Origin of the sequence: Amycolatopsis pretoriensis (genome assembly GCF_900107925.1) — a bacterium.
Taxonomy (GTDB): domain Bacteria; phylum Actinomycetota; class Actinomycetes; order Mycobacteriales; family Pseudonocardiaceae; genus Amycolatopsis; species Amycolatopsis pretoriensis.
Genome location: NZ_FNUJ01000001.1, coordinates 56325 through 502575, shown reverse-complemented (window position 1 = coordinate 502575; position 446251 = coordinate 56325). Strand labels below are relative to the sequence as shown.

Sequence of the window (446251 nt, the reverse complement as noted above, 5' to 3'; positions counted from 1 at the left end):
GGCCGTCCGAACTCCGCGGAACGACCGGCTCGGTAATGACGTTGCTGCGCCGTGTGGGTGACACCACTGTTGCGAATCCCGGCCCCGCAGCGATGTAACCGACATGGTCTGGCCCGAAGACGACGCCCGGCACCGCGAGGTGCTGGCGGCTCTCCGCGCCTGGGCCCGGGAGATCGACTCCGTCCCCTACTCGGCCGGCCTCGACATCGACGCCCTGATGGCCCGTCACTACGACAGCCTGCGCGGTGAGCCCACACCCGAACTGGCCCTCGTGGTGACCACTACCGCCGAGGCCACCGTGCTCGCCGCGCACGGGGATCTCGACCTGGCCGGGAGCCGCCGGCTGCGGGCGCGGCTCGACGACGAGCTCCGCCTGGCTCCGCCGGTCCTCGTCCTCGACCTGACCGGCGCCACCCACTGCTCCGCCCGGGGCGTCGCCGTGCTCGTCGAGGCGACTTCGGACGCCCACGAGGCCGGCATCCCGTTCGCCATCGCGGGCTGCGCCCCCGTGGTGCGGCGGGCGATCGACGCACTGGGCCTCGATGACGCGCTTCCGCTGCACTTCACGACGGCGGAGGCGATCGAGTGGCTCCGGCTCCTGGACCGGCTGAAGACCCTTCGGTGACCCAGGTCATCGTCCTCAACGGCGGCTCCAGCAAGACCTGCTCCCCGGCCCCTGGCTCACCTTCGGCGTCGACACCCTCCTCACCGGGCTGCCCGCGACCGGAGGCGGCATCACCATCTCCGACGACGGCGAAGTCACCTGGGCGGCGGGGCTCGCCGCCATGGTCCGCACCGGTGCGCGGATCGTCGTCGACGAGGTCTTCCTGAGCGGCGCCGAGTCTCAGCGCCGGTTTCTCGCCGCCCTCGACGGGCTCGACGTGCTCTGGGTCGGTGTGCGGTGCGACGCCGCCGAGGCCGTCCACCGCGGGGTCCGGTACGACGTCGAAGTCGACACGACGCACGCCGAGCCGGTGACCTGCGCGAAAACCGTCGCCGCCCGGGTCTACTGAGCTCCGGCCGGTGCCGTCGTCACCGCCGACTCGCCGAACCGGATTCCCTTGGCCTCCTTGCCGATCGCGGTCAGGACGGCGACCACCACCAGGCCCGGCACGACTGTCCACAAGAGAGCGGACGAATACCCGTGGGACTCCGCGATCGCCTGCTGGATCGGCAGGTTCAGCGCCGCCAGCAGGTTGCCCAGCTGGTAGGTGACCCCCGGGTAGAAGCCGCGGATCGCGTCCGGCGACATCTCCGTCAGGTGCGCCGGGATCACGCCCCACGCGCCCTGCACCATGATCTGCATCAGGAACGAGCCCAGCGCCAGCATCCCGGCGCCGTGGTCGAACGCGAAGATCGGGATCACCGGCAGGCCCAGCACCGCGGCCGTCACGATCGTCCGGCGCCGGCCGAGCCGCTCCGACAACGTGCCGAAAGTGAGGCCGCCGATGATCGCGCCGACGTTGTAGAGCACCGCGATCCACGTGCTCGTCGCCGCGCTCAGGCCGGCACCGCCGTTGTCGTGCGCCTTGAGGAAGCTCGGGTAGACGTCCTGGGTGCCGTGGCTCATCCAGTTGAACGCCGTCATCAGCAGGATCAGGTACCCGAAGCGGCGGATCACCTTCCCGTTCAGCAGGACGTCCTTGACCGACGTCCGCGTCACCTTCAGCTTCTCCCGGGTCGCCTCCCAGACCTCCGACTCGCGCACCCGCGCGCGGATCAGCAGCGTGATCAGCGCCGGGAAGATGCTCAGCACGAAGATCCAGCGCCACTCGAGGCCGAGCGCCGAGTGGAACAGCAGGTACGCGAGCGCGGCCAGCAGGTAGCCGATCGAATAGCCGACCTGCAGCAGGCCGGAGAAGAACCCGCGCCGCGCGACCGGGATCTTCTCCATCGCCAGCGCCGCGCCGAGGCCCCACTCGCCGCCCATGCCGACGCCGTAGACGAACCGCAGGACCAGCAGCACCGTGAAGTTCGGCGCGAACGCGCAGAGCAGACCGGCCACCGAGTACAGCAGGACGTCGGCGATCAGCGGGATCCGCCGGCCGACCCGGTCGGCCCACAGCCCGAAGAGGAGGGCGCCGACCGGCCGCATCACCAGCGTGGCCGTCGTGATGAACGCCAGCTGCGTCGCCGTCGCGCCGAACGACTTGTCCTTCGCGATGTCGGCGAGGACGAACACGACCAGGAAGTAGTCGAACGAGTCCATGCTCCAGCCGAGCAGCGCCGCGAGGAACGCGTTGCGCTGATCGGATGTAAGCGCTTTCTTGCCTTCAGCCGGTGCCGCTTGCCGTTCCGTCACGTTCGCCCCGTCCCGTCGGTTTCCCACCGGAAGACCTCAGGGCTGGTCTAGCACCCACCGGGCCGCGCGGGCAAGGGGCTACAGCGCCACGCGGGTCCGGACGCGGCGGCCGACGTCGCGGGCCCACGCCTTGATCCGGTCCCAGTCGCGGAAGTCGCCCGCGCGCTGCCCCGACGCCATCAGCCGCGGGATGAGCCCGCGCACGGTCGCCGGGTCCAGCCGGCCGCCGAAGGTCGCGGTGCGCTCCGCGTCGATCCGCGCGGCCAGCAGCGCCACGTTCGCCGGCAGGCTGACCTGGTGGGTGGCGGCGCCCGGGCCGCACGGTCCGCTGTGGAACAGCCACACCGGGCGCTCGGCCAGCGCCCGGGCGTTGCGCTCCAGCAGCCGGACGGCCTCGGGCCGCCAGCGGTGGTAGTACAGGGCGCTGCCGACGACGACCGCGCCGTAGTGGCCGACGGTGGCGACGTCGGCGGCGTCGCGCACGTCCACGCTCAGGCCGGCTTCGCCGAGCTCGGCGGCGATGACCTCGGCGATCTGCCGGGTTCCGCCGTGACGCCCGGCGTAGGCGACGAGGACTGCGGTCATGCGTCCCATTGTCGGCCCTGCCGCGCGGTCCTGCGCCTCGGGCCGCTCACGATCCGCCATACGGGCGCTCCGACGTTGCTCTCCGTGGCTCCCCGCGCACCACGGAAACTCAGTCCGGTGAAAGGAACGCGGGGCGCTCCTCGGGATCGGGCGGGTCGTAGTACCGGTGGAAGACCGGCGTCTGGCCGCCGGACAGGGGCGGGACGATCCAGCTCCAGTCGGCCGGGCACCGCCGGCCGGACCGCTCCTCGCGGTCGAGGTGGGACAGGAAGCGCCGCGATTCGGTGTGGTGGTCGGCCATCGTGACGCCGGCCGCGTCGAACGAGTGCTGCACGGCGAGCGTCAGCTCGACCAGCGCCCGGTCGCGCCACAGCGTCCGCTCCGACGCCGTGTCCAGGCCCATCAGCTCGGCGACGACCGGCAGCAGGTCGTAGCGCCGCTCGTCGGCGAGGTTGCGCGCGCCGATCTCGCTGCCGAGGTACCAGCCGTTGAACGGCGCGGCGGGGTAGGTGACGCCGCCGATCTCCAGGGGCATGTTGCTGATCGCCGGCACGGCGTGCCAGCGCAGGCCGAGCCCGGCGAACCAGCGGTGGTCGGGGTGGGTCAGCGGCACCTCCAGGACGGCGTCCGCGGGGAGGGTGAACAGCCGCTGCTCGCCCGGCTCGGCCTCGACCAGCAGTGGCAGCACGTCGAAGGACCCTCTGCGTTCCGGCGGCCGCCACCCGAGTCTTCGCACCTGCTCGGTGAACTCCGCGTAGCGCGGGTCGCCGAGGACCGAACCGTCGTCGAGGCGGTACCCGGCGTAGCGGATCAGCTGCTCGTTGTGGACGCGCGGTCCGGGCGCGGCGGGCGTGTCCGGGGCGAACACGGTGATCGTCGGCCGGATCCGGCCGCCGCGGGTGGCCTGGCGCAGGTGGCCGACGCACTCGGCGGCGATCCCGGCGGCGTCGGTGACCCGGCGCCGGTCGCGGATCCGCAGGCTGTTCCAGTACAGCCGGCCGATGCAGCGGGCGGAGTTGCGCCACGCGACGCGCGCGCCGTAGGCGAGTTCGGCCGCGGTGTGCCGGTAGGTTCCCGTTTCGGAGATTTCCGCGCGGACCTCGGCGAGCCGGGTCTCGAAGCGATCGCCGTCTTCGGCGGCGCCTTCAGCGAACATCCGGTCCAGGAATTCTTCGGCCTCCGCGGAATTGACGCTCTGCTCCCCGGAGACGCGCTGGTAGATCGGCAGCGAGGGCGTCACCCGCTCGGGGGTAACCGTCATCGCGCTTCCCCACTCTCCGGAATCGTGTTCTGCAGGCCGACGGAAAGGGTCACCGTTCCTCCGATGGTCGCCGTTGACGGGGCAGGCCGGAAGTCGCTGCCACCGCAGCGCCTCCGGCCAGGCCGGGGAGAGTACCCCACGTTCTCCCGACCGCAATCCACCGGACGTGAACGACACCCGGCAGCGTCCCGCAATTCCGCTCCGGCCAGCGAAAACGCCGGAAAAATAACTGTCACCAAGCGTTATCCGGACATGCCGCAGCGCGTTTTCCGTCAATCGATCACAGTGGACAGTCGAATCGGGGTGATCCTTTGTCTGAGAACCGGTTTCGGCTGTTCGAGGGTATTCGCCGAATGGACTTTCCCGGCGCCGGTCCCCCGTGTATCGACGCGCCCGCGCGCGACGCTAGAGTCGTTTTGTGCGCAAGATCCCCGTGGTCCTCGTCGCCGGGTTCCTCGGCGCGGGCAAGACGACGCTGCTCAACCACCTGCTCGCCAACCGCGAGGGCGCCCGGGTCGGCGTCGTGGTCAACGACTTCGGCAGCGTGAACGTCGACGCGCTCGCCGTGGCCGGCCAGGTCGACACGATGGTCTCGCTCGGCAACGGGTGTCTCTGCTGCGCGGTCGACGCGAGCGGGCTCGACGCCATGCTGGGCCGGCTCGCGGCGCCGGAGGCCGGGATCGACGTCATCGTCGTCGAGGCCAGCGGCATCGCCGAGCCGCGCGACCTGATCCGGCTGATGATCGCCAGCGAGAACCCGGACATCCGCTACGGCGGGCTGGCCGAGGTGGTGGACGCCGCCGAGTTCGAGTCCGCCCGCGAGCGCCACCCCGAACTGGCCGACCACGTGCGGCTGGCCGACCTGGTGGTGCTGAACAAGGCCGACCGGGTGCCGGCCGACGAGCTGGCGAAGGTCACCGCGACCGTCGAGGAGCTCGCCCCGGGCCGTCCGCTGCTGGTCACCTCGCACGGGCGCGTCGACCCGCGGCTGTTCTTCGACCCCGAGCCCCGCGGCGAGCGCGTCGGCCAGCTGTCGTTCGACGACCTGCGCGAGCACGACCACTCCGAGCACCTGCACGCCGCGTACGAGACGGTGACGTTCACCGCGGAGACACCGCTCGCGCCGAAGGCGTTCGTCGAGTGGCTCGAGCGGCGCCCGGCCGGGCTGTACCGGATGAAGGGCCAGGCGGACTTCGGCGCCGGCGCGCGCTTCCACCTGCACACCGTCGGCGGGTTCGTGCAGCTGGAGCGGTCGGCGTGGCCGGCGGGCGCACTGCGGCGCACGGAACTGGTGCTGATCGGCGCGGGCCTCGACTCCGGCGCGGTGCTCGCCGAGCTGGCCGCGTGCGTCGCGCCGGACCCGTCGGTCGTCGACGAGCGCGGGTTGCTGCACATCCTCCGCTACCTCCCCGACCAGGCCTGACGCACCCGCCACGCCGAAGATCGGCAAATGCGCCCGGGTCGCGGGAGCGGCGACGGAGACTGACGGCCATGACGACCACCGCGGTGAGCGCACCACGCTGGTACCTGGTCGGCGTGCTGCCCGAGGAAGTGCCGTTGGCGCACTTGATGACCCGCTCCGGCGACCTGCGCTACCGGCGTTCGGCGTGTGGGGAGCGCGAGTCCCGCAGCTGGAAGCCGGTGGACCTGACGACGTCGGAGGTGGCACCCTGCCCGGCGTGCGTGGCGACGCTGCCCGCGCCCCCGGCGGGCGTGCGTGTGGCCCCGGGCGGCGATGACCTCGGCCAGCTCTCGCTGGACCTGGAGATCTAGGCGGTCAGAGTCTCCGCGAGCCGCTTCGCCGTGCGAAACGGCTGTGCGGTCCGGGCGACCACCGCCGTGACCGCGGCGCCTTCGAGCAGCAGCATCAGCTCGTCGGCGAGCGTTTCGGCGTCGGCGCGTCCCCCGCGGTCGAGCTGGGCCCGCAGGAAGCCGCGCACCGCGGTCTTGTGGTGGCGGACGACTTCCCGGACCGGGTCGCCGGGGTCGGGGAACTCCGAAGTCGCGTTGAGGAAGGCGCAGCCGCGGTAGTCGTCGCGGGCCAGCCAGTCTTCGTAGGCGTCGAACACCGCCAGCACCCGGTCGCGCGGGCCGGCGTGCGCTTCGGTGATCCGGTCGATCTCCTCCTGCCAGCGTCGGTCGCGGTCCCGCAGGTAGGCGACGACGAGCCGGGTCTTGGAGCCGAAGTTGCCGTAGAGCGCCGCTTTCGTCACGCCCGCCTCGGCCGCCACCGTGTCGACGCCGACGGCGTGGATGCCGTCGCGGTAGAAGAGCGTCGACGCGGCTTTCAGGACCTTGGCTCGTGCTGCGCCGGGAGGGGTACGGCCCACAGCGTTCCTCCTGACCGAGCGGTATGGCTGCTGAACTGCACTGATCCTACCATCGATTGACAACAGACAGACCTGTCTGTTTGGTGGAGGGTATGGCTCTCGAAACGGAACGGAAGCCGGCGGCCGCGTGGTGGTCGACCGCCGCGGCCGGGGCGAGCGTGATCGCCCTCTGCTACGGCTTCGCGCGCTACGCGTACGGGCTGTTCGTGCCGCGGTTCAGCGAGACGTTCGGGCTCACGACGGTCGGCGCCGGCGTTCTCGGCGGCTTGTCGACCGCCGGGTACGGCCTCGGGCTGCTGGTGTCGCCGGTGACGTCCCGGCGGTCGGCGCGCGGCACGGTCGTCCTGGCCGGCGTGTCGGCGACGCTCGGCCTCGGCTTGATGGCGGCGGCCCCGGGGGTCGTCGTCTTCGGGGCGGGCATCCTGGTCGCGGGCGCCGGCGCGGGTCTCGTTTCGCCCGGCGTCGCCCAGCTGATCGGCCGGACGGTCGGCCCAGGCGTCCGGGACCGGGCGCAGACCTGGGCCAACACCGGGACCGGGCTGGGGCTGGCGGCGTCGGCGTTCACACCGCTGCTGGCGTTCGGCTGGCCCGCGATCTGGTCGGCGTTCGCCGCCGCCGGCGTGGCTGTGACGCTGATCGCGTGGCGGGTGCTGCCCCGGACACCGGCCGCCCCGGCGGATCCCGGCTCCACCCGCGGGATGGCACCGCTGGTGGTCAATTCGGTGCTGATCGGGGTGACGAGCGCGCCGTACTGGACGTTTTCGAGTTCACGGCTGGCCGAAGCGGGTCTGAGCCCGGTCGCGGTCACGTGCAGCTGGTGCGCGATCGGCGTGGCCGGGCTGTTCGGCGGTTGGGCGGGCCGGCTGGCCGAACGGGTGGGCTTGCGGATCGCGAACGTGGCGGCGTGGACACTCGCGGCGTGCGGAATCGGCCTGCTGGCCCTGCCGCGTCCGGGATTGCCCGGCGCGCTCGTGTCGAGCGCGCTGTTCGGCTTGACGTACATGGCGTTGACGGGGCTGTGCATCCTCTGGGCGGCACGGCTGTTCCCCGAGCGGCCGGCCCGCGGGGTCACGTGGTCGTTCGCGGGACTGGGCGCCGGTCAGACCGCGGCGGCACCGCTGGCCGGCGCGGCGGCGTCCGGGGTGGGTCAGGCCGCGGTGTTCGGTGTGACGGCGTTGGTGGCACTGGTCGCCTGGACCCAGCTCACGCCCCGGCTTGCCCCGCCGACCGGCTAAGCCAGCTCCTTCTCGTAGCAGACCGACTCCGGATCACCGTCGTGCGGCGGGAAGTTCGGCACCCGCCGGTACCCCGCCCGCTCGTACAACCGCATCGCCGCCGGCTGGCGGACGCCCGTCTCCAGGCGGATCAGCACTCCGCCGTCGCTGCGGGCCAGGCGCTCGGACTCCGCCACCAGCGCCGTCGAGACGCCCGTGCCGCGCACGTCCGGTGCCACGAACATCCGTTTCAGCTCGTACACGCCCGGCGAAACCGGCTCCACCGCGCAGCAGCCGATCGCGCGGGAACCGTCACGGGCCAACAGGAACCGGCTCGCCGGGGCCAGCGGCCGCGGGCGCGCGTCCGGCGGCAGGTCGTACACCACCACCAGCTCGGCCGTCATCGCCGTCAGCAGCGCCCGCAGGAACCCGTCGTCGGCCGGGCATTCCGCGACGGTGGCCACCTCACGCCTTCTTCGCCCGGCTCGGCGCCACCCGCGGCGGCTCGTTCGGCATCTTCGGGTACACCGGCGGCCACGGCGCGTCCATCATCCCGTTCGCCATGTCCGCTTCGGACATTTGAAGCAACGGCTCGATCGACTGCGGCCGCTCCCCCGCCCCGGCCCACGGGTCGCCGCGTTCGGCCACCCGCGCCGGCACCGTGCTCAGGGTGAACGCGTCCGGCTCGACGCCGTCCAGCTCGTCCCACGCGATCGGCGTCGACACCTGGCCGCCCACCCGCGGCCGCACGCACCAGGTGCCGAACACGGTCTTGTGCGGTGCGTTCTGGTTGAAGTCGACGAACACGCGCGAGCCGCGTTCCTCCTTCCACCACTGCGCGGTGATCTTCTCCGGGTGCCGCCGCTCCAGCGCCCGCGCGAGCGCGACGGCCGCGGCCCGCACCTGGAAGCTGTCCCACCGCGGTTCGAGCATCACGTACAGGTGCAACCCCCGGGACCCGGATGTCTTCAGATGTCCTTCGATGCCGTGCTCGGCCAGGAACTCCCGGGTCAGCAGCGCGGCCTCGCGCAGCTCGTCGAACCCGATCCCCGGCGACGGGTCGAGGTCGACACGCAGCTCGTCGGTCACCTCGGGGGTGTCGGCCAGGTACGGCCAGACGTGGAAGCCGAGGCACCCGAGGTTCACCGCCCACAGGATGTGGGCCAGGTCCTTGGCCACGAGCGCGTCGCTGGTCGTGCCGTTCGGCGTCGAAACGACGGTGGTGCTCAGCCACGGCGGCGCGCCCTTCGGGACGCGTTTCTGGAACCAGTTCTTGCCGCCCGCGCCGTCCGGGTAGCGCTCCAGCAGCAGCGGACGCCCGCCGAGCCGTGCCAGCAGCGGCCCGGAGATCGCCCGGTAGTACTCGACGAGGTCGAGCTTCGTCTGCCCCTGCTCCGGGAAGTAGACCTTGTCCGGGCTGCTGATCTTGACCTCGACGCCGTCGACGTCGAGCACGAGCGCCTCGCTCATCTCGCCTCCCCGAACAGCTTCGCGAGCTCGGCGGGCGGTGCCTCGTCGAGCTGGGCGTACGTGCACGACTCCGGGGTGCGGTCGGGCCGGAACCGGACCAGCCGGCCGCCGTGGCGGAACCGGCCGCCCTGCAGGTGTTCGTAGCGGACCTCGGCCACCCACTCGGGGCGCAGCGCCTCCCAGGACAGGTCCTTCTGCGGCGCCCACCGGCTGTTCGCGCCCGGCTGCCGGCCGGCCGGTGGCTCGTACTCGGCCCAGGACCGCCACGGGTGGCCTTCCAGGGCGTTCTCCCGCAGGGGCGCCAGCTCGTCGACCAGCTCCGCGCGCCGCGTCTTGGTGAAGCTGCTCGCCACGCCGACGTGGTGCAGCACGCCCTCGTCGTCGAACAGCCCGAGCAGCAGCGAGCCGACGCCGGCGCCGTCCTTGTGCCAGCGGAAGCCCGTCACGACGCAGTCGGCCGTGCGCTCGTGCTTGACCTTCAGCATGACGCGCTTGTCCTGCTCGTACGGCAAGTCGCCGGGCTTGGCCATGACGCCGTCGAAGCCCGCGCCCTCGAACCGGGTGAACCAGTCCTCGGCCTGGGCGGGGTCGTCGCTCAACGGGGTCAGGTGGACGCGCTGGAGGCCTTCGGCGTCGGTGCGGAGGATGCTTTCCAGCCGCTCGCGCCGCTCGCGGAAGGGCGCCTCCGTGAGGTCGGTGTCGCCGAGGGCGAGCAGGTCGAAGGCGATGAAGCTGGCCGGCGTCTCCTCCGCGAGCTTGCGCACGCGCGAGGCCGCCGGGTGCAGCCGCAGCTGCAGCGTCTCGAAGTCGAGCCCGGCCGGCGTGACCAGCACGATCTCGCCGTCCACGACGCAGCGTGGCGGCAGCGCGGCGGCCAGCAGTTCCACCAGCTCCGGGAAGTAGCGGGTCAGCGGCCGGTCGTTGCGGGAGCCGAGCTCGATCTCGTCGCCGTCGCGGAACACGACGCAGCGGAAGCCGTCCCACTTGGGCTCGTAGAGCAGCCCCGGGTCACGAGGCACCTCGTGCACGGCTTTCGCGAGCATCGGCCGCACGGGCGGCATCACGGGCAAGTCCACCGCGCGAGCTTAAAACACGAGTACGACATTTCCGGGCGTGATAGACACTGTCCGGTGACCACCGAACGACCCGAACCACCCCTGACCGGGGGCGAGCGCGAAATGCTGCGCACGTTCCTCGACTTCCACCGCGCCACCCTCGCCATGAAGTGCGACGGCCTGTCCGACGAGGACCTCCGCCGAGCCTCGAGCCCGCCGTCGACGTTGTCCCTGCTGGGCCTCGTCCGGCACATGGCCGAGGTCGAGCGCACCTGGTTCCGGCGGGTGATCAACGCCGAGGACATCCCGCTGCGGTGGTCACCCGAGGGGGACTTCCAGGCCGCCTACGACGCGAGCACCTCGACGCGCGCGGAAGCCTTCGAGGCGTGGCAGGCCGAAGTGGAGCAATCCCGCAAGATCGAAGAGGCGGCCGAGTCCCTGGACGTCACCGGGCACCAGGCGCGCTGGGGCGAGGACGTCTCGCTGCGGCTGGTCATGCTGCACATGATCCACGAGTACGCGCGGCACAACGGCCACGCCGACTTCCTGCGCGAAGCGATCGACGGGGTGACGGGGGCCTGATGGACGTGCTCGCCTGGTTGCGCGACTCCGACCCGGCCCTGCGCTGGCAGGTCGAGCGCGACCTGGCGGGCGAACCGCCGGAAGTCTGGGAAGCGACGCGCGCCCGGGTCGCCACCGAAGGGTTCGGCGCGCGGCTCCTCTCCCTGCAGGACGCGGACGGCCAGTGGGCGGGCGGCGCGTTCTTCCCGGCGGGCTTCCGCGGCGACGAGCCCCAGCCGTGGACGGCGACGACGTGGACGCTGAACTCCCTGCGCGAGTGGGGTCTGGACGCTGCAGCGTTGCGCGGAACCGCGGAGCTGCTCGCCGAGAACTCCCGGTGGGAGTACGAAAACCTGCCGTACTGGGACGGCGAGGTCGACTGCTGCATCAACGCCTGGACGCTGGCCAACGGCGGCTGGCTCGGCGCGGACGTCGCGGGGATCGCGGAGTGGTTCGTGACGCACCGGCTGCCGGACGGCGGCTGGAACTGCGAGTGGGTCGAGGGGTCGACGCGCTCGTCCGTCCACTCGACACTCAACTCGCTGAAAGGGCTCCTCGCCTGGGAAACGGCCACCGGCGGCACCGAGGCAGTGCGCGAAGCCCGCCTCGCCGGCGAGGAGTACCTGCTGGAGCGCCGGCTGACCCGGCGGTTGTCGACGGGCGAGCCGATCGCGCCGGGGCTCGGCGAATTCTCGTACCCGATCCGCTGGCACTACGACGTGCTGAACGCGGCTTCGTACTTCCGCGACGCGGACCGCCCTGACCCGCGCCTGGCGGAAGCGATCGAGCTGATCCGCGCGGCGCGGCAGCCGGACGGGACGTGGCTACAGACCGAGCGGCACCCCGGCCGGGTGTGGTTCGAGGTGGACGTCCCGCCGGGCGAGCCGTCGAAGTGGCTGACGCTGTTCGCGACCCGGGTCCTGAACTGGTGGGACGCCCGCTAGAGCTCCGCCAGCAGCAGCCCACTGCGCGGCTTCGGCGTGAAGTACGTGGCCTTGCGCGGCATCCGCCGCCCCGCCGCGTGCACGGCGAGGACGTCCGCGTACCGCACCGGCGCCAGCAGCACGACCGCGTCCGCGCCGGCCGGCACCGGGCGGCCCGCGGGCAGCGGCCGCACCCCCGGCCCGTCCGGGTCCACCCCCAGCGCGTCGGCGAACAGCACCCGCTCGACGACCTCGTGGTCGATCACCGGTGAGGGCCCCTCGACGACCGGGAGCGGGATCCGCAGCACCGCCGACCCCGCGCGGACCACCACTTCGCCCGGGACCGGCACCGCGTGCTCGTCGTACCGGACGTCGAGGCCGGCCGCGGACCAGCGCTTCACCAGGTCCTCCGGCCCGAGCCCGGTGCCCGTCAGCACCCGGTGGATCGCGCCGATCCGCAACTGTGGGCCCGCCGTGACCAGGGCCAGCAGGGCGCCGTGGCCGGCCGCCGCGGCCGCCGCGACCCGGTGGTTGCCGTCGGCCACCAGCAGGTCGGCGGCGGCGACCGCGGCCAGCAGCCGGTTCTGCAGCGGGCCCGGCGGCACCACCCACAGGTCGTGCCGCCGCCCGGCCGCGTCCGTGGTGGACAGATCGGGGAGGCCGAGCCCCGCGCAGGCGCGTTCGACCTGCTCGGTCAGTACGTCGCCGCCCGAGGCCGGGACGAGCATCGCCGCGCTCGTCGCGCAGCCGAGCCCGGCCAGCACCGCGGCGCGCTCGGCCACGACGTCGGCGTAGACGTCCTCGGTGTGCCGGACCCGGGCGGCGCCGTCGTCGGTCACGGCGGCGGCGTCGACCAGGCAGAGCAGGCCGAGCGCCACGCCGTCCGGCCCTTCGATCCGGTAGGGCGCGACGACCTCGCGCACCGGCCGGTAGAACCGCTTGCGGAGCCGGTCGAGCACGGCCCGCGCGATCGGGACGGCGTCGGTGAGGCCGAGCCCGCGCGCCAGCGCCGCCGGTGTCCGGGCGGGGTGCTGCACGGCCAGCAGGCTGTCCGCCGCACCGGGCGCGGCCAGCGCGGCGACCACGCGGTCGGGTTCGGCGAACTCGTCGACGTCGGGGCCGGGCACCACGTCGCGCACCACCCACCCCTGCCCGATCGGGCGGATCCAGTCGCTCATCCCACCCATCTTCCGCGATGCGCACTGTGGCGGAAATCCGCTGGGGTGCGGGGCCCCCGGATGGAATGCTTAGGGCAGCAAACCAGTTGACCCCGGTCATGACCCTCCCGAGGAGCAGCCCGCCGATGACGACCGACGCCGCCACCAGCGTGAAAGGGGTCGGTTTCCGGTCGGACCGCGGCCCGGTGCTGATCGCGGTCATGCTCAGCACGGCGCTCGTCGCGCTGGACAGCACGATCATCGCGACCGCCGTCCCCTCGGTGGTGCGCGACCTCGGCGGGTTCTCGCAGTTCCCGTGGCTGTTCTCGATCTACCTGCTCACCCAGGCGGTCACCGTCCCGCTCTACGGCAAGTTCGCCGACGTCCTCGGCCGCCGCCCGGTGATGTTCTTCGGCGTCGCGGCGTTCCTCGTCGGCTCGGTGCTGTGTGGCGCCGCGTGGAGCATGCCGGTGCTGATCGCGGCGCGCGCGGTGCAGGGCATCGGCGCCGGCGCGATCCAGCCGATGTCGATGACGATCATCGGCGACCTCTACACGGTGGAGGAACGCGCCCGGGTGCAGGGCTACGTCGCGAGCGTCTGGGGCATCGCGTCGGTGGTCGGCCCGACGCTGGGCGGCGTGTTCGCGGAGTACCTCGACTGGCGCTGGATCTTCTTCATCAACCTGCCGCTGGGCGCGATCGCCGCGGTGATGCTGCACCGCAACTTCGCCGAGAAGGTGGAGCGCAAGGCCCACAAGGTCGATTACACGGGTGCGGCGCTGCTGACGGTCGGCTGCTCGCTGGTGATCCTGGGCCTGCTCGAAGGCGGCGTCGCGTGGGCGTGGGGGTCGGTGCCGAGCGTGGCGATCTTCGCCGCGGGCGCGCTGCTGCTCGTGACGTTCGTGCTGGTGGAGAAGCGGGCCGTCGAGCCGGTGCTGCCGCTGTGGGTGTTCACCCGCCGGATCCTGGTGGGCGGCAACCTGCTGGCCGTGGTGGTCGGCGCGGTCCTGATGGGGCTGACGTCGTACCTGCCGACGTACGCCCAGGGTGTCCTCGGCGCGGGCGCGCTGGTCGCCGGGTTCGCGGTGGCCGCGCTGACGGTCGGCTGGCCGATCTCGGCGTCCCTGGCGGGCAAGATCTACCTGCGCATCGGCTTCCGCGACACGGCCCTGATCGGCACGGTGTTCGTCGTCGGCGGCGGTGTCCTGGTGGCGCTGCTGGACGCGTCGTCGTCGATCTGGTCGGCGGCGCTGGCGGCGTTCGTCCTGGGGCTGGGCCTGGGCTTGACGTCGAGCCCGACGCTGGTGGCGGTCCAGTCGGTGGTCGGCTGGGACCGCCGCGGAGTGGTGACGGCGACGAACCTGTTCAGCCGGTCCCTGGGCAGCGCGGTGGGCGCGGCGGTCTTCGGCGCGATCGCCAACGCGACGCTGGCCTCGCGGTTCGCTTCGCCGCCACCGGAGGTTGCGGGCAAGCTGCCGGCCTCGGTGGACGCGACGAGCACGGTGCTGAGCGGCCACCCGGACAACTCCCCGGTGGCGACGTTCGTCCGCGGCGCGCTCGCGGAGGCGACGCACTACGTCTTCGTCGGGCTGCTGGTGGTGGCGGTGGTTTCGGTGGTGGCGCTGCTGCTCATGCCGCGCAAGACCGAGCAGCTGGAGTTCTAGGCGCTCCGGACGGCCAGCGAACGCAGCTCCGGTGGCACCGGGCCCGGGTGCACGACACCCAGTCCCCGGGTCGCCCGCGTCATCGCGACGTAGAGGTCGGCCGGACCGGCCGCGAGGATGGCCGCCGGGTCCGCGATCACGACCTCGTCGAACTCCAGGCCCTTCGCTTCCGCCGGCGTCAGCAGCACGACGTCGTCGGTGAGGTCCGGCGGCACCGGCAACGCCAGCGCGGCCGCGAGTTCGCCGGTCCGCGGCGCGATGATCGCCAGCTTGCCGCCGGTGTGCGCGCCGGCCAGCGCGGCGAGCGTGCCGGGCACGTCCACGGCTCTGGTGCGCCACGGCGTTTCTCCGCTCTCGCGCACCGACCGGGGCGGCCGCACCGCCGGGTGGTGGGCGGCGAGCACCTCGGCCGCGACCGCCATGATCTCGGCCGGCGTGCGGTAGTTGACGGTCAGCTCGGCGAGCCGGTGCGGCCGCGGCACGCGGTCCCACGACGTCGCGCCCGCCGCGCTGCCGGTCTGCGCGAGGTCCCCGACGACGGTCATCGACCGCGACGGGCAGCGGCGCGCCAGCATCCGCCAGTCCATTTCGGACAGTTCCTGTGCCTCGTCGACCACCACGTGCCCGAACACCGGCACGCTCTCGCCGACCAGCGCGGCGACCTCGTCGAGCAACGGGACGTCCGCGGCGCTCCACGGCCCCGCGACGACGTCCGCCGGGGCCAGCGGCGGCCACAGCTCGTCGAGCGCGTCCCGGACGCTCGCGTCGGCGAGCAGTGCCGTCCGCACGGCTTCCCGATCCACGTCGTCCAGCAGGAGACGCGGGCCGTCGTCGTCCTCGGGGCCGAGCACCACGCCCGCGCCGGCCAGCGCCCGCAAGTCGGCTTCGCCGAGCCGGCCGTCGGCGCTGCCGCCGTCGAGCGCCTCGCCGGTCTCGCCGAACACGACCGCTTCCAGGCGGTCGGCCAGTTCCCCGGCGAGCGTGCCCACGACCTCCCGGTGGAACACCAGCCGCGCCGGGTTGTGCGGCAGCCCGGTCTCCCGCGCCTTCGCGACGGCCCGGCGGAGCACCGCCGGCTCCAGGCGCAGCACCTGCTGTTCGAACTCGACGTCGACCGGCTCGTCGGGAATCCGGACCGTCGCGCGCACCCGCTCGGCCAGCTCGGCCGCCATGTCGGCGCGGCCCTTGCGGACGGCGTCCCCGACCGGGTCGACCTCGCTCACGACGACACCGGGCACGAGGTCGGACACGGTCGCCGTCACGACCCGGTCCTCGCCGAGCCCGGGCAGCACCTGGCCGATGTAGTCGAGGAACACCCGGCTGGGGCCGAGGACGAGCACGCCGCGGGTCCGCAGGTGCTCGTGGGTGTAGAGCAGGTAGGCGACGCGGTGCAGGGCGACGGCCGTCTTGCCGGTGCCCGGACCGCCCTGCACGACGAGCACGCCGCGGGCGCCGTCGCGGACGATCCGGTCCTGCTCGGCACGCAGGGTCGTGACGACGTCCCGCATCCGCCCGGTGCGCTCGGCCGTCACCGCGGCGAGCAGCGCGGCCTCGCCGACGAGGTCGTCCCCGGGTGCGTCGAGGTCCAGGAGCTCGTCGTCCAGCGCGACGACGGTCCGTCCACGCGTGCTGATCCGCCGCCGGCGCACGACGTCGCCGGGTTCGGCGGCGGTGGCCGTGTAGAAGGGCCGGGCCGCGGGAGCGCGCCAGTCGACGAGCAGGGCTTCGTCGGCTTCGAACAGCCCGAGCCGTCCGATGTAGACCCGCCGGCCGCCGGTCAGGTCGAGGCGTCCGAAGCACAGCCCGTCCTCGACCGCCGCCAGCCGCGCCAGCTCCGCCCGCCACACGTCGGCCGCGTGCCCGCGGGCGAGAGCGTCGGCCGCTTCCACGCGCACCGCGTCGAGACGGGCGTAGAGGGTGTCCAGGTGGTTCTGCTCGGCGGCGAGTTCACGCATGCCGCCGAGGGTGCCCGCGAATCCGCGCGAAGTGCAGTCTTGTTCTTCTTGACAGCCTCAGCCGTCAGTTCTGGAGCGGCACCAGTTCCGCCTGGAACTTCTCCAGGAAGTCGTCGAAGTCCCCGGGTCCGGGCCGGATCACGAACTTCGACAGCCCGGCCTCGATGTGCTGCTCGACGAGCCTTCGCGCGTCGGCCCAGCTCGTCGCCACGAGGTCGGTCACCGGGGCGCCCGGATTGCGCCGGGCCGCCGCGGCCACCAGCTCGCCGGGCAGGCCGTGCTCGGCCACCGCCAAGCTCAGCCCGAAGTGGTCTTCTTCGATTTCGCGGCCCGCCTCGGCCGCGGCCTCTTGGATCGCCAGACGGGCGTCGCGCGCCTGCGCCGGGGTGAGGAAGCTGCCCAGCCAGCCGTCCGCCAAACGGCCCGTCCGCCGCAGAGCCGCCGGGGCCGAGCCGCCCAGCCAGACGTCCAGGCGCTTGGCCGGACGCGGGCCCAGTTTGACCTCGGACACCTGGAAGAACTCGCCGTCGAAGGACACTTCGTCCTCTTCGAGGAGCCGGCGCAGCAAAGTCAGTGACTCGTCGAACACCGCCGCGCGGCGGCCCGGCGGCACCGGGAACAGGTCGTGCTCGGCCGCGCGCGCCGGGCGCAACCCGAACACCGGCAGCACCCGCTTCGGCGCCAGGCCGGCCAGGGTCAGCAGCTGCTTGGCCACCAGCACCGGGTGCCGGCCGGGGAGGATCGCGACGCCGGTGCCGACCTTCAGCTTCGCCGTCCGCGCGAGCGCGTGCGCCATGCCGATCATCGGGTCGACCTCGGGCGAGTACACCAGCTCGGACAGCCACAGCGAATCGACGCCGGCCTCCTCCAGCCGCTGCGCCAGCCCGGCGAACTCCCCCGGCCCCGTCCCCGCCGCCGGTGCGACGCCCAGCCTGATCTTCAGCACACTGTGCTCAACCCCACGCGGTGCGGGGGCATTCCTCAGGCGGTGGCGTCGATGACGCGGGTCAGGACGCCGTGGAGCGCCTCCAGCTCGGCGACGTCCATCCCGAGCGTCTCGACGACCTTGTACGGGATCTTCTCTGCCTCGGCCCGCAGCGCGCGCCCCTTGGCGGTCAGCTCGACCGTCAGCTGCCGCTCGTCTTCGCGGCTGCGGCTGCGCGTGACGTAGCCGAGCGCCTCGACCCGCTTGAGCAGCGGGGACAGCGTCGCCGGCTCGTGGCGCAGCGTCGTGCCGAGGTCCTTGACCGACCGCGGCGAGCGCTCCCACAGCGCGAGCATCACCAGGTACTGCGGGTGCGTCAGGCCGTAGGGCTCCAGTAGCGGCCGGTAGATCGCGATCACGCTGCGCGAAGCCACCGACAGCGCGAAGCACACTTGCCGGTCCAGCTTCAGCGGGTCTTCACCCAGGTCGATCATGGCGCGATCCTAACGTGGTCCACGAGACACTTAGTGCACTAACTATTAGTGTACTGTAGTCCTCATGGAACGACCTGGTGTGCTCCGCCGGCTCGGCTACGCGGTCGGCGTCAAGCTGCCGGCCCGCTACAACGATTGGGTGCTGCACGACGCGACGTCGAAGTACTGGTGGGCCCGGTACGTGCTGCAGCGGTCGGTCGGCATCGTGCCGCTCTGCGCGGTGTGGCTGCTGCTGCCCGGGTCGATCTGGCTGCGGCTCTCGATCGTCCTCATGGCCGCGCTCGTGGCGTACTTCTACTCCTGCGCGTACATGGAGGAGAGCGTCGAGCACCGGCTGGGCCGGCAGGGCTTCCCGCACAACACGGGTCGCCGCATCCGCGCCGAGGCCGCCGAAGCGAAGAACGCCGAGGCGACCGCCCGCTACGTCGCGCGCTACCGGACGCCGTCGGAGGGTTAGCTACAGTCGGGGGACGATGAGACGCAAGCTCCGGCCCCCGATCCCGCCCCGCCACGGGCTCGAAGCCGCTCGGTTGAAACTGCCCGACGGCGAGTGGCCGACGCTGCTGGAGCATCTCGTCGACCGGCTGCCACGGGTGACACCGGACCGCATCGAGCAGATGCTGCGTGAAGAACGCATCCACGGCTCCGACGGCCCCCTCGGCGTCGACACGCCGTACGCCCCCGGCTCGTTCATCTGGTTCCACCGCGACCTGCCGGACGAGGTGCCGGTGCCGTTCGAGATCCGCGTGGTGCACCGCGACGAGCACCTGCTGGTCGTCGACAAGCCGCACTTCCTCGCGACCATCCCCCGCGGGCAGCACATCCTCGAGACGGCGCTCGTGCGCCTGCGCCGGGACCTCGACCTGCCGCAGCTGTCCCCCGCCCACCGCCTCGACCGCGTCACCGCCGGCCTGGTGATGTTCGTGATCACGCCGGAGCTGCGCGGGCGGTACCAGACGCTCTTCCGCGACCGGAAGGTCCACAAGGAGTACGAGGCGATCGCGCCTTTCGATCCGGCACTGGAGCTGCCGCGGACCGTGCGCAGCCGGATCGTCAAGGAACGCGGGGTGCTGGCCGCGCAGGAGGTGCCGGGCGAGCCGAACGCCGAGACGCACGTGGAGCTGGCCGAGCACCGCGACGGTTTGGGCCGCTACCGGCTGCGGCCGTCGACGGGCCGGACGCACCAGCTGCGGGTCCACCTGAGCGGCTTGGGCATCCCGATCCTCGGCGACGACTTCTACCCGGCGCTGCGCGAAAAACCCCTGGGGGACTTCACGAAACCGCTGCAGCTGCTGGCGCGGGTGGTCGCGTTCGACGACCCGGTGACCGGGATTCCCCGCCGGTTCACCAGCGGACTGCGGTTGACGGCCTGGGAAGACCTCGACGCGTGGGCGGCGCCGCCGGCGGGCTGACCATCGGCGCTAGAGCTGGGCGGCGCCGCCGTCGACGGGGATCTCGGCACCGGTGGTGAACGTCGCTTCGAACGCCAGGTAGGCCACCGCCGCCGCGACCTCGGCCGGCTCTCCGAAGCGCTGCATCGGGTTCTGCGCCTCCATCTCGGTCTTCATCCGGTCGGCGGCGTCGGGCGGCAGGGTCGCGCCGAGGATGCCGGTGTCGATCGGCCCCGGGCTGACGGCGTTGACGCGCACCCGGCGGGGCAGCAGTTCCCGCGCCAGGGACCGGGTCATCGACCGCAGGGCCGCCTTGGTCGCGGCGTAGACGCTGATCATGTCGAGGCCCTTCCGGTTGGCCACCGACGTCGTGAGCACGACACCCGCGCCCTCGCGCAACAGCGGTGCGAGCTTCTGCACGGTGAAGTACGGGCCCTTGGTGTTCACCGCGAACAGCTCGTCGTACTGCGCTTCCGGCGTCGACTCGAACGGCGCGAAGGCGGTCACACCGGCGTTGACGAACACCGCGTCCACCGCGTCGAACTCCGCGCGGACCAGCCGGGCCAGCTCCTCGATGTCGGCCATCGACGCGGAGTCGCTGCGCACGGCCGTCGCCCGCTCGCCCAGCCGCCGGCGCGCGGACTCGAGCTTTTCCTCGTCCCGCCCGGTGATCAGCACCCGGGCGCCGCGGTCGACCAGCAGTTCGGCGGCCGCGAGACCGAGGCCGCTGCTCCCGCCGGTGATCACGACGTTCTTTCCCTCGTAAGCGTTCATGACCCGAGTCAACTGCCGGGTGCGCCGCCACGTCCAAGTCCCGTTCCGCATGCCGCCATACCGTCGGCGCATGGCGGCGTACCCTCGACGGAGTGGATCTCGACCTGCGGCTGATCCGGTACTTCACGGTCGTGGCTCAGCACGGCAACTTCGGCCGCGCCGCGACGGCTCTGCACCTCGCCCAGCCGTCGCTGAGCCGCCAGATCCAGCGGCTGGAGCACCAGCTCGGCGTGCGGCTGCTCGCGCGCACACCGCGGGGAACCAGCCTCACGTCGGCCGGCGAAGCGTTCCTGCCGCGCGCCCACGCCGTCCTCGAAGCCGCCGACGACGCCGTGTCCGTCGCCCGTGCCGCCGACCCGCCCGGCGAGATCACCATCGGCTACGTCGAGGGCCTGATCGTCACCCCCGCGGTGCAGGCGCTGCGCCACCGCCACCCGGACGCGCGCGTCCGGACGCGGCTGCTGCGCTGGCACGACGTGCGCGCGCTGGCCGACGGCCGGGTCGACGCCCTGGTCACCCGCGAGCCGCTGTCGTTCTCCGCCACGGTGACGCCGTTGTACGAGGAGCCCCGTGTGCTGCTCGTCCCGGCCACGCACCGCTTGGCAGGTAAGGAAGCCGTCTCGGCGGACGACCTGGGTGACGAGGAATTGGTGCCGTGCGCGGTGACGCCGACGCTCTGGAGCACACCCAGGGACGGCGCACCACCGCCCGCGCCGGACGACAGCTTCGAGGACAAGCTGGAACTGGTCGCGTCGGGGAGCGCGGTGGCGGTCCTGCCCGCCGGCGATCACCGGCTTCGGCTGCGCGACGACGTGACGGCGATCCCGGTCGAAGGCTTCGAACCCTGCCGGGTCGTGGTGGCATCGCGGGCGTGGGACCCGAACCCGCTGGTGGCCCCCTTCCGCGAGGCCGCGCGGCTCCTGGTGCCGGCTGCTCTCGGGGAGCGAGGCACGACGTAGGGCCGGGTGGTCGTCCGGAAGATCCCGTCGTCGCGGCGGCAGGTGGCTTGACCATCCGTGGACATGTCCGGTTCCGGCCACTGACCGGGGAACCGAAAACGGCAGCCAGGCCTCCGATCTGCGGCAAACTGTTACATTGCCGCCGAGCCCTGTCACTCGGACGGCGGGGAGGGAGTTCCGGTGGGTTTCGAGGTCGACGTCGCGGACATCAACGCCGCGGCGGCCAAGCTCAGTGCGGGGACGTCGCCGACGTTGTCCATCGGCGGATCGCCGAACGTCGGGAGCACAGCGCGCGTCGGCGGCTTCGCCGGGGACTACGACGTCTGGCTGGCGACGCGCAAGGACGACCTGGACGCCGCCCAGCAGCAGGTCGACAACCTGGTCGAAAGCATCCAGACGGCCGCGAAGAGCTACCACCGCACCGATTCCGGGGCCCGCGACGCGTTCCTGAAGGCACTGGACAGCAGCCTCGGCAGGATCGACCGGTGACCGCGGTGTTCGACAAGATCTACGCGCTCGCCGACCAGGTGGAGAAGGGCAGCACCACCGAACTGGACGACCGCGCCCGGGCCTGCCGGGCCACCAAGGAAACCATCGCCGACACCAAGGCCCTGCTGGAGAGCGTGCGCGTTCAGCTGAGCGAGGCCTGGCACGGCGGGGCCGGCGAAGCGGCGCTCACCTCGCTGGAAGCGTTCAAGAAGAACCGCGACGACCAGGCCCAGGATCTCGAGGACTCGGCCAAGTCGTTCGAGACGATCCGTGACGCGCTGGCGAAGGCCCAGCAGGAAGCCCGGAACACGCGCGCGGACGCCGAGAGCCTCCAGAAGAAGCTCGACCACGGCTGGCACGGATTCGGGATCCGCCAGGTCGACCTCGCCGTCGCCTGGGCGCAGGACAAGGCCGTCAAGGCCCAGGCGCTCGTCCTGCTGGCCGACCTGGAACGGGTGACCACCACCTACGACGCGATCCTGCTCATCGAGGGCCAGAAGCTGCGGTTCAAGACCGGTCAGGTGTGGGAGCTCGCGGGCTCCGAGAAGCGGAACCTCGCCGAGATCGGCGCGATCATGCTCCGCGAGATTCCCGGGCTCCTCGCCCTGCTGAAGAAATATCCGGAACTGCGGGCGGCGCTGCTTCACCAGGACTGGAACAAGATCATGCAGAATCCCGAGGTCGCGCAGAAGATCTACGACTACCTCGGTTTCCGGTACAACGAGGAAGGCGGCTTCTTCACCACCGGCGAGCATTCGGTGCAGAGCTACCTGGGCTGGAAAGACCTCTACGACAAGTTCGGCGAGGCTTTCGGAATGGAGCTCGACGAAACCGGCGACGACGGCGACAACATGGAGTTCACCGACACCGAGACCGGGAAGACATACCGGCTGGAACTGTGGAAGGGCAAGTACGGGAACCACGCGTTCGGCGGGGAAGTCGGCTTCTACACCAGCGACTCGCCGAACAACAACGGGCACTTCAACGCCGCCCAGGGTGACGACCAGATCAAGGTGACCCAGACGATCTACAACAAGGACACCGGCCAGGTCTACTTCACCAACGACGGCCAGGGCGCCGACGGCACCGACAAGAAGCACTTCTGGAACCTGGCGATCCGCAACGACCCGGGCGTGCAGGCCGACCAGCTGCCGCTGGGCCAGCGCGCCACGATCGAGGTGCGCGACGTCGGGATGCGCGACCGGATGTACGACGAGATGGTCCGGTACGCCGCCGCGCACCCCGGCGACCACCTCACCGTCACGAAGGGTTCCGACCAGCCGCCCACGCTGAGCTACGACTGGCAGAAGTGACCCCTACAGCGAGCCCACCGGCTTGAACTCGTACGGCTCGTCGTCCTCCGGCTGCGGCCGCCCCCGGCGAGCGGTGACCGGATCGTCCAGGCCGGCGAACACGCCGTCCACGTCGACCAAGGTGACGACCCTGTCGGCGACGTGCTGGCCGTACCGGTCTTCGATGTCTTCCAGCCCCGCGCGCAGCGCCGAAGTGGCGGCGCTCCTGGCCTGGTCCCGCAACGCGTTCGCCAGCTCTTCCGGCGTTTCGCCGGAACCACGCCTCGAGTCGGTCATGCCCTCAGCCTAGCCGGACCGGGCCGGGTTCGAGTCCTTTTCGGGCATCCTGACGCACGCCTCCTGCCGGGTGCGGGCCCGATGGGCCGAAGCGCGGGTCGAATCGACGGGATCAGCAACGACGAAGGCCCTTCCCCGCTCGGCGGACGCCGCCCGGATCGGCTCCTCCCCTGCCGCTCGCAGCATTCAGGTGAATCGGGTGCCGGATCGTCAACCGTTCCACCCACTCGGGTGTGGGCCGAATGCACAGGCACGAACCTTTCCCGCTCGAAGTAACAGGGGAAGCCGAATCTTCGACGAGGAGTCGTTTTTGTACACGCGAAGAACGTCATGCCATCGTCCGGTCCTCGCGGTCGCGACCGCGTTGGTGCTGTTGTCCGGTGGTCTGCTCGCGGTGACAACGGCCGAGGCCGGTACCGCCGCGGTGCTGACCCCGACCTTGGGCGGGCCCCGCCCATCGGCGACCCGGATCCCGTTCCCGATCTCCGACACGGTTTCCGCGTCGGTCGACGTCGGCACCGGCAACCTGCTGGTCACCACCTCCGACCTGGCTCTGCCCGGCATCCAAGGTGACCTCCAGCTCGGTCTGACCTACAACAGCCTCCGCCTCGGCACCGGCACCGCGCTGCCGTCCGGCGCAGCCGGAGCCGGGTGGGCGATGCGAGTCGGTCAGGACACCAAGGTCATCCTGAACTCCGACAACTCGGTGCTCTACCTGGCCCCCGAAAGCCGCGAAGGCCTGTTCCAACCCACCGGCGGCACGGCCTACACCGCGCCGGCCGGATTCAAGGTCGCCATGGTGAAGACCACCTCGGGCTGGACGATCACCGACCACGACACCAACTCCGTGTCGGCGTTCGACTCGACCGGACAGCTGGTGTCGATCAAGGACCGCAACGCCCAGACCACCACCTTCGCCTACACCTCCGGCAAGCTGTCCCAGGTCACCTCGACCCGCGGCGGCGCCGGCGCCCGGACCGCGAACCTCTCCTGGTCGGGTTCCTTGGCCACGATCGGCCAGACCGGCGACGACGGCACCGCGCGCAGCGTCACCTACACCTACACCGCGGGCAAGCTGACCAAGATCACCGACCCCACAGCGAAGAGCACCCAGTTCGGCTACGACGCGAACACCGGTGACCTGACCACCATCACCAACGGAGCCGGCAAGCAGACCGCAATCCAGTACGACACCGCCCACCGCGTCAAAAAGGTCACCCAGGAGAACCCGGCCGGCGGCGCGACGACCCGGTTCACCTACTACTCGGCCGGGGAGACGCTGGTCGCGAGCCCGAACAACACCCAGGCCATCCCCGCCGACGGACCCCAGACCGACTACTTCCTCAACGCCCAGGAGCTGGTGACCTCCGTGGCTGATCCGCTCGGCCGGGGCCGCGCCAAGACCTACACCCCGTTCACCGACATCGCGACCTCGACCAGCGGCACCGGGGGTGTCACCATCTTCGGCCACGACCCGGCCGTGAACGCCGGCGAGTCGCTGACCAGCGTCACCGCGCCGACCGGAGCGAAGGCGACCGCGACCTACGCGAACACCGGCACCGCGAAGTACCTGCCTTCCGGCGGCACCGACTGGCAGGGCAACGCCAAGCTGTTCACCTACGACGGCGCCGGGAACCAACTCGCATCGGCCAACACCACCGCGACCGCGACCTCGAAGGTCGGCTACAACCCCGACGGCACCCTCGACACCGCCACCGACCCGCGCACCAACGTCACCGACTACAGCGCGAACACCGACCACCAGGTCACCGACGTCGCCCCTCCGGCCGGCTCGAGCCTGGCGGCGACCACGCTCTCCTACGACGGGTTCGGGCGCTTGCACGCCGTCCGCGACGGCCGCGGCCTGCGCACGATCTACGCTTACGACCGCGCCGACCGGATCAAGACCATCCAATACTCCGACGGCACCCCCGACGTGGCGTTCACCTACGACGGCGCCGGCAACGTCCTCACCCGCACCGACACCTCCGGCACGACCACTCTCGCCTACGACGCGCAGAACCGGATCACCTCACGCACCGCGACCTCCGGCGGCGGCACCCTGACCTACGGCTACGACAAAACCGGCAACCTGATCTCGAAGACCGATGCCCGCGGCGCCACCACCTACGGCTACGACGCGGCGAACGAGGTCACCGACATGACCACCCCGAACGGGCAGAAAACCGCCTTCGCCTACGACGACGACGGCAAGCGCACCGACACCTGGTTCACCACCAACCCCGCCCACACCACCTTCGCCGCGCACACGAAAACGACCTTCGACAAAGCCGGCCGGATTTCGCGGACCTGGACCTCACGCGCGTCCAACGACGCGACCAAGACGTTCGACACCGGGTTCTGCTACTCGCCCCGCGTCGCCGGTCAGGCATGCCCGTCGACGTCGGCCACCACCGACACCGACCTCATCAAGTGGTCGACCGACAACCTCACCGGCGCGGTGTCGCTCTACAGCTACGACACCTCCAACCGGCTCACCGCGATCTCGAACCACGGCGGTCACGACTACGCCTACACCTACGACAAGGCCGGCAACAGGCTCACCGCCAAGGTCGACGGCACCACCACGCAAACCCTGACCTACAACACGGGCAACCAGATCTCGAACACCGGCTACAGCCACGACGCCGCCGGCAACCGAACCGCCGACCCGGCTCAGGGCACCTTCACCTACAACGCCGCCGGGCAGACCACGACCCGCACCCAGGGCTCCTCCTCGAGCACCTACACCTGGGCGGGCGGCGACCAGAACGAACTCGTCTCCACCACTACCGGGGCAACCACGACCAGCTACGTCTACGGACTCGGCGACGCCAACGGTGTCCCGGTACTCCAGTCGTTCGCCAGAAACGGCCAAACCGCATACATCGACACCGACCCCACCGGCGTACCCCTCGTCTTCCAGCGGCCTGACGGCACCACTCACTACTACGCGCTGGACAATCAAAGCAGCCCCGTCAACCTGATCGACAGCACCGGCACGGTGACGGCTACTTACTCCTACGACCCCGCCGGGCGACAGCTCACCGCCGCCGGCGCAGCATCCGCTGCCAATCCCATCCGCTATACCCAGGGACTGCTGGACGAGACCACGGGCTGGCTCAGACACGGCGTCCGGTGGCACGACCCGGCCACCGGCAACTGGACCGCCCTCGACCCGATCAGCCTGGTCCTGGAGCCCGACATGGCCAGCCGGTACGCCTACGTGGGCGGTAACCCCGTCAACCGGATCGACCCCACCGGCCTGAAGGCCGACACCTCCAAGGCGTGCCTCGGAGGCGCCGCCGGCAGTGCCATTGCGGCTTTGGCCGGGGCGGCCAGTGCCCCCGCGATAATCCCCGCTGCCGCCCTCGGATGCATCGGCGGCGTCGTGACGAGTTGGATAGTCAACGGGCCCGGTGATTGATCACGCAGCGGCGACTCCTTGAGATGCCGCATCGGTGACGTGGGGAACTCATTCGAGCGGCCGCGCTCGTGGCCCAGCCAAGAGCGCGGCCGGCCGAACTGTCGCTGCCCCTTCGTTCAGCGCACGCAGTAAGGACCAAACAGTCCACTTTTTGCCGGGGCGGATGCACCCGGCCAGGGCGGGCACGACTACTGTGCACGCCATGACGGCCGACTGGTACGACGGACGCTGCCCCGATCTCGACATATCAGAGCCGGATTCTCGTGCACGCGTTGTGGCCTCGGCGACCGCGCTCCTGGCGCAGAACGGCGTCGGCTCGCTCACCCCCGCGCGCATCCAAGCTGCCGCCCGGGTGAGCCGAGCCGAATTCGAGCAGTTGTTCCCAGACCCCGACGTGATCGTGGAGGTGATCGTGTCAACCCAGCTCGACGCCGTCTTACGAGCTCAGCTTCCCCGCCTGGACGCCGTTCAGAACCTTGAAGACCTGCAACACTGGCTGTCGCGGCTCCTCGACCCACGCGCGCGGAAAAGCAGTAGTGCGCTCGGTTCGCTGATCCACCACCTCGCCGACCGGCACGACCGAGGCCAACGCGCGCTCGCAACGGCTTTTGCCCACTGGAGGACTTCGCTGGCCTCAGCCCTGTCCCGCCTCCAGACCGCCGGCGAGCTCGACCGCGGCGTACCTCCCGAGGAACTCGCCGTCGGCCTGATCGCCGCCCTGCAAGGAGGTCATCTGCTGGCGCACCTGACCCGAGACGCCGACCAACTGCGCGTAACGCTCGAGATGGCGTTCGATCAAGTTCGAGCCCACGCCACCTGACGAGTGCCGTGGGGCCGCCGGCAACAGCCGGCTCAGGCAGTCGGTCCGAACCGGCTCACCCGGATTCGCTTCGTCTCGACTCCGGCGCCGAGGAGAAGGCTGGTCGCCGTGTCGCAGAATCCCTGCGAACCGCAGACGTACACCTCGCGATCGCCTTCGACAAGAGGCGCGAGGTCCTCGACCGTGAGACGGCCCACCGGCCGGGAACTGCGCTCCAAGGCTCGGCGGGTGTAGACGACAGTGGTCTCCGGGCCGGCGATTTCGTCTGCGTAGTAAAGCTCTTCGGGCGATCGAACGGACACGATCAGCCGCATCAGATCGGCGCGGTCGGCACGTCGGGCCAGGCGCAGCATGGACATGAGCGGGACGACCCCGGAGCCCCCGGCGACGCCCACGATCGGTGTGGCACCGTCCCAGGAGAAGAACCTGCCGATCGGACCGCGGACCTGCAGGACGTCACCGACTTCGACGTCGTTGTGCAGAAACGCCGACACTTCGCCGTCCGGCAGCTTCTCGACCGTGAGCTCGATGTCGTCTCCGCCGGGGGCATTGGCCACCGAGTAGTCGCGCTGGGCGTGGTAGCCGTCCGGGGCGGTCAGCCGGACGACGTAGAACTGGCCGGCGCGGTGCGTCCGGGGTTCGGCGAGCCGCAACCGAAACGTCTTCGCGTGCGGTGTCTCCGCGCCGATCGCGGTCACGACACCGGTCTGCCAGGTCGAAGCGGTGGCCATCAGTCGCCCTGGTAACGCTGCTCGAGCCACGGGTCGCCGTGGTCGTGGTAGCCGTTCCGCTCCCAGAAACCCGGTTCGTCCTCGGCCATGAACGTCAGCCCCGACACCCATTTCGCGCTCTTCCAGAAGTACAGGTGCGGCACCAGCAGCCGGGCCGGGCCGCCGTGGATGTCGTCCAGCGGTGCGCCGTCGACGTCCCACACCACCCAGGCCCGGCCGTCGACCACGTCCTCGATCGGCAGGTTGGTCGTGTAGCCGGTGTGCGACCGCGCCAGGACGTAGGCCGCATCGTCCCGCAGACCGGTGATCTCGAGCAAGGTGTCGATCGAGACACCGTCGAACGTCATACCGAACTTGGACCACGTCGTCACACAGTGGATCGCGCCTTCGTACCGGTCGCCCGGAAGCGCGTGGATCTCGTCCCAGGTCCACTTGGCAGGTGTGTCGACGAGGCCGTCGATGGCGAAGGTCCAGTCCGCGGTGTCGATCGACGGCGTCGCTTCCGCGTGCAGTACCGGCCAATCGCCGCCCGCGTCGTGTTGCCCGGGTGGAAGCCGTGGATCTCGGCCGGCGCGCCCGCGCCCGACGAAGCCCCTGGTGATCACCATACGTGCCTGCCCTTCTGGATCGTGCGGGTCGCGTCGACGGTCATTCCGTCACGATGTGGATCGCTGCTTCTTCGGCTGACGCAGCGGCGCCGTCCACGCCCACATCGGAAGCGAAGAGGTAGGGATACACCTCGTCGGCGTCGGGGTCCTCGATCAGCCTTCCTGCCCGCACCACACCGACCTGGTCGTCGTACGGCTCGCCGTCCGTATCGGACGCGTCACCGAGCCCATCGCCCCGGTCCGCGACGGGGAAGACGTCCGGCAGCTCTCGAGCGAGGCGTTTGCCGAGCTCCTCGTGACCAGCGGCCTCCCGTGCCGTCGTACCCCAGTCGAAAACCGCGATGGGGTGGTCCGGCGGCGTGTAACCCTCGTCCAGCACATCCGGTACTCCGCGGTCCACGAGGCTGTCCTCGGGATCCAGCACACCGTTGTCCAGGTCGAAACCGCCGTCGAACTCGTCGGAGTCGTCACTCATGGGTTCCTGTCCGATCTGCCTCGTTGTTCCCGCGACCCTAGCCAGTCTGGACCATTTAGTCCACCTCGGAGGCGGTCAGAGAACGCGCCGCTGTTCTTACGAAAGAAGAACGTCCCCACCGGCCGGAGGAATAGAGCTGGTTCGCGGCTTGTCTCTACATCTGCACGTCCAGGTGCGTTTCACCTGGTCCCCCAGCTTCACGCCGCAAGGCGGGGAAGGGAGAGCTGTGCCTCAGCAGACCAACTACCACAAGAGCCCGGAAGCCGTGTCGCGACTGGATCCGGAGCAGTACCGCGTGACCCAGCAGGACGGCACAGAGCGTCCCTTCGCGAACGCGTACTGGGACAACCACGAGCCGGGCATCTACGTTGACGTCGTGTCCGGCGAGCCGCTGTTCGCTTCGGTCGACAAGTACGACAGCCGTTCCGGCTGGCCGAGCTTCACCAAGCCGATCGCCAAGGCGAACGTCGTCAAGCGCGAGGACTTCAGCCACGGGATGATCCGGGCGGAGGTCCGCTCGCCGCACGGGGACAGCCACCTCGGACACGTCTTCGACGACGGCCCGCTCGACAAGGGCGGTCAGCGCTACTGCATCAACTCCGCGTCGTTGCGGTTCATCCACCTCGACGACCTGGAGAACGCGGGCTACGGCGACTACCGCACCCTGTTCACGAGCGACACCGACGACCGGTAGGCCCGGTGTCGTGGCCGCGCACACTGGTCACCTGCCACGGCCCGGCTGGACGCTCCCCAGCCGGGCCGGGATGATCCCTCCGGCGTAAGCAGCGGGAGCGAGGAGAGCCCATGCCGGACCACCCCCGGGCGAACGATCGGCTCGTCACGACCACCGAGGTGGAGATCGTCGCGCTCCTGACCTCCCCTGTGCACGCCTTCGAAGGCCGGCCCGCGGACGGACCGCGGCCCGATCCGGAACCCGTCGAGCGCGAGGAAGTCGCCGTGCGCGCGAGCCTCGGGCTCGTCGGCGACCGGTACTTCAACCAGCCCGCCCACCGCCGGGCCGCCGTCACCGTCTTCGCCGCCGAGTCGCTCGACCTCCTCGCCGAGAACCTCGGTCTCGCCGCGGCGCCACGCCCCCACCTGCCACGACGCAACGTCGTCCTGCGGGGGTTTCCCGTCGACGAGCTGGCTGCGCCGCGGGGCGGGACGGGGGCCGTCTTCGGCCTCGACTCCGGGGCGGGCGAAGTCCGGTTCCAGGCCTATCGCCCCGCCCACCCGTGCGCGTGGATGGACGTGGTCCTGGCGCCCGGCGCGTTCCGCGGGTTGCGCGGACGCGGCGGCGTGCGGTGCGCCCCTCTCGACGACGGGCTGCTGCGCGTCGGACCCGCGACGCTCACCGTCGTGCGCTCCCCCGCTGCCCACGATCCGGCGTAGCCACCGCGGTCTGCCGGGTCGCCTCAGGGCTGGTAGCCGCGGATGTGGTCGATGGCCATGTCGAGCGCGATGCGCATCGGCGTGACGTCGTGCTCGGTCTGCGCCAGCAGGTACCCACCCTGGAGGGCACCCATCAGGCCGATGGCGAGCCGTTCGGGATCGGCGTCGGGCCGCAGCTTGCCCGAGTCACGCATCCGCCGCAGACCGTCGGCGATCAGGTCACGCCAGGTCTCGAAGTGACCCGCGAGAGCCGACCGCGCCCGCTCGTTCTGGTCGGCGAGCTCACTCGCCAGGGAGCCGAGCCGGCAACCGTGAGCACCGTTGCGCAGCGCGTTCCGCTGGATGATCGCGTCCCGCCAGCGCTCGAGTCCCCGGATCGAGTTGAGCCGGCGCAGCTGTTCCCCCTGACCGGACAGCACCTGCTCGGCCTGGTACTCGACCACGTCCTGGACCAGAGCGTCCTTGTCGGGGTAGTGGTGGTAGAGCTGCGACTTGCTGGTGCTGCTCGCCGCACGGACGTCGTCGAGCGTCGTGGCGGCGACGCCTTTCACCGTCATCAAGTCGACCGCGGCCAGCAGAATCCGCACCCGGGTCGCCTCACCACGCGCCGTGCGCCGGACAGGCTTCACAGTGCTTTCCGGTTCCACCACGGCACCAGGCTATCGCACCACGGCGGCCCGGCGATGCGCGTCCGGACCGGAGGTCGATTCGGTCGCCGCCGTAGACGGACCATGCAGACCACTTCCCGGTCGAGGAGAGCGCGTTCACCCACGTCCCAGGACGATCGACACCCGGCGCGCCAGTTCGGGAACGACCTCGGCCTCGAACCACGTGTTCCGGGCGTGCCAGCGGTAGTTCAGCGGCGACGGGTGCACCAGCGGGAACTCCCCGGGCAGGTACTCGCCGTAGGCTCGCACGGTCTCGGTGAGGTTCGCCTTGGCCCGGCCCGCGAGGTAGAACCGCTGGGCGTAGGCGCCGATGAGCACCCGGAGTTCCACGTCGGGCATCCCGGCCAAGATCCGCGGATGCCACCGCGGCGCGAAGTCCCGGCGCGGCGGCAGGTCGCCCGTCTTGCCCTTGCCCGGGAAGTAGAAGTCCATCGGTACGACGGCGACCAGTTCGGGATCGTAGAACTCGTCGTCGCGGACACCGAGCCACGAGCGCAACCGCACGCCGCTGGCGTCGTCCCACGGGATCCCGCTCTCCTGAGCGCGCCATCCCGGCGCCTGCCCGATGATCACGATGCGCGCCGAGGACGACCCGGCCCACACCGGACGGTAGCCGAGGTCACGTGCCCACGCGTTGGAGGGGTCCGCCGTCAGCTCGTCCACGACCGCGCGCAAAACGTCTGCCAACTGCACTCCGGGTTTCGTCGTCGGGATGTTCGGAACGATACTCTAGCTGGACCATCCAGTCCATCACTAGGTCAGCGCGAGGGCGATTCGCGTCTGCTGACGAAACGAGAACGATCGTGAACTCGTTCTCCACCAGGCACGAAGGCGCCGCCGGTCGCGGCCCGCCGAAGAGCTCCACCGCCTGGCGGGCGATCTGGTGTGGGTAAGAACCACCGAAGATCGGCTGCTAACGTCCAGGACCGCGGTCGAAACTCCCGAGGTAGGGCATGAGCGACTGGGACGCACTGAACGAGTTCCTCCGGACCGATCCGAGGGACATCGGTTGTGACCGCGCCCTCGACGCGCTCCACACCTACTCGGAGATGGCAGCCGCCGGTAAGAACCCAGCAGAGCTTTTCCCCGGGTTGGCTGCGCACCTCGAGTCGTGCAGTGCCTGTTCGGGTGATCACGAAGCCCTGGTCCGCGCGATCCGCGAATTCGGTGGCGGCGAACTCTGCTGACCACCCGGCGGTCAGCCAGACCGCCAGCACGTGGTGACCGCGGTGGAGCAGCCAGGCGAGCGGCCCTTCAGCACCAGCCGCCGGTACTGGACGATGCCGAGCGTCGCCACCGCGCCGAGGCTGCGGTGCCGGTAGTTCTTCGGCGTTCGGCCGCGCAGGCTCGCGGCGATGGTGCGGGCGAGCAGCTTGTCCTGGCGGACGGCGTGCTGGGCGTTGGGCACCGTGCGAGTGCCCGGGACCGGCGCGGTGAGGTCCTCGATCCCGGCGTCGTCCCCGGCGGCCCACGCGCCAGGGATCGGCTCGAGGTCGGTCCGGCCCGGAGATCGGGCCGGACGCGACCCTTCCGGCGAGCAGCCCCAGCAACAAGAAGTCGGCCGGCACGAGCACGGCTTGCCCCGTGACCACGGCCGCCAGGACTCGGTCCGCCTTCCCCGCCGACCGGGGCAGGCGGAGCACCGCTTTGCCGTTCACCGCGTTCGTCATGGTTGCCTGGTGCCGGCCGGACTTCTCACCGTCGGTTCCGTGTGGCCGCGCTCAGGCGTAGCGGCCGGAGAACTCCGAACCGTCTTCGGTGTGGGTGAAGCGCAGGCCGACGATCGAGCCGTCCTCGACCAGCCACCGCAAGTCGTACGAAGCGCGGTAGCTGGGTGGCCAGAACGACGCGAAGCGGCCGTGACTGTCGACGTACCACTCGCCACGCGTGGGGTGTCCGCGCTCGACGTAGGTGGTGACGCCTTCGGTGTCGAAGACTTGTTCGGCGCCGTCTTCGTAGACGATCCGCCCGGCCGTCAACGCGGCGACCAGATTCTTCGCGGCCACTTGCTCGCCATCGGCGGGGCTGAGTGACTCCAGTGAACGGGGCATGGGGCTCCTTTCCGGACCGGCTGCCGTTCGAGGCGTGCAGTGCGGTCCAGCCGATCGCAATGTCTGAAGGTCGTCGGTCACTTGGTCTGTTCCCGTTCCAGCGCCGCGGTCTCCTCCGGTGGGTCCGGTGTCCACAGTGAACCGGGCACGGCCCGGCCGGCGGATCCGAGCTTGTTCATCTTCTTCGGCACCGGTGCGCCTTGGTAGTCGAGCGGGGTGCCGGCCAGCGGCTGGTGGATCTCGGTGAACGCACCGTGCGGCAGGCGCCGGATGATGCCCGTCTCGACGCCGTGCTCCAGCACCTCGCGGTCGGCCCGCTGCAGACCCAGGCAGATCCGGTAGGTCAGGTGGTAAGCGATCGGCGGCACGAGGAGCACGCCGATGCGGCCGGCCCACGTGGTGGCGTTCAACGAGATGTGGAACTGGTCGGCGATGACGTCGTTGAAACCCGACAGCTCGATGACCAGGAGGAACCCGAGCGCCATCATGCCCAGCGCCGTGCGGACCGGAGCGTCCCGGGGCCGCTGGAGCAGATTGCGATGGCCGGTGTCCTTCGCGAGCTTCCGCTCGATCCACGGATAGAGGGTCAAGATGCCGAAGAGCAGCGGCATGCCGACCGCGCCGGGGAAGAACACCGCCGGGATCGTGTGGTTCCCCAGGTACACCTCCCAAGCGGGCCAGATCCGGAGCAGGCCGTCGGCCCAGGCCATGTACCAGTCCGGCTGCGAGCCCGCCGACACCTGCGCGGGGTTGTACGGACCGAAGTTCCACACCGGGTTGATCTGGAACAGACCCGCCATGAGCGCGATCACGCCCGTGACCATCACGGCGAGCGCGCCGCCGTGGAGGGCGAACTCGGGCACGATCCGGATGCCGACGACGTTGGTTTCCTTCGCCCGCACGCCCGGGAACTGCGTGTGCTTCTGGAACCACACCAGTGCCAGGTGCACGCCGGTCAGGGCGAGGAGGATGCCGGGCAGCACGAGGATGTGCAGCGTGTACAGCCGCGGGATGATCCGGTCGCCGGGGAACTCCCCACCGAAGAGCGCCCAGTGGATCCAGGTGCCGATGACGGGTACCGAAAGCACGATGCCCGAGAGGGTCGCGCGGATCCCGGTGCCGGACAGCAGGTCGTCCGGGAGCGAGTAGCCGAAGAAGCCCTCGAACATGCTGATCAGGAGCAGGAGGACCCCGACGACCCAGTTGGCCTCCCGCGGGCGCCGGAAGGCGCCGGTGAAGAAGATCCGGAAGGTGTGCAGAAGAGTGGCGGCGATGAAGATCAGCGCACCCCAGTGGTGCAGCTGGCGGACGAAGAGCCCACCGCGGACGTCGAAGGAGATGTCCAGCGTCGTGCGGAACGCCTGGGACATCTCGAGGCCCTGCAGGTTCGTGAAGCTGCCGTGGTAGGTGACCTCCTGCATCGACGGGTCGAAGAAGAGCGTCAGGTAGACGCCGGTCGCGATCACGAGGATGAAGCTGTACAGCGCCACCTCACCGATCAGGAAGGACCAGTGGGTCGGGAACACCTTGTTCAACTGGTGTCGCAGCCCCTTGGCGAGCTTGTACCACCGATCCGCGTTGTCCGCGGTCTCCCCGAGACGTCGTTCCAGCGCGCCGGTGCCCCTCGTCGGCGTGGTCAGTGAGCTCATGGTGCATTGGTGTCGGCGAGCGTGCCCGGTCTTACCGTTCTCGGCCGGCATCGAGGTCGAACTCGGCGTCCTCGCCGATCGATCCGCGATGAGCACGATGGGTCAGGTGTCTGGCCATTCCTTTGTGGATTCCGTTCGCAGGACGACCGGACCGCCGTTGCCGCCCCGGACCGCGCGATCGAGTGCGGCCGCCGCCTCGTCCAGCGGCATGGTTAAGCCCACCGAGAGGGACAGCCTTCCCTCTCCGAGCAGGGCGCTCAGCTTCGTGAGCTGCCCGGAGTCCGGGCGCACGTAGACGTCCGCGAAGCCGACGCCCCACCCGGCCGACCGCCGGTCGCCCGTGATCGTCGCCAGCCGGCCGCCTTCGCGCACGGCCCGGACGGCGTCGGCGCTGCCGCCGGGTACCGCGCTGAGGGCGGTGTCGACGCCGGCACCGCCGGCCCACTCGCGCACCCGGTCCGGCCAGCTCCGGTCGCGGTGGTCGACGACCTCGGCCGCGCCGGCCCGCACCACTCGATCGGCGCTCGCGGGTCCGGCGGTGGCGATCACCCGCGCGCCACGCAGGACCGCGAGCTGCACCGCCAACCCGCCGGTCGTGCCTCCCGCGCCGTGGACGAGCAGCGTCTCGTTCTCGGCGACCCGAAGCGCTTCGGAGAGCGCTTGCTCGGCGGTCAGAGCAGGCACGGGGAACGCCGCCGCCGTCTCCCACGACACGCCCGGGGGCTTCGCCACGACCAGTGCGGCGTCGACCACCACCCGCTGGGCCCAACAGCCCTGGTGACGCAGCGGAAGCGGATGACCGAGGACCTCATCCCCCGGCCGGAAGTCCCGCACGTTCGAGCCGACGGCCACAACCGTGCCGGCCAGCTCCACGCCGAGCGCCGTCGGCGGCGTCAGCCCGACGTCCCACGCCCCCGAGCGGACGATGTCGTCCCAGTTGCCGACGCCGGCCGCCTCGACGTCGACCACCACTTCGCCCGGACCGGGGCCGGCCGGCTCCGGCAGGTCGAACAGCTCGACCGGGCCACCGATTTCCCGTACACCAGCGGCAAGCACCACGATCCTCCGCTTCACGTCGAACACCAGCTGGTCACCGCGTCCGGCTCTACATGAAGGTGAACAGCCGGTCTGCTTCGAACCGCGAGATCGGTCCCTTGTAGGCCTTTTCCCGGTCGGGATAGCCCAGAGCCATCAGCACGGTCGTGGTGTGCCCGGTTTCCCGGATCTTGAACGCTTTGTCGACGCTGGTCGGGTCGAACCCCTCCAGCGGCGTCGCGTCGAAGCCGAGTTCGACCGCCGCCATCATGGTCATCCCCATCACCATGTACGTCTGCTTTTCCATCCAGTGGTTGAGATCCTTGTAAGCGTAATTGCGCAGGCTCAGGAAGTCCCGCGTCATGTACTGCCACATCGCGCGTTTCGCCGGGTCGGGGAAGCGGCCGTCGGCGTCTTCCTTGCCGAACACCTCGTCGAGGTGGCTGTCCGGCACGTCGGCCCGGGTGGTGAGGATGAGGGCGTGCGAGGCGTTCAGGATCTTCCCGCTGTTGTCCTGGAACCGCTCCCCCAGGTTGTCCGCGAGCTGCCTCTTGGCCTCGGCCGACGCGAGGACGTAGAAGTGGTTGGGCTGGATGTTCGTCGACGTCGGCGCGGACCGCAGGAACCGCAGCAGCTGCTGGAGTGATTCGTCCGGGATGGTTTTGCTGCCGTCGAACGCCCTGGTGAGGTGCTGGTTCATCAGCTTGTCGAGATCCATGTCGGTGTGCCTCTTCTTCCTGGTTGTCGGGGTACGTCAGTTCTTGGCACCGGCGATCAGTTCACCGATCCGGTCGAAGCCCATTCCCGCGGTGGCGGTCGCGAGGTCACCCGCGACCAGCGCCTTCGCAGCCTGTTCGAGTGCGGCCATCGCACCGGCGTAGAGGAACGGGCCCAAACTGATCCGCTTCACGCCTGCCTGCCGCAATTCCGCGACGCTGAGGACCTTGTCCGCGGGCGACACGAGAACGTTGACCGGCGTCGGCGCGACGGCTGCCACGATCGCGCGGAGTGCTTCGAGGTCGGGCGGGAACGGCGCGTACACCACATCCGCGCCGACCTCCGCGAAGGCCGTCAAGCGCCGGATGGTGTCGTCGAGATCCGGCCGGCCCTGGATGAAGTTGTCCGTGCGGCCGGTGACGACGATCCGCCGCTTCGCCGCGGCCACGGCGACGCGCACGCGGTCGACGGCTTCGTCGAAGTCGCGGATCGGCCGGTCGGGCCGTCCCGAGGTGTCTTCGATCCCGATGCCGGCCAAGCCGTGCTCGGCCGCGGCTTCGACGGTCGCCGCGACGGCTTCGCGCGTGTCGCCGTAACCGTCCTCGAAGTCCCCGTTCACCGGCAACCCGGTGAGCCGGCCGAGCAGCCGGGCGTGCTCGAGGTGCTCGCCTCGGGTGACTTCGTGCCTGCCGTCGGGCCGGCCGAGCGTGGCGGCCAGTGCCGCCGACGAGGTACCGATGGCCTCGAAACCGGCATCGGCCAGCACCAGAGCGGAGAGGCCGTCCCAGGCGTTCGGCATGACGAGGCCGCCTTCGCGGGTGTGCAGCGCCATGAATTCTTCGTACAGCTCAGAGCCCGGCATTTCGCACCTTCGCCGGTTCTGCCGCCTGGGCGGCGGGGATGTCGATGCCGGTCTGGTTGACGTTGTTGATGAAGTTGGTGAGCAACGCCTGCACCGCGACCGCGATGATCGCCAGGATCTGCGGGTCGGTGTACCCGGCCGCACGCACGCCGGCCAGGTCCTCGTCAGTGACCCGGCCACGGCTGTCCACCAGCCGGTGCGCGAAGCCGGCGGCCGCGGCGCGCTTGGGGTCGACCGAGCTGCCGGCGCGACCCAGGGCGATGTCCTCGTCCGACATGCCGCCGAACTCCGACGACACGTACGTGTGCATGGCCAGGCAGTAGTCGCAACCGTTCGCCTCCGACACCGACAGCGCGATGCTGTGGCGGGTCCGCGCGTCCAGCACCCGGCTCAGCGCGCCCGGCAAACTCGTGACGACCTCGAGCACGGCCGGGTTCGATGCGATGACCTTGAACATCTCCGGGACGAAGCCGAGCTGCGCGCCGACCCCTTCCAGGATCTGCCGCGAGCCGGCGGGGATGTCCTCGGCGGCGGGAACGTCCAAACGTGACACGGTGAATCAACCTCCGGTAGGCGTGTGATTCGTCAGCGTCGCCCCGGAGGCGGCTCTTACTTCCTTCGTTGGACTATATAGTCCATGGATGAGTTCCCGGCACTGGCAGCCACCCTTCCCCGTGAACGCGAAGCTGACACTCAGGAGCCTGCGGCGCGGACGCCACGATCCCACCCACCGCGAGGAAGCCGACGGCAGCTTGTGGCGGACGGCTCTGACCTCGTCGGGACCGGCCACCTACCGGATCCGGCAACAGCGCCTCGACGACCTGGACGTCGACGCGTGGGGCCCCGGGGCCGACGAGCTCCTCGAGAACATCCCCGCCGAGCTCGGTGTCCACGACCACCCCGAGGAGTTCCGGCCGGCCCACCCGGTTCTCGAACGAGCCTGGCACCGGCTGCCGGGCCTGCGGGTGCCGCGCACGGGACGGCTGTTCGAGGCTTTCGTTCCCGCGGTCCTCGAGCAGCGGGTCGTCGGCCTGGACGCCCAAGCCGCCTGGGCCCGGCTGCTCCGCGTACACGGCACCCCGGCGCCGGGACCGGCGCCCGAAACGATGCGGGTCATGCCCTCCCCCGGCGCGTGGGCGAACATCCCGATCTGGGACTGGCGGCAAGCCGGCGTCGACCTGCGGCGCTCGAAAACCGTCATGCTCGCCGCCGGGCACGCGGGCGAACTCGAACGGGCCGCCGCCGACCCGGCCCGCGCCTACCGGCTGATGTCGGCGATGCCGGGTGTCGGCGTGTGGACCGCGGCGCAGGTCGGGCACCGCGCGCTCGGCGACGCCGACGCGCTCCCGCTCGGCGACTTCGGCCTCGGCCGGATGACCGGCCTGGCGTTGGCGGGCCGGCCGCTGGCCGACGAGGAGGTCGAGGCGTTCTACCTGCCGTGGCGACCACACCGGTACCGGGTGGTCCGCGTTCTCGAGCTCACGCCGCGCGCGGCGCCGCGACGCAGCCACCGGGCACCGCGCGCACGGCAGTTCCGATGACGAAGCCGTCGCCGCGGCGGGTCAGGGATTTCGGGCGGCCACCACGGTGAACACCGTGGCGACGAGGGCGAGCCCGCCGTACCCGACGGCGATCTGCGGAAGCGAGAACGTCGTGGAAAGCCGGCCGGCGATGAGGGCGGGAATCGTCGCGCCGGAGTAGGAAAGGAGGTAGACGACCGTGAAGATCGATGCCCGGTCGTCCACTCCGCTGCCCGCCAGCAGGCCGCGGGTGACGGCGCTGATCGCGACGCCTTGACTCGCACCCGCGACGACGGTCGCCGCGAAGAACAGCACCAGTGCACCGGTGGCGATCGCCGCGATGATGCCGGTCATGCCGGACAGGAACCCGATCATGCCGGCCCGCTGCGCCACCGCGGGCGCGAACCGGCCGCTGATCGGCGCGCCGAGCACGCTCGGTCCCATGTAGGCGGCGAACACCAGCCCGAGGGCGAGCGGGCTGCGCGTGTGCAGCTGGTCTTCGACGAGCGCCGGCACGAAGGCCTGGTAGAAGGCTCCGGCCGCCCAGGTCGCCGGCAACACCGCCGCTGCGACGGGGAGCAGGTGCTTGACCGCGGCCGGAACGCGGACCCGGGGACGCAGCGATCGCCGGACGCCCGGGGTCGGGGTCACGGTTTCCGGGCTGACGACGATGAGCGCGGCGGAGAGCAGGAGCAGGCCGCTCACCACCAGGTAGATCAGCCGGCGCGGCCAAGGACCGAACTGCACCAGGGCGCCGGAACCGATGGCGCCGACGGCGAGGCCGAGCATGACCGTCTGGCTCGACGCGACCGAAGCCAGCCAGGCGGGCCTGGCCGGCGCGGCGTCGACGATGTAGGACGTGAGGCTGCTGCTGGCCAGGCCGGCGCCGAAACCCATCAGGAGCCGGCCCGCGATCAGGACTCCGATGTGGTGCACCTCCAGCAGGAGCAAGCAGCCCGCCAAGAGCAGACCGAGGCTCGCGATCGAGATGGGCCGCCGCCCCACGTGGCCGGAGACCCGGCCCAGCACCAGCAAAGTGCCGAGGGTGGCAACGGAGTACGCGACGACGGTGATCGAGATGTCGGCGTTGGTGAACCCCTCCTCGGCCCGGTAGATGTTGAACAGCGGGATCGTGGAGCCCACCGCGGCGAACGACGCCACCAGGGACACCATCCCGGCCGGGAAAGCCAGCGAACGCCGTCCACCGCGCCGGGCGATGTCGGGTCCGGGTGCGGCGCCTCGCATCAAATCACATCCCTCTCGATCGACAGTTGGACTATACAGTCCTCTTTGCGGCATGATGAGCCGCGACGCCTTGAACTTCCCCTCGAAACGACGAACCCAAGTGGAGTGATCACCATGTCGGCACGTACGGTCCTGATCACCGGCGGTACCAGCGGGATCGGGAAGGCGGCCGCCGAGGCCCTGCACAGCCGCGGATACGGCGTCGCGGTCACCGGACAACGCACGGAAAGCGTCACCCGGGCGAGAGAGGAACTGCCCGGGGACGTTCTGGTCCTGCAAGCGGACGCACGCTCACTCGCGGACACGGACAAAGTCGTCGCCGAAGTCGGAGCCCGGTTCGGAAGCTTGACGACGCTGTTCCTGAACGCCGGCGTCAGCCTTCCGATGACCCTGGAAAACTGCGATGAAGCCGCGTACGACGAGGTGTTCGCCGTCAACACCAAGGGCCAGTTCTTCACGCTGGCCAAGGCGTTGCCGCTGCTGTCCGACGGCGCTTCGGTCATCGTCACCGTCGGCATCGGAGCCACCCGCAGCCTCCCCGGCAACAGCGTCGCGGCCGGGTCGCACGGCGCGATGCTGGCCATGATCCCGACCCTGGCCCTGGAGCTCGCCCCGCGCCGCATCCGGATCAACGCGGTGAGCCCGGGATTCACCGACACCCCCATGACGCGTACCGCGCTCGGCACGGCATCCGACGACGTCGCGGCGACGATGGAGGCGATGGCGGAGCAGAACCCGTTCGGCCGCCTCGGCCGGCCCGAGGACATCGCCGGTACCGTCGCGTTCCTGGCTTCGGACGAGGCCGCGTACGTGACCGGGCAGGAGATCGTGGTGTCCGGCGGCGCCGGGCTGGCCATCTGACCATGGACGCACAGAAGCTGCAGCAGATCGCCGGTGACTGCGCCGCGGATCTCCCGGGCACCGACCTCGAACGTCGATCCGCGCCCGACTGGGACCTCTACAAGGTGCGCGGCAAGGTTTTCCTGCTCATGACCGACCTGCCGGGTCACCCGGTCGTGATCCTGAAGGCCGACCCGGACCACGCCGCCGCGTTGCGCGAGCAGCATTCGGACATCACCCCCGGCTATCACATGAACAAGACGCACTGGATCACGGTGGAGGGCGGCGGCACCGTCGACGAGGAGCTGGTGAAGGAGCTCGTGGTCGGCTCCTACCGGCTGGTGGTCGACGGGCTTCCCCGGTCGCTGCGGCCCACCGGGGTGTAAGACCAGGCCGCGGGCAGGTCGGGGATGAAACTGGCGGAGCGCTCCGATCCGGACGTGGCGAAGCTCGCCGACCTCTCGGCGCCGCCGGACTGTCGGTCGGCCGGCGCGTGTTCGGCCTGACCGACTGGACCCGCGACGGAACTCTCGCGGAGTACACAGTCGTCGAGGCGCGCAACTTGGCGTGGCGCGGATCCGGTCAGGACAGGAAGCCGTTCGCCACCAGGTGGGCGCGGATGTTGCGCCGGGCGTCGAACATCGCCTTGTAGATGGCGTTGCGGTTGGTGTCCAGTTTCGCCGCGAGGGCGTCCATCGGGATGTTGTCGACGGCCAGCGCGACGAAGACGGTCCGCTGGCGTTCGGTCAGCGCGTTCTCGACGGCGTGGCCGAGGGCAGCGCGCAGCTCGTTCGCCTCCACCTGGTGAAGCGGTTCGTCGCCGACGGCTGCCGGGGCGCGGTCGGTCTCGCCGTCGTCGAGGGACACCCGGTGGTCGCGCCAGAAGTGCCGGCCGACTTTGGTCGAAACCTCGAAGAGGACGAACTTGAAGGCCCAGGTCGTGAACTGCGCGTCACCGCGGAACTCGCCGATCTTCCCGGTGATCCGCATGAGCGCGTCGGCCGCGGCCTGATGAGCCAGGTCCTCGAGCTCCGGACCGGTCAGCCGCAGCAGCGGCGACCTGCGAACGGTCTCTCTCTTCGCGATCTTGCAGAGCATCGCGTACAGCCTGCGGCAAGCGGCTTCGAAGGCCGGGCTGCCCGGGCTGAGTTCCCGGACCCAGAGGGCGGACTCGGGGTCGAAGCTCCGTCCGTCGACCAGGACTCGCCCGCCGACCTCAGACGTTGTCATGCGAACCGCCCTCTCCACGATCGATCTTCGGCAACCCCACCGCCGCGGCGATAGCACCCGAGACGAACATCGCAACGGCGCAAATCACGCACGCCGGCCGGTAGCCGCGCAGAAAAGCCTCGGCCTGCGTGTACGAATCACCGGTGAGCCCGACCAGTGGCGGGAGGCCCGCGAGCCATACCAAGCCCGCCGCGCGCGCCACGGTGTTGTTGACCGCGGATGCGACGCCCACGTGACCGCCTGGCAGCGACGACAGGGCGACGGATGTCAACGGCGCCACCATCGTCGCGGTCCCGAGGCCGAACACGCACTCGAGCGGGACGGCGACGCTCCAGTAGCCGGTCTCCGGCCCGACCCGCAAGGTCAGCAGTGCCGCCGTGCCGCACAGCACGGGACCGATCGCCAGTTGCGGTCCGGGCCCGATCCGGGCCGCGAGCCGGCCGCTGAACCGCGACAGCGCGAGGCCGAGGACCGTGATCGGCAACAGGGTGCTGCCGGCCTCGGCGGGGCTGTACCCGGCGACCGTCTCGAGCGCGATCGTGAAGATCACGGAGAACACGCCGAACGCGCCGTAGATGACGAACGTGATCACGTTGATGGTGACGAACGGCCGGGACTTCGTCAACGTCGCGGGCAGCATCGGCGACGTCGTCCGCCTTTCGTACCAGGCGAACCCGCCTCCCGCTCCCACGGCCACGACCGCACTCACCAGGCCCCACGGCCGGCTCGGGTCGGCCGGCAGCACGGTCAACGCGTACGTCACCGCCGCGAGGGAAGCGAAAGCCAGTGCCGAACCACCCCAGTCCATTCCGGACGAGCCGTCGTCGCGCGTCTCCGGAAGGTGGCGCAGGCTGATCACCAGCACGACGATCGCGACGGGCACGTTGATCAGGAAGATCCAGCGCCACGACCCCAGCGACAGCAGCCACCCGCCGGCGAACGGCGCGAGAGCTCCCGCGATCCCGGCGAACCCGGACCAGGTTCCGATCGCCGCCGGGCGGTCGCCGGGCGCGATCGTCGCCTGCAGGATGGCCATGCTCGCGGGCGCCATGAGCGCACCGCCGACGCCTTGCAGGATCCGCGCGCCGACGAGCGATCCCACGTCGGGGACGGCCGCGCACAGCACCGAGGCGAAGGTGAAAACCGCTACCCCGGCGAGAAAGATCCTCCTGCGCCCGTACCGGTCCCCCAGCGCACCGGCGAGCAGGATGAGCGAGGCGAGGCTGAGGGTGTACCCGGTCACCGTCCACTGCAGCGACGCGAAGCTCGCGCCGAGGTCCCGGCCGATTTCGGGCAGAGCGACGTTCACGACGCTCGCGTCGATGCCCGCGATACCGGCGCCGAGGACCGTCGCGACCAGAATCCGCCGGCCTTGCCGAGACCGGACCGGAACGCTCACCGGTCGCGCCAGGACGATCTCCGAACCGGTCACGGTGAGCACCCTTCACGTGCTGGCTGTCCTCGCCGCGAATTACGGTCGAGGCACCAACCGATCGAGGTCGGTGACTTCGGCTGCCGTGAGCCGGATGTCGGCTGCGGCCACGTTCTCCCTCAGGTGCCGGACGCTCAGCGTGCCGGGGGTGGGGAGCAGCGCCGGCGAGCGGTTCAGGAGCCAGGCCAAGGCGATCTGTGCCGGCGAGACACCACGCCGCCGGGCCGTCTCCGCCAGCGGGCCGTCGTCGCCGGCCAGTGCACCCGTCGCCAGCGGGAGCCACGGGATGCACCCGATGTTCGCCGATTCCGCGTAGTCCACGAGCGGGTCGGCCGCGCGGTTGACGAGGTTGTACTCCACCTGGATCGTCGCGATGTCCGCGAACTCACGGGCTTCCCGCAGTTCGGCCAGGGTCACTTCCGCCAGCCCGATCTGCCCGATCTTCCCTTCCCGCCGCAGATCGGTGAGGAGCCCGAGCTGGTCGGCGATCGGCGCGTGCGGGCTGAACCCGTGCAGCTGGAACAGCGGGATGCGGTCGAGCTTCAGGTACCACAGCCGCGTCTCGATCTGCTTGCGGAGGAACGAAGGCCGCGGCAACGGCTCCCACTCCCCTTGGGGCGTCCGGATCAGCCCGCCCTTGATCATCAGCAGCAGATCGTCCGGAAACGGGCTCAGCGACTGGGCGATCAGTTCCTCGTAGTCGAAGGGCCCGGACGACTCGGCGACGTCGATGAGGTTCACCCCGAGATCGACTGCTTCCCGGAGAACTCGCTTCGCTTCGGCGGCGTCCTCGGGATGGCTCCAGACGCCGGACTCGCTCATCTGGGCGGTCCCGAGCCCGAGCCGGGTGATTTCGTGTCCGCCGATCGCGTAGGTACCGCATCGGTCGGGAAGGGTCCCAGGCATGGTCGTTTCTCTTTCGGCGTGCGTCGGTCAGGTTTCGGTGGGCTCTTCCGGCGGCGCCAGGCCGCCCGGGACGTCGAGGTCGTACCGGCGCAGGCGGAACACGTCGAGCCGCGTGCCGTAGTACTTGCCGGTCTGCCCGACCCAGTCCATTCCCATCCGGCGCGCGGCTGCCGCGGCGCGCCGGTTCGCCGGACGCGAGACGGCGAAGATCTCGTCCAAGCCGGCGTCGAACGCGTAGTGGGCGACCGCGTCGCCGGCTTCTCCGGCGTAACCGTTGCCCCACCGGTTCCGGGCGATCTGGATGCCGATCTCGAGGTCGATGTCGTCGGGCGGCAGCGGCAGCAGCGAGACCGCGCCCACCACGCGTCCACCGGCGCGTTCGGCGATCTTCCACCGGCCGGCCGGCGGCTCGGCGCCCGAAATCCAGCCGTCGAGAAGCTGCCGCATGGCGGCCAGGTCCGGAACCCGCGCGACGGCCGGTGCCAGCCACCGGGCCACTTCCCCGTCCCCGAAGATGCCCAGCGCCGCTTCGGCGTCGGAGGTGGTCCACGGGGTCAGGTGGAGGCGAGCGGTCCGGATCAGCGGTCCGTCGATTTCGACCGCATGCGACGCCCGGGTCACCTCCGCACTCCCACGTGATCGCGCGGCGCGCGCTCGGGCACCGTCGCCCGCCCGGGGAACCGGCCGTCGACCAGGTCCTTGTATTCGGGGTGATCGGCGATGTAGTCCGCGACGAAGGTGCAGTAGTTGGTGAGCTTCCGGTCTCGGGCGCGCAGATCGTCCAGTGCGTGCTTCACGAGCCGGGTGGCGATGCCTCGGCCCCGGTAACCCGGTTCGACGATCGTGTGGCTCAACGTCACCCGCTGCGCGCCGCGCGGGACGTGGTAGACGATCATGCCGACGACCTGTCCGTCGACCACGGCTTCGTACGATCCGGTGTCGCCGTTGCGTCGGACGTCCATCTCGGCGGTCATTTCACTTCTCCTGAGGTCTTCTTCCGGCGCTGGGGCCGAAGGGCACGGTGAGGTGCCAGGTCGAATCTCCGAGCGGCGAACCCGGTACCTCGAACGTCGTGGTCCATGCGCTCCTGGAGGCGTCCCCTTCGGAGAAGGTCAACGTCAGGGTGCAGGACCCGGTCCGGGGCGCGCCGCGGCCGGCGAGGTGGATCACGTCCGGGATCATGCTCAGCAGGATCGCGTTGACGTGGAGTTCGTGGTGGCCGTCGGCCGTGCTCCCGCCCGGCCGGTGGGTCGTGGCGAGCATGATCTCGGTCTCGCCCAACACCTGTGCGCTGACCGAGAGTTCCCACGGCACCAGGTGGTCACCGCCGTCGGTGGTCACGACGGCCGAGGACAGCTTCAGGGCCCTGTCGGCCGCCGGCCTCGTCGCGAAACCCAGCTGCTCAGTCACCGTGGTGGCCCTTTCCCGCGATCGCTCGGCTTCGTTCTCCGGGACTCATCATGCCGGAAAGAGGACCATTTAGTCCAGTGCTTGTATCGAAACCTGGCTCACAGTCGGGTGGAGGACCAGAAAGATCAGACTGAAAGGTCCATTACGGCCGGACGGGGAGCGCGGCCGCACCGCCGAGCGGAGGGCGGGAAAGCGGATCCGGCCCTGGTAGCCGCGACCGTCGATGAACAAGGGGTGCCCCGGACTCCCAGTTCGGCGCCGGAGGTGTAGTCGGCCACGACGGCGGGGCGGAATCGCTGCGCGGCGACGTCGGACGCGTCGACCGCCACCCACAGTCCGGCTGCGACGACGGGTCCGTGGCTCGATCCGAGGTTGGCCCAGCGGCATCGTGAGCAGCCATTATCGTTGACCCGTGAGCGATCGAGCGGCTGAGCGCCGCCCCCGGACGACGGGCCTCGACCTGCACCTGGGGCGGCTCGACGGGAACGTGCGGGCCAGCCTCACCGACGCGGTCCGCGACGCGATCCGTGCCGGCCGGCTCGCGCCCGGGACCCGGCTGCCGTCGAGCCGCGCCCTGGCCGCCGACCTGCAGGTGGCCCGCAACACCGTGGTCCGGGTCTACTCCGAGCTCATCAACGAGGGCTGGCTCACCGGGCTTCAGGGCTCCGGCACCAAGGTTTCGGAACAGGTGGCCGACTTCGTCGCCGAACGACCGCGGCCGGCCGTCACCCGCTCCCGGCCGGGCCACGATCTGCGGGCCGGGCATCCGGACTTGTCGTCGTTCCCCCGCGACGAGTGGATTCGCGCGGTGAAGAAGACGGTCAGCACGGCGCCGTTCGAAGCGTTCGGCTACACGGATCCCCACGGCCGGGGCGAACTCCGCGACACTCTCGCCCGGTACCTCACGCGGGCCCGCGGGCTGCGCGCGCACGCCGGCAACGTCGTAGTGTGCAGCGGCGCCGCGGAGGGCGTGCGGCTCGTCGCGGCCGCGCTCGCGGCGGCCGGGGTCACGCGGGTGGCGGTCGAGGAATTCGGCCTGCCGGCCCAGCGTCGTACGCTGGCCGACGCGGGGCTGGAAACCGTTCCCCTCGCCGTCGACGCCGACGGCGTCGACCCGTCCGCGCTGGACGGATCACCGGCGATCGGCGCCGTCCTCCTCACCCCGTCTCACCAGTTCCCGCTCGGTGTCGCGCTGCGCTACGACCGGCGCGCGGCGATCGTCGAGTGGGCCCGCCGGCGCGGCGCGCTGGTCATCGAAGACGACTACGACGGCGAGTTCCGCTACGACCGCTCCCCCGTCGGCGCACTGCAGGGCCTCGACCGCGAGCACGTGCTGTACCTGGGCACGGCGAGCAAATCGCTGGCGCCGGGCCTGCGCCTCGGCTGGCTCGTGGTGCCGGACCACCTCATCGAGTCGATCGTCGCCCAGAAGGGGGAGACGGAGGAAACCGCCGGGTTCGTGAACCAGCTGGCGATGACCGAGTTCGTCGAGTCGGGTGCCTACGACCGGCACATCCGGGCGATGCGCGCGCAGTACCGCCGCAGGCGCCGGCACCTGGCCGAGACGCTCGCCCGGCACGCACCGGACGTGCGCATGGCGGGGACGGCCGCGGGACTGCACGTCCTGCTCGAACAGGCCGGGCGCACGGGCCACGAACTCGTGCGGCGGATCGCCGCCGAGCAGCTGACCGTCGAGCCCCTGGAATTCTTCCGGCACCCCGGCGCGGCCTCGGACCGGGACGGCGTGGTCATCGGTTTCGCCGCACCCTCGCCGAGCGGGTGGTCGGGGGTTCTCGACGCGCTGGTCCGCGCGCTCAGGTGAGCCGAGTGGTCCCCGCTCGCGCGTCCCAAGTGGACCCAGGTGCCGGGCCGGACCGGAACTAGCCTCGCGGACAGGCCGGCGAACACCCGCGGCCACCAAGTTGCCCGCAAACCACGAGGACTCAGCATGAAAGCCATCATCGTCAAGGACCCCGCCGCCGGAGCCGAAGGGCTGACCCTGACCGACTGCCCGGCCCCGCGCGCCGCGACGAAGGACGTCATCGTGCGGGTGCACGCGGCCGGCTTCACCTCCGGTGAGCTGGAGTGGCCAGGCACCTGGACCGACCGGGCCGGCCGTGACCGGACGCCCAGCGTCCCCGGTCACGAGCTGTCGGGCGTCGTCACCGAGCTCGGCTACGGCACCACCGGCCTCACCGTCGGGCAGCGCGTGTTCGGCCTCGCCGACTGGACCCGCGACGGGTCGCTCGCCGAGTTCACCGCCGTCGAAGCCCGCAACCTCGCACCGCTGCCGTCCGGCGTCGAGCACGCCGTCGGCGCCGCGTTGCCGGTCTCCGGGCTGACCGCGTGGCAGGCCTTGTTCGACCACGGCCGGCTCCAGGCGGGGCAGACCGCGCTGATCCACGGCGCCGCCGGCGGAGTCGGCTCGATCGCGGTGCAGCTGGCGAAGCGGGCGGGCGCGACGGTGATCGGCACGGGCCGCACCCACAACCGCGAGGTCGCCCTCGACCTGGGTGCCGACGAGTTCGTCGACCTGGAGAACGACCGGCTGGAAGACGTCGGCGAAGTCGACGTGGTGCTCGACGTGTTCGGCGAGGAGATCGGCGTGAAGTCCGCCGGCCTGGTACGGGCGGGTGGCACGCTGGTCACCATCGCCGCCCCGCCGGAGTTCGAGCCGCGTTACGGGCGGTCGGTCTTCTTCGTCGTGGAACCGGACCGGGCCCAGCTGACCCAGCTCGCAGCGCTGGTGCGCGAAGGCAGCCTGCGTGTGCTGATCGGGTCACGCCATTCGCTGGCCGAGGCACCGAAGGCCTTCGCCGGCGGACGGCAAGGTGGCGGGAAACCGATCGTCATGGTCGACGAGTCTTGAGCGTCGCAGCCTTTGCCGCGGCAGGACGGCTTGGCCGTCGGACGGCGTCGTCACGCGATGCGTTCGAGGCGGTGGCCCATGCGGTGCCGTTTCGTGCTGAGGTATGACCGGTTGTGCTCGTTGGGCTCCGTTTCCAACGCCGTGCGGCCGGTGACGGTCACGCCACCCGCGGCGAGAGGCCGAGCGCGAGGTTGGCCTCCAGGGTGTCCAGCCCCTCGCGCTGCTGGAGCTCGTACGCCCGCAGCTTCTGCCCCAGCCCGATCCCGCGGCCTTCGTGACCGCGCATGTACACGACGACGCCGCGGCCTTCGGCGGCGATCGTCTCCATCGCCGTGCGCAGCTGGGCGCCGCAGTCGCAGCGCAATGAGCCGAGCAGGTCGCCGGTGAGGCACTCGCTGTGCAGGCGGACCAGGACGTCGGCGGCGCCGGAAACCGAGCCCATCGCCAGCACCACGTGCTCGACGTCGCCCTGCCGGTAGGTGAGCGTGCGGAACGTGCCGAGGTCGGTGGGGATCGAGGCCTCGCCGGTCTTCTCCACCCCGGCGTCCAGCCAGGCGACGAGCTCGGCGATGGAGATCATCGGGATGCCGTGGCACGCGGCGAACTGCCGCCGCGACGCTGTTCGGGTTCGCCGTGTCCTTCCTGGTCCGGCCGATCGGCGGGATGATCCTCGGCCCGCTGGGCGACAAGATCGGCCGGCGCAAGGTCATGCTCTTCACCATCGCGCTGATGGCGGTCGCGACCACGCTGATCGGCGCGCTGCCGAGCGCGGCGGCGATCGGCCCGTGGGCGCTGGTCCTGCTCTACCTGCTGCGCATGTGCCAGGGCTTCTCCACCGGTGGCGAGTACTCCGGCGCGCTGACCTACGTCGCCGAGTTCTCGCCGGACAAGAGCCGCGGGTTTCACACCTGGATCCTCAACAGCGGCTCGCAGCTCGGGTTCGCCGCGGGCGCCGGGGTCGTCGCGGGGACGACGGCCCTCGTCGGGGGTCAGTCCGCGATGGTCGCCGGCGGCTGGCGGATCGCGTTCCTGCTGGCGCTCGTCCTCGGCGCCGTCGCGCTGCTGCTGCGCAGCCGGATCGAAGAGTCCCCGAGTTTCGTGGCCAGCACGGGCTGATGGGCTACCACGGCATCCGCGACGGCCTCATGGCGATCGACGCGGGCGGCACCCTCGGCCCACGCCCCACGGTCGGGGTCGTGCGCGTCGCGGCGAACGACCCGCGGTGCCTCGCACTGGGTCCAGCCGCACGTCTGGTCCGAGGTGACCCGCTACGGCCTGCGCGTCGGCCGCGGTCCCAGGTCGGAGGAGACGTTCTGGATCGCCGACGGCGAGGTCGTCCACGGTGACCTGCCCGGCTTCATGGAGGTCATCGACCCCGGCATGCGCGCGCTGGTCGGGCAGGCCGGGAAGCTAATGCCCCGCCCGGACCGGATCGCCGACCAGGCCGCCTTCGCCGAAGCCGACCGGCTCACACTGCAGCAGGCGTTGGACGCCCTGGACCTGTCCCCCGCCGAGCGCAGCGCCAACGAAGCCGCGTGGGTGGGCCACTGCAACGGCCCGCTCGACCAGGTCGGCTACGCGGCCGCGATCCGCTGGACCGCCGCGACGTCCGCTTCCTGGGAGGTGATGCACGAAGCCAGTTCGATCTACCGCCTCGAAGACGGCAACGCCGGTCTGGCCCAGGCGATCGCCGCGGACCTGAAGGGCGACATCCGGCTGAACACGGTCGTGACGCGCGTCGAGCACGACGACACCGGCGTCACGGTCCACACCGCCGACGGCGACCGGGTGCGCGCCCGCCGCGCCGTCCTCACCCTGCCGCTGAACATCCTGCACGAGCTGGACGTCCAGCCGCCGCTTTCGGCGGGCAAGCTCGACGCGAGCCGCGCGGGCACGGCGTCGCAGGGGCTCAAGCTCTGGATCCGCGTGAAGGGCCCGATCAAGCCGTTCTTCGCCTACTCCACCAAGGACCACCCGCTTTCGGTGGTACGCACCGAGTTCGTCGGCGAGGAAGACGCGGTGCTCGTCTCGTTCGGCGCGGACGCGACCCGCCTCGACGCGACCAGCGTCGACGAGGTCCAGCGCGCGCTGAAGGTCTGGCGCGACGACCTGGAGGTCCTCGAGGTCGCCTCGCACGACTGGAACAACGACCCGTTCGCGAAGGAGACCTGGCTGATCCAGCGCCCGGGCGCCTACTCGGCGTCCCAGGCGGAGCTGCAGCGTCCGGAAGGGACAGTGCGCCTGGCGGGCAGCGACCTCGCCAACCTGTGGGCGGGCTTCTTCGACGGCGCGATCGAATCGGGCCTGCGCACGGCGAGGGAGGTCACGGCCGAGCTCCGGCCGGCAGGCTGAGCGGGGAGCTCGGCCGGCCAGGCCCGACGTCACGGGCGAGGTCTGCTGGTGAGGCCGAGCAGGGTGAGCCGCTCGGCGGTCGCGGTGCCGGCGACCGGGGAGAACAGCGCGAGAACCTGGGTGCGGTCCTCGTCGACCAGCGACTGGCAGTCCAGTTCGAGCAGGCCGGCCTCGGGGTGCAGGATCCGTTTGCGGCGGCGCCGCATCACGGCGACGTCGTGCAGCTCCCACAACCCGGCGAACTCGGCGCTGCTGTCGCGCAGCTGGTCGACCAGGGTGCGGGCGGGGTCGTCGTCACGGCGGGCGACGGCGGCCCGCAGGTCGGCGACCAGAGCCCGCGACTCGCCCGCGTGGTCCGAGACCGGGAACCCGCCGCGCGCGCCCGGGTCGGTGAACCAGCGGTAGATGACACTCGCTCCGGGGCCGCTGCGGCCGGTGAGGTCACCGAAAACGGCGCGGGCGAGGTGGTTCTGGGCCAGCGTGTCACCGAGGTCGGTCATCACCTGGGCGGGCACGTCGTGCAGCCGGTCGAGGACGGCCAGCAGGGCCGGGGCGACGTGCCGGTCACCTCGCCGGCGGTCCGGCACGTTCAGCCCGCACAGCCGGTAGAGGTGGTCGCGTTCGTCCAGGCTCAGCCGCAGCGCGCGGGTCACGGCGCGCAGCACCGACTCCGACGGCGTCGCCGTGGCCCGCTCCTGCTCGAGGCGGGTGTAGTAGTCGGTCGAGATCCCGGCGAGCCCGGCCACCTCCTCCCGGCGCAGCCCCGGGGTGCGCCGCCGCCCGGCCACGGTCAAGCCGACGTCGGCGGGGCTGAGCGCCGCACGCCGGACGCGGAGGAACCGAGCGAGCTGCCGAGTGTCCACAACGAACAGTCTGCGCCGGCGGCACGGTGTCAGCCAGGGAGAACCTCACTCTGCCTGACGCGACTCCGACCACCGAAGCTGGGTTTCACCGGCTCACGAACGGAGAAATCGCATGTCTTCCGCCCGCACGTGGTTCATCACCGGCGCCTCCCGAGGGCTCGGCGCGCTCTGGACCGAAGCGGTCCTCGAACGCGGCGACCAGGTCGTCGCCACCGCCCGCGACGTCGCGGTCCTCGAACCGCTCGCCGACCGTCACGGCGGCCGGCTGCTGCCGCTGGCACTCGACGTGACCGACCGGGCTGCCGTCGACGCCGCCGTGCACGCCGCCGAGCAGCGGTTCGGCGGCGTCGACGTCCTGGTCAACAACGCCGGGCACATGCTCGTCGGCGCGGTCGAGGAGGTCGGCGCCGAGCAGGCCAGGGCGCAGATGGACGTCAACTACTTCGGTGCGCTGTGGACCACCCGGGCCGTGCTGCCCGGGATGCGCGAGCGCCGCTCCGGCCGGATCCTGCAGGTTTCCTCGATCGGCGGGCTCGTCGCCTACCCGGCGCTGGGCAGCTACCAGGCCACCAAGTGGGCCCTGGAAGCGATGAGCCAGTCCCTGGCCGCCGAGGTCGAGGCGTACGGCATCCACGTCACGCTGATCGAGCCGATCATGTTCCCCACCGGCCTGGCCGAGGCCTCTCCGCAGTCGCGGCCGAACCCGGCGTACGCCCACGCCCGGGAGGCTCTGTTCGCCGGTTCGGGCCGTGGTTTCGTCCCGGGTGATCCGGCCGCGACGTCGGCGGCGCTGCTGGCGGTGGCCGACGCCCCGAACCCGCCGCTGCGGGTGCTGTTCGGCACCGGCGGTCTCGACGCGCTGCGCACGGAGTTCGCCGGCCGGCTCTCCGGACTGGCGGAGTGGGACCACCTCTCCCGCCTCGCCCAGGGCAACCCGGCCGGAAAGTGACCGCCATGACGCGCTATTTCAGCACGCTGACCGCGCGGGCGATGACCAGCAACGACGTCAGCAGCGCCGCGACGCTCTGCACCGCCATCAGCACCTTCGCCCGCGACGACAGCGGCATCGTGTCGGTCGGGCTGAACGCCGTCGAGTTGGTCACCGACACGTACAGGTAGTCCAGCAGGGTCGGCACCCAGTCGGACTTGACGCTGGAGCCCTCGGCGACCTCCTCGACGGTGTCGGCGTTCTCGTCCTGGGAGAACCGGAAGTCGGCCAGCGGGAGATCGGCGCGACCGGACTGGGTGCGCTTCACCGGACCGCCGCGGTCCAATTCCCAGTAGGCCAGGCCGAACGCGATCACGTTGGTCAGCCACACCTGCAGCGCGCCCAGCAGCAGAGCCTGCCCGTCACCGGCCGCGCCGGCGACCAGATCGTGGATCAGCAGCGCCAGCGCGCCCAGGTTGGTGACGCCGATGACCACGACCAGCGACAGCGACAGCACACGGGAGACCTTGGTCTGCCGGGTGACGCGCCGCGGGTTGATCGCGATCAGCGGCACCAGCAGCAGGATTTCCAGCGCGGGCACGACGAACCGGGGAGCCACCAGCAGCTGTTCGGGCAGCGCCAGGTAGAGGGCGATGGCCACGAGCGTCGCGACGGCGGCCGGCAAGCGTGCTTCACCACGGCGCTGGTGGCGTGGATGACGGGTACGGGCCTCGGCGCGATCGGCTGGCATGACGGCGACTCCTCGCGCACGGCCGCGGACCGGCCCCTGTTGATCAGGGCGTCAGCCTAGCCTCACGCACAGCAGCCGCCACCGCCACCGCGCACGCGACACGCAAGCCGCCTCTTCCGACGTCGCCGTCACGAGCGGAACACCTTCTTGGCCACGGCCATGGCCGCCATCGCCTGGGGCCAGCCGGCGTAGAAGGCCAGGTGGGTGAGCGCTTCGATCAGCTCGGCCTCGGTGTTGCCGTTCTCCTTGGCCAGGCCGAGGTGGAACACGAGCTGCTCGGTGTTGCCATTGGTCACCAGCGCGGCGACCGTGACGAGACTGCGTTCCTTCGGCGTCAGCTCGGCGCGCTTCCACACCTCGCCGAAAAGGACTTCGTCGGTGAAGTGCACCAGTGCGGGTGCGAAGTCACCGAACATCTTCTCCGCGCCGGAGGGCTCCTTGTCGGGCATGCCGGATTCCTTTCGTTGATCTTGGTTCAGTCGCGGAGACCCGCGACAGCTGCGAACGCCGCACCCGCGGCGACGGCGGCCGCGAGCAGCAGGCTGATCCGCATCCCTGCCGGGCCGGTCAGCAGCGCGCCGAAGACGGCGACCGCCAGCGCACCGCCGAGCTGGCGGCTGGTGTTCAGCACTCCGCCGGCGGTCCCGGCGCGCGCCGGGCCGACGCTGCCGAGCAGGACCGTGATCACCGGCGGGATCACCGTCGGCCCGCCCAGCCCGACGAAGACCATCACCACGGCGGTCACCCAGGTGGGGGCGCTCGCCGGTACGACGGCCAGCACGGCCAGCCCGGCGGTCATCAGGGCAAGCCCGGTCACGACCACGGGACGGGCGCCCGTGCGCTCGACGACCCGCGGCACGAGCGGGGTCAGCACGAGCCCGGCCAGCATCATCGGCAGGAACACCACGCCGGTGGCCGGCGCGCTCAGCCCGCGCTGCTGCAGCACCAGGCTCAGCACGAACGGCATCCCGTAGTAGCCGACCATGAACGCGAACCCGATCACCACCGACGCGACCACCGTCCTCGACCGGACCAGCTCCGGCGGCACCATCGGATGCCCGCCCCGCGCCTCGACCACAGCGAACGCCGCCGCCGCGAGCACGGCCAGCGTCAGGGCGGCCAGCACCGCCGGGTCGGTAAAGCCGCGGCGACCCGCCTCGATGGCCCCGTAGACGAGCGCGGCCATCGCGACGACGCCGGTGACCTGCCCGGCCCGGTCGAACGGGACCCGCTGCGTGCCCGACCGCGTCACCCGGGTCAGCAGGACCAGCGCCACTACACCCACCGGCACGTTGACCAGGAAGATCCACCGCCAGCTGACCGTCGTGAGCAGACCACCCAGGATCGGGCCCGCCGAGGAGGCGACGGCACCGCCCATCGCCCAGATCGCCACCGCCCGGGCGCGTTTCACCCGATCGGGGAACGCCTGACCGATCAAGGCCATCGACGAAGGCATCACCACCGCCGCCGCGGCGCCCTGCACGAACCGGAACACCACGAGGGCAGCCAGGCCGGGGGCGAGCCCGCAGGCCAGCGACGCGACCACGAAACCGGCCACACCGAGGCCGAACGCCCGTTTCGCGCCGATCCGGTCGCTCAGCGACCCGGCCGAGAGGAGGGACGCGGCAAAGGTCAGCGTGTAGCCGTCGACGACCCACTGCAGGCCCGTGATGCCGCCGCCGAGGTCGGCCCGCATCGCCGGGAGGGCGACGTTGACGATGACCGCGTCCAGCGTGACGACGAAGAACCCGAGCAGTGCCGCGGCCAGCGTCGCGAACGCCGAGGTAGCGACGGTCCGGGGTGCGGTGATGTCTGCGGAAGTGGTCACGCCTCGATGCAACGCCGGTCTTCGTGCGCGCGGCAGGTCGCGTCTTTCCGGGTCATGACAGAACCCCCCTCGCGCTCGGGGCGCGTCGTACCGTGGAGGACGTGAACGCCAAGAGCACCGAGGTCCGCGACTTCCTCCTCACCCGCCGGGCCAAGATCACGCCCGAGCAGGCGGGGCTCCAGCACTACGGCGGCAACCGCCGGGTGCCGGGCCTGCGCCGCGAAGAGGTCGCCATGCTCGCCGGTGTCTCCGCCGACTACTACACCCGCGTCGAAAAGGGCAACCTCGCCGGCGTCTCCGACAGCGTCCTGGACGCCATCGCCGGAGCGCTGCAGCTGGACGAAGCCGAGCGGGTCTACCTGTTCGACCTCGCCCGCGCCGCCAACGCCACCGGCCGGCCCCGCACCGCCGGGCAGCGCCGCCGATCGCCCTACCGGATCCGGCCGGTCGTGCAGCAGATCCTCGACAGCATGACCACCACGGCCGCGTTCGTCCGCAATGGACGGCTGGACATCCTGGCCACCAACCTGCTCGGGCGAGCGCTGTACTCCCCGGTGTTCGACAGCCCCACCCGCACCAGCGAGGCCGCTCCACCGAACCTCGCCCGGTTCCACTTCCTCGACCCGGCTGCGCGCGACTACTTCCCCAACTACGAGGTCTCCTCCGCGACGCCGGTGGCGATCCTGCGCACCGAGGCCGGCCGCGACCCGCACAACCGCGACCTGTCCGACCTCATCGGCGAGCTGTCCACCCGCAGCGAGGATTTCCGCACCCGCTGGGCCGCCCACGACGTCCGCCTGCACCGCACCGGTACCAAGAGCTTCCGCCACCCGGTCGTCGGCGAACTCACCCTCGACTTCGAGGCGATGGAGCTGTCCGCCGACACCGGACTGACGCTGACCGCCTACGCCGCCCGCCCCGACTCCGACTCGGCCGAGCGGCTCCAGCTGCTGGCCAGCTGGGCCGCGAGCGCGGTTCAGCCGGCCGGCCCGGCGCGGTAACCCGAGATCTTCGACGGATAACCGTGAAGGAATGTCGGCCCGTTCGGCGGGGTCGTTGTCCGCGGGACGGTGGCAAGGGCAGATCGGCCGGCCGTGCGGGTCGGAACCGCCGCATCCTGGTCAGGCGCTGCGCTTCGCCGGCGCCGAAGCACGCCGGTCCGCCTCCGCTGCGGCGGTCTCGCGCCTGCGGGCGGCGGCTTCGTCTCCGGCCGCCCTGGCTGACTGGGCGGCGGCTCGTTCGTGGTGGGCTTCCGCGCGGCGGATCGCCGCGAACGACTCCTCCACCAGTCGTGTCCATTGTGGAGTGTGACGCGGGTATCGCCGCGCTTCGCCACGAGCCTCGGCCGCGGCGGCCAGCTCCTGGTACGCCATCGCGTGGCAGTCGGCGACCTCCGCGAGCCAACGCTGGTGCCTGCCCCGGTGGAGACCATCGGGGTCGTTGCCGGTCTCCAGCTCGACCGCCAAGCCGCGGTGCGCTCCCGCGGCTTCCCCAACCCGTTCCGCGTCCAGGCGCAGCCGGCGGACCTCCGGGAGCACCCAGGTTCCGGAGGTCTCCTTCACCGCTACGTCGGTCGTCATGTCGTGGTCACCTTCCTTCCTCGCTCGGGTTCCACCCTGACACGGTAAGAAGGACTTTCAACTGACGACTGCCTTACGATCGCGGCCGCAGACCCACGAGAGGCAGCTGCCGCGCCATCCGCCGACGGGCGAAGTCGCTGCCGTCGTACCGCCACCCCAGCAGCTTCCCCAGCGCGAACCGCACCACCGGACCCACGAAGCGGTTGCGGTGCTCGTAGCCGGCGATGACCGCGACAGCCTCGTCTTCGCCGAGGACCCGGTGCTCGGCCGGGAAACGGCGCCTGCCGACGACCACCTCGACCGGCGGCCGGGCCTGGATGTTGCGGAACCAGTCCGCGCCCGCGCCGAGCCCGGCGACCACGACGTATTCATCGCCCTTGACGCCGACGACTTCCAGCACCGTGCGGTACATCCGCCCGGATTTCCGCCCGAGGTGGGTCAGGCACAGGAAGCGGTGGCCGAGCAGCCATCCGAATCCCTTGTCGTACAACCGGATCGGTGCGCGGAACACAACCCTGACGACCCCGTTCACCGCGCGGCCCCGGCGGCCCGGCGGAGGTTCGTGACCACCGCGGTGGACTTGCCCGCGAGCACCGCGGCGACATAGCGGTCGAGCACCGGCACCCTGGCCAGCCGCAGCGCCGCCCGCCGGATCCCGAGCTGGAGCGGGCTCTCCGGCAGGAACCACCGCGCACTGCGGCGGGCCACCTGCTGTTTCTCTTCGACCACCGGGCGCATCAGCCGTTCGTACTCGGCGAACGCGTCGGCGACCGGCCGGTTCCGCAGCTGTTCGCCGAGCACGAAGGCGCCGGCGACGCCGAGCGAGGCACCTTGCCCGGCGATCAACGAGACCGCGGAGCACGCGTCTCCGGCCAGCACGACCCGCCCACGGCTCCACCGCGGCATGACGATCTGGGCGACCTGGTCGTAGTACACCGCTCCACTGGGCGGGCACCGCCGCAGCGCGCGGGGAACGAGCCAGCCCAGCGATCCGTACTCCTGCCGGAGCGCCTCTCGAACGTCCTCGGGCAGCCGGGGGTCATCGGTGCGGTGGACGGCGAAGGCGGCGACCCGGCCGTCCCGCAGGCCGTAGAACCCCATCTGGCGGCCGATGGTGTCGGTGAGGCAGAAGCGGTCGCCGATCGCTTGGTGGATCTCGGGGTCGGTGAAGACGAACGCCGCGGTGTGAAACCCGAGATACCGGAGGAACCCGCCGTCCTCGCCGAACACCAGCCGGCGCACGGCCGAGTGGATCCCGTCGGCGCCCACGGCCACGTCCGCCTCGACCACCTGGTCCCCGGCCGTCACCCGCACCTGGTCGCCGAGGTCTTCGACCGCCGTCACGCCCGCGCCGAACCGCAGGTCCACTGTGGACGGAAGGTGCTCACGCAGCGCCCGCTCGAGGTCGGGGCGCATGATGCCGCACAGACGGTCCCGCATCGTCCGGGCGAAGGTCGTGTACCGCGCCCCCGCGCGACGGCGACCCTGTTCGTCGAGCAGGCTCGCCTCGTCCACCCGGTAGGCCAGCTCCCGGATCCGCGGCAGCACGCCCAGCTCCTCGGCCGCGTCGAAGCCCGCACCGAAGAAGTCGATCATGTAGCCCTGTTCACGCGGCGCCGGCGCCCGCTCCAGCACCACCACCTCGACGCCGTCTTGCGCGAGCTTGACCGCCGCCGACAGGCCGGTGATTCCAGCCCCGCACACCACAGCTTTCATCGTTCTTCCTCCAGCGGACGGCGACGGCATCAAAACTTGCATCAGGGCGATCGCCCTGAACATTCGTCCTACCTGTGTCGAATCAGGCTAGCACAACTGTTCGCCTATGCAACAATTTGACCGCTGCTAGGATCCGGCAGATGCCGACGCGGGTGCTGCTCGTCGAAGACGACGCAATGATCAGCGAGGCCCTCAGCCTCGCCTTGGAAGACGAAGACTTCGCGGTGACCACGGCGGCCACCGGCGAAGACGGCCTCGAACTGCTGGAGTCCACCACCGTCGAAGTCGTCCTGCTCGACCTCATGCTGCCGGGCATCGACGGGCTCACCGTCTGCCGCGCGGTGCGCGAGCGCGGCGACTTGCCGATCATCGTGATCACCGCCCGCACCGACACCCAGGACGTCATCGCCGGCCTCGAAGCGGGCGCCGACGACTACGTCACCAAACCGCTGGTCGCCGGCGAGCTCGCCGCCCGCATCCGCGCGCTGCTGCGCCGGGCGGCCCCGGACCGGCCGGCGCGGTTCGCCCTCGGCGGCCTCGAAATCCGGCCGGACGAGGAAGCCGTCCACCGCGACGGGGTCCCGGTGCACCTGACCCGCACGGAGTTCCGGCTGCTGGCCGAACTCGTCGCGGCCGAGGGCAAGGTCGTCACCCGCGAACAACTGCTGCAGCGCGTGTGGGGCCACGACTACTTCGGCGACACCCGCCTGCTCGACGTCCACATCAGGCGGCTGCGCCGCAAGGTCGAACCCGACCCCGACTCCCCCAGCCTGGTGCTGACCGTGCGCGGCAGCGGCTACCGCATCGCCCCCGAGCCGTGATCCGCCGCCTCTCGCTGCGGTGGCGGGTCGCCGCCGCGTTCGGCATCGGGCTGGCCCTGGTGATGACGATCCTCGCGGTCGCGACCTGGAACCTCACCACCGGCTACATGCTCGACCAGCGCGAGCAGAGCGTCACCCGCCAGTCCGAGGTCAACGTCCGCCTCGTCACCACCGCGCTGGCCGAACACGCCGACGATCTCGACGAACTGCTGACCGGCCTGGCCACCGGCCCCGACTCCTCCATCCTGTTGTCCCGCCCGGCCGGCTGGCTCACCAGCGGCCGGCAAGTCGACCCGGCCATCGTGCCCGGCGGCCTGCTGGACCAAGCCCGCCGTGGCGTGTCCGCCCGGCAGCGGTTCTCCGCCGACGGGATTCCCGTGCTGGGCGTGGCGACCCCGGTCGGCTCGGACGCCGTCTACGTCGAGCTGTACCCGCTGCTGGAGCTGGACCGCACCTTCCGCTACCTCAGCACCCTCCTCATCGCCGGAACCGTCGTGGCCGCGCTCTTCGGCGTCGGCCTCGGAGCCTGGTCGGCCCGCCGGGCCCTGCGGCCCCTGGCTTCGCTCACGGCGGCAGCCTCACGCGTCGCGCGCGGTGACCTGACGGTCCGGCTGCCCGACCAGTCCGATCCCGATCTCGCGCCCCTGGCTTCGAGCTTCAACACCACCGCCGCGCAGCTGGAACAACGCGTGCGCCGGGACGCCCGGTTCGCCTCCGACGTCAGCCACGAGCTGCGCTCACCCCTGACCACCATGGTGAACGTGAGCGAGGTGCTCGAACGGCGGCAGGACGCGATGCCGCCGACGGCACAGCGGGCACTGCGGCTGCTGCGCGCGGAACTGCGGCGGTTCCAGCGGATGGTCGTCGACCTGCTGGAGATCTCGCGAGCCGACCAGGACGAGGCCGACAGCACCGTCGAACTGGTCGACCTCGGTGAACTCGTCCGCAACGTCGTCGAGAGCCGCCCGGCGTGCGCGGTGCGCATCGAAACCGACCCCGGTACGCCGCTGGTGTCCGCGGATCGCCGGCGCATCGACCGCGTGGTCGCCAACCTGCTCGACAACGCGGACCGCTACGGCGGCGGCGCGGTCGCGGTGACCGTCCGCCCCGACGGCGACCGCGCCCGGATCGAGGTCGACGACGCGGGCGGCGGCGTCCCGCCGGCACTGCGTGAACGCATCTTCGAACGCTTCGCTCGCGGCCTGCACGCGGCGAGCCGGGACCAGGAGACCGGCAGCGGCCTCGGGCTGGCCATCGTCGCCGACCACGTGCAGCGGCACGGCGGCCGGGTCTGGGTCGAGGACCGCGCGGGGGGCGGCGCCCGCTTCGTCGTCGAACTCCCGGAGGCCACGACATGAAGATCGCGCTCGCGGTACTGACGCTGCTGTGCCTCGCCGGCTGCGGTGTGACCACCGAGGACGAGCCGGAACCGATCACCACGCCCGTGCCGACCGCGACCCCGACGGTCACCAGCAGGCCCGCCTCGCCGACGCTGTGCCCGCCCGAATCGTCAGCCAGTCGTCAGGTGCAGCCCGCGCCCACGCCCACACAATGAAGGCATGACCGTCGAAACCCACCAGGCCGACGACATCACCGACGAGGTCAGCACCTGGCTGGCCGGGGAGTTCGCCTCGCTGCTGCCCGCCGCCGACATCGCCGAGATCGTCCGGTCGGCGCGCACCGACCTCGAGGGGCAGATCGTGCCCGAGGCGATGGGCGAGATGCTGCACCGGCTGGCCCGGTTCCGCGTGCTGCGCGCGCTCGAGCGCTCGTGACGGCCTACCGCCAGCACTGCCCGGTCGCGAGCGCAACCGAGGTGCTCGGACACACGTGGAAGCTGCTGGTCGTCCGCGAACTGCTGCACGGCAACAGCCACGTCAGCGAAATCGCCCGTGGTGTGCCCGGAATGTCGTCCGCGCTGCTGGCCCGGCGGCTCAGGCAGCTCACCGAAGCCGGCGTCGTGACGCGGCTGGCGTCCACCGGCGAAGGACGTTTCGCGCTTACCCCCGCCGGCCGTGATCTCGCCCCGGTCGTCGAGCAGCTGGGACGCTGGGGCCGGCGCTGGCTGCCTCCGCCACGCAGTGGCGACCTGAAGCCGAACCTGTTGCTGCTCGACATCTGCCGGGGCATCGATCCGGCCACGCTGCCTCGGGAGAAAGTCTCGCTGCACGTGCGATTCGCCGAAACGCCGCCCCCGCGGTGGTGGTGGCTCGTCCTTTCCCCCGAAGGCGCCTCGCCAACCGACACCGATCCCCGGCTGCCCACGGCCGCCCGGATCGACTGCACCGTTTCCGCGCTGGCCGGCGTCTGGCTGGGCCACCGGACCTGGCGGGAGGCGCTGGCCGACCGGGCGATCCGGTTCGAGGGAACCCGCGAAGCGGTCCGGAACACGATCGGCTGGCTCGGCCGCAACCGGTTCACCTTGTCCGTTTCCTCATCGAACAAATCGGTGATGCCACAGTTCGACTGAAGCAACTGCTCCTGCCGGAGAAGACCAGCGACGTCGACTACGCGCACTTGCCGGGTGCCGGGCCGGTGAGGCAGTGGGGTCAGCGGCGGTAGGGCGCAGGTCGGCGCGGCTGATCGCCGCGTCCGAGTGTCCATCGGGCACACTGGTGGGTATGCCTCGCAGCTCCCCTGCCCTCGACGCGACGGACGTCGACGCTGTCACCGACGCCGTGCTGACCGCCTCCCGCCTGCTGGTCGCCGTGTCGGCGCGGTCCATCGCCGCCGCGGGCGACACGATCACGCTGCCGCAGTTCCGGCTCCTGGTGATCCTGCAGACCCGAGGACCGCTGAAGCACGCCGACCTTGCGGAGTACCTGCAGGTCACGCCGTCGACCGCGAGCCGGATGGTCGACCGGCTGGTCACGGTCGGCGTGGTCGACCGGCAGCACAGCACCGTCTCCCGGCGGGAGATCGTGCTGGCCCTGACCCGCGAAGGCACGAAGGTCGTCCGCCAGGTGACCGCGCGCCGGCGCAAGGAGATCGCGAAGATCGTCGCCCGGATGCCCGATGAGGCCCGCCACGGCCTGGTCGACAGCCTCACCGCCTTCGCCGAGGCCGGCGGCGAACCTCCCGCCTCGACCACCGCCCCCGAGGCCGTCTGGACCTGACCGCCTCCACAGCGCCCGGCGTAACAGCACGTGGGCGAATCGACCAGAGGTCACACCGGTCCGCGAGACCCGGCCGAAGCGAGCGCGGAGAGCACCGCCTGGTGCGTGAGCCACCCGGTCAGCTGGTGGTCGCCGTCCAGTACCGGCAAGCCGGTGCCCGGGGCGTTCGTCAACGCCGTCAGCGCATCGGCGAGCGAGGTCTCGCACGTGACCAGCGGCGGCAGCTCGGCCAGGTCCCCCACGGTGCCGTCGTGGTCGTCCCCCAGCGCCTCCGCCACCGCCTGCGCCGTGACACAGCCCTGGTAACGGCCTGCTTCGTCGGTCACGGGCAGGATGCCGTGCCCCGACACCGCGAGGGCGTGCGCGGCGCGCTCGAGCGGGGTGCCGGCCGGAAGCGGTTCGGGCAACGGCTCGGCGACGGCTTCGACCGCCGTAGCGGCCAGCCGGCGTTCCTGCGGGTGGCGGTCGAGGTCGACGCCACGGCGGCGCAGCTTCAGCGTGTAGATCGTGTCCCGCGACAGCGTCCTGCCGGTGGCCGTGGCGATCACGATCGCCGTCAGCATCGGCAGGATGATCGTGTACTGGCCGGTCAGCTCGAACAGCACGATCACCGCGGTGATCGGCGCCCGCGCCGCTCCCGCGAACGCCGCGCCCATCCCGATCAGCCCGTACACCCCGGGCGAGGCGGTCAGCGACGGCAGCCAGGCGTGGACCACGATCCCGAACGCCGTCCCGCCCATCGCGCCGATGAACAGTGACGGCGCGAAGACCCCACCGGAGCCGCCGATGCCGATCGTCAGGCTCGTCGCAACGATCTTGCCCACCAGCAGCAACAACAGGAACCCGAGGACGTACTTGCCCTCGACGGCGTTCTGCAGCACCGGGTAGCCCACGCCGTACATCTGCGGCAGCAGGAGCAGAAGCCCGCCGAGGAAGACTCCGCCGGCCGCCGGCCGCAGCCACTCCGGGCCGCGCCAGACCCAGTCGCAGAAGTCCTCGATCCAGTACAGGACCCGGGTGAACAGCACCCCGCACGCGCCCACGACGATCCCGAGCACCACGAAAAGAAGGTATTCCACCGGGTTGCGCAGGGTGAAGGGCGGCAGGTCGAGGAACGGCGTGTTCCCGAACGCCGCCCGCCCGACCACACTCGCGGTCACGCTGGCGAGCACGACCGCGCCGAACGATTCCGCGGCGAAGTCGCGCAGGATCAGCTCCATCGCGAAGAACGGTCCCGCGAGCGGCGCGTTGAACGTCGCCGCGATCCCGCCCGCCGCACCGCAGGCCACCAGCACCCGCAGGCGGGACTCCGGCAGCCGCGTCAGGCGGCCCAGCGTGGACCCCAAGGCCGAGCCGATCTGCACGATCGGCCCCTCACGCCCGACCGAACCGCCGGAACCGATGGTCAGCGCCGAGGCCAAGGCCTTGACCGCGCTCACCTGCGCCGGGATCCGGCCGCCGCGCTCGGCGACCGCGTACATGACTTCCGGAACGCCGTGCCCGCGGGCTTCCGGTGCGAACTTGTACACCAACGGCCCGTAGATCAGCCCGGCGACGACGGGTGCGAGCAGCAGGAACCACGGGCCGAGCTCCGGGAACCAGGGGTGCGCGACGCGGCCGGCACCGGCGTAGTCGGCCTGCCCGGAGAACAGGCGGGTGAAGGTCGTGATGAGCCAGCGGAACACGATCGCGCCGAGGCCGGCGCCCGCACCGATGAGCACGGCCAGCCCGACCAAGCCACTCCGGCTTTCCCGCAGCCACGTCCCGATCGGCTGCCGGACCGGGACGGGTACCCGCCTGCCCGCGATGCAATTTCCTGAAGACACTATTGCATTATGCAACACTTGGTTCGATCACGCGAAGGAGCACCCACGCCACTTGCGTACGACAACAGTTTGCCCTTCCGGCGAGGAACCGGCGCGGCGGCGGGGCACAACGCTGTACCCCGCCGCCGCGTCACGGCGCCGTTTCCGCCCGGGCCGGAGCTTTGCAGCACCCTCGGGCCCGCGCCCCCAAACCCATGACGCGTTCCTCGCTCACGACGGCCGCTCCGAGCCAGTCGGCGCCGGACTCCACTGTCGCGCGGAATCGTCCCGCCGAACCTGACGATTTCCTTGCGATCCTCAGCCGAGCACGCAGTAGCGCAACCGGCTCAGTCGGCGCGATCCGGGTCTGCCTGCTGGATGCCTCCCGGCGGCAAGACGAGAACGGCGAAGCCGCTCAGCAGCTCGTGCAGGTCGCAAGCGGAACCAGAGGCGGGCCGCCCGCCGCGGCGCCGGCCCGCCAGGACGTCGTCGACGAAGCCCGCCACGTCAGCGGGCTCCGGCACGAGCGGGTCTCCGAACCGGGCCAGTGTCTCCCCGGGCCCCAGCTCCGGATGCTCCAGAACCAGTTCCCAGCCGGCGTCGGCCGACCAGACGAGCAGGAGGTCCCGTTCGGGATCTCGGGGACTCCGCCGGCTCAACGCCAGGTAGGCGGCAGGCGGATCGAAGTCCCGGCCGAGCCCACCCGGGAGTACGCCGACGGCCTCCGAAACGACGCGGAGGTAGCCGGCCAGGCCGATCTCCCAGGACCGGAGTCCGCGCTGCAGCACCTGCTCCCTTTCCGCCAGGACCGGAACGAACGACCGCCGGCACGGGACTCGATGTGCTTCCCGCCTCGTCGCCGGCCGCCACCGACCAGGTCCGCGACCGGTTCGGGCCGCACCGCTCAAGCATGCCGAACCGTCGGCGAACTGAACCTGACGAATACCTTGCGATTCCGACCCGAGCCGGCGCCGGGAGGCCGGCTTCAGCGGTTCGAACCGGGCGCCGCGGGTTGGAGTCCGCGTAGCGCGAGCGCAGGTTCGCCACGGCGCGACGACCGATGTCGAACCACGAGTTCCGCACCACGTGCAACCAGGCCCGGTGGTGACCGGACGGACGTTGCAGCCATTCGCCGGCCGGCAGCGACGGTCCCGACGCCCACCGCCGCCAGATCCCGGCCGCCTCGGGGAACTCACACCGGTCACCGAAGAAACGAAACGAAACACGACGGACTTTTCCTGCGAACCACCGCCGACCTGCAGAACCGGGTCGCCGGCTGGCACCGCACAGCGAAACCACCCGGCCGTTGCAGCCCGCCCCGGGCCGCATGCCTCGCCAACTCGGTCTCCCTGCCGGTCGTGCCGGTGAAACCTCGACCACCTGACATCAAGATCGCGAGACGCGGCCGCGTCGCGGGATTGCACGGAGCGCCCCATGGTGCCAGTCTGGCCAGGGCACTCTAGGCATCGGACACGATATGGATCTGTTGACGCCCTGGGGCGGTTCGAGGATCGGATTGGACCAGGACGAGATGCGCCGGCACAATCGCGGCGCTTTCCTCCGCCTTGTGCACCTGAGTGGCGGGATTTCGCGAGCTGAACTCGCGAGACGGATGGACCTCAATCGCAGCACGATCAAGCAGTTGACGGCGGAACTGAGCGCGGCAGGCCTGGTCCGGGAGGTGTCGCAGACGGACAACCGGCACCAGGGTCGTCCGTCGCCCATCGTGCGGCCGGAGACTCAGCGGATCCACGTGTTGGCGTTCGACGTCGCGGTGGACCGGCTGGTCGCCGCCCGGATCGGCCTCGGCGGCGTCATCCTCGACCGCAAGGTCGCCGCCCGGCACCGGTCCGGCGTCGATCTCGACTACGTGGTCACGACGCTGGCAGAGCTCGGCCGCCAGCTGACCGAGGCGGCGCCGTCGACGTCGACGTGCGTAGGGCTCGGGGCCTCGTACTGCGGAATGATCCGTCCCGACGACGGGGTCGTCCGGTTCGGTCCCGACCTCGGCTGGGTCGACCAGGCCTTCGGCGCCGAACTGGCACGCCGGCTGGGTCTGGGGCAGCGCGTGCTGGTGGGAAACGAGGCGCATCTCGGAGCGCTCGCGGAGCACCTTCGTGGTGCCGGGATGGGGGTGCAGAACCTCGTTTACCTGCACGGCGACGTCGGCGTCGGTGGTGGGATCATCGTCGGCGGCACGGTGCTGGACGGCGACGCGGGGTACGGCTGCGAGCTGGGCCACATGGTCGTCAACCCGCACGGCGGACGACCTTGTGGCTGCGGCTCCAGCGGGTGCCTGGAGGCCGAAGCCGGTGAGCGGGCCTTGCTGGACGCCGCGGGCCGGCCGGCGGGCGTCTTCGGTCGTGACGCCGTGCGGGCGGTGGCCGACGACGCGGCCGCCGGCGATGCCGACGCTCGGGACGCGCTCGATTACGTCGGGGATTGGCTGGGCATCGGCGTGGCGAATCTCATCAATCTGTTCAATCCGGCTGTGGTCGTCTTCGGTGGGATGTTGCGGGATGTGTACGCCGGTGTGTTGCCGCGAGTACGTAGTCGCGTCGCACGCAATGTGCTCCCGGTGGCGAAGGAAAGAGTACGCCTGAGTGTGTCGGCTCTCGGTGACGACACCACCCTGCTCGGCGCGGGCGAGCTCGGATTCTCGCGGCTGCTGCGCGATCCATTCAGCGCAACGCCGCAGGTTTCGCAGACCGCTTGGTGATCCGGCTGCGGCGTGTCACCTGGGGTTGAGCCCCGAGCGGGGAGGCGATGCGGGCCGCCGGACCGATCGGTCACACCGGCTTCGCCGAGGGCGCGGTTGCGGCCGGCCCGGCGGCTGAGCATCCGATCTCCTTATATCCGGCAAGGGTTCCGCACACGGTGATCGTTTCACCGTCGGGTTCGAGCCGGCTGTCGGCGAGGAACCTCCGTGACCACTCCAGTACCACCTGGTTCTCTTGAAGCACGTCGCAGCGCACCCGGGTCGAACCGGACGCCGTCAGCACAGCCGACAACTCGTGCGCCAACCTTCTGCCGACGCCCCGGTACTGGTACGCGTCGGCGACGACGACGCCGATGTCCACCGCTTGCCCGTCGGCGCGGACGGCCATCGCGTGGCCGACCACGGTTTCTCCGTCGAGCGCGAGCAGCACCCATTGGGTGGAGGTGACCGTGAGCATCGCGTCGACCAGCTCGGCGGTGATGTTTCGGATACCGGAGAAGAACCGGTGGTACCGGCTGACCAACGACAGTCCGATGAGGAATCCCCCGACCGAGCCGTGATCCCCGGGGCGCGGCGGCCGGACGACGATCCGCTCTTCCACTGTGGACAGCACCCTACTTGAGTTCCGTCGAGGACTTCCCGAGCAGCCTTCGGGCCACGATGAGCTGCTGGACCTGTTGCGTGCCTTCGAAGATGTCCATGATCTTCGCGTCCCGGGCCCACTTCTCGAGCAGCGAATCCTCCGAGTACCCGAGGCTGCCGACGAGCTCGATGCAGCGCAGGGTGATGTCCGTGGCGCAGCGGCCGGCCTTGGCCTTGGCCATCGATGCCGGCAACGAGTTCGGCCGGGCGTTGTCGGCCATCCACGCGGCTTCCAGTGTCAGCAGGTAGGACGCCTCGTAGTCGGCTTCCAGTGCGATGAAAGCCGCGACGGCCGCGGGCTGACGCGGGCCCGCGCGGTCGTAGTCGATGGTCAGTCCCGCGTCCGTGAGCAGCCGGCGGGTCTCGTCCAACGCGGCTCTGGCCACGCCCACGGCCATCGCCGCGACCAGCGGGCGGGTGTTGTCGAAGGTCTGCATGACGCCGGCGAAACCGCGCCGGACGTCGATCTCCGGGTCGCCGAGCAGGTTCTCCCGGGGCACCCGGACGTTCTCGAGGCGGAAGTGCGCGGTGTCGGAAGCCCGGATGCCGAGCTTGTGCTCCAGGCGCACCAGCTCGAACCCCGGCGTGCCCTTCTCCACGACGAACGACTTGATCGCCGCCCGGCCCTTCGACTTGTCCAGCGTCGCCCACACCACGACGACGTCGGCGCGCTCGCCGGAGGTGACGAAGATCTTCTCGCCGTCGAGCACGTACTCGTCGCCGTCGAGGGCGGCCGTGGTGCGGATCGCGGCCGAGTCCGATCCGCAGTCCGGTTCGGTGATCGCCATCGCCGCCCACTTGCCGGCGAACCGCTTCGCCTGCTCCTCGTTCGCGACCGAGGCGATCGCGGCGTTGCCCAGGCCCAACCGGGGCAGCGACAGCAGCAGGCCCGCGTCGCCCCAGCACATCTCCATGATGCCGAGCACGCTGGTGAGGTTGCTGCCGTTGCGGTTTTCCGCCTTGTTCGCGGGTTTCGGGCCGCCGCCCGGGCCGAACGCGCTCAGGTGGTCGGCGAGGGGGCCGAGCACGTCGAGTTCGGGGGGCCGGGTGTGTTCGGCACGGTCGTTGCGGCGCGAGCCGGGCCGGAGGATCTCGGCCGCGGCGCGGTGGGCCTGGCTCACCACAGTGGCGAGCGTTTCCGGCACCTCGAGGTTGATCACGGGTTTCTCCTTGAGTACCGGGGTTCAGACGAGCACGCCGCCGGTGGCGACGCCGACCGCGCGCAAGTCGCGGTACCAGCGTTCGACCGGGTGCTCGCGGACGTAGCCGTGCCCGCCGAGCAGCTGCACGCCGTCGCTGCCGATGCGCATGCCCTTCTCCGCGCACAACCGGTGGGCCAGCGCGGCCTCCCGGGCGAACGGCAGCCCCGCGTCGGCACGGGCGGCCGCGCGGTAGGTGGCCAGCCGCATGGCCTCCAGCTCGATGGCGATGTCGGCGACGGTGAACGCGACGCCTTGGCGGTGGCTGACCGGTTCGCCGAACGCGACGCGGTCGTTGACGTACGGGATGACGTAGTCGAGCACGGCCTGGGCGGTACCGACGGCGAGCCCGCACCAGGCCAGCCGGGACAGGCGCACGCATTCTGCGTAGGCCTCACCGAGGAGGGCGGTCTCGGGCACGTGGACGTCGGTCAGGTCGACCCGGCCCAGGCCGGCGGCCCGGACCCCCATCGCGGGATCAGCCGTCACAGTCAGGCCGCTCGTGTCCGCCTCGACCATGAACAGGGCGGGGCCGCCGCCTTCCAGGTGCGCCGAGATGACGAACAGCTCGGCCTGCGCCGCCCGGACGACCATCGACTTGGCGCCGTCGAGGACGAACCCGCCCGGCGCTCGCCGCGCCACTGTGTGCGGCTCGAACGGGTCGGCCAGAGCGTGTGGCTCCGCGATCGCGAGGGCCGCGACCGGCACGTCGGCGCCGACGAACCGCGGGAGGTACGTGGCCTGGGCGTCACCACTTCCCCACCGCGCGAGCGCGGTGCTGACGGCGGCGGAGGCGAGGCACGCCACAGCGAGTCCCATGTCGCCGGTGGCGAGGGCTTCGGTGACCAGGATCGAGGTGACCGCCGCACGCGCGGTGGCCACGCCGCCGAGCTCCTCGGGCACGCCGAGCAGGGTCAGGCCGAGTTCGGCGGACTTGGCGACCAGGTCGTCGGGGGCGCCGTGGCGCGTGTCGGCCTCGGCCGCGCGGTCGCGGAGCTGCTCGGCGGCGAACTCGGCGGCGGTGTCCCGGATGAGCCGCTGGTCCTCGGTCGGGGTGAGGTCGAACAGGCCGGGCGTGGACGTGCCGACAGCCATGGGGTTCTCCTGAGCTGCGAGAGGCCTGCCCCCGGCAATCAGCCGGGCGGCGGCGAGAGGTGGTGAGTCCTATTTGGAGCGCGTGCGGCGCGCGGGAGCGAGACCGGTGACGAGCGCGGTGAGCCCGAGCCGCCAGCGACGGTCGACCGAGTGCTTCGACGAGCCGAGCCGGCGGGCGCTTTCGGCGGTGGCCATGCCTTCGACGTAGGCGAAGAACACGTGGGCGAGGTCGGTCGGGTCTCCGGCGAGCACGCCCGCGTCGACGGCGTCCCGGACCCGCCGGACGAAGATCCTGCGCACCTTGACGCCGGCCTTGTCCTCGTCCCCGGTGGGGTCGAAGTCGACGAACGGGCGGGAGAACATGATCTGGGCCAGCACCGGACGGGTGACGACGAAGCGGCGGAACGCCTCGGCGAGGGCGAGGAGGGCTTCGCGCGGCTCGGTGTCCGCAGGCAGCGCCGCCAGGTCGTCGCCCAGCATCCGGAAACCCTCGAAGAAGACCTCGCGGATGAGGCCGGCCTTGTCGCCGAAGACCTCGTAGATCGCCGGGACGGACGCGTCCGCGCGGCGGGCGACGGACCTCGTGGTCAGCCCGGCCACGCCCTCGTCGGCGAGCACCGCCAGCGCACTGGCCACACCGCGCTCGCGGAGGGCGTCGGTGCGTTGCTTCACCCGAGGCACAGCGTGATGTTAACACCCGGCTCCCGATCTGGACAGACGTTACGGAACATCGATACGGAACAGCGTTACAACTTCCGTCACTGTGCCTCGCCCGGTCGGCCGTCGCTACCCTTGAACGGGGGTAATCCTTGGCTGCCCGCGTTAACGGCCGCTAACGTGGGCCGTGTCGAGCGCACACCGGCAGCTGCCGGCATCGAAGGAGGAACCCGTGATCGACAACCGGCTCAGCGACGAGCATGAGGACTTGCGCAAGATCGTCGAAGCCTTCGCGCGCGACGAAGTCGCGCCGGTGATCGGCGACCTCTACGAACGAGCCGCGTTCCCCTACGACATCGTCGCGAAGATGGGTGACATGGGCCTGTTCGGCCTGCCCTTCGACGAGCGGTACGGCGGCATGGGCGGTGACTACTTCGCGGTGTGCGTCGCCGTGGAGGAACTGGCGCGGGTCGACTCGTCGGTGGCGGTCACCCTCGAAGCCGGGGTCTCCCTGGGCGCGATGCCCATCTACCGCTTCGGCACCGAAGAGCAGAAACAGGAGTGGCTCCCCCGGCTCTGCAGCGGCCGGGTGCTCGGTGCGTTCGGCCTCACCGAGCCCGGCGCGGGCTCCGATGCGGGCGCGGCACGCACGACCGCCGTCCGCGACGGGGACGACTGGGTCATCACCGGCTCCAAGGCCTACATCACCAACTCCGGCACGGACATCACCGGGCTGGTCACCGTGACCGCCGTGACCGGAACCGCCGACGACGGCGGCAAGGCGATCTCCACCATCATCGTGCCGGCGGGCTCCCCGGGCCTGCATGTGTCCAAGCCGTACTCGAAAGTCGGCTGGTGCGCCTCCGACACGCGGGAACTGGGTTTCGACGCGGTCCGCGTCCCGGCCGGGAACCTGCTCGGTGAGCTCGGCCGCGGCTACGCGCAGTTCCTCTCGATCCTCAACGAAGGCCGGGTGGCGATCTCGGCGCTGGCCACCGGTCTCGCGCAGGGCTGCGTCGACGGATCCCTGCGCTACGCGAAGGAACGCGAGACGTTCGGGCAGCCCATCGGCAAGCACCAGGCCATCGCGTTCAAGATCGCCGAGATGGAGGCCCGCGCCCGCACCGCCCGGTTCGCCTACTACGCCGCGGCGGCGAAGATGCTGCGCGGCGAGCCCTTCACGCGTGAGTCGGCGATCGCCAAGCTGGTCTCCTCCAACGCGGCCATGGACAACGCACGCGACGCCACGCAGATCTTCGGCGGCATGGGCTTCAGCAACGAAACACCGGTCGCCCGCTTCTACCGCGACGCCAAGATCCTCGAGGTCGGCGAAGGCACCAGCGAGGTGCAGAAGATGCTCATCGCCCGCGAGCTCGGGCTCTAGAACGGAGGATCATGGAAGGCACTCGGACCTACAGCTGGGTCGATCCGCGAGAGCTCGCCGAGCTCAGCCGCGAGATGGACGGACTCGCGTTCAGCCGGCACCTGCTCGACGCCGGCGACGCGGGAATCATGCCGATCGCCGCGACCCTCGGCTTCCGCCTCGCCGAGATCGACCGCGGGCACGCCGTGCTCACCGGTGAGCTCGGCGAGCACCTCTACAACCCCATCGGCATGGTGCACGGCGGAGTCGCCGCGACGCTGCTCGAAAGCGCCGCCGGGTACGCCGTCCAGACGACCGTGCCCGTCGGCAACGGCTACACCACACTGGACCTGTCCGTGCACTACCTGCGCCCGCTCACCGCCGACCTCGGCCGGATCCGCGCCATCGGCACGGTGCTCAACCGCGGCCGGCGCACCGCGCTCGCGCACGCCGAGATCCGCGACCCGGCGGACCGGCTCCTCGCGCACGCGACGAGCTCGTGCATGATCTTCGCCGCCGGAGAGTGAGCCCGGGATGAACCGGCCGGACGCCGACGGCCCCACACCCCGGCAGATCATCGACGAACTGCTGCCCGAGCGGCTCGAGCGGCTGCGGAAGGTGACCGGGCTGCCGATCGTGCTGGGCGGCGCGACCCGTCGGGACGCCACCGGCGTGCAGCTGGTCCTCGACCGGCTGGTGGGCAACTCCGGGGAGTCGTTGCGGGGGCTGGTCGTGCGTTCCGGCAAGGGACTCGGCGGCTGCGTGCTGCGCAGCCGCACGCCGTACCGGGTGAACGACTACGCGTCCACCATGGCGATCACCCACGACTACGACGACGCGGTCCGCCAGGAAGGGCTGACGTCCGTCTTCGCCGTGCCTGTCCTCGTTCGCGGCGAGGTCGGCGGTGTGCTCTACGGCGCGGTGCGGGAAGGCAGCCCGATCGGCGACCGGACGGTCCGCGGCGCGGTCGTGGTCGCCGGACAGCTCCAGTCCGATGTGGAGCGGCGGCTCGGACGCGCACCCGCCGACCGGTCGCGCGAGGCGCTCGCCGAGCTGACCGCGCTGATCCGGGACACCGACGATCCCGTGCTCCGCGCGCGGCTGGACCGGATCCGGGCGGACCTGGCCCCGGAGCCGGCGCGCTCGGAGGCGCACTTCTCCCTGTCGCCGCGGGAAATCGACGTGCTGCGGCTGGTCGAGGTCGGCGCCGCCAACCTCGAGATCGCCGCCCGGCTCGGACTCGGCTTGGAGACCGTGAAGGCGTACCTGCGCTCGGCCATGCGCAAGCTGGAGGTCCACAACCGCACGGCCGCGGCACACAATGCGCGGCTCGGTGGGTTGCTGTGACGATCCGCCCTTGGCCTTACCCAGCAGCCGGCGGACGCGGAACTTCGAGCCGGCGGTCAGTGCGGGCAGGTCGCCCGCGACGAGGGCGAGCGCGGCCGAGAGTCGGTCAGCCGGCTTCGGCGTACGCGGTGGCAAGCCGGTGAACGCCTTCGCCGATCTCCTCCGCGCCCGCCGTGTCGGCGAAGGCCAGGCGCAGGTACGGGGCCGGGGCTTCCGCGGCGAAGTACGCGCGTCCGGCCGACACGGCGACCCCTGCTCTCCAGGCAGCGGAGACGACCGTGGTCTCGTCGGTTCCCTCGGGCAACCGGAGCCAGAGGTAGTGCCCGCCCACCGGGAGCCGGGCCGGCGCCAGGTCGGGGATGTCCCGGTGCAGCGCGGCGGCCATGGCATCGCGACGTTCGCGCAGACCGGCGGCGAGCGCACGGAGGTGGCGAGGCCAGGCAGGCGCGCCCACGAGGTCGAGGGTGGCCTCCTGCAGTGGGCGCGGTACGAAGAAGCTGTCGACGACCTGGGTCGCCCGCAGCCGTTCACGCACCGGACCGCGGGCGACGAGCGCGGCGATCCGCAGGTTGGGCGAGGTCACCTTCGTCAGCGAACCGACGTGGACGACCGCGCCGTACGGGTCGTCGGCGACCAGCGGCGGCGGCACCGGTCCGCCGTGGCCGAGGTGGCGGGCCCAATCGTCTTCGAGCAGGAACGCGCCCGCGGCGTGCACGACCTCGATGATCTCGCGACGCCGGTCCGGGGCCAGGACGGCGCCGGTCGGGTTCTGGAACAGCGGTTGCGCGTAGAACACCTTCGCCCCGGTCGCGGCAAAGACGTCCCGCAGGAGGTCGAGCCGAACGCCGTCCTCGTCGACCGGCACCGGCACGGGACGCAGCCCCGCCGCGCGGGCGGCGGCCAGCGCGCCCGGGTAGGTCGGGGACTCGACCAGCACGGCGGATCCCGGCGGGGCGAGCGCGCGCAACGCCGTGGTCAGCGCGGCCTGTCCCCCGCCGCTGATCAGCACTTCGGCCGCGGTGAGACCACCGCCCAATTCCCGGGCGAACCACGTCCGCAGTGCGGTGAGCCCCTCCAGCGGTGGCCGCTCCCACGCCCCCGGCCGGCGAGCGGCTGCCGCCAAGGCGGTGGCCAGTGGCCGTTCCGGCTGCAGCGACCGGTGCACGAACCCGCCGTTGAAGGAGATGACACCCGGCGGCGGCACGGCGAGGTTCGTGCTCAGCCCCGAGGCGTCGACGACACCGCGTTGATCGTCAGCGGTGAGCGCGACCTGCTGCCACGACGTGTCGATGGTCCGCCGCTCGAGCGCGGTGGGCTCCGCGCGGTACGCCCCGGCGCCCGGCCGCGTCACCACGAGCCCTTCCGCCGTGAGGACCGCCAGTGCCCGCGACACGGTGACCGGACTGACCCCGAAGCGGTTGACCAGTGCCCGGTTCGACGGCAGCTTCTCGCCTCGCGAGTAGTGATTCAGCTCATCTCGCAGCACCTTGGCCAGATTTCGCGCACTGCTATCGTTGGACATGAGAATGGATGATAGCGCTACTGGTCATTCGAGAGTAACAGCCGGAGTGCTCCCGACGGTGCTGGACGCAGTCGGTGCCACCCCGGTGGTGCGCCTGGACCGGCTCTCGGCCGACGTCGACGGCGTTCTGCTGGCGAAGCTGGAGTACCTCAACCCCGGCGGCTCCAAGAAGGACCGGGTCGCGAAGCGGATCATCGAAGACGCCGAACGCGCCGGCGTGCTGCGGCCTGGCCAACCCGTGGTCGAACTGACCAGCGGCAACACCGGTGCCGGACTCGCCATCGCCTGTGCGGTGACCGGCCACCCGTTCGTGGCGGTGCTGTCGCGCGGCAGCTCGGCCGAACGCGCTCGGATGATCGCCGCGCTCGGCGGCGAGGTCGTGCTCGTCGACCAGGCACCCGGCTCGGTGCCCGGCCGCGTTTCGGGCGCCGACATGGACCTCGTCGAAGCCGAGGCGCAGCGGATCACCGAACGACGCGGCGCGTTCCGCTCGGACCAGTTCGAGAACCGCGGCAACGTCGACGCCCACCGAACCGGGACCGGGCCGGAGATCTGGGAACAGACCGGCGGTGAGCTGGACGCGTTCGCCGACTTCGTCGGCACCGGCGGCGGTCTGGCCGGCGTCACCCTCGCCCTGAAGGTACGCGACCCGTCCATCCGCTGCTACGCCGTCGAACCCGCGGGCGCCGCCGCGCTCGCGGGCGGGGACACCTCCCGGCCGAACCACCCCATCCAGGGTGGCGGCTTCGGCCGCGCCGACCTGACCCACCTGCGCGACGTCCCGCTCGACGGCCACCTCCAGGTCACCGGCGACGAGGCCCGGACCACGGCGCGGCTGCTGGCCACCCGCGAAGGCATCTTCGCCGGCTTTTCCGCCGGCGCCAACGTCGCCGCCGCGCTCCGGCTGCTGCGCGGCGACCTCGCGGGGGCCACGGTGGCCGTCGTCATCCCGGACTCCGGACTGAAGTACTTGTCCACCGACCTGTGGGAGCAGCCGTGACGGCCGTACGGGAGCGGACCGAGGTCACCCCCTACCTGTCCCTGCTCACCACGATGGCGTTGTTCGGCTCGGCCTTCACCAGCGCGAAGGTCGTCGTCGGCGAGCTGCCCCACGACGTCGCGGCGGCGCTGCGGTTCGGCGGCGGCGCGGTGATCCTCCTCGTGCTGCTGCGCCTCCGGCCCGGCTCGGAGCGCTTTTCGTGGCGCGACCTGACCCGCGCGGGCTCGGCCGGCCTGGTCGGCTTGTTCGCGTACAACTTCTTTTTCTTCTGGGGCCTTTCCCTCGCACCCTCCCTCGACGGTGTCATCATCGTGCCGGTGCTGAGCCCCGTGCTGACGACGCTCTTTTTCCTCGTCACCGGGCGAGAGCCTTCTTCGAGGACGCGCGTCGGCGGACTCGCGTTCGGGATCGGCGGCGCGGTCGTGTTCTTCGCCGGTATCAGCGGGACCGGCGGTGTGAGTGGCTCGCGCCTCGCGGGCGATTTCGCCTTTCTCGCCGCGGCCGCGTGCTGGGCCGCCTACAGCATCATGTCCAAGAAGGTGCTCCGTGGCATCGAGCCGTTGCGCGCCACGACCTACGCCACCGGAGTCGGCGCGGTGGCGCTCGCGCTGGTGGCGCTGCCGTCCCTTCGTGGTGTCGAGTGGTCAGCCGTCTCGGCCGGCACCTGGGCGAACGTCGCTTTCCTCGCGATCGGCCCGACCGCGATCGCGTACCTCTGCTACTACCACGGGCTGCGCTCGGTCAGCCCGGTCACCGCGACCACCACCATGTTCGCGGTGCCGGTGTTCGGGACCGTCACCTCGGTCCTGTTCCTCGGCGAGTCCTTCACCGCGATCCAGGTCCTCGGCGCTCTGACCACCGTCGCCGGTGCCCTGCTCGCAGTCACGAGTGAAAGAAGTGTCATGGCGAACAAGGAGAACCAGTGACCGACAGCGTCCTGCAGCTGCTGCGAGACCGCAAGCACCACGGCAGCACCCCGGGCCACCGCGACGACGACGCCCGGCTCGCGCTCGTGATCGAAGGGGGGAGCTCGCGAGGCGCGTACTCGAGCGGGATGACCGTCGCCATCGAACGACTCGGTCTGCTACCGGCGTTCGACGCCGTCTACGGAAGCTCCGCGGGTGCGCTCAACGGGGCTTGGCTGCTGTGTGGCCGGGCCGAAAGCACCATGCACGCGTGGTGGGACCGGGCCATCATGGGCGCGACGATCGCGCCGGTGCGCGCGCTGCGCGGCCGTCCGGTCGTGGACACCGGCTACCTGGTCCACACCATCTACACCGAGGTCATGCCGATGGGGTTCCGGGAAGTCCTCGGCAACGCCGTCGAGTTCCATCCGATCGCTACGGATGCCGTGACCGGCGAAGCCGTCGACCTGCACGACCACATCGTCGACCAGACGTCGCTGCAAGCCGCGCTGCGGGCATCGACGGCGATGCCACTGCTGGCGGGCAAGCCGGTCGAACTCGGCGGACGGACGTACGTCGACGCGGGCGTGAGCGAGGCAGTCCCCTTCCGGACCGCCGTGGCGCAGCAGGCCACCCACGTCGTGGCCCTGCGGACCAAACGTCTGGACGAGCCCGCCGCGACCCCTCCTTCGCGCGGCGAGCGGCTGGTCGCTTCGCGGTGGTTCGCCCGGCACGCGCGCGGCGCCCAGGCGACGTGGCTGCGCCGCGACGTCATCCGAGCCGAGGAAGAACGGCTCCTGGCAACGCATCCCGACACGCTGCAGATCCGTCCCCCGCAGGGCAGCGCCCGGATCGGCCGCACCGAACGGGGTCCGGACCTGCTGCGCGCGGCCGTGGACGCCGGCATCCAGGCGGCGACGAGCGCGCTCTCCGCCGCCGGCGCCACCCCCGACCTCGAGGAGACACCGTGGACCTGACCACCGACCGCGTGCGCACCGTCACGTGGGCCGACCAGCAGGCGTTCGCGGCGGCGGCCGAGCTGACCGGCCTGGAGTTCCTCAAGGCCATGGCTCGCGGCGACGTTCCGCCGGCACCGATGATGGACCTGATCGGCCTGCGCCTGGTCGCGGCGGCTGAAGGCGAAACCGTGTTCCGGCTGCTGCCGGGCGAGTTCCACTTCAATCCGATGTGGACGGTCCACGGCGGGGTGTACGCGACGATGCTGGACTCGGCGGCCGCCTGCGCGGTCCACACGACCCTGCCCGCCGGGGCGCGATTCAGCACCCTCGACCTGTCGATCCGGCTCCTCAAAGCCATTCGAGCCGACACAGGAGAGATCACGGTCACCGGCCGGGTGGTGCATCAGGGCCGGAACTTCGCGGTCGCCGAAGCACGTTTGGAGGACTCCGCGGGAAAGCTGCTGGCGACGGCCACGGCCGGCTGTTCCATCACCCGTCCGCGTTGACGCACCGCGCGATCCTCCGACCAGTCGAGCTGCTCCAGCTCGGCCGAATCCTCCCGATCCACCACGACCGCGCCGACCCGCGCGACGTTCCGCCGGGCCCCTTCAGGTTGGCATCCGGAGTGTCGGCCGAGTACCTCCCGTCAAGTCGTCGCCGGGCGCGTGAGGCAGCCGACGGGATCTTCAAACCGCGCCACACCGGGGCGGCACGGCTTGAAGATCCCGAGACGGCCTGAGCGGACCAGCAACGGCGAAGGTTCTATCTGCCCTACTTGTGCCAGAACTTGATGCCACTCCACTGCACCGTGATCGGCCCGGCGCCGCTGCCCGTGCGGTAGCTGCCGAACTTGTCGTAGTAGCTCCCGCCCGGGCTCGAGATCGTCTGCTTCAGCGAACCGTTGATGTACACCTTGTGCGAGCTGCCGACCTGGTTGATCGTGTTGACCCGGACCGACGTCCCGACGGTCGCGCCGCTGCCCAGGGTCGCTCCTCCCTCGACCGCGTACATGCGGCCGCCCTTCTCGACCGCCAGCAGGAAGTACGGGCCTGCACTCGAGCCGTCCCGGAACGTCTGCTTGAGGCTGATCCGGGTGCCGGACATGCTGGTGATCTTGAACGATCCCTCGAACTGGTGGGTGCCGCCGCTGTAGGTGGTGTAGCGGCGTTCCGCGCGCTGGTCGCCGCTGGCCGTCGAGCAGGTCAGCTTGAACGTGAGCCCGGAGACGTCGCCGCACCCCCGCTCCTGCTCCGAATAGCCCGGCGAGTCCGAGATCCACGGGCCGGTCCCGACCTGGGCGCCGGCGACCGGGGTGAGTACCGCGAGCCCCGTCGCCACCGCCGCGAGCACGCCCGCGCCGCGAAGTTTGCGCACCGTCCAACCTCCTGTAGCACTCGAGGCGGCGGTGCCCGGCCAAAGGTCAGACCTTTGTCCGGCTTGGGCTCGACTGTACGAGTCCGGGCCGCCGCGATCAAGGCCCGGAAAATTTTCCGCGGACCGGTGTCGAATCCGGCTCCCGCCGTTCGACGGACTCACAAGAGCACGGAACGACCACCGAGGAGCACCCATGCGCACCCTGATCGCCACCGCCTTCGTCTCCCTCGACGGCGTCGTCGAAGCCCCCGGCGGCGAGCCCGGCTACCGCAACGCCGGCTGGACCTTCAAGGACATCGAATCCGACCCGGCCGCCTTCGAGCTCAAGGGCCGTGAGCAGGGCGAATCCGCCGCGATGATGATGGGCCGGGTCAGCTACGAGACGTTCGCGCCGGTGTGGCCGGGCATGACCGAAGAGTTCCCGGACTACAACGCGATGCCCAAATACGTCGTCTCGACGACGCTGTCCGAGCAGGACCTGGTGACGAACTGGGGCGAGATCACCATCCTGCGTTCGCTCGACGACGTCGCCGCGCTCAAGGAGACCGACGGCGGGCCGATCACCATCCACGGCAGCGCCACGCTCAACCAGGCCCTGGCCGACGCCGGCCTGATCGACCGCTACCACCTGCTGGTGTTCCCGGTCCTGCTCGGCGCGGGCAAGCGGCTGTTCAGCGCGACGGACAAGGACAAGCAGAGCCTCAAGGTCGTCGAGAGCGAGACCTACGGCAACGGCATCCAGAAGCTCGTCTACGACGTGATTCACTAGAACAGGTGTTCGATCCTGGTGTAGGCTGGAGCCATGAACCCGGGTCTCCAGTCCTCACTCTTCGACACCCAGGGGTCGATCGCGCCGCGCCCCCTCGCGCCCGAGCGGACCGACCTCGGCTCGGGCGCGTGGGTCGACGTCCAGCCCGGCTGGCTCGAGGGCGCCGACGAGCTGTTCGCGGCACTGGTCGAGGGCGTGCCGTGGCAGGCCGAGAAGCGGAAGATGTACGACCGCGTCGTGGCGGTGCCGCGGCTGTTGAGCTACTACCGCGAGGACGTGCCGCTCCCCCACCCGGTGCTGGCCGCCGCGCGGGACGCGTTGAGCCGGCACTACCAGCGGGAACTGCGCGAGCCGTTCCGGACGGCGGGGTTGTGCTACTACCGCGACGGCCGCGACAGCGTGGCTTGGCACGGTGACCGGATCGGGCGCGGGGCCCGGGAGGACACCATGGTCGCGATCCTGTCCGTGGGGGCGGCGCGGAACTTGGCTCTGCGGCCTCGGGGTGGCGGGGGCAAGACCTTGGCTCGGCCGTTGGGGCACGGGGATTTGCTCGTCATGGGTGGGAGTTGCCAACGGACCTGGGAGCATGCGATTCCGAAGACCGCCAAGGCTGTCGGGCCTCGGATCTCGGTTCAGTTTCGGCCTCGGGGGGTCAATTGAGGGATTCTCCGGGGCCGGGGCCGGGGCCGGGGCCGGGGCCGGGGCCGGGGCCGGGGCCGGGGCGAAGTTAGTCCATAAAGGACTTCTCTGGCCCTGGACCATGGCCCTGTGCCCAGTCTTTCCGGGCCGCCCCTCTTCGGTCGGCTTCGCTCCGCTCAGCGCGTTCTCGTTGCCGGTGCCGGTGGCGGCTTCGATGTCTATGCCGGGCTTCCGCTTGCCCTCGCTCTTCGCTCGCAAGGCAGAGCCGGCCACCTCACCAACCTGCCTTCAGCGATCTGAACCGGCTCGACCTCGACGACTGGCTCTCCCCCGGAGTCGCCGACGTGCGGCCGCACAGCTCGGGCGACGATGCCTACTTCCCCGAACGGACCCTGGCCCGCTGGCTCGACTCCCGCGGCCGGCCGTCCGTCGTCCACGCCTTCCCCCGCACCGGGGTCCGGCCGCTGCGGGCCGCCTACCGGGACCTCGGCGCCCACCTCGGGGTCGATGCCGTCGTGCTCGTCGACGGGGGTACCGACATCCTGCGGCGCGGTGACGAAGCCGGGCTCGGCACCCCCGAAGAGGACATGACCAGCCTTGCCGCCGTCGCCGCCCTCGATCGGGGTGGCGGGTACCTCGGTGCCCTCTCCATCCCCTCGCGCTCCCCTGAAGCCGAGGCCTACCTCGACGCCGTCGCCGATGCCAGCGCGCCACCCCGGACCGGCCCAGCATCGTGCACGGGCAGATCGCCGCCGCGCTGCCGGGACAGTTCGGGGATGCCCAGTTCACCTCACCGCCGGCAGAGAGCTCTTCGTGAACCCGCTCACACCGAAACCGCCGAAGAGGTCGCCATGGTCATCGAAGCCCACCGGGACCGCGTCGGACGGCGGCCGCGGCGGGCCATTCCGCACTGACCGCTCAGTCGACCAGCACCGGGAGCTCGTCCAGGCCGTACACAATGGACACCTTGCGGAACGACAGCTCCTCCGCCGGCACCGCCAGGCGCAGGTTCGGGAACCGGCGGACCAGCGCCGGATACGCCGTGCGCAGCTCCATGCGGGCCAGCTCCGCGCCGATGCAGCGGTGGATCCCGTAGCTGAACGCCAAGTGCGACGTCGGCTCGCGGGCGGCGTCGAACTTCTCCATGTCCGGCCCCAGCTTCGGGTCGCGGTCGGCCGCCGACAGCGACACCAGCACGATGTCGCCCTCGCTGATGCGCGCGCCGGCGATCTCCATGTCCTCCTTGGCGAACCGCGGGAACGCCATCTGGACGACCGTCAGGTACCGCAGCAGCTCCTCGACGAACCGGTGCACCGACTGCTCGTCGCCGCGGACCGCCTCGAACGCCTTCTCGTCGCGCAGCAGCACCAGCGCGCCGAGCGCGAGCATGCTGGCCGTCGTCTCCAGGCCACCGGTGAGCACGCCATCGGCGAGCCCGGCCAGCTCGCGGTCGTCGATCTCGTCGCCGTGCTCCTTGATCAGCATGCCCAGGAGGCCGTCGCCGGGCTGCTCGCGCTGCTTCTTCACGATGTCGAGCAGGTAGGTCAGCGACTCCGACATCGCGCCGAGCGACGCGCCCGCGCCGCCGAACAGGTCGAACCGCGCCGTGCTCAGCCGCTGGAAGTCCTCGCGGTCCTCATACGACACGCCGAGCAGCTCGCAGATCGTCAGCGACGGGATCGGCAGCGCGAACGCCTGCCACAGGTCGACCGGGCCGTCCGTCTTGGCCATCGCGTCGAGCTGCTCCGCGACGATCTCGTCGATGCGCGGGGTCAGCCGGCTCAGCCGCCGCATCGTGAACTCCGGCGTGAGCAGCTTCCGCAGCCGCGTGTGCACCGGCGGGTCGGCGAAGCCGAGGCCGCCCGGGTTCTGGTCCGCGGTGACGCCGGCGTTGCCGACGAGGTTGCCGAAGTCGCTGGAGAACCCGGTCGCCTTGCCGAGCACCGCCTTCGCCTCGTCGTACCCCGTGACCAGCCACGCGTTCATCCCGAACGGCAGGTCGAGCTTGCTGATCGGGGCTTCGGCGCGGCGCTCGGCCATCGCGGGTACCGGGTCGAGACCCTCGCGCCGGAGCGGCTCGAGCGCCGAGTCCGGCAGCAGGGACGACATCTTTTCGAGGTCGAAGCCCTTTTTCGACTGGCGCGCGAGGTACCGGCGCCCGACCCAGCCCAGGACCCGTGAGCGGAGACTCCCCATGGATCCGACAGTACCGCACTAGCCCGATCGGGTGAGGCACCGCGAGACCGGACTCACCTCCGCGGCGGGACCTCCCGGTTCTCGGTGATCAGCCCGTGCTCGCTCGCGACGTAGTGGAAGTACGGCCGGCCGAGGTCGTCGGTGCCGGCGTACGACGTGCGCGAACGGCCGTCCGCCTCGGTGTTGACGCCGTTCGTGCGGGCCAGGACGCCGGACGAGCTCAGCCACTCCGTCGACGCGCGGACCGGGCGCCAGTGCCGGCCGTCGCCGGTGAGGTCGCCGAGCGTCTGCGTCATCCGCGCCGAGCCGGAGATCCGCAGGTTCTGGTCGTCGGTGATGTTCGCGGTGGCGTCGGTGGTCAGCGGGTAGGACCACGTGTGCCGGTCCGCCGAACTCACCCGGCCGTCCACAGTGGACGTCGAGGTCTGCTGCCCCGAGTCGCCCTGCACCACGTGCTGGGTGAAGCCGCCACCGGTGACGTCGTCGCTGTTGCGGTAGTCGCGGGTGCGCTCGACGCGGGTGTACACGCGGCCGGCGGAGGTGTCGACGTAGCCGGCGGTCACGTCGTGGCGCTTCGCCGTGACGGTCACGTTCACGCCGTCCTCGATGTCCTTCACCGTTTCCTGCCGCACCGGGGCAGCGGCGACGTCGTGCTGGACCAGGGCGCCGGAGGTCCGCGCGGCTTTTTTGTCGGTGTAGAGCAGTAGCGTCGGGACGACGGTGAACTCGCCGCCGATGTCCGGGAAGGAGAAGGAGAGGTCATGCGCCGCGCCGTCCACGAGCCGGCCCGCGAACGGCGTGATGTCGTAGGTTTCGGCGTGCAGGCTGAAGGTGTCGATCGCGACGATCGGCCGCCACAGCTGCGGCACGATCCCGCCGGAGTAGATGTGCGGGAAGGTGAACGCGCTGCCGGCGGGCGTCCCGTCGAGCGCGAAGTTCGCTTCGCGGTACGGGCCCTTGCCGCAGAGCCCGGCCGCCGGGTACTTCGCGCTCACGGCGTCCGGGACGTCGTCGAACCACTGCTCGTCGCAGGCGTGGCCTTCGAGGGTGACCTCGAGGTAGGCGCGGGTGATGTTGCGCGGCAGGTCCTTCGCGCTGAAGTGGACGGTCGGCGCCGCGGGGGTCGCGTCGGCGTGCCCGAAGCCGGCGACGTGGTCGGCCGTCTCGGGCGCGGGGTGCTTCCGGTCGGCCTGGTAGTAGGTGAGCGTCACGGTCTGGGCGTAGACGCCGGTGTAGACCGGCGAGTTGTAGTTCTCGATGCCGCCGTGGAAGGGCTGCGGGGTGCGCAGCAGGACGGCGTACGGCGTGAGGTCCTTGTCGAAGTGGTAGGTGATCGGCCGGGTGCCCTCGCCACTGGGCTCCTCGGTGGTCCCCCACCAGACTTCGGTGCCGCCGATCCGCAGGTCGCCGATCCGGTCGTACTGCCGGCCGCCGACGGTCACGGTCTGGTCCATGACGACCTTCGCCCACGGGCCCGGGCACGCCTTCGGCGGCGCGAGCGTGCCTTCGTAGTACTGGGGCGTGCCGTCGGCGGCGTTGGAGCGGAAGGCGTCGGCGAGGGTGACCGTGCAGTGCGCGGTGTCCGGCCGGGTCACCGCGGGCGCCGCCGTCACGGGGTCGTCGGTGTCGTGTTCGAGCACGGGATCCGCCGAGGCGACCGCCCCGGAGAGCACCCACGTCAGCACCAGTGACAGGACGATCGTGAAGATCCGCACCCGGACTCCTCCCAGCGGCAGGCACACCGCGGGGAAGCCTAGTACCGCGATCATGCGACTTACGGTGGGAAACCGACGTTCTGAAACGTTTCAGTACCGTGGTAGGCTCACGCCCTTCTCAGCGAGGGGATGCGGTGGTCGGCATCAAGGACGTCGCGAAGCGGGCCGGCGTCTCGATCGGCACGGTGTCCAATGTGGTCAACCGGCCGCACGTGGTCGCCGCGGCCACCCGGAACCGGGTGCTGTCGGTCATCGAAGAGCTCGGCTACGTCCGCGACGAGTCGGCCCGGCAGCTGCGCGCCGGCCGCAGCCGGATCATGGGGCTGCTGGTGCTCGACCTCGGCAACCCGTTCTTCGTCGACGTCGCGCGCGGTGCCGAGCAGGCCGCGCACGCCGAGGGCCTCAACATCATCACCTGCAACAGCGGCCAGCGGTCCGACCTCGAGGCGTCCTACCTCGCCATGTTCGCCGAACAACGGGTCCGCGGCGTGCTGCTGAGCCCGGTCGGCGCGTCCGGGGAAGCCCTGCGCGCGTTCCGCCGCAGCGGCACGCCGTACGTGTTCGTCGACCGCAAGGCGCCGACGTCGGAGGCGAGTTCGGTCGCGGTGGACGACATCGCGGGCGGCGCGCTCGCGGCGCGCCACCTCCTCGAGACCGGCCACCACCGCATCGCGTTCGTCAACGGGCCGGCGATCCTCGCCCAGTGCCGCGACCGCGAGCAGGGCCTGCGCACGGCGCTGGAAGGCGCGGCGGTGGAGCTGACGGTGCTGGAGGCGATCGGCCTCGACGTGGCCTCGGGCCGCGACGCCGGCGCCCGCCTGCTGGGCACGATCCCCCGCCCCACGGCGGTGTTCTGCGCGAACGACCTGCTGGCCCTGGGCGTGCTGCAGGCGATGGTCGGCGCGGGGGTGCGCGTCCCGGACGAGATGGCGATCGTCGGCTACGACGACATCGAGTTCGCGGGCGCGGCGGCGGTCCCGTTGACGTCGGTCCGCCAGCCGGCCCAGCGCCTCGGCCGCACGGCGGCGGAGCTGCTGCTGGCGGAAACCGCCGGCACGACGGTCGACCACCAGGCGGTCGTGTTCACCCCGGAGCTGGTCGTCCGCGAATCCACCCGCGTGCGCCGCTGACCGCTCACCCGGCGATGACGGCGACGATCGTCGTGCCCTCCGCGAACTCCCCGCGGCGGACGCGGTCCCGGAGGCCGAACATCATCTTGGCTTCGTAGACCCAGTCGAGCCGGACGCCGTGGCGCCGCTCGAACTCCTCGACGAACCCGTCGAGTTCGCGGGTCCGCCGGGCGAAACCCCCGAAGTGGTAACCGGTTTCGACCGACCACTCCCCCAGCTCGCGGCCGAACGTCTCGCGCTGGAACCGGGCCACGTCGGCGGGAAGGAACTCGCCTTTGAGCGCGGAGAACCCGATCGCGCGCTGCCCCGGCCCGAGCCCAGCGGCGATGCCGGCGAGGGTCGCGCCCGTGCCGACGGCGCAGGTGACGACGTCGAACGGCCGGTCGATCTCGGCCACGAGCTCGGTGCAGCCCCGGACGCCCGCCGCGTTCGCGCCGCCTTCCGGGATCAGGAAGAACTCGCCCCACTCGCGCCGCAGACCGGCGACGACGGCGGGATCGGTCTTCGCGCGGTAGGTCGCGCGGTCGAGGTAGGTCAGCCGCATGCCGTGGGCGGTCGCCGCCCGCAGCGTGTCGTTGAGCGGCCGGTGTTCCTCGCCCCGGACGACGCCGACCGTCTCGAAGCCGAAGTGGTGCCCGGCCGCGGCGGTGGCGAGCAGGTGGTTGGAGTAGGCCCCGCCGAAGGTCAGCAGGCGGGTGGCGCCGGCCGCGGCCGCGTCCCGGAGGTTGTGCTTGAGCTTGCGCCACTTGTTGCCGGGCAGCTCGGGGTGGATGAGGTCGTCGCGTTTGAGGAGCACGCGCACCCCGCGCTCGGCGTCCCCCAGCTCGACGAGCGGCGAAGGCACGGTGAGCTGCAGCTTCGTCACAGTGTGAGCTTAAATCGTTTGAACTGCGAACGACCCTTCGGCATGATGGGCGATCATGGGGCTTCGCGCGTGACGAACAGGTGGATGCGGCTGCAGGCGGTCGCGGTGTCCGGTTCCTCCGCCGAAGGGCTGATGCTCGCCGCGCTGCCGTTGCTCGCGGTCTCCGTCACCACCGATCCGCGCGAGGTGTCGCTGGTCAACGTCGCCGGGCAGGCGCCGTGGCTGCTGCTCTCGCTCTTCGCGGGCGTGCTCATCGACCGGGTGCGGCGGACCGCCGTGCTCGCCTGGGCGTACGCCGTGCAGGTCGTCGCCGCCGTCGTGCTCGCCGCCGTCGCCTCCGCCGGGCTGCTCAGCCTGCCGGTGCTGCTGGTGGTCGCCTTCATCGTCACGTCCGCGCAGGTGCTGGGCGACGGCGCGAGCGGCGCGCTGGTGCCTGAACTCGTCCCGCCGGACCGGCTGGCGCACGCGAACGCGCGGCTCACGGTGATCGACCGGGGTGTCGTGCAGTTCATCGTGCCGCCGCTGACGGGGTTCGTGATCGTCGCCAGCGCCGGAGCGCCCGCGTGGCTGGCCGCCGGTTGCGCGCTGGCCGCCCTGCTCATGGCGCGGCGCATCCCGTCCGAGTCCCGGACCATCGCGCGGACCCACCCGCTGCGGGACCTCTCGGCCGGCCTGCGGCACCTGGTCCGGACGCCGTTGCTGCGGTCGATCACGCTGAACGTCGCGCTGGGTTCGTTCGCCGCGAGCGCGGGCAACTCGATGTTCGTGCTGTACGCGACGCAGGTCCTGCACGTCGGCTCGGTCGGCTACGGCCTGCTGCTCGCGTGCCTCGCCTTCGGCTGGATCGCGTCGTCGTTCGTCGTGCAGAAGGTCGTCGACCGGATCGGCTACTCGTGGTCGATGCGGTTCGGGCAGAGCTTCGGGGTGGTGACGAACCTGCTGATCGCACTGGTCCCGCCGTGGCCACCGCTGGTCGGCGCGGTGCTGGTGCTGCTGACGGCGACGGTGCTGATCTGGAACGTCTGTTCGCAGTCGAGCCGCCAGCGCTTCACACCGGCGCCGCTGCTGGGCCGGGTGCTGACGAGCCACCGGGCGCTGGCCTGGGGGTTGACGCCGCTGGGCGCGTTGACCGGCGGTTTCGTGGCGGCGCACTGGGGACTCCGAGCGGTGTGGGTGATGGCGGCGGCGATCCAGGCGGTCAGCGCGGTCCTGGTGTGGTTCTCCCTGTCCCCGGCGGCGTTCGACCGCACCGAGCGCGAGATGGCCGAAGCCCGGGCTTGATACCGGGTGGTGCACCGGGTCGGGGCACCGGCACACCACCCGGACGCCTACCCGCCCAGCGCCAGCGCCACCGCGCCCAGCAGCGCCGCGTCCTGGTCGAAGCGTGCCGAAACCAGCTCCGGCGGGAACGGCACCGCGTGCGCCAGCCGGTCCGCCAACGCCGGCAGCAGCACGTCCGCCGAGCGCACCAGCCCCCCGCCGACCGCGATGCGCTGCGGGTCCAGGGCGATCGCCAAGTTGGCCACGTGCATCGACAGCTCGTCCAGCGCCGCCGTCACCAGTTCCTTGGCCTCGACGTTCTCCTTGGCCAGCGCGAACAGCTCGCCCGCGGTGACCGGGCGGCCGAGCAACTCGCTCGCCCGGCCGCCCAGCCCACGCCCACCGACGGCTTCCTCAAGCGGCGCCGCTCCGCTTGCGAAACCCTCGGTGTCCTGCGGCGAGAGCAGGTTGTACCCGATCTCGCCCGCAGCTCCGTTGGCGCCGGTCAGCAACCGCCCGCCGACCAGCACCGCCGCCGCGATGCCCGTGCCCAGCGACAGGAACACCGCCGGGTCCGCCCCCTCCAGCGCGCCCCAGCGCCACTCCGCCAGCGCTGCCGCCTTCGCGTCCGTGCCGACCGAAATCGGCACGTCCGGGAACTCGGCCGCCACCAGCTCGGCCAGGTGCAGCTGCTCCCAGCCCGGGACGTTCGGCGCGAGCAGGATCTCCTCCGGCAGCACGATCCCCGGGCTGACGACCCCGATGGCGGCGGGCGACGCGCCGGCCTCGGTCAGGAGCGACCGGGCCCCGGCCAGCGCCCGCACCACCACCTGCTCGGCCCCCGCCTGCGCGTCGGTGTCCAGCCGGCGCGTGGCCAGCAGGTTTCCGTCGTGGTCGGCGAGCCCCAGCGCCACTTTCGTGCCGCCGAAGTCGATCCCGAGAATTGGTTCGCTGCTCACTCCGCAGCCCCTCCTGTCCCCCGGACCACGATGCGGCCGGTGTTGAGCCCGTCGACGCTGATCACCGGCACCGCGCCGCGCAGGTCGGCCGCCTGGTAGGTGACGGTCAGCGTCTGCGACTGGCCCGGCCACAGCGTGATGTCGTTGTCGTCCCAGGTCGCGTTCGCGAGCTGGTTGTCCCCCGGCCCCTCGTGCCCGGCCGGCGTGCCGCGGCGGACGTCGGCCCGCAGGAAGAACGCCGCCCCCGGCGTCTTCGACGTGTTGGTCACGGTCACCGTGGAGACGAGGTCACCACCGCAGGAGCGCGTCGACGCGACCGCGCTGACCTGCGACTTCGGCAGGCTCTGCAGGGCCTGCAGGTTGCTGTACTGCGACAGCGTCGCCTGCGGGTTGCCGAGCGTCTTGCCCCAGTCGACGACGTCCTTCTGCGTCGAGAGCCAGTAGACGTTCCGGTCGACGACCTTCCCGCCCTGCTTCACCTGCAGCTCGACGAAGTAGACCTGCGCGGGCGCCGGCGCCTTCGTCTCGGCGGGCACCTTCGGCTTCAGGACACCGGTCTTCACGCCCTGCGAACCCAGCGAGACACCCGAAGCCGTCTGGTCGTCGAGGACCTTGCCCGCGGTGTCGATCACCCGCGCCTGCACCGAAAGCCCGGACTGGGTCGCCGCCCCGAGGTTGTCGAGGGTCACGGAACCGTTGTCGTAGCCGTAGATGGCGTGCAGCGGCTTGTTCGCCTTCTTGGCGCCGAAGAACGCGCCGGCCTGGTCACCGTCGTCGTTGTAGAGCGACCACAGCAACGTCGGCCAGCCCTTGTTCAGCTGCCAGTAGACGACGCCGGTCGACGGGTTGGCCTGGTCCGTCGAGTGGTGCAGGAACGCCTCGAACTGCGAGCGGGTGTTCTCGTAGTTCGCGATGTTCGCCAGGTCCACATAGGACTTCAGCGAGTTCCACTTTCCGTACCGCTGCTGGATCGACTGGTCCAAGGTGTACAGCGTGCCGAACGCGTAGCCGCCGTGGTCGGGCTCGAAGTTGGCGTGGTACTGGTTGTACGCCGGGTCCTGCCACAGCTTCGCCTGCTCGGTGGGCGAGAGGAACCGCTTGATCGAGTCCAGCGTCGGGACGGTGTGCCCGGCGCTCTGTTCGCTCGCGAAGCCCCACGACCCGCCCGCGTTGGTGCGGGAGGAGTCCTCGGCGTCGAAGTGCGAGGTGTCGTACCAGTACGACGGCGGAACCCAGTCGTACGGGCCTTCCTTCTCGCCCGACTGCCCGAGCGTCGGTGTGCTCTTGTACTCCGCCGACGCGATCACCGGAACCTGGAAATCGGCTTCCTCGAACGCTTTCAGCGTCTCGGGCTCCTGGCGCGGCACCGGCTCGTTGTCGCTCCAGCCGTAGTTGAAGACGCTCGGGTGGTTCCGCTCCATCTGCGCGATCGTGTAGGCCGAGTCGTGCATGATCCGGTAGTCGCGCTCGGTCAGCGTCGAGGCGTCCTCGGGCTGCCAGGCGTCGCAGCAGAGGAAGCCGCCGATGACCAGCAGGCCGGCCCGGTCGGCCTGGTCGTAGAAGTCCTGCGGCATGTCGTGGCCCTCGAGCCGGACGCCGGAGAGGCCCATGTTCTTGATCAGCGCGATCTGGTGCGCGGTGTCGGCCTTGTCGTAGCGCAGGAACAGGTCCGGCGCGAAGCCGCCACCGCGGAACACGAAGTCCTTGCCGTTGATCGTGAACTGCCGCGCGCCCTCGGGCAGCGGCGCGGACTTCCCGACCAGGCGCGAGGTGACCGTGCGGATGCCGAAGGTGCTCCTCGACGACGTCGACAGCACGCCGTCCTGCGAGACCGCGGTGCTCAGCGTGTACAGCGGCTGGTCACCCATCGAGTACGGCCACCAGACCCGCGGCTTGGCGATCTTCACCGGCGCGAACGCGACGGTCCGCTTGGTGTTCGCCGGGATCGTCACGCGCTGCTTGACCACGATCGCGGCACCCGAGGGCGGCGTGATCGTGGCGGCGACGTCGCCGGTCTGCGGGGTGGCGGCGTCGTTGGTGACGTCGACCTTCACCGTCAGCTTGGAGCTGGACAGGTCGGGCGCGTTGTCCTGCACGACGTGCGCGTTGTCGCCGGTGAGCGCGTCACCCACCTGCAGCGTCGGCGCGAACTGGATGCCGGTGTTGTTGTCCGGCGGGATCTGGCCCCAGTCGACCTGGTCGAGCGTGTACATCTTCAGTGGGTCGTTGGGGTAGACCTTGATCGCGAGGGTGTTCTTGCCCGGCTTGACCAGCTTCGAGACGTCGAAGGTGTGCCCGGCGAACGCGCCGCTCACGACGTCCTTCGTGGCGACCAGCTTGCCGTTCACCCAGACGTCGCCCTCCCCGACGATGCCCGGGATGGTCAGCTTCGCGTGCTGGCCGGCCTTGAAGTCCGGGGTGAAGTCGGTGCGGTACCACCAGGGGTCGGAGAACGGCTTCGTGACGACGGGGCCGAGCTTGTCGACGTACCCGAAGCACTTGCGCATGTTGTCGGAGTAGAAGACGTCGGGACACTTGCCGTTCTGCACCAACGCGTTGATCTCGGTGCCGGGCGCGCCCGCGTCGTCCGGCTTGACCGGCAGCCAGCCGCGGGTGGCGTACCCGGGCGTGGAGACCTTGTCGCCGCCGTCCTTGACGTTCGCGGTGGTGAGGACCTGCCAGCCCCGCGCGCCGATCGTGGTGAGGCCGTGCGGCTTCGCCACCTCGGCCTGGGCGTCCTGCGCCGCGGCCGGCCCGGCGACGCTGAGCACGCCGGGCACGAGCAGCAGCGCGGCGAGCGCCGCGAGCTTCTTCGTCATGCCTGAGCCCCTTCGGTCTCGGTGGAGGCGAAGGCCTCCTTGATCTCCTTGGGTCCGAACGGCCAGGTGTTCTCGGCCTTGGCGTAGACCAGGTACGCGATCGCGCCGAGGGCGATCCAGCCCAGCGACAGCCCGATCGAGAGCCAGGTCGCGGAGACGTAGATGTAGACCCAGCCGACCAGCGCGAGCAGCGTCGGCACCGGGTACAGCCACTGCTTGTAGGGCCGCTTGAGGTCCGGCTGACGGCGGCGCAGTGTCACGATCGCCGCGACCTGGGCCAGCGACTGGATGATGACCAGCGTCGCGACGGCCGCGTTGATGACGTCGGTCAGCGTGAACAGCGAGCCGATGATCGTGATGGCGCCCATCGTGAGCACGCCGGCGGTCGGCAGGTTCAGCTTCGGGTGCAGCTTGCCGAACATCGGCAGGAAGACCTTGTCCCGCGCGGCTTCGAAGGGGACGCGCGAGCCGCCGAGCAGGCCGGCGAACACCGAGCCGACGGCCGCGACGACGATGAAGACCGTGACGATCTTCGCCGTCACCGACCCCCACGCCTGTTCGAGCACGGTCGAGGCGACGGAGGTGGCGGTCTTCAGCTCTTCCAGGGGAACCGAGCCGAGCACGCCGACCTGGAGCAGGAAATAGAGGCTCATGATGCCGACGATCGAGAAGAGGATCGACCGCGGGAGCGTCCGGCCCGGGTTGCGCACCTCGCCGCCGAGGTAGGCCGTCGTGTTGTAGCCGAGGTAGTCGTAGATCGCGATGATCAGGCCGGCGCCGAGACCGCCCCAGAACGTGCCTTCGCCGGCCGAGCTGAAGGCGCCCGGGGTGAAGGCGAACGCCTGCGCGCCGCTGAAGTGCGTGAACGCGGCGACGACGGTGGTGAGCACCGCGATCAGCATGACCACGAACAGCACCGTCGTGAGCTTGCCGATCTGACCGATCTTGCGGAACAGCGCGGCGACGATGACGAGCGTGATGCCCACGCCGATGATCTTGCCCAGCGGGGTTGTGCCCGCGTCGTCGGTGACGCCGGGGATGAGGTAGCCGAGGTACTGGACGAGCCCGATGATGCCGGTGGACATGATCAGCGGGATGAACAGCACAGCGCTCCACACGAAGAGGAACGGCATCAGGCGGCCGGTGCGGTACTGGAACGCCTCGCGCAGGTAGAGGTAGGTGCCGCCGGCACCCGGCATCGCGGCGCCGAGCTCGGCCCAGATGAGGCCGTCGGCCAGCGCGACGATCGCGCCGATGATCCAGCCGAACATCGCCTGCGGGCCGCCCATCGTGGCGACCATGGCCGGGATCGTGACGAAGGGGCCGATACCGCACATTTGCGTCATGTTGATCGCGGTGGCCTGCAGGGGCCCGATCTTGCGTTCAAGGGCGGGCTGCGGCTCCCTCGAACGAGTGGGTGAACTCACGACGTGCCTCCGGCTAGTAGTTAGTAAAGTTTCTTAACATAGAACGGGCGGGGTCGAAAGAGTTCCGTCGATAAACTTGCGGCAACGCGGGAGGATCCAGTGGGGCAAAACGGGCCGCAGGTCGGAACTCCGGCGAGCATGCGGGCGCTGAACCAGCGGCTCGTGCTCGACCGGCTGCGCACCCGGGGCGAGGCGACGCGACCGCAGATCGCGGCCGGCACGGGGTTGTCGAAACCCACGGTGGGACAGGCACTCCTCGATCTGGAGCAGCACGGACTGGTCCGGACCACTGGCCGCAGCCTGGCGGGCCCGGGCCGCGCGGCGGTGGTGTACCGGGCGGCGCCGGACGCGGGGCACGTCGTCGGCGTCGACATCGGACGGCGCGCGATCCGGATCGCGGTGGCGGACCTGGAGGGCAGCATCGTCGCGCGGCTCGACGAGCCCAACCGGTGCCGGTCCGCGAGCACTTTGGTGCGCACGGTGAGCGAATCCGTCGAACGTGCGGTGGCTTCGGCGGGGCTTTCGCCGCACGACGTCGTCGCGACGGTGGTCGGCACGCCGGGCGTCCCCGACCCGGCCACCGGGACGGTCCACCGCGCGCCGAACCTCCCGGGCTGGGAGCGGCGCGGGGTGCTGCACGAGCTCGTGGCGGCGCTGGCCGGAGCGGGGTCCGACGTCGTGGTGGAGAACGACGCGAACCTGTGCGCGGTGGGCGAGCACGCGCTCGGGGCGGCGCTGGGCGTGGACGTGCTGGTGTGCTTGACGGTGGGGACGGGCATCGGGATGGGCCTGCTGGTGGAGGGCCGCCTGTTCCGCGGCGCCCACGGGGCGGCGGGCGAGATCGCGGACCTGCCGTTCGGCCCGTTGCCGTCATCGGCGGGAGCGGGGGCGCGCCGGCCGGGTCCGGTGGAGACCGCGGCCGCGGGGCAGGCCGTGGTGGACGCGGCGCGGGCCGCGGGGTTGACCGTGCGGTCGGCAAAGGACGTTTTCCGGCTGGCCCGGGGTGGGGACGCGCGGGCTTCGCGGGTGGTGGCGGAGGAAGCGGAGAAGCTGGCTTACGTGGTCGCGGCGGTGACCGCGGTGCTCGACCCGCGGCTGATCGTGCTGGGTGGTGGGATCGGCGGCAACGCGGACCTGCTGGCGGCCCCGATGCGGCGAGCCCTCGCGGCGACGGTGCCGGTGGTGCCGGAGATCGTGGCGGGCCAGCTGGGTGAAGACGCGGTGCTGGCGGGGGCGATCGCGACCGCGCTGGGGACGGCCCGGGAGCTGGTGTTCGACCGGCGCGGCCTGCGCCGGGCGGCCGGGGAGGGGTAGCGGGAGAACGACCGGTCACTCCGGTCGGAACGATCGGTCGTTCTCAAGGAGAAATGATCGGTGGTTCCCAGGGAGGAATGATCGGTCGTTCCCAGGGAGAACGATCGGTCGTTTCCAAAACGAACGACCGGTCACTCCGGAAGGAACGATCAGTCGTTCTCAAGAAAGAATGATCGGTCGTTCCCGAGGAAGAATGATCGGTCGCCCTGGAATGACCGCCCCCGACTGCTCCAAAATGGTCGGGGCGGCAGACCGACCTGCCCGCGCCGCCCAGTCGCAAGAAACCTCCCCGCGGGTTCGCGCGGCGCAGCAGCCGGCACACGGCCGCGCGGGAAAGAACGATCGGTCCCCTGAGCGCGCTGCGATGAACTCCCCGGCTAGTCCGAAGGCCCCCGCAGGGTGAGCACGACCCGCAGCACGTGCTCGACCGCCGTCGGAAACGGAGCCCCTCGCAGCTCTCCCCGTTCCGCCAAGTTCTCCGCCGCGAACTCAAGCACCCGCTCCGGCCCGCCCCGCCGCACGACGAGCGCCGCCAGGTCCTCGAGGTCCAGCTCCGGGTGGTCCAGGCGCGTCAAGGCGAACTCGACCATCAGCTCCTCCGCCGTCATGTCCACCTCCACCGTCCATCCTAGGCGCCGCCGGCTAACACTTGATCGAACAGACGGCGAGCCCCGATGTGGTGATCTCCGCCCCCGCGCCCACCACCCACAGCAGGCGAACAATGGGCCATTCGGCGGATATTCCGGGCGATCGTGTACGTACCGCGAATACCCGGTAACCCGGACGAGCCGGTCGGTCATGATGCATAACCCACCCGGCGACGGACGGAGGCGCCCCATGGCGATGCACCGGTACCGCACCCGGCCCGTCGTCCGGCGGCCGCGGCACGCTCTGCCCGCCCGCTGGTGGCCGCCCATGCTCCTCGCCGCCTCCGTCGCCGCAGTCATCCCCGGCGACACCGTCGGCGGCCTGCTCGTCGGCTCCAGCGTGCTCGTCGCGCTCACCGCGCTCGCCGCCGCGCGGCGGGTTCTGGGCCACGCCGCCGTGCACGTCAACCTCATCCTCGCCGAAGAACTCAGCGAAGACCCGCGGGGCGACTGACCCCGCCCGACCGGCGCGGTGACCGACTTCACCCGTGTTACTGTACCGTCCAGACGGTATAGTAACCGGCATGACCATCACCGCGCCCACCCCGGAACACCAGACCCTGAGCCCCCGCCGCCGCTGCGCGGCCCTCGGCGTGCTGGTCGGCGCGGTCCTCCTGCTCGCCGTGGACGGCACCGTCCTCTACCTCGCCGTCCCCTCACTCACCCGCGAACTCGCGCCGAGCGCCGTCGAGGTCCTCTGGATCGGCGACGTCTACTCGCTCGCGCTGGCCGGCCTGCTCGTCACCGCCGGCAACCTCGCCGACCGGTTCGGCCGCAAGAAGGTGCTGCTCCTCGGCACCGCGGCGTTCGGCCTCGCCTCCGCACTGGCGGCCTTCTCCCCCACCGCCGGCGTGCTCGTCGTCGCGCGGCTGCTGCTGGGCGTCGCGGGCGCGACGATCATGCCGTCGACGCTCTCGCTCATCCGCACCCTGTTCACCGACCCGCGCGAGCGCACCCGCGCCATCGCGATCTGGTCGGCCGGGTCCGGCGGCGGCATCGCGCTGGGCCCGCTCGTCGGCGGCGTGCTGCTCGAGCACTTCTGGTGGGGCTCGGTGTTCCTGATCAACGTGCCGATCGTCGTGCTGTTCCTGATCGCGGGCGCCTTCCTGCTGCCGGAGTCGCGCGACCCGAACCCGGGCCGTTTCGACGTGCTCTCGGCCGCGCTGTCGATGGCCGCGATCGTCCCGCTGGTCTACGCGGTCAAGCACGCCGTCAGCGCCGGCGTCGACGCGCAGGTCGCCGTGGCCGCCGCCGTCGGGATCGCCGCCGGCGTCCTGTTCGTGCGTCGGCAGAAGCGCGCGGCCGACCCGCTGATCGACGTCACCCTGTTCCGCAACGGGGCGTTCAGCGGCGCGGTCCTCGCCAGCTTCATCGCGGTCTTCGCGCTGATGGGCCTGCTGTTCTTCTTCTCCCAGTACCTGCAGCTCGTCCGCGGCTTCTCGCCCCTGCAAGCCGGCTTCGCGGAAATGCCGGCGACACTCGCGTCGATCGTCGTCGTGGCCGCGGTCGGTGTGGTCGTCGGCCGGCTCGGCCGCGGACGGGCCGTCGCCGCGGCGCTGGCCGTCGCGGCACTCGGCTTGGCACTGGTCGCCGTCGCCGAACGGATGCCGCAGTACTGGTGGCTCGGCCTGACGCTCGTCCCGGTCGGGCTCGGGGTCGGGCTCGCGCTTACGCTCACCGTCGACTCGGTGCTGTCGGCCGTGCCGCGCGACAAGGCCGGCTCGGCGTCCGCGATCTCCGAGACGGCGTACGAACTCGGTGCGGCACTGGGGATCGCGATCCTCGGGTCGCTGGTCACCGTGGTCTACCGCGGGTTCCTGCCCACCGGCCCGGTGCCGGCCGAGGTCCGCGATTCCCTCGCGGCCGCGGCGAACACGCTCGACCCGGCGTCCGACCTCGCGCACGCCGCACGCGAGGCGTTCACCGGCGCCATGCAGGTGACGTCGCTCGCGGCTGCCGCGGTCACGGCCGTCGCCGCGGTGATCGCCTGGCGTACGATTCCGTCCGGAAAGGACTGAGAATGCCTCGCAAAGCCGGTCGTAGCCCGGAGGAAACGCGCCGGGCGCTGCTGGACGCGGCCGGGACGGTCATCCGCACGCGGGGCATCGCCGCGTCGCTCGACGAGATCGCGAAGGCGGCCGGGGTGTCGAAAGGCGGGCTGCTGTACCACTTCCCCGCCAAGGACGCGCTGGTCCGCACCCTGGCACAGGACCTGCTGGACACGTTCCGCACCGAGGTCCACGCGGCCCTCGACCCGGCGGACACGGCACCGGGCCGGCTGACGCGCGCGTACGTCCGGGCGTCGCTGGACACGTCGTACGACGAGGTGGCGATCCGCCAGAACATCGCGCTGATCGCCCAGCTGATCTCGATCCCCGAGATCGCCGAGCTGGCCCGCGCGGACGCCGAGCGCTGGAACGCGGACTTGAGCGCCGACGGCCTCCCGGGCCCCTTGGTCACCCTGGTGATAGCGGCGGCGGACGGCGCGAGCACGGCCCCCCTGTGGGGCGCGGGCATCGACGTCACCGCCGCCCGGGAGCTCGAACAGCAGTTGCTGGACCTGACGACCGGGACTTTGTCAACCCGCGAATAGTGTTGGTAAATCACCACTTGCCAAGCCCTACGGAAGTCGGCTCCGGGACGGGCGAGCAGCCGGTAAATTTTCGACAGCGCGCGCAAATCCGGCAAATCCCCGTCCCCCACGAGGAGTCTTCCGATGTCGAGGAAGTTCGCCCTGGCCGGCGCCGTTGCGCTGGCCCTGGCCGTGACGCCGATCGCCGCGGGCACCGCGTCCGCCGCACCGGCCTCCACCCAGCAGGAAGCCGCCGTCACGACGGTGTACTACAGCACCGCCAGCGCGCCGTCGTTCCGGTCGGTCATCAACGCGGGTGCCGCCAACTGGAACAACAGCGTCACCAACGTCAGACTGGTCGAGCGCAACTCCGGCGCGAGCCTGCGCTACACCGAGGGCAACGACCCCCGCGGCTCCTACGCCTCGACCAACGGGCACGGCAGCGGCACCATCTTCATCGACTACACCCAGGCCCGCCAGTACAACCCGACCCGCATCGCGGCGCACGAGACCGGCCACGCCCTCGGGCTGCCGGACCACTACTCGGGCCCGTGCTCGGAACTGATGTCGGGCGGCGGCCCCGGCCCGTCGTGCACCAACGCGGTGCCGAACGCGGCCGAGCGTTCCCGGGTGAACTCGCTGTGGGCCAACGGCCTCGTGGCGACGAACCAGCAGCGCGCCGTCGAAACGATCTACGGCTTCTGATCGGTCCGCGCGCCGGTGGCCTTCGGGTCACCGGCGCGCTCCGACGGGTCTTCGGCCAGCTGCCAGCCCCCGCGGCGGCGCAGCACCACGCCGTAGTACACCGCCGCCAGCAGGACGATCCCCGCCGTGACGATCAAGCTCGGCCGGCCCACCTCCGGGTCCAGCAGGTTCTGGTACACCACGAACACCAGCACCGCCAACGCCAGCACCGGCGCGACCGGGAACCACGGCATCCGGTACCGCGCGTGCGCCGTCGCGCCCGTGCGGCGGCCGTTCAGCGCACCCAGGCACAGCGCCGCGTACACCACCACGATCGACGTGCTCGTCACCACCAGCAGCAGCTTCGGGTCGACGTAACACAACGCCGCCGCCACGATGCCGGTGCCGACCGTTGCCACCCACGGGGTTCCGAAGCGCGGGTGGACCGCCGCCAGCGCGCGGTTGACCGCGCCCGGCCAGGCGCGGTCTCGGCCGCTGCTGAACACCAGGCGGGAGCTGATCAGCACGATCGCCAGCACCGCGTTGACGATCGCCAGCGCCACCGCGAGGCTGATGATCGTGTCGAGCGTGCCACCGCCCCGGGCGGTGATGAACGCCGACAGCATGTTCTCCGCGCCGAACAGCTGCCCGAGGTCGGGGGCGCCCAGCAGGACCGCCGTCACCGGGACGAGCTCGGCGACGACCGTGATCGCCAGGGCCAGCAGGATCGCGCGGGCGATGCCGCGCGGCGCGTCCTGGGTTTCCTCGCCGAAGTAGACCGCCGAGCCGTAACCGTTGTAGGCGAACATCGCCACGGCCATCGCGATCGCGATGGCGCCGACGGTCGCCGGGCCGCCGTCCGCGGCCACCGGGTGCGCGAGCAGGTCGGTGAACGGCCGGGCCGGGTGCAGGAACCCGAGCGCGCTCACCACGACCAGCGCGAGGATCTCGATGGCCAGGAAGACACCGGTGACCCACGCGTTCAGCTTGATGTCGAACACGCCGACCACGGCGGCCAGCACGCACGTCACCGCCGCGACCGCCGGCCCGGGCAGGCCCGGCCAGAGCACGCTCAGGTAGGTGCCGACGCCGAGCGCGATCACCGCGACGATGAGCACCTGCGTGATGATCATCAGGCCCAGCACGGCGAACCCGGGCAACCGGCCCAGCGTGCGCGCGACGATCGCGTATTCGCCGCCGGCCACGGGGAACGCCGACGCGAGCTCCGCGTAGACGAACGCCATGAACACCCCGACGACCGCCGCGGCCGCGAAGCTGAGGAACGCGCCGGTGCCGGCGCCGGTGAGCACCCCCGGCGCGATGATGAACACCGACGACGCGGGGCTGATCGCCGAGAGCGTGATGAGCAGGGTGCCGAGCGTGCGCAGGCCGCGGCGGAGGGCGGGGGTGGTCACGAGCGGGCCTCCAGTTCTTTGAAGCTCCTTCGAACAACCAGGTGACCACGCATCAAAGGCGCTCAACGTGTTCTAGTCAAGAGCTTGCTTTTTTCGAAGATCCTTCGAAGAATGACCCGCATGGCACGACCGAGCAGGGCCCCCGAGCGGCGGGCCGAGCTGATCGCGGTGGCGCGCCGCGCCGTCGTCGAACGCGGGGTCCTCAACCTCCGGCTGCGCGACATCGCCGACGGCGCCGGCCTCTCGTCCGGCTCGGTGCTCTACTACTTCCCCACCCTCACCGACCTCCTGCAGGAGGTGCAGCACGAGGCCGTCGAACGCTTCTGCACGCAGCGCGAGGAAGCCGCCCGGCGCGGGACACCCCGGGACCGGCTCCTCGCCACGATCCGCGGCGGGCTGCCGAGCGGCTCGGACGACGAACTGTGCGTGCTGCTCTACGAACTCGGCACGATCGCCCGCCGCGACCCCGCCTACGCCGCCCGGCACATCGCGCTCTACGAGCGGCAGGTGCGGATCTACACCGGGATCCTCGAGGCCGGCGCCGCGACCGGCGAGTTCACCCTGACCGCCGACGCCGTCGCGATCGCGCGGAACCTCGTCGCCCTCGAAGACGGCTACGGCCTGCACCTCACCCAGGCCGTGCCGACGCTGGAGCGGGCGACCGCCGAAGCGATGCTGCTGTCCTACGCCCGCACCGCCTGCACCCTGGAGGACCTCCGATGACCCGTGCCCGCGACCTGGGCGTCCCGCTGCCCGGCCGGCCCGGCACGCACAACGCGCTCACCGACGTCCCCGGCGTCGAAGTCGGCTACACGACGCTGGTCGAGGGCGAGTCCGTGCGCACCGGCGTCACCGCGGTCCTCCCCCGCGGCCGCGCGGACTTCGCCGTCCCGTGCGCGGCCGGGACGTCCTCGCTCAACGGCAACGGCGAGATGACCGGCACCGCGTGGCTCGCCGAGACCGGGTCGCTGACGCTGCCGGTGCTGATCACCAACACCCACGCCGTCGGGCCGTGCCACCGCGGCGTCATCGACTGGGTGGTGCGCGAGCGGCCCGACGTCGCCGCGGAGTGGCTGCTCCCGGTGGTCGCCGAGACGTGGGACGGCTACCTCAACGACATCAACGCCCCGACCATCCACAGTGGACACGCGGTGGCGGCGATCGACGCGGCCCGCCCGGGCGCGCTCGCGGAGGGCTCGGTCGGCGGCGGCACCGGGATGACGTGCTACGGCTTCAAGGGCGGCACCGGCACGGCGTCGCGGGTCGTCGCCCACGGCGCGGACGAGTACACGGTGGGCGTGCTGGTGCAGGCCAACTTCGGCAGCCGGCGCGAACTCACCGTCGCGGGTTCGCCGGCCGGCCTCGCGCTGACGGCGGACAACCCGATGGAAGAGTGGGCGGCCGCGCCGGCCGGCGCGGGGTCGGTGATCGTGGTCGTCGGGACGGACGCGCCGCTGCTGCCGGGCCAGTGCACGGCGCTCGCCCGCCGCGTCCCGCTCGGCCTGGCCCGCACGGGCACAACGGGCTCCCACTTTTCGGGCGACCTCTTCCTCGCGTTCAGCACGGCGAACCCCGGCGCGTTGACCAGCACGTTCCCGCGGAGTTCGGACGCCGAGTACGAGACGTTGCGGTTCGTGCCGTGGGGCCGGATCGACCCGTTCTTCGAGGCGGTCGTGCAGGCTGTCGAGGAGGCGGTGCTCAACGCGCTGGTGGCCGGCCGCGAGACGACCGGCCACCGGGGACGGCGGGTGCCGGGGCTGCCGGTTTCGCACTGGCTCGGGTGACCCTGACCGGGACGAAATCGGTGATCATCCCGATGGCGCGCCAACGCCGCGACAATACGGTCGAACCATGCGAAAAACCCTCCTCGCCGGGCTCACCGGCGTTCTCCTGGCGACCACGGTTCCCGCGGCCACCGCCGCGCCGGAACAGCTCGGCCCGCCCGAGCCGCAGTGCCGGCACCACAACGGCTACCACTACTTCGCCACGACGACGTGGAACTCGACGATCACCATGCGCAAGTCACGCACCCCTCGGCGGGCTCGCTTCCGCGCGCGACACCGTCGTCTTCACCCCGAGCAGGCCGAACGGCGCCGGGACCATGTGGGCGCCGGAGTGCCCCCTGCTCACCGGGCCGAACGAGCCGCGCTGCTACCTGTACTACGTCGCCGGCCGGCCACTGTTCCACTCACGACGTCAGTTCAGTTGCAGGTAGTCGAGTTCGGCGTACCCGGTGCCGCCGGCGAAGAACGGCGCGCCCTTGGCCAGCCGGATCACGTTGTAGCCCGCATGCAGGCTCACCGACGTCGAAACCGTGCCGAAGCTGCCCCAGCCCGCCGTCGGTGGGTAGCTGACCGTCGACCAGGCACCGCCGTTGTAGGCCAGCCCCTGGGTCGACGTCGCTCCGGTGCCGTTCGCGTAGCCGATCGTCATGGTGTACGCACGCGCGCTCGGGACGTTCACCACGAAGTCGACGTAGCTGTCGCTGCGCGGATCACCGGAGTTGTCGATGCGCCCGACGTAACCGCCGTTGGACGCGCTGCCGCTCGACAGCCGCTGCGCGCGGAACACCGACGCGTTCTCGGCTTCGAAGCGCTGCTGATAAGTACCGCTGGTGGGTTCGACGACCAGGTGGTACGCGCTCGTCGCCGACATGTTGGCCACCGGCACGGTGATCTGTCCATTGGAGACGGTGTAGGTCGACGTCGAGATCGTGGTCGGCGCGGTCACCGCCGTGAACCGCCCCGACGACGGCGTCGACTCCAAGGTGACACGCACGGTGCCGCTGAGCCCGGTCACCCGCACCGAGTTGGTGCCGGACTCGTCGCCGAAGACGACGTCGACGCGCTTGCGGGTGGAGTCGTAGGACGCGAACCCGTCGAGCCCGGTCTGCGCCGGCGGCGTCGTGGTCACCATCGACCCGGCCATGTCGCCGTACCACTTGTACAGCCACCACGTCCCGGTCGGCTGGGTGTTGTTGACGACCAGGCCGTTGACGGTCCCGTACTCGTACCAGAACGCCCGGTCGGCGCCCGCCACCCCGGCGCGTTCCAGCTTCGAGACGTAGTTCGCGACGCGCCCGGGCACGTCGACCTCGTCGGTCCAGGCGTACTCGTTGATGAAGATCGGCCGCGCGCCGATCCCGAGCGAGGACTCCAGGGCGCGGTACGCCGAGACGTCGGCCGCGATCGACGCGCTGCTGTGGCCCAGCTCGTGCCAGACGACGACGTCCGGCACGGTGTTCGTGTTCCTGGCGTTGGTCAGGAACGTCCGCATCCGGTCGGTGTTCCAGCTCGAGTACCCGGGCCCGGCGACCGGCGTGACGGTGTCGCGGGTGCGGATCCGCTGGACCGTCCGCGTCCAGCCCGTGTTGAAGTCTCCGGCCGCCGCGGTGTTCCAGGTGCCGTCCGGCTCGTTCCAGATCTCCCACGCGGCGACGTTGCTCACCGACGTGGCCGCCAGTCGCCTCGACACCATCGTGTCCACCTTGGACAGCCAGTCGTCCCAGCTCACCCACTTGTAGGGGAAGTCCGGGTAGATGTCGGGCATGCGGATCACCTGAGCGGCGCCGACCCGGTCGGCCTGCGGCGCGACCAGCAGCGCGTCGCCACCGGGCGGCTGGCCGTTGGGCTTCTGCCCGACGCCCGGCGGAGGCTGGGTGAGGGTGTTCAGCTTGAGCGGCAGCAGGGTCGAGTCGGCCGGCCGGCTGTTTTCGGCCAGCGCGTACAGCCCGCCGGCGGCGGCGTGCGTCACCGGCCGGAACGCGGCCGCGGCGTTCACCACCAGCGTGTGCCCGGCGGCCTGGGCGGGGGCCACCGCGAGAGCGCCGAAGACGGCGATCGCGCTGACCAGTGCGAGGGTTCGGGACATCGGGGAACCTCGATCGTGTCGGGGACGGGGATCACCCGGCGGTCACCGGGAGCCAGACCCGCATCGGGCCGGGTTCCCGGTTGCCCCACCGGAAGTACGGAATGAGGTGCAGCTCGACCGGCTCCCCGGCCACGTCGGCGACCGCCGGGTACAGCTCGTCCGACGCGGGCGGCTCGACCCGGCCCCGCGCGGTGAGGGCCACCGGGTCGCCGGCATCAAGGGGGCCGGCGGGATCGATCCGCACGTCTTCGAGCGTGACGCCGGCCGGCAGGTCGGCCTGCTCCACGCAGTGGACGAGCGGCCCGCGCGCCACGGCGACGCAGCCGCGTACGGCGTCGATCCGCGGGTGCGGCCGGACGATCCGGGCGGGCATCGGCAGGTCGAGGGTCACGGTGGCGCCGGCGGACCAGTCCCGGCGCACTTCGGCATATCCGTCGCGGACTTCGGCGGGCGAGCCGTCGATCAGCGCTTCGGAAGCCCAGCCCGGGATGCGCAGGCTCAGGGCGAGCGCCGCGTCCGTCGTCACCGAGACTTCGACGCGGCCGTCCCACGGGTACCGCGTGCGCGTGACGACGTGGACGTCGAAACCGTCCACAGTGGTCTTGACGGCTCCGTCGGCGTACAGGTGCAGTTGGAGCCCGCCGTGGTCGGTGGTGGCGACGTAGCCGGACAGCGACGCGACCAGCCGGGCGAGGTTCGGCGGGCAGCACGCGCACGAGTACCACGCCAGGCGCTGCGAGGGCGCGTCCTCGTGGGAGCCGTCGTGGCCGGTCCGCAGGTGCAGCGGGTTGGAGTAGAAGAAGTGCGTGCCGTCCACCGCGGTCGAGCCGGCGATCGCGTTGTACAGCACGCGTTCCATCTCGTCGGCGTACTTGCCTTCGCCGGTGGCCAGCAGCATCCGCCAGTTCCACTGGAAGCTCGCGATCGCGGCGCAGGTTTCGCCGTACGCCCGGTCCGGCGGCAGCTCGTAGGGATCGCCGAAGGCCTCGTCCCGGTGGCGTGAGCCCTGGGCGCCGGTGAGGTAGGTCTTCGCGCCGAACGCGTCGGCCCAGAGCCGGCGGGCGGAGTCGAGCAGCGCGTCGTCGCGGGTCTCGACGGCGACGTCGACCACGCCGGCGAGCAGGTACAGCTGGCGCACGACGTGGCCGGCGACCTCGTCGGCCTCGCGCACCGGCACGTGGTCCTGCAGGTACCGGGGACCGAACCGCTCGCCGTTGAGGAGGCCGCGACCGCGCAGGTCGAGGAACCGCTTGGCGAGGTCGAGGTACGGCCGGTGCCCGGTCACCCGGTACAGCTCGACCAGCGCGGTCTCGATCTCCGGGTGCCCGTCGACGTCGTCGACGACCGAGAACCGTTCGACGATCAGGTCGGCGAACCGCCGGGCGACCGTGACGAGCTGGGCGCCCACCCCGGCCCGCGCGGCGGCGACGGCGGCCTGGATCAGGTGCCCCGCGCAGTACAGCTCGTGGCTCCAGTGCAGCTCTTTCCACCGCAGTTCGGGCTTGTCGACGGCGAAGTAGGAGTTGAGGTAGCCGTCGTCGGCCTGTGCCTTGGCCACCAGCGCGGCGGTGGTGTCGAGGAACGCCCGCAGCTCGGCGTCGTCCGGAGTCCGGCCGAGCTGCCAGGCGGCGGCCTCGAGGGTCTTGTAGACGTCGGAGTCGGCGAACCACATGTTGCGGCGGCCGGCTTCGACCTCGCCGGTGACGCGGCGGAGGTTGTCCAGCGCGCCCGCGACGTCAAGCTGCTCGACGCAGTGCGGCAGCGACCGCGTCGCGTTGCGCTCCTGCCAGTCGCCCAGGAAACTCCCGGCGGCGAAGGTGACGGCGCCGAGGAAGAGCGGGCGCAGCGCCGCCGTCGCGGCGGGCGTGGGGTGGACGGGGCCGAGGATGCGTTCGGTCATCGAGTGCTCCTGTCACGCCGTTGAGGTGGCTCAGCCCTTGAGGGCTCCCGAGGTGAAACCGCGGACGTAGTACCGCTGCAGGACGAGGAAGACCGCCACGCACGGCAGGGCGGACACGACCACGCCCGCTTGCAGGGCCCCGAAGTCGACCGAGCCGAGGCTGCCGGACTGGAGGTTGAACAACGCGACCGGCAGCGTGAACTTCTCGCCGTCGGTGAGGAAGATCAGCGGCGCGACGAACTCGTTCCACGCCGCCAGGAACGAGAACAGCGCGATGGTGACGACGCCGGGGAGCACCCCGCGCAGCAGCACCCGCCGCAGCGCGCCGCCGACCGAACACCCGTCGATCAGCGCCGCCTCTTCGAGTTCGACGGGCAGCGCTTCGAAGGAGTTGCGCATCATGAACAGCCCGAAGGGCAGCTGGAGCACGGCCAGCACGAGGCCGAGGCCGATCAGGGAGTTCTGCAGGCCGAGCCAGCCGAGCAGGATGTAGAGCGGCACCAGGATCGTCGTGTACGGCACCATCAGGATCGCCAGGGTGACCAGGAACAGCAGGTTGCGCCCGGGAAAGGCGAGCCGGGCCATCGCGTAGCCGCCGAGCGTGGTCGTCACGACCGTGACGACCACCGCGACGAGTGCGACCACGGTCGTGTTGAGCAGGTAGGTGCCGAGGCCGGTGCCGTAGCCGGCGAGCCGCCGGTAGTTGTCGATCCCGGAGTCCCCCGCCTCGCGGCCGGTGAGCGACGAGTACAGCGTCCACAGCAGCGGCAGCAGGAACAGCACGGCCAGCGCCGCGCTCGTGACGAGCCTGCCCGCGCCCCGGATCACCGGCCCTCCCGGCGGATCAGCCGCAGCTGGGCGACGTTGAGGACGACGAGCACGGCGAGCGTCGCCACCGACACCGCGGCGGCCCGGCCCAGGTCCTGCGACAGGAACGCTTCGCGGTAGATGTCGATGACGACCGTGGCGGTGTCGTGCCGGCCGCCGGTGAGGATGAAGAACTGGTCGAACGCGAGCAGGGAGCCGGTCAGCGACAGCACCGCCGCGAGCGCGAGCGTCGGGCGCAGCAGGGGAAGCGTGACGCGCCACAGGATCTGCCACCGGGTGGCGCCGTCGATCCGGGCGGCCTCGTACAGCGCGGGGTCGATGCTCTGCAGGCCGGTCATCAGGATGAGCATGTAGAACCCGGCGAAGCGCCAGGTGATCATCCCGACGGCGGAGCCGAGCGCGCTGCCGCCCGAGCCGAGCCAGTCGACTCGGCCGAGGCCGAGGAAGCCCACGAAGTTGTTGAGCGCGCTCGAATCCGTGTTGAACAGGCCGTAGAAGAGCAGGCTGGTCGACGCGAGCCCGACCGCGCTGGGCAGGAAGAACACCGTGCGGGCCACACCCGTGCCGGGCCGGTCGTGCTGGACCAGCAGCGCCAGCCCGAACGCGACGAGCCCGAGCACCACGGTCGTCACCAGCGTGTACTTCACCGTGAACCCGACCGCGCGCAGGAACAGCGGGTCGGTCAAGGCGTCGTAGTTCGCGACGCCGTTGGGCGCGGACGTGCCGACCAGCGGCCAGTGGTTGACCGACATCCACAGCATCAGCCCGAGCGGCACGACGAAGAAGACGGCGACCAGCACGGCCATCGGTGCGGCGTAGGCGATCCCGAGCCGACGCCGGCCGCGGGCGATCGAGCCGCGACGGCGGCGGCGGTGGGCCGGTGCCGGGGTTTCCGGCGCCGGGGCCCGCGAGGACAGCAGCGACACCATCGTCAGCTGCCGCTGGAGAGGGATTCGGTGACGGCCGCGTTGTGCTGCTTGAGGATCGAGCCGACGTCCCCGCCGCCGAACACCGCGTCGATCACCGTCGCGGTCCAGGGACCGTTGGTGTCGTTGAAGGTCTTGCCGAAGTTGACCGAGATCGGCGTCTGGCCCTGGCCGGCGAGCCGGTTGAACACGCCGAGCCGCGGGTCCTGCTCGGCGTAGGTGTTGTCGGCCAGGTCCGAGCGGACGGTGATGTTCTTGCTCTTCGCCACGACGTCGACCTGGGCCTGGTCGGACAGCGTCCAGGAGATGAAGTCCCACGCCGCCGCGGCGTGCGTGCTGTTGCTGCCGATCCCGACGACGTCCCCGCCGACGAACGAGGAGCTGCCGCCGGTCAGGCCGGGGATCGGGGCGACGCCGACCTGCAGGTCCGGTCCTTCCTTGATGCCCTGCAACGCGGTCGCGCCCATCGGCTGGATGCCGATCTTGCCGTCGGCGAACGGCTGCGTCCACGTCGGCCCGGACTCGTTCTTCGCCGAAGCCGGCACGACGCCGTCGGTGAAGAGCTGCCGCTGCCATGCGTAGACCTGAGCGGCCTGCGGGCTGTCGAGGGTGGCCGCGGTCCCCTGCTCGTCGAGCACGGTGCCGCCGGAGGCCCAGATCATCGGCCAGGTGGTGAACAGCTGGCAGCCCGGGCAGGCGCCGCCGAAGAAGTAGCCCTTGACGTCCCCGCCGAGCGCGGCGATCTTGCGGGCGGCCGCAGCGAGCTCGTCGAGGGTGGCCGGCGGTTTCGCGGGATCGAGGCCGGCGCGGGTGAAGAGGACCTTGTTGTAGAACACCGCGGAGAGGTCGATGTCGTGCGGCACCGCGAAGTGCTTGCCCTCGAAGGTGGCCGCCTTCATGTGCGCCGGGGCGAGGGATCCCTTGAACGCCAGCTGGTTCACGCGGGCGGAAAGGTCGAGGAAGAGGCCCTTGGCCGCGTAGTTCGGCGCGTAGACGACGTCGGCGGCGAGCAGGTCCGGCAGCTGCCGCGCGCCCGCGGCGGTGCCGACCTTCTGCTGGTAGGAGTCGGCCGGGAAGACCGTCAGCTTGACCTTGTTCCGGTGGCTCGCGTTGTAGGCGTCGATCAGCGTCTGGCTGAAGGTGGCCGTCGGCGACCGGGTCCACATGGTGATCGTGGTGCCGTCGTCCACGCCGGCCGGGTCGCCGGCCGCCGCCCCGGACGGACCGCTCTGGCACGCCGCGAGGACGAGCACGCCCGCGAGAGCGGCCGCGGCCCTGGTTCGGATGTGCGAAGTCATCGACTCTCCTAACGAGAGGCCGCCGCCTGGGAACGTCGAGGAGGAGGAAAATTCGGAAACCGGTTGCCGAATCAAGTTAGGCGCTTCGCCACGAGCTCGTCAAGCGCCTGAGGTACTGTCGCAGCATGCCCCCGCGGAAACTTTCGGAAACTCCCGGAAACGTCGCCAAGCCGGCCACGATCAGCGAGGTCGCCCTGCTGGCCGGCGTTTCGGTCGGCACCGCGTCCAAGGCGCTCAACGGCCGCGGGTCACTGCGCGCGGAGACCCGGCAGCGAGTGCTCTCGGCCGCCGAGCAGCTGGGCTTCCAGCCCAACCGCGCGGCCGTCACGCTCAACTCGGGCCGCACCTACACCGTCGGGATGATCACCACCGACACGATCGGCCGGTTCAGCATCCCGCTGCTGATGGGCGCGGAGGACGCGCTGGGCGCCGGCGAGATGTCGGTCTTCCTCTGCGACGCCCGCGACGACCCGATCCGGGAGCAGTACTACCTGCGCACGCTGCTGTCGCGCCGGGTCGACGGCATCATCGTCACCGGCCGCCGGACCCAGGCCCGCCCGCCGATCGGCGCCGCGCTGCCGATCCCCGTGGTGTACGCGTTCATCAGCTCGGCCGACCCGCACGACTGCTCTGTCGTGCCGGACGAGGCCGGCGGCGCACGCAAGGCCGTCGACCACCTCCTGGCCACCGGCCGCCGCCGCGTCGCGCACATCACCGGTCCCGAGCACCACCACTCGGCGACCGTGCGCGCGGCCGCGGCCGCCGGGCGGCTCGCCGAAGACGGGCTCGACCTGGTCGGCGCGCCGATGTTCGGCGAATGGAGCGAAGCGTGGGGACGCCAGGCCGCACGGATCCTGCTCGGCGCGGACACGGCGTTCGACGCGGTGTTCTGCGGCAGCGACCAGATCGCCCGCGGCGTGGCCGACGCCCTGCAGGCGGCCGGACGCCGGGTGCCCGGCGACGTCGCGCTCGTCGGCTTCGACAACTGGGACGTCATGGCGCTGGCCTGCCAGCCCCCGCTGACGAGCGTCGACATGGAACTGGAGACACTCGGCCGGACCGCCGCCGACCTGCTGCTGGCGGCGATCAACGGCGAGCCCTCCCCCGGCCGGCACACCAGCCCGGGCCGGCTGGTGATCCGGGACTCGACCGCGTAGGTCACCGCCGGGTCCACTGCTGGTTGGCCCCGCCGCCGCAGGCCCAGAGGATGATCTTCGTGCCGTTGGCGGTGGCGGCACCGCTCGCGTCGAGGCACAGCCCGGACAGCGCGTTCGTGATGGTTCCGTTCGTGTTCAGCGTCCATTGCTGGTTGCGCCGGCCGTTGCAGTCCCAGCTGACGACGGCGGTGCCGTTCGTGGTCCCGTTGTCGTAGGCGTCCAGGCACTTCGTGCCGTTGACGACGAGCTGGCCGCGTACCGGCACCCACGTCTGGTTGGGGCCCGCGGCGCAGTCCCACAGCTGGGTCCGGACGCCGTTGGCGATGCTGTTGTCGTTCACGTCGAGGCACCGGCCCGACTGCGTGCCGGCCACCTGGACGCCGGTGGTGCCCGGCAGGGGCAGCAGGGAAACCGCGGACGGCGGGGTGCCGCCGAACGTCAAGGTGTTCGCGCCTTTGCCCAGGGAGACGATGGCGGACACGGTCTTGGCCGCTCCCCCGGTCGCCGGGAAGGCGACGACGGTGGGCTGCTGGCCGTTGACCGTGAGGGTCTGCGTCCGCGTGGTGGTCGCGCTGTAGGTGAAGGTCGCGACGGCCAGACCCGTTGCGGCCGCGGTGGTTCCGCCGGACTGCGCGGCATCGGTGCCCTGGACGGTCAGCAGCACGGAATCGTCGGCCGGGACGCTCACGCTGTAACCAGTGGTGTAGCCGCCTTTGTCGGACCCGGCCCAGAGGTTCCGCACCTTCGCCGACGCCGTCGTCAGGCCGAGGTCGGCCCAGCGCACGGTCATCGTCGCCGCGGACGACGTCCGGTTGAGCAGCAGCACCGCGCGCTTTCCGCTGCCGCTCAGGACTTTGCCGTACACCTGGAGCCCGGCGGCGTCCTCGGCGACCTTCACCCCCTGCAGGCCGCGCGGGTCCTGGTCGACGGCGACGACTTCGCGGTTCTTCAGGATGTTCGCCGTTTCCGCGGTCATCGTCGCGAGGTTGTTGCCCGCCAGCAGCGGCGCGCCGGAGACGGCCCACATGCCCAGTTCGGTCCGGCCCTGCGCGGCCGTCAGCCCGGGCATGCCGACGGTGAGCATGTCGGGGTCGTTGACGTACCCGGTGTGCTGCGAGACGGGGTGCTGCGCCTGGTCGAAGTTCGTCAGCGCCTGCGGGAGGGTCGCGGTCTGGCCGTAGTAGATGATGTCGGTGCTGGTGCGCCACATCGGGGCCGTGCCGGCGCCCCAGTTCCAGGGGTTCTTCTTGCCCCAGTCGCAAATGGACAGGGTGAGCGTGCGCCCGGTCTGCGCGGTCGCGGCCTTGTTGGCGTCGCTGATCGCCTTGTACGTGCTGACCGGGTCGAGGCCCTCGGCGTCGCCGCCGCACCAGTCGACCTTGACGAAGTCGAAGCCCCAGCGCTGGAACTGCAGCATGTCCTGCAGGTAGTGGCCTTCGCTGCCGGAGCCGGGCGCGGCGGGGCGGCCGGTCGGGAAGTAGTAGCCGCAGCCGTCGCGCCCGGCGTCGGTGTAGATGCCGGCTTTCAACCCCTTGGCGTGCAGGTAGTCCGCGATGGCCGGCATGCCGCCGGGCCACTCGGCGGTGTCCACCGTGATGTTCCCGGCGCTGTCGCGGGTGCCCTGCCACCAGCCTTCGTCGATGTTGACGTAGGTGTACCCGGCGTCCTTCAGGCCGGCCGAAACGAGGGCGTCGGCCTGCGCCTTGATGACGGAGGCGTCGATCTTCGCGGCGAAGGTGTTCCAGGAGGCCCAGCCCATGACGGGTGGCGGCACCGGGGCCTCCGCGGCGCTCGCGGTGCCCGCACCCAGGAGCATTCCGGCGAGCAGCAGGAGCGCGGACAACGCGTGGCGCAGCTTCATGGCGGGGCTCCGACTTCGTCGTCGAATGTGTTAGCGTTAACATTCGGTGCTACGGGTGAATTGTTGACCTGCGATCATTCCCCCGTCAACCGGCGGATGGCGGAAAGTCGCTCAGTGGGCGGTCTTCAGGCCGATGACGACGAGCCCGAGCCCGACGAGCGCGGCCACGAGGAGCAGCTGCTTCCACCACGGCAGCCGCGTGCGGCGGACCGCGAGGAGGGCGAACAGGCCCATCTCCGCGACGAGCAGCCACACGCTCGCCCAGATGGCGACGGAGAACCGGACCACGTCGAGCGCGCCGGCGACCAGCAGGAGACCGGGCAGCACCGCGGCTTCGAGGATCTGGCCGCTGGCCCGCAGGAGCAGCCGGACGTCGGCGCGTTCGCCGTCGGCCTCGTGCAGGGCGAGGTGGGAGACGTACTCGGCGAACAGGCTCGCGGCCCAGATCCCGCCGGTGGCGATCACCAGGTCGAGGACGGCGGACCAGGGGTCGAGGGGGTCCCCGAGCCGGCCGGCGAGGACGAGCAGGGTGCTCAGGCAGGTGATGCCGCCGTAGACGCGTTCCCGCAGCACGGCCGCCAGGTGCGCAGGCCTGAGCCCGGTCCGGGTCACGCTAACCCCAGGTCAGGAAGCGGTAGTGCAGCCCGGTCGACGACTCCTGCCACTCCCCCGTGGCGTCCGGCGCCCGCCCCACGTCCGGCGCGAGCGTGTCACCCTCGAACGTCTCCCGGATCTCCGTCACGACGATCCGGTCCGCGAACGGCAGCGCCGCCCCGTACACGGCCGCGCCGCCGATCACCCAGCCGTCGCCGGACACCGAGTCCAGCGCCTTCGGCAGCTCCGGGAACGTCTCGACGCCTTCTTGCGGGGTCGACGACAGCACCACGTTGCGCCGGCCCGGCAGGGGCCGGAACCGCGGCGGCAGCGACTCCCACGTGCGGCGTCCCATGAGGACGGTCGCGCCCGACGTCAAGGTGCGGAAGTGCTTCAGGTCCTCCGGCAGGTGCCACGGCAGCGTGCCGTCGCGGCCGATGACGCCGTTCGCCGACTGCGCCCAGACCAGCCCGATCACACCGCCACCGGCGCCTTGATGCCCGGGTGGGGGTTGTAGCCGTCGAGCGCGATGTCGTCGTAGGTGTACTCGAAAAGGCTGTCGGCGTCCTTGAGGCTGAGCGTCGGGAACGGGCGCGCGTCGCGGGCGAGCTGCTTGCGCACCTGCTCTTCGTGGTTGTCGTAGATGTGACAGTCGCCGCCGGTCCAGATGAAGTCGCCGACCCGGAGCCCGACCTGCTCGGCGATCATGTGCGTCAGCAGCGCGTAGCTGGCGATGTTGAACGGCACGCCGAGGAACAGGTCGGCGCTGCGCTGGTACAGCTGGCACGAGAGCTCGCCGTCGGCGACGTAGAACTGGAAGAACGCGTGACACGGCGGCAGCGCCATCTGCGGGATCTCGCCGACGTTCCACGCCGACACGATCATCCGCCGCGAGTCCGGGTTCTCGCGCAGCGTGCGCAGCACCTCGGCGATCTGGTCGACGTGCCCGCCGTCCGGGGTCGGCCACGACCGCCACTGGACGCCGTAGACCGGCCCGAGATCGCCGTCCGGCGCGGCCCACTCGTCCCAGATCGTCACGCCGTTGTCCTGCAGCCAGCGGACGTTGCCCTCGCCGCGCAGGAACCACAGCAGCTCGTAGGCGACCGAACGGAAGTGGACCTTCTTCGTCGTGATCAGCGGGAAGCCGTCCGCGAGGCGGTAGCGCAGCTGGTGCCCGAAGATCGACCGCGTGCCGGTGCCGGTGCGGTCCGCCTTGCGGGCGCCGGTGTCGAGAACGTGGCGGAGCAGGTCTTCGTACTGCGTATCGGGCATGCCCGCGAGCCTAGACGAGCCGTTCCAGATAGGCCCGGAGCATCGCCTTCAGCTGGTCGAGCAGCGCGGCGGCGCCGTCGGGATCGGCGCGGAAGGCCTCCTGGATCACGGCGTCGGCGGCCAGGAACGCGGTCCGGCACGCCGTCGCGGCCGCCTCGTCGTCGCGCAGCAGGCCTTGGGCGACGAGCACGCGGTGCACGCCGGCGGCCATCACGCGCTTGTGGGCGACGTCGGCTTCGCGCGTCGCCGCGGTGAGGCCGCGGCCCAGCCAGAGCGCGCGGAACCCGGGTTCGGCGCGGTACAGCGCGGCGAAGGCGTCGACCAGCAGGCCGACGGGATCGTCCCAGTTCTCCCGCGCGGCCTGGTCGGTGAAGGCCGTCATGAGGTCTTCGAGGCGGGCGAGGTAGCCCTCGGCGAGGGCTTCGGTGATGGCGTCGCGATCGGGGAGGTACTGGTAGAGCGTCCCGACGGAGACGCCGGCCGCGGCGGCGACCCGGGTGGTCGTCAGCGCCTCGACGCCCTCTTCGGCGAGCAGCCGGTCGGCGGCCTCGAGCACCCGGGCCAGCTTTTCGCGGGCCCGGGCCTGGCGCGGCACTCGCGGTGGCATCCGGCTCCAAACCTGAACGTGACTTTGTTTCGGGTTTATTCTAGCCTCGGGCCATGACAGCGGGAAGTTCGGTGCTCGACGACGCCCGGCGGGCGGTGGCCCGGGCGAGCAACGGCCTCGCCGCGGAGGGCCTGCTGATCGGCACGGCGGGCAACGTGAGCGTCCGGGCCGGTGACCACGTGGCGGTGACCGCGACGGGGGTCGTGCTGGGCACGGCCGGGCCGGCGGACGTCACGGTCGTCGACCTCGACGGCGGAGTCGTCGACGGCGAGCTGGCGCCGACGTCGGAACTGGAGCTGCACCTGGGGATCTACCGGCGCTACGGCGCGGGCGCGGTGGTCCACACGCACTCCCCGCACGCGACAGCGGTGTCGGTGGTGCTCGACGAGCTGCCCTGCGTGCACTACCAGCAGCTCGCCCTGGGCGGCGCGGTCCGCGTCGCGCCGTTCGCCGTGTTCGGGTCGGCGGAGCTGGCCGAGGGCACTCTCGCGGCACTGGAAGGCAAGGCGGCGGCGCTGCTGGCCAACCACGGCGCGATCGTCCACGGCCCGACCCTGGAGGCGGCGATGGACCACGCGTTGCTGCTGGAGTGGGCGTGCGGCCTGTACGTCCGGGCGGCGACGCTCGGCGTCCCACGGGCATTGGACGACGTGCAGCAGGAAGCCGTCGTGACCGCGGCGGTCCAGCGCGGCTACGGCCGCCCGCGGCGGCTGGAGGACCGGTGACGCAGACCGTCGTGACGCTGGGGGCGCACGTGTTCGACGTGCAGGTCCGGCCGGTGACGGCGATCCCGGAGGGCCAGGGCGCGACACTGGTGGAGCAGATCCGCTTCGGCCCGGCGGGAACGGCGGCGGGCACGGCGGTGACGCTGGCGAAGCTCGGCGCGGACGTCCGGACGGCGGGCGCGGTGGGCGACGACCCGATCGGCGACCTGCTGCTGTCGATGCTCGCCCGGTACGGCATCGACACGTCGCTGGTGCTGCGGCGATCCGGGGTGCAGACGTCGGCGTCGGTGCTCCCGATCCGCCCGGACGGCAGCCGGCCGGCGTTCCACGTGCCGGGGGCGAACCTGGGGTTCGAGCCGGCGGAGTTCCCGGCCGCGTCGCTCACCGGCGCGACCCACCTGCACTTGGGCGGGCCGGAGCTGATGGGCGGCGTCGCGGCGGCGTCTCTGCTGGCGCCGGCGCAGGCCGCCGGGGTGGTGACGTCGGCCGACTTGCTGGCGCCCGGGGATCCGGGGGTGCTGGCGTGGATCGACCCGGCGTTGCCCTCGGTGGATTACCTGTTGCCGAACGAAGAGCAGGTCCTCGGCTTGACGAGCGCGGTGTCGCTGGAGGAGGGCGCGCACGCGTTGCTGGAACGCGGGGTCGGCTGCGTGGCGGTCACGCGGGGTGCGCGTGGGGCGCTGGTGGTGACACCGGAGGCGACGCTGGCGGTACCGGCGTTCGCGGTCCCGGTGGTGGACACGACGGGGTGCGGGGACGCGTTTTCGGCGGGCTTCCTGCGGGGCGTGGGCCTGGGGAGGTCGTTGCGCGAGGCGGCGGTACTGGGCTGCGCGGCGGCGGGGCTGGTGGCCCAGGGGCTGGGGACGGACCACGGCGAGTTCGACCTGGCGGCGGCGGACACCTTCGCGGCGGAGACGCCGGTGCTCCCGATCGACTGACGCCCGGGCCGGGCGAGCCCGGACTCCCTCCGCGGCCTCGGTGGCCCGGCCAGGACTTACCGCCCCGCCCTCAACCCACCGGCGGCCAGAACTTCCCCGACCGGCCTTCCGCCCACCGGCGGCCCGGCCAAAACTTCCCCCGACCCGTCTTCAGCCCACCGGCGGCCCGGCCAGAACTTCCCCGACCCGCCGTCAGCCCATCGGTGGCCCGGCCAGGACTTCCCCGACCGGCCTTCCGCCCACCCGCGACCCGGCCAAACTTTCCCGACCCGCCCTCAACCGACCGGCCGCCCGGCCAAAACTTCCCTCGACCCGCCTTCAGCCCACCGGCGGCCCGGCGCGGCGTCCGCTGCCCCAAGCGCCCCAATGTGGCCTTGGTTGCGTCTCACGCACCCAATGTGGCCTTCGGTGCGTCACACGCACCGAAGGCCACATTGGGGCGCTAGCCTCCAGTTTGCAGCTTTCTTGCACCGCAACCCCTTGACTTGACGTTTTCCTGCATTCAGGATGCGTCCCATGCCGAACGAAGGCAAGACCGCCGATCTCGACCGGCGTATCGTCGCGGCCCTGCAGCTCAACGGGCGGGCTTCCTGGGGTGCCATCGCCCGGCACGTCGGGGCCAGCGAGTCCACCGTGCTCCGGCGGGCCGAGAAACTCACCGAAAGCGGCCGGCTGCGGGTCATCGGGGTCGTCGATGTCCTGCGCTGCGGGCTCGGCGTTCCCGTCATCGCCCGGCTGAAGTGCCGGCCCGGGACCGCCGCCACCGTCGCCGAAGCCCTCGCCGCTCGGCCCGATGTGCGGTACGCCAGCGTGCTCGCCGGGAGCGCCGACTGCTCCGCCGAGTTCGTCCTCCCCTCCTACGCCGACATCGCCGGCCTGCAGGAAAACGGCTTCCCCGCCGCCGAAGCCATCCGGGACGCCGAGACCTTCGCCGTCATGCGGACCTTCACCTCCAACCACGACTGGGACTCCGGCGAGCTCAGCCCCGGCGCCGCCGAAGACCTGCGGGGCGGGGACGTCCGGCCGTTCGAAGAACAGCACTGGGAACGCCCGCCCGAACAGCTCGACGAACTCGACCTCGCCCTCTGCGCCGCCCTCGGCGAGGACGGCCGGCTGCCGTTCAAGGAAGTGTCCAAACTGGTCGGCACCAGCGAGTCCACAGTGGCCCGTCGCGTCGATTCGCTCGTGAAACGCGGGTGTCTGCGGTTCCGGACGCTCGCCGAGCCCGCCATGTTCGGCTACGCCCTCGAGTTCATGCTCTGGCTCTCCGTCGTCCCCGGCGAGCTCGACCGCGCCGGGCAGCAGCTCGCCGCCCACCCCGGCACCAAGTACCTCTCCGCCACCACCGGGCGGTTCAACCTCGTCGGCCAGATCGTGCTGCGCCACTACGCCGAGCTCTACCGCCACACCACCGACGTCGTCGGCGCGCTGCCCGGGCTCCGGGAGGCCGACGTGACCCTGCAGGTTTCGACGCTCAAGCGCGCGTGGGCCCCGACACGTGCCGCCAGCTTGGAGGACGCATGACCGACCAGCCCTGGCAGTGGGACGAAAAGACGTGGCGCGGACACGTCGAGCACGTCCGCGCCGGACGCCCGCTGCGCCCGGCCGCGTGGCCCGGCGGCGCGAAGGTCGCCGTCGCGCTGTCCTTCGACTCCGACCACGAGACGCCCGCCCTGCGCGACGGCGACGTCCTGCCCGGCAAGCTGGCGCAGGGCGAATACGGCGCCCGCGTCGGCGTGCCGCGCATCCTCAAGCTGCTGCGCAAGTACAACGCACCTGCGTCGTTCTTCGTGCCCGCCGTGTCGGCGCTGCTCCACGAGGGCGAAGTGAAGTCCTATGTGGACGCGGGACACGAAGTGGCGCTGCACGGCTGGATCCACGAGCGCAACACCGCGCTCACCGAGACCGAGGAACGCGACCTCGCCTTCCGCGCCGCCGACGTCCTGGAAGGACTCGCGGGCACCCGGCCGGTCGGGATCCGGACGCCGTCCTGGGACTTCTCCGCCCACACCCTCGCCATCACGCGGGAGCTGGGCCTGACGTACGACTCGTCGCTGATGGCCGACGACGACTGCTACGAACTCCTCGAAAACGGTGAGCCGACCGGGGTCGTCGAGCTGCCGGTGGAGTGGATCCGCGACGACGCGCCGTACTTCATGATGGACCGGTTCGCGTCGCTGCGGCCCTACACCCCGCCGCGCGGTGTGCTCTCCATCTGGCGCGACGAGTTCGACGCCGCCTACGCCGACGGCGGCATCTTCCAGCTCACCATGCACCCGCACATCATCGGTCACCGCTCGCGCCTGACCGTCCTCGACGAACTCCTCGACCACATCGCCGGCCACGACGGCGTCTGGTTCGCCACGCACGCGCAGATCGTCGACCACGTCCGCCAGGAGCTGAAATGACCACTGTGGACACCGTCGTCAGCCACCGCCTGACGGCCCACCAGCGCAAGGCGATCGTCGCCGGCGCCGTCGGCAACACCGTCGAATGGGTCGACTGGGCCGTCTACACCACCTTCGCCCCGGTCTTCGCCGGCCAGTTCTTCACGGGTGGCAGCGAAACCACCGCGCTACTGTCCACTTTGGCCGTGTTCGCCGTCGGGTTCGTCATGCGGCCCATCGGCGGCGCGGTGCTCGGCGCGTACGCCGATCGCCGGGGCCGCAAGAAGGGCCTGACGCTCACCATCTCGCTGATGGCCGGCGCGTCGATCGTCATCGCGCTGACCCCGACCTACGCCCACATCGGCGTCCTCGCCCCGATCGTGCTGCTGCTGGCCCGGCTCGTGCAGGGCTTCTCCGCGGGCGGCGAGTTCGGTTCGTCGTCGGCGTTCCTGATCGAGTCGGCCGCCCCCGGCCGCCGCGCGTTCGCCGGTTCGTGGCAGCAGGTGTCGGTCGGCCTCGGCTCGCTGCTGGCCGCGCTGATGGGCACGATCCTCAACTCGACGCTGTCGGACGCCGACCTGCGCGGCTGGGGCTGGCGGCTCGCGTTCGGCCTCGCCGGGCTGCTCGGCCTGGTCGGCCTGTGGCTGCGGGTGTCGGTGCACGAAACCGAGGCGTTCGCCAAGATCAGCGCCAAGCCGCGGCGCAACCCGCTGGTGGCGATGCTGCGCGACCACCCGAAGGCCGCGCTGCGCGTCGCCGGGGTGACGATCGCCGGGACGTTGATCTACTACGTGTGGGTGTCCTACATGCCGGCCTACGCGCACCTGGCCACCGGCATCCCGCTCAAGACCGCGCTGCTGGCCAACACCCTGGCGATGGTCGTGTTCATCGCGCTGCTGCCCTTCGGCGGCCTGCTGTCGGACCGGATCGGGCGCAAGGCGACGATGACGGCGTTCGCCGGCGGGTTCGTGGTGTTCGCCTGGCCCGCGTTCCACTTCCTGGGCAACAGCTTCTGGAGCGTCTTCGTCATCGAGCTGATCGGCCTGGTGCTCATCGTCGGGTACTCGGCGAACTGCGCGGTGATCATGGCCGAGCAGTTCCCGCCGGAGGTCCGCACCACCGGTATCGGCCTGCCGTACGCGCTCGCCGTGGCGATCTTCGGCGGCACGGCGCCGTACGTCACGACGTGGCTCACCACGAACCACCTCGGGAACCTGGTGTGGGTCTACGTCGCCGTCGCCGCGCTCATCGGCGTCGCGGTTTATCTCACCATGCCGGAGACCAAGGGGAAGGAGCTGTAGTGCGGACCGTGCTCGTCACCGGAGCCGGCGGCGGCATCGGCGCCGCCATCGCGCGGCGGTTCGCCGAAGCGGGCGACCGGCTCGTCCTGTCCGACCTGCGCGCGGCGGAACTGTCCACAGTGGCCGCTCGGCTGCCCGCCGACGTCGTCGAGCTGCCCGGCGATCTCGCGGACGCCGAGTACGCCGAGGGGCTCGTCGGACGGGCCGGCCCGGTCGACGTCCTCGTCAACGCCGCCGGGATCTACCCCGCCACTCCCCTGCTGGAGATGACCGCGGAAGTCTGGGACCGCGTGCAGGACGTCAACGTTCGCGCCGCACTGCTCACGACTGTCGCTTTCGGACGCGCGCACGTCGAAGCCGGAACCACCGGCGCCGTCGTCAACATCTCCTCCGGCGCCGCGACCCGGGCGCGTCCCGGCGCCGCGCACTACGCGACGTCGAAGGCCGCGCTGGAGATGGCCACCAAGGCCTGCGCGGTCGAACTGGGCCCGCACGGCATCCGCGTGAACGCGGTCAGCCCGGGTTTCGTCACCGTCGACAGCGACGCCAACCCGGTCACCGAGGCGTACGCGGCCGCGGTGTCGGTCAACCCGCTCGGGCGCCGCGGCGAGCCGCGTGAGATCGCCGATGCCGTCCACTGGCTCGCCGGGCCGGAATCCGCGTGGATCACCGGCGCGGTCCTGCGCGTCGACGGCGGCTCGACCGCGGGCGCGGTGGGTCTGCCACTGCACTGGGCCGGGGAAACCGCTGTCCAGCAAGGAAAGGAAGCGCATGTCTGATCGGCGCTCGTACACCGTGGTCGGCGGCGGCGCGATCGGCGGGACGCTCGCGTTCCACCTCGCCCGCGCGGGCCACCCGGTGTCCATCGTGGACGCCGACCCGGACCACGTCGCCACGATCACCGCTCGTGGCCTCACCCTGCGCCGCCCGAGCGGCGACGAAACCGTGGCACTACCGGCATTCCTGCCCGAGGACGCGCCGCCGACGCTCGGCCGGGTCCTGCTGGCCGTCAAGGCCCAGGCCACCGAGACCGTGCTGCCGTGGCTGACACCGCGGCTGGCCGACGACGGTTTCGTCGTGTCCCTGCAGAACGGGCTCAACGAAGGGCTGATCGCCTCGCACGTCGGTCCGGAAAGGACGGTCGGTGCGTTCGTGAACCTCTTCGCCGACGTCGTCGAGCCCGGCGTCGTGCGGGACGGCGGGCTCGGCGCACTGGTCGTCGGCGAGCCCGACGGCCGGATCAGCGACCGGGTCGAGGAAGTCGTCGCCGACCTGCAGGCCTGGGGTCCGGCGAAGGCGACCGCCAACGTCGAGGGCTACCTGTGGGCGAAGCTCGGTTTCGGCGCGATGCTCACCACGACGGCACTGGCCGACGCGCCGATGGCCGACCTCATCGACCGGCACCGCCCGCTGATGCACGCCCTCACAGCCGAGGTCCTCGCCGCGGCGGGCGACCGCGTCCTGGAGCCGTTCGACCAGTTCGACCCGGCCGCCTACCGGCCCGGCGCGACCGGCCGCGACGCGGCGACCGACCGCCTGGTCGCGTGGCTGCGGACCCAGCCGAAGGACCGCAGCGGCATCTGGCGCGACATCGCCGTGCGGCACCGCCCGATCGAAGTGCACCACCACTACGCGCCGGTGCTCGCCGCGGCGGAAGTCCCGCTGTTGCGGGCGATGCTGACGCGGCTGCGTGACGTCGAGACCGGCGCCGCACCGATGTCCGAAGACCACCTCGTCGAATTGGAGCGAACGCTGTGATCCGCGAACTGCACGAATGGGTGTGCGCGCACCGCGACGACCTCCTCGCCGACGTCGCCGCCTACGTCGGCATCGAAACCCCCAGCGACGACAAGGCCGCGCTGACCGCGGGACTGTCCTGGGTGGACGGCTGGCTGCGCGAACGCCTGGGCGCGCCCGGAACCGTCCGGGACGTCGACGGCGGGCGCCACGGCGACATCAAGGTCTACGACTTCCCCGGCACCGGCGAGCCGGTGCTCCTGCTCTGCCACTACGACACGGTCTGGCCGCTCGGGACCCTGGACGGCTGGCCGTTCGCAGTGGACGGTGACCGCGCGACCGGTCCCGGGATCTTCGACATGAAGTCCGGCCTGGTGCACGCGGTGTGGGCGCTGCGCGCACTCGACGCGGCGGGCCTGCCGCGCCCGGCCGTGCGGCTGGTCCTCAACGGCGACGAGGAGATCGGCAGCCCGGCGTCCCGCCCGGTGATCGAGGAGGCCGCCGCCGGCACCCGCGCGACGCTGGTGTTCGAGGCGAGCGCGGACGGTGCGGTGAAGACCGCGCGCAAGGGCGTCGGCCTGTTCCAGGTGCACACCAAGGGCGTCGAGGCGCACGCCGGGCTCGACCCGGCGAAGGGCGCGAGCGCGGTCGACGAGCTGGCCCGGGCGGTGCTCGCGCTGCACGGACTGTCCGATGTGGACGCCGGAACCACGGTGAACGTCGGCGTGATCACCGGCGGCACGCGGCAGAACGTGATCGCGGGCGCGGCTTCGGGCGAGATCGACGTCCGCGTGTCCAGCGCGGCCGAGGCGGCCCGCATCGACGCGGGTCTCGCGGCGCTGAAGGCGCACGACCCCCGCGCGGCGGTCGAGGTGACCGGCGGCTGGAACCGCCCGGTGATGGAACGTTCGGACGCCATCGCGCGGCTGTACGAGTTGGCCCGCGAAGAGGCCGCGGGCCTGGGCGTCACGCTGCGGGAGTGCTCGGTCGGCGGCGCGAGCGACGGCAACTTCGTGGCGGCGCTGGGCCACCCGGTCCTGGACGGCTTCGGCGCGGTCGGCGACGGCGCCCACGCCCGCCACGAGCACATCAGCGTCGAGGGGATGCTGGAACGGACCGCGCTGGCGGCCGCCGTCCTGCACCGGCTGGCCGGGTGACCGGTTTAACACCGGCCGCTGCGGGGTAATACTGCTCTCGTAATGCAACCAGTTGTGAGGTGGGAGCGGTGCGGGAAGCGCGGTCGGGGTGCCCGATCAACCTGTCGCTGGAGATCTTCGGCGACCGGTGGACGCTGCTCGTGCTGCGGGACGTCGTCTTCGGCGGGGCTCGGCACTTCCGCGAGCTGCTCGACGGCGAAGAGCGGATTTCGTCGAACGTGCTCGCCGACCGGTTGGCCGTGCTCGTCGAGCACGGCCTGCTGACCCGGGCCGGCGATCCGTCGCACAAGCAGAAGGTCACCTACAGCCTGACCGAGCGCGCGATCGACCTGGTCCCGGTGCTCGTCCAGCTCAGCGCGTGGGGCGTCCGGCACCTGCCCGTGACCGACGAGTACGCCGCGCGCGCCGAGGTGCTCACCGCGGGCGGTCCGCCGCTGTGGGAAGCCTTCATGGCCGAACTGCGCGAAACCCACCTCGGCACCGGCCGACGAACGGAGTGACCATGGAAACCCGGCTCGACGAACGGTTCAGCGACCCCGGCACCGAGCCCACCGGCTGGGCCGAAACCCAGCGGGCACTGGAAAACGCCCAGATCAGCTGGCTCACCACCGTGCGCGCCGACGGCCGGCCGCACGTGACCCCGCTGGTCGCGGTGTGGCTCGACGGCGTCCTGCACTTCTCGACCGGCGAGACCGAGCAGAAGTACCGCAACCTCGGCGCGAACCCGAACGTCGTGCTCACCACCGGCCGCGACTCCTGGGACGACGCCCTGGACGTGGTGGTCGAAGGCGTCGCCCGGCGCGTCACGGAGCGGACGAAGCTGGACCGGCTCGCCGAGGCGTGGCTGGCCAAGTGGGACGGCAGCTGGGTCTACGAGGCGACCGACACCGGGTTCCGGCAGGGCGGACACGACGACGTGGCGGTGTTCGCGGTCGAGCCGGCGAAGGTACTGGTGTTCGGCCGCCGCCGCTCGACGACGGACGCCTCGATGCTGTCCACAGTGGAGTTCACCCACACGAGCCATTCACCGTCGGGCGGCTGACCGGCGGCGCTGTCCGCGCGTCCGCAGCCGGCCGGCGACCGCGTCCTCCAGCAGGGCGCCGACCGTCTCGCGGGCGCACGCCTTGTTCGCGCCGATGCCCCCCGACGGGCCGCGCTTGATCCACCCGGCCACGTAAGTCCCGGGCAAGACCCGGCCGGCGGTGTTCGGGACCGTTCCGGTGACCTCGTCGAACGGCAGGCCCGGCACCGGGGCACCCCGGAACCCGGCCGCCCGCACGACCCGCCCGGCCGTGATCTCGACGTCGCCGGTCACGCGGACGCCGCGGACCTCCGTGTCGCCGGTGAACTCCAGCGGGGCCGAGTGGAAGCGCAGGACGACCCGGCGCGTGCCGTCCGAGGGCGGCGATGACCAGTCCACCGTCTCGCGCGGAACTCCTTGCAGCAGCGCGGCTTTGCCGTCCCCGGCGTCGATGGCCGCGGCGACGCGCGGGTCGTGCGCGTCCACGACGAGGTCGCCGCGGGCCGCCAGCGCGAGCAGTTCCGACCGCGTGTAGGCGGCGTCGGAAGGCCCGCGCCGGGCCAGGAGCACGACTTCGCGCACCTTGCTCGACCGCAGCCGGGCCAGCGTGGCCGGCGCGATCGACGTGTCGGCCAGGGACTCCGGGTCGGCCGTCAGGATCCGGGCGATGTCGAGGGCGACGTTGCCGGTGCCCACCACGACGACCCGCTCGGCCGAGAGGTCGACGGCGTCCGGCCGGACGCCGGGGTGGCCGTTGTACCAGTTCACGACCGTGGCCGCGGGCAGGCTGCCGGGCAGGTCCTCCCCCGGGACGTCGAGGCGGCGGGCTTCGGTGGCCCCGACCGCGTAGATCACCGCGTCGTACCGCTCGGCCAGCTCGGGACCGGCCTCGGTGCCCAGCCGCAACCGCAGCCGCGGGTGGTCGTGGAAGCGCGCGAACGTCTCGCCGATCTTCTTCGTCGACGGGTGGTCGGGCGCGACGCCGTAGCGGATCAGGCCGCCGGCCGTGTCGAGCCGGTCGATCAGCGTGACGCGGGAAGTGGTGTGCAGCAACAGGTCTTCGACGGCGTACATGCCCGCCGGGCCGGTGCCGACGACCGCGACGTCCAGGGGCGCAAAGTCGCTCGGCAGGATCCGCGCGAACGAAGGTGGGGACCAGCGGTGGAAGTTGGGCGCGACGGTGGCCTCGGCGAGCACGTCCCGGCCCGCGTAGAACTCCGCGTTGATCTCCTCGTAGACCTTCAGCGACCCGGTGAGGTCACCGGCCGGGAAGATCGCGTCGACCGGGCAGGCGTCGGCGCAGGCGCCGCAGTCGATGCAGGTCGCCGGGTTGACGTAGAGCATGTCGGTCGTCCCGAAGTCCGGCTCGTCCGGCGTCGGGTGGATGCAGTTGACCGGGCAGACCGACACGCAGGACGCGTCGGCGCAGCAGGTCTGGGTGATCGCGAACGCCATGTCAGATCAGGTTCGCCCGCTTGTAGAACCACAGCGACGGCTTGGTGAGCAGCCCGGCGGAGTGCAGGAACTCCATCAGCCCGGAGCAGCTCGAGCGCAGCATCGACTTGTGGTGCTCGTTGGCCTTGGCCTCGCGCCGCGCGCGCTTGCCGTCGAGCCCGGCGTTCTCGTACACCTTGGCGTTCCACATGCTGCCGACGATCACGTAGGACGCGATCGCGACGACCAGCGCGTTGACCTGCCGCCGCACCCAGCCGGCGCCCTCGAGCCGCTGGCGGGTCTCCTCGCGCGCGAACTTCATGTGCCGCGACTCTTCGACGACGTGGATGTTGTTGATGGTGCGCACGAACGGGACGACGCGCTCGTCGCGCATCCAGTCGCGCTGCATGACGTCGAGGACCTCTTCGGCCACGAGGATCGCCGCGTAGGCCGCCTCGCCGGTCGCGGTCGCCTTGAAGATCCGGCCGGCCTCGACGACGAACCGGCGCGGCCGGTAGGCCGGCGCACGCAGCTTGGCGGCGCCGCGGGCGAACATGATCGAGTGCCGGCACTCGTCGGCGATCTCGGTCAGCGCCCACTGGAAAGCCGGGTCGGTCGGGTCCTTCGCGTAGAAGTCCCGAAGGATCATCTGCTGCAGGATCATCTCGAACCAGATCCCGGTGCTCGCCACCGACGCCGCTTCCTGGCGGGTCAGCTCGCGCTGCTGTTCCGGGGTCATGTCGGCCCAGTAGGACGTGCCGTAGAGCGTGCTCCACTCGGGGCTCGCACCGTGGTAGTCCGTGTCCAGCGGCGTCTCCCAGTCGACCTCCTTGACGGGGTCGTAGGACAGCTGCTCCGACGAGTCCAGCAGCCGGCGCGCGGTCGTCTCGCGGTCCGTCCCCGCCTCGCGTTCGCTGATGCTGGTCATCGCCGACCTCCCTGTCAGGTGTTACCCGAGTTCACTGTTACCAACCGTAACACATATCCGCTCCGGTGCACATCCGTCGGCTCAACCAACGCGTGCAGCACGACCTTCATCGTTCTTTCGGACTCGAGCGGCGTGATGAGCCACTCGACGGCGTGAACCGGCTCGCGAGCCACCACTGCTTCGGTGTACATTCGTTCACTCAATCGCGCGAACGGCAGGGAATCGGTGCACCCACGAAGCGACACCCCCACCGGGCCGTTCGGCTCCGGCCTGCTCGGGCCCCTCGACCAGGACGTCACCGTATTGCGCCGGCGCGTCCAGCGCCTGCTGACCGCCACCTTGATCGCCACGAACGTCATCGGCGCGCTGGTCGTCGTCGGGCTCGCCGCGCTGCTCATCCCCGCGCCGGGCATGTCCGGCGACCTGGTGCGGACCACCGCGATCGCGGTGCCGGTCTACGTCGTGTCGGCGGTCGCCGTCGGTGCGCTCTGGGGCACCCGCGGGGCGCTGCGGACACTGCACTGGGCCGCCGAAGGACGCCGGCCGAGCGATGCCGAACGCGTCGCCAGCCTGCGCGTCCCCCTGCGGCTCACGCTGATGCAGGCCGTCCTGTGGGGCGTGGCGACCCTCGTGTTCGCCGCCCTGGCCGTGGCCGAGCAGCCCGCCGTCGCGCTGACCGTGTTCCTCGTCGTCGCGTTCGCGAGCGTCGTGGTGTGCGCGATCGCCTACCTCTTCGGCGAGTTCGCCCTGCGCCCGTACGCGGCGCGGGCCCTCGACGGGATCGCGCCGCCGCGGCCGCTCAGCGGCGGCGTCAACCTGCGGATGCTGCTGTTCTGGTGCCTCGGCACCGGGGTGCCGGTGGCCGGGCTCGTCGTCACTGCGGTGCTGGCCTGGGTGCGCGGCGACGTCTCGACGACGAAGCTCGCGGTGTCGGTGATCGCGCTCGGCCTGGTCGTGCTCTGCTTCGGCCTGCTCGTCACCGTGTTCACCGCCCGCGCGGTCGTCAACCCGATCACCTCGGTGCGCGACGCGCTGGGCCGCGTCCGCGCGGGCGAGTTCGACGTCGCCATCCCGGTCTACGACGGCACCGAACTGGGCCTGCTGCAGGCCGGGTTCAACGACATGGCGGCCGGGCTGGCCGAGCGGGAACGGATGCGCGACCTCTTCGGCCGGCACGTCGGTCACGAGGTCGCCGTCGAGGCCATGCGGTCGTCGGCCGAGCTGGGCGGCTCGGTGCGGACGGTGTCGGTGCTCTTCGTCGACCTGGTCGGGTCGACGGCGCTGGCCGCGAGCCGCCCGCCTGAGGAGGTCGTCGGCCTGCTCAACCGGTTCTTCGCGGTGGTGGTCGACGAGGTCGACCGCCACCACGGGCTGATCAACAAGTTCGTCGGCGACGCGGCGCTGGCCGTCTTCGGAGCGCCCGCGGCGCTCGAAGACCACGCGACGTGCGCGCTGGCCGCCGGCCGCGCGATCGCCCGCCGCCTCGCCCTGGAAGTGCCGGACGGCCCGGCCGGCATCGGCGTCGCGACGGGAGACGCGGTCGCGGGCAACGTCGGCGACCCGCGCCGGTTCGAGTACACGGTGATCGGCGACCCGGTCAACGAGGCCGCCCGGCTGACCGAGCTGGCGAAGAACGCGCCGGGCCGCCTCCTCGCGTCGTGGACGGCCGTCGAGTCGGCGGCCGTCGAGGAAGCCGAGCGGTGGGCGGCGACCGAGGACGTCACCCTGCGCGGGCGCAGCCGCCCGACGACGCTGGCCTCGCCGCGTTAGGCACGCGGATCGACGTGGACCTTCGGTGCGCCGAAGCGCTCGCCGGCGAGCACCGCGCCGACCCGGTCCAGCCCGACAGTCGCCCCGACGAGCGGGCGCGGGTCGACGGTCCCGGCGGCGTAGGCGGCGATCGTGTCGGCCAGTCCCGGTGACGCGGACAGGACCCCGACCGCCGTGACGTCCTTCAGCACCAGCGCGCGGCTGTCGAGCGTGCTGGGCCGCCCGGACAGTCCGATGTAGACGACCCGGCCGGCCGGTTCGACCAGCTCCAGGGCCAGTGCTGGTGAATCCGCCGCGTCGGTCGCGTCGACGACGGCGTCGAACGGCAGGTCCGGGAGCGTTTCGCGGGTCCGGACGTGCTCGCTTTCTTCCAGGCCCAGCAAGTGGACCTCGGCGCCGTCGGCCCGCAGGAACAGCGCGGTGAGCCGGCCGATCGTCCCGGGGCCCAGCACCAGCGCCCGGTCACCGGGCCCGACGCCGGCCGCCCGCGCCGCCCGCAAGGCGTTGCCGCCGGGTTCGACCAAGGCGCCGAGCACGGCGTCGACCTCGTCGGGCAGGACGTGCAGCGACCACGCCGGAACGGCGAGCTTCTCGGCCAGCGCCCCGGCCCGGCCGCCGCGGATGCCGACTTCCTGGCGGTGCTCGCACGTGTGCTGGTGGCCCTTGCGGCAGCGGCGGCACGTCCGGTCGCCGAGCATGGTGTCCCCCGTGACCCGCCGCCCGAGCCACGCGGGATCGACCCCCGCCCCGACCGCGGAGACGGTGCCGGACCACTCGTGCCCGAGCCGCATCGGGTAGGCGGCGTGGCCCTGGTGCAGGTAGGCCATCTCGCCGGTGAAGAACTCGACATCGGTGCCGCAGACCCCGGCCCGGTCGACGTCGACGACGACCTCACCGGGAACGGCTTCGGGGACGGGCACTTCCTGGACGGCACCCTCGCGCGGGCCGGTGAGCACGAAGGCCCGCATGGTCGAAGACATGGCTGCATGCTCGCACCCGCCGCGGCGGTGCATTCCGGGCGGCCTCGCTGTCCAAGTACGCGAGAGAGAGGAAAAGCCATGATCTTGCTGACAGGGGTGACCGGGCTGACCGGATCCGCGGTGCTCCAAGCATGCGTCGCCGAGGGGTTGCCGGTGCGCGCGCTGGTCCGGGATCCCGCGAAGGCCGCCGGTTTGCCCGGCGGCGTCGACGTCGTGCCCGGCGACCTGCTCGACCCGCCCACGAGCGCGTTCGACGGCGTCGACCGGGCCCTGCTGATCTCCTCCGCCGACAAACGGCTGGTCGAGACGCAGCGGGCGTTCATCGACGCCGCGAAACGCGCCGGCGTGGGGCACGTGGTGAAGATGTCCGGGCGCGGCTGCCGGGACGGCTCCGGGTTCCGGTTCGCCCGGATGCACGCCGGGATCGAGCGGTACCTGGCGGGCTCCGGGCTCGCCTGGTCGGTCCTGCGGCCGAGCCAGTTCATGCCGGTGTACTTCCGCGAGGTGCCGTCGATCCGGCGCGACGGCGTGCTGGCCCTGCCGATGGGGGACGCGAAGCTCGCGCCGGTCGACGTCGGGGACATCGCGCGCGTGGCCGTCGCCCTGCTGCGCGGCGAAGGCGAGGACGGCGGGCGGTACGAAATGACGGGACCCGAGGCACTGACGATGACCGAGGTCGCCGCGCGGATCGCCGCGGTCGCCGGGCGGCCGGTCCGCTACGTCGACGCGGACCCGGCCGGCAAGCGGGCGGCGCTGCTCGCCGCCGGGATCCCCGGCTTCTTCGCCGACGCGATGGACGAGCTCTTCGCCGAACGGCGGACCGGCGCCGAAGAGTCCCGGGTGGACCTGGGCACGCACGAACGGTTCGGGGTCCGGCCGACGACCTTCGCCGAGTTCGCCCGGCGGCACGCGGCGGTGTTCCGCGGGGATACGCCGCCGTCGCACCTGTGGGCGTCCGGCTGGGTCGACGCCCCAGTGGTTACCGAACACTTGCCATTTTCTTGACAACTGTCCATTATCAGTGAGTGCGAGCCGGCTGGACGACCGAAGCCCCCGCCAAGGACCGGCGGGTGCGCCGGTCGCGCGCCGCCCTGATGCGGGCCGCGGTCGAGCTCGTGTCCGAACGGGACTCGGCCGCGGTGTCCGTCTCAGAGCTCGCCGAGGCGGCCGACGTCAGCCGCCAGGTGCTCTACCAGCAGTTCGGCGACCGCGACTCGCTCCTGCTGGAGGCCGCGCTCGACCTCGTCCGCCGGGAACTGCTCGAAGACCCGCCCGGCGACGAACGCGCGTCGCTCCTGGCGCTGGCCCGGCACTTCGCCGCCCACCGGCGCTTCTACCGCGCGCTGCTGACCGGGACGCCCGCGTTCGCCTTCACCGAAGCGCTGACCGGGGTGTTCCTCCCGCTCAACCGCCGCCACCTCGGCCACGCGCTCGGCAACCGGCTCGGCGCGCGGGAGATCGAAGACCTGGCCACGTTCCTGACCGGCGGCGCGGGCGCGGTCGTCAACGCGTGGGTCGTCGACGGGCCGGACCCGCTCGACGCGGACGAGTTCACCGACCGGCTGCTGCGGATCCGGTCGGTCGTCACCGCGACCATCACGAAGGAGGCCGGCCGGTGATCAGCCGTGTCCTCGAACGCCTGCTGCGGCTGCCCGCCCCGGCGACCCGGCGCTTGACCGTCCGGCGCGACCTGCGTGTCCCGATGCCCGACGGCGCCGAGCTGCTCGCCGACCACTGGGCGCCCCGCACGGGCGGGGACGGCCTGCCGACCGCGCTCGTCCGGAGCCCCTACGGGCGCACCGGCGCGTTCGGCGCGTTGTTCGCCCGGCCGCTGGCCGAACGCGGCTTCCAGGTGCTGATCCAGAGCACCCGCGGCGGCTTCGGCTCCGGCGGGGTCTTCGACCCGCTGCGCCAAGAGCGTGCAGACGGCCTCGCGACGCTGGACTGGGTCGTGCGGCAGCCGTGGTTCGGCGACTCGATGGTGCTGCTCGGCGCGAGCTACCTCGGCTACGTCCAGTGGGCCGTCGCCGACCGCCTGCCGCCGCAGGTGAAGGCGATGGTCCCGCACGTCACCGAATCCGGGCTGACGCTGGAGTTCCTGCGGGAGGACGGCCTTTCGCTGGAGACGCCGTTCGGCTGGGGCGTCCAGGTAGCCGTCCAGGAGCGGCGGTTCGCGCTGCTGCGCCGGCGCGGTCAGGCGAAGAAGCTGGAGCGGGCGTTGAACACGCTGCCGCTCGCGCAGGCGGACGTCGTCGCCATCGGCCACCGCTCCGACTACATCCAGGACGTGTTGACCCACCCCGAAACCGACGCGCGGTGGGCGGCGGTCGACCACCGCGCCCGCGTCGCGGACGTCACCGTGCCGGTGAGCGCGATCGGCGGCTGGTACGACATCTTCCTGCCCGGCCAGCTGCGCGACTTTCGGACGCTGCAGGACGCGGGCCGGCGGCCCCGGTTGACGGTCGGGCCGTGGACCCACGCCGCCCGGCCCGACCTGCTCGCCGGCGCGGGCCTCACGCTCCGCGAGACGCTCGGCTTCGGGCTCGCGCACGCCCGTGGCGAGGAGCCGCCGGAGCGTGCACCGGTCCGGTTGTTCGTCATGGGCGAGGAAGCCTGGCGTGACTTCGCTTCCTGGCCACCGGAAGGCTATGCGCCGCAACGGTTCCACCTCCACGGCGGCGGTACGCTGTCGGTCGGTGAACCCGCGGAGTCCGAACCGGACCGCTACCGCTACGACCCGGCGGACCCGACCCCCGCGGCCGGCGGCGTGCGGATGGCCCCGGACGCCGGCCGCGTCGACAACACGGCCCTGGAAGCCCGCGCCGACGTCCTCACCTACACCACGGCCGTGCTCGACGAAGACGTCGAAGTCATCGGGGACGTGAGTGCGGAGATCTGGTTCCGCAGCAGCCTGCCGTTCGCCGACGTCTTCGTCCGGCTCTGCGACGTCGATCCCGGCGGCCGGTCGGTCAACGTCTGCGACGGCCTGACGAGCCTGTGGAACGCCGACGAGCTCGCGGCGGTCGGGGTCCGGATGTGGCCGACGGCGCACCGGTTCCGGCGCGGGCACCGCCTCCGGGTCCAGGTGTCCAGCGGCGCTTTCCCGCGCTACGCCCGCAATCCCGGCACCGGCGAGCCGCACGCCACCGCGACGACGTTGCGCGCCGCGGATCAGGAGGTCCGGCACGACCCGGCGCACCCGTCGGCGATCGTGCTGCCGGTGCGGACGGGCGGGGCTACGACCAGGGCGTGACCGGCCGCGGCAGCCGTTCGCCGTCGAGGACGACGTCGACGCGTTCGGTCAGGAAGGCGATGAGGCCGGCGACGTCCCGGGCGTCGGACAGCGGTTCGTCGTAGGTCCAGGCGAGATCGCGGTGGGCACCCACCGACCAGTAGGTCGCGTGTCCTTTGTAGGCGCAGGTGGTGCGCGTGTCCGACGGCGTGAGCAGGTCCATCCGGACGTCCGCGCGCGGCAGGTAGTAGCGGGTGGTGATGCCGGTTTCGAAGAGCATGCGGGGCGCGGCGGAGTCGGCCACGACGACACCGTCCACTTCGATCAGCACGCGGCTGTCGCCGCGCCGGATGTCGATGCGCGCGAAGGGGTCGCGCGGGTGCCCGACGATGGGTTCGGCTTCCTCGAGCCACTCGTCGAAGGCGGCGAAGTCGAGGACGACGTGGTCGGCCAGATCGGGATCGGCGGGCCGGAAACCGGCGCCCGGCAGTGTCACGTCGCCGGCGGCGAGGGTCAGCGGCTCGCCGGCGCAGGTGTGCACGGCGAAGGCGGTCCGCGGGTCGAGGACCGGCGGGCCGCCTTCGGCCAGCCGGACGGGGTGTTCCGGGGACGCCGCTTCGCCGGCCGGGGTCAGGGTCGCTCGGAGGTCGGCCAGCGGGAAGGCGTAGGAGGGCACGACCCGCTTCGGTTCCCAGACGAGCACGGCCCGCCGCGAGCCGGCGAGGGTCCGTCCACTCGCGACGGCGCGCACGCGCTTGGCCACCGGTTCGTACCGCAGCGCGGAAAGGTCCCCGGTGAACCGCGCGCCCATGCGTGTCGCCATGGGTCCACGATCCGCGCCGGACCGCGGTGCCGTCAACACCCGGCGGTGGGCCGGGTGTCGACGGCGCCGAGCGCGAACGCCGCGGCGTCAACTCCGGTCGGCGGGCCCGAGCCACCTCTCCAGCACCGACCGCAACTCCCCCTCGTCGAACTCACCGACCGAAGCCCACACCACATACCCGTCCGGGCGCACCAAAGCCGCCGGGCGCCGGTCCGGGAACGCCAGCGGCCGCGCCGTCACCACCTCGACCCTGCTCCCCCACTCCGCCGCCGCCGACGCCGTTCCCGGGTCCAAGACCACCGCGCGGCCGTCGCGGAAGCGGGTTGCCAACGGAAGGAGGTCCGCGGTGCCGGCGAACGACCAGCCGCCGCTCTGGCTGCGTCCCGAGCAGGGCACGCGCGGCCCGAAGCCCGCCCACAGCTGGCGCGACGTCGCCCTGGCCGCGATCCGGATCGCCGACGCCGAAGGCCTCGACGCCGTGTCCATGCGGCGGGTCGCGGCCGCGCTCGGCGCCGGGACGACCTCGCTCTACCGGTATGTGTCCAAAAAGGACGAAGTGCTCGAGCTGATGGGCGACGAGGTGCAGGGCGAACTGCGCAACACCGCGCTACCCGCGGGTTGGCGCGACGGACTTCGCACGATCGCCCGGTCGCTGCGGGAAGTCTGCCTGCGCCACCTCTGGTTCGCGAACGTCCTCGCCGGCCGGGCGATCCACGGCCCGCACAGCCTCCGCTGGCGCGAGCGCACGCTGTCCGCGTTCGACGGCATGGACCTCGGCACCGACGAGATGCTCGCCGCCCTCGGCACGCTGTCCGCGTTCGTCCTCGGCCACGTGCTGGGCGAACTGGCCGACGGGGAGGCCGCGCGGCGCTCGGGCCTCAGCCACGACCAGTGGATGGATCGGGAGGGCGAGTACGGCCCGATGATCATGGACAGCTGCGCGTACCCGCGGTTCACGCGGGTGATGATCGAGGCCGAGCTGCCGCACGCCGCCGACCGGCAGAACCGGGGTTTCGAGGCGGGACTCGACCGGGTGCCGGCCGGGATCGCGGCCCACCTGCCCGCGTGATCAGGACCGTCCCGTGAGGACGTCGAACGCGTGGCGGCGGTGGACGGCGAAGAGGTCGAGAGCCGCGTCGCGATCACCGGCCCGCAGCGCCTCGGCCAGCTGCCGGTGCTCGGCGGGGATGCCCGCGAGGTAGCCCTCGGACTCCACGCCGATCCGGGTCAGCAGGAACAGGTGGACCTGCGAGCGGATCGCTTCCCACGCTTCGCGCAGGCGGCGGTGGCCGGCGGCGGCGTAGACCGCGTCGTGGAAGTCGAGGTCGCAGCGGACCATCTCGTGCTCGTCGGCCGCCCGTTCCATGCGTGCGACCACGGCGTCGACCGCCGCCAGGTCGGGTCCGCGCTCGACCACGAGCGCGACGGCGAGCTGTTCCAGGGCCGCCCGCAGGCTGTCCAGCTCGGCGACGTCCACCTCGTCCAGGGCCGTCACCGTCGTCCCCCGGTGCCACTCGCCGCGCACCAGCCCCTCGCGTTCCAGCTTGAGCAGCGCCTCCCGCACCGGGCCGCGGCTGACGCCCAGCGCGTCCGCCAGCTCCACCTCGCGCAGCGCGCCCCCCGGCGGGTAGGTCCCGTCGAAGATCGCGTCGCGGACGCGGTCGGCGACCTCGTCGGCCAGCCCGCGCCGGCGCGCGGGAGCCACTTGAGCACTCATGTCGTAATGTTAACATTCAGACATGACGATCCCGCGCTTCCACCTCGCCATGCCCGTCGATGACCTGGCCGCCGCCCGCCGCTTCTACGGCGAAGTCCTCGGCCTTGCCCAGGGCCGCAGCGCCGACACGTGGGTCGACTGGAACCTGCACGGCCACCAGTTCGTCACGCACCTGGCGCCGAAGGGGCCGGAGCGGGTCCACAACCCCGTCGACGGCCACGACGTGCCGGTCCCCCACTTCGGGCTCATCCTCGCGGTCGCCGAGTTCCAGGCCCTGGCCGAGCGGCTGCGCGCCGCCGGCACGGAGTTCGTGATCGAGCCCTACGTCCGCTTCGAGGGACAGCCCGGCGAGCAGTGGACGATGTTCCTGCTCGACCCCGCCGGGAACGCCCTGGAGTTCAAGGCCTTCGCCGACGACTCACAGGTCTTCGCGGTCTGACGACCCCCGCAGGGATCCCGGGTGCGCCTTCGCCCCGGGATCGCGCCGGGTCTTGACCAGGCTGGCGACCGTCGCGACGGCCAGGACGCCGATGATCACCGCGAGGCTCACCGGCGTGGCGATCTCCGGGACGCGCTCGTCGAGGTCGACGTGCGCCCAGTGCAGGATCAGCTTGACGCCGATGAAGGCGAGGATCACCGCGAGGCCGGCCGAGAGGTACACGAGCCGGTCGAGCAGGCCCTTGACCAGGAAGTACAGGGCGCGCAGGCCGAGCAGGGCGAAGGCGTTCGCGGCGAAGACGACGTAGGGCTCGTCGGTGACGCCGAAGACCGCCGGGATCGAGTCGAGGGCGAACAGCAGGTCGACGCCACCGATGGCGACGAGCACGACGACCAGCGGCGTCACCACCCGGCGGCCGCCTTCGCGGGTGAACAACCGGCCGCCGTCGTAGGCGTCGGAGACCGGCAGGACGCGCCGCGCCGTCCGGACGATCACGTTGTGCTCGATGTCGGGGTCGGCGTCGCGGTGCCGGAACAGCTGGACACCGGTGTAGATCAGCAGCAGCCCGAAGAGCAGGAACATGACCGAGAACAGCGAGAGGAGCGTCGCGCCGAGCACGATGAAGATCGCCCGCATGACCAGCGCGAGCACGATCCCGAAGGTGAGCACCTTGTGCTGGTGCTCCTCCGGGACGGCGAACGTCGTCATGATGATCACGAAGACGAACAGGTTGTCGACCGACAGGCTCTTCTCGACGATGTAGCCGGCGAAGTACTCGGTGCCGAGCTCGCCGCCGTGGGCCAGCGTCAGCCAGACGCCGAACGCCACCGCGACGAGGATGTAGCCGACCGACCACGCGACCGCTTCGCCGAACCGGACCCGGTGCGGCCGGACCGCGGCGAGCACGAGGTCGATCGCGAGCAGCGCCACGACGACGCCGATGGTGACCAGCCAGGTGCCGACGCCCATCCGCTCCCCCGCTCCCGTGTGTGCCGCGATCGTAAGGGCGGGACGGCGGCCGCGCATCAGGAGTCCACTGTGGACGGACCCGGCGGTCCTGGACGCCCGCACCGGTCGCCTCCACGGCCGGCCGAAAGGTCATGAACGACCCTTTCATGGCGCCACCGCCGCCGGAAGCAAGACCCGGCCACCGACTTTGCCGGGGCGCTGACGTCGGATCGCAGGAACGAGTCGTTCATGACCTCCGGGCCGGGCAACCGTTGCGCGAAGGTTGCGTCGATCCCGCTCTCCCGGGTTACCGTGAAGGCCGGCCCAGGAGGTAGCGGTGGACGACGAAGTCTGCGCGGTCCGGCCCGGCACCGATGTCGCCGGGCACGCCCGGCTGCTCGCCGGCATCCACGACGCCGTCCTCGCCGGACGCGCGCCCGCGAAGGCGCCGCGCCGGCTCGTCGAACGGTCCTGGCGCCGCGTCGCCGCGCAGGGGGTCGATCCCGACCGGCCGCCCGCGCCCGACCCCGTCGGGGCCGCCGAGGTCGAACGGCGCCGGACGGTGTGCCGGCTGAACGAAGTCCTCCCCGAGCTGCGCGGCGCGCTGACATCGGTCGCCGAGGACGCCCACCACCTGATGGTCGTCACCGACGCCGACGGCGTCGTCCTCTGGCGCGAAGGCGCCCGGCGGGTGCGCCACCGCGCCGACTCGCTCGGCTTCACCGAGGGCGCCACCTGGTCGGAGCCCGCCATCGGCAGCAACGCGATCGGCACCGCGCTGGCCGAAGCCGCGCCGGTGCAGATGTTCGCCGCCGAGCACTTCGTCCGCTCGCACCACACCTGGGCCTGCACCGCCTACCCGGTGCACGACCCGCGGACCGGCGAGCTGCTCGGGATCGTCGACGTCAGCGGCCCGGCCGAGACCGTCCACCCGATGACCGTCGCGCTGGTCGGGACGTCGGTGCGGCTGGCCGAGGCGGTCCTGCACCAGCGGCACGAGGCCCGCCTGGAGGCTCTGCGCCGGCTGTCCGGGCACCTGCTGAGCACGACCGGACTCGTCGTCGACGACCACGGCTGGGTCGCGGCGCAGAGCGGCGTCCACGGCGTCGACCGCGTCGCCGCGCCCCGCCACGGCGTCCCGGTCGCGGTCCGCGGCCTCGGCGCGTGCGAGCCCGAACCGGTGCCCGGCGGCTGGCTCCTGCGGCCGAGCCGGCGCGAAACCCTGCGGCTGACCCTCGAACTCGACCCGCCGCGCGCGGTCGTCGAAGGCTCCGCACGCTGGACGCACCCGCTCGGCCGGCGCCAGGCGGAGCTGCTGCGGCTGATCGCGACCGCGGGCCCGGCCGGGGTGCCGGCCGCGCAGCTGTCGGAGACGCTCTACGGCGACCGCACGCACCTGGTGACCGTGCGCGCGGAGCTGTCGCGGCTGCGCAAGCTGATCGGCGGCCTGCTGCTCGCGCGCCCGTATCGGTTCGCCCCGGGCGTCGAAGTCGTGCTGATGCAACCTTGAAGCAACCCTTTCCCCGGCCGGGCCCGGCGGGGTTGGCTGCGCTGAACGCGCCGCCGACGACGACGGTGCCCCGAGACGGGGAGGTCCGCTCATGACCCAGACCCTCGAACCCGCCGCGGCCCTCGATGCCCGGCAGCGCGTCGACGGCTGGCTCGCCGCCTTCGAGGCCGCGCTCGCGGCCCGGGACGCCGACCGGGCGGCCGCCCTCTTCGCCACGACGTCGTTCTGGCGCGACCTGATCGCGTTCACCTGGAACCTCAAGACGGTGGAGAACCGCGACGGCGTCAAGGACCTGCTGCTGGCCACCATGGACAGCACCGGCGCGACCGGCTTCCACACGACCGAGGAGCCGACCGAGGCCGGCGGCGTCGTCGAGGCGTGGATCGGGTTCGAGACGGCCGCCGGCCGCGCCCGCGGGCACCTGCGGCTGAACGACGAAGGCGCGTTCACGTTCCTGACCACGCTGTACGAGCTGAAGGGCCACGAAGAGCCGCTCGGCACCGCCCGGCCGAAGGGCGCGGAGCACGGCATCAACCGCGAGCGCGTCACCTGGGCGGAGGCGCGGCAGGCGGAAGCGGACGAACTGGGCACGACGCGGCAGCCGTACGTCGTCGTCATCGGCGGCGGGCAGGGCGGGATCGCGCTGGGGGCGCGGCTGCGCCAGCTGGGCGTGCCGCACGTGGTCGTCGACCGGTACGCGCGCCCGGGCGACCAGTGGCGCGGCCGGTACAAGTCGCTGTGCCTGCACGACCCGGTCTGGTACGACCACCTGCCCTACCTGGACTTCCCGCGCACCTGGCCCGTGTTCGCGCCGAAGGACAAGATCGCTGACTGGCTCGAGATGTACACGAAGGTCATGGAGGTCAACTACTGGTCGTCGACGACCTGCAAAAGCGCCTCCTACGACGAAGAAACCCAGGAGTGGACCGTCGTCCTCGACCGCGACGGCGAAGAAGCCGTGCTGCGGCCGAAGCAACTGGTGTTGGCGACCGGCATGTCGGGCAAGCCGAACGTCCCGGTGCTGCCGGGCCAGGACCGCTTCCGCGGCGAACAGCACCACAGCTCGAAGCACCCCGGCCCGGACGCCTACCGCGGCAAGAAGGCCGTGATCATCGGGTCGAACAACTCCGCGTTCGACATCTGCGGCGCGCTGTGGGAAGCCGGCGCCGACGTCACGATGGTCCAGCGCAGCTCGACGCACATCGTGAAGTCGGACTCGCTGATGGACCTCGGGCTCGGCGACCTGTACTCGGAGCGCGCGCTGGCCGCGGGCATGACGACGCAGAAGGCGGACCTGACGTTCGCCTCGCTGCCGTACCGGATCATGCACACGTTCCAGCAGCCGGTGTACGCGGCGATCAAGGAGCGCGACCAGGAGTTCTACGACCGCCTGGAAGCCGCGGGCTTCCGCCACGACTGGGGCGACGACGACTCCGGCCTGTTCATGAAGTACCTGCGCCGCGGCTCCGGCTACTACATCGACGTGGGCGCGGCGGACCTGGTGGCCAACGGCGACGTCAAGCTCGCCCACGGCCAGGTCGCTTCCCTCACCGAGACGTCAGTGGTGCTCGAGGACGGCACCGAGCTGGAGGCCGACCTCGTCGTCTACGCGACGGGCTACGGCTCGATGAACGGCTGGGCGGCGGACCTGATCAGCCAGGAGGTGGCCGACAAGGTCGGCAAGGTGTGGGGCCTGGGGTCGGAGACGACCAAGGACCCGGGGCCGTGGGAAGGCGAGCAGCGGAACATGTGGAAGCCCACCCAGCAGGACGGGCTGTGGTTCCACGGCGGGAACCTGCACCAGTCACGGCACTACTCGCTTTACCTGGCCCTGCAGCTGAAGGCCCGCGCCGAGGGCATCCCGACGCCGGTCTACGGGCTGCAGGAGGTGCACCACCTCTCCTAGCCGGTCGAGAGCGCGCGCACGGGATCGCCGAACAGCAGGGCGGTTCCGTGCGCGCGCTTGAAGTACAGGTGGGCGTCGTGTTCCCAGGTGATCGCGATGCCGCCGTGGAGCTGGATCATCTCGGCCGCCGCGTGGGAAAACGCCTCGCCGCACACGACTTTCGCGGTCGTGACCGCTTCGGGGTCACCGTCCACAATGGCCGCGTACAGCGCCGACCGGGCGGCTTCGACGTGGACGTGCACGTCGGCCATCCGGTGCTTCAACGCCTGGAACGAGCCGATCGGACGGCCGAACTGGCGGCGTTGCTTCGTGTACTCCACCGTCAGTTCCAGGGCCCGGGCCGCCGCGCCGACCTGCTCGGCCGCCACCGCGACCACCGCCGTGTCGAGCAGCTTCCCCAGCTGCTGACCGAATCCGTCGGTGTCGAGACGCCGGGCCGGGGTCGACGCGAAGTCCACGACAGCCAGCCGCCGCGTCGGGTCGAGGGTCGTGACGCGCTCGCGGCGGACGCCGTCCAGGGGCACCTCGAACAGGCCGGCGCCGTCCGCGGTGCGGGCCACCGCCAGGAGGACGTCCGCGAGGTCGCCGTCGAGGACGTAGTGGGCGCGGCCGCCGAGTCCGCTGTCGGACGCGGTGAGCGCCGGTGACCAGTCCTCGTCGGACCAGGCCAGCGCGGCGAGGGTGGTGCCCGCGGCGATGCCCGGCAGCAGCCGTTCGCAGGCCTCGTCGTTTCCCGTGCGCAGCAACGCTTCCCCGCACAGCACCGCGGATCCGAGCAGCGGGGTGGGCGTCAGGGTCCGGCCGAGTTCCTGCTGGACCACGCAGATCTCGGCCAGGCCGGCGCCCGCGCCGCCGTAGTGCTCGGGGATCGCGAGGGCGGCGACGCCGATCTGCTCGCACAGCGTCGACCAGAGCTTGTCGTCGTGGCCGAGCGGGGACTCCAGCGCCGCTCGCACCGCCTCGGGACCCGACCGGCGGGTCAGCAGCGCCCGGACGGCGTCCCGCAGGGCCCGGGCTTCCTCGGTGTCCAGGGGATCGGTCATCGCAGCACCCGCGTCCGGTGGAACGACCCGGTCCCCCAGGCGCCGGCGAGGGCCCGCACCTTCGTCAGCCGCAGGCCGAGGTCGTGTTCGGCGGTGTAGCCGATGGCGCCGTGGACCTGCAGGGCGGTCCGTGCGGCGAGGTGCGCGGCGCCGCCCGCCATGACCTTCGCCGCCGAGACGTCCCGGGCGAACGTGTCGCCGGCGACGGCCGCGCCGTGGAGCAGCGGGCGGGCGAGTTCGAGGCGGGTCGCGACGTCGGCGAGGAGGTGCTTGATCGCCTGGTACTCGCCGATGGCGCGGCCGTACTGGCGGCGCTGCTTCGCGTATTCCACCGACGTGTCGAGGAGCCATTGGCCGGCGCCGAGCAGCTGCGCGGACACCGCCAGGACACCCAGGTCGAACGCGGCGGTCTCGCCCGCCGGAGTGGCGGAGACCGGGAACAGCCGCCGAGCCGGGTCGATCGAGCGGACGACGTCGGACTCCGGTTCCAGTTCGGCGCCGGTCAGGTCCAGCACGACTCCCGCGACGTCGGCGTCGAGTGCCAGGGGGACTTCCGGTGGGGCGGCGACGGTGGCCAGGAGATCACCTTCGGCGAGCGCGGTCAGCCGGTCGCCGGTCAGCAGCGCCGGCGTGACCGCCGCCGATTCGACGAGCGGGCCCGGGACGGCGTGGTAGCCGAGCGCTTCACACGCGACGACCAGGTCGACCGGGCCGGCACCGAGGCCCCCGTAGTCCTCGGGCACCAGCAAGCCGAAGACTCCGATGTCGGCGAGCGCGCGCCAGAGTTTGAGGCCGCGGTCGTGCTCCCCCGCCGCCCAGGCACGGGCGGTCGCCGCGGTGTCCGCCCCGCCCAGCAGGTCGTGCAGCGTCGCGGCGAACTGGCGGTGCTCCGGCGAGAGCTGAAACCTCATCGGCGGGCCTCCCTGGGCAGCTTCAGCAGCCGTTCGGCGATCGTGTTCCGCTGGATCTGGTCGGTACCGCCGTAGATCGGCCCGGCGAGGGAGAACAGGTACCCGTCGACCCAGGTCTCGTCGGTCTCCGCGGCCGGGCCGAGCACGTCCAGGGCCGTCTCGTGCAGTTCGACGTCCAAATGGGACCAAAAAAGCTTGTTGACGCTGGATTCCGGGCCCAGCTCGCCGCCCTCGGCCAGGCGGCTCACGGTGCCGAACGTGTAGAGCTGATAGGCACGAGCACCGATCCAGGCGTCCGCCACCCTGTCCTTTGTGGACTCGGGCGCGCCCTCCGTACGCCAGAGGTCGACGAGACGATCGGCTGCGGCGAGGAACCGGCCCGGGCTGCGCAGCGACAGGCCACGCTCGTTGTTCGCCGTCGTCATCGCCACCCGCCAGCCCTGCCCGACTTCGCCGATGACGTCCTCGTCCGGGACGAACACGTCGTCGAAGAAGATCTCCGCGAAACCGGGTTCGCCGTCCAGCTGCGGGATCGGCCGGACCGTGACACCCTCGGCGCGCAGGTCGACCATGAAGTACGTCAGGCCGTGGTGGCGCTGAGCGTCGGGATCGGTGCGCAACAACCCGAACGCACGATCGGCGAAGGAGGCCCGCGAACTCCACGTCTTCTGCCCCGACAGCAACCAGCCACCGTCGGTGCGCACCGCCGTGCTGCGCAACGCCGCGATGTCGCTGCCCGCCTCGGGCTCCGACCACGCCTGGGCCCACACCTGCTCACCGGTCGCCATCGCGGGTAGGATCCGGTCGCGCTGCTCTTGCGTGCCGTGCGCGAACAATGTCGGGCCGAGCATGAAGATGCCGTTCTGGCTGACCCGCCCCGGCGCCCCCGACGCGTAGTACTCCTCCTCGAACAGCAGCCACTGCAGCATCGACGCGTCTCGCCCGTGGTACTCCCGCGGCCACGACACGACCGACCACCGCGCCTCGGCCAGCTCGGCCTCCCACTCGCGGTGCGCCGCGAAGCCCTCGGCGGTGTCCATCGACGGCAGCGAACGAACATGCGAAGCCAGCCACTCACGGGCCTCGTCGCGGAAGGCCGCGGACGCCTCGTCGATGTCGAGGTCCATCACGCCCCCTTGTTCGCGTCACGCATCGACCGCGCCGACTGCCCACCGAGGGAGTCTTCCGACGTCTCCGCGTTGTGCGCGTGCGCCAGGTGGTGGAGCCCGAACACGGAGTCCATTCCGGACCGCAGGCCCATCAGGTCCTCGGCCTGGTTGACGGCTTTCTTCGCCAGTGCCAGTCCGAACTGCGGCATCCCGCTGATCTTCTCCGCGAGTTCGAGGGTGCGTTCTTCCAGTTCGGCGCGTGGCACGATCCGCGTGACCATGCCCCATTCCTTGGCCTGCTGGACGGTGAACCGCTCGCCGGTGAACAGCACTTCCTTGGCCGCGCGCGGGCCGAGCACCCACGGGTGCGCGAAGTACTCGACCCCCGGAATCCCCATCCGCACCACCGGATCGGCGAAGAACGCGTCATCGGCGGCGACGATCAGGTCGCACACCCACGCCAGCATCAGCCCGCCCGCGATGCACGCGCCCTGGACGCTCGCGATCATCGGCTTCGGGATCTCCCGCCAGCGGCGGCACATCCCGAGGTAGACCTCGGACTCGCGGGCGAACCGCTGGTCACCGCCGGCCCGGTCGGTGTGGTCCCACCACATCACCGCGCGCCGGTCGAACGGCTGGTCCGCGTCGCGGCCCGGGCTGCCGATGTCGTGCCCGGCGGAGAAGTGCTTCCCCTCCCCCGCCAGCACGATCACCTTCACCTCGGGGTCGTTGACGGCGTCGGTGAAAGCGTCGTCGAGCGCGTAGGTCATGGCCGAGTTCTGGGCGTTGCGGTAGTCCGGCCGGTTCATCGTGACCACCGCGACCGGCCCGCGCCGCTCGGAGCGGACCACCGGTTCAGTCATGCGTTCTCCTCGGTCAGCAGCCGCTTCAGCACCTTGCCGGAAGCGTTGCGGGGCAGTTCGTCCAGGAACGCGACGAACCGCGGGGTCTTGTAGTTGGCGAGCCGCTCGCGGCAGAACGCGAGGACGTCCCGCTCGGTCAGGCCGGTGCCGACGACGAAGGCCTTGCCGACCTCGCCGAGCCGCTCGTCCGGGACGCCGACGACGGCGACGTCGCGGACGCCCTCCAGCTCGGTCAGGGCGTGTTCGACCTCGGCGGGGTAGACGTTGAAGCCGCCGCAGATGTACATGTCCTTGAGCCGGCCGGTGAGCGTCAGGTTGCCGTCGGCGTCGAGTTCGCCGACGTCGCCGGTGTGCAGCCAGCCCTGCTCGTCGACGGCCTTCGCGGTGGCGTCCGGGTCGTCGAGGTAGCCGAGCATCACGTTCGGCCCCCGGACCACGACTTCGCCGGGCGAACCCTGGATGGCGACCTCGAAGTCCGCCGTCGCGCGGCCGGACGTGCGCGCGACCAGCTCGGCGTCGTCGCCCGGCCGGCACATGGTCACCACGACGGCTTCGGTGAGGCCGTACGCGGTCAGGACGATGTCGAAGCCCAGGTCGGCCCGCATGCGCCGGACGAGCGACGCCGGGACGTCGGCCGCGCCGGTCACCGCCAGCCGCAACGACGAGACGTCGCCGCGCTCGGGTTCGTTGAGCAGCGACTGGAAGATCGTCGGCGCGCCCGGGAGCACCGAGATGCGTTCGCGCTCGATCAGCTCCAGGGCGGCGCGCACGTCGAACACAGCCTGCGGGACGATCGTCGCGCCGGTCAGCAGCCCGACCACGATCCCGGCCTTGTAGCCGAAGCTGTGGAAGAACGGGTTGATCACCAGGTACCGGTCGTCGGCGGTGACCCGGCCGCACTCCGCCCAGGCCGCGGCGACGCCGACCACCTGGCGGTGCGCGGAGAGCACGCCTTTCGAGCGGCCGGTCGTGCCCGAGGTGAACAGGATGTCGCTGACGTCGTCCGGCCGGACGGCGTCCGCGCGTCGTTCGGCTTCGGCGAGCGGCACCTGCGGCGCGAGATCCAGGAATTCGTCCCAGCCGAGGGTGCCCGGCACCGGCCGGTGCGGCCGCTCCAGGGGTACCCGGACGACCGTGGCGAGGTCCGGCAGCTCGGCGCCGGTCGCCACGATCGCGGCGTGGCGGTCCGCGCCGAGAAAGTCCGCGGCCACGACCAGGGCTTTCGCCCGGCTGCGGACGAGCAGGTCGACGGTCTCGGCGGCGGTGAACCGCGTGTTGACCGGCACCAGGGACGCGCCCGCGTAGAGCGCGCCCAGCGCCGTGAGCACCCAGTGGCTGGTGTTGGGCAGGGTGACGGCGACCCGGTCGCCGGGCTGGACGCCGCGGGCGGCGAAGGCCCGCGCGACCGCTTGAACACGTTGCAGAAGCGCGTCGAAGCCGAGCCGGACGTCGCCGTCGACCAGTGCCTCCGCGGCGCCGAACTTCGCGGCGGCATCGCGGACGACGGCCGGGATCGTGGTCTGTCCCACCACACCCTCCTCTGGACCGACAAACTAGAACGTGTTCTCATTACCCTAGGTGCCGGACCGGCCCGGCAGCAAGGAGGCGTGCGTGGAACCGACGCGATTCCGCCGCGAGGTCGCGGGCTGGCTCGCGGACAACCTGACCGGCGAGTTCGCCCGGTTGCGCGGTCTCGGCGGGCCGGGACGCGAGCACGAGGCGTTCGACCTGCGCCTGGCCTGGGAACGCCACCTCGCCGCCGCGGGCTGGACGTGCGTCGGCTGGCCGGCGGAGTTCGGCGGCCGCGGCCTCTCCCTCGACGAGCAGGTCGCCTTCCACGAGGAGTACGCGGCCTCGGGTGCACCTGCCCGCGTCAACCACATCGGCGAGCAGCTGCTCGGCCCGACGCTGATCGCCTTCGGTACGCCCGAGCAGCGGAACCGGTTCCTGCCCAAGATCGTCGCCGTCGAAGAACTCTGGTGCCAGGGCTACTCCGAGCCCGGCGCCGGCTCCGACCTGGCCGCCGTCTCGACGTCGGCGGTTCTGCGCGACGGCGAATGGGTGGTCAACGGCCAGAAGATCTGGACGTCCCTGGCGCACGTGGCCGACTGGTGCTTCGTCGTCGCCCGCACCGAACCCGGCTCCCAGCGCCACCACGGCCTCTCCTACCTGCTGGTGCCGCTGCGCCAGGACGGCGTGACGGTCCGGCCGATCCAGCAGCTGACCGGCACCTCGGAGTTCAACGAAGTCTTCATCGACGACGCCCGCACACCCGCCGACCTGGTCGTCGGCGCCCCGGGCGACGGCTGGAAGATCGCCATGGCCACCCTCGGGTTCGAACGCGGGGTTTCGACGCTGGGCCAGCAGATCGGCTTCCGCCGCGAACTCGACGACATCACCGCCGATGCGAAACGGCTCGGCACCTACGACGACCCGCTGCTGCGCGCCGACCTCACCCGCGCCCGCCTCGGCCTGCGCGTCCTGCGCGCCCACGCCCTGCGGACGCTGGGCCGCCCGGCCGGGCCGGAGGTCGCCGTCGGCAAGCTCCTGTGGGCCCAGTGGCACCGCGGGCTCGGCGAACTCGCGATGCGGGCCCGGGGCGCGCGGTCCCTGGTCGCTTCCGGGGACGAACTGGACGACGCCCAGCGGCTGTACCTGTTCACCCGCGCCGACACCATCTACGGCGGGTCGGACGAAATCGAGCGGAACATCATCGCCGAGCGCGTGCTCGGCCTGCCGAGGGAGGCCCGCCCGTGATCCCCCAGTACCCGCCTGGCCACGAGCTGTTGTCCGGCAAGGTCGTCGTGGTCACCGCCGCGGCCGGCACCGGCATCGGCTCGGCCGTCGCGCGACGCTGCCTCGAGGAAGGCGCTCAGGTGGTGATCAGCGATTGGCACGAACGGCGCCTGGGTGAAAAGGCCGCCGAGCTGGCCGAACTCGGGAAGGTGCACGCGATCCCCTGCGACGTCACTGCCGAGGTCCAGGTCCAGGCGCTCATCGACGGCGCCGTCGACCACTTCGGCCGCCTCGACGTCATGGTCAACAACGCCGGGCTCGGCGGCACGAAGTCGGTGCTGGAGATGACCGACGACGAGTGGTCGCGCGTCCTCGACATCACCCTCACCGGCACGTTCCGCTGCACTCGCGCCGCGTTGAAGCAGTTCGTCGCGCAGGGCGGCGGGGGCGCGATCGTCAACAACGCGTCGGTGATCGGCTGGCGCGCCCAAGCCGGGCAGGCGCACTACGCCGCCGCGAAAGCCGGCGTCATGGCGCTGACCCGGTGTTCGGCCCTGGACGCGGCCGAGCACGGCGTCCGGATCAACGCCGTCGCGCCGAGCCTCGCCATGCATCCCTTCCTCGCCAAGGTGACCAGCGACGAACTCCTGGCCGACTTGACCAAGCAGGAGGCGTTCGGCCGCGCCGCCGAGCCGTGGGAGGTCGCGAACGTCATGGTCTTCCTCGCCAGCGACTACGCGAGCTACCTCACCGGCGAAGTCGTCTCCGTCTCCAGCCAGCACCCCTAGGAGTTGTCGTGCCCGAAGCTTTCCTGCTCGACGCGGTCCGCACGCCCGTGGGCCGGCGCGGCGGCGCGCTGTCCGGGTGGCACTCCGCCGACCTCGGCGCGCACGTCATCCGCGCGGTCGTCGAACGCGCCGGCGTCGACCCGGACCTCGTCGACGACGTCATCCTCGGCTGCACGGACACCCTGGGCCCGCAGTCGGGCAACATCGCGCGCACGGCGTGGCTCGCGGCGGGGTTCCCGGACCACGTGCCCGGCGTGACGATCGACCGGCAGTGCGGGTCGAGCCAGCAGGCCGTGCACTTCGCGGCCCAAGCCGTCATGTCGGGAACGCAGGACCTGGTGCTGGCCGGCGGCGTGCAGAACATGAGCCGCATCCCGATCAGCGCGGCGATGCTGGCCGGGCGCGAGTACGGCTTCGACGACCCGTTCTCCGGCTCGAAGGGCTGGCAGGAGCGCTACGGCAGCGTCGAGGTGTCGCAGTTCCGCAGCGCCGACATGATCGCTTCCCATTGGGACATCAGCCGGGAAGCCATGGAGGAGTACGCGTTCCGCAGCCACCAGCGGGCCCTGTCCGCCATCGACTCCGGGCGGTTCGACGCGGAGATCGCGCCGGTCGACGGCTTCCGCCACGACGAGGGCCCGCGCCGGGACACGTCACTGGAGCGGATGCGCGGGTTGAAGCCGCTTTCTCCGGAGTCACGCCTGACGGCCGCGGTGGCCAGCCAGATCTCCGACGGCGCGAGCGCGGCGCTGTTGGCGTCCGAGGCGTTCGTCAAGGAGCACGATCTGACGCCGCGGGCCCGCATCCACCACCTGTCCGTCCGCGCGGCCGACCCGGTGTGGATGCTGACCGGACCGATCCCGGCGACGTCCCACGCGCTGCGCCGCGCGGGGCTCGCGATCGAGGACATCGACCTGTTCGAGGTCAACGAGGCGTTCGCGAGCGTCGTGCTGGCGTGGCTGGACGAAACGGGCGCGGACCCGTCCCGCGTGAACGTCAACGGCGGTGGCATCGCCCTCGGCCACCCGATCGGGGCGACCGGGACGAAGCTCCTCGCGACGCTCCTGCACGAGCTGGAGCGCCGCGAGGGTCGTTACGGCCTGCAGACGATGTGCGAAGGCGGCGGCACCGCCAACGTGACCATCATCGAACGCCTGTAACTCAGCCCAGGGCGCGCAGCTTCGGCAGCACGTCCTCGGAGAACTGGCTCAGGAACCGCTCCTGGTCGTGGCCCGGACCGTGGAAGACCAGGTGGTTCAGCCCCGCGTCCAGGTACGGCTTGATCTGCGCGACGGCCTCGTCCGGGTCCGACGCCACGATCCACCGCTTGGCGACCTGCTCGATCGGCAGCTCGTCGGCCAGCCGCTCCATCTCCTCCGCCGAGGACACGCTGTGCTTCTGCTCCGCCGACAGCGACAGCGGCGCCCAGAACCGGGTGTTCTCCAGCGCCTTCTCGTGGTCGCGGTCATACGAAAGCTTGATCTCGATCGTCCGGTCGACGTCCTCGACGGTCCGCGAAGCCGCCTCCGCACCCTCCTTCACCGCGGGCATCAGCTTCTCGGTGTAGAGGTCCATGCCCTTGCCCGAGGTGCAGATGAAACCGTCACCCGCCCGGCCCGCGTACTTGGCCACCACCGGGCCACCCGCGGCGATGTACACCGGCACCGGCTGCTCCGGCCGGTCGTAGATCTTCGCGTCCACCAGCTCGTAGTAGTCGCCCTTGAAGTTCACGTTGTCGCTGGTCCACAGCTCGCGGATCAGCTTGATCGACTCCCGCAGCCGCGCGAACCGCTCCTTGAACTCCGGCCATTCGCGCCCGGAGACGGCGATCTCGTTCAGCGCCTCGCCGGACCCCACCCCCAGGATCACGCGGCCGTTCGACAGCAACGACATCGTCGCGAACGCCTGGGCGATCACCGCCGGGTTGTACCGGAACGTCGGGGTCAGCACGCTCGTGCCGATCTGCACCCGCTTCGTGCGCTCGGCCACCGCCGGCATCCACGCCAGCGCCCACGGCGCGTGGCCACCCTCGTGGCGCCACGGCAGGAAGTGGTCCGACACCCAGACCGAGTCGAGGCCGACCTCTTCGGCACGCACCGCGTACTCGACCAGGTCCCGCGGTCCGAACTGCTCCGCCGACGCCTTGTATCCGACCTTGAGCGTCACGCTCACCCTCCCGTTTCCCGGCCGAGCCGTCGCAGGATCTCACCTGCCTCGGCCACTGTGCCCTCGACGATCCCGGCCACCGTGGGCAGGTCGTGGATCATGCCCACCACCTGTCCCGACGCTAGCACTCCCGCGTCCGTCCGGCCGTCGACCAGCCCCGCCCGCAACAGCATCGGGGTGTTGGCCGCCATGACCAGCTGACTCCAGGTCAGATCGTTGCCGTGCTTCATCGCAAGGCCTTCTTTGACCATGGCAACCGGGGACAGTCCGGTGATATTCCGGAAGCGCAGCGCGTTGCGCGCGGCCTGCGCGAGCCCACGCAGGCGGCCGGTGCGTTCGAGCTTCTCGACGAGGTCGGTGCGCAGCACCCGGTGCGGCAGGCCGTCGACGCGCCGGGTGACGACCGTCCCGGTGAGCCCCTGCTCGAGGTAGACGCGCTTGACGTCGTCGGGGACCGTGCTCTCCTTGCTCAGCAGGAACCGGGTGCCCATCGCGACCCCCGCGGCGCCGTAGGCAAGGGCGGCGGCCAGGCCGCGGCCGTCGAAGAAGCCGCCGGCGGCGACCACCGGGATGTCGACGGCGTCCAGCACGCTCGGCAGGAGCAACGTCGTGGCCACGCCCCCGGTGTGCCCGCCGCCTTCGCCGCCCTGGACGATGACGGCGTCCGCGCCCCAGGCGGCGACCTTCTCGGCGTGCCGCGCGGCGCCGATCGACGGGATCACGACGATCCCGTGGTCCCGCAGCTTCGCGATCATCTCCTTGCGCGGCGCGAGCGCGAACGACGCCACCTTGACACGCTCGCGGATCAGCAGGTCGACGCGGTCACCGGCGTCGGCCGCGTCGGCCCGCAGGTTGACCCCGAACGGCTTTTCGGTGCGCTTCTTGACCTCGGTGATCGCGGCTTCCAGCTCGGCGAAGGTCATCGTGGCCGAGGCGAGGATGCCGAGGGCGCCCGCCTCGGCCGTCGCGGAGACGAGCCGCGGCCCCGCGACCCACCCCATCCCGGTCTGCACGACCGGGTGCTCGACCCCGACCAGCTCGGTCAGCGCGGTCTTCATGCCGGGACTTCCTTGTCGCGCAAGCTCTTCGGGTCCACGACATCGCGGATGAGCCGCAGCTCTTCGCCGGTCGGCTCGCGGCTGGTCTCGGCACCGGAGAAGTCGATCTCGAACGTCGTCGCCGCCACGACGTCGTCGCGGGTCACGCCGGGGTGCAGCGACACCGCCCGCATCGCGTGGTCGGGACCTCCGAAGTCGAACACGCCGAGGTTCGTGACGACCCGGTGGACGTCGTGGTACTTCTGCGCCGACGGGCCGGCTTTGGCCGCGCTGTCGTAGCCCACTCCCGACACGACGTCCACTGTGTCCACGAAGACCCGTGGGGAGTGCCGGGGAACCCAGTAGCTGGTGCGGTGGTTGACGGTGTTGCCCGGCGCGCCGCGCACGCCGAGCAGCTGCTTCTTCGGCCGGGCGTGGTCACCGATCGCGGAGATGTTCTGGTTGCCGTACCGGTCGATCTGGTTGGCGCCCATTACGACGTGCCGACGTCCGTGCGGGACGATCGTGTCGAGCATCTTGCGGAACGGCTGCCAGCCCTCGACCACGCCGTCGGTCGTGACCAGGAACGCCTCGCCGTCGGACATCAGCAGGTCCGGCTCGAACGTCAGCCGCGCGAGCTTCGCGCCGAGCTGCGGGACCAGGCCCATCGGGCTGACGACGATCTCGCCGTCGCCGCGGAACACCTCGGCCATCGCCACGACGACGATCTCGGCCCGGGTCGCGCTCATGCCGCCTCCGCCTCGAACTTGTCCACTTCGGACAGATAGCGCCGGTCGTCGCCGGAGAGGAACCGGTCCACGAACCCCGGCCACGCTTCCAGGTCCTTCGCACAGGATGCGTAGTGGCGCTGGAACCGTTCGTCGCGGCCGTAGTCCGGCACCGCGGTGGTGAAGTGCGCGCCGTGCGGGGACTCGACGACACCGTCGACCGCACTTCGATTGAGCAGCAGCGACTGCACCGGTCCGCCCGCCATCAGCTCAGGCGTGTCGACGACCTTTTCCACCGAGACGAACCGTTTGTCCGCCGCCAGGCAGAAGAGGTCGTCGAAGTAGGGGTCCGGGCCGAGGTACTGGGCGTTGCCGCGGGCGTCGGCGCGGTTGAGGTGCACGAGGGCGACGTCGAGGTGCTGCGCCGGGACCGCGACCAGTTCCTCGCCGTCGGCGTACGGCGAGCGCACGGTCCGCAGGTCCGGGTTGGCGCGCATCACCTCCGAGCCGAGGCCGGCGCGCATCGGCAGGAACGGAAGCCGTTGCGCTGCCGCGGAAAGCGCGGCGCCGAACATGCCTTCGTCGTATTCGGTGACCTCAATCGCGCCGGCCTCGCGGGCTCGGCCGAACCACGGGTCGAACGGGATCGAATCGAGCGTCACGAACCCGAAGACGACGCGCTTGACCTTGCCCGCCGCGCAGAGCAGGCCGACGTCGGGACCGCCGTAGGAGACGACGGTGAGGTCCTTGACGGACGTGCGGAGGATCGCGCGGACCAGCGCCATCGGCTTGCGCCGTGAACCCCAGCCGCCGATGCCGATGGTCATGCCATCGCGGAGTTCCGCCGCGACGTCGTCGGCGGTCGTGCGCTTATCGGCCATTCAAGAACTCCTCGCGGGCTTCGTCGGACGCGCCGAGCAGGTTGAGCTCGAAGGTGAAGCCCTGCTCGAACCGGTAGCTGCGGTGCACCTGCTGGGTGTCGATGCCGTTCAGGGCCTCCTTGGCGGCCCGGATGACCCGCGGGTCCTTCTTCGCGATGTCGCGGGCGACGGCCAGGGCGGCGTCGTCCAGCTCCGCGCGCGGGACGAGCTGGTAGACCGAGCCGTGCGCGTGCAGTTCGGCGGCGGTGATGGTGCGGGCGGTGAAGTAGAGGGTGCGCATGAGGTGCTGCGGGACGAGCCGGGCCAGGTGGGTGGCGGCGCCGAGCGCGCCGCGTTCGACCTCGGGGACGCCGAAGGTGGCGTCGTCGGAGGCGAGGATGACGTCGGCGTTGCCGACCAGCCCGATCCCGCCGCCGAGGCAGAAGCCGTGCACCGCGGCGATGACCGGCACCGCGCAGTCGTAGACCGCGCCGAAAGCCGCGTGACAGCCCCGGTTCGCGCCGACGAGCGCGTCATATCCTTCGCTGCGTTGGATCTCCTTGATGTCCACGCCCGCGTTGAACCCACGGCCTTCCGCTCGGAGCACGACGACGTGGACGTCGGGGTCCTTCCCGGCCTTCAGGATGGTCTCGGCCAGGTCGAACCAGCCCTGCACGGGCAGCGCGTTGACCGGCGGGAAGTCGACCGTGACGAGCTCGACGTGCGCGTCGCGTTTGGTCAGGATGCCCATCAGCTCACTCCGTAGACGGGTTCGGGCTCGGGCGCGCGCTCGAGCAGGTCCTTCACCACCGGGCCGAGCTCGGCGGGGTCCCACCGCGCGCCCTTGTCCACGACCGGGCCGTGCCGCCACGCCTGGGCGAGCGACACCTTGCCGCCCTCGACCTCGAAGACGCGTCCCGTCACCTGCGCGGACTCCTCGCTGCCCAGCCAGACGACCAGCGGCGAGACGTTTTCCGGGGCCATCGCGTCGAAACCGTCGTCCGGACGCGCCATCGACGCGAAGACCGCCTCGGTCATCCGGGTCCGCGCGGCCGGCGCGATCGCGTTCACGGTCACGCCGTAGCGCGCCAGCTCGGCCGCCGCGACGACGGTCAGCCCGGCGATCCCCGCCTTCGCCGCCGAATAGTTGCCCTGGCCGACGCTGCCGAGCAGGCCCGCGCCGGAGCTGGTGTTGATCACCCGGGCTCGCGGTGCCCGCCCGGCTTTGGCTTCGGCGCGCCAGTGCTCGGCGGCGTGCCTCAGGGGCGCGAAGTGTCCTTTGAGGTGCACGCGGACGACCGCGTCCCACTCGTCTTCGCCGAGGTTGACCAGCATCCGGTCGCGGACGAACCCGGCGTTGTTGACCAGCACGTCGAGACGGCCGAAGTGCGTCAGGGCGGTGTCGACGAGGGACTTCGCCCCGGCCCAGTCGGCGATGTCATCGGTGGTGGCGACGGCTTTTCCGCCCAGGGCCTCGATTTCCGCGACGACTTCCGCGGTCGCGTCCGCGTCGACGTCGTTCACCACCACCGGCGCGCCCTCGGCGGCGAAGGCGAGGGCGTGGGCCCGCCCGATGCCGCGGCCGGCGCCGGTCACCACGACCACCCGGTCCTGGCACAACCCGCTCACGAATCCTCCCGTTGGTTGACGTCGGCCGCGGCGAGGAACGCCGGGACCTCTCCGCCGCCGTGCACGAGCAGGGTCGCGCCGGAGACGTAGGAAGCCAGGCCGGAGGCGAGGAAGGCGGCGCAGGCGCCCACTTCCGCCGGCTCGGCCAGCCGCCCCAGCGGCACGGTCTTCCCGACCGCTTCGACGGCGGCCTCGCTGCCGTAGTGCAGGTGGGCCTGTTCGGTGCGCACCATGCCGACGTCGAGGGTGTTGACCCGCACTTTCGGAGCCCACTCGACGGCGAGGCTGGCGGCGAGGTTGTCGAGCCCGGCCTTGGCGGCCCCGTAGGCGGCGGTCCCGGGCGACGCGCGCGTGCCGCTGACGCTGGAGATCATCACGATGGAGCCGCCTCCGTCCTGGCGTTGCATGACGGCGTTGGCGTGCTGGGAGACCAGGAGCGGGGTGAGCAGGTTCAGCTGGACGATCTTGTCGTGCAACCGCGTAGACGCCTCCGCGGCGGGCGCGTACGGGGCACCACCGGCGTTGTTGACGACGACGTCGAGGCGGCCGTGGTTGTGGACGATCCCGTCGATGAGGGACTTGACCTGGGTTTCGTCCCGGACGTCGCACTGGACGAACTCGGCTGTGGTGGCGGTTTCGCGCCGGGCGCAGGTGACCACGTGGGCGCCGTGGGCGAGGAAGACGTCGGTGATGCCCCGGCCCACGCCGCGGACACCCCCGGTCACCAGGACTACGGCACCGGACAGGCCCAGATCGGTCTTCACTCCCCAAAACTAGAACACGTTCCAACTTTGGGCAAGGCTCCCGGGAGCCGACCCGGCGCGACTTGTCGAGTCGAACTAGAACGCGTTACGCCTCACGCTTCGCCGCGTCGTACTCCGCATTCGCCGCCATCACCTCGGGCATCTGACCCTCGACGTCCTCGATCAGCGCCAGCAGCAGCGCCGCCGTGCGGCGGCCGCGCGGGGTCAAGCTGTACTCGACCTTCGGTGGGATCGTCGGCTGGGCCTCGCGGTGGACGAACCCGTCGCGCTCCAGGGCCTGCAGCGTCTGGGCCAGCATCTTCTCGCTCACCCCGGACACCCGCCGGCGCAGGGCGTTGAACCGGAGCGTGCCGTCGTGGAGGGCGGCCATCGCCAGGATTCCCCAGCGGCCGGTGATGTGCTCGAGCGTCGTCCGGGACGTGCACGCCTGCGCGAACACGTCGTACAGCACCTGCCCGTGCTCGTCCAGCCACTCGCTCATGGGGTCAACGGTACCTCCCCCGCCGCACAAGCCCAGGTGAGGATGCTCACCAACAGTTTGCACTTTCGAAAAGTTAGTACACTCTGATGGTAAGCACAGCGAAGAGCGAGGAGCAGCAGATGATCGTGGTCACCGGTGCCACCGGCCAGCTCGGCCGCCTGGTCGTGGAGGGCTTGCTGAAGAAGGTCGCGCCCGGCGAGGTCGTCGCCGCCGTACGCGATCCCGCGAAGGCCGCCGAGTTCGCCGCGCGGGGCGTGCAGGTGCGGCGAGCCGACTACGACGACCCGGCGAGCCTCGTCGCGGCCTTCGCCGGCGCGGACAAGGTGCTGCTCATCTCCAGCAGCACGCCCGGGCAGCGGCTGGCGCAGCACGAAGCCGTCGTCGCTGCCGCGCGCGAGGCCGGCGTCGGCCACCTCGCCTACACGGGCGTCCTGGCCGCCGACACGACCACGCTGTCCCTCGCGCCCGACCACAAGGCCACCGAGGACGCCATCCGCGCTTCGGGTCTGCCGTTCACCTTCCTGCGCAACGGCTGGTACACCGAGAACTACGCGCAGACGATCGGCCAAGCACTCGCCGTCGGGTCCTTCGTCGGCAGCGCCGGCGAGGGCAAGCTGGGCGGCGTCCCGCGGGCCGACTTCGCGGAAGCGGCCGTCGAGGTCCTGACCGGCGAAGGGCACGAGGGCCAGGTGTACGAGCTGGCCGGCGACGAGCCGTGGAGCTACGCCGACCTCGCCGCCGCCGTGACGGCCGCGGCGGGCAAGCCGGTCGCCTACCAGGACCTGCCGGTCGAGCAGTACCGCAAGGTCCTGGTCGGCGCCGGGCTCCCGGAGCCGGTCGCGGCCATGCTGGCCGACGCCGACCGCGGCATCGCCGAGGGCGAGCTGACGTCGGACTCCGGCGACCTCCGCCGCCTGATCGGCCGCCCGACGACACCCCTCGCCGAAGCCGTCACCGCCCTGGTCAAGGGCTGAGGTCCGGGAGCCGGAGAGCCGAGGCGCGCAACGCGGCCTGCATCGCGAACCGCGTCTCGGCATCCTCCAGCCGCTCGCCGAACGCCTCCTTCAGCTGGCGCACGCGGTACCGGACCGTCTGCGGGTGCACCGACAGGTCCACCGCGATCTTCTCCGAGTTCCCGCCGTTTTCCAGCCACGACAGCAAAGTCTCGCTCAACCGGCGCCGGGTGCGGTCCGGGAAGCCGGCCAGCGGCGCCAGTTCCTGGCGGCCCACCTGGTCCGCCAGGGCCGGGTCGCAGAGCAACCACAACGTCGTCAGGTGCTTCGCGCACCACGTCACCGGGACGTCCGGCAACGCGCCTTCACCCACCAGCCGCAACGTCGTCCGCGCCCAGCGCAGCGACTGCGCCGACGCCGAAGGCGCGACCGGCGGCCCGACCGCGACCCGGACATCCAGGGCGGCGAGGAACCGCGCGTCCGCCGGCGCCGGCACCACCAGGCAGGGCTGCGGCGGTTCGAGGTCGGCCAGCACCTCGGGCCCCCAGCACGGTTCCACCGGTGCCTCGAGGACGACGGCCGCCACCTCGCCGGGCACCGGCCACCCGGCCGCCGTCGCGAGTTCGGCGACGACCGCGTCCGTCGGCGCCACCGGGCCGGTGATCAGGCGCAGCAGGCGACGGCGCAGGCCCGCCCGCGTGCCGCCGAGCTCCGCCTCCGCCTCGCGGTGCCCGCGGATCGACATCCGCGCCAGGTCGTCCGCGTAGCCGAACAGCATCTCCGCGAGGCGCGCCATCACCGCCGACGACAGCCGCTGCCGGCGGCCCAGGCGCATGATCCAGCGCCAGCCCGCGCGCGTGCCGACCCGGTACGCTGCCTGCAGGTCGTCGAGGGTCCGGCCCTCGTAGGCCTCGCCCGCGCCCAGCCGGCGGCACGTCTCGTAGAGCCGCTCCCGCGGCGCCAGCGGGTCCTCGACCAGGTCGACGAACAGGACCACCGCGCACTCGACCCCGTGCCGGGTCACACGGCCGTGCCGGGCGTACACCGGGACGGCCTGCCACACCTCCCGGACGATCCACTCCACCAGCGACGGGATCGCCGGACGCATGAGCGCGGCCAGCTCCGCGCGTCCGGAAACCTCGTGCGCCACCGGGATTTGCTGCCGAGCTTGGTCGCCGGACACCGGGCTCCCTTCGCGGGGCGGGTGAGCTTTACCGAGCGGTAAAGCAGCGAGACCGTACAGTACACCTCCATGAGCAGGCCGCGGTCCCCTGATCGATCCAGCACGCGCCGGAGCCCGGCCGCCCGACCCACCGACGGCGAGCTGCTCGACGCCGCCCGCGCGGTGTTCGCCGAACGCGGGTACGCCCAGGCCACCATGGACCTGATCGCCGCCCGCGCCGATTCCACGAAACCGACGCTGTACGCGCATTTCGGGGACAAGGCCGCCCTTTTCCGCGCCACCGTGAGCCGCGAAGTCGCCGCGCTGCGGAATTGGGTCCTCACCGCGTACGAAACCGCGAGCGCGAGCCCCCTCGAAGACCGCGTCCGGCTCGCCGTGATGGCGATGTTCCGCTACGCCGGCGCGCACCCGGACAGCTTCCGGATGCTGTTCGACTCCGCCGTCGACGAGATGTCGGACGAGCGCCGCGCGCTGGCCGACACGGTCACGACGCACGTCGTCGACCGCGTCCGCGAGCACCTGCTCGCCCACAACCGCACGCCCGGCCCCGGCGCGGACCTGCTGGCCGCGATGATGGTCGGCCTGGTCGGCCGGGCCGCGATGCACGTCTCCCACTCCCCCGGCGTCGACCCGATCGCGGCGGGCGAGCTGGCCACCGGGTTCGTGATGGCCGCCCTGCGCGGGCTCGACCCCGCCCTGCTGGACCGCGTCGACGCCGTCGGCTGAGTATCCACATAGGACTGATTGTCACCGGCCGAACAACTCCGCCCGGCCGACCGAAGATTCTCTTGCTTTTAAGCGCATTTCGAGAAAGCGTTTGCGGACATTCCGTTTCCCAGCAGAGGTGGGATCAACCATGAATCGTCTGCTTTCTTCCGCCGTCACGATCGGCCTCGCCGCCGCCGGTCTCGCCGTCACCGTCGCCACCGCCCCGGCGGCGTCGGCCGCGCCCTGCACCGACGTCGACGTGCCGGTCGCCCGCGGCACGTTCGAACCCGGCACGCTCGGGCTGATCGTCGGCGACCCCGTCTACCAGGCCGTGCAGGACCGGCTGCGACCGCGATCGCTGAGCAGCTACCGGGTCGACTACCCCGCCGACCTCGGCGAGCCGGCATCGGTGCAGAAGGGCAACACCGACCTGGTCAACCACGTCAAGGCGCAGGCCGCGGCGTGCCCGCAGCAGCGGTTCGTCCTGGTCGGCTACTCCCAGGGCGCCAACGTCGTCGACAACTCCATCGGTGTCAGCAGCGACGGCGCGGTCGTCGGCGGCCCGATCGTCGCGGCCATCCCGGCGGAGCTGGCCCCGCGGGTCGCGGCCGTGCTGCTGTTCGGCAACCCGATCCGCGCGATCGGCCGTCAGGTGATCGGGACCTACCAGAGCCGCACCAAGGACTACTGCGCCGACGGCGACCCGATCTGCCAGCCGGGCGGCGCGAACTTCCTGGCGCACCTGAGCTATGGCGGCGACGCCTCCGACGCCGCCGCCTTCGCCGCGGGCAAGCTCTGACGCTCAGCAGTTGGACGGGGCCTGCTCACCGGCGAACCGCTTGACGATCCACTGGTGGGCATCCCCGTTCCCGGCCAGGATTCCGGTGGCGTGGTCGGAAACGTAGGTCTGCCACTGCTCCCGGACCCCGGCCGCGCAGTACGCCCGGTGCAGCGCCTCCGCCTGCGGGGTGTTGACGATCTCGTCGGTGCTCGCGTGGTACTGGAACACCGGCACCCGCGGCGGGTTCGCGCCCAGCTTGTTCTGCGCGAGCCGCGCCTGCCACTGCGGCGTTCCCAGGGGGTTCGAGGTCGTGTAGTCGCTGATCTTCTTGAACGAGTAGTTCAGCAGCAGTTCCGCGACGCACGCGTTCTTCTTCGCGTCGTTCAGCTGCTGCCGCCCGGTGTCGTTGAGGAACGAGTCGAGCTTCAGCTCGGGGTACGCGGCGTCGAGCCCGACCGCGGCGAACGCGAGGAACCCGAACCCGATGTAGCCGTCCAGTCCTTTCGCGACTTCGGTCAGGTCGGCGGGCACGCCGCCCGCGACGACGCCGACGACGTTCAGCTCCGGCGCGTAGGCCGGTGCCTTCTCCCCCGCCCACATCGATCCGCCGCCGCCTTGCGAGTATCCCTGGAAGATCACCTTGGCGGCCTTGGCCAGCTTGGCGGCCGGGAGGTTCTGCGCGGCCCGCACCGAGTCGATCACGGCCGGTCCTTCGGACTGGCCGGTGATGTACGTCGGCGTGGTCGTCGGCGAGTAGCCCTCGTAGTCGGTCACGGCGACGGCGAACCCGCTGGACAGCGAGTCGTTGATGGCCGGCTGGTCGTAGAGCGTGCCGCGTTCCATCGCCTTGGACGCCGTGCACTTGAACGCCGGGCCCTGCGTGCCGACCGCGTAGCCGACGATCGGTGCCTGGGCCGGGTCCTTGCCCTTCGGCACCAGGATCGTGCCGGTGACCGCGTCCGGCAGGCCGCGGGCGTTGGTCGAGAGGTACATGACCTGCCAGGCGTCGGCGTTGCCGGCGTTCAGCAGCGGCACCGTCGGGCGCCAGCGCAGGACGTCACCGGGCTTGCCGGCCGGCAGCGGCGACGGCGGGGTGTAGAACGAGTCGTCGAACGGGCCGGGCAGGATCGGCGCCGCCGCGGCACCGGCCGGCGGGCTCGCGGCCACGACTCCCAGCGCCGCCAGGGAGACGCCCAGGAGCGCGGACAGCACGCGTCGCAAGGGGACAGACTTCACCACAACCTCCATCGGGGAAAGGAAGAACGCTCAGGCGGGGAGTCCGAGCGCGCCGGCCAGGACCGGCCACGAGTTGTGCAGGGCCCGCTGCCAGTACGGCCAGCTGTGCGTGCCCGGCCCGTAGTAGTCGACCGTCGCCGGGATGCCGGCCTGGCGCAGCTTGTCGGTGAAACTCTGCGACGAAAGCAACGCCGACGGTTCGAGGACGTCGGACTGCCCGGGCGGGTCGAGCGGCCCGGTCTGCCCGTTGCCGCAAGAGATGTAGAGCGCCATACCGCGCAGGTCCTGGACGTGGTCGTAGGGGTTGTGCGACGACCAGATCGGCTGCATCCCGAAGGAGTCGCCCCACAGGTTCAGGTAGTTGAAGATCCCGGCGCGGGCGAGGATGCCGATGATCCAGACCGGGATGCCCGGGTAGAGCGTGTTCGGCACGCCGGAGTACGACGCCGCCGCGGCGAACATCCCCTTGTGCTGGAAGGCGTACGCCATGGCGCCGTAGCCGCCGATCGACAGCCCGGCGATCGCGCGGCGGGTGCCGCCGTGGTAGCCGCGTTCGACGATCTGGCGGACTTCGGCGGTGTGGAAGGTGTCCCAGTCGGGTTTGGCCGACAGCCCGAAGTTCCACCACTTCGTGTACATCCCGGCCGGGCCGTCGCTCGGCATCACGACGAGGGCGTCCTTGGTCGCGGTGAACGCCTTGACGTCGGTGAACTGGTCCCACGACTTGTAGTCGACGGGCTCGCAGCACCCGTGCAGCAGGAACAGCACCGGCCAGGTCCGCGTCGGTTGCGACGCCCAGCCGGCCGGCACGATCAGCCGGACCATCCCGGTGGTGCCCAGCGCCGGGGAATCGATCTTGAGGTCCACGGTCCGGGCGTCGAGCCAGGTCTCCTGGACGACTTTCGCGCCGTCGTCGGCCACGACCGGGCTCGCCTGGGCGGCGGTGACACCGCTCGCGACCAGGATCAGCACGACCAGCGTCAGCAGTGTCGCTCTCATCGCCGCTCCTTCACAGGGGGATGTTTCCGTGCTTCTTGGCCGGCAGGGTCTGCCGTTTGGTCCGCAGGGTGCGCAGGGCGCGCGCGACCTGCAGCCGGGTCTGCGACGGCGTCACGACCTGGTCGACGTAACCGCGTTCGGCGGCCAGGTAGGGGCCGGTGTGGCGCTTGCGGTACTCCTCGGTGAGCCGTCTGCGCGCCGCGGCCCGCCGGTCCGGCGGCAGCTCGGCCAGCTCGCGGCGGTAGAGCACCTGCACCGCACCTTCCGCGCCCATCACGGCGATTTCGGCGGTGGGCCAGGCGAGGGTGACGTCGGCGCCGAGGTGCTTGGAACCCATCACCGCGTACCCGCCGCCGTAGGCCTTGCGGACCACCACCGTCACCTTCGGCACGGTGGCTTCGGAGTAGGCGTAGATCAGTTTGGCGCCGCGGCGGATGATGCCGCCGCGTTCCTGGTCGCTGCCCGGCAGGTAGCCGGGGACGTCGGCGAGGGTGAGCAGCGGGATCGAGAAGGCGTCGCAGAAGCGCACGAACCGCGCGGCCTTCTCCGAGGCGTCGATGTCGAGCACGCCGGCCTGGTGCCGCGGCTGGTTGGCGACGACGCCGACCGTGCGGCCCTGGACGCGGCCGAACGCGCAGATCATGTTGGGCGCGAACGTACTGTGGACTTCCGCGTACTCGCCGTCGTCGACCAGCCGGGCGATCAGCTCGGTCATGTCGTAGGTCTGGTTCGGCGAGTCCGGCACCAGCCGGTCGAGCTCCAGGTCGGCGGGGGTGACGACGGAGCTGGTGTCGTCGGCGTACTCCGGCGCCGGGTCGAGGTTGTTGGCCGGAAGGTAGCCGAGCAGCGTCTGCACCCACTCGATCGCGTCCTGCTCGTCGGCGGCCCGGTGGTGGGCGTTGCCGGCGATCTCGCTCTGCACGGCCGCACCGCCGAGTTCCTGCGCGGTGACGCGCTCGCCCGTCACCGCGTGCACGACGTCCGGGCCGGTGACGAACATGTGCGAGGTTTCGTCGACCATGACGGTGAAGTCGGTGATGGCCGGCGCGTAGACGGCGCCGCCCGCGCACGGGCCCATGATCATCGAGATCTGCGGGACGACCCCGGACGCGTGGGCGTTGCGCCGCCCCAGCTCGGCGTAGTAGGCCAGCGAGACGACGCCTTCCTGGATGCGCGCGCCGCCGGAGTCGTTGATCCCGACGACCGGGCAGCCGAGCGCCATGGCCAGGTCCATCACCTTGAGGACCTTCTCGCCGGAGACTTCGCCCATGCTGCCGCCGAAAACGGTGAAGTCCTGGGAGAAGACGCAGATCTGCCGCCCGTCGACGGTCCCGTGCCCGGTGACGACGCCGTCGCCGTAGGGGCGGTTGGCGTCCATCCCGAACTCCGCGCACCGGTGCCGCGCGAACTGGTCCAGCTCGACGAACGAGCCGGGGTCGAGCAGCAGCCCGATCCGCTCGCGCGCGGTGAGCTTGCCCTTCGCGTGCTGGCGGTCGACGGCCCGCTTCTCGGCGATCCGGACGGCTTCGTCCTGGCGCGCCGCGAGATCGGCGATCCGGAACGCCGTGGTCGGCATGAGTTCGTCCATCACCGCACTCCTGCTCCCAGCCGGGCCGCGAGCGCGGCGGCGATCACCGCGACGTGCGGCGGGTCGATCATCGAGACGTGGTCGCCCGGCACCCGGACGACTTCGAGGTCGGTGCAGTACTCGTCCCAGCCCAGGGTGTCGTCCGTGCGCAGGTACCGGGGGTCCAAAGTGGTCGTCAGCGGGTGTGGTTCCTGGGCCCGCAGCAACAGCACCCGGCCGTCGTACCGCTGGGGTGTGTACCGCTCGGCCACCCGCGCGTCCACATAGGACTCGTACTGGTGCCGCAGGACGCCGGCACCGAGATCCGGGACTTGCTCGGCGAGGTTTTGCATCACCCAGCGGATCTGCGCGCCCTCGTCCAAAGTGGCCAGTTCGGCGCGCGGAATCGCGAACGGGACGCCGTAGGTCCGCGACACGTGCTCGGCGAACCGGTCGAAGCGGTCCAGCAGCAGGTCCGCGGGCTTCCCCGCCGCGGGCAGCGGCAGGATCGAGTCGATCAGGACGACGACGTCGACCGGACCGTCCAGCCGCCGCGCCGTCTCGTAGGCGAGGCAGCCGCCGAACGACCAGCCGCCCAGCCGGTACGGGCCCCGCGGCTGGATCTCGCGGATCAGCTCGGCGTAGCACGCGGCCTTGGCCTCGACGGTGTCCTCGTCGTCGATCCGCTCCAGCCCGTAGACCGGATGCCCCTCCGGCAGCAGCCGGACGAGCTCGCGGTACACGCTCGTCGGGCCGCCCGCGGGGTGGAACAGGAACAGCGGCTCGGCGACGCCGTCGCGCAGCAGCCGCACCGGGCCGCCGCCGTGGCCTTCGAGTTCCGCGCGCAGCAGGTCGGCCAGCGCGGCGACGGTCGGCGTGGCGAACAGCCGCTCCACCGGGGGCACCGCGCCCAGCTGCTCGGCGAACACCGCCCGCAGCCGCCGCGCGCTGTCCGGATCGCCACCGACGGCGTAGAAGTCGTCGTGCACCCCGGGTTCCGGGCCGCCCAGCTCGGCCCGCCAATGCCGGGCCACCCACCGTTCGGCGGGGTCGCGCGGCCCGGCGGTGACCGGCTCGGCTTCGGCCGTGCCGAAGCCGGCTTGTCCGGCGAGGTGGGCGGCGAGCTCGGCCAGGCTGGCGCCCCGCAGGAGCAGCGGGATCGGCAGCGGCAGGCCGAAGTCGCGTTCCACCGCGCCACGGGCGCGCATCGCCGACAGCGAGTCGAGACCGAGCCGGGTGAGCGGCACGTCCCGCTCGACGTCGGCGTAACCGAGCACCCCCGCGACGAGCCCGGCCAGGTGGTCGGCGATCGCCCGGCGGGCGGTTTCCGCCGGCCCGGCCCGCAGCGCGTCCAGCCCGTCCCAAGTGGACGGTCCGGTGCGCGGCGCGAACAGCCCGAAGAACGGCCGCTCGGCCAGCCGCGGGAACAGCTCCAGGACCGTCCCGGCGTCGACCCGGGCGACACCGGTCGTCTGCCGGTCGCGCGCGAGGACGGCGTCCAGCGCCGACAGCGCTTCCTCGGTCACGAGCGGCTCGAGCACCGGGTTGCGCGACCCGGCCGCGGCGCCGACTTCACCCCAGGCGCCCCATTCGATCGTCGCGGCCGGGAGGTCTTGCGCCCGCCGCCACGCGACCAGGGCGTCGGCCCAGGCGTTGGCGGTCGCGTAGGCGGCCTGGCCGGGCGAGCCGAACAGCGCGGCCGCCGACGAGTACACGAGCCACCAGTCGAGGTCGTGCCCGGCGGTCGCCTCGTGCAGCCGCCAGGCGCCGAGCGCCTTCGGCCGCCAGACGGCGTCGAGCGCGGCGGCGTCCAGGCTGATCGCGGCGCCGTCGGCGAGGACCCCGGCGGCGTGCAGCACCCCGCGCAACGGCACGCCGCCGTCGACGGCCGCCGCGACCAGCGCTTCGGCCGTGCCGGGCCCGGCGATGTCGCCGGGCACGACGCGGACGTCGATCCCCAGGTCCGGCGCGGGCGCGGCGCGGCGGCCGTTGAGCACCACCCGCGTCGCCCCGCGCTCGGCCAGCCACTTCGCCGCGACCAGGCCGAGACCGCCGAGCCCACCGGTGATGACGTAGGCGCCGTCGCGGACCGGCTCGCGCACGCGGTCGCCGGGCTCGGGGCGGGCCAGCCGCCGCACGTACCGGACGCCTTCGCGCCAGGCGACTTCGTCGTCGGGGCCGTCCGCGCGGACCTCGTCACGCAGCTGCCCGACCCACAGCCGGGCCGGATCGGGTCCGGCGTCGAAGTCGACCGCGCTGACGCGGAGTTCGGGGTGTTCGAAGGCGAGTACGCGGACGAACCCGCGCAGGGCGGCCAGGCTTGGGTCACCGCGCTCGCCGGGTTCGATGGCCTGGGCGCCGGTCGTGACCAGCCACAACCGGGGCGGCCGCGGCAGTTCGGCCAGCTCGGCGACGACTTCGGCCAGCGTCCCGACCAGGTTCCTGGCCCGTTCCGGAACGGGGTCGTCTTCGCTGTCGAGGTGGATGAGCACCTCGGTCGGGTCTTCCCACCGCCGGCCCTTGAGGGTGTCTTCGGTGAGCTCGATCCAGCGCTCCGCCCGCTCCGGCGCGGCGGGGAGGTCCACCTGCTGCCAGGCGGCCTCGTACAGCAGCCGGTCCAGTGCCGCGTCGCGGAAACGGCGGCAGTAGACGTCACGGAACTCGACCAGGACGGTGTCGTCGGCGTCGACGAGCTGGACGCTGCCGAGCAGGCCGTCCCCGGACGGGTCCCGCGAGGTGAGGACGGCGTCCACCCGCACCCCGTGGCGCGGTTCGCCGGCCAGGACCACCTCGCCGATGGTGAGCGGCAGGTAGAGGGCATCGGAGTCGCCGACGGCCGCGGCGAGCGCGTGCAGGCAGGCGTCGGCGAGGGCGGGGTGGAGCCGGTAGGCGGGGTGGTCCTCGGGCTGGACGATTTCGGCGGAGGCTTTGCCGTCGGCGGCGACGACGGTGCGCAGGCCGCGGAAGGCCGGGCCGTAGTCCTGGCCCAGTTCGGTCAGGACGCGGTAGAGGTCGAGGCGTTCGCCGGCGGTCGCGCCGAGCGGTGCCGACGGGGTCCCGCCGGGCTCGATGCGCGCGGTGGCGTGGCGGATCCATTCGCCGTTCGTCTTGGCGTGGACGCTGAATTCGGTACCGGTGCGGCTGGTCGTCACTTCCGTGTGGTCGCCGAGTTCGAGGACCTCGCGGAGTTCGAGATCCCGGACGCGGCCGCCCGGTGCGGCGGCGAGAGCCAGTTCGAGGAAGCCGGTGGCGGGGAACACCGGCGTGCCCCGGACCGTGTGGTCGGCGAGCCAGGGGTGTGCTTCGGTGCCGACGTCTCCCCGCCACAGGTCGCCGTCCGGGTGTTCGATGTGGACACCCAGCAGCGGGTGGCCGCCGTGGGTTCGCGCACGGCGTTTGGGCCAGAAGGTCTGGTGGCGCCAGACCGGTCCGGGCAGGTCGACCGGGGTCGTCCTCGGTCGGGCGGCCAGGGCGCCGGGACGGCCGTCGACGTGCAGCCGGGCGAGGGTGGTGAGGAAGGCGGCCCGTTCGTCGAACTTCCGGCTCGCGGAGGGCAGGGCTCGTGCGCCGGTGGTCTGTTCGACAGCGGCGAGGGCGACGGGGTGCGGGGCGACTTCGATGAAGACGGAGTGCCCGTCTTCGGCCGCGGCGGTCAGCGCTTGGCTGAACCGCACCGGACGGCGGAGGTTCGCGGCCCAGTACTCGACGTCGAAGGCCGGTGTTTCTCTGGGGTTGTCGAGAACCGTGGTGTAGCAGGGGATCTCGGGCTTGCGCGGCTGGATTTCGACCCGGAACCGGTCGAGCACGGCGTCGACGGCGGCGGAGTGCCCGGCCCCGCCGACGGCGAGCCGCCGGGCGAGCCGGCCCAGGCGTTCGGCGTGCTCGACGAGGGCATCGACCTGGTCGGCGGCCCCGCTGACGGTGCACTGGGTCGGCGAGGCGTAGACGGCGACGGTGACTTCGGGGAATTGGGCGAGTTCTTGTGGCGAGAGTTCGACGACGGCCATAGCGCCTTCGCCGCCCTGATCGAGTTCGGCGAGCAGGCGTGCCCTCGTCGCCATGACGCGCAGGCCGTCGGCGGGATCGAGGGCGCCGGCCACCACGGCGGCGGCAACCTCGCCCATGGAGTGCCCGACAACGGCGGCGGGGACGACCCCGTGGGCGCGCCAGAGGCCGGCGAGGGCGAGTTGCATGCCGAAGAGGGTGAGCTGGGTGGTGGCCAGGTCGCCGGGTTCGCCTTCGAGGAGGTCTCGCAGCGTCGAGCCGGTTTCGGCGCGGAAGACCGGATCGAGGGCGTCGACGGCGGCTTGGAAGGCGGGTTCGGTCCGGAGGAAGGATCGGCCCATGCCGGGCCAGTGGGAGCCGTAGCCGGAGAAGACGAAGACGGGATCACCGGCTTCGCCGGGGCCGCGGACCGGCTTGCGAGCCACGCCCGCGGCCAGGTCGCCGGAGCCGCTGCCGACCGCTGGGTTGGCAGGGGAGGTCACCAAACCACGCTCGGCGACCGGCTCGCGAGCCACGCCCACGGCCAGGTCGCCGGAGCCGCTGCCCGGCTTGCCCACCGGGCCGCTGCCGGCCGCTGGGTTGGCAGCGGCGGCCGCCAAACCACGCTCGGCAACCGGCACGCGAGCCACCCCCGCGGCCAGGCCCCGGCTGCCGACCCCCGTGGCCGGCTCCCCCACCAAGCCTCGCCCCGCGGCCAGCTCCCGTAGCCCGTCCACCACCTCGGCGCGGGTCTCTCCCACCACCGCTCCGCGCACCGGCAAGTGCTCCCGTCCGTGCGCCAGCGTCGATGCCACCGCACCCAACGGCACCTCCGCGGACCCCTCGAGCCACTCCGCCAGCTCGCCCGCCCGGGCCCGTAACACCGAACCCGACCGGGCCGACAGCGCGAACACCGCCGGCCCCGCGGCCTCCGGGGGCACCCGCACCGGGAACGCCGCCGCCGGCCATTCCTCGACCACTACGTGCGCGTTCGTCCCACCGAAACCGAACGCCGACACCCCCGCGCGGGCCGTGCCCGAGTAGCGCGGCCACTCCGTCGGCGACGTCACCACCCGCAACCCCGTGAAGTCGATGTGCGGGTTCGGCTCCCGGAACCCTAAGGTCGGCGGCAGCCGCCGATGCGTCATCGCCAGCACCACCTTCAGCAACCCCGCGATGCCCGCCGCCCCTTCGAGGTGGCCCAGGTTGCTCTTCACCGACCCCAGCAGCAACGGGCGATCGACCGGCCGCCCCAGCACCGCCGACAGCGCGCCCGCCTCCAACGGGTCGCCCAACGGCGTTCCCGTTCCGTGCGCCTCCACATAGTCCACCGAGGACGGTTCGACCCCGGACGATCCATAAGCCGAACGCAGCAACTCCGCCTGCGCCAACGGGTTCGGGGCCGTCAAGCCGTTCGACCGGCCGTCGGAATTCACCGCGCTGCCGCGCAGCACCGCCAGGATCCGGTCACCACGAGCCGCTCGCAACGGCTTCAGCACGACGACCCCGCACCCCTCACCCCGGGCGATGCCGTCGGCGGCCGCCGCGAACGGCTTGCAGTGGCCGTCCGCGGCCAGCACCCCGGCGCGGTGGAAGCCCGCCGTGATGCCCGGCGCCAGCAGCACGTTCACGCCGGCCGCCAGCGCGATCTCGCTCTCGCCGCGACGCAGGCTCTGCATCGCCTGGTGCACCGCCACCAGCGACGACGAACACGCCGTGTCCAGCGTCAGGCTCGGGCCGCGCAGGTCGAGCAGGTACGACAGCCGGTTCGCCGCGATGCTCGCCGCCGCGCCCGTGCCCGACCAGACGTCGACGCCGGCGACGTCGGTCATCGTCAGCGAGCCGTACTCGGTGGCCGACAGCCCGACGAAGACGCCGGTCCGGCTGCCGCGCAGCCCCGACGGCGGGATTCCGGCGTGCTCCAGCGCCGCCCACGCGACCTCCAGGAGGATCCGCTGCTGCGGGTCCATGGCCAAGGCCTCGCGCGGGGTGATGCCGAAGAACTCCGCGTCGAACCCGGCGACGTCGTCGAGGAACCCGCCCCGCAGCGGCAGTCCCGCCAGGTCACCGGCCGGTGCGAACGTCTCCCAACGGCCTTCGGGAACATCGCCGACGCCGTCGCCGCCGGAGTCCAGGAACCGCCAGAACGCCTCCGGCGAGTCGATCCCGCCCGGCAGCCGGCAGCCCAGGCCGACGATCGCGATCGGCTCCTCTTCCCTCTGCGCAGGGGAAGTCACCACGGAGTCCCCTGTGGACAGATACGCGGCGAGAGCGTCGACCGTCGGGTACTGCCAGACGAGCGTGACGTCCAGCGGGCGGCCGACGAACTCGCCGAGGTCGGCCGCGAGGGCTGTGGCGTCCCGTGAGGACAGTCCGGTTTCTTGCAAGGGCCGATCCGGGTCCACCGGACCGAGCCGATCCAGGAGCCACGCGCGCACCGCGCCGGACGTCGTCATCCGAGCCGCCGACCGGTCAGCGCACCGTCCAGATAGGACTTCCGGCAGCGCGCCCGGCTGATCTTGCCGCTCGACGTCCGTGGCACCTCACCCGGCGGGAGAACCACCACGTCGTGCAGGCCCAGGCCGTGCCCGGCCGACACCGCCGCTCGCAGCGCGGCCGTCAGCTCGGCGATGCCGGCCGAAGAGTCCTTGGCGCGTTCCAGCACGACGACCGCGGCCTCCCCCTCGCCGGTGCCGATCGCGAACGCCGCCGCCGAGTGCGGCCGGACACCGTCGTGCGCCTCGGCCGTCTGCTCGATGTCCTGCGGGTAGTGGTTGCGGCCGTCGACGACGACCAGGTCCTTCAGCCGCCCGGTGACGTACAGCTCGCCTTCGAAGACGACGCCGAGGTCGCCGGTCGCCAGCCAGCCCGCACCGGTTTCCGGGTCCAGCGGCGGCAGACCGAAGGTCGCCGACGACGCTGTCCGGCCCCAGTACCCGCGGCCGACGTTGGGGCCGCTGACCCGGATCTCGCCGACCTCGCCCGGCTCGACCGGTTCGCCGGAGACGGGATCGGCGATCAGCACCCGTTGCCCGGCCGGTCGCCCGCACGAGACGAGCGTCGACCCCGACGCCGCGGGCACCGCGAACCCGGCGGCGAGGCGGTCGCGATCGAACGTGACCTGCCGGGCCGGTTTCCCGGCGTCGGACACCGAAACCAGCACGGTCGCCTCGGCCAGCCCGTAGGAGGACCGGTGGACCTCCGGGCGCAGCCCACACCCGGCGAAGGCGTCCTGGAACTTCGCGATCGTGGCCGGCAGCACCGGTTCGCTGCCGTTGATCAGCGAGACGACCCGGCTCAGCTCCAGGTAGCTCTTCTCGGCCTCCGACACGCGGGAAGCGCAGTAGGCGTAAGCGAAGTTGGGCGCCGCGCTGATCGCGCCCGGGCTGGCCGAGAGGGCGCGCAGCCAGCGTGACGGCCGTTCGAGGAACGCCAGCGGGTCCATCAGCACCGAGGCCATGCCACCGGCCATCGGCGCGCCGATGCCGAGGATCAGGCCCATGTCGTGGAAGAGCGGCAGCCAGCTGACCGTCGAGGTGGTCCGGGGTTCGACGCCGTAGGCGGTGCACGCCTGCCGCGCGTTGGCGAGCACGTTGCGGTGCGTCAGCACGACCCCGGCGGGCGTGCGGGTGGAACCCGAGGTGTACTGCAGGTACGCGGTCGCGTCGGGATCCGGCGCCGGCCAGTCCCGCGGCTCGGCCGGCGCGAGCGCGTCGACCGCGACGACGTCCGGCCGGACCGGCGAGTCCGCGAGGAAGGAGTGGACGTCGTCGAGGTCCGCGGTCGTGGTGAGCACGACGCTCGGCGCGCAGTCGGCGAGCGCGGCGGTCAGCCGGCCCGCGTGCCCGGGCAGGCCGGGCGCGAACAGCGGCACGGCGATCAGCCCGGCCCGGATCGCGCCGAGGAACGCGACGACGTAGTCCACGGACTGCCCGGCCAGCACCGCCGCCCGGTCACCCGCGGCCGCGATTCCGCTCAACCGCGCGGCAACCGTGCCGACGCGCTCGTCGAGCTCGCGCCAGGTGAGCGTGACCGCCCGGCCGTCCACGCTGTCGCGGTGGTCCAGGTGGGTCAGCGCGACCTCGTCGCCGAGCACCCGCGCCCACTGGCCGAGCAGGGTCGCCAGTGAGGCCGTCGATTCAGCCCCGATGACGGGAACCGGCGGGGAAATGGTATCCATGACACCTCGCAGAGAGCGTTTACCGGCGCAGTGAATAGCTGCGCCCGGGCGGTTGTCAATCAAGCGAATTGCGATACTCACCGGCACACGGATTACGGCACCGCGCGTTTGTCACCCGGCGACGAGGTCCCCGCCGACCGGCCGCGCAACACGCGCACGGCGAGCAGCGCGCCGGCGAGCGTCAACCCGGCCGCGGCGAGCAGACCCGCCGTGTAGCCCGTGGCCAGTGCCGTTCCCGGCGGCGCGCCCGCGTCGAGCCGCAGCCCTCGCACGGCGGTCAGGACCGCCCCGATCAGCGCGACCCCCAGCGCGCTCGAAAGTTCGCGAGACGCCGTGAGCAGCCCGGATGCCGTACCCGCCTGACGTTCGGCCACGACGTCCAGCGCGTGTGACGTCAGCGGGGTCGTGAACGCCGAACCGGCCCCGATCAGCACCAGGCCGGGAATCCGCGGGAGGACCGCCGGGAGGTGGTTCACGACCGCGAGGGCGAGCAGCCCGGCCGCGACCACCCCGAGCCCGGCCGCGACCGTCCGATGTGGACCGTGCCGGTCGACGGCCCGCGCGACCAGCGGCGTCGCCGCCACCACCGCGACCGCGACCAGCGCCAGCGGCAGCCCGGCCCGCACCGGGTCGAGACCGAGGAAGTCCTGGTGCAGCAACGGGGTGAAGAAGACGATCCCCGAGATTCCCAGGCCCCACAGCACCTGCACGGCGAGCGAGCCGGCGAACACCCGGTTGCCGGTCAGCTCGGCCGGCACCAGCCGGGCCGGCGCCCGGCGCTCGCGGACCACGAACGCCGCCCCGAGCACACACCCGCCGGCCAGCAGCGCCACGCCGGTCCGCGGGTGCTCGCCGAGTTCGACGAGCGCCGCGGTGAGCAGGACCAGGCTCGCGGTCACGGCGGTCATCGCGCCGGCGGCCGGCCTGGGGGCGTCCGGGTCGCGGCCACGCGGGACCGTTCCCGGCAGCAGCACGAGCATCGCCGCCACGAAGGGCAGGTTGACGAAGAAGATCCAGCCCCAGCCGAGGTATTCGCTCAGCAGGCCGCCGAGCGCCGGGCCCAGCGCGAGCGCGGCCGCCAGGCACGCCGTCCAGACGGCGGCACCGAGCGTCCGGCCCCGCGCGTCGAGGTTGGCCCGCAGCAGGCTCAGCAGGCCCGGGACCAGGAACGCGGCCGCCGCGCCCTGCACCACCCGGGCCGCGACCAGCAACCCGGCCGACGTCGCCAGCCCGCCGGCCGCCGCGCCGAGCCCGAACGCGAGCAGCCCGCCGAACAACGCCGGCCGCCGGCCCCAGCGGTCGATCGACGTTCCCGCCACCAGCAGCAGCCCGGCGAACGGGAGCATGTACCCGAGGGCGATCCACTGCAGCGACCCGAGGTCCAGGGCGAGGTCGCGGGCGATCGACGGCGCGCCGGCCGCGACGATGGTGTTGTCCAGCGTCGTGACGAACGCGCCGAGCGCGATCAGCACCAGGGTCCGCCGCGTCATCGCGCGCTCCCCACCAGCTCGCGCGCCACCTCGACGCGCCGGCGGCGCGGGAACCACCAGTTGGCCTCGCCGAACCACGCCATCACCGCCGGGACCAGTACGCACCGGACGACGACCGCGTCGAGGAGCACCGCGACCGTCAACCCGACGCCGGCTTCCCGCACGACGCGCGCGTCCACGAAGGCGAACGCCACGAACACCAGCGCCATGATCAGCGCGGCCGCGGTGATGGTCCGGCCGGTTGCCGCGACGCCGTCGACGACCGCCGCCCGGGTGTCGCCGCGGCGCCGCCACGCCTCCTGCACGCGCGCGATGAGGAAGACCTCGTAGTCCATCGACAGCCCGAACAGCCCGGCGAACAGGAACACCGGCAGGTACGGCTCGATCGGCGCGCCGAAGGCGAAGACGACCGCCCCCGTCGTCGCGGCCGCGGTCAGCAGGTTCATCACCGCCGCGGTCAGCGGGATCACGACGCTGCGGAACACCCAGGCCAGCAGCAGGACCGAAATCCCGACGACGCTGAGGAGGAACAGCGGCAGCCGTGCGGTGACGGCCGCGGAGAAGTCGGCCCGGGCGGCGACGGGCCCGCCGACGTGCGTGTCCGGACCTCCGACGGTGATGGCCATCGCCCGTGCCCAGCGCAGCAGCTCGGCGGTGGCCGGGTCGTCGGGCGCGGTGCGCGGGGTGGCCGTGAGCAGCCAGCCGCCGCCCGGGAGCGGGGTGGGTGGCCCGACTTCGGCGCGGGCGAGCAGCGCCTCGCGCAGCGTGCCGAGCGACGCGTCTCCCGTGCCCACCACCAGCAGCGGAGCGCCCACGCCGGGGCCGAACCCGTCGTGCAGCAGCTCCGCCGCCGTGCGCGTGATACTGCCGGGTGGGTCGAGGGAAGCGTCCGGGACGCCGAGCCGCAGTCCGGTCATCGGCAGCGCGAGGACGGCCACGACCAGCAGCGCGGCGAGCGTGTACGGGACCGGCCGCCGGGTCACCGACCGCGCGAGCCGGGCCCACCGGCGGCCGCCACCTTCCGGGGGGATCCGCATCCGCCGGGCGGCCGGGCGCAGCAACGCCGGCAGCAGGGTCAGTGCGGCCGACGCGGTGAGCAGCACGGAAACCGCGGCGGCGACGGCGATCCCGTCGAGGAACGGCAGGCCGACGGTCAGCATCCCGGCCAGCGAGACGCACACGGTGACCCCGGCGAACACCACGCTCCGGCCGGACGTCGCCGCCGCGACGGCCAGTGCGGCCGCCGGGTCCGCGCCGTCGCGGCGGCCCTGCCGGAACCGCGTCAACACGAACAGCGCGTAGTCGACGCCGACGCCGAGGCCCAGCAGCGCGGCTATCTCGGTGCTGATCTTCGGCACGGTCATCACGTGCGACAGGAGGGTGACGGCGGCGAGCGCGCAGCCGACCGACACCGAGGCGGTGAGGACCGGGAGCAGGACGCAGGTCAGGGACCGGAACGTCACGAACAGCACGAGGGCCGCGGCGAGCAGGCCGATCCCGGCGTTGCCGAGGTCCGGCGCTCCCGCCGTCATCGCGGCGAGCTCCCCCGACGCCCCGGCGGTGAGGCCGCGGGCGTCGCGGACGGCGTCGGCGAGCGCGTCCGCGGTGTCCTGCCCGAGGGTCGCGGCCGGCGCGTCGAACCGGATGGTCAGCACCGCGGTCCGCCCGTCGGGTGACACCCGGCCGGGCGGCGGGCCGACGGCGACGACGTGCGGGAGCGCCGCCAGGCGGGCGGCGAACGTTTCGAGGTCCACCCGGCCCGCGCCGCGGTCGATCGGGCCGTCCGGCGCCTGGACAACGACGCTTTCTTCGGTACCGGTGCTCCGGAGCAGCTTCGCCGCCGCGGTGCTGTCCGCGGCGGGCAGGTCGACCGTGTCGCGGAAGTCCGCGCCCGTGTGCAGCACGGCGAAACCGAGCCCGGCCAGCGCCGTCAGCCACAGCGCGACGACCACGACGGCGTGGCGGAAACACCAGGAAACGACCGTCGTCATCCCGTTTTCCTCCGACCGCGCATGGTTGATCACGCTAACTCCGCCGGAGGCCGGGAAGATACGGTCCCGGCTCACAAATCCGATTCCGGAAACCCTTGCGGCGGTGAGTGTTCTCCCCGCTTGTCGGACGCGTGACAAATCCGCGTGCGCCCCTTGGTCCCCGCGTGACAGAACCCCTTCCGCGGGCGGGAAGCCGGTTGCCAATCTCGTTTTCGTGTGAGTACATGACCTTCGCGCCGACGCGGAAAGGGGTGCCCATGACCCGGACGATCACCGTCCCGCACCCCCGTGGCACCGGCCGGGCGCGGCAGCTGTGGTGCTCGCTGCCCACCGAGCTCGCGCGCCGGTTCCGGCCGCACGCCGACCCGCTGTCCCGGCGGATCCTCGAGGAGATCCAGCGGGCCGTGCCCGAGTACGCCAAGCCCCTCGAAGGCGAGTTCGGGAAGATGATCGTGCTCGCGATCGAACAGGCCGTGCTCAGCTGCATCGACAGCATCGACGATCTTCCGTCCACAGAGGACAACTGGCCGAAGTTGTTCCGGGAGGTCGGAAAGCGCGTCCACCACGACGGCGGCAGCCTGAACTCGCTGCAGGCGGCCTACCGCGCGGGCGGCCGCGCGGCCTGGCGGTACGTCGCGGAACTGGGCCAGGCCCACCGTTTCCCGGCGGCCGTCCTGTGCGTCGGCGCGGAGGCGATCTTCGCCTACGTGGAAGAGATTTCGTCGTACTCGGTCGAGGGGTACACGCTGGCGCAGGCGATGGCGACCGGCACGCTCGAACGCCGGCGACGGCGGCTGCTCGAACTCCTCCTGGCCACCCCGCCGTCGTCGCCGGCGACCCTGGACACGATGGCGAAGGCCGCGAAGTGGACCATGCCCGAGTGGGTCACCGTCGTCGCGCTCGACCCGCGCGACGAGCAGCACCTGGCGCCGGCGCCGCAGGTCGCCGACGACGTCCTGCTCGACCTCGAAGGCACCGAACCCTGCCTGCTGACCCCGAACCCGGACCGCGACCTGCGGGACCTCGAAGGCCGGCTGCCGGGCTGGCGCGCGACGGTGGGGCCTCGGGTGCGGCCGGCCGACGCGGGGACGTCGTCGCGCTGGGCCCGGCGCACGCTCGACTTGGTGCGCCAAGGCCTGATCGGCGACCGGCCGGTGACGCACACCGCCGACCACCTCGCGACGCACTGGCTGCTGGCGGACCGGTTCCTGCTCGACGCACTGTCGGCGAAGACCCTGGGACCGTTCGCGGGCCTGACGGTGAAGCAGCAGGTCCGGCTCGCCGAGACGTTGCTGAGCTGGCTGGAGCACAACGGGAACACCCCGGACATCGCGCAGGCACTGGGCGTGCACCCGCAGACCGTCCGCTACCGCGTGAGCCAGCTGAGCGACCTCTTCGGCGACCGGCTGGCCGATCCCGCGCAGCGGCTGGAGATCCAGATGACGCTGCGCGCGCACCAGCTCCTCGGGACGGAGCCGCCGGGCGAGCAGTGACCCTTGACCGCGCGGCCCTCCTCCCGCATGCTGTTAGCGCTAACAATGGGGAGGCCGCCGATGACGTCCACCGAGCTCACGCGGGAGTTCTTCGGCCGTGCCGGCGGCACCGACGTCCACCGCTACACGCTTTCCCGGTCCGGGATCACCGTCCGCGTGCTGGACTACGGCGGAGTCATCCAGTCGCTCGAAGCGCCGGACCGGTCGGGGCGACCGGCCGACGTCGTCCTCGGCCACCCCGGCCTCGAGGGCTACCTCGAGAACAACCGGCCGGGCGCCGCGCGGGTCTTCCTGGGCGCGGTGATCGGCCGGTACGCCAACCGGATCGCCGGCGGCGCGTTCAGCCTCGACGGCGTCCTCCACCGGGTGCCGGTCAACGACGGGAAGAACAGCCTGCACGGCGGGCCGGCCGGGTTCGACACGCGGGTGTGGTCCGCTGTCCCGGTCCGCGACGGCGTGCGGCTCACGCTGGTCAGCCCGGACGGCGACCAGGGCTACCCCGGCCGGTTGACCACCGAGGTGACCTACCGCCTCGACGACCGGCTGACCATCACCTACCGCGCGACCACCGACGCGCCCACGGTCGTCAACCTGACCAGCCACACCTACTGGAACCTGGCCGGCGCCGGGACCGTGCACGACCACGCGATCGCGATCGCCGCGAGCCGCTACTGCCCGGTCGACGAGGACCTGATCCCGGCGGGCGACCCGGCACCGGTCGCCGGGACGCCGTTCGACTTCCGCCGCGCGACGCCCCTCGGCGCCCGGCTCGGCGACCCCGATCCCCAGCTGGCGATCGGGCACGGCTACGACCACAACTGGGTCCTCGACGACGGTGCGCCGTTCGCCGCCCGCGTCTGGGAGCCGTCGTCCGGGCGGCTGCTCACGATGTGGACGACCGAGCCCGGGCTGCAGTTCTACTCGGGCAACCACCTGGGCGATCCCTTCACCGGGTTCGCGCTGGAGGCGCAGCACTTCCCGGACTCGCCGAACCGGCCGGACTTCCCGAGCACGGTGCTCCGGCCGGGCGAGGTCTACCACCAGGAAACGGCCTTCGCGCTGACGACGGCGGACGAGCCACCGGTGGCGTGAGCAACATTCGCCCCTCCTAAGGCGACCCCCGCCGTTACCCTCGCCGGTCATGGGAGACCTCGCCGCCGATCTCACGCCCACCGGGGCGCTGCGCGCCGCCATCAACCTCGGCAACCCCGTGCTCGCGCACGGCACGCCGGACTCGCCGGGTGGCGTCACCGTCGACATCGCGCGCGAAGTGGCCGCGCGGCTGGGCGTGCCGGTCGAGTTCGCCTGCTTCGACGCGGCCCGCAAGTCGTTCGAGGCGCTGACCTCGGGTGCGGCCGACCTGTGCTTCCTGGCGATCGAGCCAGCACGGGCGGCTTCGGTGGCGTTCACCGCGCCGTACGTCGTCATCGAAGGCGTGTACGCGGTTCCGGACGGCTCCGCGTTCGCCTCGCCCGCCGACGTCGACCGGCCGGGTGTCCGGATCGGCGTGAAGCAGGGCTCGGCGTACGACCTGTTCCTGACCCGGACGCTCGAGCACGCGACGGTCGTGCGCGGCTCGGACGGCGTCGCGGTTTTCGAAGAGCAGGGCTTGGAGGTGGCAGCCGGGATCCGGCAGCCGATGACCGCCTACGCGGCGTCCCACCCGGGGACGCGGGTGCTCCCGGAGCGGTTCATGCAGATCCAGCAGGCGGTCGGGACGTCACCGGATCGCGACCCGGCGACGGTGGATTTCCTGCGTGAGCTGGTCGAGGAGCTGAAGGCGAACGGCTTCGTGGCCGACGCGCTGCGACGCGCGAACCAGCCGGACGCCACCGTCGCTCCCGCCGCGTCCTGAGTCACAGCCGCGGCAGCACCTGGGTGCGCCAAGCCTCGAAGAACTGCTCCTGGTCCGGGCCGATCTGCTGGACGTACACCTCGTCGAACCCGGCCTCGGCGAACTCGCGCACCGCTGCCACGTGCCGGTCGGCGTCCGGGCCGCACGGGAACTGCTCGCGGACCATGTCCTCGGTCACCAGGGTCGCCGCCGCCGCGTAGTCGGCCGGGGTCGGGAGCGTCGAGGGCAGCTTGCCCGGCAGGAGTTCGTTGCGCCACCGGCGGTGTGCCGTGCGGACACCGTCCTCTTCGGACTCCGCCCAGCACACCTTCAGGCCGCCCTGCACGGGCTTGTCGCCACCGCCGGCTTTCCGGAACTCGCGCACCAGGTCGGCGTCGGGCATCACCGTGCAGAAGCCGTCGCCCGCGCGGGCGGCCAGGTCGGTGGCCGCCGGGCCGAACGCCGACACGTAGATCGGCACCGGCTCGTCGGGCAGGGTGTAGAGCCGGGCGTGGTCGACCGTGTAGTACCGGCCGCGGTGGTTGACCTCCTTGCCGGTGTGCAGCTCGCGGATGACGTCGATCGCCTCTTCGAGCATCTCCAGCCGCACCGCGGGCGGCGGCCACTGTTCGCCGGTGACGTGCTCGTTCAGCGCCTCCCCGGTGCCGACGCCGAGCACGAACCGGCCCTCGCACTGCACGGCGGCGGTCGCGGCGGCCTGCGCCACGACGGCCGGGTGCAGGCGGATGATCGGGCACGTGACGGCGGTGGAGACGGGCAGCGACGTGACCTCGCTCAGCGCGCCGATCACCGACCACACGAACGGGCTGTTCCCCTGCTCCTCGAGCCAGGGGTGGAAGTGGTCGGAGATCCACAGCCGCTCGAACCCGGCGGACTCGGCGAGCCGGGCCTGCCGGACCAGCTCACGCGGCGAAAACTCTTCGGACGACAGGAAGTAGCCGACGCTCACCATGCCCGGGGGCTACCACGCCGCAGGCACCCGAAACGTGCTCGCGGCCGTGCGCTGTCACTGTGCGCCGCTCCCGGTCGACGGAGTGGTATCGCTTTCTCGTCGCTACCGTCATCGATCCGGCATCGCGCCTTCTCGACGGTCGCAACGAGTGCTACGTTCCTCGTGGTGCAGGTCGACCCGAGGGGTTGCGATGAGGCTTTCTCCCAGCGCGCACACCGACTCGTTCTGCCGTGACCGGCTGCCGCCGGAGCGGCAGTGGCCGCGGCTCGTGTTCGACCTGCCCGAGCTGCACTACCCGGACCGGCTCAACGCCGCCACTGCCCTGCTCGACGGCGCGATCGACCGCCTCGGACCCGACCGCCCGTGCCTGCGGTCGCTCGAGGAGACGTGGACCTACGGCGAGGTCCTCGCCCGCGCCAACCGGGTCGCGCACGTCCTCACCACCGAGCTCGGGGTCGTTCCCGGCAACCGCGTGCTGCTGCGCGGCACCAACACGCCGTGGCTGGCGGCCTGCTGGCTGGGCGTCCTCAAGGCCGGGGCGGTCGCCGTCGCCACCATGCCGATGCTGCGGCGCCACGAGCTCGACAAGATCGTCGACCGGGCCCGGCCGGCCGTCGCCCTGTGCGACGAGCGCCTGCTCGACGAGCTGCCACCCGGCTTGCCCGTCGTCGCCTACGGCGGCGAGCTCGCCGAACGCTGCGCCCGGCACCCGGTCACCTTCGCCGACGTGCCGACCGCCGCCGACGACGTCGCGCTGCTCGCCTTCACCTCCGGCACCACCGGGACACCCAAGGCGACCATGCACTTCCACCGCGACCTGCTCGCCATCGCCGACACGTTCTCGCGCCACGTCGTGCGCCCCACCGCGGACGACCTCTTCTGCGGCACCCCTCCCCTCGCGTTCACCTTCGGCCTGGGCGGCCTCCTCGTCTTCCCGTTGCACGCCGGCGCGTCCGTGCTCCTGGTGGAGCGCGCCACGCCCAAGGAACTGGCTTCGATCGTCGCCGGGCACGCGGTGACCGTGCTGTTCACCGCGCCGACCGCCTACCGCGCGATCCTCGGCTCCGGCGACGGCGCCCTCCTCGCCGGAGTACGCCGCGCCGTCTCCGCGGGCGAAGCACTGCCCGCCGCCGTCGCCGAGCAGTACCGCGCCGTCGCCGGCCGCCCCCTCATCGACGGCATCGGCAGCACGGAGATGCTGCACGTCTTCATCTCCGCCGCCGACGAGGCCGCCCGGCCGGGCACGACCGGCACCGTCGTCCCCGGGTTCCGCGCCGCCGTCCTGGACGTCGACGGCACGCCCGTACCCGACGGCACCCCCGGGTTCCTCGCCGTGCGGGGACCGACCGGCTGCCGCTACCTCGAGGACCCGCGACAGGCCGACTACGTCCGCGACGGCTGGAACTTCACCGGCGACACCTACCTCCGCGAACCCGACGGCTACTTCCGGTTCGTGGCGCGCAGCGACGACATGATCGTCTCCTCCGGTTACAACATCGCGGCTCCGGAGGTCGAAGAGGTGCTGCTCGGCCACCCGGACGTCGAGGAGTGCGCGGTCGTCGGCACGCCCGATCCGGACCGGGGCGCGGTCGTGACCGCCTTCGTCGTGCTGCGCGCGGGCGTCACCCCTGGACCGGAGGTCGTGCACGCCCTGCAGGAGCACGCCAAAGCCGTTGCGGCGCCGTACAAGTACCCGCGCCGGGTGCGGTTCATCGACGCGCTGCCGCGCAACGCGAGCGGGAAGCTCCAGCGCTTCCTGCTGCGCGAGCACGGGCTGGGGTGACGGGCCCGCTGCCGAGGTGGGGTGGCGGTGGGCCCGTCACGTCTGGGGGAGGACATGCCGCCATATTACCCGGCGATTCGAACACGTGTTCGCGTCTCTTCGAGTGAACCACCACTACGAAAAGTCACCAAAACCACGCCGCGGCAACACTTCCGAGTGACGCGCCGTCCTCAGTGGACAGTCGCGGGCCCGCGGAACTCCGGACAACCGCACTGACCTGCACCGGAGGACCGTCACCCCGACGCGCCGAAGAGGCGGTGGCAGACCGGGAAACCGCGTCCCATAAAGTCTTCGCGCAGCCATCCGGAGGTGAACGCCCGCGTGCCCGAGGTCGACTACTACGAGGTGCTCGGCGTCCGCCGGGACGCCACGGCGGCCGACGTCAAGACGGCCTACCGCCGGCTGGCGAAGACCATGCACCCCGACGCCGGCGGTACCGTCGGCACGTTCCGCCTGCTCCGCGAGGCCTACGACGTCCTGAGCGACCCCGTCGCCCGCGGGCGCTACGACTCCGGCGGCGCGACCGTGGTGCCCGTCCCGGTCCGGCCGCGGCCCCGGCGGCGCTTCGGCGACGAACCCGGTTTCGTCCCCGACCTGCCCGAACTGGACGCCGAAGACCTGAGCTGGTGGCACTTCGCCGGGCAGGACACCCGGATGCGCCACGGCCGCCGCCGCGGGCCCGGGCACACGCCGGTGGTCGCCGCGGTGGGCGGGATGGTGCTGGTGCTGCTGCCGCTGGTGACCGGCGTCGGCTTCAGCACGCCGGTGCTCATCGTCTGGCTGCTGCTCACCGCCGGCACCGCGCTGCTCGTCCAGCGCCTGGCCCGCGGCTACCTGCGGGCGAGCCGGGCCCGCGAGGCCTACGCCGAGGAGTTCGGCGGCCGCACCGTCTTCGGCGCCCCCGGCAGCGAGCGCGACGAGCTGGCCGAGCGGCTCACCGCCGACCTGCTCGAGACCTACCTGACCCGGCTGCCCGGCGCGCGGATCTTCCACGGCCTCGCCTGGCCGGGCTCGGTGTTCGCCGACGTCGACCACGCCGTGCTGTGCGGGAAGCGCCTGGTGCTGATCGAGTCGAAGCTGTGGCTGCCGGGGCACTACGAGACGGCCGAGGACGGCAGGCTGCTGCGCAACGGCCGCCCGTTCCGCGGCGGCGGCAGCCGGCTTGCCGAGAGCCTCGCCGCCTACCGCGACCTGCTGCCCGGGGTCGCGCTGCGCGGGGCGATGATCGTGTACCCGAGCCGCAGCGGCGACCTGACCACGGCGGACCCGGGTGACCTGCCCGCGGCGCCGATGACGCCGGAGGAGTTCCTGCACGAGATCGGCGAGTGGCTGGCCGCCGATCCGTCCACAGTGGATCACCAGGCGCTGCGGACCATGCGCGACCAGGTGGTCGGCGGAGGCGGCCGGGCGGCGTGAACCCCGCCGCCACGCTGGGCACGGTCCTGCTGGCCTACCTCCCGGCCGCGGTCTCCCCGGGCCCGAACTTCGTGCTCATCGCGCACACCGCCGCCGCCGGCACCCGCAAGGCCGCCGTGGCGGTCGCGCTCGGGGTGGTCGCCGCCGGTGGCCTGCTGGCCGCGGTCGCGGTGTTCGGGCTGGGCGCGGTGCTGGCGCGCGAACCCTGGCTGGCCACGGCGCTGCGCGTCGTCTGCGGCGCCTACCTCGCCTGGCTCGGCGTGAAGCTCTGGCTGCGAGCCCAGGCGCCGGACGCGGCCCCGCCGGCCGGACGCGGCGGCGCCTTCCGCCAAGGCGTGGTCAGCAACCTGACCAACCCGAAAGCCGCCGCGTTCTTCGGCAGCGTCCTCACCGCGGCCCTGCCGCCCACCGAGCCCACCGCGGTCAAGCTCGCCGCGGTCGCGCTGATCATCATCGCGTCCACCGCGTGGCACCTGTCCGTCGCGCTGCTGTTCTCCTCCCCCGCCACCCAGCGTTGGTACGCCCGCGCGAAACCGGCCCTCAACCGTGTCGTGGGCACGATCCTCGTGGTCCTCGGCATTACCCTCGCCGTAACGCCGTGAAGGCCTCCCCGCCGGAGCGAAGAGGCCTTCACGGGCTGCGAACCGGCTACCGAACCCCACCCGAGGCGCGCTGCTTCTGCGCGTGCGCGGAGCGGGTGCAGACCTCGCCGACGTCGATCGTCTGACCGCGGTCGACGAACACGTCCGCCACACCGACCAGCTTGCCCTTCGGCGACGAGCAGGTCAGCTGGTAGGCCTCCTTGGTCCCGTACGTCGGCGGGATCGGCGACGCGAACGAGACGTCCCCGGTCCAGTCGTCGACCGTGGCCGGGTCGGCCTGGTCGTAGTTGACCACCACGGCCGTGTAGTCGCCGGCCGGCGGGTCGAACAGCACGGCGTGCTCGGACGTCGTGCCGCCGTTGGCCGACGAGCTGACCAGGTTGCCCGCCGCGTCGTAGACGAACAGGTCCCAGTCGGTCGCGGTGCTCGCCCAGTTGATGTTGACGCTGAACTTCCCGTTGTCCACCTTCGGCAGGCCGTCGACGTGGAAGGTGAACGTGTCACCCGCCGGGTCGGCCGGGTAGTTCTGGTTGATCGGCGGGACACCGGCCGGGTTGGCGACCGCGAAGCCCTGCTGCGCCGGGCCCTGGGGGTCGCGCCCGTAGCGGCCGGCCACGTACGGCCGGGTCGACGGGTTGACCGACCAGGCGAACCGCCCGCCGGTGGTGGTGAGCTTCGAGTTCAGGTCGTCGGTGACGTAGATCGGCGGCGTGGTGGAGCCGTCGGCCTGGATCACCGGTGACGTCGGCGTCTGGAACGTCTTGTGCAGCTTGAGCTGGTAGCCCTTCGGCGCCGAGCCGATCAGCGTCGAGTGCTGCTGCGGGTCGGCCGCGTTGCCCAGCATGTCCAGGAACGCCTGCCGGTTGCCGCCCTTGCCGGCGCCGGCCGCGGGGGCCAGGCCCTCGTACTCGGCCACGACGCTGTCGGCGTACGGCCCGTGGAAGCCGTTGCCGCCGACCTCGATGGTGAAGCCCCAGCCGCCGGTGGCCCAGTACGACCAGTCCTCGGTGGTGCCCGTGGTGTCGTACAGCGCCCAGCTCGGCTCGCTGGTGTAGCCGTTGCGCGAGGCCAGCTTGTCGCCGAGGGCCTTGTAGGCCGGCTCCTCCAGCGGCGGGCGGACGTCGGCCACGCCCGGCGGGCGCAGCACCAGCGCGGCGACGGTGTGCATCGTCATCAGGTTCGTCACCTGGCGCGAGGACACGATCGACCGGACGTTGCGCACCTCGGGCTCGCTGAACGGCGCGGACCCGCGGAAGGTGTCGCCGCTCCAGGCGATCTCGGCGCCGTTGCCGCCCCAGAAGCCCGCGTAGTTGCGGTTCGGGTCGGTGCCGCGCAGGCGGCCGGCCGGGTTGGCCTTGCACACGCCGGTGGAGTACTGCGCCGGCGAGTCGTTGACGTTGCAGTTCTTCCGCTTCATCTCGTAGTCGAACCGGGTGAAGTCACCCTTGGGCTCGGCTTCGCGGGAGATCTCGAACCCGTCCGGGTTGATGATCGGCACGACGATGTTGCGGGTCTTGCCGACCAGGCTCCGGATCGCGTTGTCGTGGGCGTAGCCGTTGATCAGCTCGTACGCCCATTCCATGACGTGCTCGCCGGCCGGCCACTCCCGCGCGTGGTGCACGCCCATGGTGAAGTTGACCGGCTTGCCGTCGGTGACGTTCTTGACGTCGGTGGCGATCTCGATCCCGACGACGTCGCGGCCTTCCCACGTCGACTCGGGCATGGTGAACGCCGAGACCAGGCCCGGGTTCTTGCGGGCCAGCTCCTTCATCTCGTAGTTGTAGTCGTAGAGGTGCCGGTAGCTCGTGCGCCCGGACGGCAGCGCCGACGCGGCGGTCGTCGCGGCGTACTGGCGGTCGGTCCTGGCGTCCTGCACGGACTTGGCCGAGAGGTCGGCCTCGATCACCTTCGACTTGAAGCCGGTGTTCTTGAGCGTCTGGCGGTCCGCGTCGTCGGCGAGGACGACTTCGACGCCGGTCGCGTCACCCTTCTCCGTGACGTCGAGGCCGGAGGCGGTGAGCTTGTTCTTGTCGGCGCGCGTCGGCGTCTCGACGCGGACCAGCTGCGCCTTCTGCGCGGTCGTCGGCGTGCCCTGCGGCGTGAGCGCGAGGAAGTCGACGCCGAGCTGGGCCTGACCGGCCGGGCCGCCGTAGCGGCAGCCCTGGACGACGAGCTGCTGCCCCTTCTTCACGAAGCTCTCGGCGAGTTCGTGGGTGCGCAACGCCGTCGAGGCGGCGACCACGGCGCCCGTCGCCTTGTCGAACACGGCGACGTCCCAGTCGCCTTCGGTGCCCGGGACCGGCCTCAGCCGGGCCTGCACCAAGCCGTCCACAGTGGACGTCAGCTCGCGGCGATCGACGCCCGAGGTGCCCTTGGGCTGCACTTTCGCGAAGCACGAGCGGGGTACCGACTTGTCGGCACGCAATATGTTCTGGGCTGCGCCGGCAGTACCGGCCGGCAACGCGACGAACGCCGCCGCCAGCGCCACGACCGAAGCCGCCAGCACCAGTCTTCTTGGTGAATTCCCCACAGGCAAAGACCTCCTTGACCGAGGCCGGCACAGCACGGACGTACCGGTAGCGGATGACCGTAATGGACGAAAACGGGCTACGGTAACCGCCGTAAGTCGTACAGCCTTCACCCCGCTTTCACACCTTCGGCCGCCCGAAGGGACATTTCACCGGGAGTTCAACCGCTGCTCGGCTACTGTCGGTTCATGGTCACGGTCCCTGCGCGACGGACGTCGCTCGCGGTTTCGCTGAGCGGCATCGCCGCCCTCGCGATCGGTGCCGCGCTGGTGCTGCTGCTGCAGGTCATCCCGCCGACCGACGAGATCAGCGCGACCCGCCGCACGATCAGCGAATACGGCCTGTCCGACCACAAGTGGGTGTTCGACCTCGCGGTGGTCCTGGTGGCCCTGGGCTCGGCGGCGGGGCTCGCCGTGCTGCACAGCCAGCGGCGGCTACCCGTGCCCGCGGCCCTGCTGGGGACACTGTGGACGGTCGGGCTGCTGGTCATCGTGGCCTTCCCCAAGCCGGACTGGGCGACGGTCTCCCGCGCGGACTTCGGCGGCACGCTGCACCGGATCGCCAGCGTGGTGGCGTTCGTCGCGCTCCCGCTCGCGGTGCTGGTCGCGGCGCGCACGGCGTTCCCCGGCTCCCCCGGCCGCCGGTGGCTGGCCCGGGTGCTCGCGATCGCCTCGCTGGCCTGGTTCGCGGTGATCCTGGGCGCGGTCGTGGTCGCCGCGGTCGACGGCGGCCGCTGGTGGACGCTCATCCCGCTCGGCCTGGTCGAACGCGGGATGGCGCTGACCGAGCTGGTCGCGCTGGGTGTCCTGCTCGCTCCGGCGCGGGCTCAGCCGCGGTAGAGCTCCGTCAGCAGGGCGGCGGCCAGGTGCGTCGCCGGGTGCGCGTCGTGGTGGCGCCAGATCAGCCGGACCGGCACCAGGTCCGCGTCGCGCAATGGCCGGTAGCGGATGCCGTCGCGCCGGTACTGCGCCGCGGTCGCCTCCGGCGTGACGCCGACGCAGCGCCCGGTCGCGATCGCCGCCAGCCAGTCGTCGATGTCGTGGGTGTACTCCACGGCCGGTCGGCTGCCTTCGGGCCACAGGTCCGGCGTCGTCGTGCCGGTGCGCCGGTCGACGACGAGCGTGCGCTCCCCCAGTTCGGCGAACCGGATCGAGCGCCGCCGCGCCCACGGGTCGTCCGAAGCGAGCGCGACGCACCGGCGTTCGCGGCCGACGAGCGCGTGGCTGTACCGGCGCGTGTCGACGGTGGTGCGCACGACGGCCAGGTCGCAGCGGCCTTCGGCCAGTCCCCCGGTCGCCGTGTTGGTCCGGACGAGCTGCAGCTCGACGTCCGGGTACCGGTCCTGCCAGCGCCGCTGGAACTCCGCGGTGTGCTTGCCCACGGCCGACCACGCGTGCCCCAGCCGCAGCCGCGTGTGGCCGGTCGTGACCTCGTGGACCAGCGTTTCGGCGTCGGCCAGCAGGGTCCGGGCGCGGGCCAGGACCGTGACGCCGGCCGTGGTCGGCTCGACCGTCCGGCTGGTCCGGTGCAGCAGCCGGACGCCGAGCACCCCCTCCAAGGCGAGCAGCGTCCGCGACACCGTGGCCTGGGAGACACCCAGCTCGATCGCGGCGTCGGTGAAGCTCCCGGTGTCCACGACCGCGACGAAGTGCCGCAAGTGGCGCAGCTCCAGATCCATGCGGTCAGCGTATAGCTGACGTGTCGGATGCATTTTGCGTATGCGTCCGCAGCGCCGATAGTCGGGACATGACGAGTGAAGGACGCCGGCGCGGGGCCGCGCTGATGACGGGCAGCGGCCTGTCCAACCAGGTCGGGGCGTCGGTCGCGGCCCTGGCGTTCCCACAGCTCGGCCCGGCCGGTGTCGTGGCCATCCGGCAGTGGGTCGCGGCCGTGGTGCTGCTCGCGACCACGCGACCGCGCCTGCGCGCGTTCACCGCCGCCCAGTGGCGCCTGGTCCTGGCGCTGGCGCTCGTGTTCGGGACGATGAACCTCACCCTCTACAGCGCGGTCGACCGCATCGGCCTCGGCCTGGCCGTGACGCTGGAGTTCCTCGGCCCGCTGGCCGTCGCCCTCGCCGGCTCGCGGCGGCGGGGTGACCTGCTGGGCGCGCTCGTCGCGGCGACCGCCGTGGTGGTGCTGGTGCGGCCCCGGCCGAGCACGGACTACCTCGGGATCGGCCTGGCGCTGCTCGCGGCCGCGTGCTGGGCGGCCTACATCCTGCTCAACCGCGCCATCGGCGCGCGCATCCCCGGTGTCGAGGGCTCGGCGGCCGCCGCGGGCGTGTCCGGGCTCGCGTACGTGCCGGTCGGCGTCTTCGCGATGATCGCGCACCGCCCGGACCTCGGCGCGGTGCTCGCCGCGGTGACCGCGGGCGTCCTGTCGTCGGCCGTGCCGATGCTGGCCGACCTGCTGACGCTGCGGCGGGTCCCGGCGCCGGTGTTCGGCACGGTGATGAGCGTCAACCCGGTGCTGGCCGCGCTCGTCGGCTGGGTCGTGCTGGGTCAGCGTCTCGACGCGCTGTCGTGGGCGGCGATCGCCGTGATCGTCACGGTGAACGTCGCCGCGGTACTCAGCTCTTCAGCACCGGTTCCGTCGTCTCCGTCAGCCGCGGGTCCGGCTGCTCCCCCGACATCGCCAGGAACCCCCGCGCCACCCGCAGCAGCAGCGGCCAGTTCTTCGGGTTCTTCTTGTCCACCCCGCCGATCAGCTGCTTGAGCATCGAGAGCGTGTCGAAGTAGATGCGCTCGCACACCAGGTTCTCGTCGGCGTCGAACACGAAGTACGCGGTCATCCGGACGCGGAAGCGGGACCCGGTCGCCGGGATCGCGCCGAGCGGGCCGAGGTGCGTGCCCAGCAGCCAGAACTCGACGACGACGGCGTCGGCGCTGTGGCGCAGCGCGATCAGCTCGTGGTGCTGGTCGGGGAACGCCGTGCGCGTGTCGTGGTAGTAGCCGCGGACGGCGCCGTCGCCGTCGTGGACGGTCATCGTCGCGACGACCTCGTAGTGCGGGTGCGGGAAGGTCGAAAGCGTCGCGTCCCAGTCCTGGGCGACCTCGTCGCGGAAGTGGTCGAGCACCAGCTTCTGCCGCGCGGCCAGGACTTCGGGTGCCGGGATGTCGAACTCACTCATCGCGCTCCTTAAATCTACGACGTAGGTAAATGCCGATAACCTACACTGTAGGCACGCCAATGGAAGGGGACGCCGTGCTCGAAGGAACCCTCGCCCGCGCGAAGCCGGTGATCCGGTGGGGCCTCGGCCACGCGCTCCCCCGGACCGTGCTGCGCCGCGAAGCCCGGCGCGGCGACCTGCAGGGACGGATGGTGGTCGCCGCGGCCGAAGGCCACGACCTGACCGGCCTGTTCGAGGAGATCCGCGCGGCCGGCCCGCTCGCCCGCACCCGCTTCGGCTGGATGACCACCACGCACGCCGCCGTCCGCGAAGTGCTGTCCGGCGACGACTTCCGCGTCGGCGTCATCGGTTCCGACGGCTCGCCGCTCGGCCGGCTGGTCGAGTGGTCGGCCGGCGAGCACCTGCACCCGGTGCGGCCGCCGTCGCTGCTCGCGGTCAACCCGCCCGAGCACACCCGCTACCGCAAGCTCGTCACCGGCGTGTTCACCGTGCGCGCGGTCGAGCAGCTGCGCGGCCGCGTGCAGAAGATCGCGGACGGCCTGCTCGACGCGCTCGACCCGAGCCGGCCGCTCGACCTCGTCGAGTCCTACTGCGGGCTCCTGCCGGTGACGGTGATCAGCGAGATCCTCGGCGTGCCGCCGGCGGACCTGGGCAAGGTGCTGTCGCTCGGCGCGGCCGCGGCGCCCAGCCTGGACCTCGGGCTGGGCTGGCGGACGTTCCGCGACGTCGAGACCGCGCTGGCGGAGTTCGACGCGTGGCTCGGCGAGCACCTCGACCACCTGCGCCGCCATCCGGGCCCGGACCTGTTCAGCAAGCTCGTCGCGGCGCGCGACGGCGGTGTCGGGCTCACCGAGACCGAGCTCAAGTCCACCGCCGGCCTGGTGCTGGCGGCCGGGTTCGAGACGACGGTCAACCTGCTCGGCAGCGGGATCGCCCTGCTGGCGGGCGATCCAGGGCAGCTCGCCGTGCTGCGCGAGCGGCCGGAGCTGTGGGGCAACGCCGTCGAGGAGGTCCTGCGGTACGACCCGCCGGTCCTGCTCACCGGGCGCCTGGCGACGCGCGCCACCGAGGTCGCGGGCGTGCCGCTGCCGCGAGGGGCGCTGGTCACGACGGTGCTGGCCGGCGCGAACCGCGACCCGCTGGTGTTCACCGACCCGGGCACGTTCGACGTCACGCGGGAAGGCGCGCGCGACCACGTGTCGTTCGGCTCCGGCCGCCACCACTGCCTGGGGGCGTCGCTGGCGCGGATGGAGGGCGAGATCGGGCTGCGGACGATCTTCGACCGGTTCCCCGAGCTGCGCGTCCTGCCCGGCGGGCGCCGGCGGGACACGCGGATCCTGCGCGGGTACGAGGTGCTGCCCGCGGTGCTCAACCCGTGACGGGCCGGCGCGGTCGGCCGCCCAAGGAGGCCGGCGGCCTGTCGCGGGAGCGGATCCTGCGCGAGGCCCTGGGGCTCGTCGACGAGGAGGGTCTCGAGGCCGTGAGCATGCGCAAGCTCGCGCGGCGGCTCGGCGTCGACCCGATGAGCCTGTACAACCACGTCGACGGCAAGGATGCCCTGCTCGACGGGGTCGCCGAGGTGCTGCTGGCGGCGATCCCGGCGCCGGTGCCCGGGCAAGACCTGCGGGAGACGATGTCCGGGCTGGCCCACGGGTTCCGGGACGCGATGCTCGGCCACCCGCGGGCGGCGCCGCTCGTGCTGACCCGGCAGCTGGCGTCGATGACCGCGCTCGCGCCGGTGGAGGCCGTGCTCGGCCCGCTGCTCGCGGCGGGCTACCCGCCGGAGCGGGCGGTGCACGGGTTGCGCGCGGTGCTGGCGTTCCTGATCGGGACGTTGATGCGGGAGGTCGACGCGGCCCCGACGTTCAGCGCGACCGGCTCTTCGGGACGGCTCGCTTCCTTGGCGGGATCCGGGCTGCCCGCCGTGTCGGCAGCGGCGCCGTACCTGGCGGTGTGCGACCACGAGGCGGAGTTCGAGTTCGGGCTGGGCATCCTGCTCGACGCGCTGGCGCCGTGAGTCAGCGGATCCGTTCGTGCAGGGCGGCCATGCGGGCGTCGAGGTCGGCGGCGGTGCGGGCCGCGGCGGCGAGCTCGCCCGCGAAGTCGTCCGGGACGCGGTCGGCGTACTTGTACGACAGCTTGTGCTCGACGGCGGCCCAGAAGTCCATCGCGATGGTGCGCAGCTGCACCTCGACCTTGACCTTCTCGACGCGGTCGGACAGGAAGACCGGGATCCGGACGATCAGGTGCAGGCTGCGGTAGCCGTTGGGCTTCGGGCGGGCGATGTAATCCTTGGTGCGCAGCAGCTCGACGTCGTCCTGCGCGGTGAGCATCCGGGCGACCTGGTGGACGTCGGAGACGAACGGGCAGACGACGCGAATGCCGGCGATGTCGTCGAGGACGTGCGCTGCGGCGACCCAGTCGTCGCCCAGCCCGCGGCGGCGGACCTTCTCCTTGATGGCTTCCGGCCGCTTGACGCGGCTGGTGATGTGCTCGATCGGGTCGTGCTGGTGGACGAAGTCGAACTCCTCGCTGAGGATCCGCAGTTTCGTCATCAGCTCTTCGATGGCGAACTTGTACATCAGCAGGAATCGCGGGAGCTGCCCGGCGACGGCGAGCTCGTCGGCCGCCTCCCGCAGGTCCTCGGCCGCCGGATCGGTGGTCACTGAAGCCTCGTGCTGTCGTCGGTTCGTCTGGGCCCTTCAGGTTACTGCGCTTCGGTCGGTCAACGAACGGCGGTGGGGGCGAGTTCCCGCCGGTCACCGGATCGGGTGACGGTGGGTGTGCACCGGCCCGCCGCCGGTGCACACCCACCTGGTTTCAGTTGCCCGCGGTGGCGGACTCGCTTTCGGTCGCGGTGCCGGTCTCGGCGCCGTTTTGGTCAGCGGCTCCGGCACCGTTCTGGTCGGCGGCTCCGGCACCGTTCTGGTCGCTGGCTCCGGCGCCGTTCTGGGCACCGGCCGCGACGCACTTCTCGGCGACGGCGACCGCGGCGGCCTGCTCGGCGGCCTTGGCGTTCTTGCCCTTGGCCTTGGCCTGCTGCTGGCCGTTGCCGTTCTGGGCGGTGGCCATGCCCTGCTGGTCCGCGGCGGCGGCGGGATCGGCCGTGGCCTGGGCCACGCAGTCGAGGATGGCGGTGCAGTCCTGGTTGGCGGCCGCGTTCTGGGCGGCGCCGTTCTGGTCCGCTGCGCCCTGCTGAGCGGCCATGCCGTTCCCGTTGGCCATGCCGTTTTCGTTGGCTGCGCCGTTCTGGTCGGCCGCGTCCTGCTGGGCGGCCATGCCGTTCTCGTTGGCCATGCCGTTCTCGTTGGCCATGCCGTTTTCGCTCGCTGCGCCGTTCTTGTTGGCCGTGCCCTGCTGGTTGGCCATGCCGTTGCTGTTCGCCATGCCGTTCTGGGCGGCCGCGCCGTTCTGGGCGGCCATGCCGTTCTGGTCGGCTGCGCCCTGCTGGTCGGCCATGCCGTTCTCGTTGGCCATGCCCTGCTGGTCGGCCATGCCGTTCTCGTTGGCCGCGCCGTTCTGGGCGGCCTTGCCGTTCTGCTTGGCCGCGCCGTTCTGCTTGGCGTTGTTCTCGTTGGCCATGCCGTTCTCGGCGGCCATGCCGTTGGCGTCGGCGGCTCCCGCGGCCTGGGCCACGCACTGCTCGACCACCTGGCAGGCCTGGACGGCCGCTTCGTCCTGGGCGGCTTGGTCGGCCTTGGCGTTCTTGCCGGCTGCCTTGTTCTTCTGCTTGGCCTTGCCGTTGCCCGCGGCGGCCTTGTCCTGGTCGGCCATGCCGTTGGCCTCGGCCATGCCGTTCTGCTCGGCCGCGCCGTTCCCGGCGGCCATGCCATTCTCGTCCGCCGCGCCGTTGCCGGCAGCCATGCCGTTCTCATCGGCGGCGCCGTTCTCAGCCGCCGCGCCGTTCTCGGCGCCCATCCCCTGCTGCGCCGCCTTGCTCTTCGCCGCCTTGCCCGCGGACTTGGCGTCCGCCTCTTCGCCCGCTTGGGCGACCGCCGCGCACTGGGCTGCTACCTCGTTCGCCGCCACCTCGCCTCCGCAGCCTGCCGCCGCTCGGCGTTGCTGGATCTGGTCCACCACCGCCTGGCGGTTGGCGATCCGCGCGGCCGATTGGGCGTCCGGGGCGGCTTGCTGACCCGCGATGAACGTCAGGTTGTTCTGCAGCGCCGTGTCCAGGCCGCCGCAGCTTTCCGTGGCCGCGTTGCTCGCCGGGCTGCTGAGCGCGATCGCCGTCGCGGTCGCCCCCGCGACTCCGAGCAGCGCCGCCAGTCCGATCGTCGCCTGCTTGCGGTGTCGTCCGGTACTGCGTGCGTGGGGCATCGAGCCCCTCCTCTCTGGTCGCCACCTCACCACGGCACACGGCGCATTGCCGCAAACGGTTCACCGCGAAGGGAAACAACCGGAGAGAGTCCACAGTGGACACAGGAGAACGGCCGGCGGTCCGCCGGCCGCTTCCTGACTACCAGAGCCCGGGTTATCGGGAGGTAAAGCTTCAGCCCAACGAAGCCAACTGCGGCACCGCCGGCGCCATGCCCTCGATCCACGCGGCCGGCGAGCCGGTGGTCGGGGTGACGATCGCCTGCTGGATCCCGAGCTTCGCGTAGTCCGCCATCGAGCGGACGAAGTCGTCGCGGGTCTCCGGCGTCGGGCGCGGGTTGTTGGCCAGGACCGTCTTGCGGATCGCGTCGTAGTCGCGGCCGGCCTCGTCGCAGTGGCGGCGCAGCACGTCCAGCTTGTGCTCCACGTCCGAAGGCGACGAAGCGAACAGGTTGCACGCGTCGCCGTACTGGGCGACGAGCCGCAGCGTCTTGCGCTCCCCGCCGCCGCCGATGAGCACCTTCGGCCGGCTGATCGGCTGGGGCGAGCACAGCGTCTCGGCGAGCTGGTAGTACTTGCCGTCGAACGGGCCGTTGGCGGCCGGGTCCCACATCTGCCCGCAGATCCGCAGCGTCTCCTCCAGCCGCTCGAACCGCTCGGCGATCGGCGGGAACGGCACGCCCATCCCCCGGTGCTCGCGCTCGAACCAGGCCGCGCCGATACCCAGGGCGGCCCGGCCGCCCGAGACGACGTCGAGGGTGGTGACGATCTTCGCGAGCAGGCCGGGGTGCCGGTAGGTCACGCCGGTGACGAGCAGGCCGAGCTCGATCCGGGACGTGTGCGCGGCGAGGAAGCCCAGGGTCGTGTAGCCCTCCAGCATGTTCGACTCGGCGGGCAGGCCGGTGGGCTCGATCTGGAAGTAGTGGTCCATGAAGGACAGCCAGGTCGCCCCGGCCTCCTCCGCCGCGGCGCCCACCCGGGCGAGCTCACCGGCGATGGCGGTGGTCCCGCCGTCGATGTCGAAGATGGGGAGGTGGAAACCGAGTTCCATGGAACGTGCTCCTGACGTGTGGTCGGCGTGACCTCACGCTAGAGGCTGGAGCGCGCTCCAGGTCAAGCCAGCTCGGCCACCAGGTCCGTGGCGGTCCGGTACTCGACCGGCGCCGGCACCGACTGGACGCCGCTCGCGAGCCCGCCCGCGGCCACCGCCGCCAGGCTGCGGACCTGCAGGGTGAGCCCGAGGTCCATGGCCTGGATGGAGTTCCCGTTGGCGGCGGTCAGGTTCAGCATCCGCCCGCGGTCGAGGATGACGACCTCCCGGCCGTCGGCCCGCACGTGCCCGACGCGGCGGCCCGGCTCGCCGTACTCGACCGTGCGGACCGTCGCCGCCCGCAGTGCCGCCGCGTCGATCTCCCACGCGAAGTGCCCGACGCCCGCGAGCAGAGCGCCGTCGGGCAGGGCCGCGAGCTCCTCGGCCCCGACGACACCCGGAGCGCCCGTCGCCGTGAACACCGCCTGCGCATCGGAAACCACCTCGACCGACGAGCCGACCCGGTGACCGTCCAAAATGGCCTGCAACGCCCGCATCGGGTCGGTGTCGCACACCGCGACCCGCGCGCCGAGCCGCGCCAGGGTGTCCGCGACGCCCTTGCCGCACGGCCCGTAGCCGAGCACCGCCGCGCGCATCCCCGGCACCATCAGGTTGGTGGCGTTGAGAAAGCCCTGCACGACGCTCTGGCCGACGCCGAACTCGTTCTCCACCAGCAGCTTCAGCCGCGAGTCGTTGATCACGACGACCGGCCGGCCGACGCGCTCCTCCCGCAGCCGGAGGCCGCCGGTCGTGGTTTCCTCGGTGCCGCCGAGCCAGCCCGCCGGCGCGCCGGACCGCAGCAGCGACAACGTGAGGTCGGCGCCGTTGTCGAGGGTGAGGTCCGGCTCGCACTCGAGCACCGCGGCGACGTTGCGCGCGTGGTCGGCTTCGTCGTCGGCGCGGCGGGTGTGCACTGTTACCCCGAGGTCCCGGAGCGCGGCCGCGACGTCGTCGTGGGTGGTGCCGGGCGAGCCGGTCAGCGTGACCTCGACGCCGGCGCCGGCCAGCAGCGTGACCAGCGCCGCGGTCTTGGGCTCGACGTGCAGGCACATCGCCAGCCGCCGCCCGGTCAGCACGGGCGCGGCCTCTTCGACGGCGGCGGCGGTCAAGGGCATGTGGTTGAGCGCCCAGCGGGTGCCGGCAGACATGGTTTTCCTTACGGTTGGAGAAATACAGGACCCGGAGAAACGGATCCGTCAACCGTAGAAGTCGCAGCGGTACGAGTGATCGCCGAAGATCGCCCGTCCGTCCACGTCCACCAAGCTACCGCACCCGGTCGCCCGGCACCGTGCACACCGCCGTGCCGACGCGGCGCAACGTCGTCGTGTGGGAATGAGGGTCAGCCGGTGGCCAGGAACCGCGCGACCTCGGCCGGGTCGCCGGTGCCCGTCGTCACCGGGGCACCCGCCGCTCGCAGGTGGTCGGCGAACTCGGCCGACTTCCGGCCGCCGGCGATCAGGAACGCCGGCGCGCCCACACCCGGGTACGCCAGCGGGCTCGCCTCGCGCAGTGTCGCCGGGGAGCGGCCCAGGGCCAGCAGCACCGACGCGCGGGTGACCGGGTCCAACCCTGCCAGCTCGAAGTCCGCCGGGGCGTCGACCGCGGCCACCGCGCGGACCTCCGGCTTCCCCGCCACACCCAGCAGGGACGCCAGCGTGCCGCCCGTGCCCGTGCCCACGGCCGTGATCCGCGCCGGGTCGAGGTTCAGCGCCGACGCGTTGGCCTGCAGGAACCGGACCGCGCAACGGGCGTCCTCCAGCGGGGCCGGCCAGCGGGCGGCGGGCGCGAGGCGGTAGTCGATCGCGGCGACGGCGATTCCTCGTGCCGTGAGCGCGTCGCGCAAGGGTGCCAGTCGCGAGCCGGCCAGTAGCGCGCCCGGGCCCGATGGCCGGCGGTTGCCGGAGATGAGGCCACCGCCGTGCAGGAAGAGCGCCACCGGGGCGGCGGCGCCGGCGGCCGGGCGCGTGAGGTCCATGGCGAGCGGGATGCCGTCGGGACGGCAGTACTCGACGGTGCTGCCGTCCAGGAGCGACGACGCGGCCGTGCCGCTGATGCGGTCGCCGGCCGCGACCGTGCCCGCGGCGCCGGCTGCGAGCACCACCAGCAACACCGGGAACAGCAGGATCCACGCCGTCACGCGCCGGAGCGTCGAGGGCCGCAGGTGCGCGCGCCGCCGCGCGACGACCAGGAAGCCGAAGACGGCGATGACCTGCAGCGCGGCCGCGACGTAGTCGGTGAAGCCGACGACGGTGTCCGCGGGCTGCCAGGGGTCGAGCCGGGTCAGCAGCCCGAGCGGCCGGCTCGCCACCCACAGTGCGAGGGAGCCGGCGGCGATGAACGCGCCGGCGTGGGCGGTCTTGCGGGTCGGCCAGCCGAGGACCGCGACGAAGGAAACCAGCTCGATGGCGGCGACGAGGGCGAACAACATCGCGTAGAACTGCCAGATCCGCCAGAGCGCGGGCACCGAGGCGGCCGGGATGAGGGCCCCGCCGAGCGCGGCGAAAGCGGCCGTGACCAGCACCGGGCCACGCCGGAGCGGCGGCGGGCCGGCGTAGCGCGCGGTCGTCGACGGGCGGCGTGTGCCGGGGTAACCGTCGACGACCTTCATGCCGCCAGTGTCACCCCGGGCCGGGGTCCGCCGCCACGGATCAGGCGGCGAACCCGGCGAGCGCGCGCACCTCGATCGGCGCGTGGATCGCCGCGGTGACCCGGGCCGCCCAGCCCAGCGCGGCGTCGAGGTCGGCGGCTTCGATGAGGTAGAAGCCGCCGATGTGCTCCTTCGACTCGGCGAAGGGTCCGTCGGTGGTGAGCAGCCCGTCGCCGGCTTCCCGGACCACCCGCGCGGCCGCGGGCTCGGCCAGCCGGGCGCTGAACACCCAGGTCCCGGTCGTCTTGAGGTCGTTCTCGACGTCGCCGAGCCGCTGCTGCATCGCCCGCAGGTCCACCTCGGTGGGCGGCTCGCGGACTTCACCTTCGACGCTGTGCACGGACAGCAGGTAGTGCGCCATGACGTTCCTCCTCGCGGGCGGGCCCGTCCCGCCGCTCACCGCTCGTACGAACGGGCCCGCCCCGGATCGACAAGGCTACTTGCGCGCGGCCGTGTAGTTCCGGAACAGCAGGTAGGTGTCCAGGATGTCGGACGAGGCGCTTTCGACCGAGCGGTAGATCCCCCACTTGGGGCGGACGTAGTCGCCTTGGTCGGGGATGTTCACGTTCGTCATGCTGCCCTGCGCCGCGACCGGCGCGCCCGAGCCGGTGCCGCCCCGGATCACGCACGCCGCCTTGCCCTTCGAGCCCGGCGTGAACGTCCACTCGATGGTGATCCACTTGTTCCGCAACGGCGACAGATCGGTGGCCGCGATGCTCGGCGAACCCGAGTTGGCGTACGCGCGGGCGTTGAGCATTTCCTTGCCGCCGCTGCGGGTCAGGTCCAGCGTCACCCACGGGCCGCCGTTGGTCGACGGCGTCTTGGTCTGGAAGATGTGGGTGAACTTGCTGGTGCCGTGCAGGGTGCCCGGGATATACATCTCGTACGAGAGCGTCCAGGTCTCGCCGTCGTGCATCTTGAGCGTCGTGCCGCTCTGCACCATGCCCTTGGACTCGGTGCGCTGGCGGTCGCCGCCGCCGGTCGTGTCGCGGTCGTCCTTCCAGATGTTGAAGCGGTAGTGATCGCCCTCGACGACGACGTACTTGCGGTCCGGGTGGTGGTTGCCGCGGTCGGCTTCGATGCCCTCGAAGGCCTTGAGCCCGTCGGTCGCGGGGTTCGGGTGCCACAGCGGGGCGGCCTGCGCGACGGGGCCGAACAGGATCGGGACGGCGAGGGCGGCGACGGCGAGAGCCGTCCGGCGGGGGAAGCGAGGCATCATCGGTGTGTCCTTCCTGACGAGGCAGGGGTGCACATCGGTCGGCGGACGGACCCGGTGAATCGGGTTGGACATCCGATGTCTGGCGCTCAGAAGTTAGCGCTATCCGGCAGCGGTTGGCAAGATGCCCGCCTTCTTGGTCGGCGATTCATCTGATGGATAACCTGCCGCGACCGGCTCGGCGGGGCTCAGGCGTAGCACTCCGCCAAGGCGCCGAACGCCGCCTTCGGTTCCCACGGCACGCCCGCGTAGGTCTCCCCCGTCCCCTCTTCGAGGACCTTCACCACGCCCCAGCTGGCCATGTCCAGGTCCCGCCGGGGATCCGCCCGGTGCACCAGCCCGTAGCACACGAACGTGCAGGCGAAAGCCGCGTCGACGCCCTCGGTCTCGAACACCTCCAGCAGCTCGCGGAAGTACCGCGCCTGCTCCTCCTCGTCGCGAACGTAGGAACCGTTCAGCCGGACCGGCTCGTCGCCCTCGTACTCCAGGATCTCGCCGCAGCGGGCGCCGAGGTCGGCCGCGCCGCGGTAGGGCGTCACGCCGAACTCCGTGATCGCCACCGGTTTGCCCGCGGCGACCAGCGTGCGGACGCCCTCGCGGTACACGTGCTCGACCTCCTTCGACCGGTGCGCGTCGACCGAAACGATGTCGAACGGCGTCCAGTCCACCCGTTCCAGCGGCACCGACGCGTAGGTGACGCGGCCGCCGAACCGCGCTCGGACCGCCGCGACCGCGCGGGCCAGGAACTCGTTCACCCGCTCCGGAAGCCCGGCGACGAGCTCCCGGGACGCCAGCAGCCCGGCCACGCGGGCGGGGAGGTCGGCGCCGGGCAGGAAGCCGTGGTTGAACAGGCTCAGCTCGGCGCCGGTGACGAACACGACCTCGGCGCCGGCCGCGCGGAGGCGTTCGGCCCGGGCGGCGCCGTCGGCCAGCAGCTCGAGGATCTCCTCCGGGTGCCGGTCCCACGGGAACGGCGAGAACCACACTTCCAGCCCGAGCGCGGCCGCCTCCCGCGCGGCGTGCTCGATGCGGTCGAGGTCCGTGCCGATCAGCCGCACCGCCGTGCAGTGCAGGTCGTCGCGGATGATCGTCAGCTCGCGGCGGACCAGGTCCGGGGCGAACGGGCGGTTGAAGCGCCCGTCGCGCGCCAAGCCCGTGTCGTAGCCGATGCCCTTGGCTCTCACAGTTCCTCCGAAAATTTAGGGTACGGTCCGTACCGTACCCTAAAGCGGTACACTGCCGCACATGGCCGAGAAGACCCGCCGCCGCGGCGCCGAACTGGAAGACGCGATCCTGCGCGCCGCCGCCGACGAACTCGCCGAGTCCGGCTACCCCGGGCTGACGATGGAACGCGTCGCACAGCGGGCCGGCACCAACAAGAACGCGATCTACCGCCGCTGGCCGAACCGCGCCGCGCTCGGCGTCGCCGCCTACCGGCACGTCGCCGAGGACCGGCTCACCCCGCCCGACACCGGCAACCTCCGCGACGACGCGCTCACCCTGCTGCGCGCGATCAACTGCGGCCAGTCCTCCCCCGCCGCGCGGATCCTGCGCGGCCTGCTGACCGGCGTCGGCGACGAGCCCGAGCTGCGGCAGCAGCTGCACGACCAGGCCGCCGAAGGCGGACCGAAGCCGTGGCTCACCATCCTCGACCGGGCGGTCGCCCGTGGCCAAGCGCGCCCCGGAGCACGCAATCCACGAGTAGCAACCGTGGCACTCGTGTTGCTGCGCAACGAATTCCTGACGCGCGGACTGACCACAGTGGACGATTCCGTGCTGGTCGAGATCGTCGACGAGGTCTACTTGCCGCTGGTCGGCGCGTAGATCGTCAGGCGCAACGCGGGATCCTCGGCGACCTGGAAGGTCGCGTAGTCGAACTCCGCCGGCTCCGGGCGGTACAACGTCTTCCGGCCCGGACCACTGCGGCCGACGTCGTGGCGGTCCCACCACGTCGCGAACTCGCGGCAGCCCGCGCGCAGCCGCGCGGCCAGCCCGGTGAACGCCGGGTCGCCGGCCCACAGGTCGTGCGCGGAGCGGAACTGCGCCACGGCGTGCTCGGCCTGCGCGGCCCAGCCCGGGCCGAACAGCCGCCGGCCGCGCTCGTCGAGCAGCAGGAAGACCAGGACGTTGCGGTCCGCCTCCGGCAGCGCGGCGAAGTCGGCGAACAGCCCGGCCGCCGCGCGGTTCCAGGCCAGCACGTCCCAGCGGCCGCCCGTCACGTACGCCGGTTCGCCGAGACCCTCGACGAGCCAGCGGGTGGCGTCCGGCACCCGCTCGCGCGCGAACGGTGTCCGGGCCGGGTTCCGGGCCAGCGCCCGCAGGTGGGCGCGCTCGGCGTCGTCCAGCCGCAGGGCACCGGCGAGCGCTTCGACGGTCGCGGCCGACGGGCTGACCGTGCGGCCCTGCTCGAGCCGGATGTACCAGTCGACGCCGATGCCGGCCAGTTCGGCGACCTCTTCGCGGCGCAGCCCCGGCGTCCGGCGCCGGCGGCGGTCCGGCAGCCCGAGCGCCGCCGGGCTCAGCCGCTCGCGCCGGGACCGCAGGAACTCCCCCAGCCCGGCTCGCGCCGCGTCCGGCATGACGACCTCCGTGACATTGGGCAGTCCCAGGATGATACCAGGCCTGGATACCACTCCCGATCTTCCCGACGATGGCCGTATGAGAGCTGCTGTCCTCGAAGAATTCGGCAAACCGCTGTCGGTGCGCGAAGTCCCGGCACCGGTGCTCGGCACGGGCGAAGTGCTGGTCGACGTCGTCGCGGCGGGCGTCCTGCCCTACGCCGCCGAAGTGTTCCGCGGCGAACGGAACTACGCACTGACGCTTCCGGTGGTGCCCGGCGCCGGAGCGATCGGCCGGGTCCGCGAGACCGGCCCGGACGCGACCCGGCTGCGGCCCGGCGACTGGGTGCTGTGCGACCCGGTGATCCGCTCCCGCGACGACGCCCTGACCCCGGACATCACGCTCCAGGGCCTCAGCGCCCGCGGCGACGGCGGCCTGCTCCTCCAGCGCCACTTCGGCCACGGCGCCTACGCCGAGCAGGTGCTCGTGCCGACCGAGAACGCGATCCCGCTCGGGCCGATCGACCCGGCCGACGCCGGGCGCTGGACGGCGCTCGCGCTGTGCCTGGTGCCCTACGGCGGCCTGCTCGCGGCCGGGCTGCGGCCCGGCGAGACCGTGCTGGTCAGCGGCGCCACCGGGAACTTCGGCAGCGCCGGGGTCGCCGTCGCGCTCGCCATGGGCGCGGCGTGCGTGGTGGCGCCCGGCCGCGACGAAGCCGCCCTGGCGGACCTGGACCGCCGGTTCGGCTCCCGCGTCCGGACCGTGCGGCTGACCGGCGAGGACGACACCGGCCGCCTGCGCGACGCGGCACCCGGCCCCGTCGACGTGGTCCTCGACCTGCTGCCGCCGTCGGCGTCCACGGCTCCCGTGCGGGCCGCGGCGATGGCGGTCCGCGAGCGCGGCCGGGTCGTGCTGATGGGCGGCGTCGGCATGCTCGGGGGCGAGGACCTCGCGCTGCCCTACCCGTGGCTCATGCGCAACAGCGTCACCGTGCGAGGCCAGTGGCTGCACCCGCGGACGGCGAACACGAGCATGATCGCCCTCGCCCGGTCCGGGCTGCTGGACCTGGACCTGTTCACCGTCGCCGAGTTCGGCCTCGACGACATCGCCGGTGCCCTGGACCACGCGGCGAGCGGCCGGACGCGGTTCGCCCTCACGGTCGTCCGTCCTTGAGTAGCTTCGAAGCATGAGCCGACTCGCCCGCCACGACAAGATCGCCGCCGCGCTGGCCGGCGCACCCGACGACGTCCTCGCCGACGCGCGCCCGCTCGGCACCGGGATCGGCGGGTCCACCTGGCTGCTGGAGGTGGCGGGCGAGCCGGTGTTCGTGAAGCGGGTCGCGCTCACCGACGTCGAACTGGCGAACCCCCGCTCCACCGCCGACCTGTACGGGCTGCCGCCGTGGTCGCACTACGGCGTCGGTTCCGCCGGCGGCGGTGCGTGGCGCGAGTTGGAGATGCACCTGGCGGCGACCGAGTGGGTCCGCACCGGCGCGTGCGAGAACTTCCCGCTCCTGCACCACTGGCGGGTCCTGCCCGGTCTGCCGCGCCCCAGCACGGACATCGAACAGGACGTCGCGTTCTGGCACGGCGACACGGGTGTCCGGCGCCGGCTGGCCGCCCTCGCCGCCTCCACCACCGATCTCGTGCTGTTCCTCGAGCACCTGCCCGAAGACCTCGCGCACTGGCTCACCGGCAACCCCGATGGCCTGGGCTTGGCCCACCGGGACCTCCGCCGCGTCACGGAGTTCCTAACGGACCGGGGCGTTCAGCACTTCGACGCGCACTTCGCGAACATCCTCACCGACGGCGATCGGCTCTACCTCACCGACTTCGGGCTCGCCGTGATGCCGGGCTTCACGCTTTCGGCGGCCGAGGCGGAGTTCCTCGCCGACCACTGCGCGCACGACCGGGCCTACGTGCTGACCCGCCTGCTGAACTGGGCCGTCCGGCACGACCTCGACGACACCGGCCTCCGTGGCTACGCCGCACTGGCCGAGGTCGTCAACGACTTCTACTTCAAGCTCCACACCGAAAGCCGCAGGACTCCGTACCCCCGCGACGAAATCGCTCAGCAGCTGGAGCGCGCCGGCTTGCCCGCGAACCGGTCGCCGAGGTAGTCCACGACGTCGCCCGCGGAGAACGCCAGCGTCGTCACGTGTTCGCCGACGTACGTGCCCCACGTGACGTCCACCCCTGCCGCGCAGTACTCGCGCCGCAGGGTCTGGGCCTGCGACAGCGGGATGATCTCGTCGAGGCCGCCGTGGAACAGGAAGACCGGCGCGTGCGGCGGCCGGGCGCCCAGCTCGTTCTCCGCGAGCCGCGCCTGCCACTTCGCCGTCGTGAGCGGGTTCGCCGTCGTGTAGTCGGAGATGTGCCCGAAGGCGTAGCCGAAGACCGCGTCGACGCACGCGTCCCGCTGCGTCTCGTACAGCGTGCGGCCGCGGTCGTTGAGGTAGGCGGGCAGGTCCAGCTCCGGGTACGCCGCGTCCAGGCCCAGCGCGGACAGCAGCAGGAACCCGAACCCGACCCCGCCGTCGAGGCTCTTCGCCACCACGTTCAGGTCCGCGGGCGTCCCGCCGGCCGTGATGCCGGCGACGTGCAGCTCCGGCGCGTACGACGGCGCCAGCTCGCCCGCCCACGCCGCTCCCCCGCCGCCCTGGGAGTACCCGGAGAACGCGACCGGCCCGCCCGCCGCCAGTCCCGCGGCGGGCAGCCGGGTGGCCGCGCGGACCGCGTCGAGCACCGTGTGCCCCTCCGACCGGCCGACGACGTAGGTGTGGAGTCCCGGCGTGCCGAGGCCCTCGTAGTCGGTGATCGCGACGGCCCAGCCGCGGCTCAGCATCGCGTCGACGAACAGCGGTTTCTCGTAGTCCGGCTGGAACTTCGACGGCGCGCAGCGGTCGCCGATGCCGCGGGTGCCGCTGGCCACCGAGACGATCGGACGCGGGCCGGTCCCGGTCCACGGCGCCGTCGGCACCAGCACGCGGCCCGAGACCGCGATCGGCGTGTCCGTCGCGGACCTCGACCGGTACAGCACGAGATACCCCTTGGCCGACCCGGAATCCGGCAGCGGCCGCCACCAGACGACGTCGCCGTCGGCGCCGGCCGGCAGTGGGCTCGGCGGCGTGTAGAACGCGTCGCCGTCCGGTCCGCGCGGCGGATCGGCGGCGACCGCCGGGCCTGCCGTGGTGAGCACCAGGACGACGGCCAGCAGGACCGTCCACAAGCGACGCATGAGGTCTCCAGGGCTTCAGAAGACGCGATCGACGTCTTCGGCGATCAGGGTGTCCAGCGCGCGCTCGGCGAGCGCGGCGATGGTCATCGAGGGGTTGCAGGCGGCCGTCGTGCCGGGCATCAGCGCGCCGTCGAGGACGTAGAGGCCGCGGTGGCCGAGCACGCGGCCGTCGAGGTCGCAGACCGAGCCCAGCGCGGCGCCGCCGAGCGGGTGCCACGTGCTGGGTGCGACGGCGGTCGTGTCGAGCAGCACCCCGAGCGGGCCGGCGATGCGCGAGACGCGTTCGTGGATGCGCGCGCTGAGCTTCGCGTCCGCGTCGGACGGCCAGTGCAGGACGGCGTCGTCCTTCGCGGCGTCGTAGACGAACCGGCCGCGGCCGCTGCTGATCCCGTACCCGACGAGCATCGTGGTCCGCAGGTCCGGCAGCGGCGGCAGCGACGCCTGGATGACGGTGTTGGCCGTCGCGGGGTCGGCCCACTCCTTGCTGCCGTAGACGACCGGGCCGCCCTGGGGCGCGCCGAAGTCGTCGGCGAGGTCGGTCCAGGTGTAGATGCGGTCGCCGTTGCTGCCCCAGCCGGCGCCGAGCGCGTCGGGCAGGTCGGGGATGTCGCCCTTCGCGCCCGCGCGCATCAGCAGCCGGGTCGTGTTCGCCGTGCCGGCCGCCATGACCAGTGCTTTCGCCGTGAGGACCTTCTGCTCCAGCACGGTCCCGGCGGTGTCGATGCGGTCGACGCGGATCTCCCAGCGGCCGTCCGGCGCGAGCGCGACGTCGGTGACGTGGTGCAGGGCGGCGACGGTGCAGCGGCCGGTGGCCTCGGCCGCGGCGAGGTAGGTGACGTCGACCGAGTGCTTGCCGCCGTTGTTGACCCCGAGCGCGCAGTCGCCGTTGGTGTAGGACGGTTTCATCTCGCCGTTCAGCTCGCGCAGGGCGAAGTCCCAGTCGATCGGCATCGGGATCTTCTCGACCGCGTAGCCGGCGTTGCGCGCGTTGCGGGCGAAGACTCGTGACGCCTTGTACGACTTGCTTTCGACGAGGGCGTCCGGCGCGGTCGCGATGCCCAGCATGCGCGCGACGCGCGGGTAGTACTCGGCGTCGAGGCGCGCGTAGTCGAGCTGCTCGGGGAAGCAGGCGTGGAACAGCTCGGCCGTCGGCTGCAGCGTCATGCCCTGGTAGACCAGCGATCCGCCGCCGACGCCGGCCGCGCACATCATGCTCATGCCCTGGCCGCTCACCTGCTCCAGCAGCCCGGTGTAGCGCTCGAACGGCGGCAGCGAGGGCAGGCCGGGCAGGGCCGGGGCGGAGCCGAGCCAGAAGATCCGCTTGTCGGGCGCCGACGTCGGGTGCGGGAACGTCTCGGCGTCCGGCCCGGTGGGCCAGCGGCGTCCGCGTTCGAGCACCAGCACCGGCACGCCGGCCTGCGCCAGCCGCAGCGCCGTGACCCCGCCGCCGAACCCGGACCCGATGACGACGACCCGGTGCTCTTCCCGGGTGAGCGGCACCCGGCCGGCCCCGAGCGCGGCGACGCCGGCGACGGCGGCCGCGCCCCGCAGGACGGTGCGGCGGTTCAAGCTGCGCATTGGGACGGCTCCTTCGGCGACGATGACGTTGCGTCACCGTACGAATCCGAACCGAGAGATGGAACGGATTGCCGGTCTCACTACTCGCGAGTAATGTCCGGGCCCATGCGCGCTGTGCGACCGTCCGCGGCCGGGCCCCGGCGCGTCGACGCCCGCCGCAACCGCGAGGCGATCCTCCGCGCCGCCGACGAGGTCTTCAGCGAGGAAGCCGACGTCGCCCTGGACGAGGTCGCCCGCCGCGCCGGGCTCGGCCGGGCGACGGTCTACCGGCACTTCCCCGACCGCACGGCCCTGGCCCTCGCCGTCGCCACGCACCACTTGACGGCGCTGAAGAACCGGGCGCGCGGCCCGGAGCCGTTCCGCGAGCTGCTGCGGACGGTGCTGGCGATGCAGGCCCGGCGGCGCCCGCTCGTCCGGCTGTTCCGCGAGCTGCCGGAGCGCAGCCGGCGCCAGTACACCCAGGCGCTGGTTTCGTTGCTGCGCCCGGCTTTCGAGGAGGCGCAACGCGCGGGCAGCGTGCGCGCGGACCTGGAGCCGGCGGACCTGGCGCTGCTGTTCGAGATGCACGAGGCGGCGCTGGTGTCGGCGGAGCCGGCCGAACGCCTGGTGCGGGTGTTCCTCGACGGGCTCGCGGCGACGCCGGATCACGGTCCGGTCGCGACGGACCACCGGCCCGGCCCGCCACCCTGGCGCGCGTGAAGCGTTTTCAGCGGAGGAGACGTCGCCGCCGGCGATCTCCCGCAACCGGTTCACCTCGAAGGGAAAGGCGTTAGCCCGCCTGGAGCACTCCTTGCGCCGAACGTGTGAACCCCCGGTCGCGCAGCGAAGATCCGCAGGTCGGGCCACAAAATCGTGGTTGACCACGAGGAAGCCTGGGTACTTCGGGGACACGGCACCGGCACCCCGGATCCCTGGTCCTCCTTCGCCGGTCCGGCCCTTCCGCCCGTGACCGGGTTCGCCCGCGGCACGGCACAGCCACGCACATTTTCGCCCACCGGAGTGCACCATGACCAACGACTCAGGAGCCTGGCACGCCAAACTGCAGCGCGAACAGGAAGCCATCCAGCGGAAGCGGGCGCGACAGGCCTCGCGAACGCCGGCCGGGACGTCCGCCACGCCCCGCTGACCCGACCGTCCACAAAGGATGCCGCGGTGCCCCGTCGAGGCGCCGCGGCATTCTGCTTTCACGGCGCCGGGGCGAGCAGCGCTCCCGCGTACTCGCGGAACGCCGCCACGAGCGGGTTGCGCTCGTCCGCGCGCGTGGCCACCGCCACCCGGCTCGGCTCCCACCAGCGGGACCGTCGTGAGGTCGGGACGGTAGCCGGTGCCCGGCACAGCCGGGATGATCGCGACGGCCTGCCCGCTCGCCACGAGCTCGATCTTGTCCTCCACGGAGCCGACCCGCGTCCCACTCGGCGTCGAGGGGGCACGGCTGCAGTTCGCCGGCCGATGTAGTCGAGCGTCACGCGCAGCCCGGCCGCCCGCACCGGCAGGCGGGCCACGGCTACGTCGACGCGGTGCTCGAGCATGGCCACGTGCGTGTCGTCCCAGCCGAGGTGCCGGGTGCCTCTTGACCAGCGGACACAACCGACTCTATGGTCAGCGTGCCCCGCCTGATGTTAACGCTAACATCACCTGGTCCCCGACGCGCCCGAAGGAACCGACAACGATGAAGTTGTTCTCCCCACGCCGTTTCGGCGTCGTGCTGGCCGTCGCGGCCGCACTCGTCCCGCTGGGCACCGCCGGTGCCGGCGCCGCGCCCGCGTCCGACGGAGTCCGCGCAGCCGCGAACACCCTCGAAGTGCCCGGCCTCGACGACGTCCGCGGCAACCTCACCCTGCCGGCGAGCGGTGCGGACGGCACGAGCGTCGCCTGGACGTCGTCCGCGCCCGCCGTCATCACCCCGACCGGGGAGGTCACCCGGCCGGCGACCGGCGCGCGTCCCGCCGAAGTCGTCCTCACCGCGAAAGTGAGCCTCGGCCGGGAAAGCACGACACGGCGGTTCACCGCCACCGTCGTCCCGAAGCCGAAGCAGGAACCCCTGGCGGGCTACAGCTTCTTCTACTTCACCGGCGAAGGCACCTCCGACGGCGAGCAGATCTACTCGGCGCTCAGCAAGGGCAACGACCCGCTGAACTGGACCGAGCTGAACCACGGCAAGCCGGTGCTCAAGTCCAGCCTCGGCGAGCTGGGCGTGCGCGACCCCTTCATCCTGCGCTCCCCCGACGGCGACAAGTTCTACCTGCTCGCCACCGACCTGCGGATCTACGCCGGCCGCGGCTGGGACGCCGCCCAGCGCACCGGCAGCCGGTCGATCATGGTCTGGGAGTCCACCGACCTCGCGCACTGGTCGCGCCAGCGCAGCGTCCAGGTCTCCCCGCCGACCGGCGGCAACACCTGGGCCCCGGAGGCGTTCTGGGACGCCAAGCGCGGAACCTACGTCGTCTACTGGGCTTCGAAGCTCTACGCCGAGAACGACCCGAACCACACCGGCGACAGCTACAACCGCATGATGTACGCGACCACCCGCGACTTCGTCACCTTCACCGCGCCGCAGGTGTGGAACGACCCGGGCTACTCGGTGATCGACTCGACGGTCATCGAGAACCAGGACACCTACTACCGCTTCACCAAGGACGAGCGCAACAACACGTCCTCGACGCCGTGCAGCAAGTTCATCACCGAGGAGAAGTCCACCGACCTGCTCGACCCGCACTACGGCTTCGTCGCCGACTGCGTCGGCAAGGCGACCGCGACCAGTCCCGGGCTTTCCGCGGGCGAGGGACCCACGGGATTCAAGTCCAACACCGAGGACAAGTGGTACCTGTTCATCGACGAGTTCGGCGGCCGCGGGTACGTCCCGTTCGAGTCCACCGACCTGAATTCGGGCAAGTGGACGATGTCCGCGGGCGCGCACCTGCCCGCATCGCCGCGGCACGGCACCGTCCTGCCCGTCACGCAGGCGGAGATGGACCGGCTGAGCGCACCCCCGGCGCCCGTGCGCGCGGACGCCGACGGCTTGGTCGCGCACTGGCCGCTCGACGCGAAGTCCGGCCGGGTCGCGACCGACACGACCGGCCACGGCTATGACGGTGCTCTCGCCGGCGACGTCTCCTGGGCCGATGGCTCGCTGACCTTCGGTGGCACGAACGGGCACGTCCAGCTGCCGAACAACCTGCTGACCGGCGCCGCCGCCGCGACCGTGTCGGCCGACGTCCTGGTCGACCCGGCCCAGCAGACGCCGTACTTCCTGTGGGGTCTGGGCAACACCGCGAAGGACGGGACCGGCGACGGCTACCTCTTCACCACCGGCGGCACCGCGAGCGGCGGCCTGCGCGGCGCGATCGCGACCGGGAACTGGACGACCGAGCAGCAGGTGCCGGCGAGCGGCGGATTACCGCGCGGGGTCTGGAAGAACTTGACGCTGACCGTCGGCGACGGCGTGGCGGTCCTCTACCTCGACGGCGTCGAGGTGGGGCGCAACAGCAACGCCACGATCAAGCCGTCGGACCTCGGCGACGGCGTCACCGCGGCGAACTACCTGGGCCGGTCGGTGTACGCGGGCGACAAGTACTTCCGCGGCAGGATGAAGGACGTCCGGCTCTACGACCGGGCCCTGTCGGGGCTCCAGGTGTCGGCGCTGCCGTCGAACAGCACGGCGATCCGGTCGGTGGAGCTGGCTTCGCTGAAGACACCGGCCGTCATCGACTCCGGCGCGTCGACGGTCGTGCTGCCGGTGCGGCCCGGCACGGACCTGCGGAAGCTGTCGCCGAAGTTCGGGCTGGCGCCGGGCGCCACGATCAAGCCGGACACCCGGACCGTGGACCTGAGCCGCCCCCGGCGGTTCACGGTGACCGGCGCGGGCGGTGACCGTCGCGTGTGGACGGTCGAGGCGCACGAGACGCGCAGCCCGGTCCTGCCCGGGTATAACGCCGACCCGAACATCGTCGCGTTCGGCGACACGTACTACCTGTACCCGACGACCGACGGCTTCGACGGCTGGAGCGGCACGAAGTTCTCCGCGTGGTCGTCGAAGGACCTCGTGCACTGGACCGACGACGGTGTCATCCTCGACCTCGGGCCGGACGTCTCCTGGGCCGACAAGAACGCCTGGGCGCCGACGATCGCGCAGCGGGGCGGCAAGTACTACTTCTACTTCTGCGCGGAGGCCAAGATCGGCGTGGCGGTGAGCGACTCGCCGACCGGCCCGTTCGTCGACTCGGGCAGGCCCCTGATCGCGGCGAACCCCGACGGCGGCCAGGCGATCGACCCGGCGGTGTTCGTCGACGCGAGCGGGCAGCCGTACCTGTACTGGGGCAACGGGAACGCCTACGTGGTGCCGCTGAACGACGACATGGTGTCGTTCGACCCGGCGAAGATCACCCGGCTCACCGGCCTGGACGGCTTCCGCGAAGGCCTGTTCATGGTGCGGCGGCAGGGGACGTACTACCTGAGCTGGTCGATCGACGACACCCGCAGCGAGGACTACCGCGTCGGCTACGCGACGGCGTCCTCGCCGACCGGCCCGTTCACCAACCGCGGGCTGCTCCTGAGCAAGGACGCGCACCTGGGCGTCCTCGGCACCGGGCACAGCTCGATGCTCCAGGTCCCGGGCACCGACGACTGGTACCTCGCCTACCACCGGTTCGGCATCCCGGGCGGCGACGGCACCCACCGCGAGACGACGATCGACAAGCTGACCTTCCGGCCCGACGGGACGATCGAGCCGGTGAAGCCGACGCTGGAGAGCGTGCGGCCGAGCGGATCCCGTGGTGCCGGGGCCGGGTCCACGCCGGCTGAGCTCGGCGAGTCACTCGAAGCGGTGAGACGGAGATCACGAGTGGTGGCGTTTACCCCGGGTGGGGCGGGGTAAACGTCCACCGTTCAGGTTGGTTCACCGCTTCCGCCCAGGAGTCGTTTGATGACCAGCGTCCTGACCGACGGTCTCGAAAGCTCGCGCCCGGTCCCCGTGCCGCGCCGCCGTCCGGTTGCCTCCGACGCACTCACCGAGCTCGGCCGCCTCGCCGCGCTGGCCGAGCTCGCCCGGCGTTCGTCGCCGTCCCTCATGCACCACGCGATCCTCGCCGGCACCGCCCCCGCCACGGTGGCGTCGGCCGCGAAGATCGACGTCGCCGAGGCGCACATCCGCTGGCACGAGTGGGCCGACGCGGCGGTCGGCCGCGACGAATACCTGCGCGTGCACACCGCGTTCGCCGAAGCCGTCATCGCCCGCCACGACGCGTTCGAGGAAGACCTGTGAAGACCGAAGAGACGACGCTGGCCGACCTGGCCGCGCTGGACCAGGCCGCGACCGAGCTGCTCGCCCAGATCACCGAGCAGCTGGCGACCGTAGCGTCACGGCGCTGAAGCCGGCCGGCGGGCGAGATGGCCGATCAGACCCGGGTCGCGTCGTACTCGTAGATCCACGCGTTGTCGCGCAACGGGTCCCCCGCCGCGAACGCCGCATCACGCGCCCGCTGTTCCTCCCCGTCCGGCAAGTGGTTCACGTGAGCACGGCCGTGGCTCGCCTCCTGCAACCGGGTCGTCCGCGGCATTCGCAACGCTTCGTACCGCCGCAGCGCCTCCTCCGGAGCGAGAGCCGGAGAAGCCAGGCATCGCGCCAGCACCGCCGCGTCCTCGACGGACTGGGCCGCGCCCTGGCCGAAGAACGGGAACATCGGGTGGGCCGCGTCGCCGAGGACGGTCACCGGGCCGTGGCTCCAGCGTCTTAACGGAGGCCGGTCCAGCAGTGCCCAGCGGCCCGGGGTTCCGGCCGCGCGGATCAGCTCGACCAGCCTCGGATCCCAGTCCTCGAACTCCCCCAGGAACTCCTCGACCGTGGCCGTCGCCGTCCAGGATTCCACCGAGCAGCCGCCCGCCGGGGCGAACGCCACCAGGTTGACCAGCTCGCCGCCCGAGACCGGGTAGTGCACCAGGTGGTGATCCGGCCCGATCCACAACGTCTGCGCGCGCCGGCGGGCCAGTTCCGGTGCCGCCGAAGCCGGAACCAGCGCCCGGAACGCGCAGATCCCGGAATACACCGGTGCCACCGCCTCCGCGAACGCCGCGCGCACCGTCGAATGCACGCCGTCCGCGCCGATCACGACGTCGGCCTCGACCGACGTTCCGTCGGCGAACCCCACTCCGACCCGCGACCCCACCTCGATCGACACGCAGCGCTTGCCGAGCCGCACCGCGTCCGCCGGGACCGCCGAAGCCAGCGCGGCCAGCAGATCCGCCCGGTGGACGGTGTACATGCGCTCGCCGTACACCGCCTCGCGGAGATCCTCGCTCGAGAGCACCGTCCCGTCCCGCCAGCGGCGGAACTCCCAGCCGACGTCGAGGCACACCGCGTCCCCCGGCAGTGCGTCCAGCTCACGCAGGAGCCGCGCCAGGTTCGGCGCGACGACCAGGCCGGCGCCGACCTCCTTCAGCTCCCGCGCCTGTTCGTACACAGTGGACCGCAGCCCGGCCCGGCGCAGGAAGGCGGCGGTGGCGAGACCGCCGATCCCGCCGCCGATCACGGCGATCTCCGGTGCGGCGCGCATCCCCCGAGGGTACGGCGTTCCTGGGAGTGACAGGGCCAGGCGCGGGCCCGCGGTGCGACCTACAGTCGAGGCATGACCGACGAGCCGAACCTGCTGGGCGACCACCTGCGCGCCCGCCGTGAGCTGCTCACCCCCGCGCAGGCGGGCCTCCCGGTCACCGGCCTGCGGCGGGTCCCCGGCCTGCGCCGGGAAGAGGTCGCGATGCTGGCCGGCATCAGCGCCGACTACTACCTGCGCCTGGAGCAGGGCCGCGACCGCAACCCCTCCCGGGCGGTGCTGGAGTCCCTGGCGCGCGTACTGCGGCTCGACGACGACACCACGGCGTACCTCGTCGGCCTCACCGAAGCGAAGCCCCGCCGCCCACGCCGGCGGCGCAAGGAAAGCGTTCCGCCCAGCATCGTCAAGTTCCTCGCGGCGCTGTCGCTGCCCGCGTTCGTCGAGGGCCGCTACCTCGACGTGCTGGCCGCCAACCCGCTCGCCGCGGCGATCTCGCCCCGCCTCGTCGTAGGCGCCAACCGGCTGCGCGACGTCTTCCTCGACCCAGCTGAGCAGGCGCTCTTCCCGGACTGGGCGGCCGCGACGCAGGGTCTGGTCGCCGGTTTCCGCCAGTCGGTCGGCACCGAGACGCAAGACCCGCGGTTCATCGAGCTCGTCGGCGAACTGTCGCTGAACAGCCCGCGGTTTCGCGAGCTGTGGGCCCGCCACGACGTCGCGAACCGGCGGGGCGCGACCGTCCGGTTCGACCACCCGCAGGTCGGCGAGCTGGTGCTGAACCGGGAGAAGCTGCTCGTCAGCGAGGCTCCGGGGCTCGTGCTCGCCGTCTACCACCCCGACCCCGGCACGGACGCCGCGGACAAGCTGGCCCTGCTGGCCTCCGCGACGCTGGCCCCCGTCACCCCGATCGGACAGGACAACCACGCATGAGCAAGCTCGCCCTCGTCACCGGCGCCACGTCCGGAATCGGGCAGGCGTTCGCCGACCGGCTCGCCGCCGACGGCCACGACCTGGTGCTCGTCGGCCGGCGGCAGGACCGGCTGGACGAATTCGCCGCGGCCCACAGCGGTGTCGAGGTCCGCACGGTGGCCGCCGACCTGTCCACCGACGACGGCATCGACGCCGTCGCGGAGATCGCCGCCGCCGAACCCCTCGACCTGCTGGTGAACAACGCCGGCGTCGCGCACTACATGCCGCTGGCCGAGCTGCCCGCCGCGAAGGCCCGCGAGCTGGTCAAGGTCAAGGTCCTCGCGCCGACGCTGCTGGCCCGCGCGGCCGTGGGCGGCATGGTCGGACGCGGCCGCGGCGCGATCGTCACCGTGGCGGGCATGATCGCCTTCAGCGGCCCGGCCCCGCACGCGCAGATGCCCCGGCGCGCGGTCTACGCGGGTTCGCTCGCCGGCTTGGTCACGCTGTCCCAGACGCTGAGCGCCGAACTCGAAGGCACCGGCGTCCGGGTCCAGGTGGTGTGCCCGGGCGTGGTCGCGACGGAGTTCCACGAGCGCCAAGGAATGGATCTCAGCGCGATCCCCCGGATGAGCGCGGCCGACGTCGTCACGGCGTCCTTGCGCGGGCTGGAGCTGGGCGAGGTCGTCTGCGCGCCGGGTGTCGAGGACACGGGCTTGCTGGAGACGGTGTTCCGGGCCGAGCTGGCCGCTTTCGGGGGCCAGAGCCCGGCACTCGCCGCCCGCTACCGGGACGGTCAGATCTCGTAGGTGACCTCGGCGAGCCCGACGTTGGCGCTCTTGACCCGGATCTCCAGCAGCGACAACGTGTTCGCGGGCCAGCTCACCTTCGCGGTGGTGCCCTTGCCGCAGCCGAGGGACTCCCACGGCCGCGGCGAGCGCACGCTGGCCATCCGGCCGTCCACGCAGCCCCACTGCTGCGTGCCCGCCTCCACGAACCAGGTGACTTCGAGGTAGCCGCGCCACTGCGGCGGGCTGGTGAAGCTGCACGACTTCGACACGGCGCCCCACTTCCCGGGGAACCCGACCGCGGCACCGCGGCAGAAGACGTCCGAACGGGTCGCCGCGGTGGCCGGGGCCGACAGCGAAACCAGCGCGAGCAGGACGACGACCAGTACTCCCCAAGATCGTTTCATCGTTCGAGGCTAGCGCCGCGAAGCGCGTTTCCCTGTCACTCGAACGGTTCTTTCTCCCTCAAGGGACGACCAGAACCGGCCAATGACCCGCCCGGATGAGTTTCGTCGCCACCGAGCCCGCGAAGCGGTGGCCCGCCTTCTGGGACGCGCCGACCACCACCGTGTCGGCCTGGCAGCGGTCGGCCGTGTCGCGCAGGGCCGTGTACGGGTCGCCGTACGTCTTCACCAGCGTCACCGCGATGCGCAGTTCCTCGGCGGCCGAACGCATCTGGTCGCGCAGCTCCGCGTACAAGTGCGTGGCCGTGTCGTGCTCCAGGACCGTGGCCACCGCCGGGCGCAGCGGGGCCAGCGGGGCCGGGCACGCCACGAAGACCACGATGAGCCTGCTGCCCTGGCGGCGGGCCATGCCGAACGCGAACGCCGCCGCCCGCATGGCCGTGTCGGTGCCGTCGACGCCGGCCAGGATGGCCCGCGCCGGGATGTCCCGGCGCGGGCCGAAGCGCTCCACAGTGGACTCGAACGCACCGGGGCCGCCCATCGCCCGCTCCCCTAGCCGACCACGGCGTCGGACGCCGGTTCGTCCGTCTTTTCCGAGACGTCGATGGTCGTGCGCAGCGTGATCGGCTTGAGCAGCAGCGCCGCGATGACCCCGACGACGGCCACCGCCGCGGAGATCAGGAAGATGTGCGCGGTCGCGTCGCCGTACACGGTGTGCACCACCGCCTGCACCTGCGGCGGCAGCGCCTTCAGGTTCAGGGCGCTGACCCCGCCGGTGGACGCCTGCCCCGCCGGCACGTGCAGCGCCGCGGCCAGGTCGGCGGACACGCGGTTCGCCAGCACCGCGCCGAGCACCGAAACGCCGATGGTGCCGCCGAGGGAGCGGAAGAACGTCACCGACGCGCTCGCCGAGCCGAGGTCGCGCAGCGGGACGTCGTTCTGCACGGCCAGCACGAGGTTCTGCATCGTCATGCCGACGCCGATGCCGACGACCGCCATCGCGATGCCGACGATCCACAGCGGCGTGGCGTGGTCGACCAGGCCGAGCCCGAGGAACCCGAGCACCAGGACGATCGCGCCGGAGACGATGTACGGCTTGATCTTGCCGGTGCGGCTGATCAGCCGCCCGGACACCGTCGAGGAGACCAGCACGCCGGCCATCAGCGGCATGGTCAGCAGCCCGGCCTGGGTCGGGGTGTAGCCGCGGCCGATCTGGAAGTACTGGCCGAGGAACACCGCGCCGCCGAACATGGCCATGCCGACCGCGAGGCTCGCGATGATGGCCAGCGCCGGCGTCCGCTGGACGACGATGTGCAGTGGCACCACCGGTTCGCGGACCTTCTTCTCCACCACCACGGCGACCGCGAGCAGCACCAGCCCGGCCGCGACCATGACACCGGTCTGCCAGGAGATCCAGTCGAACGAGTTGCCGACGAACGACACCCAGATCAGCAGGACGCTCACGCCGGCGGCGATGAGGCCCGCGCCGAAGTAGTCGACCTGGACGTTCTCGCGGCGCACGGTCTCCAGCTTCAGGGTGCGCTGCAGCACGATGAACGCGAGCACCGCGATCGGCACGCCGACGAAGAAGCACCAGCGCCAGCCCAGCCACGGGACGTCCACGATCAGGCCGCCCAGCAGCGGGCCGCCGACCGTCGCGACGGCCATCACGGCGCCGAGGTAGCCGTTGTACCGGCCGCGTTCGCGCGGCGGGATGATCGCCGCGATCACGACCTGGACCAGCGCCTGCAGGCCGCCGACGCCGATGCCCTGGAACGCCCGCGCGGCGATCAGTTGCCCGGTGTCCTGGCTGAAGCCGCTGATCATCGAGCCGGCCACGAAGATCACGATCGCGACCTGCACGAGGGTCTTCTTGTTGAACAGGTCCGCGAGCTTGCCCCAGATCGGGGTGGTGGCGGTGGCGGCCAGCAGCGTAGCCGTGACGACCCAGGTGTACTGCGTCTGCGTGCCGTTCAGCGAGCCGATGATCAGCGGCAGCGACGTCGAGACGACGGTCGAGCTGATCATGGCCACGAACAGCGCGAGCAGCAGCCCGGACAGCGACTCCAGCACCTCGCGGTGCCGCATCGACCCGGACGAGTCGGTTCTATCGGACTTCATGGCATCCCTTCGCACGTTCCGGACCATCATTGCCCATTGGGCAAACTTGCACAATGGGCAAATTAGTCCGGGAGTTACTCTGTGCGCATGGACACCCTCGACCTCCGCGCCCGCAAGAAGGCGGCGACGCGGCAGTCGTTGCACGAGGCCGCGCTGCACCTGGCGATGGAGCGCGGGCTGGACGGGGTGACGGTCGAGGACATCGCCGACGCGGTGGGCGTCTCGCGCCGGACGTTCTCCAACTACTTCACGAACAAGGAAGACGCGATCCTGCACGCCGACCGGGAACGGACCGGCGTGCTCGTGTCCCTGGTCGAGCACCGGCCGGGCGGCGAAAAGGCGTGGCCGGCGCTGCGCGCGGCCAGCCGCGAGCTGTACCACGGGCGCGCGGTCCCCGACCGCGAATGGGTGGCCCAGCTGCGCCTGCTGCGACGCCACCCGTCCCTGCTCGCACAGCAGGCCGGCGACCAGATCACCCTGGAGCGCGACCTGGCCGCGGTGCTCGTCGCGCGCGGTCACGACCTCGACGAAGCGCTGGCGCGCTTGATGACGGCGACGTTCCTCGCGGCCGTGCGGACCGCCAGCGTGCTGTGGCTCGAGGGCTCGGCCGACCAGCCGCTGCCCGACGTCCTCGACGAACTGCTCGGCCGAGTCGCCTTCAGCTAGCGCCGAAGGCTTTGAGCGCCGCCGCGACCAAGGCGTCGGCGTAGCTTTCGGTCAGCGGGCCGGTCCGCAGCAGCCACCGCTGGTACAGCGGCGCGTAGAGCACTTCGAGCACCAGGTCGAGATCGGCATCGGCGTCAAGCTGGCCCGCGCGCTGGGCACTGCGCAGGCGGTCCTTCTTGGCTTCGTCGACGGGGGCGGCGAGCCGCTCGCGGTAGAGCGTGGCCAGGTCCGGGTCGTTCGCGATTTCCGTGTTGAGCGCGCGGATCGGCGCCTCGAACGCCGGATCGGCGAATTCGGCGACGGTCGCGCGCATGACCAGGCGCAGGTCCGCCGCCAGGTCGCCGGTGTCGGGCAGCGCGGCGACCGCGCCGGACGGGTCCGCGCTCAGCTCGAGAACCGAGTCGAACACGACCGCGCCCTTGTTCGGCCACCACCGGTAGATCGTCTGCTTGCCGACGCCGGCCCGCGCCGCGATGGCGTCGATCGACACCTTGGCGTAGCCGAGCTCGACGATCAGCTCGCGAGTCGACGCGAGGATCGCCCGGCGGGACCGCTCGCTGCGCCGGGTGGCGTCGGGTTTCTTGGTGACCACGCCGACAGCCTAGCGGCGAGACGAACCGTTCCGTCTTGACACGCCGCCGAGAGCCAAGCAGACTCGACACCGCGAGACGAGACGATTCGTCTCGCGGAACGACAGGGGGTTGGAGCCATGACGGCTACCGAAGGTCAGGTCTGGTTCGTCACCGGGGCTTCACGCGGTCTGGGCCGGGCGATCGCCGAAGCCGCACTCGCGGCCGGCCACCGGGTGGTCGCCGCGTCCCGGACGAAAGGCACGCTCGCCCACGACCGGCTCGTGCACGTCCCGCTGGACGTCACCGATCGCCAAGCCGTGTTCGACGCCGTGGAGCAGGCAGCGGCCGTTTTCGGCGGGCTCGACGTCGTCGTCAACAACGCCGGCGTGATGCTCTACGGAATGGTCGAAGAAGCCACCGAAGCACAGGTCCGAGCCCACTTCGACGTCAACTTCTTCGGCGCGCTCTGGGTCGCCCAAGCCGTGCTGCCGCACCTCAAGGGCGGCGGGCGGCTGCTGCAGGTGACGTCGATGGGCAGCGGCGGCGGGATGGCGTCGGTCGGGTTCTACGCCGCCGGCAAGGCGGCGTTGGACGCCCTGACCGACGCGCTGGCCATGGAGGTCGAGCGCTTCGGCGTGCGCGTGACGAACCTGCAGATGGGCGGCTACGCCACGGACCTCTTCACGAGCGGCACAACGGCCACCACTCCGGACCCCGCCTACCAGGAGCTGCGCAAGGAGCTCGAGGAGATGTGGGGCGACGACGCCGGACCCGCACCCGAGACGGCCACGCCGGTCGTACTCCAGGTCGCGGCCATGGACGACCCGCCACGCCGGCTCGTCGTCGGCGGTGCGTCCTTCGACATGGTCCGGGAACTGGCCCGGCTGCGGGCGGAGCAGTACGCGAAGTGGGAGGACCTCAGCCGGCAGGCACCCGGCTGAGGTCCTCCCCCCGGCTCAGACCAGGCCCTGCTGCGACAGCCAGTCCTTCGCCACGTCCGCGGCCTTCTCGCCGTCGGAGTCGACGCGCTTGTTCAGGTCGCGCATCCCCTCCGTCGTAAGCTTCGCGCTCACGGCGTTGACCGCGGCCGCGAAGTCCGCGCCGCGCTCGTCGAGGACCTTCTTGGTGACGGCCGGGACCACGTTCTCGGTCGGCACCATGGACAGGTCGTCCTTGAGCGCCACGTACTTCGAGTCGCCGGCCTGCGGGCTGACCGAGTCGACCGGGATGACCGTGACGCCGCCGGAGTCGAGCTGCTGCACCCGCGGCCCGAGCTCCTGGACGGTCTGGAACGTCGCGTTCGTCAGCTTGTAGACGTCGGTCAAGCCCTTGAAGCAGGTCAGGCGCTTCTCGCACTCCGGCCCGCCCGCCAGGACGACCTTGTCGAGCTTCTTCAGGTCGCTGATGGTCGCGAGGCCCTTCGACTGCGCGAGGTCGGCCTTCACTATGTAGGTGTTCTTGTCCTCGGCCGCCGCGTAGTCCAGCAGCGAGACCCCGCTGGGCTCGAGCAGCTTCGCCAGCTGCTCGTGCTCGCCCTTGGCGTCCTTCACCGGGTCCTTGCCGAACCCGGCGGCGATCGCCGAGCCCTGGTACTCCGGGATGAACTGCAGCTCACCGGACTTCAGCGACGGGTAGATCAGCTCCCGCGAGCCCAGGTTCAGCTTCCGCGTCACCGGGTAGCCCTTGGCCTCCAGGGCCTGCGCGTAGATCTCCGCCAGGATCTGGCTGTCGGTGAAGTTGAAGGACGCGACGACGATCGGCGCCCCGCCCTTGCCCGCCGCGGCGGGCTTGTCGTCCCCACCGCCGCACGCCGTCAGGCCCAGAGCGGCCACCGCCACCAGCGCGGCCACTCGGATGTTCCGGGTCCAGCCCACGTCCCACACTCCTCAATCACAATTGACGGTCAGGACCCTAACCAGCCCCACCGACAGAAACCACATGCTGGGAATCACCCGGCGAGGTGATCACGCAATGTCGAGCCGGCGTATTCGGTCCGGTACCGGCCCTTGGCCTGCAGGATCGGCACGACGTGGTCGACGAACGCCGCCAGTTCGCAGGGCAGCGTCGAGCCCATGATGGTGAACCCGTCGACCGCGCCGGCGTCCTGCCAGGTGAGCACGTGGTCGGCGAGCTGCTCGGGCGTGCCCACGAAGTGGACCTGCCCCGCTCCCCCGGTCACCTTCTGCGCGATCTCCCGCAGCGAAGCCTCGGGCCGCTCCCGGGCCGCCGCGGCGAGCTGCTGCAGCCGGGAAGAGCCGCCCTCGGCCCGCAGCTCGGCCGGTAGCGGCGCGTCCGGGTCGAACGCGTCCGGGTCGAGACCCGCGGTGTAGAGCGCGTTCTGCCAGCGGAACTCGGGACTGGCCAGCTCTTCGAGCCGCTGCGCCCGGGCCTTCGCCTCGGCCTCGGTGCCGCCCAGGGTCACCATCAACGCGGGCAGGACCCGCACGCCCGACGGGTCCCGGCCGGCCGCGACGACCTGGGCGTCCAGCTCGGCGCGGAACTTCACCGCCGCCTCCAGCGACGGCGGCCCGGAGAACACCAGCTCGGCGTACCGGGCGGCGAGCCCGATCCCGGCGGCCGACTGTCCCGCCTGGACGAGCACCGGGCGTCCCTGCGGCGACCGCGGGAACGGCAGCACGCCCTCGACGTCGTAGAACTTTCCGTGGAACCGCGGCGCGTGCAGCTTCGAGCGATCGGCCCACACGCCGTTCTCGCGGTCGCCGACGATCGCGTCGTCGTCCCAGCTGTCCCACGCCCGGGTGACGACGTCGACGAACTCGTGCGCGCGTTCGTACCGGTCGGCGTGGTCGGGGTGCGCCTTCTCGCCGAAGTTCGCCGCGGCCAGTGACGTGATGGTGGTGACGATGTTCCAGCCGGCGCGGCCGCCGCTGAGGTGGTCGAGCGTGGCGAACCGGCGGGCGAGCTCCCACGGCTTGTTGTAGGTCGTCGAGCCCGTCCCGATGAGGCCGATCTTCTCGGTGACCGCGGCCAGCGCCGACAGCACCGAAATCGGGTCGAACTGCGTCTGCGGCAGGTGCGTGACGCGGTACTCGGCGATCGCGATGTTGTCGGCGAGGAAGATCGAGTCCATCAGGCCGCGCTCGGCGGTCCGCGCGATGTCCGCGTAGTACGGCAGCCCGAGCACGCCGCGGACGTCGTCGCCGACGACCCGCCACGCGGACTCGTGGTAGCCGTTCGGCCAGATGAAGGCGTTGAAGTGCAGGGACTTCCCGGTCACAGCGTCGCTCCTTCGATGCTTCCCGCCGCATCGGCGGTGGTGCGCCCGTGGACGGCGGTGCGGCCGCCGTACGGGTCCTGGTCGGTCCACAGTGTCGTCGGCGCGGCCGCGCGGACCCGGTGGCCGGTCACCGGGTTGGTCAGGATGTCCAAAACCTGGAATCTCATGGGTGGCTCCGTGGCTCGCGCGGGGGTCCGTCAGTGGTCAACCGGATCTTCGCGGAGCTATTCCCGGGCACGCCCGTGTTCCACATGGTGAACGCCTCGCCGCCCGCCCTGGCGGTGGAGGACGGCGAGGCGCTCGATCAGCTGCCCGGGGTCACGGGCGTCTTCGACACCCCCTTCCCGCCGGTGGCGGTGTTGGACGCGCCGATCACGTTCGGCTTCTTCCGGGAGACGCAGTCGCTCTGGTTCGTCGAGTTGATCCCCCAGCCCGCCGCGTTCGTCACCGTGTGATGTCGATGCCCTCGGCCGCCACGCCCGGGCCGATCCTGTTGTCCAGCACCTGGATGTAGTCACCCGCGTCGGGCGAGTTCCCGCCGTTCGTGCCGTAGCACTCCCAGTTGCTGTTCGCCGAACCGAGGTAGACGCCTTCGCCGTACCCGGGCTGTTCCTTGCCGGTGTTGATGATGGTCGAGTTCTTGATCACGCCGTAGGCGCTGCTCTTGCGGAAGTGCACGGCTTCGGCGCCGATGTCGTGCACGCTGACGCCGTCGATGGTGACGTGCGTGGCGCCGTCGAGCACGATGCCCTTCTTGGAGTCCTTGACCGTGAACCCGGTGAGGTTCCAGTAGCTCGCGCCCTGCAGCCAGAGGCCGTAGCCGGTCTGGCCGGACGGGCAGTCGGTGTCACCGGGGTTGAACAGCGGGTCGTGCAGCACGGCTTTCGCGCTGCCGGTGAGGGTGATCGGCGCCGACGCGGTCCCCGGTTTGGTCGCCACGAACTGGCCGCTGTAGTCGCCGTCGGCCAGCTTGATCGTGTCACCCGGCTTGGCCGCGGACAGCGCCGCGATGGTTTTGAACATCGTCTCCCCTCCTCAGCCGGCGTTCTTCAGGAACAGGGACTTGGCCGTGCTCGTCTTGGAGTCGTCGACGCCGTGGCCGCCGGTGTAGTCCTTCTGCTCGTTGTGGGCCCAGTCGGTGATCGGCTTGCCGCCGACGTCCAGGTGGTGGAAGGCGGTCCCGTCCCAGCCGAACTGGTAGATCTTCGTGTGGTCCGGGTAGTACGGCGTGTACGCCCCACCAGCGGTCGTCTGCTTCGTCATGGTGTTGTCGAAGAAGACGTTGCGGGGCCCGGAAGACCCGGACCACTTGACCGCCTTCTGCCCGGTCGACCAGTAGATCGGGAACCACGTCGAATCGTCCGGCGCGTCGCCGCCTTCGTCCCCGCAGTGGGCCGTGCAGTTGCCCGAGCGGTGGGCGAACGACACCCGGTTCGTGTTGAGCTCGAACAGGTTGTTGCGTTCGTAGCCGCCGTGGATGTTGAAGTCGGAGTCGATGTCGTTGCCGATCACGACATTGCCCGAAGCCGACCACTGGAACGTGAAGTGCCGCAGGTCGCGGGTCGTGTTGCCGGCGTAGAGCGAGTCCCACACGCGGGAGCCGCGGAAGTAGCCGTTGCCGCCCTTGCCCTTGTTCCACGAGCCGTCCAGCTCGTTGTCGACGATCTGCAGGTTCTTGGCTTCTTCGGTGACGATCGGGTGCGAGCCGGTCATGATGGCGTGGGTGTTGCGGACCCAGGAGTCGGCCGCCCACTTGAACACGATGCCCTGCATGGCCAGGCTCGGCGCGAGGTTGCCGTAGTTGTCCTTGGCCTGCTCCGGCGTGATGCCGGGCGGAGCGGCCTGGGTGTAGGAGAGGTCCTCGAACCCGACTCCGACGATCGGGTCCACGATCGGCGACGCCTTGGACGCGTACGTCGAGCCGTCGATCGGCGCCGAACCGTCCGAAGTCGAGTCGACCGGGACGTCGTACTCGAGCGGCTTGTCGATGGACACCGTGTGGTTCTTGGTGTCGAGCGCGGTGATGGTGAACCACTGCTGGCGCATGTGCAGGTTCTGCAGCGGCCACGTCGTCGGGACGGCGTTCATCGACTGGTAGAACTTCATCGTGTTGGCCGCGCGGATGTTGATGAAGCCGCCGACCTTCATGTTCGTCGTCTTCGCACCGGTGGCCAGGTAGACGGTCTTGTCACCGGTGCGGGCGGCGAAGCCCTTGTCCCCCGGCTTCTCGCGCAGCTTCGCGCCCGCCTTCCAGTGCACGTTGATCGTGCCTTCGAGGATGTCCTTGCGGTTGGCCGGCGCGGATTCGTACTGACTGGCGTAGCTGGGGTCGACACCGCGCGACTGGACGCGGAACAGGCCGCGGCCCGGCCACAGCCAGCCGCCGGAACCGTCCTCGTAGTTCATCTCGTGCTGGTCCCACTGGTCGCCGTCCGGGGTGACGACGTCGTACTCGGTGTTCTTGTCGGGCTGGTAGACGAACTTCGTCGCGTCCATGCCGGCGCCGCGCAGGACGAGGTAGTTCGCGTCGACGTGGATTTCGTGCGTGACGTTCAGCGTGCCGGCCGGGAAGGTGATCAGGCTCAGCTTGGTGTAACTCGCCGACGGCGAGCAGGACGTGTGGATCTTGTCGATGGCGGCTTGGATGCCGGCCGTGTCGTCGACGCCGTCGTCCGGCTTGACCTGGTAGGTGGAAGCGAGCTGCGCCGCGGTGATCCGGCAGCTCGCACTGGGGTTGACGGCGTCGGCGCCGGGCAGGTTCTGCCCGCCGCGGAAGCCGGCCTTGCTCCAGTCGTAGAGCCCGGGCACCGGCGCGGCGCGGTTGCCGGCCGAAGTGTCCAAAGTGGTCAGTGCGCCGGGGCCGGGTGCCGCGGCCGACGGGCTCAGGCCGCCGAAGCCGGCCGCGACGGTCGCGGCGACGGCCGCGATCGCGACGGTTGTCTTGCGTGACAAGGAAACCTCCGGGAATGTCGAGCCCGCGGGCTCGCGTGGGAGCACACCGGGATCCGGTGTGCGTGACTCGTCCGTGGCGGGTGCGGCGAGTGGCCCGTCCGGGAAGGGATTACGGCCGAGCGGCCGGGATGCCGTGCGTCAAGAGTTCCTCCGTAGCTGACTGGTCTGCACCAGGACTGCTTGAAGGCGGCGGTGCGACGAACATACCAATCGGAGCGAGGATTAGTAAAGTAACCTTCCAAATACAGCCCGTATGTGACCTGCATCACTTTGATGGTCGTCGCCGGAACCCGTTCCCGGGCCGGTGAGAACAGCAGATGACACTGGGCGCGACGAGAGGCGGGCGATGACCCCGGAAGACACCGGCGACGACGCGAGCGTGATCGGGCGGTCGCGGGCGGAGCCGAGCCTGTTCGCGGTCATCTTCGACCGCCATTCCCGGCACATCCACCGCTACCTCGTCCGGCGGCTCGGGCCCACCGCGGCGGACGACGTCCTCGCCGACACGTTCCTCATCGCCTTCAGCAAGCGGGCCGGGTTCGACCTGTCCCGGCCGGACGCGCGGCCGTGGCTCTACGGCATCGCGACGAACCTCGTCTCGCGGCAGTGGCGGTCCGAGGTGCGCGAACTCAAGCTCCGCCAAGCCGTCGGGCCGCCCGACGTCGACGCCGGGCACGCCGACCGGGTCGCCGAGCAGGTCAGCGCCCAGGCCCTCGGCGCCGACCTCGACCGGGCGCTGGCCAAGCTGCGCCCGCGCGAGCGGGACGTCCTGCTGCTCGTCGCCGCCGAAGGGCTGGGCTACCAGGAGGTCGCCGAAGCCCTCGCCATCCCCGTCGGCACCGTCAAATCGCGGCTCAACCGCGCCCGCGGCCGCGTCCGCGCCGAACTCGGCGCCCTCGACCTCGTGAAGGAGACCGCCAGCCATGGATGATCTCGACCTGATCCGCGAGCGCGCGCGGGCCGTCGGCTTCGCGCCGCCCGAACAGCTCGCCCCCGCACGGGACCGGCTGCTGGCGGCCGCCCGCGCCGAACGCGCACCCCGCTCCCGGCGCTGGTTCTGGGCCGCCGGCGCCACGGTCGGCCTGGCCGCGGCGATCACCGCGGTCGTCGCGCTCGCCCCCGCCGACCGGGTGGGCATCGGCGCGAGCGTCGCGAACGCCGACCCGGTCAAGGTCCTGACCGAGGCCGCGAGCGCGGCGCTGCGGGAACCGGCCACGCCGCCGCGGCCGGACCAGTTCCTCTACGTGAAGACGGAATACCCCGACCACCACGTCCGCGAGATCTGGCTGTCGGTCGACGGCACCCGCGACGGCCTCCTGGCCGAGGACACCGAGCTGCCCGGCTGCCACGACGGCAAGGCGCCCTACTCCGGCCCGTACGACCCGAAGAAAAAGGGCACCCTGGAGGACTGCCGGCCCACCCCCGCCTACCGCGCGGATCTGCCGACGACCGCCGACGCGATGCTGGCCTACCTGCGCACCATCCCCGGCGGCAAGGACAGCGTCAACTCGATGGGCAAGAACGTGCTGACCCTCGCCGACGAGCGGGCCCTCACCCCCGCGTCCTACGCGGCCCTCTACCAGGCGGCGGCGAAGGTGCCGGGCCTGAAGGCACTCGAGCACGTCACCGACGGCTCGGGCCGCCCCGGCGTCGGCATCACGTGGCGGAACCCCGCCGACCGGCCGGACTTCAAGGGGATCGTCCTGGTTTTCGACGCCCGGACACACCAGTTCCTGGGCACCGAAGACAGCGCCGTGACGGCGAAGACCTTCGTCGACGAAGCGGGGCAGCGGCCCTAATCCGCGACGCGATCGTGGAAGGTCGCGAACGCCGACACCGGCTCGCGGGTCGTGCGGTGGGCGCCGAGCCGGTGGTCTTCGTCGGCGTAGCCGAGCGCGATCCCGCAGACGACCACGTGGTCGGCCGGGACGTCCAGGTGCCGCCGCAGGACCGGGTGGAAGTCGATCAGCGACGCCTGCGCGCACGTGTGCAGCCCGGCTCCGCGCGCGGCGAGCATGAGCCCCTGCAGGAACAGCCCGGCGTCGACGAGCGCGCCCCGCAGGGGCAGCCTGCTGACGGTGAGGACCATGCCGACCGGCGCGCCGAAGAAGTCGTAGTTGCGGCGGTGGTGGGCGAGGCGCCCGGCGGTGTCGCCGGGTTCGATGCCGAGCGCGTCCCGGTAGAGCCCTTCGCCGAAGCGGCGACGGCGGGAGCGGAACGGCTCCCGCCACTCACCGGCGCCGGGCTGGTAGCCGAACTCGCTCGCGGCCCGGCGGCCTTCGTCGTGGGCGCGCAGCAGGTCCGCGGTCAGCGCCCGCTTGGCCGCGCCGGTCAGCACGTGCACCCGCCACGGCTGGCAGTTGGAGTTGCTGGCCGAGCGGGACGCCAGCGCCAGCAGCCGCTCGACCTCCGTGCGGGGCACGGGATCCGGCCGGAACGCGCGGCAGCTGCGGCGGGTCAGCAGCGCGTCCTCGACGGTGGTGCTCACTCGGCCGGCGGGGCGATGTCGTAGGAGATCCGGCCGGCGGGCAGGTAGAAGAGGGCGATCAGCGCGCCGCCCTTGACCTCCGGGTAGTGGTGGCTGCCCGGACCCGGCGCGGTCCAGCCCGGGCCGCTCCAGCCGCGCGGGCCCATCAGCTTCGCGCCCGGGTTGAGCGGCACGACGAGGTTGAGCTCGCCGTAGGGGTGCTGGTGGTACTGGCCGCGGTAGGGCTCGACGCTGTCCATGTAGACCGCGGTGACGCTGAAGTAGTTCAGCGCGTCCTGGGGGTCGGCGATCCGGCTGCGCCGGTACTTCGGGCCGTCGACTTCGATGTTCGCCGCCCAGCCGTCCCGGACGCCGTCGGTGATCATCCGGGCGAGGTCGTCGTAGAGCGGGCTGCCGGGGCCGTGGTGGGTGTTGAGCCAGGTCTCCAGCTCGCCGCCCGCCGTCCGGTTCTTGACGGCGTCGAGGAAGGGGACGCTGCGGTCGATCAGCTGCTGGGCGGTGGTCATCGGGGGCTCCTTCCGGTGGTGTCCCGAAGGTAAGCCGATGTTTCATTACAGTCAAGTATCGTAACTTAACAGCCAAACGTCGTAACGTATCCGCTACGCTTCCGGCATGGCAGCAGACGCGCCACGCCCCGGAGGGCGTCCCCGCGACGCCGCGCTCGACGAGGCGATCATCCTCGCCACGCGCGAGCGGCTCGTCCGGGACGGCTACTCGCTCATGACCATCGGCGACATCGCGTCCGACGCCAAGGTCAGCCGCCCGACGCTGTACCGGCGGTGGAGCACGAAGTTCGAGCTGGTCGTCGACGCGCTGGACTACGGCTTCCGCAAGCAGCGGGACAGCTACGCCGTGGACCTGGCCGGCCTGGCGCCGCGCGAGGCGTTCACCGAAGCCGTCCGGCGGCTGGACCCCGCGTACTTCAACCCGGACGCGATGGTCCTCATGGGCAACTTCGCCGGCGAGGCCATCCGCACGCCGGAGCTGCTCGGGATCCTCCGCGAGCACGCCGTCGAACCGCGGGTCACGCTCGTCGAGAACGTGCTGACGCGGCTGCAGGACGAGGGCGCCGTGCGCGACGACGTCGACAAGCACACGGTCGCGACGATGTGTTTCGGCAGCTACTTCGCCGCGTTCTACCGGGGTGACGGGCGGGACGAGATTCCCGAAGCGGTCGTTTCGGTGCTGTGGCCCGCGATCGCCGCGCCGAAGTGAGCGTCGCGCACAACCATTCCGGGCTCTCATCCGTGCATTAAAGGTGTGAGGACGACTTCGGATCGACGGCGCCGCTTCCGCGCGCGGGCCGTGACCCTCGCGGTGCTGGTGGGGGCCGGCATCGCGTTCGCGGGCGCCGTCATCGGCACGCCGGAAACGGGACCCGCGCTGGCCGCGGCCCTCGGCGGGCACAGCCTGCCGGACACCGCGCCGCTGGGCCGGAGCCCGGCGCCCGCTCCGGTTCCCCCGCCGCCTTCGCCGATCCTGCCGTTCAACGCGAAGCTGACGTCGGACGACATCCCGGTCCCCGGCGGCGGCGTGCGCGACGGCGCGTGCAGCGGCTCGCTGGTCGCGCCGCAGTGGGTCGTCACGGCCGGGCACTGCTTCCACGACCTGAAGGACGCCCGGATCGGCGGCCGGCCGCGGTACACGATGACGGTGACGGTCGGCCGGCTGAAGGACACCGACCCCGGCGGCCACACGGCGGTGGTGGTCGACGTCCGCCAGTCGCCGGTCAACGACCTGGCGGTGGCGAAGCTCAGCGCCCCGGTGCCCGGCATCGCCCCGGTGACGCTGGCCTCGACCCGCCCGAAGGTGGGCGAGGAACTGCAGTTCGCGGGCTGGGGCTCGCACTCGGCGACCGTCCTGGGCCCGTCGGACCACCTCAAACGGGGCCGGTTCCGGGTTTCGGGCATCGCGGAGTCCACTTTGGAGGCGCTGCCGATCGGCACGCGCACGGTGGACAACGGCCCTTGCCCGGAGGACTCGGGCGGCCCGTTCTTCGTATCGGACGACGACGACCGGAGCGGGACGCTGGTGGCGATCGTGAACACGGGACCGCCGTGCCCGGGACCGGGCGCGGAGACGATCGCCCGGGTCGACGTGGTGGCGGACTGGATCCGGGAGCAGACCGGCGCGGCTTGACGTCAGTCCGCGCGGCGGACCGTCACCGCCGGGGCCGAACCCAGCGACGGGACCGGGCCGAACCAATCGAGGCACACCACCATCGCGTCGTCCTCCGCCTGGCCTCCGCGCCGGCGGCGGGTCAGCTCGCGCAGCACCGCGCCCGGGACGTGGGCCGCCGGGAGGTCCGCCGTTGCCGTCACCGCTTCCGCCAGCTCGCGGTCTCCGTAGTGCTCTCCGTGCGGGCCGATCGCGTTGTACACCCCGTCGCTGACGAACACGTACCGGTCGCCCTCGGTCGCCTGGAAGCCCTCCGACTCGTAGATCGTTCCGTCGAACGTGCCCAGCGGGAGCTGCTCGTCGAAGAACACGCGCTCGGCCTTGCCGTCGCGCAGCCGCCACAAGCGCGGGGAGCCCGCGTCGACCACCGACACCGCGCCCGTCGCCAGGTCGAACTCCAGCAGCAGCGCGGCCACGTGCTCGGCGCCGCGATAGTGCGCGTACACCGCCTGGTCGGCCAGCTCCGCCTGCGCGTCGAGCGGGATTCCCGCGCGGCGGGCGTTGCGCAGCGCGTTGATCGCCAGGTTGGTCAGCAGCGCGGCTTCGCTGCCCTCCCCCATGCCGTTGATCAGCGTGACGGCGAGCTTGCGCGCGGACGCCGACCAGTCGAAGCAGTCGCCGTAGATCGCGTACGCCGGTTCGAGCTGGCCGCCCAGGGCGAACTCGGCGCGGGTGCACGCGCGGCCCGGGAGCAGCTGCCACTGCATCTCCGCGGCCAGCGTCAGCCGGGACGACCGGCGCGCCTGGATGTAGAGGTCGGTGTCACGATCGGCGACGAACAGCTCGTGCGCCACCGCCTCGGCGAACCGCTCGAGCTCGGCCCACACCGGCGGCTCGGGCTCCGTCGGCAAGGTCACCGCGAGGACGCCGAGCCGGTCGCCGCGGACGCTGACCGGCAGGTACCCCGTGACTCCGCCACTGTCGGAGTCGAACGTCGCCGCCTGCGCGACGAACGCGGCCCCCGGCGTCGTGCCGTCCACCGGGATCGGCTCGGTCGTGTACGGCTCGCGGCCGACCCGGCACAGCTCGGTCAGCGCGTAGTCGGCCACCAGCAGCTCGACGGTCAGCGCGCCGAAGTGCTCGCCCAGCCCCGAGCGCAGCGCGGCCGGCAGGTCGTGCGGCGGGACGTCACGCAGAAGCCGTTCCACCGCCAGGGATCTGTCCAACGCCGCCTCCTGCTCGCCCAGCACCGTGCGCACGCCGGCGCCGGCCGGTCAGACGAGTCTGCGCCGTCCCGGCGTGCCGGTCCACGGCGAATCGCGTGAGCCGTGCTGCCGGTTCAGCATAGGGATGCCACGATGGGGGCCGTGGATCCATCCCGCGAGCAGGCCACCGCCCCGGCCGGGGAGGCGCCGCTCGCGAGCCTCGCGGAGCTGTTCGAGGCGGTGTTCGAGCGCGGGCGGGACGTCTCGCCGCGGCCGCTTTCGGTGTCGCAGCTGCGCGCGGTCGTCGCGCTGGACCACCACGACGGCGTCAACCTGCGGGAACTGGCCGAGCAGCTGCATTCGACACCGCCACTGGTCAGCCGGCTCTGCGACCGGCTCGAGGCGGTGGGCTTCCTCGAACGGCTGCCCAGCGCGCGCAGCCGGCGGGAGCTGACGCTGCGGCTGTCCGACCGCGGCCGTGCCTACCTGCGGGACCTGCGGGCCCGGCGCCGGGAGCACGTCGAGACGCTGCTGGCGAAGATGAGTCCCGCGGGCCGCGCGGCGCTGGCCGCCGGGCTGCGGGAGTACCGCGACCTCGCCGACGGCGAGTCCGCCGGGATGCCCTGAACCCCGCGCTGTATAGTTCCCGTAATTGTTGTCTTATGACAACAATCGACCGGCGTACAGCAGCGCGCGCCCCAGGACGTCGAGGAGGGGTTCGGTGCTGGGCACGGACGAGGGTCGGGTCCGGGAAGTGCTGGCGCGGACGCTGGCCGAGGACCAGGCCACCTTGGTGCGTGACTGGGCCGGGCAGCAGGCGGGCACCGGTCCGGAGAGCGACCGCGAGCTGCGGCGCGAGGCGACCGGCCTGCTGGAGGCCCTGGGCGGCGCCGTGGGCGGCACCTTGCCGGTGGCGCGGATCGCCGAGCGCGACCCGGGGGTGCGCGACGCGCTGACGTCGTGGTCGGAACGCCGGGCCCGCGTGGGCGCCGAGCCGTCGGCGGCCGCGATGGCGATGCTCGCGCTGAAGCGGACGATGCTGGGCGCGACCGAACGCCGCACCGAGGACTCCGCGCTGCGCTACCGGGCCGCGCTGCTGGTCGACGAGCTGCTCGCCAGCGCGCGCACCCAGGTCGTGATGAACAGCCTGCTGGAGGCGATCCAGGCCGACGAGGCGCGGGTGGCGATCATCGACATCACCGGCGTCCCGACCGTCGACACCGCGGTGGCGCAGCACCTGCTGATGGGCGCGGAGTGCGTCGTCAGCGGCATCCGCCCGTCGATCGCGCAGACCATCACCCAGCTGGGCATCGACGAACGCACCCGCCCGGGCGGGGTGAGCGGGTGAACGCCGGCCTGCCGATCCTCCGGCTCGGCGACGTCCTGCTCAGCGGGCTGCTGAGCGATCTCGACGACAAGACCGCGCTGGCGTTCACCGACGAGCTGACCGCGCGGATCGCGAACGAGGGCATCCGCGGCGTCGTCATGGACATCTCCCGGCTGGAGATCGTCGACTCGTTCGTCGCCCGCGTGCTCATGGAGATGGCGGGCGCCGGCCGGCTGCTCGGCGCGCGGATGGTCGTGGCGGGCATGCGCCCGGCCGTCGCGCTGACCCTGACCGAGCTGGGGCTGCAGTTCACCGGCGTCATGACCGCGCTCAACGCCGAACAGGCGATGGAGCTGCTGGGCCGGCGCCGTCCCGAGGCCGCCGAAGAGGCGCCTCATGCGCCCTGACGAGCGGCTGATCGGCGAGGAGCACGCCGTCCACCCGGTGCGGGTGGAGGAAGACCTGCTGGCCGCCCGCCACGCCGTGCGGGCCGGCGCGGTCGCCGCGGGCTTCTCGATCGTCGACCAGACGAAGATCGTCACCGCGGCCAGCGAGCTCGTCCGCAACGCCTACATCCACGGCGGTGGCGGCACCATGACCGTCGGCGTCGTCCGCGACGCGGGCAGGCGTGTCGGGCTGCGGCTGGAGGTGCGCGACGAGGGCCCCGGCATCGCCGACGTCGAGCAGGCGCTCGCCGACGGGTTCAGCACCGGCGCCGGGCTCGGCCACGGCCTCGGCGGCACCCGCCGCCTGGTCGACGACTTCCACCTCGACACCGCGCCCGGCCGCGGCACCACGGTCACCGTCGTGCGCTGGCAACCGTGACCGCGACCGTCGCGGCGCCGACCCACCGGATCCGCGTCGACCACCCGGGCGCCGCCGACGCCGCCGCCCGGGTCGCGCGGGAGACCGCGAACGACGCCGGGCTGCCCGACGTCCTCGCCGAACGCGCCGCCGTCGTGGCCGCCGCGCTGGCCGGCGCCATCGACGAGCACACCCGCGGCGGGTCGGTGTTCGTGCAGCGGTCGCTCACCGGGCGCGGGGTCGACGTGCTGGCCGCCGGCGACGGCCCGGGCACGGCCGACCTCGACCGCCGGCTGCTCGACGGCACCGGCCCGGACGAGGTCAAGCGGCTGGCGACCGGGTTCCGGATCACCTCCTCGCCGACGGCCGGGACGCTCGCCGCCGCGCGCGTCCTCGACCCGGCCGGACCGCCGTTTTCGGGGTCGGCCGGGCACTTCCGGCTGCCGCGCGAAGGCGAGGAGTACTGCGGTGACGCCGTCGCGCTGGCCGAGGTCACCGGCAGCCGCACCGCGTGCGTCGCCGACGGGCTCGGCCACGGCCCGGACGCCGCCGAGGCCGCGGACGCCGCGATGCGCGTGTTCACCGAGAACCCGGACCGGCCGCTGCCCCACCAGCTGACGAACATGCACCGCGCGCTGCGCACGACCCGCGGCGCCGCGGTCGCGCTGGTGCGGGTCGCGCCGCACCGGCTCGAGTTCTGCGGCGTCGGCAACGTCAGCGGCGCGACCGTCGGTGGCGCGTCGCGGCTGCTGCTCAGCACGCCCGGCATCGTCGGGTTCTCGCTGCCCGCGGCGCCGGTCCGGCAGCTCGCGCTGGCCGGTGACGAGGCCGTCGTGCTGCACACCGACGGCGTCGGCAGCGGCTGGCGCGGTCCCGGCCGGCCGGCGGACGTGCTGCTGTTCGCCGCGGACGTCGCCCACCGGTACCGTGATCCGCACGACGACGCCGCCCTGCTCGCCCTGCACCCGGAACGCCCCGCCTGATGCACGACCACCTCGCCCGCCTCCGGCGGGAGCTGCGCACCGCCTGCGGTGCGGCCGGTGTGCCCGCCGACGACCGCGCGCGCCTGGTGCTGGCCGTGACGCTGCTCGCCGAACCCGCCTTCGCCGCGGGGGAACCCGTCGATGTGACGACGGTGGCCGAAGGGCACCGGCTGGCCGTCACCGTCCGGTTCGCCCACGCCGTGAGCCGGCGGCGGCGCGACGAACTGCCGCTGCTGCCCGAAGCCGGCGCCGACGGCACGCTCACCTGGCACCTCACCGGCGGCCGGCCGGCGACCGAACCGGCCGATCTCGACGACGAACCGGCGACCCGCGCGGAGATGCTCGCGCTGGTCGCCCGCGCCGACAAGCTGACCCAGGAGCAGCGGGACCTCAAGCACGAGCTCGCCGAGACCAACAGCGGCGTGCTCGCGATGTACGTCGACCTCGAACAACGCGACGAGCAGCTGCGGCGGGCGCACGCGCACATCTTCCGCGAGCTGGAGGACGCCCTCCGCCCGCCGCCGCCGGTGGTGCCGGGGCTGGAGCTGGCCGTGCACTACTCCCCGACCGGCGGCGACCTCTACGACTGGTTCGTCCTGCCCGGCGGCGACCTGCACGTGACGCTCGTCGACGCGGTCGGCCACGGCGTCACCTCGACCCGGCACGCCCTGACCGTCACCCACGCGATCCGGACGCTCGCCCTGGAAGGGCACCCGTTCCCGGACCTGATCGCCCACACCGCCCGCACCCTCGCCGCGATCGAACCCGGGCTGATGGCCACGGTCCTGCTCGCCCGCGTGGACCCGGTGACCGGGCGCACGCGGCTCGCGAACGGCAGCCACCCGGAGCCGCTGCTGGTCACGGCGGCGGGCGACGCGCGGCTGCTGCCCTCACCCCTCATCGGCCGCGGGATCGGCTTCCCGGATCCCGGCAGCCGGCGGCTGGTCGAGGTGGACCTCGCGCCGGGCGACACGCTGCTGCTGTACACCGACGGTTTGGTGGAGAGCCGCAAGGACATCGACGAAGGTCAGGCCCGGCTGCTGCCGCTGGCCCGCGACCTGCGCACCCGGCCGGCCGCCGTCCTGCCCCGCGAGCTGGTGGCCCGGATGCACGACTTCGTCACCTACGCCGACGACACGGTGGCCATCGCCCTGCGCCGGGGCTGACCCGGCTCAGGAGGCGAGCGGGATCTCCGCCCAGACCGTCTTCCCGCCGTCCGGGCGGTGGAAGTACCCGCGCCGGTCGGAGCACGCGGCGACCAGGGTGAGCCCGGTCCCGGCCGGCGCGGCGTCGGGCACGACCGGGTCGAACCACGCGGACCCGCCGGCGTCCTCCACCCCGATCCACACCGCGGCGTCGGCGCAGACCAGCAGCGCACGCAGTGGTCCGGCGGCGTGGCGGACCGCGTTGGTCGCCAGCTCGCCGGTGATCAGCACGACGTCGGCGGCGATCCCGGCCGGCACGTTCCCCGCGGCCAGGCGCTCACGCACCCAGGACCGCACCAGCCTGATCTGCACCGGCTCCGGCGCGAACTCGAAACTTTCGGGCGTCACGTCTTCGGCACCTCCCCCAGAAGGATTGTCCGGGAACGGAGTGACCGCTCCGGGCCGTCCTCACACGTGGATTAGCACGAACGGACGCACCCACTCGTCGCGCGGGCGCCACTGGGCGGGCGATTCCGGCCGCTCACCGCAGCCCGGGCCGCCGGCCTGTTACAGATCCCGGCCGGTGCGCGACACCACCGTGGAGCATGAAGGGGAGAGCGGGGTCGATGAGGGGCGAACGGCAGGTGCGGCTGCGGCTGGGCACCCGCGCGGTCTCGGTGCCCGCCGGGCACGGCCGCGAAGTCGTGGAGTACGCCGGGGTGACCGTCCTGCGGGTCGAGGACGGCGAACCGGTGGAACAGGCGTGGGTCCCGGTCGGGACCTGCCCCAGCTACGCCGACGACGAAGCGCTGATCGCCGCCTGGCACGCGGCCCTGGTGTGGAGCCGCTCCCCCACCGACGCGTGATCCCGGGCCGTCGAGCCCCGGTGACAGGCAGGGTGCCGGGTCGCCCCGGCACCCGGTCCCCTACCTGGCCCCGCGCCGGCCCGTCGCGACCACCGCCGGGACAGGAGCCCCGTTGACCACGAACTGCGAGCCCGGCTCGATGACGACGTCACCCTTGGCCGATCCGGTGATCCGCACGTTCGTCAGCGTCGCGCTGCCGCGGGCGCCGCTCATCGCGAGGATCCCGGCCCCGTTGTTCGACTTGTCGACGGTCACGTTGGTGATCGCCGCGGTCACCACGCCGCCACCGGTCTTGAACTGGATGCCGTCGTAGGTCGAGTCGTGGATCTCGGTGTCCCGCAAGGTCACCCCCGGGATGTCCTTGCCCTGCGCGAAGAACGTGATCGCCCCGAACTTCTGCTGTTCGCCCCAGAAGACCCCGCCGCAGCGGTAGAGGGCGTTGTTGGCGATCGTCGTCTGCCCGGAGAACGGCAGCGGGTCGTGGTCGGTCGCCAGCATGATGCCCGGGTAGTTCATCGTGTCGTAGACGAGGTTGTTCTCGATCCGGTTCCCGTACCCGCCGTAGATCGCGATGCCGTTGGCGCGCCAGGGAAGCTGGACCGTGTTGTTGGTGAACGCGTTGTCGTGCCCGATGTCGGTCGAGGTGTCCTTCACGTACTGGTTGGCCCACACCGCCATCGAGTCGTCACCGGTGGTGCGGAAGGACGAGTTGAACACCTTCGAGTTGCGGGTGCCGTTGGTGAAGTTGATGCCGTCGGCGTAGGTGTCGCGGATCCGCATGCCGCTGAACTCGAGGCCGTCGGCCGGGCCCCACAGCTCGGGCTTGTTGCTGTAGTCGCGGCCGACCCAGACCCCGACGTTCGCGTGTTCGATCCACACGTTCGAGATCTTCGTGCCGGTGCCGAACCGGCCGTTGAGCCCGACGCCGCCCTCGGCGTTGCCGTCCCCGCCGCGGATCCGGCCGGACCCGAAGATGGCGATGTCCGAGAGCTGCACGTTCTTGTCGATGTCGAACCCGAAGTTGCCTTCGTGCGGGTGGTTGATCGTGCCCGCGTCCTGCGGCTGGATCAGCGAGTACAGCTGCGAGCGCCACATGCCGGCGCCGCGGATCGTCACGTTCGAGATGCCGACCTGGTTGTACTGACCGCCGCCGTTGGGCACGGTCGGGTCGTCGGTCAGGATCTTGGCTTCCTGCCGCCACTGCCCTTCCGGGATCCAGACGCAGGCGATCCTGCCGTTCTGGTCGTCGGTGACCGCGCGCTGGATGGCCGGGGCGTCGTCGACGCCGTCGCCGGACACGGCGCCGTACTCGGTGATCGACGTGCACTCGGCCGGCTTCGGCAGCGCCGGGGCCACCTGTTCCAGGTCGACGAGGTCGATCACGTAGTACGCCGCGTTGTCGCCGTTGTCCCGCTGCAGCCGGAACTTCGTGCCCGGCGGGTACGACTGGGAGAGCAGCGCGTGCGACTCGTCGAACAACCGCCGCGCGTCGCTCCCCGGGGTGTTCGTCAGGCCTTCGGGGTCGTCGGTGGTGCCGTAGAGCCAGCTGTGCGTCGAGGACAGCGTCAGCTTCTGCGCGAAGGTCCCGTTGACGTACAGGCTGAGCGTGTAGTCCTGCCCGCCGCCGCCCGGGGCGTCGGGGACCGAGTTGCGCACGACGATCGAGTTCGCCTGGTTCGCCGACGTCACCTCGACGTACTGGCCCTGGCTCGCCAGCCGGACGGACTGGCGGCCCGAGGACTCGGTCGCGAAGTTCGTGTGCCCGAACGTGCGCAGCGCGTCGGTCTGGAGCAGTTGTCCTTGGTACTGCGCGGATTCCGCCTCGTACTCGGTGTACGGCACGGCCGCGCCGCGACCGACGACGATCGCCCGCGACAGCTCGTTGTTGGACTCGTTGGTCTCCGCGACCGTGTTCGTCGCGTCGGCGGTCGCGGTGAGCGTGGCGCCGCCGTTGGTGGCGGTCCACGTGCCGGAGATCGCGACGGTCGCCGTGGCGCCGGCCGCGATCGTGCCCGTGGCGCCGGTCAGGGTAGTCGTGCCGGCGGTCAAGCGGGTCACCGACGTGCCGGAGGCGGTGGTGCCGCGGTTGTGCACCGCGACGCTGAACGACACCGCCGCGCCCGCCGCCGGGTTGGGCGGGTTGGACGTGATGCCGGTGACCTCGAGGTCCGGCCCCGGCGCCTGGGCGATCACCAGCGGCGTCGGTGAGGTGAAGGTGTTGTTGGTGTCGTCCTGCTCGACGACCGTGCCGGCCGGGTCGACCGTGGTCGAGACGCTGTAGGTGCCCTGCGGGCGGGTGCCCGCGTTCACCGTCACGGTCGTGGCCGCGCCGGCGGCGAGGGCGCCGACGGGCGCGGTGCCGACGACCGTCCCGCCCAGGCTGACGGTGGCGGTCGTGGCGGCCGAAGCCGCGGTGCCCGCGTTCTTCACGGTCGCCGAGACCGAAACCTGGCTGGTCTCCGTCGGGTTCGCCGGGGTCCACGTCGTGCCGGTGACGACGAGGTCCGGGTTCGGCGCCGGCGTGCCGAACACCTGGTATTCCGCCACCTGCCCGCCGGGCGCGCCGGAGTTGGTGGTGAACCGCAGCCGGACGTCGGCCACCCGCCCGCTGACGGGGATGGTGACGGTGTTCTGGTTGGCCGCCGGGTCGAAGCGGTAGTCGGCGCCGGCCTTCAGCGTGGTGAACGCCGTGGCGCCCTGGTCGCGGCCGAGCACCTCGAAGGTCTGCGTCCGCGCACCCCAGACCGCGTCCGGGTTCAGCTTCACGACGACCTGGTCGAGGTCGGCGTTCGCGCCGAGCTTGACGGTCAGCGTGCCCGGCTGCCCGGAGGCTTCCCAGTAGGTGCCGGTGTTGCCGTCGTTGGCGTTGGCGGCGACGAAGGAGAAGACGCTCGAGGAGGCCTCGATCGGCTTGCCCGCGGCGAGGTTCTGCCCGGCCTGGGTGCCCTGGCGCACGACGTGGTTGCTGTCGGCCGACTCGTGCCCGGCGGCGTCCTTGGCGCGCACGAAGTATTCGACGCGTGTGCCGGCGGGCCGCGTCTCGGTGAAGCCGGTGCCGGTGACCGTGGTGACGGCGGCGCCGTCGCGGTAGACGGTGTAGCCGGTGACGCCGACGTCGTCGGTCGAGGCCGACCAGGTGAGCTTGATCTGCCCCGAGCCCGGTTCGGTGAGCGAGAGGTTCGCCGGCGCGGTCGGAGCCTGCGTGTCGCCGGAATCGTGGCCGTACAGCTCGAACTCCGCGAGCTGGGCGGCGGGCCACTGGCTGTTCGCGGTGACGTTCAGCCGGACGTACCGGGTCGAGGCGGTCACCGGGATCGTGACGGTGCCGGTGCCGGCCGCGAAGGCATACCCCGTGGCGGCGGCGAGGTCGGTGAACGCCGTGCCGTCGGTGCTGCCGCGCACGGCGAGGGTTTCGGTGCGGGACTCCCAGGTCGCGGGCAGCTTCAGCACGATCCGCGAGAGCGTCTTCGTGGAGCCCAGGTCGGCCTGGATCCACTGCGGGAACGCGTTGTTCGCGGACTCCCAGTAGGTGGCCTGGTTCCCGTCGACGGCGTTGGCGACGGGGTAGCCGGGCAGCGCGCTGCTCGCCGACACCGTCCTGGTCAGGGGCACGTCGGCGAGCGCGGCGGGCTGCGCGGCCGTGCCCGGCGGAGCGCTCGCGGCGGCGGCGAGGGACAGCCCGGCGGCGGACAGCCCCACGGCGAGGAATCCGGCGACGAGCCGGGACAGGCGCGTTCGAGTCATGGCGTCTTCTCTTCTTCGAGACGGCGGGGAGGGGACTCAGAGCCACCCGAGCATGCAACAAGTGAGCGCCGTCACGCAAGAACTTGACACCGACCAGAAAATTTTAGACTTCGGACAGATCACCTGATTGGCGCAAGCGCGAACCTCTCGGCGAAGGCCGCCAGCTCCTCCCGCTGGGCGACCGGGTCGGCGGTCGAGGGGCTCACGACCAGCCGGGTCACGCCCTCGTTCGCGAGCCCCTCGACGTCCACTTCGGACATTCCGAGCGAGCCCCATCGCGTGTACTGCAAGGCATCCGGGTCCCGGCCGGCTTCTGCCGCGGCCGTCCGGGCGAGGCCGAGCTGACGGCGGCGCTCGTCCGGGGTGAGCCGGCCGCCCGGGAAGTAGCCGTCACCACGGCGCCCGGCCCGCCGCGCGGCCGCCGGGCTCGAGCCCCCGACGTGGATCGGCAGCCGGCCGGTCGGCTTCGGGAAACTGCAGACGTTCTCGAAGCGGAAGAACTCGCCGTCGTGGCTGACGCCGGTCTCGTCGCCCTCCCAAAGCAGCCGCAGGACGTCGAGCGCCTCGTCGGCGCGGCGGCCGCGGGTGGCGAAGTCGACCCCGGCCGCGGCGGCCTCCCCGGGCAGCGCGCCGACGCCGACGGTGAGCAGCCGCAGGCGCCCGCCGGAGAGCAGGTCGAGGGTCGCCAGCCGCTTGGCGAGCACGACCGGGTGGTGGTACGGCAGCAGCAGGACGCCGGTGCCGAGCAGGATCCGCCGCGTCCCGGCGGCGACGAAGGCCAGGCACTCGAGCGGGTCACCGTAGGGCAGCGCCGGGTCCAGCGTCATCGCCCCGATCTTCGTGCCGGGTTGCAGGGCGATGTGTTCGGGAAGGTAGAGCGATTCGAAGCCGAGTTCTTCGGCGTCACGCGCGAAGCGAGTGAGGGTGGCGGGGTCGACGCCGAGGTGCGGGGTGCTGTAGCTGATTCCGAACTTCACGGGCGTGACGCTAAAGCTTGCCGCGCCCGGCAAGGCAATGGTCAGCGCAGTGCGAACACCATCCCGATGTCGGCCGCCCGCTGGACCGGGTCCTGCACCGCCTCGACCGTGAACCCGCGCGCGGTGAACACTTCGCGGACGCGGTCGCGGTTGTCCGCCCACCGCTCCACCTCGACGACCGCTTGGCGGACGAGCGGCCAGTGCCGGTCTTCGATGCCCCGCAGCACGTCCAGCTCGGCGCCCTCGACGTCGACCTTCAGCAGGTCGATGCGGTCGATGCCCTCCTCGTCGAGCACCGGCGAGAGCGGCCGGACGCGGACGCGGTGCGTCTCCAGCTCCCGCATCACCCGCAGCTTGCGGCCGACGAGCCCGCGCAGCACGGGCGCCGGCACGCGGCGGGCCGCCGAGCCGAGGCCGCCCCGGCGGATCATCTCGACGATGCTGGCCGTGACGCGGCGGCGCTCGGCCTCGACGTTGCCCTCGTCGCGCCACGACGAGGAGAAGATCGTCGCGCCCGGGAAGTAGCTGAAGTCGAGCTCGTCCTCGCCGGCCGCGAGCCCGAAGGGCAGCGCTTTCAGCCGGCCCGCGAAGAAGTCGTCGCCGTTGCGCGCCAGCTTCTCGAACAGCGGCGGCAGCGGCTCGAAGGCGTAGATGCGCACGTCACCGGCCAGCCGTTCGTAAACGGCCGCGGAAAAGACGCCGACGTTCGCACCGACGTCCAGGACGGTCGCGCCGGGCTCGAGCCCGACCCCGTTGGAGAAGTAACCGCCGACCTCTTCGCGCAGGAACGACACTTCCCACGGGTTGATGCTGTGCAGGTCCATCGTCACGCGCAGAGGCTTATCAGTCCCGGCCCGCGCGAGCCAGCCCCATCGGTAGGTCACCCGATCGTGGACGGCCGCGTGGGCCACACTGGAGGGCATGACCACGACGCTGCTCATCACCCGCCAGCTCGAGGTGCACGACCACCTGCTGGCCCGGGGCTGGCGGCTCGACGGCGACACCGGCCCGGCCGACGTCAAGTTCCTCGACGACGCCACGGCGGGCTGGTCGTACCCGGCCAGCTTCGGCGGCCGGCGCACCAACGAAGTCGGCGACACGACACCGATGGTCCTGCAGTGCTACTTTACCTTCGGCGACGAGGGCGAAGTGGTGTTCGGGGTGCTCCCAGCGGGCAACCTGCGCGGCAGCGGGTGCGCGAAGCACGACACGAGGGAGCGGCTGTTCCCGCTGACCGGGACGGGTCACGTGGACTTGGTGACGCTCACGGCGATGGTGGAGGAGCTGGAGCCCCTGGCGCGGGCGCACGACGTGCGCGCGCTGGTGGAGTGCCGGTACTTCGGCCCGTGCGGGACGCGCCGGCGGTAGCCGGGCAGCGATCGGGCGGGTCCGGGCGGCCTGGGGTCCGGGCGGCAGCGCCGGCTGGGTCCGGGCGGCAGCGCCGGGTGGGCGCTGGTAGCCGGCTGCCCGCGGTCCGCGCGGCCGAGCCTAGCGAGTGCCGGCGGCCCCTCGGCTCGGGTGACCGAGCCTGCTGAGCGCTGACAGCCTCCCCCACCCGGTCCGCATACCGCGAATGTCGCATTCGGGGCGTCGGAGGTCCCGAATGCGACTTTCGCGACCTGCGCACGCGCGGCCGGCCGAGCCGGGTCCACCACCCCACCGCCCGGAAGTAGCCGTCCCGGCGCGCAACGTAAACCTTGACGAGCGCGCGCGACCTCCCTAGGTTTGCCGGACATAGGACGTCAGACATCCCATGTCCTACCTCGACGAGGAGGTCGAACCCCGGTGTCCCCGATGCGCAGACTCGGCACGATCCTGCTGGCCGCCGCCACCCTGGGCCTGCCCTTCATCCCCGCCGCCACCGCGGCTCCCGGCTGCACTTCCTCGGTGCCCTTCACCTCGGGCACCGACGGCTACGACACGTTCCGCATCCCCGCGGTCGTCCGGGCCGCGAACGGCTCCCTGGTCGCCTTCGCCGAAGGGCGGCGCGACTCGGCCGGGGACTCCGGGGCCATCCAGACCGTCTCGCGCAGCTCGCGCGACGGCGGCTGCACCTGGGGACCGCTGTCCGTCGTCGACAGCAACGGCGACGCCACCGCCGGCAACCCGACGCCGGTGCTCGCGCGCGATGGCGAGCTCGTCCTCCTGACCGTCCACAACGGACTCGTCTCGGAGAAGCAGATCATGTCCGGCCAGGCGTCCGCGCAGGACACCCGGCGCGTCTTCGTGCTGCGCAGCCGGGACAACGGGCGCACGTGGAGCAAAGCCCGGGACATCACCGCCGACGCGAAACTGCCCGGCTGGCGGTGGTACGCCACCGGCCCCGGGCACGCCACCCTGCTGCGCCACGGCCCGCACGCGGGCCGGATCGTCGTGCCCGCCAACCACTCCAGCTCCCCGCCCACCGGCTCGGCCGACGTCGGCACCGAGGCGAAGTACTACGGCGGCCACGACCTCTACAGCGACGACAACGGCCGCACCTGGCGCATCGGCTTCACCGACGACCGCACCGACGGCGTCGTCGCCGCGAACGAGACCACCGCGACCGAACTGCCCGACGGCACCCTCTACTTCTCCAGCCGCAACCAGGGCTCCGCCGCCGAGCACCGCGTCGACGGCTACAGCGTGGACGGCGGGAATACGCTGGTGAAGTCCTACCAGCCGCAGCCGGCGCTGTCCGGCACGAAGGTCGAGGGCAGCGTCCTGCAGACGACCGTCCCGTGGCTGCTCGTGTACTCGGGCCCGGCCGACCCCGCCACGCGCGCCGTCATGCAGCTGCGGCTGAGCGGCGACCGCGGGCGCACTTGGCGCGCCGGCCCCACGCTCACCACCGGGCCCGCCGCCTACTCCGACCTGGTCCAGGCCGACCCCGCCACGCTGGGCGTCCTGTACGAGGCGGGCACGGCGGGCCCGTACGAGAAGATCGTGTTCGAGCGGGTGCGTTTGGCTCCGGGACAGCTCGGGAACGCCTCCGCCGGGAGGTGATCGCCGTGGCCGATCTGCTGGGTCCGCGGGTGCCGGGGCCGGCCCGGCTGCGGGAACTGCTGGCCGCCGGCGAGCCGGTCGTGGCGCCGGGCGCGTTCGACGCGCTCAGCGCCCGGCTGGTCGAGGCGGCCGGGTTCCCGGCCGTGTACATGACCGGTTTCGGCACGACGGCGTCGCTGCTCGGCCGGCCCGACGTCGGCCTGCTGACCATGACCGAGATGGTGCAGGCGGCGGGCCGGCTCCGGCAGGCCGTCGAGGTGCCGGTGATCGCCGACGCGGACACCGGCTACGGCAACGCGCTGAACGTGATCCGCACGGTCCGCGAGTACGAGGCCGCCGGCGTCGCGGCGATCCACCTGGAAGATCAGGTGGCCCCGAAGCGCTGCGGCCACCTCGAAGGCAAGCGGGTGGTCCCGGCGGCGACGATGGCCGACCGCGTCCGGGCCGCGGTCGCCGCCCGGCACGACCCGGACTTCCTGCTGATCGCCCGCACCGACGCCCGGGCGGTCGAGGGCCTGGACGCGGCGATCGACCGGGCCCGCCGCTACCGCGACGCGGGCGCGGACATGCTGTTCGTCGAGGCGCTGCAGTCCGAAGCGGAGATCGAGCGGGTGGCCGACGTCTTCCGCGGCGTGCCGCTGCTGTTCAACTGGGCCGAGGGCGGCAAGACCCCGCCGCTGGGCCGGAACCGCCTGCGGGAGCTGGGGTTCCGGCTGGTGATCTGTCCGATCTCGACACTCCTCGCGGCCACCGAGGCGATGCGCGCGGTCCTCGGCCGGATCGCCGCGGACGGCACGCCGGCCAGGGTGGTCGACGACCTGCCGGGGTTGACCGACTTCGCGAACCTGGCCGGCCTGCCCGAGATCGAGGACATCGCGGGCCGCTTCGGCGACGGCTGACCATTTTTGTCGGTGCTGCCCGGTAATGTCCTGTCCGTGGAAGCACGGGAACGCATTCAGGAGCTCGCCGATCGCATCGTGGTCCTCCGCGACGCCTACTACCGGGGTTCGCCCGTCGTGGCGGACGCCGAGTACGACGCGGTCGAGGACGAGCTGCGGGCGCTCGTCGAGGCGAACCCGGAGCTGACGCCGGACCCGAATCCGCTCGACCAGGTGGGCGCGCCGGCCGTGCTGCACGCGCCGATCCGGCACTCGCGGCCCATGCTATCGCTGGAGAAAGCCACCAAACCCGAGCAGGTCGAGGCCTTCTTCGGCCGCTTCCCCGGCCAGCCCGTCGTCGTCATGCCGAAGCTGGACGGCCTGTCGCTCGCCGTCGTCTACGAGGAGGGCCGGCTGCAGCGGGCCGTCACGCGCGGGGACGGCACGACCGGCGACGACGTCACCGTGCTGGTCCGCGCCCTCACCGACGGCATCCCCGACCGGCTCGACGCCCCCGGCCGGGTCGAGGTGCGCGGCGAGGCCGTCATGCTGCGTTCCACCTTCGCCGCCTACAACGAGGCACACCCGGACAAGCCGCTGATCAACCCGCGCAACGCCGCCGCCGGCACGCTGCGGGCCAAGGATCCGGCCACCGTCGCCGAGCGGCGGCTTCAGTTTTTCGCCTTCGACCTCTACACCGACCCCGACAGCGCGGACACCGACCTGGGCGGCGCGCTGCACACCCTCGGCTTCACCGCGGCCGACATGCGCCGGTGCGCCGACGCCGCCGCCGCGCAGGAGGTGATCGGCGAGATCGAGCAGCGGCGGGGCGACCTGGACTACGACCTCGACGGCGCCGTCCTGCGCCTGGCCGACCGGGACGCCTACGCCGCGGCCGGCACCCGGTCGAGCTCGCCGCGCGGTGCGCTCGCCTTCAAGTTCGCCGCCGAGGAGAAGACCACCATGCTCGTCGATGTCCGCTGGGACGTCGGCAAGACCGGCAAGATCGCCCCGGTCGCGTGGCTGGAACCGGTGTTCGTCGGCGGCACCACGGTCACCCGCGCCACCCTGGCCAACCAGGAGGTCATCAAGGCCCGCGGGATCAAGATCGGCGACACCGTCCTGGTCCGCCGCGCCGGCGACGTCATCCCGTTCGTGGCCGGCGTGCTCGACGCGTCGAAGCGCACCGGCGCCGAGCGGGAGATCGTCCCCCCGTCCGAATGCCCGTCGTGCGGGCAGCCGCTCACCGAGCAGGGCAACAGCCGGGAACTGTTCTGCACCAACGTCGCCTGCCCCGCGCAGACCGTGCGGCGGCTGATCCACTGGGCGTCGCGGGCCGCGGCGGACATCGACGCGATCGGCGGCGTGTGGATCGAGCGGCTGGCCGAATCCGGCGACCTCGAACACCCGTCGGACTTCTACCGGCTGACGAAGGAACGGCTGCTGGAGTTCGACCGCATCGGCGAGGTCTCGGCCACGCGCATGATCGAGTCGATTGACGGCAGCCGGTCGGTCGGGCTGCGCCGGGCGCTGATCGGGCTCGCCATCCCGATGGCGTCCGAAGGCACCGCCGCCCGCCTGTGCCGGGCCGGGTTCGGGTCACTGGAGGACGTCGTCGAGGCCGGGGCCGACGGGCTGGTCGCCGTCGAAGACATCGGGCCGAAGGTCGCCGCGTCGCTGATCGAACACCTCACGCGGCTGCGGCCCGAACTCGAGCGGCTGCGGGAACGCGGTGTCTCGCTGGACGTCCGCGAGGAGGACCTGCCGCCGGTCGTCGCGGCCGGCGCTCCCCTGGCGGGCAAGACCGTGGTCGTCACGGGCTCGATCAGCGACCCGCGCTCCGGCGAGAAGGTGCCCCGGCCGACGTTCCAGCGGCTGTGCGAAAAAGCGGGCGCGACCATCGCGTCGTCGGTCTCGGCGAGCACGGACCTGCTCATCACCGGCGCCGACGTCGGGGCCGCGAAACTGACCAAGGCCGAGAAGCACGGGGTGACCGTCGCCGACCAGAGTGAAATCTGGCCGCAGCTCATCGAAGCCGGGATCATCTGAGGCAGGGGCTCGTGAGATGCTGCGACCGCGCAGCAGGCCCGAGGGAGAGGCGGCACGGGTGACCACCTGGACCGATGTGATCAACTATGTCCGGACGCGGTACGAGGTCCTGGAGGACACCGACGGCTGGCTCCGGTTCCGCTTGGCGGGCCCGGACGGCCGCACGCAGCAGGTGACCGCGCACCACGTGGAAGAACTGCACGGCGGCGCGTGGGTCGAAATCTCCTCACCGGTCGGCTGGGCCGACAAGATCGACCTGCGGCGCCTGCTCGAACTGGCCGGCAACTCGGCGGTCGGCGGCGCGGCCGTGGTCGACGGCGTGGCACTGCTCAAGCACACCGTGCCGCTGGAGGACCTCAGCATCGAGCACGAGTTCGAGCGCCCGCTGAAGTCGGTCGTCGCCCGGGCCGACTCGCTGGAGCACGAGCTGACCGCGTCGGACGAGTTCTAGCGCCTACACGTGCATCGCGAGCCACAGCGCCATCCAGGCGAGGCACGCGAGCGCACCGCCCACTCCGAACGCCAGCAGCACGCGGCGCAACCCCGCGACGACCCCGGCCCGGCCCGACACTTCGGTGATCCCTGCTTCAGTCATGACTTCCTGATGCCCCGGGCCGGGGACGGCAAACATCCGGTCAGGAATCACCCATCACGAGGCCTTCGATCGTGTGCTTCTGGGTGATCGGCGTCAGGGTGTCGACGATCGGGCAGTGCAGGTGCGCCCGCACGGAGTCCGGAAGGGACGCCCAGAACTCGCGGGTCACGGCGGTGTCGTGGCGCTCGTCGTTGCCCGCGCCCGGTGCGTCGAGGCCGAGCACCAGGACCGGGCGGGACTTCGCCGAGTGGTTCGCGGTGCCGCGGTGCACGGTCAGCGCGGAGCGGATCGAGATGTCGCCCATCCGCGGGAACTTGCGGACGGCCAGCTCGCGGTAGCGCGGGTACGCCTCGCGCGGCGGGAACATGCCGTGGTCGAAGGCGGTCCCGTCGTCCCAGTGCGTGCCGGGCGCGATCTCGAACGGGCCCATGTCCGCCTCGGTGTCCACGGCGGTCACGTTGACGGCGAGCGAGTTCAGCCTGCGGTGGCGGGCCGTCTCCTCGGGCATCGGGAAGTCGCGGTGCCACGGCTGGTCGACGGCGCCGGCGAGCGGGACGTCGAAGCCGACCTCGACGATCCGGTAGTCCGGCCCGAGCACGGCTTCGGCGACCGCGGTGATCCACGGGTGGCCGGCCAGGTCGGCGAAGCCGCGCAGCTGTTCGGGGTGGATCTCGACGTAGAAGCGGTTCGGGCCGCGGCCGACCGCACCGTCCGGCCGGGCGCGGGCCTCGGCGAACGCCGTGTCGATGTCTTCGCCGAGCCGGGCGACCCACTCGCGGGGGAAGGCCCCGGGCAGGCCGATGATGCCGTCCTCGTGCAGCCGGTGAGTCAGGGACTCGACGTCGGCGGCGGGCAACGGCGAGGTCAGGTTCGTGGTCATGGGGACCTCCTAGGCGTCACGACGGCGTGGCGACTTCAGTTTGCAACGTGGCATGCCACGTTGCAAGAGGTACGCTGCGGTCGTGAACCCGAAACTGCGGGACGTGGCCGAGCACGCCGGGGTGTCGGTGCGGACGGTGTCCAACGTGGTCAACGGCTTCCGCTACGTGGCCCCGGCGACGCGCGAACGCGTGCAGGCGAGCATCGACGCGCTGGGCTACCGGCCGAACATGGCCGCCCGGACGCTGCGGCGCGGCCGGACCGGCCTGATCGCCCTGGTCGTCCCGGAAATCGACTCGCCGTACTTCGCCGAGCTGGCCGCGCGGACCGTCCGGATCGCCGAACGCCGCGGGCTGACCGTCCTCATCGACCAGACCGACGGGGACGCCGAGCGGGAGAAGCAGCTGCTGCACGGCCGGCGCAGCCAGCTCGTCGACGGCGTCCTGTTCAGCCCGTGGGCCGTGGCGCCCGCGGAGCTGGCCGCCCGCACCGACACCGTCCCGCTGGTGCTGCTCGGCGAGCACGACGGCGCGGCGGGCGTCGACCACGTCGCGATCGACAACGTCGCCGCCGCGCGCGAGGCCACCGGGCACCTGCTCGCCACCGGCCGGCGGCGCATCGCCGCGCTCGGCATCCAGCCGCGCTCCCTCAACGCGACCGCCCGCCAGCGGCTCGCCGGGTACCGCCAGGCGCTCGCGGAAGCCGGCGTACCCGCCGACCCGGACCTGGAGGTGCCCGTCCGGCGCCTGCACCGCGTCGACGGCCACTGCGCGCTGCTGGAGCTGCTCGACCGGGCCGAGCCACCCGACGCCGTCTTCTGCTTCACCGACGAGCTGGCCCTGGGCGCGCTGCGCGCGGCCGCGGACCGCGGGGTTTCCGTGCCGGAGGACCTGGCGCTGGTCGGGTTCGACGACATCGAGGACGGCCGGTTCAGCGTCCCGGCCCTGACGACGGTGTCGCCGGACAAGGACCGGATCGCCGAGCTGGCCCTCGACCGCCTGGCCGCCGAACCCGGCCCGCCGCGCTCGGTCGTCGCCCCGCACCGGCTCCTGGTGCGCGGGACCAGCGTCACGCCCGCCGGTTGACCACCCGCAGGATGAGCCACTGGTCGAACCAGGCCCCGGCCGTGGTCACGACGAGCATCACGAGGCCGAGGATCAGGTGCGTGTAGCTGTGCAGCGGCGCAGCGCTGTCGGTCAGCTTCGACAGTCCGAACTGGAGTCCCAGGCGCAAGGCGAACAGCACGGCGACGAGCGCGAGGGCCTGCTTGCTGCGCCAGATCGCGCGCAGGTACTTGCGGCGCCGGGACAGCAGCGTGAACCACAGCGTCAGGTGCACCGCGACGAGCACGAGCGGCAGGAACACGACCCAGTGGTACCGGTCGCTGAACTGCAGGCTCAGGTCGTTGGACGCCACCAGGAGCCCGACGAGCACGAAGTACCAGCCCGGCAGCCCCTCGATCTTCCCCGGCCGGCTGTCGGCCACGGCGTCGTCCTCTCGCATGAGAAATCGGTTCATGCTCCCCAGCCTCGCGGGAACGGCGTCGCGATCGATCAACCGGCGGTACGAGATTCCGCCGCCGTCTCCTACCCAGGTACGAACTCCGGGCGCGAACGCGGCGCCGGGCCGCCGGGTCAGGCACCATCGGGCAGGTGACCGACCGGATCCCGTGGACCGGCCGCCGCGGCCCGCTGGTGGCCGAGGCGGCCGTGCTCGGCGTGCTGGTGGTGCTCGACATGGTGTTCGCGGCCCGAGCCGTGCCGGGGCAGGGCCAGTGGACGACCATCGCGATCGAGTTCGCGCCCGGCGCCGGCCCGGTCGTCGCGGTGCTGGCCGTGCTGCGCCGCCGGTTCCCCGGCCACATCGCCGGGCTGGCCACGGCCGTTTCCGGGCTTTCGCTGCTGGGTTCGGGGATCGCGGCGGCGCTGGCCGTCGCGGGCACGCGCCTCCCGCCGCAGCCCGGCGCGGCCGAAACCCTCGCGATCGCGCTGGTGGTCGGCGCTTCCTGTCACCGGCTCTCGCCGCGGGCGGCCGCCCTCCAGGCCGTGCTCGGCGGCTGCGCGGCGACGCTCGCCCCGATCCTGCGCTACGGCACCGGCTCCCCCGCCGCGCTCTACGCCGCCGGGGCCGCCGTGGTCTGGGGCGGCGCGCTGGCCGGCGGTCTGGTGCTGCGCGACGCCGACGTCCGCCACCGCGTCGACGTCCTCGAACTCCGCTCGGCCGAACGGCTCCGGCTGGCCCGCGAGCTGCACGACCTCGTGGCGCACCAGATCACCGGGATCGTCGTGCGCGTCCAGGCCGCGCACCGGGTCGCCGAACGCACCGGCGGCGACACCGCGACGTTCGCCGAGCTCGAAACCGCGGGCGCCACGGCGCTTTCCGCGATGCGCCGGCTCGTCGGCGCGCTGCGCACGGGCGACGAAGACCTCTTCGTGCCGCCCGCCGACCTCGCCACCGCCGTGGACCGCGCGGTGCCCGACGACGACCGCATCCACCTCGACGTCAGCCCCGGCCTCGGCGAGCTCGCCGTCGCGCCGGAGGTCGTGACCACCGCGCACCGGCTGCTCACCGAGTCACTCACCAACGTCCGGCGGCACGCGCCCGACGCCGCCGAGGTCCGGGTGCTCGTCCACCACGAGCCGCCCGGCGAACTGCGCGTCGAGGTGGTCAACGACGGCGCCGCGCGGCCCGCGCGCCGCGGCGGCTACGGACTGCTCGGGATGGCCGAACGGGTCGCGGCGGTGGGCGGTACGGTGCACGCGGGCCCGGCGGACGGCCGGCGCTGGCGCGTGGTCGCGCGGCTGCCGCTGCGGCCGGGCTGACCGCCGCGGGAGGGGAGAGCGGGTTGCCGACGCGAGTGCTGATCGCCGACGACCAGGCGATGGTCCGCGCGGGGTTCCGGCTGATCCTCGAAGGCGAACCGGACATCGAGGTCGTCGGCGAGGCCGCCGACGGCGACCAGGCGGTGCGGCTGGCCCGTGAGCTGCGCCCCGACGTCACGCTGATGGACATCCGGATGCCCGGCGTGGATGGGCTGCGCGCGACCGAACTGCTGGCCGGCCCGGACGTCCCGGACCCGTTGCACGTGGTGATGGTGACGACGTTCGGGCTCGACGAGAACGTGCACGCGGCCCTGCGTGCCGGCGCGTGCGGGTTCCTGCTCAAGGACGCCGGGCCGAACCTGCTGATCGAGGCCGTGCACGCGGCGGCCCACGGCGAGGCGCTCGTCTCCCCCGCGATCACGACCCGGCTGCTCGAGCACTTCACGCGCGGCACGTCCCGGCCCGCGCCGGAAACCCCGCTGACGCCCCGGGAACTGGACGTCGTGCAAGCCGTGGCGCGCGGCGCGACGAACGACGAGATCTGCCGCTCACTCGTGGTTTCGCTGCCCACGGTCAAAACCCACATCGGCGCCGTCAAACGCAAGCTCGGCGCGCGGAACCGCACCGAAATCGCCATCTGGGCGTGGGAAAGCGGCCTGGTTCGGTAGTTTCGGTACGTGTTCGACGACCGTGCGCGCCACGACGTCGCCGAACCGCTGCCGGCGCCGCGTCACCAGCATCACCACGATGCCCGCGAGGCCCCACGCGAACCCGTCGACGACCATCAGCAGGTCGCGGACGAAGAACGCGCCCAACGTCGGGTGACCGCCGTCGAGGGTCCGGATCCGCAGGCGCAGCCAGCGCATGGCCGGCGTCTGCCCGCCGTGCCGGTAGGGCCACCACACGTTGACGAACACGAGACCGAGGAAGTCCAGCGCCAGCATGGTGTAGAGGACGACCTTGAGGAACGTGAGCAGGCCCGGGCCGTTCGGGTGGAACAGCCAGACCACGGCGATCGCGAGCAGCAGCATCGGCAGGAAGACGAGCAGCTCGTCGAGCAGGAACTGCACCAGGCGGCGGCCGACGACACCGATTCCCGGACGGGTCATGCGAACCATGATCCCGATCCTCGCGGTCGGGCGCGCGCTGAGTCGCCCTCATACCCAAGGCCGAGGCTCCGGCGGCGAGTTCGTCCTCCGGGCTGATCACCGGCGCCCGGCGCCGGGCCAGGCTCGGGCGCACCCCCACCCGGCGACGGAAGGACACCCGGTGCGCATCTCCCGGACTGGATTGGCGGCCGCGACGGCCGTCCTCTTCGCGGCGGCCGTGCCCGCCGCGGCCGCGGACCCGCTCACGCCGTACACAAGCCAGCAGCTCCAGTGGGGCGCCTGCCCGTTCAAGCCGGGCGCGGACGACGCGCCGACGCAGTGCGCGCTGGTCACCGTACCGCGCGACTGGGCGAACCCGGCCGCGGGCACCGACCTGACCGTGCAGATCAGCCGCGCCGCGGCCACCGGCGAGCGGCAGGGCGCGCTCCTGCTCAACCCCGGCGGACCGGGCGGCCAGGGCAGCACGCTGGCCGGCCCGCTCGCCACACTGGAGCCGTCGGTGCACCAGCTCTACGACTTCGTCGGCATGGACCCGCGCGGCACCGGCCACGCGGGCACCGACGACCAGGGTTTCCAGTGCCAGGTCCCGGTCGGCCGGCTGCCGCAGGGCCTGCTGGACGCCCGTGACCGGTCGGCCGCAAGCATCGCCGAGCACCAGAAGCGTCCGCGTGCCATCGCCGAAGCTTGTCAGAGTGACGCGCTCGCGCCCTACGTCACGACGTGGCAGACCGCGCACGACATGGACCTGATCCGCACGCTGCTCGGTGACGAGAAGCTGAACTACCTCGGTTACTCCTACGGCACCTGGCTCGGCGCGAAGTACGCGTCGCTGTTCCCGGAGCACACCGGCAAGACCGTGCTCGACTCCAGCGTGAACTTCGAAGGCCGGCTGCAAGCGGACTTCGAGGCGTTCCCGGTGATCGACCAGCGGCAGTTCGACGACGTCTACGTGCCGTGGCTCGCGCGGAACTTCGCCGCGCAGCTGGGCGCGACTCCCGCCGAGGTGAAGGCGAAGTGGGAACGCGTCCGCGCCTACTACGGCAGCCACGGGGTCGCCCCCGACGGTTTCGACGGCATCTTCGTCGGCAACGGCAGCGAAATCCAGTGGCTGCTGGGCGCGCTGGTCTTCCTCCAGGGCGCGGCCGCGCTCGACGGCACCCCGGCCACTCCCCCGCCGGCGCTGGCCGACGCGATGGATGCCACGTCCCGCAAGGCGTTCGGGGTCCCGGCCGCGGCGGTGACCCCGGCCGTCGTGGCCGCGGCGGCCCCGGACTACACGCAGGCACCCGGCACCCGCTACGCCGTCGCGTGCGGTGACCAGCCCACCCGGTCGGCGGCCTGGTACAAGCGGCTCAGCGACCAGCAGGGTCCGCGCTACCCGCTGTTCGGCTGGGCCTACGGGTTGGGCGAAACGTGCGGCTTCTGGTCGGACGCACCGCAGCACGAACTCCCGGACGTGCCCGCTTCGGTGGCGGCGAACATCCTTGTGGTGCAAGGGGAATTCGACCCGCAGACCGGTTACGAGCAGGCTTCGGCGGCGGCGCGTTCGGCGCGGGTACCGCTGGTGTCGGTCGACGACTCGCCGTTCCACGGGCAGTACGCGCTGGCGGGCAACCCGTGCGTCGACGGGCTGGTGAACGTGTTCCTCACGAAGAACTCCCGGCCGGGCAGCACGACGTGCCCGGGCGTCCCGCTGCTGGGCGAGGACCAGGTGTACCCGGTCGCCGGACCGGTGCGGAGCCCGGCGTCCGTCCAAACGCGACTGTCGGCCGCGAACGCGGTGCGGACGCGGGTCCAGGACGAAGTCAGCGCGGTGAACCGCTGACGAACCGGCCGCCGGGACCCGGATCACCAGGCCCGGCCGGCTAACCTCGCCGGCACGGCCGGGCGGCCCCACGGCGGCACTTTCACGTGAAAGTGCCGCCGTGGGGTGAGCGCGCCGCAGGCGACCCCTCACCCGCGTCCGATCCGTCAGCGGGGCTCGCCCGGCCACCGGAACTTCGGCCCCGCCGGCCAGACCGGCGCCGGGAACCACGACGCCCGCGCCAATCCCTTCACCAAAGCCCGCCAAAACGCCTTCACTCCACCCACCTCCCCCGCGCACACACCGCCTGGACCCGCAGCAACGCCCGCGGGTCGGCCAGCGGGTCGCCGTCGACGGCCAGCAGGTCCGCGTCGAACCCGGGCGCCACCCGGCCCTTGCGGTGGGCCAGCCCGCACACCCCCGCCGCGACCGACGTGATCGCCCGCAGCGCGTCGGCCGGGGACAGCCCGATCTGGCGCAGCATCAACGGCGCCCACGGCAGGACGCCGTGCGGCTTCACCGGTGCGATCCCCGCGTCCGTGCCCGCGACCACCCGCGCGCCCAGTTCGTGCAGGCGCCGGTAGTTGCCGATCACGCCCGGCATCCGGCTCGCGATCTCCTCGGGCGGGACCAGTCCCTCGACCGGCACCATGCCGACCGTCGCACCCACCGCGACCCCCAGGTCGACGACGGCGCGCAGCAGGTCCTCGGAGTGCTCGACCCCCGTCGCGGTCCAGAACGTCACGTGCTCCATGCCGTCGACACCGGCCGCCAGGGCGTCGGCGATCGCCGACGTGCCGTGCGCGTGCGCCGTCACCGGCAGCCCGTGGCGGTGGGCCTCGTCGACGGCCGCGCGCAGGACGTTCCGGTCGAATTGCGCCTCCTCCTGGCGCGTGCCCGGTGTCATCGTCCCGCCGCTGGCCATGATCTTGATGACGTCGGTGCCGCGGTCGACGTGCTCGCGCACCGCCGCCCGCACGCCCGCCTCGCTCGCCTCCGCGACGCCGCCGAGGAAGTGGCAGTGCCCGCCGGGACTGGTGATCGGCGGCCCGGCGGCGACGAGCGCCGGCTGGTCCGGACGGTCCCGCAAGGCCAGGGACAGGTAGCCGCGGTCGCCGAGGTCCCGCACCGTGGTCACGCCGGCCCGCAGCGTCGCCCGCCCCGCTTCGGCCATCGCGGCGAGCGCCTGCTCGTCGTTACGGGCGGCGAGCCGCGCGACCGGCTCGGTGCTGGCGTCGAACGCGAGGTGGACGTGGGTGTCGATCAGCCCGGGCAGCAGCGTCGCCCCGCCCAGGTCCACGACGTCGGCCCCGTCGGGCGCGGTCCCGCCGGACTCGACGCCCAGGATCGTGGTGCCGTCGAGCACCACCAGCGGGTTCGCCACGAGGGCGGACCCGACGCCATCGAACAACCGAGCCGCGCGCACGGCCGTGAGCCGCCGCCGCTCGGTCACCACAAGCTGTTTCGTCATGCGGCCACGATCACCCGGATCCGCGGTACGCACGTCGGGGCAACTACGGAGCCGCGGTACGGAGGTTCCCGGCGGGCCCACCGGCGTCGCCGAGATCGGCTGGCTGGGAAGTGCCGAAAGGGCACCGCTCGGCTCGCGGATGATCGCCGCTCCGGGAGCCGGTCCGGATCCACCGGCCGCTCACCCTTGCCGACCTGGCGATACCCGCCGGAAACCCCCGAGCGCCGTATCGTACTGGCGCATGGAGCTCGGCCGGGGCTTCGTCGGCCGGGCCGGCGAACTGGACCTCTTGCGGGCCGGCCTCGCCGATGCGCGGGCCGGGCACGGCCGCCTGGTGCTCGTGGTCGGGGAACCCGGCATCGGCAAAACCAGTCTCGCCCGAGAACTCGCCCGGCACGCCGCGGACACCGGTGTCCCCGTCGGCTGGGGGCGCGCCAGCGATGACGAAGGCAGCCCGCCCTACTGGGTCTTCCGGCAGCTGGCCCGCTCCCTCGAGCGTCCTTTCCCGACCGGCGACGCGAACGCCGAAGCGCGCTTCCAAGCCTTCGAAGCCTTCGCCGATGGCCTGCGCGAGGCCGCCGCTCCCCACGGCCTCCTCGCCGTGCTCGACGACCTGCAGTGGGCCGATGCCGCGTCGCTCGCTCTGCTCGTCCACCTCGCCCGGGACCTCGACCGCGCACCCGTGCTGATCGTCGCGACCTACCGGGACACCGAGACGACCGGCCGCGAAGCCCTCACCACCGCCCTCGCCGCGCTCGCCCGCGAACCGGTGCTGACCCGGATCCGGCTGGCCGGCCTGACCGAGGCCGAGGTCGTCGACCGGCTCGGCCGCGACGGGATCCCCGCCGAGGTCGCGACGCTCGTCAGCCGCCGCTCGGGCGGCAACCCCTTCTTCGTGAACGAGCTCGCCCGGTTCGGCGACGCACTGCCGGACGGCGTCGTGGACACCGTCCGGGCACGGCTGGCCCGGCTGGGCGAGCCCTGCCGGCGGCTCGTCGCGACCGCCGCGGTGCTCGGCCGCGACGTCGACCCGGCCGCGCTCGCCGAGATCACCGGCCGCCCGGCCGCCGACGTCCTGACCGACCTCGACGAGGCCGCCGAAGCCGGCATCGTGACCGCGCGCAGCTTCACGCACGACCTGATCCGGGAGTCCGCCGCCGCGGACCTGCCGACGGCGGCGCGGCTGACCGCGCACGCCCGGATGGCGGCCTGGCTCGAGCGCCGCGACCCGGCCCGGACCTCGGAGATCGCCCACCACTGGCTGGAGTCGCTGCCCGTCGGTGACGCGGCGATAGCCGCCGACCGGGCCGAACGCGCCGGCGACCAGGCACTCTCCCAGCTCGCCTGGGAACGCGCGGCCGAGCTCTACCGGCGCGCGCTCGACGCGGCCCCCGCGTCCGCCGCCGACCGCGCCCGGCTGGGACACCATGAAGGTGTCGCCCACCTGCGCGGCGGCGAGATCGAACGCGGCTCCCAGGTCCTGGAGCTCGCCGCCGGCGCGGCCCGCGAAGCGAACGACCCCGCGCTCCTGGGCGAAATCGCGCTCGCCATGGAAGGCCTGTCGGACCCGTGGGGCAGCTTCAACGGCGCCAAGATCGCCCGCGAGGCGCTCGCCGAGCTGCCTCCCGGCGACGACCCTCTGCGTGCCCGCCTGCTCGCCCTCCACGCGGGCGAAGCCGGCTTCCTCGGCGGCGACCACGCCGAAACGGCCTCGGCCGAGGCCCTCGCGATCGCCGACCGGCTCGGCGACCCGGACGTGCTCTGCTCGGCGCTGCGGGCCCGGCAGATGGTGCGCTCCGCCCCCGACGGCGTGCACGAACGGCTGGCCCTCGCCGACCGCATGATCGCCCTCGGCGAGGACCGCGACGACGCCGACGTGCTGCTGTGGGGCCACCTGTGGCGGTTCGACGCGCTGCTGATGCTCGGCCGGTTCGGGGAGGCCGAAACCGAGCTCGGCGCGCTGCGGCTGCCGGCCGAACGCCTCCGCCGGCCGCTCGCGCGCTGGCACCACCTGCGCAGCTCCGCGACGATCGCCATCGCCCGCGGCCGGTTCGACGACGCCGTCGAGGCGCTGCAGCAGAGCTTCGCCCTCGTGGCCGACCGGGCGCACATGTCACTGCAGGGCGTGCCGATCACCGTATTGGCGGCCGTCGTCGGGCTCACCGGGCGGACCAGCCTGGTGACGCCGGCGATGGAGAGCATCTTCACCGAGCACGCCCCGCCGTTCGTCGCGCTGCTGCATTCGGCGTGGCTGCTGCAGATCGGCGACCGGGTCCGCTCGGCCGAGTTCTACCGCCGCGGTTCGGGCCCGCAGCCCGCGCCGGTGCCCGCGACGCTGCCCGTCGCCGCGGCGGCGGTGGAGCTGGGCGTGGAGTTCGGGCCGCCCGAGGCGGTCGAGCGGGCGGCGGCGGTCCTGCGGCCGCACGCCGGATTGTTCGTCACCGGCGGCGCGGGCTCGATCCTCGTCACCGGCTCGGTCCGCCGGTACCTCGCGCTCGCGGCCGCGTCCGCCGGCCGGCTCGACGAAGCCGTGCGCGAATCCCGGCTCGCGATCGCGGCCAACGACGAAGCCGGCACCCCGCCGTACGCCACGCTGGCGCGCTTCGAGCTGGCCAAGACGCTGGCCCGGCGTGCCCGCCCGGGCGACGTCGCCGAAGCGCTCGGCCTGGCCGCGTCGGTGTCGGCGACGGCCGCGCAGCTGGGGATGGCCCCGGTCCGCGACGCCGCCGACGCGCTGGCGGCGGCCCTGCGCGGGGACACGCCGGGCCCGCTGACGCGCCGCGAACGCGAGGTCGCCGCGCATGTGGCCGACGGGCTGACGAACAAGCAGATCGCCGCGCTGCTGCACATCTCCGAGCGGACGGCGGAGAGCCACGTCCAGCACATCCTCACCAAGCTCGGCCGCACCAACCGCGCCCAGATCGCCACCTGGGTGACCACCCACACTTAGCGCGGCACCAGCGACAGCACCGCCTCGACGAGTTCGGGCCCGTCCAGCAGCACCGGATCGTTGTGATCGGCGCCCGGGACCTCCACCAGCCGCGCCGACGCCGCCGCGGCCACCTCGCGGCTCTGGGCCGGCGGGACGACCGCGTCGCGGCCGCCGAGGACCACCACCGTCGGCACCCGCAGGCGGGCGACCTCGTCCCGCACCGGGAACCGGTCACGCAGCAGCAGCCGCACCGGCAGGAACGGATAGACCTCGGCACCGACCGCGGCCAGCTCGGTGAACGGCGACCGCAGCAGCAGCCCGGCCGGCGGGTGCTCGAGGGCCAGCTCGGCCACGACCGCGCAGCCGAGGCTCTCGCCGTAGAAGAGGATCTCCCCCGGCGGCACCCGCCGGCCCTCGGTGAGGAACCGCCAGGCCGCGCGGACGTCGAGCGCGAGGCCGGCCTCGCTGGGGTCGCCGGGATTGCCGCCGTAGCCTCGGTAGTCGAGCACGAGCACCGCCAGCCCCGCCCGCGCGAGCTTCGCCGCCAAGGGCGCCCGATCGGCCCGGTTGCCGCCGTTGCCGCCCGCCACCAGCACGGTCGCCGCCGGTGTCCGGTCCGGCCGGACGAACCAGGCGCCCAGGTCGAGGCCGTCGGCGGTGCGGAGCCGGACGTCCTCGGCGCCGGGCAGCGCCGTGGCGGCCGCGGGCACCGGCGAGGTGTCCGGGGCGTAGATCAGCCGGCGCTGGAACACCCACACGAGCGCCAGGACCAGCACGACGACCAGCACCAGCCCGAGCAGCACCCGCACGACCACCGTCCCGGTCACGCGGACCGCCCGGGAAACAACCACGCCGTGCGGACGTTGTAGTGAGCGATGACCATTCTCCGATTCTGCGTCCTCGGCGACTCCCTCGCCGCCGGCGTCGGCAGCACCCGGGTCGAGGACACCCTCGGACAGCGGCTCGCGCGGCGGCTGCGCGCCGAGGGGCACGAAGTCCGGCTTCGCGGCTACGGGGTGCCCGGCGCCCGCTCGGCCGACCTCGACCGCCAGACCGGCGCCGCCGTGGGCGACGGCGTGGACCTGGCCTTGATCGTGATCGGCGCGAACGACCTGGCGGGGTTCGTCTCGCCGGCGGTCGGTGCCCGGCAGCTGCACGACGCCGTGGCCCGGCTCGTCCGGGCCGGCGCCCGCGTCCTCGTGGTGCCCGCCCCCGACCTGGGGATCGTGTCCCGGGTACCGGCGCCCTACCGGAACCTCGTGTCCGCGGCGAGCGGCCAGTACGCGAGCGCCCAGGCGGACGCCGCCATCCGGGCCGGTGGTGCCGTCGCCACCGCGAGCGCCCAGCTCGCCGCCCGCTTCGCCGCCGACGCCACGTTGTTCTCGGCGGACCGGTTCCACCCGTCGTCGGCCGGCTACGCGGTGATCGCGGACGCGCTGGCGCCGCACCTGGTCGCGGTGGCGGCCGACCCGGCCGCTTAGTACACCCCGTGCAGCAGCTCGGCGACCTCCGCCGCCGACGGCAGCCGGGGCGCGTTCTTCGTGACGGCGTCGGCGACGGCGTCCGCCGCGATCGCCGGGATGTCCGCGCGGGTGACACCCAGTTCGCGCAGCGGGCGCTTGATGCCGATCGCGCCGGAAATCCCGCGCACGGCCTCGATCGCCCCGCCCGGCCCGCGCAGCGCCCGAGCCGTCGCCTCGTACGCCTCTTCGGCCGCCGGGGCGCTGAACGCCATCACCTCTTCCAGCACCGCCGCCAGCGCGACGCCGTGCGGGGTGCCCGTGTGCGCGGTCAGCGCGTGCCCGATGCCGTGGACCAGCCCGAGCCCGGACAGCGTCAGCGCGTGCCCGGCCAGGTGCGCGCCGAGCATCAGCCCGGACCGCGCCGCCAGGTCACCGCCGTCGCGGCAGGCCACCGGGAGCCAGCGCCCGACCAGCTCGACCGCCTGCGTCGCGTACGCCGCGGAGAACGGCGTCGACCCGCGTGACGCCAGGGACTCGATGCCGTGGACCAGAGCGTCCAATCCGGACGCGGCGGTCACCGCGGCGGGCAGGCCGAGCGTCAACTCCGGGTCCAGGACGGCGATCCGCGGCCGCACCGACGAGTGTCCGATATAGACCTTCCGGCGCGCGCACCGGTCTTCGGTGACGCCGAAGCCGTTGGTCTCGGCGCCGGTGCCCGCGGTGGTGGGCACCGCGATCAGCGGCAGGCCGTCGCCGGCGTCCCACAGCCGGTCCGCGTCCGCGGCGGCCGCGCCCGGGTTGCCGGCCAGCAGGGAGATGCCCTTGGCCGCGTCCAGCGCCGACCCGCCGCCGAGCGCCAGCACCGTCGCGACGCCGAACTCGCGCAGCCGCGCGGCCCCGCCGTCCAGCTCCGCCGTCGACGGGTTCGGGCCGACGTCCTCGTGCACGACGTGCTCGATCCCGGCCGCCGCCAGGATTTTCTCGACGCGTCCGACGATCCCGGTCGCGCGCAGGCCGCGGTCGGTGACCACGAACACCCGCGCGTGCCCCAGGGAAGCGACGAAGGCGGGCAGCTCGGCCAGGACGCCGGGACCGTATTCGGTCCGCCCGGCCGGCGCCACCGACAACCGCGTCAGATCCGCCACCGCGCCACCGCCTCCTCGTCGAGTTCGACGCCCAGACCGGGCCGGTCCGGAACCTCCAGGTGCCCGGCCGGGGTGATCACCAGTGGTTCCGCCAGCATGAAGTCGCGCCGCTCGGGCGTCCAGCCGGGCGGGTCCCACGGGAACTCGAAGTACGGGCCGCCGCCGACGCCGGCCGAGACGTGCAGGTTGGCCAGCACGCCGATGCCGTTGGTCCAGCTGTGCGGGGTGAACGCGCGGTGCTTGAGCCGCGCGAGCTCGGCCAGCGTCCGGGTGCGGTGCAGGCCGACCGCCAGCACGACGTCCATCTGGTAGACGTCGAGGACGTCTTCTTCGAGGTACCGCAGCAGTTCCGGCACCGAGTGGTGCATCTCCCCCGCCGCGATCCGCAGGCCCGGGTTCTCCGCGCGCAGCGTCCGGAAGCCGTCGAGATCGTGATAGGGCAACGGTTCCTCGACCCACAGGACGTCCAGCTCGGCCAGCCGGCGCACCAGCTTCCGGGTGGCCGCCAGGTCGGTCGCGGCGCTGGTGTCGCCGGCCATCCGCCAGGACTGGTTGAGGTCTGCCATGATCCCGAAGCCCGGGCCGAGCGCGTCGCGGACGGCCGCCACCGCCGCGACGCCGTCGTCCACGCGATCGGGGGCGATGCGGATCTTCATCGCCTGAAACCCGGCTTCGCGGGCCCGCAGCGCCGTTTCGACGCGCTCCTCCGGCGGCTTCAGCTCCGCCGAGGAGGCGTACGCGGGCAGCGAGCGGGCGGAGTTCCCGAACAGCGCCGCCACCGGGAGACCGGCGACCTGGCCGATGACGTCCCAGAGAGCGGCTTCGAGGGGCCAGAAGCGGCCGCCGTGGAAGTTCGCCGTTTCGATGGCCTAGACGTGCCGGACGATGTCCAGGGGATCCTGGCCGAGGAACAGGTGCTCGACGGCCTCGAACCCGGCCATGGTGTCGCCGGAGCCGATGCCGGTGACGCCGTCGTCGGTGTGCACGCGCACGATCGTGGCGTCGAAGTGGCGGCGCGGGTCCGGGTCCCAGGCCGCGTGCAGCGGCGGGTCCAGCTCCAGCCGCAGCCGGTCGAGGGTGATGGCCGTGATCCGCACGGGCCGACGGTAGGAGCCGCCGGAAACGCCGGGCAAGGACCGGCCGGAGATCGCAACGCGCGTTGCGCTCACGCCAACCGCGGCTTGCTACGTTCGCGGTGTGCCCGACGACCCGCGCCGCCCGGGGTACGGCCTCCGCCGCGACCTGGACCTGCTCGAAGCGCTCGCCTCACCCGAGGCTCAGCGCGCCGGCGGGCTGGGTGTCGTGCGGCTCGCCCAGCTCACCGGGCGGGAGAAGAGCCAGGTGTCGCGGGCGCTCAAGGCGCTCGCCGAAGAGGGCGTCGTCGAACGGGATCCGGACACGCTCTCCTACCGGCTCGGGCGGCGGTTGTTCTCACTCGTCGCCCGGACGGTCGACGACCGGCTCGTCCGCGTCGCCGAGCCGGTCATGCGGGAGCTGTCGGCCGAGCTCGAAGAGACCATCCACCTGTGCGTCCTGCGCGGCCAGGAGGTGCTCACGGTGCTTTCGGTGTCCGGGCACTCGTTCCGCGCACCCGGCTGGGAAGGCCGCGGTGTCCCGGCCCACTGCACGTCCGCCGGGCGCGTGCTGCTGCTCGACGCCTCCCCCGACGACCTCTACGTCCGCTTCCCCGGACCGTCCGAAGCGGACACTCTGCCTCGATTGTGGGCGAAGATCGGGGAAGCCCGCCGGGACGGGTACGCCCGCGTTCACGAAGAGTTCGAGCCGGGTCTGGTCGGCGTTTCGGCGCCGGTGCGGGACTTCCGCGGCCGGGTCGTCGCCGCGCTCAACGTGTCCGCGCCCGCCGGCCGGCTCGGCGCGCGCCTCGACGCCGCGGGCCGGATCACCGCGCGGGCCGCCGCGGAGGTTTCCGCGCACCTGGGCTGGGAGCCGGCTTGAGGTAGGTCCACAGTGGACGTCAGCGGGCCGCCGTTGACGTTCGGCGTCCGTCTCCCCCGAGAGAGGGGCCGGCTGATACCTCGGCGGGAGGTACCGGCGTCGCGAACCGGACAGAGTCGGGACCATGACCGCACCCTCCGTCGTCCGCCCGCAGCGGTGGGCCGTCGTCGCCGCGCACGCCGTCCCGCTCGTCACCCTGCCGTCCGGCATCTGGCGGCTCTTCCTCGCCGGCGGCGCCGATCTCGGGCTGCGGCCCCACTACGCGATCGGCTTCGGCGAAGCCGCGTACATCGTCGGGCTGAGCGTCGTCTCCGAAGCCCTGGCGCTGCTCACGCTCGGCCTGGTCCGGCCGTGGGGCGAACGCGTCCCCCGGTGGATCCCGCTGCTCGGCGGCCGCCGGGTCGCGCCGTACGCGGCTATCGTCCCCGCCGCCACCGGGGCGTTGGCGCTCGCGGCGATCTGGGCGTACGCGTTCCGAGACTTCCCCGGGCTCGGCGCCGTCACGTTCGCCGGCCCGGGCTGGCACGCCCTGCTCGTCGCCTGCTACCTGCCGCTGCTGCTGTGGGCGCCGCTGCTGGCCGCCGTCACCTGGGCGTACTGGCGACGGCGTCGCCGCGTGTAGCGAGCCGGGTGCGCGGGTATCCCCGCGGCAACTGCGAAAGGGAGCTGACATGGGAATCCTCATCGGGCTGCTGGTGATCTGGGCCGTCCTGGCCGTCCTCGGCATCGTCATCAAGGGGCTGTTCTGGTTGATCATCGTCGGCGCGGTGCTGTTCGTGGCGACCGCGGTGATCGGATTCGTCAAGCGGGAGGCGCTCGGCCGCAAGCACTGACTCGTCCGATATCACGGTTTCACGCCGGAAACGGCCGTTCGTTCAGCGGGCGGGTCGTGAGCGTGCTATTCGATCTCTATGACCGAATCACCGAACTACCCGAACTATCCCGAATCCGCGGCGGCGGGCCGGCCCGCCGCCGCACCGGCGCGGCCCAGCACGGTCGAAGGGGCTTTCTGGGCGTTCATCGCCTCGACTGTGATCGGCCTCGTCGGCGGCTTCCTGATCTTCGCAAGCCGTGACGCGATCGCCGACACACTGCGGAATTCGAACAGACAAAGCGGCGGTTCGCTGACCGACGCGCAGATCGACCAGGCCGTCACGATCACGATGGTCGTCGCGCTCGTGATCGCCGTGGTCATCGCCGCGCTGTACCTGCTGTTCGCGTTCAAACTGCGCGCCGGCCGCAACTGGGCGCGGATCGTGCTCACGGTGATCACCGCGCTGCAGCTGCTTTCGGTGCTCGTCGGGCAGACCACGGTGCTGGGGTACATCAGCGTGGTCGTCGCCGTCATCGGCGTCGTGCTGTCGTTCCTGACGCCGTCGAACGCGTACTTCGCCGCCGCCAAGCCCATCCGTTAGGACCGGTCCCGGGCCCGCCGCACCGGCGGGCCCGGCTCAGCGGCCGTCCCACGGACGGCCCGCCAGCAAGTTGGCTTCCCACCGCAACGCCGTCTCGCACAATGCCGCTTCCGGACCGCGCCGATGGGCGATCACTTCGTCGTCGCACCACAGCATCAGCGCCGTCGCCCCGCCCGCCGTCGGGGTCAGCCCGACCACCCAGTGGTGGCTGCCGAGCGACAGGACGCGTTCAGCCGTGCTCCAGCGTCCGCGCGATCCCGTCACCGTCCACGCGGGACTTCGTGCGAGCTCCCGGATCGACGCCGGGCGCTGGTGGTTCATCCCGCCACTGTCGCACACCGGCCGGCGCGAACCCGGTCACCGGCCCGTCGACCCGTCGATCAGTTCGCGCAGGATGTCGGCGTGGCCCGCGTGGCGGCCGGTCTCCTCGATCAGGTGGACCAGCGCCCAGCGCATCGACGGCGGCGTCCGCCCCGGGCGGGCGACCGGCTCCGTCAGGTCGGCGCACGCGTCGATCACCTCGTTGGCCTCGGCGACCGCCGCGCGGTAACCCGCCAGGAGCGCTTCCGCCGTCTCCTCCGGACGCGGCCGGAACGTGGCTGGCCAGTCGGCTGTCCGCTCGCCGAGGAACGTGAAGCGCTCGACGTGCGTGAGGTGCCGGACCAGGCCGAGCAGGGACGTGCCCGAGGGCACGCCCGGCGTCCGGACCTGCGGTTCCGGCACACCGTCGGCCTTGGCGGCGACCGCGGCGCGCAGCTGGTCGAGGAACCCGCGCAGCACGTCCTTCTCGGCGGGTCCGGTCCGCGGGGGCGGGGTGTCACGACGGCGGGGCATGGGGTGTCCTCTCTGTCCTTCTCGGACGGTCAAGCGGCTCGGCGGATCAGCAGCAGGTTGTCGACGACCTCGGCGACCTGCCCGCCGGGTCCGGTGGCCCGGCGGGACAGCGCTTCGGCGCGCTCGACGGCCCACTCACCGCCGTCCAGCTCGAGCGACAGGGCCACTTCGCGAGGCGAGGTGAACCGGGCCTCCTGGTCCCACGACCACGGCGCGACGGACCCGTGGTCGACGACCAGCAACCGGCCGCCCGGCTCCAGCGCGTGCGCGGCCTGTCGCAGCACGCGGGCGCGTGGCAACGCGAAGGAAGTGTGCAGGTAGTGCGCCGAGACGAGGTCGAAGCGGCCCGGCGGGAACGTCTCGGCCAGGTCGTGCCGCTCGGCGTGGACGCGCTCGCCGAGCCCGAGCTCTTGTGCGCGTTCGGTCAGGCGGGTCGTCGCGACGCCGGAGATGTCGGCCGCGGTCACCCGCCAGCCGCGGCCGGCGAGCCACAGCGTGTCGCCGCCGGCGCCGCAGCCCAGGTCGAGCGCCGTGCCGGGCGTGAGGTCCGCGACGACTTCGGTGAGCCGGACGTTCGGGCGGGGTGCGGCGCGCGGCGTCGCGTAGTGGGTGTCCCAGAATTCCGTGGCGGTCATGCCCCCACCGTGGCGCGGGGCGTGCCGGAGTGGCACGCTTTCTTGCGGTTTCGGCAAGATGGCCGGGTGAGCGACGACATCGAAGACGTCCTGCACGCGGTCGGCCCCCGGCTGCGGGCCCTGCGCCGCACCCGCGGGCTGACGCTGGCCGAGGTCGCCGGCACCACCGGGGTGTCGGAGAGCACGCTGTCGCGGCTGGAAAGCGGGCAGCGGCGGGCCAGCCTGGAACTGCTGCTGCCGCTGGCGCGCGCCTACCGCGTCCCGCTCGACGACCTCGTCGGCGCGCCCCGCACCGGCGACCCGCGCGTCCACCTCGCGCCGATCCACCGCTACGGCATGACGTTCGTGCCGCTGTCCCGGCGGCCGGGTGGCATGCAGGCGTACAAGATGCTGATCCCCGGCAGCGACCGCCCGCCGGAGCCGGTCCACCAGACCCACGACGGCCACGAGTGGCTCTACGTACTGCACGGGAACCTGCGGCTGGTCCTCGGCGAGCACGACCTGGTGCTGCCGGCGGGCGAGGCCGCCGAGTTCGACACGACGCTCCCCCACTGGCTCGGCAGCGCCGACGGGACGGCCGTCGAGCTGCTGATCCTCTTCGGACAGCACGGCGAACGGGCGCACCTGCGCGCCCGCGCCACCCGCGACTGACCCCGGCCGGAATCGATTTCCGGGGAAGCGCGCGGCGATTCCGCTCCCGGCCGCGCGGACTCCCAGGGTTCTCCCAGAACCTCCCAGGAACCGGCCAGGCGGCCGGGCCACGCTCGCCGCCATGACCACCATCGAAGTGCGCGGCCTGACCAAGCGGTACGGCCCCGACACCGTCGTCGACGACCTGTCGTTCACCGTCGAACCCGGGCAGGTCACCGGGTTCCTCGGACCGAACGGCGCGGGCAAGTCGACGACCATGAAGCTGATCCTCGGCCTCGCGGCGCCGACGCGCGGGTCCGTCACCGTCGGCGGGCGCCGCTACCGCGACCTGCCCGTCCCGCTGACCGAGGTCGGCGCGCTGCTCGACGCCGGCGCCGTCCACGGTGGCCGGAAAGCCCACGACCACCTGCTGGCGCTCGCGGCGAGCAACGGGCTCCCGCGGCGCCGGGTCGGCGAAGTGCTGGCCCGGACCGGGCTGGAGAGCGTGGCGGGCAAGCGGGCGGGCGGGTTCTCGCTCGGCATGCGCCAGCGCCTCGGCATCGCGGCGGCGCTGCTCGGCGACCCGCGCGTACTGATCTTCGACGAGCCGGTGAACGGGCTCGACCCCGAAGGCATCCGGTGGATCCGCGACTTCATGCGTTCCCTCGCCCGCGAAGGCCGGGCCGTGCTGGTGTCCAGCCACCTGATGAGCGAGATGGCGCAGACCGCCGACCACCTGGTCGTGATCGGCCGCGGCCGGCTCGTCGCCGACACCGCCGTGAGCGAGCTCGTGCGCGGCGAGGGCACCGTGCTCGTCCGCACGCCCGATGCCGGTTTCGCGCGGCTGCTCGCCACCGCCGGCGCCACCGTGCGCGAAGGCGCCGAGGCCGCGCTCGTCGTGTCCGGCCTGACGAGCGGCGAGATCGGCAAGCTCGCGGCGTACCACGGCGTCGCGCTCGCCGAACTCACCCCGCAGCGCGTCTCGCTCGAAGACGCCTTCATGAACCTGACCCGCGACAGCGTCGAGTACGAGGGAGCGAGCGCGTGAGCTTCACCCAGTCGATCCACGCGGAGTGGATCAAGCTCCGCAGCCTGCGCTCGACCTGGTACACCCTGGCGTGCCTGTTCGCGGCCGGGCTCGGCATCACGGCGCTGGCCATGAACGCCGCCGGGAAGGCGTACGCCGAGGATCCGCAGGCCTGGGACCCGACCAACCGCAGCCTGACGTCGTACATCGTCGCGCAGCTGATCATCGGGGTGCTGGGCATCCTGGTCGTCACCGGCGAGCACGCGACCGGGCTGATCGGGACGTCCCTGATCGCCACGCCCCGCCGGCACCGGCTGCTGGCGGCCAAGGTCGTGGTGGCTGTGGGCGTGGCCGTGGTGGCGGGCCAGGTGCTGATGTTCGCCGCGTTCTTCCTGGGCCAGGCGGTCCTGGGCGCGCAGGACCTGCCCCGGGCCGGGCTCGGCGACCCGGGGGTGCTGTCGGCGGTGACGGGCGGCGGGCTCTACCTGGCGGCGATCGCGCTGCTGGCGGTCGGGCTCGGCACACTGATGCGCGCGACGGCGGGCGCGCTCGCGACGCTCGTCGGGATCGTCTTCCTGGTCCCGGCGCTGGCGGGCCTGTTCCCGGCGTGGGTGCGCGGGCTGTTCTTCTACTGGCCGACGCTCGGGGCTTCGGCGGTGCTGAAGACGGTGCCCGACCCGGATTTCCCGCACCCGTGGCTGAACCTGGCCGGGATGTGCGTGGGGGTAGCCGCGGTACTGGCGGCGGCGTTCACGGTGTTCCGGCGCCGGGACGTGTGATGCGCGAGATCGTTCGGGGCTTGGTGGCGGCGGGTGTCGCGCTGCTCGCGAGCGGCGGAGGTAGCCGCAGTACTGGCGGCGGCATTCACGGTGTTCCGGCGCCGGGACATGTGATGCGCGAGATCGTTTGGGGCTTGGTGGCGGCGGGCTCGGCCCTGCTCGCGAGCAGCGGAGGTAGCCGCGGTACTGGCGGCGGCGTTCGCAGTGTTCCGGCGCCGGGACGTGTGATGCGCGAGATCGTTCGGGGCTTGGTGGCGGCGGGCTCGGCCCTGCTCGCGATGGCGGGTGTCGCGGCGGTGGGGTTGGCGCTGCTCGGCGCCGCCGGGTTGACGGCGCCGATGGTCGCGTTGGCGGTGGGCGGATCGGTGGACTTTCAGGCGGCTGCCGTGGCCGGCCTCCCGGTCGGCTTGCGGGGTGAGCTGCACGGGATTCCGTTGGGGGTTTCCGTTGCGGGGGCGGTGGTTTTGGGGTGGCTGTTGCTCAGACGGCGGGAAGGGTTGCTCTTGCGCGGTGCGGTGGCGGGGGCGGCATTCGTCGGGGTGTTGGGTGGGATTGCGTTGTGGGCCAGGGAAAGGTGGGGTTGCCGCGCGGGGTCGGCGGACCCGCGGGCTGTGTTTCGGCTCGGCTGCCGGGTGCCGGTGCTCCGGCGAGGGTTCCGCTGGGCGGCCTTGGCGCCGGTTATCCGGCGCACGCCGGCCCGCCCGGCGCCGGTGGGCTGAAAGCCGCGTTTCCCGCGCCCGCCGGGCTGCCCGGCGCCGGCGGCCTGAACCCCGCGTTCCCCACCCAAGCCGGCCTGCCCTCCTCTACCCACTTGGAAGCCACCTACTCGGTCGCCGCCGGACCCACCATCGCCGGCGCGCTCGGCTTCGCCCTCATCGTCATCGCTGCCTGCTGGCTCATCACCCGTTTCCCTTCCACCGCAACAACCCTCCGCGCCCTCCGATGGCCACTGGCTGCCCTCACCGCCGTCTCCCTGATCGCCGCCGGCGCACTCGGCGGCACCACCGCGGCCGGAGCCGTCCTGCTGCTCCTCCCCCAGTTGATCCCCGCCGCCGTCCTGACCGGGCTCGGCGTCCCCTGGCACCTCACCGGCATACCCTCCTGCGCCCCCGACACCAGCTTTCCGGCCACCCACTGGATCGCCGCGGCAGTCCTGCTCGGCTGCGGCATCGCGGTCGCCCTCCGCCGGCGCCGGCCACCCCTTCGCCAAGCCACCGAACTCGCCGCGATCACCGGCGGCGTCCTGGCGGCCGTCGCGCTCCTGTCCCGGTTCTCCGTCGACCTCTCCGTGACCGTCTTCGGCTTCTCGGTCCCCGTCTTCGGCGCGCACCTCGCGGCGAACCCGCTCCTCGCCCTCGCCGCCGGGGCCGCGGGCGGGGCCTGCGCCGGGCTTGCGGGCAATCTGCTCGTCCGCGCGATCTCCGTATCCTCGCGGGCATGGACGCGATGACCCGGCTGCTGGTGGTGGACGACGAGCCCACCGTCCGCGAGCTGCTCTCCGCCGCGCTCCGGTTCGCCGGCTTCCGGGTGACCTCCGCGGCGACGGCGGGCGAAGCCGTCGCCGCGGCCACCGAAGAACCGCCCGATCTGGTGCTGCTGGACGTCATGCTGCCGGACCTCGACGGCTTCGAAGTGGTGCGGCGGCTGCGCGAACTGCACCGCACCGTGCCCGTCCTCTTCCTCACCGCGCGCGACGGCCAGGCCGACAAGGTCACCGGCCTGTCCCTCGGCGCCGACGACTACGTCACCAAGCCCTTCGACCTGGCGGAGCTGATCGCGCGGATCCGGGCGATCCTCCGCCGGACCGCGGGACACCCGGCCGCCGTGCTGAGCGTCGGCACGCTCGCCCTCGACGCCGGCGGCCACCAGGTGACGCGCGCGGGCCGGCCCGTCCGCGTGTCCGCCACCGAGTTCCGGCTGCTGCGCTACCTGATGGAGAACGCCGGCCGGGTCGTGTCCAAGGCGCAGATCCTCGACCGCGTGTGGCGCGAGGACTTCGGCGGCGACGCCAGCATCGTCGACACCTACATCTCCTACCTGCGGCGCAAGGTCGACACCGAGGAGCCCAAGCTGATCCACACCGTCCACGGCGTGGGCTACGTCCTGCGCGAGCCCCGCCGGTGAGGCGGCTGTCGCTGCGGGCGCGGCTGCTGCTGCTCACCGCGGGTCTCCTGCTGGCCGGCCTGACGCTCGTCAGCGCGCTCGTCTCCGATCAGCTGGAGCGCTTCCAGCTCGACCGCCTCGACGGCCAGCTGCGGTCGATGACCGAGCTCATCTCCCGCGCGGCGGGCCCGCCCCCGGCCGCGAACCCCGCCGTGCGGCCGGATCTGCTCGACCCCGCGCTCGACCTGTTCGGCACCCCGTACGTCGTCTACCTCGACCCCGGCGGCGCGGTGGTGGGCGGCCTGCACTCGTCGCGGGTACCGGGATCGACGCTGCCGCCGCTGGATGCGCTGCGCACCGTCCCCACCGACGGGACGGCCGTCGACCTCGGCGCCACCGACGGTTCGGAACGCTGGCGGGCCATCGCGCGCCCGGCGCTGCGCTGGGGCGGGACGGTCGTCTCGGCCGCGCCCCTCGCCGAAGCCGACGCCACCATCGCCCAGCTGCGGGTGAGCAGCCTGGTCACCGGCGCGGGGCTGCTCGTCGTGCTGACCGCGGCCGGCTGGTTCGCCCTCGGCCGGGGCCTGCGGCCGCTGCGCCGGATCGAGCACACGGCGGCCGCGATCGCCGGCGGCGACCTCACCCGGCGCGTCCCGGTCCTCGCGCCGCCCGGCACGGAGATCGGGCACCTCGCGGCGTCGCTCAACACCATGCTCGGCCAGCTGGAAGGCGCCTTCGCCGCCCGGGCGGCGTCGGAGGCGCGGATGCGCGCGTTCGTCGCGGACGTCAGCCACGAGCTGCGCACGCCGCTGTTCGGCATCAAGGGGTCCACGGAGCTCTACCGGATGGGCGCGTCCGATGTGGACGATGCGATGCGGCGCATCGACCGCGAAGCGACCCGCCTCACCGCGCTCACCGAGGACCTGCTGCTGCTCGCCCAGCTCGACGAGGCGCCGGAAGAACAGCTCGACCGCGCCCCGATGGATCTGCGCACCCTCGCCGGCGACGCCCGCCACGACCTGCGCGCGCTCGACCCGTCGCGCGAAGTCACACTCACCGGACCGGGTGGGGACGGACCACCGGGCCCGGCGCCGGTCGACGCGGACGAGGCCCGGCTCCGGCAGGTGGTGACGAACCTGGTGGGCAACGCGGCCGCGCACACCCCACCGGGGACGGCCGTCCGCATCGGCGTCGGCACGGTGGCGGGCCGCGCGGTCCTCGAGGTGGCCGACGCCGGCCCGGGGATGACGGCCGGGCAGGCGGAGAAGGCGTTCAACCGCTTCTACCGCGCCGACCGGTCCCGCACCCGCTCCGGCGGCGCGGACGCGGGTCTCGGGTTGTCGATCGCCCGGTCGCTGGCCCGGGCGCACGGCGGCGACGTCGAATTGACGACGGCGGTCGGGGAAGGCGCGTGTTTCCGGCTGACAGTGCCGTTGCTGGACTGAGGTTCAGGAACGCCGGGCCCGTTGGTCCCGCTGGTCCCGCGGGTGATCAGCGGTCAACCCACGGCCGGGTGACCCAGCGCCGCCACCAGTTCGGCGACGTTGTGGTGGGCCTCCAGCGGGTGCCGCAGGCGGCCTTCCGGGTGGATCGTGTAGTGGTTGCGGCGGCCCACGCGCTCGCGTTCGACGTAGCCGCCGGTGATCAGGTCGGCCAGGATCAGCTGTACACCGCGTTCGGTGATGCCGACGCGCTCGGCGATGTCGTGCAGCCGGTGGTCCGGGTCCTCGGCCAGGCACAGCAGGACGTGCGCGTGGTTGCTCAGGAACGTCCACGAAGCCATGCGGGCAGCTTAGCCGTCCACACTTGACAGACGAAGCAGAGTTCGTCATTCTGGAGTGGACGGAGGGGAGTACCCGCCCCGGTCCGGCATCGTCAATACGGCTGCCCCAGCGCAGACCCGGTGCCGGCGCCACCTCGCGGTGGCCGGGAAGACCTCCGGTTCGCACCGAACCGGAGGAGTGTGCTGTGACCGTCCCCTTCTGGGCCTGGGCCGCTGTGCTCGGCGTCATCCTGCTGATGCTCGCGGTCGACCTGTTCGCCCACCGCAAGGCCCACGTCGTCGGCGTCCGCGAGGCGCTGGTGTGGTCGGGTGTGTGGGTGACGCTGGGCGTCGCGTTCGGCGTGGTCATTTGGCAGGTCTGGGGCGCGGAGTTCGCGGGCCAGTACTTCGCCGGGTACGTGATCGAGAAGTCCCTGGCGGTCGACAACGTCTTCGTGTTCGCGATCATCTTCGGCTACTTCGCCGTGCCGCGCGAACACCAGCACCGGATCCTGTTCTACGGCGTCCTCGGCGCACTGGTGTTCCGGGCGGTGTTCATCGCGGCCGGCTCGGCGCTGCTCGCGAGTTTCGCCTGGATCCTCTACGTGTTCGGCGCGTTCCTGGTGCTGACGGGCGTGCGGATGGCACTGCACCGCGCGGGACCGGCGGACTACTCGCAGAACGTGGTCTTGCGCGCGTTCCGCCGGCTCGTCCCGTCGACGGACGTCCCCCACGGCGGGAAGTTCCTGGTCCGCGAGGCCGGCCGCTGGGTGGCGACACCGCTGCTGGCGGTGCTGGTGCTGATCGAGGTGACCGACGTGGTCTTCGCGGTCGACTCGATCCCGGCGATCTTCGCCGTCACGCAGGAGCCGTTCCTGGTCTTCACCTCCAACGCGTTCGCGATCCTGGGCTTGCGTGCCTTGTACTTCCTGCTGGCGGACCTGATGCACCGGTTCGTGTACTTGAAGCTGGGTTTGGCGCTGGTGCTGGTCTGGGTCGGCGTGAAGATGCTGCTGCTGGAGATCTGGAAGATCCCGACGGGCCTGTCGCTGGGTGTGGTCGGCGCCATTCTCGCGACCGCCGTCGTGGCCAGCCTGATCCGGACCCGTACCGAAGTCCGCTCGTCCTGACGAAAGGAATCCCGGAATGCGCTCGACGGAACGACTGACGGCGCGCCGCCTCGACGGTCGGGGTGTGCACCGAAGCCGTGCGGATCGCCACAGTCACCCCGGACCTCACCGACCCGCGGGCCGCGGCGAACCGCGCGCACGCGGCCGCCGGCGAATTGGCCGGCTGGCGGAGCGCGCGGCGAACACCACGGCCGCCGACGCGATCGGCGCCCTGGCGGAAACCGCCCGCCCCGGTGCGGGCGACCGACGCTTCGGCCACGTCCACAGCGCCACGCCTGCCACTCCCAGTGCTCCGCCGCGCTTCACCGCGGTCCGGCGGGTCGATTCGGCCAGAGCGTGTCGGGCCACCGCCCACAAGAATTAGGCTGAGAGGATCGGGAGGTGCCTGTGGACCCCGTGGTGTCGCCGTTCACCTCCGCGCCGGGCGCGGAGTCGCTCCTGCAGCGCGCCTACACCGACGCGCTCGAGCAGGTCGGCGACGCCGATGAGGTCCGCGTCCGCGTGCTCGACGCGGCCTTCGAGCAGTTCTGCCGGATCGGCATCCAGCGCTCCACCATGGAGGACGTCGCCAAGCGGGCCGGGCTGTCGCGCATCACCGTCTACCGGCGCTTCGCCACGAAGGACACGCTGGTCGAGCACGTCGTGCGCCGCGAATACCGTCGCTACTTCGACCGGTTCCTCGCCGAGATCACGCAGGCCGAGACCGTCGCCGACCGGGTCGTACTCGGCTTCGTCAGCTCGCTGCGCGCCATCCGCGGGAACCCGCTGATCGGCGGGCTGATCGCCGCCGAACCGGGGCTGCTCGCCTCGTCCATGATCACCGACGGCGGGCGGACGCTGGCCACCGTCCAGCAGTTCGTGGCCGGCCAGCTGCGGCGCGAGCAGCACGCCGGGACGGTGTCCGCCGAGCTCGACGTCGAGGTCGTGGCCGAGCTCATGGTCCGGGTGTCCGCGTCCTTCCTGGCGATCCCCAGCCTCGTCGTCGACCTCGACGACGAGGCCCGGCTGGCCGACCTGGCCCGGCGCTACCTCGTCCCGATGCTGGACACCTGAGCCGCGCGCGGATATGAAGATACAAGACAGGTAGCCTTGTATCTTTCCGACCGCCGGGAGCGCCCGTGAGCCTGAGCACCGAACAGCGCGACTTCGTCGCCGCCGTCGACGACCTCTGCCGCCGGGAGGTGGGCACCCGCGAGAAGTGGCTGGCCCTCACCGACGACGGCCGGAACCCGCACAACGACGCGCTGTACCGCAAGATGGCCGAGCTGGGCTGGCTCGGCGTCGGCGTCCCGGCCGAGTACGGCGGCGCCGGCCAGGGCATGCTCGACCTGGTGCTGTTCCTGGAGACGACGGCCTACCACCAGGCGCCGATCGGCGGGTTCGCCACGTCGGTGATCACCGCGGCGTCGTACGAGAAGTTCGCCGGCGAGGAGCGCAAGCACGAGGTGCTCGGCGCCTTCCTCCGCGGGGACGTCCTCGCCGTCTCGATGTCCGAGCCCGGCGCCGGCTCCGACGTCGGGGCGCTCGCGTGCAAGGCGGTGCGCCACGACGACGGCTGGGTCGTCGACGGCCAGAAGACGTGGTGCTCCAACGCCCACATCGCCCAGCACATCCTGCTGGTCGCGCGCACGTCCGCCGACGGCGGCAAGCACGACGGCCTGACCATGTTCTCGGTGCCCGCGGGCGTCGACGGCCTGGCGGTGCACGGCATCGACACGATGGGCGGGCGCGAGGTGAACGACCTTTACTTCACCGGCTGCACGCTGCCCGGCGACGCGGTGGTCGGCGAGGTCGGGCAGGGCTGGCGGCAGCTGATGGCGGGGCTGAACCTCGAACGCATGATCCTGGCGGCCCTGATGCTCGGCACCGCGCGCCGCGCGTTCGACGACACGGTCTCCTACGTCAAGGACCGCCGGCAGTTCGGGCGCCCGGTCGGGTCGTTCCAGGCACTGCGGCACCGGATCGCCGACCACGCGACCGAACTGGAGTGCACCCGCCTGCTGGTGCACGACGTCGCCCGCAAGATCGACGCCGCGGCCGGGAAACCCCTGCCGCGCGAGGCTTCCATGGCGAAGCTCAAGGCGACGGAGTTCGCGAAGGCGATGGCCCTCGACGGCATGCAGATGCTGGGCGGCTACGGGTACGCGACCGAGTACGGCATGGAACGCCTGCTGCGCTCGACCGTGGTGTCCACTGTGTACGGCGGGACGAGCGAGATCCAGCGCGACATCATCGGCAAGACCTACGGGCTCTAGCCGAGGTTGGCCCGGAGCGCCGCCGCGACCTCGCCGGCCGCGGCGAGCTGCTCCGGGGTCAGCGCGTCGACGAACAGCTCGCGCACCGCGGTCAGGTGCGGAACCGTCGACGCGCGGAACGCCGCGTCGCCTTCCGGTGTCAGCACCACTTCGGCGCCCCGGTTGTCCGTCCGGCACTCTTCCCGCCGGATCAGGCCGCGCTTCTCCATCCGGCCGAGGTGGTGCGACAGGCGGCTGCGCTCCCAGCCGACGTCGTCGGCGAGCTGCGACGAGCGCAGCCGCCGCTCGTCCGCCTCACTGAGGGCGAGCAGGACCGCGTAGTCCCCCGGGGACAGCCCGGACTCCGCCTGCAGGCGCGCGCCAAGTTCGGCGCGCAGGGCTTCGGCGGTCTCGATGAACCCGCGCCAGACGCGCAGCTCCTCCGTGGTCGGCAGCACGCGCCGCCGTCGTGTCGGCTGGGTCACCACACCTCCTGATTGACACGTCAATCATATCGAGCGGATGATTGACACGTCAACCAAAGGAGTCATCGTGACCGACCTGGAATTCGGGCTCGACACCTTCGGCGACGTCGCGCAGGACGACGCCGGCCGACCGCTCTCCCCCGCCGCCGCCATCCGGCAGGTGGTCGACGAAGCCGTGCTCGCTGATGAACTCGGTGTCGACGTGCTCGCGCTCGGCGAGCACCACCGGCCCGAGTACGCGATTTCCACCCCCGAGACCGTGCTGGCGGGCATCGCCACGCGCACGTCGCGGATCCGGCTGTCCTCCGGCGTGACGGTGCTGAGCTCGGACGACCCGGTCCGCGTGTTCCAGCGCTTCGCGACGGTCGACGCCCTTTCGCACGGCCGCGCCGAGGTCATCCTCGGCCGCGGTTCGTTCACCGAGTCGTTCCCGCTGTTCGGCTACGACCTGAGCGACTACGACACGCTGTTCGAGGAGAAGCTCGACCTGTTCGTGCGGCTGCTCGACGAGAAACCGGTGACCTGGCGGGGAACCCTGCGGCCGGCGCTGGTGGACGCCGACGTCCACCCGAAGACCGAGAGCGGGCGGCTGAGCACGTGGGTCGGCGTCGGGGGTTCGCCGCAGTCGGTCATCCGCACCGCCCGCCACGGCCTCCCGCTGATGCTGGCGATCATCGGCGGGCCGCCGGGGAGGTTCGCGCCGTACGTCGACCTGTACCGCAGGGCGGCCGCGCAGTTCGGGACGACCGCCCACCCGGTCGGCATGCACTCCCCCGGGTTCGTCGCCGACACGGACGAGCAGGCGCGCGAAGTGTTCTGGCCGCACTACCGCGTGATCCGCGACCGGATCGGCGCGCTGCGCGGCTGGGCCCCGATCCGGCGCGCGGAGTACGACCACGAGATCGAGCACGGCTCGCTGTACATCGGGTCGCCGGAGACGGTCGCCCGCAAGATCGCCCGCGCGGCCAGGGAGCTGGGCGTCGGCCGGTTCGACCTGATCTACACGGCGGGCGCGCAGCCGGTGAGCGCGCGCCTGCGGGCGGTGGAGCTGTACGGCACCAAGGTGCTCCCGATGGTGCGCGACCTCTTGGCGGCGGCGGACTGATCCTCGGGATCCTCGGCGCGGGCAAGGTCGGCACCGTCCTGGCGCGCCTCGCTCTCGCGGCCGGGCACGACGTGCTCGTGACCGGCTCGGGGGCACCCGGGAAGATCGCGCTCGCCGTCGACGTCCTCACCCCGGGCGCGGTCGCGGTGACCGCGGCGGACGCGGTGGCCAAGGCGGACGTCGTGCTGCTCGCACTGCCGTTGGGCAAGTACCGCACGCTCCCGGCGGCGGCGCTCGCCGGCAAGCTCGTCGTCGACGCGATGAACTACTGGTGGGAGGTCGACGGCGTCCGCGCCGACTTGCGCGAGTCGACCAGCGAGTCGGTCCAGGCCTTCCTGGCGGGCGCGCACGTCGTGAAAGCGTTCAACCACATGGGCTACCACGACCTCGAAGACGAGGCACGGCCGCCGGGCACGCCGGGCCGCAAGGGATCGCCATCGCGGGCGACGACCCGGCCGACGTGGCGCGCGTGGCGGACCTGGTCGACGCTCTGGGCTTCGACCCGGTCGTCGCCGGCCCGCTGGCCGAAGGCGTCCGGCTCGAGCCCGGCGCCGAAGCCTTCGGCGCGAATGTCGGCGCGGGCAAGCTGCGGGCGATGCTCGAGCGGTTCACACGACCGCCGGCGTGACGCGCCTCGCCCGGGCCGTCAGCGCCGCGATCGCCGCCGCGCCCGCCAGGGACACCGCGATGCCCACCACGACCGCCGTGTTCCAGCCCGCGGTCAGCGCCTCCCGCGAGGGATGCACAGCCAGCACGCTGACCACCGTGACGCCGAGCGCCGCGCCGACGTAGCGACTCGTGTTGTTGATGCCGCTGCCCATTCCGGTCCGGTGCGGCGGCACGCTCGCCACCGCTTCGCGTCCCAGGGACGCGTTCACCACGCCCGTCCCGAACCCCGCCACCACCAGGCCCGGCAGCAAGGCCGCCGGGCCCGAGGCCGGCGTGACGAACGCGAGCGGCACCAAACCCGCCGCCACCGCGACCAGGCCCGCGCTCAGCCGCGCGCCGCCGGAGAACGTCGACGGGAGCCGGCGGGTCAGGATCGCCGACACCACGCTCGTCGCCGACCACGCGAGCACCACCAGCGCCGCCGCCAGGGGGCTCAGGGCCAGGCCGTTCTCGAGCATCGTGCAGAGGAACGCCATCAGCGCGGTGACGCCGGCGCCCGCCACGAACGCGCCGGCCGTCGCCGAAACCAGTGCCGGGCGGCGGAACAGCGTCAGGTCGAGCATGCCGCCGCCGGAGCGGTGCTGGTGGGCGAAGAACGCCGTGAGCAGCACGACCGCCGCCGCGATCAGGGCCAGTTCCAGGGGACTCGTCCAGCCCTGCCGGCCTTCGGTGAGCGCGGCCAGCAGCGCCGCGAGGCCGCCGCCGAGCAGCAGCGCGCCGGGCAGGTCGACCGTCCGCGGACGGTCCGATTCGGACTCCGCCAGCAGGACCCGGCCGAGCACGGCGACGCCGAGCGACAGCACCGCGATCACGACGTAGAGCACGCGCCAGTGGTGGTCGAGGGCCGCGCCCACCAGGGGGCCGATCGCGATGCCCGCGCCCAAGCAGGCACCCCACAGGCCGGTCGCGCGGCCGCGGCCGGCGGCGTCGGGGAACGCCGGGCCGAGCACCGCGAGCCCGCACGCGATCAGCGCGGCGGAGCCGAGGCCTTCGACGACGCGGCCGCCGATGAACGTCAGCGGCCCCGGCGCGACCGCGCACAGCAGCGAACCGGCGGCCGTCACGACGGCGCCGGCGACGAAGACGCGCCGCCGGCCGAAGTCGTCGCCGATCGCGCCGGCCGGCAGCAGCGCGACGGCCAGCCCGAGGCTCATCGAGCTGAGGATCCAGGACGTCGCGACCGCGCCGGCACCGAGCCCGCCGGCCACCGCCGGGACGATCGACAGCGGCGCGGTGAAGACGAAGAGCGCGAGCAGCGTGGCGCCGCCGGAGGCGACGAGGACGGCTCCGGGGCGGCTGGCCATGCGGGCTCCTGAGTTGATTCGGTCACCGAACTCTTTCGCCGCGGAGACTAGCACGGTTGGTTCGATGAACGAACTCTTCTGTGGCAGACTGGACGCATGGCGCTGCCCCGCGAGTACACGAACCAGGCCTGTTCGATGGTCCGCGCGCTGGAGATCGTCGGTGAGCGCTGGACGCTGCTGATCGTCCGCGACGCGGTGTTCGGCGTCCGCCGCTTCAGCGATTTCGTCGAGCACCTCGGCATCCCCCGCGCGGTGCTGACCGAACGGCTGGAGTTCCTCATCGGCGAAGGCGTGCTGGAGCGCGTGCCGGGCCCGGGCAAGCGCAGCGAGTACGAGCTGACCGCGAAGGGCCGCGGGCTCTGGCCGGTCGTGCGCGCCCTGTCGGCGTGGGGCGACGAGCACTACGCCCCTTCCGGCCGGCGCCGCGTGTTCGTCCACGCGGGCTGCGAGGGCGAAGTCGCGCAGTCGGGTACGTGCCTGCGCTGCGGCGAAGACGTCACGCTCACCGAAACGGTGATGACTCCAGGACCGGGCCTCACGCCGTCGCCGGAAGACGGCCAGGTCACCGCCATCCTTGCGCGGCCGCGTCCCCTCTTGCGGCCCATCCACTGAGCCACGCCGCGCCCGAAGAGGACAACAGCTCTGGCTTCTGTACCTACTAGTATGTACAGTCCCGGACGTGGACACCAGGGACCAGCTCATCGACAGCGCTCGCGAGCTGCTGTGGGAGCGCGGGTACGTCGGCACCAGTCCCAAGGCCATCCAGCAGCGTGCCGGCGCCGGCCAGGGCAGCATGTACCACCACTTCTCCGGCAAGCGGGAGCTCGCGCTGGCCGCCGTGCGGCGCAGCGCGGACGAGTTGCTGACCGCCGCCGACTCCCAGCTGCGCGGGCCCGGCACCGCCGTCGAGCGCATCACCGCGTACCTGCGCCGGGAGCGCGAGGTGCTCCGGGGCTGCCCCGTCGGCCGGCTCACCCAGGACCCCGAGATCGTCGCCGATCCGGAGCTGCGCGCGCCGGTCGACGCAACGCTGACCCGCCTGCGCGCGCGGCTGGCCGAGGTCCTCGGCGAAGGCCAGGCGGCGGGCGAGCTGCCCGCCGGGCTGGACCCCGCCGCCTTGGCCGCCACCGTCGTCGCCGTCCTGCAGGGCGGGTACGTCCTCGCCCGCGCCGCGAACTCCCCCGTTCCCTTCGACCAGGCCGTTTCCGGTGTCCTCGCCCTGCTCACCGTCCACTGAGGAGTCTTTCGTGCACGTCCGGCCCGTCCCGCAGACCAGCACGCCCGCGCCCGCCGACGCGATCAGCGGCAGCGCCTGGGTCACGTCGCTCGCCGTCCCCGAAGGCCCGTCGCGCACCCGCGTCGACCGCGTGCAGTTCGCGCCCGGGGCCCGCACCCGCTGGCACCGGCACCCGCTCGGCCAGGTCCTCGTCATCACCGACGGCACCGGATATGTGCAGCGGCGCGGCGGCCCGGCCCAGCTGGTCCGGCCCGGCGACACGGTCCGGGTCGCCGCCGGGGAGTGGCACTGGCACGGCGCCACCGACACGTCCGCGATGACCCACCTCGCCATCGAAGAGATCCCCGGCGACGGCGGCGAAACCGAAATCGGCGACCCGGTGGCCGGCGGCGAACCGGCGCCCGTCCCCGCCGAGCCCGTCACGCGGACGCTCGTGCTGGAACAGCGGCTGCCGGCCCCGCGCCTGGTCGACCTCGTCGAAGTCCGCCGCATCACCATCGCGCCCGGCTACGGCGCCGGCCTGCACGTCCACAACGGACCGGTGTTCGGCAGCATCGAGACCGGTTCGGCCGTCTACCAGATCGAGGGCGAGCCCGAGACGCTGCTGCGGCCCGGAGACGTCTTCCACGAACCGGAAGCGACCCGGATCGCCCGCTTCGACGCGCGGGAGGACGGCGTCACGTTCCTCGCCCAGTTCCCGGTCGGCCCGGGCGAAACCCCGCGGCTCGACCTGATCGAGGAGGAGGGCCGGTGAAGGGCGTGCTCGTGACGGGCGGGTCCCGCGGAATCGGCCGCGCCACCGCGAAAGCGTTCGCCGCCCGCGGCTACCGCGTGGCCGTCCACTACGGCACGCGGCGCGACGACGCCGAGACGACGCTGCGTGAACTCGACGGGTCCGGGCACGTGTGCCTGGCCGGCGACCTGGGCGACCCGGCGGCGGCACGGCGGGTCGCCGACGACGCGGTCGCCGCGCTCGGCCGGGTCGACGTCCTGGTCAACAACGCCGCCCAGGCCCCGACCGAGCGGACCCGCCACGCCGTCGCCGAAGTCGGCTACGACCAGTGGGTCGACGTGTGGCGGCGCACAGTCGAGGTCAACCTGCTCGGCGCCGCGAACGTCACGTGGGCGGTGGCCCGGCACCTGATCGAGCAGAGTCGCCCGGGCAGCGTGGTCAACGTCGGTTCGCGGGGCGCGTTCCGCGGCGAACCCGAGCACCCGGCCTACGGCGCGAGCAAGGCCGCGTTGCAGGCGTTCGGCCAGTCGATGGCGATCGCCTTGGCCCCGCACGGGATTTCGGTGACGTCGGTGGCGCCGGGGTTCGTCGCCACCGAACGCCAGGAGACCAAGCTCGCCGGCCCGGGCGGCGACGACCTGCGGGAGCAGAGCCCGTTCGGGCGCGTCGGCACCGCCGAGGACGTCGCCGCCGCGATCGTCCACCTGGCCTCACCCGGGGCCGTGTGGAGTTCCGGTGCGGTCCTCGACGTCAACGGTGCCTCGTACCTGCGGTGACCGGCGGGCGAGGAGGACCGCGACCGCGACGAGGACCAGCACCGCGACCTCCGCGAGCACGCTCACGAGTGCTTGCGGCGCGGGCCGGAACCCGCGTTCGGAGAAGCCGAACAACCCGGTGGTCCGCGACAGCACGAACCCCGCCAGCGCTCCCGCCGCCAGGCCGGCCGCCGCCAGCCGGATGAGCGGCGGGCCACCCGCCAGCACCAGGATCGCCACGGCGAGCGCCCCCGCGGCCTGCAGCAGGAAGGCCGGCCCGATCACCGGGATCACGCGGTACCCGTCGACGTAGAGCTGGGCGTGGACGTAGCCGCTGACCCCGAGGCACGCCGCCGTCGCGAAACGCAGGAGGACGTTCATGCCAGCTTCACGTCCTTCACCGCGAGGCCCGGCGTGCCCGGCCGGTAGGTCACTTCGCGGATGCCGAGCGCGTCCGCGAGCTTGCCCGCGGGCAGCGTCACCGGCGTGGGCGCGGGGCGCGTTCCCGGCTGGGGCAAGGGGTACGCGGTCGTCGTCGCGCTGTGGAAGGTGATGGTGCCTTCGGTCTTCGTGAACAACTGGTGCACGTGTCCGTTGAGGCAGGTCACCGACGAGAACCGCCGCAGGTACGACAGGGCCTGGGTGGCGTCGTCGGTGCCCCAGCCCCACGCCGGGTACATCGCGAACAGCGGGATGTGGCTGAACACCACGATCGGCGTGTCCGCACCGAGTTTCGCGACGTCCTTGCGGACGAACTCGAGCTGGTCCGGCCCGAGGTGGCCGAGCTTCTCCAGGCTGAGGGTGTTGACCAGCGCGATGAAGTGGACGCCCTTGACGTCGAAGCTGTACCAGCCGTCGCCCGCGGTGCCCGCCCCGAACGCCGCGCGGTACTTCTGCCCCGCGTCGTCGATCGAGTCGTGCTCGCCGGGCACCGTGGACACGTGCCCGGTGTCCAGCGTGCCCAGCATCTGCTTGACCTGGTCGAACTGGGCCGGGGTCGACAGGTGCGTCAGGTCGCCGGTGTGCATGACGAAGTCCGGGCGGTACCCGAGCCCGTTGATCTGGGTGAGCGCCTGGGAGAACGACGACTCGACGGCGGTGTTGGCGGGGCCGGTGAAGCCGAGGTGGCTGTCGCTGATCTGGACGAACCGCAGCGCGTTCGGGTCGTCGGCGGCGACGGCCTCGCCCGGTCCGGCGAGCCGGCTGAGCACTTCGCCGCCGGACACCGTCAGGACGACCGCGGCGCCGAACCACGCGGTGTGGCGCAGCAGCTGGCGCCGGGTCATGCCTTCGGGGTTGCCGTCTTCGTCGCTCACGGCGTCACCGTCACGGTGGCGGTCATGAACGGGTGGATCGTGCAGAGGTAGCCGAACGTGCCGGGCGTGCTGAACGTGTACTGGTAGGACTGTCCGGTTTGGAGGGTCGGCGAGCGCAGCGGGCCGCCGGACCCGGTACTGGTGACGGTGTGCGCGTCCTGGTCCTGGTTGGTCCACGTGACGGTCGTGCCCACCTTGACCGTGGTCGCGGCCGGCGTGAACGCGAACTCCTTGACGGCCACGGCGTTCGCGGTCGAGTTCGTCACCACCGGTGGCGGCGGCGGTGTCATGCTCGCCATCCCGGGCATCGACGGCGGCGCGGGCGCGGCGGCCGGCTGAGCGGCGCAGGCCGTGAGCGCCAGCGCCGCCGCCGCGGCGAGCAGGAAGTGTTTCACCCCAACGGAATTCCTCATGCCAGGAATACGCGCGGGGGTTACGCTCCCGCCGACGGGACCAGCACCTCGACCACTCCCCCGGCCTCGCGCACCACCAGGTGCGGCAACGGCGGCGGCGTCACGGGCAGCTGGTGCACGAGGACCGCGCCGTCCACGGCGAAGGACGTCCGGTGGCACGGGCAGTTCAGCCGCCGCGCGGGGGCGTCCAGGTTCAGCCGGCAGCCGAGGTGCGTGCACGTGGCCGAGACCGCGCGCACCTGTCCGCCGGAACGCTGCACGAATCCCGCCACCGCACCGAAGTCGAACGGCAGCACGCCGCCTTCGGGCAGGTCGTGCGCCGCCACTACCGCCCGCCACTCGCCGTTCTCCGGCCGCAGGACGTCGTCGGCGGGCGTTGGCGCGGCGGCCGGTTCGGCACCGGACGTCACCAGGTATTCGACGCCCGCGCCGGCGGCGGCCGCCACCGCGGCGGCCGACGACACCTGGATGAACCGGCGGCGGTTGCCCGCCGGGGCCGGTTCGCCGAGCTCCTGGGCGAGCCGGCGGTGCAGATCGGCGACGAACTCCTCGCCCGCCGCCCCGGCACCCGGGCGGGCGGCGCGCAGCAGCACCGCGGTCCGCAGTTCGGCCTCGTCGCCGGGCCCGGCCGTGAACGGGCGCGGCCGCCGCCGGCGCAGGAGGTCCTTGACGAACCGCCGGACACCTCGAGTCGTCACGGCTCCATCCCTTCCGCCACCTGGGCCGCCTGCCGCAACGCGCGGTGCTGCAACACTTTCGCGTTGCCGACGGTGATGTCCAGCTCGGCCGCCGCTTCCTTGAGCGAGCACGCCTGCAGGAACCGCAGCCGCAGGATGCGGCCGTACCGTTCGGGCAGCTGCGCGAGGATCGCCTCGGCGCGCGCGGGGGTGCGCGGGTCGACGACGCCTTCCTCGAACGCGGCGATGTCACGCTCTTCGTCGAGTGTGGTGATCTCCCGGCCGAGCGTGCGCCGCCAGTGCCCGGCCAGCACGGTCCGCGCGGTGGCCAGCAGGTAGGCCCGGACTTCGCCGACGCTCGCCGAGACGCGCAGCGGCCGCAACGCCGTGAGGAAGACCTCCGTGGTGAGGTCCTCCGCGTCGGGCCGGTTGCCGACCTTCGAGAACATCAACCGGTACAGGCGGTCGACGTTGTCGCGGTAGACCGCCTCCCAGTCCGGGTAGGCGTCCGCGCCGACGGCGTGCAGCCGCGGTCTCGGTGCCGCTTCGTCCTGTTCGGCGCTTTTGCGCCGGAACCGCTGTGCCACCGGCACCGCCCGCTTTCTCCCCTGCCGATTCTTCCCGCCAGATGAGGGATACGAGCCGGGGTTACGCCGTAACCAGGGACCGTATCGGGAAGCGGACCATCCGCCGAACCGGGGAGAGAAATGACCACATCGATGTCGCGCCGGCACCTGTTCGTCACCGGCGGCGCGGCCGCCGCCGTGCTCGCCACCACCGGCCTGCCCTCGCCCGCCGCCGCGGCGCCACCGGTCCGGCGGGGTGGCGCGGACTTCGTCCTCGCCTGGAACCGGGAGCTGCTGGCCACCGTGCGCACGCCCGGCCTGCAACCCGCGACCGTGCACGCGACCCGGAGCTTCGCCCTGCTGCACGCGGCGATGCACGACGCCGTCGTCGCGACGACCGGGACCGGGCGGCCGTACCTGTTCACCGTCGACGTCCCCCGCTCGGCGGACCCCGAGGCGGCCGCGGCGCAGGCCGGGCACGACGTGCTGGCCGCGCTGTACCCCGCTCGCGCGGGCGAGTTCGCGAACCTGCTGGCCGGCCAGCTGACGCGCGTGCACCCGGCGGGTCGCGCCGCCGGGGTGCGGGCCGGTGGGCTCGTCGCCCGGCTGCTGCTGGGGTTGCGGGCGAACGACGGCTCGGCCGCGGTCCCGCCGGCGATCCCGCCGGGCACCGCGCCGGGGCAGTACCGGCCGGCGCCGCCCGCGTTCGCGCCCGCCGCGTTCACCCACTGGGCCGCCGTGACGCCGTTCGTGCTCGACCACGCCGGGCAGTTCCGGCCCGGCGCCTACCCCGCGCTGACCGGCGCCCGGTACGCGCAGGCGCTGAACGAGGTGGCCGCGGCCGGACAGGACACCAGCACCACCCGCACCGCGAACGAGACCGAGCAGGCGCGGTTCTGGGCGGCGCCGATCTGGAACTACTGGAACGAGATCGCGCAGTCCGTCGTCGGCGGTTCCCACGCCGGACTGCTCGTCGCGGCGCGGGTGTTCGCGCGGCTGAACCTCGCCTTCGCCGACGCCGTGATCGCGTTCTACGAAGCCAAGTACCACTACCGGATCTGGCGCCCGATCACGGCGATCCGCCTGGCCGGCGACGACGGCAACCCGGCGACGGACGCCGTCGCCGACTGGTCGAGCCTCGCCGCCACCCCGGCCGACCCGGCCTACCCCGGCGCGCACAGCGTCGTCTCGCAGGCGGGTTCGGTGGTGCTGCGCCAGGAGTTCGGACCGCGGTGGCCCCTGGCCGTCACGTCCGAAGCGCTGCCCGGGGTGGTGCGCCGGTTCACCACGTTCCAGGACGCCGCCGACGAGGCCGGGCTCAGCCGGATCGTCGCCGGCGTCCACACGCGGATCGACCACGAAGCCGGGCGGCAGCTCGGCCTCGACGTCGCCGCGTTCGTCCTCCGGTCGTGACCCCTACCGGCGGGCACCGGTCAGCGACGGCGGGTCGAACCGCACGTACCGGCCGGTGCCGCCGGCGGCTTCGTTGAGCCGCCGCGCCTCGGCGACGTCACCCCACCGCCCGGTCTCGATCCGCGACTCGAGCGCGTGCAGGGCGGCGATCGTCTCCGAGGTCCGGAACGCGCAGTGCCCGGTCGCGCCGACGTAGGCCTGGCGCAGCAGCGCCCCCGCACCCGCCCGGCGCACCCGATCGCCGTACCAGTCTTCCTGCTCCACCGGCACGAGCTGGTCGGCGACCGTGTGGACGTCCAGCGTCGGCACGCGCAGCCGTCCGGTCACCGCGGACGTCCGCGCGAGGGTGCGCACGGCGCGGGAGTCCGGCCGGATGTCGGCGTCCCGGGTGAGCGTCGCGAGGTCGGCGTCCAGGTCGAGGCCGGCCGCGCGGTAGAGGGCGCGGACCTGGCGGGCGTGGCTGCTGCCGGCGAGCAGGGCGCGGTAGTCGACGCCGGCGGTGAACGCGCTGTTGCCGCCGGCGGCCAGCTCGATCTGGTAGCGGCCCGAAACGACGAACCCGAGCACGAGCTGGGAAAGTTCCTGCTGCTGCTGGACTTCCTGGCCCGCGTAGTCCGCCGGCGGCGTCGGGCCGGTGAACCAGCCGGGCTCGTTCATCAGCGCGGCGGCGAGCGCGATGCGCGCCTGCCCGGCGGGCGTGGCCTGCGCGTCGGTGGCGATCTTCGTCAACGCGGCGGCCGACGCGCTCGCTTCGGCCGGGCTCGCGAACCGGACGAGCTTGACGTCCTGCGCGGGCGCGAGGAGGTGGGCCAGCGCGTATTCGCCGTCCAGCTGGTAGTTGTTCAGGTTCAGGCCGCCGGCGACGAGCCCGCAGGTGCTCAGCACGCCGTCGAGCCCGCCGCGTTCGGCTTCGAGGGCGCTGACGAGGCCGCCCATCGAGGTGCCCCACGCGATCGTGCGGCGCGGGTGGCCGGTCAGCCGCTCGACCGCCGCCAACGCGCCGAACTGGTCGTCGACGGCGGAGGCGAGCGCCCACCACGACGGGCCGCTGTAGGAGGAGCCGACCAGCGCGTACCCGCTGCCGAGCAACGCTTCCCGGGTCTCGTCGTCCGGCGCGTCCTGCGCGGTGAGCGGGCCGAACCCGTGGCTGTAGAGGATGGTCGTGCCGTTCCAGGCCGCTGGTACGTCGGCCACCCAGGTGGCCCCGTCCGGCAGCCGGCCGGTGTGGTGTTCGCTCGTGGCTGCGGCCGCGGTCCCCGGGGCCAGGCCGGCCGCCAGCAGGATCGCGCCGAGCAACGCCAGGACGCGCATGGAGGTGCCCCTCACCCCGGGCCACCCGTGCCCGGCTCGATGTGGCACCGAGAGTCCCACGCCGAACGGGAGATGTACAGGTTTCCTGTACTTTTTCAGCGCGACGGCCGGTCGGCGAGCGCCGCGTGGCACGCGACGACGTAGGCGCGGAACCGGGCCGCGTCGCGCGGGTTCAGCTGCGAAACCATCCGTTCTTCCAGCGCGGTGACGTCGTCGCGGACCCGGTCGAGGAGCTCTTGCCCGGGGCCGGTCAGGCCGATGACCCGCCGCCGGCGGTCCCGCGGATCGCCTTCCCGCACGATGAGGCCCCGCCGTTCGAGCGCGACGACCATGTCGGCCATCGCCTGGTCGGTGACGAAGGAGTTGCGCGCCAGTTCGGCGGTGGCGAGCCCGGACCGCCGCTCCAGCACGGTGAGCGCGGTGTACTGCAGAGGCGTGAGCGCGACCGGGCGGAGCACCTCGTCCAGCCGGGCCCGCACGGCGAGCTCGAGCTGCTTCACGAGGTACAGCAGGCCGGGGCCGGCGGCTTCGGGCGCGGGAACGGGCTGGGACACGGTCCCATGGTGGCCGACGGCGAACCCCGGCGCCCGGGCCGGTCAGCCTTTCGGCCGCTTGAGCACCTCGGTGGGCAGCCCCAGGTTGTCGACGACCCGTTCGACGGCGTCCCCGAGCCGCACGAAGTCCGCGCCGAGCGGCTCGATCACCAGCCGCCGGACGTTCGCCACGTGCGCGGGTGACGCGGCGGCCAGCTGCGCGCGCCCCGCGTCGGTCAAGGTCGCGGTGGTGAAGCGGCGGCCCTGGCCGGTGCACACCTTCCGGGTCACCCAGCCGCGGTCCTCCAGCCGGGCCACCGCGTGGGAGATCCGCGGCAGCGAGCCGTTGGCCATCTCCGCGATCTCGCTCATGCGCAGGTTCTCCCCCGGCACCACCGAGAGCCGCGCCAGGATCATGTAGCCCAGCAACGTCAGGTCCGCGTCCCGCAGCAGCTGGCTTTCCAGCGCTCCCGGCAGCGTGAGCAGCACCTTCGCCAGGTTGACCCACGCCCGCCGCTCGTCGTCGCCGAGCCGGTCGAACGGCTCCACTGCTTCTCCAGGCTCGTGCACGCTTGACTTTAACACGCAACTCAAACTACCTTTGGGTTTAACACGCAACCCAAGGAGGAGCGATGCCGACCACCGCCACCCCGACCTCGGTCCTGGTTGTCCGCCTGGGGATCGCCCTCGTGGCGGCCGCCGGCGTCAACAGCCTCCTCGCGCTCGGCGCGTCCTCCCTCGACGACGGCGGGATCGGCATGGGCCTCAACGCCGGGTCCTACCTGCCGGCGACCGTCGTCGGGCTCCTCGTCGGCACCGTGGGCTGGTTCCTGATCGCCCGCCGCGCCCCGAAGGCGCTGCGCGTCGTCGTCCCGCTGGCCCTGGCCGTGACCTGGATCCCGGACCTGCTCCTGTTCACCGCGGGCGCGACGGCGGCCAACGTCGTCGGCCTGATGCTGATGCACCTGGCGGTCACCACCGCGGTCGTGCTCGCCCTCCGCCCGACCCTGCCGGACTCAGCTCCGGCGTCGGCCGCGGGTGACGTCCAGCAGGTCCACAGCTGACGCCAGCCGCGGGAACAGGCGGGCGCAGTTGGCGGTGGTCAGGTCCCGCCAGGTCGTGCCGTCCGGCTGCGCCGCCGCGTCGATGCTCGCCAGCTGCGCGTCGACCGCGGCCGGCGGGGTCCAGCAGAAGTCGCTGCCGTAGAGCAGTTTTCCGGTGCCGAACGCGCGCTCGAACGCCGGGACCTGGTGCGGGAACGGCGTTCCCGCGAGGTCGAACCACAGACCGGCGATCTGGTCCCCGACCGCGGGGTCGCTGTCCGCGCCCGCGAACGCGGTGCGGAACAGCTCGAGGCGTTCGGCCAGCAGCGGCAGCACGCCACCGCCGTGGGTGAAGATCCACGGGATGTCCGGATACCGCCGGAAAACCCCGGTGAAGACCAGGTCGCTGACGGTCCGGCCGGTGTCGAAGAGGAACTCCAGCATCGGCCGCGGCCGGCCGAGCGCGATCGCCTCGGCGTTCGGCGGCGACGTCGGGTGGACGAACACCGGCGTCCGGCGGCGGGCCAGCTCCGTCCACAAGGGATCGAAAGCCGGGTCGCCCAGGTAGCGGCCGCCGGCGTTGGTCTCGACCGTCACGCCGTCGCAGCCCAATTCGTCGACGGCGTAGGCGAGTTCGGCCAGCGCACCGTCCACATCGGGCAGCGGCAGCGACGCGAAGTGCCCGAACCGATCCGGGTGCGCCCGCCGGGTTTCCGCGCCCGTGTCGTTGACGTGGCGGGCGAGCTTGCGGGCCGCGGCGTCGTCGCCGAAGTGGACACCCGGCGAGGAGATCGAGAGCAGGGACACCGCGACACCCCAGCGGTCCATCAGGTCGAGGTGCCGCGCCGCGTCCCAGGTGGGCCAGCCGGGCATGCCGTCCGGCGAGCCGTGCCCGGCGGCGATCGCGGCTTCGGTGTACTCCGGGGTGAGGAAGTGCGCGTGGACGTCGACGAGCCCGCTCACGCGACCGCCACCCCGGCCGCCCAGACGCCGCGGATCTTCGCGGTCGCCGTGATGTCCCGGGTGGGGTCGCCGTCGACGAGCACGACGTCGGCGCGCAACCCGTCGCGCACGGCACCGCGGTCGGGGAAGCCGAAGTACCGCGCGGGCAGGTCGGTCGCCGCCCGCAGCGCGTCCACTTCGGACAGTCCGGCGCCGGCCAGCAGCGCGAGTTCCTCGTGCAGGCTCGCCCCGTGCACGACCGGGACCGGCAGCATCGGCGCGGAGAACGCGTCGGTGCCGGCGAGGATCGGCACGCCGGCCGCGTGCAGCGCCGCGACCGAGTCGCGGCTGAAGCCGTAGCCGTCCGCGCCGAGTTTCGTGGTGAGCGCGGCCATCATCGTGAGCGTCGGGACGGCGATCTGCCCCTGTTCGGCCATCCGGGACGTGGTTTCGGTGTCGAGGACGCCGTCACGCGGGACGTGGGTGACGACGTCCGCGCCGGCCCGGACCGCGCGGCGGTAGGCGTCGACGGAAGAAGCGTGGGCGACGGTGAGCTTGCCGTGGGCCTTGCCTTCGGCGACGACCGCGTCGATGGTCGCCTGGTCCAGGAGGTCACCTTCGATGACGACCTTGACGTAGTCGGAACCCTCGGCGACGCGGCGCGCGACGAAGTCCGCGGCCTGCCCCGGCGCGGTGAGGATCGCCTCCGCCGGCATGCCGGGCATCTTCGCGTGGTTGCCGCCGGGGCCGATGGCGGGCAGCCCGGCACTGCGGATGTCGGGCACCCGCCCGCGGAAGGAGTCGACGCGCTCGCGTGGCCAGCACGCCATGTCGAGCGCGGTGGTGATGCCGTGCGCGGCGAGGGCCTGCAGGTCGCCGGGGGTGAGGAGGTGGACGTGGGCGTCGAAGAGGCCGGGCAGCAGGGTGGCCCCGGCACCGTCGACGACCTCGGCACCGGTCGCGTCGGTGCCGAGGAGCGGCCCGTCGAGGACGACGGTGGTCGGTTCGGTCAGGCGCGCGCCGTCGAAGACGCGGACGCCGGTCAGGGCGGTCTTGGTCATGATGCCTTTCCGGGAAGCCAGGTTAAGAGCGTGTCGTAGAGTTCGGCGACGCCGTCCGGGCGGTCGTCGCCGTAGAGGTCGTCCGGGACCGGGTACCCGCGGTGGCCGAGCACCTGCGCCAGGAACCGGTAGGACGGAATCCCTCGATCGCGCGACAAACTCCTCCCCGGTGCCCCGGAACAGCTGAGCCGCACGGCCGCGTCCGGTGCGTAGCAGGCCCGCATCCGGTCCCACCAGCCGCGGTCGCGGCCCTGCCGCTCACGCAGGACCACCTCCGCCGGGGTCACGACGCGGGCTCGGCGCTGAAGCTCGAATCCATCAGGATCTCCTTCGTCCGGTTGACGTGCGCCTCGAACCGGGCGACCGCCAGGTCGGCGTCGTGCGCCAGCGCCGCGTCCACCAGGCCCTGGTGCTCGCCTTCGACGTCACGGTGGTGCTTTTCGCCGCCGGGGCCGGACCACGCGCGGTAGAGCTCGGCGGCGTCGGACAGGCGGGTGCAGATGTCGAGCAGCACGACGTTGCCGCACGCCTTGATCAGCGTGTGGTGGAACTCCAGGTGCGCGCGGGCCCACTCCTCGTTGCGCCGCATCGGCGATCCCGGCAGGATCATCGGCTGCCCGGCCAGCCGGTGGTGCGCGGCCAGCACCTCCGACTCCCACGTGACGCCGCCGCGCTGCACCGACAGCCGCAGCGCCGAGCCCTCGTTGATCGCCCGGGCCTCGGTCAGGTCGGTGAGCGCCCGCATCGACAGCGGCGTGACGCGGAACCCGCGGTTGCGGTCCACCTGGACGAGGTCCTTGGCCGCGAGCAAGCCCAGGGCCTCCCGCACGACACTGAGGCTGACCTCGAACTCCGCGCTCAGCTCCGCGGGCTTCACGCGCTCGCCCGGGGCCAGTTCACCGTTGAGGATCGCCGACCGCAGCCGGTGGTACACCGACACGGCCAGGCTTTCGCCACCCGCTCTCTTCGCCATGCCGAAACGATAACACACTCTCGCCGCAAGAATCGATTCTTCTCTTGACAGTCGTATACGGCGCGCAGAGTATGAGATGACTCCTCGACCGAAAGGCATCGCGATGCGGATCGCCAACCTCGCCGGCCGGCTCGTCCTCCTCACCGGGGACGGCGCCGTCGACGTCGAGCGCGCCAGCGGGCAGCGCTTCCCCGCCGACCCCCACGCCGTGTACGCGCGCTGGACGGAGTTCACGGCCTGGGCGGCCGGCCTCCGGGACCTCGACGCCGAAGCGTTCGACGAAACCGGCCTGCGGGCCCCCTCCCCCACGCCGGCGCAGGTGTTCGGCGTCGGGCTGAACTACCGCGACCACGCGGCGGAATCCGGCCTGGGGCTGCCCGAGTCCCCGGCCGTGTTCACGAAGTTCCCCAGCTGCCTCACCGGCCCGAGCGGTGACATCGCGCTCACCGGGTCCACTGTGGACTGGGAGGTCGAGCTGGTCGCCGTGATCGGCCGGGAGGCGCGGAACGTGCCCGCCGAACGCGGGTGGGACCACGTCGCCGGGCTCACGATCGGCCAGGACCTCTCCGACCGGACGGTGCAGCTGGCCGGACCGGCCCCGCAGTTCAGCCTGGGCAAGTCCGCGCCCGGTTTCGGCCCCACCGGCCCGTGGCTGGTCACGCCGGACGAGTTCGCCGACCGCGACAACCTCGAACTCGGCTGCGCGGTCAACGGGGAATCCGTGCAGAAGGGCCGCACCAGCGACCTGATCTTCCCGGTCCCCGAGATCGTGGCCCGCCTGTCGGCGATCCTGCCGCTGCGGCCCGGCGACGTGATCTTCACCGGCACGCCGTCCGGGGTCGGCATGGCCCGCAGCCCGCAGCGGTTCCTCGCCGCCGGGGACGAGCTCGCCACCACCATCGAGGGCATCGGCTCGATGCGCCACCGGTTCACGGAGCCGTCATGACCACTGTGGACGGACACCGGTTCCGCGCGGTGATGGCCGCGGTCTGCGCACCGGTCACGGTGGTGACCACGACCGGCGCGGACGGCCCGCGCGGGGCGACCGTCAGCTCGTTCACCTCGCTCTCGCTCGACCCGCCGCTGGTCAGCGTCGCCTTCGACCGCCGGTCGGCACTGCTGGCCGAAATCCTTGACGCCGGCCGGTTCGGCGTGAACCTGCTCGGCCAGGGCCAGGACGACCTCGCCGTCCGGTTCGCCACCCGCGGCGCCGACCGGTTCGGGGACCCGACGACGTGGTTCACCGACCGCGGGCTGCCCCGGCTGCGCGACGCCGCCGGCTGGGTCGCCTGCGACCTCGACCGCGTCGTCGAGGCCGGCGACCACCTCCTGCTGTTCGGCCTGGTCACCGACCTCGGCCGGACGGATCTGCCGCCGCTCGTGTACGCCCACCGCACCTTCGGCACCCACTCCCGCTTCGCCGAGCGGCCGCGCCCGCTCATCACCGACCAGATCGCCGCCTGCGCCCGCTGACCGCCTGGAAGGACACCGCCGTCATGACCCTCGCGACCGAACAACCCGCGCCCACCCTCGACCAGCTCCTCGCCCGCATCGCCGACATCCAGCCGCTGCTGGAGCGCAACGCCGCCCAGGGCGAGGCCGACCGGCGGGTCGTCGAAGAGAGCATCGCCGCGCTGACCGACGTCGGCGCGTTCAAGATCGCCCAGCCGCGCCGCTACGGCGGCTACGGGCTGCCGGTCCGCGCGATGCTCGACGTCTCCGCCGCGGTCGCCGAGGCCGACGGCGGCACCGCCTGGGTCGTCGCGCTGAGCAACGTCTGCGCGTGGCTCGCGGGACTCTTCAGCGTCCAGGCCCAGGACGACGTCTGGGGCGCGAACCCCGACGCCAAGGTGTCGGGCGTGCTCTCCCCGACCGCCGAAACGACCAAAGTGGACGGTGGCTGGCGGGTCACCGGCCGCTGGTACTACAACTCCGGCTCGTGGCACGGCGACTGGGCCGGCCTGGGCATCCCGCTGACCGACGAGCGCGGCGAGGTCGTCGACCAGGGCATGGCCCTGGTCCCCCGCACCGACCTCGGCTTCGAGGACACGTGGTTCGTCGCCGGGATGCGCTCGTCGGGGTCCAACTGCCTGATCGCCGACGACGTCTTCGTGCCGGAACACCGCGTGATGTCCGTGCCGCCGGCCATCGGCGGGCAGTACGCGAACGGCGAGCCCGAGGAGGACCTGTTCCGGGCCGCGCTCGTCCCGGTGCTCACGCTGGTACTGGCCGGCCCGCAGCTCGGGCTGGGCCGCAAGGCGCTGAAGCTGGTGCGCGAAAAGGCCGCCCGCAAGGCGATCTCCTACACGAACTACGCGACCCAGGCGGAGTCCGTCGCCTTCCAGCTGCAGCTGGCCGAAGCGGCGATGCGGATCGACACCGCGCACCTGCACGCCTACCGCGCGGCCGACGACATCGACACGGCGTCGGCCGGCGCCTTCCCCGATCTCGAAACCCGCGCCCGGACCCGCGCCGACACCGGCTGGGCCGTCGAGAACATCACCCGCGCGATCGACGTCCTGCTCTCCGCGCACGGCGCCGGCAGCTTCGCCGAGGTCAACCCGCTGCAGCGGATCTGGCGCGACTCCGCCGTGGCCGCCCGGCACGCGATCGTGCTGCCCGCGGTCAACTACGAGGTTTACGGCAAAGCGCTGCTCGGTCGCGACGACCAGATCACCCCGCTTATCTGACCCCGAGGACTCCTCATGAGCCTGCACCGCCTCACCAAGATCGCCATCGGCGTTCCGGACGTCGACGAGACCGCGAAGTACTACACCCAGTTCGGCCTGACGCCGACCGCCTCCGGGTTCGCCACCGCCGACGGCGGCGAGCAGCTCGAACTGCGCCGGACCGCGCAGCGCCGGCTGCTCAGCCTGGGCATCGGCGCCGACGACCCGGACGACCTCGGCCGGATCACCGCGTCGCTGGCCCGCCTCGACGTCGAGAGCCGCATCGACGGCGATGCACTGTACACAAAGGACCCGATCACCGGGCTCGACGTCGTCGTGTCGGTCGCACCCCGCTTGACGCAGGAGGCGCCGGAACCGGTGGCCTACAACGGACCCGGCCGGATCGAGCGCGCGAACACCCGCGCGCCGGGCATCGACCGGGAGCCCGCGGTGCGGCCGCGCAAGCTCGGGCACGTCGTGTTCGGCTCGACCGACCAGGCCGCGACCCAGCGGTTCTTCACCGAGGGCCTCGGGTTCAAGGTCAGCGACGAGGCCCCCGGCCTGGCCGCGTTCATGCGCTGCTCCACCGACCACCACAACGTGCTGGTCCAGCAGGCGCCGGTCAGCTTCCTGCACCACACGTCGTGGGAGGTCGACGACGTCGACGAGGTCGGCCGCGGCGCCACCGCGATGCTCGAAGGCCACCCGGAACGCCACACGTGGGGTCTGGGCCGGCACTACATCGGGTCGAACTTCTTCTGGTACCTGCGCGACCCGGCCGGCAACTTCTCCGAGTACTACTCCGACATCGACTGCATCCTCGAGGACCAGCTCTGGGAGCCCCGCGTCGTCGCCGGCGAGAAGAGCCTCTACGCCTGGGGCCCGCCGCCCCCGCCGTCGTTCCTCGCGCCGGAGGACCTGGCCGACCTGATGACCGACGCCCACGACGGCGCATGAGCGAGCTGGACGCCTTCGGCCGGGGCTTCGGCTCCTACGAAGAGCTGTGGCGGTGGTCGGTCACCGACCTCGAAGGGTTCTGGGCGAAGGTCTGGGACCACTTCGAAGTCCGCGGCTCCTACGACCGCGTCCTCGGTTCGGCCGGGATGCCCGGCGCCGAGTGGTTCCCGGGCGCGGAGCTGAACTACGCCGAGCACATGCTGGGTGGTGCCGGCGACGACCTCGCCGTGGTCGCGCACTCCCAGACGCGCGCTTCGCTGTCGCTGACGTCCGGCGAACTGGCCGATCAGGTCGCCCGCGCCCGGGCCGGGTTGCGCCGGCTCGGCGTCGGGCGCGGCGACCGCGTGGCGGCGTACCTGCCGAACATCCCGGAGACGCTGGTGGCGTTCCTGGCGTGCGCGTCGCTCGGGGCGGTGTGGGCCGCGTGCGCGCCGGAGTTCGGCGCCCGCAGCGTCGTCGACCGGTTCGCCCAGATCGAGCCGACGGTGCTGCTCGCCGTCGGCGGCTACACCCACGGCACGAAAGAGATCGGCAAGAGCGCCGACGTGACGGCGATCCGCGCCGGGCTGCCGTCCGTCCGGCACGTCATCGGCGTCCCGTATGGACAGTACACAGTGGACGCCGACGTCTCCTGGCCGGAGCTGCTCGCCTCGGCACCGGAGCCGGGCTTCGACCGGGTCCCGTTCGGCCACCCGCTGTACGTCCTGTTCTCCTCCGGGACGACCGGGCTGCCGAAGGCCATCGTGCACGGCCACGGCGGGATCCTGCTCGAACACCTGAAGGCGCACGCGTTCCACCTGGACACCCGCCCCGGCGACCGGCTCCTGTGGCACACCACGACGGCGTGGATGATGTGGAACGTCCTGGTCTCCGGCCTGCTGCGGCGGGCCGCCGTGGTGCTGACCGACGGGAACCCGCAGTACCCGGACCTCGGCGCGCAGTGGCGGCTCGCCGAAGGTGCGACGCTGGTCGGCACCAGCCCGGCGTACCTGATGGCGTGCCGCGCGGCCGGCGTCGAGCCCGGCGACCTGCCGCACCTGCGGACGCTCGGCGTCACGGGATCGCCGTTGCCCGCCGAGGGGTTCGACTGGGCCACCGAGCGCCTGGGCGTCCCGGTGAACTCGATGTCGGGCGGCACCGACATCTGCTCGGCGTTCGTGGCCGGCAACCCGTGGGTGCCGCCGCGGCGGGGCGAGCTGACCGCGCCGTGCCTCGGCGTCGACGTCACCGCGTTCGACGCGGCCGGGCACGAGGTCGTCGGCGAGGTGGGCGAGCTGGTCGTGCGCCGGCCGCTGCCGTCGATGCCGGTCGGGTTCTGGAACGACCCCGGGCACCGGCGGTACCGCGCGGCCTACTTCGACACGTATCCGGGCGTCTGGCGCCACGGCGACTGGGTGACGAGGACGCCGGAGGGCGGGTTCGTGATCTCCGGCCGGTCGGACGCCACGCTCAACCGCGGTGGCGTCCGGCTCGGCACGGCCGAGTTCTACGCCGTCGTCGAGGAGCTGCCCGGCGTCGAGGACTCCCTGGTGGTGCACTTGGAGGACGGCGACGGCGGGCCCGGCCGGTTGCTCCTTTTCGTCGTCACCCCGGCCGGGCTCGACGACGACCTGCGGCAGCGGATCCGGACGGCCCTGCGCGAGGAGCTCTCACCCCGGCACGTGCCCGACCGGATCGAAGCGGTCCCGGCGATCCCGCGCACCCTGACCGGCAAGAAGCTGGAGACGCCGATCAAGCAGATCCTGCGCGGCCGCCCGCCGGCCGAGGTGATCTCCCCGGACGCGGTCAGCGACTACGCCGCGGTCGGCGCGTTCACGGGTTCCCTCCGGTGAACATGGTGATCAGGCCGTGCGGTGAGTCGTCGCCGAAGAGCAGCTCGTGGAGCTCGTTGCCGTCGGCCGCCGCTTCGGCACTGCGGGGGAACATGGTCCGCTCGAACTCCGCCAGCGCGGTCTCGACGTCGTCGTGCTTGGCCAGGGCCAGGGCCAGCTCGGCGCCGTCGAGCATCGCCAGGTTCGCGCCTTCGCCGTTCGGCGCGGCGAGGTGCGCTGCGTCGCCGATGAGCGTGACGCCCGGGACCCGCTCCCACCGGTGCTCGACCGGCAGCGTGTGCAGCGGGCGCAGGACCGGCGGGGTGTCGCCGTCGGTGATCAGCGCGGTGAGTTCGGGGGCCCAGCCGTCGAACTCCCGCGCGGTCCGCTCGACGGCGGCGGCCGCGTCGGTGAAGTCGCCGAACCACTCGACCGGCCGGGTCAGCGCGACGTAGGTGTGCAGCGTGCCGTCCTTCTCGCGGTGGGCCTGGATCCCCTTGCCCGGGGCGAGCGCGAGCAAGGCTCCGGCGCCGACCGCCTTCGCGGCGGCCGGGTGCCGGTTGTCGCTGTCGTACAGGAAGGTCTCGACGTAGGACCGGCCGATGTAGGCGGGCGTGGCATCCGAAAGCAGCGGCCGGACCTTCGACCAGGCACCGTCCGCCCCGACCAGCAGCGTCGTGGTGACGGTGGTGCCGCCGGCGAAGGTCACCTCGTGGCGGCCGCCGCCCAGCGCGCGGACGCCGGTGACCTTGTGTCCCCAGTGGACGGTGCCCTCCGGGAGCGAGTCGAGCAGCAGCTGCCGCAGCTCGCCGCGGGGCACTTCGGGGCGTCCTCCGGTGCCGTCGTCGGGCTCGTCGTGCAGGACCGCGCCGGTGCGGTCGAGGACCCGGGTGGCTTCGTGGCCCTCCAGGACCAGCCCGCGGAACCCGTCGGTCAGGCCGGCGGCTTCGAGGGCGACCTGGCCGGTGCCGACGTGGATGTCGAGCAGGCCGCCCTGCTTGCGGGCGGCCGGGGACCCTTCGGCCTCGTAGACCGTGACCGCGATGCCGTGGACGTGCAGGACACGGGCGAGGACGAGACCGCCGAGCCCGGCTCCGATGATCGTGACGTTCATGATGCCTCCTTCTGGAATGTTGTTCCATCAGTTTGGAACGTCATTCCAGATGTGTCAAGATGAGGCATGCCACCCCGCACCCGCCGCTCCGACGCCCTCAGCCGCGACCGCATCGTCGAGGCGGCGGTCGAGCTGCTCGACACGGCCGGCGAGGCCGGGCTGACGTTCCGGACGCTGACCGAGCGCCTCGCCACCGGGGCCGGCGCGATCTACTGGCACGTGGCGAACAAGGGCGAGCTGCTCGACGCGGCGACCGACGGGGTCATCGCCGCCGCGCTGGCCGCCGGCTCCCCCGGCTCACCGCGTGAGGAGATCCGCGCCGTCGCGCTCGGCCTGTTCGACGCCATCGAGCGGCACCCGTGGCTCGGCACGCAGCTGGCGCTGCAGCTCGCGCGCACCCCGTGGGGGTCGGTGACGGCCCGGATCTTCGAAGGCATCGGCCGCCAGGTCCGCGCACTGGGGGTGCCGGCCGGCCACCTGTTCACGACGACCTCCGCCCTGGTGAGCTACATCTTCGGCGCCGCCGGCCAGAACGCCGCGAACACCGCGGGTGTCCCGGCCGGCGCGGACCGCGCGGAATTCCTCGACGCCGTCTCGACGGCCTGGGAGGAACTGGACCCGGACGAGTACCCGTTCACCCGCGCGGTGGCGGCCGAGGTGCGCGGGCACGACGACCGCGAGCAGTTCCTCGCCGGGCTGGACCTCGTCCTCGCCGGTATCACCGCCGTCCACCTCTCCCGGGCGAAGTGATACAGCAACCGGAAAAGGCCCGAACGCGAAATTCGTTGCTGAATTTTCTGCGCGTCCGGCCCGGGAAATCGGTCGTACCATGACGTGATGGGCGCTCAGGAGCAGCAGGCACTCGATTCCCTCTACGAGATCGACAATGTGCTGACGATCGAGATCACGCTGCCACCGGCGGACTGGGACGCTGTGCGCACCGAACAGCCGGCCGGCGGCGTGTGCAACTTCGACTGGGCCGGCGGAAGCCGTTACACCTGGCGGAAGGCGTCGGTCACGATCTCCGGGACGAAGTTCCCCGCGAAGAAGACGTTCGCCGACGTGGGAATCAAGAAGAAGTCCTTCTGCGGTTCGATCAACAGCGACAAGCCGTGCCTGCACGTCGATTTCGGGAAGTTCGAAGACGCCAACAAGGCACCGATCCGGGACCTGATCGGGACCCGGTACCTGACGCTCAACAACTCGGTCCAGGACCTTTCCTACCTCCGGCAGCTGCTGGGCTACCGGCTGTTCGAGCTCGCGGGTCTCCCCTATTCCCGGGGCAACTTCGCGAAGGTGCTCGTGAACGGCACCCCGATCGGCCAAGGGGTCGCCGGCGTGAACAGCCCGGGCGTCTTCGTGAACGTCGAGCCGATCATGCCGCGCTACATCGAGCGCAATTTCCGGCACACCGACGGAAACCTGTACGAGCTGGAGCACAAGGACGACTTCGTCGGTGCCCGGTTCGGCTTCATCGGCGTGGAATCGCTGTCGAAGTTCGAGGACAAGGCGGACCTGAAGTTCGCCATCGACCACATCGCCGCCCACGGGCTGGCCGGCGCGAGCGAAGTTTTCGACCTCGACCAGTTCGTCAAGCTGTACGCGATGGAGTTCTTCCTCAAGCACTGGGACGGCTATTCCCGCAACACCAACAACACCTACGTCTACAACGACAAGACCGCCGTCGCCGCGCCCGGCGTCGGCGACATCGAGTTCAAGCTGATCCCCTGGGGCCTCGACCAGACGCTGCAGCCGGCCCGGCACTTCCGGATCGACACGGCCGGGCTGCTCGCCAAGCTCGTGCGCGACGACCCGGGCCGCCGCGCGCAGCTGCTCGGCCAGATCCGCGCCTACCGCGAGAGCGTGTTCGGCCACAAGACCCAGGAAACGGTGCTCAAGCCGCTGCTCGAGCGGATGGCCGCGCTGCTGACCGGGCTCGGCGTGCCCGACGTCCCCGCGCAGCTCACCGTCGTCCGCAAGCAGCTGCGGCTCGCGACGTCCGCCGGCTACCTCTGCGGCGGCCTGCCCGGCGCGGAAGGGGCGTTCGTCCGCGAAGACGTCACCAACGAGTGCCTGCACGCCAGCGGCACCGAAACCATCGAACCCGGGAGCTTCGAGGTCGTCCACCGGCTGCGGCCCGCCGACGTCGACGAAGCCGATCTGTGGTGCTTCGACACGCTCGGCACCGGGAAGTCCCTGTCCGTCAAGGCGTCCGGCCGGTTCCTGCACGCGAGCACGACGACCTCGGCCCTGGGCCACCGGCTGCTCTGCACGCGCGCGGCCGACAACACCGAGCACGCCGAGGAGTTCTCGGTCACCCAGGTGGACCCGCCGGACGACCCCTTCGCCACCAGCGGCTACTTCACCTTGACGAGCGTCCGGACCGGGGCGGGCGCGGCGTTCGCCGCCGACCCGGCGCCGTCCGGGCGGCCCCGGGTGGTCCAGGACCCGGCGGCGTCGAAACTGTACTTCTCCTAGAGGACCGCGTAACCGCCGTTGTCGTCGACGACGAGGATCTTCCGCTCGCCGCCGGCGGAGAACGCCGTGACGCCTTCGGGTTTCGCGGTCCGGTGGAAGGTGATGTCGAGCAGCCGGACCGTGTCGCCGCCGCGCGGCCAGGTGCCGAGCCGGAACGGCGCGTCGTCGTGGCTGGCCGAGCGGCCGAGCAGGACCAGCAGGTCGCCGTCGCAGTCGAGGTCACGGATCCCTTGCGCGGCCGCGGATCGCGGGATCCGGGCCGAGCGCACGGTGGGCGCACCGAGCGAGTCCGTCGTCCACTCGCCGGTGAGGTCGACGGGAACGTGGATCAGGGTGACCTGTCCGGTGACGGCCGGGCCGCGCAGGCCGAACAGGAGCGCACTCGTCCCGGCGTCGAAGGCGAGGCCCTCGACGTTCAGGCCGTCGTCGTCCGGTTTCCGCCTGCCGGGCGCGGCGAGGGCGGGCACGTGGCCGAGCAGCCAGGCCCGGAACCCGGCCATCGGCTCGGCGGGCAGGTCCCCGTCGGGGCGGTACCGGACGCGTACCAGTCCGTCGTTGACCCGGTTCCGCTCGACCGACAGCGAGGAGGCGACGACGAGGAGGGTCTCGCCGTCGTGGTCGATCCGGGTGAGGCCTTCGGGGTCACCGAGGTCGCCCGCGCCGAGCAGGTGCCGCCGGCGAATGCGTTCGACCGTGTCCAGGTCGGCGTCGAACGTCATTTCGAACAATGCGGTGGGGTCTTTGTTGTCGACGAAGGTGAAGCACCGGGATCCCGTCCGCACCACGCCCGAAGCGTTGAACGGGTTTTCGCCGTTTCGGTCGCGGAACGGCGTCGGCTTCACGTTTTTCCGCTTCGCCACGGACTCGAGTGTAAACCGGGTTTCGGCGGTCATGGCACTCAGTGCCACTACGGTCGGCGGAGCACCTCACCCACCTGGGCGACGACCTCGTGCAGCGGCGTCGCGGTGGTCATCACGGCGACGACCGTGGCCGGTTCCGCGCGCGGGGCCCGGAAAGCGGTGACGACCAGCGCGAACGCCTCGGCCGCGCGGACCTTGATGTCGTCTTCGCCACCTCGGCGCAGCCAGCGCCGCAGGACGTGGTTGTTGGCGGCCGCGATGGCCGCGGCGGCGACGGCCGCGCGCAGGCTCGCCGCCGGGTCGCCCTGCTGTTCGTAGCGCGCCTGCAGGTAGCGGGCGAGCACGCGCTGGTAGCGGTCGACGATCGCGATTTCCTTGTCCCGCAGGGAAGGCACCGTACGGGTCAGGGCGAAGCGCTTGAGCGACACGTCGAGGTCGTCGGCGTAGGAGTCGAGCACCAGGCCGACCGCGTCGCAGGCCACCTCGACCGGGTCGCGCGCCGGGTCGGCGGCGGCGAAGGCGTCTTCCATCTCGGCCACGATCTCGTCGTGGTTGGCGAAGAGGACGTCGTCCTTGGCGTCGAAGTACCGGAAGAACGTGCGGCGGCCGACGCCGGCCGCGGCCGCGATGTCGTCCACCGTGGTGGCCTCGTAGCCGTTGGCGGCGAACAGGTCCACGGCCGCCGAGGCGAGGGCGCGGCGCAGCTGCCGCCGGCCCGCGGGGGTCGCCCCGACCCGGGTGGCCGGCGTGCGGCGCGGCGAATCGGTCATGGCCGGGACGGTAGCAGCCGGGCTTGCTAACGGCACTGAGTGCCGTTAAGCTGGCGGCCACTGCCCCACCGAGTGGAAAGGCGTCGACGATGTCGCTCGACCAGCAGGTGCCTGTCGCGCCCCGGGACCCGGCGGGCGACCGGGTCGACGCCTTCTACGGCCGACTCTTCGGCTGGCCGGTGAAATGGCGGGGAGTCCACCCGTTCCTGGCGCTGGAGAACGGGATCTGCGCGGTGACGCTGCCCAAGCTCAGCGCGGGCCCGGTCCTGTCCCGGCTGGTGGCGACGGGCTGCCAGGGCCCGGCGATGCACCTGCCCACCCAGCAGGGTCCGCGCGTCGCCCTCCTCGCCGAAACCGACGGGCTCATCCCCCCGCGTGACGCGCTGCCCCGGAACGTCGAGGTGCTGGCGTGGGGAACGCTGCTGCCGCTGCCGGTCGGCCCGCGCCGGGTGGACGTGGCGACGGAATGGCTGTCGGCGCCGGATCCGCGGCAGCGGTGGCTCCCGAGCCTGAGCGCGGTGCTGGCGGGGATCCCCGACCGGTTCTAGCGCCGAAAACGGTTCGACGCCCGCGCTCCTCGCCTGCCAGGGTGGCCGACCATGGGGAACGCCGAACTGCTGACCGCCGAAGACGTCGAGCTCATGCAGGGTCTGGCCCAGCGGGTCACCGCGCTGCGCCCCGACCTGGTGAACGGCGACGCCTCCTTCGGCGAGCTGGCCTGGAACTGGGGCCGCGGCCACACCGCCGACGGCGCGCACTGGCCGCGCCGGCTGTGGTTCGCCGGCCGGGACCTGGTGGCGTGGGGCTGGGCCCAGCTCCCGCGCCGGGTCCGGCTCAATGACGGCTCGGTCAAGGACGTCACCGGCGCGAACCTGATCCACCAGGTCCACCCCGGCCACGCCGAGCTGCTCGACGAAGTGATCACCTGGTTCGACACGACGGCGGGCGCCGTCGAACGCACGGCGCTGCCGGGCGCCGGCGACGAGTTCGCCTCGACCCGCTGGGCCGCGCACGGCTACCGGCCCGACCCGGCCGCGCTCGGCGACACCGGGTCGTGGACCCAGCTCAACGAACGCGACCTGACCGACCTCGAAGAGCCGGTGCTGCCGGGCGGCTTCCGGTTCCGCACCGCGGCCGAGGCCGGTACCGCCGCCGCGGTCCGGGCCCACGTCGACGCCTGGGCGCCCAGCGCGTACACGGCGGAAAGCTACGAAGGCGTCCGGCGGACCACCGCGTACCGCGGCGACCTGCACGTCCTCGTCGAGGCCCCGGACGGGACGATGGCGGCCTCGGCGATCCTGTGGCTCGACGAGCCGAACAAGACCGCCGAGTTCGAACCCGTCGGGACGCACCCGGCGTACCGGCGGCGCGGCCTGGCCCGCGCGATGCTGCTGCACGGGCTGCGGCGGGCGCGCGACGCCGGAGCGACGCACGCGACGGTGGCTTGCCTGGGCGCGGCGGGGCGCCCGGCCGCGCGGGAGCTGTACTACGGCGTCGGTTTCCGGGAACTGTGCCGGGACGCGCCGGTCGTCAAGACGGCCGGGTGAGGCCGGCGGCGGTTTGACCGGGGCGCCGGTGGGGTATTAACCACCCCCCGCGAATCCACGCAGCCCCCGTCCGGGCGACGACCGTGGTCGCCCGGCCGCTGTGAGGTACCGATGAACCCTGACGGCACCGCCGGGACGCCCCGGCTCGAAGGACCGGTTCTCCGCCCGCCGTGGACGGCCTACGCCCTGCTCCTGGTCGTCGTCGCGGATCAGGTGACCAAGGCGTGGGCCTGGCGCGAAGTGCCCCGGACGCGCATCAACTTCGGCGGCAACCCGCTGGTCGGACCGGTCGTCGGCGCGTGGTACGCCGGTCCGGTGACCGGTGCGGTGCTCGACCTGGCCGGTGCCGCGCTGCTGACGGCCGCCGTGCTGCTGCTCCTGCGGCGGCGGCACCCGGTGCTCCTGCGCGCCCCGGCCGCGCTGGCGATCGGCGGCTGGACCAGCAACCTGCTGGACCGCCTCGGGCTGCACCACGTCACCGCGCCGGGCAGCGTCCGCGGCGCCATCGACTTCGTGCCCGTCGGCAAGTACACCTTCAACGTCGCGGACTTCTTCATCATCGGGGCCACGCTGGCGTTCTCGCTCGCCCACGGCTACCGGTGGGCGACGGCGCGGCTGTCCGACGCCACCGCCGACATCCCCCTCCCCCGCCCGCGGCTGCGCACCCCGGCGCGCATCGTGACGGTCTCCGGCGCCGTCGCGCTCGTCGCCGCCGTGACGCTCGGGGCCACCCACTACGGCGGGGCGACGCATCCCCCGCGCGGCCACGGGACGGCCACGACCCGGTGACCCGTCCGGTTGGGACCGGCCGGTGCGGGTACCCGATCTTCTTCGGGTGCCGGAGGAGGTGGGGACATCGTGGAGGGCGTCGAGGTCACGCCGATGGACGCGGAGCAGGCCCTCGTCCTCCGGCTCATTGGGACGCTCGGCCCGGAAACCGCTTCGGCCGCGCTCGCCCGGCTGGTGGACGCGACCGTCACCCTGCCGCCGCCGCACCTGGTGATCCTCGACCTGCGCGACGTCGAAACGCTGTCCGCGGCCGGGGTGCGGGCGCTGGGCGAATTCGCCGCGGGGCGCGCGCGGGCGGGGGTCCGGTCGGCGGTCCTGCTCGACCCGGGCGCGCTGAACGCCCGGATCCTGCGCGGTGCCCTGCCCGGCGACACCCTGCCCGTGCACGCCGGCGTCGACGAGGCGATCGAGGGCGAAGGCACCGAGCAGACGTCCGAGGAACGGCTCGGCGGGCAGCTGGCCGCGCTCACCCGGGTCCTGCTGAACGCCTCCACCGTCACCCAGGCCCTGAACCACGTGGTCGCCGCGACCACCGTCATCGTGCCACACGCGCGACTGGTCAGCATCACGCTGCGGGACGCCGCCGGCCGCTTCTTCACCCCGGTGGAGATCCCGGAGACCGCCGCCGACCTCGACGACGTCCAGTACCGCAGCGGGTCCGGGCCCTGTCTCGACGCCGCCGCCCCCGGTGGGCCCGCCTACGCGCTCGACCAGGACCTCGCCCGCTCGCCGGCGTGGCCGCGGTTCGCCGCCGCGGCGACGGCGCACGGTCTCGGCGCGGTGCTGTCCACCGCCCTGCTGCCGACGTCCCGTCCGGCGGGGCTCACCGGGGCGCTCAACATCTACGCCCACCGCGAGGGCATCACCTCGACCGACCGCCACCGCGCCCTGCTGCTGGCCACGCACGCCTCGCTCGCCCTGGAGCACGCCCGCGTGGCCGAACTCGCCGAACTGGAGCGCGCGCACCTGCGCCGCGCGCTCGAGTCCCGCGACGTGATCGGTCAGGCGAAGGGCATCTTGATGGCCCGCCAAGGGCTCAGCGCGGACGCCGCGTTCACGCTGCTCCGGCACACTTCGCAGGAGCTCAACGTCAAGCTGACCGAGATCGCCGCCGCCCTGGTCGACAACCGCGCCGCGCTGGGCCGGGAGGACTGACCTCAGTCCGCCGGGCGGTGCCGCCACGGGTCGCCCGCGACGAGCCGCGCGGTGAAGCCCGTTTCGTCGCGGTACAGCGCCACCTGGCTGCAGATCTGGTGCGCGATCCACAGGCCGCGGCCGCCGATCCGGCGATCGGCCGGGAGCAGGCCGGCGAACGGGTCGCCCGGGCCCTCGCCGGTGTCGTGCACCGTCACGACGAGGTGGTCGGGGTCCGCCCAGATCCGCAGCTCGACCGGCGCGCGGCCGTGGCGCAGCGCGTTGTCGACGATCTCGCTGACCGCCAGGACGAGGTCGTCGAGCTCGGCGACGGGCAGGTCGGTCTTGCCGAGGTCGAGCACCGCCCGGCGGGCCACCGCGGGCCGCGGGTCGGCGAGCACCACGAGCGGGGCGGTGTGCTGGATCGGCAGCGGCGCCACCGGCCGCGGACCGGCCAGGAAGGCGGGCGGGTCGACGTAGCCGGCGTTGCCGTGGCGGCCGCCGGGCGTCGCGACGAAGGGGTGCGTGCGGGCGACGTCGTCGAGGACGTGGCGCGGGGTGGTCCGGGTGTCGTAGGCGCACATGCTGCGCAGCGGGAACTCGTCGTAGGCGTGGTTGACCGCGGCTTCGTAGCGCGCCCACCAGTCCCACGACGTGTCGATCACCGCGCGCGGGATCTCGCCGAAGATGCGGATCCCGGTGGCACCGCCGGCGACCAGCCCGGCCATCATCGTCCGGTAGGACTTGATCGCGGCGGCCGGGCGCACGTAGAGCTCGTCCGTGGTCAGGTATCGCACGTCCGCCGACGCCGGCAGCGCGCCGCGCACGAGCTCGGCCCGCGCCGGTTCCAGGGACACCATGGTCGGTTCGCCCGCGGTCAGCCCGCCCTCGAGGAACGGGACGGCGACGGCGAGCAGTTCGGCGTCGGAACGGTAGTGGACGGCGGCGTGGTCGTAGCCCCGCGGCGCGGTCTCCGGTTCGGCGGTCATGACACGCCCTCCACGCGGACGCCGGTCAGGTCGAACAGCCCGAGCAGGCGCCCCGGCGTGGTCAGCCGCGTCCGCAGGACCACCGTCTTGGCGTGGCGCTCGGCGTAGTCGGCGACGGCGAAGAGGCTGCGGTGGTCCATGAAACCGAGGTCGCCGGCGTCGATCGCGATCAGCCCCGGCGCCGCCCGCAGGTCGGCGCGTTCCAGGGCCAGCGGCCACAGCCGGCGCACCGCGGAGTCCAGCTCGCCCGCGAGCGCGGCGACGGTCCCGGCGCCCGCGTGGCCGTGCAGGTGGAACGGGGTCGCGCCCTCGTGGGCGACCGGGTGCATGCACGCCAGCTGCGCGACGGCGTCATCGCCCAGCTCGGTCAGGTCGTAGCCGCACATCGCCGACATCGGGTGCGCGGCCATGTAGCGGTCGACCAGGTGCTCGTAGCGGGCGAAGGCGTCCAGCTGCGCGGGCGTGCGCACCAGCGAGGTCGCGTCCGCGGCGACGCGCAGGCCGGTGAACCCGGCGGCGAGGGCCTCTTCGGTCGCGGCGGCGTAGAGCCGGACCTGGCCGGCGGGGTCGACGACGGTCCCGGTGGTGTAGGTCGAGTCGACCGAGGAGACCAGCACCGCCCCGCGCCGCAACCCGGCGTCGAACCGGCCGGTTTCCCGCAGCTGGGCGATCAGGGTGGCCTCGTCACCGGGGGCGACGTAGAGCACCCGCTCCCCCGCCGCGAGTCCCGCGGCCAGGAAGTCCCGGGCCCGGGCGGTGAACTCGGCCCGCCGCCGGTATCCCTGGCAAACGTGCCCGCGGACGGGCCCGCTGCCCCGCTGTGTCGGCATCTGCACGCTCCGACAATACGCCGGGGTGGCCGGGGACCGGTTCGCTCATCGGGTGGGGCGGTCCGCATGGCCGCCGCGAAGGTCCCGGCTCAGCGGTCCACGACCGCCGCCGCGAGCGCCCGCACCGCGGTGTCCACATCGGCTTGCGTGCTCCACCTCCCCAGCGACAACCGGATCGCGGCCAGCGCCCGCCCCGCGTCGAACCCCATCGCGGTCAGCACCGGCGACGGCTCGTGCACCCCGCTGTGGCACGCCGATCCGGTCGAGGCCGCGATCTCCGGTGCGCGAGCCAGCACTTCGTGGCCGCGGGTGCCGTCGATGCCGACGTTGAGCGTGTTCGGCAGCCGCTGCCCGGCGGCCTCGGGGCCGTTGAGCCGGACGCGGCCCGGCAGCGCCTCGGCCAGCCGCCGGTGCAAGTCGTCGCGCAGCGCGGCGATCCGTCCCGCGTCGAGGTCGTCGGCCGCGAGCCGGGCGGCGGTGCCGAGCGCCACCGCGAGCGCGACGTTCTCGGTGCCTGCCCGCAGGCCGCGTTCCTGCCCGCCGCCGTAGACGACCGGCTCCAGCGCGACCCCTTCGCGCACGAAGAGCGCGGCCGCGCCGCGCGGGGCGTACATCTTGTGGCCGACCACCGTCAGCAGGTCGACGTCGAGCTCGCCGACGTCGACCGGGATCTTCCCGCACGCCTGCGCGGCGTCGCAGTGCACGAGCGCGCCGCGGGAGTGCGCGAGCGCGGCCAGGTCCGCGACCGGCTGGATCGCGCCGGTCTCGTTGTTGGCCGCCATGATCGACACGACTGTGCGATCCGAGCCGGTCCGAAGAGCCGCGGCCAGGGCGTCGTGGGAGACGAGCCCGTGGTGGTCGACGGGCAGCACGGTGACGCGGGTGCCGTGCAGCCGGCCGAGCGCGCGAGCGGTCTCCAGCACGGCGGGGTGCTCGGTCGCCTGGACGACCAGGTGCGCGTCCCGGGCCCCCGCGGCGAGCACCGCGCCGCGCAGGGCCAGCAGGTTCGCCTCCGAGCCGGAGCCGGTGAACACGATCTCCGCCGGCCGCGCGCCGATCAGGCCGGCCACCTGGGCCCGCGCCGCGGCCAGCGCCCGGCGTGGTTCGCCGCCGTAGGCGTGTTCGCTCGACGGGTTCCCGAAAAAGCCCGTCCAGTACGGCAGCGCGGCTTCGGTGACCCGCGGGTCGACCGGCGTGGTGGCGTTGTGGTCGAGGTAGACCGGTCCGGTCGCCAGGCTCGGCGGCCGGGGGCACGCCACTTCGCTCGTCCGTCCGCCCACCCGGTACCTCCCTTTGCCGGAACGCCGCGTCCAGCATGCCCCGGGCTGGGCGTCCGCGCCGGTTGCAACGTGGCATGCCACGTCGCAAACTGAGCCGTCCGATCCGTCCCCACCCGGAGGTCAAAGGTGACCGACTTCGATCGACGCGACGTGCTGCGTGCCCTCACCGCGCTGGGGGTGACCGGGGCGGCCGCGGGCCTGCTCGGCGGGACCGCCGAAGCCGCCGGTACCGACCCGTTCTCCCTGAAGTTCTCCGTGACCGAACAGTTCCGGCCCTTCGCCCTGATCGCCCCGAAGTTCGTCCAGGTCGACACCGCGGCCCGCCCCGGCGCCCTCGTCCGGACCGGCGTCCGGCCGAAGGCGCCCTACGGGACGGTGACCGTCGAGGTGCTCGATGCCGGCGCTCCCGTGGTCGCCGGGCTGGCCGGCGACGGCGTCTCGGTGCTCGGCACCTACGACCCCGCCGCCGGGCAGGCCCGCATCGAGATCACCACCGCGAGCGGCACCGCCGTCGTCAAGACCGCCGCGGCGAGCTTGCCGAAAGCGTTCGGATTCGCCGTGGTGGTCAACGAAAACGCGGTGACGGTGCTGGCCGACACGGGCGCCGGCTGGCGGCCGCTGCTGACCGAGCGCGACCAGGTCCGCGCGCGGATCGACCTGCGCGACCCGGCCGTGCTGGGCAAGCTCGGCTACGCGTACGGACGCCGCGGCCCGGCGCGGCTGGGCCGGGTGCGGGCCGGTTACTACGGCCAGGCGGGGGTGCGCGACCCGCACGTCGTCCAGTACGCCGACGGCCGGCCCGTCATCCGCGACGGCAAGCTCTACCTGACCATGACCAACGCCGGGCTCGGCTTCTTCCAGCAGGCGCACTGGGCGGTGTGGACGCTCGACCTGGCGGATCCGACCAAGCTGGAGCAGGTGGCGTCGCTGTTCTTCGCGCGCGACGGCGTCGTGCTCGGCGACCACGCGGGCCAGATCGTCGTCGACGACGACCGGTTCATCCTGCTGATGAGCTCCTGGGGCGACTTCGCCTTCACCGGCGTCCACGTGCGGCACACGGTGACCCGGGAGAACGTCCTTTCCGGCGTGCACGTCCTGCCGACGCGGCAGCTCCCGCTGCCGACCACCGTCAGCTCGTGGGACCCGGCGCTGACCCGGATCGACGGGCGGTGGCACATCGCGTTCGTCGAAAGTCCCGCGCAGCAGCCGTCCTTCGTGTTCCACCCCGCGCTCGCGGCCGCACCGCGCGGCGCCGACTACGACCACGGCCTGACGCTGCTGGGCGCCGACACGTCGGTCGGCCAGACCGAAGGCACGATCCTGCAGCGGGTGGGCGGGCGGTGGTACCTGTTCGCCAGCGACGGCGACGCCCGCGAGTACCCGGTGTACGACCTGCGGCTGCGCAAGCTGGGGACGCTGGACGCGCCGTACGGCACGAACATCCCGCACCCGATGCTGGTCCGGATCGGCAACCGGTGGTGGCTGCCGACGTTCGACGGCACCCAGTACGCGGAGGACGTCCTCGGCTACGGCGGCCACGGCGACTTCATCCTGATGCGCGCCTGAGCCGGTTTTGCCGCTCCGGCGCGGGGGTAGCCGATCGGGGACCACGTCGGATCGTCCGAGGGCGGTGCGTGCCCCATGACCGGTTCCTTCCAGCCGGAGCGGCTCCAGGTCGTCCGGACGCGCGGTGAGTCCGGTGTCGTCGTGCTGGCCTTGTCCGGCGAGCTGGACGCGGGCACGGCGCCGAAGCTCGGGGAGGCCGCCGTCCAGGTGTTCGCGAGCGATCCGGAAGTGCTGGTGCTGGACCTGTCGGAGCTGTCGTTCCTCTCGGTCGCGGGCGTCCGCGAGGTGCGCGCGGCCCACGACCGCACGGCGGCCAACCGGCTGCGCGTGGTGACGGGCGACCGGCCGGCGGTGCGTGAATTCCTGCACGCGACCGGGTTCGAGGCGGTGCTGGACTGCTACCGCACGCGAATCGGGGCGATCACGGCGGGCAGCCGGGCGGAGTTCGTGAGCCACGCGAAAGCGGCGTGGGAGGCCGGTTGAGCCGCGGCGGACGGGGTAGCCGCGGGGCATGAACTCCCCCGCACCTCACCGGGCCCTGCACGCGGTCGAGCACGCCGAGGCCCTCGACGCCCCGGCGGCCGAGCTGACCCGGCGCCTGCGCGGCCCCGCGGCGAGCACGGTCGGCAAGGTGCTGCGCGGACGCTGGCTGGGTCACCCGTTGCACCCGATCGCCGTCACGGTCCCGATCGGCGCCTGGCTCTGCGCGGCGGCGTTCGACTTGCTGCCCGGGCGCCAAGAGGAGGCGCGCCGGCTGGTGGCGGCGGGGTTGCTGGCGACCCCACCGGCGATCGTGCTCGGGCTGGCCGACTACGCGGACCTCGACGTGCGGCAACGCCGGGTGGGCTTGGTCCACGCGGCGAGCAACGCGGTGGCGATCGCGCTGTTCGGGGCGTCGTACGCGGCCCGCCGCCGCGGCCGCGTGGTGCGAGGGAGGCTGTTGAGCGCCCTCGGCTTGACGGCAGCGAGCGCGGGCGGCGCACTGGGTGGGCACCTGGCGTATGCGCAAGGGGCGGGGGTGTTCCGGTGGCAGCCGCTGGACTTCGACCCGGCGGAGCTGGCAGGCAGCGACCCGGCCGCGCCACGGAATCCGGCTTGATCGGGTTGCCGCATCCGGCCCGGGCGCGCTGGAGGAACCCGGCCAGACCGAAGTTGAGATGCCGCATCCCCGCCCTGGGCGCGCCGGCGGGACCCGGCCTGATCGGCTTGCTGCTTTCGGTCCGGCGCCGCGGAACCCGCCCCGACCGAAGCCGAGTTACCGCATCCCGCCCGAGCGCACCGCGGAGCCCAGCCTGATCGGCCTCCCACATCCGGCCCAGCGCCGCGAAACCCGGCCAGGCCAAAGCCGAGCTGCCCACCACCCAGCCACGCCGCGGAGCCCAGCCTCATCGGCCTCCCACATCCAGCCCAGCGCCGCAAAACCCACCCAGACCGAAGCCGAGCCGCCCACCACCCAGCCGTGCCGCAGAACCCGGGCTGATCGGCTTCCCGCATATCACCCGGCCGCGCCGATTCCGGGCTAAATTGGCGAAATGGGGAGATCCGGCGCCGCCCTCGTGGCCGTCATGACCGTGCTGTGCACCGCGTGCTCGACCTCGACCCCGACACCACCTGCGCCGGACGCTCCCTCGGCGACCCTCCCGGTCGCCACGGCCAAAAAGGCCGCCCCGCCGCCGTTCACCCCACCCGCGTCGCCCGCGATCGTCGTCCGCGCCTGCCCCTTCCTCGGCACCACGGAACTGCAACGAATCCTCGAAACGAGCGAAGACATCATCATGACCGAGCAGCCCCCGGACCCCGCTTTCCCTCCCGGCACGCAATTCCAATGCCGGTACGAAGGCAAGTACGTCTCCCCCTGGCTGCTCGACCTCTGGATCAGCACCGCCGCGCTCGCCGACGGCAAAAGGGACTGCACCGGACCGGTGACCGTGCTCCCCGGCGTCGGCGACGGCGCCTTCTTCTGCGACATGGCCGGTGACGCGGAGCTCGTCGCGACCGGCAAGCGCAGCCACGGCCAGGACCGGATCGCGGTGATCCACCTGCGCAAACACCGCGCCGACGTCTACACCACCCTGGCGGAGACGCTCGCCGGCCGGCTCTAGCGCAGGATGTCGCGGGTCAGCTCGAGCTGGCCGTGGTGCTGGGCCAGTTCCTCGAACACGTGCTGCAGCGCCCCGCCCTGCGTCCGGCCCGCCGGGGTGTCCGCGTACTTCGGCGGGGCCGGCGCGCGCAGGGGCTTCGTCGGCTCGGACACCGCGAGGTCGGCGCGCAGCTGCTCCTTCGCCGCCTCGACGCGCGAAACCAACCCGGCCACCGGTCCCGACGCCGTGAACTCGGCGTCCCGGTCGCGCTCCACCGCGCGGCCGGCGACCAGGGCGCCGATCCAGAACTCGAGCACCCCCAAGCAGTGCGTCACGATCGCGTAGGGCGTGTTCGCCCCCGGCAGCGGTGGCCGGCGGTTGGCCCGCTCGTCGCCGAGGTCCGCGAGGATCGCCGTCATCCCGTCGAGGGCGCGGCCGGCGAACCACAGGTAGTCGTCTTCGCTGATCCGCATGCCCGTCACTCTGCCACGGCGTTCAGGGCGACACCTCCATCTCCAGGCCCATGAGCCGGACCGTGCGCCGCCGGCGGAGCCAGCCGCGGGCGGCCGTCCCGTCCGGCAGTTCGTCGAGGAACGCCTTGCGCTGCGCCGAGGTCGTCGAACGCCAGCGCATCGCCAGCACCGGGCGGACCGGGGCGATGAAGGGCCGCACCCGTTCGTGCGCCCCCGCCAGGCGGATCTCGTACTCGCGGTCCGGCCGGTAGGCGAGGTCGAGGTCGATCAGCGGCTCGGCGCCGCCGGCGCGGTGGTGGCAGCGCGAGAGCACCCGCGCGAGCTCGTCCATCGCGACCTGCAGCGTGCAGGGCATCTGGTCCTGCCAGCGGCCGAGGCGCGGGGCGTTCACCGAAGCCGCCGTGACCTCGTCCGCGAGCACGACGAGGGCCCGGACCGGCGAGCCGGCCAGTTCGACGCGGATCCGCCGCCGGTCCGCGTCGACGTGGAAGCGGAGCACGCGGTCGGCCACGACGGCACCCGACCGCAACCGGACCCACTCCTCGACGGCGTCGGGCGAGGGGCAGGACGACACGAACGTGAACGCCAGTTCCTCGCCGGCGAGGGTCATCGCCACCGGGAACAGGGACCCGAGGTCGTGCATCAACGCCGAGCCGATGACGAGTGCGGCGCGGGAGCCGCCTCCGGTCATCGTCTCCTCTCCTTCCGGGCTACACCTGCAGGTCGGCTTCGATGCGCTTGAGGTAGTGGCGGGCCAGGGCCAGGTTCGCCCGTTCCCGGTCCAGCACCAGGTACAGGAACAGGGAGTTGCGCGAGGAGTTCATCAGCCGGATCAGGTGGTACTGGCGGTGCAACGTGATCAGGATGTCCTCGATGCTGTCGTTGAGCGCGAGCGACGACATCACCCGCAGCTTCGACCGCACCACCTCGGTGTTGCCCGCGGCGGCGACCTCCAGGTCGAGCCAGTCGCCGCCACCGCTGGTGCCGAGCGACATCCCGCTTTCGTAGTCGACCAGGGCGACGCCCACGGCGCCGGTGATCGACATGGCTTCCTTCAACGCGGTGTCGATGTTCATCATCATGCAGCAACCTTTCCGTTGTGACAGGCTTGTTCGCTACGCGGCCAGGATCGTGCCGATCCGCTCGATGACCGGCCGGGATTCGAAGAGCAGGCGCCCGACGTTCAGGCCCTTGTCCCCCAGGACGACCATCAGCGCCAGCCGTCCGACGGCGTAGACGGCCATGTAGCCGTCGCTGCCGAACACGACGGTCTGGCTCAGCGTGCCCTTCCCGGTCATTTCGGCGGCCTGGCGCGCGATTCCGAGATCGGCGGCGGCGAGCGCGGAGATCTTCGCCGGATCGATGTAGTCGTCCGCGTCGGCGATGATCGGTATCCCGTCGACCGCCGCGAGCACCGTGCCGGTCACCCCGGCGACGCTGTCCCGGAGATTGCGCAGTTCAGCGGCCAGTGCGTCGAAGTCCAATTCTCTCTTTGCTTTCTTTCGACAGCGGCCGATCGGCCCGGGAGGCAGCGATCAGCCGTTCGAGTTGCTCTGTCGCCGGGGACCCTACCGCCATCATCACTGCACGCCTATCCGCGGCGGATGGTCGTCCCGTGCATTTACACGATCGGGTGAAATAGGATCGTTGGTGTAACCGAAATAAATTCACCGGCAAATCTCCGTTCATTGATCACGATCGACGGTCGATCGGTTGTCCGGAATTTTCGGCGAGGTCCCTGAAATGCGGTGATGGCATTTCCGGTGCGCCGGCCGCGCATGTTTCTCTGCGTGATCGGCGGTTACCATTCACCCGTTCACCTGGATCGGGCATCATGCGGGCATGACCGAACACGTCCTCCGCGCGGCCGCCGGGAGCGTCACCGGCGAGCGGTACCCGGCCAACTTCGACGTCGTGCACCTCGACGAGGAGCCACTGCTCGCGGTGCTGGCCGACGGGATGGGCGACGGCGAGGGCAGCCGCGTGGCGGGCCGGACCGCCGTCGAGGTGTTCGTGGACCGGATCCGCGCGGCCGGGGAAGCCGTCGCTCCCCCGCTGCTGCGCGAAGCGGTCGCCGAAGCCCAGGCGCGGGTCGGCGCGGCCGGCCGGCGGATCGGCGACCTGACGGGCTGCACCCTGACCGCGCTGGTGGCGTCCGGCGCCGGCCTGTGGCTCACGCAGATCGGCGACTCCCGCTGCTACCGCCTGCGCGACGGGCTGCTGGAGCAGCTGACGACCGACCACACCATGGCGTGGCTCGGCGCGGTCAACGGCTGGTACCCGTTCGACTCCCCCGAAGCGCACGCGGCCCGCTACCAGCTGACCCGCTACATCGGCCACCCCGCGCACCCCGAGCCGGACGTGCTCAACCTCGCGCCGCGCCCGGGCGACGTCCTGCTGCTGTGCACCGACGGGGTCACCGACCAGGTGCCCTACCGGCGGGTGCGGGAAATCCTCGCCGGACCGGCGTCGCCCGCCCGGAAGGTCGCCCGGCTCCTGGCCGACACCGAAGAAGCGGGCGGCCGGGACAACGCGACCGCGGTCGTCGTGCACGTCGTCCCGGCCTGAGCGGCGCGGTGGTCACGATCGGGGAAGGCACCGGTGCATCCGAGGCCGCCGGGTTGTCCGTACGGGAATGGACAAGGAGGACCCGATGTCCGACGAGGACTTCTGGCGGCTGGCGGCCCCGTACCGCGGCGAGCTGCTCGCCCACTGCTACCGGCTGCTGGGCTCGTTCCAGGACGCCGAAGACCTGGTGCAGGACACGATGCTGCGCGCGTGGCAGGCGTTCGACGGCTTCGAAGGACGCTCGTCGATCCGCACCTGGCTGTACCGGATCGCCACGAACGCGTGCCTCAACGTGCTGAAGAGCGCGCGGCGGCGGGTGCTGCCGTCCGGGCTCGGCGCGGGGAGCGAGACCGCCGGGGCGCTGCCGAAGATCGACACGGTGTCGTGGCTGGAGCCGTTGCCGACCGCCGGGGACGATCCCGCCGACCTGGCCGTGCTGCGCGACAGCACGCGCCTCGCCGTGGTGGCGGCGTTCCAGCGGCTGCCGCCGCGGCAGCGGGCGGTGCTGATGCTCGTGGAGGTCGCCGGCTTCCGCCTCGCGGAGGCGGCCGCGACGCTGGGCACGACGACCACGGCGGCCCGCAGCGCCCTGCAGCGCGCCCGGGCGGCGCTGGCCGCCGACCAGCCGGTCCAGGACGACGTGCTGCCGGACCCGGCGCTCGACGACGAGGTCCTGCGGCGCTACCTGAAGGCGTTCGAGGACGCGGACACGGCGGGCCTGGCGGCGCTGCTGCGATCGGACGTCGAGTACCAGATGCCGCCGATCGCGGTGTGGTTCCACGGCCGCGACGCCGTCCTGGAGCACCACACGCGCCGGATCTTCTCCTCGCCCCGCCGGGCGCTGCCGACCAGCGCGAACGGGTTCCCGGCGGCGGGCACGTACCGGAAGCGGGCGGACGGCTCGTTCGCCGGCCACGGCATCCACGTCCTGGAGGCCGGGGGTGGCGGCATCGGCCGGATCGTCGTGTTCCTGGACGAAACGCTCTTCCCGGCGTTCGGGCTGCCGGCCACGCTGCCGGGGTGAGCGCTCAGCCCGGCAGCGACCGCGGCAGGCCGAACGCCGGGAGCACGCTGTTCTCGAAGCGGGTCATGGCGCGGATGCGGTCGCCGGCCAGGGTGAGGACGTACAGCCCCGTGCCGTGCCGGCTGCCGGACGACGTGCGCAGATAGGCCCCGAACGCCGGCTGGCCGTTGGCGCGCGCCGGGACGAGCGAGAACCGGCGGCCCGCGTCGAACAGCCCGGCGCAGAAACGGGCCGCGACGTCCCGGCCCTCGTACTCGAACGGCAGCGGCGGCATCGCCAGGAACACGTCGTCGGTCAGCAGACCGACCAGCGCGTCGATGTCGGCGCTTTCCCACGCCCGCACGAAGTTCGCCACCACCGCGTCCTCCGCCGGAGACCCCGGCGAGGGCGCCGGCACACCCGGTTCCCGGCGCCGCAGGCCGGCCCGCGCCCGCTTCAGGGCGCTCTTCACCGAGTCGACCGTCGTGTCCAGCATCCCGGCGACCTCACCCGCCGGGAACCCGAGTACGTCTCGCAGCACCAGCACGGCCAGCTGACGCGGCGGCAGGAGCTGCAGCGCCGTCACGAACGCCAGCGAGACCGACTCGCGCTGCTCGTACCGCGCCTCCGGACCCGGCGGTGCGGGCAGCAGCGCGTCGGGAAAGGGCTCGAGCCAGACGACTTCGCCGAGCCGCGTCGGTTCGGGTGGTTCGACGCCGGGGATGTCCCACGCCTTCGCCGGGCGCCTCCCGGCCGCGCGCAGCGCGCTGAGGCAGCGGTTGGTGGCGATCCGGTACAGCCAGGTGCGGATCGACGCGCGGCCGTCGAAGCCGCCGAGACCCCGCCAGGCGGAGAGCAACGTGTCCTGCAGGGCGTCCTCGGCGTCCTGGAACGAGCCGAGCATCCGGTAGCAGTGCACCTGCAGCTCGCGGTGGTGCGGCTCGGTCAGCGCGCGGAACGCCTCGCCGTCGCCGGCCCGCGCCCGCCCGATCAGTTCGGTTCCCATCCGGCCTCGTCTCCCTGCTCGCGCTTCCATCCTGTACGGACGCCGCGAGGGACGCGAAGGGGGCGGCCGACCCCTTTCCGGTCGTCACGGCGTCTGCCCCGGCATGGGAAAACTGATCATCAGCGAGAACATCACGCTCGACGGGGTCATCGAAGACCCGACCGGCGACGAGGGGTCGGTCAGCTGGTTCACCCGGATCGGCGAAGACGACCGCGCGGCCTGGGCCGAGGCCGAATACGCGGAGGCGGTGGAGGCCTCGGCCCTCTTGATGGGCCGGCGGACGCACACGTACTTCCTGAACCGGGGCTGGGCGTCCCGCACCGGTGAGTGGGCGGACCGGTTGCGCGCCCTGCCGAAGTACGTCGTCTCCTCCACCGCCGTCGACGACGGCTGGGGCGAGGCGACGGTCCTGGCGGGCGACGTCGTCAAGGAGGTCACGCGGCTGAAGGAGGAGGTGAGCGGGGAAATCGTCGTGTACGGCAGCGGAAAGCTGGTCCGCCCGCTGATCGAGCACGACCTGGCCGACGAGCTGCGGCTGATGGTCTACCCGTTCGTGGCCGGCACGGGCGCGCGGCTCTTCCCGGCGGCCGTCAAGCCCGCCCGGCTGATCGGCACGCGCACGGTCGGGACCGCCCTGGCCCTGCTGACCTACGAGCTCCTCGGCCCCTGACCCCGACCTCGGCCGAAAGGACGAGATCCGCTGTCCCTTCGGCCGAGGTGGTGGCCCGCGCCCCCGCCTAGCTTGATCGTCATGGACTTCACCGCCAGGAGGATCGGGGTCATTTCGGTCGCCGCCGGGGCCGCGGTGGTGGCGATCGGGGCCACCGTCATCGCCACCGCCGCCGACCCGGTCGCGCCCGAGGTCGTCAGCGCGACCCCGGCCGAGGCCGGGCACGAGGGCCAGGGCAAGTACACCGCCGGGGACTACGTGCTGACCGTGCACGAGCTGAACGCCGACGGCGAAGGCATGGGCACCACCATCGGCCCGCACACCGCGTACTACTCGAAAGTCCTGCACGGCACCGGTTCGTGGCAGCCGACGGTCATCAAGTTCGCCGCCGGCCGGGACAGCGACGCGCCGACCGTCTTCGCCTACCCCGTTCCCGGGCCGGGCCAGGGCGTCGACTGCGTCGCGTCCGGGACCGAGGCGGCGCCGCAGGTGCGGTGCGAGACCAAGGTCAGTAGCCGACCGTGAAGTGCCGGTCCGCACCGGCGTCTTCGAGCTCGTCGACGACCGCCGTCGCGAGGTCTTCGGCCGAGATGGCGGACGTGCCGTCGGGCCGGGTCAGCAGCGTCGTCGTGCCGCGGCGGTAGCCGCCGGTCCGGGCGCCGGGCTCGAGGAGCGCGGGCGGGCTCAGGTAGACCCAGTCGGCGGCCGGGTGCGCCCGGCAGACGGCCAGCTGCGCGGCGCTCGCGCCGGCGATGGCGCGGTACTCGGGCGGGACGTACCGCGGGTCGTCGAGGACGAGCCCGCCGCCGGGGACGTGCAGCGGGCCCGCGCCGCCGACGACGAGGACACGGGTGCCCGCCGTCGCGGCCGCGTCGAGCAGCGCCGTCGTCATGGCGCCGACGGTGTGCTCCTGCCCCGGTGCGGGACGGGCCGCGGCCACGACCGTGTCGGTGCCCGCGAACAGCGTGGCCATCCGGAGGCTGTCGCTCGCGTCGGCTTCGGCGGTGCCGACGCCGGGCGGCAGGACGGCCGGACGCCGCGTCCGCAGGATCGCGAGCAGGTCATGGCCACGCCTCGCGGCTTCAGCGAGGACACGAGAACCGACCATGCCGGCGGCACCAACCACGGCGATCTTCATCGGGACTGTCCTTTCCGGACGGACGGACCGGAGAGCTGGCCGGCGACGAGCGCGGCCAGGGCGAGCGCGAACCCCGGCGAGCTGCACGGCCGGGCGCCGCGCCCGCAGGACCGCGAGCAGGTCATGGCCGCGCCTCGCGGCTTCGGAGAGGACGCGGGAGCCGACCATGCCGGCGGCACCCACCACGGCGATCTTCATCGAGACTGTCCTTTCCGGACGGACGGGCCGGAGAGCTGGCCGGCGACCAGCGCGGCCAGGGCGAGCACGAACCCGGCGAGCTGCACGGCCGGGCGCCGCGCCCGCAGGACCGCGAGCAGGTCATGGCCGCGCCGAGCGGCTTCGGAGAGGACGCGGGAGCCGACCATGCCGGCGGCACCCACCACGGCGATCTTCATCGCGACTGTCCTTTCCGGACGGACGGACCGGAGAGCTGGCCGGCGACGAGCGCGGCCAGGGCGAGCGCGAACCCGGCGAGCTGGACCGAGCCGAGGGTCTGGCCCAGCACGACCGCGCCGAGCAGCGCCGCGACCAGCGGGGACAACAGCCCCAGCAGGGCCACCGACGCGACCGGCAGCGTCGTCACGCCGCGGAACCACAGCGAGTAGGTCAGCAGGCCGCCGATCAGGCCCAGCCAGAGGTAGCCGAGCGCCGCCCGGCCGTCGATCGGTGGCGGCGCGCCTTCGAGGAAAGCCGTGAGCGGCAGGAGGAAGAGCCCGCCCGCGGTGAGCTGCCAGCCGGCGAACGCGGCCGGACCGACGCCTGCCGGCCGTCCCCAGCGTTTGGTCAGCGTCACGCCGAGCGCCATCGTGGCGGCGCCGCCGAGGCCCGCCGCGACGCCGGCGCCGTCGAACGCCGCCGCCGGGCCGAGCACGACCAGGCCGACACCCGCCATGCCCGCCACGCCCCAGCCGAGCCGCCACCCGGACAGGCGTTCGCGCAGCAGCGGCACGGACAGGACGGCGACGACGAGCGGCTGCGCGGCCCCGAGCGTCGCGGCGACACCGCCGGGCAGGCGCTGCGCGGCGACGAACAGCAGCGGCAGGAAGAGGCCGATGTTGAGCACGCCGAGCACGGCGGCCTTGCCCCACCAGGCGCCGCGCGGCAGCGTCCGGGTCAGGGCCAGCGCGATGAGCCCGGCGGGCAGCGCGCGCAGGAGGCCGGCGAAGAGCGGGTGGCCGGCGGGGAGGAACTCGGTGGTGACGAGGTAGGTGGTGCCCCACACGGCGGGAGCCGCCGCGGTGAGCGCGATGCGCGGGAGGTCCACGCGGCGGGGTTCCGCGCGCTGGAGCTGACTGGTCATACGTCGATTCCACCGGTCGCCGATCGATGAGTCCAACACATGTTCGTCACCGCAGCGATCGTGGTTCAAGATGGATGGGTGGAACTCCAGCAGCTGCGGTACGTCGTCGCGATCGCCGAAACGACCAGCTTCACCCGGGCCGCCGAGCGGTGCCTGGTCGTCCAGTCGGCGCTGAGCCACCAGGTCGCGCGGCTCGAGCGCGAGCTCGGCGCGCGGCTGTTCGAGCGGACGAGCCGCCGGGTGCGGCTGACCCCGGCGGGCGAGGCGTTCCTGCCGGCGGCACGTCAGTGCCTGGCCGCGGCGGAGCGGGCGGCGGCCGAGGTCGCGGCGGCGATCGGCGAAGTGCGCGGGCGGCTGGCGGTCGGCCTGATCCCGACGGTCACCGCGGCCGACGTCCCGGCCGCGATCCGCGAGTTCCACGACCGGTACGCCCAGGTGCGCATCAGCCTGCGGGTCGGGGCGAGCGACGACCTGATCGAGCAGGTCCGCGACGGCAGCCTCGACGTGGCGTTCCTCGGCCTGCCCACGACGCAGACCCCGCGCGGCGTCGCGGTCCGCGAGCTGGCCCGCGGGCACCTGATCGCGGTGGTGGCCCCGGACCACCCCCTCGCCGGCGAACCGGCCGTCAGCCTCAAGCGCCTGGCGGCGGAGGTGTTCGTCGACCTCCCACCGGGCACGGCCGGACGCGCGCAGTCCGACCAGGCGTTCGCGGCCGCGGGCCTCGACCGCGAGGTGGCGTACGAGGTGACGAGCGCGGACTACGTGCCGCGCCTGGTCGGCCCCGGGCTGGGGGTGGCGATGCTGCCGTCGGGGTACGCCCCCCAGCTGGCGGGCGTGGTGACGATCGAGATCACCGACGCCCCGGCCCGGGTGGAGTACGTGATCTGGGCGGAGACGAACCCGACCCCGGCGGCGACGGCCTTCGTCGAGCTGCTGGGCATCGACCCCGCGCCGGTCAGTGGCTCCCGGTGAGTTCCCCGGAGAGCCTGCCGTGCACGGACGCGCTGCGCCGGTCGAGCCCGGCGATCTCCACGGACTTGCCGCGGCTCGCGTACTTCGCAGTGACCGCGTCGAGGGTGGCGACGGTGGAGGCGTCCCAGATGCGGGCGCCGGTGAGGTCGATGACGACGCTGTCCGGGTCGCCGGCGTAGTCGAACCGGGAGACGAGGTCGTTGCTGGAGGCGAAGAACAGCTCGCCGGTCACCGCGTAGACGACCTGGGTGCCGTCCGGGTCGGTGGCCGCGGTGACGTCGACCGACCGCGCGACGCGGCGGGCGAAGATGACCACCGCCGTGATGCTGCCGACGACCACGCCGATCGCGAGGTTGCCGGTGGCCACCACGATCGCGACCGTCACGACCATGACGGTGAGCTCGCCCGCGGGCATCCGCTTGAGCGTGGCCGGGGCGATGCTGTGCCAGTCGAAAGTGCCGAAGGCGACCAGCACCATCACCGCGACCAGCGCGGCCATCGGGATGTCGGAGACGACCGGGCCGAACACGAGGCACAGGACCATCAGGAACGTCCCCGCGAGGAACGTCGAGAGCCGGGTGCGGGCGCCGGCGGTCCGGACGTTGATCATCGTCTGGCCGATCATCGCGCAGCCGCCCATGCCGCCGAAGATCCCGGTGACGACGTTGGCGATGCCCTGCCCGATCGCCTCGCGGGTCTTGTTCGAGCGCGTGTCGGTGAGGTCGTCGACGAGCTTGGCGGTCATCAGCGACTCCATCAGCCCGACGAGGGCGAACGCGAGCGCGTAGGGCGCGAGCAGCGTCAGGGTGTCCCAGGTGAACGGGACGTCCGGCAGGCCCGGGACCGGCAGCGACGACGGCAGCGCACCCTTGTCCCCGACCGTCGGGACGCTGATGCCGGCGGCGATCGTCAGCGCGGTGAGCGCCACGATGGCCACCAGCGGCGCGGGCACCGCCCGGGTGAGCTTGGGGAAGAACACCATGATCAGCAGGCCGGCGGCGAAGAGCGGGTAGACCGGCCACGGCACGTCGATCAGCGCGGGGACCTGGGCCAGGAAGATCAGGATGGCGAGCGCGTTGACGAACCCGACCATGACGCTGCGCGGCACGAACCGCATCAGCTTCGCGACGCCGAGGGAACCGAGCACGATCTGGAAGAGCCCGCCGAGGATCACGGTCGCGACGAGGTAGCCGAGGCCGTGCTCGCGCGCGAGCGGCGCGACGACGAGCGCGATCGCGCCGGTGGCCGCGGAGATCATCGCCGCGCGGCCGCCCGCGACCGAGATCACGACGGCCATGGTGAAGGAGGCGAACAGGCCGATGCTCGGGTCGACCCCGGCGATGATCGAGAAGGAGATCGCTTCGGGGATCAGCGCGAGCGCGACGACCAGGCCGGCGAGCACCTCGGTGCGCGCGACCTTCGGCGACAGCCAGGCCGGCCGGGCGGGAAGCAGGGAGGGCACAGGCATCCAGACGTGGGGCGGAGCGGCAGAATCCGCCCCACGCTAGAGGAACGCCACGGCTCACCCGGCGCCGCCCGCCCCCGGGTGAGGCCCTGATCACGCGTGCCGGGCGGCGACCGGCGTCACATCTTCTCCGCTCCCGCCTTCACCGCCTCGCGGATCCGCGCGTAGGTCCCGCAGCGGCAGATGTTGCGGATCTCGTCCAGGTCCGCGTCCGTGATCTCCCGGCCCGCCGCCCGGGCCTGGCGGACCTTCGCGACCGCCGCCATGATCTGGCCCGGCTGGCAGTAGCCGCACTGGGCGACGTCGAACTCCAGCCACGCCTCCTGCATCGGGTGCAGGTCCTGGCCCACCGTCGCCGGCAGGCCCTCGATCGTCGTGATCTCGTCGGACTCCTTGATGTCGGCCACCCGGACCGAGCACGGGTTGAACGCCTTGCCGTTGATGTGGCTGGTGCACGCCTTGCAGACGTCGAGCCCGCAGCCGTACTTCGGGCCTTTGATGCCCAGCAGGTCGCGCAGGACCCACAGCAGCCGCAGGTCGTCGTCGGCGTCGACCGTGACCACCTTGCCGTTGATCTTCAGGGTTTGTTGCGGCACGACGGGCTCCTAGTAGGCGTGGTCAAGGCCGTCGGTGGGCGACGGCGGCGTGGACGGCTGCACCGGCAGCGGCTCGAAGGAGAGCGTGCCGTGGTTGATCGGGAACGAGGTCGGCATCTTGCCCACCGCACGCGCGTACGCGCAGGCCACGGCGGCGAACGACGGCGCCACCGCCAGCTCGCCCGCGCCGCTGGGGCTGGACGACGTGTTCGGCATGACGACGACCTGCGTCTCGGGCGGGGTGTTCCACTCGCGCGTGTAGAAGTAGTTGTCCCAGCTGCCTTCCAGCGGCAGGCCGTCCTTGATGTGGATGCTCGACGTCAGGCACATCGCGATGCCGTCGTTGAGGCCGCCGATCATCTGCGCCTCCAGGCCACGCGGGTTGATCGCGAAGCCGGGGTCGACGACGACCAGCGCCTTCGTCACGCGCGGACCGGTGACGCCGTCGCGGATCGGCCGGTTGACCGTCGCCGGCCGGCAGTCGATCTCGACCAGCACCGCCACCGCGCCGCGGTATTCCGAGTGCAGCGCGATCCCCTGCGCCACCCCGGCGGGCAGCGACCGGCCCCAGTTCCCGACCTGGACCGCCTTGTCCAGCACCGCGCGCAGCCGGTCGTCCTTGAGGAACTCGCGGCGGAACGCGACCGGGTCCTTGCCGAACTTCTTCGCCAGCTGGTCGACGACGAGCTCTTCGGCGGTGACCACGTTGGGCGAGTAGATGTTGCGCATGCTGCCGGTGTTGAACTTCAGCGGGATCTCGTTGAGCAGCTGGGTGGTGACGCCGAAGTTGTACGGCGACGACTGGCTCAGCAGGAAGATCGACTCGGCGAAGCTGAGGTTGCCCGCGATCGGGAGCTTCGCGGCGGTCGAGGTGATCATCTCGCCCAGCCCGTGGCTGAACTCCGTCTGCACGCTCGTGTGGCGCTGCTCGAAGCTGACGACGTTGCCGAGCAGGTAGGTCGCCCGCACGCGCGACACGCACATCGGGTGGATGCGGCCCTGCCGGAAGTCGTCGGTGCGCGACCACATCAGCTTGACCGGCTTGCCCATCTTCTGCGACGCCTCCGCCGCTTCGGCGGCCGCGTCGTGGAAGAGGTGCCGGCCGAACGACCCGCCGCCCTGGGTGACGTGCACCGTGACGGCGTCCTGCGGCATCCCCAGCAGCTTGGCGATCTCCTCCTGGGCGACGATCGGCACCTTGAGGCACGACCAGATCTCCGCGCGGTCGGCGCGGACGTCGGCGATCGCGGCCCCCGTTTCGAGCGGGCTGTTGCTGGCCGCGGCGAAGGTGAACTCCGCGTCGATGTACTGGTCGAGCAGGCCCGGCACGGCCATCGGCAGCTGCGCGGCCTTGAGCTTCTTGAGCACGGTGGCGTCGGATTCGCCGTCGACCGTGCCCGCGCCCCAGGTCACCTTCAACGCGCGGATCGCGTCGATGCACTGGCCGAACGTGCGGCCGCGCACCGCGACGCCGTGCGCGATCGCGGCGACGTCGGTGATCCCCGGCATCGCCTTGACCTCGGCGGCGTTGAGGATCGCGCGCGGGGTCCCGTTGATCGTCGGCGGCCGCGCGACCATGGTCGGCAGCGCGTCCGGCACGTCCAGGTCGAGGGTGAACTGCTTGGTGCCGGTGACCGACGCATGCGCGTCGAGGCGGTTCTGCGGGGTGCCGAGGACCTTGAAGTCCGACCGCGCCTTGAGCGTCGCGGTCACGCTGATCGTCGTCGCGGACGCGGCCGCCTTCGCCAGCGAGCCGTAGCTCGCCGTGCGGCCCCCGGACCCGCGCACGACGCCGCCGGACGTCGTCAGCTGCGACACCGGCACGCTCCACTTGGCGGCGGCCGCGGCCAGCAGCCGCTGCCGGGCGATCGCCGACGCCGTCCGGACCGGCGTGTAGATGCTGCGCATCGAGTTGGAGCCGCCGGTCAGCTGGTTCATCAGCAGCTCGGGCCGGGCGTCGGCGAGCGTGACGTCGATCTTGTCCAGCGGGAGGTCGAGCTCTTCGGCGATCATCATCGCCACCGCGGTGGTCATGCCCTGGCCGACCTCGGTGCGCGGCACGGCGAACGCGGCCCGGCCGTCGGCGCCGATCTGCACGCTGATCAGGCCGGACGTCGGCAGCGCGGCGAGGTTCTGCAGGTCGCCGAGGTCGAAGATGTCCTCGGGCTGGGGCAGCGACGGGATCGCGGCGTCGGCTTCGCGCGGGGCCAGTTCGGAGCCGCCGATCTGGGCGGCGACGGCGAGCGTGGGCGCGGCCAGCACGAAACCGAGGAACCGGCGGCGGGCCATGGAGCGCGGCTCGGACCCGGGTGGCGGCGCGGCGGGGTCTTGTTCGGGCATGAGCGGCTGGGACCTCTCGAACGACGGTGTGGGAGAGCGCGAGCCGGAGTGTTACACACATCACGCCGCCGAATGAAGGATCTGAGTGCCTACATTTGGCCTAGTGTCGTTGTGCAGTGTGCACAGCGGGTACCGGTCAGGGCACGCGCGGTGGCGGGAGGAACGGCAGCGCCCGGACGACGAGCGCGAGCTCCAGGGCCAGTTCGCCGCCGGTCAGCGACCGGCCGGTCAGCTCCTCGAGCCGGTGGATCCGGTTGAGCACGGTGTTGCGGTGGCAGTGCAGTGCCTGCGCCGAGCGGGTCGCCGAGCCGCCGGTGCGCACCCACGTCGCCAGGGTTTCCAGCAGCGGGCCGCGCTCGGCCGTCCGCAGGTCCAGCAGCCCGCCGAGCCAGTCCTGCTGCAGCGATTCGGTCAGTTCCGGCGAGGAGAGCAGCAGGGCTTCGGGCAGCCGTTCGGCCAGGCAGACGACCTCGACGCGGCCCGGCGGGACCGTCCGCATCGCCAGCACCGCCTGCCGGTAGGCCGTGTGCACGGCCGCCAGCCCGTCGACGACCAGCGACACCCCGGCCGGCAGGGTGAGCACGGACGCGATCGCGGCGACGGCGCCGGACACCTCCCGGCCCGGCAGGGACACGAGGCCGACGAGCACGTCCGCGCGCGACTGCCAGGCCGACGCCGAGCCGAGGTCTTCCAGCGCGGTGCCGAGCGGCTCGGCGAAGGCGGCGTCGCCGGGACCCGCGGCCGCCACGACGACGTAGGGCCCCGAGATGGGCAGGCGCAGGGCGCGGCCGGCCTCGTAGGCGAAGCCCGCGTCGGCGGCCCGGCCCTGCAGCAGGCCCTCCCACAGCGACGCGCGGCGCTGCTCGTCCGCGCGGACGAAACTGCGCTCCGCCGCGTGGTAGGCCAGCGCGACCTGGGCCGAGGTGGCGTCGACGACCTCCCACACGCGGGTCGCGAGATCGAGCATGGCTTCGTTGTTCACCGACCCGGTCGCCCGGGCCTGCGCGGTGAGGGCCTGCCAGACCAGCCGGCCGCCGATGCGGAACGAGCGCAGCACGTCGTCGAGCGGGAGCTGCTGCTCCGCGCGGCGCCGGCCGGTCGCCTTCGCCGCGTCGTAGAGGTCTTCGTCCGTCCCGGCCGGGCGGCCGATCAGCTGCAGGACCCGGCGGAGGTTGTCGTGGCAGGAGCGCCAGAGGTCGTCGTCGGGCACGACGTCGACCACCTGGTAGCCGGGGTTCTGCTCGACGATGACGGCGACCAGGGCGCCGGTGAGCTCGTCGAGCTCGTCCAGCACCCTGGCCGCCAGTGACCACGCGGTGTCCCGGGCGTCCGCCCGCGCTTCGCCCATCCGCACCACCACTGTCGCGCTCTCCCCGGCGCGTCAGCCTACGTCGGCGTTTGCGTTCCCGCTCACCTCGCGAGCGCGAAACTCGGGTGCGGCGGCTGGTTGTAGGCGGTGTTCTGCCACGCGATGGCTTCCCGGTACTGCCGGTCCTGCATCAGCGAGACGTGGGAGATGCTCGTCGCGTCCGTGGTCGAGTAGATCCGCAGCGCCCGGTTGTCCGACGTGGGCCAGACGACCTCCTCGCGCCAGTCGCCGAACAGGTCGGCCTGCAGCGACGGCGTGTTCTTCGTGCCGTTGTTGGCGTGCACACCGGACGCGGTCAGCAGGCGCGTGTCCGCGCTGGTGCCGTACTTGTCGATGTGGGTGCCGTCGAGCAGCTCGCGCTGGGCGTCGCCGTCCCACCAGATGACGAAGTTCGTCGAGGACGGCTTGCGCCCGATGTTCTGCCCGCTGGTGTTCAGCAGCCCGGACACCGCGGACGACCACGACTCGGCGCCGGGGCTGCCGGCGTAGATGTCGTCGGAGACACCGCGGCCGTTGTCGCACGAGCAGGACGCGTTCTGCCAGATGATCTGCCCGGTCTTGGCGTCGGCCATCCACGCGGCGGGCTTCGACGTGTCTTCGTCCACTTTGAACTCTTCGAGGCCGGCCCGGCTCGGGATGAGGTCGCCGACGTGCATCGCGTCGCCGTGGCCGAGCCGCGTGTTCCACAGTGGAGCGCCGTTGTCGTCGATCGCCATGGCGCCGAAGACGATCTCGTCGCGGCCGTCGCCGTCGGCGTCCGCGATGGCCAGCTGGTGGTCGCCCTGGCCGGTGTACTGCGAGCCGGCCGAGTTCGAGTCGAACTTCCACCGTTCGGTCAGCGCGCCGCCGCGGAAGTCCCACGCGGCGATGACCGTGCGGGTGTAGTAGCCGCGGGACATGATCAGGCTCGGGTGCGAGCCGTCCAGGTACGCCGTCCCGGCGAGGAACCGGTCGACGCGGTTGCCGTAGCTGTCACCCCACGAGGACACCGTGCCGCGAGGCGGGTCGTAGTTCACCGTCGACATCGCCGCGCCGGTCTGGCCGTTGAACATCGTCAGGTATTCCGGGCCGGACAGGATGTAGCCGCTGGAGTTGCGGTAGTCCGCGCTCGAGCTGCCGATGACCTGGCCCGTGCCGGAGCGCGTGCCGTCGGCGGTCTTCATCGCGACTTCGGCGCGGCCGTCGCCGTCGTAGTCGAAGACCTGGAACTGCGTGTAGTGCGCGCCGGCGCGGACGTTGCGGCCCAGGTCGATCCGCCAGAGCCGGGTGCCGTCCAGGCGGTAGGCGTCGACGTAGACGTCCCCGGTGTAGCCGGACTGCGAATTGTCCTTGGCGTTGCTCGGATCCCACTTCAGCACGATCTCGTACTGGCCGTCGCCGTCGAGGTCCCCGACGCTCGCGTCGTTCGCGGCGTAGGTGTAGCTCTCCCCCGACGGCGTCGTGCCGCCGGGCGGGATCTGGATGGGCACGTCCCGGGTGCTCGCCGCGGCCGTGCTGTCGAGCGTCAACGACTCCTCGGCGGCGAAGGCGGACATCCGTTCGACCCCACCGACCACGGCGCGGACGGTGTACTTCGCCCCCGCCGGGGCCCCGGCGTCCAGGAAGCCGGTCGGACCGCCGGCCGGGGTCTCCGTCACGCGGGTGCCGTCGCGGTAGACGGCGAACGTGACACCGGCCGGGTCGCCGGCGAGCAGCCGCCAGCCGACCCGGTTTCCCTGCGGGGTGTGGACACTGACGACCCCGCGGTTCAGTTTGTCGTACTGCGGCGGGGTTTCCGCCGCCGCGACGGCCGGGGTCAGCCCCAGCACGAGGACACCCACGGCGGCCACGACCAGCCGGCGGCTCAGCGCGTACATGCTCTTCTCCTGTCTGATGTGGACGGATCAGCCGACCGTGCAGGTGCTGCCGTTGAGGGTGAAGGCCGCCGGCGCCGGGTTCGACCCGGTGAACGTGCCGTTGAAGCCGATGCTGGTCGACGCGTTCGGGGCCAGGGTGCCGTTCCAGGTCAGGTTGGTGGCCGTGACGTCGCCGCCGGCCTGCGTGAACGTCGCGCCCCAGCCGGGCGGGGTCACCCGTTGGCCCGCGGTGTAGGTGAAGGCGAGCGTCCAGCCGGTGAGCGTGCTCGGACCGGTGTTGGTGATGGTGACGCCGGCGGTGAACCCGTTGCCACCACCCCAGGGCGGTGCGGAATAGCCGATCCTGCACGTCCCGGTGCCGCCGCCCGCGCCGGTCGTCACGCTGACGGCCGCGGAGGTCGCCGACGTGTTCCCCGCCGCGTCGCGGGCGCGCACCTGGTACCGGTAGGTCGTCGACGCCGTCAGGCCGGAGTCGGTGAAGGTGGCCGTGCCGGTGGTGCCGACCTGGGTGAACGTGCCGCTGCCGGTCGCGCGGAGGACGTCGTATCCGGTGACGCCGACGTTGTCGGCCGAGGCGGTCCAGGACAGCGTGGCGCCGGTGGCCGTGACGGCCGACGCGGACGGCGTGCCCGGCGTGGTCGGGGCCTGGGTGTCGGCGGTGCCCCCGCCGTAGATCGTGGCCTCCTTCGACGTCTGTCGGACACCGTTCGCGCCGTTCAGAAAGCGCTCTCCCCACGCCGTCAAACTGGCCGGGTCGAACGAGTTGACCATGTCCAGGTAACCGACGTCGCTGCTGTTGCCGCTCCACGACCAGCCCAGGTAGCCGAGGCCGCGGGCCTGCGCCTGGGCCATGATCGTGTCCTCGTCCGGGTTGCCGTCGGTGTGCATGTTCCCGAACTCCCCCACCACCAGCGGCAGGCCGGCGGTGCGGAAGGCGTCGAAGTACCCGGTGATCTCGGCGGCGGTGTCGTAGACGCCGTACATGTGGATGGAGAACACCGTGTTGTGCTGCGGATCGGCGCTGAGCACCGAGGCCGCGTTGTCGCGCATGATGTTCTGCCAGTCCTGGCCCCACATCGGCGCGTCGGCCATCAGCAGGTGCTGCAGGCCGGCACCGCGCAAGCGGGTGATCGCGGCGCTCGTCGCGCTCGCCCACGTGGCGCTCACCTGCTGGTTGTTGCCGAACGGCTCGTTGCCCAGGTTGATGACGACGTAGTTCTCCTGGCCCTTCAGCGCGCTCGCGACGCTGATCCAGTAGCTCGCGGCCTGGTCCAGGCTGGCGGCCGCGCTCTCCTCGCCGTAACCGGTGGTGTCGTGGGCTTCCAGCACGCAGATGAGCCGGTTCTGCTTGCACAGCGCGATGACGCCGGTGACCTCGGCCGCCGACGTCGGCCCCCACCGCTGGCCGCTGCCGAGCACCACGCGGACGGTGTTGGCACCGAAGGACTTGATGTCGGCGAACGCGCCGGTCTGCGCCGGGTACCAGGCGTAGGGGTGGTTGACGCCGCGCATCACGAACGCCGCGCCGGTGGCCTCGGCGACCTGCGTGCCGCTGACGTGCAGGCCGGCCGCCGCCGTCGCGCCGGGCAGCGCCGCGACGACGGCCGGGTACCAGCGGCTCTCCATCTTCTGGATGCCCGTGGTGCTGTTGGGGTGCACGCCATCGGTCGTGTCGGCGGCGGTGTCGAAACCGGTCCACTGGTCGACCACGGTGATCGGCGACGCCGCTGTGGAGTGCGCCTGCGCCCAGCCCGGGATGGCGCTGTTCAGGTCGACCACGCGCTGCGCGCAGGCGGCGCAGTTGGCCGGGTTCATCGGGATGATCTTGGCGACGACGAGCTTGGTCGCCGGGTTGCTCGCCCGCATCTGGCCGAGCAGCGTGGTGAAGGCGTCGAGGATCGTGCCCGCCGCGATCCCGTTCCAGACGTCGTTGGTGCCCAGGTGCATGAGGACGACGTCGGGCCGGGTGGCCGAGAGCCAGCCGGGCAGCTGGTTGTCGCGCACGATGCCGGTGGCGAGGAAGCCGCCGTGACCCTCGTTCTCCCCGTCGTAGGTGAAGCCGCAGCCCTGCGGGGGCAGCGTGCCGACGAAGTCGACGTCGGTGTGGCCGGTGTCCTGCAGGTGTTTCCACAGCAGGGCCCGCCAGCACCCGGGCGAGCCGGTGATGGAGTCGCCCAGCGCCATGATCCGCGTGGGCGCGGCCGCGGGGGCCGGGGTGGCGGTGGCTGGTGACGGGGTGAGGGCGCAGGCGGCCGCGAGCACGCCGACCACGACCGCCCGGAGAAAACGCCGGGGCATACCGACCTCCTGGTCGAAACCGAGTGGGACAGTCGTGCTGGGAGCGCTCCCAGCACGGGAGTGTAACGGCTCGCACGCCCGGAGCGAAAGTATCGGTGAATTCGACCACCTCGTCGAAACCCCGGGCGGCGCCGCCGAGTCCGATGTGGACAGTCAGCCGCGGCGAGGGCACGGTCGTGCCCGGAATGGCGCAACGCGGCCCCATTGCCCACCGGCGGCGGGCTCGGTACAGTCCCTTTCGTCAAGATCGTTCTTGACGACGCCGCGTTGCCCACCTCCCGCCCACCGGCCCCAGGAGCACGACGTGCGCATCCCCTCCCGGCTTCCCGCGGTCCTCTTCACCGCGCTGCTCGCCGTCCCCACGGGCACGGCCGACGCCGCGACGGCGAAGTGGCCCGGCGATCCCGCCGTCACGGTCGCCGACGCCGCCGGCGTCTTCGGCGAGAACCTGAGCGGGCTCTCCTTCGACGGCCCCGACGTGCTGTGGGCGGTCAAGAACGGACCCGGCACCCTGTACCGGCTCGTCCGCGACGGCGGCAGGTGGACCCCGGCGGCCGGCTGGCCGGCCGGGAAGGAACTGCACTACCGCGACGGCGGCGGCGACCCGGACGCCGAGGGTGTCGTGGCCACGCCCGACGGGGTCTTCGCGGCCACCGAGCGCGACAACGACGGCGACGGCAGCCTGCTGAAGGTGCTGCGGTTCGACACCGCGTCGGCGGCCGGGTCGCTGAACGCGGTGGCGGAGTGGGACCTCACCGGCGACCTGCCCGCCGTCGACGACAACGGCGGGCTCGAGGGCATCACCTGGGTGCCGGACTCGTTCCTGACCGCGAACGGCTTCCGCGACGACCACACGAAGGCGCGGTACGACCCGGCCGCCTATCCCGGCCACGGCAGCGGCCTCTACTTCGTCGGCTTGGAGGACGAAGGCATGGTGTACGCCTACGCCCTCACCCAGGCGGGCGGCGGCTTCACGCGCGTCGCGGCGTTTTCGGCCGGTTTCCCGAGCGTGATGGAGCTGGAGTTCGAGCCGGCGGCCGGCCGCCTCTGGTCGGTCTGCGACGACACCTGCGGCGGCAGGACGGCGACCTTGAAAATCGTCAACGGCAAGTTCGCGGTGTCGGCCACCTACGCACGACCGGCGAAGCTGCCGAACTACAACAACGAGGGCTTCGCGATCGCGCCGACCTGCGCGGCGAACCGCAAGGCCGTGGTGTGGGCCGACGACGCGGACGACGGCGACCACGCCCTGCGCGCGGGAACGCTGACCTGCTGATCCGGTGCGTTGCTCCGGATGTACCAACGGCTCACCGGTTCGTGTGGATCGTGACAGCTTTGGGTAAGTGGTCACCATGGTTGTCAGAGCCCCTGAGCGACCCGCCGCGACGCTCACCCCCGCGCCTCGACGGGCCAATCAGTTCGCCCACTGCGCTCCGCTGTTCGACGAGCGCAGCGAGCTCACGCCCGGCGATCCCCGGCACGCCGAGCTGCGCGCCCGGCTGATCACCGAGCACCTCGCCTTGGCCGAGAACATCGCCAAGCGCTTCGCCGGCCGCGGCGAGTCGTTCGACGACCTCGTCCAGGTCGCGCGGACCGGCCTGATCCACGCGGTCGACCGCTACGACCCCGGCCGCGGCCGGGACTTCCTGTCCTTCGCGGTGCCGACGATCATGGGCGAGGTCCGCCGCCACTTCCGCGACAGCGCGTGGTCGATGCGCGTCCCGCGGGCGCTGAAGGAGCTGCAGCAGAACCTCGTCAAGGCGACCGGCGAGCTGGCCCACGACCTGGGCCGCTCCCCCACCCCGAGCGAACTGGCGGCGCACCTGGACATCGACGTCGAGACGGTCCGCGAAGGACTGCTGGCGGCCGAGGCGTACAAGCCGGCGTCGCTGGACGCCCCGGCCCGCGGCGGCGGCGACACGGGCACGGTCGGCGACCAGCTGGCGGACCGCGAATCGCCGTACACCAAGGCCGACGACCACCTGACCCTGGAAGCGGCGATGGCCGACCTCCCACCCCGCGAGCGCGCGATCATCGAGATGCGGTTCGTGGAAGAGCTGACGCAGAGCCAGATCGCGGAGCGGGTGGGCGTGTCGCAGATGCAGGTTTCGCGGTTGCTGGCCAAGACGCTGGAACAGCTGCGGCACCGGGTGGTCGCCCGCTAGCTCGACCGGAATCCATTGCCGCCACGGGTCCTCACCCGTCGGCCAGTCGCTGGATCGTCTCGCCCAGCCACGCCTCCAGCTCGGCCGGGTCGCCGAGTTCGGCGCGCAGGACCCGGCGTCGCGTCGAAACGCCCAGCACGAACGCGTCGATCGCCGCGGCACGGCGGTGGGCCTCCGCGTCGTCCAGACCACTCTCGCGCAAGTAGCGGTGCAACGGCTCCAAGGAGTTCGAGTCCAGGAACGCCGCCAGCGCCTCCGCCGCCTCGGGGCGTTCGCCGGAGGCGCGTTGCAGCACCAGCAGCGGGTCCTCGCCCGGCTCGCCGAACCAGCGGCGGACGATGCTCGCCGCCAGGCGCGGGCCCAGCGTGGCGCGGTCGCCGTCGAACGAGTCCGCGACCGGGATCTCCACCCGGGTCGCCGCGAGGAACAGGCCGTCCTTGCCGCCGAAGTAGCGCGTGATCAGGTTGGGTGACACGCCGGCCGCGTCGGCCACGCCCTTGACCGTGATCGCCGTGTAGCCGTGGCGGGCGAACTGGCGTTTCGCGTGCTCCAGGATCCGCTGCCGGGTGGCCGCCGCGTTGCGCGAAGTCATGTGTACGAGCATACACATCTTGTGTACGGTGATACACATGAGCGACGAACTACGCGAGAGACTCCGGCGCACGCGGCGGGTCACCACCCCGTGGGGCGACGACCCGGCCCGCGGCACCGGCCGCGCCCGCCTCGACGAACTGTTCGGCCGCTGGGCGAACGGCTACGACTGGGAAGTGCACGAACGCCGCATCCGCGCGCTCCCGTGGACGACCGCCGGGGCCTTGAACGTGATCCACCGGCGGGCCGCCGATCCGGAGGCCTCGGTCGTCGTGCTGCTGCACGGCTGGCCGGACTCCGTGCTGCGGTTCGAACGCGTCCTGCCGCTGCTGACCGACTTCCACGTCGTGGTCCCCGCGCTGCCGGGCTTCCCGTTCGCGGCCCCGCTCACCGAACCCGGCATGTCCGCCGGCCGGATCGCCGGCCTCGTCGCCGACGCCCTCGCCGAACTCGGCCACCCGCGCTACACCTTGTCCGGCGGCGACATCGGCGGGACCGTCGCGGAAATCCTGGCCGCCGATCACCCGGACCGGGTCACCGCCCTGCACCTGACGAACGTCGCCCCGCAGCGCGCGCTCACCGCGGACCCCGCGACGCTCGCCCCGGACGCGGTGGCCTACCTCGGCCGGGCGGCGCGGTGGTTCCGCGCCGAAGGCGGCTACATCGCCGAGCAGTCGACGCGGCCGAACACCCTCGCCGTCGCCCTCGGCGATTCCCCCGCCGGACTCCTGGCCTGGATCGCCGAGAAGCTCGATTCCTGGTCGGACGGCTCGGCTTTCACCCCGGACGAGCTCCTCACCTGGGTCACCGCGTACTGGGTCACCGGCACGATCGGCACGTCGTTCACCACCTACGCCGAACCGGTCACCCTGCCCGGCCGGGTCGGCACGCCGACCGTGCTGTCGATCTTCCCGCGCGACATCAAGCCCGAGCCGCGAAGCTACGCCGAAGCGTTCCTGAACATCCGCGAATACGTGGAACACCCGGCGGGCGGCCACTTCGCGGCCTGGGAACAACCCGAGGCCTACGCCGGCGACGTCCGCCGGGCGGTCGAGCTCTGAGCGGTCACCAGTCTCAGACCGGTTTCCACGAGGATCCACCCGAGACGTTCCCTTCGTGTTCTCTCGCACCGGACCCGAACCGCCGCCCGCCGCAGGTCTGCTTCCCGTTCGTGGACGAGGTCCTCGGCCAGCAAGAAGTGCACCATCGTTTCCCCCTCAGTCGGATTCTTCGGGCCGCGCTCGCCGCGGGAACGCCGACCAGTGCGCGATCACGCTGTCGTCGCCCGGTCGCGCATCCCGGCGGTAGCGGTGGAGCACGGCGTCGACCTCCGCGCTCATCGCCGCCGCCTCCTCGGGTGTCAGCGAAAGCCGCATGTCGTTGAAGACCGCTTTGTCGTGCCACCGGTCGATCCACCGCGGCAGTTCGCTGACGAACCGCGCCTCGGCCTCGTAGCGGTGCTCGATCACCGAGCGCAGGTACGTGTCCAGCGGCGCCGCGAGATCGGGGTCGCCCATGAAGTCGACGACCCGCATCCGCGTCGACTTCTGGGCGGGCTTCCACCACCGTTCGCGCTTGGTGCCGCGTTCGCTGTCCTCTTCGACCAGGCCCACCTCGGCCAGCAGCCGCAAGTGCCAGCTGGTGGTGCCGGAGCTCTCCCCGACCCGCTTGCCCAGCCCGGTCGCGGTCGCCGGGCCGTCCGCCTGCAGCAGTTCGAGCATGCGCATCCGCAGCGGGTGGGCCAGCGCCCGCAGCATCCGCGCGTCGAGCGGCCGCGACGGCTCGTTCGTGGTCATGCCTCCACCGTAGACCACAGAGGATCCTTTGCAAAGAGCCCTCTGCGATCGCCTTGCCTCGGCGGCCGACCCGCTCGCGGCCGCAGGCGGTCGGGCACTTCTCGGCGCGAAAACATCCCCGCGCCCGGCCGAAACCCTGATCAATGCTGTCGACCTTGCCCGCCCGAGCCAGGGATCACCGGATTTTCGGGCAAGCGGGACTCCCGCCGTCGCGGCGCTGCTACGTTCACCGGAAGCTCTTTGAAAGTTTGACGAATGTTCGCCGTGACGTCAGGAAGGTCGCGTAGTGGGCAACCCGCTGGTCGCGGAGACCAAGGACTCCACCAAGGCGTATTCGGGCATTTCGCTGCTGGAGTCGGCGAACGACCTGAAGTCCGCGATCGAAAGCGGCGACTGGGCGTCGGTCGCCCTGGGTGCGGTGGGCACCGCCCTCGACGCCCTTTCCATGGCCATGGACCCGTTCGGCGCGATCCTCGCCGCCGGCGTCGGCTGGCTGATCGAACACGTCGGCCCGCTCAAGGAAGCCCTCAACGGCCTCACCGGCAACGCCGACGAAATCGCGGCGCAGTCGGAAACCTGGAAGAACGTCGCCACCGAGCTCGGCAAGGTCGGCGAAGACCTCACCGGCATGGTCAAGACGGACGTCTCGTCGTGGACCGGCACCGCCGCCGACAACTACCGGCAGCGCGCCCAGGACACCGTGACCCTGCTCGAAACGGCGCAAAAGGGCTGCGAAGGCGCCTCGAGCGGCGTGAAAACCGCCGGTGAGGTCGTGGCCGCGGTCCGCGCGCTGGTGCGCGACATCATCGCCGAGCTCGTCGGCCACCTGATCAGCTGGGCCCTGCAGGTCGTGTTCACCCTGGGCATCGGGATGACGTGGGTGGTCCCGCAGGTGATCACCGCCGTCGCCAAGACCGCCTCGAAGATCGCCGACCTCACCAAGCGGCTCGTGAAAGCGTTGCAGGCGCTCATCCCGCTGCTCAAGCGCGCCGGCGACCTGTTCGGCGACGCGGCGAAGGCGCTCAAGAACATCAAGCCCGGCAAGGCCGCGCCGCCGCCGAAGCACGCCGACATCAAGGGCAACCCGAAGGACCTCGGTGGCCCCAAGGGCAAGGGCGATCCCGACGCGCCGCCGCCCAAGACCGATCCGCCGCCCAAGAACGGCGACGACAGCACCACGACGTCGGGCGCGAAAGGCGATCCTCCCCCGAAGAACGACCCACCGCCCAAGACCGATCCGCCGCCGAAGAGCGACCCGCCGGCCGACGGCCCGCCGCCGAAGGCCGATCCGCCCGGAGGCACGCCGAAAGGCAGCCCGGACGGCGGCGGCACCCCGAAGGGCGACCCCAAGGGCGACGGCCCGCGGGACCGCGCGGTGCCCGACGACAAGAAGGTCTGCGTCTCCGACCCCGTCGACGTCGCCACCGGCGAAGTGGTGCTGGCGCAGGTCGACCTGACCCTGCCCGGCGAGGCGGGCGATCTGGTGCTGTCGCGCACGCACCTGTCGTCCTACCGCGCGGGCCGGTGGTTCGGCCGCTCGTGGGCGTCCACTTTGGACCAGCGGCTGGAGGTCGGCCGCGACCGCGTCCGGTTCTACGCCGAGGACGGCATGGTCCTCGTGTACCCGCTGCCCGACGGCGACGGGCCCGTGCTGCCGATCGAAGGACCGCGCCACCCGCTGCGGCGGACCGCCGAGGGCTACCTCCTGTCGACCGGCACCCGCGACCTCGGGTTCGCGGCCGGGCCCGGCCCGGTGCGGCCGCTGACGCTGATCGAGCAGGGCGGCGCCCGCACCACGATCGACCACGACGCCGCCGGCGCCCCGCGGCTGCTGCGCCGGGACGACGGCACCGAGATCACCGTCGAGTCCGGCGCCGGGCGGGTCAAAGCGCTCGGCGTCCCCGGCGGCGCGCCGGTCGTCCGGTACGGCTACAACCGGCTCGGGCAGCTGACCCAGATCGCCGGGTTCGCCGGGCGCCCGGTGAACCTCGACTACGACGTCGACGACCGGATCGTCGGCTGGCAGGACCGCACCGGCACCTGGTACCGCTACGTCTACGACGCCGCGGGCCGGTGCGTCCGCAGCGTCGGCGCCGAGCGCTACCTCAACGGCACGTTCGCCTACGACGCCGAAGCCCGGACCACCCGGCACACCGACGCGCTGGGCCACACCTGGGTCTACCGGATGAACGAGGCCGGCCAGCTCGTCGAGCGGACCGACCCGCTCGGGCACACGCGCCGGTACTCGTGGACCCGCTACGACGACCTGCTGTCGCAAGTGGACGAACTCGGGCGGATCACCTTCTACGGCTACGAAAACGGCGCACTGACGACGGTGACGCGGCCCGACGGTTCCGTGGTGCGCGTGACCCCGGCCGGCCCGGGCGAGGTGGAACTGCGGACCGGCGACGCCCGCGCCGTCGCCCCGGCGACGGATCCCTACGCCGCCCTGCCCGGTGTCTCGACGCGGTTGCGCGTCGACGGGCCGGCCGACCCGCTCGGCGACGAACCGGTGCTCACCGCGGCGGTGCGGCCGGGCGACCGCGACCCGTTCGGCCGGCCGCGGCTGGTGCACACCGCGTCCGGCGGCGCGGCCCGGCTGGGCTGGACGGCCGAAGGGCAGCGCTCCTGGCGGATCGGCCCCCACGGTGAGCGGGAAAGCTGGCGCCACGACGGCGAAGGACGCGTCGTCGAACACCGCGACGCCGCCGGGCGCGCCACGCGGCGCACGTACGGCCCGTTCGGCCTGCCGATCGAGGAGTTCGACGCCGCGGGCGCGCGGACGGCGTACGGCTACGACGCCGAGCTGCGCCTGATCGCGGTGACCAACCCGCGCGGCCGGACCTGGCGCTACACCTACGATCCCGCCGGGCGGCTCGTCGAGGAGACCGACTTCGACGGCCGCCGGCTGACCTACGCCTACGACGAAGCCGGGCAGCTGCGGCGGATGACCAACGGCCTCGGCGAGGTCACCGAGTACGCCTACGACCAGCTCGGCAACGTCGTCGAACGCCGCACGGCCACCGGCGTCACCGGGTACGCCTACGACGCGCTGGGACAGCTCGAGTACGCGGCCGACAACGACTCGGTGCTGCAGATCGTGCGCGACGAACGCGGGCGCGTGCGCGAGGAGACCGTCAACGGGGTCGGCGTGCGCTGGACCTACGACGCCGCGAGTGTCCACCGCACCACACTGTCCGGTGTGGACAGTGCGTGGCGCTACGACGGCGAGCTGCCGGTGTCGCTGCGGGTCGCGGGCCACGAAATCGCGTTCGAGTACGACGAAGCCGGCCGCGAGGTCCGCCGGTCGGTCGACGGCGCGGAGGTGCTGCGCCAGGTCTTCGACGCCGCGGACCGGCTCGGCGAGCAGGAGAGCACCGGCCTGGGCCGGCGAACTTACCAGTACACGCCGGACGGCCGGCTCGCCGCGATCGACGACGCGCGGCCGGTCCGGTTCGGGTTCGACCCGGCCGGGCGGGTCGCGGAGGTGCTCACGCCCGAGGGCGTCGAGCGCTTCGCCTACGACGCGGCGGGCCGGCTCACGCCGCCGGCCGGGACGCGGTACGCCCACGACGCGCAGGGCCGGGTGACCAGCCGGGTGCGCGCGACCGCCGAGTGGCGCTTCGTCTGGGACGAGCTGGACCGGCTGATCGTCGCGATCGGCCCGGACGAGTCGTTCTGGACCTACCTCTACGACCCGCTCGGTCGCCGGTTCGCCAAGCGGCGCTGGGAGATCGGCGACGACGGCGCACCGCGGCAGACCGCCGAGACGTGGTTCGTCTGGAGCGGCGCCGAGCTCGTCGAAGAGATCGAGGTGGCCGACGACGGGTCCTCGCGCGTGCTGACCTGGGAGCGTCACCCGGACGACGGCCGGCCCGTGGTCCAGGTCGAGCAGCGGGGCTCCGAGGTGCGGTTCCACACGGTGGTGACGTCCCCGGCGGGCACGCCGACCGAGCTCGTCGGCGCGGACGGCGGCGTCGAGTGGCAGGCGCGCACGAGCTTCTGGGGCGAGCTGCTGCCGTCGACGTCCGGCACCGCGCCGATGCCGCTGGCGTTCCCGGGCCAGTACCGCGACGCCGAGACCGGGCTGCACTACAACGTCTACCGCTACTACGACCCGCACACCGGCCGGTACCTGAGCCAGGACCCGCTCGGCCTGGCCGCGGCGCCCGACCCGGTGGGGTACGTCGAGCAGCCGCACCTGCGGGCCGACCCGCTCGGGCTGGTGCAGAGCCCGTGCGGCAAGACGGGCGGCCCGAAGGCCCCGGACAACCCGGCGGGCGGCGGCGACGCGGCGAAACTCCCGCCGGGGTCGAAGAAACCGGACGGCCTCGGCGAGTTCCGCGACCCGGACGGCAAGATCCGGCCGCACAACATGACCGACGAGCAGTACGCCAAGTTCTCGAAGAAGTGGGACGAGATGATGGCGCCGGGCAAGGACAAGTCGTGGTTCTGGTCCGGCGGCCACATCAAGGACTCGGTCGTCGACCCCGCGACCGGCAAGCAGATCTCCGGGTCGACGTACCACGGCTCGATCGAGAACCCGGCGATCGACCTGGCGAAGAAGAACGGCGGCAACACGCTCGAAGGCCTGCTGAAGGACAACAACGTCGAGATGCCGAAGTTCTCCGACAACCACCCGAACGGCGAGAAGGTGTGGAAGGACGCGTCGAAGGCGCTGGCGCACAACGCGGAGGGCGACGTCCACATCGCGCTGCCGAACACGCCGGGCAAGTCGAGCGGCTGGCCCGGTCAGGGCGACGAGCTGGGTTCCCGCCGGCCGAACAACGTGTTCGACATGGACGAGTTCCCGATCCTGCGCCACAACCCGAAGGTGGACAAGGTCTGGGCCCACGACACGGACCACCCGGACGCGCCGCCGGTGGTCATCTGGGACAAGAACACGCGCTGAGGGCTCAACCGGCCGGGGTGTTCGGGCGTGGGAGGGACGTCCGCACGTACCCACCGGAGAGGACTCCCATGGACACCTTGCCCGAAGACCCGCTCGGCCCGCCGGTGATCGGCCAAGCGGCGCCCCTCGTCACCGCCCGCAACCAGGCACTCGCCGGCCGCGACCCGCGCCGGGACATCTTCATCCAAACCACCACCATCAGCCTGCACCCCGAAGACAGCTGACCGGCCGCCCGCCACCGGCAGCACCGGTGGCGGGCACCCCTGGCTCAAGCGAACTGGATCCCGCCGTCGATCATCACCGACTGCCCCGTCATGTAGTCCGAATCCGGCGAGGCCAGGTACGACACGTAACTCGCCACGTCCTCCGGCACCGACACCCGGCCCAGGTGGATCAGGTTCGAGTACTTCTCGATCGCCTGTCCCTTCCGCAGCCCCTCGGACTCGGCCAGCTTCTCGTCGATCAGGTCCCACATCGCGGTCCCGACGATGCCCGGGCAGTAGGCGTTCACCGTGATCCCGTGCTCGGCCCACTCCATCGCCGCCGCCTGGGTGAGGCCGCGGACCGCCCACTTCGACGCCGAATAGTGGCCGAGCAGCGCGAACGGCCGGTGGGCCACGATCGAGGCCGCGCCGATGATCTTGCCGCCGCCGCCCTGGGCGATCATCTGCTTCGCCGCCGCCTGGTAGCACAGGAAGATGCCGCGCGCGTTGATCGCCAGCATCCGGTCCCAGTCCTCCGGGGTCACCTCCAGCAGCGGCAGCACCTGCGCGATGCCCGCGTTCGCGACCATGACGTCCAGTGCTCCCAAGGCAGTCACGGTCTCGGCGACCATGGCCGTGACCGCCGCCGGGTCCGACACGTCCGCGGTCACCGCGGCCGACCGCCGGCCGAGACCGCGGATCTCCTTGACGACCGTCTCCAGCTCGGTCTCCTGGGCGGCGATGTCGTTGACGGCGACGTCGTGGCCGTCCGCCGCGAGCCGCAGCGCGATCGCCTTGCCGATCCCCCGGGCCGCGCCGGTGACGAGGACGTTCTTGCTCATGCGATGACTCCTTTGTGTCGCGGGGCTTCCACGGAACGTAGGCGAGCCCCGCCGGAGTCAGAAGGCGGCCGCTGTCTCAGTTTGAGACGCGCGGAACAGCGCCCGGTAGTCCCGCGGTGACGTGCCGAGGTGCCGGTGGAACGCCGCGCGCACGGTCGCCGTGCTGCCCAGGCCCGTGTGCCGGCCGAGGTGCTCCACCGGGAGGTCCGTCGTCTCCAGCAGCTCCCGCGCCCGGTCCAGCCGCGCCGCGGTCAGCCACGCCATCGGGGACGTCCCCGTCTCCTCGCGGAACCGCCGCAGGAACGTGCGCCGCGACAGGTGGACGCGGGCGGCGAGCGTGTCGACGTCCACTTCGCGTGCGAGGTCGGCCAGCAGCCACTCGCGCAGCGGGCCGAGCCGGTCGCCCGTCGCCTCCGGGCGCAGGCGCTCGATGTACTGCGCTTGGCCGCCCGTGCGGTGCGGCGGGGCGACGAGCAGCCGTGCCTTGGCGTTGGCCGCCGCGGCACCCCTGTCGGTGCGGATCAGGTGCAGGCACAGGTCGATCCCCGCGGTCACCCCCGCCGAGGTCAGGATGTCGCCGTCGTCGACGTACAGCTGGTTCGGCAGCACTCGCACCCGGGGGAACCGGCTGCGGAATTCGGCGGTGAACCGCCAGTGCGTGGTCGCCGGCCGCCCGTCGAGCAGGCCGGCCTCGGCGAGCGCGAACGCCCCGGTGCAGATCGACACGATCCGCGCACCCCGCGCGTGGGCGGCGCGCAACGCGTCCAGGACCTCGGCGGCCGGCGGGGTGCCGACGTCGTCGTAGCCCGGGACGATCACGGTTTTGGCACCGGGCAAGGCTTCGAGCCCGGCGCCCGCGGCGATCGTCAGGCCACCGCCGCCCACCGGGACCGGGCGCCGGTCGGCGCACACCGTCAGCTCGTAATTCGGGTCCGAGCCGAAGACCTGCACCGGGATCCCGACGTCCAGGGCGAGCACGCCCGGGAGCGCCAGCACCGTGACGCGGTGGTTCATGGCACGATCCTAGCGGTACTCGGCCTGCGGGCCACTGTCGCGGGCCGGCGGCGGCTTCTAGCGTCGACGCGGTGACCGACTTCCTCGCCCTGCCCGCCGGGCCGCTCGCCGACACGATCCTCGCCACCGTGCGGAAGACGGAAAGCCCCGCCGTGGCCAACCACAGCGTCCGGAGCTTCCTGTTCGCCCGCCTGCTCGCCGAGCACGAAGGCTGCGTGGCCTACGACGCCGAGCTGCTCTTCGCCGCGACCGTCCTGCACGACCTCGGCCTGGGCACGCTGGCTCCCGGCCGGACGCGCTTCGAGGTCGAGGGCGCCGACCTCGCCGCCGAGCTGCTGACCGAGCACGGCGTCGACGCGCCGCGGGTGGACCTCGTGTGGGAGGCGATCGCCTTGCACACCTCGCCGGGCATCGCGGAACGCCGCGGCCTGCTGGCCTACCTGACCCGCGAAGGCGTGGGCATCGACTTCGGCCGCAAGGCCCACGTCGTCACCGGCCGGCACGAGCGCATCCACGAGGAGCACCCGCGGCTGTCGATGGTCCCGTCGCTGGTCGACGCCATCGTCGAGCACGCGGCCCGCGCGGAGGAAGCCGCCGCACCGCGTTATTCGATCGCGGGCGAACTCCTGCGCGAACGCCGGGAAGCCGGGGTCACCGGGCTGGAACGCGCGACCGCCGGCACGCCCTGGGCGTGACCGCGCTCGGGGAATCGAATCAGGGCCGAAGAGGTCGGGCCCCGGCCGTGAGCACCGGCAACGCCAGCCGATCGACGACGTGGTCGAGGAAACCGGCGGCGAAGGGCAGCCGCACAGCCACCCTCGACCTGCTGGTTCCGCAGGGGCGGGTGAGCATGGTCGGCGTGCCGCCCGAGCCGATCGCCGCACACCCGATGCGACTGCTGCCGGCCGAGAAGACGATCTCCGGCGGCGTGCCCGCGTCGCCCGGCGAGACCCGGCTGATGCTCGGCTTCGCGGCGCGGTACGGGATCGGGCCGCAGGTGGAGACCTTCCCGGTGGCGTAGATCACCACCACCGCCGACGTCGTCCGCGGTGGCCGGGCGCGTTACCGGGCGGTCGTCGGGCTCACGTGAGCCCGGACGTTCTCCCGGGTTTCGTCGTCCATGGGGTGGAAGCACTCGATGCGCAGTTCCTGCAGCGTCACGTCCTGCGGTGTGCCCAGCGTCGTCACCGTCGAGAAGAACGCGAAGCGCACGCCGTCGCGGGTGTAGCGGATCGGGACGATCGGCAGCAGCGGGCCGGTCACGTCCAGGGTCCGCAAGCCGGCCGGCACACCCGGGTAGCGCAGCACCTCGTCGAGGATGCCCTGGGCGCGTTCGTCGGTCACGCCACCGAGGGCTTCCCGGCGCACGCGCCCGACCAGGGCCTCGGCCACCTCCGGCCAGTTCGTCACGTGCGGCCGGACGCCGTCCGGGTGGAACATCCGCCGGAGCACGTTCGGCGGCCCGGGCGGCTCCGCCGCGCGTCCACTGTGGAGGAACGCGAAGAACCGCCGGGCCGCACCGTTGGCCCGGCGGATGTCCCAGCCGCGGTCCATCACCAGCGCCGGGTACGGTTCCTGCTGCCCGAGAATGGCCTCGAGCGCGTCCCGGACGGCGGCCAGCGCCGGAGCGTCCAATGCGGACTCGGCGTACTCGGGCGAGAACCCTGCGCTGAGCAACAGGGTGTTGCGGTCCCGCAGCGGCACGTCGAGCACGCCGGCGAGCTTCAGCACCATCGCACGGCTCGGTTTCGCGCGGCCGGTTTCGAGGAAGCTCAGGTGCCGCAGCGAGACGGCCGCCTCGGCCGCCAGCGCCACCTGGCTCAGCCGCCGGGCGGCACGCCAGTGCTTCAGCAGCGGGCCGACCTCAGGCACCCGGCGTCCACGCGTGCGGTTCGACGACGGGCTCCAGCGGTGGCCGGGCGACGTTCGCCGCGTAGTTGGTCATCGCCGAGATGGCCACGCCGGCGACGACCTCGAAGAGCTGCTCTTCGCCGAACCCGGCCGAAGTGAACGCCTTCACGTCCGTTTCGTCGAGGTGCCCGCGCTTCTCGATGTAGGCGACGGTCAGCGCGGACAACGCGGCCAGGCGCGGATCGCGGGGCAGCTCGCCGCGGCGCACCGCCTCGACCGCCTCGCGCGGGACGCCGTCGGCGAGTGCCTCCAGCGTGTGGAAGGCCACCGCCCACTCGCTGCCGTTCGCGACGGCGTTGGAGAGCAGCAGCACCTGCCGCTCCGCCGGGGTGAACGTGCCGCCGCCGCGGAAGTGACCGAAGGCCGAGAAGAACGAGTTGAGCAGCGCCGGCGAGTTCGCCATCACGGCGGCCGCGCCGGGCACGAACCCGAACGTCTCGCGCAGCACGGTCAGCGGCACCTTCGCCTCGGCCGGCGCGGTGTCGAGCGTGTGCATCGGATAACTGGTCATGGCGCAAGCTTGGCCCGGCCGGGGCACGGAAACAATTCCCTCCGAGGTAAGCACCGGGCTCAGCGCAGCTGCCGCCAGGCCTCCCGGCGCCGGCGCTGGGCCTCCGGGTCCGCCACCGGCGCCGCCGACAGCAGGCGCTGCGTGTAGGCGTGCGCCGGAGCCGTGAGGACGTCCTTAGTCGGGCCCTGCTCGACGACGTGGCCGCGGTGCATCACCGCCACCCGGTCGGCCAGCTGCTCGATCACCGCCAGGTCGTGGCTGATGAACAGGCACGCGAAGCCGAACTCGTGGCGCAGGTCGCGCAGCAGGTCGAGGACCTTCGCCTGGATCGTGACGTCGAGCGCGCTCGTCGGCTCGTCGGCCACCAGCAGGTCCGGGTTCAGCGCCAGGGCGCGGGCGATGCACGCCCGCTGCCGCTGCCCGCCCGACAGCTCGTGCGGATAGCGTCCGGCCAGCGACGGCGAGAGCTGGACCGAGTCCAGCAGCTCCGCCACCCGTCCGTCCACTTCGGACGAAGAGACCGCGCAGTGCAGCCGCACCGGCGTCGCGACGCTCTCCCCCACCGTCGTGCGGGGGTTCAACGAGGACAACGGATCCTGGAACACCACACCGATCCGGCGCCGCAGCGCCTTCGCCGCCCGGCCGCGCACCCGGGTGACGTCGGTGTCTCCGATGTGGACGGATCCGCCGGTCGGCGCGAGCAGCCCCGTGACCGCGCGGGCGACCGTGCTCTTGCCCGAGCCGGACTCGCCGACCAGGCCGAGCACCTCGCCCGGCTCCACGTGCAGGTTCACCCCCGACGCCGCGCGGACGGCGATCGCGCGGAACCGGCCGCGGTAGGTCACCGACAGGTCCGCGACCCGCAACAGCGGTGCCTCGGCGGGGACGTCCGGCACCGACGCCACCGCCGGGTGCTCGGCCGCGGCGACGTGGCCGGGGCCGACGGAAAGATCCGCCGACAGCGCGCGTTCGAGCCCGGACGTCGCCGTCGCCGACAGCGAGACGACCGAGCCGAGCAGCTGCCGCGTGTAGTCCTGCTCGGGAGCGGTGAAGATCGCGGCGGCGCTCCCCTGCTCGACGACCCGGCCGTCGTGCATCACCACCACGCGGTCGGCGAGGTCGGCGACCACGCCCATGTCGTGCGTGATCAGCAGGATCGCCGTCCCCAGCCGCGAGCGCAGGTCCCGCAGCAGCTCCAGGATCTCCGCCTGGACGGTGACGTCCAGGGCCGTGGTCGGCTCGTCGGCGATCAGCAGCTTCGGCTCGTTCGCCACCGCCATCGCGATGACGACGCGCTGCAGCTGCCCGCCGGACAGTTCGTGCGGGTACGCCCGGAACCGTTCGCGGGGCGCGGGCAGCCCGACCAGGTCGAGCAGTTCGATAGCGCGGTCGCGCGCCGCCGCGGCGGTCACGTCCCGGTGGGCCCGGATCGCCTCGACGAGCTGGTCGCCGACGGTGAACACCGGGTTCAGCGCGCTCATCGGCTCCTGGAACACCATGCCGACCTCGCCGCCGCGCACCGCGCGCAGCTCGGCCGGGGTCATCGCGTAGAGGTCCCGCCCGGCCAGCTCCGCGCGGCCCGTGACGCGGGCCGTGGGCGGGAGCAGGCCGAGCAGGGACATCGCGGTGACCGTCTTGCCGGAGCCGGACTCCCCGACCACCGCGACGACTTCCCCGGCCGCGACCTCGTAACCGACCCCGCGGACGGCTTCGACGTCCCCGAAGGAGACCTTGACGTCGTGCAGCCGCAGGAGCCCGGCTCCGCTCACTGGAGGATCCCGAACTTGCGGTAGTCGACGTAGGCCGGGAAGCGCCCGATCTCGACGCCGCCGACCTGCGACCCGCGCAGGAACGAGTTGCGGGTGTAGATGAGCGGCACGACCGGCGAGTCGGCGAGGATCTTCTTGTCCAGCGCCGCCCACTTCTTGCCGGCTTCGGCCGGGTCCACAGTGGCCTGTGCCTCGCCGATCAGCTTGTCGACCTCGGGGTTGTGGTAGCGGGATTCGTTGTACCCGCCGTTGCCGATCTCGGTGGACTGGAACAGCGGCTGGATGTTCGCGTTGGCCGACGGGATGTCCGGCTGCCACGAGCTCAGTGTCAGGTCGAAGTCCGACAGGCCCTTGGTGTCCACTTCGGACGTGTAGGTGTCCTCGTCGAGCGGTTTGATGGTGACCTTGATACCCGCCCGCGCCAGCGATGCCTGGATCGCCGCGGCCTTCTCCGGGTAGCCGTTTTCGTTGTGCGTGGCCAGGACCAGGCCGTCGAGCCCGTTCGGGAAGCCGGCCTCGGCGAGCAGCTGCTTGGCCTTCGCCACGTCACCGGACGGCGGCGCCGGGTACAGGTCGTACTGCTCGCGGCCCTGCAGGCCCGGGGTGATCAGCGTGGTGGCGACGTCCCCGGCCAGCTGCGCGCTGCCCGCGCTCGCGACCTGGTAGGCGGCCTTGTCGACGGCGTACTGGAACGCCTGGCGCACCTTGGGGTTGACGAGGTTGCCGCGCTGGGTGTTCAGCGAAAGGTAGGCCAGCGCCCCGGATTCCGACGTCACCAACCGGGTCTTCGCCGACGCGTTGCCCTGGATCTGCGCCAGCTGGGCGGGCGAGGCGAACGACATCCCGAAGGCGTCGCGGTCCTTGCCGGTGTCGTCGATCAGCCGCTTGGAGATGACGCCGGTGTCCTGGCCGAGCTCGAACTCGATGGTGTCGGGGTTGGCCAGCCGCGTCTTGTCCTCGTCGCGGCTCCAGTTCGGGTTGCGCGTCAGCTTCGCCGCCTTGCCGCGTTCGTAGCTCGCCAGCTGGTACGGCCCCGACGCGACCGGGTGGTCACCGTAGTTCGCCTCGGCGCCCTTGCCCTTCGGCACCGGCGAGAACGCCGGCGTGCTGGCGACCCAGTTGAAGTCGCCGTAGGCGCGGGCGAGGTGGAAGACGATCGTCTTCGGGTCGGGCGTCTGGATCGTGTCGAGTTCCTTGCCGTCGAACGGGCCCTGGTACGCCAGGCCCGGCGAGAGCAGGTCCTTGTGGTAGGCCAGACCGCCGGAGAACGCGGGTGCGAACGAGCGCTCCAGGCCCCATTTGACGTCCGCCGCGGTGATGGCGGTGCCGTCGGCGTACTTCAGGCCGTCCTTGAGGGTGAAGGTCCACGTCTTGCCGCCGTCGGTGGCCTTCCCGGTGTCGGTGGCCAGGTCGGGCACGATCGTGGTGTCCTTGCCCGGCGCGACGTCCCACGACGTCAACCGCCGGTGGATCAGCCCGAGCGTCGTGACGACGAGGTTCGAGCTCTTCGCCGGGTCCCAGGTGATCGACGGCGCGTCGTTGAGCAGGACGAGGTTGCCGCCCGGCTTGACGGTGCCGCCCTGCCCGGCCGGTGTGTCGTTGGCGCCGCACGCCGTCAGCAGCGTGACGGCGGCCAGCACTCCCGCGGCGAACCGCAGCTGTTTCATCGTGTCCCCTTCAGACGAGGCGAGCCCGCGGATCGAGCGCGCCGTAGCAGAGATCGACCAGGAAGTTCAGGACCGTGACCAGCAGGGCCGAGAACAGCGTCACGCCCAGCAGGACCGGCAGGTTGAGCGACGCGATCGCGTCGACGAGCAGCCGCCCGACGCCGGCCATGCCGAAGATCCGCTCGGTGATCACCGTCCCGGCCAGCAGCCCACCGAGGTCGACCCCGAAGACGGTGATGACCGGCAGCAGGACGTTGCGCAGCGCGTGCCGGCCCACGACCTTCCGCTCGGTGAGGCCCTTCGCTCGCGCGGTGCGGATGTAGTCCTCGCCGAGGGTTTCCAGCATCTGCCCGCGGGTGAGCCGCGCGTAGATCGCGGCGTGCAGGAACGCCAGCACGAACCACGGCAGCACCAGGTGCCACGCCCACTGCGCCGGATCTTCGGTCAGCGGCACGTACCCGTTCTTCGGGACGACGTCGAGCGCGAACGCGAAGATCGTGATGCCGATCATCCCGGCCAGGTAGGCGGGCATGGACACTCCGGTCATCGCGGCGGCCATCGTGATCCGGTCGACGGCGGTTCCGCGCCGCAGCGCCGAAAGCACGCCGAGGCCCACGCCGAGCACGATCCAGATCGCGGCCGCGCCGAGCGCGACCGAGAAGCTGACCTCGATCCGGCCGCCGATCTCGCTGAGCACGTCGACGTTGTTCTGGAAGTCCCAGCCGAAGCAGGGCGCGGTGCAGTGGACCGCCGCGGCGCCGGTGCCGAACGTGCGGCCGCCGAAGATGCCGCCGAGGAAGTCGAAGAACTGCTGGTACCACGGGACGTCGTAACCCATGAACTCCCGCGCCAGCCGCAGCCCCTCGGGCGAGCACGGGCGGCCGCAGGCCAGCCGCGCCGGGTCGGCGGGCAGGACGTAGAACACCACGAACGTCACGAAGGCGACGACGAACAGGACCAGCAGCATCCCGGCGAAGCGGGTGGCCACGAACCGGGCGGTGCGCATCAGGCGGCACCCCCGGACCGCGGGTCGAGCGCGTCGCGGATCGCGTCGCCGACGACGTTGAACGCCAGCGTGATCAGGAACAGCATCGCGCCGGGGAAGACCAGGTACATGGGGTCCGTCTCGAAGAAGTCGATGGCCGCGCTGATGGTGCGGCCCCAGCTGGGGGTCGGCGGCAGGACGCCGACGCCGAGGAAGGACAGCGCGGCCTCGTTGCCGATCATCGACGGGATGGACAGGCTGGCGACGACGATGACCGGCGCCCAGAGGTTCGGCAGCAGCTCCTTGGTGAAGACGTGCCACGGCCCGCCGCCGACGACCCGCGCCGCGGCGACGAAGTCCCGCTTGGCGAGCGTCAGGGTCTGGGCGCGGACGATGCGCGCGATGCGCGGCCAGCCGAAGAGCCCGAGCACGACGACGAGCGTGATCTGCCGGGGGAAGTCCACCGGCAGGACGGCGCCGAGCGCGATCATGAAGATCAGGTAGGGGAAGCCGAGGATGACGTCGGCGGTCCAGGTGACGAGCCGGTCCCACCAGCCGCCGAGGTAGCCGGCGCTGACCCCGATGACGACGCCGAGCACGGTCCCCAGCACGGTGGCACCGAGCCCGACGAGCAGCGAGGTCCGGGCCCCGTGGGCGACGAGCGCGAAGAGGTCGACGCCGGTGAGCGGCTCGACGCCGAACCAGTGGGCGCCGCTGACCCCGCCGAGCGCCCCGGCGGGCAGGCCGGTCGGGCCGAGGGTGCCGATGTCCGGGGTGAGGCTCTGCCCTTCGGCCAGGACGAACAGATCGGCCCCGGCGGCGAGCAGCAGGATGACGACGATCAGCACCGCGCAGACGGGCGTCCACCGCCCGGTCCGGACGGCACGCCACACCGCGGCGGGCAGGGAGCGCGCCGCGAGCGGCGGGAGGGAGGGGGCGGACACAGCACCTTCTGGAGTTGGAGTTCAGCCGATCGAGTGACGATCGGGACTTTAGGGAGGGGCGTCGGTGATCATTCAACCGTCTCAGGATGTGGGCGGGAAGTCACGGGCTTGCGGGTGTTTGGTCCGGGTTGTCCCGGTTTCTTCGCACCATGCGGACGCTTCGCGGTGATCTTCTCGGCACCGCCACCGCACCGACCGCCGCGGGCGCGGCCGGAAAGCACCCCGGCCAACGCGATCGAGCCCGGCGAACCGGCCAAAGCCTTTCCACCTCACCGAGCGGGTTCTCGAGCCGATGCCCGCGCCGAGTGGCGGCCGGAAGCGCGCGGCGGCGACACCCCGGCCGACGCCGCCGAGCGCGCCGAGGACATCCGGCGCCGGCAGATCACGCCCCGGCGCGCGCTGGCTTTCTCGAGCAGTACTGGGGTCGGGACCTGTCGCGCGGGACGATCCCGGTCGAGGAGCGGACCGGCAAGCTCGACCGGATCCGGAAGTGGCGAGAGCTGGCCGAGGCGAAGAACCTGTCGATCCACCAGCTGGTCCTCGAAGTCCAGCCCCGCCGGCACGGTTTCGTCGGCACACCCGGCCAAGTCGCCGACGAGCGGGCGCGGTACGTGCGGACCCGCGCGGTGGACGGGTTCAACCTCGGTCCGCACCTGGTCCCGGCCGCGCTGGACGACGTCGTCGACCGGCTGGTCCCGGAACTGCAGGACCGCGGCGTCCACCGGACGGCGTACGAAGGCGCGACCCTGCGCGAGCACCTCGAGCTGCCACCGCCCAGGTGACCAGCGCGGCGCCGGCCAGTGCCGCACCGAGCACGGTCGAGCCCGGCCAGCCCGCCACGGCGTACACCGCGGTCGTCGCGGCGGCGCCGGCTGCCGAGCCGAGGGAGTAGAACACCATGTACCCGCCGATCACCGTGCTGGTGCGGCCGGGGAACGCGGTGGTCAGCGCGTGCTGGTTGGCGACGTGCACGACCTGGACGGCGAAGTCGAGCAGCAGCACGCCGAAAGCCGGCAGCGGCAACGACCAGCCCAGCTGACCGATGGCGAGCCACGACCCGAGCAGCAGCACGAGCGCGAGACCGGTGACGCGGCCGGCGTGTCCCGCGTCGCCCCAGCGGCCGGCGCGGGCCGCGCCCAGCGCGCCCGCGAGCCCGGCGGCACCGAACAGCCCGATCTGCGTTTCGCTCAGGCGCCACGGTTCACCGGCCAGCGGCAGCGCCATCCCGCTCCACAACGTGCCGAAGGACGCGAAGAGGAAGAAGGCGATCAAACCGCGGCTGAGGAACAGCGGCCGCGTGAAGAGCCCGGCCAGCGACCCGAGTATCCGCCGGTGGGACTCGGTCGCGGTCCGGCCGTCGGCGGGCAGGAAAACGAGGCACAGCAGGGAAAGGACGGCGGCGAGGACCGCGAGCGCGACGTAGCTGCCACGCCAGCCGCCGAGGTCGGCCAGGGTGCCGGTGAGGACCCGGGCGCCGAGGATGCCGGCCACCACGCCGGACGTGACGACGCCGAGGGTGCGCCCGCGCTCGGCGGGCGGGGCGATCGACGCGGCGTAGGCGACCGTCGTCTGGACCACCACCGCGAAGAGCCCCGCGACGGCGAGCCCGCCGAACGCCACCCACGCGACCGGCGCGGCCGCGGTGACCGCCAATCCCGCCGCCACCAAGCCCAGGTGGACGGCGATCAGGCGGCGCCGGTCGAGCCGGTCGCCGAGCGGCACCAGCAGCACCAGCCCGGCGAGATAACCGAGCTGTCCCACCGCCACGAACCAGCCGACCGAGTCCCGGGGAACGCCGAGGTCGTCGCCCATCGGACCCAGCACCGGCTGTCCGGCGTACACGCCGGCGACCGCGACGCCGCACACGACGGCGAGCAACAGCCTTCTCCCGCGTCCCACCCGACCTCCAATTGGTTGCGATTTGCAACTCTTCGGAGCGTAGGCGAGAATGGTTTCATTACGCAACTCATGGGAGACGCGATGTGGACGGACCCGACCTGCCCGGTCGCGCGGGCGGCGGACGTGATCGGCGACCGGTGGAGCCTGCTGATCGTCCGCGACGCGATGGACGGCGCCCGCTCGTTCACCGACTTCCAGCAGCGCACGGGCATCGCCCGCAACATCCTGACCGACCGGCTGCGCAAACTCACCGGGCACGGCCTGCTCGCCCAGGTCGACGCGCCATCGGGGAAACGGCGGCAGTACGCGCTCACCGAGGCGGGCCGCGACCTGTTCGCCGTGATCGTGACGCTGCGCCAGTGGGGTGAGCGGCACGCTTTCCAGGCGGGCGAACCGCATTCGGTCCTGGTGGACGAGCACGGCAGGGTCGTCCCGCCCCTCGCCCCCACGGCCTCCGACGGCACACCGCTGACCTGCGACACCACGTCGGTGCGCAAGGTCGATCAGCCGTAACGCCCGACCTCAGCCGACCTCGGCGGACCGATCGCCCGCGCGCGCCAGCAACCCGGAAATCGTCACTTCCAGGGTCCGGCCCACCAGCTCGGTGAACTCCACCCGCGTGGCCGCCACCGCCGGATCCAGCGCGTAAGCCGCCTGCAACGCCTCGGACGGCCGGCTGTGCGGCCACGCCGCCGCGGTGACCAGACTGGTCGTGGACACCAGTTCGTAGGCGGCCCGGTCGTCGAACTCGGGCAGGTGCCGGCGGACCACCGCGGTCAGCGACTCCACGGCCCGCAGCAGCGCGTGCTTGTGCTCGAGCGCCACCTCGGTCGAGACGTTGTGCTCCAGCACCGTCGCCTGGGAGCTGATCAGGTCGCACAGCACCGGCCTGCGGACGAGGGATTCGGCGAGCACCGCCGCCAGCCGGTCTCCACGCTCGCGAGGGCCGCCTTCCGCGGGGACCGAGCCGGCCAGCTCGGCGATCCAGTCGCGGATGTGCCGGTCGAGCAGTTCCAGCAGGACCGCCTCGCGTGACTCGACGTACCGCACGATGTTCGCCTTGGCCAGGCAGACCCGGCGGCTCAGCTCGTTGAAGCTGAGCTTGGCGACCGGCATCTCGGTCAGCATCTCGTCGGCGGTGGCCAGGATCGCGCGCCGCCGCTCGGCTCGTTGCTCGTCGGTGCGGGCGCGCTTGAAGTTCACCTCTCCCATCTTACGTACCCCCGGTACGTTGTCAACGAACCGCCGGTACGTTATCGTGGGGGTCGTAACGTACCAGCGGTACTTAGAGAGGTGTGCCATGTACCAGGTCCCGGACCAGCACGGGAAGCGCGCCGTCGTGACCGGCGCGAACAGCGGAACCGGCAAGGAGGCCGCCAAGCGGCTGGCCGCGGCCGGCGCGGACGTGGTCCTCGCCGTCCGGACGCCGGAGAAGGGCGAACAAGCTCGTCGCGACATCCTCGCCGAGTACCCCGAAGCCCACGTCGAGGTCCGGCGGATCGACCTCGCCGACCTCGCCTCGGTGCGCGAGTTCGCGGACGGGCTGATCGCCGCCGGCCGGCCCCTCGACCTGCTCGTCAACAACGCCGGCGTGATGACCCCGCCCCGGCGGGTCGAGACGACCGACGGCTTCGAGCTGCAGCTGGGCAGCAACTACCTCGGCCCGTTCGCGCTGACCGTGCGCCTGCTGCCGCTGCTGCTCGCCGCGCCCGCCCCGCGAGTCGTCACGATGAGCAGCGGCATGGCCAACGCCGGCCGGATCGCCTTCGACGACCTGCAGGCGGAACGCGAGTACCGCCCGAACCGCGCCTACGCGCAGTCGAAGCTCGCCGACCTGATGCTGACGCTGCGGCTGGCGGAGATCGCGGCCGAGCGCGGCTGGCCGCTCCTCTCGACCGGCGCGCACCCCGGCTACACCCGCACCAACCTGCAGACGTCCGGCCCGGGCCTGGACGGGCGCGGGCCCGGCCCGCTCACCTCGCTGGCGTTCAAGCTCGTGCCGTCCCAAGGGGTCGAGCGGGGCGCGGAACCCCTGCTGTACGCGGCGACGAGCCCGGACGCGACGCAAGGCGGCTACTACGGACCCCGCTGGGCACTGGTCGGCCCGGCGACGACCGCCAAGCCGACGCGCCGCGCGCTGGACAAGGCGGTGGCCGAGCGGCTGTGGACCGAGTCCGAGCGCCTCACCGGTGTCTCCCTGCCGGCCCACGCCTGAGGCGTCACCCGCGCAGCGCCGGCCCGATCCACCGCCGGACGAGCGCCCGGATCCCGTCTTCGGTGAGCGACGAGGGGTAGCGCAGGTAGGACTGGAAGAGGCGCATCAGGATTTCGGCCAGTCCCTCGAAGTCCGCGTCACCGGTGACGCCGGCGGCCGCCCAGTCGACCGGCACGTTCCGGAGAATCCTCGCGCCGTAGGAGAAAGCCAGCGGTGACAGCACGGCTTCGGTGAAGAAGTCGGCCTCGCCCGCCTGCAGGAGGAGACCGAGGTGGGGCTCGCCGGGCAGCGTCCGGACCGCGAACACCACCGATTCGACGGCGACCTCGACCGCGGTGGCGAAGGACGTCAGGTGGCGTTCCATCCGCCCGGCGAACTCCTCGACGCCGGCCAGGGCGACCGCGCGCAGGATGTCGTTGAGGCCCGGGTAGTAGCGGTAGACGGTCTGCCGCGTCACCCCGGCCTCGGCGGCGACGTCGGAGAGGGACGTCTTGGCGAGGCCGACGCGGTCGAGGCACGCCGTCGCCGCGTCGGTGATCCGGCGGCGTGCCTCGTCTTCGGTGCCGGGTGGGTTGCCCCGCCAGCCGTGGTGCCCCATGCGGCCCATCTTTCCCGACCGGACGGTGTCAGCCGGGAGCAGGGGCCCGCTCGTTCCGGTACAGCGCGACCAGCACGAGCCCGGCCGCGACGAAGCACGCGAGCACGTAGGGAACGCTCCCGGCCGGGCCGTCGCCGTCCGCGGCGACCCAGAACGCCGCCAGCCCACCCAGGTAGCCGGCGGGATAGACCCGCGCGAAGGCCGACGGTGGCGGGCGGTCGGCCCGGTTCGTGGCGATGATCCACGCTCCCGCGAGCCAGACCAGGCCCAGCTCGACGCCGAGGATCCACGCCTGCGCGTCCGCGTTGCCGTCGAAGAGGCTCGACGGGAGTCCCGCGATCGCCATCGCCGGCGGGGCGAGCACGCCGGCCACGACCGTGCGCCAGGTCAGCGACCACCCGCGGCGCGGGCCGCCGGCCAGCCGCACCACCAGGTAGGTCAAGGCACCGAAGGAAACCGACGCGAACAGCAGCATGCTGGTCATCGGCACCGCCGCCAGCGCCGGCCGGTTGACGATCCGGTTGCCCGGGTTCCACGCCCACCACCCCAGCCGCGGGCCGAGCTGGTCGAAGACCTCGTAGAACACCTGGCAGACGAAGGCGACCGCCACCGACCCGGCGAGCGGGCCCCGGCCGCGGAAGATCCCGAGCGCGCGCACCAGCTCGTAGGCGAGCTGGCTGAACGCCGGGTAGAACGCGACGATGTAGAGCGGCAGCCGGTCGGCCATGAACTGCACGGTGAATTCGTTGTGGGCGAAGATGAAGCCGTAGACCCGGTCGAGCCCGAACCACTCCGGGAAGTACAGCGGCGGCTCGGTGACGAACAGGTAGACCAGCGAAGCCCACCACAGCGCCAGGTTGACCGGATCACCGGCGCGGTACCGGCGCAGCGCGTGCACCAGCGCGAACACGGCACCGCCGACGACGAGCAGTTCGAGCAGCGGCATCGTCCAGTGGGCGAGGTCCCACGGGAGCCGGACCGAGACGACCGGCGAGACGTCGTGGCAGTCGAAGCCGAGACCGCGGGTGACGGCTTCGGCGTCCGGCCCGCACGCCGGGCTCATCGCGCGGTCGCCGTCGAATAGTCCGTGGCGGGCGGCTCGGCCTGGGCGTCGAACCCGAACGGGACCCGGTGCCGGCCCAGCGCGGCGCGGACGCGGTAGCGCACGAGCCCGCCGAGCACGCGCGGGTTGCGCAGCATCTCCCCCAGCGACTCGTCGAGGTTGAACACCTTGGCGAAGTGCTCGTCGACGGCTTCGTCCTCCCGCGCGGCCCCGACGATGAGGCTGAAGGCCGGCGCCGAGATGGCGGCGAGGATCCGGCGCCGCCACTCGGGCGGCTTCTCGGTGCCCTCCGCGCACTCGTACCCCTGGTCGCGGGCCATCGCCAGCCGCCAAGGCACGTTCAGCAGTTTGCGTTGCGCAGCAAGGAACTTTGCGGCGGATTTCCCGTCGAGCCGGGTTGCGTCGGCGAGGTGCTCGCGCAGCAGCAGCGCGGACCCGGCCGCGGAGCTGATGCCCTGGGCGTAGAACGGGTTGAACGCGCAGATCGAGTCGCCGACGAACGCCAGCCGCGCCGGCGGGGTGCGCAGGCGGTCGTAGCGCCGCCACTTGTTGCCGGTCGAGCGGGTCAGGTGGACTTCCGAGGTGGGCTCGCACCGGTCCATCGCGGCGGCGAACAACGGCGTCCGCACCCGGCGGGCCGTCTCGACGAACGCGTCGGTGGTGCGCGGCATCGGCAGGCCCCACGAGCCCATGCAGGCGATGACCCGGTCACCCTCGACGGGGAAGAAGTTGACCAGGTAGTCGTGTTCTTCGGGGTGCGCGCCCTTGTCCGGCGTCGGCATGATCACCAGGTGCCGCCACCACCAGGACTCCGGCCGCGGCGCGGGCAGGTCGTACCAGCGCGAGGTGTAGGTGACCTTGGCGTCGAGCGTCCTGGTCTCCGGTTCGGGCCAGCCGGCCGCGGCCAGCCACGCGCCGACGGAGGACCCGCGGCCCAGGGCGTCCACGACGAAGTCGGCGTCGAGGCGGCCGTCGTCGGTGTCGACGCCGGTGATCGCGCCGTCCCGGGTGGTCAGTCCGGTGACCGCGACGCCTTCGCGGATGGTGACGTTGGGCAGTTCGCGCACTTTGTCCCGCAGGACGCGTTCGATGAGGATCCGCGAGCTGTAGACCATGGTCATCGCGCTGCGCTTGCGGGCGGACCAGCCGACGCCGTCGAGGTAGGCGGCGTCCATGGACGGCATGAGGTGCAACCCGCCGGCGGCGACGAGGTCGGCTTCGAAGCCGGGGAAGAGAGCGCCGATCGCGCGGCGGCCCGAGTTCAGCAGGAAGTGCGGGTGCTTGCTCTGCGGCACCCCGCGCCGGTGCTCGGCTCCGGCGGGGAGTTCGTCGCGTTCCAGCACGACGACGTGGTCGAAGTAGGGCGCGAGGGCGCCGGCGGAGCAGAGCCCGGCGGCACTGCCCCCGAGGACGACGGCGATTTGGCCGAGCCGCATGCGGACCACCTCCATTCATACAAAGTGACGACGAATGTATGAATGGGTGGGCGTGGGTGTCAAGGCTCCGGACGGAGCTCGCTCGGTTACGACGCGGGCGGCGAGCTGACCCGCAGGACGTTCCCGTCCGGGTCGGTCAGCCGCATCTCGTACATCCCCCACGGCCGCACGAACGGCGGTTCCGCGACGTCACCCCGCGCTCGCGCCACTCCCGCAACAGGCGGTCGACCTGGGCGGCCGTGTGGACGTCGAGGTGCAGGCGGGTCGTGTGCGCGCCCGGGACCTGGGTCAGCATCAGCTGGACGTTGTCCCGGGCGACCAGCGCGGTGCCCGGTTCGTGCGGTTCGCCGTCGTGCAGGAACCGGCCCCGGCGGTCCGACCAGCGCCAGCCCACGGCGAAGCCCAGAGCGTCCGCGTAGAACCCGAGACTGGCGACGACGTCGGCCACCAGGAGGTTGGGCCGGCACGCGAAGATCGCCGGCCCGGCCGCGGCGCCGTGCCAGTCCTCGGCCAGCAGGCCGAACAGGAGGTCGTCCGTCCACTCGCCCTTGAGCCACGTGTGCCGGCGGCGAAACCCTTCCTGGCTGAATCCGAGCCGCTCCAGCAGGCGCGCCGACGCGGTGTTGCGCGCGTCGCACTCGGCGGAGACGCGGCGGACCCCGGTGGCGAACACGCGGTCCAGCACGCCCTGGACCGCGTCGGTCGCGTAGCCGCGTCGCTGGTGCGCGCGGGCGATCGTGAACCCCAGGTCGGCCTGCATCCGGTTGTCCGCCAAGCAGACTCCGACGTCCCCGACCAGCATCCCGCCGACCTCGACGGCGTACTGGAACCAGCCCGGCGCGCCTTCTTCGGCGGCCGCGAACTCGGCGACGAGCCGCCGGGCGTCCGCTTCCGGCACCGGCGCGGCCCAGCCCTGGTACCGGGCGACCTCGGGATCCGAGCGGTACGCGGTGAACTCGGCCACGTCCGCGGCGGTGAACCGCCGCACGACCACCTGCCCGGCCGCCACCGGCAGTCCGCTCATCCGCCCAGGCTAGCGAGCCGAGCCGTGGGAACCGCGGATGCGCAGCCCGTCGGTCTCGATGATCAGCTCGGTCGGGCAGTCGTTCACCCCGACGCCGGCGAACCGGATCGGCTCGCGGCCCGCGCCCACCAGGGTGGTCGTGCCGTTCTTCTCCTCGAGCCGGACCGTCCGGGGCCCCGATCGGGTGTCGAAGACGTGCAGGCTGCCGAAAGCGGCCTCGACATCCCGCCAAACCGCCTCGCGCGTCCCGTCCAGGACGACGGACGGCAGCAGCTGCGGCTCCCCGTCGAGGAAGACCTCGGTCGTGGCGGACTCGCCCGTGTCGATCCGCAGGCCGGTCTGCTCCTCGTTGTCGAGGGTCAGCTCGACGTACCCGCCGCGCGGCGCCGTCTCGCGGATCTCGAGCTCACCGCCGGGCCGCACCAGGAACTCCGCCGGGTACCGGGCGATGACGGCGAGGAGCGGCTGGCGCAGGCCGTTGACGACGCGGATCGTTTTCACCCGCTGCGCTAGTGATTCGGTCAACGGAGGAACCCTTCAACGATGGTGCGAATCGGCAGATCGTACCTCCGGGTGCCGGTTCTCCGGCGCTGCCCCAGGGGTCTCTAAGGGGTGGTCCAGTCCTGCGCGGCAGCCGGGTTCTTCAGCGCGGGTCGCGGTGGTACACGTGCAGCAGCGCGGCGGGGTTTCTCCGATGGTGCTGCTTCCACGGACCGAGGCCGATCTCCGCGCACCAGTGGACACCCGCGGCGAGCTGGGCGGGACCGTCTTCGACGAGCGAGCGCACCTCTTCGCCGGCGAGTTCGAAAGCGCGCCGGCTGCCGATCACGAACAAGGTGTCCGCGGCGAAGGAGTACCTCAGGTGGTCGCGGAAGTCGCGGTGGAAGAACCGTTCGTGGTCCGCACGATCGAAGAGGGGAAACGGCCGCGGCGGCAGCGTGACGGTGGTCGCCGCGGGCGGGGACAGCCGGGCCCGCAGCCCCTTCCAGCTCGACACGCGGAACCCGAGGCGGTGGTGCAGGAGCACGAGGTCGAGCGGCCGGCCCGCCGATGCCGGCGCGCGCAGGGGCAGGTGGACGAGGCTGTGCGGCGACCGCGCGGCCAGCCACCAGGCGGCGGCGAAGTCCACGGCCGCGTCCTTGCCGACCGCGAACTGCGCCCCGAACCGGTCTTCCTCCAGGACGGCGTCCCGGATCGGCCGCCGCGGGCGGACGACGCGGTGATCGACGCCGTCCAGCCGCGCGGTGCCGACCGACGCCCGCCACCGCACCCCCGCGAGCCGCATCCCGCTTTCCCCCTGCCTTTCGCCCGACGGCGAAACGATAGGTGCCGGGCGTCGCCGGAACCACCGGTTTACCGGCTGACCGCGTACGCGCTCCGGTTCCGGCGGCTGGTCACCGCCTGCGTTCCGGTGTGGTGTCCAAGGTCTGCAGCACCGCACCGCGTGAGCCCGGGGTGTGCGGCCGAACCGGTGTCAGCGACGGGCGCGGCGGCCGGACGGGTCGTGGGCCACCGGGCCGGGACGGCGTTGCGGGCCGGGTCCGGGCGCGCCGTCGGCAGACGGTGCCGGGGTGTACACGGGTTGGCGGAACAGGCCGCCGTACCGGACGTCTTGAGGTGTGGTGAGCGTGCCGGGCCGGGGTTCCTCGGCGACGGGGTGGCTGAACAGCGAACTGTCCACTGTGGAAGCAGTGATCGGGCGATCCTTTCGTGGACGCCACCGGAGGTGGCGTGGGTCAGGCGGGCAGCGGCACGCGGCCGCCCCGGGAGGCGAGCAGGTGCGCGCCGCCGTCGGCGTTGTCCGCGCTCGCGGCGGTCGCGAGGACTTGCTCCGCGGTTTCGGAGCCGGTCTCCGGCGGGACGACCACCAGCGTGAGCCGCACGACCTGGTCGTCGTCGTGTCCCGTGGCGGGTGCCGCCGGCTTCGGCCGCAAGCGTCGTCCGGTGGTAAGTGGTGTGGTGGTGTTCGAGCCCGACGACATGTCGGTGCTCCCGTCCTCGGCTGTCGACATCGGCCGGATTGGGGCCGAGGACGGCGCAGGTTCGACCACTCGCGCTCGAAATGCTCTCGGACACCACCCAGCGTACACGACGGCTTCGCGGAGTGTGTCGAGACTGGCAAAGGGGCCACGACCACGAACCCGTGGAGAGCCGGCACCGCGCACCGGACTACCCGGACGACCGGCGCTCACGCACCCCCGTTCGCCAGGGCCCGGATCTCCGCGGCCCCCAGGGCCCGGCCGTACAGGCGGAAGTCCGCGACCGCGCCCTTCAGGTACGGGTGCTTCGGGTTCTGCGAGCGCCCCAGGTAGTTCAGCTGCGTGGCGCCCAGCAGGAGCGGGCTCATCTTCGGGGCCGGGTTCGCCCCGGTGAGCTCGCCGCCGAAGTACAGCCGCAGCCCCGTGCCCGCGGTCACCGCCACGTGCGTCCACTCCCCCGCCGGGAGCGCGACGGCCGCGTCCACGTAGTCCTCCGCCTCCATGCCGCCCAGCTTCATCGCGCACCGCGCCACGCCGAGTCCGGTGCGCGGGGTCAGGAAGAAGTACGACTGCGCGTTGAAGCCCAGGTCGAACACCCGCGCCGAGTTGACGAGCGCGTCCACCCGCACCCACATCGACACGGTCAGCTCGGTCAGGTTCGCCGGCAGGCCCGGGGCCAGCTCGACGTGCCCGTCGACGCCGTTCAGCTCGATCCCCCGCTCCCCCGCGGCGGCACCGCCGGCGCGCACCGCGGCCGGCCAGCGCCGCGTCGACTCGGCGAGGTTCGCGCCGAGCGGGTACACCGCCACGGTCTTCGGGGCCAGCCGGTCCGGCTTCGCGGCGAGGTAGACGCTGTAGTGCTCGTGCTGCACGTCCAGGAACGGGCTCAGCCGCAGGCGCTCCGCACCGGCCGCCACGCTGAACTCCGCCCGGCCGGGCTCCCGCCGCAGCGAGCGCGGGTCCACGGTCGGGATGACCGGCGGCACCGACGACCCGTGCCGCGCGGCGAGCACCAGCGGGCCGTACGTCAGGGCCGACACCGCGGGGTTGTCCGGCGCGGGCAGCCACCGCGGGGTCATCGGCAGGCGCAGCTCGACGACGTCGCCCGCGCGCCACCGCCGCCGGATCGTCGCGAACCGCCCCGGGGTCGCGGCCACCGGCACGCGGTTCACGGTCAGCCGCGGATGTGAAACCCACGAAGGGATCCGGACGCGCAGGGCGAACTCGCCGGAGCCGTCGACGCGCAGCCGAACGGTTTCGTCGTACGGGTACTCGGTCTCCATGCGCACCGACGCACCGCGGAAGTCCACTGTGGACGGGATGAACAGGTTGACCGACAGCGTGTCGCCCGAGGCGAAGTAGATGTTCTCCGCGTATTTGACGTGGGTTTCCAGGCCGGTGCCGTGGTCGCAGGTGAAGTTGCCGTAGTCGCTGCTGTAGGTGCCGGGGTCGGACGTCACGCCCTGCTTGCCCTGGCGCTGGGTCCCCGGCGTCAGCCCGGTGTAGTAGGTGACGAAGCCGTGCGCCGAGTCCGGGTCCTGTTCGCCGAGCAGCTGGTTGAGCAGCGTCCACTCGTAGTGGTCGAGGTATTCGGTGCGGGTCGGGTCCTGCAGGAACAGCAGCCGGCCGAGCTTGAGCATGTTGTAGCTGTTGCAGTTCTCGCAGGTGTTCTCGCCGAGCTGGCTGACGACCTGGTCCGGCGGGCCGAAGAACTCCGCGTTGGCGTTGCCGCCGATGACGTAGCTGTGGTGGTGCACGACCTGGTCCCAGAAGTACGTGGCGATCGTGCGGTAGCGCTGCTCGCCGGTCACGTCGTACTCGGCCGCCGCGCCGACGATCTTCGCGATGTCGGTGTTGGCGTGCCGCCCGGCGAGGGTGTCCTGGCGGGCGGCGAGCGGCGTGAAGATCTCGTCGTGGTCGAAGCGGCGGGCCAGCGTGAGGTGCAAGGGGTCTTTCGTTACGGCGTAGAGGTTCGCGAGAGCCTCGTTCATCCCGCCGAACTCGGTGTGCAGCACCTTCTGCATGGCATCGCGCGAAAGGGGCGCGGTGCGGGCGTCGATCCAGCGCGCGATGCCGCGGGCGACGTCGAGGGCGCATGCGGTACCGAGCAGCCGGTGCTGGTCGAGCAGGCCGGCGAGGATCTTGTGGATCGTGTAGTACGGCGCCCACACGGACTTGCCGGCTTCGAGGTTGACGAAGTCGGACTCCGGGAACGCGGAAAGGTAGCCCTCGGTGAACCCGGCGGCGGGCGCCGCGGCCTGGCACTCGGCCAGGGCGGCGACCAGCCGGGTGCTCTTCGCGGCCAGTTCGGCGTCGCGGGTGTTGGCGGCGGCGAGGGCCAGGCCGGACAGCAGGTGGCCGGTGGTGTGGCCGCGCAGCTGGACGTCCGGCGCTTCCCAGCCACCGCACGGTTCGGCGGTGGTGGGCAGGCCGACGGTGAGCCGGAAGGTGTGCAGCAGCCGGTCGAGGTCGACGAACTTCAGGTACGCGACGGTCCGGCGCATGTTCGCGAGGTACCGGCTTTCCAGCAGCCGGACCCCGCCGAGCGCGACGGGCCGAAGAGGCGTGACCTGAGCAGCCGACGCCTCCCACGGGACGACGGCGGCCAGGCCGAGGGCGGCACCAAGGCTGAGCGCGGTGCGTCTGGTCACCTTCGTCGGATCTCCTCCTGCCGGTAGGGCAGCAGGCGCACCGGCCCGACCAGCCCGTAGGCCTGCCGCGCCGCGATCGCGAACACGGCGGGACGGCTCACGCGGAGCCGGTTGTTCAGCGTGGTGGCGACTTCCACTTCGATGCTGTTGCGCCCGGGCTCGAGCCACGGCCCGACGTCGACCACCGGGTCGAGCACGTCGCACGGCGGGAGCGCGGCACCGTTCACCCACACGCGGTAGGTGTCGAACACCTCCCCCAGTTCCAGGTACGCGCCCAGCCCGCGGTCCCACCGGCCCAGGTCGACGGTGGTCCGGTAGCGCCCCACCCCCGACACGTCCTCCAGTCCGGGAATCGACGGCCAAGCCGCCAACGCGGACAACGAGAACCGCCGTTTCGGCTTGAGCGTCGACGTCGGGGTCGCCCCGGGCTGCCAGTCCTCGACTTCGAGGTCCCAAGTGGACAGTGCGATCGGCGCGGGCGGAGCGGCCACCGAGGTCCGCACGACCCGACCGGTCGACAACGTGGTCGAGTACGTGCCGGCCGCCGAAGCGCGCACCACCAGTTTCCCGTCGTGGTCCCGCACCTCCGGCGCGTCGGACGACACCGCGTGCGGACCGCGGCCGGCGGCCAGCCCGACGATCACCGACTGGCCCGGGTTCAACGACACCGAAACCCGGATCTTGTCGCCACTACGGGAGAACAAGCCCCATCGTGAGGTCTCGCCGGTCCACGCGTCGAGCACGAACGGCTGCGCGTTCCGGTCCTGAGCCGTCAGCCACACGTCCTGCGTGACGGCGGTGATCTTGCGGTTTTCCGCGTGCCGGGCGTTGCAGAGGTAGTAGTAATCGGTGTCACCGTCGATCCGGTGCACGCTCATCACGGTCGACGGGTCGTGCTCCACGTCGCGCGTGACACCCAGCGAGGCGAGCGCGGCCGGGATCCCGGTCGCGTCCGGCACCACACGCACCGAAGGCAGCGCGACCAACGCGGTGACCAGCGATCGCAGCCGGTCGTTCTCCCCCGGCTGCGCGATCCCCTCGGCGTGGACGTCGGTCCAGGTGCCGATGACGACCGTCGGCAGCCCCGCGCGAGCGAAGTCCAGCAGCCGCTGCGCCGCGTGGACGGACAGCGTGTGCTCGCTGCCGTGGAACTGGTCGCCGCCGAGGATCATCGCCTTGTAGGCGGGCCCGTCGGGCGCCAGCCTGCCGCGCCGGACGACCGCGCTCGGCAGGTCGAGGACACCTTCGCTGAGGAAGCCGTGGGTCCAGCCGGCCGGGATGCCGTCGTTGGTCGCCCACGGCGCGCCGATGCCGGTGGACGTCCAGCCCTTCTGGCGTAAGAACGCGAGGTCCACCTGCGGCCGCCCGGTGCGCAGGACGAGCTGGGTGCGGGCGAACCAGCCGGCGATGTCCGGCACGTGCCCCCACGTCGGCTGGCGCGGGCCCCACGCCTCGGCGTACCCGATGCCGTTGCCGTTGTACGGCGAGAAAGCCGCGAAGCCGGGCCATTCCGCGCCGGGCGCCATGGCGTAGGCGAAGCCGTGCAGCACGGCCTGGTTGACGCCGCCCGCGAAGACGCTGCCCATCGTCTGCAGCACCTTGTCCCAGGTGGTGTTGTACGCGCCGTTCGCGTACGCCGCGGACTCGCACGACAGCAGCCGGCGGCCGCCCATGTCCCGGCCGGAGGCGAGCACGCGGTAGTCGTCGAGGTTCTTGAACCCCAGCGACTCGCTTTCCGGCACGTCCAGCAGCGCGGCGCTGCGGAGGGCGTCGGTCTGCAGGCCGTAGGGCTGCCCGCGCAGCGTCATGCCGAGCCGGTGCGCGAAGTCCCGGATCGGGAGCAGGTGGTTCTCGTGGTAGAGATCGGAAAGCACCTGGTTGTAGTCGTCACGCACGTGGTTCGACGTGTCGGAGTCGAACGCGAACAGGTACTTCCCCTTGCGCTGCACGACGACCGGCAAGTACGGCAGCAGGTCGTACCCGGCCCGGCGACGGAACTCGGTGAGGAAGTCCGGCGTCCAGATCGTCGCGTCGGTCTCGATCTCCAGGGAGTCCTCGAACAGGTCACCGCCGACGTCCTTCAGCAGGCCGCGGATGGCGCGGGTGAGGATCGTCGAGTTCCACTCGTCCAGCACGGCTTTCGTGCCCGCGGCACCGAAGTGGTCCACGACGTAGGCGAGCGGTGCCGTGTGCGGACCGGCTTCCGGCTGCTGCGCCGAGCCACGGGCCCAGTACGCGAACAGCATCCACGTGCCCTCGGGCGCGGTCCAGTCGATCTGTCCGTTGTGAACGTCCACGGTGCGCACCGACGCCGGGTCCAGTACAACCGTGGCGGCCGTGGGCGAACCGACCACCAACGCGGCCTGGACGGCGATCAGGTCCTGTTTCCCCACCGCGGGTTCGGCGGGCACCAGCGCGGCCGGCGGCGGGCCGCTGTAGCCGCCGGTGACCGTGACGACGCCGTGGGCCAGCTCCTTGCTCGCCGCGACGTCGTCGGGCGTGATGGTCGGGACCGCGGTCGGCCAGCACGGGCCCATCGCGAGATCCACGGTCAGGCCACGCGCTTTCGCCCGCCGCAAAGCGGTTTCCACCGCGGCGAGCCAGGCGGGCGTGCCCCAGCCGTGGTGCTCGGGGTCCAGGACGGTCTGGACGCTGTGGTGGACGTCCTGGATTTCGACCCCGCCGAAGCCGGCGTCGGCGATCTGGTCGACCTCGCGGGCGATCTCGCCGAGGTCGACCAGGCCGTGCGGCCACCACCAGCGGAACTTCGCCGCGGTCGACGCGTCCGGCTTGGCGAACTGCTTCGCGAACGGCTTGCCGGATGCGGCGAGGGCGGGCGGGGCCCACGAGAGGGTCGCGCCGACACCGAGGGCGGCGCCGATCGTGAGGACGGTGCGTCTGCTGACGGTCATCGGGTGGGCTCCAAGCGGGCGGTGAGTGCGGCCTGCGGGCGCAGCGCGACCGGGCCGATCAGGCCGGACGGCAGGATCTTGTTGCGCGAGTTGGCCAGGGTGTTGGTGACGCGGACGCTGATCGCGTTGACACCCGGGTGCAGCGCGCTCGTGGCGTCCACTGTGTACGGGTGCCACAACGCGGCCGGCAGCTCGGTGCCGTTCACCGTCGCGGTGGCGAGGTCGTGCACCTCCCCGAGGTCGAGCACGAGCTTGCGACGGGCGAGGTCGGCCGCCGTGAGCGTCACCGTCGTCGTGTAGACGGCGCTGCCCGAGAACGTCGGCGCGAAGGTGGTCCACGAGCCGAGCGGGCGTTCGGTGGCGACGGCGCCGTCCTGCTCCAGCCGGACCGTCCACGGCCCGTCGAGGGCGATCGGCGTCAGCGGGTCGGTGACCTGCGCGGTGCCGCGGTAGGTGCGCCCGTCCGCCTGCCCGGTGAGCGCGTAGGTGCCGGGCGCGGTCGCGGTCACCGCCGCCCGCATCCCCTGCCGGTCGGCCGAGACCGAGGTGGCGGGCAGGGTGCCGTCGGTCAGGTGCGCGGTGTCGCGCACGCCCTTGCGGAACACCACACCGAGGGTCTCGTACGGCTGGAGCGTGATCGGGACGCCGGTGGTGGCCCGGCCGGCCGAGTACGCCGTGGCGGCCTTCGTGGTGCCGGCGCGCGGGTCCCAGATCTCCGGGGTGCCGCCGGCCGCGAAGGTCGCGGTGGTGGTGACCACGGCGTCGCTTTCGTTGTTGAGCAGGAACGCGGTGTCCGCGCCCCGGCCGGTGCGGGACACCCGGACGGCGTCGGCCGCGGGCTGCAGCCGGGCCGCGCCGAAGCCGGCGTTCTGCGCCAGGCCCGCGATCGCGTTCACGTCGGTGACGAGGGTGACCGCCCCCGACAGGGTCCGCAGCTCGCGCGCCAGGTCGGCGTCGCGGCCGGCCGCCTCCCGCGTCGGCAGCGGACCGACCGCGATCAGGTGCCCGCCGGTCCGGACGAACTTGGCCAGGGTGCGTGCGGTCGCCAGATCCAGGACCGGCGTCCGCGGCAGCACCGCGAGCCGGTAGCCCGCCTGGCCGACCTGCAGGGTGCCGCCGCGCACAGCGGCCTGGAAGCGCGCGGCCGGATCCCCGGACAGCGACGAGTCGCTCAGCAGGTCGAAGTCGACCTGCCCGCGTTCCAGCGCGTACGCCGTGGCGGAAAAGTCCTTGTCCAGCTGGTGGCCGCTGTCCGAAACGCGGGTCTGCTCGGCCGCCCGCTGCGGCTGGATCAGCGCCGTCCGGGCGAGGCTGGTGCCCCGGCCCAGTTCCATCACGCGGCCGATCCACGCGTCGACGTCGGGCATGTCCTCCCAGAACGTGCTGCGCGGGCCGAACGGCGGCGCGAACGTCACCGAGGTTTCGTCGGTGTACATCGCGTGCAGGAAGGTGAGGTTGACCCCGCGGGTGGCCAGCGCGCCGACGGTGGCGTGCATGTAGTCCGGCGCCACCTGCCAGCCCGCGTTGCCGAAGGTCTCCATCAGCGTCCGCGGCGCGCCGCTCTGGTGCGCGGCCGAGGAAGCGTTGCGCCCCAACGTGGTCTGCTCACCGGCGGTGTAGTCGGTGGTGATCATGTCGCTGCCGGGGACCTGCGCCCACTGGTTGTCCTTGGCCAGGTCACCGGTGGAGTTCATCCGCTGCTGCGGGCTCTGCTCGTCGAGCAGCGGGTTGGTGATCAGCTTCAGGCCGTGCCGGTCCATCCAGGCGGCTTCGCGCTGGTAGTAGCTGGTGGCGAAGAGGTTGTTCACGGCTCGCCAGTACGAGCCGGCCGCCCGGTCGGCGACGGCGTCGAGGCCGTCGGCCGCCGCGGTGTAGGCGACGCCGGGGGTGCCGCCGGCCGCGCGGACGGCGTCGGCGAGCCCGGGCGAGGAAGGCAGCCGCTTGAACGGGTGGGGCTGCGCGGACGCGATGAAGGGCTCGTCGTCCCAGAAGCCGGGCACGACCGTGCCCATGGCCCACGGGAACCGCCGCGCGTACTCCTCGGGCGCGATGCTCAGGAAGGCGTCGGTCGCGTTCGGGTCGAGCAGGTCGAGGTAGCCGCGGACGTACCCGCTGGAGTCGTCGCGCAGGAGGACCTGCGCGTAGACGTCGACCTGCCACGTCCCGGCGGGCACCTGCCAGGTGTCGCCCTTCAGTTCCACCGCGGCGGTCGTGCCCACCGGCCGCGCGGCCGCCGCCGTGACGCCGGCGAGATTCACCCGGGTCTGCCCGAAGTCCGCCAGCGCGGTGGCGTTGTCGAACGTCGACGTCCACAGCTTGGCGCCGTCCGGCGCGGTCACGGTCAGGTCGTCCCACAGCGAGCGCTGCGTGCCCTCGGCCGACACGGCCGCGGCGCCGGTCGGGTAGCTCGCGTCGGTGGCCGCGGGCTGCACGGTGTTGTTGATCTTCGGGGTGATCGTGTTCCCCGAGACCGTGACGTTGATCGTCTGGACGTGGGTCGGGGTGAAGCCCGGCGTGTTGACGCCGGTGGTCAGCCGCGTCCGGTTCGGACCGTCCACTTTGTACACGCTGGCCGCGCCCTTGGCGTCGACGTCCACGAGGTAGCCGTGGGTGCCGTCCGAGCGCACCGCCAGCTGGACGCCACCGGCGGTCAGCGTGACCTTGCCGCTCACGGTGTAGTCGGTCCACCCCGTCCCGGGCGTGAGCGGGGCGGCGCCGGGCGCGGTGGCCGGGTCGACGACGAGCTTGCCGGTGTCCACGCTCAGGCCCGAGGTCTCGGCGAGCTTCAGCTTCGAGGGCCCGGTGACGATCCGCGTGGACCGCAGCAGGCCTTTCAGCCGCAGGTCCGGGCGCGCCGGGATGGTCCGGTCACCGAGGGTGCCACCGTTCACGACGTAGTTCGCGCCGCGCCCGCTCGGGAAGTTGTTGTCGTTGAACAGCCACATCTTCATGCCGGTGCGCTGCGCCTCGCGCAGCACGTGCCCGACGAGGGTGAACCAGTCCTCGGACAGGAAGACCGGCTTCATCGAGTCGCCGCCGAGGGGGAAGATCACCGCCTCGTACACGCCCTTCGCGCGCATCTCCGCCATCTGCCGGTCGGTGATGTCCGCGGTGATGGTGTTGTTCCAGTACCAGTAGATCGCCGGGAGGCTGTCCTTCGGCGGGTTCGCGAACGCGGCCGGGTCGAAGCCGGGCGTGTCGTGCCCGGCGGTGGCCGGGGTGCTCACGCTCAGGGCGGTGACCACCGCGAGCACGAGGGACATCAGTGTCCTGCGCATGGGATTGCCTTTCAGCCGCGCGAAACGGGTTGCCGGAAGGTGTGGGTGCCCGCGCCGACGTGGTGGACCGCGTCGCCGATGTGCACTTCGGCCGTGCTGCCCGGCGGGACGGTGACGGTCAGCCGGTACTCGCGGTCGGACTTGGTCCACGCCGTGCTGACGCGGCCGTTCGGGGTCTCGTAGCTACCCGAAGCGGAAGTCAGCTCGCCGACGACCGCCGGGTCGATCACCAGCTTCCGGAAGCCCGCCGAGTCCGCGGCCTGGCCGATGCCGGTCAGGCGGGTGGTGAGCCAGCCGTCCATGGCGCCGAGCATGAAGTGGTCCTGCGACTGGCCGCTGCCGCCGTCCCAGGTCTCGCCGAGTGCGGTCAGCCCGGCCTGCACCTGGTGCCCCAGACTGGGGCTCGTGGTCTGCGTGGCGATCCGGTAGACGACGTCGTCGCGCCCGGCGTTCGAAAGCACCCGCAGCACGGACGGGAACGAGATCTCCCCCATCACCAGGTGCCAGCCGGCGGCCTCGATCGTGTCGACCAGGTGCTGGATCTGGCCGGCCCGCAGGTCGGCAGGCACCGCGCCCATGTCGAGCGCGAGGGCCGTCGCCCCCTGACCGCCGCCGCCGAACAGGCCGGTCGCCGCGTCGTAGTACTTGGCCCACACGGCTTTCGCCAGCGCGTCGGCCTGGGCGCGGTAGGTCGAGGCGTCCTGGCCGAGGGCCGTCGCCACCTTCGCGAGGCCGTCTTCGACCGCCCAGACCCCGAAGGAGCTGGGGATCGCCCTCGGCATGGCCGGCTTCTCGGTGGTGATCCAGTCGCCGAGGCCGTAGTCGTAGACGCCGTCGACCCAGCGCGCCGGTTGTCCTTGCAGGTAGGCGAGATAACGCCGCATCGCCGGGTAGAACCGGCTGAGCGGTTCCTTGTCGCCGTAGACCTGGTACGCCTTGAGCGGCACCTGGACCAGCGCGCCGCCCCAGTTCGGGTCGTCGCGGTAGGAGCCCGCGAGCGTCACGTGGTCCGGCACGGTGCTGGGCACCAGGCCGCTCGCCTCCTGGCCGTCGGCCATGTCCTGGACGATCTTGCCGAGGTAGGCCTGGACGTCGTAGTTGCGGGCGAGGGCGTCGAACGCGAGGTGGTCCTGTTCGAGCCAGCCGAGCTTTTCGCGGCTCGGGCAGTCGGTGAGGATGCTCTGCATGTTGTTCTCGACGGCGGCGCGGGTGAGCCGGTGGATGCCGTCGAGGGTCGCGTCGGAGGAGTCGAAGTCCCCGGCGGAGTCGTTGTCCGCCATGGTGCGCAGGCCGGTGACCGACAGCTGCGCGTCCTCCGGGACGCCGGCCACTTCGAGGTAGCGGAAGCCGTGGTAGGTGAAGTCTGGGTGCCAGGTCTGGTTCCCGCCTTTGCTCGTGAAGCTGTCCCAGATCGGCGCGCCGACGTTGCTGATGGACTGGTCGACGTGCCCGTCCCGCAACGCTTCCGCCGGGTAGATCCGCACGGACGTGCCCTTCGGCGCGGCGAGCGTCACCTGGGGCAGGCCGGCGATATTGCGGCCTACGTCGTAGACGCGCACGCCGGGCGCCGGACGCGAGATCTCCTTGCCGGGCAGCTGTTCCACGACCCGGACGGGTTCGGTCTGCCGGGCGGTGAGCTTGGCCGTGCTCGTCGCGGGCACCACCGGCGACCACGTCCGGCGGTCGGCGCCGGGGCGGTCCCAGCCGGGGATCTCGCGGCGGGCGTCGTAGTCCTCGCCGCCGTACCACTGGGACACCGTCGTGGCGCCGAGTGTGGTGCGCCAGCTCTCGTCGGTGACGATCCGCTTGGTCGTCCCGTCTGTTAGCGTTAACTCAAGCTGCGCGATGACTTGCGGGTCACTCGTCGTGCGCGCGAACTTCCGGTAGCGGCCGGAGGTGTGCAGCGCGTCCGCGGTGCCGTTGCCGACCGCGAGGCCGATCGTGTTGGCGCCGCCGCGGATCTGCTTGGTGACGTCGTAGGCGGCGTAGGTGACGTGGTCGGCGTAGTCGCTGTCGCCCGGCTCGAGGACGGCGTCGCCGACTCGGGTGCCGTTGAGGCTGGGCACGTAGACACCGAGGCCGCTGACGTAGAGGCGGGCGCTGGCGACGCGGCCGGGCACCGTGAAGTCCTTGGCGAACACCGGAAGCGCGGGCGGCAGCCAGGTCGCGGGCGCCGGTTGGCCGGTGACGGTCTTGGCGACGGTGAACGGGCCGTCGGCGGCCGTCTGGACCGTGTAGTCGACCGGGAAGTTCGGCGTCTTGCCGTCGGCGGTGAGCGTGTCGGTGCGCGGGTACAGCACGACCTGGTCGAAGGTCCGCGTGACGCCGAGGTCGAGGGTGAGCGAGACGTCGGCGTCTGGGCCGGTGTGCGCGGCGCTCTGGTACCCGGCGTTGCCGGCGTCCTCGGGGTTGGACGTGGTCAGGCCGTCGGCGACCAGGCCGGGCTCCCACTCCTTGCGCACGGTCTGGGTTTCCGAAGCGGTGACGTACTTCTGGCGCCCGTCGGCGAAGTTCACGCCCGGGTCGGCCGAGTCGCGCACCTGCAGTTCGGCCAGCTGCAGCCGGTAGGTGACGTCGGGGAACCGGCGGGTGTCGCCGGTGGTGACCATCCGGTTCTGGCTGTCCAGGGGTTGTTCGGCCAGCGGGAGGCCGAGCTTGGTGACGTCGAGCTTGACGTACCGCGCGGTCTGGCTCGGGAGGGTGACCACGACGGGCTGGGCGGGCTTCGCGCCGAGTTGCCACCGGCTGTTCGCGACCCAGCCGGCGGACCAGTCCTTTTGGTCGGTCAAGCCGGTTTCGAACCAGCCGGGGGCGCTCCAGGCGGAGGGGACGGGCCCCGACCAGACCCGCACGCGCCAGTGGACGCGCTGGCGGCTGCCGAGGGCGCGGCCGGCGTAGTCGAGGGCGGTGGCGGTGCCCGCGACGCGGCCGGTGTCCCAGAGGTCGGGGCGGGCCAGCCGCGCTTCCGAGGTGGCGGCTTGGACTTCGTACGCGGTCTGGTCGCGGGCGGTGGTCCGCCAGCTCAGCTCGGGGGTGGTGTCGTCCGTGCCCAGCGGCCGGTCGAGGTGGTTCGCGCGGAGACCGGTGGCGGCGAAGGGGTTCCCAGCTTGGGCCGGGACGGCGGTTCCGGCGGTCGCCGCGACGACGAGCGCGGCGAGGGCGAGGAGACGGCGGGATCTGGGGCGCACGGCAGCTCCTGGGGACGGCCGTCGGCGAGCGGCCTGGATTCGACGATGAATCGTTTCAACTCTGGGAGAAGCGGTTACGGCAGCGCTCAAAAGAAAAGGGGATACTGCGATGCCAGGCGATTGAAAGGTTTCAGGTGCCCGACGAGCAGACGCTACCTTGCGCCCGAAGCCGAAGTCAATGACGCCGAACGGCCGGGGCGAACGATCTTCCCGGGCAGCGGTCGGCTCCGCGGGACGGCGATCGGCGCGTTCCACCACCGATCACCGGGGCGCCCAAGCAGGCCGCCAGGCCCGGAACCGTCAGTCCGCGAGCGCGTCCGCGCGGGTGCCGGTGACCCCCAGCGCGTCGGTCAAGCCGGTCAGCTCCAGCGCCCGGCCCACCGTGCCGCGCGCGGGCGCCACGACCCGCAGCCGGGTGGCGTCGCCGGCCTGGCGGTGGGCTTTGAGCAGGACCGTCATGCCGACGGAGGCGAGGAAGGACACGCCGGTCAGGTCGATCACGAGCAGCGCGGGTCCGCGAGCGAGCGCCTCGGCGAGAGCGTCGTCCAGCACCTGGACGCTGAGCAGGTCCACCTCGCCGGTCACCTCGAGGACCTCGGCCTCGCCGCCGGGTCGGTGCACCGTCACGCTCAGCAGGTCCTGGGGCCGGACCCGGCCTCCATCAGCAGTCACTCTCACCTCCGGTCTCCTCAGCCGCCTACCCACTCCCCCGGCGTCCCAAACCCGGGGCGCTGACGTTCCCGCAACGACCTGGTGACGGCCTCCTGCGACGCTGTCCGAGGGTTCCCGTCGCGGGAGGAGAGCCGGCAAATGCCACCGCCACCGAGGGTTCGAGCGAAGCTCCCCTCGGTGACGACGACCCCCGCCACGACACCGGTGGCAGTGAAGGACCGGCCGCGGCGGAAGCCTCCCCAGCTGCCACCGTCGAACGCCGCCGCGCTGGCGGCGTTGCGCGCGGGTGACAAGAAACCGCTCGGCGACCCGTCGCGGAAGGAGTCGCAGGACAAGGTCGGCAACGGCGCGGTGGCCGCGGGCCTGGCGCGGAGCCCGGCCACGGACCCGAAGTTCGCGGTGCTCAAAAAGGACGTCGCACACAAAAAGCACACCGTGGCCCGATCGCACCCGCCGGCGGACAAGGAAGCGACGTCGGCGCAGGCCGCGTCCGTGCCCCCCAAGGACGACGAGGTCGCGCAGGGCAAGACGGCCAACGCCGAGAAGATGAACGAGGCCAAGCCCAAGGAGTTCGACAAGGACGCGTTCGTCAAGGCGGTCGAGAAGGCGATCGCCGAGAAGGCGCCGAAGAACCTGGAGCAGGCCGACGAGTTCGCCGGCTCGGGCAAGCCCGCCGAGATCAAGGCCGAGGTGCAGGGCAGGGTCGGCGAGGGCAAGACGGACTCGGCCGAGCAGATCGCCGACACCACGGCCGCGCCACCGGACACGGCCGCGGCGGAAACCAAGCAGGTCGTTCCGATGGCCGCCGACCGCCCGCCGGGCACGCCGGCCACCCCGGACCCGGCCAAGGCGACGCCGGACAAGCTGCCGCCGTCGGCCACCGACCTGTCCGCCGGGCCGGCCGGCGTCGACCGCGAGATGGCCGGCAACCAGGTCACCGAGCAGCAGCTGCGGAAGTCGAACGAACCGGCGTTCGGCGCGGCACTGAAGGACAAGAAGACCGCGGAGAAGCATTCGGAGACGGCCCCGCCCGAACTGCGCAAGAACGAAGCGCAGCAGTTGCGCCAGACCACGGCCCAGGCCAAGGGGCTCGGCACGGCGGCGATGGGCGCGATCGCCGGGCAGCGGGTGCGCACCGGACGTCAGGTCGGCGGCGGCAAGCAGGCCACGAAGGCCACCGACGAGGAGAAGCGGGCCCAGGTCACGGCCGTCCTGCAGAAGGTCTTCGACACCATGAAGACCGAGGTCGAGGGCATTCTGACCGGCCTCGACAAGCTCGTCGACGACCAGTTCACCCAGGGCGAGAAGGAAGCGCGTGACGCGTTCACCGCCGAACACCGGCAGAAGATGGACGAGTACAAGGACCGCCGCTACGGCGGCCCCCTGGGCGCTCTCCGGTGGGGCAAGGACAAGCTGTTCGGCCTGCCGGCGGAAGCGGACCTGATCTTCGTCGTCGCCCGCGACCACTACGTCAAGCGGATGCGCGGGGTCATTTCGGCGGTGGCGGACACGATCGGCCGCGAGCTGACGCGGGCCAAGCAGCGCATCGCGAAGGGCCGCGACGAGCTGCAGTCCGAGGTGCGGAAGCTCCCGAAGGACCTGCAAGCACTGGGAAAGCAGGCGGCGGCGGGTTTCGCGGACAAGTTCGACGAGCTGACCCAGTCGGTGGACGACAAGAGCACCGAGCTGGTCGACACGTTGGCGACGAAGTACACCGACGCAGTCAAGGCGGTGGACGACGAGATCGCCGCGGAGAAGGAAAAGAACAAGGGCCTGGTCGACAAGGCTCTCGACGGCATCAAGGGCGTCATCAAGACGATCCTCGAGCTGAAGGACCTGCTGCTCGGGGTGCTGGCGAAGGCCGCGCAGGCGGTGATGGGGATCCTTCGCGACCCGATCGGTTTCCTCGGCAACCTGGTTTCGGCGGTGGGCGGCGGGTTGAAGCTGTTCATGCAGAACGCGGGCCGCCATTTGCAGCAGGGAGTGCTGTCCTGGTTGCTCGGCACGGCGGCGACGGCGGGGATCACGCTGCCGACGAGCTTCGACGTGATGGGCATCCTGCTGCTGATCGCGAGCTTGATCGGGTTGTCGTGGGCCAATTTGAGGTCCCGGCTGGCGAGGAAGTTGCCGAAGGAGGCGATGACGGCCATCGAGGTCGGCGAGCACGCGCTGCCTTTGGTTCTGGAGGTTCGCAAGCGAGGGATTCGAGCGTTGTGGGACGACCTCAAGGCTCGTGTCGGTGATCTCAAGAAGAACTTGATCGACAACTTGGTTTCTTACCTGCTGCCTACGATCATCATTGCCGGGGTTACGTGGATCATCTCGCTGTTCAATCCCGCGTCGGCGTTCATCCGGGCTTGCAAGATGATCATCGACATCATCCGGTTCATCGTGACGAACGGCAAGCAGATCATCGAGTTCGTCAACACGGTTTTGGATGCCGTGATCGCGATCGCCAAGGGTGGGTCCGGTGGGGTGCCGGCTTTGGTGGAGAAGGCGCTGGCTCGGTCGATTCCGGTGTTGATCGGGGCTTTGGCTGCGTTGCTGGGGATCGGGGGGATCGCCTCGAAGGTCAAGGAGATCTTCCAGAAGCTGGCTCGGCCGGTGAACAAGGCTATTGACTGGGTTGTGGACAAGATCGTCGGGTTGGCCAAGAAGGTTTGGGCCAAGGTCAAGGCTTTGGCGAAGAAGCTGAAGGACAAAGCGAAGGCCGCGGGGAAGAAGGTCAAGGACAAGTTCGGCAAGAAGAAGGACCCCGAGAAGGACAAGAAGAAGCCGGCAGCCGCGCAGAAGCCGGAGGAAGACAAGCAAAAGCGTCTCGACAAAGCGGTCCGGGAACTCGAACCGAAGATCATGCGGCTGGTCAGCTCGCACGCGTCGGGCATCCGGCTGCGCGCGCAGCTGCTCGTCTGGCGCGTGACCCACCGGCTGTCCCGGCTGTGGGTCGAACGGCTCGGCCCCAACCTCATTTCCGTTCGCGCGCAGATCAACCCGACCGCGGACGTGGTGCGGAAGGTGTTCACGGCCGAAAAGCTGCACGAGCTTCTCCTGCGAGTGGGACAAGCCATGATCAGCCGCCCGAAGGTCGCCGCCAAAGTCCAGGCGATCCGGGACGCCCGGGCTCGGGGCGAAGGGAAGATCGACACTGGCGCTCCGCTCCGGCAAGCACAATCGCCGGCGGTCGAGGCGGCCGCCATGCAGCAAGGTGCGGCGCCGATGCCGATCATGCGCGGCGAGCACATCCGGATGGGCGACCAGGAAGTCAGCCAGCAGCAGATGTTCGGGCCTGGCCCCGGCCCCGTGATCGTGCACGGCGCGGGCCCGTACGCACCCGACCCCGAGCACCCAGAGAAGGCGAACGTCAGCGACATCATGAAGGACATGGAGGCGGCCGGGCTCCCACCCGCGGTCATCCGCCAGGGCATGCACGACCTTCTGCGGAACAAACCCCTCGGACCCGAGTTCGCGAACCACCCGGAGCAGGCCAGACGACTGGCAGCGGTCACGAGGCTCATGTTCGTCGTCGAGGGAGCCCGCAGTCCCCACGCGTTCCCCACCGGTTTCATGGCGTGGGAGACCGCGGGACGGCGTGGCACCACGGTGGAAGGACAGCAGCAACCGCAGGCCACCACCGTGCGGGAAGTGGTCACCTCCCTCCACCCGATGTCGCCGCCGGGCGCCGTGGGCCACGCCCGGGACGCCCTGTTGCCTCCCGGGAGTCTCGCCGGAGCCGAAGTCCGGCGAGCCAACGTCGAAGCCATGTACGAGAAGGAGCTCAACGTCACGGTGCGGTACCTCGAGGTCCTCATGGCGGCGGAGAAGCCGCTGTTCAAGGACGAACAAGAGTGCGAGGCGTTCCTCCGCGACAAGTTCGAAGCGCATCTGATCGCTAAGCTGACCCCCTTGTTGCTCGCACCCGGTGAATGAGGAGTGGATCGTGGCTGTGGACAACGCCGTTCGGCTGGTGCCGAGGGTGGCGGACCCGTTCGAGGAAACGATGGCCCTGATCGACCGTCTGGGCTGGGTCCCGAGCGCCAACTCCAGCGACGAGCTGGTCGAGTGGCAGGTGCCGGGCGGTGGAACCGTCGTGCGCTGGGTCGTCGATGGGGACACCGGTGTGCAGTTCTTCGTCGTGGAAGGCCCTGACCGGGAACGGGTCGCCGGTGAAATCGCGAGTTCCATCGACATGCTCGACGCGGAGAACTCCGAGCACTACTTGAGCCGATCCGACGACGTCGACTGGGTCATGCGGGGCCTTTATGCGGTGGCTGCCGCCGCCCCGGACCAGCACGACCAGCGCATCGTCGATCTGCTGACACGGCACATGGAATCTCCGCGTCCCCTGATCCGCCGTGCGGCGCTGCTGGCGACCGCCATCACCGGCTGGGCCGAATTCGTCGAGCCCGTCAGCCGGTTCACGGGTGACCCGGATCCCGCTGTCCGGGACGCGGCCGAAGCCGCGTTGCACGGCCTGACTTCAGGACGCTGACCACCGGACGTCAACAGCCGGGGCAGTTGTCCTTCTTCGGGATCGCCATCGGGACCACCCGCATAGCCGCCCCCGCGATCGCGGCGTTCCCGACCCGGTCCTGACCCGCCGCCAACGTCGACGCCAAATGCGACGGCACCGTCTTCGACGACCCGTCCATCGCCGTCTTCGCGGCCTGCGCGTTCCCCACCACCGCCGGCACCAGCACCAGCTTTCGGTGCCCCCGATCGGACGCCGCGGAAACCCGAAGCTCCTGAGCGGTCACCGGTACCGCCGGTTTCGTCTGCGGGGGCATCAACTCAGGCATCACGCACTCCCGTTGTCGGCCAGCAACCCAGCATACCGGCCCAGCTCCGCCGGGCGGAACAACCGAGCCTCCCGCTGGAACTGCCGCGACACCCCGCGGACCACGTGCCGCATCCCGATAGAACCAGCACCAGCGTCAGCGGCCGCGAGGGCCGCCGTTCGGGCCGCCGACGCTATCCCCGCCCCCGTCATGTCCAAGCGACACAACACGTCCACGTCGACGTCCGGTGACAACGGTGCCTCCGGTGGGAACGCCAGCTGCCACAACCGGCGACGCTCGGCCAGCGACGGCCGCGGGAAGTGGACCACGAAGTGGAACCGCCGGGTGAACGCCGGGTCGATGTTCTCCTTCAGGTTGCTCGTCAAGATGATCAACCCGTCGCTCGCCTCCAGGCGCTGCAACAGGTATCCGACCTCCAAGTTCGCGTAGCGGTCCGTTCCCTGCTTCACCTCGCCGCGCTTGCCGAACAGGGCGTCCGCCTCGTCGAACAGCACCACCGCGTGGCTGTCCTCCGCCTGGCGGAACACCGCCTCCATGTTCTTCTCCGTCTCCCCCACCCACTTCGACACCACCTGCGCCAGGTCCACTTTCAGCAGCTCCAGCCCCAGGATCCCGGTGACGACCTCCGCCGACATCGTCTTGCCCGTGCCCGGCTCGCCGGTGAACAGCGCCTTCACCCCGCCCGTCGCCGACTTGCGGGCGAACCCCCACGACTCCGCGATGCGCGGCCACGCGCGGAACGCCGACGCGATCTCGGCGATCTGGCTCATCTGGGCCTCCGGCAGGACCAGGTCGGCCAGGCCCCGGCGCGGGATGATCGACTGCACCGCGCCGCTCGTGCGGCCCCGCGTCACCGTCGCGATCGCCGGCTCCACGTGCTCGGTGATCGGGTGCCCGTTGCCGGACAGGCGCGCGTCCGCGTCGGCGACCGCCGCCACCGCGCGGAGCTCGCCGCCGCTCATGCGGTAGCGGGCGGCCAGGTCCGTCAGGACCTCCGGGTCCAGCACCGGGAACGCCGACGACCACATCGCGCGACGCTCCGGGAAGCCCGGGACCGGGATCGTCAGCTCCGCGTACGTGCGGGCCGCCAGCAGCCGGGGCGGGCGCCACGGCGTCACGCCCGTCAGGCACAGCGGCACGCCCGAGCGCAGCAACGGCTCGTCCGGGTGGGCGGCGCGGCCGTCGGTCGGGATCCACAGGATCGCTTCGAGCGCGGCCGCGGTCCGCAGGTCGCGGGCCACGTCGGTGCCCACGCGACGCAGGGGGCGCCCGGCCGCCGCCGCGAGCGCCTGGGCCGCGTCGGCCTGGCTGTCGGCGGGCAGCCCCCACAGGCCGACCACGTCGATGTCGCCCGAGTGCAGAGCCTGGCCGAGCTTGGTCAGCCGGGCCGATTCGAGGTGCGGCGCCGCCGCGGCCGGGGCGACTTCGCCGGGGTCGTCGCCCAGGGTGCCGACGTCACCGCCCCAGCCCATCAGGTACTCGAACACGCCGTCGCCGAGCGCCAGTTCCCGCGCCGGTTCGGCCGGCGCCTCGCCGTAGGCCCGCAGCAGGCCGTAGCGGCGCAACCGGCCCGCCGCGCCCAGTGCGCGGCGCAGCGCCAGCCGGTCCGCCGGTGTCTCGCCGAGCACCGTCACCAGCAGTTCCACGCACGGCGCCCGCCGGTTGAGGTTGTCCACGACGTACGCGTAAACGCGCTCGTAGCCCGGGTCCAGCTCCGGCGCGGCGACCAGCAGGAGCGCGTCCTGCTCGGCCCGCGACAGGCCGTACCGGGTCGCCAGCGCGTCCAGCGGCAGCGTGACCCCGCGCGCGGCGGCCAGGCGCCGCAGCTGCTGTTCGGACTCCGGGTCCGCACGGACCGGCGACGGCGGCTCGGTCATCGCCTCGGTGAACGCGTCGACGCGGTCCAGCAGCGCGTCCACCTGGTCGTCGGTCACGCAGAACGGGGTCAGGTCCGGCCGCGTCAGCGCCGCGGCCGCCTCCGACTGCGCCGCGACGGCGATCCGCAGTGCCCGGTGCAGCTCCGCCATCCGCGCCCGCAGGTGCTCGACCGCCAGTCCGCTCACGTCAGCCACCGGAGAAGGTCAGGGTCCGGCCGCCGAGCCAGACCACGTTCGGCACGTCGGTCAGGGCGCCGCCCCGCCACAGGTCCGTGTGGCGGCGCCCCAGCGGGATCTTCACCCGCACCGCGTCACGGGTGAACCGGACGGTGGCCTCCAGGTCGGCGAACCGCGTCAGGGCCAGGACCGGGGTGTCGCCGCCCCACAGCTGCCCGGCGACCATGCCCAGCGCCAGCGACGCCGCCAGCGCGACACCGCGGTCCAGCGCCCGGTCCGCGGCCAGCGGTACGGCCCGGTGCTCGACGAACACCGTGCGCACCAGTTCGTCGACGCGCTCACCCGGGAAGTCCGCCGCCAGGCGGGGTTCCACGCCGCCGGTCGTCCACAGTGGAGTGCGCCACCGCAGCCGGGTCAGCGGTTCGTCGCGCACCGGGCGCGCGTCCGTGATGAACCGGACGCCCGCCGCGGCCAGGTCGCGCAGGCACGTCGGCGGGAGCGGGCCGGCCCGGACCAGCACCGGCGGCCGGCCGCACGCTTCCCAGTGCGGCAGCAGCCCCTCCACTGTGGACGCCCAGGCCACCGGGAACAGGCCTTCGCCGTCGATGAGCAGCAGGCCGTCGTCCACGCCCGCGACCAGCAGCGGGCCGGCCGGAGAGTGGCCGCGGCACAGCGACAGCGCCAGCACACCGTCCAGCACCGGCAGCGCCGGAGCCACCCGGCGGGCGAACGTGGTGAGATCCGGCACCGATTCCAGCCCGGCGAACGCCGCCGCCACGACGTCGTCGCCGGGCGCCCGTCGCCAGCCCCGCTGCGGCGCGCCCAGCACCTTGTACGCCAGGGCCGCGGCGAACAGCGGCGCTTCGGCGAGCAAGTCCACTCCGGACAGTGCGGGGCCGATCGCGTCCAGGTAGCCGGTCCGCGCCAGCGGGCCCGCCAGCAGGAACGGCAGCACCGAGCCGACGCGCACCTCACCCGCCGGTCGCGGCGAGCCGGTCACGGTCTCGACCGGTCCTTCCGCGGCGGGCGGGGTCGCGTCCGCGCCGCGCGGCGGCTCCAGCAGCCGGGCGAGGTCCGCGCGGGTCGCCGGCGGCCACGGCAGCGACCGCCGCCGGGCCAGCTCCGCCGCCAGCTCGGCCACGGGTCCCGCGAAGTCCCCGGCAACGACCGATCCGATACGTTCGTCGGTGTCGGCATTGGACGAACCCGCACGTTCGCCGGGAGTCGCGGCCAGCAGCGCCGAAAGGTACGTCCGCACGGTCTCCTCGGGAAGCAGTCCGAGCAACGCCGCCAGTTCGCCTCGGACGGCGAGTTCCTCGAACAGCGCGGCCACGGTCGGCTCCGCGATGTCGGCGACGAGCGCATCCTGGTCCAAAGTAGACGGTTCGGCCGACGGCGGCGCGGTGACCGGCACCGGCGGCGGGATCGGCTCGCGCGGCGAACCGGCGACGGGTTCGACGACGAGACCGGCCGGCACCAGTCCCCCTCCCCCGGGCGCGGACAGCCGGACCGACAGCCGCACCGGCTCGGTGATCTCCAGGTCCGGCCCCTCACCGGTGAGGTACTCGTCGAACTCCGCGGCCAGCAGCTCCGGCAGCGCGTCGAGCACCCGCTGGACGAGGCCACGCGGATCGGGCCCCCAGCTCCACCCACCCCGCCGGACCACGTGCACCACGCAGCGGCGCACGGTGATCTCGCCGGTGGTGGGCGCGCTCACGGCTGCTCGACCTTCTCCAGCCGGCCCGCCCAGCCGGGGACCAGGACCAGCACGCCGTGCGGGTCGCCGTCGACGGCCGTCGGGAGCGTCGTAAAGGTGTCACCCTGGTTGATCTGCCCGGGCAACACGGTCGTCGCCTGCCCATAGGAGATGAACACCCGTACGACGGTGTCCGTCCCGACCGGGTTGTCGACCTCGACGCGCAGGCCATTGTCCTTGAACACCAACGGCTTGCTCGACACCACCAGCGGCACGAGCGCGGGCTTCGACGGTTGCCCTTCCGGTACGGGCTCGACCCCGAACGCGAGCGGGTCGAGGAACACGCCCGGCTCGTCGTCGGCCTCCTGGACGGCCAGCTCACCAGTGTCGAGGTGCAGCGTCGCAACCTCCTCCGGGAGGAGGGAGACGCGCACCGGCAGCTCGGCGCCGGCCACCTCGGCCACGGTCGGCACCGCGGCACCGATCGCCCGGACCGCGCCGACGACGTGGCCGGTCTTCTTCACGTACACCACGAAGAGGCTCATGGTCAGCCACCCCCACCCGTCGCCGCGACCGTTGCCAGGACCAGGAAGTCGACCACACCCGGCTGTTCGAAGACCTGCGCCGGGGCCGCCGTGGGGTCGTACACCCGGATCCGGCACCGCACCCGCCGGTCACCGTCCACAGTGGCCTCGGCCGGGCTGGTCAGCGCCGAACCCGTCGCCGTCGACGGGATCCGCGGGGTCACGTGGACGTGCAGCGACACCCGGCCGTCGGCGACCTCCTCGGGCGTCACCCCGGCCGGCAGCGGCAGCACCACGCCGTCGGTCGCGCTGCCGGACGTCGCCAGCACGCTGCCCGCGGAGATCCGGCCGGAGAAGCTCCCCGCGATGGTGAGGTTGCCGTTGGACTCCACCGTCAGCAGCGGGTCGACGACGCCGGTTCCCTTGTACAGCCCGTAGACCAGCGTCGGCGCGTCCGCGTCGGACAGCACCAGCGCCGGCTTCCCCTCCTGGACCGCCGGGCGGGTCCGCAGCGCGAGTGAGCCGGACCGGGCCGACACGGTGTCCGCGCGCACGCCCAGGTACCGCGGCCCGACACCCCGGGCCGTCGGGAAGGCCGCGGTGAAGTGCCCGGCGGTCCACTGGACGAACCCCAGCAGCACCAGCCACTGCACGGGCGGGGCGGCGGGCGCGGCGTTCACCGCGGGCGGCTGCTGGTCGGCCACCAGCCGTTCGTCGCCGAGCCGCCGGAAGAGGACCTGGAAGGACTCCTCCACGCGTGTCGGCCCCGAGGAGCCGGCGCACGACGCGGGCCCGGTGGCGGGCCGGCCCCGGTCGGCGGCGGTGAGGAACACCGGGTACGGCTCGGTCGTCGCCCGGTCGGCGCCGTTGACGGCCGCGAAGTCCGCCTCCGACAGCACGACCGGCGCCGGCACCACGAGTTCGCGGCCGGTCCCGTCGACCGCCAGCCCGGCCTGCACGCTCACCTCGACGTACCGGGCGCCCGTCGCCGGGTCGGTCCGGCTCTCGGTGGTCAGGGCGAGCCCGTCGGCGATGCCCCAGTCGTGCGCCAGGCGGGCGTGCCGGACCGCCGTCGCGCGGGCGTAGGCGACCGTCGCCGCCAGGTCCGCGGCGGCGAGCACCTGGCCCTCGCGGAACTCCGGGCGCAGTGGACCGGTCACGACGACTCACCCGACCGCGGCTTGCGGGCCGAACCGCCGCTGCGGCTCGACGTCGACCGGGTGCGCCGCGGCGGCGGCTTCGGCTTCTCCTCGTCCTCTTCCGAAGCGGCTTCGGAAGCGGCTTCGGAGTCCGGCGCGTTTTCGAGCTCCGAGAGCCGGTCGGACAGCCGGTCCGGCAGTTCCTCCCGCACCCGCGAAACCTGTTCGCGCGCGGAGTCCAGCTGCCCGCGCAACGCCTCCACGGTCGCGACGAGGTCGCTCACCTGCCCCCGCAGCGCGTTCATCTCCTGCAGGCTGTCGGTCACCTCGTCCGGCACGGTGTAGACCTGCTCGTGGATCGGTTTCGGCGGTGTCTCCCCCGGCGCGGGCCGGACCAGCAGGCTCCACATCCGGTCCAGGTCGGTGTCGCGCGGCCAGCGGGCCAGCAGCCCCGCCACGTACACCGCGGGCACCAGGCCGTCGGCCGGGGGCGTCGGTTCGCGGTAGACCGGCGGCGGCTGGCAGCACACCCGCTCGGCCAGCTCCCGCAGCCGGTACAGCTTCGGCAGCCACTCGCCGTACGCCGACCCGCCGGGCAGGACCTGCTCCCGCGTCGCCGAGCAGACGCGCACGACGTCGCAGCCGGCCAGCTCCAGGTGCGCGAGCAGCACGTCGTTGTCGGCGCAGTCGCCGCACGGCGGGTTCAGCGTCGAGCAGGCGGCGTCGGTGACGAACCGCTGAAGGTGCCGCGTGAGCTTGCCGGCGGCGTCGACGAGCTGGTCCAGGCCGGTGATCGTCAGGCGCTGGGCGGGATCCGGTTCGGGCGTGGGCAGCGGCTGCGGCACCGCCACCTGCCGCACCTGGTCCCGCAGCGTGCAGTCCGCGACCCCCGGCACCCGGTCGAGCCGCCCCAGCAGCCATTCCCGCAGCTGGACCAGGTCGGACCGGAATTCGGCCTCCAGCACGTTGCCGAGCGGCGTGCCCTGCGCCAGCAGGCGGACCTCGAGCGGCGCGTCGTGGGCCGGTTCGACCACGCGGGCCTGCGCTTCGGCCACGACGGCGAGCGCGATCGAACGGTGCACCGGCTCGGGCCACATCTTCTCCGCGTCGGTCCCGGCGAGCGTGTCGCACGCGGTGCCGAGCACCCGCCGGGCGTCCTCGACGTCGCCGGGGTCCAGCCCTTGCTGCCCCTCGGCGTCGTAGGTGTCGTACCGGGCGAGCGTGCCGGCCACCGCGCGGACGCGCTCGGTCATCTCGGCGACGACCGGCGGGGCCAGGGCCGCTCCGGTGTTCCCCTTCAGCCATTCGAGGGCTTCCTGGTAGCGGGCCCGGTCGGCCGCGGCGAGCTCGAACGTCCGGGTCGAAGCGGACTTCGCCAGGGACATCGCGTCCAGGTACAGCCCGAGCCGCTGGGCACGCAGGCGCACCGCTTCGTACTTGTCCAGCGGGCCGATCCGCTCCAGCAGCCGCGTGCCGGGGTTGTAGCGGTGGTCGTCGGTCGTGTCGCACTTGACGACGAACCGGAAACCCTCTTGGACGCGCGAAGGCACGCACCCCGGCGACGGGCACGGCTCCTCGGTGGCGAACGGCGTCACCGGGTCGGCCATGCTCTCCTCGTACCGCACGTACAGCCCGAAGCGGCGCGAGCCGTCGTCGCACGGGTCACCGCACTCGACTCCCGGCGAGGACACCCGCAGCTCCCGCACGAGCGCCTGGACGTCGACCTTCTCCTTGCAGGACAACACGATGTCGTTGCCGCAGCAGTCCAGCGCGTGCCCGGGGTGCACGAGGACCGTGCCGCCCGCGCACGAGTCGCAGGACACCTCCAGCCCGCACACGACACCGGGGCCGGACAGCATCCGGTTGTGCAGCCGGTCCTTCCCGGCCACGTAGTCGGTCAGCAGGGACAGGTCGTCTTCGGTGAGCAGCTGGCCCGCGAAGAACCGCGGCCGGACGAACGCGGCCGGGAAGGCCGATGTGCCGCCGCACCCGCAGCCGCAATCGGAGGTGCTCATGAACGCTCCTCGGTGATGAAGAACCAGCTCTCGAAGACGTCGCCGCCCGCGCCGGTACCCGACGTCCACGGCCCGATGCCCGACGGCGGCACCAGGCAGCCGGTCGGGTCGGGCTCGGGCTTCGGGTCGTGGCCGTGGCCGGTTTCGGTCTCCGCGTCGGCGTCGGCGTGCACCCGGCCGATGAACGGCACCCGGCCGCCGACGTTGGTGCCGTCCACCGGTCGGCAGCAGCGGTCGAGCAGGAACGCGGCGCGGACCGTGACCAGCACGCGGTCGCCGTCCTGCAGCGTTTCGCGGGTCGTCTGGCGGTAGCGGAAGCGCCGGGTGAACTCACCGTCCTTGTCGGTGGGTTCCTCGAACTGCCCGCCCATGTACCAGGTGTCGGCGTTGCGGCCGGCGCCGCCTTCGATCACCTGGATCTCCACCACGCCGCGGCGGAGGCTGTCGACGCGCACGTCGTCGGAGAACTCGACGACGAGCCCGCCCGCGTTCTTCTGCGTGCCCAGCAGCTCCTTGGCCTGGTCCACGGTGTAGGTGTGGCCGTGGCGCCAGTTGATCCCGGTGATCACGGTCGGCACGTGCCGGCCGAAGAAGCGGCGGACGTTCAGGTGGATCCGGTCTTCGCCGACGGGCTTGCCGAAGTCGACGTCGTCGATCCGGGCCAGCCACAGGACCTTGTGCTCGCACGGGGTGCAGCAGGTCTCGCAGCGCTCGTCCTTCGGCGGCGTCTTGGTGGTGACCCGGACGCAGTAACTCTCTTCGGTGTAGCCGAAGTCGCAGTCGGAGGTGTCCGAGCAGGCGGAGTTGAAGACGGTCCGGGTCGGCTCGACCGCGCGCTCGGTGTACTCGACGCCGACCCACACCGTCGTCCCGCCGGTGCGCTCGTCCTCGTGCAGCGCGTCCCACAGGTCGATCGCGCAGCCGCCCGGGACCACCACCTCGTTGCCGTCGCAGTCGACGCCGAGCCCGGCGGTGATGCGCACCCGGGCCTGGTGTTCGTGCTTCTCCTTGTCGTCGGCCGGCGGGGCGGGTTCGACGAGCAGCCCGCACACCACGCCGTAGCCGAGCAGGCAGCGCATCCGCAGCTTCAGCTTCTCGCGGAAGTACTCCTGCTCGCGCTGGAAGTCGCGCGCGGTCAGCAGCTGCCCGTGGAAGTACCGCAGCCGGCGGAAGGGCTGTTCCTGTGTCGTTGCCTCGGTCATCTCTCTTCTGTCCTCTCAAGACACTCGCGTGTGGACCCCGACCGCGGACACCACGCCGACGCCCACGCCGTGGCGGGCACCCCGTGGCCCGGGTCTCAGTACTCCGTCGTGGTTCAGGCGCGCCCCGCCCACCACCGGCGGCGGCAGCGGGACGAACGCGGTGTCCACCCCGACCGTCGACCGCGTGCCGACCACGAACCCCGTCCCGCCGGCGCGCACCGATCCCCTCGTGTGCGCGGGCGCCTGCCGGACGACCAGGCGCCGCACCGCGTCCTCGTCGGCCGCGCCGGCCGGCAGCAGGACGCGGAACCGGTGGGCGTGCTCCGTGAGGGGGTCGGTGTCCGGGTCGCCGAACGCCCGCAGTGGCGCCCCGCCCAGCGTCGAGGTGCCCAGCCGCAGCCGCGCCGCCGAGCGGCCGAACAGCCGCACCGAGCCGAGGCCGCGGGCCGACGACGGTGTGGCGGTCGCGCGCACCTGCGCCCAGTGGCGGTCGCCGGCCAGCTCGTCGATGACGGGTTCGACGCCGAAGACGATCTCGATCGCCTTCTTCAGGGCGCAGGGCGTGCCGCGCCGGCGGTACAGCTCGGGCGCCGCCTGGATCAGCTTCCGGCGCGTCGGCGCGTCCCAGCCCGCCTCGAACGACAGGCCGAGCAGCCCGGCCAGCCACGGCAGCGCCCCGTCCGGCACGCCCGCCGGGTCGAGCAGCGCCGGGTAGCGCTCGACGACCCGGTCGATCTCGGCGGTGGTGGCGTCGAACAGCGACAGGAACCGCTCGGTGAAGTCGTCCGCCGCCGGGTCCTGCCGGAACGCGACGGGCAGCAGGTCGGCGCTGGTGGAGCGCGGGAAGTCGAGCCGGAGCCGGTGCAGCACCGGCGTCGCCGACGAGTCGCCGGACAACCCCACCCGGGCCGTGAGGTAGCGGCCGGGTGGCTGGTCGACGAGGAAGTCGGTGACGCCGGCGGGCGCGGTCTGCCAGTCGCTCGCGGCGAACTTGCCGTCCTCCGAGACGACGACCGCCACGGACACCGCCGTGCCCGCCGGCACGTCCGCCTCGACCCGCACCCGATGCCAGCGGCAGCGTGAGATCCCGCTGTCGATCCGGTGAGTGGTGAACTTGCCTTCGGTCACGAACTCCCCCGAGGCCGCCACCGGTTCGTCGCGCGGCTCGCCCGCCCAGTCGTAGCAGGAGGTCACGTCGCCGTCGGGTCCCTTTTCCCGCAGGCAGAAGCCGTCTTCGTCCGCGCTGCTCAGCGAGCTGGGCGGCAGTGCGGCGGCGAGCTCGTCCACAGAGGACACGACACCGTCGCGGTAGACGTTGAACCGGTCGCCGTCCGCGGTGAGCAGCCAGATCGTGCGGCCCGGTCCGGTGCGGACGCCGATGATCTCGCCGCACACGTCCGGCCGGATGACCTCGCCCAGCCGTCCGTCGGGGCCGTACCGCCGGATCTCGCCGCTCCGGGCGCCGGCCACGAGCAGCTGCTCGTCCTGCGCGAGCGCGACGACCGTGGCGTGCCGCAGGGCGATCACCGCGGTCAGATGGTCGCCTTCGTTGCGCCACACGAAAACCCGGCCGGAGTCGACCACGGCGATCCGGTGTCCGCGCACGGCCACCGCGGTCGGCGCGCGCAGCAGCCGGGGGTCGCAGTACGGGGCCCAGACGGGCCGCCAGCCGCCGGCGCACGTGTCGCGGCGCAGCAGCCGCTCGCCGGACAGCAGGAACCAGCCGCACGGCCCGCAGCCGGGCGCGAGCCGCGGGTCGGGGAACCACGGCAGCAGCTGCGTGCGCGTCGGCCCGGCCGGGGACGAGCCGGCGTGGGCGAGCCGGACGCCGGCCGGGTCGTCGAACCCGACGACGTCGGCCACGGCGTCCTGGTCCCACCCGACGACGTCGTCGAGGAGCCGGAACGTGACGGTGGTCGGTGTGCACGTCATGGCGTCTCCTCCACCGGGATCAGCAGCGGGCGCTCCGGCCACACCAGGTCGTCCGGCGGGATCGCGTGGTCGGCGCACGGCGGCAGCCGCAGCCCGTCGGCGGTGAGCGAGAGCCCGGACACCGCCAGGACGCCGTCCACCGCCAGCAGCCGGCGCACGAGCGGGGTGTGCCGCACCGCGCCGCCGAACGGCCAGCCACCGCCGTCCTCCCCGCCGCGCAGGGGATCGAGGTACGTGGTCACGGCGTCGGCCGCCCGCGCGAGGACGGCGGCCCGGTCCTGGTCCGCGTCGAGCACGACCCGGGCCTCCACCGCGATCCGCCGGAACGCGACCGGACCGGTGACGACCGTGATGCCGGCGGGGGCGACCTCACGGGTGAGGTACTCGGCCACCGCGCGCAGCGTTTCGGCGGTCGGCACGGGCGGCTCGGTCGCGCCCGGCTCGATCGGCGGCACCACGAGCACGCCGACGACCCCGGGGATCGGGGTGCCGGCGAAGTCCGGGTGCAGGCCGGGCACGCCGTGCGCGCGGGCGATCGACGCGCCGGGCGCGCGCAGTGCCAGCAGGCCGTAGTCGGCGGGGGCGACGGCGCGGCCGCGCGACCGCAGCTCCCCCACCCCTCGCCGCACGACATCGGCGTCCGGCTCGGCGTCGGTGCCGCCGGTGGCCGGGAACGGGTTGGTCACGCCGGTCACGAACGGCCGCGCGGTGACGACACTGTTGACGGCCCCCGCCGCCACGGCACCCGCCGCGCCGCCGCCGACCCGGTACCGCACGGCCCGCACGTTGCGGAAACCCGGCGGCACGGGCGCGCCGTTGACGCCGTCGCCGAAGGTGACGATCCCGGTGTCGTAGTCGACGGCGAACACGCGGTCGTCCGGCCCGTACGCGGCGAGGCTCGGCACCTCCTGCCACCGCGACGAGTTCTCTTCGGCCGTCCCGAAAAGATCAGTGCCGGGGTCGTCGTCGACTTCGATCACGACGCTGCCGGCGAGGACCGGAACCTGGCTCAGCCGCAGCTGCCGCCGCTGCGACGGTGTGGCCGGGTCCTGGATCGGTTCCAGGGCCTCGTCGAAGATCGTGCGCGCGGCGGTGGCGGCGACGGTGTTCAGCCGCAGCCCGGACACGAGCGGCGGTGCGACCGTGATCAGGCCGTTGGTGACCTGCAGCCGCAGCCAGCGCAACGCCGGGCCGGGCCGCGCGGTCGGCGGCTGCCCGGGTGCCCAGGTGCGCGGCAGCCGCAGCTCGATCGTGCCGCTGGCGCGCAGGCCCCGGGTTTCGTCGCGGACGACTTCGGCGGGGACGAACCGGCCGCCGTCCAGCACGTCCCACCGCAGCAGCGGCTGGGGCGCGACGGGCAGCGGGGTGAGCCCGCCGGCGGCCGCGGGCGCCGGCGGCGCGGCCGCGATCACGAAGCCCAGCGACAGGGACGGGAACGGGCTCGCGGTGCCGTCGAGGCCGAGCCAGAGGGCGTTGCCGGGCTGCGGTTCGGTGCCGAACGGCGGGAACGGGCGGCCGGGGCCGCTGGGCCCGAGCGGAACCGGTTCGAGCGCGCCGCCGCGTTGCACCGCGAGCACGGCGAGCGTGGCGGGAGTGGCGTAGAGGTCCTGGCCGGTCTCGAAGACGATGTCGCCGTCGGTGCCGGACGCGGCGGCCTGGAAGCCGGCGGGCACGAGCACCGAGGCACCGTCCGGCGGGGTCACGGTGAACTCCAGCAGCGCGGCGGCCGCGGCGGCCGGGCGGCGGCGCACGCCGGCGGTGCCCAGGTGCTCGGCGAGGATCTTCTCCGGCAGCCGGTTGACCCGGGCGAGCACGGGTTCGGCCTGGGTGCCGAAGAGCCGGACGAGCGCGACGCCGGCATCCCGCCGGTCGGGGTTGGTCCAGTCCGGGGTGTAACCGGGAATACGGTCGCGCACGGCGGCCCGCACCGCTTCCCGCGTCGCGTCGACGAGCTCCGGCTGCACCCCGGACGGCCCGGGCCCGGGAACCAGGTGCGCTTCTTCGCCCGAGTCACGGGCCCACCAGACGTCGGTCACAGCAAGCCCTCCCCCGGCTCCACGGCGGGCACCACGTGGGTCCGCACCTCACGCACCACGGGCAGCTCCCCGGCACGCAACTCGACGTCGTCGCACGTCTCCGCCGGGTCCGCGCCGTCGATGCCGATCGCCGCCGCCGTCACGTCCGCCAGGTCGCCGAGGGCCTGCTGGGCCGCCCGGAGCAACGCCGAAGGCCGCAGAGCTTCGCCGAACGGCCAGCCCGTCCCCTCGTCCCCACCGACCAGCGGATCGAGGAACCGCCGCAGCGCGGCACCGACCACTGTGGACACCCGCACCCGGTCGGCCGGAGTCCAGGACAGGTCGACGCGCAACCGCACATCGCGGTAAGCCGGAGCGCGCACGAACACCTCGGCCGTCAGCAACCGCGCCGAAGCCAGCCGCTTCGCGACCGCGCACAGCATCCCCGGGTCCGGTTCCGGTGCGGCCACCCCGAAAGGCACCGACGGGACGATGTGGACAGTCACCGCACCGGGCACCGCAACGCACGGGAAACCCGGGTGCTCGCCGAGCGCGGCATACGCCCGGCCGACCGCCACCCCCGGCGTCGTCACGGCGAGGGTGACGAAGTCCTCGGCGGTGACCGCCCTGGTCACCTCGCCGAGCGCGCCCGCGGCCCGGTCGCGGGCCTGGTCCAGGGTCTCCTGGTCCGCGCCGCCGTCGGCCTGGACGAGGTTCGCCGCGCGCACCGCGGCCTCCGCCGTGACGGGCAGCCAGTTGTCGGTGATGCCGCCATTGCCGTCGCGGCCGCCACCGATCGTGTACTCGACGACCCCCTCGCCGTCCGGGCGCGGGACGCGGCCGGTGAGCCCGTCGCCGAACACGAGCGCGCCGTCGTCCCGGTCCAGCAGGAAGATCCGGTCGCGGGACGTGCCGAACGTGAAGTCCGGGACCGCCGTCCAGTCCTCGCCCGCCAGTTCCAGCGCCGCGGTGAGCAGCTGGCCGGCCGCGTCGGGCAGCACGAGACGCTGCCCGGGCAGCTTCAGCCAGGCATCGGTCTGGTCCGTGAAGCCGGTGGCCGTGCGGTGTTCGAGGTGACGGGCCGCCGAGACGTTGACCGCCAGCCGCAGCAGCAGCGGCGGCGACGCGTAAGTGGCCGCCGGAGTCGACACGACCAGTCCCCGGTGCACGGTGGACCACGAATTCGGCAGCCGCAGGCGCACCACGCCGGATCGCCGCAGCCCGCCGGTGCCGTCCTCGACCTCGTCGAACCCGCCGGCGGCGTCCCCGCTCGGGCGGAACCACGACCAGGTCAGCTCGGCGGGCGGCTCGGCGTCAGCCGCGAGCGGCGACCAGGACGGCGGCACCGGCGAGTCCAGCTCGAACAGCACCGACAGCCAGCCGGATCCGTCGTGCACGCCGGTCAGCGGCAGGGTGAACCGGGCCGACGCGGCGGAACCGTCGCTCGCCAACAGCGGAACCCCGCGCCGGGCGGCGAGGTCCGCGGTGCGGTCCCGGTCGGTGAAGACCGTGACCTGACCGTCGAGCGGGAACGCCGTGACGTCGTCGTCGAGGCTGAAGCGGATGGCCGCGGCCGCGTCCCGGGCGAAGACGGTGCCCGCGGGCACCTCGGCCGGGAGGTCGGACTCGGGCGTCAGCGCCAGCACCGTCGACGCCGGCTGCGCGGGCCGCGGCGGCTCCAGGCCCAGGAGCTTCAGGATCGCGACGATCAGCTCGTCGGGCACCTGGTCCAGCCAGTAGAGCCGCTGCTCCAGCAAGTAGGCGAACAGTTCGAGCAGCGTGACGCCGGGGTCGACGGGCGCGTGCAGCGTCCACAAGCCGTCCGACTCCGCCGGGATGCGGCGGGTGACGGCCGCCATCAGGTCGGCCCACGTGAGGTCGTCGAGCTTCGGCACGGGCAGCGTCATGGCGTGGTTCCCGTCATCCCGAGGTAGAACGGGAACACGAGGTTGGCCTTGGTGTTGGTGCGCCGGACCCGGTACTCGACCGAGATCGTGACGTGCGATTCGTCGGCCGGGTCGGCTTCGGCCAGCACGCTCGAGAGCTCGACGCGCGGTTCGAAGTCGCGCACCGCGTCGGCGACCGACCGCTCCAGTTCGCGCAGGTTCTGCACGCTGCCGGCCGCGAACACCGACTCGCTCACGGTGGTGCCGAGGTCCGGCCGCATCACGCGCTCGCCGGTCGCGGTGAGCAGGAGCGCGCGCAGGCAGTGCTCGATGCTCGTCTCGCCGACGGCGTAGGCGAGCCGGCCGGCCTCGTCGGGCAGGATCGGGAACCGCCAGCCGGTGCCGAGGAAGGGTTCGGTCACGTCGCCTTCACCTTCTTCGCCAGCACGGACGGCGGCAGCGGCGACGCGGGCCCGGTGGCCCCGCCCGGCGCCGGGTGGGTGTGCTGGACGAACGCCTGCAGCAGCGCGTTGCCGAGCACGACGGGTTCGGTCGAGCCGCCGCCGAGGTCGATGTCGGACGCCTTGACGGTCACCGTTTTCGCCTCGAGGGTGATCTCGCCGCTGTCCTTGAGCACCACCGTCGCGCCGGACGCGGTGCTGATGGTGATCTCCTTCTCGTGGTCGTCGAAGAGGATCCGGTGCCCGGCTTTGGTGCGGATGATCTTCCGGTCGACGCCGTCCTTGTGCGCGACCGGCGGCTTCTTCTTGCCGTTGTAGAGCCCGCCGAGCACGTACGGCTGGCGCATGTCGCCCTGGAAGAACGCGACGAGCACCTCGTCGCCGACCTCGGGCACGAACACCGAGCCGTAGCCCGCGCCCGCGTACAGCTGGCTGACCCGGATCCACGGGCTGATCGACGCGCCGCCGTCCAGCCAGTAGTACTTGACGCGGACCCGGCCCTCGTCGTCGCCGTCGTTCGCCACGACCTCCGCCGGCGCGACGCCGTAGAAGCGCTGGTCGGTGGCCATGGCCCGGGGCATCGCCGTCATTTCTTTTCCCCCTGGAAGATCTTCCGGCCGGTGAACGTGGTGAAGAAGCCGCTGGAGTTGAGGGCGTGCTCGACGCGCTTGACGAAGTAGGTGCCGGAGAACCGCTTGCCCAGGCCGAAGATCTCCAGGTTGTCCCCCGGCCGCAGCTCCGGCAGCCCGGCCACCCGGCCGGTCGCGGTGATGAACTCGTACGCCCGCTCCCGCAGCAGCGCGATGGCCAGCTCCTTGGCCTCTTCCTGGCTGAGCACCGGCGCGTCGACGACGACCTCCTGCCGGCCGCCCGCCGCGCTGTCGGCCGCCTCCGGCCCGCTCTGCCCGTCGCTCTGGTCCTGCCCGCCGGGCAGGTCCTTCGCGGTGGCGACGTACTCGATCGGCTCGGCCTTCACCGGGTCCCAGCCGTGCACGGTGAGCTTGCTGACCTGGTTGGACACGGTCATCGTCGGGGTGAAGTCGAGCAGGTTCGGCACCAGCCCGGCCGGCTGCCCGCTCGGCCCGGTCGCCAGGCCGGGGCTGTAGGCGAGGCGGAACACCCGGATCGGCGCGCTGTCGCGGCCGTCGGTGGGCTTGACGAAGTAGAGCGTCTGCTCGCCCGTCTTCGGGTCCGGCAGGATGTAGCAGTCGAAGTCGATCCGCTTCGCCCGTTCCATCAGGAACTGCGCGTCGGACTGGTTCTTCTGCACCACGAGGTCGTGGCGCGGACCCTCGTGGGTCGTCTTGACCGCCAGCTTGTTGCGCCGGGCGATCTGCTCGGCGATCTCCCAGTCGGTCTTGCCGACGAAGTTCTTGTCCTCTTCCTTGGTGGGCTTGCGGTCCTTGAGCGCGAGCATCCCGTCCACGCAGGTGATCGACACGGTCGGCGACGCGGCGTCCGGGAACTTGGGCGCGAGCGAGCTGATCGTTCCGGTGCCGACGGTCAGCAGCTGGTCGGCGTAGCCGAGCCGGACGGACACGCGCGTGCCGATGCGCAGCTGTTCGGAGTCGCTGTGCTTGAACTTCAAGGTGACGTCGTCCCAGTTGTTCAGCTCCAGGTCGAAGCCGGACATCTCGTCGAGGTCGCGGTGCACCTTGATGTCGAGGATGTCGTTGCGGGTCGTCGGATCGGCCTGCAGGCCGTCGATCACCACCTCGAACCCGGGCGCGTAGCGGTCCGGGTCGGCGAGCTCGGGCTTCGTGCCCGCGGGCGCGGTCATCGCACACCCCTCACGGCAGCCGGGGCACGGTCAGCACCAGCCCCGGCCGCAGGTCACGGGGATCGGAGATCCCGTTGGCGCGCGCCAGTTCCCGCCACACGTCCGGGCGCCGGTAGACGGCGGCGGAGATGCGGTCCCAGGTGTCGCCGCGGCGCACGACGTAGCTCTTCTCCACCGTCGGCGACGACCGCGGCGGGTCGTTGGCCTGCTCCTTCGCCGGCCGGTACTCCTTCAGGGTCAGGTCGAGCTGGGCCCGCAGCGGCACGCCGTTCTTGGCGAACAGCACGTAGTTCACGTCCAGCTTCTCCACCACGCCGCGGAACACCGTCCTGTCCCAGACGAACTTGACGATCGGCGGCGCGTGCAGCGTGTTCTGCGGCCGCATCAGCTTCCGGATGTTGTCCACATAGGACTTGCGGACGTCGTCGAGCGTGTCGGAGGTGTCCACCAGCGCCTGCACGGTCAGTGACTCGCTGCCGCCCCGGATGTACTGGATGGGCGGTGTTTCGAGACCGGGGATGGTGATCTCGGCGAAGGTGTTGCTCTTGCTCAGCTTGTACTCGGTCGGATTGAACTTCAGCGGGATCCGCTGGGGCACGTCTTGGGGGTTCGCCGGCTGCTCGATCTCCAGGTGCGCGTCGGCGCCCTGGCTCACCAGCGAGAACGGGGTGGCGCTCACCGGCGGCCCCCCGCGTCCCCGAGCCTGCGGTCGTTGTCGCTGCGCTCGGCCCGCGCGCACTCGTCTTCGTACAGCCGTGACCAGGCCTGGATGTGCTTGTTGAACAGGCGTGCGAACAGGGCCCCGTCGTCGCCGTCCACCTGGAACCGCACCTCGAGGTTGTGGATGATCAGGTTCTTGGGCACGCTCTTCCCCTTCTACAGAACGGCCGTCAGGCCCTCGTGGGCGATTTCCAGCTGCTCGATCGCGACCGCGTTCTGCTCGGCGTGCAGGTCCGGGCCGGTCCACTTGGCGGCCAGCCCGCCGTGGAAGATCCACGACTTCGCCGGCAGGCCCGCCTCGTCGAGCATGATCACCGCGCCGTCGCGGCGGGCGCCCAGCGAGTCGTGCAGGCCGGTCTCGTACCAGGACCACAGGAGCCGGTCGCGGACCACGCCGCGCTTGAGGGTGATCGGGTTCCACGAGTGGCGCAGCGGCAGCCGGTGCACCGAGTCGTTGCGCCCGCCCTCGGCGTAGGTCACCACCTCCAGCTGCGCCCCCATGCCCGTGACCTCCTGGAACGCGCCCGCCGCCACGACCTGCAGCAGCAGCGCCTGCGCCGGCGGCAGGTAGACGTCCGCCGGGGCGAGCGTCACGAGGAAGCGGAACTTGCCCAGCGGCTCGTTGAGCGCGAGCAGCTGCTCGACCGGGGTGGTCACCGCTCGATCACCTCCAGGCCGCGGTCCTGGCCGAGCACCAGCCGCAGCGCGATGAACTCCATCGGCACGGCCGGCGCGACGCCGATCTCGCAGACGACCTGGCCGGGGTCCTGTTCCGGCGGGTTGTTGGTCTCGTCGCACACCACGCGGAACGCGTCCTCCGGCCGGGTCCCGGCCAGCGCCCCGGTGCGGAACGCCTCCAGCAGCACCGAAGTGATCGCGCGGACCAGCGACAGCCGCAGCTCCGGGGAGTTCACCTCGAACACCAGCGGCGCGGCGGCCCGCCGGATGGCCCGCACCAGCAGGTGCAGCAGCCGGCGGTGGGCCACGTACAGCCGGCGGGGATCGGCCGACAGCGTCCGCCCGCCCCACACGACCAGGCCGCGGCCGCGCACGCACCGCACCAGGTCGACGCCGGCCTCGAACAGCCGGACCTGCTGCGCTTCCGGGTATTCGACGTCGAGGTCGACGGCGTCCAGCAGCGTGGCGTTCGCCGGGGTTTCGGCGGCGCCGCGCTCGGCGTCGAGCCGCGCGACCAGCCCGGCGACGTGCCCGGAGGCCGGGACGGTCCGCAGCCCGGCGCCGTCCAGCGACGGCGCCCGCAGCGGCGGGTGGTACACCGCCGCCGCGGCCAGCAGCCCCTCGTCGCCGAAGCCCGCCAGCGCATCGGTCCACTCCGCCACTTCGTCCACTGTGGACCGATCCGGCGGGACGTCCAGCAGCACCAGCCGGTCCAGCAGCGGCGCCACGGCGGCCAGCAGGTCCAGCACCAGGCCCGTGTGGTCGTCGCCGGCCAGGTCGGTGCCCAGGTCCGGCAGGGCCACCAGCGCGGGCTCCGGCAGCTCGGCCTGCGTGGTGACGGCGGCCGCGTAGTCCGCGCGGCCCGGCGGGCTGTCCGCGCCCCCGGTGAGCGTCAGGTCCCACGACAGCGAGATCGGCGCGTCCGGCGGGATCGGGTCGCTCCCGCCGACCGGGACCACCCGGATCAGCCGGGACGCGGCGACCCGCTCGACGACCTCCCCGGGCGCCATCCCGGCGAAGACCTCCGCCGGTTCGCCGGGCACGAGCACCCGCACGGTGACCACCGGCGGCCCCGCGACACTGCTGGCCCGGTACCGCACGACGACCCGGCCGCCGTTGGCCCACGTGCCGGGACTGGCGGCCACCACGAGGAAGCCGTCCGTCCACAGTGCACTGGCCGGTTCGGCGGCCCCGGCCACCCGCAGCACCCACGCCGTACGGCCCTCGTTCTCGAAGAACCCGCGCAGCGCGTACGGCGTCGACGACGTGCCGTCCGGCGGACCGAACTCGCCGACGACGTCGTTCCAGCTCTCGACGCGCACGGGCCGGCCGACCGGGCCGCGCCGGGTGCGGCCGAGGAACACGGCCACGTCCGTGCGCAGCGGCTCGGCACCGGTGGCCGCGCGCTCGAAGGTGAGGGAGACGCCGGGAAGCGCCGAGCCGGCCATCACGCGTCGATGCCGAAGCTCTCGACGGCCAGCACGAGCGTCTCCATGGCGATCTCGTTCTTGGTCGCGTTGAACGACGGTCCGGTGTACTTCGTCGGCCAGGCCCGGTCGAAGTTCCAGCGCATGACCTCCTGGCGGTTCTCGTCGAGCATGACGATCGAGCCGGCCGTGCGCCGCACCCGGCCGTCGAGGGCCTCCTTCACCCAGTTCCAGAAGCCGACGTGGCCGGTGACCCCGCGCTTGAACGTCAGCGCGCTCGGGAACTTCTTGAGGCCCACGAGCTTGCGGACGGTGATGTCCTCGCTGCCGGTCCGGTACTCGATCACCGGCATTTCGATGTCGAACCCGCTGGCTTCGGTGAACGACCCGCTCACCGCGACGCCGTCGTCGCTGACGTTGGTCACGATGACCAGGAAGTTATACGCGGCGTACGGGTCGTCCCGCGTCACAGGTGGCATGTCCCTTGCCTTTCAGTGGTCAGACGAGCTGGGGCTCGCGGGTCTTCTGCTGGATCCGGAAGATCACGAACTCCGCCGGGAACACGGGCGCCACCCCGATCACGCAGATGAGCCTGCCGTTGGCGATGTCGTCGTCGGTCATCGTGGAGCGGTCGCACTGGACGAAGAACGCTTCGTCCGCGGTCGTGCCGGCGAGCGCCCCGCTGCGCCAGACGGTGGTGAGGAAGTTCGCGACGGTCTGGCGCACCAGCGCCCACAGGGACTCGTCGTTCGGCTCGAACACGACCCACTGCGTGCCTTCGTCGATCGACTCTTCGAGGAACAGGAAGAGCCGGCGCACGTTGACGTACTTCCACGACGTGTCCGAGGACAGCGTGCGCGCGCCCCAGACCCGCTGGCCGAGGCCGGGGAAGAACCGCAGCGCGTTGATCCCGCGCGGGTTGAGCACGTCCTGGTGCCGCTTGGTGACGTCCTGGGCGATGCCGTCGGTCAGCCGGATGCCGCGGATGACCGCGTTGGCGGGCGCCTTGTGCACCCCCCGTTCGACGTCGGTGCGGGCGTAGATCCCGATGATGTGCCCCGAAGGCGGCGCCTCGACGAACTGGCCGGTCGACGGGTCGTTGACGACCAGCCACGGGTAGTACAGCGCCGCGTACTTGGTGTCGAAGGGTTCCCGGAACGCCTGGATCCCCTCGATGTCGAGGCCGTCCTGCGGGTCGAGGACGGCGAAGCGGTCCTTGAGCTGTTCGCAGTGGGTGACGAGCGCCGATTCGACGGTGCCGGCCCACACGCCCGGGACCGCGCAGATCGCGATCTCGTCGATGTCTTCAAGCGCCACGATGCCGGTGCGCTTGCCGCTCCCGCCGTCGGTGCCGACGAAGTCCCCGACGTCGAGGCCGTCGAACGCGTCGTCGCCGTCGTCGGCGAGGCTCAGCCAGGACCCGCTCGCGGGCGTCGGGAAGTCGGCGGGGTCGCTGCTGGGCTCGCCGATCGTTTCGCCCCGGACCAGTCGTGACTGGCTCGCCAGGGTGCCCGTGACGGTGCCGGGTCCGTCGCCGGTCAGGCGGAGGTTGCGGAAGGTTTCGGTGACCGAGCCGCCGCCCGGGTCGGTGAACCGAGTGTCCACAGTGGACTCGACCAGCCGGAGCCGGGCGGATTCGAAGACCTGCTCCGGGGTGTTCGCGTCGAACGTGACGACGTCGTCCGGCCCGACCGAGCGGATGGTGAGGGTGGTCAGCTTGTCGCCCGTGTCGAGCTGCGTGGCCGCGCCTTCGTACAGCCGGCCGGAGCCGCTGATCCGCAGGGTCGCGCCGGCGCCGGCGTTGGCCAGGCGCACCCGGCGGACCGTGAGGCCGGCCTTCCACGGCGCGTGCGTGGTGCCGTCCGGGAAGGTGAGCGTCACCTTGCCGTCGACCGGCTCCGCGACGGTGACCGGGAACCGCCGGTCGTTGATCAGGACCCAGACGTCGTCGGGCAGCGGGCCCGGGTCGAGCCCGGGCACGGCGTTCACCGTGATCGCCCCGGCGTCCTGCTCGGCGTTGGCGGCGAGCGCGGTGGTGAACAACGGCCCCTCACCCGGATCGGGCAGCACCGGCAGCGACGCGCTCACCGACGGCGAGATCCGCACCTGGACCGCCTTGCCCCACGACCCCGGGCTCGACGCGGAGAACCGCAGGCTCGGTTCGGTGCCCCGGTCACCCAGCTGCACGTAGTCGCCACGGCTGGCCTTGACCGCCGCCGGCAGCCCGGTGCCGAGCGTGACCCGGCCGGTCGTGGCGTTGTACGCGGTGATCGTGACGGTGCCGATCTCGACGTCGTCACCGCCGCGGAAGACGGTGACCGCGTCGGTTCCGGTGAAGCCGATGACGTGCGCGAGCTGCAGGGTGGTGACCCCCGCCGCGGCGTCCTGGGTGATCGCGCTGACCAGGCCGGTGAAGACCTGGCCGGAAGCGGGCTGCGCGGCGCCGCTGGCGACCCGTTTGACGTAGAGGCGCTGACCGCCGTTGTCGAAGAAGCCCTTGACCGCCAGCGGGAACAGCCACCAGCGGCCGCCCTCGGCGGGGTTGTTCGCCCAGGCGTCCCGGATCGCCGGGTCCGGCTCGGGCAGGAACCCGCCGAAGGTCGTCTGGAACTCCAGGAAGTTGGTGACCAGCTTGGGCTTCCCGTCGGTCGGGCCGCGCTGGGTGACCCCGACCATGCCCGCCGTGCTGGTGCTCACCCCCGCGATCGGCCGCGGCCCCGCGTCGACCTCCTCGACGTAGACGCCGGGGCTCAGGTACTCGGGCATGGTTTCAGCTCCTTCTTCACTGCTCGGCGATTTCGATGACGTGCCGGACGTCCCGGCCGGTGGGCAGCCGGACGTCGACCGCCCCGGTCCGCCCCGGCCGCTCGGTCGCGGTGAGGTGGAAGACCTGCACGGGCGGCGGCCCGGCGACCGGCTCGCCCTCCCAGCGCAGCGCGAGCCGGAACACCCCCGCCGCGTCGGTCAGCGTCCGCTCCTGCCAGGCGATCCCGTCGCGGCCCGTGACGCCGCGGGCCTCGACCAGCGCGTTCACGATCGGTGCCCGCGTGGCCGCGTCGAGGACGACGCCGTACACGGTGCGGACGCCGGGCGCGTACCGGAACGCGACGCTCGGCAGCAGCCGCACCACGCGCGGCGCGCTGTCGACGGCGGGCGGCGTGGTGTCGTCGTACGGGGCGGCGACGAACTCCACCCCGGCCACGGCCGCGTCGAAGTCCTCGCCGTCGGCCGGGTACAGCGGCGTGAGCCCGATGGCGCTGAACCGGACGCGGAACCGCTCGGGCCGCGCCCCGGGGCTCCGGCGCCGGCCGAGCTCCGGGTAGGCGATCGCGGCGCTGGGCGTGCGGATCGCCGGCGTGTCCTGCGGGACCCAGACGTTCGCGTCGGGGTCGAAGCGGTCCAGCTCGGTGCCGACGCCGGCGGCCCGCGGGCGCTGGGCGAACTCGTCGAACGGCACGAACCACGCCGGGCTGTGCAGGACCGAGGTCTCCACGGGGTAGAAGCGGGTCATGGCAGCGGCGCCCCGGTGATCGTCCGGCTGCGCACGAGCTTCAGCTCGGAAACGTCGAGGGAGTCCAGGTTGACGACCCGGACCTCGTAGTTCAGCGACAGCCGGTAGGGCTTCTGGATCGCGTACCAGATCCACGACTTCTGGTCGAGCGTCAACGGCGTCAGCGTGAACTGCAGGGCCTCCGTGGTGCCGGCCAGGCTGCCGGTCAGCTCCTCGCCCGCCCAGATCGCGTCGTCGTAGAACGCCTGCAGCGCCCGGCCGATCATCTGGTGCTGGGTTTCCTGGCTGCCGCCCCACGGTGTGATCAGGTACCGCAGCAGCAGCGCCATCGGCGGCTTGCGGCTCGTGGGCGCGTCCGGCGGCAGCGACCGGACCGGCGGCCGGTTGCGCGAAGTCGGGTCTTCGGCGACCTCGTACAGGAACACCGTGAGCGTCGCGCTGCTCGGCCGGTCCTCGAGGTCGCTCAGCACCGCCCTCGGCGGCTCGACCGGGTCGAGGGGGCGCAGGGCTTCGTTGAGCCGGTCCACGATGATCGTCGAAACGTCGGCGACGACGCCGAAATCGCCCATGCCAGTCCTCCCCTGCCTGCCGCGGCGCAGCATCGCAGGGGTGGCGTGGCGGGGCCGCGATCAGCGCGTCGCGCGAGCGTCACCGCGGCGTTCCCGGCCACCGCGTTGACGCCGCGGCGACGCGGTGGTGACAGGTCTGCGCGCATCCTGCGTCGGTGGAGGCTCCCGAGGAACACTCCGGCAGCATGGTCCTTCGTGCCTGGCTGGAAGGCGGCTCGCCCGGCGCGCTGCGCGTGCGCATCCTCTCCACCGTCGGCACGGGCGAGCCGAAGCCGCTCGCGGTGACGTCCGCCGAGGCGGTGCTCGAAGCCGTGCAAAACTGGCTGGACGAGCTCGGATCAGGGCCGATGACGTTTTCGTGACGCCCTGTTGACGCCACCCGTCCGATAATTCGCGTAACGTTTCCCACACGGGTCGCGAATTGCTGTGCGGTGGGGTCGACCCGATCGGTGGCGGGCGTAGGTTGGGGAGCCGATGCGCACTGACGTGACACAGATCGTGACATTGCGGCTGTTGAAGGGATTCACGCTGCTCGTGGAAGACGACCCGGTGACGCTGTCCTTCAGCGCCCAGCGGCTGCTCGCTTTCCTCGCCCTGCAGGACCGCCCGCGCACCCGCACGTACGTGGCGAGAACGCTGTGGCCGGAAGCGACCACGAGCCGCGCCAACGCGAACCTGCGCTCGTCGCTGTGGCGGGCCTCGCGCAGCGGCCACCAGGTCATCGACGCGTCGGTGCACGAAATGGCGCTGGCGGGCAACATCAGCGTCGACATCCACGACGCCGTCGCCCGCGCGCACCGCCTGCTCGACAAGTCCTGCGGGTGCGACGACATCCTCGACCGCCGGACCCGCGACGACCTGTCGGCTGACCTGCTGCCCGAGTGGTCGGACAACGAGTGGGTGCTCATCGAGCAGGAGCAGTACCACCAGCTGCGGCTGTACGCGTTGGAGGCCATGGCGAAACGGCTCACCACGGCGGGCCGCCACGGCGAGGCGGTGGCGGCCGGCCTGGCGGCGGTGCGCGCGGAACCGTTGCGGGAGAGCGCGCACCGCGTGCTGATCGACGCCCACCTCGCGGCCGGTAACCGCGCGGCGGCCCGGCACCAGTACGAGCAGTGCCGCGGGACGCTGCTGGAGGAACTGGGCCTGGAACCGTCGGAGTCGCTGCGCCACCTCCTACCGCACCCGACCGCGCACTGACCGTGATTTCCGGGAATGGTCCGCCGAATCATCCGGCGGCCACTCGCCGAATCACGGCGAATTCGCACGGAATCGGCTCGGCGTGTGCGGGATTCGCATTGAATGGGTTTCCACGGCCGTCCTCCCTCGTTCGGCGGAACCCGTCCACGGTCGCAGGCGCGGCGGCCGCGGTTCCATCGCTCGCGGAGTGAGGGAAAACCGCGCGGGGCCTCATCGCGCGGGCGGACCGGGAGGATGATGACAAGGTGCCCCCTGACGACCCCCGGCTCCGGGTCGACGCCGAGACGACGCTGATCCTGCGGGAGGCGTTCCACAAGATCGACGCCAACTACCGCACCGACCACTACGGCCTCTACGACTACGCCCGGGCCGTGATGAGCAAGATCGTGCCGCTGGACCACTTCTACGTCGGCTTCTTCCACGGCGCGAACCGCGTCCGCTACCCGTACGGCTACGACGGCGGCATGTACACCGATCCGGCGTCGCACACCTACGGGCCGCACGGCCAAGCCGCCTGGCTGCTCAAGCACCGCCAGACCTACCGGATGCAGTACGACAACGGGGCCGCGCTCAACGCCGGGGTCGCCTCGGGCGACACGAGCCGGATGTCCGCCGACGCCGTCACGACGCCGCTGCTGCGCCGCGGCCGCGCGGGCGAGCCGGCGGTGTTCGGCATGATGTCCATGCAGAGCTACCGGCCGCGCACCTTCGACGACAACTCGGTCCGCGCGTTCGAGTGGCTGGCCGACCTCGTCGCCCGCGTGCTGACCGCGGAGGCCGAAAACCTCGACGCGCTGCGCCGGCTGCCCGCCGACGTCGGCGGCGCACCGCCGCTGGTCACCGCGGACCACATCGTCGAGTTCCTCTCGTCCCGGGTGGCCGACGTCCGGCAGCGGGCCCAGGACGCCCTGGCCTTCCCGGACACCGGCGCCCTGCGCGAGGCCCTGCGGCGCATCGTCACCGACTGCCAGCAGCTCCAGTCCGACCTCGTCGAGCTGACGCTCAACATCGACAACGGCCCCGAAGAACGGTTTCGGTCGCTCACCGCGGCCGAACAGGGCGTGGCGGTCCTGCTCGCCAGCGACCTGCCGAACGAGCGGATCGCCCGCGAGCTGGGCATCAGCCCGCACACCGTCAAGACGCACGTCCGCAACATCCTGGCCAAGTACCGGATGAGCGGCCGGGCCGCCGTGGCCGACGACGTCCGCAAGCACCTGGCCCGCTGATCGGGCACGGCCGGTTCCCCCGCGCACCCCGGCTGCCGCCGCGATCTTGCCGCCCGCGGGCGCCCGGGGTTATCCAGGATGTCCCGCCGACCGAGGAGCGCCTCGTGAAGAAGATGCTCGCCATCGTCGCCGTCGTCCTGCTCGCCTTGGCCGTCCCCGCGGCCGCGGCCACCGCCAAGAAGGGCGTCAGCGCCAACCCCTACGCCGGTGCCGCCACCGCGCTCAAGGACGTCGGAGCGCGCTGGTTCTACACGTGGGCGGCCGATCCGCAGGGCATCGCGGTGCCGGCCGGCACCGAGTTCGTGCCGATGATCTGGGGCCGGGACTCGGTCACGCAGGACCAGCTCGACCGCGCGAAGGCGGCGGGCAACACCCTGCTGGCCTTCAACGAACCCGATCTGGCGGGCCAAGCGAGCATGCCCGTCGAAACCGCCCTCGACCTGTGGCCGCGGCTGCAGTCCACCGGCCTGCGCCTCGGCGCGCCCGCGGTGGCGTACGGCGGCGACGTCGCGGGCGGCTGGCTCGACCGGTTCATGAGCGGCGCGGCCGCGCGCGGCTACCGCGTCGACTTCATCCCGCTGCACTGGTACGGCGGCGACTTCTCGACGGCGGCGACCGGGCAGCTGCAGTCGTACCTGCAGAAGGTGCACGACCGCTACCACCTGCCGATCTGGCTGACCGAGTACGCCCTCATCGACTTCTCCGGTTCCACCCCGCGCTACCCGTCGTCCGCGCAGCAGGCGGACTTCGTCACCCGCTCGACGGCGATGCTGGAGGGGCAGTCGTACGTCGAGCGGTACGCGTGGTTCTCGCTGTCGACGTCGACGTCCCCGACCGGGCTGTACTCGGGGACGACCCCCAACGCGAGCGGGGTCACCTACCGGGCCAGGTGACCGCGTTCCTGGACGGTCCACCTGTTGCCGTCCGGGTCGGCGAAGCCGAAGAAGCTCGCGTAGTCACGCCGGTCCGGGTCGGTGCCGGGCGCGAAATCCCCTTGCCAGTCCGCGGACTTCTTGTGCCGCAGCCCGCTCACCGGCACGCCGCGGCCGGCCAGTTCCGCGTGGGCCGCTTCGATGTCGGCGACCACCAGGTAGTGGTCCCGCGCCGAGCCGGGGACCGCGGTGGTCAGGCCGACGCCGAGCTGGATGGACGCCGCCGACCCCGGCGGGGTCAGCTGGACGACCCGGAAACCGGCGTGCGGCGCGTAGTCGACGTCGAGGCCGAAGCCCACCTGCTCGGTGTAGAACCGGACCGCCCGGTCGACGTCGGCGACCGGCAGCGTGACGACCTCGAGCCGGAACTCAGACAAGGGACTCACCCCCGTCGACGCCGAGCGAGACCCCGGTCAGGAAGGTGCTGCCGAGCGCGAACACCACGGCCTCGGCGACCTCCTCGGGCCGCCCGACCCGCCGCGCCGGGCTGGTCGCCGCGCGACTGGCGAACAACGCCGCCTTCTTCTCGGCCCCGAGTGCGTCGTAGGCGCCGGTGTCGATCGTGCCCGGCGAGACCGCGTTCACCCGGATCGGCGCCAGCTCCACCGCGAGCCCGCGGGTCAGCGCGTCGACCGCGGCGTTCGTGGCGCCGACGGCGAGCATGCCGGCGGCGGGCTTGCGCGCCGACGAGCCCGAGAAGAACACGAACGAGCCGTCCTCGGGCAGCCGGGGCGCGAAGTGCTTGGCCAGCAGCAGCGGACCGAGCACCTTGACGTCGAACGACCGGAGCACGACGTCGTGGGCGAGGTCGCCCACCGCGCCGCGGGCCCGGGCCGACGCCGTCGAGACGACGTGGTCGACCCGGCCGAGCCGTTCGGCGAGCGCGGCGACGGAGGCTTCGTCGGTCAGGTCGACGGTGGCCGCCGTGACGCCCGGGTCGTCGTAGGCGGCGGCCAGCGCGCTTTCGTCGCGGCCGGCGACCACGACGCTCGCCCCGGCGTCGCGGACGGCGAGCGTCACCGCGCGGGCGATCCCGCTGCCGCGGCCGACGACGAGCACTCTGCGGTCCGTCAAGGCGGTCATCTCAGTTCCCCTTCCGGAGCAGCAGTTCGTCGGGGTCCAGGCCGCGGTCGACACCGTGCGGGGTGACGGTCTGGCCCGGTTCGAGCGCCAGCTTGCGGCCGTCGAGCGTCACGTCGACGACGTCCGGCTCGAACGACACGAACCCGGACACCCGCTCGACCTCGGGCCACGCCTCGGGGTACGACCAGGCCGCGCGCTTGCCGGCGCCGATGTCGAAGTAGCCGGCCAGGCCCTTGTACGGGCAGAAAGTCTCGCCCTCGACCGGCGTCAGCGCCGTCATGTCGATGTCCTCGCGCGGCACGTACCAGCGCGGCGCGAAGCCGGATTCGTAGAGCACGACCGGCCGCCGGGTCTCGGCGACGACGCGGTCGCCGTCGCGGACGACGAGGTGGCGCGAGGTCTGCCGGATGTCGATGCGGTGGTACGGGTCGGCCGCGTGCCCGACGATCCGCTCGTCCTCCTCGTAGAAGGCGTCCATCGCCCGCCAGGCGAAGGCGACGCGGTCGCGCAGGACGTCCGCGTGCCCGGGCAGCCCGGTGTATCGCCAGGCCGCGCGTGGCGCCTCCCGGTCCCCCGCCCGGACGGTGAACCACTCGGTCGGGCCGAGGTCGCGGTGCGTCGTCGTCCGGTTCTCGGCGGCGAGCACGTCGTCGCGGACGTCGGCGACCGGGAAGTACGCCACCGGGTAGCGGCCGGGCTCGTGCAGCAGGACGACGTCCTCGCTGTCGGCCACCCATTCGCCGCCGAACCGCACGCGCATCCGCCGCCGCAGCGGCTCGGCGAACAGCAGCCGCTCGGGCAGCGGCTGTTCGACCAGGAAGTGCCCCACCGCCCGCGTGGCCAGTGGTCCTTGCTGCCAGGCCAGTCCCATCGTCCTAACCTTTCTAATAGACTTTGATGGTTAGACATACAAGCACTGGTACTGTAACCTGTCAAGCATGAGTTTGGAGGTTAGATGACCGACGAGACGCTGCTCCTGGACCTGCTCAACACGACCCCGGTGCGCGACGGGGTCCCCGCGGACGACCTGGCCGACCCGGAGGCGGGCCGGGAGTGGCTCGCCTCCCACGGGCAGCCGGCCACCGGCGATGAACACGAGGCGCTGCTGCAAGCGCGGGCCGTGCTGCAGGCGATCGTGCGGGGGCAGGACGTCGCGGCGGCCGCGGCCCGGTTCGTCGACGACGTCAGCTACCGGGCAGCCTTCGGCGACGACGGCGTCGAGTGGGTCCTCGACGTCCCGGCCGGGCGGTCCGCCGCCGCGCGGGCCGTCCTGGCCTGGGACGAGCTCGCCAAGTCGAGCCCCGGCCGGCTGCGCCCGTGCGCCAACCCGGAGTGCCGGCTGTTCCTGATCGACCACAGCAAGCCCAACAGCGCCCGCTGGTGTTCGATGGCCGTGTGCGGCAACCGCATGAAGGCCCGGCGCCACTACCAGCGCTCCCGCACCGCGGCCGACTGAAGGAGACGACCATGGCCCGTTTGGTGTCGTTGAACGTCGGGATGCCGAAGGACGTGCCCTGGGAGGGGCGGACCGTCCACACGGGAATCTTCAAGTACCCGGTCGACGGCCGTCGTATGGTCCGCCGGCTCAACGTCGACGGCGACGGCCAGGGCGACCTGGGCGGTCACGGCGGCGAGAACCGCGCGGTGCTCGTGTACCAGCGCCAGTCCTACGAGCACTGGCGGGACTTCCTCGGCCGCGACGACCTCGAGGACGGCCAGTTCGGCGAGAACTTCACCGTCGACGGCCTGCCCGACGACGAGGTGCACATCGGCGACCGGTACCGGATCGGCGAGGCCGAGTTCGAGGTCACGCAGCCGCGGGTGACGTGCTTCCGCGTCGGCATGCGCCTGGGCGAGCCGCGGATGCCGTCGCTGCTGGTCGCGCACCACCGGCCCGGCTTCTACCTGCGCGTCATCACCGAAGGGCACGTCCAGGCCGGCGACGAGATCGTCCGCACCCGGACCGGCCGGCACGAACTGAGCGTCGCGGACGTCGACGCGCTCCTCTACCTGCCGGGCCGCGACCAAGACACGCTTCGCAAGGCCGTCGACATCCCCGCACTCAGCCCCGGCTGGCAGGCGTCGTTCCGCGACCTCCTCGCGTCGCCGCCCGCGGCCGAACCGGTCGGCTGGCGCGGCTTCCGGCCGTTGCGCGTGGCCCGGGTGGTGCCCGAGAGCACGACGGTCGCGTCGATCCACCTGGCCGCCGACGACGGCGAGCCGCTCCCCCGGCCCGAACCGGGCCAGTACCTCACGCTGCGCGTCCCCGGCGCGGGCGACCCGGCGCCGGTGCGGAGCTACTCGCTGTCGGCGGCACCGTCGGACCGCGAGTACCGCATCAGCGTGAAGCGCGACGGCGTCGTCAGCAGCTACCTCCACTCGCGGCTGGCGCCGGGCGCGGTCGTCGACGTCGCGGCACCGCGCGGCGACTTCGTCCTGGCCGGCGACGACGGGCCGGTGGTGCTGCTGTCGGCGGGTATCGGCGTGACACCGGTCCTGGCGATGCTGCACGCTTTGGCCGCCAGACGGAGCCCGCGGGCGGTCTGGTGGGTGCACACCACCCGGTCGGCGGCCGAGCAAGCGTTTGCGGCCGAAGCACACGCGCTGCTGGCGAGCCTTCCCCACGGGCACGAGCACGTCTTCCACACGGCGTCGACCGGCCGGCTGACGCTCGATACCTTGTCCACTTTGGACCTCCCGACCGACGGGACCGCTTACCTCTGCGGCCCGGACGCGTTCATGACGGTGATGCGGGAAGCCCTGGTGTCATTGGGTTTCGATACCGCCCGCGTCCACAGTGAACTGTTCGGCGGGGTGTCGGCGCTCAACCCGGGGCTGACCGACGTCGTCCGGAAGACCCCGCACGCGCCGGCGGGCGAGGCGGGGACCGGGCCGGCGGTGACGTTCGCGCGCAGCGGGCTCACGGTGCCGTGGAGCGGGAAGTACCCGAGCCTGCTGGAGCTGGCGGAGGCGTGCGACGTGCCGACGCGCTGGTCGTGCCGCACCGGCGTGTGTCACACGTGCGTGACACCGGTGCTGTCGGGTCGCGTGGAGTACGCCCCCGACCCGCTCGAACCCCCGGCGGCGGGCGAGGTGCTGGTCTGCTGCGCGCGGCCGGGCGAGGACGTCGTCCTGGACCTGTGAGGTCAGCGGAGGTCGAGCCGCATGAGCCAGCGGACCCGGCGGTCGGCGCGCGCGGCGGTCGGCCGGACGCGCTCGAAGCCCGCCGCCTCGAACAGCGTCGTCGTGCCGACGTGGGCGGCGCTCGAGGAGATGCGCTCGCCCCCGGTGTCGACCGGGTAGCCCTCGATCGCGGGCGCGCCGCACTCCCGCGCGTAGTCCACCGCGCCCGCGAGCAGCGCCGCGGACGCCCCGCTCCGCCGGTAGGGCGCGCGGACCACGAAGCACACGACGCTCCACACCGGCAGATCGTCGAGCGGCGGCATCGTCCGCGACCGTTTCAGCCGTTCGAAGCTCGAGCGCGGCGAGACCCCGCACCACCCGGCGGGCGTCTCACCGTCGTAGGCGAGCACACCGGGAGCCGGTTCATCAGCGCAGAGGCCGCGGACCCGGTCGGCCCGCTGCGCGCCGCGCAGGGCGCTGTACTCGGCCGAGGTGATCCGGTAGGCGAGGCACCAGCAGGCACGGTCGTTCCCGCCGGGGTTGAGGATCGCGGCGACGTCTTCGAAGCGCGTCGCGGGACGGATCGAGAGCATGGCGCCACTGTAGGCGATTTATCGACTCCGATCACGGCGGCGCTCGCCGCCCGACTCAGGTCGGATGCCCTCGGTGATCACCGGCTTTACAGTGGAGCCAGCTGAGCGCCACCGGGAGGCGTCGTGGACCTGGAACTGCGCCACCTGCGCGTGCTCGTGACCGTCGCCGACGCGCGCAGTCTCACCCGTGCCGCCCGGCTGCTGCACGTCTCGCAGCCCGCGCTGTCCACGCTCCTGCGCCGCGTCGAACGGTCCGTCGGCGGGGCGCTCTTCGTCCGCTCCCCCACCGGCTGCGTGCCCACCCGGCTCGGCGCGGACGTCGTCGCCGACGCGCGGACCGTGCTCGCCGGCGTCTCCGCGCTGACCGAACGGCTCGGCGAACAACGCGCTCCCACCGGGCCGCTGCGCGTCGGCGGGTACTGCGGCTTCCTGCACCTCGCCGTGTCGCGGTGGCTGCGCGACCGGCCGTGGAGCCACGGCGTGAGCGTCCACGAAGACCAGGACGAGACGGCCACCCTGCACCGGCTCGCCACCGGCGCCCTCGACCTCGCGCTCGTCTACCTGCCGCCGCTGCCCGATCCCGTTGTCCCCGAAGGCATCGAGAGCCTCGTCGTCCACCCGCGCGAACCGGTGTTCGTCATCCTCGCGCCCGATCACCCGCTGGCCGGCGCGCGGCAGGTTCCCTTCGCCGGCCTCGCCGGGCACCCGTGGGCGGACGACCCGCCGGGCACGACGCGGTGGTCGGCCTACCTCCAGCGCGTCTGCCGCCGCCACGGCGTCGCGCTCGACCAGCCGCACCGGCCACAGTGCCTGGCGACGCTGCTGGACCTCGTCCGCGCGGGCATGGCGGTCGCGCCGGCGCTGGCGACGCGCGAAGACCGGCCCGCGAGCATCGCCGTGCGCGCGATCGAAGGCGCGCCGCTGTGGCAGGAGCTGCGGCTCTGCTACCGGCCCGGCACCCCGGTCGCGGCGCACGCCGAGGAGATCCACGCCGCCGTCGTCGCGAGCTACGCCGGCCGGCGGGGCTGCAGCGCCGCGTTCGACACCTGGTGGCGCGAACGCGGCCGCGAGCTGCTGGTCACACGGTGACCCGCCAGGTGCTGTTCGGCGCCGGGACCTCGAAGCGCAACGTCGAGCAGTCGTAGTCGGCCGGCCGCGGGTTCGCGGTCGGGCGCAGCGGCGAGTTGGCCGGCGAGGCGTTCACCCAGTTCCCGGCGACGCGCAGTTGCAGCGAGCTCGACTCGAACACCGCGCCACGGGCGTCCGAGCAGTAGTACGCGTTGCCCGTCGCGGGGTTGCGCGTCGAGTAGAGCTCGAAGATGTCCCAGCCTTCGTTCAGCGAGCTCTGGTCGCTGCCGCTCTGGGTGAACAGCGTGTCCCACGCGCCGGTCTTGACGTTGCGCAGCGAGGCCGTCCAGGAGTTGGCCGTCGCGTTGGTCCGGACCTCCTGCACGGTGTAGGCGGGGTGCCCGTCCACCGTGCTGGTGTAGTTCGCGAGGAAAGCGCTGTCGATCGGTACGACCTTGGCCGGCGCCACCGAACGGCACCAGTCCCAGGCCCAGACCTGCGCGGCCTCGCCGAGGCCGTAGGCGGTGACGACCTCGACGCACGAGTGCCCGGTGGGTTTCATCGTGGGCGCGTAGACGACGTCGTTGCGGTTGGAGATCCGCAGCGACGGCGTGACGCTCTGGGTGACGACCAGCCCGTCCGCGCTGGTGGCGAGCTGGGGTTCGGGGCCCCAGAAGGTGTGCCGCTGCGCGAGGGCCTTCCCTTGGCGCAGCTGGAGGAACCGGTCGGCCATCGGCCCGGCGGCGGCCTTCGCGGCGGCGCCGGTGAGGCCGGGAACGGTTCCCGCCGCGGACGCCGGCCCGGCCACCACGGTGGTCGCCACGACGGCACAGCACAGGACGGCAAGCAGTTTCCGCATCGGCGCGTCTCCTCGTCCTCGGCGGACGAGGGCCGCCCGCGGGACTCGGAGGTTAAGTCGCGGTTTTCCTTGCCTGACACCGACTTTCGGCGGGTGGCGGCGATCGGCGCAGGTCGGCGCGGGTATGCGATCCGCGCCGCGGCGGTGTTATGCCGCCGCCCGGCTCAGCCGACCCGGAGCTCGGGGACGATGAAGTCGACCTCCATGCCCATCGTGCCGCCGAGGACGGCCGTCAGGTAGTTCCGGACGTAGTCCGAGCCGGCCCGCGGTGCGCCGGGCTCGTAAGACCCACCGCGGCTCGCCACGACGTAGACCGGCTTCCCGACGGAGCTCGACCCGCCGGGCGAACGCGGCGGCCTGCTCGGGGTCGTGCGTCGCCGGATCGGCGAACCCGGCGGCGGCGCCCTGGCCATGACGAACTCCGGTTTCTTGTCGGTGGAAAGGAAAAGACGTGGCTCAGCCGTCGACGAACGTGACGGTCTCCGCGAGCGGGGCCCGGCCGGTGCGGGAACGGTCCGCCGCGGCGTCCTCGTACCCGATCGACATGCCGCAGAAGAGCAGGAGCTCCGCCGGCGGCGCCACGATCTCCGCGACGGTCCGGTGGAACTTCGCCCACGCCATCTGCGGGCAGCTGTGCACCCCTTCGGCGCGCAGCAGCAGCATGACCGTCTGCAGGAACATCCCGGCGTCGGACCACTGCGGCCGGCCCAGGCCGCGGTCGAGGTAGCAGAACAACGCGGCGGGCGCGCCGAAGCAGTCCCAGTTGCCGGCCGCGGCGCGCTGGCGCGCCTCCAGGTCGTCACGCGCGATGCCGAGCGCGCCGTAGCGCTGCTCGCCGAAGGCCGCCCGGCGCTCGCGGTAGGGGGACCGCAGCACCGGCGGGTACATCTCGTACTCCGGCTCGTCCCACGGATCGCCGGTGGCCAGGCGTTCCGCGGCGCGCTTCTTGAGGTCGGCCAACGGCGCGCCGGTCACGACGAAGGCGTGCCAGGGCTGGAGGTTCGACCCCGAAGGCGCGCGGACGGCCGTGGCCAGCACGCGCTCCAGCACTTCCCGCGGCACCGGCCGGTCGCTGAAGGACCGCACCGCCCGCCGGCTCGTGACCGCTTCGTAGACGTCCAGCACCGCACTCCCCTCTCCGCCGCAGACTTCGTTACGAATGAGACGGTATCATTCGATACTAATTCAGGGCGTGCGAATGTCAGCGAGGTCTCAGGGAAGAACTTCTACGCCGGGCCGGGATGGGCGAGCCGGGTCAGCAGCTCCGTCAGGCGGGCGGTTTCTTCGGCGTCGAAGTCGGCGACCAGCCGCTCGGCGACCGGGTCCGCCCGGAGGTGGGCCGCGTCGAACAACTCCGTGCCCCGCGGGGTGATCTCGACTGCCCGCACCCGCCGGTCACCCGGCACGGACTTGCGGACGGCCAGCCCCAGCCGCTCCAGGTCGTCGACGACCCGCATGATCCCGGCCTTGTCGGAGCCGGCCGCCTCCGCCAGGTCCCGCTGCACGGTGGGCCCGCGATCGGCCAGCACGATCAACACGGCGAAGTGCCGCAGCTCGATCCCGAGCGGCCGCAACGCCTCGGTCATCACGGCGGCGGCGCGCCAGTGCGCCCGGCGCAGCAGCAGGCCGATCGCGAACGGCGAGACGTCCCCGGGACGGTCGGTCGCCCGCGGGGCACTGGTCCTGCGAGGAACATCGGCCACGGACCCACACTATCCGCCGGTCACTGACTGGCCCCGTCGCACACACCGGGTCCGAAGTGCTTGATCGCGACGACGCGCGTCAGCGCGACCGGTCCGGCTTGACCGAGCATCGTCGTATAGACCGTTATACGCGTCAGGCGCACGAGGGGCGCCGATCCGCAGGCCGGCGTCGAGACGGCGGCGAGTGCCACCGGTTCGTCGGAGGTTCAGGGTCGCTGCCCCGCAGGGCAGCCGGCGCCTCCGATGCAGTGGGCGTAGAGCAGTGCGGCGGCTCCCACCACGGCCAGCCGTCCCGGGATCGTCGTCCGCGTGCGCTTCCTCGGAATGTGAACCGCCCCCTCGCCCATTCACATCAGTTGGTGAACTCGGCGGTGATCGTAAACTGACGTGGGCGACGAGGTCAACGGTAGACTCCCGCCATGCCGGAGGACATCGCCGCGGGAAGCCTCTCCGCGAAGCTGAACCACCTGTTCAGCGTGGTGCGCCCCGCTGACGGCGACGAGTACACCTTCGACGAGGTCGCCGAGTCGATCCGCACGCAGGGCGGCCCCACGATTTCGGCCACCTACCTCTGGCAGCTGCGCAAGGGCCTGCGCGACAACCCGACCAAGCGGCACCTCGAAGCGCTCGCGGGGTTCTTCGGCGTGCCCCCGGCGTACTTCTTCGACGACGCCGAAGCCGAGCGCATCGACGCGGAGCTGACGCTGCTCAGCGCGTTGCGGGACGCACCGGTCCGGCAGATCGCCCTCCGCGCGCGGGGGTTGTCGGCGAAGAGCCTCGAAGCGATCAGCGAGATGGTCGACCGGGTCCGCGAGCTCGAGGGCCTCCCCGAACCGGCGAGCGACCCGGAACGATGAGCTCGCGGGGGCGACGCCGGCTGCGGCAGCGGTACGCCGCGGTGCTGCGGGACCTGAGTCTCCCGGCCAGGTTCGACGTCCGCGAGCTGTGCGCGGCACTGGGCGAGCGACGCGGCCGCCCGATCCGGCTGCTGCCCCTGCCGGGCCTGTCGGAGGTGTGCGGCCTGTGGATCGCGACGGCGACCGCGGACCTGATCGCGTACGAGAAGCACACGAGCGCCCCGCACCAGGACCACATCGTGCTGCACGAGATCGGCCACATGCTGTGCGACCACTACCCGGCAACGCTCACCCCGGCCGAGCAGGCGCACGTACTGCTCCCCAACCTGGACCCGGCGATGGTCCGGCGAGTCCTAGGACGCGCGGGGTATTCGAGCGACGAGGAGCGCGAGGCGGAGCTGTTCGCCTCGATGCTGGGCCAGCACACGGGTTTCGCGAACCACGGCGACTCGGCAGCGGACCGGCTCCGGTCGGCCCTGGAGGACGGCGGCGACCGTGGGTGAAGTGAACGGCAGCGCGACCGCGGTCGCGATTGCGAAATGCGGCGCCCATGGGTGAACTCGTCCGCCGCTACGGTCCCGCCCTCCTCGCCTGGGCCCTCCTGCTCTGGCTCCGCCCGAGCCCCACCCCCGGCCGCCGGCTGGTCCGGTTCTGCGTGCTCGGCCTCGCCGTCTCGCAAACCGCCCTCACCCCCGCCGTCCGCGCGCTCACCCGCGGACTCGGGGCTCCCAACGTCGAACTGCTCGTCGCCCACCTCGCCATGGTCGGCGCGGTCTGGGCCGGTGCCCAGCTGCTGCTCACCGTGCACGGGCTCCGCGCAAGCGCCCGGCGCCACACCGCCTGGGCCGCCACCGGGGGCGCCGCGATGATCACCCTCTTCGCTCTCGCGCCGAACATGATGCCGCAGTCGCCGTTCGTCATGGAGTACTGCATCGCCTACGCCGTCGCGCTCCTGCCCGAGTTCGCGGTCATCGCGGGGCTGTGCCTGCAGGACGCGCGCCGCACCGCCGGCCGCGTCGTGCGCGCCGGCCTCGGCCTGGTCGTCGCCGGGGTCGTCGCCGCGGCGGCCTACATGGTGATCCGGACCGTCATCGCCGTCACCGCCCGCGCCCCTTTCAGCTTCGAGTACGGCCGCGGTTTCCTGCTGAGCAAGGCACTTCCGACGGCGGCCCACGTGCTCGTGCTCGTCGGCGTCGGCGTGCCCGCGGCGGCCGGCTGGCTGCGCCGCCACCGCCAGTACCGCCGGCTCGCCCCGCTCTGGCTCGCCCTCTACCGCGCGGAACCCGCGATCGCGCTCGAACCGCCGCGCACCACGCTGTTCCCGACGCGGCTGCACCTCTACCGGCGGGTCATCGAGATCCGCGACGGCCTGCTCGCCATCCGCCCCTACCGCACCGGGTCCGGCACCGGCGAACACCAGGAAGCCGCCGAAATCGCCGCCGCCCTGCACGCGCGAGAACAAGGCACGCCACCGCTTTCGACCGAACCGGCCGTCCACGGTGGACAGGACCTCGGCAGCGACACCGAGTACCTCTGCCGCGTCGCCGACGCCTACCGGAAGCTCACGCCACCGGCGGCGTCCCGTGCGTGTGGAACGATTCGATCGTCTTCAACCCCCACGCCTGACCCTTCGCGCGCTCGGCCTCGGTCCAGGTGACCGGCTCCCAGTCCGGCGCGAAGATCAGCCGCCCGGTCGGGTTGCACAGCTCGATGCGATTGCCGCCGGGTTCGTAGAGGTAGAGGAAGAACGTCTGCTGGATCGCGTGCTTGTGCGGCCCGGTCTCGATGTGGACGTCGTTGTCGAGCGCGATGTCCGCCGCGCGCAGGATGTCCTCGCGCGTGTCGGTCGCGAACGCGATGTGGTGCAGCCGCCCGTTCGACTTCGTCCAGTCGTTCGTGTAGACGAGGTCGTAGGACTTCTGCGCGAAATGCGTCCACTGCCCCGAAATCACGCCGCTGTCGAGCTGGATCTGCTCGGTGACGCGGCCGCCCAGCGCGTCGCAGACGAACCGGCCGTTCGCCTCGGCCTCCCGCGCCAGGTAGTTGACGTGGTCGAGGCGCCGGACGCCGACCCCGCGTCCCGGGTACGCCTGCGCCTGGTTCTTCAAGGCCGGCCGCAAGTGCTCCGGCGGCTGGTAGCGCTCGGTTTCCCAGTAGACCTCGAGCTCGTGGCCGTCCGGGTCGCGGAACAGGTACGTCGCGCCGATCCCGGTGTCGCCGTCGACCCAGCCGACGCCGAGCCCGCGCTCTTCGAGGGCGACGACGCGCCGCTTGAGGGCCTCTTCGCTCGACGCGCGCAAGGCCGTCCGCCCGACCCCGGACGTCTTCGCCGCGGTCAGCTTCAGGCTGTGGTGCTCGTAGTCGTCCCAGGTGCGCAGGTAGACGGAATCGCCGTCGGTGCCGTTCTCGGTGAGGCCGAGCACGCGGACGAAGAAGTCGAGGCTCTTTTCCGGCTCCGGCGTCAGCAGCTCGACGTGGCCGAGGTGCGCGATTTCGTGGCGCGGCGAGGGATCGGGCATGGACAGCTCCTCAGGGACGCGGGAAAACGGTGCCGTCGAACAGCTTCCGCGCGGTGCGGATCACGGTGGACCGGCGGACGCGGGCGTCTTCGAACTCGATCGCCACGGCGAGCTTGCCGCTCGGGTGCTCGATCTGGACGGGCTCGCCCGCCGCCGGCTTCCGGAGGAGTTCGGCTCCCACGGCACCTTCGAGCAGCAACGCCGTCACGACGCTGACCCCGCCGAGCACGCCGATCGACGGGTGCTGCTTGACCGGGATGAACGTGCGCGTGGCGATGGCGCCACCGTCACGCGGCGCCGAAACGAGCGTCGTCTTGGGGACCGACGAGCCACGGACGTCGCCGAGGCCCATCAGCTTCCCGGCTTCGACGCGCAGGGCGTCGATCCGGTCGGCGAGCCCCGGCTCTTCGCCGAGGTCCTCGGCGCGGGCCACGACGACCGGCATCCCGTTGTCCACGCAGGTGACCGCGATGCCGCCGATGTCGTCGCGGACGTTGCCGGTGGGCAGCAGGCTGCCGCAGACGGACCCTTCGGTCTCGGTGAAGTCCAGTTCGACCGGGGCCGCGGTGCCCGGGACGCCGGAGATGGCCGTGTCACCGGCGTAGTCGACTTCGCCGCCCGGGGTGGCGAACGTCGAAACGGCGATCGTGCCGGTGTTGAGCAGCCGCACGCGCACGGTGGTGCGGTCGTCCCCGGCGGGTACGAGCCCGCGTTCGACGGCGAACTGGCCGACGCCGGCCAGGAGGTTGCCGCAGGTCTGCCGGTCGGAGACGGTGGGCTCTTCGACGCCGAGCTGCAGGAACAGGTAGTCGACGTCGTGGTCCGGTCCGTCCGCTTCGGACACGATCGCGACCTTGCTGGTGACCGGCTGGGCCCCGCCGAGACCGTCGATCTGGCGCGGGTCGGGGGTGCCCATGATTCGCATCAGGAGGTCGTCGCGGGTCTTCGGATCCGAGGGAAGGTCCTCGGCGAGGAAGTAGGCGCCCTTGGAGGTGCCGCCGCGCATGAGCGTACAGCGCACGCCGGTCATGCCTGCTCCTTTTCGTACTCCTCGGCGGTCAGGTACCGGACGCCGAGGGCTTCGAGCTTCTCGCGCAGCCCGTAGCGGTCCAGGCCGAGCTGGCCCTGGGCGAACGCTTCCCGCGCGGCGGCTTCCTTTTCCAGCCGGGCCTGCGAGGCCTCGAGTCCGGTTTGGACATCTTCGCGGCGCACGCGCATGACACCGTCGTCGTCGGCGAGGATGGCGTCACCCGGGCGGATCACCTGGCCGCCGATGACGACGGGAACGTTGACGGCACCGGCGGTCGCCTTGACGGTGCCCTGCGCGCTCACCGCGGCCGACCAGACGGGGAACCCGAGGGCGCGCAGGTCGGTGACATCGCGGACACCGGTGTTGATGACGAGGCCTTTCACGCCGCGGTAGCGCAGCGCGGTGGCGAAGAGCTCGCCGAAGAGCCCGTCGCGGCAGGGCGAGGTGGTGGTGACGACGAGGACGTCGCCTTCGCGGCACTGCTCGACGGCGGCGTGGATCATGAGGTTGTCCCCGGGCCAGCAGAGCGCGGTGACGGCGGTGCCGCCGATCCGCGCGCCGTCCTGGATCGGGCGCAGATCGGGACCGAGCAGCCCGGAGCGCCCGAGGGCCTCGTGAACGGTGGCGACGCCGTAGTCGGCCAGCTGCGCGACCTGCGCGAGGTCGGCGCGCGGCGGGTCGGTGACGATGACGGGCTTCATACTGGCCACGGTACGGTTCGGTAGACGAAATTGTCAACAATCTTGGCGCCAGCGGCACGCCGACGACATGAACGAGTCGTTCACGCCATCAGGCGCGCTGAAAGGGTCGTTCATGACATCGCGGGCGGCGCCACCACAACCGAGCCACACCTCACGGGCGCAGGTGCGAAACCTCCGCCGCGTCGGCAGCCTTGAGCGCCTCGATCACGCTCGCCAGGTGCACCCGCGCCGCTTCCGCCGCCCGCTCCGGGCGGTGCGCGCAGATCGCGTCGATGATCGCCAGGTGCTCCGGCAGCGACACCTGCGGCCGGCCCGGCCGCATCGCCAGCCGGAACTGGTGGCGCACGCTCTGCCCGCGCAGCCGCTCCAGCACCTGCGCCGCCGTGCGCTGGCCGCTGATCTCGCGCACCCGGCGGTGCAGCCGCTGGTTGAGACCCGAATACCCGACCACGTCGCCGGCCGCCACCGCCTGCTGCATCAGCTCGCCGAGTTCTTCCAGCTCATTGGTCTCCGCGTCGGAAACACGCTCCGCCGCCTTCGCCGCGCACAGCGACTCCAGCATCATGCGGACTTCGGAGATCTCGACGGCCTCTTCCAGCGACACCGCCCGCACCCGGGCGCCGCGGTTCTGCACCCGCTCGACGAGCCCCTCGTTCGTCAGCTCGATCAGCGCCGCGCGCACCGTCGCGCGGCTGGCGGCGAACTGGGCGGACAGGTCCGCCTCCACCAGCCGCTGGTTGGGCACGAACTCCCCCCGCACGATCGCGTCGCGGATCGCCGCCACCACGGAACGCTCCCCCGGCTGCCCGTCCGCAGCACTCTCCGTCATACCCCGACTCCGTTTGTTGAAGAACCGCCGTTTGTTGACAATATTGTCGAACACATCGTGTACTCGATCGTAGCTTGCTGAGAGGATTCTGCTATGTCCGGAACCATCGCGGTACTGGGGCTCGGCGAAGCGGGCAGCGCGCTCGCCCGCGATCTGGCCGCCGCCGGAGCCGTGGTGCGGGGCTACGATCCGGCCGTACCGGCCGCCGAGGGCGTCGTCGCCACGGGCTCCGAAGCCGAAGCCGCCGACGGCGCCGACCTGGTGCTCAGCGTGAACAGCGCGCACGCGGCCGTCGAAGCGCTCGAGGCCGGCCTGCCTGGCCTGAAGACCGGCGCCGCCTGGGCCGACCTGAACACCGCCTCCCCCGGCACCAAGCGCGAGCTCGCCGGCATCGCCGCCGGGCACGGCGTGCCGTTCGCCGACATCGCGATCATGGCGCCGGTGCCGGGCCGCGGCCTGCGCGTCCCGATGCTCGCCACCGGCCCCGCCGCCGAGGTCGTCGCCGACGCGCTGAACGCCTTCGGCGCATCGGTCGAGGTCATGCCCGGCGACGCCGGGCTCGCCGCCGAGCGCAAGCTCCTGCGCAGCGTGTTCTTCAAGGGCATGTCGGCCGCCGTGGTCGAGGCGCTGACCGCCGCCCGCGCGGCAGGCTGCGAAGACTGGCTGCGCAAGATCATCGTCGACGAGCTCACCGCGGCGAACGCGGCCACCGTCGACCGGCTCGTCGGCGGCTCGTACCAGCACGCCGTCCGCCGCACCGCCGAGATGGCGGCGGCCGCCGAGATGCTGGGCGAGCTGGGCGTGCGCGCCGACGTCGCCGGCGCTTCCCGTGACCAGCTTGCGCACATAGCTGATTCACAGGATTGTTAACAATCTTGCCGCAAGTCTTGTGTTCAATATCTCCACGGATGTAACTTCGGTCACCTTCGCTGCGCCAGTGACGAAAGGGACGAGGATGTCCACGAGAGAGCTCGGCGGCACGACCGCCGCCACGGTCCGGCTGTCGATCCGGGTGACCGCGTTGTGCTGGATCCTCGTCCTGCTCGACGGGCTGGACCTGTTCGTCTACGGGGCGACCCTGCCGGGTGTGCTGGCCGACAAGAGCTTCGGCCTGACCGCGGTCACCGGCGGGACGATCGGCAGCCTGACGACGTTCGGGATGATGCTCGGCGCGCTCGCGTCCGGCATCCTCACCGACCGCACCGGGCGCCGGAAGATCATCATCACCGGGGTCGTGGTCTTCTCGCTGGCCGCGGCCGCGTGCGCCGTCGCGCCGACGGTCGAGTTCTTCGGCGCGGCGCGGTTCGTCGCCGGTATCGGGCTCGGCGGCCTGCTGCCGTCGGCGATCGCGATGGTCATGGAGTACGCGCCGGCGTGGCGGAAGAACCTCGCCGTCACCACGGTGATGACGGCCCACCAGGCGGGCGGGGCGCTGGCCGGCGCGCTGGGGATGACGCTCGTCCAGTCGCTGGGCTGGCGCTCGGTGTACTGGATCGGCGCGCTGCTGCTCGTGGTGGTGCTGCCGGCGGTCGTCTTCCTGCTGCCGGAATCGTTGACATTCTTGTTGACCAAGGGCCGGACCGACCGCGCGCGGGCCATCGCGGACAAGTACGCGGTCTCGCTCGACACGTTCGCACCCGAGCCGGCCGAAGACCGGCGCGGCGGCCTGCGCGGCCTGTTCACGCCGTCGGTGCGGATGACGACGCTGCTGTTCTGGATCGCTTCGTTCGCCGGCCTGCTGCTGGTGTACGGCGTCAACACCTGGCTGCCGACGATGATGCGCGGCAGCGGCTACAACCTCGGCTCCGCGATCAGCTTCCTGCTGGTGATCAACCTGGGCGGCATCGCGGGCATGCTCGTCGCCGGCCGGCTCGCCGACCGGTTCGGCGCCCGGCCGGTCGCGATCATCTGGTTCGCGCTGACGGCGTGTGGCGTCGGGCTGCTGGCGGTGCACCTGCCGCTGGTCGTGACATACGTGGTCGTGTTCCTGACGGGCGCGTGGCTGTTCAGCGCGCAGACGCTCATCTACGCGGCGGTCGGCGCGTACTACCCGGCCGACAGCCGGGCCACGGCGCTCGGCTGGGTGTCGGGCGTCGGCCGGCTGGGCGCGGTGTTCGGGCCGTGGCTGGGCGGGATCCTGGTCGCGAGTGGACTGTCCTCTTTGGGCTTCGTGGTGTTCGCGATCGCGGGCGTGCTCGGCGCGGCGATGGTGAGCCTGGTGCGCCGCGCCGGCAAACCGGTCACCGAGGAGCGCACCACAGCGCAGTCGGCTTGACGATGGCGAGCACGAGCGTCGCGACGGCCGGCACGAGGGTCAGCAGCAACCCGACGAAGCCGGGGAACAGCCCGGCGCTGTAGTGCCCGATGCCGACGAGATCGACGACGACGGTCGCGAGGGCCACGAAGATGGCGAACCCGCTGCCGACGATGGTGAGCAGCCGGCCGGCCGGCTTGCGCAGGAAGAGGAGGATGCCGCCGGGCAGCAGCGTACCGACGAGAACGAGGTTCTCGACCAGGGCGACGACGAAGAGCCAGTGCAGGAAGCCGAGGCTGGAGACCCCGATGACGCCGACGATCAGGCCGAGCAGGGAGGCCAGCCCGCCGAGCACGGCGAGAACGCCGGCGATGATGGCGGTGGCACCGTTGGGTTGAGGGGGCCGCATGCCGTAGGGGGCCGCCGGGTAGGGCGCGGCGGGGTACGGCTGGGCGGCGTATCCGCCGGGGTAGGAAGGTGGGCCGGGGTAGGGCTGCTGCGCGGGATACGGCTGTTGCCCCGGAAACCCGCCCGAAGGCGCACCATAGGGCTGCGGCCCGGCGTACGGCTGCTGCCCGGCATCCGGCGCGACGAACCCGCCCGAAGGTGCCGGGTAGGACTGCTGGCCCAGGTCCGGCTGCGCGGCGAACCCACCCGAAGACGCCGGGTCTTGCGCGGCGAAACCACCTGAGGGCGGCGCATACTGCTGCTGGCCTGCCTCCGACTGCGCGGCGAACCCGCCCGAGGGAGCCGGGAACGCCTGCTGCCCCAGGTCCGGCTGCGCGGCGAACCCACCCGAAGGCACCGGGTCTTGCGCCGCGAACCCACCCGAGGGCGGCACATACCGCTGCTGGCCTCCCTCCGGCTGCGCAACAGACCCGCCCGAGGGCGCCGGGTAGGGCTGCTGGCCCGCATCCGGCTGCGCGGGGAAGCCGCCCGAAGACGCCGGGTCTGGCGCGGCGAACCCACCCGAGGGCGGCACATACCGCTGCTGGCCCGCCTCCGGCTGCGCAGCAGACCCGCCCGAAGGTGCCGGGAACGCCTGCTGCCCCGCGTCCGGCTGCGCAGGAAAACCACCCGAGGGCGCGCCATACGGCTGCCCCTCCCCCTGCGGCCCGGCGTACGGCTGCTGCCCCGGCGACCCGGGGTACTGCGGATTCGTCATGGTGTCCTCGGTCTCGGCTGACCGCCCCCACGGTGCGCCGATCCCGGCCCCGGCGGTTCCGCCGAAGTCTCTCACGCGCTCCCCACGCACTCCGCCGAGTCGAACCATCTCAATCAGGTCAATCTCGTCGTAGATATTGTCAACAATTTCATCGACGATTAGTGTGCGAGTATCGAAGCACGGAAGCGACGAGGAACCACCTTGATCATCGATTGCCACGGCCACTACACCACCGCCCCGCCCGCCCTCGCGGCGTGGCGCGACCGGCAGGTCGCGTCCCTGACCGGCGAGGCCGCCGCCCCCGCGCGCGCGGACCTGCGGATCAGCGACGACGAACTGCGCGAGACGATCGAGCCGAACCAGCTGCGCCTGATGGACGAACGCGGCATCGACCTCACGATCTTCTCGCCGCGCGCGTCGTTCATGGCCCACCACGTCGGCGGCTTCGAGACGTCCGCCGAATGGGCGGCCATCTGCAACGAGCTCTGCCACCGCGTCAGCACGCTCTACCCCGAGCGCTTCGCCCCCGCCGCGATGCTCCCGCAGTCGCCGGGCGTCGACCCCGCCACCTGCCTGCCCGAGCTGACCCGCTGCGTCGAGGAGTACGGCGCCGTCGCGCTGAACCTCAACCCCGACCCCAGCGGTGGCCACTGGACGGCGCCGCCGCTCACCGACCGGTCGTGGTACCCGATCTACGAAAAGATGGTCGAATACGACATCCCGGCCATGGTGCACGTCAGCACCAGCGTCAACCCGGCGTTCCACACCACCGGCGCGCACTACCTCAACGCCGACACGACCGCGTTCATGCAGCTCGTGCAGGGCGACCTGTTCACCGACTTTCCGACGCTGCGGCTGGTCATCCCGCACGGCGGCGGCGCGGTGCCCTACCACTGGGGCCGGTTCCGCGGTCTCGCGATGGCGCTGGGCAAACCCGAACTCGAAGAGCACGTGCTGAACAACGTCTACTTCGACACCTGCGTCTACCACCAGCCGGGGTCGGACCTGCTCTTCGACGTCATCCCGGCGCGCAACATCCTGTTCGCGTCCGAGATGATCGGCGCCGTGCGCAGCGTCGACCCGCGCACCGGCCACCACTTCGACGACACCCGCCGGTACGCCGAATCCGCGAAACTGTCCGAAGCGGACTGGGCCGCGATCCGCGAGCACAACGCCCGCGCCGTCTACCCGCGCCTCGACACCCTCCTCAAAGGACAGGGCCGATGACCAAGACACCCGGCTGGCTGGACTGGTACGCCGATCCGTCCACACCGGACTTCCGGCTGCCCGAGGGCACTGTGGACGCACACTGCCACGTCTTCGGCCCGCAGCAAGAGTTCCCGTTCGCGCCCGAACGCAAGTACACGCCGTGCGACGCGAGCAAGGACCAGCTGTTCGCCCTGCGGGACCACCTCGGCGTCACGCGGAACGTCATCGTGCAGGCCACCTGCCACGGCGCGGACAACTCGGCCATGGTCGACGCCGTGCGAGCGGCGGCCGGCCGGGCGCGCGGGATCGCGACCGTCCGCCCCGACGTCAGCGACGAAGAACTCCGCCGACTCGACGAAGCGGGCGTCAAAGGCGTCCGGTTCAACTTCGTGAAACGGCTCGTCGACGCCTCGCCCAAAGAGGACCTGAGCACCATCGCGAAGAAGATCGCGCCGCTCGGCTGGCACGTGGTGCTCTACTTCGAAGCCGCCGACCTGCCCGAGCTCGAGGACTTCTTCGGCGAGCTGCCGGCGCCCCTGGTGATCGACCACATGGGACGCCCGGACGTCACGAAACCCGTCGACGGCCCCGAATTCGCGCGGTTCCTGAAGTTCGTCGACCGCAACGACGTCCACGTGAAGGTGAGCTGTCCCGAGCGCCTCACCGTCACCGGCCCACCGGCCCTCGACGGCGAACGGCACGCGTACACCGACGTCGTGCCCTTCGCCCGGCGCGTCGTGACGGAGTTCCCGGACCGCGTCCTGTGGGGCACCGACTGGCCCCACCCGAACCTGAAGAACCACATGCCCGACGACGGGCTGCTCGTCGACTACATCCCGCACATCGCGGAAACGCACGAGCTGCGGCGGAAGCTGCTCGTCGACAACCCGATGCGCCTCTACTGGCCCGGCGAAACCGCCTGAAACCCCCTGAAGGGCATGCAATGCAGCACGCCAACGCGCTCAACCGGCTGAACAGACTGCCGATTTCGCGGTTCCACAAGATCACCCTGCTCGCCGTCTCGTTCGCCTACTTCTTCGAGTTCGCCGACATCAACAGCTTCGCCACCACCGCGCCCAAGCTGATCAAGCTGTGGGGCGTGACGGTCGACCAGGTCGCTTACGTGACCTCGCTGTCGTTCGTCGGCATGTTCTTCGGCTCGGTCGTCGCGAGCAAGCTCGCCGACCGCTGGGGCCGGAAGAACGCCCTGATGTGGACCACCGTGTGGTTCGGCGTCTTCTCGTTCGCGGCGGTGTTCTCCTGGGACATCGTGTCGCTCGGGGTGTTCCGCATCCTGACCTCGGCCGGGCTTTCGGCGATGACGGTCGTCGCGGTCATCTACGTCAGCGAGCTGTACCCGGCGGCGAGCCGCGGCAAGTACCAGGCGTACGCGATCGTGATCGGCATCTGCGGGACGCCGGTGACGAACCTGATCGCGAGCGCGGTGGTGCCGATCAACTCCTGGTCGTGGCGGCTGGTGTACCTGTGGGGCGCGCTCGGCGTGCTGCTGGTGCTGTTCACGCGGCAGCTGAAGGAATCGCCGCGCTGGTACGAAAGCCGTGGCGAGCACGCCAAGGCGGACGCGGTGCTGCGCGAGATCGAAGAGCGCGTCGCGGCGGAGAAGGGCCCGCTGCCGGAGCCGGCGCCGCCGATCGACGAGGCACCGGTGGGCAAGGCGCCGCTGCGCTTGCTGCTGAAGAAGAAGTACCTGATGCCGACGTTGCTGCTGACGGTCCTGTGGGTGACGCAGACGATCGGCTTCTTCGGCTACTCGAGCTGGGCGCCGACGCTGCTGGCCAAGGAGGGTTTCAGCGTCGAGAAGTCGGTGTTCTACGTGGCGCTGACGACGGTGGGCGCGCCCCTGGGCTCGTACCTGGCGGCGCTGGTGACGGACCGCTTCGAGCGCAAGTGGTGCCTGGTCGCGTTCGGCACGGTGATCGCGCTGTGCGGCCTGTTCTACGGGCTGACGTTCAACCCGATCCTCATCGTGGTGTTCGGGTTCCTGGTGAACCTGTTCGAGCGCGGCTACACGGCGCTGGGGTACGCGTACTCGCCGGAGCTGTTCGACACGCGCGGCCGGTCACTGGGGACGGGCGTGTCGTACGGCCTCGGCCGGCTGTCCAACGCGGTGGGACCGCTGATCGTGGCCGGGTTGTACAACGGGAGCGGGTACCAGAGCGTGTTCCTGTTCATCGCGGGGACGTGGCTGGTGGGCGCGGTGGTGCTGGCGGTGTTCGGCCCGAAGACCCGCGCGGCCCGTCTGCAAGCGACACCCGAAGCCAAGCCGGCCGGGGTCTGAGCCCGAGGACCAGGGCCGCGGCGTATGCGGCGGCCCTGGTCCATCAAGCCCGTTTGATGTATTTTACGACGATGGAGCCGCCCGCGTTCGTCCGGCTGGCCGCCCACCCGCTGCGGTGGGCGCTGCTGACCGCGCTGGCCGGGAACGACCTGCGGGTGCGCGAACTGACCGACCGCCTCGGCCGGCCGCAGAACCTCGTCTCCTACCACCTGCGGCTGCTGCGCGACGGCGGCCTCGTCGCCGCCACGCGCAGCAGCTTCGACGGCCGGGACAGCTACTACCACCTCGACCTCGACCGCTGCGCCACCTCACTGGCCGAGACCGGCGCGGCGCTCCACCCCGCGTTGCGCGGCGAGACCACCCCGGCGCACTACGGACGGATCGCCGTGCTCTTCGTCTGCACCGGCAACAGCGCCCGCTCCCCCATCGCCGAAGCCCTGCTCCACCGGCGCACCGGCGGCAAGGTCGACGTCACCAGCGCCGGGACGCGACCGAAAGCCGCGCTGCACCCCGACACGCTCCGAGTGCTGCGCGACGACTTCGACATCGACCTCGCCGGGCAACGACCGCGGGCCCTCGACGCCTTCGCCGGACGGCGGTTCGACCACGTCGTCACCCTGTGCGACAAGGCCCGCGAAGTCTGTGCCGAGTTCCCGAGCCGCCGCCACTGGAGCCTGGCCGAGCCCACGGGCTACGCCGCGTTCCGGCGGACGGCGGCCGAGATCGACACCCGCGTCCGGCACCTGCTGCCGGATCTCGTTGTGGCGCAAGGCAAGGAGGCCCAGCCGTGACCGAGCAGCTCGCCAGCGTCCGGTACGTCGTGGATGACGTCCCGGCCGCCCTCGACTTCTACACCACCCACCTGGGCTTCACCGTGCGCATGAGCGCCGCGCCCGCGTTCGCCGACGTCGTCCGCGGGCCGCTGCGGCTGCTGCTCTCGGGACCCGCCAGTTCCGGCGCCCGCGCCACCCCCGCCGACGCCGCGGCCGCCGGGCGCAACCGGATCCACCTCGTCGTCCCCGACCTCGACGCCGAGATCACGCGGCTCAGCCAGGAAGGCCTCACCTTCCGCGGGGACGTAGTCGCCGGGCCCGGCGGACGGCAGATCCTGCTGGCCGACCCGGCCGACAACCTCGTCGAGCTGTTCGAGTCCGCCCGCTAAGCCCGGAGCGCGGCGTGGCCGGCGTCGAAACTGCGCAACGCCGCGCCCACCGCCGCGGCCACCGTGACCTCGAAAACCTCGTCCTCACCGCACCCGGCGGCGAGCAGGGCGCGGACGTCGTCGTCGCTCACCCGGTGCGACGCCTCGCGGACCAACGCCACATAACCGCCCCACGGCGACGGCAGCCCCTCCCCCGCGCCGGCCGCCCGCCGCAGGTCGGGGCTCGTGTGCGCGGGCTGGTCGAAGACGCTCGCGCGGAGGTCGTCCGGGCCGTCGGCGAGCAGGAAACCCGGGAACCGGTAGCCGGCGCGGTGCAGGGCGCGCGTGCCCGTCTTCAGCTGCCCGTCGAGCAGCTCGAAGCCGAACGCGTTCGCGAGCCGGTTGACGATGTTCCACACCAGGTTGACGTCCAGTGCCTGCGCCACGGCGTGCGCGGGCAGGTCGCGCAGCGGCGCGGTGTCGAGGTCGGCGTCGCGCGAGACGTCTTCGACAAACCTCTGCGCGGCAAGCAGTTCCGGCCGGGGGTCGAGGTCGCCGCCGCCGGCGACGCGCACCAGTTCGGCGTGCGTGACCGCGCAGAACGGGCACTCGTGCACCTTCGCCGTGCTCAGCGCGAGGTACTCGCGCTCGGCGGCGGTCCAGTACGACTCGCCGCGCATCGCGGGCGCGGTCAGGTCCAGCAGCGGCCGGGTCAGGAAGCCCGGCCGGTACAGCAGCAGTTTGACGATGTCGGGGCTCGTCACGCCGGAGAGCTTTCCGGTGACGGTCATGAAGAGCCGGGCCCGGCGGCGGTGGCCGGTGTCCAGGACGGACAGTCGCATCAGGACTCCAGTTCGTGCAGGCGGCGGTCGAGGAAACGGTGGTCGGCGGGGGCTTCGGCCAGCTCGCGCGCCCGGCGGTACGCGGCGACGGCGTCTTCGGAACGGCCGAGGCGGCGCAGCAGGTCCGCGCGGGCGGCGTGCCAGAGGTGGTAGCGGTCGAGGCCGTCGATCGTGTCGAGCAGCCTCAAGCCGTCCTCGGGACCGGACGCCATCGCGACGGCCACGGCGTGGTTGAGCGCGACCACGGGTGACGGCGCGAGCGTCCGCAGCTGCGCGTAGAGCGCGGCGATGCGCGCCCAGTCGGTGTCGGCGGCGACGCGGGCCTGCGCGTGCTGGGCCGCGATCGCCGCCTGCAGCTGGTACTGCCCGACCGTCCCGTGGCGCAGCGCCCGCCCGAGCACGCCGAACGCCTCGGCGATCTCGGCCCGGTCCCACCGTCCGCGGTCTTGGTCTTCGAGCAGGACGACGTCGCCGCCGGGTGTGTAGCGGGCGGCCGAGCGCGAGTCCTGCAGCAGGAGCAGCGCGACCAGGCCGAGCGCCTCCGGCTCGTCCGGCATCAACGCGGCCAGCAGCTTCGCCAGCCGGATCGCCTCGCGCCGCAGCTCCGCCGGCTCGTCCCGCCCGGACGGCGACGCGTAACCCCGCGTGAAGACGAGGTAGATCACCGCGAGGACGCCGTCGAGGCGGTCAGGCAGCAGGTGGTCCGGCGGGACATTCAGCGAGATGCCCGCGTCGCGGATCTTGCGTTTCGCGCGCACGAGCCGCTGCGCCAGCGCCGGCTCGGCGACGAGGAACAGCCGGGCGATCTGGGCGGCGGTCAGGCCCGCGACCGCCTGCAGCGTCAGCGCGACCCGGGCGTCTTCGGCCAGGGCCGGGTGGCAGCAGGTGAAGAGCAGGCTCAGCCGGTCGTCGCCGACCTCGGCGAGCCGGTCGTCGGGCAGGCGCACGGTGGTCACCCCGCTTTCCCCGGCCGCGACCTCGGCCAGCTTGGCCCGGCCGACGCGGGCGCGGCGGATCCGGTCGACGGCGCTGTTGCGCGCCGCGGTCAGCAGCCAGGCCGCGGGGTCGTCCGGGATCGCGGCGTCCCACGTCCGCAGCGCCCGCGCGACCGCGTCCTGCAGGGCGTCTTCGGCGAGTTCGAAGTCGCCGAGCACCCGGACCAGCGCAGCGAGCAGCCGGGCGCGGTCGGCGCGGTAGACGCGTTCGACGGCACCGGCCGCCCGCTCAGCCACGGGCGGCGCGGTGGTCCAGCCCGGGCACGCCGGCGACCGGGCGGACCTCGACGGACCCCTGGGCGGCCATCGGGCACAGCGCGGCCAGCTCCAGGGCTTCGTCGAGGTCGCGGCAGTCGAACACGTAGACGCCGCCGAGGTGTTCGTGGGTCTCGGTGAAGGGTCCGTCGGTGATGAGCGTCCGGCCCTCCTGCACGGTCACCGTCGTAGCGGTGTGTTCGCCCTGCAGCGGGTGGCCGGAGACGAAGACCCCGCGGCGGCGGCACTCGTCGGCGAAGGCGTTGACGGCGGCGAGTGCCTCCTCGAACCCGGGATCGCCCGGCTCGGGGCGGTCGCAGTTGTAGATCAGCAGCATGTAGAGCACGAGCGCTCCTTCGTCCGGCGTCGGTCGAAGAGGATGACGAACGGGACGACGGTAACTCGACAGGCCCCGCGAGACCCGCCGAAATCCGCTCGCGAAATTACCAAAGGTAAGTTCTGTCGCCATCTTGACTTTACCAATGGTCAGGAGGAGAGTCCTCGCCACCTGATTCGTCTAGACCAATCAGCGAGCTCCGGCGGACGGCCATCCTCAGGAGGAGACCCATGTCCCGCAGAACCCGGACCACCACCGCAGTCCTCACGAGCGCCGCGACCGTGGCCGCGACGGCCCTGATCCTCTCCGGCGGGGCCGCCGCGAGCCCGACGGCCGCGGCGGCCGCCGACTGCGGGGTGCTGTTCGACGACTTCCACTACAACGCCCCGACCGATTCCGCCTTCAGCGGCGCCGGCTGGACCACGCGCAACGACGTCGGCAGCCCCGGCGTGGCGGGCGCGCGGTGGCTCACCAGCAACGTCACCTTCCCGACGGTGAACGGCGAGCGCGTCGCCCAGCTCGCCGCCAGCACCGACGGCAGCGCGGCCGGCACCACGCATTCCGAGATGTACCAGAACCAGCTGCGGTTCCTCGACGGGACATACGCGAGCCGGGTCCGCTTCACCGACGCGCCGGACAGCGGCACGGACGGCGACCACGTCAACGAAACGTACTTCACCATCTCGCCGCTGCGGTACGACCGCGACCCGCTCTACAGCGAGCTGGACTTCTCGGAATACCTGCCCAACGGCGGCTGGGGCGGCCCGACGGCCGACTACCAGACCAGCTGGTACACCTACTGGAACAACCCGACGTGGGACGGCCTGCGCACGTCCACCGCGCAGAACCGCAGTTTCGCGGGCTGGCACGACATCGTCACGCAGGTGTCGGGCGGGCACGTGAAGTACTTCATCGACGGCGTCCAGACCGCCGACCACACGACCGACGCGCAGGGCAACCCGGTGTACCCGCGGACGCCGATGTCGATCAACTACAACATGTGGTTCATCGACACGGCCGGGCACACGAGCGGCACCAGCGTCTACACCGAACAGGTCGACTGGACGTACTACGCGGGCAACCAGGTGGTGTCGCCGGCGGACGCCGTCGCCCGCGCGGGTTCCTACCGGACGGCCGGAACGTCCCATGTGGACACGGTGAACGGGTGCACCACGCCGACCACTCCGCCGGCGACCACTCCGACCAAGCCGACGACGCCGACCACGCCCACCACGCCTTCGCAGCCGGCCAACTGCTCGACGGCGGCGGAATGGGACTGGGGCACGGTGTACCTCGGCGGCCAGCGGGTGAAGCACAACGCGCACCTCTGGCAGGCCAACTGGTGGACCCAGGGATCCGAGCCCGGGCTCACCGCCCAGTGGGCCGACCTCGGCCACTGCTGAAGTCCGGCCGCGGCCCGGGTCAACGGGACCAACCCGGGCCGCGGCCTCCCACGGCTAGCTCCCCCACCACCCCACCCACTTCACTCTTCGGGAACTCCCATGCGCAGACGCACCTTCGCCGCCGCCCTGGCCGTCGCCGCCGTGACCGCCACCGCCGCCTGCGGTACCGATACCCCTGCCCCCGCCGCCGCCCAAGGCGGGCAGCTGACCGTCTGGCTGATGAACGGCGACCTGTCCGACAAGGCCACCGCGGCGATCAACGCCGCCTTCGAAAAGGCCACCGGCGCGAAGGTCACCGTGCAGATCCAGGAGTGGGACAACATCAACACCAAGATCAGCACCGCCCTCGCGCAGGACAACACGCCCGACGTCATCGAGATCGGCAACACCGACGTCCCGCTCTTCGCCGCCAACGGCGCCCTCACCGACCTGAACCCGCACCGCGACGAGCTCGCCGCCGGGCAGACCTGGCTGCCCGGCCTCGCCGGTCCGGCCACTGTGGACGGACACGTCTACGGCGCCCCGCTGTTCGCCGGGAACCGTGCGGTCATCTACGACAAGCAGGTCTGGGCCGACGCCGGGATCACCGCTGCACCCAAGACGTTCACCGAGCTCACGCAGGACCTCGACAAGATCAAGGCCAAGCACCCCGCCGCCGACTACTCGGCCTTCCACTTCCCCGGCAAGTACTGGTTCGGCGCGCTGCAGTTCGTCTGGGACGCCGGCGGCCAGATCGCCACGCAGAAGGACGGCAAGTGGGCCGGCGCGCTCGAGAGCCCCGAGGCGCAGAAGGGCCTGCAGGCCTGGAAGGACTTCCAGAACGCCTACTCCTCCCCCGCCTCCCGCAACGTCGACACGAAAGCCCCCGACCAGGCCGCCATCTTCTCCTCCGGCGGCGCCGGCGCGATCCTCGACACGAGCGTCAACACCGTCGTCAAGAACAAGCCGGAGCTGAAGGACCGCCTCGGCACCTTCCCGTTCCCCAGCGCCACGCCCGGCAGGACGCAGCCGGTGTTCCTCGGCGGCTCGGACCTCGCGATCGCGGCCAAGAGCCGCAACTCCGACCTCGCCCTGGCCTACCTCAAGGCCGCGACCGACCCCGCCGTCCAGCGCGACGCGATCGTCGGCATCGACGGCTGGACCCCCATCTCCACCGAGCTGATCGACCGGATCACGCCCACCCTGCCGCCCGTCAACGCCGCCTTCGCGACCGCGGCCAAGACCAGCGTCGCGACGCCGGCCGCGCCCGGCTGGGCGACCATCGAGAGCGACAAGTCGATCAACACCTTCTTCGCGGACATCGCCACCGGGCGGCGGCCGATCGCCGACGCCGCCAAGGACTTCGACGCTCACCTGACCGAGGCGCTGAACGCCCGCTGACCGGCGGGGTGGCCCGGCCGACTGCCGTCCCCAACCGGGCCACCCCGCCCCTTTTCCCGCGAAGGAGTCCTCGTGTTGCTGGAGAAAGCTCCGCCCGAAGCCGCGCCGAGACCGGTCACGCCACGCCGGCGCCGCTCGCTGCTCCCGTACGGCCTGCTGCTGCCCGCGACCGTCCTCTTGGGACTCGTCCTGGGCTACCCGCTGGTGCGCCTGATCGTCATTTCGCTGCAGCAGTACAGCCTGCGGTCGCTGTTCACCGGCACGACGTCCTTCGCGGGACTGGACAACTACGCCGCCGTCCTCGGCGACGACCAACTCCTCCCGGTCCTCGCCCGCAGCATCGGGTTCTGCGCGGCCCTGGTCACCGGCACGCTCGTCATCGGCTTCGGCGTCGCGCTGCTCCTGCAACGTCTCGGCCGCGGCATGCGCACGGCCGTCACGCTCTGCCTGATCGCCGCGTGGGCCCTGCCGAACGTGGCGTCCACCTTGGTCTGGCAGTGGCTCTTCCAGCCCGGTTACGGCGTGGTCAACTGGCTGCTCAGCCAGGTCGGCTTCGGCGACCTCACCCAGCACGACTGGACGACGTCCCCGGCGTCGGCGTTCACGCTCGTCTGGCTGCTCGTCGTCTGGCAGTCCGTGCCGTTCGTCGCGCTCACGCTCTACGCGGGCCTGTCGCAGATCCCGCGGTCCTACTACGAAGCCGCCGCGCTCGACGGCGCCGGTCCGTGGCGGGTGCACCGCACCATCACGTTCCCGTTCCTGCAGCCGATCCTCGGCCTGGTCACCATCCTCTCGGTGATCTGGGACTTCACCGTGTTCAACCAGATCTGGATCCTGACCCAGGGCGGGCCGAACGACGGCACGACGACCCTGGGCATCTGGACGTTCACCCGGGCGTTCAGCCGCAACGACTTCGGGCAGGGCGCGGCGATCGCCGTCGTCTCGGTCGCGCTGCTCGTCGGCCTGACGGCCGTGTACGTGCGCCGGCTCGTCCGCTCCGGGGAGGACCTGTGATCCGGCGGATCGGCCGGAACCTCACGGCCGCCCTCTTCTGCCTGGTGTGGATCTTCCCGGTCTACTGGATGGTGCTCACGGCGTTCAAGCCCGCGGGCAAGATCCTCCAGCCGACGCCGGAGTTCCTGCCGTTCGACCTCACCTTCGACAACTTCGCCGACGCCCTCGCCAAGCCCGGGTTCGTGCAGGACCTCGTCAACAGCGTCGTGGTCGTCGTCGCGGTGGTCGCACTGTCCATCGTGGTCGCTTTCCTGGCCGCGACGGCGTTGACGCGCTTCCGGTTCTTCGGCCGCCGCGGCTTCCTCGTCGGCGTGCTGGTGCTGCAGATGGTGCCGGTGCCCGCGCTGGTCATCCCGCTGTTCCTCGGGCTCAAGAGCGCGCACCTGCTGGACACGCTGTTCGGGCTGGTCCTGACCTACGTGGCGCTCGTGCTGCCGTTCACGATCTGGACGTTGCGCGGCTTCCTGCACGGCATCCCGGTCGAACTCGAGGAGGCGGCGATGGTCGACGGCGCGACCCGCGCGCGCGTCATGCGCTCGGTCCTGCTGCCGCTGGTCCTGCCCGGGCTGATCGCGACCAGCGTGTTCGCGTTCATCACGGCGTGGAACGACTTCCTCTTCGCGTACGTGATCATGAAGGACAGTTCGGGCTACACGCTGCCGGTGTGGCTGGTGTCGTTCAGCACGAGCACCGGTACCGACTACGGCGGCCTGATCGCGGCCTCGACGCTGTTCGCGCTGCCCGTCGTCGTCTTCTTCGCGCTCGTGCAGCGCCACCTGGTCGAAGGCATGACCGCGGGCGCGGTGAAGGGCTGATGATCATCCCCCACCCCGCGCGGCTGACGCGCCGCGCCGGTTCCTTCGCGCCCGCCGGCGGCCTGCGCGTCCTGGCCGGGCGCGGCACCGAGCGCGTCGCGCGGCTGCTCGCCGGCTACCTGCCCCGGCCGTCGATCCACAGTGGACCGGCGATCCGCCTCGACCTCGTGCCCGACGGCAACCACGGGCCGGAGGGCTACGAACTCGACGTCACGCCGACGGGTGCGCTCCTGACCGCGTCGGCCGAAGCGGGGCTGCGCAACGGCGTGCAGACTCTGCGCCAGCTGGTGCCGCTGCACGGGCCGCCGCGGCTGCCGTGCCTGCACGTCCGCGACGCGCCCCGGCTGCCGTGGCGCGGGATGCTGCTCGACGTCGCCCGGCACTTCATGCCACTGGAGTTCCTGCGCGAGTTCGTCGACCTGCTGGCGCTGCACAAGTACAACGTCCTGCACCTGCACCTGACCGACGACCAGGGCTGGCGGATCGAGATCGACGGCCGGCCGCGGCTCACCGAAATCGGCGCGTGGCGGACGGAGTCGATGGTCGGCGCGGCCGGCAGCGACGTCTACGACGGTGTCCCCCACGGCGGCTTCTACACCCAGCGCGAGCTGCGCGAACTCGTCGCGTTCGCGGCCGAGCGCGGCGTGCGGGTCGTGCCGGAGATCGACCTGCCCGGGCACATGCGCGCGGCCCTGGCCGCCTACCCCGAGCTGGGCAACCGGCCGGACGTGCGGCTGCCGGTGTGGACCGCGTGGGGCATCAGCCCGGACATCCTCGGCGTCCACGACGGCGCGTTCGCCTTCTGCCGCGAGGTCCTCGCGCAGGTCGCGGACGTCTTCCCGGCGCGGCACCTGCACATCGGCGGCGACGAGTGCCCGACGACGCAGTGGGCGTCGAGCCCCCTCGCGCGGGCCAAGGCCGCCGAGCTCGAGCTGACCGACACCGCCGAGCTGCACCCGTGGTTCCTGACCGAGCTGCACGGGTTCCTCACCGGACTCGGCCGGCAGGCCGTGTGCTGGGACGAGACCGGCCACACCGCGGGCCGGCTGCCACCGGACCTGGTCGTCACGGCCTGGCGAGACGCCGCGCACGGCGCCCTCGCCGTGGCCCGCGGGCACCAGGTGATCATGGCGCCGCACACGTCGACGTACTTCGACTACCGGCAGAGCGAGGAACCGGGCGAACCGCCGCGCGCCGACGTCACGACACTCCGGGACGTCTACCGCTTCGACCCCCTGGCGGGCGGGCTCCCGGTCAGCGACGGGACGCGGCCCGGGGTGCTCGGCACGCAGGCCCAGCTGTGGACCGAGCACGCGCCGACCCCCGACCACGTCCGCCACCTGGCGTTCCCGCGGCTGTGCGCGCTCGCCGAACGCGCCTGGTCGCCGCCGGCGCGCGGTTATGCTGAATTCCAGGAGCGCCTGACCGGTCACCTCGAGCGGCTGCGTGCCCTGGACGCCCTGCCCAAGGAGCGCGTCCGGTTCGCCGGGGCGCTCGGAGTACCCAGGAAGACGGTGCCTTGACCGCTGAGCCATCAGGGGCTCCGCTCCAAGCCGGGGGCTCCGCCCCCCGAGGCCCCCGAAAAGAAGGTGGCGAGCCGGCGGACCGCCCGCCCACCGTGAAGCGCGACCGCGTCCGGCGGCACCTGCTCAAGGTGATCGAGAACGCCGGCCCCGGCACCGGGCTGGCCTCGGAACGCGACCTGGCCGCGGAGCTGGGCGTGTCCCGCCCGACCGTCCGGGCGGCGATCGACGAGCTGACGCGCACCGGGCTGCTGGTGCGCCAGCGCGGGCGCGGGACGTTCACGAGCCCGCACAAGGTGACCCAGGAACTGGCCACGGGGCTCGCCGTTCCGCCCGCGGAAGGGCACTGGACCAGCCGGGTGGTCGCGTTCGCGGTCTCCCCGGCCCCCCGGTCCTTGGCGGCCGACCTCGAACTCGAGCCGGGAACGCCGGTGCTGCGCGTGACGCGGGTCCGGCACGTCGACGACGAGCCGATCGCGATCGAACAGCTGGCGCTGCCGGCGTCGGTGGCCCCGGGACTCGCCGTCGCGGACCTGGAATCGGGCAACTTCTACCGGCTGCTGCGGGAGCGGTTCGGGATCGTGGTGTCGGACGCGGTGCAGACTATCGAGCCGGCGGTGACCAACCCGGAGCAGGCCGAACTGCTCGAGATCGCGGTGTACGCGCCGATCCTGCACATCGAGCGGCTCACCCGCGACGCCACGGGCCGGGTCGTGGAGCTGACGCGATCGGTGTACCGGGGCGACCGCTACCGGATCACGTCGAAACTCCGCTTCGACGCGGAATCCGGCTGAGCGCATTCGGAAAATAGATCATCACCGGGGTGGAATCACGCCGGTTTTCGCGACCGGCCATTACCCGATCGAGTGACAGCGGGACGGCATCCGGGTGACCGGTCACCGGGAAACCCCTTGTCGCAGCAGGTGTCCGTTGTTTCGCATCGGTAACGAACTGCGCTGTTGGCTTCGCCTTTCTGGCGCCCGGGTGAGACACCTTCAACGCACTCCCGGCACGGCATAGGATTTTCCTTCGGCCGGGAAAACGATTCCCGGAATCCACTTTCGCGAAAGAATCGAGGACCATTCATGCGAAGACGCATGCTGGGTGCCGTGCTGCCCCTCGTGCTCGTCGCGGCCTCCGCCGTCGCGCTGCCCGTGGCCGCCGAGGCCGCCCCCGTCTCCGGGCTCACGAAGTCCGTGCAGGGCACCGGATCCCCCGCCGACCACGGCGCCACCGCGAACTGGGTCATCGGCTACGACGACCAGGCCACCGGGTCCGGCGCCGCCACCATCACCGACGCCGTCGGCGCGGGCCAGGCGTTCCAGTCCGGCTCGCTGCACGCCCCGCCCGGCTGGACGCCGTCGTGGTCCACCGACGGCACGACCTTCACCGGTACCGAACCCGCGTCCGGCGTCACCGCCGTGCGGGCGAGCAACCCCGACGCCGGCCCCGACGCGACGTCGTTGTCCGGCGCCCTCACCCCGCCCGTGCAGGCGGTCACGACGGCGACCGGCGGCGACGGCTTCAGCCCGATCCTGTACCGCACCCCGGGTGGCGCGCTGCAGGCCTGGAACATCTACCACCACCTGGGGGCCACCTCGCCGAAGGTGGTCTGCACCGACCTCGCCACCGGGCAGCGCTGCCCGGGCGGCCCGTGGCCGAAGGTGCTCAACACCGCGCCCGGTCCGCTCGGCACGCTGGGGGCCGGCGACATCGCCAGCACCATGGTCGAGCAGTACGTGCACGACCCGGCCGCGCCGGCGAAGGTCTACTACCCCGCCGTCACCGCGTCCTCGGTCGGCGTCGGCTGCCTCGACATGGCGGCCTCGGCCAACTGCGGGTACTGGGCGCTGTCCCCGACCGGCGGCTCGCCGGCGGTGAACAGCATCGGCGGCTTCGTCGAGAACAGCGGGAACCTCTACGGCATCGTCAGCTCCGGCGCCGTGGTGTGCTGGACGATCGCGACGCAGAGCGCCTGCGGCGGCCAGCCGTACGCGCCGATCGTGCCGGCGGCCAACCAGCCGTACGTCTACGGCGGGGTGACGGTCGCGGCGGGCAAGGTGTTCGCGTCGACGTCGAACCCGGGCACCGGGCAGCAGCCGACGCTGGGCTGCTTCGACCCGGCGACCGCCACGGCGTGCGCGAACTGGGCGTCCGCGCGCCCGACCGGTCCCGCCGGCAACTACAACTACAACGACTACACGGCGTTCGACACGAGTGGCGCGTCGGTGGGTGCCTGCGCGACGACGACCGGCAGCCCGGACGTCACGACGTGCTACGCGCTGGACGGGTCCGCGCTCGCGGCCCCGCCGGGCCCGGCCGCGCTGCCGGCCGGCGTGTACGCGTTCCCGCCGGAGGTCGTCACCGATCCCGCCGGGCACGTGCGCAGCTACCTGCCGATCTGGAACGGCGGCTACGCGGGCGCGGCGCTCTGCCACGACTGGACGACGGGCGCGGCGTGCGCGGGCCTGCCGGGGCCGATCTCGCACCCGACGGTGAACGGCGGGGCCACGCGGGACTACGGGTATTCGTACGACCCGCCGTCCGGCTGCCTGATCGGTCTCGGCGACGCGGGCGTGCTGTTCTCGATGGACCCGGCGACCGGGGCCACGCCGTGCGTGCGTTCGGGCGGGCAGGTGACGCTGAAGCCGGGTGACTTCTACTGCGACGGCGGCTCGCACGTCCAGGGCTACACGGCGGCGCGGCTGACGGGCGTCGACCCGGCGAACGTCGACTTCGCGGCGTCCCGGGTGACGGTGGTCGACCAGGACGGCGTGACGGTGCCGACGCCGGGCTTCGCCCCGGACGGCTCGGTCGACCTGACCGGCGTCTCCGTGGCGGCGCACCCGTCGATCACGGTGACGACGACGCTGGTCCTGCACTCCGCGGCCGGGTTCGCCGGCCGGCTGGTGGTGGACTACGTGGGCGACGCACCCCAGCTGTGCTTCCGCACGACGATCTCCGCGGACTGCGCGGTGTCGTCGGTGGCGAACACGGCGTCGGGCACGGATTCGACGGGCTCGTTCACGTCGAACACGGTGACGCTCCCGGTGGCGCCGGGCGCGTCGTGCACGCCGAACGTCAAGGTGGAGAAGGAGATCTGCAAGTCGTCGACGCCGGCGAAGTGCGGACCGGGTGGCGCCGGGCCGTGGGTGAAGCAGGCGGGGGTCGGCCTCCTCGGCCTGCTGAACGCGACGGCGTACTGGCGGATCACGGTGACCAACCTGGGTCCGGTCGGCATCACGTCGGCGCACGTGGTGGACAGTGTGGAGCCGTCGTGCCAGACGGGCGACTTCACGTTGGCGGCGAACCAGTCGAAGCAGGTGTACTGCTCGACGTACGCGTTGCTGAGCCTGTTCCCGATCACGAACCAGGCGAAGGTGAGTTACCTGCCGGCGAACGTCCCGCCGGGGACGCCGCCGTCGCACACGGGGTGGTCGTCGGCCACCGCGTGTTCGCTGTTGTGCATCCTGTAGGGGGTTGAGGTGACGGCCCGCGGGGGGAAGTTCCCCCCGCGGGCCGTCGCTTCGCCGACCTGGGGACGTTCGCGCACGACCCGGTCGTCCACAACGACCGCACCCTGAGCCTGACCGCGTTCCAGGACCTCCTGAAGCGCGACGCCACCGAGATCCCCGGCCTCCGCTACGCCGTCGAACGCCTCGTCGTCCAAGGCGGCCAGGTCGCGTGTCGCATCCGGTTCGACTGCACTCCGGCCGCGGACTTCCGCGGGCTGCCGACCACCGGCAAGCGCGTTTCCTTCGTCGAGCACGTCTTCTACCGCTACGACGACGGCAAGATCGCCGAGATCTGGTCCCTCGTCGACACCGAAGCCATCCGCGAGCAGCTCACACCGTGACGACTTCGCCCTCCGAAGCCGGGACCTCCGCGGCCTGGGACCTGACCGGCGGCGCCATCAGCACCGCGCACAGCGGGACCGCCATCGCGATCGCCGCCAGGACGAACACCGGGAACAGGAACGAAAACACCTCGACGCCCGCCGGGTCCGGGGCGTTCATGTCCATGTTCATCCGGACCGCCGCCATGCCCGTGTAGTGCATGCCCGTCACCGCGGCGCCCATCACGAACCCGGCCAGCAGCCGCAGCGACAGCCGGTCGAGGAACACCGCGAACCACAGCGCCGCCGTCGCCGCCACCACCGCGATCACCACCGACAGCGCCACCAGGACGCCGTCGTAGCCGAAGTCGCCCTTCACCCTCAGCGCGGACATCCCCGTGTAGTGCATGACGTTCACCGCCAGGCCCGTGATCACGCCGCCGAGGGCGAGGCGCCACCAGCCGAACTTCGCGCGGCCGCCCACCACCAGCAGGCCCGCGAACACCGCCGCCACCGACAGGATCGCCGACAGCACCGTGCGGAAGATGTCGTAGCGGACCGGCATCCCGGGCGTGCTGAAGCCGAGCATCGCCACGAAGTGCATCAGCCAGATGCCGACGCCGCCGATCGAAACCGCCGCCAGCACCAGCCAGCGCAGGCGGTGGCGGGGGTTCGCCGCGTGCCGGGCCTGCACCGCGCACGCCAGCCCGAGCGCGCAGCCCACCACCGACGTGAGGTACGCGAGCACCAGCAACCAGTGCCCCAGCGCGAAATGCTCCATCGCGAAGTCCTTCCTACAGGTCGCGCAGCCCGTGCAGCACGCGTTCCATCAGGTCGTGGCGCTCGTCCCAGGTGGACGTGTCCGACAGCGTGTCGCGCACGATCACCAGGTGGTCCTGCATCAGGTCCGCGACGAGCACGCGGACCACGCCGAGCGGCAGCGACAGCAGCGCGGCGATCTCCATCAGCGACCGCGGCCGCAGGCACAGCTCGGTGACCTCCGCCAGCGCGCTCGACCCGAGGTAGCCGGCTTCGGCCCGGCCCGCCGCGGTGGTCTCGACCAGCGCTTCGACGGCGATCTCGACCGCCGGGGCCGTCCGGCCTTCCGTCCAGGCGTACGGGCGGGCCAGCGACGCGCTGCGCCGCGGCTCCTCCCCGTACGGCCCGGGCGGCGGGTCGTCGATCACCGGTGGTCCTGGGCCACCGGTATCTCGCGCGCGGGAACGTCGACCTTCTGCCCCACCCGCTCGACCAGCATCGTCATCTCGTAGCCGACCAGCCCGATGTCGCAGCCGGTCGAGGCGAGCACCACGAGGTTCGAGCCGTCGCCCACGCTCATCAGCAGCAGGAAGCCCTGCTCCATCTCGATGACCGACTGCACCACCCGCCCGGCGGTGAACAGCTCGGCGGTGCCCAGCGACAGGCTGGACAGGCCGGCCGCGATGGCCGCCAGCTGGTCGGCGCGCTCGCGGGGCAGCGCCTCGTCGGCGGCCACGAGCAGGCCGTCGGCGGAGACGAGCACGGCGTGCGCGACCCCCGACACATCCTGGACGAACCCGTTGACCAGCCAGTTCAGCGTCGCCGTCCGTTCGGGCGGCGCGGCGGAACCGGGGAAGGCCAGCGTCCCGCTGAGGGACCGGGCCGACGGTTCGGTGCCGTGGCGGCGCGGCACGTCGGGAAGTTCCGTCATCGCGGATCCACTTCGTCCTTTCCGGATTCTTCGGAGCGCGCCGCGGTCTCCCGCCGGGCCGCGCGCATCCCCTGGTAGTGGCGGGAGAGACTGGAGCGGACGGCGGCGGCGTCGCGGAACGAGCCGCCGTTCTGCTCGCGCACGCGCGGGACGACCGCACCGGGGGCGAGCTGGGCCCCGGGCCGCCGGGTGGGCAGGCCGGCATCGGTGAGCCGCTGAGCGGCGGCGGGCTTGAGAGCGCTTTCGGCGGCTTGCCGCGCGCGGTCGGCCGGGGTGTCCCACTCGCCGACGGTGGGCTTTTCGGGCCGCGCGACGGACTTTTCGACCGAGGTGGGCCAGTCGGTGGCGGGAATCCCCGCGGCGGGTTCGAGCCGGCTCGACAGGTCGCCGCGGCCGGCCGGGTCTGCGGGCTCGGCGCCGGAGGTGCCGACCGGACCGAGCCGGTCGGCCGCTTCGGCGCGGCCGGTCGCGGAAGTACCCTGCGTTGCAGCGGTTCCGGCCAGACCGGACCACTCGGCGCGGCCGGCCGAGCCGCCCGGCTCGGCCGCGGCGGTTCCGGCCGGACCGAGCCGGTCGGCCGCTTCGCCACGGCCGGTCGCGGAAGTACCCTGCGCTGCAGCGGTTCCGGCCAGACCGGACCACTCGGCGCGGCCGGCCGAGCCGCCCGGCTCGGCCGCGGCGGTTCCGGCCGGACCGGACCGCTCAGCCGCTTCGGTGCGGCCCGTCGCGGAAGTGCCCTGCCCCGCGGCTGCCGCGGGCCACTCGGCACCCTCGCCCGCGGAAGTTCCCTGCGCCGCAGGGGTTTCGGGCTGTCCCGGCCACTCGACCTCGTCGAGCCGGCTCGCGGAGTCGGCCGCTTTCTGGCCGACCGCCGGCCACTCCTTCGGCCCCACCGATCCGTTCCGCCGCACCACCGGCTTCGCGGACGGCTCGGTGAACCAGTTCGTCACGACCTGCTCGAAGATCGGCGTCGACCCCTGCGCCGGGACCACCGGGGGCCGGGTGTGGCCGTTGCGGGTCGCGCCCGCCGTCACCAGCCGGCCCGCGCCGATCGGGCGGGCCAGGTCCGCGATCACCAGCGCGCCCGGGACGTGGACGCTCGCCGTCACCCCCGCGTGGCGTGCTCCCGTTCCCGTCGCGCGCAGGCGGACCGTCACCCCGTGCAGGGCCGCCAGCCGGCCGACCACGAACAACCCCATCCGGCGCGTCGTCTCCGGGCCGACCGTCCCGGCCGCCGCGAGGCGCTCGTTCACCGCCGACAGCTCCGCCGGGGTCATGCCCAGCCCCTGGTCGACGACCTCGATGAGCAACCCGCCGTCGGCGCCGCGGTCGGCCGTCAGCGCCACCTTGTGCTCCGGCGGCGAATACCGGGTCGCGTTCTCCAGCAGCTCCGCGAGGATGTGCACGACGTCCGCGGCCGCTTCGGGCTGTACCGAGCTGCGCGGCGCGTTGCCCAGCGCCACCCGCCGGTAGTCCTTGACCTCCGACGTCGCCGCGCGCAGCAGGTCGCGCGTCGGCACCGGTTCGCGCCCGTGGCGGACCGGCCGCCCGCCCGCCAGGACGTGCAGGTTCTCGCCGTTGCGGCGCAGGCGGGTCGCGATGTGGTCGATCCGGAACAGCTCGTCGAGCCGCTTCGGGTTCTGCTCCCCCGCCTCGAGGTCCTCGATGATCGACAGCTGCTGCTCGACCAGCGACTGGCTCCGCCGCGACAGCGTCATGAACATCTCGCTGACCTGCTTGCGCAGCTCGGCCTGCTCGACGGCGAGCCGGACCGCCTGCCGGTGCATGTCGTCGAACGCCCGGGCCAGCTGCCCGATCTCCTCCTCGGTCTCGACGCCGGACTCGGGCACCGCCCGCCAGTCGACGTCGTGGCCCTCGCGGACCTGCCGGACGGTCTCCGGGAGCTGTTCGTTCGCCGCGCGCAGGGCGGCCGCGCGCAGCCGCCGCACCGGCGTCACCAGCGACCGCACCACGAGCAAGGCGATCGCGAGCGCGCCGAGCAGCGCGCCGAGGACCAGCGCGGTGTCACGCAGGGAGTCGGACCGGGCGCGGTCGGCCGCGGTCGCTACGTCGTCCGCCAGCTGCGTCGAGACGTCGTTCAGCACGGCCGTCACGCCGGTGGCCTCGGCGGTGATCGAGGGCAGCAACGCGGCGAGCGGGCGGCCGCCGCCCGGCTCCTGCAGGGCGTCGAGCCGCTCGTCGGCGCCGTCGGCCGCCGCGGTGAACCGGGCCAGCTGGTCACCGGTCAGCTGGTGCTCCGCCTGCTCGGCGAGGACCTCCTGCTCGGCGGTCGTCTGGATGACGGCCGGGCGCAGCGACGCGTCGTCGGGGCTGTTCTGCGCGGCCCGCCGGTAGGTCTCTTCGGTGGCCAGCTCGCCGCGCAGGTGCACCAGCAGCCGGGTGGTCTCGGCGTTGCCGGCGTCGGCGGAGACGATCGCGGGCACGAGGTCGCCGAGGGTGGCGATGATGTCGTTGTAGCCGGCGGCCTTGGTGCGGACGTCGCCGCCGCCGGCGCCGGCCGCGCGGATCCCGGCGAGCTTGCCCAGCGCGGTGTTCAGCGCCCGGCCGGTGTCGGCGGGCAGGGGCGCGAACCCGGTGTCGCGCTGGACGGCGGCCACCTTCGCGTCGACGGTCGCGGTCAGCGTGTTCGGCGCGCCGGCCGGGACGGCGACCGCGGCGACCATTTCCTCGCCCAGCGACGCCGTCAGGGAGATCGTGTCGCGCAGCACCGGCAGCCGGTCGCGGGCCGCGCTGAGCGCGGTCGCGCGGTCGAGCTCGCCCTGGATCCGGACCTCCGCGAGCGCCACCGCGACCAGGACCGGCAGCAGCAGGACGACGCTGATCTTGGTGCGGACGCTCCAGTGCGCCGGCCACCACGCGGCGTCCACCGGCAGGCGGGGCGTGGATCTGCTTTCGTGCATGGCGGAATCGCTCGATTCCCAGCCGCGCGCACGGCTGACGTCGAACTCGGACAGGACGAGGGGCCCCAGGGCCGATCACGGAGGACGTGGCGTGATCGAACCGACCAGCAGAGAACCTCACGCCCGGCATCCTTGTCAACCCTGAGCAGCGGCGTTTCGGAACGCGGAAATCGAATTGATCGCGATTCTCTCCGGCGGTTCACGCATCGTGTTCCGGCGATCGCTGCTTGTACACCGTACAAGCGTATTCACGCAGCTCCCGGGCCTACCGAGCGATAAACGAGCCCCGCGTCGCATTGGCGGCAGAATTACCCACAACGGCCGCCGGGGCGAATTCTGCCATTGTTCGAATGGTGTGTTATTAATTCCCGCGGCGCCCGGTCGCGGAGGCCTGCCACGGACGCGGCAGAATCGCCGTCGTGACCGATGTGGACGAAACCGGCGGCGGCAAGCGGGTCGGCTGGGTCGAGCTGTACTTCGACCTGGTCTTCGTGTTCGCGGTGGGCCAGGTGGCGCACGGCGTCGTCGCCGACCCGCACTGGGCGCGGGTGGCCGCCGCGGGCGGGCTGTTCGCGACGCTGTGGTGGACGTGGATCGGCTTCGCGGTGCTGTACAACCGGCGCGGCGACGACCGCCGCGTCGCCGACCGGCTGTTCGTGCTCGCCGGCACGATCCCCTGCGGGATCGCCGCGACGCAGGCCCACCACGTCTTCGAGGGACACCCGGCGATCTTCGCCGCGGCCATGGCCGGGGTCCGGCTCATCCTGGCGGCCGCGCACCGCTGGCCGGCGCGCGAGGGGCTCGACCAGCGGCGGATCAGCTGGGGCTACACGATCTCGGCGGTCCTGTTCGGCGTGTCGGCGATCATCCCGCAGACGTGGGCGCTGTGGGTGTTCGCGCTGCTGCAGGAGGCGGGCTTCCTGCTGCTCGGCGACCGGCCGAAACGGCGTCGCGGCGAACGCCGGGAGCGGCCCACGCGCGAGGCGAGGTGGCGGAGCATGTGGGCGCCGCCGAGCGACCCGAACCTGGCGGTCGACTCGGCGCACCTGGCGGAGCGGTTCGGGCTGTTCATGATCCTGCTGCTCGGCGAGCTGGTGATCACGGTCGGCACGGCGGCGCTCGAGCGGCCGGCCGACGACCTCGCGTACTGGGCGTCGCTGGCCGCCGGCCTGGTGATGGCGGGCGCGCTGTGGTGGCTGTACTTCACGTCGGCGGCGCTGATCTACGAGCGCATGCTCGACCTGTCGGGCGGCAACCCGGCGCTGGCGTATTCGCTGTACGCGGGCGGCCACCTGTTCCCGGCGTTCGCGCTGCTGCTCATCGCGGCGGGGGTGAACCTGTCGCTGCACGAGTCCCCACCCCAGGCGGCGGGCTGGTTCACGACGATCGGCCTGGCGCTGTACCTGTCGGGGACGCGGGTGTTCTCGGCGGGCCCGGCGGAGCGCTGGTACGGCAGCGCGGCCCGCACCGCGGCACTGGCGGCGACGGTGTGCCTGGCGTTCCTGGGCCGGGTGCTCCCGGCACCGGCGGTGGTCGTGGTGGTGGCGGCGTGGGCGGTGGGGTCGACGGTGGTGGCGGCGGGGATCCGCCACCGGGCACTCGACAGGTTCGGCGCGGACCCGGTGGCGTTCTTGCGCAGCATCGAAACGGCCCGGCGCAACGCCCACGACCGCGAGACGCGGCCGGCGACCGACCTCCGCGGGCCGCGTGGGGCAGGCGAGGCCGAGCCGGCCGAGTAGCCGACGGTCCGGCTGGGGCAGCCAGCCCCCGCGGGACACGACCGACCTCCGCGGGCCGCGCGGAGCGGGCGAAGCCGAGCCGGCCGAGTAGCCGACGGTCCGGGTCGGGCAGCCGACCCCCGCGCGACACAGCCGGCGACCAACCTCCGCGGGCCGCGCCGGCCAGGCGAGACCGAGCCGGCCGACTAGCCGACGGTCCGGGTCGGGCAGCCGACCCCCGCGGACCGCGGCGATCCGGCCAAGTCCACGCCGTCGCCGTAGGAGTGCGGCGCCGCGACCCAGCGAATGGCCCTAATTTGCGTCACGCAACAGTGGTCGAAAATCCGTTTCGTACGCTTTGACCGCCTCAGCGAACCTTTCGAAAGCGACGACCGCAGCTGCCCGGTCCTCGGCGTCGAGCCGGCCGAGCACGGTCGCGAGCACCTGCCGCCGGTCGGCGTCGACGCGGTCCACCAGCCGGCGGCCCGGGGCCGTCGGCGCCAGCAGGGTCTCGCGGCGGTTCAGCGGGTTGGGGGCCTTTTCCAGCAGGTTCAGCGTCACCAGCCGATCACACGCCCGGGTGACCGACGACGGGTTCAACGCCAGCTCGCGCGCCACTTTGCCCACCGTTACCGGCGTCCGGTCGGTCACCACCCGCAGCGCGCGGAACTGGGTGAGCGTCAGCTGCTCGGTGGTCCGCCCGACCGTCGCGTCGGCGATGGTCACCATGGCCCGCAGCACCGCCAGCGCGGCACCGGCCTCATCGGACTCCGAGGACATTTGCGTCACGCAAGAATGATACGACTCGAAAGCGGGTACTGCGATTCCACGGGCGCCGCACGGGTAACCGACACCGGAAGCTCAGGACGCACAGGGAGTACTCATGGCTCAGACAGTCGGCGACTACCTGCTCCAACGCTTGCGCGAATGGGGCGTCGAGCAGGTTTTCGCCTATCCCGGCGACGGGATCAACGGCCTCGTCGCCTCGTTCGGCAAAGCGGACAACCAGCCACGCTTCGTGCAGGCGCGGCACGAGGAGATGGCCGCCTTCTCGGCGGTCGGCTACGCGAAGTTCAGCGGCAAGGTCGGCGTCTGCATGGCGACGTCCGGGCCGGGCGCGATCCACCTGCTCAACGGGCTCTACGACGCCAAGCTCGACCACGTCCCGGTCGTGGCCATCGTCGGGCAGACCGCGCGCAGCGCGATGGGCGGCAGCTACCAGCAGGAGATCGACCTGCAGGCGCTCTACAAGGACGTCGCGAGCGAATACCTCGTCGAGGTCAACGTCGCCGAGCAGCTGCCGAACGCGCTCGACCGGGCGATCCGCACGGCCGAGGCCGGCCGTTGCCCGACCGCGCTGATCATCCCCGCCGACCTGCAGGAAGAACCGTACGAAGCGCCGAAGCACGCGTTCAAGCAGGTGCCCTCCAGCCCGCCGAGCACGGCGTGGCCCGCCCCGGTCCCGCCCGAAACGGACCTCGACGCGGCGGCCGAGGTGCTCAACGCCGGCGAGAAGGTCGCGATCCTCGTCGGTCAGGGCGCGCGCGGTGCGGCCGAAGAGGTCAAGCAGCTCGCGGAGGTCACCGGGGCCGGCATCGCGAAAGCGTTGCTGGGCAAGGACGTCCTGTCCGACGAGCTGCCGTACGTGACCGGCGCGATCGGGCTGCTCGGCACCCGGCCGAGCTACGAGCTCATGCGCGACTGCGACACGCTGCTCATCGTCGGCTCGAACTTCCCGTACAGCCAGTTCCTGCCGGACTTCGGCCAGGCGCGGGCGGTGCAGATCGACCTCGACGGCCGGTTCATCGGGATGCGCTACCCGACCGAGGTCAACCTCGTCGGCGACAGCGCGGCCACGCTGCGGGCGCTGCTGCCCCGCCTGACGAGCAAGCCGGACCGGTCGTGGCGCGAGACGATCGAGAAGAACGTCGCGTCCTGGTGGGAGACCGTCGAAAAGGAAGCCGCGGTCGACGCCGACCCGGTCAACCCGATGGCCATCGTGTCGGAGCTGTCGAAGCGGATCCCGGAGAACGCCATCGTCACCGCGGACTCCGGCTCGTCCACCAACTGGTACGCCCGCAACCTCCGCATCCGCGGCGACATCCGCGGGTCGCTGTCGGGGACGCTGGCCACCATGGGACCGGGCGTGCCGTACGCGATCGGCGCGAAGTTCGCCCACCCCGACCGGCCGGTGATCGCCCTCGTCGGCGACGGCGCCATGCAGATGAACGGCCTCGCCGAGCTGATCACCATCGCCCGCTACCAGCACCTGTGGAGCGATCCGCGCTGCGTGATCTGCGTGTTCCACAACAACGACCTGAACCAGGTCACGTGGGAGCTGCGCGCGATGGGCGGCGCGC

441 protein-coding genes and 3 pseudogenes (1 of these 444 running past the window's edge) are annotated in these 446251 nt (G+C 72.2%); 203 read left to right on the top strand and 241 right to left on the bottom strand.

Translation table 11 applies throughout. From position 1 onward, the window contains the following. Nucleotides 1-103 precede the first annotated feature (103 nt). Both BLV96_RS02445 and BLV96_RS02440 read left to right on the top strand, forming a co-directional pair. On the top strand, nucleotides 104-625 hold the full coding sequence (locus BLV96_RS02445) for an STAS domain-containing protein (RefSeq protein ID WP_244180015.1): 522 nt from the start codon (nucleotides 104-106) through the stop codon (nucleotides 623-625). A gap of 37 nt (nucleotides 626-662) precedes the next feature. Then, the gene (locus tag BLV96_RS02440) at nucleotides 663-1013 is read left to right on the top strand and encodes a phosphotransferase-like protein (protein ID WP_086683626.1); all 351 of its coding nucleotides are present in this window, start codon (nucleotides 663-665) and stop codon (nucleotides 1011-1013) included. Here the strand turns inward: BLV96_RS02440 and BLV96_RS02435 are convergent. The 3 genes from BLV96_RS02435 to BLV96_RS02425 all read right to left on the bottom strand — a co-directional run bounded on the left by BLV96_RS02435 (nucleotide 1007) and on the right by BLV96_RS02425 (nucleotide 4148). Further along, nucleotides 1007-2302: an MFS transporter gene (locus tag BLV96_RS02435; protein WP_086683629.1), complete on the bottom strand. Its 1296-nt coding sequence runs from the start codon at nucleotides 2300-2302 to the stop codon at nucleotides 1007-1009. The two genes, BLV96_RS02440 and BLV96_RS02435, sit on opposite strands and share 7 nt — an antisense overlap. Nucleotides 2303-2380: 78 nt before the next feature. Continuing rightward, entirely contained in the window at nucleotides 2381-2887 is a 507-nt protein-coding gene (locus BLV96_RS02430; RefSeq protein ID WP_086683632.1) for a flavodoxin domain-containing protein, read from the bottom strand. A gap of 109 nt (nucleotides 2888-2996) precedes the next feature. Further along, complete coding sequence (locus tag BLV96_RS02425) at nucleotides 2997-4148, bottom strand: nitric oxide synthase oxygenase (RefSeq protein ID WP_086683636.1); 1152 nt, start codon at nucleotides 4146-4148, stop codon at nucleotides 2997-2999. Between the two features lie 418 nt (nucleotides 4149-4566). On the opposite strand from BLV96_RS02425, the gene BLV96_RS02420 reads away from it, so the two are divergent. Both BLV96_RS02420 and BLV96_RS02415 read left to right on the top strand, forming a co-directional pair. Further along, nucleotides 4567-5571 (top strand): CobW family GTP-binding protein, encoded by a 1005-nt coding sequence (locus tag BLV96_RS02420; RefSeq protein WP_086683639.1) that lies wholly within the window; start codon nucleotides 4567-4569, stop codon nucleotides 5569-5571. A gap of 68 nt (nucleotides 5572-5639) precedes the next feature. After that, nucleotides 5640-5921 carry a hypothetical protein gene (locus BLV96_RS02415; protein ID WP_086683642.1) on the top strand — a complete coding sequence of 94 codons (282 nt, stop codon included), beginning with the start codon at nucleotides 5640-5642 and terminating at the stop codon, nucleotides 5919-5921. Here the strand turns inward: BLV96_RS02415 and BLV96_RS02410 are convergent. Beyond that, nucleotides 5918-6478, bottom strand: a complete 561-nt coding sequence (locus BLV96_RS02410) for a TetR/AcrR family transcriptional regulator (protein WP_086683645.1) — start codon at nucleotides 6476-6478, stop codon at nucleotides 5918-5920. The genes BLV96_RS02415 and BLV96_RS02410 overlap by 4 nt on opposite strands. 92 nt (nucleotides 6479-6570) lie before the next feature. Here BLV96_RS02410 and BLV96_RS02405 point away from each other — a divergent pair, with 92 nt between their 5' ends. Further along, nucleotides 6571-7713, top strand: coding sequence for an MFS transporter (locus BLV96_RS02405; protein WP_086683648.1), 1143 nt, complete (start codon nucleotides 6571-6573; stop codon nucleotides 7711-7713). Here the strand turns inward: BLV96_RS02405 and BLV96_RS02400 are convergent. From BLV96_RS02400 to BLV96_RS02390, 3 genes are read right to left on the bottom strand one after another with little or no spacing between them, the layout of a single operon-like run. After that, nucleotides 7710-8156 carry a GNAT family N-acetyltransferase gene (locus tag BLV96_RS02400; protein ID WP_086683651.1) on the bottom strand — a complete coding sequence of 149 codons (447 nt, stop codon included), beginning with the start codon at nucleotides 8154-8156 and terminating at the stop codon, nucleotides 7710-7712. The genes BLV96_RS02405 and BLV96_RS02400 overlap by 4 nt on opposite strands. Nucleotide 8157: 1 nt before the next feature. Then, nucleotides 8158-9162: a non-homologous end-joining DNA ligase gene (ligD, locus tag BLV96_RS02395; protein WP_086683654.1), complete on the bottom strand. Its 1005-nt coding sequence runs from the start codon at nucleotides 9160-9162 to the stop codon at nucleotides 8158-8160. Then, on the bottom strand, nucleotides 9159-10238 hold the full coding sequence (locus BLV96_RS02390; protein WP_208608114.1) for an ATP-dependent DNA ligase: 1080 nt from the start codon (nucleotides 10236-10238) through the stop codon (nucleotides 9159-9161). The genes ligD and BLV96_RS02390 overlap by 4 nt, the downstream gene beginning before the upstream one ends. A 54-nt stretch (nucleotides 10239-10292) precedes the next feature. Between BLV96_RS02390 and BLV96_RS02385 the strand changes: the two genes are divergently transcribed. After that, nucleotides 10293-10799, top strand: a complete 507-nt coding sequence (locus tag BLV96_RS02385) for a DinB family protein (RefSeq protein WP_086683657.1) — start codon at nucleotides 10293-10295, stop codon at nucleotides 10797-10799. Then, on the top strand, nucleotides 10799-11722 hold the full coding sequence (locus BLV96_RS02380; RefSeq protein WP_086683660.1) for a squalene cyclase: 924 nt from the start codon (nucleotides 10799-10801) through the stop codon (nucleotides 11720-11722). Before BLV96_RS02385 ends, BLV96_RS02380 begins: the two co-directional genes overlap by 1 nt. On the opposite strand, the gene BLV96_RS02375 is transcribed toward BLV96_RS02380, so the two are convergent. Then, nucleotides 11719-12879: a DUF1015 family protein gene (locus tag BLV96_RS02375; protein WP_086683663.1), complete on the bottom strand. Its 1161-nt coding sequence runs from the start codon at nucleotides 12877-12879 to the stop codon at nucleotides 11719-11721. The two genes, BLV96_RS02380 and BLV96_RS02375, sit on opposite strands and share 4 nt — an antisense overlap. A gap of 125 nt (nucleotides 12880-13004) precedes the next feature. On the opposite strand from BLV96_RS02375, the gene BLV96_RS02370 reads away from it, so the two are divergent. Continuing rightward, nucleotides 13005-14522 carry an MDR family MFS transporter gene (locus BLV96_RS02370; RefSeq protein ID WP_086683666.1) on the top strand — a complete coding sequence of 506 codons (1518 nt, stop codon included), beginning with the start codon at nucleotides 13005-13007 and terminating at the stop codon, nucleotides 14520-14522. On the opposite strand, the gene BLV96_RS02365 is transcribed toward BLV96_RS02370, so the two are convergent. The 3 genes from BLV96_RS02365 to BLV96_RS02355 form a co-directional block, all read right to left on the bottom strand. Continuing rightward, nucleotides 14519-16477 (bottom strand): HelD family protein, encoded by a 1959-nt coding sequence (locus BLV96_RS02365; RefSeq protein ID WP_086683669.1) that lies wholly within the window; start codon nucleotides 16475-16477, stop codon nucleotides 14519-14521. The genes BLV96_RS02370 and BLV96_RS02365 overlap by 4 nt on opposite strands. A 64-nt stretch (nucleotides 16478-16541) precedes the next feature. Then, nucleotides 16542-17423, bottom strand: a complete 882-nt coding sequence (locus tag BLV96_RS02360) for a TIGR03854 family LLM class F420-dependent oxidoreductase (protein WP_086683672.1) — start codon at nucleotides 17421-17423, stop codon at nucleotides 16542-16544. 35 nt (nucleotides 17424-17458) lie between these two features. Continuing rightward, entirely contained in the window at nucleotides 17459-17896 is a 438-nt protein-coding gene (locus BLV96_RS02355) for a MarR family winged helix-turn-helix transcriptional regulator (protein ID WP_086683675.1), read from the bottom strand. A 79-nt stretch (nucleotides 17897-17975) separates the two neighbouring features. Between BLV96_RS02355 and BLV96_RS02350 the strand changes: the two genes are divergently transcribed. Together BLV96_RS02350 and BLV96_RS02345 are read left to right on the top strand one after the other, a co-directional pair. Further along, nucleotides 17976-18353, top strand: a complete 378-nt coding sequence (locus BLV96_RS02350; protein ID WP_086683678.1) for a DUF5313 domain-containing protein — start codon at nucleotides 17976-17978, stop codon at nucleotides 18351-18353. Nucleotides 18354-18369: 16 nt separating this feature from the next. Continuing rightward, nucleotides 18370-19308, top strand: a complete 939-nt coding sequence (locus tag BLV96_RS02345) for an RluA family pseudouridine synthase (protein WP_086683681.1) — start codon at nucleotides 18370-18372, stop codon at nucleotides 19306-19308. 9 nt (nucleotides 19309-19317) lie between these two features. Here the strand turns inward: BLV96_RS02345 and BLV96_RS02340 are convergent, their stop codons facing one another. Beyond that, nucleotides 19318-20061, bottom strand: a complete 744-nt coding sequence (locus BLV96_RS02340) for an SDR family oxidoreductase (protein WP_086683683.1) — start codon at nucleotides 20059-20061, stop codon at nucleotides 19318-19320. A gap of 92 nt (nucleotides 20062-20153) precedes the next feature. On the opposite strand from BLV96_RS02340, the gene BLV96_RS02335 reads away from it, so the two are divergent. The 3 genes from BLV96_RS02335 to BLV96_RS02325 all read left to right on the top strand — a co-directional run bounded on the left by BLV96_RS02335 (nucleotide 20154) and on the right by BLV96_RS02325 (nucleotide 22822). Then, a complete protein-coding gene (locus BLV96_RS02335; RefSeq protein WP_086683686.1) occupies nucleotides 20154-21020 on the top strand; it encodes a LysR family transcriptional regulator in 867 nt (288 codons plus the stop codon). Between the two features lie 180 nt (nucleotides 21021-21200). After that, complete coding sequence (locus tag BLV96_RS02330) at nucleotides 21201-21509, top strand: hypothetical protein (RefSeq protein ID WP_086683689.1); 309 nt, start codon at nucleotides 21201-21203, stop codon at nucleotides 21507-21509. Next, nucleotides 21506-22822: a DUF4474 domain-containing protein gene (locus BLV96_RS02325; RefSeq protein ID WP_086683692.1), complete on the top strand. Its 1317-nt coding sequence runs from the start codon at nucleotides 21506-21508 to the stop codon at nucleotides 22820-22822. Before BLV96_RS02330 ends, BLV96_RS02325 begins: the two co-directional genes overlap by 4 nt. Before the next feature lie 3 nt (nucleotides 22823-22825). On the opposite strand, the gene BLV96_RS02320 is transcribed toward BLV96_RS02325, so the two are convergent. Continuing rightward, nucleotides 22826-23098, bottom strand: a complete 273-nt coding sequence (locus BLV96_RS02320) for a hypothetical protein (RefSeq protein ID WP_086683695.1) — start codon at nucleotides 23096-23098, stop codon at nucleotides 22826-22828. Nucleotides 23099-23408: 310 nt separating this feature from the next. Between BLV96_RS02320 and BLV96_RS02315 the strand changes: the two genes are divergently transcribed. Further along, the gene (locus BLV96_RS02315) at nucleotides 23409-26525 is read left to right on the top strand and encodes an RHS repeat-associated core domain-containing protein (protein WP_143050909.1); all 3117 of its coding nucleotides are present in this window, start codon (nucleotides 23409-23411) and stop codon (nucleotides 26523-26525) included. A gap of 202 nt (nucleotides 26526-26727) precedes the next feature. Further along, entirely contained in the window at nucleotides 26728-27345 is a 618-nt protein-coding gene (locus BLV96_RS02310; protein WP_143050908.1) for a TetR/AcrR family transcriptional regulator, read from the top strand. 32 nt (nucleotides 27346-27377) lie between these two features. On the opposite strand, the gene BLV96_RS02305 is transcribed toward BLV96_RS02310, so the two are convergent. From BLV96_RS02305 to BLV96_RS02295, 3 genes are read right to left on the bottom strand one after another with little or no spacing between them, the layout of a single operon-like run. Next, nucleotides 27378-28076: an FAD-binding oxidoreductase gene (locus BLV96_RS02305; RefSeq protein WP_208608113.1), complete on the bottom strand. Its 699-nt coding sequence runs from the start codon at nucleotides 28074-28076 to the stop codon at nucleotides 27378-27380. Beyond that, nucleotides 28076-28684: a sulfite oxidase-like oxidoreductase gene (locus BLV96_RS02300; protein WP_086683707.1), complete on the bottom strand. Its 609-nt coding sequence runs from the start codon at nucleotides 28682-28684 to the stop codon at nucleotides 28076-28078. Before BLV96_RS02300 ends, BLV96_RS02305 begins: the two co-directional genes overlap by 1 nt. Nucleotides 28685-28724: 40 nt before the next feature. Further along, nucleotides 28725-29159 carry a DUF5709 domain-containing protein gene (locus BLV96_RS02295; RefSeq protein WP_086683711.1) on the bottom strand — a complete coding sequence of 145 codons (435 nt, stop codon included), beginning with the start codon at nucleotides 29157-29159 and terminating at the stop codon, nucleotides 28725-28727. A 226-nt stretch (nucleotides 29160-29385) separates the two neighbouring features. On the opposite strand from BLV96_RS02295, the gene msrB reads away from it, so the two are divergent. Then, nucleotides 29386-29853 carry a peptide-methionine (R)-S-oxide reductase MsrB gene (gene msrB, locus BLV96_RS02290; RefSeq protein WP_211293456.1) on the top strand — a complete coding sequence of 156 codons (468 nt, stop codon included), beginning with the start codon at nucleotides 29386-29388 and terminating at the stop codon, nucleotides 29851-29853. 110 nt (nucleotides 29854-29963) lie between these two features. Continuing rightward, nucleotides 29964-30551 (top strand): MOSC domain-containing protein, encoded by a 588-nt coding sequence (locus BLV96_RS02285; protein ID WP_091388662.1) that lies wholly within the window; start codon nucleotides 29964-29966, stop codon nucleotides 30549-30551. A gap of 23 nt (nucleotides 30552-30574) precedes the next feature. On the opposite strand, the gene BLV96_RS02280 is transcribed toward BLV96_RS02285, so the two are convergent. Further along, a complete protein-coding gene (locus BLV96_RS02280; protein WP_208608112.1) occupies nucleotides 30575-31201 on the bottom strand; it encodes a TetR/AcrR family transcriptional regulator in 627 nt (208 codons plus the stop codon). Between the two features lie 114 nt (nucleotides 31202-31315). Beyond that, on the bottom strand, nucleotides 31316-31906 hold the full coding sequence (locus BLV96_RS02275) for a uracil-DNA glycosylase family protein (protein ID WP_244180014.1): 591 nt from the start codon (nucleotides 31904-31906) through the stop codon (nucleotides 31316-31318). A gap of 266 nt (nucleotides 31907-32172) precedes the next feature. Here BLV96_RS02275 and BLV96_RS49010 point away from each other — a divergent pair, with 266 nt between their 5' ends. Further along, on the top strand, nucleotides 32173-32406 hold the full coding sequence (locus BLV96_RS49010; protein ID WP_143050907.1) for a hypothetical protein: 234 nt from the start codon (nucleotides 32173-32175) through the stop codon (nucleotides 32404-32406). An 11-nt stretch (nucleotides 32407-32417) separates the two neighbouring features. Here BLV96_RS49010 and BLV96_RS02270 read toward each other — a convergent pair whose 3' ends face one another. The 7 genes from BLV96_RS02270 to BLV96_RS02240 all read right to left on the bottom strand — a co-directional run bounded on the left by BLV96_RS02270 (nucleotide 32418) and on the right by BLV96_RS02240 (nucleotide 38086). Further along, nucleotides 32418-32627: a hypothetical protein gene (locus BLV96_RS02270; protein ID WP_208608110.1), complete on the bottom strand. Its 210-nt coding sequence runs from the start codon at nucleotides 32625-32627 to the stop codon at nucleotides 32418-32420. Between the two features lie 313 nt (nucleotides 32628-32940). Continuing rightward, a complete protein-coding gene (locus BLV96_RS02265; RefSeq protein ID WP_086672047.1) occupies nucleotides 32941-33270 on the bottom strand; it encodes a hypothetical protein in 330 nt (109 codons plus the stop codon). A 77-nt stretch (nucleotides 33271-33347) separates the two neighbouring features. Beyond that, entirely contained in the window at nucleotides 33348-34919 is a 1572-nt protein-coding gene (gene qcrB, locus BLV96_RS02260; protein ID WP_086672044.1) for a cytochrome bc1 complex cytochrome b subunit, read from the bottom strand. A 102-nt stretch (nucleotides 34920-35021) separates the two neighbouring features. After that, entirely contained in the window at nucleotides 35022-35993 is a 972-nt protein-coding gene (locus BLV96_RS02255; protein ID WP_143050906.1) for an NADP-dependent oxidoreductase, read from the bottom strand. 31 nt (nucleotides 35994-36024) lie between these two features. Further along, a complete protein-coding gene (locus tag BLV96_RS02250; protein WP_086672040.1) occupies nucleotides 36025-36672 on the bottom strand; it encodes a nitroreductase family protein in 648 nt (215 codons plus the stop codon). A 36-nt stretch (nucleotides 36673-36708) separates the two neighbouring features. Then, nucleotides 36709-37533 carry an isocitrate lyase/PEP mutase family protein gene (locus BLV96_RS02245; protein ID WP_086672038.1) on the bottom strand — a complete coding sequence of 275 codons (825 nt, stop codon included), beginning with the start codon at nucleotides 37531-37533 and terminating at the stop codon, nucleotides 36709-36711. Next, complete coding sequence (locus tag BLV96_RS02240; protein WP_086672036.1) at nucleotides 37520-38086, bottom strand: carboxymuconolactone decarboxylase family protein; 567 nt, start codon at nucleotides 38084-38086, stop codon at nucleotides 37520-37522. The genes BLV96_RS02245 and BLV96_RS02240 overlap by 14 nt, the downstream gene beginning before the upstream one ends. An 88-nt stretch (nucleotides 38087-38174) precedes the next feature. Here BLV96_RS02240 and BLV96_RS02235 point away from each other — a divergent pair, with 88 nt between their 5' ends. Beyond that, complete coding sequence (locus tag BLV96_RS02235; protein WP_086672034.1) at nucleotides 38175-39074, top strand: DNA-3-methyladenine glycosylase family protein; 900 nt, start codon at nucleotides 38175-38177, stop codon at nucleotides 39072-39074. 21 nt (nucleotides 39075-39095) lie between these two features. On the opposite strand, the gene BLV96_RS02230 is transcribed toward BLV96_RS02235, so the two are convergent. Further along, nucleotides 39096-40298 (bottom strand): MFS transporter, encoded by a 1203-nt coding sequence (locus BLV96_RS02230; protein ID WP_086672032.1) that lies wholly within the window; start codon nucleotides 40296-40298, stop codon nucleotides 39096-39098. A 114-nt stretch (nucleotides 40299-40412) separates the two neighbouring features. Here BLV96_RS02230 and BLV96_RS02225 point away from each other — a divergent pair, with 114 nt between their 5' ends. The 3 genes and pseudogenes from BLV96_RS02225 to BLV96_RS51425 form a co-directional block, all read left to right on the top strand. Further along, entirely contained in the window at nucleotides 40413-41159 is a 747-nt protein-coding gene (locus BLV96_RS02225; RefSeq protein ID WP_086672059.1) for an SDR family oxidoreductase, read from the top strand. Between the two features lie 2 nt (nucleotides 41160-41161). Further along, entirely contained in the window at nucleotides 41162-41524 is a 363-nt protein-coding gene (locus BLV96_RS02220; protein WP_086672029.1) for an MmcQ/YjbR family DNA-binding protein, read from the top strand. 77 nt (nucleotides 41525-41601) lie between these two features. Further along, a pseudogene (locus BLV96_RS51425) lies at nucleotides 41602-41706 on the top strand (NADP-dependent oxidoreductase); the annotation flags it as partial. A 14-nt stretch (nucleotides 41707-41720) separates the two neighbouring features. On the opposite strand, the gene BLV96_RS02215 reads toward BLV96_RS51425, so the two are convergent. Genes BLV96_RS02215 through BLV96_RS02190 form a run of 6 tightly spaced genes read right to left on the bottom strand, consistent with a single transcriptional unit; the run spans nucleotide 41721 to nucleotide 46116 of the window. Beyond that, on the bottom strand, nucleotides 41721-42368 hold the full coding sequence (locus BLV96_RS02215; protein ID WP_086672027.1) for a sigma-70 family RNA polymerase sigma factor: 648 nt from the start codon (nucleotides 42366-42368) through the stop codon (nucleotides 41721-41723). Then, the gene (locus tag BLV96_RS02210) at nucleotides 42355-43800 is read right to left on the bottom strand and encodes an MFS transporter (RefSeq protein WP_158104063.1); all 1446 of its coding nucleotides are present in this window, start codon (nucleotides 43798-43800) and stop codon (nucleotides 42355-42357) included. Before BLV96_RS02210 ends, BLV96_RS02215 begins: the two co-directional genes overlap by 14 nt. 39 nt (nucleotides 43801-43839) lie before the next feature. Continuing rightward, the gene (locus BLV96_RS02205) at nucleotides 43840-44706 is read right to left on the bottom strand and encodes an aldo/keto reductase (RefSeq protein WP_086672023.1); all 867 of its coding nucleotides are present in this window, start codon (nucleotides 44704-44706) and stop codon (nucleotides 43840-43842) included. 27 nt (nucleotides 44707-44733) lie between these two features. Continuing rightward, a complete protein-coding gene (locus BLV96_RS02200) occupies nucleotides 44734-45327 on the bottom strand; it encodes a GNAT family N-acetyltransferase (RefSeq protein ID WP_244180013.1) in 594 nt (197 codons plus the stop codon). Continuing rightward, nucleotides 45324-45680: a GNAT family N-acetyltransferase gene (locus BLV96_RS02195; RefSeq protein ID WP_086672021.1), complete on the bottom strand. Its 357-nt coding sequence runs from the start codon at nucleotides 45678-45680 to the stop codon at nucleotides 45324-45326. Before BLV96_RS02195 ends, BLV96_RS02200 begins: the two co-directional genes overlap by 4 nt. 1 nt (nucleotide 45681) lies before the next feature. Next, on the bottom strand, nucleotides 45682-46116 hold the full coding sequence (locus tag BLV96_RS02190; protein ID WP_086672020.1) for a hypothetical protein: 435 nt from the start codon (nucleotides 46114-46116) through the stop codon (nucleotides 45682-45684). 412 nt (nucleotides 46117-46528) lie between these two features. Between BLV96_RS02190 and pdxR the strand changes: the two genes are divergently transcribed. Further along, the gene (pdxR, locus tag BLV96_RS02185; RefSeq protein ID WP_086672018.1) at nucleotides 46529-47938 is read left to right on the top strand and encodes a MocR-like pyridoxine biosynthesis transcription factor PdxR; all 1410 of its coding nucleotides are present in this window, start codon (nucleotides 46529-46531) and stop codon (nucleotides 47936-47938) included. A gap of 126 nt (nucleotides 47939-48064) precedes the next feature. Beyond that, nucleotides 48065-48985, top strand: a complete 921-nt coding sequence (locus BLV96_RS02180) for an NADP-dependent oxidoreductase (protein WP_086672016.1) — start codon at nucleotides 48065-48067, stop codon at nucleotides 48983-48985. A gap of 157 nt (nucleotides 48986-49142) precedes the next feature. On the opposite strand, the gene BLV96_RS02175 is transcribed toward BLV96_RS02180, so the two are convergent. Beyond that, nucleotides 49143-49565, bottom strand: a complete 423-nt coding sequence (locus BLV96_RS02175; RefSeq protein ID WP_167379516.1) for a bifunctional 3,4-dihydroxy-2-butanone-4-phosphate synthase/GTP cyclohydrolase II — start codon at nucleotides 49563-49565, stop codon at nucleotides 49143-49145. 53 nt (nucleotides 49566-49618) lie between these two features. On the opposite strand from BLV96_RS02175, the gene BLV96_RS02170 reads away from it, so the two are divergent. Continuing rightward, nucleotides 49619-50101, top strand: a complete 483-nt coding sequence (locus tag BLV96_RS02170; protein WP_208608109.1) for an MFS transporter — start codon at nucleotides 49619-49621, stop codon at nucleotides 50099-50101. A 144-nt stretch (nucleotides 50102-50245) separates the two neighbouring features. Continuing rightward, nucleotides 50246-51337, top strand: a complete 1092-nt coding sequence (locus BLV96_RS02165) for a flavin monoamine oxidase family protein (protein ID WP_086672012.1) — start codon at nucleotides 50246-50248, stop codon at nucleotides 51335-51337. Between the two features lie 29 nt (nucleotides 51338-51366). On the opposite strand, the gene BLV96_RS02160 is transcribed toward BLV96_RS02165, so the two are convergent. After that, nucleotides 51367-52200: a helix-turn-helix domain-containing protein gene (locus tag BLV96_RS02160; protein WP_086672009.1), complete on the bottom strand. Its 834-nt coding sequence runs from the start codon at nucleotides 52198-52200 to the stop codon at nucleotides 51367-51369. Between the two features lie 112 nt (nucleotides 52201-52312). Here BLV96_RS02160 and BLV96_RS02155 point away from each other — a divergent pair, with 112 nt between their 5' ends. Further along, nucleotides 52313-53149, top strand: coding sequence for an SDR family NAD(P)-dependent oxidoreductase (locus BLV96_RS02155; protein WP_086672007.1), 837 nt, complete (start codon nucleotides 52313-52315; stop codon nucleotides 53147-53149). A 13-nt stretch (nucleotides 53150-53162) separates the two neighbouring features. On the opposite strand, the gene BLV96_RS02150 is transcribed toward BLV96_RS02155, so the two are convergent. The 3 genes from BLV96_RS02150 to BLV96_RS02140 form a co-directional block, all read right to left on the bottom strand. Next, on the bottom strand, nucleotides 53163-53879 hold the full coding sequence (locus tag BLV96_RS02150) for a DUF1345 domain-containing protein (protein WP_086672004.1): 717 nt from the start codon (nucleotides 53877-53879) through the stop codon (nucleotides 53163-53165). 128 nt (nucleotides 53880-54007) lie between these two features. Next, on the bottom strand, nucleotides 54008-54328 hold the full coding sequence (locus BLV96_RS02145) for a carboxymuconolactone decarboxylase family protein (RefSeq protein WP_086672001.1): 321 nt from the start codon (nucleotides 54326-54328) through the stop codon (nucleotides 54008-54010). A 26-nt stretch (nucleotides 54329-54354) separates the two neighbouring features. Then, entirely contained in the window at nucleotides 54355-55707 is a 1353-nt protein-coding gene (locus BLV96_RS02140) for an MFS transporter (protein WP_208608108.1), read from the bottom strand. Nucleotides 55708-55808: 101 nt separating this feature from the next. Between BLV96_RS02140 and BLV96_RS02135 the strand changes: the two genes are divergently transcribed. Continuing rightward, a complete protein-coding gene (locus BLV96_RS02135) occupies nucleotides 55809-56708 on the top strand; it encodes a helix-turn-helix domain-containing protein (RefSeq protein ID WP_086672053.1) in 900 nt (299 codons plus the stop codon). Nucleotides 56709-56828: 120 nt separating this feature from the next. On the opposite strand, the gene BLV96_RS02130 is transcribed toward BLV96_RS02135, so the two are convergent. The 3 genes from BLV96_RS02130 to BLV96_RS02120 form a co-directional block, all read right to left on the bottom strand. Next, nucleotides 56829-57287 (bottom strand): hypothetical protein, encoded by a 459-nt coding sequence (locus BLV96_RS02130; RefSeq protein WP_086671999.1) that lies wholly within the window; start codon nucleotides 57285-57287, stop codon nucleotides 56829-56831. Between the two features lie 73 nt (nucleotides 57288-57360). Continuing rightward, a complete protein-coding gene (locus tag BLV96_RS02125; RefSeq protein ID WP_244180012.1) occupies nucleotides 57361-57798 on the bottom strand; it encodes a nitroreductase family deazaflavin-dependent oxidoreductase in 438 nt (145 codons plus the stop codon). Nucleotides 57799-57815: 17 nt separating this feature from the next. After that, nucleotides 57816-59003 carry an FAD-dependent oxidoreductase gene (locus tag BLV96_RS02120; protein WP_086671997.1) on the bottom strand — a complete coding sequence of 396 codons (1188 nt, stop codon included), beginning with the start codon at nucleotides 59001-59003 and terminating at the stop codon, nucleotides 57816-57818. 140 nt (nucleotides 59004-59143) lie between these two features. Between BLV96_RS02120 and BLV96_RS02115 the strand changes: the two genes are divergently transcribed. The 6 genes from BLV96_RS02115 (at nucleotide 59144) to BLV96_RS02090 (ending at nucleotide 62940) form a co-directional block, all read left to right on the top strand. Continuing rightward, nucleotides 59144-59824, top strand: coding sequence for a response regulator transcription factor (locus tag BLV96_RS02115; protein WP_086671995.1), 681 nt, complete (start codon nucleotides 59144-59146; stop codon nucleotides 59822-59824). Then, nucleotides 59821-61182 (top strand): HAMP domain-containing sensor histidine kinase, encoded by a 1362-nt coding sequence (locus tag BLV96_RS02110; protein WP_086671993.1) that lies wholly within the window; start codon nucleotides 59821-59823, stop codon nucleotides 61180-61182. Before BLV96_RS02115 ends, BLV96_RS02110 begins: the two co-directional genes overlap by 4 nt. Continuing rightward, entirely contained in the window at nucleotides 61179-61379 is a 201-nt protein-coding gene (locus tag BLV96_RS02105) for a hypothetical protein (protein WP_086671991.1), read from the top strand. Before BLV96_RS02110 ends, BLV96_RS02105 begins: the two co-directional genes overlap by 4 nt. 4 nt (nucleotides 61380-61383) lie before the next feature. Next, nucleotides 61384-61599 carry a hypothetical protein gene (locus BLV96_RS02100; protein WP_086671989.1) on the top strand — a complete coding sequence of 72 codons (216 nt, stop codon included), beginning with the start codon at nucleotides 61384-61386 and terminating at the stop codon, nucleotides 61597-61599. Next, the gene (locus tag BLV96_RS02095; protein WP_086671987.1) at nucleotides 61596-62294 is read left to right on the top strand and encodes a winged helix-turn-helix transcriptional regulator; all 699 of its coding nucleotides are present in this window, start codon (nucleotides 61596-61598) and stop codon (nucleotides 62292-62294) included. The genes BLV96_RS02100 and BLV96_RS02095 overlap by 4 nt, the downstream gene beginning before the upstream one ends. A 151-nt stretch (nucleotides 62295-62445) precedes the next feature. Beyond that, nucleotides 62446-62940 (top strand): MarR family winged helix-turn-helix transcriptional regulator, encoded by a 495-nt coding sequence (locus BLV96_RS02090; protein WP_086671985.1) that lies wholly within the window; start codon nucleotides 62446-62448, stop codon nucleotides 62938-62940. A gap of 50 nt (nucleotides 62941-62990) precedes the next feature. Here the strand turns inward: BLV96_RS02090 and BLV96_RS02085 are convergent, their stop codons facing one another. Together BLV96_RS02085 and BLV96_RS02080 are read right to left on the bottom strand one after the other, a co-directional pair. After that, nucleotides 62991-64748: a chloride channel protein gene (locus tag BLV96_RS02085; RefSeq protein WP_091388842.1), complete on the bottom strand. Its 1758-nt coding sequence runs from the start codon at nucleotides 64746-64748 to the stop codon at nucleotides 62991-62993. 344 nt (nucleotides 64749-65092) lie between these two features. After that, the gene (locus BLV96_RS02080; protein ID WP_244180011.1) at nucleotides 65093-65533 is read right to left on the bottom strand and encodes a DUF6292 family protein; all 441 of its coding nucleotides are present in this window, start codon (nucleotides 65531-65533) and stop codon (nucleotides 65093-65095) included. A 689-nt stretch (nucleotides 65534-66222) separates the two neighbouring features. On the opposite strand from BLV96_RS02080, the gene BLV96_RS02075 reads away from it, so the two are divergent. Next, nucleotides 66223-67464, top strand: coding sequence for an ROK family transcriptional regulator (locus BLV96_RS02075; RefSeq protein ID WP_208608107.1), 1242 nt, complete (start codon nucleotides 66223-66225; stop codon nucleotides 67462-67464). A gap of 70 nt (nucleotides 67465-67534) precedes the next feature. Here the strand turns inward: BLV96_RS02075 and BLV96_RS02070 are convergent, their stop codons facing one another. The 4 genes from BLV96_RS02070 to BLV96_RS02055 all read right to left on the bottom strand — a co-directional run bounded on the left by BLV96_RS02070 (nucleotide 67535) and on the right by BLV96_RS02055 (nucleotide 71081). Beyond that, on the bottom strand, nucleotides 67535-68077 hold the full coding sequence (locus BLV96_RS02070; protein ID WP_086679114.1) for a GNAT family N-acetyltransferase: 543 nt from the start codon (nucleotides 68075-68077) through the stop codon (nucleotides 67535-67537). A gap of 1 nt (nucleotide 68078) precedes the next feature. Next, complete coding sequence (locus BLV96_RS02065) at nucleotides 68079-69266, bottom strand: acyl-CoA dehydrogenase family protein (RefSeq protein ID WP_086679113.1); 1188 nt, start codon at nucleotides 69264-69266, stop codon at nucleotides 68079-68081. Nucleotides 69267-69290: 24 nt separating this feature from the next. Continuing rightward, nucleotides 69291-70400: an acyl-CoA dehydrogenase family protein gene (locus BLV96_RS02060; protein WP_086679112.1), complete on the bottom strand. Its 1110-nt coding sequence runs from the start codon at nucleotides 70398-70400 to the stop codon at nucleotides 69291-69293. Nucleotides 70401-70469: 69 nt separating this feature from the next. Then, nucleotides 70470-71081, bottom strand: a complete 612-nt coding sequence (locus BLV96_RS02055) for a TetR/AcrR family transcriptional regulator (protein ID WP_086679111.1) — start codon at nucleotides 71079-71081, stop codon at nucleotides 70470-70472. A gap of 208 nt (nucleotides 71082-71289) precedes the next feature. Here BLV96_RS02055 and BLV96_RS02050 point away from each other — a divergent pair, with 208 nt between their 5' ends. Genes BLV96_RS02050 through BLV96_RS02040 form a run of 3 tightly spaced genes read left to right on the top strand, consistent with a single transcriptional unit; the run spans nucleotide 71290 to nucleotide 73767 of the window. Beyond that, nucleotides 71290-72441: an acyl-CoA dehydrogenase family protein gene (locus tag BLV96_RS02050; protein ID WP_086679110.1), complete on the top strand. Its 1152-nt coding sequence runs from the start codon at nucleotides 71290-71292 to the stop codon at nucleotides 72439-72441. 11 nt (nucleotides 72442-72452) lie between these two features. Further along, nucleotides 72453-72947 carry a PaaI family thioesterase gene (locus BLV96_RS02045; RefSeq protein ID WP_086679109.1) on the top strand — a complete coding sequence of 165 codons (495 nt, stop codon included), beginning with the start codon at nucleotides 72453-72455 and terminating at the stop codon, nucleotides 72945-72947. A gap of 7 nt (nucleotides 72948-72954) precedes the next feature. After that, the gene (locus BLV96_RS02040) at nucleotides 72955-73767 is read left to right on the top strand and encodes a LuxR C-terminal-related transcriptional regulator (RefSeq protein ID WP_086679108.1); all 813 of its coding nucleotides are present in this window, start codon (nucleotides 72955-72957) and stop codon (nucleotides 73765-73767) included. A 106-nt stretch (nucleotides 73768-73873) separates the two neighbouring features. Here BLV96_RS02040 and BLV96_RS02035 read toward each other — a convergent pair whose 3' ends face one another. Next, a complete protein-coding gene (locus tag BLV96_RS02035; protein WP_086679107.1) occupies nucleotides 73874-75289 on the bottom strand; it encodes an aminotransferase-like domain-containing protein in 1416 nt (471 codons plus the stop codon). Between the two features lie 58 nt (nucleotides 75290-75347). Here BLV96_RS02035 and BLV96_RS02030 point away from each other — a divergent pair, with 58 nt between their 5' ends. Genes BLV96_RS02030 through BLV96_RS02015 form a run of 4 tightly spaced genes read left to right on the top strand, consistent with a single transcriptional unit; the run spans nucleotide 75348 to nucleotide 78659 of the window. After that, complete coding sequence (locus BLV96_RS02030; RefSeq protein WP_208608106.1) at nucleotides 75348-76289, top strand: PLP-dependent cysteine synthase family protein; 942 nt, start codon at nucleotides 75348-75350, stop codon at nucleotides 76287-76289. Continuing rightward, entirely contained in the window at nucleotides 76286-77215 is a 930-nt protein-coding gene (locus tag BLV96_RS02025; RefSeq protein ID WP_208608105.1) for a DMT family transporter, read from the top strand. The genes BLV96_RS02030 and BLV96_RS02025 overlap by 4 nt, the downstream gene beginning before the upstream one ends. Further along, entirely contained in the window at nucleotides 77212-78171 is a 960-nt protein-coding gene (locus BLV96_RS02020; RefSeq protein ID WP_086679105.1) for a patatin-like phospholipase family protein, read from the top strand. The genes BLV96_RS02025 and BLV96_RS02020 overlap by 4 nt, the downstream gene beginning before the upstream one ends. Then, complete coding sequence (locus BLV96_RS02015) at nucleotides 78162-78659, top strand: PaaI family thioesterase (RefSeq protein ID WP_244180010.1); 498 nt, start codon at nucleotides 78162-78164, stop codon at nucleotides 78657-78659. Before BLV96_RS02020 ends, BLV96_RS02015 begins: the two co-directional genes overlap by 10 nt. A 265-nt stretch (nucleotides 78660-78924) precedes the next feature. Here the strand turns inward: BLV96_RS02015 and BLV96_RS02010 are convergent, their stop codons facing one another. Further along, on the bottom strand, nucleotides 78925-79503 hold the full coding sequence (locus BLV96_RS02010) for a hypothetical protein (RefSeq protein WP_167379544.1): 579 nt from the start codon (nucleotides 79501-79503) through the stop codon (nucleotides 78925-78927). Nucleotides 79504-79720: 217 nt separating this feature from the next. Here BLV96_RS02010 and BLV96_RS02005 point away from each other — a divergent pair, with 217 nt between their 5' ends. From BLV96_RS02005 to BLV96_RS01995, 3 genes are all read left to right on the top strand, one after another. Next, entirely contained in the window at nucleotides 79721-80296 is a 576-nt protein-coding gene (locus BLV96_RS02005; RefSeq protein WP_086679103.1) for a dihydrofolate reductase family protein, read from the top strand. A 33-nt stretch (nucleotides 80297-80329) separates the two neighbouring features. Then, complete coding sequence (locus tag BLV96_RS02000) at nucleotides 80330-80956, top strand: alpha-ketoglutarate-dependent dioxygenase AlkB (RefSeq protein ID WP_086679102.1); 627 nt, start codon at nucleotides 80330-80332, stop codon at nucleotides 80954-80956. A 323-nt stretch (nucleotides 80957-81279) separates the two neighbouring features. Continuing rightward, nucleotides 81280-81849: a DUF1152 domain-containing protein gene (locus tag BLV96_RS01995; protein WP_244180009.1), complete on the top strand. Its 570-nt coding sequence runs from the start codon at nucleotides 81280-81282 to the stop codon at nucleotides 81847-81849. Nucleotides 81850-81853: 4 nt separating this feature from the next. On the opposite strand, the gene BLV96_RS01990 is transcribed toward BLV96_RS01995, so the two are convergent. Together BLV96_RS01990 and BLV96_RS01985 are read right to left on the bottom strand one after the other, a co-directional pair. After that, the gene (locus BLV96_RS01990; RefSeq protein WP_167379515.1) at nucleotides 81854-83131 is read right to left on the bottom strand and encodes a cytochrome P450; all 1278 of its coding nucleotides are present in this window, start codon (nucleotides 83129-83131) and stop codon (nucleotides 81854-81856) included. 53 nt (nucleotides 83132-83184) lie between these two features. Next, nucleotides 83185-84846 carry a peptide-N4-asparagine amidase gene (locus BLV96_RS01985; RefSeq protein ID WP_086680164.1) on the bottom strand — a complete coding sequence of 554 codons (1662 nt, stop codon included), beginning with the start codon at nucleotides 84844-84846 and terminating at the stop codon, nucleotides 83185-83187. A 134-nt stretch (nucleotides 84847-84980) separates the two neighbouring features. Between BLV96_RS01985 and BLV96_RS01980 the strand changes: the two genes are divergently transcribed. Next, on the top strand, nucleotides 84981-85976 hold the full coding sequence (locus tag BLV96_RS01980) for a LacI family DNA-binding transcriptional regulator (protein ID WP_086680161.1): 996 nt from the start codon (nucleotides 84981-84983) through the stop codon (nucleotides 85974-85976). A 4-nt stretch (nucleotides 85977-85980) separates the two neighbouring features. Here the strand turns inward: BLV96_RS01980 and BLV96_RS01975 are convergent, their stop codons facing one another. After that, nucleotides 85981-86841, bottom strand: coding sequence for a 1-aminocyclopropane-1-carboxylate deaminase/D-cysteine desulfhydrase (locus tag BLV96_RS01975; RefSeq protein WP_086680159.1), 861 nt, complete (start codon nucleotides 86839-86841; stop codon nucleotides 85981-85983). 84 nt (nucleotides 86842-86925) lie between these two features. On the opposite strand from BLV96_RS01975, the gene BLV96_RS01970 reads away from it, so the two are divergent. Further along, a complete protein-coding gene (locus BLV96_RS01970) occupies nucleotides 86926-88122 on the top strand; it encodes an MFS transporter (protein ID WP_208608151.1) in 1197 nt (398 codons plus the stop codon). 47 nt (nucleotides 88123-88169) lie between these two features. Here the strand turns inward: BLV96_RS01970 and BLV96_RS01965 are convergent, their stop codons facing one another. The 3 genes from BLV96_RS01965 to BLV96_RS01955 are packed head-to-tail and all read right to left on the bottom strand — an operon-like array spanning nucleotide 88170 to nucleotide 93306. Next, on the bottom strand, nucleotides 88170-89060 hold the full coding sequence (locus BLV96_RS01965; RefSeq protein WP_086680155.1) for an ROK family protein: 891 nt from the start codon (nucleotides 89058-89060) through the stop codon (nucleotides 88170-88172). After that, nucleotides 89057-91879 carry a glycoside hydrolase family 2 protein gene (locus BLV96_RS01960; RefSeq protein WP_086680153.1) on the bottom strand — a complete coding sequence of 941 codons (2823 nt, stop codon included), beginning with the start codon at nucleotides 91877-91879 and terminating at the stop codon, nucleotides 89057-89059. The genes BLV96_RS01965 and BLV96_RS01960 overlap by 4 nt, the downstream gene beginning before the upstream one ends. Then, nucleotides 91876-93306, bottom strand: a complete 1431-nt coding sequence (locus BLV96_RS01955) for an APC family permease (RefSeq protein ID WP_086680151.1) — start codon at nucleotides 93304-93306, stop codon at nucleotides 91876-91878. The genes BLV96_RS01960 and BLV96_RS01955 overlap by 4 nt, the downstream gene beginning before the upstream one ends. Before the next feature lie 138 nt (nucleotides 93307-93444). Here BLV96_RS01955 and BLV96_RS01950 point away from each other — a divergent pair, with 138 nt between their 5' ends. Then, nucleotides 93445-94620 (top strand): ROK family transcriptional regulator, encoded by a 1176-nt coding sequence (locus tag BLV96_RS01950; protein ID WP_167379543.1) that lies wholly within the window; start codon nucleotides 93445-93447, stop codon nucleotides 94618-94620. 377 nt (nucleotides 94621-94997) lie between these two features. On the opposite strand, the gene BLV96_RS01945 is transcribed toward BLV96_RS01950, so the two are convergent. Beyond that, entirely contained in the window at nucleotides 94998-95228 is a 231-nt protein-coding gene (locus BLV96_RS01945) for a hypothetical protein (protein ID WP_086680168.1), read from the bottom strand. Nucleotides 95229-95457: 229 nt separating this feature from the next. Here BLV96_RS01945 and BLV96_RS01940 point away from each other — a divergent pair, with 229 nt between their 5' ends. The 4 genes from BLV96_RS01940 (at nucleotide 95458) to BLV96_RS01925 (ending at nucleotide 98544) form a co-directional block, all read left to right on the top strand. Then, entirely contained in the window at nucleotides 95458-95721 is a 264-nt protein-coding gene (locus BLV96_RS01940) for a hypothetical protein (RefSeq protein WP_086680147.1), read from the top strand. A gap of 70 nt (nucleotides 95722-95791) precedes the next feature. Then, the gene (locus tag BLV96_RS01935) at nucleotides 95792-97285 is read left to right on the top strand and encodes an MFS transporter (protein WP_086680146.1); all 1494 of its coding nucleotides are present in this window, start codon (nucleotides 95792-95794) and stop codon (nucleotides 97283-97285) included. A 2-nt stretch (nucleotides 97286-97287) separates the two neighbouring features. Then, nucleotides 97288-97860: a TetR/AcrR family transcriptional regulator gene (locus BLV96_RS01930; RefSeq protein ID WP_086680145.1), complete on the top strand. Its 573-nt coding sequence runs from the start codon at nucleotides 97288-97290 to the stop codon at nucleotides 97858-97860. 123 nt (nucleotides 97861-97983) lie between these two features. Further along, nucleotides 97984-98544 (top strand): snapalysin family zinc-dependent metalloprotease, encoded by a 561-nt coding sequence (locus BLV96_RS01925; RefSeq protein WP_086680143.1) that lies wholly within the window; start codon nucleotides 97984-97986, stop codon nucleotides 98542-98544. On the opposite strand, the gene BLV96_RS01920 is transcribed toward BLV96_RS01925, so the two are convergent. Next, the gene (locus BLV96_RS01920; RefSeq protein WP_086680141.1) at nucleotides 98532-99938 is read right to left on the bottom strand and encodes an APC family permease; all 1407 of its coding nucleotides are present in this window, start codon (nucleotides 99936-99938) and stop codon (nucleotides 98532-98534) included. The genes BLV96_RS01925 and BLV96_RS01920 overlap by 13 nt on opposite strands. 120 nt (nucleotides 99939-100058) lie before the next feature. Here BLV96_RS01920 and BLV96_RS01915 point away from each other — a divergent pair, with 120 nt between their 5' ends. Together BLV96_RS01915 and BLV96_RS01910 are read left to right on the top strand one after the other, a co-directional pair. Further along, nucleotides 100059-100661 carry a TetR/AcrR family transcriptional regulator gene (locus BLV96_RS01915; RefSeq protein ID WP_086680166.1) on the top strand — a complete coding sequence of 201 codons (603 nt, stop codon included), beginning with the start codon at nucleotides 100059-100061 and terminating at the stop codon, nucleotides 100659-100661. Next, entirely contained in the window at nucleotides 100658-101722 is a 1065-nt protein-coding gene (locus BLV96_RS01910) for a DmpA family aminopeptidase (protein ID WP_086680139.1), read from the top strand. The genes BLV96_RS01915 and BLV96_RS01910 overlap by 4 nt, the downstream gene beginning before the upstream one ends. 412 nt (nucleotides 101723-102134) lie before the next feature. Here the strand turns inward: BLV96_RS01910 and BLV96_RS01905 are convergent, their stop codons facing one another. The 5 genes from BLV96_RS01905 to BLV96_RS01885 are packed head-to-tail and all read right to left on the bottom strand — an operon-like array spanning nucleotide 102135 to nucleotide 108760. Then, nucleotides 102135-103808 carry a carbohydrate-binding protein gene (locus tag BLV96_RS01905; protein WP_086680137.1) on the bottom strand — a complete coding sequence of 558 codons (1674 nt, stop codon included), beginning with the start codon at nucleotides 103806-103808 and terminating at the stop codon, nucleotides 102135-102137. A 31-nt stretch (nucleotides 103809-103839) separates the two neighbouring features. After that, nucleotides 103840-105708, bottom strand: coding sequence for a glycoside hydrolase family 127 protein (locus BLV96_RS01900; RefSeq protein WP_086680135.1), 1869 nt, complete (start codon nucleotides 105706-105708; stop codon nucleotides 103840-103842). A gap of 30 nt (nucleotides 105709-105738) precedes the next feature. Further along, nucleotides 105739-106536: a carbohydrate ABC transporter permease gene (locus BLV96_RS01895; RefSeq protein ID WP_086680133.1), complete on the bottom strand. Its 798-nt coding sequence runs from the start codon at nucleotides 106534-106536 to the stop codon at nucleotides 105739-105741. Further along, on the bottom strand, nucleotides 106533-107465 hold the full coding sequence (locus BLV96_RS01890; protein WP_086680131.1) for a carbohydrate ABC transporter permease: 933 nt from the start codon (nucleotides 107463-107465) through the stop codon (nucleotides 106533-106535). The genes BLV96_RS01895 and BLV96_RS01890 overlap by 4 nt, the downstream gene beginning before the upstream one ends. 2 nt (nucleotides 107466-107467) lie before the next feature. Further along, a complete protein-coding gene (locus tag BLV96_RS01885) occupies nucleotides 107468-108760 on the bottom strand; it encodes an ABC transporter substrate-binding protein (RefSeq protein ID WP_091388658.1) in 1293 nt (430 codons plus the stop codon). A gap of 125 nt (nucleotides 108761-108885) precedes the next feature. Here BLV96_RS01885 and BLV96_RS01880 point away from each other — a divergent pair, with 125 nt between their 5' ends. Next, nucleotides 108886-109917 carry a LacI family DNA-binding transcriptional regulator gene (locus BLV96_RS01880; RefSeq protein ID WP_086676921.1) on the top strand — a complete coding sequence of 344 codons (1032 nt, stop codon included), beginning with the start codon at nucleotides 108886-108888 and terminating at the stop codon, nucleotides 109915-109917. Nucleotide 109918: 1 nt separating this feature from the next. Here the strand turns inward: BLV96_RS01880 and BLV96_RS01875 are convergent, their stop codons facing one another. The 5 genes from BLV96_RS01875 to BLV96_RS01855 form a co-directional block, all read right to left on the bottom strand. Next, on the bottom strand, nucleotides 109919-111778 hold the full coding sequence (locus tag BLV96_RS01875; protein ID WP_086676920.1) for an alpha-galactosidase: 1860 nt from the start codon (nucleotides 111776-111778) through the stop codon (nucleotides 109919-109921). Between the two features lie 111 nt (nucleotides 111779-111889). Then, on the bottom strand, nucleotides 111890-112390 hold the full coding sequence (locus BLV96_RS01870) for a hypothetical protein (protein ID WP_086676919.1): 501 nt from the start codon (nucleotides 112388-112390) through the stop codon (nucleotides 111890-111892). A 1-nt stretch (nucleotide 112391) separates the two neighbouring features. After that, nucleotides 112392-112850: a dihydrofolate reductase gene (locus tag BLV96_RS01865; RefSeq protein ID WP_086676918.1), complete on the bottom strand. Its 459-nt coding sequence runs from the start codon at nucleotides 112848-112850 to the stop codon at nucleotides 112392-112394. Next, nucleotides 112847-113644, bottom strand: coding sequence for a thymidylate synthase (locus tag BLV96_RS01860; protein WP_086676917.1), 798 nt, complete (start codon nucleotides 113642-113644; stop codon nucleotides 112847-112849). The genes BLV96_RS01865 and BLV96_RS01860 overlap by 4 nt, the downstream gene beginning before the upstream one ends. 10 nt (nucleotides 113645-113654) lie before the next feature. Next, entirely contained in the window at nucleotides 113655-114251 is a 597-nt protein-coding gene (locus BLV96_RS01855) for a TetR/AcrR family transcriptional regulator (protein ID WP_086676916.1), read from the bottom strand. Nucleotides 114252-114304: 53 nt separating this feature from the next. Here BLV96_RS01855 and BLV96_RS01850 point away from each other — a divergent pair, with 53 nt between their 5' ends. From BLV96_RS01850 to BLV96_RS01810, 10 genes are all read left to right on the top strand, one after another. Then, entirely contained in the window at nucleotides 114305-114976 is a 672-nt protein-coding gene (locus BLV96_RS01850) for a class II aldolase/adducin family protein (protein WP_086676915.1), read from the top strand. Then, entirely contained in the window at nucleotides 114973-115914 is a 942-nt protein-coding gene (locus BLV96_RS01845) for a carbohydrate kinase family protein (protein ID WP_091388655.1), read from the top strand. The genes BLV96_RS01850 and BLV96_RS01845 overlap by 4 nt, the downstream gene beginning before the upstream one ends. A gap of 516 nt (nucleotides 115915-116430) precedes the next feature. After that, nucleotides 116431-117438 (top strand): Lrp/AsnC family transcriptional regulator, encoded by a 1008-nt coding sequence (locus BLV96_RS01840; protein WP_086674442.1) that lies wholly within the window; start codon nucleotides 116431-116433, stop codon nucleotides 117436-117438. Then, complete coding sequence (locus BLV96_RS01835; protein ID WP_086674441.1) at nucleotides 117435-118322, top strand: polysaccharide deacetylase family protein; 888 nt, start codon at nucleotides 117435-117437, stop codon at nucleotides 118320-118322. The genes BLV96_RS01840 and BLV96_RS01835 overlap by 4 nt, the downstream gene beginning before the upstream one ends. Beyond that, nucleotides 118319-119602, top strand: coding sequence for an MFS transporter (locus BLV96_RS01830; RefSeq protein WP_086674440.1), 1284 nt, complete (start codon nucleotides 118319-118321; stop codon nucleotides 119600-119602). Before BLV96_RS01835 ends, BLV96_RS01830 begins: the two co-directional genes overlap by 4 nt. Then, nucleotides 119602-120381 (top strand): SDR family NAD(P)-dependent oxidoreductase, encoded by a 780-nt coding sequence (locus tag BLV96_RS01825; RefSeq protein WP_086674439.1) that lies wholly within the window; start codon nucleotides 119602-119604, stop codon nucleotides 120379-120381. Before BLV96_RS01830 ends, BLV96_RS01825 begins: the two co-directional genes overlap by 1 nt. Then, nucleotides 120374-121360: a ketopantoate reductase family protein gene (locus BLV96_RS49645; RefSeq protein ID WP_167379514.1), complete on the top strand. Its 987-nt coding sequence runs from the start codon at nucleotides 120374-120376 to the stop codon at nucleotides 121358-121360. The genes BLV96_RS01825 and BLV96_RS49645 overlap by 8 nt, the downstream gene beginning before the upstream one ends. Further along, a complete protein-coding gene (locus tag BLV96_RS49640; protein WP_167379513.1) occupies nucleotides 121357-122496 on the top strand; it encodes a M20 family metallopeptidase in 1140 nt (379 codons plus the stop codon). The genes BLV96_RS49645 and BLV96_RS49640 overlap by 4 nt, the downstream gene beginning before the upstream one ends. A 68-nt stretch (nucleotides 122497-122564) precedes the next feature. Further along, complete coding sequence (locus BLV96_RS01815) at nucleotides 122565-122996, top strand: winged helix-turn-helix transcriptional regulator (RefSeq protein WP_086674438.1); 432 nt, start codon at nucleotides 122565-122567, stop codon at nucleotides 122994-122996. 2 nt (nucleotides 122997-122998) lie between these two features. Continuing rightward, nucleotides 122999-123538 (top strand): pyridoxamine 5'-phosphate oxidase family protein, encoded by a 540-nt coding sequence (locus BLV96_RS01810; RefSeq protein WP_086674437.1) that lies wholly within the window; start codon nucleotides 122999-123001, stop codon nucleotides 123536-123538. On the opposite strand, the gene BLV96_RS01805 is transcribed toward BLV96_RS01810, so the two are convergent. From BLV96_RS01805 to BLV96_RS49635, 3 genes are read right to left on the bottom strand one after another with little or no spacing between them, the layout of a single operon-like run. Next, a complete protein-coding gene (locus BLV96_RS01805) occupies nucleotides 123521-124972 on the bottom strand; it encodes an FAD-dependent oxidoreductase (protein ID WP_086674436.1) in 1452 nt (483 codons plus the stop codon). The genes BLV96_RS01810 and BLV96_RS01805 overlap by 18 nt on opposite strands. 1 nt (nucleotide 124973) lies before the next feature. Continuing rightward, nucleotides 124974-125879, bottom strand: a complete 906-nt coding sequence (locus BLV96_RS01800) for an AurF N-oxygenase family protein (protein ID WP_086674435.1) — start codon at nucleotides 125877-125879, stop codon at nucleotides 124974-124976. A 14-nt stretch (nucleotides 125880-125893) separates the two neighbouring features. Beyond that, nucleotides 125894-126070 carry a hypothetical protein gene (locus tag BLV96_RS49635; RefSeq protein ID WP_158104104.1) on the bottom strand — a complete coding sequence of 59 codons (177 nt, stop codon included), beginning with the start codon at nucleotides 126068-126070 and terminating at the stop codon, nucleotides 125894-125896. 34 nt (nucleotides 126071-126104) lie between these two features. Between BLV96_RS49635 and BLV96_RS01795 the strand changes: the two genes are divergently transcribed. After that, complete coding sequence (locus tag BLV96_RS01795; RefSeq protein ID WP_086674434.1) at nucleotides 126105-127649, top strand: adenylate/guanylate cyclase domain-containing protein; 1545 nt, start codon at nucleotides 126105-126107, stop codon at nucleotides 127647-127649. Here the strand turns inward: BLV96_RS01795 and BLV96_RS01790 are convergent. Continuing rightward, on the bottom strand, nucleotides 127646-128629 hold the full coding sequence (locus tag BLV96_RS01790) for a zinc-dependent alcohol dehydrogenase (RefSeq protein ID WP_086674433.1): 984 nt from the start codon (nucleotides 128627-128629) through the stop codon (nucleotides 127646-127648). The genes BLV96_RS01795 and BLV96_RS01790 overlap by 4 nt on opposite strands. A 78-nt stretch (nucleotides 128630-128707) precedes the next feature. Between BLV96_RS01790 and BLV96_RS01785 the strand changes: the two genes are divergently transcribed. The 3 genes from BLV96_RS01785 to BLV96_RS01775 are packed head-to-tail and all read left to right on the top strand — an operon-like array spanning nucleotide 128708 to nucleotide 131882. After that, nucleotides 128708-129634, top strand: coding sequence for an SDR family oxidoreductase (locus tag BLV96_RS01785; protein ID WP_086674432.1), 927 nt, complete (start codon nucleotides 128708-128710; stop codon nucleotides 129632-129634). A gap of 20 nt (nucleotides 129635-129654) precedes the next feature. Further along, on the top strand, nucleotides 129655-130248 hold the full coding sequence (locus BLV96_RS01780; RefSeq protein ID WP_086674431.1) for a TetR/AcrR family transcriptional regulator: 594 nt from the start codon (nucleotides 129655-129657) through the stop codon (nucleotides 130246-130248). Next, complete coding sequence (locus BLV96_RS01775; protein WP_086674430.1) at nucleotides 130245-131882, top strand: CocE/NonD family hydrolase; 1638 nt, start codon at nucleotides 130245-130247, stop codon at nucleotides 131880-131882. The genes BLV96_RS01780 and BLV96_RS01775 overlap by 4 nt, the downstream gene beginning before the upstream one ends. Here BLV96_RS01775 and BLV96_RS01770 read toward each other — a convergent pair. Then, nucleotides 131866-132684, bottom strand: coding sequence for a DUF427 domain-containing protein (locus BLV96_RS01770; RefSeq protein ID WP_167379512.1), 819 nt, complete (start codon nucleotides 132682-132684; stop codon nucleotides 131866-131868). The genes BLV96_RS01775 and BLV96_RS01770 overlap by 17 nt on opposite strands. Nucleotides 132685-132771: 87 nt before the next feature. Continuing rightward, nucleotides 132772-133014, bottom strand: coding sequence for an aromatic-ring hydroxylase C-terminal domain-containing protein (locus BLV96_RS49630; protein WP_158104103.1), 243 nt, complete (start codon nucleotides 133012-133014; stop codon nucleotides 132772-132774). A gap of 16 nt (nucleotides 133015-133030) precedes the next feature. On the opposite strand from BLV96_RS49630, the gene BLV96_RS01760 reads away from it, so the two are divergent. Beyond that, on the top strand, nucleotides 133031-133753 hold the full coding sequence (locus BLV96_RS01760) for a TetR/AcrR family transcriptional regulator (RefSeq protein WP_086674427.1): 723 nt from the start codon (nucleotides 133031-133033) through the stop codon (nucleotides 133751-133753). On the opposite strand, the gene BLV96_RS01755 is transcribed toward BLV96_RS01760, so the two are convergent. Further along, nucleotides 133754-134401, bottom strand: coding sequence for a GntR family transcriptional regulator (locus BLV96_RS01755; RefSeq protein ID WP_086674426.1), 648 nt, complete (start codon nucleotides 134399-134401; stop codon nucleotides 133754-133756). A 22-nt stretch (nucleotides 134402-134423) separates the two neighbouring features. On the opposite strand from BLV96_RS01755, the gene BLV96_RS01750 reads away from it, so the two are divergent. Continuing rightward, on the top strand, nucleotides 134424-134840 hold the full coding sequence (locus BLV96_RS01750; RefSeq protein WP_086674425.1) for a VOC family protein: 417 nt from the start codon (nucleotides 134424-134426) through the stop codon (nucleotides 134838-134840). Here BLV96_RS01750 and BLV96_RS01745 read toward each other — a convergent pair. Next, complete coding sequence (locus BLV96_RS01745) at nucleotides 134820-135809, bottom strand: TerC family protein (protein ID WP_086674424.1); 990 nt, start codon at nucleotides 135807-135809, stop codon at nucleotides 134820-134822. The genes BLV96_RS01750 and BLV96_RS01745 overlap by 21 nt on opposite strands. A 316-nt stretch (nucleotides 135810-136125) precedes the next feature. Between BLV96_RS01745 and BLV96_RS01740 the strand changes: the two genes are divergently transcribed. Next, nucleotides 136126-137298, top strand: coding sequence for a GAF domain-containing protein (locus BLV96_RS01740; RefSeq protein WP_086674423.1), 1173 nt, complete (start codon nucleotides 136126-136128; stop codon nucleotides 137296-137298). A 91-nt stretch (nucleotides 137299-137389) separates the two neighbouring features. After that, the gene (locus BLV96_RS01735; RefSeq protein ID WP_086674422.1) at nucleotides 137390-139204 is read left to right on the top strand and encodes a flavin-containing monooxygenase; all 1815 of its coding nucleotides are present in this window, start codon (nucleotides 137390-137392) and stop codon (nucleotides 139202-139204) included. Here the strand turns inward: BLV96_RS01735 and BLV96_RS01730 are convergent. From BLV96_RS01730 to BLV96_RS01710, 5 genes are read right to left on the bottom strand one after another with little or no spacing between them, the layout of a single operon-like run. After that, entirely contained in the window at nucleotides 139201-140247 is a 1047-nt protein-coding gene (locus tag BLV96_RS01730) for an acyl-CoA dehydrogenase family protein (protein WP_208608104.1), read from the bottom strand. The genes BLV96_RS01735 and BLV96_RS01730 overlap by 4 nt on opposite strands. Further along, nucleotides 140244-141158 (bottom strand): acyl-CoA dehydrogenase family protein, encoded by a 915-nt coding sequence (locus BLV96_RS01725; RefSeq protein WP_086674421.1) that lies wholly within the window; start codon nucleotides 141156-141158, stop codon nucleotides 140244-140246. The genes BLV96_RS01730 and BLV96_RS01725 overlap by 4 nt, the downstream gene beginning before the upstream one ends. Beyond that, a complete protein-coding gene (locus BLV96_RS01720) occupies nucleotides 141155-142285 on the bottom strand; it encodes an acyl-CoA dehydrogenase family protein (RefSeq protein WP_086674420.1) in 1131 nt (376 codons plus the stop codon). The genes BLV96_RS01725 and BLV96_RS01720 overlap by 4 nt, the downstream gene beginning before the upstream one ends. Further along, the gene (locus BLV96_RS01715; RefSeq protein ID WP_086674419.1) at nucleotides 142285-143130 is read right to left on the bottom strand and encodes an enoyl-CoA hydratase; all 846 of its coding nucleotides are present in this window, start codon (nucleotides 143128-143130) and stop codon (nucleotides 142285-142287) included. Before BLV96_RS01715 ends, BLV96_RS01720 begins: the two co-directional genes overlap by 1 nt. Continuing rightward, nucleotides 143127-144659, bottom strand: coding sequence for a FadD3 family acyl-CoA ligase (locus BLV96_RS01710; protein WP_086674418.1), 1533 nt, complete (start codon nucleotides 144657-144659; stop codon nucleotides 143127-143129). The genes BLV96_RS01715 and BLV96_RS01710 overlap by 4 nt, the downstream gene beginning before the upstream one ends. Before the next feature lie 82 nt (nucleotides 144660-144741). Between BLV96_RS01710 and BLV96_RS01705 the strand changes: the two genes are divergently transcribed. From BLV96_RS01705 to BLV96_RS01695, 3 genes are read left to right on the top strand one after another with little or no spacing between them, the layout of a single operon-like run. Next, complete coding sequence (locus tag BLV96_RS01705; protein ID WP_086674417.1) at nucleotides 144742-145887, top strand: acyl-CoA dehydrogenase family protein; 1146 nt, start codon at nucleotides 144742-144744, stop codon at nucleotides 145885-145887. Then, entirely contained in the window at nucleotides 145884-146654 is a 771-nt protein-coding gene (locus BLV96_RS01700) for an SDR family oxidoreductase (RefSeq protein ID WP_086674416.1), read from the top strand. Before BLV96_RS01705 ends, BLV96_RS01700 begins: the two co-directional genes overlap by 4 nt. A gap of 8 nt (nucleotides 146655-146662) precedes the next feature. Continuing rightward, nucleotides 146663-147814: an acetyl-CoA C-acetyltransferase gene (locus BLV96_RS01695; RefSeq protein ID WP_086674415.1), complete on the top strand. Its 1152-nt coding sequence runs from the start codon at nucleotides 146663-146665 to the stop codon at nucleotides 147812-147814. A 1-nt stretch (nucleotide 147815) separates the two neighbouring features. Here BLV96_RS01695 and fgd read toward each other — a convergent pair whose 3' ends face one another. The 8 genes from fgd to BLV96_RS01655 all read right to left on the bottom strand — a co-directional run bounded on the left by fgd (nucleotide 147816) and on the right by BLV96_RS01655 (nucleotide 154319). Next, nucleotides 147816-148820: a glucose-6-phosphate dehydrogenase (coenzyme-F420) gene (gene fgd, locus BLV96_RS01690; protein ID WP_086674414.1), complete on the bottom strand. Its 1005-nt coding sequence runs from the start codon at nucleotides 148818-148820 to the stop codon at nucleotides 147816-147818. Between the two features lie 2 nt (nucleotides 148821-148822). Continuing rightward, nucleotides 148823-149878 carry an NAD(P)H-dependent flavin oxidoreductase gene (locus BLV96_RS01685; RefSeq protein ID WP_086674413.1) on the bottom strand — a complete coding sequence of 352 codons (1056 nt, stop codon included), beginning with the start codon at nucleotides 149876-149878 and terminating at the stop codon, nucleotides 148823-148825. Further along, nucleotides 149875-150606, bottom strand: a complete 732-nt coding sequence (locus BLV96_RS01680) for a CoA-transferase subunit beta (RefSeq protein WP_086674412.1) — start codon at nucleotides 150604-150606, stop codon at nucleotides 149875-149877. The genes BLV96_RS01685 and BLV96_RS01680 overlap by 4 nt, the downstream gene beginning before the upstream one ends. Next, on the bottom strand, nucleotides 150603-151466 hold the full coding sequence (locus BLV96_RS01675) for a CoA transferase subunit A (RefSeq protein WP_086674411.1): 864 nt from the start codon (nucleotides 151464-151466) through the stop codon (nucleotides 150603-150605). Before BLV96_RS01675 ends, BLV96_RS01680 begins: the two co-directional genes overlap by 4 nt. Further along, nucleotides 151456-152196 (bottom strand): enoyl-CoA hydratase family protein, encoded by a 741-nt coding sequence (locus BLV96_RS01670; RefSeq protein WP_086674410.1) that lies wholly within the window; start codon nucleotides 152194-152196, stop codon nucleotides 151456-151458. The genes BLV96_RS01675 and BLV96_RS01670 overlap by 11 nt, the downstream gene beginning before the upstream one ends. After that, nucleotides 152196-153074: an SDR family oxidoreductase gene (locus tag BLV96_RS01665; protein ID WP_086674409.1), complete on the bottom strand. Its 879-nt coding sequence runs from the start codon at nucleotides 153072-153074 to the stop codon at nucleotides 152196-152198. The genes BLV96_RS01670 and BLV96_RS01665 overlap by 1 nt, the downstream gene beginning before the upstream one ends. Further along, nucleotides 153071-153838: an SDR family oxidoreductase gene (locus tag BLV96_RS01660; RefSeq protein ID WP_086674408.1), complete on the bottom strand. Its 768-nt coding sequence runs from the start codon at nucleotides 153836-153838 to the stop codon at nucleotides 153071-153073. The genes BLV96_RS01665 and BLV96_RS01660 overlap by 4 nt, the downstream gene beginning before the upstream one ends. 85 nt (nucleotides 153839-153923) lie before the next feature. Further along, the gene (locus tag BLV96_RS01655; RefSeq protein ID WP_086674407.1) at nucleotides 153924-154319 is read right to left on the bottom strand and encodes a winged helix-turn-helix transcriptional regulator; all 396 of its coding nucleotides are present in this window, start codon (nucleotides 154317-154319) and stop codon (nucleotides 153924-153926) included. A 119-nt stretch (nucleotides 154320-154438) separates the two neighbouring features. Between BLV96_RS01655 and BLV96_RS01650 the strand changes: the two genes are divergently transcribed. Then, nucleotides 154439-155293, top strand: coding sequence for an SDR family oxidoreductase (locus BLV96_RS01650; protein ID WP_086674406.1), 855 nt, complete (start codon nucleotides 154439-154441; stop codon nucleotides 155291-155293). On the opposite strand, the gene BLV96_RS01645 is transcribed toward BLV96_RS01650, so the two are convergent. Next, nucleotides 155283-156455, bottom strand: a complete 1173-nt coding sequence (locus tag BLV96_RS01645) for a PucR-like N-terminal domain-containing protein (protein ID WP_244180007.1) — start codon at nucleotides 156453-156455, stop codon at nucleotides 155283-155285. The two genes, BLV96_RS01650 and BLV96_RS01645, sit on opposite strands and share 11 nt — an antisense overlap. 69 nt (nucleotides 156456-156524) lie before the next feature. On the opposite strand from BLV96_RS01645, the gene BLV96_RS01640 reads away from it, so the two are divergent. Continuing rightward, the gene (locus BLV96_RS01640; protein ID WP_086674405.1) at nucleotides 156525-157181 is read left to right on the top strand and encodes a TetR/AcrR family transcriptional regulator; all 657 of its coding nucleotides are present in this window, start codon (nucleotides 156525-156527) and stop codon (nucleotides 157179-157181) included. Between the two features lie 130 nt (nucleotides 157182-157311). Beyond that, nucleotides 157312-157962 (top strand): cutinase family protein, encoded by a 651-nt coding sequence (locus BLV96_RS01635; RefSeq protein WP_086674404.1) that lies wholly within the window; start codon nucleotides 157312-157314, stop codon nucleotides 157960-157962. A gap of 3 nt (nucleotides 157963-157965) precedes the next feature. Here the strand turns inward: BLV96_RS01635 and BLV96_RS01630 are convergent, their stop codons facing one another. The 7 genes from BLV96_RS01630 to BLV96_RS01600 all read right to left on the bottom strand — a co-directional run bounded on the left by BLV96_RS01630 (nucleotide 157966) and on the right by BLV96_RS01600 (nucleotide 173391). Then, a complete protein-coding gene (locus BLV96_RS01630; protein ID WP_244180006.1) occupies nucleotides 157966-159180 on the bottom strand; it encodes a lipase family protein in 1215 nt (404 codons plus the stop codon). 30 nt (nucleotides 159181-159210) lie between these two features. After that, nucleotides 159211-160179, bottom strand: coding sequence for an alpha/beta hydrolase (locus tag BLV96_RS01625; protein ID WP_086674403.1), 969 nt, complete (start codon nucleotides 160177-160179; stop codon nucleotides 159211-159213). A 10-nt stretch (nucleotides 160180-160189) separates the two neighbouring features. Further along, the gene (locus BLV96_RS01620) at nucleotides 160190-161767 is read right to left on the bottom strand and encodes an acyl-CoA carboxylase subunit beta (protein WP_086674402.1); all 1578 of its coding nucleotides are present in this window, start codon (nucleotides 161765-161767) and stop codon (nucleotides 160190-160192) included. After that, on the bottom strand, nucleotides 161767-168186 hold the full coding sequence (locus BLV96_RS01615) for a type I polyketide synthase (RefSeq protein ID WP_244180005.1): 6420 nt from the start codon (nucleotides 168184-168186) through the stop codon (nucleotides 161767-161769). Before BLV96_RS01615 ends, BLV96_RS01620 begins: the two co-directional genes overlap by 1 nt. Further along, entirely contained in the window at nucleotides 168183-169910 is a 1728-nt protein-coding gene (locus BLV96_RS01610; protein WP_086679735.1) for a fatty acyl-AMP ligase, read from the bottom strand. The genes BLV96_RS01615 and BLV96_RS01610 overlap by 4 nt, the downstream gene beginning before the upstream one ends. 92 nt (nucleotides 169911-170002) lie before the next feature. Then, nucleotides 170003-171400, bottom strand: a complete 1398-nt coding sequence (locus BLV96_RS01605) for an MFS transporter (RefSeq protein WP_086679733.1) — start codon at nucleotides 171398-171400, stop codon at nucleotides 170003-170005. Further along, a complete protein-coding gene (locus BLV96_RS01600) occupies nucleotides 171397-173391 on the bottom strand; it encodes an MMPL family transporter (RefSeq protein WP_086679731.1) in 1995 nt (664 codons plus the stop codon). The genes BLV96_RS01605 and BLV96_RS01600 overlap by 4 nt, the downstream gene beginning before the upstream one ends. Nucleotides 173392-173648: 257 nt before the next feature. On the opposite strand from BLV96_RS01600, the gene BLV96_RS01595 reads away from it, so the two are divergent. From BLV96_RS01595 to BLV96_RS01585, 3 genes are read left to right on the top strand one after another with little or no spacing between them, the layout of a single operon-like run. Next, nucleotides 173649-174884: a PucR-like N-terminal domain-containing protein gene (locus tag BLV96_RS01595; protein ID WP_086679729.1), complete on the top strand. Its 1236-nt coding sequence runs from the start codon at nucleotides 173649-173651 to the stop codon at nucleotides 174882-174884. Between the two features lie 60 nt (nucleotides 174885-174944). Beyond that, nucleotides 174945-175976 (top strand): aldose epimerase family protein, encoded by a 1032-nt coding sequence (locus BLV96_RS01590; protein WP_086679727.1) that lies wholly within the window; start codon nucleotides 174945-174947, stop codon nucleotides 175974-175976. Nucleotides 175977-176025: 49 nt separating this feature from the next. Continuing rightward, entirely contained in the window at nucleotides 176026-176739 is a 714-nt protein-coding gene (locus BLV96_RS01585; RefSeq protein ID WP_086679725.1) for a transporter substrate-binding domain-containing protein, read from the top strand. A 1-nt stretch (nucleotide 176740) separates the two neighbouring features. On the opposite strand, the gene BLV96_RS01580 is transcribed toward BLV96_RS01585, so the two are convergent. Further along, a complete protein-coding gene (locus tag BLV96_RS01580; protein ID WP_086679723.1) occupies nucleotides 176741-177691 on the bottom strand; it encodes a TIGR03557 family F420-dependent LLM class oxidoreductase in 951 nt (316 codons plus the stop codon). Nucleotides 177692-177881: 190 nt separating this feature from the next. On the opposite strand from BLV96_RS01580, the gene BLV96_RS01575 reads away from it, so the two are divergent. The 3 genes from BLV96_RS01575 (at nucleotide 177882) to BLV96_RS01565 (ending at nucleotide 181492) form a co-directional block, all read left to right on the top strand. Then, complete coding sequence (locus BLV96_RS01575; protein WP_086679721.1) at nucleotides 177882-179474, top strand: AMP-binding protein; 1593 nt, start codon at nucleotides 177882-177884, stop codon at nucleotides 179472-179474. Between the two features lie 321 nt (nucleotides 179475-179795). After that, nucleotides 179796-180890 carry a J domain-containing protein gene (locus tag BLV96_RS01570; protein ID WP_086679742.1) on the top strand — a complete coding sequence of 365 codons (1095 nt, stop codon included), beginning with the start codon at nucleotides 179796-179798 and terminating at the stop codon, nucleotides 180888-180890. Then, the gene (locus BLV96_RS01565; RefSeq protein WP_086679718.1) at nucleotides 180887-181492 is read left to right on the top strand and encodes a LysE family transporter; all 606 of its coding nucleotides are present in this window, start codon (nucleotides 180887-180889) and stop codon (nucleotides 181490-181492) included. Before BLV96_RS01570 ends, BLV96_RS01565 begins: the two co-directional genes overlap by 4 nt. A 46-nt stretch (nucleotides 181493-181538) precedes the next feature. On the opposite strand, the gene BLV96_RS01560 is transcribed toward BLV96_RS01565, so the two are convergent. After that, entirely contained in the window at nucleotides 181539-183998 is a 2460-nt protein-coding gene (locus BLV96_RS01560) for a M14 family zinc carboxypeptidase (protein WP_086679715.1), read from the bottom strand. Between the two features lie 210 nt (nucleotides 183999-184208). Between BLV96_RS01560 and BLV96_RS01555 the strand changes: the two genes are divergently transcribed. Continuing rightward, nucleotides 184209-184859: a DUF998 domain-containing protein gene (locus BLV96_RS01555; RefSeq protein WP_086679712.1), complete on the top strand. Its 651-nt coding sequence runs from the start codon at nucleotides 184209-184211 to the stop codon at nucleotides 184857-184859. Here the strand turns inward: BLV96_RS01555 and BLV96_RS01550 are convergent. After that, nucleotides 184847-185698: a LysR family transcriptional regulator gene (locus BLV96_RS01550; protein WP_086679709.1), complete on the bottom strand. Its 852-nt coding sequence runs from the start codon at nucleotides 185696-185698 to the stop codon at nucleotides 184847-184849. The two genes, BLV96_RS01555 and BLV96_RS01550, sit on opposite strands and share 13 nt — an antisense overlap. 68 nt (nucleotides 185699-185766) lie before the next feature. On the opposite strand from BLV96_RS01550, the gene BLV96_RS01545 reads away from it, so the two are divergent. Then, the gene (locus tag BLV96_RS01545) at nucleotides 185767-186735 is read left to right on the top strand and encodes an EamA family transporter (RefSeq protein ID WP_244180004.1); all 969 of its coding nucleotides are present in this window, start codon (nucleotides 185767-185769) and stop codon (nucleotides 186733-186735) included. A 49-nt stretch (nucleotides 186736-186784) separates the two neighbouring features. Here the strand turns inward: BLV96_RS01545 and BLV96_RS01540 are convergent. Beyond that, a pseudogene (locus BLV96_RS01540) lies at nucleotides 186785-187150 on the bottom strand (ester cyclase); the annotation flags it as partial. 59 nt (nucleotides 187151-187209) lie between these two features. On the opposite strand from BLV96_RS01540, the gene BLV96_RS01535 reads away from it, so the two are divergent. Both BLV96_RS01535 and BLV96_RS01530 read left to right on the top strand, forming a co-directional pair. Then, a complete protein-coding gene (locus tag BLV96_RS01535; protein WP_208608102.1) occupies nucleotides 187210-188529 on the top strand; it encodes a cytochrome P450 in 1320 nt (439 codons plus the stop codon). Continuing rightward, a complete protein-coding gene (locus BLV96_RS01530) occupies nucleotides 188526-189167 on the top strand; it encodes a TetR/AcrR family transcriptional regulator C-terminal domain-containing protein (RefSeq protein ID WP_244180003.1) in 642 nt (213 codons plus the stop codon). Before BLV96_RS01535 ends, BLV96_RS01530 begins: the two co-directional genes overlap by 4 nt. Before the next feature lies 1 nt (nucleotide 189168). Here the strand turns inward: BLV96_RS01530 and BLV96_RS01525 are convergent, their stop codons facing one another. The 8 genes from BLV96_RS01525 to BLV96_RS01490 all read right to left on the bottom strand — a co-directional run bounded on the left by BLV96_RS01525 (nucleotide 189169) and on the right by BLV96_RS01490 (nucleotide 197604). Beyond that, nucleotides 189169-189816, bottom strand: coding sequence for a GTP pyrophosphokinase (locus BLV96_RS01525; protein ID WP_086679703.1), 648 nt, complete (start codon nucleotides 189814-189816; stop codon nucleotides 189169-189171). 154 nt (nucleotides 189817-189970) lie between these two features. Next, entirely contained in the window at nucleotides 189971-191470 is a 1500-nt protein-coding gene (locus tag BLV96_RS50475; protein ID WP_244180002.1) for a hypothetical protein, read from the bottom strand. A 172-nt stretch (nucleotides 191471-191642) separates the two neighbouring features. Further along, nucleotides 191643-192518, bottom strand: coding sequence for an LLM class F420-dependent oxidoreductase (locus tag BLV96_RS01515; RefSeq protein WP_086679700.1), 876 nt, complete (start codon nucleotides 192516-192518; stop codon nucleotides 191643-191645). A 62-nt stretch (nucleotides 192519-192580) separates the two neighbouring features. Next, complete coding sequence (locus tag BLV96_RS01510; RefSeq protein WP_086679696.1) at nucleotides 192581-193705, bottom strand: adenosylhomocysteinase; 1125 nt, start codon at nucleotides 193703-193705, stop codon at nucleotides 192581-192583. Between the two features lie 191 nt (nucleotides 193706-193896). Then, nucleotides 193897-195165, bottom strand: a complete 1269-nt coding sequence (locus BLV96_RS01505; RefSeq protein ID WP_086679693.1) for an alpha/beta hydrolase — start codon at nucleotides 195163-195165, stop codon at nucleotides 193897-193899. Nucleotides 195166-195205: 40 nt separating this feature from the next. After that, nucleotides 195206-195565 (bottom strand): YciI family protein, encoded by a 360-nt coding sequence (locus BLV96_RS01500; protein WP_086679690.1) that lies wholly within the window; start codon nucleotides 195563-195565, stop codon nucleotides 195206-195208. A 75-nt stretch (nucleotides 195566-195640) separates the two neighbouring features. Next, nucleotides 195641-196423, bottom strand: a complete 783-nt coding sequence (locus tag BLV96_RS01495; protein WP_244180001.1) for a hypothetical protein — start codon at nucleotides 196421-196423, stop codon at nucleotides 195641-195643. A 185-nt stretch (nucleotides 196424-196608) separates the two neighbouring features. Then, nucleotides 196609-197604: a hypothetical protein gene (locus BLV96_RS01490; protein WP_086679687.1), complete on the bottom strand. Its 996-nt coding sequence runs from the start codon at nucleotides 197602-197604 to the stop codon at nucleotides 196609-196611. Nucleotides 197605-197665: 61 nt separating this feature from the next. Here BLV96_RS01490 and BLV96_RS01485 point away from each other — a divergent pair, with 61 nt between their 5' ends. Next, entirely contained in the window at nucleotides 197666-198244 is a 579-nt protein-coding gene (locus tag BLV96_RS01485; RefSeq protein ID WP_086679685.1) for a TetR/AcrR family transcriptional regulator, read from the top strand. On the opposite strand, the gene BLV96_RS01480 is transcribed toward BLV96_RS01485, so the two are convergent. Then, the gene (locus BLV96_RS01480; protein WP_086679683.1) at nucleotides 198220-198999 is read right to left on the bottom strand and encodes a helix-turn-helix transcriptional regulator; all 780 of its coding nucleotides are present in this window, start codon (nucleotides 198997-198999) and stop codon (nucleotides 198220-198222) included. The two genes, BLV96_RS01485 and BLV96_RS01480, sit on opposite strands and share 25 nt — an antisense overlap. Before the next feature lie 79 nt (nucleotides 199000-199078). Here BLV96_RS01480 and BLV96_RS01475 point away from each other — a divergent pair, with 79 nt between their 5' ends. Together BLV96_RS01475 and BLV96_RS01470 are read left to right on the top strand one after the other, a co-directional pair. Further along, the gene (locus BLV96_RS01475; RefSeq protein WP_086679681.1) at nucleotides 199079-200152 is read left to right on the top strand and encodes an alcohol dehydrogenase catalytic domain-containing protein; all 1074 of its coding nucleotides are present in this window, start codon (nucleotides 199079-199081) and stop codon (nucleotides 200150-200152) included. A 13-nt stretch (nucleotides 200153-200165) separates the two neighbouring features. Beyond that, nucleotides 200166-201098: a BUD32 family EKC/KEOPS complex subunit gene (locus BLV96_RS01470; protein WP_086679678.1), complete on the top strand. Its 933-nt coding sequence runs from the start codon at nucleotides 200166-200168 to the stop codon at nucleotides 201096-201098. Here BLV96_RS01470 and BLV96_RS01465 read toward each other — a convergent pair. Then, complete coding sequence (locus BLV96_RS01465; protein ID WP_091388653.1) at nucleotides 201050-202216, bottom strand: lipase family protein; 1167 nt, start codon at nucleotides 202214-202216, stop codon at nucleotides 201050-201052. The genes BLV96_RS01470 and BLV96_RS01465 overlap by 49 nt on opposite strands. Before the next feature lie 15 nt (nucleotides 202217-202231). After that, nucleotides 202232-203794, bottom strand: coding sequence for a GMC oxidoreductase (locus BLV96_RS01460; protein WP_086682501.1), 1563 nt, complete (start codon nucleotides 203792-203794; stop codon nucleotides 202232-202234). Between the two features lie 105 nt (nucleotides 203795-203899). Here BLV96_RS01460 and BLV96_RS01455 point away from each other — a divergent pair, with 105 nt between their 5' ends. The 3 genes from BLV96_RS01455 (at nucleotide 203900) to BLV96_RS01445 (ending at nucleotide 209054) form a co-directional block, all read left to right on the top strand. After that, nucleotides 203900-204493, top strand: coding sequence for a TetR/AcrR family transcriptional regulator (locus BLV96_RS01455; protein WP_086682512.1), 594 nt, complete (start codon nucleotides 203900-203902; stop codon nucleotides 204491-204493). 970 nt (nucleotides 204494-205463) lie between these two features. Then, a complete protein-coding gene (locus BLV96_RS01450) occupies nucleotides 205464-208667 on the top strand; it encodes a family 43 glycosylhydrolase (RefSeq protein WP_244180000.1) in 3204 nt (1067 codons plus the stop codon). 48 nt (nucleotides 208668-208715) lie between these two features. After that, on the top strand, nucleotides 208716-209054 hold the full coding sequence (locus BLV96_RS01445) for a hypothetical protein (RefSeq protein WP_086682504.1): 339 nt from the start codon (nucleotides 208716-208718) through the stop codon (nucleotides 209052-209054). Between the two features lie 133 nt (nucleotides 209055-209187). Here BLV96_RS01445 and BLV96_RS01440 read toward each other — a convergent pair whose 3' ends face one another. Further along, nucleotides 209188-210342: an FAD-dependent monooxygenase gene (locus BLV96_RS01440; protein WP_086682506.1), complete on the bottom strand. Its 1155-nt coding sequence runs from the start codon at nucleotides 210340-210342 to the stop codon at nucleotides 209188-209190. 72 nt (nucleotides 210343-210414) lie between these two features. Between BLV96_RS01440 and BLV96_RS01435 the strand changes: the two genes are divergently transcribed. Both BLV96_RS01435 and BLV96_RS01430 read left to right on the top strand, forming a co-directional pair. After that, nucleotides 210415-211266, top strand: a complete 852-nt coding sequence (locus tag BLV96_RS01435) for a helix-turn-helix domain-containing protein (protein WP_086682509.1) — start codon at nucleotides 210415-210417, stop codon at nucleotides 211264-211266. Continuing rightward, the gene (locus BLV96_RS01430) at nucleotides 211263-212051 is read left to right on the top strand and encodes an SDR family NAD(P)-dependent oxidoreductase (RefSeq protein WP_086678542.1); all 789 of its coding nucleotides are present in this window, start codon (nucleotides 211263-211265) and stop codon (nucleotides 212049-212051) included. The genes BLV96_RS01435 and BLV96_RS01430 overlap by 4 nt, the downstream gene beginning before the upstream one ends. Here the strand turns inward: BLV96_RS01430 and BLV96_RS01425 are convergent. The 3 genes from BLV96_RS01425 to BLV96_RS01415 are packed head-to-tail and all read right to left on the bottom strand — an operon-like array spanning nucleotide 212039 to nucleotide 214555. Beyond that, nucleotides 212039-212437, bottom strand: coding sequence for a hypothetical protein (locus BLV96_RS01425; RefSeq protein ID WP_086678543.1), 399 nt, complete (start codon nucleotides 212435-212437; stop codon nucleotides 212039-212041). The two genes, BLV96_RS01430 and BLV96_RS01425, sit on opposite strands and share 13 nt — an antisense overlap. 58 nt (nucleotides 212438-212495) lie before the next feature. Further along, nucleotides 212496-212975, bottom strand: a complete 480-nt coding sequence (locus BLV96_RS01420; protein WP_086678544.1) for a universal stress protein — start codon at nucleotides 212973-212975, stop codon at nucleotides 212496-212498. Between the two features lie 11 nt (nucleotides 212976-212986). Continuing rightward, on the bottom strand, nucleotides 212987-214555 hold the full coding sequence (locus BLV96_RS01415) for an MDR family MFS transporter (RefSeq protein ID WP_086678545.1): 1569 nt from the start codon (nucleotides 214553-214555) through the stop codon (nucleotides 212987-212989). 87 nt (nucleotides 214556-214642) lie between these two features. On the opposite strand from BLV96_RS01415, the gene BLV96_RS01410 reads away from it, so the two are divergent. After that, on the top strand, nucleotides 214643-215221 hold the full coding sequence (locus BLV96_RS01410; protein WP_086678546.1) for a TetR/AcrR family transcriptional regulator: 579 nt from the start codon (nucleotides 214643-214645) through the stop codon (nucleotides 215219-215221). Here BLV96_RS01410 and BLV96_RS01405 read toward each other — a convergent pair. Beyond that, a complete protein-coding gene (locus tag BLV96_RS01405; protein ID WP_208608101.1) occupies nucleotides 215214-215813 on the bottom strand; it encodes a TetR/AcrR family transcriptional regulator in 600 nt (199 codons plus the stop codon). The genes BLV96_RS01410 and BLV96_RS01405 overlap by 8 nt on opposite strands. Before the next feature lie 117 nt (nucleotides 215814-215930). Here BLV96_RS01405 and BLV96_RS01400 point away from each other — a divergent pair, with 117 nt between their 5' ends. Continuing rightward, nucleotides 215931-216734, top strand: a complete 804-nt coding sequence (locus BLV96_RS01400) for an SDR family NAD(P)-dependent oxidoreductase (protein ID WP_086678547.1) — start codon at nucleotides 215931-215933, stop codon at nucleotides 216732-216734. Nucleotides 216735-216749: 15 nt separating this feature from the next. On the opposite strand, the gene BLV96_RS01395 is transcribed toward BLV96_RS01400, so the two are convergent. The 3 genes from BLV96_RS01395 to BLV96_RS49625 form a co-directional block, all read right to left on the bottom strand. Then, nucleotides 216750-217667: an ABC transporter substrate-binding protein gene (locus tag BLV96_RS01395; protein ID WP_244179999.1), complete on the bottom strand. Its 918-nt coding sequence runs from the start codon at nucleotides 217665-217667 to the stop codon at nucleotides 216750-216752. Between the two features lie 74 nt (nucleotides 217668-217741). Then, on the bottom strand, nucleotides 217742-219031 hold the full coding sequence (locus tag BLV96_RS01390; protein ID WP_086678548.1) for an LLM class flavin-dependent oxidoreductase: 1290 nt from the start codon (nucleotides 219029-219031) through the stop codon (nucleotides 217742-217744). Next, nucleotides 219028-219198: a hypothetical protein gene (locus tag BLV96_RS49625; protein ID WP_158104178.1), complete on the bottom strand. Its 171-nt coding sequence runs from the start codon at nucleotides 219196-219198 to the stop codon at nucleotides 219028-219030. Before BLV96_RS49625 ends, BLV96_RS01390 begins: the two co-directional genes overlap by 4 nt. Nucleotides 219199-219231: 33 nt before the next feature. Here BLV96_RS49625 and BLV96_RS01385 point away from each other — a divergent pair, with 33 nt between their 5' ends. After that, nucleotides 219232-219486, top strand: coding sequence for a hypothetical protein (locus BLV96_RS01385; RefSeq protein ID WP_086678549.1), 255 nt, complete (start codon nucleotides 219232-219234; stop codon nucleotides 219484-219486). Here the strand turns inward: BLV96_RS01385 and BLV96_RS01380 are convergent. Together BLV96_RS01380 and BLV96_RS01375 are read right to left on the bottom strand one after the other, a co-directional pair. Then, a complete protein-coding gene (locus BLV96_RS01380) occupies nucleotides 219476-220054 on the bottom strand; it encodes a right-handed parallel beta-helix repeat-containing protein (protein WP_086678550.1) in 579 nt (192 codons plus the stop codon). The genes BLV96_RS01385 and BLV96_RS01380 overlap by 11 nt on opposite strands. Before the next feature lie 12 nt (nucleotides 220055-220066). Then, nucleotides 220067-221983: a hypothetical protein gene (locus BLV96_RS01375; protein ID WP_244179998.1), complete on the bottom strand. Its 1917-nt coding sequence runs from the start codon at nucleotides 221981-221983 to the stop codon at nucleotides 220067-220069. A 346-nt stretch (nucleotides 221984-222329) separates the two neighbouring features. Between BLV96_RS01375 and BLV96_RS01370 the strand changes: the two genes are divergently transcribed. Together BLV96_RS01370 and BLV96_RS01365 are read left to right on the top strand one after the other, a co-directional pair. Then, entirely contained in the window at nucleotides 222330-222914 is a 585-nt protein-coding gene (locus BLV96_RS01370) for an RNA polymerase sigma factor (RefSeq protein ID WP_086678551.1), read from the top strand. After that, nucleotides 222907-223782, top strand: coding sequence for a CU044_5270 family protein (locus tag BLV96_RS01365; protein WP_086678552.1), 876 nt, complete (start codon nucleotides 222907-222909; stop codon nucleotides 223780-223782). The genes BLV96_RS01370 and BLV96_RS01365 overlap by 8 nt, the downstream gene beginning before the upstream one ends. Here BLV96_RS01365 and BLV96_RS01360 read toward each other — a convergent pair. Then, a complete protein-coding gene (locus tag BLV96_RS01360; protein ID WP_091388650.1) occupies nucleotides 223779-224471 on the bottom strand; it encodes a nitroreductase in 693 nt (230 codons plus the stop codon). The genes BLV96_RS01365 and BLV96_RS01360 overlap by 4 nt on opposite strands. Then, on the bottom strand, nucleotides 224468-224977 hold the full coding sequence (locus BLV96_RS01355) for a DUF4863 family protein (protein WP_086683315.1): 510 nt from the start codon (nucleotides 224975-224977) through the stop codon (nucleotides 224468-224470). The genes BLV96_RS01360 and BLV96_RS01355 overlap by 4 nt, the downstream gene beginning before the upstream one ends. 106 nt (nucleotides 224978-225083) lie before the next feature. Between BLV96_RS01355 and BLV96_RS01350 the strand changes: the two genes are divergently transcribed. Both BLV96_RS01350 and BLV96_RS01345 read left to right on the top strand, forming a co-directional pair. Next, nucleotides 225084-225686, top strand: a complete 603-nt coding sequence (locus tag BLV96_RS01350; protein WP_086683319.1) for a TetR/AcrR family transcriptional regulator — start codon at nucleotides 225084-225086, stop codon at nucleotides 225684-225686. A 45-nt stretch (nucleotides 225687-225731) separates the two neighbouring features. Further along, nucleotides 225732-226610 carry a S1 family peptidase gene (locus BLV96_RS01345; RefSeq protein ID WP_244179997.1) on the top strand — a complete coding sequence of 293 codons (879 nt, stop codon included), beginning with the start codon at nucleotides 225732-225734 and terminating at the stop codon, nucleotides 226608-226610. 2 nt (nucleotides 226611-226612) lie between these two features. On the opposite strand, the gene BLV96_RS01340 is transcribed toward BLV96_RS01345, so the two are convergent. Further along, on the bottom strand, nucleotides 226613-227815 hold the full coding sequence (locus BLV96_RS01340) for a PP2C family protein-serine/threonine phosphatase (RefSeq protein ID WP_086683335.1): 1203 nt from the start codon (nucleotides 227813-227815) through the stop codon (nucleotides 226613-226615). A 132-nt stretch (nucleotides 227816-227947) separates the two neighbouring features. Here BLV96_RS01340 and BLV96_RS01335 point away from each other — a divergent pair, with 132 nt between their 5' ends. From BLV96_RS01335 to BLV96_RS01310, 6 genes are all read left to right on the top strand, one after another. Then, complete coding sequence (locus tag BLV96_RS01335; RefSeq protein WP_086683324.1) at nucleotides 227948-228421, top strand: MarR family transcriptional regulator; 474 nt, start codon at nucleotides 227948-227950, stop codon at nucleotides 228419-228421. A 94-nt stretch (nucleotides 228422-228515) separates the two neighbouring features. Then, nucleotides 228516-229142 (top strand): STAS domain-containing protein, encoded by a 627-nt coding sequence (locus BLV96_RS01330; RefSeq protein ID WP_086683327.1) that lies wholly within the window; start codon nucleotides 228516-228518, stop codon nucleotides 229140-229142. Beyond that, complete coding sequence (locus BLV96_RS01325; protein WP_086683330.1) at nucleotides 229139-229528, top strand: STAS domain-containing protein; 390 nt, start codon at nucleotides 229139-229141, stop codon at nucleotides 229526-229528. The genes BLV96_RS01330 and BLV96_RS01325 overlap by 4 nt, the downstream gene beginning before the upstream one ends. Next, complete coding sequence (locus tag BLV96_RS01320) at nucleotides 229518-229946, top strand: ATP-binding protein (protein WP_086683333.1); 429 nt, start codon at nucleotides 229518-229520, stop codon at nucleotides 229944-229946. The genes BLV96_RS01325 and BLV96_RS01320 overlap by 11 nt, the downstream gene beginning before the upstream one ends. Next, nucleotides 229943-230908, top strand: a complete 966-nt coding sequence (locus tag BLV96_RS01315) for a SpoIIE family protein phosphatase (RefSeq protein ID WP_091388648.1) — start codon at nucleotides 229943-229945, stop codon at nucleotides 230906-230908. The genes BLV96_RS01320 and BLV96_RS01315 overlap by 4 nt, the downstream gene beginning before the upstream one ends. Next, nucleotides 230908-232074 carry a PP2C family protein-serine/threonine phosphatase gene (locus BLV96_RS01310; protein WP_091388646.1) on the top strand — a complete coding sequence of 389 codons (1167 nt, stop codon included), beginning with the start codon at nucleotides 230908-230910 and terminating at the stop codon, nucleotides 232072-232074. The genes BLV96_RS01315 and BLV96_RS01310 overlap by 1 nt, the downstream gene beginning before the upstream one ends. Before the next feature lie 6 nt (nucleotides 232075-232080). Here the strand turns inward: BLV96_RS01310 and BLV96_RS01305 are convergent, their stop codons facing one another. Further along, nucleotides 232081-232461, bottom strand: coding sequence for an ATP-binding protein (locus BLV96_RS01305; RefSeq protein ID WP_086679005.1), 381 nt, complete (start codon nucleotides 232459-232461; stop codon nucleotides 232081-232083). Between the two features lie 218 nt (nucleotides 232462-232679). Between BLV96_RS01305 and BLV96_RS01300 the strand changes: the two genes are divergently transcribed. Beyond that, complete coding sequence (locus tag BLV96_RS01300) at nucleotides 232680-232919, top strand: hypothetical protein (RefSeq protein ID WP_244179996.1); 240 nt, start codon at nucleotides 232680-232682, stop codon at nucleotides 232917-232919. 60 nt (nucleotides 232920-232979) lie between these two features. Here BLV96_RS01300 and BLV96_RS01295 read toward each other — a convergent pair whose 3' ends face one another. The 3 genes from BLV96_RS01295 to BLV96_RS01285 all read right to left on the bottom strand — a co-directional run bounded on the left by BLV96_RS01295 (nucleotide 232980) and on the right by BLV96_RS01285 (nucleotide 238563). Next, entirely contained in the window at nucleotides 232980-236663 is a 3684-nt protein-coding gene (locus BLV96_RS01295; RefSeq protein WP_086679006.1) for a CARDB domain-containing protein, read from the bottom strand. 119 nt (nucleotides 236664-236782) lie between these two features. Continuing rightward, nucleotides 236783-237640, bottom strand: a complete 858-nt coding sequence (locus tag BLV96_RS01290) for a TIGR03619 family F420-dependent LLM class oxidoreductase (RefSeq protein ID WP_086679007.1) — start codon at nucleotides 237638-237640, stop codon at nucleotides 236783-236785. Nucleotides 237641-237681: 41 nt separating this feature from the next. Further along, nucleotides 237682-238563 (bottom strand): FkbM family methyltransferase, encoded by an 882-nt coding sequence (locus BLV96_RS01285; protein WP_244179995.1) that lies wholly within the window; start codon nucleotides 238561-238563, stop codon nucleotides 237682-237684. Here BLV96_RS01285 and BLV96_RS01280 point away from each other — a divergent pair. From BLV96_RS01280 to BLV96_RS01260, 5 genes are all read left to right on the top strand, one after another. Next, nucleotides 238562-239008: a hypothetical protein gene (locus tag BLV96_RS01280; protein WP_086679009.1), complete on the top strand. Its 447-nt coding sequence runs from the start codon at nucleotides 238562-238564 to the stop codon at nucleotides 239006-239008. The two genes, BLV96_RS01285 and BLV96_RS01280, sit on opposite strands and share 2 nt — an antisense overlap. Before the next feature lie 426 nt (nucleotides 239009-239434). Beyond that, a complete protein-coding gene (locus tag BLV96_RS01275) occupies nucleotides 239435-240625 on the top strand; it encodes a sialidase family protein (RefSeq protein WP_086679010.1) in 1191 nt (396 codons plus the stop codon). Between the two features lie 5 nt (nucleotides 240626-240630). Continuing rightward, nucleotides 240631-241524: an isocitrate lyase/PEP mutase family protein gene (locus BLV96_RS01270; RefSeq protein WP_086679035.1), complete on the top strand. Its 894-nt coding sequence runs from the start codon at nucleotides 240631-240633 to the stop codon at nucleotides 241522-241524. 36 nt (nucleotides 241525-241560) lie between these two features. Beyond that, nucleotides 241561-243552: an NAD-dependent DNA ligase LigA gene (gene ligA / locus BLV96_RS01265; RefSeq protein WP_086679011.1), complete on the top strand. Its 1992-nt coding sequence runs from the start codon at nucleotides 241561-241563 to the stop codon at nucleotides 243550-243552. Between the two features lie 58 nt (nucleotides 243553-243610). Continuing rightward, a complete protein-coding gene (locus BLV96_RS01260; protein ID WP_086679012.1) occupies nucleotides 243611-244003 on the top strand; it encodes a hypothetical protein in 393 nt (130 codons plus the stop codon). A 3-nt stretch (nucleotides 244004-244006) separates the two neighbouring features. Here the strand turns inward: BLV96_RS01260 and BLV96_RS49620 are convergent, their stop codons facing one another. Together BLV96_RS49620 and BLV96_RS01255 are read right to left on the bottom strand one after the other, a co-directional pair. After that, the gene (locus BLV96_RS49620) at nucleotides 244007-244147 is read right to left on the bottom strand and encodes a hypothetical protein (protein ID WP_167379510.1); all 141 of its coding nucleotides are present in this window, start codon (nucleotides 244145-244147) and stop codon (nucleotides 244007-244009) included. 40 nt (nucleotides 244148-244187) lie between these two features. Then, a complete protein-coding gene (locus BLV96_RS01255) occupies nucleotides 244188-245027 on the bottom strand; it encodes a phytanoyl-CoA dioxygenase family protein (protein ID WP_086679013.1) in 840 nt (279 codons plus the stop codon). Nucleotides 245028-245109: 82 nt separating this feature from the next. Between BLV96_RS01255 and BLV96_RS01250 the strand changes: the two genes are divergently transcribed. Next, nucleotides 245110-246111, top strand: a complete 1002-nt coding sequence (locus tag BLV96_RS01250; protein ID WP_086679014.1) for a LacI family DNA-binding transcriptional regulator — start codon at nucleotides 245110-245112, stop codon at nucleotides 246109-246111. Here the strand turns inward: BLV96_RS01250 and BLV96_RS01245 are convergent. Continuing rightward, a complete protein-coding gene (locus BLV96_RS01245; RefSeq protein ID WP_086679015.1) occupies nucleotides 246095-246544 on the bottom strand; it encodes a hypothetical protein in 450 nt (149 codons plus the stop codon). The two genes, BLV96_RS01250 and BLV96_RS01245, sit on opposite strands and share 17 nt — an antisense overlap. 134 nt (nucleotides 246545-246678) lie before the next feature. On the opposite strand from BLV96_RS01245, the gene BLV96_RS01240 reads away from it, so the two are divergent. Beyond that, nucleotides 246679-247848: a sensor histidine kinase gene (locus tag BLV96_RS01240; protein WP_244179994.1), complete on the top strand. Its 1170-nt coding sequence runs from the start codon at nucleotides 246679-246681 to the stop codon at nucleotides 247846-247848. 23 nt (nucleotides 247849-247871) lie between these two features. Continuing rightward, nucleotides 247872-248516 carry a response regulator gene (locus tag BLV96_RS01235; protein ID WP_167379509.1) on the top strand — a complete coding sequence of 215 codons (645 nt, stop codon included), beginning with the start codon at nucleotides 247872-247874 and terminating at the stop codon, nucleotides 248514-248516. Here the strand turns inward: BLV96_RS01235 and BLV96_RS01230 are convergent. Beyond that, entirely contained in the window at nucleotides 248397-248957 is a 561-nt protein-coding gene (locus tag BLV96_RS01230) for an RDD family protein (RefSeq protein ID WP_158104187.1), read from the bottom strand. The two genes, BLV96_RS01235 and BLV96_RS01230, sit on opposite strands and share 120 nt — an antisense overlap. A gap of 160 nt (nucleotides 248958-249117) precedes the next feature. On the opposite strand from BLV96_RS01230, the gene BLV96_RS01225 reads away from it, so the two are divergent. Then, nucleotides 249118-250782: an alpha/beta fold hydrolase gene (locus BLV96_RS01225; RefSeq protein WP_086679019.1), complete on the top strand. Its 1665-nt coding sequence runs from the start codon at nucleotides 249118-249120 to the stop codon at nucleotides 250780-250782. A gap of 253 nt (nucleotides 250783-251035) precedes the next feature. Here BLV96_RS01225 and BLV96_RS01220 read toward each other — a convergent pair whose 3' ends face one another. Next, nucleotides 251036-252232, bottom strand: a complete 1197-nt coding sequence (locus BLV96_RS01220) for an amidohydrolase family protein (protein WP_086679020.1) — start codon at nucleotides 252230-252232, stop codon at nucleotides 251036-251038. Nucleotides 252233-252473: 241 nt separating this feature from the next. Here BLV96_RS01220 and BLV96_RS01215 point away from each other — a divergent pair, with 241 nt between their 5' ends. Beyond that, complete coding sequence (locus BLV96_RS01215; RefSeq protein ID WP_158104188.1) at nucleotides 252474-255182, top strand: ATP-binding protein; 2709 nt, start codon at nucleotides 252474-252476, stop codon at nucleotides 255180-255182. Here BLV96_RS01215 and BLV96_RS01210 read toward each other — a convergent pair. Further along, nucleotides 255179-256015, bottom strand: a complete 837-nt coding sequence (locus BLV96_RS01210; protein ID WP_244179993.1) for an alpha/beta hydrolase — start codon at nucleotides 256013-256015, stop codon at nucleotides 255179-255181. The two genes, BLV96_RS01215 and BLV96_RS01210, sit on opposite strands and share 4 nt — an antisense overlap. 24 nt (nucleotides 256016-256039) lie before the next feature. On the opposite strand from BLV96_RS01210, the gene BLV96_RS01205 reads away from it, so the two are divergent. Then, nucleotides 256040-256645, top strand: a complete 606-nt coding sequence (locus BLV96_RS01205) for an SGNH/GDSL hydrolase family protein (protein WP_086679022.1) — start codon at nucleotides 256040-256042, stop codon at nucleotides 256643-256645. Here BLV96_RS01205 and BLV96_RS01200 read toward each other — a convergent pair. The 3 genes from BLV96_RS01200 to BLV96_RS50465 form a co-directional block, all read right to left on the bottom strand. Next, complete coding sequence (locus tag BLV96_RS01200; RefSeq protein WP_167379508.1) at nucleotides 256642-257772, bottom strand: iron-containing alcohol dehydrogenase family protein; 1131 nt, start codon at nucleotides 257770-257772, stop codon at nucleotides 256642-256644. The genes BLV96_RS01205 and BLV96_RS01200 overlap by 4 nt on opposite strands. Then, complete coding sequence (locus BLV96_RS01195; protein WP_244179992.1) at nucleotides 257760-258551, bottom strand: mandelate racemase/muconate lactonizing enzyme family protein; 792 nt, start codon at nucleotides 258549-258551, stop codon at nucleotides 257760-257762. The genes BLV96_RS01200 and BLV96_RS01195 overlap by 13 nt, the downstream gene beginning before the upstream one ends. Before the next feature lie 90 nt (nucleotides 258552-258641). Beyond that, entirely contained in the window at nucleotides 258642-258869 is a 228-nt protein-coding gene (locus BLV96_RS50465; RefSeq protein ID WP_244179991.1) for an enolase-like domain-containing protein, read from the bottom strand. 100 nt (nucleotides 258870-258969) lie between these two features. On the opposite strand from BLV96_RS50465, the gene BLV96_RS01190 reads away from it, so the two are divergent. The 4 genes from BLV96_RS01190 (at nucleotide 258970) to BLV96_RS01175 (ending at nucleotide 261143) form a co-directional block, all read left to right on the top strand. Beyond that, a complete protein-coding gene (locus BLV96_RS01190; RefSeq protein WP_086679023.1) occupies nucleotides 258970-259728 on the top strand; it encodes an IclR family transcriptional regulator in 759 nt (252 codons plus the stop codon). Nucleotides 259729-259852: 124 nt separating this feature from the next. Further along, nucleotides 259853-260350, top strand: coding sequence for a hypothetical protein (locus BLV96_RS01185; protein WP_086679024.1), 498 nt, complete (start codon nucleotides 259853-259855; stop codon nucleotides 260348-260350). A gap of 49 nt (nucleotides 260351-260399) precedes the next feature. After that, nucleotides 260400-260561, top strand: a complete 162-nt coding sequence (locus BLV96_RS01180; RefSeq protein ID WP_086679025.1) for a hypothetical protein — start codon at nucleotides 260400-260402, stop codon at nucleotides 260559-260561. A gap of 78 nt (nucleotides 260562-260639) precedes the next feature. After that, nucleotides 260640-261143 carry a hypothetical protein gene (locus BLV96_RS01175; RefSeq protein ID WP_086679026.1) on the top strand — a complete coding sequence of 168 codons (504 nt, stop codon included), beginning with the start codon at nucleotides 260640-260642 and terminating at the stop codon, nucleotides 261141-261143. Nucleotides 261144-261179: 36 nt separating this feature from the next. Here the strand turns inward: BLV96_RS01175 and BLV96_RS01170 are convergent, their stop codons facing one another. The 3 genes from BLV96_RS01170 to BLV96_RS01160 are packed head-to-tail and all read right to left on the bottom strand — an operon-like array spanning nucleotide 261180 to nucleotide 262612. Further along, nucleotides 261180-261464 carry a hypothetical protein gene (locus BLV96_RS01170; RefSeq protein WP_086679027.1) on the bottom strand — a complete coding sequence of 95 codons (285 nt, stop codon included), beginning with the start codon at nucleotides 261462-261464 and terminating at the stop codon, nucleotides 261180-261182. A 36-nt stretch (nucleotides 261465-261500) separates the two neighbouring features. Beyond that, nucleotides 261501-261977 carry a DinB family protein gene (locus tag BLV96_RS01165; protein ID WP_086679028.1) on the bottom strand — a complete coding sequence of 159 codons (477 nt, stop codon included), beginning with the start codon at nucleotides 261975-261977 and terminating at the stop codon, nucleotides 261501-261503. Nucleotides 261978-262006: 29 nt separating this feature from the next. Next, nucleotides 262007-262612: an SAM-dependent methyltransferase gene (locus tag BLV96_RS01160; RefSeq protein ID WP_086679029.1), complete on the bottom strand. Its 606-nt coding sequence runs from the start codon at nucleotides 262610-262612 to the stop codon at nucleotides 262007-262009. 66 nt (nucleotides 262613-262678) lie between these two features. Between BLV96_RS01160 and BLV96_RS01155 the strand changes: the two genes are divergently transcribed. The 7 genes from BLV96_RS01155 (at nucleotide 262679) to BLV96_RS01125 (ending at nucleotide 268596) form a co-directional block, all read left to right on the top strand. Beyond that, the gene (locus tag BLV96_RS01155; RefSeq protein ID WP_086679030.1) at nucleotides 262679-263263 is read left to right on the top strand and encodes a helix-turn-helix domain-containing protein; all 585 of its coding nucleotides are present in this window, start codon (nucleotides 262679-262681) and stop codon (nucleotides 263261-263263) included. 121 nt (nucleotides 263264-263384) lie between these two features. Further along, nucleotides 263385-264290 carry an ABC transporter ATP-binding protein gene (locus tag BLV96_RS01150; RefSeq protein ID WP_086679031.1) on the top strand — a complete coding sequence of 302 codons (906 nt, stop codon included), beginning with the start codon at nucleotides 263385-263387 and terminating at the stop codon, nucleotides 264288-264290. Further along, on the top strand, nucleotides 264287-265048 hold the full coding sequence (locus tag BLV96_RS01145; RefSeq protein ID WP_086679032.1) for an ABC transporter permease: 762 nt from the start codon (nucleotides 264287-264289) through the stop codon (nucleotides 265046-265048). The genes BLV96_RS01150 and BLV96_RS01145 overlap by 4 nt, the downstream gene beginning before the upstream one ends. Beyond that, nucleotides 265048-265767: a hypothetical protein gene (locus BLV96_RS01140; protein ID WP_143050904.1), complete on the top strand. Its 720-nt coding sequence runs from the start codon at nucleotides 265048-265050 to the stop codon at nucleotides 265765-265767. The genes BLV96_RS01145 and BLV96_RS01140 overlap by 1 nt, the downstream gene beginning before the upstream one ends. A gap of 92 nt (nucleotides 265768-265859) precedes the next feature. Beyond that, nucleotides 265860-266498, top strand: a complete 639-nt coding sequence (locus tag BLV96_RS01135) for a hypothetical protein (protein WP_091388641.1) — start codon at nucleotides 265860-265862, stop codon at nucleotides 266496-266498. Continuing rightward, a complete protein-coding gene (locus BLV96_RS01130) occupies nucleotides 266486-267172 on the top strand; it encodes a response regulator transcription factor (RefSeq protein WP_167379507.1) in 687 nt (228 codons plus the stop codon). The genes BLV96_RS01135 and BLV96_RS01130 overlap by 13 nt, the downstream gene beginning before the upstream one ends. After that, nucleotides 267169-268596, top strand: coding sequence for a HAMP domain-containing sensor histidine kinase (locus BLV96_RS01125; RefSeq protein ID WP_086674315.1), 1428 nt, complete (start codon nucleotides 267169-267171; stop codon nucleotides 268594-268596). Before BLV96_RS01130 ends, BLV96_RS01125 begins: the two co-directional genes overlap by 4 nt. A 53-nt stretch (nucleotides 268597-268649) precedes the next feature. Here BLV96_RS01125 and BLV96_RS01120 read toward each other — a convergent pair whose 3' ends face one another. Further along, nucleotides 268650-268934, bottom strand: coding sequence for a helix-turn-helix transcriptional regulator (locus BLV96_RS01120; protein WP_086674316.1), 285 nt, complete (start codon nucleotides 268932-268934; stop codon nucleotides 268650-268652). Nucleotides 268935-269119: 185 nt separating this feature from the next. Here BLV96_RS01120 and BLV96_RS01115 point away from each other — a divergent pair, with 185 nt between their 5' ends. The 3 genes from BLV96_RS01115 (at nucleotide 269120) to BLV96_RS01100 (ending at nucleotide 272298) form a co-directional block, all read left to right on the top strand. Further along, nucleotides 269120-270043: a TerC family protein gene (locus BLV96_RS01115; protein WP_086674317.1), complete on the top strand. Its 924-nt coding sequence runs from the start codon at nucleotides 269120-269122 to the stop codon at nucleotides 270041-270043. A 381-nt stretch (nucleotides 270044-270424) separates the two neighbouring features. Next, complete coding sequence (locus BLV96_RS01105; protein WP_341866065.1) at nucleotides 270425-271096, top strand: TetR/AcrR family transcriptional regulator; 672 nt, start codon at nucleotides 270425-270427, stop codon at nucleotides 271094-271096. A 65-nt stretch (nucleotides 271097-271161) separates the two neighbouring features. After that, nucleotides 271162-272298 (top strand): acyl-CoA dehydrogenase family protein, encoded by a 1137-nt coding sequence (locus BLV96_RS01100; protein ID WP_086674319.1) that lies wholly within the window; start codon nucleotides 271162-271164, stop codon nucleotides 272296-272298. On the opposite strand, the gene BLV96_RS01095 is transcribed toward BLV96_RS01100, so the two are convergent. Next, a complete protein-coding gene (locus BLV96_RS01095; protein WP_208608100.1) occupies nucleotides 272295-272762 on the bottom strand; it encodes a MarR family winged helix-turn-helix transcriptional regulator in 468 nt (155 codons plus the stop codon). The genes BLV96_RS01100 and BLV96_RS01095 overlap by 4 nt on opposite strands. A 67-nt stretch (nucleotides 272763-272829) precedes the next feature. On the opposite strand from BLV96_RS01095, the gene BLV96_RS01090 reads away from it, so the two are divergent. From BLV96_RS01090 to BLV96_RS50455, 3 genes and pseudogenes are all read left to right on the top strand, one after another. After that, the gene (locus BLV96_RS01090) at nucleotides 272830-273867 is read left to right on the top strand and encodes an LLM class flavin-dependent oxidoreductase (RefSeq protein WP_086674321.1); all 1038 of its coding nucleotides are present in this window, start codon (nucleotides 272830-272832) and stop codon (nucleotides 273865-273867) included. Then, nucleotides 273864-274076, top strand: a pseudogene (locus tag BLV96_RS50460) (NAD(P)-binding domain-containing protein); the annotation flags it as partial. The gene BLV96_RS01090 and the pseudogene BLV96_RS50460, both read left to right, overlap by 4 nt. 260 nt (nucleotides 274077-274336) lie before the next feature. After that, the gene (locus BLV96_RS50455; RefSeq protein ID WP_244179990.1) at nucleotides 274337-274495 is read left to right on the top strand and encodes a hypothetical protein; all 159 of its coding nucleotides are present in this window, start codon (nucleotides 274337-274339) and stop codon (nucleotides 274493-274495) included. Here BLV96_RS50455 and BLV96_RS01080 read toward each other — a convergent pair. Next, nucleotides 274476-275840 carry an MFS transporter gene (locus BLV96_RS01080; RefSeq protein WP_086674322.1) on the bottom strand — a complete coding sequence of 455 codons (1365 nt, stop codon included), beginning with the start codon at nucleotides 275838-275840 and terminating at the stop codon, nucleotides 274476-274478. The two genes, BLV96_RS50455 and BLV96_RS01080, sit on opposite strands and share 20 nt — an antisense overlap. A 96-nt stretch (nucleotides 275841-275936) precedes the next feature. Here BLV96_RS01080 and BLV96_RS01075 point away from each other — a divergent pair, with 96 nt between their 5' ends. The 4 genes from BLV96_RS01075 (at nucleotide 275937) to BLV96_RS01060 (ending at nucleotide 278586) form a co-directional block, all read left to right on the top strand. Beyond that, entirely contained in the window at nucleotides 275937-276452 is a 516-nt protein-coding gene (locus tag BLV96_RS01075) for a winged helix-turn-helix transcriptional regulator (RefSeq protein WP_086674323.1), read from the top strand. A 67-nt stretch (nucleotides 276453-276519) separates the two neighbouring features. After that, nucleotides 276520-277077 carry a TetR/AcrR family transcriptional regulator gene (locus BLV96_RS01070; protein WP_086674324.1) on the top strand — a complete coding sequence of 186 codons (558 nt, stop codon included), beginning with the start codon at nucleotides 276520-276522 and terminating at the stop codon, nucleotides 277075-277077. Between the two features lie 10 nt (nucleotides 277078-277087). Next, nucleotides 277088-277831, top strand: a complete 744-nt coding sequence (locus BLV96_RS01065) for a cupin domain-containing protein (protein ID WP_086674325.1) — start codon at nucleotides 277088-277090, stop codon at nucleotides 277829-277831. Continuing rightward, nucleotides 277828-278586, top strand: a complete 759-nt coding sequence (locus BLV96_RS01060) for an SDR family NAD(P)-dependent oxidoreductase (RefSeq protein WP_086674326.1) — start codon at nucleotides 277828-277830, stop codon at nucleotides 278584-278586. Before BLV96_RS01065 ends, BLV96_RS01060 begins: the two co-directional genes overlap by 4 nt. Here the strand turns inward: BLV96_RS01060 and BLV96_RS01055 are convergent. Genes BLV96_RS01055 through BLV96_RS01035 form a run of 5 tightly spaced genes read right to left on the bottom strand, consistent with a single transcriptional unit; the run spans nucleotide 278521 to nucleotide 281564 of the window. Then, nucleotides 278521-278946, bottom strand: coding sequence for a hypothetical protein (locus BLV96_RS01055; RefSeq protein WP_086674327.1), 426 nt, complete (start codon nucleotides 278944-278946; stop codon nucleotides 278521-278523). The genes BLV96_RS01060 and BLV96_RS01055 overlap by 66 nt on opposite strands. After that, nucleotides 278943-279881, bottom strand: coding sequence for a metallophosphoesterase family protein (locus tag BLV96_RS01050; RefSeq protein ID WP_244179989.1), 939 nt, complete (start codon nucleotides 279879-279881; stop codon nucleotides 278943-278945). The genes BLV96_RS01055 and BLV96_RS01050 overlap by 4 nt, the downstream gene beginning before the upstream one ends. Next, nucleotides 279878-280276 carry a plastocyanin/azurin family copper-binding protein gene (locus BLV96_RS01045; RefSeq protein ID WP_244179988.1) on the bottom strand — a complete coding sequence of 133 codons (399 nt, stop codon included), beginning with the start codon at nucleotides 280274-280276 and terminating at the stop codon, nucleotides 279878-279880. The genes BLV96_RS01050 and BLV96_RS01045 overlap by 4 nt, the downstream gene beginning before the upstream one ends. Nucleotides 280277-280314: 38 nt before the next feature. Beyond that, a complete protein-coding gene (locus BLV96_RS01040) occupies nucleotides 280315-280992 on the bottom strand; it encodes a Rieske (2Fe-2S) protein (RefSeq protein ID WP_086674328.1) in 678 nt (225 codons plus the stop codon). Further along, nucleotides 280989-281564 (bottom strand): RNA polymerase sigma factor, encoded by a 576-nt coding sequence (locus BLV96_RS01035; RefSeq protein ID WP_086674329.1) that lies wholly within the window; start codon nucleotides 281562-281564, stop codon nucleotides 280989-280991. The genes BLV96_RS01040 and BLV96_RS01035 overlap by 4 nt, the downstream gene beginning before the upstream one ends. 114 nt (nucleotides 281565-281678) lie before the next feature. Between BLV96_RS01035 and BLV96_RS01030 the strand changes: the two genes are divergently transcribed. Then, nucleotides 281679-282950, top strand: a complete 1272-nt coding sequence (locus BLV96_RS01030) for a vanadium-dependent haloperoxidase (protein WP_086674330.1) — start codon at nucleotides 281679-281681, stop codon at nucleotides 282948-282950. A 3-nt stretch (nucleotides 282951-282953) separates the two neighbouring features. Here BLV96_RS01030 and BLV96_RS01025 read toward each other — a convergent pair whose 3' ends face one another. From BLV96_RS01025 to BLV96_RS01015, 3 genes are all read right to left on the bottom strand, one after another. Next, nucleotides 282954-284276, bottom strand: coding sequence for an alpha/beta hydrolase (locus BLV96_RS01025; RefSeq protein ID WP_244179987.1), 1323 nt, complete (start codon nucleotides 284274-284276; stop codon nucleotides 282954-282956). Nucleotides 284277-284356: 80 nt separating this feature from the next. Continuing rightward, nucleotides 284357-284815, bottom strand: coding sequence for a MarR family winged helix-turn-helix transcriptional regulator (locus BLV96_RS01020; RefSeq protein ID WP_244179986.1), 459 nt, complete (start codon nucleotides 284813-284815; stop codon nucleotides 284357-284359). Nucleotides 284816-284857: 42 nt separating this feature from the next. After that, the gene (locus BLV96_RS01015; RefSeq protein WP_086674332.1) at nucleotides 284858-285343 is read right to left on the bottom strand and encodes a MarR family winged helix-turn-helix transcriptional regulator; all 486 of its coding nucleotides are present in this window, start codon (nucleotides 285341-285343) and stop codon (nucleotides 284858-284860) included. A gap of 83 nt (nucleotides 285344-285426) precedes the next feature. Between BLV96_RS01015 and BLV96_RS01010 the strand changes: the two genes are divergently transcribed. Beyond that, nucleotides 285427-285858, top strand: a complete 432-nt coding sequence (locus tag BLV96_RS01010; RefSeq protein ID WP_086674333.1) for a DUF6069 family protein — start codon at nucleotides 285427-285429, stop codon at nucleotides 285856-285858. Here the strand turns inward: BLV96_RS01010 and BLV96_RS01005 are convergent. Genes BLV96_RS01005 through BLV96_RS00995 form a run of 4 tightly spaced genes read right to left on the bottom strand, consistent with a single transcriptional unit; the run spans nucleotide 285811 to nucleotide 288813 of the window. Then, nucleotides 285811-286800, bottom strand: a complete 990-nt coding sequence (locus tag BLV96_RS01005; RefSeq protein WP_086674334.1) for an amidohydrolase family protein — start codon at nucleotides 286798-286800, stop codon at nucleotides 285811-285813. The genes BLV96_RS01010 and BLV96_RS01005 overlap by 48 nt on opposite strands. Continuing rightward, a complete protein-coding gene (locus BLV96_RS01000; RefSeq protein WP_086674369.1) occupies nucleotides 286797-287840 on the bottom strand; it encodes an amidohydrolase family protein in 1044 nt (347 codons plus the stop codon). The genes BLV96_RS01005 and BLV96_RS01000 overlap by 4 nt, the downstream gene beginning before the upstream one ends. Beyond that, on the bottom strand, nucleotides 287837-288127 hold the full coding sequence (locus BLV96_RS48995) for a hypothetical protein (RefSeq protein ID WP_143050903.1): 291 nt from the start codon (nucleotides 288125-288127) through the stop codon (nucleotides 287837-287839). The genes BLV96_RS01000 and BLV96_RS48995 overlap by 4 nt, the downstream gene beginning before the upstream one ends. Further along, on the bottom strand, nucleotides 288124-288813 hold the full coding sequence (locus BLV96_RS00995; protein WP_086674335.1) for a GntR family transcriptional regulator: 690 nt from the start codon (nucleotides 288811-288813) through the stop codon (nucleotides 288124-288126). Before BLV96_RS00995 ends, BLV96_RS48995 begins: the two co-directional genes overlap by 4 nt. A gap of 76 nt (nucleotides 288814-288889) precedes the next feature. On the opposite strand from BLV96_RS00995, the gene BLV96_RS00990 reads away from it, so the two are divergent. From BLV96_RS00990 to BLV96_RS00970, 5 genes are read left to right on the top strand one after another with little or no spacing between them, the layout of a single operon-like run. Next, nucleotides 288890-289759 carry a fumarylacetoacetate hydrolase family protein gene (locus tag BLV96_RS00990; RefSeq protein WP_341866064.1) on the top strand — a complete coding sequence of 290 codons (870 nt, stop codon included), beginning with the start codon at nucleotides 288890-288892 and terminating at the stop codon, nucleotides 289757-289759. Further along, the gene (locus tag BLV96_RS00985; protein WP_086674337.1) at nucleotides 289756-290286 is read left to right on the top strand and encodes a flavin reductase family protein; all 531 of its coding nucleotides are present in this window, start codon (nucleotides 289756-289758) and stop codon (nucleotides 290284-290286) included. The genes BLV96_RS00990 and BLV96_RS00985 overlap by 4 nt, the downstream gene beginning before the upstream one ends. A 23-nt stretch (nucleotides 290287-290309) precedes the next feature. Then, the gene (locus BLV96_RS00980; protein ID WP_086674338.1) at nucleotides 290310-291503 is read left to right on the top strand and encodes an acyl-CoA dehydrogenase family protein; all 1194 of its coding nucleotides are present in this window, start codon (nucleotides 290310-290312) and stop codon (nucleotides 291501-291503) included. A 15-nt stretch (nucleotides 291504-291518) separates the two neighbouring features. Continuing rightward, a complete protein-coding gene (locus BLV96_RS00975) occupies nucleotides 291519-292439 on the top strand; it encodes a VOC family protein (RefSeq protein ID WP_086674339.1) in 921 nt (306 codons plus the stop codon). Continuing rightward, on the top strand, nucleotides 292436-294271 hold the full coding sequence (locus BLV96_RS00970; RefSeq protein WP_086674340.1) for an acetoacetate--CoA ligase: 1836 nt from the start codon (nucleotides 292436-292438) through the stop codon (nucleotides 294269-294271). The genes BLV96_RS00975 and BLV96_RS00970 overlap by 4 nt, the downstream gene beginning before the upstream one ends. On the opposite strand, the gene BLV96_RS00965 is transcribed toward BLV96_RS00970, so the two are convergent. Further along, nucleotides 294252-295364, bottom strand: coding sequence for an FAD-dependent oxidoreductase (locus tag BLV96_RS00965; RefSeq protein WP_086674341.1), 1113 nt, complete (start codon nucleotides 295362-295364; stop codon nucleotides 294252-294254). The two genes, BLV96_RS00970 and BLV96_RS00965, sit on opposite strands and share 20 nt — an antisense overlap. 66 nt (nucleotides 295365-295430) lie before the next feature. On the opposite strand from BLV96_RS00965, the gene BLV96_RS00960 reads away from it, so the two are divergent. Continuing rightward, nucleotides 295431-296114 carry a TetR/AcrR family transcriptional regulator gene (locus BLV96_RS00960; protein ID WP_086674342.1) on the top strand — a complete coding sequence of 228 codons (684 nt, stop codon included), beginning with the start codon at nucleotides 295431-295433 and terminating at the stop codon, nucleotides 296112-296114. A gap of 87 nt (nucleotides 296115-296201) precedes the next feature. After that, nucleotides 296202-297842, top strand: a complete 1641-nt coding sequence (locus tag BLV96_RS00955; RefSeq protein WP_086674343.1) for a CotH kinase family protein — start codon at nucleotides 296202-296204, stop codon at nucleotides 297840-297842. On the opposite strand, the gene BLV96_RS00950 is transcribed toward BLV96_RS00955, so the two are convergent. Next, nucleotides 297839-298702, bottom strand: coding sequence for a DUF3616 domain-containing protein (locus BLV96_RS00950; RefSeq protein WP_244179985.1), 864 nt, complete (start codon nucleotides 298700-298702; stop codon nucleotides 297839-297841). The genes BLV96_RS00955 and BLV96_RS00950 overlap by 4 nt on opposite strands. A 47-nt stretch (nucleotides 298703-298749) precedes the next feature. After that, entirely contained in the window at nucleotides 298750-299472 is a 723-nt protein-coding gene (locus BLV96_RS00945; protein ID WP_086674345.1) for a TetR family transcriptional regulator, read from the bottom strand. Nucleotides 299473-299561: 89 nt separating this feature from the next. Between BLV96_RS00945 and BLV96_RS00940 the strand changes: the two genes are divergently transcribed. From BLV96_RS00940 to BLV96_RS00925, 4 genes are all read left to right on the top strand, one after another. Then, on the top strand, nucleotides 299562-300020 hold the full coding sequence (locus tag BLV96_RS00940; protein WP_086674346.1) for a glycogen operon protein GlgX: 459 nt from the start codon (nucleotides 299562-299564) through the stop codon (nucleotides 300018-300020). Between the two features lie 51 nt (nucleotides 300021-300071). Further along, the gene (locus tag BLV96_RS00935) at nucleotides 300072-301019 is read left to right on the top strand and encodes a GNAT family N-acetyltransferase (RefSeq protein ID WP_086674347.1); all 948 of its coding nucleotides are present in this window, start codon (nucleotides 300072-300074) and stop codon (nucleotides 301017-301019) included. A 111-nt stretch (nucleotides 301020-301130) separates the two neighbouring features. Next, nucleotides 301131-301808 carry a signal peptidase II gene (locus BLV96_RS00930; RefSeq protein WP_086674348.1) on the top strand — a complete coding sequence of 226 codons (678 nt, stop codon included), beginning with the start codon at nucleotides 301131-301133 and terminating at the stop codon, nucleotides 301806-301808. A gap of 69 nt (nucleotides 301809-301877) precedes the next feature. Beyond that, nucleotides 301878-302963, top strand: coding sequence for an ANTAR domain-containing protein (locus BLV96_RS00925; protein WP_244179984.1), 1086 nt, complete (start codon nucleotides 301878-301880; stop codon nucleotides 302961-302963). Between the two features lie 2 nt (nucleotides 302964-302965). Here the strand turns inward: BLV96_RS00925 and BLV96_RS00920 are convergent, their stop codons facing one another. The 3 genes from BLV96_RS00920 to BLV96_RS00910 all read right to left on the bottom strand — a co-directional run bounded on the left by BLV96_RS00920 (nucleotide 302966) and on the right by BLV96_RS00910 (nucleotide 306041). Next, entirely contained in the window at nucleotides 302966-303931 is a 966-nt protein-coding gene (locus BLV96_RS00920; protein WP_086674371.1) for an anti-sigma factor RsbA family regulatory protein, read from the bottom strand. Next, on the bottom strand, nucleotides 303928-304761 hold the full coding sequence (locus tag BLV96_RS00915; RefSeq protein WP_143050920.1) for an MEDS domain-containing protein: 834 nt from the start codon (nucleotides 304759-304761) through the stop codon (nucleotides 303928-303930). The genes BLV96_RS00920 and BLV96_RS00915 overlap by 4 nt, the downstream gene beginning before the upstream one ends. A gap of 89 nt (nucleotides 304762-304850) precedes the next feature. Further along, nucleotides 304851-306041 carry a cysteine desulfurase family protein gene (locus tag BLV96_RS00910; protein WP_244179983.1) on the bottom strand — a complete coding sequence of 397 codons (1191 nt, stop codon included), beginning with the start codon at nucleotides 306039-306041 and terminating at the stop codon, nucleotides 304851-304853. Between the two features lie 126 nt (nucleotides 306042-306167). On the opposite strand from BLV96_RS00910, the gene BLV96_RS00905 reads away from it, so the two are divergent. From BLV96_RS00905 to BLV96_RS00890, 4 genes are all read left to right on the top strand, one after another. Continuing rightward, complete coding sequence (locus BLV96_RS00905) at nucleotides 306168-307607, top strand: glycoside hydrolase family protein (protein ID WP_086674349.1); 1440 nt, start codon at nucleotides 306168-306170, stop codon at nucleotides 307605-307607. A 75-nt stretch (nucleotides 307608-307682) separates the two neighbouring features. Continuing rightward, nucleotides 307683-308090 carry an STAS domain-containing protein gene (locus BLV96_RS00900; protein ID WP_086674350.1) on the top strand — a complete coding sequence of 136 codons (408 nt, stop codon included), beginning with the start codon at nucleotides 307683-307685 and terminating at the stop codon, nucleotides 308088-308090. A gap of 28 nt (nucleotides 308091-308118) precedes the next feature. Then, on the top strand, nucleotides 308119-308706 hold the full coding sequence (locus BLV96_RS00895) for a DUF2231 domain-containing protein (protein WP_086674351.1): 588 nt from the start codon (nucleotides 308119-308121) through the stop codon (nucleotides 308704-308706). A gap of 433 nt (nucleotides 308707-309139) precedes the next feature. Beyond that, nucleotides 309140-309709, top strand: a complete 570-nt coding sequence (locus BLV96_RS00890; protein ID WP_086674352.1) for a hypothetical protein — start codon at nucleotides 309140-309142, stop codon at nucleotides 309707-309709. Here the strand turns inward: BLV96_RS00890 and BLV96_RS00885 are convergent. Genes BLV96_RS00885 through BLV96_RS00870 form a run of 4 tightly spaced genes read right to left on the bottom strand, consistent with a single transcriptional unit; the run spans nucleotide 309706 to nucleotide 311645 of the window. Continuing rightward, nucleotides 309706-310161 (bottom strand): mycothiol transferase, encoded by a 456-nt coding sequence (locus tag BLV96_RS00885; RefSeq protein ID WP_208608098.1) that lies wholly within the window; start codon nucleotides 310159-310161, stop codon nucleotides 309706-309708. The genes BLV96_RS00890 and BLV96_RS00885 overlap by 4 nt on opposite strands. Nucleotides 310162-310183: 22 nt before the next feature. Further along, a complete protein-coding gene (locus BLV96_RS00880; RefSeq protein WP_086674353.1) occupies nucleotides 310184-310852 on the bottom strand; it encodes a hypothetical protein in 669 nt (222 codons plus the stop codon). Nucleotides 310853-310871: 19 nt separating this feature from the next. Continuing rightward, a complete protein-coding gene (locus BLV96_RS00875) occupies nucleotides 310872-311237 on the bottom strand; it encodes a hypothetical protein (protein WP_167379542.1) in 366 nt (121 codons plus the stop codon). A 39-nt stretch (nucleotides 311238-311276) separates the two neighbouring features. After that, nucleotides 311277-311645: a roadblock/LC7 domain-containing protein gene (locus BLV96_RS00870; protein WP_086674354.1), complete on the bottom strand. Its 369-nt coding sequence runs from the start codon at nucleotides 311643-311645 to the stop codon at nucleotides 311277-311279. Nucleotides 311646-312003: 358 nt separating this feature from the next. Between BLV96_RS00870 and BLV96_RS00865 the strand changes: the two genes are divergently transcribed. Both BLV96_RS00865 and BLV96_RS00860 read left to right on the top strand, forming a co-directional pair. Beyond that, nucleotides 312004-312729: a PP2C family protein-serine/threonine phosphatase gene (locus BLV96_RS00865; protein WP_086674355.1), complete on the top strand. Its 726-nt coding sequence runs from the start codon at nucleotides 312004-312006 to the stop codon at nucleotides 312727-312729. Between the two features lie 67 nt (nucleotides 312730-312796). Continuing rightward, entirely contained in the window at nucleotides 312797-313753 is a 957-nt protein-coding gene (locus BLV96_RS00860) for an RNA polymerase subunit sigma-70 (protein ID WP_086674356.1), read from the top strand. Between the two features lie 4 nt (nucleotides 313754-313757). On the opposite strand, the gene BLV96_RS00855 is transcribed toward BLV96_RS00860, so the two are convergent. Further along, the gene (locus BLV96_RS00855; RefSeq protein ID WP_086674357.1) at nucleotides 313758-314738 is read right to left on the bottom strand and encodes a sigma-70 family RNA polymerase sigma factor; all 981 of its coding nucleotides are present in this window, start codon (nucleotides 314736-314738) and stop codon (nucleotides 313758-313760) included. A 103-nt stretch (nucleotides 314739-314841) separates the two neighbouring features. On the opposite strand from BLV96_RS00855, the gene BLV96_RS00850 reads away from it, so the two are divergent. Together BLV96_RS00850 and BLV96_RS00845 are read left to right on the top strand one after the other, a co-directional pair. Continuing rightward, a complete protein-coding gene (locus BLV96_RS00850) occupies nucleotides 314842-315408 on the top strand; it encodes a dihydrofolate reductase family protein (protein WP_086674358.1) in 567 nt (188 codons plus the stop codon). An 81-nt stretch (nucleotides 315409-315489) separates the two neighbouring features. Next, nucleotides 315490-315933 carry a hypothetical protein gene (locus BLV96_RS00845; protein WP_086674359.1) on the top strand — a complete coding sequence of 148 codons (444 nt, stop codon included), beginning with the start codon at nucleotides 315490-315492 and terminating at the stop codon, nucleotides 315931-315933. Here BLV96_RS00845 and BLV96_RS00840 read toward each other — a convergent pair. The 3 genes from BLV96_RS00840 to BLV96_RS00830 form a co-directional block, all read right to left on the bottom strand. Further along, a complete protein-coding gene (locus tag BLV96_RS00840) occupies nucleotides 315917-316546 on the bottom strand; it encodes an NAD(P)-dependent oxidoreductase (protein WP_086674360.1) in 630 nt (209 codons plus the stop codon). The two genes, BLV96_RS00845 and BLV96_RS00840, sit on opposite strands and share 17 nt — an antisense overlap. Nucleotides 316547-316740: 194 nt before the next feature. Then, nucleotides 316741-316941, bottom strand: coding sequence for an NAD-dependent epimerase/dehydratase family protein (locus BLV96_RS50235; protein ID WP_086674361.1), 201 nt, complete (start codon nucleotides 316939-316941; stop codon nucleotides 316741-316743). Continuing rightward, the gene (locus BLV96_RS00830; RefSeq protein WP_086674362.1) at nucleotides 316938-317846 is read right to left on the bottom strand and encodes an EamA family transporter; all 909 of its coding nucleotides are present in this window, start codon (nucleotides 317844-317846) and stop codon (nucleotides 316938-316940) included. The genes BLV96_RS50235 and BLV96_RS00830 overlap by 4 nt, the downstream gene beginning before the upstream one ends. 78 nt (nucleotides 317847-317924) lie before the next feature. Between BLV96_RS00830 and BLV96_RS00825 the strand changes: the two genes are divergently transcribed. Next, nucleotides 317925-318818, top strand: a complete 894-nt coding sequence (locus tag BLV96_RS00825) for a LysR family transcriptional regulator (RefSeq protein WP_208608097.1) — start codon at nucleotides 317925-317927, stop codon at nucleotides 318816-318818. Here BLV96_RS00825 and BLV96_RS00820 read toward each other — a convergent pair. From BLV96_RS00820 to BLV96_RS00795, 6 genes are all read right to left on the bottom strand, one after another. Continuing rightward, nucleotides 318802-320286 (bottom strand): SulP family inorganic anion transporter, encoded by a 1485-nt coding sequence (locus BLV96_RS00820; RefSeq protein ID WP_091388639.1) that lies wholly within the window; start codon nucleotides 320284-320286, stop codon nucleotides 318802-318804. The genes BLV96_RS00825 and BLV96_RS00820 overlap by 17 nt on opposite strands. A 116-nt stretch (nucleotides 320287-320402) precedes the next feature. Beyond that, nucleotides 320403-320879 (bottom strand): (2Fe-2S)-binding protein, encoded by a 477-nt coding sequence (locus BLV96_RS00815; protein WP_086678675.1) that lies wholly within the window; start codon nucleotides 320877-320879, stop codon nucleotides 320403-320405. 9 nt (nucleotides 320880-320888) lie between these two features. Further along, a complete protein-coding gene (locus BLV96_RS00810) occupies nucleotides 320889-323219 on the bottom strand; it encodes a molybdopterin cofactor-binding domain-containing protein (RefSeq protein WP_086678676.1) in 2331 nt (776 codons plus the stop codon). Nucleotides 323220-323355: 136 nt separating this feature from the next. Further along, nucleotides 323356-324567 (bottom strand): PucR family transcriptional regulator, encoded by a 1212-nt coding sequence (locus BLV96_RS00805; protein WP_091388637.1) that lies wholly within the window; start codon nucleotides 324565-324567, stop codon nucleotides 323356-323358. Nucleotides 324568-324629: 62 nt separating this feature from the next. Next, the gene (locus tag BLV96_RS00800) at nucleotides 324630-326444 is read right to left on the bottom strand and encodes a rhamnogalacturonan lyase (RefSeq protein ID WP_086678678.1); all 1815 of its coding nucleotides are present in this window, start codon (nucleotides 326442-326444) and stop codon (nucleotides 324630-324632) included. Nucleotides 326445-326471: 27 nt separating this feature from the next. Further along, nucleotides 326472-328742 carry a cellulase family glycosylhydrolase gene (locus tag BLV96_RS00795; RefSeq protein ID WP_086678679.1) on the bottom strand — a complete coding sequence of 757 codons (2271 nt, stop codon included), beginning with the start codon at nucleotides 328740-328742 and terminating at the stop codon, nucleotides 326472-326474. Nucleotides 328743-329046: 304 nt separating this feature from the next. Here BLV96_RS00795 and BLV96_RS00790 point away from each other — a divergent pair, with 304 nt between their 5' ends. Beyond that, on the top strand, nucleotides 329047-330018 hold the full coding sequence (locus BLV96_RS00790) for an SdiA-regulated/phytase-like domain-containing protein (RefSeq protein ID WP_086676358.1): 972 nt from the start codon (nucleotides 329047-329049) through the stop codon (nucleotides 330016-330018). Between the two features lie 76 nt (nucleotides 330019-330094). Beyond that, on the top strand, nucleotides 330095-330907 hold the full coding sequence (locus tag BLV96_RS00785; protein ID WP_086676473.1) for a SigB/SigF/SigG family RNA polymerase sigma factor: 813 nt from the start codon (nucleotides 330095-330097) through the stop codon (nucleotides 330905-330907). 31 nt (nucleotides 330908-330938) lie between these two features. On the opposite strand, the gene BLV96_RS00780 is transcribed toward BLV96_RS00785, so the two are convergent. Continuing rightward, a complete protein-coding gene (locus BLV96_RS00780; protein ID WP_086676360.1) occupies nucleotides 330939-331499 on the bottom strand; it encodes a TetR/AcrR family transcriptional regulator in 561 nt (186 codons plus the stop codon). Between the two features lie 37 nt (nucleotides 331500-331536). Between BLV96_RS00780 and BLV96_RS00775 the strand changes: the two genes are divergently transcribed. Continuing rightward, on the top strand, nucleotides 331537-332559 hold the full coding sequence (locus tag BLV96_RS00775) for an epoxide hydrolase family protein (protein WP_086676363.1): 1023 nt from the start codon (nucleotides 331537-331539) through the stop codon (nucleotides 332557-332559). A gap of 156 nt (nucleotides 332560-332715) precedes the next feature. On the opposite strand, the gene BLV96_RS00765 is transcribed toward BLV96_RS00775, so the two are convergent. After that, on the bottom strand, nucleotides 332716-333294 hold the full coding sequence (locus BLV96_RS00765) for an ArsR/SmtB family transcription factor (RefSeq protein WP_086676474.1): 579 nt from the start codon (nucleotides 333292-333294) through the stop codon (nucleotides 332716-332718). A gap of 286 nt (nucleotides 333295-333580) precedes the next feature. Between BLV96_RS00765 and BLV96_RS00760 the strand changes: the two genes are divergently transcribed. After that, nucleotides 333581-338206 carry a DUF6531 domain-containing protein gene (locus BLV96_RS00760; protein ID WP_086676367.1) on the top strand — a complete coding sequence of 1542 codons (4626 nt, stop codon included), beginning with the start codon at nucleotides 333581-333583 and terminating at the stop codon, nucleotides 338204-338206. Nucleotides 338207-338274: 68 nt separating this feature from the next. Continuing rightward, on the top strand, nucleotides 338275-338430 hold the full coding sequence (locus BLV96_RS49615; RefSeq protein WP_158104131.1) for a hypothetical protein: 156 nt from the start codon (nucleotides 338275-338277) through the stop codon (nucleotides 338428-338430). A 44-nt stretch (nucleotides 338431-338474) separates the two neighbouring features. Here the strand turns inward: BLV96_RS49615 and BLV96_RS00755 are convergent, their stop codons facing one another. Then, on the bottom strand, nucleotides 338475-339251 hold the full coding sequence (locus BLV96_RS00755; protein WP_086676369.1) for an acetoin reductase: 777 nt from the start codon (nucleotides 339249-339251) through the stop codon (nucleotides 338475-338477). A 57-nt stretch (nucleotides 339252-339308) separates the two neighbouring features. Next, nucleotides 339309-340265: a GlxA family transcriptional regulator gene (locus tag BLV96_RS00750; RefSeq protein WP_086676371.1), complete on the bottom strand. Its 957-nt coding sequence runs from the start codon at nucleotides 340263-340265 to the stop codon at nucleotides 339309-339311. Nucleotides 340266-340336: 71 nt separating this feature from the next. Between BLV96_RS00750 and BLV96_RS00745 the strand changes: the two genes are divergently transcribed. Together BLV96_RS00745 and BLV96_RS00740 are read left to right on the top strand one after the other, a co-directional pair. After that, nucleotides 340337-340960 carry an HD domain-containing protein gene (locus BLV96_RS00745; RefSeq protein ID WP_086676373.1) on the top strand — a complete coding sequence of 208 codons (624 nt, stop codon included), beginning with the start codon at nucleotides 340337-340339 and terminating at the stop codon, nucleotides 340958-340960. A gap of 47 nt (nucleotides 340961-341007) precedes the next feature. Next, a complete protein-coding gene (locus tag BLV96_RS00740) occupies nucleotides 341008-341286 on the top strand; it encodes a hypothetical protein (RefSeq protein WP_086676375.1) in 279 nt (92 codons plus the stop codon). A gap of 41 nt (nucleotides 341287-341327) precedes the next feature. Here the strand turns inward: BLV96_RS00740 and BLV96_RS00735 are convergent, their stop codons facing one another. The 7 genes from BLV96_RS00735 to BLV96_RS00700 all read right to left on the bottom strand — a co-directional run bounded on the left by BLV96_RS00735 (nucleotide 341328) and on the right by BLV96_RS00700 (nucleotide 349951). Beyond that, nucleotides 341328-342137 (bottom strand): helix-turn-helix domain-containing protein, encoded by an 810-nt coding sequence (locus BLV96_RS00735; RefSeq protein ID WP_086676377.1) that lies wholly within the window; start codon nucleotides 342135-342137, stop codon nucleotides 341328-341330. Next, the gene (locus BLV96_RS00730; RefSeq protein WP_086676379.1) at nucleotides 342130-342687 is read right to left on the bottom strand and encodes a carboxymuconolactone decarboxylase family protein; all 558 of its coding nucleotides are present in this window, start codon (nucleotides 342685-342687) and stop codon (nucleotides 342130-342132) included. Before BLV96_RS00730 ends, BLV96_RS00735 begins: the two co-directional genes overlap by 8 nt. 59 nt (nucleotides 342688-342746) lie before the next feature. Next, a complete protein-coding gene (locus tag BLV96_RS00725; RefSeq protein ID WP_086676382.1) occupies nucleotides 342747-344456 on the bottom strand; it encodes a dipeptide ABC transporter ATP-binding protein in 1710 nt (569 codons plus the stop codon). Next, nucleotides 344453-346123 carry an ABC transporter substrate-binding protein gene (locus BLV96_RS00720; protein WP_086676384.1) on the bottom strand — a complete coding sequence of 557 codons (1671 nt, stop codon included), beginning with the start codon at nucleotides 346121-346123 and terminating at the stop codon, nucleotides 344453-344455. The genes BLV96_RS00725 and BLV96_RS00720 overlap by 4 nt, the downstream gene beginning before the upstream one ends. Before the next feature lie 10 nt (nucleotides 346124-346133). Then, the gene (locus BLV96_RS00715) at nucleotides 346134-347129 is read right to left on the bottom strand and encodes an ABC transporter permease (protein ID WP_086676386.1); all 996 of its coding nucleotides are present in this window, start codon (nucleotides 347127-347129) and stop codon (nucleotides 346134-346136) included. Further along, entirely contained in the window at nucleotides 347129-348052 is a 924-nt protein-coding gene (locus tag BLV96_RS00710) for an ABC transporter permease (protein WP_086676388.1), read from the bottom strand. The genes BLV96_RS00715 and BLV96_RS00710 overlap by 1 nt, the downstream gene beginning before the upstream one ends. 636 nt (nucleotides 348053-348688) lie before the next feature. Then, nucleotides 348689-349951 carry an MFS transporter gene (locus BLV96_RS00700; protein ID WP_086676390.1) on the bottom strand — a complete coding sequence of 421 codons (1263 nt, stop codon included), beginning with the start codon at nucleotides 349949-349951 and terminating at the stop codon, nucleotides 348689-348691. Nucleotides 349952-350020: 69 nt separating this feature from the next. Between BLV96_RS00700 and BLV96_RS00695 the strand changes: the two genes are divergently transcribed. Beyond that, the gene (locus tag BLV96_RS00695) at nucleotides 350021-350464 is read left to right on the top strand and encodes a winged helix-turn-helix transcriptional regulator (protein WP_086676392.1); all 444 of its coding nucleotides are present in this window, start codon (nucleotides 350021-350023) and stop codon (nucleotides 350462-350464) included. Between the two features lie 9 nt (nucleotides 350465-350473). Here the strand turns inward: BLV96_RS00695 and BLV96_RS00690 are convergent, their stop codons facing one another. Continuing rightward, a complete protein-coding gene (locus tag BLV96_RS00690) occupies nucleotides 350474-351154 on the bottom strand; it encodes a TetR/AcrR family transcriptional regulator (protein ID WP_208608096.1) in 681 nt (226 codons plus the stop codon). A 97-nt stretch (nucleotides 351155-351251) separates the two neighbouring features. Between BLV96_RS00690 and BLV96_RS00685 the strand changes: the two genes are divergently transcribed. Continuing rightward, nucleotides 351252-352166: an SDR family oxidoreductase gene (locus BLV96_RS00685; protein WP_086676396.1), complete on the top strand. Its 915-nt coding sequence runs from the start codon at nucleotides 351252-351254 to the stop codon at nucleotides 352164-352166. Nucleotides 352167-352170: 4 nt separating this feature from the next. Here the strand turns inward: BLV96_RS00685 and BLV96_RS00680 are convergent, their stop codons facing one another. The 13 genes from BLV96_RS00680 to BLV96_RS00620 form a co-directional block, all read right to left on the bottom strand. Next, a complete protein-coding gene (locus BLV96_RS00680) occupies nucleotides 352171-352764 on the bottom strand; it encodes a TetR/AcrR family transcriptional regulator (protein WP_086676398.1) in 594 nt (197 codons plus the stop codon). A 28-nt stretch (nucleotides 352765-352792) separates the two neighbouring features. Further along, on the bottom strand, nucleotides 352793-353827 hold the full coding sequence (locus BLV96_RS00675) for a hypothetical protein (protein ID WP_086676399.1): 1035 nt from the start codon (nucleotides 353825-353827) through the stop codon (nucleotides 352793-352795). After that, complete coding sequence (locus BLV96_RS00670) at nucleotides 353824-355263, bottom strand: FAD-dependent oxidoreductase (RefSeq protein ID WP_086676401.1); 1440 nt, start codon at nucleotides 355261-355263, stop codon at nucleotides 353824-353826. Before BLV96_RS00670 ends, BLV96_RS00675 begins: the two co-directional genes overlap by 4 nt. A 136-nt stretch (nucleotides 355264-355399) precedes the next feature. Continuing rightward, the gene (locus tag BLV96_RS00665) at nucleotides 355400-356287 is read right to left on the bottom strand and encodes a GNAT family N-acetyltransferase (RefSeq protein ID WP_158104132.1); all 888 of its coding nucleotides are present in this window, start codon (nucleotides 356285-356287) and stop codon (nucleotides 355400-355402) included. Between the two features lie 9 nt (nucleotides 356288-356296). Then, nucleotides 356297-356812 (bottom strand): hypothetical protein, encoded by a 516-nt coding sequence (locus BLV96_RS00660; protein ID WP_143050902.1) that lies wholly within the window; start codon nucleotides 356810-356812, stop codon nucleotides 356297-356299. 118 nt (nucleotides 356813-356930) lie between these two features. Then, nucleotides 356931-357572: a hypothetical protein gene (locus BLV96_RS00655; protein WP_086676405.1), complete on the bottom strand. Its 642-nt coding sequence runs from the start codon at nucleotides 357570-357572 to the stop codon at nucleotides 356931-356933. A gap of 189 nt (nucleotides 357573-357761) precedes the next feature. Then, complete coding sequence (locus BLV96_RS00650; protein ID WP_086676407.1) at nucleotides 357762-357968, bottom strand: hypothetical protein; 207 nt, start codon at nucleotides 357966-357968, stop codon at nucleotides 357762-357764. A 55-nt stretch (nucleotides 357969-358023) separates the two neighbouring features. After that, entirely contained in the window at nucleotides 358024-358299 is a 276-nt protein-coding gene (locus tag BLV96_RS00645; protein ID WP_143050901.1) for a hypothetical protein, read from the bottom strand. Nucleotides 358300-358475: 176 nt separating this feature from the next. Then, entirely contained in the window at nucleotides 358476-360917 is a 2442-nt protein-coding gene (locus BLV96_RS00640; RefSeq protein WP_086676412.1) for a beta-L-arabinofuranosidase domain-containing protein, read from the bottom strand. Beyond that, nucleotides 360914-363829 (bottom strand): glycosyl hydrolase, encoded by a 2916-nt coding sequence (locus BLV96_RS00635; protein WP_086676414.1) that lies wholly within the window; start codon nucleotides 363827-363829, stop codon nucleotides 360914-360916. Before BLV96_RS00635 ends, BLV96_RS00640 begins: the two co-directional genes overlap by 4 nt. Further along, entirely contained in the window at nucleotides 363826-367107 is a 3282-nt protein-coding gene (locus BLV96_RS00630; protein ID WP_244179981.1) for a glycosylhydrolase-like jelly roll fold domain-containing protein, read from the bottom strand. Before BLV96_RS00630 ends, BLV96_RS00635 begins: the two co-directional genes overlap by 4 nt. A gap of 11 nt (nucleotides 367108-367118) precedes the next feature. Continuing rightward, nucleotides 367119-370295: a family 78 glycoside hydrolase catalytic domain gene (locus tag BLV96_RS00625; protein ID WP_208608095.1), complete on the bottom strand. Its 3177-nt coding sequence runs from the start codon at nucleotides 370293-370295 to the stop codon at nucleotides 367119-367121. Nucleotides 370296-370595: 300 nt separating this feature from the next. Then, nucleotides 370596-370967: an STAS domain-containing protein gene (locus BLV96_RS00620; protein ID WP_244179980.1), complete on the bottom strand. Its 372-nt coding sequence runs from the start codon at nucleotides 370965-370967 to the stop codon at nucleotides 370596-370598. Nucleotides 370968-371144: 177 nt separating this feature from the next. Here BLV96_RS00620 and BLV96_RS00615 point away from each other — a divergent pair, with 177 nt between their 5' ends. Both BLV96_RS00615 and BLV96_RS00610 read left to right on the top strand, forming a co-directional pair. Next, a complete protein-coding gene (locus BLV96_RS00615) occupies nucleotides 371145-374894 on the top strand; it encodes a phage tail protein (RefSeq protein ID WP_244179979.1) in 3750 nt (1249 codons plus the stop codon). Between the two features lie 10 nt (nucleotides 374895-374904). Then, complete coding sequence (locus tag BLV96_RS00610; RefSeq protein ID WP_143050900.1) at nucleotides 374905-375456, top strand: HEAT repeat domain-containing protein; 552 nt, start codon at nucleotides 374905-374907, stop codon at nucleotides 375454-375456. A gap of 10 nt (nucleotides 375457-375466) precedes the next feature. Here the strand turns inward: BLV96_RS00610 and BLV96_RS00605 are convergent, their stop codons facing one another. Genes BLV96_RS00605 through BLV96_RS00505 form a run of 21 tightly spaced genes read right to left on the bottom strand, consistent with a single transcriptional unit; the run spans nucleotide 375467 to nucleotide 399372 of the window. Continuing rightward, on the bottom strand, nucleotides 375467-375763 hold the full coding sequence (locus BLV96_RS00605; RefSeq protein WP_086676420.1) for a hypothetical protein: 297 nt from the start codon (nucleotides 375761-375763) through the stop codon (nucleotides 375467-375469). After that, the gene (locus tag BLV96_RS00600; protein ID WP_086676422.1) at nucleotides 375763-377826 is read right to left on the bottom strand and encodes an ATP-binding protein; all 2064 of its coding nucleotides are present in this window, start codon (nucleotides 377824-377826) and stop codon (nucleotides 375763-375765) included. Before BLV96_RS00600 ends, BLV96_RS00605 begins: the two co-directional genes overlap by 1 nt. A gap of 1 nt (nucleotide 377827) precedes the next feature. Then, on the bottom strand, nucleotides 377828-379534 hold the full coding sequence (locus tag BLV96_RS00595; RefSeq protein ID WP_086676425.1) for a hypothetical protein: 1707 nt from the start codon (nucleotides 379532-379534) through the stop codon (nucleotides 377828-377830). Next, nucleotides 379531-380058 (bottom strand): hypothetical protein, encoded by a 528-nt coding sequence (locus BLV96_RS00590; RefSeq protein ID WP_086676427.1) that lies wholly within the window; start codon nucleotides 380056-380058, stop codon nucleotides 379531-379533. The genes BLV96_RS00595 and BLV96_RS00590 overlap by 4 nt, the downstream gene beginning before the upstream one ends. 2 nt (nucleotides 380059-380060) lie before the next feature. Beyond that, entirely contained in the window at nucleotides 380061-381197 is a 1137-nt protein-coding gene (locus BLV96_RS00585; RefSeq protein WP_086676429.1) for a hypothetical protein, read from the bottom strand. Then, nucleotides 381194-383191, bottom strand: a complete 1998-nt coding sequence (locus BLV96_RS00580) for a hypothetical protein (RefSeq protein ID WP_086676431.1) — start codon at nucleotides 383189-383191, stop codon at nucleotides 381194-381196. The genes BLV96_RS00585 and BLV96_RS00580 overlap by 4 nt, the downstream gene beginning before the upstream one ends. Next, nucleotides 383188-384393 (bottom strand): hypothetical protein, encoded by a 1206-nt coding sequence (locus BLV96_RS00575; RefSeq protein ID WP_086676432.1) that lies wholly within the window; start codon nucleotides 384391-384393, stop codon nucleotides 383188-383190. Before BLV96_RS00575 ends, BLV96_RS00580 begins: the two co-directional genes overlap by 4 nt. Nucleotides 384394-384408: 15 nt before the next feature. Beyond that, nucleotides 384409-386325, bottom strand: coding sequence for a phage tail protein (locus tag BLV96_RS00570; protein WP_086676434.1), 1917 nt, complete (start codon nucleotides 386323-386325; stop codon nucleotides 384409-384411). Then, a complete protein-coding gene (locus tag BLV96_RS00565; RefSeq protein WP_086676435.1) occupies nucleotides 386322-388361 on the bottom strand; it encodes a putative baseplate assembly protein in 2040 nt (679 codons plus the stop codon). The genes BLV96_RS00570 and BLV96_RS00565 overlap by 4 nt, the downstream gene beginning before the upstream one ends. Beyond that, nucleotides 388358-390247, bottom strand: a complete 1890-nt coding sequence (locus BLV96_RS00560) for a baseplate J/gp47 family protein (RefSeq protein WP_086676437.1) — start codon at nucleotides 390245-390247, stop codon at nucleotides 388358-388360. The genes BLV96_RS00565 and BLV96_RS00560 overlap by 4 nt, the downstream gene beginning before the upstream one ends. Beyond that, entirely contained in the window at nucleotides 390244-390648 is a 405-nt protein-coding gene (locus BLV96_RS00555) for a GPW/gp25 family protein (RefSeq protein WP_086676438.1), read from the bottom strand. The genes BLV96_RS00560 and BLV96_RS00555 overlap by 4 nt, the downstream gene beginning before the upstream one ends. Beyond that, nucleotides 390645-391277, bottom strand: a complete 633-nt coding sequence (locus tag BLV96_RS00550) for a phage baseplate assembly protein V (RefSeq protein WP_086676440.1) — start codon at nucleotides 391275-391277, stop codon at nucleotides 390645-390647. The genes BLV96_RS00555 and BLV96_RS00550 overlap by 4 nt, the downstream gene beginning before the upstream one ends. Continuing rightward, nucleotides 391274-392467, bottom strand: coding sequence for a phage late control D family protein (locus tag BLV96_RS00545; protein ID WP_086676442.1), 1194 nt, complete (start codon nucleotides 392465-392467; stop codon nucleotides 391274-391276). Before BLV96_RS00545 ends, BLV96_RS00550 begins: the two co-directional genes overlap by 4 nt. Nucleotides 392468-392477: 10 nt before the next feature. After that, nucleotides 392478-393146 (bottom strand): CIS tube protein, encoded by a 669-nt coding sequence (locus BLV96_RS00540; protein ID WP_086676444.1) that lies wholly within the window; start codon nucleotides 393144-393146, stop codon nucleotides 392478-392480. Beyond that, nucleotides 393143-393331, bottom strand: coding sequence for a putative phage tail protein (locus BLV96_RS00535; RefSeq protein ID WP_086676446.1), 189 nt, complete (start codon nucleotides 393329-393331; stop codon nucleotides 393143-393145). The genes BLV96_RS00540 and BLV96_RS00535 overlap by 4 nt, the downstream gene beginning before the upstream one ends. 12 nt (nucleotides 393332-393343) lie before the next feature. Then, entirely contained in the window at nucleotides 393344-393844 is a 501-nt protein-coding gene (locus BLV96_RS00530) for a phage tail protein (protein WP_208608094.1), read from the bottom strand. After that, nucleotides 393841-395313 (bottom strand): phage tail sheath family protein, encoded by a 1473-nt coding sequence (locus BLV96_RS00525; RefSeq protein WP_086676448.1) that lies wholly within the window; start codon nucleotides 395311-395313, stop codon nucleotides 393841-393843. The genes BLV96_RS00530 and BLV96_RS00525 overlap by 4 nt, the downstream gene beginning before the upstream one ends. Continuing rightward, the gene (locus BLV96_RS00520; protein WP_086676450.1) at nucleotides 395313-395771 is read right to left on the bottom strand and encodes a phage tail protein; all 459 of its coding nucleotides are present in this window, start codon (nucleotides 395769-395771) and stop codon (nucleotides 395313-395315) included. The genes BLV96_RS00525 and BLV96_RS00520 overlap by 1 nt, the downstream gene beginning before the upstream one ends. Nucleotides 395772-395790: 19 nt before the next feature. Next, on the bottom strand, nucleotides 395791-398058 hold the full coding sequence (locus tag BLV96_RS00515; protein ID WP_086676452.1) for a phage tail sheath C-terminal domain-containing protein: 2268 nt from the start codon (nucleotides 398056-398058) through the stop codon (nucleotides 395791-395793). A 16-nt stretch (nucleotides 398059-398074) separates the two neighbouring features. Continuing rightward, nucleotides 398075-398803 (bottom strand): hypothetical protein, encoded by a 729-nt coding sequence (locus BLV96_RS00510; protein WP_086676454.1) that lies wholly within the window; start codon nucleotides 398801-398803, stop codon nucleotides 398075-398077. Beyond that, the gene (locus BLV96_RS00505; RefSeq protein ID WP_086676456.1) at nucleotides 398800-399372 is read right to left on the bottom strand and encodes a Pvc16 family protein; all 573 of its coding nucleotides are present in this window, start codon (nucleotides 399370-399372) and stop codon (nucleotides 398800-398802) included. The genes BLV96_RS00510 and BLV96_RS00505 overlap by 4 nt, the downstream gene beginning before the upstream one ends. Before the next feature lie 155 nt (nucleotides 399373-399527). Between BLV96_RS00505 and BLV96_RS48980 the strand changes: the two genes are divergently transcribed. The 4 genes from BLV96_RS48980 (at nucleotide 399528) to BLV96_RS00490 (ending at nucleotide 402691) form a co-directional block, all read left to right on the top strand. Beyond that, entirely contained in the window at nucleotides 399528-399734 is a 207-nt protein-coding gene (locus BLV96_RS48980) for a hypothetical protein (RefSeq protein WP_143050899.1), read from the top strand. A gap of 112 nt (nucleotides 399735-399846) precedes the next feature. Then, nucleotides 399847-400572, top strand: coding sequence for an AfsR/SARP family transcriptional regulator (locus tag BLV96_RS00500; protein WP_208608093.1), 726 nt, complete (start codon nucleotides 399847-399849; stop codon nucleotides 400570-400572). Between the two features lie 245 nt (nucleotides 400573-400817). After that, the gene (locus tag BLV96_RS00495; RefSeq protein ID WP_086676458.1) at nucleotides 400818-401798 is read left to right on the top strand and encodes a response regulator transcription factor; all 981 of its coding nucleotides are present in this window, start codon (nucleotides 400818-400820) and stop codon (nucleotides 401796-401798) included. Nucleotides 401799-401911: 113 nt separating this feature from the next. Then, nucleotides 401912-402691, top strand: a complete 780-nt coding sequence (locus BLV96_RS00490; protein ID WP_086676479.1) for a glycoside hydrolase family protein — start codon at nucleotides 401912-401914, stop codon at nucleotides 402689-402691. Here the strand turns inward: BLV96_RS00490 and BLV96_RS00485 are convergent. From BLV96_RS00485 to BLV96_RS00475, 3 genes are read right to left on the bottom strand one after another with little or no spacing between them, the layout of a single operon-like run. Beyond that, nucleotides 402676-403116, bottom strand: coding sequence for a VOC family protein (locus BLV96_RS00485; RefSeq protein WP_425266160.1), 441 nt, complete (start codon nucleotides 403114-403116; stop codon nucleotides 402676-402678). The genes BLV96_RS00490 and BLV96_RS00485 overlap by 16 nt on opposite strands. Beyond that, on the bottom strand, nucleotides 403100-403813 hold the full coding sequence (locus BLV96_RS00480) for an SDR family oxidoreductase (RefSeq protein ID WP_086676462.1): 714 nt from the start codon (nucleotides 403811-403813) through the stop codon (nucleotides 403100-403102). Before BLV96_RS00480 ends, BLV96_RS00485 begins: the two co-directional genes overlap by 17 nt. A gap of 1 nt (nucleotide 403814) precedes the next feature. Beyond that, nucleotides 403815-404684, bottom strand: a complete 870-nt coding sequence (locus BLV96_RS00475; RefSeq protein WP_086676464.1) for a DUF427 domain-containing protein — start codon at nucleotides 404682-404684, stop codon at nucleotides 403815-403817. Nucleotides 404685-404768: 84 nt separating this feature from the next. Between BLV96_RS00475 and BLV96_RS00470 the strand changes: the two genes are divergently transcribed. Both BLV96_RS00470 and BLV96_RS00465 read left to right on the top strand, forming a co-directional pair. Continuing rightward, complete coding sequence (locus BLV96_RS00470) at nucleotides 404769-405269, top strand: CGNR zinc finger domain-containing protein (protein WP_086676466.1); 501 nt, start codon at nucleotides 404769-404771, stop codon at nucleotides 405267-405269. A gap of 11 nt (nucleotides 405270-405280) precedes the next feature. Further along, on the top strand, nucleotides 405281-406957 hold the full coding sequence (locus BLV96_RS00465) for an MOSC and FAD-binding oxidoreductase domain-containing protein (protein ID WP_086676468.1): 1677 nt from the start codon (nucleotides 405281-405283) through the stop codon (nucleotides 406955-406957). Nucleotides 406958-406959: 2 nt separating this feature from the next. Here BLV96_RS00465 and BLV96_RS00460 read toward each other — a convergent pair whose 3' ends face one another. Further along, nucleotides 406960-407529: a GNAT family N-acetyltransferase gene (locus BLV96_RS00460; protein ID WP_086676470.1), complete on the bottom strand. Its 570-nt coding sequence runs from the start codon at nucleotides 407527-407529 to the stop codon at nucleotides 406960-406962. Between the two features lie 123 nt (nucleotides 407530-407652). Here BLV96_RS00460 and BLV96_RS00455 point away from each other — a divergent pair, with 123 nt between their 5' ends. After that, nucleotides 407653-408618, top strand: coding sequence for a LysR family transcriptional regulator (locus tag BLV96_RS00455; protein WP_086676471.1), 966 nt, complete (start codon nucleotides 407653-407655; stop codon nucleotides 408616-408618). Here BLV96_RS00455 and BLV96_RS00450 read toward each other — a convergent pair. The 4 genes from BLV96_RS00450 to BLV96_RS00435 all read right to left on the bottom strand — a co-directional run bounded on the left by BLV96_RS00450 (nucleotide 408608) and on the right by BLV96_RS00435 (nucleotide 411159). Continuing rightward, complete coding sequence (locus BLV96_RS00450; RefSeq protein ID WP_086676472.1) at nucleotides 408608-409456, bottom strand: carbohydrate-binding protein; 849 nt, start codon at nucleotides 409454-409456, stop codon at nucleotides 408608-408610. The two genes, BLV96_RS00455 and BLV96_RS00450, sit on opposite strands and share 11 nt — an antisense overlap. A 164-nt stretch (nucleotides 409457-409620) precedes the next feature. Next, on the bottom strand, nucleotides 409621-409869 hold the full coding sequence (locus BLV96_RS00445; RefSeq protein ID WP_208608092.1) for an NADPH-dependent FMN reductase family protein: 249 nt from the start codon (nucleotides 409867-409869) through the stop codon (nucleotides 409621-409623). A 43-nt stretch (nucleotides 409870-409912) separates the two neighbouring features. Next, complete coding sequence (locus tag BLV96_RS00440; protein WP_086680815.1) at nucleotides 409913-410578, bottom strand: nitroreductase; 666 nt, start codon at nucleotides 410576-410578, stop codon at nucleotides 409913-409915. A 104-nt stretch (nucleotides 410579-410682) separates the two neighbouring features. After that, nucleotides 410683-411159 carry a MarR family winged helix-turn-helix transcriptional regulator gene (locus BLV96_RS00435; protein ID WP_086680811.1) on the bottom strand — a complete coding sequence of 159 codons (477 nt, stop codon included), beginning with the start codon at nucleotides 411157-411159 and terminating at the stop codon, nucleotides 410683-410685. A 419-nt stretch (nucleotides 411160-411578) separates the two neighbouring features. On the opposite strand from BLV96_RS00435, the gene BLV96_RS00430 reads away from it, so the two are divergent. Genes BLV96_RS00430 through BLV96_RS00420 form a run of 3 tightly spaced genes read left to right on the top strand, consistent with a single transcriptional unit; the run spans nucleotide 411579 to nucleotide 413673 of the window. Continuing rightward, entirely contained in the window at nucleotides 411579-412016 is a 438-nt protein-coding gene (locus BLV96_RS00430; protein ID WP_086680809.1) for a helix-turn-helix domain-containing protein, read from the top strand. Continuing rightward, on the top strand, nucleotides 412013-412519 hold the full coding sequence (locus BLV96_RS00425; protein ID WP_086680807.1) for a hypothetical protein: 507 nt from the start codon (nucleotides 412013-412015) through the stop codon (nucleotides 412517-412519). The genes BLV96_RS00430 and BLV96_RS00425 overlap by 4 nt, the downstream gene beginning before the upstream one ends. A gap of 47 nt (nucleotides 412520-412566) precedes the next feature. Further along, nucleotides 412567-413673: an MAB_1171c family putative transporter gene (locus tag BLV96_RS00420; RefSeq protein ID WP_086680806.1), complete on the top strand. Its 1107-nt coding sequence runs from the start codon at nucleotides 412567-412569 to the stop codon at nucleotides 413671-413673. Here BLV96_RS00420 and BLV96_RS00415 read toward each other — a convergent pair. The 4 genes from BLV96_RS00415 to BLV96_RS00400 form a co-directional block, all read right to left on the bottom strand. Beyond that, entirely contained in the window at nucleotides 413579-414535 is a 957-nt protein-coding gene (locus BLV96_RS00415; protein WP_086680804.1) for a catechol 2,3-dioxygenase, read from the bottom strand. The genes BLV96_RS00420 and BLV96_RS00415 overlap by 95 nt on opposite strands. Nucleotides 414536-414545: 10 nt before the next feature. After that, nucleotides 414546-415565 (bottom strand): 4-oxalomesaconate tautomerase, encoded by a 1020-nt coding sequence (locus BLV96_RS00410; protein WP_086680802.1) that lies wholly within the window; start codon nucleotides 415563-415565, stop codon nucleotides 414546-414548. Next, nucleotides 415562-416266, bottom strand: coding sequence for a 4-carboxy-4-hydroxy-2-oxoadipate aldolase/oxaloacetate decarboxylase (locus BLV96_RS00405; protein WP_086680800.1), 705 nt, complete (start codon nucleotides 416264-416266; stop codon nucleotides 415562-415564). The genes BLV96_RS00410 and BLV96_RS00405 overlap by 4 nt, the downstream gene beginning before the upstream one ends. 151 nt (nucleotides 416267-416417) lie before the next feature. Continuing rightward, entirely contained in the window at nucleotides 416418-417095 is a 678-nt protein-coding gene (locus BLV96_RS00400) for a GntR family transcriptional regulator (protein ID WP_086680798.1), read from the bottom strand. A gap of 93 nt (nucleotides 417096-417188) precedes the next feature. On the opposite strand from BLV96_RS00400, the gene BLV96_RS00395 reads away from it, so the two are divergent. Both BLV96_RS00395 and BLV96_RS00390 read left to right on the top strand, forming a co-directional pair. After that, on the top strand, nucleotides 417189-417965 hold the full coding sequence (locus tag BLV96_RS00395) for a DUF1932 domain-containing protein (protein WP_086680795.1): 777 nt from the start codon (nucleotides 417189-417191) through the stop codon (nucleotides 417963-417965). An 85-nt stretch (nucleotides 417966-418050) separates the two neighbouring features. After that, on the top strand, nucleotides 418051-419370 hold the full coding sequence (locus tag BLV96_RS00390; protein ID WP_086680793.1) for an MFS transporter: 1320 nt from the start codon (nucleotides 418051-418053) through the stop codon (nucleotides 419368-419370). On the opposite strand, the gene BLV96_RS48975 is transcribed toward BLV96_RS00390, so the two are convergent. After that, entirely contained in the window at nucleotides 419336-420514 is a 1179-nt protein-coding gene (locus BLV96_RS48975) for a hypothetical protein (RefSeq protein ID WP_143050898.1), read from the bottom strand. The two genes, BLV96_RS00390 and BLV96_RS48975, sit on opposite strands and share 35 nt — an antisense overlap. Before the next feature lie 201 nt (nucleotides 420515-420715). Between BLV96_RS48975 and BLV96_RS00380 the strand changes: the two genes are divergently transcribed. The 5 genes from BLV96_RS00380 (at nucleotide 420716) to BLV96_RS00360 (ending at nucleotide 425184) form a co-directional block, all read left to right on the top strand. Further along, a complete protein-coding gene (locus tag BLV96_RS00380) occupies nucleotides 420716-421741 on the top strand; it encodes an amidohydrolase family protein (protein ID WP_086680789.1) in 1026 nt (341 codons plus the stop codon). Then, the gene (locus BLV96_RS00375; protein WP_086680787.1) at nucleotides 421738-422646 is read left to right on the top strand and encodes an amidohydrolase family protein; all 909 of its coding nucleotides are present in this window, start codon (nucleotides 421738-421740) and stop codon (nucleotides 422644-422646) included. Before BLV96_RS00380 ends, BLV96_RS00375 begins: the two co-directional genes overlap by 4 nt. A gap of 20 nt (nucleotides 422647-422666) precedes the next feature. Next, on the top strand, nucleotides 422667-424022 hold the full coding sequence (locus tag BLV96_RS00370; protein ID WP_086680785.1) for an MFS transporter: 1356 nt from the start codon (nucleotides 422667-422669) through the stop codon (nucleotides 424020-424022). Nucleotides 424023-424093: 71 nt separating this feature from the next. Next, nucleotides 424094-424813, top strand: coding sequence for an arsenate reductase/protein-tyrosine-phosphatase family protein (locus BLV96_RS51150; protein WP_143050897.1), 720 nt, complete (start codon nucleotides 424094-424096; stop codon nucleotides 424811-424813). Next, nucleotides 424810-425184, top strand: a complete 375-nt coding sequence (locus BLV96_RS00360; RefSeq protein WP_086680781.1) for a VOC family protein — start codon at nucleotides 424810-424812, stop codon at nucleotides 425182-425184. The genes BLV96_RS51150 and BLV96_RS00360 overlap by 4 nt, the downstream gene beginning before the upstream one ends. Here BLV96_RS00360 and BLV96_RS00355 read toward each other — a convergent pair. The 3 genes from BLV96_RS00355 to BLV96_RS00345 are packed head-to-tail and all read right to left on the bottom strand — an operon-like array spanning nucleotide 425181 to nucleotide 427592. Next, the gene (locus tag BLV96_RS00355) at nucleotides 425181-426005 is read right to left on the bottom strand and encodes a carboxymuconolactone decarboxylase family protein (RefSeq protein WP_086680779.1); all 825 of its coding nucleotides are present in this window, start codon (nucleotides 426003-426005) and stop codon (nucleotides 425181-425183) included. The two genes, BLV96_RS00360 and BLV96_RS00355, sit on opposite strands and share 4 nt — an antisense overlap. Beyond that, nucleotides 426005-427237, bottom strand: a complete 1233-nt coding sequence (locus tag BLV96_RS00350; protein WP_086680777.1) for an RNA polymerase sigma factor — start codon at nucleotides 427235-427237, stop codon at nucleotides 426005-426007. Before BLV96_RS00350 ends, BLV96_RS00355 begins: the two co-directional genes overlap by 1 nt. Further along, on the bottom strand, nucleotides 427230-427592 hold the full coding sequence (locus tag BLV96_RS00345) for a YciI family protein (RefSeq protein WP_244180071.1): 363 nt from the start codon (nucleotides 427590-427592) through the stop codon (nucleotides 427230-427232). The genes BLV96_RS00350 and BLV96_RS00345 overlap by 8 nt, the downstream gene beginning before the upstream one ends. Before the next feature lie 230 nt (nucleotides 427593-427822). Here BLV96_RS00345 and BLV96_RS00340 point away from each other — a divergent pair, with 230 nt between their 5' ends. The 8 genes from BLV96_RS00340 (at nucleotide 427823) to BLV96_RS51515 (ending at nucleotide 437583) form a co-directional block, all read left to right on the top strand. Continuing rightward, entirely contained in the window at nucleotides 427823-428995 is a 1173-nt protein-coding gene (locus BLV96_RS00340; protein ID WP_086680773.1) for a carbohydrate-binding protein, read from the top strand. Nucleotides 428996-429094: 99 nt separating this feature from the next. After that, on the top strand, nucleotides 429095-430375 hold the full coding sequence (locus BLV96_RS00335; protein WP_086680771.1) for an extracellular solute-binding protein: 1281 nt from the start codon (nucleotides 429095-429097) through the stop codon (nucleotides 430373-430375). A gap of 72 nt (nucleotides 430376-430447) precedes the next feature. Then, entirely contained in the window at nucleotides 430448-431389 is a 942-nt protein-coding gene (locus BLV96_RS00330) for a carbohydrate ABC transporter permease (RefSeq protein ID WP_086680770.1), read from the top strand. Then, nucleotides 431386-432204 (top strand): carbohydrate ABC transporter permease, encoded by an 819-nt coding sequence (locus tag BLV96_RS00325; RefSeq protein ID WP_086680769.1) that lies wholly within the window; start codon nucleotides 431386-431388, stop codon nucleotides 432202-432204. Before BLV96_RS00330 ends, BLV96_RS00325 begins: the two co-directional genes overlap by 4 nt. Continuing rightward, nucleotides 432204-433727, top strand: coding sequence for a beta-N-acetylhexosaminidase (locus BLV96_RS00320; protein WP_086680767.1), 1524 nt, complete (start codon nucleotides 432204-432206; stop codon nucleotides 433725-433727). The genes BLV96_RS00325 and BLV96_RS00320 overlap by 1 nt, the downstream gene beginning before the upstream one ends. Nucleotides 433728-433822: 95 nt before the next feature. Further along, nucleotides 433823-434521, top strand: a complete 699-nt coding sequence (locus BLV96_RS00315; RefSeq protein WP_086680765.1) for a GntR family transcriptional regulator — start codon at nucleotides 433823-433825, stop codon at nucleotides 434519-434521. A gap of 291 nt (nucleotides 434522-434812) precedes the next feature. Further along, nucleotides 434813-437203, top strand: a complete 2391-nt coding sequence (locus BLV96_RS00310) for a DUF7617 domain-containing protein (protein WP_086680763.1) — start codon at nucleotides 434813-434815, stop codon at nucleotides 437201-437203. A 59-nt stretch (nucleotides 437204-437262) separates the two neighbouring features. Beyond that, complete coding sequence (locus BLV96_RS51515; protein ID WP_086680813.1) at nucleotides 437263-437583, top strand: ester cyclase; 321 nt, start codon at nucleotides 437263-437265, stop codon at nucleotides 437581-437583. Here BLV96_RS51515 and BLV96_RS00300 read toward each other — a convergent pair. From BLV96_RS00300 to BLV96_RS00285, 4 genes are read right to left on the bottom strand one after another with little or no spacing between them, the layout of a single operon-like run. After that, on the bottom strand, nucleotides 437573-438343 hold the full coding sequence (locus BLV96_RS00300) for an MHYT domain-containing protein (protein ID WP_086680761.1): 771 nt from the start codon (nucleotides 438341-438343) through the stop codon (nucleotides 437573-437575). The genes BLV96_RS51515 and BLV96_RS00300 overlap by 11 nt on opposite strands. A 13-nt stretch (nucleotides 438344-438356) precedes the next feature. Next, the gene (locus BLV96_RS00295; protein ID WP_086680759.1) at nucleotides 438357-438749 is read right to left on the bottom strand and encodes a DUF742 domain-containing protein; all 393 of its coding nucleotides are present in this window, start codon (nucleotides 438747-438749) and stop codon (nucleotides 438357-438359) included. Continuing rightward, nucleotides 438746-439252 (bottom strand): roadblock/LC7 domain-containing protein, encoded by a 507-nt coding sequence (locus tag BLV96_RS00290; RefSeq protein WP_086680757.1) that lies wholly within the window; start codon nucleotides 439250-439252, stop codon nucleotides 438746-438748. Before BLV96_RS00290 ends, BLV96_RS00295 begins: the two co-directional genes overlap by 4 nt. Further along, complete coding sequence (locus BLV96_RS00285; protein WP_086680755.1) at nucleotides 439249-442173, bottom strand: sensor histidine kinase; 2925 nt, start codon at nucleotides 442171-442173, stop codon at nucleotides 439249-439251. Before BLV96_RS00285 ends, BLV96_RS00290 begins: the two co-directional genes overlap by 4 nt. A 419-nt stretch (nucleotides 442174-442592) precedes the next feature. Here BLV96_RS00285 and BLV96_RS00280 point away from each other — a divergent pair, with 419 nt between their 5' ends. Then, the gene (locus tag BLV96_RS00280) at nucleotides 442593-443912 is read left to right on the top strand and encodes a low temperature requirement protein A (RefSeq protein ID WP_086680753.1); all 1320 of its coding nucleotides are present in this window, start codon (nucleotides 442593-442595) and stop codon (nucleotides 443910-443912) included. A 291-nt stretch (nucleotides 443913-444203) separates the two neighbouring features. Here BLV96_RS00280 and BLV96_RS00275 read toward each other — a convergent pair whose 3' ends face one another. Further along, nucleotides 444204-444671, bottom strand: a complete 468-nt coding sequence (locus BLV96_RS00275) for a MarR family winged helix-turn-helix transcriptional regulator (protein WP_244180070.1) — start codon at nucleotides 444669-444671, stop codon at nucleotides 444204-444206. Between the two features lie 103 nt (nucleotides 444672-444774). Between BLV96_RS00275 and BLV96_RS00270 the strand changes: the two genes are divergently transcribed. Continuing rightward, nucleotides 444775-446251, top strand: partial view of a thiamine pyrophosphate-requiring protein gene (locus tag BLV96_RS00270; protein ID WP_086680749.1) — the 5' portion only. The gene runs 317 nt beyond the window's last position; only the first 1477 of its 1794 coding nucleotides appear in the window; the start codon lies at nucleotides 444775-444777; its stop codon lies beyond the right edge, outside the window.

Excerpts from the sequence above, each read along its gene's own strand:
- BLV96_RS00645 (WP_143050901.1), bottom strand. The coding sequence starts at position 358,299 with ATGTCGACAGCCGAGGACGGGAGCACCGACATGTCGTCGGGCTCGAAC.
- BLV96_RS01990 (WP_167379515.1), bottom strand. The coding sequence starts at position 83,131 with ATGGGGAGTCTCCGCTCACGGGTCCTGGGCTGGGTCGGGCGCCGGTAC.
- BLV96_RS02405 (WP_086683648.1), top strand. The coding sequence starts at position 6,571 with ATGGCTCTCGAAACGGAACGGAAGCCGGCGGCCGCGTGGTGGTCGACC.
- BLV96_RS00940 (WP_086674346.1), top strand. The coding sequence starts at position 299,562 with ATGTCGCTCGACCAGCAGGTGCCTGTCGCGCCCCGGGACCCGGCGGGC.
- BLV96_RS01860 (WP_086676917.1), bottom strand. The coding sequence starts at position 113,644 with ATGCCCGATACGCAGTACGAAGACCTGCTCCGCCACGTTCTCGACACC.
- BLV96_RS00780 (WP_086676360.1), bottom strand. The coding sequence starts at position 331,499 with ATGACTTCGCGCAACGCGGCGGCCACCCGGCAGCGGATCCTGGAGCAC.
- BLV96_RS00695 (WP_086676392.1), top strand. The coding sequence starts at position 350,021 with ATGGGAGACGCGATGTGGACGGACCCGACCTGCCCGGTCGCGCGGGCG.
- BLV96_RS01640 (WP_086674405.1), top strand. The coding sequence starts at position 156,525 with ATGAGCAGGCCGCGGTCCCCTGATCGATCCAGCACGCGCCGGAGCCCG.
- BLV96_RS00550 (WP_086676440.1), bottom strand. The coding sequence starts at position 391,277 with ATGACGGCGATGCCCCGGGCCATGGCCACCGACCAGCGCTTCTACGGC.
- BLV96_RS01475 (WP_086679681.1), top strand. The coding sequence starts at position 199,079 with ATGAGAGCTGCTGTCCTCGAAGAATTCGGCAAACCGCTGTCGGTGCGC.
- BLV96_RS00605 (WP_086676420.1), bottom strand. The coding sequence starts at position 375,763 with ATGCCTGAGTTGATGCCCCCGCAGACGAAACCGGCGGTACCGGTGACC.
- BLV96_RS02285 (WP_091388662.1), top strand. The coding sequence starts at position 29,964 with ATGCCGGACCACCCCCGGGCGAACGATCGGCTCGTCACGACCACCGAG.
- BLV96_RS01675 (WP_086674411.1), bottom strand. The coding sequence starts at position 151,466 with ATGGCCGATAAGCGCACGACCGCCGACGACGTCGCGGCGGAACTCCGC.
- BLV96_RS01440 (WP_086682506.1), bottom strand. The coding sequence starts at position 210,342 with ATGCGCGCCGCACCGGAGATCGCCGTGATCGGCGGCGGGATCGGCGGT.
- BLV96_RS01770 (WP_167379512.1), bottom strand. The coding sequence starts at position 132,684 with ATGGCGACACGCATGGGCGCGCGGTTCACCGGGGACCTTTCCGCGCTG.
- BLV96_RS48975 (WP_143050898.1), bottom strand. The coding sequence starts at position 420,514 with ATGACGAATCCGCAGTACCCCGGGTCGCCGGGGCAGCAGCCGTACGCC.
- BLV96_RS00855 (WP_086674357.1), bottom strand. The coding sequence starts at position 314,738 with ATGGGAACCGAACTGATCGGGCGGGCGCGGGCCGGCGACGGCGAGGCG.
- BLV96_RS00895 (WP_086674351.1), top strand. The coding sequence starts at position 308,119 with ATGAACTCCCCCGCACCTCACCGGGCCCTGCACGCGGTCGAGCACGCC.
- BLV96_RS00750 (WP_086676371.1), bottom strand. The coding sequence starts at position 340,265 with ATGAACCACCGCGTCACGGTGCTGGCGCTCCCGGGCGTGCTCGCCCTG.
- BLV96_RS02220 (WP_086672029.1), top strand. The coding sequence starts at position 41,162 with ATGGACGCACAGAAGCTGCAGCAGATCGCCGGTGACTGCGCCGCGGAT.
- BLV96_RS01600 (WP_086679731.1), bottom strand. The coding sequence starts at position 173,391 with ATGACGACGGTCGTTTCCTGGTGTTTCCGCCACGCCGTCGTGGTCGTC.
- BLV96_RS00340 (WP_086680773.1), top strand. The coding sequence starts at position 427,823 with ATGTCCCGCAGAACCCGGACCACCACCGCAGTCCTCACGAGCGCCGCG.
- BLV96_RS00680 (WP_086676398.1), bottom strand. The coding sequence starts at position 352,764 with ATGGGGCACCACGGCTGGCGGGGCAACCCACCCGGCACCGAAGACGAG.
- BLV96_RS01840 (WP_086674442.1), top strand. The coding sequence starts at position 116,431 with ATGCCGAACGAAGGCAAGACCGCCGATCTCGACCGGCGTATCGTCGCG.
- BLV96_RS00590 (WP_086676427.1), bottom strand. The coding sequence starts at position 380,058 with ATGAGCCTCTTCGTGGTGTACGTGAAGAAGACCGGCCACGTCGTCGGC.
- BLV96_RS00655 (WP_086676405.1), bottom strand. The coding sequence starts at position 357,572 with ATGCGGCTCGCGGGGGTGCGGTGGCGGGCGTCGGTCGGCACCGCGCGG.
- BLV96_RS01505 (WP_086679693.1), bottom strand. The coding sequence starts at position 195,165 with ATGAAGGTCGTCGACGGTTACCCCGGCACACGCCGCCCGTCGACGACC.
- BLV96_RS01750 (WP_086674425.1), top strand. The coding sequence starts at position 134,424 with ATGACGATCCCGCGCTTCCACCTCGCCATGCCCGTCGATGACCTGGCC.
- BLV96_RS00805 (WP_091388637.1), bottom strand. The coding sequence starts at position 324,567 with ATGGGCGAAGCGCGGGCGGACGCCCGGGACACCGCGTGGTCACTGGCG.
- BLV96_RS00960 (WP_086674342.1), top strand. The coding sequence starts at position 295,431 with ATGCCACCCCGCACCCGCCGCTCCGACGCCCTCAGCCGCGACCGCATC.
- BLV96_RS49620 (WP_167379510.1), bottom strand. The coding sequence starts at position 244,147 with ATGACTGAAGCAGGGATCACCGAAGTGTCGGGCCGGGCCGGGGTCGTC.
- BLV96_RS01120 (WP_086674316.1), bottom strand. The coding sequence starts at position 268,934 with ATGGCTTCGTGGACGTTCCTGAGCAACCACGCGCACGTCCTGCTGTGC.
- BLV96_RS00830 (WP_086674362.1), bottom strand. The coding sequence starts at position 317,846 with ATGACCAGTCAGCTCCAGCGCGCGGAACCCCGCCGCGTGGACCTCCCG.
- BLV96_RS00970 (WP_086674340.1), top strand. The coding sequence starts at position 292,436 with ATGAGCGAGCTGGACGCCTTCGGCCGGGGCTTCGGCTCCTACGAAGAG.
- BLV96_RS01300 (WP_244179996.1), top strand. The coding sequence starts at position 232,680 with ATGAGGGGCGAACGGCAGGTGCGGCTGCGGCTGGGCACCCGCGCGGTC.
- BLV96_RS00335 (WP_086680771.1), top strand. The coding sequence starts at position 429,095 with ATGCGCAGACGCACCTTCGCCGCCGCCCTGGCCGTCGCCGCCGTGACC.
- BLV96_RS01625 (WP_086674403.1), bottom strand. The coding sequence starts at position 160,179 with ATGAGAGCGACACTGCTGACGCTGGTCGTGCTGATCCTGGTCGCGAGC.
- BLV96_RS02370 (WP_086683666.1), top strand. The coding sequence starts at position 13,005 with ATGACGACCGACGCCGCCACCAGCGTGAAAGGGGTCGGTTTCCGGTCG.
- BLV96_RS00275 (WP_244180070.1), bottom strand. The coding sequence starts at position 444,671 with ATGTCCTCGGAGTCCGATGAGGCCGGTGCCGCGCTGGCGGTGCTGCGG.
- BLV96_RS01790 (WP_086674433.1), bottom strand. The coding sequence starts at position 128,629 with ATGTCTTCGACCATGCGGGCCTTCGTGCTCACCGGCCCGCGCGAGGGT.
- BLV96_RS00850 (WP_086674358.1), top strand. The coding sequence starts at position 314,842 with ATGGGAAAACTGATCATCAGCGAGAACATCACGCTCGACGGGGTCATC.
- BLV96_RS01945 (WP_086680168.1), bottom strand. The coding sequence starts at position 95,228 with ATGACGGCGGAGGAGCTGATGGTCGAGTTCGCCTTGACGCGCCTGGAC.
- BLV96_RS01425 (WP_086678543.1), bottom strand. The coding sequence starts at position 212,437 with ATGAAACGATCTTGGGGAGTACTGGTCGTCGTCCTGCTCGCGCTGGTT.
- BLV96_RS00355 (WP_086680779.1), bottom strand. The coding sequence starts at position 426,005 with ATGCGACTGTCCGTCCTGGACACCGGCCACCGCCGCCGGGCCCGGCTC.
- BLV96_RS01130 (WP_167379507.1), top strand. The coding sequence starts at position 266,486 with ATGGACGCGATGACCCGGCTGCTGGTGGTGGACGACGAGCCCACCGTC.
- BLV96_RS01725 (WP_086674421.1), bottom strand. The coding sequence starts at position 141,158 with ATGAGGTTTCAGCTCTCGCCGGAGCACCGCCAGTTCGCCGCGACGCTG.
- BLV96_RS01950 (WP_167379543.1), top strand. The coding sequence starts at position 93,445 with ATGCGGGCGCTGAACCAGCGGCTCGTGCTCGACCGGCTGCGCACCCGG.
- BLV96_RS02300 (WP_086683707.1), bottom strand. The coding sequence starts at position 28,684 with ATGGTGATCACCAGGGGCTTCGTCGGGCGCGGGCGCGCCGGCCGAGAT.
- BLV96_RS01510 (WP_086679696.1), bottom strand. The coding sequence starts at position 193,705 with ATGTCTGCCGGCACCCGCTGGGCGCTCAACCACATGCCCTTGACCGCC.
- qcrB (WP_086672044.1), bottom strand. The coding sequence starts at position 34,919 with ATGAGCTCACTGACCACGCCGACGAGGGGCACCGGCGCGCTGGAACGA.
- BLV96_RS01285 (WP_244179995.1), bottom strand. The coding sequence starts at position 238,563 with ATGCCCTCCAGTGTGGCCCACGCGGCCGTCCACGATCGGGTGACCTAC.
- BLV96_RS00405 (WP_086680800.1), bottom strand. The coding sequence starts at position 416,266 with ATGAAGCCCGTCATCGTCACCGACCCGCCGCGCGCCGACCTCGCGCAG.
- BLV96_RS01835 (WP_086674441.1), top strand. The coding sequence starts at position 117,435 with ATGACCGACCAGCCCTGGCAGTGGGACGAAAAGACGTGGCGCGGACAC.
- BLV96_RS01810 (WP_086674437.1), top strand. The coding sequence starts at position 122,999 with ATGGAAACCCGGCTCGACGAACGGTTCAGCGACCCCGGCACCGAGCCC.
- BLV96_RS01650 (WP_086674406.1), top strand. The coding sequence starts at position 154,439 with ATGATCGTGGTCACCGGTGCCACCGGCCAGCTCGGCCGCCTGGTCGTG.
- BLV96_RS00525 (WP_086676448.1), bottom strand. The coding sequence starts at position 395,313 with ATGGCCGGCTCGGCGCTTCCCGGCGTCTCCCTCACCTTCGAGCGCGCG.
- BLV96_RS01850 (WP_086676915.1), top strand. The coding sequence starts at position 114,305 with ATGACAGCGGGAAGTTCGGTGCTCGACGACGCCCGGCGGGCGGTGGCC.
- BLV96_RS00420 (WP_086680806.1), top strand. The coding sequence starts at position 412,567 with ATGGGTGAACTCGTCCGCCGCTACGGTCCCGCCCTCCTCGCCTGGGCC.
- BLV96_RS00975 (WP_086674339.1), top strand. The coding sequence starts at position 291,519 with ATGAGCCTGCACCGCCTCACCAAGATCGCCATCGGCGTTCCGGACGTC.
- BLV96_RS01960 (WP_086680153.1), bottom strand. The coding sequence starts at position 91,879 with ATGACGAAGAAGCTCGCGGCGCTCGCCGCGCTGCTGCTCGTGCCCGGC.
- BLV96_RS02265 (WP_086672047.1), bottom strand. The coding sequence starts at position 33,270 with ATGCCCCGTTCACTGGAGTCACTCAGCCCCGCCGATGGCGAGCAAGTG.
- BLV96_RS01355 (WP_086683315.1), bottom strand. The coding sequence starts at position 224,977 with ATGACCACCGCCCAGCAGCTGATCGACCGCAGCGTCCCCTTCCTCGAC.
- BLV96_RS01580 (WP_086679723.1), bottom strand. The coding sequence starts at position 177,691 with ATGGTGAGCGTCGGCTACTTCCTGTCGTCCGAAGAGTTTTCGCCGCGT.
- BLV96_RS00390 (WP_086680793.1), top strand. The coding sequence starts at position 418,051 with ATGTCCACGAGAGAGCTCGGCGGCACGACCGCCGCCACGGTCCGGCTG.
- BLV96_RS02230 (WP_086672032.1), bottom strand. The coding sequence starts at position 40,298 with ATGCGAGGCGCCGCACCCGGACCCGACATCGCCCGGCGCGGTGGACGG.
- BLV96_RS01275 (WP_086679010.1), top strand. The coding sequence starts at position 239,435 with ATGCGCAGACTCGGCACGATCCTGCTGGCCGCCGCCACCCTGGGCCTG.
- BLV96_RS01500 (WP_086679690.1), bottom strand. The coding sequence starts at position 195,565 with ATGGCGCACTACCTGCTGTCCGTGCACAGCGTCGAAGGTGAAGTCCGC.
- BLV96_RS00480 (WP_086676462.1), bottom strand. The coding sequence starts at position 403,813 with ATGACCGCCTTGACGGACCGCAGAGTGCTCGTCGTCGGCCGCGGCAGC.
- BLV96_RS00290 (WP_086680757.1), bottom strand. The coding sequence starts at position 439,252 with ATGACGGAACTTCCCGACGTGCCGCGCCGCCACGGCACCGAACCGTCG.
- BLV96_RS01350 (WP_086683319.1), top strand. The coding sequence starts at position 225,084 with ATGGCAGCAGACGCGCCACGCCCCGGAGGGCGTCCCCGCGACGCCGCG.
- BLV96_RS01875 (WP_086676920.1), bottom strand. The coding sequence starts at position 111,778 with ATGAAGCTGCGCCACGCGTTGTCCGCGCTCCTGCTGCTCGCCGGAATG.
- BLV96_RS01465 (WP_091388653.1), bottom strand. The coding sequence starts at position 202,216 with ATGCGTCGCTTGTGGACGGTCCTGCTGGCCGTCGTCCTGGTGCTCACC.
- BLV96_RS01485 (WP_086679685.1), top strand. The coding sequence starts at position 197,666 with ATGGCCGAGAAGACCCGCCGCCGCGGCGCCGAACTGGAAGACGCGATC.
- BLV96_RS01380 (WP_086678550.1), bottom strand. The coding sequence starts at position 220,054 with ATGTTCAAAACCATCGCGGCGCTGTCCGCGGCCAAGCCGGGTGACACG.
- BLV96_RS01245 (WP_086679015.1), bottom strand. The coding sequence starts at position 246,544 with ATGAACCGATTTCTCATGCGAGAGGACGACGCCGTGGCCGACAGCCGG.
- BLV96_RS00715 (WP_086676386.1), bottom strand. The coding sequence starts at position 347,129 with ATGCGCACCGCCCGGTTCGTGGCCACCCGCTTCGCCGGGATGCTGCTG.
- BLV96_RS02195 (WP_086672021.1), bottom strand. The coding sequence starts at position 45,680 with ATGACCGCCGAGATGGACGTCCGACGCAACGGCGACACCGGATCGTAC.
- BLV96_RS02310 (WP_143050908.1), top strand. The coding sequence starts at position 26,728 with ATGACGGCCGACTGGTACGACGGACGCTGCCCCGATCTCGACATATCA.
- BLV96_RS01365 (WP_086678552.1), top strand. The coding sequence starts at position 222,907 with ATGGATGATCTCGACCTGATCCGCGAGCGCGCGCGGGCCGTCGGCTTC.
- BLV96_RS00800 (WP_086678678.1), bottom strand. The coding sequence starts at position 326,444 with ATGTACGCGCTGAGCCGCCGGCTGGTCGTGGCCGCCGTGGGTGTCCTC.
- BLV96_RS00575 (WP_086676432.1), bottom strand. The coding sequence starts at position 384,393 with ATGACCGAGGCAACGACACAGGAACAGCCCTTCCGCCGGCTGCGGTAC.
- BLV96_RS00670 (WP_086676401.1), bottom strand. The coding sequence starts at position 355,263 with ATGCGGCTCGGCCAAATCGCCGTCGTCCTCGGGGGCAGTGCCGCCGGG.
- BLV96_RS02365 (WP_086683669.1), bottom strand. The coding sequence starts at position 16,477 with ATGCGTGAACTCGCCGCCGAGCAGAACCACCTGGACACCCTCTACGCC.
- BLV96_RS01785 (WP_086674432.1), top strand. The coding sequence starts at position 128,708 with ATGATCTTGCTGACAGGGGTGACCGGGCTGACCGGATCCGCGGTGCTC.
- BLV96_RS01680 (WP_086674412.1), bottom strand. The coding sequence starts at position 150,606 with ATGAGCGCGACCCGGGCCGAGATCGTCGTCGTGGCGATGGCCGAGGTG.
- BLV96_RS00995 (WP_086674335.1), bottom strand. The coding sequence starts at position 288,813 with ATGGCGAAGAGAGCGGGTGGCGAAAGCCTGGCCGTGTCGGTGTACCAC.
- BLV96_RS00720 (WP_086676384.1), bottom strand. The coding sequence starts at position 346,123 with ATGAAACAGCTGCGGTTCGCCGCGGGAGTGCTGGCCGCCGTCACGCTG.
- BLV96_RS00470 (WP_086676466.1), top strand. The coding sequence starts at position 404,769 with ATGACCGACGAGACGCTGCTCCTGGACCTGCTCAACACGACCCCGGTG.
- BLV96_RS00880 (WP_086674353.1), bottom strand. The coding sequence starts at position 310,852 with ATGACCGGAGGCGGCTCCCGCGCCGCACTCGTCATCGGCTCGGCGTTG.
- BLV96_RS00520 (WP_086676450.1), bottom strand. The coding sequence starts at position 395,771 with ATGCCACCTGTGACGCGGGACGACCCGTACGCCGCGTATAACTTCCTG.
- BLV96_RS01150 (WP_086679031.1), top strand. The coding sequence starts at position 263,385 with ATGACCACCATCGAAGTGCGCGGCCTGACCAAGCGGTACGGCCCCGAC.
- BLV96_RS02005 (WP_086679103.1), top strand. The coding sequence starts at position 79,721 with ATGCGCACCCTGATCGCCACCGCCTTCGTCTCCCTCGACGGCGTCGTC.
- BLV96_RS02430 (WP_086683632.1), bottom strand. The coding sequence starts at position 2,887 with ATGACCGCAGTCCTCGTCGCCTACGCCGGGCGTCACGGCGGAACCCGG.
- BLV96_RS51150 (WP_143050897.1), top strand. The coding sequence starts at position 424,094 with ATGGAGCCGCCCGCGTTCGTCCGGCTGGCCGCCCACCCGCTGCGGTGG.
- BLV96_RS00820 (WP_091388639.1), bottom strand. The coding sequence starts at position 320,286 with ATGCCTGTGCCCTCCCTGCTTCCCGCCCGGCCGGCCTGGCTGTCGCCG.
- BLV96_RS00675 (WP_086676399.1), bottom strand. The coding sequence starts at position 353,827 with ATGAGCCCGGCGTGCGGGCCGGACGCCGAAGCCGTCACCCGCGGTCTC.
- BLV96_RS02045 (WP_086679109.1), top strand. The coding sequence starts at position 72,453 with ATGGAAGGCACTCGGACCTACAGCTGGGTCGATCCGCGAGAGCTCGCC.
- BLV96_RS01885 (WP_091388658.1), bottom strand. The coding sequence starts at position 108,760 with ATGACTTCGCACATCCGAACCAGGGCCGCGGCCGCTCTCGCGGGCGTG.
- BLV96_RS02100 (WP_086671989.1), top strand. The coding sequence starts at position 61,384 with ATGACCGTCGAAACCCACCAGGCCGACGACATCACCGACGAGGTCAGC.
- BLV96_RS00630 (WP_244179981.1), bottom strand. The coding sequence starts at position 367,107 with ATGCGCAGGACACTGATGTCCCTCGTGCTCGCGGTGGTCACCGCCCTG.
- BLV96_RS01165 (WP_086679028.1), bottom strand. The coding sequence starts at position 261,977 with ATGCCCCGCCGTCGTGACACCCCGCCCCCGCGGACCGGACCCGCCGAG.
- BLV96_RS00935 (WP_086674347.1), top strand. The coding sequence starts at position 300,072 with ATGGGGAACGCCGAACTGCTGACCGCCGAAGACGTCGAGCTCATGCAG.
- BLV96_RS02305 (WP_208608113.1), bottom strand. The coding sequence starts at position 28,076 with ATGGCCACCGCTTCGACCTGGCAGACCGGTGTCGTGACCGCGATCGGC.
- BLV96_RS49635 (WP_158104104.1), bottom strand. The coding sequence starts at position 126,070 with ATGTACACCGAAGCAGTGGTGGCTCGCGAGCCGGTTCACGCCGTCGAG.
- BLV96_RS02180 (WP_086672016.1), top strand. The coding sequence starts at position 48,065 with ATGAAAGCCATCATCGTCAAGGACCCCGCCGCCGGAGCCGAAGGGCTG.
- BLV96_RS01910 (WP_086680139.1), top strand. The coding sequence starts at position 100,658 with ATGACCCGTGCCCGCGACCTGGGCGTCCCGCTGCCCGGCCGGCCCGGC.
- BLV96_RS01310 (WP_091388646.1), top strand. The coding sequence starts at position 230,908 with ATGCACGACCACCTCGCCCGCCTCCGGCGGGAGCTGCGCACCGCCTGC.
- BLV96_RS01720 (WP_086674420.1), bottom strand. The coding sequence starts at position 142,285 with ATGGACCTCGACATCGACGAGGCGTCCGCGGCCTTCCGCGACGAGGCC.
- BLV96_RS02105 (WP_086671991.1), top strand. The coding sequence starts at position 61,179 with ATGAAGATCGCGCTCGCGGTACTGACGCTGCTGTGCCTCGCCGGCTGC.
- BLV96_RS00665 (WP_158104132.1), bottom strand. The coding sequence starts at position 356,287 with ATGAGCGGACTGCCGGTGGCGGCCGGGCAGGTGGTCGTGCGGCGGTTC.
- BLV96_RS01370 (WP_086678551.1), top strand. The coding sequence starts at position 222,330 with ATGACCCCGGAAGACACCGGCGACGACGCGAGCGTGATCGGGCGGTCG.
- BLV96_RS00400 (WP_086680798.1), bottom strand. The coding sequence starts at position 417,095 with ATGACGGAGAGTGCTGCGGACGGGCAGCCGGGGGAGCGTTCCGTGGTG.
- BLV96_RS01030 (WP_086674330.1), top strand. The coding sequence starts at position 281,679 with ATGACCACATCGATGTCGCGCCGGCACCTGTTCGTCACCGGCGGCGCG.
- BLV96_RS02035 (WP_086679107.1), bottom strand. The coding sequence starts at position 75,289 with ATGTCCAACGATAGCAGTGCGCGAAATCTGGCCAAGGTGCTGCGAGAT.
- BLV96_RS01930 (WP_086680145.1), top strand. The coding sequence starts at position 97,288 with ATGCCTCGCAAAGCCGGTCGTAGCCCGGAGGAAACGCGCCGGGCGCTG.
- BLV96_RS49010 (WP_143050907.1), top strand. The coding sequence starts at position 32,173 with ATGAGCGACTGGGACGCACTGAACGAGTTCCTCCGGACCGATCCGAGG.
- BLV96_RS01670 (WP_086674410.1), bottom strand. The coding sequence starts at position 152,196 with ATGGGCATCCTGACCAAACGCGACGCGCACGTCGAGCTCGTCACGGTC.
- BLV96_RS01610 (WP_086679735.1), bottom strand. The coding sequence starts at position 169,910 with ATGGATACCATTTCCCCGCCGGTTCCCGTCATCGGGGCTGAATCGACG.
- BLV96_RS01185 (WP_086679024.1), top strand. The coding sequence starts at position 259,853 with ATGACCGCACCCTCCGTCGTCCGCCCGCAGCGGTGGGCCGTCGTCGCC.
- BLV96_RS02245 (WP_086672038.1), bottom strand. The coding sequence starts at position 37,533 with ATGCCGGGCTCTGAGCTGTACGAAGAATTCATGGCGCTGCACACCCGC.
- BLV96_RS01585 (WP_086679725.1), top strand. The coding sequence starts at position 176,026 with ATGGGAGACCTCGCCGCCGATCTCACGCCCACCGGGGCGCTGCGCGCC.
- BLV96_RS50235 (WP_086674361.1), bottom strand. The coding sequence starts at position 316,941 with ATGAAGATCGCCGTGGTGGGTGCCGCCGGCATGGTCGGCTCCCGCGTC.
- BLV96_RS01170 (WP_086679027.1), bottom strand. The coding sequence starts at position 261,464 with ATGAACCACCAGCGCCCGGCGTCGATCCGGGAGCTCGCACGAAGTCCC.
- BLV96_RS01175 (WP_086679026.1), top strand. The coding sequence starts at position 260,640 with ATGACCGAATCACCGAACTACCCGAACTATCCCGAATCCGCGGCGGCG.
- BLV96_RS01535 (WP_208608102.1), top strand. The coding sequence starts at position 187,210 with ATGGAAGGGGACGCCGTGCTCGAAGGAACCCTCGCCCGCGCGAAGCCG.
- BLV96_RS01255 (WP_086679013.1), bottom strand. The coding sequence starts at position 245,027 with ATGACCACGAACCTGACCTCGCCGTTGCCCGCCGCCGACGTCGAGTCC.
- BLV96_RS01590 (WP_086679727.1), top strand. The coding sequence starts at position 174,945 with ATGACGTCCACCGAGCTCACGCGGGAGTTCTTCGGCCGTGCCGGCGGC.
- BLV96_RS00755 (WP_086676369.1), bottom strand. The coding sequence starts at position 339,251 with ATGAGCAAGAACGTCCTCGTCACCGGCGCGGCCCGGGGGATCGGCAAG.
- BLV96_RS02355 (WP_086683675.1), bottom strand. The coding sequence starts at position 17,896 with ATGATCGACCTGGGTGAAGACCCGCTGAAGCTGGACCGGCAAGTGTGC.
- BLV96_RS00545 (WP_086676442.1), bottom strand. The coding sequence starts at position 392,467 with ATGACCGCGCCCGCGGGCACGAAGCCCGAGCTCGCCGACCCGGACCGC.
- BLV96_RS00375 (WP_086680787.1), top strand. The coding sequence starts at position 421,738 with ATGACCAAGACACCCGGCTGGCTGGACTGGTACGCCGATCCGTCCACA.
- BLV96_RS01620 (WP_086674402.1), bottom strand. The coding sequence starts at position 161,767 with ATGGACGAACTCATGCCGACCACGGCGTTCCGGATCGCCGATCTCGCG.
- BLV96_RS00875 (WP_167379542.1), bottom strand. The coding sequence starts at position 311,237 with ATGAACATCGACACCGCGTTGAAGGAAGCCATGTCGATCACCGGCGCC.
- BLV96_RS01055 (WP_086674327.1), bottom strand. The coding sequence starts at position 278,946 with ATGAACGTCCTCCTGCGTTTCGCGACGGCGGCGTGCCTCGGGGTCAGC.
- BLV96_RS00840 (WP_086674360.1), bottom strand. The coding sequence starts at position 316,546 with ATGAAGATCGCCGTGGTTGGTGCCGCCGGCATGGTCGGTTCTCGTGTC.
- BLV96_RS02380 (WP_086683660.1), top strand. The coding sequence starts at position 10,799 with ATGGACGTGCTCGCCTGGTTGCGCGACTCCGACCCGGCCCTGCGCTGG.
- BLV96_RS00965 (WP_086674341.1), bottom strand. The coding sequence starts at position 295,364 with ATGAACGTCACGATCATCGGAGCCGGGCTCGGCGGTCTCGTCCTCGCC.
- BLV96_RS01730 (WP_208608104.1), bottom strand. The coding sequence starts at position 140,247 with ATGACCGATCCCCTGGACACCGAGGAAGCCCGGGCCCTGCGGGACGCC.
- BLV96_RS02445 (WP_244180015.1), top strand. The coding sequence starts at position 104 with ATGGTCTGGCCCGAAGACGACGCCCGGCACCGCGAGGTGCTGGCGGCT.
- BLV96_RS01435 (WP_086682509.1), top strand. The coding sequence starts at position 210,415 with ATGACCGACGAGCCGAACCTGCTGGGCGACCACCTGCGCGCCCGCCGT.
- BLV96_RS00410 (WP_086680802.1), bottom strand. The coding sequence starts at position 415,565 with ATGACCGGCGTGCGCTGTACGCTCATGCGCGGCGGCACCTCCAAGGGC.
- BLV96_RS00285 (WP_086680755.1), bottom strand. The coding sequence starts at position 442,173 with ATGCACGAAAGCAGATCCACGCCCCGCCTGCCGGTGGACGCCGCGTGG.
- BLV96_RS01410 (WP_086678546.1), top strand. The coding sequence starts at position 214,643 with ATGGACACCCTCGACCTCCGCGCCCGCAAGAAGGCGGCGACGCGGCAG.
- BLV96_RS01000 (WP_086674369.1), bottom strand. The coding sequence starts at position 287,840 with ATGACCAAGACCGCCCTGACCGGCGTCCGCGTCTTCGACGGCGCGCGC.
- BLV96_RS02115 (WP_086671995.1), top strand. The coding sequence starts at position 59,144 with ATGCCGACGCGGGTGCTGCTCGTCGAAGACGACGCAATGATCAGCGAG.
- BLV96_RS01685 (WP_086674413.1), bottom strand. The coding sequence starts at position 149,878 with ATGAAGACCGCGCTGACCGAGCTGGTCGGGGTCGAGCACCCGGTCGTG.
- BLV96_RS49625 (WP_158104178.1), bottom strand. The coding sequence starts at position 219,198 with ATGAGATTCCAGGTTTTGGACATCCTGACCAACCCGGTGACCGGCCAC.
- BLV96_RS00915 (WP_143050920.1), bottom strand. The coding sequence starts at position 304,761 with ATGCCGACACAGCGGGGCAGCGGGCCCGTCCGCGGGCACGTTTGCCAG.
- BLV96_RS00505 (WP_086676456.1), bottom strand. The coding sequence starts at position 399,372 with ATGGGCGATTTCGGCGTCGTCGCCGACGTTTCGACGATCATCGTGGAC.
- BLV96_RS02345 (WP_086683681.1), top strand. The coding sequence starts at position 18,370 with ATGAGACGCAAGCTCCGGCCCCCGATCCCGCCCCGCCACGGGCTCGAA.
- BLV96_RS00885 (WP_208608098.1), bottom strand. The coding sequence starts at position 310,161 with ATGCGGATCAGCGAAGACGACTACCTGTGGTTCGCCGGCCGCGCCCTC.
- BLV96_RS00765 (WP_086676474.1), bottom strand. The coding sequence starts at position 333,294 with ATGACCACGAACGAGCCGTCGCGGCCGCTCGACGCGCGGATGCTGCGG.
- BLV96_RS01830 (WP_086674440.1), top strand. The coding sequence starts at position 118,319 with ATGACCACTGTGGACACCGTCGTCAGCCACCGCCTGACGGCCCACCAG.
- BLV96_RS01715 (WP_086674419.1), bottom strand. The coding sequence starts at position 143,130 with ATGACTGAACCGGTGGTCCGCTCCGAGCGGCGCGGGCCGGTCGCGGTG.
- BLV96_RS02175 (WP_167379516.1), bottom strand. The coding sequence starts at position 49,565 with ATGATCTCCATCGCCGAGCTCGTCGCCTGGCTGGACGCCGGGGTGGAG.
- BLV96_RS02040 (WP_086679108.1), top strand. The coding sequence starts at position 72,955 with ATGAACCGGCCGGACGCCGACGGCCCCACACCCCGGCAGATCATCGAC.
- BLV96_RS01515 (WP_086679700.1), bottom strand. The coding sequence starts at position 192,518 with ATGGAACTCGGTTTCCACCTCCCCATCTTCGACATCGACGGCGGGACC.
- BLV96_RS01460 (WP_086682501.1), bottom strand. The coding sequence starts at position 203,794 with ATGCGCAGCTTGAACCGCCGCACCGTCCTGCGGGGCGCGGCCGCCGTC.
- BLV96_RS00345 (WP_244180071.1), bottom strand. The coding sequence starts at position 427,592 with ATGCTGCTGATCTACAACTGCGACCGCCCCGAGCCGGGCGATCCCGGG.
- BLV96_RS00900 (WP_086674350.1), top strand. The coding sequence starts at position 307,683 with ATGACCGGTTCCTTCCAGCCGGAGCGGCTCCAGGTCGTCCGGACGCGC.
- BLV96_RS01615 (WP_244180005.1), bottom strand. The coding sequence starts at position 168,186 with ATGACGACGTCCGGCGCGGTGCGCGCGTGGCTCCTGGATCGGCTCGGT.
- BLV96_RS02340 (WP_086683683.1), bottom strand. The coding sequence starts at position 20,061 with ATGAACGCTTACGAGGGAAAGAACGTCGTGATCACCGGCGGGAGCAGC.
- BLV96_RS00450 (WP_086676472.1), bottom strand. The coding sequence starts at position 409,456 with ATGCGGAAACTGCTTGCCGTCCTGTGCTGTGCCGTCGTGGCGACCACC.
- BLV96_RS00890 (WP_086674352.1), top strand. The coding sequence starts at position 309,140 with ATGGGGAGATCCGGCGCCGCCCTCGTGGCCGTCATGACCGTGCTGTGC.
- BLV96_RS01470 (WP_086679678.1), top strand. The coding sequence starts at position 200,166 with ATGAGCCGACTCGCCCGCCACGACAAGATCGCCGCCGCGCTGGCCGGC.
- BLV96_RS00945 (WP_086674345.1), bottom strand. The coding sequence starts at position 299,472 with ATGACCGATTCGCCGCGCCGCACGCCGGCCACCCGGGTCGGGGCGACC.
- BLV96_RS00685 (WP_086676396.1), top strand. The coding sequence starts at position 351,252 with ATGTACCAGGTCCCGGACCAGCACGGGAAGCGCGCCGTCGTGACCGGC.
- BLV96_RS00320 (WP_086680767.1), top strand. The coding sequence starts at position 432,204 with ATGATCATCCCCCACCCCGCGCGGCTGACGCGCCGCGCCGGTTCCTTC.
- BLV96_RS01230 (WP_158104187.1), bottom strand. The coding sequence starts at position 248,957 with ATGACCCGTCCGGGAATCGGTGTCGTCGGCCGCCGCCTGGTGCAGTTC.
- BLV96_RS02145 (WP_086672001.1), bottom strand. The coding sequence starts at position 54,328 with ATGCCCGACAAGGAGCCCTCCGGCGCGGAGAAGATGTTCGGTGACTTC.
- BLV96_RS01140 (WP_143050904.1), top strand. The coding sequence starts at position 265,048 with ATGCGCGAGATCGTTCGGGGCTTGGTGGCGGCGGGTGTCGCGCTGCTC.
- BLV96_RS00300 (WP_086680761.1), bottom strand. The coding sequence starts at position 438,343 with ATGGAGCATTTCGCGCTGGGGCACTGGTTGCTGGTGCTCGCGTACCTC.
- BLV96_RS00425 (WP_086680807.1), top strand. The coding sequence starts at position 412,013 with ATGAGCTCGCGGGGGCGACGCCGGCTGCGGCAGCGGTACGCCGCGGTG.
- BLV96_RS00395 (WP_086680795.1), top strand. The coding sequence starts at position 417,189 with ATGTCCGGAACCATCGCGGTACTGGGGCTCGGCGAAGCGGGCAGCGCG.
- BLV96_RS01080 (WP_086674322.1), bottom strand. The coding sequence starts at position 275,840 with ATGGCCAGCCGCCCCGGAGCCGTCCTCGTCGCCTCCGGCGGCGCCACG.
- BLV96_RS00430 (WP_086680809.1), top strand. The coding sequence starts at position 411,579 with ATGCCGGAGGACATCGCCGCGGGAAGCCTCTCCGCGAAGCTGAACCAC.
- BLV96_RS02225 (WP_086672059.1), top strand. The coding sequence starts at position 40,413 with ATGTCGGCACGTACGGTCCTGATCACCGGCGGTACCAGCGGGATCGGG.
- BLV96_RS00460 (WP_086676470.1), bottom strand. The coding sequence starts at position 407,529 with ATGCTCTCGATCCGTCCCGCGACGCGCTTCGAAGACGTCGCCGCGATC.
- BLV96_RS01635 (WP_086674404.1), top strand. The coding sequence starts at position 157,312 with ATGAATCGTCTGCTTTCTTCCGCCGTCACGATCGGCCTCGCCGCCGCC.
- BLV96_RS00570 (WP_086676434.1), bottom strand. The coding sequence starts at position 386,325 with ATGACGTGCACACCGACCACCGTCACGTTCCGGCTCCTCGACGACGTC.
- BLV96_RS02250 (WP_086672040.1), bottom strand. The coding sequence starts at position 36,672 with ATGGATCTCGACAAGCTGATGAACCAGCACCTCACCAGGGCGTTCGAC.
- BLV96_RS01800 (WP_086674435.1), bottom strand. The coding sequence starts at position 125,879 with ATGACCAGCATCAGCGAACGCGAGGCGGGGACGGACCGCGAGACGACC.
- BLV96_RS00490 (WP_086676479.1), top strand. The coding sequence starts at position 401,912 with ATGCTCGCCATCGTCGCCGTCGTCCTGCTCGCCTTGGCCGTCCCCGCG.
- BLV96_RS02375 (WP_086683663.1), bottom strand. The coding sequence starts at position 12,879 with ATGAGCGACTGGATCCGCCCGATCGGGCAGGGGTGGGTGGTGCGCGAC.
- BLV96_RS01480 (WP_086679683.1), bottom strand. The coding sequence starts at position 198,999 with ATGCCGGACGCGGCGCGAGCCGGGCTGGGGGAGTTCCTGCGGTCCCGG.
- BLV96_RS49615 (WP_158104131.1), top strand. The coding sequence starts at position 338,275 with ATGGACACCTTGCCCGAAGACCCGCTCGGCCCGCCGGTGATCGGCCAA.
- BLV96_RS00785 (WP_086676473.1), top strand. The coding sequence starts at position 330,095 with ATGGTTGTCAGAGCCCCTGAGCGACCCGCCGCGACGCTCACCCCCGCG.
- BLV96_RS00845 (WP_086674359.1), top strand. The coding sequence starts at position 315,490 with ATGGACTTCACCGCCAGGAGGATCGGGGTCATTTCGGTCGCCGCCGGG.
- BLV96_RS01555 (WP_086679712.1), top strand. The coding sequence starts at position 184,209 with ATGGTCACGGTCCCTGCGCGACGGACGTCGCTCGCGGTTTCGCTGAGC.
- BLV96_RS01445 (WP_086682504.1), top strand. The coding sequence starts at position 208,716 with ATGACCAGCGTCCTGACCGACGGTCTCGAAAGCTCGCGCCCGGTCCCC.
- BLV96_RS01735 (WP_086674422.1), top strand. The coding sequence starts at position 137,390 with ATGACCCAGACCCTCGAACCCGCCGCGGCCCTCGATGCCCGGCAGCGC.
- BLV96_RS00920 (WP_086674371.1), bottom strand. The coding sequence starts at position 303,931 with ATGACCGCCGAACCGGAGACCGCGCCGCGGGGCTACGACCACGCCGCC.
- BLV96_RS02000 (WP_086679102.1), top strand. The coding sequence starts at position 80,330 with ATGAACCCGGGTCTCCAGTCCTCACTCTTCGACACCCAGGGGTCGATC.
- BLV96_RS02215 (WP_086672027.1), bottom strand. The coding sequence starts at position 42,368 with ATGACAACGTCTGAGGTCGGCGGGCGAGTCCTGGTCGACGGACGGAGC.
- BLV96_RS01295 (WP_086679006.1), bottom strand. The coding sequence starts at position 236,663 with ATGACTCGAACGCGCCTGTCCCGGCTCGTCGCCGGATTCCTCGCCGTG.
- BLV96_RS01940 (WP_086680147.1), top strand. The coding sequence starts at position 95,458 with ATGGCGATGCACCGGTACCGCACCCGGCCCGTCGTCCGGCGGCCGCGG.
- BLV96_RS01075 (WP_086674323.1), top strand. The coding sequence starts at position 275,937 with ATGGCGCTGCCCCGCGAGTACACGAACCAGGCCTGTTCGATGGTCCGC.
- BLV96_RS00510 (WP_086676454.1), bottom strand. The coding sequence starts at position 398,803 with ATGACCCGCTTCTACCCCGTGGAGACCTCGGTCCTGCACAGCCCGGCG.
- BLV96_RS02205 (WP_086672023.1), bottom strand. The coding sequence starts at position 44,706 with ATGCCTGGGACCCTTCCCGACCGATGCGGTACCTACGCGATCGGCGGA.
- BLV96_RS01880 (WP_086676921.1), top strand. The coding sequence starts at position 108,886 with ATGCCCCCGCGGAAACTTTCGGAAACTCCCGGAAACGTCGCCAAGCCG.
- BLV96_RS01010 (WP_086674333.1), top strand. The coding sequence starts at position 285,427 with ATGCCGACCACCGCCACCCCGACCTCGGTCCTGGTTGTCCGCCTGGGG.
- BLV96_RS02090 (WP_086671985.1), top strand. The coding sequence starts at position 62,446 with ATGCCTCGCAGCTCCCCTGCCCTCGACGCGACGGACGTCGACGCTGTC.
- BLV96_RS01915 (WP_086680166.1), top strand. The coding sequence starts at position 100,059 with ATGGCACGACCGAGCAGGGCCCCCGAGCGGCGGGCCGAGCTGATCGCG.
- BLV96_RS01430 (WP_086678542.1), top strand. The coding sequence starts at position 211,263 with ATGAGCAAGCTCGCCCTCGTCACCGGCGCCACGTCCGGAATCGGGCAG.
- BLV96_RS00860 (WP_086674356.1), top strand. The coding sequence starts at position 312,797 with ATGGACAAGGAGGACCCGATGTCCGACGAGGACTTCTGGCGGCTGGCG.
- BLV96_RS00310 (WP_086680763.1), top strand. The coding sequence starts at position 434,813 with ATGCGAAGACGCATGCTGGGTGCCGTGCTGCCCCTCGTGCTCGTCGCG.
- BLV96_RS00475 (WP_086676464.1), bottom strand. The coding sequence starts at position 404,684 with ATGGGACTGGCCTGGCAGCAAGGACCACTGGCCACGCGGGCGGTGGGG.
- BLV96_RS00580 (WP_086676431.1), bottom strand. The coding sequence starts at position 383,191 with ATGAGCACCTCCGATTGCGGCTGCGGGTGCGGCGGCACATCGGCCTTC.
- BLV96_RS00865 (WP_086674355.1), top strand. The coding sequence starts at position 312,004 with ATGACCGAACACGTCCTCCGCGCGGCCGCCGGGAGCGTCACCGGCGAG.
- BLV96_RS00775 (WP_086676363.1), top strand. The coding sequence starts at position 331,537 with ATGAGCGACGAACTACGCGAGAGACTCCGGCGCACGCGGCGGGTCACC.
- BLV96_RS01415 (WP_086678545.1), bottom strand. The coding sequence starts at position 214,555 with ATGAAGTCCGATAGAACCGACTCGTCCGGGTCGATGCGGCACCGCGAG.
- BLV96_RS00370 (WP_086680785.1), top strand. The coding sequence starts at position 422,667 with ATGCAGCACGCCAACGCGCTCAACCGGCTGAACAGACTGCCGATTTCG.
- BLV96_RS00990 (WP_341866064.1), top strand. The coding sequence starts at position 288,890 with ATGACTCCTCGACCGAAAGGCATCGCGATGCGGATCGCCAACCTCGCC.
- BLV96_RS01925 (WP_086680143.1), top strand. The coding sequence starts at position 97,984 with ATGTCGAGGAAGTTCGCCCTGGCCGGCGCCGTTGCGCTGGCCCTGGCC.
- BLV96_RS02295 (WP_086683711.1), bottom strand. The coding sequence starts at position 29,159 with ATGAGTGACGACTCCGACGAGTTCGACGGCGGTTTCGACCTGGACAAC.
- BLV96_RS01420 (WP_086678544.1), bottom strand. The coding sequence starts at position 212,975 with ATGGGCGGCCCCGGTGCGTTCGAGTCCACTGTGGAGCGCTTCGGCCCG.
- BLV96_RS02150 (WP_086672004.1), bottom strand. The coding sequence starts at position 53,879 with ATGCCAGCCGATCGCGCCGAGGCCCGTACCCGTCATCCACGCCACCAG.
- BLV96_RS01400 (WP_086678547.1), top strand. The coding sequence starts at position 215,931 with ATGACGGCTACCGAAGGTCAGGTCTGGTTCGTCACCGGGGCTTCACGC.
- BLV96_RS02425 (WP_086683636.1), bottom strand. The coding sequence starts at position 4,148 with ATGACGGTTACCCCCGAGCGGGTGACGCCCTCGCTGCCGATCTACCAG.
- BLV96_RS02075 (WP_208608107.1), top strand. The coding sequence starts at position 66,223 with ATGGATCTGTTGACGCCCTGGGGCGGTTCGAGGATCGGATTGGACCAG.
- BLV96_RS02235 (WP_086672034.1), top strand. The coding sequence starts at position 38,175 with ATGAGTTCCCGGCACTGGCAGCCACCCTTCCCCGTGAACGCGAAGCTG.
- BLV96_RS01335 (WP_086683324.1), top strand. The coding sequence starts at position 227,948 with ATGGGGGCCGTGGATCCATCCCGCGAGCAGGCCACCGCCCCGGCCGGG.
- BLV96_RS01605 (WP_086679733.1), bottom strand. The coding sequence starts at position 171,400 with ATGACGCGGCGGACCCTGGTGCTGATCGCGCTCGGCGCGTTCGTCACG.
- BLV96_RS00560 (WP_086676437.1), bottom strand. The coding sequence starts at position 390,247 with ATGACGCTGCCCGTGCCGAAGCTCGACGACCTCACGTGGGCCGACCTG.
- BLV96_RS01905 (WP_086680137.1), bottom strand. The coding sequence starts at position 103,808 with ATGTCCCGAACCCTCGCACTGGTCAGCGCGATCGCCGTCTTCGGCGCT.
- BLV96_RS02060 (WP_086679112.1), bottom strand. The coding sequence starts at position 70,400 with ATGGCTGTCGGCACGTCCACGCCCGGCCTGTTCGACCTCACCCCGACC.
- BLV96_RS01545 (WP_244180004.1), top strand. The coding sequence starts at position 185,767 with ATGACGAGTGAAGGACGCCGGCGCGGGGCCGCGCTGATGACGGGCAGC.
- BLV96_RS00445 (WP_208608092.1), bottom strand. The coding sequence starts at position 409,869 with ATGGCCAGGGCGCCGCCGCCGGGTTCGCCGATCCGGCGACGCACGACC.
- BLV96_RS01805 (WP_086674436.1), bottom strand. The coding sequence starts at position 124,972 with ATGGCGTTCGCGATCACCCAGACCTGCTGCGCCGACGCGTCCTGCGTG.
- BLV96_RS00635 (WP_086676414.1), bottom strand. The coding sequence starts at position 363,829 with ATGACCGTCAGCAGACGCACCGTCCTCACGATCGGCGCCGCCCTCGGT.
- BLV96_RS01205 (WP_086679022.1), top strand. The coding sequence starts at position 256,040 with ATGACCATTCTCCGATTCTGCGTCCTCGGCGACTCCCTCGCCGCCGGC.
- BLV96_RS01160 (WP_086679029.1), bottom strand. The coding sequence starts at position 262,612 with ATGACCGCCACGGAATTCTGGGACACCCACTACGCGACGCCGCGCGCC.
- BLV96_RS00730 (WP_086676379.1), bottom strand. The coding sequence starts at position 342,687 with ATGACCAGTTATCCGATGCACACGCTCGACACCGCGCCGGCCGAGGCG.
- BLV96_RS01550 (WP_086679709.1), bottom strand. The coding sequence starts at position 185,698 with ATGGATCTGGAGCTGCGCCACTTGCGGCACTTCGTCGCGGTCGTGGAC.
- BLV96_RS00985 (WP_086674337.1), top strand. The coding sequence starts at position 289,756 with ATGACCACTGTGGACGGACACCGGTTCCGCGCGGTGATGGCCGCGGTC.
- BLV96_RS02130 (WP_086671999.1), bottom strand. The coding sequence starts at position 57,287 with ATGACGACCGACGTAGCGGTGAAGGAGACCTCCGGAACCTGGGTGCTC.
- BLV96_RS49645 (WP_167379514.1), top strand. The coding sequence starts at position 120,374 with ATGTCTGATCGGCGCTCGTACACCGTGGTCGGCGGCGGCGCGATCGGC.
- BLV96_RS01215 (WP_158104188.1), top strand. The coding sequence starts at position 252,474 with ATGGAGCTCGGCCGGGGCTTCGTCGGCCGGGCCGGCGAACTGGACCTC.
- BLV96_RS01935 (WP_086680146.1), top strand. The coding sequence starts at position 95,792 with ATGACCATCACCGCGCCCACCCCGGAACACCAGACCCTGAGCCCCCGC.
- BLV96_RS01970 (WP_208608151.1), top strand. The coding sequence starts at position 86,926 with ATGCGGCTGCAGGCGGTCGCGGTGTCCGGTTCCTCCGCCGAAGGGCTG.
- BLV96_RS50475 (WP_244180002.1), bottom strand. The coding sequence starts at position 191,470 with ATGCCCCACGCACGCAGTACCGGACGACACCGCAAGCAGGCGACGATC.
- BLV96_RS00795 (WP_086678679.1), bottom strand. The coding sequence starts at position 328,742 with ATGCCCCGGCGTTTTCTCCGGGCGGTCGTGGTCGGCGTGCTCGCGGCC.
- BLV96_RS02155 (WP_086672007.1), top strand. The coding sequence starts at position 52,313 with ATGTCTTCCGCCCGCACGTGGTTCATCACCGGCGCCTCCCGAGGGCTC.
- BLV96_RS00515 (WP_086676452.1), bottom strand. The coding sequence starts at position 398,058 with ATGCCCGAGTACCTGAGCCCCGGCGTCTACGTCGAGGAGGTCGACGCG.
- BLV96_RS01180 (WP_086679025.1), top strand. The coding sequence starts at position 260,400 with ATGGGAATCCTCATCGGGCTGCTGGTGATCTGGGCCGTCCTGGCCGTC.
- BLV96_RS01220 (WP_086679020.1), bottom strand. The coding sequence starts at position 252,232 with ATGACGAAACAGCTTGTGGTGACCGAGCGGCGGCGGCTCACGGCCGTG.
- BLV96_RS00415 (WP_086680804.1), bottom strand. The coding sequence starts at position 414,535 with ATGCCCGATCCCTCGCCGCGCCACGAAATCGCGCACCTCGGCCACGTC.
- ligD (WP_086683654.1), bottom strand. The coding sequence starts at position 9,162 with ATGAGCGAGGCGCTCGTGCTCGACGTCGACGGCGTCGAGGTCAAGATC.
- BLV96_RS01450 (WP_244180000.1), top strand. The coding sequence starts at position 205,464 with ATGAAGTTGTTCTCCCCACGCCGTTTCGGCGTCGTGCTGGCCGTCGCG.
- BLV96_RS00465 (WP_086676468.1), top strand. The coding sequence starts at position 405,281 with ATGGCCCGTTTGGTGTCGTTGAACGTCGGGATGCCGAAGGACGTGCCC.
- BLV96_RS01595 (WP_086679729.1), top strand. The coding sequence starts at position 173,649 with ATGACCCGGACGATCACCGTCCCGCACCCCCGTGGCACCGGCCGGGCG.
- BLV96_RS01855 (WP_086676916.1), bottom strand. The coding sequence starts at position 114,251 with ATGCCACCGCGAGTGCCGCGCCAGGCCCGGGCCCGCGAAAAGCTGGCC.
- BLV96_RS01755 (WP_086674426.1), bottom strand. The coding sequence starts at position 134,401 with ATGAGTGCTCAAGTGGCTCCCGCGCGCCGGCGCGGGCTGGCCGACGAG.
- BLV96_RS01745 (WP_086674424.1), bottom strand. The coding sequence starts at position 135,809 with ATGGGCGTCGGCACCTGGCTGGTCACCATCGGCGTCGTCGTGGCGCTG.
- BLV96_RS00930 (WP_086674348.1), top strand. The coding sequence starts at position 301,131 with ATGAACCCTGACGGCACCGCCGGGACGCCCCGGCTCGAAGGACCGGTT.
- BLV96_RS01900 (WP_086680135.1), bottom strand. The coding sequence starts at position 105,708 with ATGACCGAACGCATCCTCGGCCCCGTCCACCCCACGCCCGCCGCGACG.
- BLV96_RS02120 (WP_086671997.1), bottom strand. The coding sequence starts at position 59,003 with ATGAAAGCTGTGGTGTGCGGGGCTGGAATCACCGGCCTGTCGGCGGCG.
- BLV96_RS00500 (WP_208608093.1), top strand. The coding sequence starts at position 399,847 with ATGCGCACTGACGTGACACAGATCGTGACATTGCGGCTGTTGAAGGGA.
- BLV96_RS02320 (WP_086683695.1), bottom strand. The coding sequence starts at position 23,098 with ATGACCGACTCGAGGCGTGGTTCCGGCGAAACGCCGGAAGAGCTGGCG.
- BLV96_RS01655 (WP_086674407.1), bottom strand. The coding sequence starts at position 154,319 with ATGAGCGAGTGGCTGGACGAGCACGGGCAGGTGCTGTACGACGTGTTC.
- BLV96_RS01320 (WP_086683333.1), top strand. The coding sequence starts at position 229,518 with ATGCGCCCTGACGAGCGGCTGATCGGCGAGGAGCACGCCGTCCACCCG.
- BLV96_RS00980 (WP_086674338.1), top strand. The coding sequence starts at position 290,310 with ATGACCCTCGCGACCGAACAACCCGCGCCCACCCTCGACCAGCTCCTC.
- BLV96_RS01575 (WP_086679721.1), top strand. The coding sequence starts at position 177,882 with ATGAGGCTTTCTCCCAGCGCGCACACCGACTCGTTCTGCCGTGACCGG.
- BLV96_RS02415 (WP_086683642.1), top strand. The coding sequence starts at position 5,640 with ATGACGACCACCGCGGTGAGCGCACCACGCTGGTACCTGGTCGGCGTG.
- BLV96_RS01890 (WP_086680131.1), bottom strand. The coding sequence starts at position 107,465 with ATGGTGTCGCTGCTGTCCTCGCGGGCCCCGGCGCCGGAAACCCCGGCA.
- BLV96_RS00955 (WP_086674343.1), top strand. The coding sequence starts at position 296,202 with ATGGGCGCTCAGGAGCAGCAGGCACTCGATTCCCTCTACGAGATCGAC.
- BLV96_RS01455 (WP_086682512.1), top strand. The coding sequence starts at position 203,900 with ATGCGCGCTGTGCGACCGTCCGCGGCCGGGCCCCGGCGCGTCGACGCC.
- BLV96_RS01280 (WP_086679009.1), top strand. The coding sequence starts at position 238,562 with ATGACCACGACGCTGCTCATCACCCGCCAGCTCGAGGTGCACGACCAC.
- BLV96_RS01495 (WP_244180001.1), bottom strand. The coding sequence starts at position 196,423 with ATGATGCCTCGCTTCCCCCGCCGGACGGCTCTCGCCGTCGCCGCCCTC.
- BLV96_RS00810 (WP_086678676.1), bottom strand. The coding sequence starts at position 323,219 with ATGCCCGAACAAGACCCCGCCGCGCCGCCACCCGGGTCCGAGCCGCGC.